Origin of the sequence: Pseudomonas cichorii, from assembly GCF_018343775.1 — a bacterium.
GTDB classification, from domain to species: domain Bacteria; phylum Pseudomonadota; class Gammaproteobacteria; order Pseudomonadales; family Pseudomonadaceae; genus Aquipseudomonas; species Aquipseudomonas cichorii.
Genome location: NZ_CP074349.1, coordinates 3678772 through 4140144 on the forward strand (window position 1 = coordinate 3678772; position 461373 = coordinate 4140144).

Below are 461373 nucleotides of genomic sequence, written 5' to 3' on the forward strand. Positions count from 1 at the left end.
GATAAGGCTGGCCCACATCCAGGTAACGCCACTCATCGAACAGGTTCGGGCCAAAACCCGTGCGCTTGATCGACTTGAGAAACTGCTTGGGGATGATCTGGTCGGTGTCGACGTTGGCACGATCCAGAGGAGCGACAAGGCCGTTGTGCTGGGTAAACGCTTTCATGCTGGGCTCCTTAGTGCTGGATCAAGTCACGGACATCGATGAAACGACCGTTGACCGCTGCCGCTGCCGCCATTGCCGGGCTGACCAGGTGAGTACGACCACCGGCACCCTGACGTCCTTCGAAGTTACGGTTCGAGGTGGAGGCGCAATGCTCACCGGAACCCAGGCGATCCGGGTTCATGGCCAGGCACATCGAGCAGCCCGGCTCACGCCATTCAAAGCCGGCTTCGATGAAGATCTTGTCCAGACCTTCTTTCTCGGCCTGCTCCTTGATCAGCCCCGAACCCGGAACCACGATGGCCTGCTTGACGGTCGCAGCCACCTTGCGGCCCTTGGCGACATCGGCCGCGGCGCGCAGGTCTTCGATGCGCGAGTTGGTGCAGGAACCGATGAACACGCGATCCAGCTGGATATCGGTGATCGGCTGATTGGCCTTGAGGCCCATGTACTTCAGGGCGCGCTCGATGGAACCCCGCTTGACCAGATCGGCTTCCTGAGCCGGATCGGGCACGTTCTGATCGACGGCCAATACCATTTCAGGAGAAGTACCCCAGCTGACCTGCGGCTTGATCTGCGCAGCGTCCAGCTCGACCACGGTGTCGAACACCGCATCCGGATCGGAAACCAGATCCTTCCAGGCTTCGACCGCCAGGTCCCACTCAGCACCCTTGGGCGAGAACGGACGACCCTTGACGTATTCGACGGTTTTCTCGTCAGTGGCCACCATGCCGACGCGAGCGCCTGCTTCGATGGACATGTTGCAGATGGTCATGCGGCCTTCGATGGACAGGTCACGAATCGCGCTGCCGGCGAACTCGATGGCGTAACCGTTACCACCTGCCGTACCGATCTTGCCGATGACGGCGAGCACGATGTCCTTGGCAGTAACACCTGGCGGCAACTGGCCTTCGACCGACACCAGCATGTTTTTCATTTTCTTGGCGACCAGACACTGGGTCGCGAGCACGTGCTCGACCTCGGAAGTGCCGATGCCGTGGGCCAGCGCACCGAATGCACCGTGGGTCGACGTATGCGAATCGCCGCAAACGACACTCATGCCCGGCAAGGTCGCGCCCTGCTCCGGGCCAACCACGTGCACGATGCCTTGACGCGGGTCGTTCATCTTGAATTCGGTGATGCCGTATTCGTCGCAGTTGTCGTCCAGGGTCTGGACCTGCAGACGCGAGACTTCGTCTTCGATGGCACCGATACCGCCCTTGCGCTCGGCAGTGGTCGGAACGTTGTGGTCCGGGGTCGCAATGATGGAATCGATGCGCCATGGTTTGCGCCCGGCCAGACGCAAACCTTCAAAGGCCTGCGGCGAGGTCACTTCATGGATGATATGGCGGTCGATGTAGATCAGCGCCGAACCATCGTCGCGCTGTTTGACCAAATGCGAATCCCAGAGCTTGTCGTAGAGCGTTTTGCCGGCCATCGGACGTACTTCCTCATCTGCTTTCTTTCTATGCCTTGGGCAATCGGAAATCGATGACCCCTTGGCTTGTGCGGACAATGCTATGGAATATGCTTAAATAACTCAAATTCATAATTTTTATGCTTTGGATAACCAATCGGAATCCGACCATGGACCTTGCCAACCTCAATGCTTTTATCGCGATTGCTGAAACCGGCAGCTTCTCGGGAGCCGGCGAACAACTGCATCTGACCCAGCCTGCAATCAGCAAACGCATCGCAGGCCTTGAGCAACAATTGAATGTCCGGCTGTTCGATCGCCTGGGCCGGGAAGTCAGCCTGACCGAGGCTGGCCGCGCTCTGCTGCCCCGCGCCTATCAGATTCTCAATGTGCTGGATGACACCCGTCGTGCTCTGACCAACCTCACCGGCGAAGTGACCGGTCGTCTGACCCTGGCCACCAGTCATCACATCGGCCTGCACCGTTTGCCGCCTTTATTAAGAGAGTTCACTCGCGCCTACCCCGAAGTGGCACTGGACATTCAGTTCCTGGATTCGGAAGTGGCCTACGAAGAAATTCTCCATGGCCGCGCAGAACTGGCGGTCATTACCCTCGCGCCTCATCCTCACTCGCTGGTACGCGCCGTGCCGGTCTGGGATGATCCTCTGGATTTCGTCGCAGCCCCGGAACACCCGCTGACCAACAGCGGCCCGATGAAGCTTGAGGACATCGTGCGCTACCCGGCCGTCTTTCCCGGCAGCAACACCTTTACCCATCACATCGTCAGCGGCCTCTGTGAAGCCCAGGGCCTCAAGCCGAACATCGCCATGAGCACCAACTATATGGAAACCATCAAAATGATGGTGTCCATCGGGCTGGCCTGGAGCGTACTGCCACGCACCATGCTCGACGAACAGGTAGCGCGTATTCCATTGCCGGGCGTACAACTCAATCGCCAGCTAGGCTACATCCTGCACACCGAACGGACGCTCTCCAATGCCGCCAAGGCGTTCATGGCTCTCCTCGATGCACAGGCCTGACGACCGGCCGTTTATTTCCAAGACAGAACATCAGAACCCTGATATACGGGTTACATGATGAAAATCGATCGTTTTACAGGCTTTATTCATAAAGGCTCGTGATCATATGTCCATCCCGGTAGATAGCTCCTCCCTGACGCACATCAGTGCGGAACAAGCGCTCAAGGAACTGCGCGACCGTCTGGAGATGGCTCTGGGGGCAGCTCAGATGGGAACCTGGGACTGGCACATCCCCAGCGACACGCTGCATGCATCGGCTCAGGCAGCCCAGCTGCACGGGATGTCGGCACAGCCATTCAACGACACCCTGCATATCTTTTTCACTGACGTTCCTGCCGAAGAACGCAACCGCATGCGCCAGGCCTACAACGCCATGCTCGACAGCCAGGACGACAGTTTCCAGATCACCTACCGGCTGCAACTGAAAAATGGCGCACTCCGCCTGCTGGAAGGCCGCGCCCACCTGTATCGGGATGAAAACGGCGCGCCCCTCAAGTTATCCGGCACTCTGCTGGATATCACCCAACAGCATGCACGCTCGGCACTACTGGCCAGCGAAGAGAAATTCGCCAAGGCGTTTCACTCAAGCCCGGACTCGATCACCATTACCGAACTGGAATCCGGCCACTATGTAGAGGTCAATGACGGTTTCTGCCGCCTTACCGGCTTTACCAGCCAGGAAGTCCTGGGGCGTACCGCCCTTGAAGCAGGCCTCTGGGTAGAGCCGGAACAACTCAGGCAAGTGACCGATCAATTGCGCACGACGGGCAAGATCCATCACATGGAAATGTCCGGGCGACACAAGAATGGCACGCCGCTCGTTCTGGATATTTCTGCCGAACTCATCACCCTGAATGAAACCGCCTGCCTGCTGGTTACCGCCCGCGACATCAGTGAACTGAAGCACGCTCAGGCTCAGGTCCAGCACCTGGCCTATCACGACCCGCTGACCAACCTGCCCAACCGCGCCATGCTGATGGAAAGGCTCAGCCAGCAACTCACTCAGCTCAAACAGGACAACCTGCGCGGCGCCCTGCTGTTTCTGGATCTGGACCACTTCAAGCACATCAATGATTCCCTGGGCCATCCGATGGGCGACTGCGTGCTGACCATCGTCACCGCCCGCCTTGAAGCCAGCGTACGCCTTGAAGATACCGTTGCCCGACTGGGCGGCGATGAGTTCGTGGTCCTGATCGGCGGCCTCGAAGGCTCCCGGCATGAAGTCGCCACTCAGGTACAGGACCTCGCCGACAACCTGCGCAAGCTGCTGGCAGAACCCATGTTCATTGACCGGCAGCGCCTGCAAGTGACACCGAGCATCGGTATTGCCCTCATACCCGATCATGGCTCCAACCCCGCCGATATCCTCAAGCGCGCCGACATTGCGCTGTATCGCGCCAAGGACTCGGGGCGCAATGCCGCACAGCTGTTCCATCGCTCCATGCAGAAAGCCGCCAGCCAGCGCCTGCGCATGGAAAACGACCTGCGCATGGCCCTGACCCGCAACGAACTGCACTTGTACTACCAGGCTCAGGTCAACACCCAGAGCGACAGGATCATTGGCGCAGAAGCCCTGCTGCGCTGGCAGCATCCCGATTACGGCCTGCTGGCACCTACGCAGTTCATTCAGATCCTCGAAGAAAGCGGGATGATTCTGGAAGTTGGCGGCTGGGCCCTTGAAGAAGCCTGCAAAGTGGGAGGCAGGTTATTGCAACAAGACCTGCTGCCGCTGAACGATTTTTTGCTGGCCGTGAATATCAGCCCGCGCCAGTTCCGCCAGACTGACTTCGTCGAGCAAGTGGAAAGCTGCCTGAAGCGCCATCGCCTGCCACCCACCATGCTCAAGCTGGAAATCACCGAAGGCATTGTCATCGAGAACCTGGACGACACCATCGCCAAGATGCTGCGCCTGAAAAAGATCGGCGTCAGCTTTGCCATGGATGATTTCGGCACTGGCTATTCATCCCTGACGTATCTCAAGCGACTGCCGGTAGACGTTCTGAAGATCGACCAGTCGTTCGTCCACGAAGCCGCCACCGACCCCAACGATGCCGAGATCGTTCGCGCCATCGTTGGCATGGCCAACAGCCTCAACCTCAGCGTCATCGCCGAAGGGGTGGAAACCGTGGAGCAACTGGCGTTTCTCGAACAACTGAATTGCCACACCTATCAAGGCTATCTATTCAGCGAGCCACTGCCCCCTGCAGAGTTTGAAGCCCTGCTGTGCCTTGAAAGAGGCTTGCCGGAAACCAACGTGCAAACCTTGCTGGCTCAGGAATAGAAAAAAGGAAGGCATCCGTGGATGCCTTCCTGAATACGTGATTAATGCTGCAGCACTTTCTGCTGATTGATCGGGATGCGCTTTGGCTTGGCCTCTTCCGGCACCAGACGAATCAGATCGATATTCAGCAGACCGTGAGACAGGCTGGCATTCTTGACTTCGATATGGTCCGCAAGACGGAAGGACAACTTGAACTCGCGACGGGTAATACCCTGGTGCAGATAGGTGATGCCTTCGACTTCATCACCCCGCTTGCCAGCACTGACGGTCAGCACGCCGTTTTCGATCTGCAGTTCAAAATCTTCTTCCTGCATGCCGGCAGCCGCAATCACGATGCGATAGTGATCATCGGAGTGCTTTTCCACGTTGTAAGGCGGATAACTGCTGGTTGAATCATTTCGGGCCACCGACTCGAACAAGTCATTGAAGCGGTCGAAGCCCACTGAATGGCGAAAGAGTGGGGCCAAAGAGAATGCAGTTGCCATAATGGTTCTCCTTAATCAGTGAGACGGTAGTCATGCGATCCGTATCCGGTATCGCTTAACCACCAAATTAAGGTCTGTCCTGCAGATTTCAAGAGCCGTTTTTTACAGCGTTTACGACCGTTCGTCGGGAGAAAAACCGATCAAGGTACTGATGCGTTCGCAGTCCGTTTCACGGCGCAAGGTATCGAACATGACCACTGCCTCCGGGTAGCTTTTGGTCAGGAGCACCAGCCATTGCTTGAGGCGTCCCGGCGCCTGGATAAGGGTCATCTTGGCCAGGCAGTCCTTCCAGAAAGTGCGCAACATCGGCTGCAGCTCGGCCCAGGTCATCTCGACAACCTCTTCGCCCGCATTCGCCGCAGCGATCTGCCGGGCCAGATCCGGACGTGCCACCAGCCCGCGACCGATCATGATGTCCCGCGCACCGCAAATCTCCTTGCAGCGCCGCCAGTCATCCACCGTCCAGATTTCGCCATTGGCAACCACCGGAACCTTGACCACTTCCTGAATCTTGGCAATCCACTCCCAATGCGCAGGCGGCTTGTAGCCATCGACCTTGGTCCGTGCATGAACCACGATCCGCTCGGCACCGCCATCCACCAGCGCCCGGGCGCAATCCAGGGCGCCGTCGGTATTCTCGTACCCAAGACGCATCTTGGCCGTGACCGGAATCCCCTTGGGCACGGCACGTCGCACATGACTGACGATGGAATGCAGCAGCTCAGGCTCCCTGAGCAGAATCGCACCACCACGAGAGCGATTGACGGTCTTGGCCGGGCAACCGAAGTTCAGGTCCAGCACCGGCGCCCCCAGCTCACAGGCGAACGCGGCATTTTCTGCCAGACAGACCGGGTCAGAACCCAGCAATTGCAGATGCAATGGCACGCCTGCGGCTGTTTTCGCATCGGTGTGCAGCTCGGAAGCCAGCTTGTAGAAATAGGCGGCAGGCATGACCCGCTCGGTCACCCGGATGAACTCGGTCACACACCAGTCAACGCCGCCGACGCGGGTCAGCACATTACGCAGGATGTCGTCGACCAACCCCTCCATGGGCGCCAGAGCAATTTGCATGGGTCACACTCGAAAAAAAGTCCGGCAGTTTACTGCCCGGCGGCGGGATTTGGAACGTCGCCCGACATGGCAGCCCCATAACCCTCGATAAATTCACTCGGCATACGCTTGGGCTTGCCACTGGACAGTTCGATACAGACAAAAGTGGTCTGGGCACGCAACAGGGTCACGCCGTCCACCGGACGCTTGAGCTGAAAGCAGCGGGTCATTTTCAGACGTTTGTCCCAGTCGACTATCCAGGTGGCCAGTTGCAGCTCATCATCTTCGTAGGCGCTGGCCAGGTAATCGATTTCATGCCGCACCACCGCCATGGCCCGGTCCAGACGCCGATACTCACTCAGGTCCAGCCCCAGGTGCTGGGAATGCCGCCAGGCGCAGCGTTCCAGCCAGGAAACATACACCGCATTATTGGCGTGTCCCAGGCCATCGATATCATCGGCTGCCACATTGAGGTCGATCACAAAAGGCGTTGCCCGATCCCAGACCATACTTGCTCCCGTTGTCATGAAGAGGACTCATGTCCAGGAGGTCAGTCTAAACCACCGCCGACTTGGCCGCCCTCAACAGACGATCCGATAACTCGCCGGTGCCCAGCGCACGGGCCAACACCAGACCGCCCACCATCAATGCGAGGTCCGCCAGAACGCTGTCCGCCTCCTCTGGCGTCGAGGACAGTTGCGCCACCATCAATTCCACATGCTCGGCCAATGAAGCCTGAAAGCCCTCCGGCAAGCGCGGCATATCCCCGACGGTGGAAGGCAGCGGGCAAGCCTCATCCTTGGCATCGCGATGTTTGCGTGACAGATAAAACGCCGCCAGCAAGGCACGTCGCTCATGACAGGGAAGTTGCTCGTCGACTTGCGCCATGGCAGACCGTCGCTGCTTCAGCAGCCGGTCGAAGGCCTCAAGCATGAGCGATTCCTTGCTGTCGAAGTGAGCATAGAACCCCCCCACCGTCAGCCCGGCAGCACTCATGATCTCATTGACGCTCGGCTGCTCCAGACCCCGACTGATCAAGGCCGCACTGGCAGCATCGAGAATTCGCTCACGAGTTTGCGCTTTTTTATCTGTCATGCCGATCTCCAGAAATTACGCAGATAATATTATTCGCATAATCCCGAATGACAAGCGCAACGCAGTTTATCTGCCGAAGACAGACAAGTTGCTTGAAAGGAAAAGAGGAAGTGGCAGCAGACCGGGCGATATTAAAACAGCCCAGAAAAACAAAAGGGCCATTCAATAATCGAATGACCCTTGGTCTCGCAGAGCGAGAAATCGTGGCGTCCCCTAGGGGACTCGAACCCCTGTTACCGCCGTGAAAGGGCGGTGTCCTAGGCCACTAGACGAAGGGGACGCAAAACCTTCGAGCAAATTCGCTAAAAGCGAATCCTGGCAAAATTGGTGGAGCTAAGCGGGATCGAACCGCTGACCTCCTGCATGCCATGCAGGCGCTCTCCCAGCTGAGCTATAGCCCCGGATTTATCGCCTCGCGGCGGAGATCAACCTTGCGGAATCACTCTTTGAATATGGCGTCCCCTAGGGGACTCGAACCCCTGTTACCGCCGTGAAAGGGCGGTGTCCTAGGCCACTAGACGAAGGGGACAAAACCTTCTTTCGTACATGACAGGCGCTGGTTCCTGTCATCGTACTGTTTCAAGGCAATGTAGCCGACCTTGAAACGCTTTGTTTGGTGGAGCTAAGCGGGATCGAACCGCTGACCTCTTGCATGCCATGCAAGCGCTCTCCCAGCTGAGCTATAGCCCCACATCAGTGGACGGGGCGCATGTTAAGCGTGAGTCGCTAACCTGTCAAATTTATTTTCAACATTTTTGAAAATTTTTCGTCGACATAACAAACACTTAACGCTTCGCCCCCGTAAAACCGAGGTCGAATCGATCACTGTGCACCCCTGCCCTGCGAGCACACAGTGATCCTTCACTGCATCAGGCTATGGCACCCAGCAGCTTTTCCCACTCTTTGTTTTCTTTCTTGGAAACTCCGCCGAGCAGATCGATAGCCTGCCGCAGGCGGAAACGGGTGAGGTCCGGCCCGAGGATTTCCATTGCATCGAGCACCGAAACCGAACTGGCCTGACCGGTAATGGCGGCGAACATCAGCGGCATGGCATCGCGCAGTTTCAGCTCCAGATGATCGACCACCGCCTGGATACAGGCAGTAATCGGGTCTTTCTCCCACTGACGCAGGGATTCGAGCTTCCACAAGATCAACTGCATCAACTGGCGGACCTGATCGCCCGACAGCTTCTTGTGCTCGAACAGCTTCGCATCCGGCGTCACGCCGCCCGCGAAGAAGAAGCTGGCCAATGGCGCGATCTGGCTGAAGGTTTCGACACGGCCCTGAACATGCGGCGCGATCTTCATCAAGTATTCGGGGTTCAGCGCCCAGTTCTGCACCCGGCTGGCAAACTCTTCGACCGGCAACTCGCGCAGCCACTGACCATTGAGCCAGGACAGTTTCTCGATATCGAAGATCGGACCGCCCAGGGAGACGCGGGACAGGTCGAAGTTATCGACCATTTCCTGCAGGGAGAACTTCTCGCGCTCGTCCGGCATCGACCAGCCCATGCGACCCAGGTAGTTGAGCATGGCCTCAGGCATGAAGCCCATGCGCTCGTAGAACGTCACCGACGTCGGGTTCTTGCGCTTGGACAGCTTGCTCTTGTCGGGGTTACGCAGCAGCGGCATGTAGCACAACTGCGGCTTGTCCCAGCCGAAATACTCGTAGAGCAGAATCAGTTTCGGCGCGGACGGCAGCCACTCTTCGCCACGCAGTACGTGGGTGATCCCCATCAGGTGGTCATCCACCACGTTGGCCAGAAAATAGGTCGGCAGACCGTCAGTCTTCATCAAGACCTGCATGTCCATGCGATCCCACGGGATCTCCACTTCGCCACGCAGGATGTCCGGCACCACGCAAACGCCCTCGGTCGGCACTTTCATGCGGATGACGTGCGGCTCGCCGGCGTCCAGGCGACGCTGCACTTCTTCCTTCGAGAGCAGCAAGGCGCGGCCGTCATAGCGCGGCGTCTCGCCCTTGGCCATCTGCTCGGCGCGCATCTCGTCCAGCTCTTCGGCAGTGCAGAAGCACGGGAAGGCGTGGCCGAGATCGACCAGTTGCTGAGCGTACTTGCGATAGATGTCGCCTCGCTCGCTCTGACGATACGGGCCATGTGGGCCGCCCACATCCGGACCTTCGCTCCACTCAATGCCCAGCCAGCGCAATGCATCGAAAATCTGCTGCTCGGACTCGCGGGTCGAACGCAACTGATCGGTATCTTCGATACGCAGGATGAACTCACCACCGTGCTGCTTGGCAAAGCAGTAGTTGAAAAGCGCGATGTAGGCGGTGCCAACGTGGGGATCGCCAGTGGGTGATGGCGCAATGCGAGTGCGAACGGTGGTCATGAAAAATTCCGAAATAGATCGATCAAGCGCGGAATCTTAACAGGCCGAACCCTTTTGGCTCCATGCTTCGCGAATGAATTCGCTCCTTCAACCCGTGCAGGAGCGAATTCATTCGCGAAAAAATCGATGAATCAAACCGCCAGTAACCGCTCACGCAATTTGGCGATCTCGTCGCGCATCTGCGCCGCGGCCTCGAACTCCAGATCGCGGGCCAACTGGTACATTTTCTCTTCCAGTTGACGAATGCGCTTGGTGATTTCGCTGGGTGAGCGCAGTTCGTTCTCGTAGCGTGCGTTTTCTTCGGCGGCCTTGGCCATGCCTTTGCGCTTCTTGCTGCGCGAGCCAGGGACCGTCGCGCCTTCCATGATGTCCGCCACGTCCTTGATGACGCCCTTTGGCGTGATGCCATTGGCCAGGTTATGGGCGATCTGTTTCTCACGACGCCGCTCGGTCTCGCCAATGGCCCGCTCCATGGAACCGGTCATGCGATCGGCATAGAGAATCGCGCGGCCATTGAGGTTACGAGCAGCCCGACCGATGGTCTGGATCAGGGAGCGTTCGGAACGCAGGAAACCTTCCTTGTCGGCATCGAGAATCGCCACCAGCGACACTTCCGGCATGTCCAGGCCTTCGCGCAGCAGGTTGATCCCCACCAGCACGTCGAACGCCCCGAGGCGCAGGTCGCGGATGATCTCGACCCGCTCAACGGTATCGATGTCCGAGTGCAGATAACGGACCCGCACGCCATGGTCGCCCAGATAATCGGTCAGATCCTCGGCCATGCGCTTGGTCAAAGTCGTGACCAGCACCCGCTCTTCCAGCGCCACACGCTTGTTGATTTCCGAAAGCAGATCATCGACCTGAGTCAGCGCAGGACGAATCTCGACCTGCGGGTCCACCAGCCCTGTCGGGCGCACCACCTGTTCGATGATTCGCCCGGCATGTTCGGCCTCGTAATTTCCAGGTGTGGCCGAAACAAAGATGGTCTGCGGGCTGACCGCCTCCCACTCGTCGAAACGCATGGGCCGGTTATCCAGCGCCGAGGGCAGCCGGAAGCCATATTCCACCAGGGTTTCCTTGCGCGATCGGTCGCCTTTGTACATCGCACCGACCTGCGGCACGCTGACGTGGGATTCGTCGATCACCAGCAAGGCGTCAGGCGGCAGATAGTCGTAAAGCGTGGGCGGTGGCGCTCCCGACGGGCGGCCCGAGAGATAGCGGGAGTAGTTTTCGATGCCGTTGCAGTAACCCAGCTCCAGAATCATTTCCAGATCGAAACGGGTTCGTTGCTCCAGACGCTGGGCTTCCACCAGCTTATTGTTGTTGCGCAGGTATTCCAGACGCTCCTGAAGCTCGACCTTGATGCCTTCCATCGCTTCGAGCAGCGTTTCGCGGGGAGTCACATAGTGGCTCTTGGGGTAGAAGGTAAAACGTGGCAGCTTGCGGATCACCTCACCCGTCAGCGGATCGAACGCCGACAGGCTTTCCACCTCGTCGTCGAACAGTTCGACGCGGATCGCTTCCAGATCGGACTCGGCCGGGTAGATATCAATGACATCGCCTCGCACCCGGAAGGTCGCACGGGCAAAATCCATGTCGTTGCGGGTGTACTGCAGATCCGCCAGACGGCGCAGCAAGGCCCGCTGGTCGAGTTTGTCGCCACGGTCGATATGCAAGACCATGCGCAGATAGGTTTCCGGACTGCCCAGACCATAGATGCAGGACACCGTGGTGACGATAATGGCGTCCTTGCGCTCCAGCAGGGCCTTGGTCGCTGACAGGCGCATCTGCTCGATATGGTCGTTGATCGAAGCATCCTTCTCGATGAAGGTGTCCGACGACGGCACATAGGCTTCGGGCTGGTAGTAATCGTAATAAGAGACGAAATATTCCACCGCGTTGTTGGGGAAGAACGTCTTGAACTCGCCATACAACTGGGCTGCCAGGGTCTTGTTCGGCGCCAGCACCAGCGTCGGGCGCTGCACCTGGGCGATGACGTTGGCAATGCTGAAGGTCTTGCCCGAGCCGGTCACACCCAGCAGGGTCTGATGCGCCAGCCCGGCCTCGATCCCTTCCACCATCAGGAGAATGGCCTCGGGCTGATCGCCGGCTGGCTCAAAACGGGTGACGAGCTGAAACTCGGACATGACCTACCTCTTGATTCGTTTACGCCAAGGGTTCGTCTGCGCAGGCCATACCCGCAAAAACGAAATCACCGCCAACGCCCGATCCCGCCGGGAAAGACGTGCAGTGTTTGAAGTGATGCACTGTAGATGGAGCCATATACTCGTCTTTCAAGTCATGGATTGCATCACCGATTGCCGGTCGGTCAGACGAACGTTGTCCCCGGAGCCGGAAAAACCTTGAAAAAACCTGTCACGCCCTGTCGCTCCCCAGCTTGATGCTCTTTATACTGACTCCCCGTTTGTGCACCGCTCTGGCGCATTGTGTTGGAGCCTGCACTGCACTCCCCTTCACTCTTCATTCAGAGCTGCCGCAAACAATGAGCCTGTTCTCCGCTGTCGAAATGGCGCCCCGCGATCCGATCCTGGGTATCAACGAAGCATTCAACGCCGACACCCGCACCAACAAGGTCAACCTTGGGGTGGGTGTCTACTGTGACGAAGACGGGCGCATTCCATTGCTGCGCGCAGTGGCCGAAGCCGAGAAGATTCGCGTGGCGCAACACGCACCTCGCGGCTACCTGCCAATCGACGGCATCTCGGCCTACGACCTGGCCGTGCAGAAACTGCTGCTGGGTGCCGACTCGCCGCTGATCGCCTCGGGCCGCGTGCTGACCACCCAGTCCGTCGGTGGTACTGGCGCTCTGAAAATCGGTGCAGACTTCCTCAAGCGCCTGCTGCCAAATGCCGTGGTTGCCATCAGCGACCCAAGCTGGGAAAACCACCGCGCCCTGTTTGAAGCAGCGGGCTTCCCGGTTCAGGACTATCGCTACTACGATGCCCCGACTCACGACGTGAACCGTGCCGGCATGCTGGAAGACCTGCAGAACCTGCCAAACGGCTCCATCGTTGTGCTGCACGCCTGCTGCCACAACCCGACCGGCGTCGACCTGACCCTGGAAGACTGGAAAAAGGTTCTGGAAGTGGTCAAGGCCAAAGGTCATGTCCCCTTCCTGGACATGGCTTACCAGGGCTTCGGTCAAGGCATCGACGAAGACGCACTGGCAGTACGCCTGTTCGCCGATTCGGGCCTGACTTTCTTTGCCTCCAGCTCGTTCTCCAAGTCCCTGTCTCTATATGGCGAGCGTGTCGGCGCCCTGTCGATCATCACCGAGTCCAGGGAAGAAACAGCCCGCGTCCTGTCCCAGGTCAAGCGCGTGATCCGCACCAACTACTCCAACCCGCCGACCCACGGTGCAATCATCTCTGCTGCGGTCCTCAACGACCCGGCACTGCGCGCCATGTGGGAAGAAGAACTGGGCGAAATGCGCGTGCGCATCCACGGCATGCGCAAAGCCATGGTAGAGCGTCTGGCCAACAACCCGGCCGGCCAGGACTTCAGCTTTGTCGGCCGTCAGTGCGGCATGTTCTCCTACTCGGGCCTGACCGCCGAACAGGCTCAACGCCTGCGCAACGAGTTCGGTATCTACGCGCTGGATACCGGCCGTATCTGCGTTGCGGCACTGAACCAGAAGAACATCGACGCGGTCTGTGACGCGATCAAGCAAGTGCTGTAAATCTGCACTGCAACATGAAAGGGAAGCCGGGCGAGAGTCCGGCTTCCCTTTTTTGTACCTGCAAAAACACCTCAAGTTATTTCCGGCAGGGCCGCTAATCTATCCGTGGTTTTCTGGATGAAAGCCCACATGGACACACAGGCGATATCGCCTGCATCAGAATGCATTCAGGACAATACGGAGATTACATGAAGTTCAAATCTTTCAAACTCCCCTTCACTGCAGCAGCCCTGGCACTGTCGCTGAGCCCACTGGCATCGATGGCCGCCGTCATTGAAGTCACCATGCAGAACAACACGCCAAAGACCTTGACGCTTGTTTCTTCGACCAGCGGCTTTCCTTCCCGGCTGGCACCTTTCCAAACCGTCACCTTCATCGCGCCATCAGGCTTCAGCAGCAGCGATGTGCAGGCTGACTATTCGAGCGGCCAATCCACTGGCGGCTGCCGATTCCAGGCCGGCCACAAGGAATACTCAACTGGCCCGCAATACACCAGCAGCGCCAAGGGTTATGGAGAACTCTCGGATGGTGCCTGCTATGAATACGTTTCCAAGAAATGGTCGGCACCTTACAACTACAAAATCCATTTCATGATGTCGCAGTAACAGTCGCGTAAACCGCTGACGACAAGAGGGAAGCCAGACACAGTCTGACTTCCCGTTTTCATGCATATGGGCCTCACAACCGGTTCCAGACCAACCTGATCCCCGCCTTTGAGGCGTTCTTATACGCCGCTAAATTCCTGCCTCCGTTCCTCGTTTAATGGACAGTTCCCGTGGCCGTCGCCTGCCGACGGGCTGAATTCTCCAAGCAGGAACCCTGCATGAAACGCTCTCGACACCCTGGACGCGCCGTCCTTCTGGCGCTGTGCATGTTTCCGGTCATCGCCGTGTGCGCCTGGCAAATCATGCCTTCGGGCAACAACGATGCTGCCACCGCGCTCGTCACCCGCAGCGACATTCAAAGCAGCGTGACGGCGCTGGGCACTCTGCAACCGCGCAGTTATGTCGATGTGGGTTCTCAGGCCACCGGCCAGATCATGAAGATCCACGCGCAGGTCGGGGATCAGGTCAAGGAAGGCCAGTTGCTGGTGGAGATCGATCCGTCCACGCAAAAGGCCCGGCTCGATGCGGCCCGCTATGCCATTGAAAACCTCAAGGCCCAGCTTCAGGAACAGCGTGCCTTGCACGAGTTGGCCCAGCAGAAACAGCAGCGTCAGCGAAGCCTGGCGGCCGGTGGTGCCACCCGCGCCGAGGATGTGCAGGCCGCCGAATCCGAGTTTCGCGCTACTCAGGCACGGGTCGACATGTTCAAGGCGCAGATTCTCCAGGCCCAGGCCAGCCTGCGCAGTGACGAAGCCGCGCTGGGCTACACCCGCATTTACGCGCCGATGTCTGGCACCGTGGTCGCGCTGGATGCGCGGGAAGGCCAGACCCTCAATGCCCAGCAGCAGACGCCGCTGATCCTGCGCATCGCCCGGCTCTCGCCCATGACCGTCTGGGCCGAGGTGTCCGAAGCCGATATCGGCCATGTCAAACCCGGCATGAACGCCTACTTCACCACCTTGAGCGGCGGCACCCGGCGCTGGAGCAGTACGGTCCGGCAGATTCTCCCGGTGCCGCCCAAACCCCTGGAGCAAGCCAATCAGGGTGGCGGCAGCCCGAGTAGTTCGGGCAAGAACGGCAACGGTCGCGTGGTGCTCTATACCGTGCTGCTGGATGTCGACAACGCCGATCAGGCGCTGATGGCGGAAATGACCGCGCAGATATTCTTTGTCGCCAACAGCGCCCAGAACACCCTGACCGCTCCCCTTGCCGCCCTCAAAAGCGGGCCACAGGCCGACCTGCAAACCGCACGGGTCCTCACCGCCAGCGGCGACATACAGAACCGCGAAGTCCGTACCGGCATCAGCGACCGTTTGCGGGTGCAGATTCTCGAAGGGCTGAATGAAGGTGATCGGCTGTTGATCGGCCCGCCCCTCGGCAGCGGAGGCTGAATGCAGACGCCACTGATCGACCTGCGGGATATCCGCAAATCCTACGGGGGTGGCGACAGCCCGCGGGTCAACGTGCTGCGGGGAATCGATCTGTCGATCCATGCCGGCGAGTTTGTGGCCATTGTCGGTGCCTCCGGCTCGGGCAAGTCGACCCTGATGAATATCCTCGGCTGCCTCGACCGTCCAAGCGCCGGGCAGTACCTGTTCGCCGGAGAAGATGTGGCCGGGCTGGACAGCGACGAACTGGCCTGGCTGCGGCGTGAAGCCTTTGGCTTCGTGTTTCAGGGCTATCACCTGATTGCGTCGGGCTCGGCCCAGGAAAACGTCGAGATGCCGGCCATCTACGCCGGAACACCCGCCGCGGAACGCCATGCCCGCGCCGCCGCCCTGCTCGACCGACTGGGGCTGGCCTCGCGCACCGGAAACCGTCCGCACCAACTCTCCGGCGGCCAGCAGCAACGGGTTTCCATTGCCCGCGCATTGATGAATGGCGGGCATATCATCCTCGCCGACGAACCTACCGGCGCACTGGACAGCCACAGCGGCGCAGAGGTCATGACCCTGCTGGACGAACTCGCCAGTCAGGGGCATGTGGTGATTCTGATCACCCACGACCGGGAAGTCGCTGCACGCGCCCGGCGCGTCATTGAAGTCAGTGACGGCCTGATTGTCAGCGACACGGCATCCGGCAACCCGCAAGTACAAGCCCCGACCAATCCGGCCGCCTTGCAAGCCGTTGACCTGCGCCAGCGCCTGAGTGAAGGCAGTACCCGCAATGGTGCCTGGAAAGGTGAATTACTCGATGCCATTCAAGCTGCCTGGCGGGTGATGTGGATCAACCGGTTCCGTACCGCACTGACCTTGCTGGGCATCGTGATCGGCGTTGCCTCGGTGGTGGTCATGCTAGCCGTGGGCGAAGGCAGCAAGCGTCAAGTCATGGCGCAGATGTCGTCCTTTGGCTCCAACATCATTTACCTCAACGGCAAATCCCCCAGCCCGCGCACTCCCAAAGGCATCATTACCCTGGAAGAAGTCGCCGCACTGGGCGAACTGCCCGAAGTGAAAATGATCATGCCGGTCAATGGCGGACAGGCAGGCGTGCGCTTTGGCAACCTTGATCACTCCAGCTACGTGGGCGGTAACGACACGCACTTCCCGGCCATCTTCAACTGGCCGGTGGTCGAGGGCAGTTACTTCACCGAAGCCGACGAAAGAAACGCCGCAGCCGTGGCAGTGATCGGCCATAAGGTCCGGCAAAAGCTGTTCAAGGATAGGGCGAGCCCCATCGGCCAGTACATCCTGATCGAGAACGTGCCCTTCCAGGTGGTCGGCGTCCTTCAGGAAAAAGGCGCCAGTTCCGGCGACCTGGACAGCGACAACCGCATTGCCATTCCCTACTCCTCAGCCAGCATCCGGCTGTTCGGCACCCAGAACCCGGAATACATCGCCATCGCCACCAAGGATGCCGGCAAGGTCAAGGAAGCCGAACGTTCGATCAATGACCTGATGCAGCGCCTGCACAACGGCAAGAACGATTACGAACTGACCAACAACGCCGCGATGATCCAGGCCGAAGCCCGGACCCAGAACACTCTGTCGCTGATGCTCGGCTCGATTGCCGCCATCTCGCTGCTGGTGGGTGGTATCGGCGTAATGAACATCATGCTGATGACCGTACGGGAACGCACTCGGGAAATCGGCATCCGCATGGCCACCGGCGCGCGCCAGGGCGACATTCTGCGCCAGTTCCTCACCGAAGCCGTGATGCTCTCGGTGGTCGGCGGGCTGGCGGGCATCGTACTGGCCCTCGGCATGGGCGCAGCGCTGCTGCTCGGCAAGATCGCCGTGGCGTTTTCGCTGTTCGCCGTTGTCGGCGCCTTTGCCTGTGCATTGGTGACCGGCGTGATCTTCGGTTTTATGCCTGCCCGCAAAGCTGCCCGGCTCGATCCGGTTGCAGCCCTCACCAGCGAATGATCGATCGATGAAGCCAACCCTCACCTTGCTGACCAGTTGTCTGCTTCTGGCGGCCTGCAACACTTCTGCACCCTCCATCGACAGCGGTATCCAGCCACCGCCAAGCTGGGAATTCGCCCAAGGCGCCGCCTTGCAGCGCACTGATGCTCAGTGGTGGCAACAATTCGGCAGCCCGGACCTGAACCGCCTGATCGAACAGGCCCGGGTCAACAGCCATGAAGTCGCCGCCGCCATGGCCCGTGTACGTCAGGCTCAGGCAACGGCGACCATCGCCGGAGCCCCCACGCGCCCTGAGCTCACCTACGACATCCGGGGCGAGCGTAACAAATTCCTGCGCAGCAGCGACCGCAAGGCCAGCCCTTCGGATGACAACAATACCGACGCCTTTACCACCAGCCTGACCGCCAGTTACGAAGTGGATTTCTGGGGTGGCGTAGCCGCCGCCCGGGACAGTGCGCTACACCGTTTGAAAGCCAGCGAGTTCGACAGGGCCACAGTGGAACTGACCCTGCTCAGCAGCGTGGCCGATCGCTACGCGCAAACCCTGTCAGCCAGAGAGCAGAGCCATATCGCCGAGCTGAACCTGGCCAATGCCCGCAACGTGCTGAGACTGGTGCAGACTCGCTACGACTCGGGCTCCGCCACGGCACTGGAACTGGCTCAGCAGAAGAACCTGGTTGCGACTCAACAACGTGAACTGCCGCGTATTCAGCAACTGGCCAATGAGCAACAGATCACCCTCGCGGCCCTGCTCGGCCAACCCGTGCAACATCTGCAATTGGGCAATCAGGATTTCGAGAACCTGAGCTGGCCACCGATCGGCACAGGGCTGCCCAGCGAACTGCTGACCCGTCGCCCTGACATCGCCAAGGCCGAAGCCGAGCTGGTCGCCGCCCAGGCCGATGTCACCGTAGCCCGCGCGGCCCTGCTGCCCAAATTGACCCTGAGCGCTACTTTAGGCACGGAAGTGGTCAGGGCCGAAGACTGGCTGCGAGCGCCCTTCAGCAGTCTGGCTGCCGGCCTGACCGGACCGATTTTCAATAACGGACGCTTGAGTGCAGAGCGCGACAAGGCCACGGCCCGTCAGGAAGAACTGCTGGAAACCTATCGCGGCGCGATCATCAACAGCTTCGCCGACGTGGAGAAAGCCCTGAACAGCATCAGCGGCCTCGACCAGCAAAGGCACTGGCACGACGAAGAACTCAAACAGGCCCAGACCGCATTCCGCATCGCCCAGAGCCGTTACGAGGCCGGCGCGGAGGATTTGCTGACCGTGCTGGAAACCCAACGCACACTGTATCTGGCCCAGGATGTGAGCGTGCAGCTTCGGCTGTCGAGGGTGCAGGCGAGTATTGCGCTGTACAAGGCCCTGGGTGGCGGCTGGTCACACCCGCTGTAGGAATGCCTTGGCCGCGACGGCAGTGTGAACGACGGTGTATTTCCGGCACCGTCGCGAGCAAGCTCACTCCCCCATGAAAACCGGCGTCACACTCAAACCGGATTACCCCCCGCCAAACCACTTGTCCGGCAGCAGATTTCTTGCATACCAGGGCCGACGCGGCACGCGGCGCAGGAGGTTGCCGAGCTTGTCATCGGCAGCAAAAGTAATGCGCAGCGCCAGCTTCATGACCTCCGGGTCCATTTCCATGGTGGTCCCGGCATTCAGGCCCGGTGCGGTGCTGCATCCATGAGTCTGCGGGCCGAGCCAGGGATCGCTGATTTCAACCCAGCGCCCCGGCGCGAACCATGGCACGCCATTGACCTCAAGACGGCTCACTTCTCCCGGATGAAAGCGCTCATGGGCACGGAACCAGTCGTCGATCCGGTCATCGATCCAGCCATGGAACATCCAGAAAACCGGATGCACATGGGAAGAAAACGGGTCAGCGAGAAAATCGTTTTCCGGCTCGAACCAGCGCGCCGCGAAATCCGCCGAATCACGGGCCATGGGCACCGGCTCGCCATTTGAAGGGTCCCTCGCAACGGACGCCCAGCGCATGTGCAACCAGTCATGCAGTTCCAGTTCAACCTGGGAACCAAACTGGCCAAGGGTCAGTTTCGACAGAAAGCGCGGGTCCCTGTATTGGGATTCCCACGCCTGAAAATGCGTGCTGAATGTCTCGTCGCTTTTGATATCGCTGACCAACTGGCTATATTCCGCATCACCATTGGCCTGCCAGGGCGGTGGCAACGCGCAGCCATCGTGATTATCGAAGTATCGGGCAAAGCCCTGACGGTCCCGCTCAAGCTCCGGCTGCGGCAAAGGGAAGCGCGGCCAGGAAGGCAGCTCCTGAAACTGCCGGGCCTGGATCAGCATGTGCCGATGCATATAGAAAAAGTCGATGCCCGAGCCATTACGGTCCTTGCGCTCGCCACGGGCATCGCGCTCCTTGTCTCTCGGGCCTGGCTGCCAGCCGATACCGCGCAGGGCATTGCGTTTTTCTTCGGGCAGGCGATGCCACTTATCGCGGCTGGCATGCCAGAGCTGGTGAAACAGGCGATGCTCCTTTGAAACCAGCCAGGCCAGAAACGGAGGCGTCAGCCCGATACGGTCACGGGCTTCGGGAAACACCTGCTTGGTGGCAATAAAACGATTTTCCAGCTCAGGCAACGCCAGCGGACGATCCAGACGCTCGATGCGCCCACTCAAAGTGCCGCTGCCCGCATTACCGAAGCTGCCCCAGACTTCATCCAGAACCATGCTGAATTCATAGTCCGGCGCATCGCTTTGCGGGCTGTCATCGAGATGGCCGTCAATGACCCGAAAATACAGCGTCGAGGCATCGGCAGAACGCAGGTCGCCGATCACCCGAAAGCGCGGTTCAGCATCGCCACGCAGACGCTCAGCGGTGTCGATATAACCCCGCAGGCCACGGCCACGCGGGGCAATGTCCAGGAACATTTCCAGGCCCTTGAGCGGCGCTCCGGCCAATCCTGCATCACGCCCCTCGAAACGTATATCCCATATCCCGCGCAGCTTGTCGGCCAGCCGCTGGGTAGCGGTATCGGCCGCAGCGGCAGTCGCTTCCCCCGGTGTAACGGGCTCTTCGACGCGCGTGAGTTCGCGGTGTGCGTAATAAGCAGCCGGTACCGCAGCACCGGTGAGCGCCAGGCCCGCTATAAACCCTCGTCGAGAAATCGTCATTGCACTACCTGTTGCCCCAAAACGGCGTTTATCCCAGCTAGGACGTAACATCGATGCAGAAATTTAGGGCAAGGACCGCGAACGGCATCCGCGTTAAATTTTTCCGCCATCCGCTCGTTCTCCCCAGATAGCAAAGGCCCTTGTGCCTGCTTCTGAACGGCGAACCGGAATAGAGATGGCAATGACAAAACCGCGTTGGAAAAAGGCTCTTTTCATTGGCCTGCCCCTGGCTCTGGCAATCAGTGCCGGTGCAGGCTGGCTGGCCTGGAATTACTGGTCGCCATCGGGTTACCCGGTCAAGGTGATGAAACAGGCCGAAGAGCTGCAGGAACGGATCATTTCCTTCGACAGCCACATCACTGTGCCCCTGAAGTTCGGCAGCGAACGCAACGAAGCGGACAAGGACGGCTCCGGGCAATTCGATCTGGTGAAGACCGCTCGCGGACGCTTGTCGGGTGCGGCACTGACGGTGTTCGGCTGGCCGGAAATCTGGAACGGCCCCAATGCCCCCCACCGTCCGACACCGGGCTTTGTGGATGAAGCGCGGCATCAACAGGAAGTGCGCTACAAGATCATCACCGGCATGGTCCGCGACTTCCCCAACCAGGTAGGCATCGCCTACACCCCGGATGACATGCGCCGCCTGCACGGTGAAGGCAAGTTCGCGATTTTCATCAGCATGCTCAACGCCTATCCACTGGGCAACGACATCAACCTGCTGGACCAGTGGACTGCACGCGGCATGCGCATGTTCGGCTTCAGTTATGTGGGCAACAACAGTTGGGCCGACTCCTCAAGGCCCCTGCCGTTCTTCAATGATTCCCAGGACCCGCTGGGCGGCCTGTCCGATATCGGCAAGCAGGCTGTGCACCGTCTGAACGATCTGGGCGTGATCATCGACGTGTCGCAGATGTCGACCAAGGGCCTGGAACAGGTCAGCCAGCTGAGCCGCACACCCATCGTCGCTTCGCATTCCGCACCGCGGGCGCTGGTGGACATCCCCCGCAACCTGAGCGACGAAGAACTGCAGATCATCAAACGGAGCGGCGGCGTGGTGCAGGTCGTGGCGTTCCCCGCCTACCTGAAACCCTTGACCCAGAAGACCCAGGACAAGCTCAACAAGCTGCGCAAGGACTTTGACCTGCCGCCGCTGCCGAACCTGGCCATGGCCCTGATGCCCGGCGACGCCATCATTACTGTCTGGCCCGAGCAACGCTTCGGCGCTTACGCCAGCAAGCTGTACGCCATCCTCGAAGAGGAGCCCAAGGCCACCGTCAAGGACTTCGTCAATGCCATCGATTACACGGTGAAGAAGATCGGCATCGATCATGTGGGCATCAGCTCCGACTTCAACGATGGCGGCGGCGTGGACGGCTTCAAGGATGTCAGCGAAATCCGCAACGTGACTGCCGAACTGATCGAGCGCGGCTATGCCGAGGCTGACATTGCCAAGCTCTGGGGCGGCAACTTCCTGCGGGTCTGGGAACAGGTGCAGAAATCGGCAAGACCGGTGGCCAGCCAATGAACCTCTTGCACTTGAACATCGACATTCCAGGTATGGCCGCTCATGACTGACCGCAGAACCTTTCTCAAACAGGCCGGCCTGCTCGCCGCCGCCCTGCCCATGGGCGCCAGCCTCGTACCTTCGGCCATGGCCGCCAGCACCACCGGACAGGCACCGAAAGACAAATGGAACACCTTGCGCGGACTGTTCGATCAGGATCCGGATTACATCCATTTCGCCAACTTCCTGATCACCTCGCACCCAAGACCGGTGCGCGAGGCCATCGAGCAGCACCGGGCCAATATCGACCGCAACCCTGGCCTGGCCATGGACTGGGACCTGAAGGAAATCGCCCGCCGCGAAGACGCGGTGCGCGAATGGGCGGGCAAGTATTTCAATGCCAAACCCGGCCAGATCGCCCTGACTGGCAGCACGACGGAAGGTCTGGCGATTATCTATGGCGGCATTCATGTACGGCCGGATCAGGAAATCCTCACCACCGAGCATGAACACTTCTGCACCCGCAATATCCTGAACTCACGTCACAAAAGAGAAGGCACCCAGGTTCGCAAGATCCGCCTGTTCAAGGATTCCACCACGGTTTCGAGCGACGAGATCATCGGCAATATCGCCCGCAGCATCCGCCCCGAAACCCGCGTACTGGGCATGACCTGGGTGCAATCGGGCAGCGGCGTGAAACTGCCCGTTGGCGAGATCGGCGCGCTGGTTCAGGAACAGAACCGCAACCGTGACGAGAAGGATCGCATTCTGTACGTGATCGATGGCGTTCACGGCTTCGGCGTCGAAGATGTGGATTTCCCGAGCATGAACTGCGACTTCTTCGTCGCCGGGACCCACAAATGGATGTTCGGCCCACGAGGCACCGGCATCATCTGCGCCCGCTCGGAGCAATTGAAGGATGTCACCCCGCTGATCCCGAGTTTTTCCGAAGCCATCAACTTCGGCACCATCATGACGCCTGGCGGCTATCACTCCTTCGAGTACCGCTGGGCAGCAGACAAAGCCTTTGAACTGCACCTGCAACTGGGCAAAGCCGATGTCCAGGCACGCATTCATCAGCTCAACACCTACATCAAGCAACGCCTGAAAGAACAGCCGGGCATCGAGCTGGTCACGCCCATGGCACCCGAACTGTCGTCGGGTTTCAGCTTCTTCAGGGTCAAGGACCGCAATAGCGACGACGTGGCCGCCTGGTTGATGAAAAACCGGATAGTGGTGGATGCCGTGGATCGCGATATCGGCCCCGTCGTGCGCACCGCTCCGGGCCTGCTCAACAACGAGGCCGAGATAGACCGCTTCCTGGCCGTCCTCGGTCAGCGTCCATGACGCATTCCCCCGTTTTCAGTTTTCTGCCTTGAGGCCCGTTATGAACAAGATGCTGCCCACCCTGTCCCTCACCGCCCTGCTGGGTGCGCTGTTGCCCGCAGCCGCCATGGCCGCCACGCCCGAACCGGGCAAGGTGTTCAAGGACTGCAAGGACTGTCCGGAAATGGTCGTGCTGCCTGCCGGGACCTTCACCATGGGCGCGCCCGAATCCGAACTCGGTCGCCAGCCCGACGAAGGCCCGCTGCATGAAGTGACCTTCGCCAAGCCCTTCGCCATCAGCCAGTTTCAGGTCCTGAGCGGCGAGTGGAAGGCCTATATCAAAAGCACCGGCTACAAGATGCCCGATGGCGATACCCGTCCGGGCCGCGAGTGCAAGGCCGGCCAGCCACGCTATCCACTGACCGACCGCCAGCCTGCGGTGTGCATGGACTGGAATGAAGCCAAGGCCTACGCCGCCTGGCTCTCGAAGAAGACCGGCAAATCCTACCGACTGGTCAGCGAGGCCGAGCGCGAGTATGCAGCCCGTGGCGGCAGCACCGGGCCGTTCCCCTTCCCTATGGATGAAGGCAAGCAATACAGCATCGCAAAACATGCCAATACCTATGGCCCGGAAGATGGTTTCAGCGTCACGGCCCCGGCCGGCAGCTACAGCCCCAATGACTTCGGCATCTATGACGCCCACGGCAATGTCTACGAATGGACCGCCGATTGCGAAACCAGCAACTACAACGGCGCGCCTACCGATGGCAGTGCCTGGCTGGCCGGCGATTGCAGCTGGAAGATGATTCGCGGCAACGACTGGACCGAAGCGCCGATCTTCTCCCGCTCCGGCAACCGCAACAGCCGCAAGCCCGATGTGCGCGGCGACTGGCTGGGCTTTCGGGTCGTCCGGGAACTCTGACGCTTTCACAACGCAATGCCGATCAGACAAGGTCAATGTGTGGGAGGCAGCTTGCTGGCGACTTCAGCGTACAGACGCAGAATATCTGCCAGTTTTCAGGCCTTTTTCGCCAGCAAGCTGCCTCCCACAGGTTTTGTGTACACCTTTACTGATCGGCATTACCGCTACAACGGACAATAACGAGACAAGAGCATGACGCCCAAATCAGAAAGCCTCGCCCGGGAAACCCTGAGGATCCTCAAGCCATTCTGGTGGCTGGTGGCTCTCTCGACGGTGCTGGGGGTGGTCAGCGGCCTGAGCGTGACCGCCCTGCTGGCCACCATCAACAACGCGATGAACATGGCAGGCGGACCAGACACTCACACCGCCCTGCTGTTCGCCGGTCTGTGCGTGCTGACCCTGGCCTGCTCCACCGTCTCGAACCTGTCGACCAACTATGTCGGCCAGCGCGTGGTCGCCAACCTGCGTCGTGAACTGGCCGCCAAGGTGCTGGTCGCGCCCATCGAGCAACTGGAGCGTTATCGTTCGCATCGCCTGATTCCGGTGCTGCTCAATGACGTGAACACCCTCAGCACCTTCGCGCTGTCCATTGCGCCGATGGTGATTTCGTTCACCGTCACCCTGGGCTGCCTGACGTATCTGGCCCTGCTGTCCTGGCAGATACTGGCGCTGACGGTCCTGACCGTGGTGCTGGGCACCGGCGCGCAGTATCTGGCTCATCATTTCGGCACCCGTAGCATCATCGCGGCGCGCAATGGCGAAGACGAGCTGCAAAAGCACTATCAGGCCCTGTCGGCCGGTGCCAAGGAACTGCGCATCCAGCGCAAGCGCCGCCAGCACATGCTCGACGAGCAGATCCATGGTGCCACCGAGCGCATCTGCCGCTCCAACGTGCGTGCCGCCAACATTTTCGTCAGCGCAGAAACCTTCGGCTCGATGCTGTTCTTCGCGGTCATCGGCATCGCCATTGCCTTTCAGGCGCTGTGGCCGAGTACCGAAAAGACCGTGCTGGGCGGTTTCGTGCTGGTCATGCTGTATATGAAAGGCCCGCTGGAGCGCCTGATCACCGCCCTGCCCGGTATCAGTCGCGCACAGATCGCCATGCGCCGGATCGCCGAACTGTCGTGGAAGTTCTCCAGCCCCGAGCCGCACCTGCTGGTCAGTGATCGTCCCAACACCCTGGCAAACATGCAGACCCTGGAACTGCATCAGTTGCGCTATGACTATCCGCCGGTGGAAGGCAGCGAACCCTTCCACCTCGGCCCGGTCAACCTGCGGATCAAACAGGGCGATATCGTGTTTATCGTTGGCGAAAACGGCTGTGGCAAGACCACACTGATCAAGCTGCTGCTGGGCCTTTACACCCCACGACAAGGGGAAATCCGGCTCAACGGCAAGGCAGTCACGCCAGAAGAGCTGGACGACTATCGCCAGCTGTTCACCACCATCTTTGCCGACTACCACCTGTTCGACGAGCCGCTGCAAGGCGAAGCCCGACTGCCTGCCGATGCGGGCAAGTACCTGGAGCGCCTGGATATTGCCCACAAGGTCAGCATTCGCGATGGCGCGTTCACCACCACCGACCTGTCCACTGGTCAACGCAAGCGTCTGGCCCTGATCAATGCCTGGCTGGACGAGCGTCAGGTGTTGGTGTTCGACGAATGGGCTGCCGATCAGGACCCGGCTTTCCGCCGCGTGTTCTACACCGAGCTGTTGCCCGAACTCAAACAGCAGGGCAAGACCATCATCGTCATCTCCCACGATGACCGGTATTTCCCGATTGCCGATCAACTGGTGCGCATGCAGGCCGGCAGGATCGAGGTGGAGCAGGTGCAAGCCCAACCGGTATCTGCCTGAATACAGCCTGTTATCAATGCCCGAGCCCCGCCCGGTTGATACCGCGAGCGGGGCTTCTTTTTGCCCATGAGTCAGCCTCCTCCTCACGCCCGATAGCCTTGCGCCATCTTTTTTCGGGCACATGTGAAAAATTCATTAAATAACTGAGAGCCATTTTCGTTCTCTTTAACAGCACACCTGCGCGGGCATCTGCCGTCAGCCTGGCTCCCAGTAAAAGTCGAGCAGCATCTGTCCGGACTCAGCATCCGGACAGGCCTGAACGACGCTCTTTATCTCCTTGCCAATACCAACTAGAAAGAGCCACTTCATGTACACACCGTCACGACTCACCCCTCTCAGCAAGGCCTTGTTGATCAGCCGGATGTTTCGCTCAAGACCTGCCATGGCAGCAATCGGTCTGGCGCTCAGCATGCCCATGGCCGCTCAGGTACAGGCCCAGGAAATCGAGTTCAATATCCCGGCTCAACCGCTGAGCAGCGCTCTGAGTCAACTGGAAAGCCAGGGCGGCCTGCGTGTGGCTTACAGCCCCGCGGATGTACAGGGCAAGACCGGCGGCGCGGTACAAGGCAAGTTCACTTCGGCACAGGCAGCGGGGAAACTGCTGGCCGGAGCGGGCCTGACCTACAGCTTGCAAGGCAATGCCCTGACGTTGGGCGCTCAGGACTCATCGGCGGCCATCAACCTGGCACCGACCGCGATTGACTCCCAATATCTAGGCACCACCACTGACGGCACAGGCTCCTACACCACCGGCGCGACCACTATCGGCAAGGGCGCAGCGCAATCGTTGCGAGAAACACCACAGTCGGTCACGGTCATGACCCGTCAGGTCATGGACGACAATAACCTCACCAGCCTGAGCGAAGTGCTGGAAGACACACCCGGCATCAGCTTCCAGTACCGCAACTTTGGTGGCCACGTGTATACCTCCCGTGGCTTCTCGTTGCTGGCGGAAAGCTTTCTGGTCGATGGCATTGGCGGCCAGGGCTACCAGATCACCGGCTGGATGCAGCCGGACATGGCGATTTATGACCGCGTTGAAGTATTGCGCGGCGCGTCGGGCCTGCTGGTGGGTGCAGGCCAGCCCGGTGGTGCGGTGAATCTGGTGCGCAAGCGTCCGACTGCCGAGAACAAGTTCTCGATCACCACCCGTGCGGGTTCATGGGATCAGTACCGCGTCGACCTGGATGGCAGTGGCAAGCTCAATGACTCGGGCACTGTCCGTGGTCGCATGGTGGCCGCCTATGAAGACAACGGCTCGTATCAGGATAACCGCAACAGCCGCACGCCCCTGCTGTACGGCATCCTCGAAGCCGACGTGACCGACGACACCACGTTGACCATGAGCCTGCGTCGTCAGGAAAAGGTCATCAACGGCTACTCGATCTACGGCCTGCCGCGTTATAGCAACGGGCAGTCGCTGGATCTTTCGCGCTCGACGAACCTGGCTCCCAAGTGGAACCGGCTCGAAACAGACATGAGCGAAGCTTTCTTTGAAGTCGAGCATCGCTTCAACGAAAACTGGCTCAACAAGACCTCCCTGACCTACTCCGAAGGCGGATTCGATCAGGCCATCGCCTATGCACGTGGCACTGTTAACCCGACAACGCTGGCAGGCTCACGCTTCCAGAGCACGCTGTTCCGTAAAGATGAAGTCAACAGCCTGGGCTTGAACAGCCAGCTGGAAGGCAAGTTCGACGCCTTCGGCCTGTCCCATGAGGTCACTTTGGGTGCTGACTGGTCGAGACAGAGAGCCGACAACAAAAACGTCACAATCGCGACGCCTCTTGCCATCAATATCTTTGATGTCGACACCCGTTCACTTGCCAAACCGGTGAATACAGGCTGGACAAGCAATTACGTCTCGACTGAAGAGCGCGCCGGCCTCTATGCCAATACCCGCATCCACCTGACCGAGCCTTTGAGCCTGGTACTGGGCGGGCGCCTCAGTTGGTTCGAGTATGACTACAACGCCAAATACGGCCCGGCCCTTTCCTATGAATCCAAACAGACTCAGGAATTTACCCCGTTCGCCGGCCTGATCTACGACATCAACGACAACTGGTCCTGGTACGCCAGCTATGCGGATATCTTCACCCCGCAAGCCGCTTACAGACAGGTCGGCGGCGCCCCGCTGGACCCGGCCATTGGCTCCAACTACGAAACGGGTATCAAGGGTGAACTGTTCGACAAGCGCCTGAATCTGTCGATGGCCCTGTTCTATATCAAGCAGAAAGACGTGGCCTACGTCGACCAGACGACAGAAGAACTCTGCCCAGGCGGCTCCGACAACACCTGCTACGTCCAGGGCGGCATCAAACGCAGCAAAGGTGTTGAAATCGAAGCAAGCGGCGAAGTACTGCCAGGGCTTCAGGTCTTTGGCGGCTACACCTTCAACCAGTTGGCAAACAGTTCCGATATGGAAGTGGCCTACGAGACACCAAAACATATGCTGCGTCTGAACACCAGCTATAACCTGCCCGGTGCCTGGAACCGTCTGACGCTGGGCGCTGGCGTATCGGCTGACTCCGGCTACACCGTGCCGTCCAACGATCAACTGGGTGTTGCAGGCCGCGCCATCTGGGATGCACGCGCCTCCTGGAAGCTCGACGAGCACTGGACCGTCGCTCTGAACGCCGACAACCTGTTTGATCGCAAGTACTACACCACAGCCGTGGCTCTGGACCGCTCCAACCTGTACGGCGAACCACGCAGCTACGTCCTGACCCTGCGCGGCGACTTCTGATCCTGCGCAGAATCTGCGGATAAACCGATCCACAGGGCACCACAAAAAGACCAGAGGGCAGCCTCTGGTCTTTTTTATTGAAAGACTTACTAAATTAATTCCTGCCTCATTCGTATGAATTCCTTATGAGCCACGTTGAAAAATCGCCTGGTAAAGGATGACCAGAGGCAGTGCCCCATACGACGGTATGGTTTACCCTGCGTCATTGATCGAAGAGCCATCACCATGCAATCACGCACCCGCCCTCCACTGCCTGCCCGCCTGCTGCTCCAGCCAAGGCCTGCGATAAGAGTGATAGGGTTTGCGCTGCTGATGACGTTCAAGGCAGAGGCCTTGGCGCAGGAGATCGAATTCGATATCCCAGCCCAACCCTTGAACAGCGCCCTGAATGAACTGGGGCGCCAGGGTGATCTGCAGGTGCTGTACAACCCGGACGATATCAAGGGCAAAAGCAGCCAGGCCGTGCGCGGCAGATTTACCCTAGAGCAGGCAGCCAGAAACCTGCTCGATCAGGCCAGAGTGCCTTATAGCCTTGAGAACAACACCCTGACACTGACCGCCATTATTCCTCCGGTCAGCCTCAAGCCCCTGTCGATTCAGGCACCACCGGCAGGTCTGATTACCGAAGGTTCGGGCTCTTACACCACGTCCGCAGTGAGCATCACCAAAAGCGCCCAGTCCCTGCGTGAAATTCCGCAGTCGGTGAGTGTCGTGACCCGCCAGTTGATGAACGACAAGAACCTCTACAGCCTGGAAGACGTGATGGCCCAGGCCACCGGCGTCACTTTTTCCCAACGCAATTTCGGCTCCCATGTCTTCAGCTCACGCGGCTTTGCCATGGAAGACGAGAGCTACACCATTGATGGCATCTCCGGTCAGGGCTACAGCGTGACCGGCTGGATGACGCCCGATATGGAAATCTACGACCGGGTGGAAATCCTGCGGGGCGCGGCCGGGCTGCTGATCGGCGCGGGCAACCCCGGCGGCACGGTGAATCTGGTGCGTAAACGCCCGACCGCCATACCGCAGTTTTCAATAACCACCCGCACCGGCACCTGGAACAACAACCGGGTGGATCTGGACGGCAGCAGCAAACTGAACGACTCGGGCAGCATCCGGGGCCGCTTCGTGGCGTCTTATGCCGACCGTGACTACTTTATCGATGGCCTCAGCAAATCCGCCCCGCTGTTGTACGGCATCCTCGAAGCCGACCTGAATGACGACACCACCCTGGCTGTGGGCGTTCGCCGTCAGGAAGCCGATATCAAAGGCTTCACCATCTTCGGCCTGCCCCGCTACAGCGATGGCAGTGCCCTGGACGTACCACGCTCGACTTCACTGGCCCAGGACTGGAACCGTCACCAGACCCGCACGGACGAAGTGTTCACGGAACTGGACCATCACTTCAGCGAGAACTGGTCGGGCACACTGTCTGCCACCCATTCAACGGGTTCGTTCGAGCAGAAAGTGGCCTATGCCCAGGGCGCCATCGATCCGGCGACATTGACCGGTTCCCGTATCGCCCGAACCCTGTTCCGCTCCGACCAATTGCACAGCAACGGTTTCGATGCGCACATGGACGGTCATTTCGAGGCGTTCGGCCTGGAACACCAGCTAACCTTCGGCGGCAACTGGTCGGAGCAGATGCGTAAGTCCAGCCAAGTCAATGTGACATCCAACCAGCCCATCGATGTATTCGACCCCGACAGCCACCTGATTGCCGAACCGGCCCAGCCCGACTGGACCTCCATCACCGACTTCAGTGACAAACGCTATGGCGCTTACGCCAATCTGCGCCTGCATCTGTCGGAGTCGTTGAGTCTGGTCATGGGCGGTCGCCTTAGCTGGTATGACTACCAGACCCAGGCAGCGAGCGTCACTCGTAAATCCATAGAGCAACATGAACTCACGCCTTTCATAGGCACGATCTACGACCTGAATCCCGACTGGTCCCTGTACGCCAGTTACACCGATATCTTCCTGCCGCAAAGCGTGTACCGGGATGCTGCTGGCAACCTGCTGAAACCGGCCATCGGCGCAAACTACGAAACCGGCATCAAAGGCGAACTCTTCGAGCAACGCCTGAATCTTTCCTTTGCGATGTTTTACGTCAAGCAGAAGGATGTGGCGGTGGAAGACAACGCCAATCCTGGCGAATGCCTGATGAACGATATCTACGGCACCTGCTACCTGAACGGCAATATCCGCCGCAGCAAGGGGTTTGAAGTAGAAGCCAGCGGCGAACCCCTGCCCGGCCTGCAAACCGTGGCGGGTTATACCTTCAATATGACCCGTGGCAGCGACGGCCAGTCCATTTCGGCCGAAACACCCCGACACCTGTTTCGCATGACCGGCAACTACACCCTGCCCGGCACCTGGAACCGCCTGACCCTCGGCGCCGGGGTTTCCGCACAGAGCGGCTATTCGGAAGCCGAATCATCAGCAGAAATCAAAAACCCCGGCCGCGCCATCTGGGACGCCAGAGCCTCCTGGAAAATAGACGAACACTGGAGCGTGGCCCTCAACGGCAACAACCTGCTGGATCGCAAGTATTACAAGGCGACCGGGGATGTGGACCGAGGAAATTATTACGGAGATCCGCGCAATTACATGCTGACATTGCGCGGCGAGTTTTAGAGCTGCCGAAGGCAGCAGCTACAAGAGTTTGAGGCTTGCAGCTTGCGGCTTAAAGCTTGCTGCTCATTTCCCCCTCAGCCTTTCTACAACCCCGTCCAGAAACCCCTCCCCGATCACGATATTGTCGTGCCGCTCCTGAATGACGATCGAAGAACCCAGCCCGTTTACCGAGCATTGTTCTTCAACCACGGCTTGCGCCTTGAGGATCTGGTCCGGTTCGCGGCTTTGTCCTGCCCACCAGCAATCCACTTTTACGTCCAGTGTCTTGAGGGTGAAGGCTTCGGCCAGTACGGCATTGGCGTGCAGCAGTTTGTAGCCGGTTTCGATTTCATCCTGGATCGCGATGTCCTGGAACACGCTACGCAGGCTTTCGACGCCGATACCGGCATCCTGTGCAACCTGTTCGATCACCCGGTCAGCGATTTCACGTTCATCCTTGAGCGATACCCTGGCGCTTGCGATCAACTCGATCACACGCTCACGGGCCAGCCCCGGCACGAACGCCACCAGGCTCTGGATCAGACTCTGGAAGAGATTCTGGTCCTGATTCCGTGCCCGGACTTCAGGGTCCTCCTCGATCCAGCTCAGGCCTGCGGAAGCCGGCAGCATCGTGTCCACCAGCGCCAGGAAATTCACCTTGTCACCATCGCGCTCCAGAATATGCGCGACATCGATGGCCAAGGCTCCGCCCAGGGACCACCCCAGCAGGTTGTATGGCCCGACAGGCTGGGTGAGCCTGATCTGCTCGACGAAGTAACCGACCATTCCCTCCCAGGATCTGTCGAACCAGCCCGGCACCACATAGGCCTTGTTGACCAGACCATACACCGGCCGATCTTCGCTCAGCCTGCCTGCCAACGGGTAATAGGAGTAAGTGCCGCCGCCACCCGGCGGCAGGCAGAACAGCGGGGTTTTGTCAGACGGGCTGTTGTTCATGCGGATGACCGCAGACTTGACCTTCGCCTCGCCTGCCCGCAGGAAGTCAGCCAGTTCGCCCAGGGTCTGCATCAACAGGAAATCATGCAGTTTGATGGAGATATCGAACGCTTCGCGAATCCTGCCCGCCAGGGACACCGCCAACAGCGAGTGGCCGCCCAGGGCAAAGAAATTGTCGTTGAGGCCCACACGCTCGACTTTCAGCACGTCCGCCCAAAGAGCGGCAAGCCGCTCTTCCAGTTCGGTACGTGGCGCCACATAACCTTGTTGCAACTGGCTGGCATCCGGCTTTGGCAGGGCCTTGCGATCCAGCTTGCCGTTGGCAGTCAGCGGCATGACGTCAACGGCTACAAAGTGCGTCGGCACCATATAATCCGGCAGCAGCGTCTTGAGATGCTCCTTCAATCCATTCACATCCTGCGCGCCATCGTTCGCTACCCAGTAGGCTGCAAGCTGCTTGCCGCTCGGGCCGTCGATATCGATCACATGGGCTTCGCGCACGCCCGGATGTTCATTGAGCCGCGCCTCGATTTCACCCAGCTCGATGCGCAACCCGCGGATCTTGACCTGATGGTCGATCCGGCCTGCATAGTCGATCACCCCATCGGCACCGTAGCGCGCCAGGTCGCCGGTACGATACAGGCGACCGCCATTGGCCGAAAACGGATCGGGCACGAAGCGTTCGGCAGTCAATGCAGCACGCTGGTGATAACCCCGCGCCAGGCCGACACCGCCCAGATACAACTCGGCTGCCGCGCCACGGGCTGCCGGTAGCAGGCCATCGTCCAGAATGTGCGTCTTGAGGTTATCGATAGGCCGACCGATCGGCACGCTCAGGGTATCGTCCGGCGTGCAGGTCCAGTGGGTCACGTCGATGGCCGCTTCGGTCGGGCCATAGAGGTTGAACAGACCTGCTTGCGGCAAACGCTTGAGCACTTGCGAAGCCAGCTCAGCGGGCAAGGCCTCACCACTGCACACCACGCGGCGCAGGCTGTGGCCGTTTTCCACCCGCTCATGGGTCATGAAGGCCTGAAGCATCGAGGGTACGAAGTGCAGGGTCGTGACGTTGTAGCGGGTAATGGTCTGCAGCAGACGATCAGGGTCCCGATGATCCCCCGGCAAAGCTATCGCCAGACGTGCGCCGGTCAGCAGCGGCCAGAAAAACTCCCAGACCGAGACGTCGAAACTGAACGGGGTTTTCTGCAACACGGTGTCGCTGGCATCCAGCCCGTAGGCTTTCTGCATCCAGTGCAGGCGGTTGACCAGGGCGCGATGGCTATTGCCCGCGCCTTTGGGTTTACCCGTCGAGCCTGAGGTGTAGATCACATACGCCAGGTTTTCGGGATGGGTGCGATTGACCGGGTTGTCCTGGCTGTAAGCTTCCAGCCAGTCACCCTCCTGATCCAGGCACAACGACTGAACATGATCGGGCACCGGCAGGCCTTGCAGCAGTGACGTCTGGGTCAGCAACAGGCCAATGCCGCTGTCGGCCAGCATATAGGCCAGACGGTCCTGAGGATAATCCGGGTCCAGCGGCACATACGCCCCACCGGCCTTGATAATCGCCAGCAAGCCGATTACCAGTTCCAGACTGCGCTCGACGCAGATCCCCACCCGCGCATCCGGACCGATACCTGACCCGCGCAGTTTGTGGGCCAACTGGTTGGCGCGGGCGTTCAGTTGCGCATAGCTCATCTGCTGATTGTCGAAGATCAACGCCGGAGCATCGGGGGTCGCCAGCACCTGGGCTTCGATCAGGGTGTGTACGCACTGCTCGCCCGGGAACTCGGCAGCGGTGGCGTTCCATTCTTGCAGAATCTGTTGCTGCTCCTGCTCATCCAGCAACGACAGCTCGCCGATGGCAGCAGCCGGATCACGCACCAGCGCCTGAAGCAGGTGCTGGAAGTGGGTGGCCAGTTGCGTCACCACCTCTTCGTTGAAGTGCTGGCGGGCGTAGCTCAGGCGCAGGGACAGCGTCTCGCCCAGATTCACCACCAGGGTCAGCGGATAATGGGTCTGCTCCTGGTTGATCAGGCCACTGAAGGCCAGACCGTCCGGCGAAGCCTGTTGCAGGGCTTCGGACACCGGGTAGTTCTCGAACACCAGAATGTTGTCGAACAGCGCTTCGCCACCGCTGCCTGCCAGACGCTGGATTTCGTACAACGGCGTGTGTTCGTACTCGCGCAGGGCAATATTCTTGCCCTGCACCTGCTGCACCCAGTCCGCCACCGACTGCTCGGGACGCGGACTGGCAATGACTGGCAAGGTGTTGATGAACAGGCCAAGCTGCTCTTCAACCCCCGGCAAGTCCGCCGGGCGACCTGCCACGGTTGCGCCAAAGGTCACGCTGGCTTGCCCGGTATAACGCTGCAACAGCAACAACCACGCCGATTGCACCAAGGTGTTGAGCGTCACGCGCTGCTCGCGGGCAAACTCGCTCAGGCGCTGGGTGCCGGCAGCATCGATCAACTGGAAGTAATCGCCATGGCCCTGCCCGCCTGCATTGGACTTGAGCGCCTGCACCAAGCGGGTCGGCTCGTCCAGCTCGGCCACCTGTTCGGTCCAGAAACGCTCGCTGGCCTGGGCATCCTGACGTTGCAGCCACTCGATGTAATCACGATAACGGCTGCTCTGCTGCGGTATTGGCTGACCGCTGTAGCGTTGCAGCACTTCGCCCAACAGGCGCGAACTGCTCCAGCCGTCCATGAGGATGTGATGGCTGGTGTAGATCAGGTGATGAGTGTTGGCTCCAGTGCGCAATACCGCCAGACGCAACAGCGGGCCTTGGGTCAGATCAAAACCTTTCTGCCGATCGGCGTGCGCCCAGTCATCTAGCCAGACAGAGGATTGCCCCTGAGCATCCAGCTCGACAAACGGCACGTTCACCGTGCGCTGCACCACTTGCAGCGAGTGTTCCAGATGGCTGACGAACCCGCTGCGCAGCACTTCATGGGCATCCACCGTCGCCTGCCACGCCGCCTGGAAGCGCCCGACTTCAAGGCCGGTCACATCGACGCGCATCTGGTTGATGTAGTTGCCCGCTTCTTCCTCGAACAAGGTGTGGAACAACATGCCTTGCTGCATCGGCGACAGCGGATAGATGTCTTCGATTTCACGCGGATTGATCGACAGTTGCCCCAATTGTTTCTGACTCAAACGGGCCAGCGGGAAGTCGGACGGTGTCACCCCGGCGCCACCCTCGGTGGTGCAATGGGCGATCAGTTGCTGCAATTCCCGGGCGTATTCATCGGCCAGGCGCTGTACGGTATCGGGCTCGAAAACCGCCGCACTGAAACTCCAGCTCAGGCGCAACTCGCCGTTGTAGACCTGACCATTGATGCTGATCGGGGCCGCCAGCGGGGCCTCGCTGCTCTGGGACGCGCCGCTGCTTTCCCCCGAGGGTGCGAACAGCGCATCGCTGGCATCGAAACTGCCATCGAACTGGCCCAGGTAGTTGAAGACAATGCTGCCCTGCGCCAGGTGTTGCAGGCTCTGCCGCACAGGTTCTGCGCCGAGATAACGCAACACGCCGTAACCGATGCCCTTGTTGGGGATGGCGCGCAGTTGCTCCTTGATCGACATGATCGAATCGGCAAGAGCTGCATGCGCAGTGAGCCTGACCGGATACAGGCTGCTGAACCAGCCAACGGTGCGGCTCAGGTCAATGTCGTCGAACAGGTCTTCGCGACCATGCCCCTCCAACCGGACCAAGGCATCGGGCTGGCCAGTCCAGCGGCTGATCACGCGGGCCAATGCGGTCAGCAACAGGTCGTTGATCTGGGTGCGATAGGCGGCCGGAGCGTCTTGCAGCAATTGCCGGGTCAGGTCGCTGTTCAAATGGGTGGTCACAGAGGTGGCATGTTTCTGCTGCTGCCCGCCGTCCGGATGATCGCTTGGCAAGGTATCGCTGACGTCCTGCAACTGCGCTTGCCAGTAAGCCAGCTCCGACGCCAGCGCCGGGCTTTGGGCGTAAGTGTGCAACTGCGCAGCCCAGGCCTTGAGGGAACTGGTCTTGGCGGGCAGCGCCAGGGCCTTGCCGGTATTCAGGGCGACATAGGCTTGTTGCAGGTCCTCCAGCAACACACGCCATGACACCCCGTCCACCACCAGATGATGGATGACCAGCAACAGGCGCTGCTCGCCTTCAGGCAGGTTCACCAGCACGGCTCGCAGCAGAGGGCCGTTTTTCAGGTCCAGGCTGCGCTGGGCTTCGTCAGCCAGTTCGGTCAGGCGTGACCGGTCATTGAGTTCGTGTTCCCACAACAAGTCGCGGGTGTTCAGCGGCCCGAAGGTCGCCTGCCATTGGCCGTCCTGCTGGGCAAAGCCCAGGCGCAGAGCGTCATGCTGCTCGATCAGAGCCTGCAAGGCTGCCAGCAGATGACTGGCTTCCAGCGGGCTGTTGGGCTTGAGCATCACCGACTGGTTCCAGTGATGGCGCTCGGGAATGTTCATCTCGAAGAAACGCGCCTGAATCGGCAGCAACGGCAAGTTGCCGCTCACCTGCTCGACGACTGCTGCGGGCTTCTTCTGGATCAGTTTGGCCACCGTCGCCAACTGGGCGATGGTCTGTTTCTCGAACAGTTGCTTGGGGCTCAGCTTGAGGCCCTGACGCTTGGCACGGGCGATGATTTGCAGGCTGAGGATCGAATCCCCGCCCAACTCGAAGAAGTTATCGGTCGTGCCAACCTTCTCCAGCTTGAGTACATCGGCCCAGACGGCGGCGAGCTTTTCCTCGATCTCGCCGACCGGTGCGGTGTAGCGCTGTTTGACCACACCCGGCGTGGGCAACGCACGCTTGTCCAGCTTGCCGTTGGCGGTCAGCGGCAGACGCTCCAGCACCACGAACTGCGCGGGCACCAGGTATTCCGGCAGGCTGGCAGTCAGTTGTTCGCGCAGAGTTTCGACCTGCAGCGTCGTGCCCGCAGCGGCCACGCAATAGGCCACCAGTTGCAGGCGGGATTCGTCGCTTTCCAGTGGCAAGGCCAGCACCACGGCTTCGGCCACGCCATCCAGCGCTTGCAGCACCTGGCCGACCTCACCCGGCTCGACCCGATAGCCGCGAATCTTTACCTGATCGTCGGCACGGCCCAGGTATTCCAGCAAACCGTCTACCCGGCGCGCACGGTCACCGGCGCGATACAGACGCTCGCCATCGCCTTCCGGGTCCGGCACGAAACGCTCGGCCGTCATGGCCGCACGCCCCAGATAGCCCTGCGCCAGGCCGCGACCACCCAGATACAACTCACCGGCCACCCGCTCGGCCATCGGGTTCAGCCAGGCATCCAGCACCCGCGCCTTGCCGTTGGCCAGGGGGTGTCCCACCGGCACGCTGCGACAGGCCTCCAGTTTTTCCTGCACTTCATGGGTCAGGATGCCTACCGTGGTTTCGGTCGGGCCGTAGTGGTTGACGATCCGGCAACCCGGTTTGAGGGTTCTGATCTGTTCGATCAAGGACCAGGAACTGGCCTCGCCCCCCAGGATCAGCATCTGCTCCGGCAGCACGTCGGAAGACCTTGTGGCCTGCAACAAGCCTTGCAGATGGCTCGGCACGATCTTCAACACTGCCACCTGATGCTCGGCCATGTACGCGGCGAAACCATCGGGATCGAATGCCTGTTCATGGGACAGCAAATGCAGTTGACGACCGGATGCCAGGGCGCCGAACAACAGGGTATGGCCCAGGTCGGCGGCAACGGTGGACACCATGGCCATGCTCGCCTCGGCGCTCAGGGAAAGACGCTGGAGCACGCCTTGCAGGTAGTTGGCCAGCGCGCCATGGCTGATGACCACGCCTTTGGGCTGCCCGGTGGAGCCGGAGGTATAGATGATGTAGGCCGGTTGCTGCGGCAGCACTTGAATATTCAACGGGCTCGTATCGACATCGGCCCACAGGCTGGCGTCATAGGCCAGCACCGGGCAGACACCCAGGCTGGCAGCCTTGTCATCGCCTCGGGCGTGGATCAGCAGCACCGCGCCGCTGTCCCTGGCCAGTTGCTGCAAGCGTTCGGCAGGTTGCGCAGTATCCAGCGGCAGGTACACCGCACCCAGTTTCAGTACGGCCAACAGGCTGACCACCCACTCCACTGAACGGTCCTGACACAGTGCCACGGTCATGCCATCGGCAATGCCTTCGCCTTGCAGGTAACGGGCGAACTGGCTGGAGCGCTGTTCCAGCTGGTCATAGCTCAGCACGTGCTGACCAACACGCAATGCCGGCTTGCCCTGCCCGGCGTGCAGGCCTTTTTGCCACAGGGCCAGGAAATCGGAACTGGCGAAATCGACAGTCCGGGGTGCAACCGGAGCCGTCACGGCAAGCGGATGATCCGCCAGGCGCTCGCCGGAATGCACCACCAGCGCTTCCAGCACGTTCTGCAACGACGCCGCGATACGCTCGATGGTCGACGCCTCGAACAGGTCGGTGGCGTAGGTGAAATAACCGCGCAACCCCGACGGGGTGTCGGTGAAGTCAAAGGCCAGGTCGAAACGCGCATCACCGCCGCCCACCGGGAACTCGGCCACGGTCAACCCGGCCACAGCCGTACCGGCGCTGCCTTCATCACCGGCAAACACATGCTGGTTGATCTTGAACTGGAACAGCGGGTTGTGGCCCAGGTTACGCTCTGGAGCCAGGGCATCCACCAGATGCTCGAACGGCAGCTCCTGATGGGACTGCGCGCCCATCACCACGCTCTTGACCTGGTCCAGCAGCTCGACGAAGGTCTGGCGCTCATCCACCTGAATGCGCAGCACCTGGGTATTGATGAAGAAGCCGATCAGGCCTTCCAGCTCATTGCGGGTACGACCGGCATTGGGCGCGCCGATGCGGATATCGGCCTGACCGCTGTAGCGCGACAGCACCACCGACAACGCAGCCAGGGTCAACATGAACACCGTCTGGCCGTTGTTGCGCGCCAGGGTCTTGAGCCGGGCAGAGAGCCCTTCCGGCAGGTCCGCCCGCACGATTGCTCCGCGATAACTCGGCTGGACAGGCCGTTCATGGTCCAGCGGCAATTCCAGCAATGGATGCTCGGTGCCCAGTTGTTGCTTCCAGTATTCGAGTTGACGCTCACCCTCCCCGGCTTCCAGCCAGGCGCGCTGCCAGATGGCGTAGTCGGCATATTGAATCGCCAGTGGCGGCAATTGAGCAGGCTGTCCGGCGACCTGCGCCTGATAGAGCTGAACGAATTCGCGAATCAGCAACTCACCCGACCAGCCATCGGAGACCACGTGATGCATGCACACGGTCAACACATGCTCGGCGTCGCTCAGGCGGAACAGTTTCACCCGCAGCAGCGTGCCACTCAGCAGGTCAAAGGGCGCCTGCAATTCGGCTTTGACCTGCGCCTCAATGTCGTCGTGGCTGGCATAGGCGACGTCCAGTGCGACGGTCGCCTGCTCAAGAATTTCCTGATGAAACTCGCCCTCCACCGACACGAACCGGGTACGCAGGGTTTCATGGCGTTGCACCAGCCGCTCAAGGGCCTGTGCCAGAGCGCGCTCGTCCAGCGGGCCATTCAGGCGCACAGCCAGCGGCACGTTGTAGGCGATATTGCCCGGCTCCAGTTGCCAGAGGAACAGCATGCGTTGCTGGGCGTAGGACAACGGGATGCGTTGCACGTCATGGCGGGTCACCGCAATGGGCAACAACCTGAAGCTTTGCCCGGTCTCGCTCATCTTGGTGAGAATCTGGCGGCGCTGCTCCACGGGCAAACCGACGAAGCGCTGGGCAATACGTTCTGCTGCAGACTTTTCCATGTCAGATACCCGCCATTTCATTCATCATTTTTTCGATATCGGACAAGCCGTCCTCGGTCAGCGACAAGCCGCTGCTCTCCAGTGCCTGGATAAAGTCGTTCAATTGCGGTTTCTCGAAAACAAGGCGCAGGGGCACATCGACCCCAAGGCCTGAATGGATTCTGGAAATGAGCCGGGCTGCCAATAGCGAGTGCCCGCCCAGCTCGAAAAAGTCATCAGTCAGGCCGACACGCTCGACCTTCAGCACCTGCGCCCAGATCTCGGCGATCTGTCGTTCCTGCTCGGTGGATGGCGCGACATAACTACGCTGCAACTGGCTGGCATCGGGCTTGGGCAAAGCCTTGCGGTCCAGCTTGCCGTTGGGGGTCAGCGGCATATGCGGCAAGCAGACGAAGTGGCTCGGCACCATGTAATCCGGCAGACCGGCCCGCAAATGCGCCTTCAGCTCGTCACGCAGGGTATTGGGGTCTTGCCCCTCTTCGGCAGGAACCAGATAAGCCACCAGTTGCTGGCCCGCCGGCCCGTCGATATCGATGACCACCCCTTCATGCACCCCAGGGTGTTCTTGCAGGCGTGCTTCGATTTCTCCCAGTTCGATACGGAAACCGCGAATCTTCACCTGATGGTCCAGGCGCCCGACGTACTCGATCACTCCGTCGGCGTGATAGCGCGTCAGGTCGCCGGTGCGGTACAGCCGCGAACCGGGCGGGCCGAACGGATCGGGAATGAAGCGCTCGGCGGTCAACGCAGCACGCTGGTGATAACCGCGAGCCAGGCCATCGCCACCGATCAGCATCTCGCCTCGGGTGCCGATCGGCAGCACATTGATATCGTCGCTGACGATGTGCAGACGGGTATTGGCCAAAGGCCGACCCAGCCAGATATCGTCACAGCGGGTCAGGTCATGGCGCGCCGACCAGATGGTGGTTTCCGTCGGCCCGTAGACGTTCCAGACATGCCCGGCCTGATCGATCAGCCGTTGGGCCAGTTCGACGCTCAAGGCCTCGCCACCACACAGCAAGGTCTTGCCCTGCAAAGCGCCTGCCGGAGCGCTGTCCAGCAGCATGCGCCAGGTAGACGGTGTGGCCTGGATCACGCTGACAGCCTGTTGTTCGATCACCGCCAGCAAGGCTTGCGGGTCCTTGTTTTCATCGGGACGCAACAGCACCACCGAAGCGCCGCGCATCAGCGGCAGGTACAGCTCCAGCCCGGCGATATCGAACGACAGCGAGGTCAGGGACAAGACTTTATCTTGAGCGCTCAGCCCCGGCTGCTCCGCCATGCTATGGAGGAAGTTGACCAGCGCCTGATGGCCGATGGTCACGCCTTTTGGCAGCCCCGTGGAGCCGGAGGTGTAGATCACATAGCCCAGGTTTTGCGGATGCGCCGGGTTGATCGGGTTTTCGCTGCTGTAGCCTGCCAGCCAGTCACCGGCCTGATCCAGGCACAGGCTCTGGACAGATGCCGGGATCGGCAGACGCTCGCGCAGCGCCGTCTGGGTCAGCAACAATTGCAGGCCGCTGTCTTCGATCATGTAGGCCAGTCGGTCCTGAGGGAAATCCGGGTCCAGCGGCACATAGGCGCCGCCCGCCTTGAGGATCGCCAGCAGGCCGACCACCTGCTCCAGGCTGCGCTGCACCGCGACACCCACCAGCACATCCGGGCCAACGCCCAGTTCGCGTAGCTTGTGGGCCAGTTGATTGGCGCGGCTGTTGAGCTGGCGATAGGTCAGTTGTTCGCTGCCCAGCATCAGCGCCGGCGCATCAGGCGTGGCCTGTACCTGAGCCTCGATCAGTGCAGGCAGGCATTGCTCGCTCGGGTAAGCGGCAGCACTGTCGTTCCAGCCCTGCAGAATCTGCTGACGCTCGGCCTCGCTTTGCATCGGCAGTTCGGTAATTCGCTGGCGGGTGTTGATGCAGATGGCTTTCAGCAAGGTCAGCCAGTGCTCGGCCATGCGCTCGATGGTGGCGATGTCGAACAGCGCCGTGGCGTAGGTCAACCCGACGCTCAGGCCACCTGCATGCTCCGTGGTGCCAAGGGTCAGGTCAAACTGCGCCGCATGGCTGTCCGACTCAAGGCCCTGAACACTCAGCCCGGACAACTCGCGAACCTCGGCATTACCTTGGCTCTGATGATTGAACATCACCTGGAACAACGGGCTATGGCTCAGGCTGCGCTGCGGCTGCAAGGCTTCCACCAATTGCTCGAAGGGCAGTTCCTGATGAGCCTGGGCCTGCAAGGCAGTCTGCTTGACCTGCTGCAACAGCTCCCTGAACGTGGTGTGCAGGTCGAATTCGGCGCGCAGCACCTGAGTGTTGACGAAGAAACCAATCAACCCTTCGGTTTCAGCGCGGGTACGGTTGGCAATCGGCACGCCAACCCGAATATCGTTTTGTCCCGAATGGCGATGCAGCAGGCTCTGGAACGAGGCCAGCAGCAACATGAACAGCGTCACGCCTTCCTGGCGCGCCACGTCTCTGAGGTTATCGAGCAGAGTACTTTCCAGCTCAAGGCCCAGCCTTGCTCCGGCATGGTTCTGCACCGCTGGCCGTGGCCGGTCCGCAGGCAATTCCAGAATCGGCTGCTCGTCGCCCAGTTGTTCCTTCCAGTAGGCCAGTTGCCGAGCCTGCTCGCCAGCCTCCATCCAGGTGCGCTGCCACAGGGCGTAATCGGCGTATTGAATCGCCAGCTCACCCAGATCGACGTCATGCCCCTGGCTGTAGCCTTCGTACAGACGCACCAGTTCATCGACCATGATCGGCATCGACCAGCCATCGGAGACGATATGGTGTTGAGTCAGGACCAACACATGCTCGTTTTCGCCCAGGTTCAGCAGCTTGACGCGCAACAAAGGCCCCTGCTCCAGATCGAAGGGGCGCTGCACTTCCTGTTGCACGCAGACGCTCAGGGACTGGCCCGCAGGCAAATGCTCCACCACCAGCCTGAAGGCCGACGCCGGATGGACAACCTGTACCGCCTGCTCACCGTTCTGGCGGAAGGTCGTGCGCAGGGTTTCATGGCGGGCAATCAGCGCCGTGAAGCTCTGCTCCAGCGCCTCGAGATCCAGCGAACCGTTAAGGCGCAGGGCAACCGGCATGTTGTACGCGGTGCTTTCCGGCTCCAGTTGCCAGAGGAACCACTGACGTTGCTGGGCATAGGACAAGCCCAGCGGCTGGCTTCGGTCTGCTTTAACGAATCCCGGAGCCTGACTGCTCTGCCCTTGATCAGCAGCCTGAGCAAAACTGGCCAGACTCTGGGCTTCAAACAGATTGCGCAATGACAGCTCGAGGTTCAGTTGCTGACGAATCCGGGAAATCACCTGAGTCGCCAGCAGCGAGTGGCCGCCCAGCTCGAAGAAATTGTCGTTCAGACCGACCCGTTCGACTTTCAGCACGTCCGCCCAGATGGCTGCCAATTGCTGTTCCAGCTCGCTGTGCGGTGCCACATAGCTGTTCTGCAACTGGCTGGCATCCGGTTTCGGCAAGGCCTTGCGGTCCAGCTTGCCGTTGCCGGTCAGCGGCATGGCGTCCAGCACCACGAAATGGGTCGGCACCATGTAATCCGGCAGATGCGCTTTGAGTGAAGTTTTCAGTTCTTCGCGCAGGGTTTGCGGATCGATGCTTGAATCCTGAGGCACCAGATACGCGGCCAGTTGCCCGTCCAGCGCCAGCACGGTGACTTCGCGAACGCTGGCCTGAGCCAGCAGGCGCGCCTCGATTTCACCCAGTTCGATACGGAAGCCGCGAATCTTCACCTGATGGTCGATACGTCCGGCGTACTCGATCACGCCTTCCGCTCGGTAACGGGCCAGGTCGCCGGTGCGATACAGGCGACCGCCGTCCTGAGAGAACGGGTCCGGCACAAAGCGTTCGGCCGTCAGGGCTGCGCGGTTGTGATAACCCCGCGCCAGACCGGCATGGCCGATATGCAGCTCACCGCTGCATCCCAGCGCTACCGGGTTGAAGTCCGCGTCCAGCACGTACCAGGACAGATCAGGAATCGCTTCGCCAATCGGGCTGGCGGCACTCAGGGTGTCCGCCTGGGTGATCGGGCGATAGGTCACGTGAACCGTGGTTTCGGTGATGCCGTACATATTGATCAGTTGCGGGCTCTGGTCGCCAAAGCGCTCGAACCAGGGAGTCAGGCTGGTGACGTCCAGCGCCTCGCCACCAAAGATCACTGAACGCAAGGCCAGTGATTTTTCGCTGTCGCAAGCCACCCGCATCAACTGCTTGAACGCCGATGGCGTCTGGTTCAGCACCGTGACCTGCTCCTGCGCCAGCAAGGCATGGAAGTCTTCCGGCGAACGACTGACGTCCCGGGGCACGATGACCAGGCGACCGCCGTGCAGCAAGGCGCCGAAAATCTCCCAGACCGAGAAGTCGAAGGCGTAGGAATGGAACAGCGTCCACACGTCCTGATCGTCAAACTTGAACCAGTCATCGGTGGCCGCGAACAGGCGCATCAGGTTGTGATGCGGCAGCAGCGTACCTTTTGGCTTGCCAGTGGAACCCGAGGTGTAGATCACGTAGGCCAGGTTATCCGGTGTCGTCAGGTTGACCGGGGTGCTGTCGGCATAGCCTTCCAGCGAATCGTTCAACGACAAGGTTTTCACCTGCGACGGCACCGGCAGGCTGGCCAGCAAGTGATCCTGGGTCAGCAGCAAGGCAATGCCGCTGTCGTCCATCAGGTAGCTCAGGCGCTCCTGGGGGGCATCCGGGTCCAGCGGCACATAGGCGCCGCCCGCCTTGAGGATCGCCAGTAGGCCGACGATCATGTCCAGGCTGCGCTCCACCGCCAGACCGACCCGCACGTCCGGGCCAACGCCCTGCTCGCGCAGCTTGTGCGCCAGTTGGTTGGCGCGACGGTTCAGTGCGTCGTAAGTCAGTTGCTCATTGCCCAGCGTCAGGGCAATGGCCTGCGGCACGCGAGCGGCCTGGGTTTCGATCAACTGGTGAGCGCACTGCACACTGGGGAAAACCGCCACCTCGCGGTTCCAGTCCTGCAACGTTTGCTCACGTTCGGCAGCACTCAGCAATGGCAAGTCCGCAATGCGCTGATGGAGATTGGCCGTCATGGCGTGCAGCACATTGCGCCAGTGGTCGGCCATGCGTTCGACGGTTGCTGCCTCGAACAGGTCAGTGGCGTAGATCAGCGAGGCACTCAGACCATCTTCGCGTTCGCAGGTATCCAGGGTCAGGTCGAACTGCGCGGTGTGCTTGTCCGACACCTGATATTCCAGACGCAAACCGGGCAACTGGCGAGCCTCGCTACGGCCTTGGGTCTGATGGTTATAGGCAACCTGAAACAACGGGCTGCGACTCAAATCACGCTCCGGCTGCAAGGCTTCCACCAGTTGCTCGAAGGGCAGGTCCTGATGAGCCTGAGCCTGCAAGGCAGTCTGCTTGATCTGCTGCAACAACTGGACAACGGTTGTCTGCGGATCGAACTCGGCCTTGAGCACCTGGGTGTTGACGAAGAAGCCGATCAGGCCCTCGGTTTCGGGGCGGTTGCGGTTGGCAATCGGCACGCCGACACGCACATCGGCCTGCCCGGTGTAGCGATGCAACAGAGTCTGGAATGAAGCCAGCAACAGCATGAACAAGGTGACGCCCTGCTGCCGGGCCACTTCCTTCAAACGGCCCGGCAGTGCGCCATCGAGTTCGACATTGAGGCGTGCGCCGCCATAAGTGCGCACTGCCGGGCGTGGACGGTCGGTGGGCAGTTCAAGCACTGGCGGCTGGTCGCCCAACTGGTTTTTCCAGTAGGTCAGCTGGCGTTCCTGTTCACCCATTTCCAGCCAGTTGCGCTGCCACAAGGCGTAATCGGCATACTGGATCGGCAGCGCTGCCAGTTGCGGCTCGCGTCCCTGGCTGCAGGCTTCGTAAAAACGCAGCAACTCATCGACCATAATCGGCATCGACCAGCCATCGGAGACGATATGGTGCTGGGTCAGGATCAACACATGTTCATTGTCGGACAGGCTCAACAGCTTGACGCGCAACAGTGGCCCTTGCTGAAGATCGAAGGGCCGTTGCACTTCCTGTTCAACGTAAGCCTCGACCGTTTCACCGGCCTGCAGCCGGTCCACATTCAGAGCGAAAGTGCCTGCCGGATGCACCACTTGCAGAGCATCATCGCCTTGCTGCTCGAAGGTCGTGCGCAGGGTTTCATGACGGGCGATCAGGTGCTCGACACTGCGGCGCAAGGCCTCGACATTCAAGGTGCCGTGCAGGCGCAGGGCCAGGGGGATGTTGTAGGCGGCGCTCTGTGGTTCAAGCTGCCAGATGATCCATTGCCGCTGCTGGGCGAAAGAGAGCGCAGAACCTTCCTGCGACTCTCTCTTGAAGATTGGCGTGACAGCGTAAAGATTCACCCCCTGTCGCTTCAGCAGTACCGCCAGCGCCTTGCGTTCACGGGCGGACAGCGATTTTACGGACTCAAGCAACTCTTGCACGGGGGTCTCTCCTGCTAAGCAATCAAATTATCAATTTCCTCCGCTGATAAACGTTTGAGTGCCTCCAGTGATTTAGTCAATTCGTCCAGTGCAGGGTCACTTTTGCCATTTTTTTGCTGGATCACGGCAACCAGCCCCGCCACGCAAGGTTGTTCGAACAACTCTTTCAACGAAACCTCGTGCTGCAATTGCTCGCGCACCCGAACCAGCACCTGCACCGCCACCAGCGAGTGGCCGCCCAGCTCGAAGAAATTGTCGTTCAGGCCGACCCGTTCGACTTTCAGCACGTCCGCCCAGATGGCCGCCAGTTGCTGTTCCAGCTCGCTGTGCGGTGCCACATAGCTGTTCTGCAACTGGCTGGCATCCGGTTTCGGCAAGGCCTTGCGGTCCAGCTTGCCGTTGCCGGTCAGCGGCATGGCGTCCAGCACCACGAAATGGGTCGGCACCATGTAATCCGGCAGATGCGCTTTGAGTGAAGTTTTCAGTTCTTCGCGCAGGGTTTGCGGATCGATGCTTGAATCCTGAGGCACCAGATACGCGGCCAGTTGCCCGTCCAGCGCCAGCACGGTGACTTCGCGAACGCTGGCCTGAGCCAGCAGGCGCGCCTCGATTTCACCCAGTTCGATACGGAAGCCGCGAATCTTCACCTGATGGTCGATACGTCCGGCGTACTCGATCACGCCTTCCGCTCGGTAACGGGCCAGGTCGCCGGTGCGATACAGGCGACCGCCGTCCTGAGAGAACGGGTCCGGCACAAAGCGTTCGGCCGTCAGGGCTGCGCGGTTGTGATAACCCCGCGCCAGACCGGCATGGCCGATATGCAGCTCACCGCTGCATCCCAGCGCTACCGGGTTGAAGTCCGCGTCCAGCACGTACCAGGACAGATCAGGAATCGCTTCGCCAATCGGGCTGGCGGCACTCAGGGTGTCCGCCTGGGTGATCGGGCGATAGGTCACGTGAACCGTGGTTTCGGTGATGCCGTACATATTGATCAATTGCGGGCTCTGGTCGCCAAAGCGCTCGAACCAGGGAGTCAGGCTGGTGACGTCCAAAGCTTCGCCGCCAAACACAACAGTACGCAGTGCCAATGGCGTTTGAGATTCACACGCCACCCGCATCAACTGCTTGAACGCCGATGGCGTCTGGTTCAGCACCGTGACTTGCTCCTGCGCCAGCAAGACATGGAAGTCTTCCGGCGAACGACTGACGTCGCGGGGCACGATGACCAGGCGACCGCCGTGCAGCAAGGCGCCGAAAATCTCCCAGACCGAGAAGTCGAAGGCGTAGGAATGGAACAGCGTCCACACGTCCTGATCGTCAAACTTGAACCAGTCATCGGTGGCCGCGAACAGGCGCATCAGGTTGTGATGCGGCAGCAGCGTACCTTTTGGCTTGCCAGTGGAACCCGAGGTGTAGATCACGTAGGCCAGGTTATCCGGTGTCGTCAGGTTGACCGGGTTGCTGTCGGCATAACCACTCAGGGAATCGCTCAGCGACAAGGTCTGTACCTGCGGCGGCAGCGGCAGGCTGGTCAGCAAGTGATCCTGGGTCAGCAACAGGGCAATGCCGCTGTCGTCCATCAGGTAGTTCAGGCGCTCAGATGGGGAATCCGGGTCCAGCGGCACATAGGCGCCACCCGCCTTGAGAATCGCCAGCAGGCCGACGATCATTTCCAGGCTGCGCTCCACCGCCAGACCGACCCGCACATCCGGGCCAACGCCCTGCTCGCGCAGCTTGTGAGCCAGCTGGTTGGCGCGACGGTTCAGTGCGTCGTAAGTCAGTTGCTCATTGCCCAGCGTCAGGGCAATGGCCTGCGGCACGCGAGCGGCCTGGGTTTCAATCAGTTGGTGGGCACACTGCGTACTTGGCCACGCCTTCACGGCTTGCGTCCAGCCAGTCGGCAACGCCAGCTCGCCCAACGAGGTCGATGGTGCTGCGCTCAAGGTTTGCAGCAAGTAGTCGAAATGGCTGGCCAGTTGCGCCACGGCCTCTGCACCAAAGTGCTGGCGGTCGTAGCTGAAACGCACCGACAACACGTCGCCGGCTTCGACAACCAGGGTCAGCGGGTAATGCGCCTGTTCCTGATTGTGCAACCCACTGAAAGCCAAACCTGCCGGAGCCTGTTGCAAGGCCTCGGACACCGGGTAGTTCTCGAACACCAGAATATTGTCGAACAACGCCTCGCCGCCGCTGGCCGCCAGACGCTGGATGTCGTACAGCGGCGTATGCTCGAACTCACGCAAGGCAAGGTTCTTGGCCTGCACGTGCTGCACCCAGTCAGCGACGGTCTGTTCAGGTCGCGGGCTGGCGATGACCGGCAAGGTGTTGATGAACAGGCCCAACTGCTCTTCGACACCCGGCAAGTCAGCCGGACGCCCTGCCACGGTGGCACCGAAGGTGACGCTGGCCTGCCCGGTGTAGCGCTGCAACAGCAGCAGCCACGCCGATTGCACCAGCGTGTTCAGCGTCACGCGCTGCTCGCGGGCGAAATCACCCAAGCGTTGAGTGCCCGCCGCATCGATCAGGTGGAAGTAATCGCCATAACCCTGCCCGCCTGCACTGGATTTAAGCGCCTGGACCAGACGGGTCGGCTCGTCCAGTTCGGCCACCTGTTCGGTCCAGAAACGCTCGCTGGCCTGGGCATCCTGGCGTTGCAGCCACTCGATGTAATCGCGATAACGGCTGCTCTGCTGTGGCAGCGGCTGGCCGCTGTAGCGTTGCAGCACTTCACCCAACAGGCGCGAACTGCTCCAGCCGTCCATGAGGATATGGTGGCTGGTGTAGATCAGGTGATGGGCAGTGTCCGACGTGCGCAGCAGCGCCAGACGCAACAATGGCCCCTGGGTCAGATCGAAGCCTTTCTGGCGGTCGGCCTGCGCCCAGTCATCCAGCCACGTCGCCTGTTGATTGCGGGCATCCAGTTCGACAAAGGGCACGATGGCCTGACGTTGCACCACTTGCAGCGAGTGCTCCAGATGGCTGACAAATGCACTGCGCAGCACTTCATGGGCATCCACAGAAGCTTGCCACGCCGCCTTGAAGCGTTCGACGTCCAGGCCCGACACATCGACGCGCAACTGGTTGATGTAGTTGCCCGCTTCCTGCTCGAAAAGGCTATGGAACAACATGCCCTGCTGCATCGGTGCCAGCGGGTAGATATCGTCGATATTCCCGGCAGCAATCGGCAAGCGATCCAGTTGCACCTGAGTCAGGGCCGCCAGCGGGAAGTCCGATGGCGTGACGCCCTGCTGGCCATTGAGGCAATGCTCGATCACAGCCGTCAGCGCCTGCTCGTACTGATGCGCCAGAGCCTCGATGGTCGAAGCCTGATACACCTCGGCACTGAACGCCCAGTCCAGTTGCAACTGACCATTGAAGACCTGGCCGTTGATGCTCAACCCGTTGCTCAACGGCCCGTCTTCACTCAAGGCATGGCCGCAGCTGTCAGCGCTCGGCACAAACAGCGCGCCGTCACGCTCATTGAAGCTGCCGTCGAATTGCCCCAGGTAGTTGAAGGTGACCTGTGCTTGCGGCAAGGCGGCCAGTTCATGACCAAAACCGGCATCGCCCAGATAACGCAAAACGCCATAGCCGACGCCCTTGTTCGGCACCGCGCGCAATTGCTCCTTGATGCCGCAGATGCTTGCGCCCGTATCGGCCTGCGGTGTCACCTTGACCGGGAACAGGCTGCTGAACCAGCCGACCGTGCGGCTCAGGTCCATATCGTCAAACAGGTCTTCGCGGCCATGGCCTTCAAGCTGGATCAACACCGATGGCTGCTGGCTCCACTGGCACAGCACCTGCGCCAGCGCGGTCAGCAGAAGGTCGTTGACCTGAGTCCGGTAAGCCGCAGGCGCCACCTTGAGCAGCTTGTGGGTGAGGTCCTTGCTCAGCCAGGACGAAGCATGGGCAACGTCGCGATTGCGTTGCGTGCCGAGCGGATTGTCACAAGGCAACGGCTGGATATCGCCACTGAGGGTTTGTCGCCAGTAATCACGTTCGGCAGCCAGGGTTTCGCTGGCGGCATAACGATGCAGTTGCTCGGCCCAGGCCTTGAGGGAACTGGTCTTGGTCGGCAACGCCAGAGCCTTGCCGGTATTCAGCGCAACGTAAGCCTGTTGCAGGTCTTCCAGCAAGACACGCCACGACACGCCATCTACTACCAAGTGATGGATGACCAGCAGCAGGCGCTGCTCGTCTTCGGGCAGGTTCACCAGCACGGCTCGCAGCAGAGGGCCGTTTTTCAGATCCAGGCTGCGCTGGGCTTCGTCAGCCAGTTCGGTCAGGCGCGACCGGTCATTGAGTTCGTGTTCCCACAACAAGTCGCGGGTGTTCAGCGGCCCGAAGGTCGCCTGCCATTGGCCGTCCTGCTGGGCAAAGCCCAGGCGCAGAGCGTCATGCTGCTCGATCAGAGCCTGCAAGGCTGCCAGCAGATGACTGGCTTCCAGCGGGCTGTTGGGCTTGAGCATCACCGACTGGTTCCAGTGATGGCGCTCGGGAATGTTCATCTCGAAGAAACGCGCCTGAATCGGCAGCAACGGCAAGTTGCCGCTCACCTGCTCGACGACTGCTGCGGGCTTCTTCTGGATCAGTTTGGCCACCGTCGCCAACTGGGCGATGGTCTGTTTCTCGAACAGTTGCTTGGGGCTCAGCTTGAGGCCCTGACGCTTGGCACGGGCGATGATTTGCAGGCTGAGGATCGAATCCCCGCCCAACTCGAAGAAGTTATCGGTCGTGCCGACCTTCTCCAGCTTGAGTACATCGGCCCAGACGGCGGCGAGCTTTTCCTCGATCTCGCCGACCGGCGCGGTATAGCGTTGTTTGACCACCCCCGGCGTGGGCAACGCACGCTTGTCCAGCTTGCCGTTGGCGGTCAGCGGCAGACGCTCCAGCACCACGAACTGCGCGGGCACCAGGTATTCCGGCAGGCTGGCGGTCAGTTGCTCGCGCAGGGTTTCGACCTGCAACGTCGTGCCCGCAGCGGCCACGCAATAGGCCACCAGTTGCAGGCGGGATTCGTCGCTTTCAACCGCTTGCGCCACCACCGCAGCCTCGGCCACTGACTCGAAACGCAGCAGTACCCGCGCCACTTCGGCAGGCTCCACGCGATAGCCGCGCACTTTTACCTGATCGTCGCTGCGACCGATGAATTCCAGCAGCCCCTGACGGCTGCGACGCACCCGGTCACCGCTGCGATAGACCCGCTGCCCTTCCCCGGCAAAGGGGTCCGGCACAAAGCGCTCGGCCGTCAGGCCCGGCTGCCCGAGATAGCCCAGCGCCACGCTGTCGCCGCCGATGTACAACTCACCCGCGACCTGCTCTTCGCTCGGGTTCAGCACATCGTCCAGCACGTAGGCATGAGCCCCCGGCAATGGCGTCCCCACCGGTACGGAACGGGACGGATCGATCACCTGGACTTCATGGGTCAGCACGCCCACCGTGGTTTCACTGGGGCCATAGTGGTTGATGAAGCGGCAGCCCGGTTTGAGCTGACGAACCTGCTCGAACAAGGCTGGCGGACACGCCTCGCCACCGACAATCAGCGCATGCTGTGGCAGCACGTCGGCGGGATTGGCAGCCTGTAACAGGGCCGCAAGATGGCCGGGGACGATTTTCAGCACGCCGACGCGATGCTCGGCCATGTACTCGGCAAAGCCGTCCGGATCGAAGCCCAGGGCTTCGGTCAACACATGCAACGGACGCCCGGAACACAGGGCACCGAACAGCACGGTATGGCCCAGGTCGGCGGCGATGGTCGAGACCAGCGCCATGCTGGCGTCCGCTGCCAGTTCCAGACGCTCAAGCAGGCCGCGTACATAACTGGCCAGCGCGCCATGGCTGACCAGCACGCCCTTGGGCTGGCCGGTGGAGCCGGAGGTATGAATCACATAGGCCAGCGACTGCGCCGAAACCACGATGCCAGGATTAGTAGCAGGCTGGTGCTGCCAGAGGCTCGGCACATAGGCCAGGCCCTGACAACCGGCCACTGCCAGCGAAGTCTGGCGCTGATCGCCTTCGGCACACAGCAGCATCCGGGCACCGGCACCTTCAAGCATCTGTTGCAAACGCGCATCCGGCGCCTTGACGTCCAGCGGCATGTAGACGCCACCCGCCTTGAAGATCGCCAGCACCGCCGTGAGCCAGTCCAGCGAGCGTTCCATCAGCACCGCCACGGGCTGGCCTTCGCTCACGCCCAGGCTCACCAGATGATGGGCCAGACGATTGGCCGCCTGATCCAGCCCGGCAGTGGTCACGGTGCGTTCAAGGCAACGGGCGGCCAGAGCATCGGGCTGCTTTTCGACCTGAGCCTGCCACTGTTGCAGCACCTGTGCGGCAGGTTCACGGGCAACTTGCGAAGGCTGAACCGACAACGCGCCGAGGCTGAACAAGGGCGCCTCCGGAGCTGCGAGCAGGGTCTTGAACAGCTCAAGCAGCGCCGGAATGAAGCCCTCGACAGTCGAGCGTTTGTACAGGTCGCTGGCAAAGGTCATATCGCCATGAATCAGCGTGCCGTCGTCGGTGATATCCAGCGCCAGATCGAAATGCGCACCGTCCTTGTGGAACTCGTACTCGCTGACCTCCAGACCCGGCAGTCTGAGGGCCACTTTCTGCTTGAGCACCACGTTCTGGTTGAACTTGGCCTGGAACAGCGGGTTGTGCCCCAGGCTGCGCTCCGGTGCCAGTTGATCCACCAGTTGCTCGAACGGCACGTCCTGATGGGCCTGGGCACCAAAGGACGTTTCACGAATCCGGGCCAGCAGATCGAGATAGCTCAGACGCTCGTCCACTTCGCAGCGCAGCACCTGGGTGTTGATGAAAAAGCCGATCAGGCCTTCGGTTTCAGCCCGGCCACGGTTGGCATTGGGCACGCCGATGCGGATATCCCGCTGCCCGGCCTTGCGGGACAGAAACAGGGAAAACCCGGCCAGCACCAGCATGAACAGGCTCATGCCCTGGCTGCGGGCAAAGGCATTCAGTTGTCGGGACAGATCGAGGCCGAAGTCGAACTTCAGGCGCTCGCCCTGAAAACTCTGGGTCGCCGGACGCTGAAAATCATGGGCGGCATCCAGCAGAGGCTGCTCGTCGCCCAGTTGCTGACGCCAGTAATCGAGTTGCCGCTCGCCCTCACCTGCTTCCAGCCACTTGCGCTGCCAGATCGCATAGTCGGCGTACTGCAAAGGCAACTCCGGCAGCACCGGCTCGCGACACTCGCTGTAAGCCTGATAGCAGTGCACGAACTCCTGAATCATCACATCCATGGACCAGCCATCGGAGACGATGTGATGCATGCTCACCACCAGCACGTGTTCGTCGTCAGCCAGGCGATACAGGCTGGCACGCAACAGCGGGCCTTTCTGCAGATCGAACGGCTGGCGAGTGCTCTGCTCGACCTGCTGAGCCAGTTCGACCTCGCGAACATCCACCGACAACGCCGACAGATCGATACGTTCCAGCGCCACACTCTGGTTGCTGAGGATCACTTGCCGCGGCTGGTCGCCTTCGGTGTGGAAGACCGTGCGCAATACCTCATGACGCTCGATCAGATGATCGAACGAACACAGCAGCGCCGACTCATCCAGCTGACCGCGCAGACGCAGGCCGGTGGTCATCTTGTAGGCATCGCTCAGCGGGTCGAGCTGCCAGAGAAACAGCAGGCGCTGTTGCGCGAAAGACAGCGGAATCTCGTCGAAATCATGGCGGCTGACCGGCACCGGCAACAGGCTGAAGTCCTTGCCTTCCTGGCGCAGTCTGGCGAGGAACTGTTGACGCTGTTCCAGGGGCAGCCCGACAAAGCGTTTAGCGATACGTGCAGCAGTAGTCCCGGTCATGCGCCAAATTCCTCCAGTGAATCCATGAACTGGTCCATGTCGCTCCAGTCGTTGTCGGCCGTGTCATCGGTGAGCAGCGCCACTTCTGCGGCCAGATCGCTCAGCACAGGTTTCTCGAACAGGGTGCGCAGCGGCAGGCTGACGCCCAGTTGCGTCTTGATCCGGGCAATCACTTGCGCGGCGAGCAGGGAATGACCGCCCAGTTCGAAAAACTGGTCATCCAGCCCGACTTGCGGCACATGCAGCACTTCCACCCAGATGGCAGCCAGACAGATCTGCAACTCGGTTTGCGGTGCGCGATACGTGGCTCGCAACTGGCTCGGGTCGGGAACCGGCAAGGCCTTGCGGTCGAGCTTGCCGCTGGGGGTCAGGGGCAGGTTCGGCAAGAGCAGCAGATGGGTGGGCACCATGTAGTCCGGCAGGCTGGCTTGCAGTTGTGCCTTGATACCCTGACGCAACGCCGCCTGTTCGGCATCGCCGGTGGCCGCGATTTCAGGCACCAGATAAGCCACCAGTTGCGTGCTACCCGCCAGTGGCAGCGCCAGAACCACCGCTTCGCGAATGCCGGAGCACTGCTGCAGGCGCGATTCGATTTCTCCCAGCTCGATCCGGAAGCCGCGAATCTTCACCTGATGATCGACGCGACCGATGTACTCCAGTGCGCCATCAGCTCCCAGCCGCGCCCGGTCGCCGGTGCGATAAAGCCGTTCACCCGCCACGAACGGGTCGGCGATAAAACGCTCGGCGCTCAGCGCTGGCTGACCGTGATAACCCCGGGCCAGACCCGGCCCACCGATATACAACTCACCCACCGCGCCCTGGGGCAGCAGGTTCAACTGATCGTCGAGCACGTACAGACGACGTCCCGCCAGCCCCTGACCAATCGGCACGCCGCGCCAGGAAACGGTTTCAGGCGTTAATGCGCTGCAATCATGAATGCTCGACACCACCGTGGCCTCGGTCGGCCCGTAGGTGTTGAGCAGACGCACATGACCCAGCCCGGCCTTGCGCCACAAGCGCAAACCTTCCACCGCCATGGCCTCGCCGCCCACATGGATCTGACGCAACGCGCCATAGTGCGCGGGCGGCCGGGCGGCGTAATCCTGAACCAGGGTCAGCCAGTACGCGGCGGGCAGGTCCGCCAGGGTAATGCCGTGCTCGACAACCGCCTGATGGAAGGTGCTGCTGTCCCAGAGTCGATCATCACGCAGCACCACACACGCGCCATGGCAAAGCGGCGGATAGAACTGCTCCACAAAGCCATCGAAACTGTTGGTGGCGAATTGCAGGACCCGATCACCTTCGCGCAAGTCGCTATAGGCCGCACCCAGGGTGACGAACTCGGCCAGTGCGCCATGACTGATAGCCACGCCCTTGGGACGGCCGGTGGAGCCGGAGGTGTAGATCACGTAAGCCAGATTGGCCGGATCGACGCCGACGTCCAGATCATGCTCAGCGGCTTCAGCCTGTTCATCCAGCAGGTCCAGACACAGGCACTGGATATCACCCAGCGGCGGCAGATCGTGCAGCAGTTCGCTGCGAGTCAGCAGCCATTTGAGACCGCTGTCCTGCAACACATGACTCAAACGCTCGGCAGGTGTCTTGGGGTCCAGTGGCACATAGGCCCCGCCCGCCTTGAGCACCGCCAGCAAGGCCACGGCCATCTCCAGAGAGCGCCCCAAAGCAATGCCCACCAGCACGTCGGGACCCACACCCTGCTCACGCAAACGATGAGCCAGACGATTGCTGAGTGTATTCAGGTGTTCGTAGCTCAGACCGGGAGCCTGGCGTTCGCCCGCCATGACCAGAGCCGGAGCCTGGGGCGTGCGCTTGACCTGCGCCTCAAACAGACGATGCGCGGGCGTGGCAATGCTGGCCCGTGGCGCGGCATCCACATCCAGCAATGGCTGACGCTCCTCAGCCGCCAGCATCGACAAGTCACCCACCGACTGCTGTGGATTGGCACAAGCCGAGGCCAGCAGATTGCGCCAATGCCCGGCCAGACGGGCGATGGTCGCCTCGTCGAAGATATCGGTGGCATAGGTAAAGGCGGCATTGAGCTGTTCGCCTTCACCACTGGTGGCCAGCATCAGGTCGCTGGCGGCAGCATGGGCACGCCCGGCGGCGGCCTGTTGTTCCGCTGGCAGATTCGCGACCCGCAGGCCGCTTTCCAATTGCTTGTCCAACAGATCGGCAACCACCGGCTGATGGTTGAACATCACCTGGAACAGCGGGTTATGGCTCTGACTACGCTCAGGCTGCAAGGCATCGATCACGGCGTCGAACGGCAATTCCTGATGCGATTGCGCGCCCATCGCCGCCTGACGCACGGTCTGCAACAGATCGACAAAACGGGTGCCCGCCGTCACTTCGCTGCGCAGCACCTGGGTGTTGATGAAGCAGCCGATCAGGCCTTCGGTTTCACTGCGCGTACGGTTGGCAATCAACCCGCCGACGCGGATATCGGTCTGCCCGCTGTAGCGATGCAGCAGGCTCTTGAAGGAGGCCAGCAACACCACGAACAAGGTGACGCCCTGGCGCTGGGCCAGGGTTTTCAGGTCGCGCAACAGCGCGGTATCCAGCGAGATTTCAAGACGCGCGCCCTGATGCGTCGGCAACGCCGGGTGTGGCCGGTCGGTGGGCAGCTCCAGCACCGGATGCTCTTCACCCAGATGCGCACGCCAGTAATCGAGCTGACGTTCCTGCTCACCCGCCTCCAGCCAACTGCGCTGCCACAACGCATAATCGCGGTACTGCACGGCCAGCGGATTCAGTTGCAGAGGCTTGCCGGCAATCAGCGCATCGTAGCCGCGCAACCATTCATCGATCAGTACATTCATCGACCAGCCGTCGGTGATCATGTGATGCAGGTTCAACAGCAACACATGCTCCTGCTCTTGCAGACGCAACAGGCGAATGCTGAACAGCGGGCCTTTTTCCAGATCAAAGGACTGCTCGGCCTGCCGGGCCATTTCCAGATGCGCCTTCGACCAGCGCTGCTCTGCTGGCAAGACGCTCAGGTCCAGCAATTCGATGGTCACCGGCGCAGGCTCGGCCACCCGCTGGAATGCACGCTCCCCCTCCTGACCGAAGGTCGTGCGCAGGCTTTCATGGCGCTCTACCAAGGCACTGAATGCCTGCTCCAGCACCGCAACATCCAGCGAGCCGTTCAGGCACACCGACATCGGCAGGTTATAGGCGGAGCTTTCAGGGTCGAGCTGCCAGAGAAACCACATGCGCTGCTGGGCATAGGACAAGCCATCACGCTCAACAAGCCCAACACAGGACGGGATCGGGAACAACGAAAAGTCCATGTCCTCCTGGCGCATACCGTCGAGAAACAACCGACGCTTTTCAGGGGGCAACTCGACAAAACGGCGAGCCAGTTTATGGGCGTGTTCGGGATTCATGCAGTGGGTCCTTGCTGAATAGGCCTGACCATGAGGCTTGGTCGTATGAACAAGAACGAACTGGAAGCAAAATATTTAACGGAAATTAAGGGTCGGTAGCACATCGCCCTTATGCGCAAAAACATGCGCATGCAAAAATGCTAATAATCGCTGAAAGCCTTGTATTTAAAGACTTTTGGCCACTGCGCAAAGAATTGCGCGGGTGCGCAAGCTCTTGCGCACTTTTTGCCGAAAAAGTCGCCTCTTTTTCAAACAGCAAAATGCCATGTGCTTGTATTGGCTGGATAAAAATCAACCGGCATGGTTTTTGACAGACGTCTCTCCGCTCAACGGGTGTTATTGCCCATACAGACGGAGGAACAAGGGATGTCCGCACCCGCCCATCAAGTGCATTTCAGCCTGCACCTGCAAGACGTCAAACACGACTTCAAGGTACTGGCCTTTACCGGCACAGAGTCCATCAGCCAGCCCTTTGCCTTTGAGCTGGAACTGGTCAGCGAAAACCCGGCGCAGGATCTGGACAGCCTGCTCAATCGCTCGGCCTTTATGCAGTTCGGCCCCGACGAAGCTGGCGTACATGGCTTGATCGACCGTATCGCCCAGGGCGACTCCCGCAAGCGACTGACCCACTACGCCATGACCCTGCGACCGCACCTCGCCTACCTGGGCCATCGCATCAATCAGCGCATCTTCCAGCAGCAGTCCGTGCCCGACATCATTGCCCGGGTTCTACAGGACCACGGCATCCTTGCCGACCGCTATCACTTCCAGCTCGGTCTGCCCTACCCAAAGCGCGAATACTGCGTGCAGTACGACGAATCGGACCTGCATTTCATCCAGCGTCTCTGTGAAGAAGAAGGCCTGCACTATCACTTCCAGCACAGCCCAAGCATGCACCGGCTGGTATTCGGCGATGACCAGACAGTCTTTCCCAAGCTAGCGCCTCTGAGCTATCGACAGGACAGCGGAATGCCGCCCGACGGGCCAGTGGTCAAACGTTTCAATGTCCGCCTGGAAACCCGCAGCACTCGCACCACGCGGCGGGATTATGACTTTCAGAAACCACTGGCTCCCCTTGAAAGCGAAGTCCAAAACAAAACCCTACCCGACCTTGAGGACTACGATTACCCCGGCCGTTTCAGCAACCGTGAGCGTGGCAACCTCCTGGCCCGGCGAGCACTGGAACGCCACCGCCATGATTACCGCCTCGCCGAAGGCCACAGCGATCAGCCACGGCTGGTCAGCGGCCACTTTCTGGACCTGACCGGGCACCCGCACAAGGACTGGAATCATCTCTGGCTGCTGACCGAAATTCGCCACGAAGGCTTCCAACCGCAGGTGCTGGAGGAGTCGGCAGCCCCCTCTGACTGGCAGGGCTATCGCAATACCTTTCGGAGTACACCGTGGGACGCTTTCTACCGCCCGCCTCTTCGTCACCCCAAACCCCGTATTTCGGGCAGCCAGACGGCAATAGTCACCGGCCCACAGGATCAGGAAATCCATTGCGACAAACATGGCCGGATCAAGGTGCAGTTCCACTGGGACCGCGAGGGCCAGCAGGATGCCAGAAGCAGTTGCTGGCTGCGGGTGTCGTCCGGTTGGGCGGGCAATCGCTATGGTGCTGTCGTGTTGCCACGGGTCGGCATGGAAGTGTTGGTGACTTTTCTGGAAGGCGACCCCGATCAGCCACTGGTGACCGGTTGCCTGTACCACGCCGAAAACACCCCGCCCTACGCCTTGCCCGAACACCGCACCCGCAGCGTCTTCAAGACCTTGAGCAGCCCCGGCGGCGGTGGCTCAAACGAGTTGCGCATCGAGGACCGCAAGGATCAGGAACAGATCTTCATCCACGCCCAGCGCAACTGGGACCAGAGCATCGGCCACGACCAGAAGATCCATGTCGGCAACGAGCGCCACGACCGGGTCGAGGCCAACAGCTACAGCGAATTCGGGGCCGAAGAGCACTGCACCGTCAACGCCGACCGCAAGGTGGAAATCAGGGCGAACGATCACCTGAGCATTGCTCAGGTTCAGAACATCAAGGTGGGGATGGCGCAACTGGTCGAGGCCGGTCAGGAAATCCATCTCAAGTCCGGCGACAAGACAGTGATCGATGCGGGTATGGAACTGACCCTCAGGGTCGGCGGCAGCTTTATCAAGATCGATCACAGTGGCGTCAGCATCAACGGGCCACTGGTCAGGACCAACCAGGGCGGCTGGCCGGGTATAGGGACCGAATTGCCGCCCGTACTGCCCATTGCTCCCAAGGCGGCAGATACATCCCCATCCGGCAGAAAACTTCTGGCCGTGCAGACCCCACCCAAAACCGAAACATCCACCTCCAGCAAGGGGCCCGAGGCGCTGATCGTCGATGTGTGGGGCGATCCCGATCAGGGCAGCCAGGTGATTCTGCTGGGCCCGGAGGAACAGCCATGAAAACGTTCAACGACAAGTCCATTAATCAAGGCACCCGCAAGCATACCGAGTACCTCAATGATCAGCGTGCGCGGCTGGCTTTGCAGGTCCCTCGCACCGATGGCGGCGTGCTGCACATCCCCCTGCTCCCCGATGCCCTGAGCACCAGAGAGGAAGAAAGCATTCAGCGCAATACGCTGCTCTCTGTTCTGCCTCTGGCGCGTCTTCCCGGTTATGACCAACCCAATGAATATCCCAGAGGCGGCCTGCCTCGGCGGGGGCGAATTTATGTGTTCTGGCGCGACGTCCTGTGGCGAGAGCTGGAAACCGATGGCCAGGGCCAACTGTTCGAGGTGGATGTCGCTCACTGGCGCGCGGTCGCACAACAACTGGGCAATGCCGACAAGCGCGACCCGGTGGCCGTCAAACAGCAGGTGATTCTGCTGCCGATGCTGCTGCAGGGCCGCTTTGTCGCCGACCAGCTACGGATGGCCTACAGCGAACTGCCCTGGAGCTGGGAATACATCCAATGGCTTGAAAGCGACGCCAGCCGGATCAAGGCTCGTTGTCAGCCTATTGCACGCATCTGGGACACCGCCGTGGCGGGCTCGAAACAATGGACCACCACACAGGACAACCCGAGCCTACCGGTCAGCTTCATTCGCAAAGGCATGCGTGCCAGAGACTTCAATATTGAAAGCGCCATGGAAGACCCTCTGGATTTCACGCCGGAGTTTGCGGCGTTCAGCGATGAAACGCTGCTCAAACGCTTGCAAAGGCGTCAGGAGCAACTGGCGCAACACCTCAAACAGCAACCGCCTGCGCCACTGCCCGAAATGGAAGCGGGCGTCGATCTGCTGGACACTTACAAGCTGCGGGACAACACACATCTGGTCGCTCTCATTCTTGAAGACCCGCTGTTTGCCGTACGCCATGCGACTGCGCAGATACGCAACTGTGTTTCCTACCTGCAAACCTTGAATGCCCTGATTGCCTTCCAGCCCCACGGACAATATGCCCAGGTGCTGTACAGCGCCGTGGGTGGGGAGTACGCCCACCTGAAAGGGCGGATCGACCTGCCCAGGTTTCATGAAACGGTGTTCGAGCAGGAACGCAAGTCCGGACGCAAATCGCTGGCGATGCACATGGCGCGACTGGTCCATGTACTCGACAGGAAACTCCCCGCAGTCCTCATGGACTGGACCTATCGCCACGACGAGGCCTTGCTGGAACCCTACAGCCTGATGACAGATGCTCTGGGTGCCCTCGAATACACACCCGCCCAGGCGGATGCGCTGTGGATTGAAAAGGACATTACAGCGCTGGAAACCTCGATCAGGGCATTGGTCGCAAACATACTGCAGGCCGATCACCCTCTGGGCACCATGCTGCTGGCCACAGACACCGGACAACCGCCAGAACTGCTCAAACGCCTGATTGCCCTGCGCGACCGCAATGAAGCACCCCAGCCAGAAGCCATGGGCCTGAGCACCCTGATGCTCAGCGCCTCATTTGCCGAAAAAGTGGACTGGCCCGGCATAGGCAAGACCTTCGCGTACTTCATGGGCGACCTGCTGGATATCTTCGGTGCCAGCGTCGTGGCGCAACTCAGCCGACTGTCAAACAGCAGCATAAAGATCAAGCTCGACCGGCTATTCACCCCGACCTTCAACACCCTCTCGACCCTCTCGACAAAGATGGCGGGCATCCGCCTGATGCCCATGGGCGAAGCACTGGCCGGCAACTATGTGGTGATCGGCGTTCAAGGCCCAGGCTTGCGCAGAGGCCTGACCGACAGCGAACGCAGCGAACTGACCCGCAAGAACTACCGCTACGCCACCCTGCACAGCCATTCCGGCGAAAACCTGGGCAGCACCAGCGCCAAAGGCCAAGGCAAGAACGCCCCGATGCTGCGTAATGTCACGGTGCTTGCCCTCCCTGAGGGCCATCCCGAACTGGCTCGCTACAGCAACTTTCGGGTGAACTTTGGAGCGCTGACGCAGGGGATGGAGAAGACCAAGGTGGTGCCTACGTCGATGGTGGGGTTTGCGGTTTTTAACTTGATGGTGCAGATAGAAGCGATTGAAGAGTTCAAAGCTAGTGAAGAAAGTTTTCGGGGAATTTTTGGAGCGGGCAGCGCTTTAGCTGATCTTGTTGCAGCACTAGGAGGACACAGCAAACTTCTCTTCGGTAAAACTATCCAAAACTATCTGACCAAACCGCGTATCAACGTAGCGGAAATCTCGTCCCGCTGGGCAAAAAACCTCGAAAAACAAACAGGCAGTCCCAAGCTGCCTCTGCTGCGCGCCTTTGGTGGCATAGCTACATTGCTTAGTGCAACAACAAGTGCTTGGGACGTCTATCGAAACTATCGCGATAGTAATTACGCGCTATCAGCAAGTTATGCAGCCATTACAGCGGGAAATTTAATATGGCTAGCCTATACCATAGGTCTTACCATCAACCCCATTGCACTTTTGATAGGGGCAGCACTGGTGATTGGCGGAGCAGTGCTTGCCAATATATTTGCTGACGATGCAATCGAGTTTGCCGTGCGTTATGGCCCCCTCGGTACAGACTCTGCCGCTGAAGATTCGCCTAAAGAATTTCTACACTTAAAAGATCCGCTCATTGCTTATCAGCAATTAACGGGGCTTCTAAGCGAACCCAAGATTAATGCAATGCGACTCGGCGACTGGCGCAGAAAAGCCCCGACACATCATCTTGAGGCACTGTTAAACGCCGACGAGCAACGCAAACGTCCGACAAATACACATATGCAAACCATCACACCCAACGCTCAAGTCCTGGACGATCAGGATTGGGTCGTGACCTTGAGTACTCCCCTACTGGGGATGCTCAGCAATAGCCCCCAACACTTTCAGTTGCTGGCCCATGAGTTTCAATCAAATATGGAAACCGGTATGGCCTTCACTGGCCAGCACTATCACTGGCAAACAGCGGGCAACCCGAAACTGGCGGCGGTACCACTGGATACGACCACCGTTCTATATGTCTTGCCCTCTTTCATTGAAACCACCTTTCCCATCAGCCGCACCGTCAGAACCGAAGGGCTGAAAATCAGTACCCAAATCGAGTTGCATGCAGAACCGGGCAGCCCACCGTTGCTACTTCCGCAACCCCACCCCAAAAAGTGGAAGCCTTTTATGCCTGCCCACCGCCGAGCACCCAATGGCAACCCAGAGAGTAGCCCTCCTCTGTATTGGCAGATCGAAACCATCGAGCACCGTATATGAACGCAAATATTGATACTCCCTACGCCAATAGCGCCTATCGCAGCGACAACAAAGGATCACTACCTCCACCAAGTTCGCATGCCCATCTCAACCGTAATGGCCTTTTCGACACCCATCTTGCGTTTGGTCATTACGCCGAGCTGGACCCGGCTACGGAAATCACTCTGCAACTGGAGTGCGAAGAACATCAGACTTATCAGAAGCAGGAAGAACGTGGTGAAAAACGGGAAGTGTATTTTGATGCAAAGCGCTGGCGCTTTCAAAACTCCAGTAAGATTCCACACCTGCTATTTTTATCCAAGCTAATGGCCTTCCCCTTCACATGGGCGCTTTGGGGTATGGGAACTTTCTATGCAGTTATTCTTGAACTGGCATATGGAAACGTGACGACTGAAATCACCGTCTTAATAGCCGCTCTATCAGTAGGTTTGATGTTTACCTCCCTCACCTTGTACATGACCGGAAAAGAAATCGTTCATTACATTCAGATTGCCGGACTCCTTATCTGCACAAGCCTTGTCCTCTGGCTAAAAGGCTCTCTCTTCGGCAACAGTGAAATGCATATTTCCTTCTGGCTGGGCACCTTCCTCTACTTCATGGGTGCCATCGGTTTCGATTGCCTGCTCTGGCTGCACAGCAAGGTCAGCCGCCACGACGGCAGTGAGTTCAATCGGGTAGACGGCATGGTGCGTTTCAAGCGGCGTTTCCGGCGTTTGTTTGTCGCGCCTTTCGAGGAATTCGATCCGGTGCTGACGCTGCTGCCCAGCGGTTACGGATCCCATGACTATACGATCACGCTGTATCACCGCTACACCAACAAGAAGATCTATCTGGCGACCAAGATGCATTCACTGGGGCTGGACAAGGCCAATACCCTGGCCTTCTGGGATTGCCTGCAACGCTATATGGACGTCACCCAACCGCTACCCGATTTACCGGTGCTGGAGCAAAGCCGCCATCTGGACCCGGTCACCGCCGCCCACGACGCCAGCACCGACCGCAACCCTCGCCGCTGGCGCGATCAGGCACTAACCGGCTGGAAAACCTCGGGAGAAAAGAAACTCAATGAGCAATTGCAGAGTTATCCGTGGCAGCAACAACCCTGCGTCATCAAGTCTCGCCTGAGCGAAGAACTCACCATCGAAGCCTGGTACCGCGCTCAGGAAGCCAAGGGCATTCAAGCGACGCCCAAGGCTGAGGACTTTGCGCGACGCGCTGATTACGACGAGTCACAGATATGAACGCCTACGCCAATAGCGCTTACCGCAGCGACAGCCAGGAACCACTGCCGCCACCGAGATCGCTTGCTCATATTAACCGTAATGGCCTGTTCAATACACACCTTGCCTTCGGTCATTACGCCGGGCTGGACTCGGCTACGGAAATCACTCTGCAGTTGGAGTGCGAAGAGCATCGGATCTATCAGACGCAAGAAGAAGCGGGCAAAAAACAGGAGGTGTATTGCGATGCAAAGCGCTGGCGCTTTCAGAACTCCAGCAAGATTCCGTACCTTTTATTTGTTTCTAAAATAATGAGCTTTTTCCTTATATGGGGTCCATGGAGCACATGGATTTTATCCCCAATCCCGGAGGAGCTTGGATATGGTGATCCAGATACAGCACTGACATTGTTAATAGCTCTTTTATCGACTGCACTAATGATTGGCTCCTTAGTTTTTTACATGACTGAAAACAAATATCTCCACCACGTTCAGATATCTGGTTTTTTTATCTGCGCAGCCATCGTCCTCTGGCTAAAAGGAACGCTCTGGGGCAGTAGCGAAATGCACATCGCCTTTTGGGGAGGCACCCTCCTTTACTTCATGGGTGCCATCGGCTTCGATTGCCTGCTCTGGCTACACAGCACCATCAGCCGCCATGACGGCAGCGAGTTCAATCGGGTAGACGGCATGGTGCGTTTCAAGCGGCGCTTTCGGCGTTTGTTTGTCGCGCCTTTCGAGGAGTTCGATCCGGTGCTGACGTTACTACCCAGCGGCTACGGCTCTCATGACTACACGATCACGCTGTATCACCGCTACACCAATAAAAAGATCTACCTGGCGACCAAGATGCATTCACTGGGACTGGATAAGGCCAACACTCTGGCCTTCTGGGATTGCCTGCAACGCTATATGGACGTCACCCAACCTCTGCCCGACCTTCCGGTGCTGGAACAAAGCCGCCATCTGGACCCCGTCACCGTCGCCCACGACGCCAGCACCGGCCGCAACTCACGTCGCTGGCGCGATCAAGCAATAACAGGCTGGAAAACTTCAGGAGAAAAGAAACTCAACGAGCAATTGCAACGCTATCCCTGGCAGCAACAACCCTGCGTGATCAAAGCCCGCCTGAGTGAAGAGCTCACCATCGAAGCCTGGTACCGCGCTCAGGAAGCCAAGGGCATTCAAGCGACGCCCAAGGCTGAAGACTTTGTGTCGCCGCCTGACTTTGAGAACGGCTAAGTGAAGACCTGCATCACTTGGCCGATTCGGTATGCCCTTTGGCCATAGCCACTACCACCTTGCGCTTGCCGGTAAACGGTGAGCGCGCATGGGCCGAGAGCATGTTGTCCAGCATCAGGACGTCGTTTTCCAGCCAGGGGAAACTGACGGCGCACTCATCGAGCACACCACGAACTTCGTCCAGCAGGCTTTCTTCGATGGCTGAGCCGTCGCCGTAGTAGACGTTGCGCGGCAGGTCTTCTTCGTCCACCACATCGAGCAGGGTTTCACGCACTTCCGGCTGCAGGTTGGAGATGTGGAACAGATGCGCCTGGTTGAACCAGACCATGTCCTGAGTTACCGGATGACGCGCTACTGCCTGGCAGATCTGCCGGGTGCGCAGTTCGCCGTCGTCTTTCCACTCGCATTGAATGTTGTGGGCGCGGCAGTAGGCTTCGACAACACTTTCGTCTTCGGTGTTGAACACCTGACTCCAGTCCACATCCAGGCCATTGCCGAAATTGCGCACGTACATGAGTTTCTTTTCGACGAAGCGATCACGAATGCGTGCCGGAATCCGGCGATAGATTTCACGGCTGTCGGCAATCGGGGTTTCACCGCCGGTTTCGGCAGCGATCATGCTGTAGAACCAGATGCGCATCGGCCATTCCAGGGTGTAAGCCTGCTCGTTGTGCAGGGGGATGCTCTGGTGGGCCGGGTATTCGGTGGAGGTGTAGACACCTTTGGTCACGTTGCTGCGCGGCGTTGAACCGAACTCATAGTTGAGCAACGGGTCGCCAAACCCGGCGGCGAATTCACGAAAGGCTTCCGCACCGCCGACATTGAAGCCGCGGAACAGGATCCCGCCGCTGCGGTAAAGATGTTCGGCAACCAGTGGTTTGAACTCGCCCAGGGCTTCCATCAAGTCCAGGCCCGGCTCGGGCGCCTCCACCAGCATGGGCAAGGTACCGGCCCCGGCCCGTAATGGCCGGATATTCAAACTCAACGCATGACTCATGATGACTCTCCCTTGATGGCAAAGCGTGCGAGCCCCAACGGCCTGACGCAACACCGACGTCCTGATTTAACGTACCCGGCCACCTGAAAATTAGGCCTTTCCCGCAGAAAGACAGCTCACATCCGCCTTTTGAAACATTTACTTTCATTTGGACGAAAGAAATAATTACATCATTTGCATTCTCATTCGTCTTTATTAGATGCAGCGGCAGCATCGGCCAAAAGCCATGACCGTATTTTTACAAAAAGGAGTCTGTGCCCTTCAAAAAATGGCCGCTCTGACACCGTGAATCGAGACCGTTCCCCCATGTCAAAGAAGTCCCGCTCAAAAATCTGGTTTCTCGTCCATAGCTGGCTGGCGCTGCCGATCTGGTTCTTTGTGCTGATCGTGTGCGTCACCGGCACGCTGGCGGTGGTCAGCAAGGAAATCATGTGGCTGGCCAACCCGGAGATGCGTGCCGTCAAGCCATCGGATGATGCGCCACGGCTCAGCTTCGAGCAGATCAGGGCCACCATAGAGCGTAACGAACCGAACCTGATCATCGGCACGATGATGCAGCCGGACGGTGAATATTTCGCCCTGAGCGTCAATGTCACCTACCCCGACGGGCGTTCGGTACCGGCCTATGTGAACCCTTACACCGGACTTATCCAGGGCGTCACGCCGGCCTTCGACTTCCGCCGATTCACCCGCGCCCTGCATGGCTGGTGGCTGGTGCCTTTCACCAACGGCTATTCCTGGGGCTGGTATCTGGTGTCGATACTGGGCCTGCCGATGCTGGTGTCGCTGATCACCGGGCTGGTGGTCTACAAGAAGTTCTGGAAAGGCTTCCTGAAACCCACGTTGCGCTTCAACCATGGCGCGCGAATCTTCTGGGGCGACTTTCATCGTCTGAGCGGCATCTGGTCGATCTGGTTCATTGCCGTCATTTCGATCACCGGCACCTGGTTTCTGATCCAGGCGCTGCTCTGGGATAACCAGATCAGCATTTCCAGCAAGTCCCAGACGGCGTCCATCATTCCCCATAGCAGCGTGCCCCTCACCGCTGACGGCAGCCCTGCGCCGACCATCAGCCTGGACAAGGCCATCGAAATTGCCAAGCAACGGATTCCCGGCCTGGAAGCCAGCTTCATCAGCCCGCCCAGCAATGCATACGCCAATATGGAGGTCGGTGGCCGCAGCTGGTATCCGCTGATGTACCAGACCGCCGAGATCAACCCGTACAGCGGTGAAATCGCCACCTCACACCTGTTGTCGGACCGCAACAATCTGGAGTTCGTCACCGAGTCCATGCGCCCACTGCATACCGGCGACTTCGGCGGCATCTGGATCAAGCTGATCTGGGCCTTCTTTGGCCTGCTGCTGAGCATGATGGTCCTCAGCGGCCTGCTGATCTGGAGTAAACGCACGGCACTGGCCACCCTCAATGCCCTGAAACGCGATGCCAAGGCCGAACAGGCCACCGCCAGGAAACAACAAACAGCACGACCGTCGCTGGCCACCGAAATTCCGGAGAACAACCTGTGAGCAAGGCCGCAACTGCACAACCTGTTTCGACCCTGAGCCGCGTCTGGCACAAATGGCGTTTCCATATCAATATCTTGCTGGTGCTGATTCCCTTGGGTTTCATGCCCAAGTACTTCGCCGATGACGCCCTGCTCCGGGGCGACAAGGGGCTCGGGCAGCGGGATCTGGGCACCATCCAGGTCGGGCCATGGAGCATGAAACTGGCCGAGGAACGCAATGAAGCGCCGATCTTTTCCGGCGCCTCGGGCTACATGAAAAACTTCAATGCCTCGCTGTGCGAAAGCTGCGCCGATCAGGTCAAGGCAACTTACCTGCGCATCGGTAAACCCCGCAGCCTGCGGACTGCCGGGGTGATCTTCTTCGGCGTGGCCTATCGCATGACTGCGTTCATGCAGATCCCGGAAAACACCGATCCCGATCAGGACCTGTGGATCACCATGGAGGGCTGGGACGGATCCGTGCATCAGACCTCAATTGCGCTGCAACAGGCCTCCCCTACGACCGTAGCCTGGCTGAAAAAACAAGGAGCCAAAAAATGATCGTACGCTTCCCGCTACGCCAGTTGGGTGTCAGCGCCCTCTTCCTGCTGAGCGTCGGCTTTGCCGGCAATGCCCTGGCCCACAACCCGATGTGCGAGTGCAAACAGATCGACGCCGAGCAGATCCGCTGCACCGGCGGTTTTTCCGATGGCAGCGGCGCGCCGGGGGTGACGCTGGACGTCATCGGCTATGACGAAACCATTCTGGTGCCCGGCAAGCTGGGCGCGGATTCAACCCTGACCTTCAAGCGCCCTTCCGCCGAGTTCTATGTGCTGTTCGATGCAGGCCCCGGCCATGTCGTGGAAATCGACCAAGCCGATATCGAGGCCCCATGAGTACGCCAACCCGACAGATCGTTCGCCCGGCTGGAGCCGGTCATGAAACCCTTTACGTGCTGCTGTTGTGCCTGCTGATTCTGGGTGTCGCCGCAACTGTAGTAGGCCTGCGTGGCGAGAAGCATGAGGCGGACACTGTTGCCAGCCATCAACTGGATGCACGTCGCGACCTGAGTGCCGCCGAGCAAGGCATCTACGCTGACCTGCGCGTGACACTGGACGAAGTACGCCTGCTGACGCAGGAACAGCAGGAACCGGTCACTCCACAGCAACTGGCCGAGGAAGGCTTTGCGCCCTTTGCTCAGGACGCCAGCTCTGTCAGCCGGGGCAATCATGCCTGGCAAATGGTCGAACACTCCTATCTGGGCCTGAGCCCTACACCGACAGTCGCCGGCTCCTTCCTGCTGCGCATCGAGGCCGACGACAAGGCCGAAGCCGACATCTGGATCAACCGCAAAGGCTCGCTGGCTGCACCGACCGATCTTGGCGACCAGGCTCTGATCAGCGCTGGCTGGCAGCAGGTCGTCGCGCAATTCGATGCCGGGGTTACCCGCCAGCATCGACACTGAACCCACGCATTCACTGAAAAGAAGACTGTTTACCCATGCCTATTTCATTGAAACGCCGTCCATTGCTGCGCGTCGTACTGGTTGGCCTGTTCGCAACCCTGCTCGCACCACTGGTCAGCGCCGACCCGGCCAAGCGCCTGCGGATCGGCATCACACTGCATCCTTACTACAGCTATGTCAGCAATATCGTCGGCGACAAGGCCGAGGTGGTTCCGCTGATTCCCGCCGGTTTCAACCCGCACGCCTATGAACCCCGCGCCGAAGACATCAAGCGTATCGGCTCGCTGGACGTGGTCGTGCTCAATGGCGTGGGCCATGACGACTTTGCCGACCGCATGATCGCCGCCAGCGAAAAACCGGATATCGCCACCATCGAAGCCAACGCCGATGTGCCGCTGCTGGCAGCCACCGGGATTGCGGCTCGTGGCGCGGGCAAGGTGGTCAACCCGCATACCTTCCTGTCGATCAGCGCCTCTATCGCACAGGTCAACAACATTGCCCGCGAACTGGGCAAACTTGACCCCGACAACGCCAAGACCTACACCGCCAATGCCCGCGCCTATGGCAAACGCCTGCGGCAGATGCGCGCCGACGCCCTGGCCAAACTCACCAAGGCCCCCAATGCCGACCTGCGAGTCGCCACGGTGCATGCGGCCTATGACTACCTGCTGCGTGAATTCGGTCTGGAAGTCACGGCCGTGGTCGAACCGGCTCACGGTATCGAGCCGAGCCCGAGCCAGTTGAAGAAGACCATCGACCAGTTGCGGGAACTGGACGTGAAAGTGATCTTCTCGGAGATGGACTTCCCGTCCACTTACGTCGAAACCATCCAGCGTGAATCCGGCGTCAAGCTCTACCCGCTGTCGCACATTTCCTATGGCGAATACAACGCCGACAAGTACGAGAAGGAAATGAAAGGCAATCTGGACACCGTGGTCAGGGCCATTCAGGAGGCTGGCGCATGACCGCTGCCGAACCGATTTCCCTCGTCAGCCGCGGGCCTGGCGTCACCTTCGCCGATGTCAGCCTGACTCTGGGACGCACCACCATTCTGGACCGCATCAACTTCAATGTGCGGGCCGGCAGCGTGCATGCGCTGGTCGGGCCGAACGGCGGCGGCAAAAGCTCGCTGATCAAGACCCTGCTCGGGCAGATGCCCCATCAGGGCCAGCTCAGCCTGCAATGGCCCGGCTCACCCGGCCTGATCGGCTATGTACCTCAGGCGCTGGAATTCGATCGTGGCCTGCCCATGACCGTCGATGATTTCATGGCGGCCATGTGTCAGCGTCGTCCGGCGTTTCTCGGCTTGTCCCGCCACTACGCGAAAGCCATCGGTGAAGCGCTGGAACGCGTCGGCATGCAGGACAAACGCAAGCGCCGCATGGGCGCATTGTCCGGCGGCGAGCGCCAGCGCGTGCTGCTGGCTCAGGGTCTGATTCCGGCACCGCAATTGCTGGTGCTTGATGAACCGATGTCGGCCCTCGATGAAGCCGGTATTCAGGTATTCGAGCGTCTGCTGGGCGACTGGCGTCAGGCAGGCATCACAGTACTGTGGATCGAGCACGATCTTGAAGCCGTAAAACGTCTGGCCGATCACGTGACCGGCCTCAATCGCCGGGTATTGTTCGATGAGTCGGCACAGACTGCCCTGACGCCAGAGCGGCTACTGACGCTGTTCTCCGCCCATCCGCGTGCAGCGGACAGCCAAGGGAGTGCCGCGTGATGGATTACGAAAGCTTCCGTCTGTTCATTCAAGGCCTGGCTTCGTCCGGCTACCTGCCAGAAGCGCTGGCTTACGGTTTCGTGGTCAATGCCCTGCTCGCCGGTCTGTTGATCGGCCCGGTGCTGGGCGGTCTGGGCACGCTGGTGGTGGTCAAGCGCTTTGCGTTTTTCTCCGAAGCCGTGGGCCATGCAGCCCTGACCGGGGTAGCCATCGGCATTCTGCTGGGCGAACCCTATACCGGCCCTTATGGCAGCCTGTTCGGTTACTGCCTGCTGTTCGGCATCGTGCTCAATTACCTGCGCAACCGCACCGGTCTGGCACCGGACACCTTGATCGGCGTGTTCCTTTCAGTGTCCCTGGCACTGGGCGCCAGCCTACTGCTGGTGCTGGCGGGCAAGATCAACGTTCACATCCTGGAAAACGTGCTGTTCGGCTCGGTACTGACCGTCAACGGCAATGACTTGCTGGTGCTGCTGATTGTCGGCGCGCTGGTCATGGGCCTGAGCCTGCCGCTGTACAACCGCATCATGCTGGCCAGCTTCAACCCGCAACTGGCCGCCGTGCGAGGCGTCGCGGTCAAGGCGCTGGATTACCTGTTCGTGATTCTGGTGACGCTGATTACCGTGGCTGCCGTGAAAGTCATCGGTGCCATTCTGGTGGGTGCGCTGCTGGTGATCCCCGCAGCCGCCGCACGACTGTTGAGCCAGTCGCTCAAAGGCTTCTTCTGGATTTCGGTCGCCATTGCCACCGTCAGTACCTTGTGCGGCATCCTGCTGCCTATCGTCTTCGACCTGCCCGTGCCTTCAGGCGCGGCGATCATTCTGGTGGCGGGCGTCGGCTTCGCTCTGGCCGCCATCGCCCGCGGCACAGTCCCCAGCCTCAAAGGGAATATCGGATAAATGCCTACTCTGCGCACATTGACCCTCGCCCTGGCTCTCAGCGGCCTGTTCAGCAACAGCCTGTACGCGGCCGAAAGCAAAAGCGCCAGCCCGGAACCGGTCCGGGTTCTGGCCAGCCTGCCCATCACCTACGGCCTGGGGCAGATTCTGCTCAAGGACAGCGGCGTGGTACTGGAACGCGCGGCAGCCGCCAACCTGCCCGGCTCACGCCAGACGGCCTACTTCACCGGTCGCGGTGCCGAAGCCCTGCGCAAACTGAGCGTGGAAGCCGATGCCGTGATCGGGCTGCGTTCGATCTGGGCCGATGACCCGCTTTACCCCAATGCCCGACGCAGCAATATCCGCATCGTCGAAATCGACGCTGCCCGCCCTGTGGATGGCAGCCTGCCGGGCATCGCCTTGCAACCCGGCCAGAACGTCGATGGCTTGAACAGTCAGCCCTGGCTGGCGAGCAATAACATGGGCCGCATGGCCGATGTGATGGCGGCGGATCTGGTGCGCCTGGCTCCGACAGCCAAACCGCGTATCGAGGCGAACCTGGCAGCCCTCAAACAGCAATTGCTCAAACTCAGCGCTGCCAGCGAAGCCAGCCTGGCCAGTGCGGATAATCTGAGCGTGGTCAGCCTGTCCGACCGTTTCGGCTACCTGATCAGCGGCCTCAATCTGGAACTGATCGACACCCAGGTCCTCACCGACGAACAGTGGACACCCGAGGCCCTGCAAAAGCTGACGGCAACGCTCAAGGATAATGATGTGGCGTTGGTGCTGGACCATCGCCAGCCACCGGAGCCCGTGAAAGCGGCCGTCACTGCGGCAGGCAGTAAACTGCTGGTGCTGGGAGTCGATGGAGAAAATCCGGTAGCCGAGTTGCAGGGCAATATCGAGCAGGTCATTGCGGGCCTGACGAAGTAACCCCAACCGCTCCTACAAAATGAAACAAAAACGCCCCGACATTGGTCGGGGCGTTTGTTTTAGGGCGCTACGCAATCAGTGTGCAGTAGCAGCCTGTGCTTCCATCTTCTGGCGCAGGCTCAGTGGGCGCATGTCGGTCCACACTTCTTCGATGTAGGCCAGGCATTCCTTCTTGAAGCCGCTCTTGCCCACAGTGCGCCAGCCGTTGGGGATCGCTTTGTAATCCGGCCAGATGGAATATTGCTCTTCGTGGTTGACCACGACCTGAAAGACGATGTCGTCGCGGTCGAAAACTGAAGTCATTGCTGCTCTCCATGGTTATTCAGTGCCGATGCGCCAATTCACAGCGGCTATGTAAAGTGAACGTATCGCTACGTCGAAAAATTAAAGACTGGCGACGGCTGCCGAAAGTGCTCTGCCGAATATTTCGGCCACTTCGTCGATCTGCTCGGCCGTAATCACCAGCGGCGGCAGGAAGCGCACGACGCTGCCATGGCGTCCGCCCAGCTCCAGAATCAGCCCACGCTTGAGGCATTCACGCTGAACCAGCGGTGCCAGGCGGGCAAATACCGGTGGGTGCCCAAGTGCATCGGGTGCGCCATAGGGGTCCACCAGCTCGGCACCGAGCATCAGCCCACGGCCGCGAATATCCCCCAGTTGCGGGAAGTCGCGTTGCAGGTCGCGCAGGTGCCGGGTCAAACGTGCGCCCATCGTGTTCACGTGTTCGCAGACGTTGTTTTCCTTCAGATAGCGAATGACTGCCGAACCTGCGGCCATGGCCATCTGATTGCCACGGAAGGTCCCGGCATGAGCGCCCGGCTGCCAGGCATCCAGCCATTGGCGATAGACCACTACCGCCAGCGGCAGGCTGCCGCCGATGGCCTTGGACAGCACCACCACATCTGGAATGATCCCGGCATGCTCGAAGGCAAACATCTTGCCGGTACGGGCGAAGCCGCTCTGGATTTCATCGACGATCAGGGCAATCCCGGCCTTCTCGGTGATGCGGCGCAGACCGCGCAGCCAATCCAGATCCGCCGGAATCACACCGCCCTCGCCCTGCACCACCTCGACAATCACTGCGGCCGGTAGCTGCACCCCGGCTTCGGGATCGTTGAGCAGGTTTTCCAGGTAATGCAGATTGGCCTTGACCCCTTGCGCGCCGCCCAGACCGAACGGGCAACGGTAATCGTAAGGGTATGGCATGAACTGCACGCCGGAACTCAACAAGGCGCCCAACGGTTTTTTCGGTCCCAGGCTGCCCATCAGGCTCAAGGCTCCCTGGCTCATGCCGTGATAACCGCCCTGGAACGACAACACCGTGCTACGCCCGGTCGCGGTACGCACCAGTTTCAGGGCGGCTTCCACCGCATCGGTACCGGTGGGGCCACAGAACTGGATTTTTGCTTCCTGCGCCAGTTCCTGTGGCAGAAGACCGAACAGGTCCTGGACGAACTGGTCCTTGACCGGCGTGGTGAGGTCCAGGGTATGCAACGGCAGTTCGTCGCTGATGACCTGCTGGATGGCCTCGATCACGACCGGATGATTATGCCCCAGCGCCAGGGTGCCAGCACCGGCCAGGCAATCGATGAAACGACGCCCTTCGACGTCCTCGACATGAATGCCCCTGGCACGCTTGAGCGCCAGAGGAATGCGTCGCGGATAGCTGCGGGCGTTGGACTCCTGGCGACTCTGGCGGGCCAGCAAGGGCGATTCGTCGAACTGGTAAAGCGTCTCGGCAGGCTGCGCCGGCTGATCTTCAATAAACCTGGTAGCGACTGACATCTGTGCAACCCTCAATACGCTGTCGATAAGCGAAATACTTAAGTGGCCTGATGCACGACCTTCTGGTCGTGCAACGTCAGGCGTTTATTGCTTCATTGAAAACGCGCCAGCTGTCTGCGGATTTACACCCTGTTACGGCTTTTTTATCCGCAGTGCCCTTGCGCCGACGAGAGGCTGATTTACAGCCCCTCCAGTTCAGCCATCAGGTCCGCCAGCCGGTCGAATTTCTGTTCATCGACCTTCTGCCCGCCAAGGCCTTCCAGATGCCCCGCCAACCCTTGAATGGTGTTGAACTCGAACATCGCGCGCAGCGGTACATTGCGTTGCAGCAGCTTCTGCGCCCGGGTCACCACCTGAGTCGCCAGCAGCGAATGCCCGCCCAACTCGAAGAAGTTGTCGGTGATGCCGACACGCTCGACCTTCAGCACATCAGCCCAGATCGTCGCCAGTTGCTGCTCAAGCTCGCTCTGCGGTGCCACATAATCGTTCTGCACCTGGCTGACATCCGGCTTGGGCAGGGCCTTGCGGTCCAGCTTGCCATTCGGGGTCAACGGCATGGCCTCCAGCATCACCAGATGGCTTGGCACCATGTAGTCCGGCAGGCTGGTCTTGAGGTGGCTTTTCAGTTCATCGCGCAGCAAGTCCGGGTCCTGTGCATTGCCACGCGGCACCAGATACGCCGCCAGCACCTTACCCAACGGTCCGTCGATATCCAGCACCACAGATTCACGGATCGCTTCGTGCTCCTGCAGGCGGGTTTCGATCTCGCCCAGTTCGATGCGGTAGCCGCGAATCTTCACCTGATGGTCGACCCGGCCCACGTATTCGAGCACGCCGTCAGCCCTTCTTCGCGCAAGGTCGCCGGTGCGATACAGACGCTCGCCGGTTGCACCGAACGGGTTGGGCACAAACACCGGCACGGTGCGCAACGGGTCGCTGACATAACCACGACCGACACCGGTCCCGGCCACGCACAGCTCGCCGACGGCGCCCAGCGGCACCAGCTCCAGCGCCTCGTCGAGCAGGTACAAACGGTTGTTGTCCGTTGGCGTGCCGATCGGCAGGTAGGTGCTGCGAGTCGACTCCGGATCGACGCGGAAGAACGCCACGTCGTCTGAACATTCGGCAGGACCATAAGCGTTGACCAGCCCGATATCCGGGTAGCGTTGCAACCATTGGCTGGCAAGCTCCGGCGGCATGGCTTCACCAGTGGGCAGCATCCAGCGCAGGCCATCGAGGCTTGCGCGCTCCTCGGCCAGCAACCCTTGAATCAGGGACGGCACGCTTTCCAGCACGCTGATGCGCTGAGCCTGAACGTGACTCAGCAAGGCCTGTGGATCACGGGCGATATCGTTTGGCACGATGTCCACCCTCGCACCGAACAATGGCGCTGCCAGGAACTGCCAGACCGAGATATCGAAGCTTTGCGAAGCGGTCTGGGCAATCACGTCTGCATCGCTCAGGTTCAGATAAGGCACCTTGCTCAACTGGTTATTGAGCATGCCGCGTTGCTCGACCATGACCCCTTTGGGCAATCCGGTGGAGCCCGAGGTGAAGATCACGTAGGCCAGATTGTCCGGCGCGCTGTATCGACCGGGATTGTCCTGCGACAGCTCACTCTGCTGCACCGCTTCCCAGACCAGCAAACGTGGACGACCCGCTTCAGCGATATCGGCCAGCAAGGCCTGAGCCTGGTCACGGCATTCGGCACTGCACACCAGCACCGGCGTGCGGCTTTGCTGAATGATGCCGCTCAGACGCGGGTTCGGCAGCGCCGGGTCCAGCGGCAGGTAACCGGCACCGGCCTTGAAGCTGCCGATGATCATGCCCAGCAGTTCGGGACCACGCTCGGCCAGCAAGGCTATCGGCTGATCGAAACCGGCTCCGGCCTCGATCAAGGCATGGCCAAGGCGGTTGCTGAGTGCATTCAACTCGGCATAGCTGTACTGGCGATCCAGGCAACTGACGACCGTACGTTGCGGATGAGCATCGACCTGCGCCTCGAATAACTCGGCATAGCTGCGCTCCAGCGGGTAGTCGTGATCGCTCCTGTTGCAGCCATCGAGCAGGAACTCGCGCTCCGTTTCACTCAGCAGCGCCAGCTCGGACATATCGCCATGGAAACCTTCGATCAAGGCCAGCAGCAGGCGCTTGAACTCGCCCAGCATGCCTTGCACCGTGGTTTCGTCGAAGTAGCGCTGGTCATAGGACAGATGCAGCCCCAGGTCATCGCCGGGGTAGCACACTGCCGTGAGCGGATAGTTGGTGTGGGTACGGCCTGAATCCGAAGTGGCATTGAGGCTTTGCGCACGGTCCAGCACCGAGACTTCAACCGGCGCGTTCTCGAACACGAACAGACTGTCGAACAACGGCTGGCCCTTGGGCAGCTCGCTGTTTTCCTGGATGGTCACCAGCGGCAGGTACTCGTACTCGCGCAGCTCCATGTTGCTTTCCAGCAAACGGTTCAGCCACTGGCGAACACTGCAACGCTGGTCATCCTGCGGCAAGCCCACGCGCAGGGCGATGGTGTTGATGAACAGGCCCACCGTGCGCTGCATCTGTGGCATGTCGACCGGACGGCCGGCCACGGTCACACCGAACACCACGTCCCGGTCACCGCTCATGCGCCGCAAGGTCAAGGCCCAGGCTGCCTGGGCAAAGGTGTTGATGGTCAGTTGATGCTGCTGTGCCAGTTCGCGCAGTCGTACACCATCGGCCACATCCAGACGGGTGTAGCAATCCCCCACCACCATGCCGCCACTGTCACCGGCATGCTCGCGCAGGAACGGACGGTCGCTCGGGATCGGCGTCGGACGCTCGAAACCCTTGAGGTTCTGCCGCCACCAGTCACGGGCCTGTACCAGACCGCGACGCTGCAACCAGCCGATGTAATCACGATAGCGCGGCGGCGCGGCCAGGTGTGCCTCGCGGCCTTCGCCCAGCGCGGTGTAGATGTCGAAGAAGTCATTCATCAGCAACGAGCGGCACCAGGCATCGATCAGGATGTGGTGGTTGCTCATCATGAACCAGTAGCGGGCCTCGTCGACACGAATCAGGCGCAGGTGGAACGGCGGCTGATTGAGCAAGTCGAAACCGGCCTCGCGTTCGGACTTGAGCAAGGCTTGCAGACGCGGCTCCTGCTCGCTCTGCGCCACATCGCGCCAGTCCAGATAATCGATCGGCGTGTTGCCGGGTTTGTGAATGACTTGCAGCATGGTTTCGCCGATATCCCAGCAGAACGAGGCACGCAGGGCTTCGTGACGGGCAATGACCGCCTGCCAGGCCTGGGCGAAACGTTGCGGGTCCAGCTCGCTGTTGATGCGATAGCGATCCTGCATGTAATACAGGCCGGTGCCCGGTTCCAGCAGGGTGTGCAGCAACATGCCCTCCTGCATCGGAGTCAGCGGGTAGACATCTTCGATATGCGCTGCCGGTACCGGCAGCGCATCCAGATGCGCCTGATCCAGAGCGGCCAGCGGGAAATCCGAAGGTGTCAGGCCGCCGCTGCCGTCTGCCAGACAATGGGCAATCAGCGCCTGCAACTGCGCCAGATAAGCCTGCGCCAGTTCGGTGATGGCCTGGGTCTGGTAACGCTCTCCACTGAACGTCCAGCGCAGCACCAGTTCGCCGCCGTACACCTGACTGTCGATGCTCAGTTCGTTTGGCAACGGTGCATGGGCGTCATGGGCCGCACCCGCCGACTCATCCAGCGGACGGAACAAGGCATCGCTGCCAAAGCTCTGGTCGAACTGCCCCAAGTAGTTGAAAGTGATCGGCGCGACCGGCAAGGCTTGCATTGCAGCGCGGCTGTTGCCATCGGCCAGATAACGCAGCACGCCATAACCCAGGCCCTTGTGAGGGACCTGACGCAACTGCTCCTTGATCGCCTTGATCGATGCGCCCGGCCCATCCTCGTCGGCCAATCCGGGCGTCAGGCGCAGCGGATAGGCGCTGGTGAACCAGCCCACGGTGCGGGTCAGGTCGATTTCGTCGAACAGGGTTTCGCGGCCATGGCCTTCGAGCTGAATCAACGCCGACGCCTGCCCGCTCCAGCGGCAGACCACCTGTGCCAGCGCGGTCAGCAGCAAATCGTTGACCTGAGTCCGATAAGCGCTCGGCGCCTGTTGCAGCAACTGTCGGGTGCTTTGCGTATCCAGACGCACACTGACGGTCTGTGCATGAATATTCTGCTGCCCGCCCTGCGGATTATCGCAAGGCAATTCAGCCCCCGGCCCGCTGAGCTGACGCTGCCACCAGGCAAGTTCTTCGCGCAAGGATTCGCTACCGGCGTAAGCCTGTAGACGCCCGGCCCAGTCACGGAAGGCACTGGTCTTGGCTGGCAGTTTGACGAGTGCGGCATCGACAAGCTGGCGATAGGCGACTTGCAGATCGTCCAGCAGCACGCGCCATGAAACACCATCGACAACCAAGTGGTGAATGACCATCAACAGGCGCTGCTGGCCCTGCGGCCCATCCACCAGCAAGGCACGCAACAGCGGGCCGCCTTGCAGATCCAGGCTGCGCTGGGTGTCCGCAAACAGTGCGGCGCACTCGCTCATGTCCGAAACACGCGCTTGCAGCAGCAGGCTTTCACCGGTGACAGCACGGTGCTCGGCCTTCCATTTTCCGGCGTTGTCCCGGAAGCTCAGGCGCAAGGCATCGTGCTGTTCAAGAATCGCCAGCAGCGCCTGCTCAAGATAACGAGGCTCCAGGGCCGTGGTCGGCTCCAGCACCAGCGCCTGATTCCAGTGCTGGCGCTCAGGGATCGGCGTCTCGAAGAACCAGTGCTGAATCGGCGTCAGGGCCGATTCGCCGGTCAGCAGACCTTGCTCGGCCTGAACCAGCTTACTGGTGGTGGCCACGGCGGCCAGGGTCTGAACGGTCTGGTGCTGGAACAGGTCGCGAGGACTGAAATGAATCCCGGCCTGACGCGCACGGCTGACCACCTGGATCGACAGGATCGAATCGCCGCCCAACTCGAAGAAGTTGTCGTTGAGGCCGACTTTTTCCACGTTCAACACCGCGCACCAGATACCCGCCAGGGTCTGCTCCAGTTCGCTGGTCGGTGCCACATAACTCTGACGATTGAGTTCCGGGTCCGGCGCTGGCAAGGCGCGGCGGTCGAGCTTGCCGTTGGCGGTCAGCGGCATGCTGTCCAGCAGGATCAGATGCGCAGGCACCATGTAATCCGGCAGTTGCGTCTTCAGATGCGCCTTGAGCGACTCGCGCAGTTGTGCCTGTTGCTCCTCGCCCTGCCCAACCACATCAGTGACCAGATAACCGGCCAGTTGCTTGCCCGCTGGCGTATCCAGCGCCAGCACCACGGCTTCGCGGATGGCTTCGTGTTCCAGCAGGCGGGTTTCGATTTCGCCCAGTTCGATACGGAAACCGCGAATCTTCACCTGATGGTCGATCCGGCCCAGGTACTCCACCAGGCCATCGGCACGCTGGCGCACCAGATCGCCGGTGCGATACAGACGCCCGCCATTGCCACTGAACGGATCGGCGACAAAACGCTCGGCGGTCATCGCCGCCCGCTCGTGGTAACCCTGAGCAAGGCCGGCGCCGCCGACATACAGTTCACCGGTCGCCCCTTGGGGCACCAACGCCAGATCGGCATCGAGGATATACGCCACCCGAGCGCCCACCACGCTGCCGATCGGCACGCTGGCTTCGCCCTCTTCCAGCCAGGCCGGTGCCAGACTGGCCAGCGGCATGACCACGGTTTCAGTCGGACCATAGGCGTTGAAGAACAGCTCAGGCTTGAACACCGCCCGAATACGCTGCAAATGCTCACCGGTCAGCGCCTCGCCACCGGTAATACACATGCGCACCGGCAACGTCTGGCCCTGAGTCGAAAGCCATTGCGCCAACTGGCTGCCATAGCTTGGGGTGAAACCGAGAATGTTCACGTGCTGGCTGCGGATCAGTTCGCAGATTTCTTCGGCGTCCCACTGCACCTGGGCACGCAAGACCACCCGCGCCCCGCTGAGCAGTGGCACCAGCAGACGCTCGGTGGCCGCGTCGAAGTTGATGGAATAGAAGTGCAACTCACAGTCATCGGGACGCATCTCGAAGCGGCGAATCACCGCCTGACAATGCATCGCGATTTCACCGTGGGACACCACCACGCCCTTTGGCTTGCCGGTGGAGCCGGAGGTGTAAATCAAGTACGCCTGATGCTGCGGCAGGCTGATGAACGGCAACTCGCTCGCCGGGTAAGCAGCCAGCGCGGGCAAGTCATCTTCCAGGCACCAGCGACCGACGCCTGCAGGCAGTTCGCCCAAGGCCTCAAACAAGGCAGCATGGCTCAACAGCAGACCGACGCCGCTGTCTTCGATCATGTATTGCAGGCGCTCCAGCGGGTACTCCGGGTCCAGCGGCACATAGGCGCCACCGGCCTTGAGGATCGCCAGCAGGCCGACCACCATGTCCAGCGAGCGCTCCAGCGCCAGGCCGACACGCACGTGCGGGCCAACACCACGCTCGCGCAGCATCCAGGCCAGACGATTGGCGCGGCCATCCAGTTCGGCATAGCTCAGGGTTTCACCGGCGAAGGTCAAAGCCGGTGCGCTCGGGCGTGCTTTGGCCTGTTCGGCAAACAGGCTGTGGATGCACTGATCCAGACGCTGCTCACCCGCCTCGACACCCAAGCTGTCGAGCAACTGCTGACGCTCGGCGTCCTGCAACAGCGGCAGTTCGCTCAAGCGCTGCGCCGGATCGGCCAGCAAGGCTTGCAGCAGGTTGAGCAAGTGCCCGGCCATTTGCGCGATGCGCGGCTCGTCGAACAGATCGGTGCTGTAGGTCAGGCAGCAACCCAGGCGATGATCCAGTTCGGTGACTTCCAGGTTCAAGTCGAACTTGGTGGCCCGGGCATCGTTGACCAGGTATTCGACAGTCATGCCGGCCAGTTCGCGGCTCTGCTGGAACTCCCAGCGCTGCACGTTGCACATCACCTGGAACAGCGGGTTATAAGCCGCGCTGCGTGGAGGTTGCAGGGCTTCTACCAGATGATCGAACGGCAAGTCCTGATGGGACTGACCTTCGATGACCGTGTGACGAACCTGCTCGAACAGTTGCTCGACGCACATTTGCCCGTCGAGCTGGACGCGCAGCACCTGGGTATTGAGGAATGCACCAATCAACCCTTCGCTTTCCGGACGAATCCGGTTGGCCACCGGAGCGCCGATGCGCAGATCGTTCTGGCCGCTGTAACGGTAGAGCAGCACCGCCAGGGTGGCGGTCATGGTCATGAACAGGGTCAAGCCATGGCTGGCGTTGAAAGCCCGCACGCGGGCGGCCAGTTCATCGCTCAGGTCGAAACGATACAGCTCGCCCTTGTGGCTCTGCACCGGCGGACGCGGACGGTCGCTCGGCAATTCCAGCAGCGGATGCTCGTTGCCCAGTTGCGCCGTCCAGTAATCCAGTTGGCGCTGACGCTCACCCGCTTCCATCCACTGACGCTGCCAGACGCTGTAATCCAGGTATTGCACCGCCAGGGGTTCCAGCGGCGAAGCACGGCCTTCAAGAAAGGCTTCGTACAGCAGGCCCAGTTCACGGGCAAAGATATCCATCGCCCAGCCTTCGGTGACGATGTGGTGCAAGGTCAGCACGAAGTAGTGTTCCAGCTCGCCAGCACGGACCATGCTGGCACGCAGCAGCGGGCCGGTTTCCAGATCGAAAGGCGTGTGCGCCTCGCTGTCAGCGAATGCTTGCAAGCGACGCTGACGAGCGTCACCTTGCAGCGCCGAGAAATCCTGCCACTGCATGCGCAGGCCGGTTTCCTCGGAGACTTTCTGGCAAGCCACGCCGTTGATGCTCGGGAAGGTGGTGCGCAGGGTTTCGTGGCGCAGGATCAAGGCTTGCAGTGCGGCCTCGAAGCACTCGATATTCAGCACGCCATTCAGGCGCGCCATACCGCCTACGTTATAGGCCGGGCTGTCCGGTTCCATCTGCCACAGGAACCACATGCGCTGCTGGGAATAGGACAGCGGCACTGGCTGGTTGCGGTCGATCCGGGCAATCGGCTGCTGGCTGTTGCGGGCACCGGACGCCTGAATGGCCTGGACCTGCTCGACAAACGCTCCCAGCTCACTGGCCTCGAACAGCGCCCGCAACGGCAGCTCGATATCGCAGGCCTGACGCACCCTGGAGATGATCTGGGTGGCCAGCAACGAGTGTCCGCCCAAGGCAAAGAAGTCATCGCGCAAACCAATGCGCGGCACGCCCAGGACTTCGCGCCAGATACTAGCGACCTGTTTTTGCAGCTCCGTTTCGGGCTCGACGTGTTCACGGCTCTGCCAGACCGGCTCGGGCAAGGCGCGGCGATCCAGTTTGCCGCTGGGGCTCAACGGCATGCTGTCCAGACGCACCAGTTGCGCAGGGACCATGTACTCAGGCAGTTCAAGGGCCAGGGAAGACTTGATGCGCTCGATCTGCCCGGCCTCGGCGTCCTGTTCCAGCGCTGCCGTGTAGTAACCGATCAGTTGCGGGCCAGCGGCGGTTTCCCGCACCAGCACCGCAGCCTGCCCAACGCCTTCTTGAGCCAGCAGACGGGCTTCGATTTCCTGAGGCTCGACCCGAAAGCCACGCAGTTTGACCTGCTGGTCCAGACGCCCCAGATACTCCAGCGAACCGTCCGCCGCCCAGCGCACCAGGTCGCCGGTGCGGTACAGACGTGCGCCCTCTTCGCCCAGCGGATCGACGACAAAACGCTCGGCCGTCAGCCCCGGACGCCCGAGATAGCCGCGAGCCAGACCGACACCGCCGATGCACAACTCACCGGCCACGCCACGGGGCAGCGGGTTCAGGTCGCTGTCCAGAACCCGGCACAGCACGTTGCCCAGCGGACGGCCAATCGGCGAGCGCTCGCCATCCGCCAACTGACAGTGCCAGTGAGTGACGTTGATCGCGGTTTCAGTCGGGCCATAACGGTTGTGCAGTTGCACATTCGGCAGTTGCTCCAGCACCCGGTTGCGCAGTTCGGCAGGCAAGGCTTCACCGCCGGAAAACAGACGACGCAGGCTGCTGCACTGTTGCGCCAGCGGCTCATCGATGAACAGTTGCAGCAGCGGCGGCACGAAATGCAGCGTGGTGACGCCGTATTCCTTGATGCGTTGGGCAATGCGATGCGGATCGCGATGCTCGCCGGGATCGGCCAGCAACAGACGACAGCCCGTAATCAGCGGCCAGAAGCACTCCCACACCGAAACGTCGAAACTGATCGGTGCCTTCTGCATCAGCACATCGGTTTCGTCCAGTGCGTAAGTGGCCTGCATCCATTGCAGACGCTCGGCCAGTGCGGCATGGGTGTTGCCCACTCCCTTGGGTTGGCCGGTAGAGCCGGAGGTGTAGATCACGTACGCCAGGTTATCGCCATGCAGGTGCAGGCCCGGCGCGCTGACGGGCCAGTTTTCCAGGTGCAAGGTGTCCATGACGATGGTGCTGACGCCTTCGGCGCTCGGCAGATCGCCCAGCAAATGGCTTTGGGTCAGCAGCAACGCAACGCCGCTGTCGGCGAGCATGTAGGTCAGTCGCTCGGTCGGGTAATCCGGGTCCAGCGGTACATAGGCGCCGCCAGCCTTGAGGATCGCCAGCAGGCCGATCAGCAGTTGCGGCGAGCGCTCGGCGGCAATCGCCACCTTGACGTCCGGGCCGACGCCCTTGTCGCGCAGGTAGTGGGCCAGACGGTTGGCCTGGGCATGCAGGCTGGCAAAGTCGAGGCTGCCGCCGTCCCACATCAGGGCAATACGTTCCGGGGTCTGGCGGGCCTGAAGGTTCAGAAGCTCCGGCAACCATTGTTCGGCAGGTGCGCAAGGCGCAGCGCCCCAACGGACCTGCTCGGCCAGATCCTCGGCGCAGAGCAACTGCACATCGCCCAGAACGATCTCGGCCTGCTCGCAGACTTGAGTCAACAGACGCACGAACTGTGCGGCCATGCGCACGATGGTTTCGCGCTCGAACAGCTCGTCAGCATAGTCGAAGGACAGGTTCAGCCGACCGTTGCGGTCCTCTTCACTGTGCAATTGCAGGTCGAACTTGGCTTCACGGCTGTGCCACGGCAGTTCTTCGGCCAGCAAACCCGGCAGACGCCGCAAGGCGCTCAGATCCCGCTGCTGATGGTTGAACAGAACCTGAAACAGACCCTGCTCACGGGCCTGCGGGAACGCCTCGACCAGTTGATCGAACGGCAGGTCCTGATTGGCCTGGGCTTCCAGCGCCGCCTGACGGGTTTGTGCCAGCAGCGAGGAAAATGGCAGGCGCGAATCCAGTTGCGCCCGCAGCACCAGGGTGTTGATGAAGAAACCGATCAGGCCCTGGGTTTCATGGCGCGGCCGGTTGGCGCCAGGCACGCCGATACGAATATCGTTCTGCCCGCTGTAGCGATGCAGCAGGCTCTGGAAACCGGCGAGCAGCAGCATGAACGGGGTCGACTGATAAGCCTGGGCGGCCTGTTTTACTGCGGCGCTCAACTCGTTGCTCAGGCGCAGGCTGTAACGCGAAGCGCTGTGTTGCTTGCGGGCCGAACGCGGATGATCGGTGGCCAGAGTCAGGGCTGGCTGCTCGTCACCCAGTTGCGCCTTCCAGTAATCCATTTGACGCTGAGCCTCGCCCCGGCCCAGCCATTCACGCTGCCAGTGGCCGTAATCGGCATAACGCAACGACAGCGGCGCCAACTCCAGTGGCTGCCCCTGAATGGCAGCGGCGTAGAGGCGCGAGAACTCGTCGATCAGCACATTCAGCGACCATCCATCGGCCACGATGTGATGCAGCGTGACCAGCAATTGATGCTCTTCATCGTCCAGCTTCACCAGCGTGACGCGCAGCAACGGGCCAGTTTGCAGATCGAAAGGCAGGCGTGCCTGTTCTTCGCGGATAGCCTGGGCACGGGCCTGACGCTCTTCGCCGGACAGGTCGCTGATATCGATCACCTGCAACGAAAACTCGCTGACCGGATCGATACGCTGCAAGGCCACGCCGTCCTGCTCGTAAAAACGGGTGCGCAGGGACTCATGGCGTTCGATCAGGCGCTGGAAGCTGCTGCGCAGCGCCGTGATATCAAGTTCGCCCCGCAGGTGCAGGCCACCGGGAATGTTGTAGGCGCTGCCTTGCGGGTCCATTTGCCAGAGGAACCACAAGCGGTTCTGGGCCAGGGATTGCGGCAGCGCATCGGTGCCCGGCAAGCGGGCAATGCTGTCTTGTGTCTGGCCATCGCGTTGCAGCACTTCGATCTGTGCAACCAGCGCCGCCAGGGTCGGAGCTTCAAACAACAGGCGCAGGTTCAGTTCGATACCCAGCGCTTCACGCAAACTGGCGACCACCTGAGTCGCGACAATCGAGTTACCGCCCAGCAGGAAGAAGTGATCATCGGCGGCCACCTCTTCCAGTTGCAGGTGTTCACACCAGATTTTCGCCACCTGCGCCTGTAGATTGGAGCTGGAAGCCGAAGCCGCTTCCTTGGCAGCCACGATGCTTTCCGGGAAGACCGCATAACTGTCCAGGCTGCCGTCGGCCAGTCGGGTGCGGCAGGCGGAACGTTGCAGTTTGCCGCTGGAGGTCTTGGGCAAGGCACCCGGATTGAGCAGCACCACCACGCTCGGTGCTTCCTGGAAGGCCTCGGCAACAGCCTGACGAATCATCTTGATCAGCGTCTCGGGAGCCAGGCTTTTCTGCACGCTGCGGCTGACTTCTGCCGCGATGCCAATGCCTTCGTTGCCCTGCTGGGTCACGGCGAACGCGGCAATCCGGCCTTTACGCACCACATCGACGTCACGCTCGACAGCCTTTTCGATGTCCTGCGGGTACAGGTTATGGCCACGCACGATCAGCATGTCTTTCAAGCGACCGGTGATATACAGCTCGCCATGGCGCAGGAAACCCAGGTCGCCGGTGCGCAGCCAGGTACGGCCTTCATGCTCGACGAAAGACTTGGCCGTGGCTTCGGGGTTACGCCAGTAACCGTGGGCGATGCTCGGGCCACAGGCCCAGATTTCACCGATGCTGTTTTCACCCAGTACGGCAAGGGTCTGGGGATCGGCAATCAGCACGCCGTGTTCAGGCTGGCTGGTGCCGCAACTCATGACCGGATTGCCATCGCCCGGTTCGGCCACATTGCGCGCCAGGGCGCGTTCATCCAGACGCAAGGACGGAATGCCCTTGCCACGCTGACCACCCGCCACGAACAGCGTCGCTTCGGCCAGACCATAGGAAGCGAAGAAGCTGTCCGGGGTAAAACCGCAAACAGCGAACTTTTCGGCGAAGCTGTCCAGGCTGTCCTGACGAATCGGCTCGGAGCCTGAATAGGCCACGCGCCAGCGGCTGAGGTCCAGACGCGCCAGCGCCGAATCGCTGACCCGCGAACTGCACAACTGATAGGCGAAATCCGGGCCGCCGCTGATGGTGCCGCCGTACTCGCTGATCGCTTCCAGCCAGCGCAGCGGCCGGGTCAGGAAATAGGCTGGCGCCATGAGCACACAAGGCACGCCGCTGAAAATCGGTTGCAGCAAGCCGCCGATCAAGCCCATGTCGTGGTATAGCGGCAGCCAGCTGACAATCACGTCATCGGGGTTGAGATCGATCCCGAAGCCGTGGCGGATCAACCGTTCGTTAGCGACCAGATTGCCATGGCTCACCTGAACGCCCTTGGGCAAAGCAGTTGAGCCTGAGGTGTATTGCAGGAAAGCGATATCGTCGCTATTCAGGGCAGGTCCCTGCCAGCCTTCGGCAATTGCGTTGTCGAGGGTGTCGACGCACAACAGTTGCGGGGCATTGGCATCCGCCAGCTCATCCATTTGCAGCAAGGCCGTGCGCAGGTCCGAGCCGGTCAACAGCAGGCGCGGCTCGGCATCGGCGATGATCGACAGCAGACGCTCCTGGTGATGACGACGATTGGATTCCGGCGGATAGGCCGGCACCGCAATCACACCGGCATACAGGCAGCCAAAGAATGCTGCCACGTAATCCGGCCCGCTGTGGAACAACAGAATCGCACGATCACCCGGCTCGGCTCGGGCTTTCAGCGCGGCGGCGATGGTCCGCGCACGCCGGTCCAGATCACGGTAGGTCAGCACGATGCCCTGATCTTTTTCGTCAGTGAGAAAACGCAGGGCCAGGTGGTCCGGCGTCTGCTCGGCGCGACGCTGAAGGGCTTGCGCCAGGGTATCGGGGAGTTCAAACGCATCCATGATGAGGTTCCTGCTGTATTCGGCTTGCCAAATGAGGTCTGGATTTCAAGAAAAGGCGCGCGCTGTCGGGCACAAACGCGCGTGAGGCAATCAGGGGATCAACCGGCCGCCAGGGCCATTTGCCGCGCTGCGCCGTTGCGCCAGCGGGTCAGGTGCTGTTCGGCGTAACGCCGAAGGTGACGAAGCAGTTGAGCCTGCTCGTCGACCAGATAGAAGTGATGACCCTCGAACATGTCCAGGGAAAAACCGGTGCAGGTTTCTTCCTGCCAGTCGAGCAGTTCCTCCACCGTGACGCTGTCCTGCTTGCCGCCAAAGACATGGATCGGCACGCTCAACGGCTCACGCTCACCATATTTGAAGCTGCCGCAGGCCAGGAAATCGGCGCGCAGGATAGGCAGCATCAATTGCATCAACTCATCGTTGGCAATCACGTTTTCGCTGGTGCCCTTGAGCTTGCGAAGCCGGGCGATCAGTTGCTCGTCGGTCTTGGCGATGGCGTATTCGCTGACATCACGGCGCACCGGCCCTGCGGAGGCAGACATGAACAGGACCAGCGGCGCAGGCAGGCCACGGGCGCGCAACACATGGGCCAGTTCAAAGGTCAGCAAGGCGCCGAGGCTGTGTCCGAAAATCGCGTAGGGCTTCTCCAGTTCAACACTGATCTCGTCGGCCAGACGGTTGGCCAGCTGTACGATATCGGTCTGCAGCGGCTCGTTCATGCGCATGCCACGGCCTGGCAGTTCAAGAGGACGAACGTTCACCCACTCCGGCAGCTTGCGCCGCCACGGGCTGTAAAACATCGCACTGGCCCCGGAAAACGGCAGACAGAACAGCGTCAGGCTCGCAGGAGTGCTCATATCAGGCCCTGCCATCCGGTAAAACCGACGAAAAAGCTGCGATGCGCGCGCTCGAAACCCATTGTGTCCTCCTGATCTGATCCATGGCCGCCGTCGTGGACGGGCCTGTCATCAATGAGAACGGATGGCATCCGGAAATAATTAGTCGCATCTGAGCCGCGCTACAAAAGTGCACAGGGGGCTAATTGCTCCCTACAGGTGCACTGATTCGATTTCGCATTTGACAATTATTATCATTAAGAATAGTTTACCCGCCGATCAGCAGGTGCCACCCAATACGGGGACACACCTTCTCCAAGATTCGCAGCAAGGTGAATTCCATGACGGAACAAGTGCTCACAAGTAAGTGTGACTCACCCTTACTCCAGGTTTTTATCGACAACTATCTGCTGTTGGTCAAAATCGCCGCCCGCATCGTTGGCTGCCGCTCACGCGCCGAAGATGTGGTGCAGGACGCATTTTTCAGATTGCGTTCCGCCCCCCAGATCACCCTTTCATTCAAGGCCCAGCTCAGCTATCTGTTCCAGATCGTGCGCAACCTGGCCATCGATCACTATCGCAAGCAGGCGCTGGAGCTCAAGTACACAGGCCCGGAAGATGAAGGCTTGAACGTGGTGGTTCAGGGTGCGTCGCCGGAAACCTCGCACATCAATTTCTCCAGCCTGGAGAAAATAGCCGACGCCCTGTCGGAGCTGCCGGCGCGTACCCGATACGCCTTCGAGATGTACCGCCTGCACGGCGTACCACAAAAGGACATCGCCAAGGAGCTGGGCGTCTCCCCTACCCTGGTGAACTTCATGATCCGCGATGCCCTGATTCACTGCCGCAAGGTCAGCGGCGTCAGAAACTGAATCCGTTTTCACCAACGCACAAAAACACATCCGGGGCAAAGGCCCCGGATGTGTTTCAGGTATTCAGACTTCTTGAATCAGCGGCTGACCTGGTACTCAGGCTGCACTTCCGGCATGGCCGAAGAGTGGTGGTTGAGGATTTTCCACTGCCCGTCTACACGCTCGTACAGGAAGGTGTAACGCGCCTGCACCTTGCTCTTCTTACCATCGGCAGCGGTCAGGGTGAAGGTGTAGACACCGCTGTCCATCGCTGCATCCGGGCTCAGACGGCGGATTTCGCGGTAGTTGATCTCACCGACTGGCTTGAGGGCCAGGAAGTGGTCGAAATAATCGGTGATTTCTGCAGGTGTGGCACGCACCTTGTTGGAAACCGTTGGCTGCAGAATGGCATTCGGCGCGTAGAGGCTGACCACGGTCTGCGGGTTGCCGGTTTTCAGTGCATTGTTCCAGCGATCAAACAAACCCGAGATTTCCTGGTCTTTCACGTTGGACGGCTGCTCGGCCACCATGCGATAGGTGTAAGGAGCGGTATCTGCTGCGTGAACCAGCGGAGCACTCAGGGCAAAAAGCATGACCAGGGCGGTTTTTTTCAGTTTCATCGCAACACTCCTACGGGGATCTGTTCAGGGATTCAGTGAGTGCTACTTTGCCGCTGCGGACAGTCGGCGCCATCGGCCAATCGGGGCTATTTGTCTATGCCGTTCGGCATATGACGTGCCCGTTTGCATGAAAAAACCACTTTCACAAACGCAAAAAAGCACATCCGGGGCAAAGGCCCCGGATGTGCTTCAAACACCAGACGTCCTGAATCAGCGGCTGACCTGATACTCAGGCTGCACTTCCGGCATGGCCGAAGAGTGGTGGTTGAGGATCTTCCACTGCCCGCCTACACGCTCGTACAGGAAGGTATAACGCGCCTGCACCTTGCTCTTCTTGCCATCGGCAGCGGTCAGGGTGAAGGTGTAGACACCGCTGTCCACAGCTGCATCTTTACCCAGACGGCGGATTTCACGGTAGTTGATCTCACCGACCGGCTTGAGGGCCAGGAAGTGATCGAAATAGTCCTTTATCTCTGCCGGAGTGGCGCGCACCTTGTTGGAAACTGTCGGTTGCAGTACGGCATTCGGCGCGTACAGGCTGACCACGGTCTGTGGGTTGCCGGTTTTCAGTGCGTTGTTCCAACGGTCAAACAAACCCGAGATTTCCTGGTCTTTCACGTTGGACGGCTGCTCGGCCACCATACGATAGGTATAAGGAGCAGTGTCTGCTGCGTGGACCAGCGGAGCACTCAAAGCAAAAAGCATGACCAGGGCGGTTTGTTTCAGTTTCATCGCAACACTCCTACAGGGCATCTGTTCAGGGATTCAGTGAGTGCTACTTTGCCGTTGCGAACCGCTTTCTCCATCGGCCAACCGGGGTTATTTTTCTATGCCAACCGGCAGATAGGCACCCCGCGCCATCACAGGTTTTAATGGCATCATGTTGTGCCCGCGCGGGCATGAACCCACGCCTGGAGTACGACACAGATGCAAAGCCCTCCACATGATCCAGCAAGTGCCCTGGCGATTCGCACACAATATCGCCAGTCACAAAGCCGTGCCGCACGCCTTCGCCTGCTGGTAGATACCGGACAGGAACTGACCCAGTTGCCTCCCGAAGCCATGCGCCAGCGCGTTTTGCAGCGAGCCTGTGCTTTCGTCGCCATGGACCACGGCCTGCTACTGGAATGGGGAAGCGACAATGTGGTGCGCACCACGGCCCTGCATGGCAGTGAAGAACGCCTGCGCAGCCTGGAAATCGTCGCCGACACTCTGGCCATCGGGCCGCAATGGCTGGAACGCGACCATGCCACGCTGCCCAATGTACTGACGCTGCCCCTGCGCGGGGCCGACGATGGCTCCTTTGGTACGCTGGTACTGGCCAACAGCGTGAATATCAGCGCCCCCGACAGCGAAGACATCGAGTCCCTGCAATTGCTCGCCACCCTGCTGGCGGCGCATCTGGAGAACAATCGCCTGCTCGAAGCACTGGTGGCGCGTGAGCGGACCATGTCCGAACTGGTCAATCAGTTGTTCACCGCCCAGGAAGACGAACGCAAGCGCATGGCCTATGACCTGCATGACGGGCTGGCACAGACCCTCGCCGGCCTGCATCAACGCCTGCAGGGTTTTGCCGGTCGCTGCCCCGAACTGCCAGAGCCGCTGGATAACGACCTGCGGGCAATCCTGACCCTGGCCCAGCACTGCGTCGGGGAAGGCCGGCAATTGATCAGCGGCCTGAGGCCAAGCGTTCTTGACGACTTCGGCCTGCTGCAAGCCGTCGACAAGGACGCCGACCGTCTACGCGAAGCCGGTATTAACGTACACTGGCGCTCACGCTCCATGACCCGCCTGCCCAGCCACCTGGAAATCGCCCTGTTTCGCATTGCCCAGGAAGGCATCAACAACATTCTCAAGCATGCCAATGCCGACAACGTGCAACTGGCGCTCGAGCTGCATGAAACCACTGCCTCGTTGCTGATCGAAGACAACGGCTGTGGCTTCATCATTGACCAGCAATCAAGGAACAACGGCGTCCAGAAGCTTGGACTGGTGGCAATGCAGGAGCGAGCCAGCCTTCTGGGTGGCCGACTGGTTTTTGTCAGCAGCCCGGAATCCGGCACACGGATACGCGCGACCGTCCCTCTCAACACAGACAAGGCAACACTATGACGAATACCTTGCGACTGGTCCTGGCAGACGACCATGAAGTGACCCGGACAGGATTCGTATCGCTCCTGGCTGGCCACCCGGAATTCGAGGTGATCGGTCAGGCTTCCGACGGCCAGCAGGCCATCGAATTGTGCGAGCAGATGCAGCCGGATATCGCGATCCTCGATATCCGCATGCCGGTCCTGAACGGCCTGGGTGCCGCGCGTATCCTCCAGCAGCGCATGCCCCAGCTCAAAGTGGTGATGTTCACCATGGACGACAGCACCGATCACCTGGAAGCCGCCATCAGTGCCGGTGCAGTGGGTTACCTGCTCAAGGACGCCAGCCGTGACGAAGTGATTGCCAGCCTGCAACGTGTCGCCCGAGGAGAAGAAGCCCTCAACAGCGCCGTCAGCGCCCGTCTGCTGCGGCGCATGACCGAACGCAACAGCAGCCGAGCCATCACCACCGAAGCCCTGACGCCCCGTGAGCGCCAGGTACTCGGGCTGGTGGCCAGCGGCTTCAGCAACCGTGAGATCGGCGAGAAACTCGGTATTACCGCTGGCACCGCCAAGGCACATGTGGAGAAAGTCATTGCCAAGCTCGGGGCCGCCGACCGGACCCAGGCGGCGGTGCGCGGCGTGGCTCTGGGCCTGGTAAGTCAGTCTACAGGCGACTGGAGGTAACCTTGCGCAACCTCAAACCCTGGGAAGACCTGTCGCTACGCGGCAAGGCACTGGTGGCGACTTCATTGCCCCTGGTCATGCTGATGTTTTCTCTGACATTCATCTATATCGCTGAACGCCAGACCACCCAGGCCGAAGAGGATGTACGCAGGGCGCTGCTGGTTCGCGGCGATATCCAGAGCGTTCACACCCAGCTCGCCGAAGCCGCTGCCAGCGTGCGCGGCTACCTGCAGACCCGTCAGGAAGACTTCCTGCCGGGCTATCTGAACGCCCAGACCCAGATCGGAGCCGCGCTGGACCGACTTCACACCAACGTGCGCGACGAACAGATGCGCGAACACCTCAAGGCCATTACGCTGCTGATCGAAAACAAGGTCGACGGCCTTGAAATGCTGCACAGCCTGAATCAGGAAGGAAAAGTCACGATTGCGGCCATCCTCATGGAGAACAAATTCATTCTCGATGAACTGCGCAGCCACCTGAATACCATGCGCGAGCGTGAAGACGCCGTACTGGCGGAGCGCACGGCAGTCGCTTCCGAAAACCGGGAACGCTTGTTCTGGGCAACGATTCTGGCCGCAGGCTCAGGCCTGCTGGGCGCCCTCCTGGCCATTTGGATACTGTGCAAAGGCATCGTGGCCCGGGTGCAACAGGTCCAAGGCAATGCACAGCGTCTGGTACAAGGCCATCCACTGCTGCCCCAGCCGCCGGAAAACGATGAAGTCGGTCAATTGGGCACTCGCCTGATGGAAGCCAGCCAATTGCTCGCCAAACGTGAACAGGCCCTGCGCGAAAACGAAGAGCACCTGCAACTGCTCACCGAGGGCGCCAAGGAATACGGGATCTTCGCTCTGGATACCAAGGGCAATGTCATCACCTGGAACACCGGGGCCGAACGCATCAAGGGCTACAGCGAGCAGGAAATCCTCGGCCAGCATTTCTCGTTGTTCTATCCGCCCGAAGAATGTCCGCGGCATCCTGATATGGCTCTTAGCGAGGCCACCCTCAAGGGTCACTACACGGAAGAAGGCTGGCGCTGCCGCAAGGATGGCAGCCGCTTCCTGGCCAGCGTGGTCATCACGGCCCAGTACGACAGCAGCAATGCCCTGCGAGGTTTCTCGAAGATCACCCGGGACATCACTGACCGCCGTGCGGCAGAAATGGCCTTGGGCACGGCCCGTGAAGAAGTGGAACGCGCCAGCCGTGCCAAAAGCGAGTTTCTTTCCCGCATGAAAGTGATGGTTTTCAACACCGACGACGACACCGACCACATGGACGCCGCCATCAGTGCCGGAGCGGTCGGTTATCTGCCCAGGGAAGCCTGCCGCGACGAAGTACTCGCCGGCCTGCAACCTGTGGCTTCTGGTGCCAAAACCCTCAGTAATGCACCGCTGCCTCGTCTGCCCGAAAGCAACAGCCAGCGCACCCTGATGACCGAAGCCCTGACGCCCCGTGAATGCCAGGTTCTGGGTCTGGTGGCCAGCGGCTGCAGCAACCGGGAAATCGGCGAAAAACTCGGCATCACCACGGGGACTGCCAAATCTCACGTGGAGAAGGTCATCGCCAAGCTCGGTGCCGCAGACCGGACACAGGCAGCGGTTCGTGGCCTGGCCCTGGGCCTGGTCAATCAGACATCCGGTGACTGGAGGTGAATTTGATCAACGTCACGCGCTGGGAAGACCTCCCGCTACGCGGCAAGGCATTGGTGGCTATTTCACTGCCACTGGTGATTCTGATGCTTTCCCTGGTGCTCATCTATATCGCCGAGCGCCAGACCACACAGGCTGAAGAAGATGTGCGCAGAGTGCTGCTGGTTCAGGGCGATATCCAGAGCGTTCACACCCAACTCGCCGAAGCGGCAGCCAGTGTGCGCGGTTACCTGCTGACCCGGCGAGAGGACTTTCTGCCGGGTTACCTGAACGCCGAGGCGCAGATCGAAGCAGCGCTGGATCGACTCAATACCAATGTGCGCGACCAACAGATGCGCGAACACCTCCAGGCCATCGCACCGCTGATCGAAACCAAGGTCGACGGACTGGAAACCCTGCGCAACCTGAGCAAAGAAGGCCAGGACACCATTTCGACCATCCTGATCGAGAACAAATACATTCTCGATGAGCTGCGCGACCGAATCCGCACCATGCGAGAACGCGAAGACACCTTGCTCGCGGAACGCACAACAGACGCCGCCGAGACACGCGCCCGTCTTCTGTGGTCGACGTTGCTGGCGGCAGGCTCGGGTGTATTTGGTGCCATCCTTGCCGTATTGATGCTCTCCAGAGGCATCGTGGCCAGGGTGCAGCAGGTGCAAGGCAACGCCCAGCGTCTCGCCCTTGGCCACCCGCTGCTGCCACAGCCGCCGGAAAACGATGAAGTCGGTCAACTGGGCACACGTCTGGTGGAGGCCGGTCAACTGCTGGCTGAACGCGAGCGGGCATTGCGCGAGAACGAAGAGCGCCTGCGTCTGATCATCGAAGGCGTCAAGGACTACGGGATATTCGCCCTGGATGCCAAAGGCTATGTCATCACCTGGAACGCCGGGGCCGAGCGCATCAAGGGCTATACCGAGCAGGAAATCCTCGGTCAGCACTTCTCCCTGTTCTATCTGCCGGAAGAATGCCCGCAACACCCCGACATGGCGCTGCAAGAAGCGACACTCCATGGCCGCTACATGGAAGAAGGCTGGCGCTGCCGCAAGGATGGCAGCCGTTTCTGGGCCAGCGTGGTCATCACCGCCCAATACGACAGCAGCGATGCCCTGCGCGGTTTTTCCAAGATCACCCGTGATATCACCGACCGCCGTGCTGCCGAAATCGCCCTTGGCACAGCCCGGGAAGAGGCTGAACGCGCCAGTCGCGCCAAGAGCGAGTTTCTTTCGCGCATGAGCCACGAACTTCGCACCCCCCTGAACTCCATTCTGGGCTTCGCTCAACTGCTGGACATGGATTCCAGCAATCACCAGAAACCTCAGGTCGGCCATATCCTGCGGGCCGGCCAGCATCTGCTGACGCTGATCAACGAAGTCCTGGACATTGCCCGGATCGAGGCAGGCCATCTGTCGCTCAACCTGGAGCCGGTGCTTTTGCCCGAGGTTCTTCAGGAAGCCTTGAGCCTGGTCTGGCCCATGGCCGCAGATGGCGGTATCCAGTTGGCCGAACTGCCGGAGCTGGCAAGCGACAGTGGTGTGATTGCCGACCGCCAGCGTCTGGTTCAGGTGCTGTTGAACCTGCTGTCCAACGCCATCAAATACAACCGCCCCAATGGGCTGGTGAGAATCGAGGTACAGCAGCAGGACGACCGGGTCACCATCAGCGTCATCGACACGGGCAAAGGCATTGCACTGGATCGACTCGATCAGTTGTTCAAACCCTTCGAGCGTCTTGAGGCCGACTCCAGCGTGGAAGGCACAGGCCTTGGCCTGGCATTGAGCAAAAGCCTGCTGGAAACCATGAACGGCAGCATGACCGTACACAGCACGCCGGGAGAAGGCTGCCGGTTCACCCTGGAATTACCTTATGCACAAGTGCACAAGGCAGAAGAAGCGCCGATTCGCCGGATCAGCGCGATGCCTGCCGAACCGCACCCTGCCCGCGTCGAGCATTACGGCAAAGTGCTGTGCATCGAAGACAACCTGTCGAGCATGGCACTGATCGAAACCCTGTTGCAGCGCAGGCCCGGCATTCAACTGCTGTCCAGCATGCAAGGGCAACTGGGGCTGGATCTCGCACGGCAACACGCGCCGCAATTGATTCTGCTGGATGTGAACCTGCCAGACCTTACGGGTCGCGATGTATTGAAGCGCCTGCGACAATCCCCCAGCACAGCCAACACGCCGGTGTTGATGATCACGGCCGACGCCAGTGACAAGACCCACCGCGAGTTGCGCCAGGCCGGAGCTACGGCAATCCTGACCAAACCCATCCAGGTGCCGGCGTTCCTCGCGCACCTGGACCAATACCTACCGGAGCCTTCATGAGCGGCGATTTCCGTATCCTGATTATCGATGACCAGCGGCCCAATCTTGAACTGATGGAGCAATTGCTCGCTCGCGAAGGCCTGACCAATGTATTGAGCAGCACCGAGCCGCTGAGAACGCTGGACCTGTTCAACAGCTTCGAGCCGGATCTGGTGATTCTCGACCTGCACATGCCGGAGTTCGACGGGTTTGCGGTGCTGGAGCAACTGAACAGGCGCATCCCGAGCAACGACTACATGCCGATCATGGTCCTGACCGCCGACGCCACTCGCGAAACCCGCCTGCGCGCCCTGGCCCTCGGCGCCCGGGACTTCATCAGCAAGCCACTGGATGCCCTGGAAACCATGCTGCGGATCTGGAACCTGCTGGAAACCCGCGCACTGTACAAAACCTTGCGCCAGTTATTGCCGCCGGAAAAGATCGAACTGCTGCGCCAGTATCGGGCACCGGCGCAGGCTTGAGTTCGATTACTTGATGAGAATGACCGGCACCGACACTTCGTGAATCACGCGGTTGGCGACCGAACCCAGCAGCAAACCACCGAAGCTGCCCAGGCCGCGAGTGCCCATCACCACAGTGTCGCAACCCAGTTGCGGCACAGCCAGCTTGACCTGATCGGCGACGTTGCCCAGATCCACGTGAGTCTGATGGGCAATATTTGCCTGCTTCAAGAGCACCACGGCCTCTGCAAGCACGCGATTGGCTTCATTGAAAAGCCCGGCTTTGACGCCCTCGATCATGTCCGGCGCCAGGTAGTCGCTATAGACGACCGGGCTGGCCTGCACGTTGAGCAAATGCACCTGCAGTGGTCGTGCAAGGTTGCCTGACAAACCGATGACGTACTCCAGCGCATGCTTCGAATGAGCCGAGCCGTCATAAGGAACCAGTACTTTGTGCATGACATCTCTCCTTGAATGGGTATGTATTCAACATAGTCCCCTTCAAGGCCAGCAACCATCGCAAAGGCGGCTTTGATTGATCCAGAGCAAATCTGGCGTGAATATTTTTGGCAGCCCGTCGCCAATGAATTCGCACAGGTATGTGTGTAGGGGGAGCGAATTCATTCGCGAAAAAAACAAACCACTAATGCCCCGCCAGAAACTCCGCCGCCTGATCCAGCAGCAACAAGGGTTTTTCCGCCTTGTGAATGTCGACTGACAGCAACTGCCGGAAACGTCGCGCTCCCGGAAAACCATGGGCCATGCCCAGGATATGCCGCGTGACATGGTGCATGGTGCCGCCGCTCTCGATATGCGCAGCAATATAAGGCCGCAACGCTTCCAGAGCCTCTGCACGACTGATGACCGGCGCGGTGCTGCCGAACAGTTGGCGATCCACTTCGGCCAGCAGATAGGGATTGTGATAAGCCTCACGCCCGAGCATCACGCCATCGAAGGTCTGCAAATGCTCCTGGCACTGCTCAAGGGTCTTGATCCCGCCATTGAGGATGATCTCCAGACCAGGAAAGTCCCTCTTCAACTGCGCAGCCACGTCATAGCGCAACGGCGGAATATCCCGGTTTTCCTTGGGCGAGAGCCCTTCCAGAATCGCGATACGGGCATGCACCGTAAAGCTGTTGCAACCCGCCTCATGAACCTTGCCGACGAAATCACACAACTCGGCGTAACTGTCCCGGCCATTGATCCCGATCCGGTGCTTCACCGTCACCGGAATCGCCACAGCGTCCTGCATGGACTTCACACAATCGGCCACCAGCTCGGGATGCCCCATCAGGCATGCGCCAATCATGTTGTTCTGCACCCGATCACTCGGGCAGCCCACATTCAGATTGACCTCGTCGTACCCCACCTCTTCAGCCATGCGGGCACAAGTCGCCAGATCCGCAGGATTACTCCCGCCAAGCTGCAAGGCCAGCGGATGCTCCGCCTCGTCGTAGCGCAGAAAACGCTCACGATCACCGTGGATCAATGCACCTGTGGTGACCATTTCGGTGTACAGCAGGGCATTCTTCGACAGGAGGCGCAGGAAATACCGGCAATGGCGGTCAGTCCAGTCCATCATCGGCGCAACGGAGAAGCGGCGGGATGGCGCAGGCTTCATGGGGCGGGCAGTTGAAGCAGTATTCACAGGTATATTCATCGGACGACTGGAACAGGACAGCGAATTCGGTACACCGAGCAGATCATGCCCGAGCGCAAAGGTTGCACAGTCTATCAGGAAGCATCAAGACTGCGGACGAAGCTTGAGACACACCAAGGGAACAACCAGCCCCAACCACGCTCAAATCCAGTCTGAACCCCTCTTCCATACCCCGAGCGTCATCTATTGCCTGCGAATGAGGAAAGCGCGTCATCAAACGTCGACATCATGGTCTGCGACCTTGAGTGGCAGGCAGCGCTCGGGTAATGTCATCCAACCGCACAGGACAGAGCACGCTAATGACTTCCAAGCTGGAACAACTCAAGAAATTCACAACTGTCGTCGCCGATACCGGTGATTTCGATGCCATTGCCCGCCTCAAGCCGGTAGACGCCACCACCAACCCTTCTCTTCTGCTCAAGGCGGCTTCCAGCGAAAGCAACGCTGAGCTGCTGGCCGAGGCGTTCAGTGGCAGCAAGGGTGATATCGGTCTGGCGTCTGACCGCTTCGCCGTTGCCATTGGTCGCAAGATTCTCGATGTCGTGCCAGGGCGCGTATCCACCGAGGTGGATGCACGGCTTTCCTTCGATACCCATGCGATGATCGAGCGTGGCGAGCGTCTGGCCAGTCTGTACGATGCAGCCGGTATTGGTCGCGACCGGATCCTGATCAAGCTGGCTTCCACCTGGGAAGGCATCAGGGCCGCCGAGAAGCTGGAGAAGGATGGCATCCAGACCAACCTGACCCTGCTGTTTTCTTTCGCTCAGGCCGTGGCCTGTGCCGAAGCCGGTGTGTTCCTGATTTCGCCGTTCGTGGGCCGTATCTACGACTGGTACAAGAAATCGTCGGGCCAGGAGTACACAGGTGCAGAAGATCCGGGCGTGCAGTCCGTAACCCGCATCTACAACTACTACAAAGCCAACGACTTCAAGACCGTGGTGATGGGGGCCAGCTTCCGTAACCTGAGCCAGATCGAACAACTGGCTGGTTGCGACCGCCTGACCATCAGCCCGGACCTGCTCAAGCAACTGGCAGAAGACAACGGCAGCCTGGAGCAGAAGCTCGCACCGGGCAACGCTGGCGAAGCCCGTCAGAGCCTGTCCGAGAAGGAGTTCCGCTGGGCCTCCAACGAAGATGCCATGGCCACGGAAAAACTGGCAGAAGGCATTCGTCAGTTCGCTCGCGACCAGGAAAAGCTCGAAGCATTGCTCGCCGCCAAGGCCTGAATGCACTAAAGGGCGGCCTCCTTGCGAGGGCCGCCCTTTTTATTGCCCGCTGTTCAGCGCGGCAAGTCTGCAGATTCGCTTATCGCTGCCCTTCGAGGGCATTGACCAGGTCATGGAAGGCTTCACGATTGGAGTCGTTCAAGCCCATCAGGATCTTGTGCGCTTCCAGCACCTTGGCCTTGACCACCTCTTCGCACTGATCCTGCGACGGCAGGTCGGTCAGGCATTCAGGGCGCGGGATGGGCCGATCGACGATGTTGAACACCTGATCGAAGCCCATCGACTGCAACAGCCGTGTGATGTCTTCATGGGTCGTCACGAGGGTTGGCAGCAACCCTACCTTTTGACGCGACAGGATCGACAGCTTGGCCAGGAGGCCCAGTGTCGTGCTGTCGATGCTGCGGGTTTCGGTCAAATCGATCACCACGGCCGAAAAATTCAGCGCAGTGAAGATTCTCTCGATCGTCGCATCCAAGGCCGAACACAGCGTCAAGCGCACTTCGCCCACGAACTTCAGTACGAAGGTGCCTTCCTGCTCGGCGAACTGGATTCTACCGGTACTCATTCAAGATTCCTGCGTAACACTAACAAGGCGATATCATCCGGCATCTCCCCTAGCGTAGCCAATTCAAAAACCTCCTGCAGTCCTTCCAGGCTTCCACCAGCAGTCTTCACCATTTGCGGCAAGACCGCTTCCTTTTCCTTGAGTGTATCACCGGGCAGAAGATCCAGTATGCCATCAGACAGCATCGTCAGACTGAAGGACTCGGGCAGTTCCAGTTCATGGTCCTGATAGGTCGCTTCGTTGAACAGCCCGACGGGAAGACCGCGACCCTGTAGATAGTGTGCTTCCCCGTCTGCAAACAGCACAGGTAGCGGCAGATGGCCACCGACGGCATAGGTCAGGATGCCGGTGTCTTCGTCGATAACCCCACCGACCATGGTCACGTGCTTGCCCAGCTTGCAGCTGATGAGGCCACGGTTGATGTGCGACAGCACGTCCGACGGCTTGAACTCAGGCAATGTGCCGCCGCGCTTGGACTCGAACAGCAGGCGCGTGGTCATGAACTTCAACAGCACCGTAATGAAAGCTGAAGACGCACCATGGCCCGAAACGTCAGCCAGATAGAACGCCACGCGCCGCTCATCGACACGGAAATAGTCCACGAAGTCGCCGGACAGATACAGTGACGGGATGATCTGGTGAGCGAACTGGAACTCGTCGATAGCCCAAGGCGTGGTCGGTAGCATGTTCATCTGCACCTGACGACCGGCATCCTGGTCTTCCTGCAGCAGATGAAGGCTCGCCTCCAGCTCGCGGTTGGCCGTTTCGAGCTTCTCGCGGTAGTTCTGGTTTTCCTGAAGCAGGCGGGCACGGTCCAGTGCGCGGTGCACGGAATGTTCGAGAACGGCGAGGTCTTCAAGCGGCTTGATCAGGTAGTCGGCAGCGCCAAGGCGCAAGGCCTCGACCGCATCGCTCATGACGCCCGCACCGGAAACGACAATGACCGGGGTCTGTGGAGAAAGCCCCGTCACCTGACGAATCAGCTCAAGACCTCCCATCTGGGGCATGCGCAGATCGCAAATGACCAGATCGGGCTTTTGCTGCTCGAATGTCTGTATTCCCTGCAGGCCATTACTCGCCTGGAGGACACTGAAGCCACTATCTTCCAGATAGGCGGCGAGACTCGCACGCACTACGTCGTCGTCATCGATAATCAGCAGTGTGGCACTGGTTTTTGGCATGTGGGCAAACGGCGCCAGATGAGGTTGTGTAGGCGGCCCGGACATGCCGGTACCTGCTTACTGGATTCGCTTCTAGCCTCTCTGCAACGGCAGGTCCGCACTCGGACCGGCAATCAGGTTTCAGAGGTGCCCTTCAAGGCGCAGACGGTACTCCCATCCGACGGGCGTTTCAAGCGTACGACCCTGCTCACTTTACGTCTTTACATCGCAAATCGCCGGGAGTTATAAGAACCTACTAATCAGCAACCAAAACGAAGGGCTAGACATGGGTCAAAATGATCGCAGCTACGAGGAGAAACGCGACTACATTCGCATGCGTATCGATGCAGATATCAACCTGCTCCATGCAGGTCAGGTAATTCCAGCCGTCTGCATCGACCTTTCCAGCACCGGAATGCAGGTCGAGGCACCGCGTTCCTTCAAGATCGGAGACAAACTCAGCGTCAGCATAGACTCTGACCACCCGGCACTCTCGGGACTGTCCGCCCAGACAGAAGTCGTCTGGCTGACAGATATCGAAGGCGGCGGGCAAAAGCTGGGACTTTCCATCATTTCGATGAATTGATTGCACCATCGCGTCCCGAAAAAGAAAAAAGGCGACCAAGGTCGCCTTCATTCATCAGGTCAACATTGAGTAACGATTAAAAATCGTCTTCGACCTGACCATCCTTGACCTTGAATTCGCGGTTCTGCAAATAGGCATTGCGGATGAAGGTGTATTTGTCACCGCTCACCATGCGCTCTGCCGACAGCAGGCTGGCGCGCATATCGATCAGGTCCGCAGCGCGCAGGCTATTGCGGGTTGGCACATGGTCGATGTAACGGTACGGTTCGGTGTAGGTATCCGGGTATTTGGCAATGGCATCACGCACAGTGCTCGGGCCGAACAGCGGCAGCACAACGTAAGGGCCACTGCTTACACCCCAGTACCCGAGGGTCTGGCCGAAATCCTCATCGTTGCGCTGCAAGCCCATGTGGGTGCCGACGTCGATGACGCCCAGCAGACCGAACGTGGTGTTGACGATAAGACGCGCAGTATCGACACCGGCAGCCTCAGGCTTGGCCTGCAGGATGTTGTTGGCCAGATTGCCCACATCGCCGATGTTGTTGAAAAAGTTGTGTACGCCGTCTTCGACGAATTGCGGAGCTATGTATTGATAGCCCTGCGCAATAGGCTTGAGGGTGTAGGTGTCGAGGGTGTCGTTGAAACGGAAAATGACGCGATTGACACTCTCCCAAGGATCTTCTTCGGCCGCCTGTGCCGCCATCGGAACGAAGGCAACTCCCACACATACACACAACCGAGCCAGACGCCCGGCAAAGCCTGCACCGATCACGGGCATAGCTGAAACTCCTGATCAAGATGATGACGCGCGACTGCGAGCCCATACGCAAGGATTGGCAGTATAAAGCGTTCCGCCAGAAATAAGTCAGTTCTGTCAGTCCGCCGACAGTTTAAACACAGTCACCGGACATTCATCCGAATGTCACAAAAGCCCGGTAGCGTTCATGAATATTTCAGAGACATTACCATGCTCGCGCCGGTTGCCAACTCCCTGCCTGACTTCCCTGCCCTGCTGTTCGGCCTCAGCGGCTGCCTGGTGGACTTTGGTGCGCAGGCAGGCATCAAGGCCCAGGAACCGGACTTCGCCCTCGCGACGCCCGGCGCCATCGACATTCTGCAAACCCTGAGCCGCCAGGGCATGCCTTGCGCCTGGATCGATGAACTGCCCGAAAACCTGAGTCATGCACTGGCTGCGACTGTCAGCGAATGGGTCACGGCGGCTCCACGCCCGAACGCAAAATGGCCAGCTCCCGACGCCTGCTGGCTGGCCCTGATGGCGCTGAAAGTGAATCAGCTTGAGGGTTGCGTGCTGATAAGCGGCGACCCGCGCCTGCTGCAATCGGGGCTGAATGCCGGACTCTGGACCATCGGCCTGGCATCCTGCGGGCCGTTGTGCGGCCTCTCCCCTGCGCAATGGCAAGCACTGAGCGACAGCGAACGCGAACAACGCCGCGCCCACGCCACCCTCAAGCTTTACGCTCAGGGCGTGCATTCGGTCATCGATCATCTGGGTGAGCTGGAGTCCTGCCTTGCTGATATCGCCCTTCGCCGCAGCAAGGGTGAAAAGCCCTGATACACATCATGCAGGCAAGTCCTGAGTGGATTAGTCTTAATGCATCACGGACCTTTCGCTCAATGCGAGAGTCCATGAAGCAGACTTATCAACAAAGGAGCACGCCATGCCTGCCCGCGAACTGCAAGAACAACTCAATACCCTGCGCGAGCAACTGGAGCACAATCCGCCGTTGTCCGAAGCCGAGCGTGACAATCTCCGTGAGCTGATGGAACAGATTGAAACAAAGATCCAGCTGGAAAGCATGACTCAGGACGCCAGCCTGGCCGATGGCGTCAATCTCGCGGTAGAACGCTTCGAGCTGGAGCATCCTGCCATTGCCGGGACCCTGCGCAATATCGTGCAGACCCTGGGCAACATCGGGATCTGACTGCGTGTACAAAAAAGCCCGTCAAATGACGGGCTTCTCTGCTTACTGGCGCGCCAGTCGACGGTTATCGACCTGCAACGTTTCAGTACTGCGATACGGATTGATATCCAGCCCGCCACGGCGCACATAGCGCGCATAAACCGTCAGCCGCTCAGGCTTGAGCAAACGCTGCAGGTCGAGAAAGATCCGCTCCACGCATTGCTCATGGAAGTCCGAATGCTGGCGGAAGCTGACGATGTAAGCCAGCAGGCTCGCATGATCCAGCGCCGCACCACGGTACTCCACTACCACACTGCCCCAGTCAGGCTGGCTGGTCACGGGACAGTTGGACTTGAGCAAGTGACTGTGCAGGCTCTCCTCGATGACACGGGAATCGTCGCAGCGCAGCAACTCGGGTTGCGGATGGTCATAGCTGTCGATGCTGACATCCAGATCGTCGATACAGGCTCCCGGCAAGCTGGCCACACCTTCGCTCTCGATCTCGGCCAGACGGCTGATACGCACACCTACAGGCTTGCCCGCCGCTGCCGACAGGTCCTTTTCAAGGGTCGCCTGCAACTGCTCAGTGCTCTCGAAGGAGGTCTGGTTCAGCGAGTTGAGGTAGAGCTTGAAGGACTTGGACTCGATGATATTGGGCGAGTCAGCCGGGATGCTGAACTCGGCAATGGCCACCACCGGCTTGCCCGACGGTAGTAGCCAGGACAGCTCATAGCAATTCCAGAAATCAACACCCTGATAAGGCAACGTCTGAGCCGTCAGCCCCAGCTCGGCCCACTTCGCAGCGCGCGGAATCGGGAACAACAGGGATGGCGTGTAGGTGGCGATGTACTCACTGGACTTGCCCAGCGGAGAGTGTTCGGCTGCGGGATGCATGGCAATACCTGGAATCTCATGAATTAACCCGGCAAGTTTATAGGGTTTGCACCGGGCTTTCAGCTTTGACGCCTGCGCGCACTGTGACGCCCGTGCAGCAATGAATTCATTGCTGCACGGTATCGGTCATTCGTACCGCAGTGCATGAGCCGGCTGCACCTGGGCGGCGCGCCATGCGGGGTAGATGGTTGCCAGGAAACTCAGGATGAAACCGGCACTGCAGATCAGCACCACGTCACCACCCTGCAACTCCGAAGGCAGGTTGCTGATGAAATACACATCGGAACTGAAGACGTGCTGGCCGCTGACCCGCTCGAACCAGCCCACCAGACTGCTGACGTTCAGCGCAGCAATCACGCCCAGCACGCCGCCGATCAGGGTGCCGACGATACCGATCACCGTGCCCTGAACCATGAAGATCGCCATGATCTGACGCGGCGTGGCACCGATGGTGCGCAGGATGGCGATATCCGCGCCCTTGTCGTTCACCACCATGATCAGGGTCGCAATGATGTTGAACGCCGCCACGGCGACGATCATCAGCAGCAACAGGCCGATCATGGTCTTTTCCATTTTCATCGCACTGAACAGGCTGCCCTGGGTGTGGGTCCAGTCATCGGCACGATAATCGGCGCCCAGGCTCGAAGCGATGGCAGTGGAAACCTGCGGCGCCTTGTACAGATCCTTCAACGCCAGGCGCACGCCCTGCACCTGATCGGGCTGCCAGCGTTGCATCTGCGCGGCGTCGGCAATGTTGATCAGCGCCATGGAGCCATCCAGTTCGGCTCCCACCTTGAACACGCCTACTACGGTCAGGCGTTGCATGCGCGGCGTGATACCGCCCGGTGCGCTGCTGACTTCAGGCACGATCAGGGTCAGCTTGTCGCCCACGCTCAAGCGAAAGCGACGAGCCGTGATCTCGCCCAGCACCACGCCGAACTCACCCGGCTTCAGGTCCTGCAGGTTGCCGCGAATGATGTGCCTGGTCACGATGGAAACCTGATGCTCAAGCGCAGGATCGATACCGCTGACCTGGATCGGCTGCATGGAGCCCTTATAGGACAGCATGCCTTCCATCTCGGTGATTGGCACGGCTGCCGTGACTTCCGGGTTCTTCAGGGACGCTTCTGCCAGGGATTTCCAGTCATCCACCGGCTTGACGCCAGCGATCATCGCATGGGGCACCATGCCGAGGATCCGTGAACTCATTTCACGCTGGAAACCGTTCATGACCGACAACACCACGATCATCGCCAGCACGCCCAGCGCCAGACCGATCATCGAGGTCATCGAGATGAACGAGATAAAGCTTTTACGACGCTTTGCGCGGGTATAGCGCGCGCCGATGAAAATGGATAACGGTCTGAACATTCGCGGAGCACCGTAGAAAAAGGTAAAGACCCCGACGCGATGACTTGCGCCGGGGCGGGTCAATCAGCCAGCGACCAGGCGACCGTCTTCCAGGCGCAGGATGCGGTCCATCTGCCGTGCCAGGTTCATATCGTGGGTCACCACCAGAAACGCAGTACGCGACGAAGTGCTCAGCTCACGCATCAGGTCCTGAATACCCTGGGCCGTGTGATGATCGAGGTTACCGGTGGGTTCATCGAGCATCACCAGCCCTGGCTGGTTGACCAGCGCACGGGCAATCGCCACACGCTGACGCTCACCGCCGGACAACTCCGATGGCTTGTGCGCCAGCCGATGCCCCAGACCTACACGTTCCAGCAAAGCCGTGGCACGCTGGCGCGCTTCGGGAATCGGTGTGCTGCCGATCAGCAGCGGCATGCAGACGTTCTCCAGCGCGGTGAACTCGGGCAACAGGTGGTGGAACTGGTAGACGAAACCCAGCGCCCGGTTACGCAGCAGGCCACGGGCCTTTTCATTCAGCGCCGACAGCTCTTCCCCGGCCAGCCAGACGCTGCCCTCGGTAGGTGTATCCAGGCCACCAAGCAGGTTGAGCAAGGTACTTTTGCCCGAGCCCGAACTGCCGACAATCGCCACACGCTCACCCGGATGCAACTCAAGCTGCAGGCCGGACAGCACCACGACAGACTCCGGACCTTCCTCGTAGGACTTACCCAGGTTGCGGCAACTCAATACAGCTTTATCTAACATGCCCGACTCACTCATAACGTAACGCCTCCGCAGGCTGGGTGCGCGCCGCACGCCAGGCTGGATACAGGGTGGCGAGGAAACTCAGGGCCAACGCAGCACCGCAGACCTGGAACACATCCTGGGCCATCAGTTGCGAAGGCAGATAATCGATGAAGTACACGTCGGCGTTGAGGAACTTGTGGCCCATCAGGCCTTCAAGCGCCGAAATCGCCGAGCTGACATTGAGCGCCGCCACAATACCCACCGCCGCGCCGATCAGCGTACCGACCACACCGATCACAGAGCCCTGCACCATGAAGATGGCCATGATCTGTCTCGGGGTCGCGCCCAGGGTGCGCAGGATGGCGATATCGCCTTTCTTGTCGTTGACCACCATGACCAGCGTAGAAATGATGTTGAACGCCGCCACCGCAACGATCAGCAGCAACAGCAGGCCGATCATGGCTTTTTCCATACGGATCGCCTGATACAGGTTGCCGTGGGTGCGGGTCCAGTCGCGGGAGTAGAAGTTGTTCTCGCCCAGCTTCTGGGCAATTTCCCATGACGTGCGGGGAGCAGCGAACAAGTCATCGAACTTCAGGCGCAGGCCCTGGACCTGATCCGGCTTCCAGCGATGCAGACGCCCCAGATCCTCGAGGTTGGTCAGGCCCAGATAGCCGTCCAGCTCACCGGCGCCGACGTGAAAAATGCCGACCACTTCAAAACGCTTCATGCGCGGAAACATGCCCGCAGGCGTGACCGTGACTTCTGGAGCAACGAAGGTCAGCTTGTCGCCAATGCCGACACCCAGCTTGGTGGCGGCCTTGTCGCCGATCACGATGCCGAAACTGCCGGGCGCAAGGCTGTCGAGCTTCCCCTGTTTCACAAAGTTGTCGATGATCGAAACCTTGCGCTCCTGAGTCGGGTCAATACCGTTAAGCAGCACCTTCTGGACCTTGCCGTCGTTGGTCAGCAAACCCTGCATCTGGGTGAATGGCGCAACCGCCAGCACCTGCGGGTTTTCCTGGACTTTGGCAGCCAGGCCCTGCCAGCTGGCAATGGGCTCGCCCGATTCGATGGTGGCGTGAGGCACCATGCCCAGCACGCGGGTGCGCATTTCGTGATCGAAACCATTCATGACCGATAACACGACTATCATCACCACTACGCCCAGGGCGAGGCCGATGATGGACGTCAGGGAGATGAAGGAAACAAAATGATTACGTCGTTTCGCACGGGTGTAGCGCGTGCCGATAAATACAAAAAGAGGTCTGAACATGTAGGAATTGTTCGCAGGAATGGGGTCGTCCGTGTGGCGGGCCTTGACGTGCAGCTTTACACTCGAAACTCTCTGACCACAGCAGCTACCATGGGTTCGCCATGTCGACACTAGATGAAGAAGAACGCCGCGAATACTACCGTATCGAAGACAGCGTCGCACTGGAAATTAACCCCCTGTCTCAGGCCGACCAGGCCAGTCAGGAAGCCATGCGCGACACGTCGGTCCTGTTCGATCTGCTCAGCGAACTGCATGTCAGCGAGTTCGAATCCCAGCACCTGCTGCGTCAGCTCGACGAGCGTGACCGGGTGCTCAACAGCTTTCTCAAGTCGCTGAACAAGCGTATCGACCTGCTGGGCCGGGTTGTTGCCCATACCGCGCTGGGCAAGCTTGGCGCACCGCAGCCGGTAAAGCTTTCCGAAGGTGGCCTGCTGTTCACCTCAAACCAGAGCTACACCCTCGGCGAAAAACTGTCGATCAAGATGGTGCTGATGCCCCAGGCTTCAGGCCTGATGCTGAGCGCCACTGTCATTCACTGTAACACTCTGGAAAACGGCGAATTCGATGTAGGCACCGAATTCGTGGACCTGCCGGACGCCCAGCGCCAGTTGCTCGCACGCCATGTGCTGCAACGCCAGGCCCAGCAACGTCGTCAGGCGCTTGAACAAGGCAGCTTGCCCAAGGCCTGAGCCCGCTGCCTTGCACACATCACATTCATGTAATTGGCGCCTTCAAGGCCAGGAGTAATTGTGACGCTTATCTACGGCCACCGCGGCGCCAAGGGCGAAGCACCGGAAAACACCCTGACCAGCTTTCAGGAATGCCTCAAGCACGGCGTACGCCGTTGCGAACTGGATCTGCATTTGTCTCGCGACGGGGAGCTGATGGTCATTCACGACCCGACCCTCAAGCGCACCACGGATCGGCGCGGCAAGGTCAACGAACATCTGGCCGCCGACCTTGTGACCTACGACGCTCGCAAGGGCGGCCCCGGCTGGGTTTCGCCCTGCCCGATCCCGCATCTGGAAGAACTGTTCGAGAAATGCGACTTCGAGCACTGGCAACTGGAAGTCAAAAGCGCTTCACGCAATCGCGCCGCCAATACCGTGCTGGCGATTCGTGAACTGGCTCAGCGCCATGGCTTGCTGGACAAGGTGACGATCACCTCAAGCTCTCGGGAAGTGCTCCGCGCCGCCGTGGAGCTGACGCCGGACATCAGCCGTGGGCTGGTCGCCGAATACGCCTGGCTCGACCCGTTGAAGGTCGCCCAGAGCTACGGCTGCGAGATCCTGGCCTTGAACTGGACGCTGTGTACCCCGGAGCGTTTGCAGAAAGCGCAACGTCAGGGTTTGCATGTGTCGGTATGGACCGTCAACGAACCTGCGCTGATGCGCAGGCTCGCCGACTTCGGCGTAGACAGCCTGATTACAGACTTTCCCGGTTTGGCCAGCGCCACCCTCGAGAATCGCTGAAATCGGTCTCCCCGGCCGGCTCAGGCCACCGGCCGGAGCCGCTTAAAAAAGCCGGTTCAGACCATCGTAGGCCGCTACCCGATAGGCTTCGGCCATGGTCGGGTAGTTGAAGGTGGTGTTGACGAAATACTTGATCGTATTCGCAGCACCCTCCTGGTTCATGATCGCCTGACCGATGTGTACGATCTCCGAAGCCTGGTCACCAAAGCAGTGAACGCCCAGGACTTCCAGGGTTTCGCGATGGAACAGGATCTTCAGCATGCCGACCCGCTCACCGGAAATCTGCGCACGGGCCATGCCCTTGAAGAACGCCTTGCCCACTTCGTAAGGCACACGCGCCTGAGTCAGTTCATGCTCGTTCTTGCCGATCGAGCTGATCTCGGGAATCGTGTAGATCCCGGTCGGCACGTCGTTGACATAACGCCAGCTGCCGTTGTCCACCAGACTGCCCGCTGCCGAACGACCCTGGTCATAGGCGGCGCTCGCAAGGCTCGGCCAGCCGATGACATCGCCTGCGCCGTAGACATTCGGAACGCTGGTGCGATAGCTCTCGTCGACTTCGATCTGGCCACGACCGTTGGCCTTGAGGCCGATGTTTTCCAACCCCAGCTTGTCGGTGTTGCCGGTGCGACCATTACACCAGAGCAAGGCGTCGGCCTTGATCTTCTTGCCGGACTTGAGGTGCAGGATCACACCGTTATCCAGGCCTTCGACCTTTTCGTATTCTTCGTTATGGCGAACCATGACGTTGTTGTTGCTGAAGTGATAACTCAGCGCCTGGGAAATTTCCGAATCCAGGAAGCTCAGCAATTGATCGCGGTTGTCCACCAGCTCGACCAGCACACCCAGGCCACTGAAGATCGAGGCGTATTCACAGCCGATCACGCCAGCACCATAGATGATCAGCTTGCGCGGGGTATGACCCAGGCTGAGGATGGTGTCGCTGTCATAGATACGCTTGTGATTGAAGTCGATATCGGCAGGGCGATAAGGGCGCGAACCGGTGGCGATGATGACCTGGTTGGCCACCAGCTTTTCGACGACGCCGTTGGCGCATACCACGTCGATGCTGTTTTCGTCGGAGAAACTGCCGGTGCCGAAGAACACATCCACACGGTTGCGGGCGTAGTAGCCGGTACGCGAGGCCACTTGCTTGGAAATGACGATTTCAGCGTTCTTCAATACATCCGGAAACGAAAACCAGCGCGGCTCGCCAATGGCCCGGAACATCGGGTTGGTGTTGAAGTGGATGATCTGCTTGACCGCATGACGCAATGCCTTGGAAGGAATCGTGCCCAGGTGAGTGCAGTTGCCGCCGACCTGCCGACGACTGTCGACCATCGCAACCTTGCGCCCCGCCTTGGCGGCATTCATTGCCGCTCCTTCTCCGGCTGGGCCGGAACCCAGTACCACTACGTCGTAGTTGTAGACAGCCATGCGTACTCCTTTAGAACATACCGAGGCGCCACTCTGGCATCTCTGGCTAAATCACGGGGCCCAGTCTAGCGCTGCACCAAGGGGGCGAACATTACCCCTTGGTCGCGTTGAAGGCCACTCTTGTCTGCAATCGATCATTCAGGCTCACTGCGCCTGCACAGCACATAGCTGATCGAACGCCGGGTTGCTGCGAATGATAAAGCGCTTATCGGCACGAATCACAAAAAAAGCAGCAATTTGATGCTGTTGTGCGTAATCCCAGCCTCGCTTCGGCCCCAGAATCAACAGCAGTGTGGACAAGCCATCGGCCATCAGCGCCGAAGGATGAATCACTGTCACCGATGCCAGGTCATGACTCACCGGCGCTCCGCTCAGCGCATCGAGAGTATGGGAATAGCGATGCCCTTCATACTCGAAGTAATGGCGATAATCACCGGACGTCGAAACACCACAACCGTCCAGGGCAAAGATCTTCTGCGCGATCTGCTGATCGTCACGAGGGGCTTCTAGGGCAACCCGCCACGCCGAACCATCGGGCTTGCGCCCTTTTACCTTCAGTTCGCCGGTGACCTGCACCATATAGTCATGTACGCCCAGTTCATCGAGCCGTGCAGCAATGCGGTCCACCGTATGGCCGGCAGCCATGCTGCTCAGGTCTATCTCAACGTCGGAATCCTTGCACAAGCGCCGGTTATCGATGCTCAGGCGTCGATAACCCACTCGCTCACGAGCCCGGGCCAGTTCCCGTGCCGTCGGCACCTGCTGGACGCGGGACTGGGGGCCGAAGCCCCACAGATTCATCAAGGGCAGGACCGTCAGGTCGAAAGCGCCTTGCGTTTCACGGGACAGATGCTCGCCGACGCGCACCAGATCCAGCACCGCAGGCGGCATGACCTGGCATTGACCGGCCGCCATGACATTGAATCGCTCGATATCCGAGTCGCTGCGCCAGGTGGACATCTGCTGATCCACCTCGGCCAGGATCGCCTCGACCTCAGGCTGGACAACACGTATATCGGGCTGGCCCGGATGGCGCACATAGCTGACCGAATAACCGCTGCCCATGGTCGGCCCACCAAAGTTCTGCAAGACAGGCCCGGAATCACAACCGGCCATGACACCGGAAAAAAGCACAAACACCACCCGGCCCAGCCACACCCTCATGGAGCCAGCACCAGAAACAGGCGCTGGGCGGTGTCCTTGCCGATAGCACTGCGATAGATATTGACCACGTCCTTGGCCCCTCCCGAATTTCTGATCAGTGACTTGTAACCGATCATCCGCTGCTCGGGCAATTTCAGATGAGCCGCCGTGAATGCCTGCGCAGCATCGGTTTCGTTTCGATAATGAAAATGCGCCCACCAGAGCAAGCGATTGTCCTTGTCACGAATGGCATATTCCTGAAGAAAGTCATCACGCCTGGCACCCGACATGTTTTTCCTGCCGTCGAAAGAGGAAATGTTGATTTCGCCCTGTCGATGCAGATAGCTGATGCGGGCGGCTGTCGGTGGCTGCGCCTTGATCATCGAGATACGCAGGCTGCGACCCTCGGCAATCAAACGGGCAGCGGCATCACGCAATTGCCCCGCACTTTCGCTCAATTGCCCGGACAGGTTTTCCGATGTCGCCGCGCTATCGGTCATTTGCTCGGCAAGGGCCGTCAACTTGCCAGCCCTCATGACAAGGATATCTTCGATGTCTTCAGGCTCGTACGCTCGTGTCGCTTGCAGACGAGCCTTTTCGAGTGCGGGCTCCACCTCCAGCAGCAATGCCCGGGCACGTCTTTGCAGTTCACCTGCCGATGTCGGCCGCACACCGGGCGTCGGCTTTTCAGGTTTGATGGTCTGGATTTCCACCCACTCGCCATCGGCATGCCGATGCCACGAGCTGATGACCTGGCCAGTCTGCGTATTCATGATGTCGGCGACTTCGCCGGTAAAATCCTTCTCATTGCGACGTACATGCCCGACAAGGGAACGATGACTGCGCGTCCTGATGACTCGCTTGTAGGGCTGCTCGACCCGTGGCACATATTCAACCATCGCAGGCGGAGGCTCGACGTTTTCCTGAATCAACTTCGCCAGTTGGGCTTGAGTTCTCTCGCACAGCGCATTCAACTCGGTCCTGAAGTTCTCGAGGTACTGGACTTGATCATCCGCGAACAAACCGACATCAACGTCGTCAGCAATCCCCTTGGCCTTGTGGTACTCGCGCAAGACACTTTCCAGAACATCGATTCGCTCGGTCAATGAATAGTCGTTGGGCCTTTCAAGCTCTGCATGAGAAGCGAACGCGCCATTGAGCCCCATGTCATTACGCAACTCCTTGAAAGGGCGAAACTCTTCATTGATCTCGATGTGCTCCTTACTGAAACACAGCTCCAGGTACGACATCATGTGCTGGAATTGCCACTCCAGACCAGAGAACAGCTTGCCTTGATACAGAGTCGTAACCTGCTTGCGCCAATACTCTTCGCCCACCTTGGGCACTGCGCGCAGTTTCTCCCAGAGCGATTCGCGAATCTGCGACCAGTGCATGCCTTTTTCCTGCCTGCTCAGCAGCGACTTGAACATATTCAGATAGGTTTCGATGTTCTCATCCGAAACCACGCTTCCGGTCTTGGCCATTTTCGCAATTTCGGTATTGGCAACAATGCCGTTTTCAGCCGCCAGTCGGCCTTCCAGAAACTCCAGATAAATCGTGACCCGTGCAATATCCTGCGCCATCTGCCGCTCAGGAGGTCGATCCCCGACTCTCAACTGCTCCCACAGGCTCATCCGCTGCTTCAATAGCTCGACCTCATCGCCCATTGCCCCTTCGAGACGGTCGAAAAAAAGCTGTCGCACCTCACCGGTGGCCGTATTCAGATGCGTGTTGTAGCCCGTGATCCTGGTCACCAGATCCGTTTCACGCACATCAAGTTCTGCCAGACTCTGATTGATACGGACCAGGTTTTCTGCATTTTGCTGAGCCAGCTTGCGAATGTTTTTCTTAGGCCCGCCACCGCGCAGATGCAGTGACAAGTCCAGATGCCAGCCTTGACCATCGTGCCTGAGCCACGGACCGGGCACCGATGGATTGTCGGGGCGTACGACTCGTACTCCATCCTCTTCGACCGTCACCCGAAACAGGTCGCTGCCGACTCTTGCCAGCCAGAGGCCATTGAAGCTGTAGAGACCGGCATTCGCTCCCGAGGCAATGGGTTCTCCGGTAACCGTTGCAGGCCAGACCTTGAATTTTTCCAGCTCAAGACGCTGCGCCCCGCTGAGCCGGCTGCCGGGTTGCGACCAGGAAAAATCGAGAGCCGTCCAGGTATCGCTCAGCGGAATGCCAGCAATGGAAGGAGCCTGACGAACGATTACAGGGTCGGCCGCCACAATCGGCTCCGCCATCATCCGATTGCCTGCAATCATGTTCACGGACGCCAGGGTATTGGGAGAAATCCCGGAATGCAGCAATACCAGCGAGATATTGAGCAGCAACTCGGCAAGCTGTGCCGCCCCCCCTTCATCTGCCGAAACCGGCCTGGCAAGTTGCTGGTTGATACCGGACAACAATTGCGCGAGCCACAAGGCATTGGCAACCGGCCCGCTGAACAGCGGCAACACCGTATTAAGCACCAACCAGCCGCCTTCCTTGAACAACGCCCAGCGGCTTTCAGCGTTGGAAACAGCGTTGCGGTCTGCCAGTTCGATCAGCGCCCGGGCATTGGCCTTGAAAAGACCGGACATGATGTCTCCCTTGAGTACATCCGTACCGAGCACGGCTGGCAGGGGTTTTTCCAGCGGCGCGAAATCCGAACCCTGGCCAAACCAGATGATGTGCGGTTCATCGAAACCGCCACTGGCATAAACCGGACGCGCATTGTCACTCAGCCAGACCAGTATGTCGTTTTGCAAGGCTCCGGGTTGTCTGACCGCCGCCAGCAGCGCCGACCAACTGGCAAACTCGGTCAGTGGCTTACGGGCAAAAGGCCGATAAAGCACATGCGGGCCGACAGCCGTGTCCAGCGGGCCTATCACGAACATATTGCCCACCACATCCGGCTGATGGCCCGGCTGACGAACGAAAGCCAATGGTCGCAGGACTATGGGCTGAATGCCCACACGCCGCTCGGACACGATCGTCTGCATGATGGCGCAGACCGATTGATAACCCTTCTGACTCAGTTCGCCCTTGATCTTCTGCTCAAGCGCCTGCAAAGGCAGTTGCAGACGCAATTGACCGGTAAACAAAGCCTCACGCCGTTGCGCCTCGGCGGCGTCAGTCACCAGGTAGCGCTTGAGCAGATCCGGGTAGACCTGGCCGATATCGACCCGCACGGTGAGTTCTTTCAGATAATCCGCCGTCAGCCAGTGCGGCAATGGCTTGCCATCGGTACGCTGGACCTTGATTTCCCCTGCCGGGAGCCCGGAGAGGTTTTCAAGGGCAAACTCGGGAAATGTCATGAGCACCGGATCAACGCTACCCGTTGCAAAAGGCTGTCCTCCTGCCGGCACTGCGGCGGCAGTGACCTTATCGACCCGCACTTGAATCTGATGGGGCAGAAAGTCCACTCTATCAAGGTGATCCTGAGCAATGGCGACAGCCAGAGAGCGGGATGCAAACTCAAGAATAGGCGGCAGCCCTTCATTGAAGGACTTGCCTCTGGAACGCTTCTGGGTCACCGCCAGGGCACTCATCAAACGGCTGTAAGCGTTGCGATCCGCTTCTTGCGCGTTTTTCATCCACAGTGGCAAACGGTCTATGCCCAACGCCGGGGGTTGACCGGGCGCCAGATCGGTCGACTCGAAGAGCGCGCACACATCGGTCAGTGCCGCCAGTAAATGCTCCAGACGATCCAGATCGTAGGCCTGGCTACTCTTGAGGCCCTGTATGCCCACCAACTGGTTTTCCAGCAATGCCATGGCCAGAACACTGAAAATATCGTCTTCGGGCTCATGAGCGGTCCACTGTACGTCCAGTTGCCCGCTCTGATCATCCAGCAGATGCGCCAGACTTCGCTCCCAGGCACTGATCGTCGACCAGCTCTGGCAGCGCCCCGACAACTGATACATTAAGACCTGCTCGCTGCCCTTGGCACCGTTGAACATGACCAGGGTCGGCAGTATCACCGACTCGGCATCCGGCCCGTTGATCTGCAGACGAACAATACAAGTGCGTGGCAACGGCCGCTTTACAGCCAATCGTTCGCGCTCGGCCTTTTCCGGAAAAAGAGCAACATCGTGCAACCAGGCACGAGCCGTGGACTCTTCGGGCCGCGCAGACGTTGCGCCCAGTTCATCGAGCAATGCCTGCTTGATCTTGAACGCCAGCCAGTCCCAACGACTGCTGCAATCGACACGCTCGCCACTGCACTCGCTCCAGTAATTGACCAGTGCCTGCTTCAGGTTCTCGAACAAACCGAGCGCCAATCGATTTACCAGCGCACCGATGGCGGCCATGTCTACCGGCAATGGACCTGAAGCCCCCAGCAGAACATTCAGCGCGTTGGTCCACTTCACGCTGGACTGAGCCGAGAAATGTTCCAGCAGGCAATCGATAAGGTCCCGAGACTCGCCCAGGGCAGACGATGAGGTGGCGACTGCGATCGGGGTATGGGAAACGACCGCAACCTGCGGATCGATGTGCAGCGCTGGATAAAGCTCACGCAACCCCTGACGCAAGGTGGCGGTAGCAACTGCGCGCAAGGTAGGCCGCGCTGCAAATTGTTCTGCAACATCGAATGCAATAGTCATATGAAATCCAGCTCACTTGTTTGAATGGCTGCCCTTCAAGCCAAAAGCCCGGGCGCTATCTCAATGAGCTAAAGCCATATGCACCCTTCGCGAGGCATAAACAAATACCGCGTGCAGTCATTACCCAGCATCCCCTGCAAAACGACTGCTGCGTGACATGAAGCTGTTTTAGGTCTAATTTACACATGCAGTTACAATTATGCTGAGGACGCGGGCTTGAGCCTTCGCCACTGCAAAGCAGGACATAAATACAACGATCCCCGAGCTAGACAGCCTAAGCGAGTATTTTCCAATGGCCTCAAACACAGGCAAAGGCAAAGCGATTTTTCGCGTTGTCAGCGGTAATTTCCTTGAAATGTTCGACTTCATGGTCTATGGCTTTTACGCCACGGCCATCGCCAAGACCTTCTTCCCTGCCGACAGCGCATTCGCTTCGTTGATGCTTTCGCTGGCCACTTTTGGTGCTGGCTTCCTGATGCGCCCGCTGGGTGCGATTTTCCTGGGTGCGTACATTGACCGTCACGGCCGCCGCAAAGGGCTGATCATCACTCTGGCGCTGATGGCACTCGGCACCGTTCTGATCGCCTGCGTGCCGGGTTACGCAACCCTGGGCGTTGCCGCGCCGTTACTGGTTCTGCTTGGCCGCCTGCTGCAAGGCTTCTCCGCAGGCGTTGAGCTAGGTGGCGTTTCGGTGTATCTGGCGGAAATTTCCACACCGGGCCGCAAGGGTTTCTTCGTCAGTTGGCAGTCCGCCAGCCAACAGGCCGCCGTGGTATTCGCCGGTCTGCTGGGTGTCGGCCTCAACCACTGGCTCAGCCCGGATCAGATGGGCGAATGGGGCTGGCGCGTGCCGTTCCTGGTGGGCTGCCTGATCGTGCCGGCCATCTTCATCATTCGTCGCTCCCTGGAAGAGTCGCCTGAGTTCGAGGCTCGCACTCATCGTCCGAACCTGCGTGAAGTCATGCGCTCCATCAGCCAGAACTTCGGCCTGGTGCTGGGCGGCATGGCGCTGGTAGTGATGACCACCGTGTCGTTCTACCTGATCACCGCCTACACCCCGACCTTCGGCAAGAACGAGCTGCACCTGTCGGACATCGACAGCCTGCTGGTGACGGTCTGTGTGGGCATATCCAACTTTATCTGGCTGCCGATCATGGGCTCGTTCTCCGACCGTATCGGGCGCAAGCCGCTGCTGATTGCCGCAACCGTGCTGGCCATTGCTACCGCCTACCCTGCCCTGTCGTGGCTGGTGGCACACCCGAGCTTCGGCAATCTGCTGATGGTGGAGTTGTGGTTCTCGTTCCTGTATGGCTCGTACAACGGCGCCATGGTGGTAGCCCTGACTGAAATCATGCCGGTCGACGTGCGCACCACCGGTTTCTCCCTGGCCTACAGCCTGGCGACCGCAACTTTCGGTGGTTTCACGCCAGCGGCATGCACCTACCTGATCCATGTGCTGGATAACAAGGCTGCACCAGGCATCTGGCTGACGGGTGCCGCGATCCTGGGTCTGGTCGCTACACTGGTGCTGTTCCGCAAAGGCGGACATCAACTGCAAGCACCTGGCGCTGCAGCGACTGCCTGATTCACAGCACGCTTCAAGCCAGACAGTAATGCCCCGACCCCGTGTCGGGGCATTTCACTTTCAGGCCTTCAGTTTCCACGGCCTGAAACTCAGCCACAACAATACACCCGGCACCTGCAAGGCAATCATGAGGCCCAGCGACCACTGATAAGCCTCCACCGGAGGCCCTGCACCCTCACCCGCTGGCCATAGATTCAACACGCCGCCCATCAGCCATTGCAGGAAGAACGCGAGTACGAACAGCACCAGATTGAAGGATGAACTCACCCGGCCCGCCAATTCCGGGGAAACCGATTGGGCAATGATTGCGTAGTTCATCGTGGTGGATGTGCCAAAAAAGCTGAAACCCATAGCAATCAGGTACGGTGAAACCGGCAGGCCGCTGGCCATGAGCCCCTGAAAGACGATGAAGATCACCATACCCGCGCCACAGACCATGATCGGCTGCACCCCGAAACGGCGCAGATAATCAGTGATCGCGCCAAATGCCAGGGAGCCGGCAACCATGGCAACAGTGCCGAACAGCAGCACACTGGCCATATCCGGATCACTCAGCCCGGCCATATCGTGCAGCCACGGCCCCATCCACAACGACAGCACCGACATATAGATGGCATGGGCACAGACCGAGTACAGGGCCAGACGCCAGAAAGACCATGACAGGTAAAGCTTGCCCACAGCGGCAAACATGTCGGAGTAACGCACGCTTTTGGCCTCGTAAGCCTTGGGCACGCTGAAATGGATAATGGCGGCGACACAAAAGGTCAGCAGCGCCAGAATCAGAAACGCCTCCCGCCAGGTTACCCAACCAAGCAACACATGCAGCGGCGTAGTGGAAGCCATGGCCCCCAGCCCGCCAATGGACAGCAGGCAAGCCGTCACCAGAGGCAAGCGCTCCACCGGCAACCAGATGGCACAGGCCTTGATGGCACTCATCAGCGACCCGGCTACCCCCAGACCGATCAGGCCACGCCCGATCATCAAGCCCGCTTCGGTACTGGACACGCTGAAGATCACCGAGCCCAGCACTGCCAGCAGCAACATGGGTGCCTGCACGCTACGCGGACCGTAACGATCCAGCATGACCCCCAGCGGAATCTGCGCCGCAGCGAAGGCCAGGAAATACACGCCCGTCAACAATCCCAGGCTGCTGGCAGGCAAACCCAGGTCGGCCTGCAAGTCGACATAGATCACCGCATTGACCGTGCGGAACATGTAAGAGATGAAATGGCCCAAGCCAAAAGGAATGAAAATCGTCAAGAACAACAGGAAGAAGCTGCTTTTGAGCTGCTTTTGCGAACAATCCATCGTCGAACCACCGCTCATCAAGCGACTCTCCATAAACAAAACGGGCCGAAACCTGTAGATACAGGATTCGGCCCGTTTGGGGAACTGCCCGGCAAGACCGGGCAGCTACATCATTACTGCGGGAAGGCTGGCGGATTGACGCCGGCGATATCTTCCATGACGCGGACAACCTGGCAGCTGTAACCGAATTCGTTGTCGTACCAGACGTACAGAACAACGCGGTTATCGTTGACGATGGTTGCTTCGCCATCCACGACACCGGCGTGACGCGAGCCTACGAAGTCAGTGGAAACCACTTCCAGCGAGTTAACGAAGTCGATCTGCTTGTGCAGGTCCGAGTGCAACGCCATGTGACGCAGGTACTCGTTCATTTCTTCGCGGCTGGTGGCTTTCTCAAGGTTGAGGTTGAGAATGGCCATGGAAACGTTCGGCGTCGGTACGCGGATAGCGTTGCCGGTCAGCTTGCCAGCCAGTTCAGGCAGGGCTTTGGCAGCAGCAGTGGCAGCACCGGTTTCGGTGATGACCATGTTCAGCGCAGCGCTACGGCCACGACGATCGCCCTTGTGGAAGTTGTCGATCAGGTTCTGGTCGTTGGTGTACGAGTGAACCGTTTCAACGTGACCGTTGACGATACCGAACTTGTCGTTGACAGCCTTGAGCACCGGCACGATGGCGTTGGTGGTGCAGGATGCAGCGGACACGATCTTGTCGTCAGCAGTGATTTCACCGTGGTTGATACCGTGAACGATGTTCTTCAGCTTGCCCTTGCCAGGCGCAGTCAGAACGACGCGATCGATACCCGGGCATGCCAGGTGCTGGCCCAGGCCGTCGGCATCACGCCACACACCGGTGTTGTCCACCAGCAGGGCGTCCTTGATACCGTACTGGGTGTAATCCACCTCGGCAGGGTTCTTGGCGTAAATGATCTGGATCAGGTTGCCGTTGGCAGTCAGGGTGCTGTTGGCTTCGTCGATGGTGATGGTGCCATCGAACGGACCATGTACCGAGTCACGACGCAGCAGGCTGGCACGCTTGACCAGATCGTTTTCCGCGCCTTTGCGGACAACGATGGCACGCAGGCGCAGACCTTCGCCGCCACCGGTCTTCTCGATCAGGATGCGGGCCAGCAGACGACCGATACGGCCGAAACCATAAAGCACGACATCAGTGCCTTTGGCTGGAGTGGCGTTTTTCTTGCCAACCACACTGGCCAGCTCGTCACGCACGAATTGCTCTGCGGAACGACCGTTGCCTTCGGTCTTGAATTTCACGGCCAGCTTGCCCAGGTCCACCGAAGCGGCGCCCAGCTCAAGCTCACTCATCGCTTTGACGAGCGGGAAAGTCTCGTGCACGGACAACTCAAGTGCGTCGGACTGGCGATGACGCGCAAAGCGGTGAGCTTTGAGAATCGCGATGACTGAACGGTTGATCAGGCTGCGGCCATAGATCGAACTCACCACATTGTTATTGCGGTAGAGCTGACCGATAAGCGGGATCATCGCCTCGGCGAGTGCTTCACGATCGATCCATTCACCAAGACACTGGTCGGGCTTCTGAGTCACGGGAACCTTCCACATGTAGGGGCTGAAAAAAGGGGCTACATTATGCCGCCGCCTTTGTTTATGAGCAATGCGCCGTTGTCAGATCAATGCGCACTACATTTGTTCCTTGTACACGCAGGAAATTTCCGAGCAGGACTTTTACGCCTCAAAACCGACCTGAAAACTGACAGGCACCACCTTCCACCGGTACAATCGCCGCCCCTGTCGCAACGCCTGGAGCCTGACCTTCCGTGCCCGTTCTGCGTCTACCGCTTCTTCCTGCCGCTGCTGGCAAACAACACTGGGGCAACCTTCCCGGTGCCGCACTGAGCCTGGCGATTGCCGAGGCCGCAAGCGCTGCCAAGCGCTTCACCCTGCTTTTGACCGCCGACAGCCAGAGCGCCGAGCGGCTGGAACAGGAGCTGAGGTTCTTCGCGCCGACGCTGCCGGTCCTGCACTTTCCGGACTGGGAAACCCTGCCCTACGACCTGTTCTCACCGCACCAGGACATCATTTCCCAGCGGATCGCCAGCCTCTACAGTCTGCCGGAACTGGATCATGGCGTATTGGTAGTCCCCATCACCACGGCCCTACATCGGCTGGCTCCGACCCGGTTCCTGCTGGGCAGCAGCCTGGTGCTGGACGTCGGCCAGAAGCTCGATGTCGAAGCCATGCGTACGCGCCTGGAAGCCAGCGGCTATCGCTACGTCGATACGGTTTATGAGCATGGCGAGTTCACGGTGCGCGGCGCGCTGATCGATCTGTTCCCGATGGGCAGCAAGGTGCCTTACCGGATCGACCTGTTCGACGACGAAATCGAAACCCTGCGCACCTTCGACCCTGACACACAGCGCTCCATAGACAAGGTCGAGTCGGTCCGGCTGCTGCCGGCCCGGGAATTCCCGCTGCAAAAAGAAGAAGTCACGCGCTTCAAGGCCCGTTTTCGCGAGCGCTTCGACGTGGACTTCCGGCGCAGCACGATCTTCCAGGACCTGAGCAGCGGTATCACGCCAGCCGGTATCGAGTACTACATTCCGCTGTTCTTCGAAGAAACCTCGACCCTGTTCGATTACCTGCCCCAGGACACTCAGGTGTTCTCGCTGCCGGGTATCGAACAGGCCGCCGAAAACTTCTGGAACGATGTGCGCAACCGCTACGAAGAACGCCGCATCGATCCCGATCGCCCGCTGTTGCCGCCTGCCGAACTGTTCCTGCCGGTGGAAGACTGCTTTTCACGCCTGAAAAGCTGGCCGCGTGTGGTTGCCAGCCAGCAGGATGTCGAGCCCGGCGTCGGCCGCGAACGCTTCCCGGCCCAGGGCCTGCCGGATCTGGCCATCGAAGCCAAGGCCAGCCAGCCGCTTGCCGCGCTGTCGAGCTTTCTCGATGAGTTCCCCGGTCGCGTGCTGTTCACCGCCGAATCCGCCGGGCGCCGCGAGGTGCTGCTGGAACTGCTGGATCGCCTGAAACTGCGCCCCAAAACCGTCGACAACTGGCTGGACTTCGTCAACGGCAAGGACCGGTTGGCAATCACCATTGCGCCTCTGGACGAAGGCCTGGTGCTGGAGCAACCCGCGCTTGCGCTGGTGGCCGAGAGCCCGTTGTTCGGTCAGCGGGTCATGCAGCGTCGGCGCCGCGAAAAACGCAACGACGGTGGCAATAACGATGCCGTGATCAAGAACCTCACCGAGCTGCGCGAAGGCGCGCCGGTGGTGCATATCGATCATGGCGTTGGCCGCTACCTGGGGCTGGCGACACTGGAAGTCGAAAATCAGGTGGCCGAATTCCTGATGCTGGCCTACGCCGAAGACGCCAAATTGTATGTGCCGGTCGCCAACCTGCACCTGATCGCCCGCTACACCGGCAGCGACGACGATACCGCGCCGCTGCACCGCCTGGGTTCGGAAACCTGGCAGAAAGCCAAGCGCAAGGCCGCCGAGCAGGTACGCGACGTGGCAGCCGAGTTGCTGGATATCTATGCTCGCCGGGCTGCCCGCGAAGGCTACGCTTTCGCAGACCCGAAAGCCGATTACGCAACCTTCAGCGCCGGGTTCCCGTTCGAGGAAACCCCGGACCAGCAGACCACCATCGAAGCGGTGCGCGCCGACATGCTGGCGCCCAAGCCCATGGACCGGCTGGTCTGCGGCGACGTGGGTTTCGGCAAGACCGAAGTGGCAATGCGCGCCGCGTTCATTGCGGTACACGGCGGACGTCAGGTGGCGATTCTGGTGCCCACTACCCTGCTCGCCCAGCAACACTACAACAGCTTCCGTGACCGCTTTGCAGACTGGCCGGTCCGGGTCGAGGTCATGAGCCGCTTCAAGTCCGCCAAGGAAGTGAACGCTGCCGTGGCCGATCTGGCCGAAGGCAAGATCGACATCGTCATCGGCACCCACAAGCTGCTGCAGGACGATGTGAAAATCAAGAATCTGGGGCTGGTGATCATCGACGAAGAGCACCGTTTCGGAGTGCGTCAGAAGGAACAGCTCAAGGCCCTGCGCAGTGAAGTCGATATCCTGACCCTGACCGCTACACCGATCCCGCGCACCTTGAACATGGCAGTGTCGGGCATGCGCGACCTGTCGATCATCGCCACACCACCTGCCCGCAGGCTTTCGGTGCGCACTTTCGTCATGGAGCAGAACAAGCCGACCATCAAGGAAGCGCTGTTGCGCGAGCTGCTGCGCGGCGGTCAGGTCTATTACCTGCACAACGACGTCAAGACCATCGAGAAATGCGCCGCCGACCTGGCCGAACTGGTGCCCGAGGCACGTATCGGCATCGGCCACGGCCAGATGCGCGAACGAGAACTCGAACAGGTGATGAGCGACTTCTACCACAAGCGCTTCAACGTGCTGATCGCCTCGACCATCATCGAGACCGGCATCGACGTGCCAAGCGCCAACACCATCATCATCGAACGTGCCGACAAATTCGGGCTGGCGCAGTTGCACCAGTTACGCGGCCGGGTCGGGCGCAGCCACCACCAGGCCTACGCCTACCTGCTGACACCGCCACGCAAGCAGATCACGCCGGATGCGGAAAAGCGCCTGGAAGCCATCGCCAACACCCAGGACCTGGGCGCAGGCTTTGTACTGGCCACCAACGACCTGGAAATCCGTGGTGCCGGCGAACTGCTGGGCGACGGCCAGAGCGGCCAGATCCAGGCCGTCGGCTTCACGCTGTACATGGAAATGCTCGAACGCGCCGTCAAGTCGATCCGCAAGGGCGAACAGCCGAACCTCGACCAGCCACTGGGCGGTGGGCCGGAAATCAACCTGCGGGTTCCGGCACTGATTCCCGAGTCGTACCTTCCGGATGTTCATACCCGACTGATTCTCTACAAGCGCATTGCCAATGCCGCCGACGAGGATGGACTCAAGGACCTGCAAGTGGAGATGATCGACCGCTTCGGCCTGCTGCCAGAACCCACCAAGAGCCTGATACGCATCACACAGCTCAAGCTGCATGCCGAGCAACTGGGCATCCGCAAGATCGATGCCGGGCCTCAGGGTGGACGTCTGGAATTTGCAGCCGATACACCGGTTGACCCGCTGACACTGATCAAACTGATCCAGAGCCAGCCCAACCGCTACAAGTTCGAAGGTGCCACACTCTTCAAATTCATGGTCCCCATGGAGCGCCCCGAAGAGCGCTTCAATACGATCGAAGCGCTGCTTGAGCGCCTGACCCCGAAAACTGCTTGAAGGATTCATCCATGCGTCTGTTTCGTTCATTGATCCTGCTGCTGACGCTTGTCGCCCCGACAGCCTTTGCCGACAGCCTGTATCAGGTGGAAATGATCCTGTTTCGCCAGCTCGGCGAGCCTGCCGCAACATTGCAGTTCGCCCCTGAAGACTGGAGCGCGGGCGCCAAACGCATCGACTCCAGCAACGAGCGAAGCCCTGCCTTGAACGACATGACCAAAAAGCTTCAGGACAGCGGCAAATATCAAGTGCTGCTGCAAAAGGCCTGGCAACAGGACATCGGCACCGAAAACAGCAAAATGGCCGTGACCAGCGGCCAGGAACAACTCGGCCACTTCCCGGTAGAGGGCACCATCAGCCTGGCCATCGCACGCTTTACCGATATCTCTGCGGACTTCTGGATCAACCAGCTTGATCCCCATGGCATATTGATCAGCAGTGAGCGCATGAAACAGAGCGCCAGGGTCAAGAACGGCGAGCTGATCTATCTGGATAACAGCAATCTGGCCCTGCTGATAAAAGTTTCTCCCCTTTGAGCATTCAGGAGCGCGACTACGCTCCCTTTCTTTTGAGCATCGCTACGGCGTAGGGCTTTTTAAAACTGTGTCGTCCATTCTCGAAAAAGTCCTTGCCTCTGCATGGACACAGCTATTCAAACCCCAGACTCTTGAGCGGGGGTACGGCTACGCCCTGCAAAAACGCATCGCACTCGAAGAGTCCAGCCCGCAGATCATTCGCACCACCTGCCGGGGCTCGGGGTACGAGCTCTACACCCAGACCCTGCTGTTCAAGGATCCGGATCGCTACAAGAATTTCCTGGTCTGCAAATGCACCTGTCCTGTACACAATGACTGCAAGCACTGCGTAGCAGCCATGCACTTCCTGCAGGACCCGGCAAACAAGCCTGCCATTGCCGCCGCCATGGCCTCGCACACTCCCGAGGTCGTCGAGCCCAAGGCCACTCTGCCCGAACGCCTGATCGACGATATGAAACCCGTACCGCGCCTGATTCTGGCCAGTGTCGAGTTCAGCGCCTATGAGCCGCGCAACGGGCGCATGCAGCGTCATATCCAGCATCGGGCAGCGCTGGCCTTCGCCTATGGCAAGCACTATGCCGTTGGCACGACCAACGTCAGCATTCTGGTCAGTTCCCTGGGCAGCGATCTGGTCAACCAGAAGAGCGACATCATCGAGCACACCGAAACCGAAACCCTGCGCATACGCCGCCAGGGCGAGCAGGAGCGGCAATATCGCCAGCAACTGAACGATATCGGCTTCAAGGTCGCTACCCGGCAAAGCAAGGCCCTGCCCGACAGCGCCGGGGACATGTATGAACTGCCCACCGACAAAGCGTGGCTGCATTTTGTGCTGGACGATCTGCCAAGGCTGCGCGAGCAAGGCTGGGAAATCGAGATACGCGATGACTTCGGCTTCGATGTCACGCCCGTGGATGACTGGTATGCCGTCATCGACGAAGAAACCGAACGCGACTGGTTCGACCTGGAACTGGGCATCATCGTCAACGGCGAACGCCTGAGCCTGCTGCCGATCCTGATCAACCTGCTTCGCAGCCATCCGGAACTGATGAGCCCTTCGGCCGTTGCCAAGCGCGGCGATGAAGAACAGTTGCTGGTCCAGCTCAACCACTTCACCCAGAGTGGCGGCGGCCCGGTACAGGTCGCACTGCCTTACGGGCGGCTCAAACCGGTGCTTGCGACCCTGGGCGATTTCTACTGGCGCGAGGAAGACAGCAACACGCTGCGCATGAGCCGGGCCGATGCTGCGCGCCTGACCGAACTCGATGATATGCCACTGGTATGGCAGGGCGGCGACCGGCTGCGCCAGTTCGCCGAACGGCTGGTGAACATCAAGGATGCGCCGGTCAGCCTGCCCGAAGGGCTGAATGCCACGCTGCGCACTTATCAGCTGGAAGGCCTGAGCTGGATGCAATCCCTGCGCGAGCTGGAAGTGGGCGGCGTGCTGGCAGACGACATGGGCCTGGGCAAGACCCTGCAAACCCTGACGCACCTGTTGATGGAGAAACAGGCCGGGCGCCTGGATCGCCCTGCCCTGGCCGTCATGCCCACCAGCCTGATCCCCAACTGGCTGGACGAAGCCGAAAACTTCACACCGCAACTCAAGGTCCTGGCCCTGTATGGCGCCAATCGTCATCAGGAAGCCAGCAACCTCCAGGACTACGACCTGATCCTGACTACCTACGCCCTGCTGCCACGAGATCTTGAACTGCTGGAGAAACTGCCGCTGCACGTGCTGATTCTCGATGAAGCGCAATACATCAAGAACCCCAACAGCAAGGCTGCCCAGGCAGCCCGCAACCTCAATGCCCGCCAGCGCCTTTGCCTGAGTGGCACGCCGCTGGAAAACCACCTGGGCGAACTGTGGTCGCTGTTCCACTTCCTGATGCCCGGCTGGCTGGGCAGCAGCAAGGAATTCAACAGCAACTACCGGACAGCCATCGAAAAACACGGCAACGTGGATCGTCTGCACCACCTCAACGCCCGCATCAAACCGTTCCTGCTGCGCCGCACCAAGGAACAGGTCGCGACCGAACTGCCACCCAAGACCGAGATCATTCACTGGGTCGAACTCAATGACGCGCAACGCGACGTCTACGAGACCGTGCGCCTGGCCATGGACAAGAAGGTTCGCGACGAGATCACCCGCAAGGGCGTGGCCCGCAGCCAGATCATCATTCTTGAAGCCCTGCTCAAGCTGCGTCAGGTCTGCTGCGACCTGCGCCTGGTCAACGACGACATGCCGGTTCCTGGCAAACAGGGCAGCTCGGCCAAACTGCAAAGCCTGATGGAGATGTTCGAGGAACTGTTGGCCGAAGGTCGCAAGATCCTGCTGTTCTCGCAGTTCACCTCGATGCTGACCCTGATCGAGCAAGAGCTTGAACAGCGCGGCATTCCCTACGCCCTGCTCACAGGCTCGACCCGTGACCGCCGCACACCGATCCACGACTTCCAGAACGGCAAGCTGCCGGTATTCCTTATCAGCCTGAAAGCCGGTGGTACCGGCCTGAACCTGACCGCTGCCGACACCGTGATTCACTATGACCCATGGTGGAACCCGGCCGCAGAAAACCAGGCCACCGACCGCGCCTACCGCATCGGTCAGGACAAGCCAGTGTTCGTCTACAAGATGATTGCCCGCGGCACCGTGGAAGAAAAAATCCAGCGCTTGCAGCAGGAAAAATCGGCCCTGGCAGCAGGCGTCCTGGATGGCCGCTCGGCAGGAGACTGGAAGCTACGGGACGAAGACCTGAAGGCGCTGTTCGCGCCATTGCCGGCTGCGCCGAAGAAAGGCAGGAAATAATCCGCCCCCTGTGGGAGCGAATTCATTCGCGAGAAGCCTCTTCGCGAATAAATCCGCTCACACGGGGTGGGTTTTATTCTGCCGAAAGCACCCGCGCCAGAGTGGATTTCACTTTACCCATGCCATCACGCAGCGCCTGCTCGATCTCGGCCATGGTGATAACAGCCTTCGACTTGCCCGCAGCCGGATTGACCACCAGCGCCAGACAGGCGTAATCCAGCTCCAGCTCACGGGCCAGTGCCGCTTCAGGCATACCGGTCATGCCGACGATGTCGCAGCCATCACGCTCAAGACGAACGATCTCGGCCACCGTCTCCAGACGCGGCCCCTGGGTGCAGGCATACACGCCACGATCACTGAACTCGCACCCTTCAGCCGCCAGTGCCGCAATCAGACGATCGCGCAGCGCCTCGCTGTAGGGGTAGCTGAAATCGATATGGGTGACCTGCTCCAGATCGTCGGCAAAGAAGGTGTGCTGGCGACCGCTGGTGTAATCCACCAGATCATGGGGCACGCAGAAATGGCCGGTTCCCATGGCCGGATGAATACCGCCCACGGCATTCACGGCCAGAATCGCTTGCGCACCGGCCTGCTTCAAGGCCCAGATGTTGGCGCGGTAGTTGACCTGATGCGGCGGCAGGCGATGAGGATGGCCGTGACGGGCCAGGAACATCACTTCGCGACCGGCATAGTCACCGATCTGAATTTCGCCCGACGGCGCGCCATAAGGCGTGTTCATGGGCAGGGACTGGCGAATGTTCAGACCTTCAAGCTGGGTCAGGCCTGTTCCGCCGATAATCGCGTAAACCGTCATTGCAAATCCTTAATCGATCAATTGGGCATTGCGCAGCGCCTGAAGCGCCGTCAGCCAGCGCGGATGCTGGCGATAATCCGTCGAAGCATGAGCCTGGCCACGCATGCGGGCGGTACGCGCAGAAGGCTTGACCTTCAGACGTTGCGCAGCGCTCAGGGCCAGCTCGGCGGCAGCACGGTCATTGCAGACCAGGCCCATGTCACAACCGGCCGTCAGCGCAGCCTCGATGCGACTGGCCGCATCGCCCACCACATGAGCACCTGCCATGGACAGGTCATCACTGAAGATGACACCGTCAAATTGCAGTTCGCCGCGCAGGATCTCCTGCAACCAGCGACGGGAGAACCCGGCAGGCTGCGAATCGACCTGCGGATAGATGACATGGGCAGGCATCACCGCCGCCAGTTGTTTACTCAGACGTGCAAAAGGCACGAGATCCTTGCTGCGAATCTCGTCCAGGCTGCGCTCGTCATTGGGGATTGCCACATGGGAATCGGCTTCCGCCCAGCCATGACCCGGAAAGTGCTTGCCGGTGGCCGCCATGCCGGCAGCCTGCATACCACGGATAAAAGCACCGGCCAGCAAGGCCGCGCGCTCGGGATCGCCCTCGAAGGAACGGGTTCCCACCACAGCGCTACGCTGGAAATCGAGGTCCAGTACCGGGGCGAAACTCAGGTCCAGGCCAACAGCCAGCACTTCGGTCGCCATCAGCCAGCCGCAATGCTCGGCCAATGATTCGGCATCTGGCTTGTCGGCAATGGCACGCATCGCAGGCAAACGCACGAAACCCTGTCGCAGACGCTGGACCCTGCCGCCTTCCTGATCCACGGCCAGCAGCAAGTCAGGGCGAATGGCACGAATGGCCGCGCTCAACTCGCGTACTTGCCGCGGGTGCTCGATGTTACGGGCAAAGATAATCAAACCGCCCACTTCGGGCTGACGCAGAAACTGACGGTCTTCGGCGGTCAACCAGGTACCGGCGACATCGACCATCAGGGAGCCTTGCAGGCCTGAACTCATAGAAAAACCCTTAACACACCATTACCAATCAATCCGGGCATGGTGCTTGATCCTGGAGCCTCGCGCAATGCGAGCGCATCCAGGAATCGTCAGGCCTTGGCGGCGACGGGGGCGCTTGAGGAGCTTTTGGTGCGCGGCTTGAGCTGCGCTGCGATCATGGCGGCGTCTGTCACACCGGTTTCGGCACGCATGCCGGCTGCCAGGAATGGCACCATAAGGCGCATGACCTGCTCGATGGACGTGTTGACGCCGAAATCGGTCTCGGCGATGGCACGCAAGGCCTTGATACCGGACATACTGAAGGCTGCAGCACCCAGCATGAAGTGCACGCGCCAGAACAGCTCGATAGGTGGAATGCGCGGGGCAGCTTCGTTGACCAGGGTCATGTAGCGGCGGAACACCTTGCCGTACATGTCTTCCAGATAGCGACGCAAGTGACCTTGGCTCTGACTGAACGCAAGCCCCAGCAGGCGCATGAAGATCGACAGGTCATTGCCGCTGCGCGGCTGAACCACCAGCGCCTGCTCGACAAGCATCTCCAGCAACTCTTCAAGCGTTGGCTTTTGCTCGGGCCTGGCCTGACGACGCTCCAGCTCGCGTTCGAGACTGATGCAGAAAGGCCCCAGAAAACGCGAGAAAACCGCCTGGATCAATGCCTTCTTGGAACCGAAGTGATAGTTCACCGCAGCCAGATTGACCGACGCCTTGCTGGTTATCAGACGCAAGGAGGTTTCGGCAAAGCCTTTTTCTGCGAACAATTGCTCGGCAGCATCAAGAATGCGTTCAACGGTTTCCGACTGGGCCATGGCTCTCTGCCTAACAAACGAACGTTTGAAACATACGTATCAGCCGGGCCTCTTGTCAAGCGGGCTGTTCATAGAGTGGCCGAACAGTCACTTATCCGACCTCTTGCAGACAGACTGCAACCCGACCGTCGGGCGACGAAAATGAAAAGGACGATTGCCAACACGCCTTCACTGTATATAATCCCAGTCACTGTATAAAAAGACAGAGCGCCTGCCATGATCAAACTGACGCCACGCCAAGCCGAGATTCTGGGCTTCATCAAACGCTGCCTCGAAGACAATGGCTACCCGCCTACCCGCGCGGAAATCGCTCAGGAACTGGGCTTCAAATCCCCCAACGCGGCGGAAGAACACCTCAAGGCACTGGCCCGCAAGGGCGCCATCGAAATGACTCCGGGTGCGTCACGCGGCATCCGCATCCCCGGTTTCGAGGCAAAGCCTGACGAGAACAGCCTGCCGATCATTGGCCGCGTTGCCGCGGGTGCGCCGATCCTGGCCCAGCAGCATATCGAAGAGTCCTGCAACATCAACCCGACCTTCTTTCATCCAAGTGCCGACTACCTGCTTCGGGTCCACGGCATGAGCATGAAGGATATCGGCATACTCGATGGCGACCTCCTGGCCGTACACACCACCCGTGAGGCTCGCAACGGCCAGATCGTGGTTGCACGGATCGGCGACGAGGTCACGGTAAAACGCTTCAAACGTGAAGGCAGCAAGGTCTGGCTCATTGCTGAAAACCCCGAGTTCGCACCTATCGAGGTCGACCTCAAGGATCAGGAGCTGGTGATCGAAGGCCTGAGTGTCGGCGTCATTCGCCGCTAAGGAGACGTTATGCAGTTCCATCAAGCACCGCACACGCAATTACCACTGTTCGAGGCGTTCCTGGCCCAGCCACTCGCCCCGATGATTGCCGAAGATACCGAAAAGGCCTGGGGCAACGAGCCAGAAGCCTTCAGTGAACTGACATTGCGTGGCGCAGCCGGGAGCTGCCTGAGCCTTATGGCACCTATCCTTCGGGAACTGAGCCAGGACACCAACGACCGCTGGCTGACTCTGATTGCGCCACCCCCAAGCCTTACCCAGACATGGCTGAGGGATGCAGGCCTCAACAGAGAGCGAATACTGCTATTGCAACCTCGGGGGAATCAAAGCGCACTGGAGTTGACTCGCGAAGCGCTTAGACTGGGACGCAGCCATACGGTAGTCAGCTGGATCAATCCGCTGGGTTCCGCTGCTCGTCAGCAACTGGTGAAAGCGGCGCGGATCGGGGATGCGCAGAGTTTGAATATTCGACTGGGCTGATTGATTGCCCAGCCGTTAATGAAGGACCCGAGGCCCCGAGTCCTTCTCAAGCTCACCTTCAGCCAACCGTCCGGCCATCTGCACACCTACGCTCAGCATCGCCTTGGCAATCTCGACATGCTGACCTTGCATGAAAGACTTGGCATCTGCAGAGAAATCGAGGGTAACCAGCGCCCCTTCATCATCGGCGCGACGCAACTCTATGCGGCCGTCAGGTAGTTCGACAATTTCAAGAAAAGAGGTAGGCATCAGTACAAATACTCCGCGAAAGGCCAGCATTGTAACAGTCTGCCAGCCTGTAGATCATTGGTTTTAGCACTCGCTCAAGCCTTCACGAAAACGAATGGCCAGACCCTTTAGTTGTTGCCGCCAGCCTTCCAGTTCCTCACGAGTCAGCTCAAAGGCCGGTTTGTCGTCCAGATTTACCGCCACAATCATCGGCTGGGTGACATCTCCCTTGGGAGCTTTAGGAGCGCGAGGCGGTTCAAACAAGGCGTTGTAGGCCGACAGAAGCTGCGCCAGCCAGGTTTCCCTGTTGCGCGCCAACTCGACCAGTTCGGCCATTTCCGGGATTGCTACGGCGTCCAGCACTTCCTGGGTCAACAGCAGCTCGGCTCGTGGTGCATTGGCCTGAGGCAACCGGTAGAAACCGGCAATTTCATGACACAACCCCAGCAGCGCGCCATACAAATGAAACAGGACGGATTCACGCTCGGCCTGTAACAACGCCTGGGCATTGATGGCCTGACCTTTCTCGGCCTTGCCCAGCGCTTCAAGCGCAAGCCCGGCAAAGTAGATCTTCTGATTGGTGCGGGTATAGAGCTCATAGGCCATGGCGGCATTCTCCATAACGGTCAGATAAAAAGAGCATGGCCACAAGCGCCAAAGCTCCCGGCAGGGTCAAACCCGCCTGGAGCCTCCTGGGCAAACTGTGCCCGACCTGCGCCGGGCACACTTGATCAGCGCTTGTCTTCGACCTTCCAGACACCGCCATCATAGAAAGCACGCCAGCCGGTCGGCTTGCCTTCCACTTCGGTCTGGACATATTGCTCTTTGGTCTTGCGGCTGTAACGAATTACCGCCGGACGGCCATCGGGGTCTTTCTTCGGCGCTTCGCAGAGGAAGTGATACTTGGGATCGATTTCATCCTTGTGCGGCACGATCTCAATGACCAGCGGCGCACGGGTTTCACGATTCTTCGGGAACTGGCTTGCGGCCAGGAACAGACCGGAAGCACCGTCGCGCAGGATGTAGGTGTCATCGACCTTGTCGCACTTGAGCTCAGGCATCTTCACCGGGTCCATCTTCGGTGGCGCAGCCTCGCCGCTCTTGAGCAGCTTGCGAGTGTTCTTGCATTCGGCATTGGTACAGCCGAAGAACTTGCCGAAACGGCCGGTCTTGAGCTGCATTTCGCTGCCACACTTATCGCACTCCAGGCTCGGACCTTCATAGCCCTTGATGCGATAGGTGCCCTCTTCGATCTCGTAACCCGAGCAGTCCGGGTTGTTGCCGCAGATATGCAGCTTGTGCTTCTCGTCCAGCAGATACGCATCCATGGCCGTGCTGCAGACCGGGCAACGGTGTTTGCCGCGCAATACGCGGGATTCGGATTCACCCTCGTCATCCTCGGCGATCTCGTCACCGGGAGTCAGGTTGACCGTCGCCTTGCAGCGCTCCTTGGGTGGCAGGCTGTAGCCCGAGCAGCCGAGGAAGACACCGGTCGACGCGGTGCGGATCTGCATCGGACGACCGCACACCTTGCACGGGATGTCGGTCATGACCGGCTGGTTGGCACGCATGCCGCTGTCAGGGGCTTCGGCCACTTCAAGCTTCTTGCGGAAGTCGCCGTAGAACTCGTCCAGCACGTTCTTCCAGTCGCGCTCGCCCTGGGCCACATCGTCGAGGTTCTCTTCCATGCCGGCCGTGAAGCCGTAGTCCATCAGGTTGGAAAAGCTCTCGGACAGACGACCGGTGACGATATCGCCCATTTTTTCCGAATAGAAACGACGATTGTGCAATGCAACGTAGCCACGATCCTGAATGGTCGAAATGATCGCCGCATAGGTCGAAGGACGACCGATGCCGCGCTTTTCCATTTCCTTGACCAGGCTGGCTTCTGAGTAGCGAGCTGGCGGCTTGGTGAAGTGCTGGCTCGGGTCCAGTGTCACCAGCTTCAGGGTTTCGCCCTGCGCCATGTCCGGCAGCACACCGTCATCGCCAGGCTTGGAGATCTGCGGCAATACACGGGTGTAACCGTCGAACTTCAGGATGCGGCCCTTGGCGCGCAGCTCGAAGTCACCGGCAGCAACGCTGACCGTGGTCGACAGGTACTGGGCCGGCGGCATCTGGCAGGCCACGAACTGGCGCCAGATCAACTCGTAAAGGCGCTCGGCATCACGCTCCATGCCCGACAGCTTGCTTGGATGGGTATTCACGTCGGACGGACGAATCGCTTCGTGAGCCTCTTGTGCGCCTTCCTTGCTGCTGTAGACATTCGGGGATTCCGGCAGGTACTTCTTGCCGAACTCTGTCTCGATGTAAGCGCGCGCCATGCTGACGGCATCGGCCGACAGGTTGGTGGAGTCGGTACGCATGTAAGTGATGTAGCCCGCTTCATACAAGCGCTGGGCCATCATCATGGTTTTCTTCACACCGAAGCCCAGGCGGTTACTGGCTGCCTGCTGCAAGGTGGACGTGATGAATGGCGCAGACGGCTTGCTGCTGGTCGGCTTGTCTTCGCGCTTGACGATGCTGTAGCTGGAGGCCTTGAGCTTCTCCAGCGCCGCCATGGCCTGTGCTTCGTTGAGCGGCTTGAAGGCCTCGCCGTTTTCCCTGGCGACTTCAAAGCGCACATTGGCGCCCTTGGCAGTACCCAGGTCGGCGTGGATTTCCCAGTACTCTTCAGGATTGAAGGCACGGATTTCGCGCTCGCGCTCCACCACCAGCTTCACGGCAACCGATTGCACACGACCGGCTGACAGGCCACGAGCGACCTTTTGCCAGAGCAGCGGCGACACCATGTAGCCCACGACGCGGTCGAGGAAGCGACGGGCCTGCTGGGCGTTCACACGGGCGATGTCCAGCTCGCCTGGCTTTGAAAAGGCTTCCTGGATGGCTTTCTTGGTGATTTCGTTGAACACCACGCGCTTGAAGCGGCTGTCATCCCCACCGATGGCTTCGCGCAGGTGCCAGGCAATGGCTTCCCCTTCGCGGTCCAAGTCCGTTGCGAGATAGATGGTGTCGGCATCCTTGGCCAGCTTGCGCAGCTCTTCGATCACCTTTTCCTTGCCGGGAAGGATTTCGTATTTGGCCTTCCAGCCGTGTTCGGGGTCGACGCCCATACGCGACACCAACTGGCGCCGGGCCTTTTCCTTGGGGCTCAGTGCGGGCGCTTCGCTCGCAGTTGCCTTGCCACGCTTGGCGGCAGGTTCCTTGGCAGCACTAGCCGAACCGCTGGTGGGCAGGTCTCGGATATGGCCGATACTCGACTTCACCACGTACTGGTTGCCCAAATACTTGTTGATGGTCTTGGCCTTAGCCGGGGATTCCACGATGACCAGCGATTTGCCCATGGATCAGAAAATTCCTGAAAACTAGATGAAAGACAGAGTGGAGCTTATAAAGGCCACGCTATATATAGTGGCTACAAGGTGAGGTCAAGCACAGGCTGTTGTACGGCCCCGACTCACGGACGGGTAAAAAGACTCGGCTCAACCTGAACCAAAGCAAAGCGCGGCACTTGCTCGCCGTCAACCTCGACGGACTCGAGGAACATGCTCAAAGGACGTACCCACATCCCGAAATCACCGTAAAGAGCTTGATAGAACACCACTTCTTCCTCGGTTTCGGAATGTCGCGCAACACTGAATACCCGGTACTCCGGGCCTTTGTAATGGCGATAGAGCCCTGGCTCTAATTGCATGCTGTTGCCCTCTTGAAACATGACTGAAACAACGGGTAAAAAAATGGCTTTTTCCAAAATACAAAAGCCGGGGACCAGGCCCCGGCTCGCATCAATTCAGGGTCCGTTGACGGCAACAGACCCTTTCAATCTCAGATGCGTTCAAAAACAGTGGCAATGCCCTGGCCCAGACCGATACACATGGTCGAGACGCCCAGCTTGCCGCCATTCTGCTTCATTACATTGAGCAAAGTACCCGAAATACGCGCACCGGAGCACCCAAATGGATGGCCCAGGGCGATAGCGCCGCCGTTCAGATTAACCTTCTCGTTCATCTTGTCGAGCACTTTCAGATCCTTGAGCACTGGCAGGGCCTGTGCGGCGAAGGCTTCGTTGAGCTCGAAGAAGTCGATATCGGCAATGCCAAGACCGGCACGCTTGAGGGCTTTCTGAGTCGCCGGTACCGGGCCGTAACCCATGATTGCCGGGTCTACACCCGCAACGGCCATGGAACGGATGACCGCCATCGGCTCGATACCCAGGTCCTTGGCACGCTGGGCAGACATGACGATCATGCAGGACGCACCGTCGGTAATCTGCGATGACGTACCCGCCGTTACAGTACCGCCCTTGGGATTGAATGCAGGCTTGAGCGCCGCGAGACTTTCCAGGGTGGTATCCGGACGGATGGTTTCGTCGTAGTCGAAAACCTTGAGAAAACCGTCTTCGTCATAACCCTGCATCGGGATGATCTCGTCCTTGAACTTGCCCTCCAGGGTCGCCTTGTGAGCGAGCTGGTGGGAGCGCAGGCCGAAAGCGTCCTGTTGCTCACGGGTAATGCCGTGCATCTTGCCAAGCATTTCGGCAGTCAGGCCCATCATCCCCGAAGCCTTGGCGGCATGCAGGGACATGTGCGGGTTCGGGTCGACGCCATGCATCATGCCGACATGGCCCATGTGCTCGACGCCACCGATCACGAACACATCACCGTTGCCGGTCATGATCGCCTGGGCCGCCGTGTGCAGCGCGCTCATGGACGAGCCGCAGAGGCGGCTCACGGTCTGGGCCGCAGAGGTGTGCGGGATCTGGGTCAGCAACGACGCCATGCGTGCGATGTTCCAGCCCTGCTCCAGGGTCTGGTTGACGCAGCCCCAGATGACATCTTCCACCTCGGCCGGGTCGATCTTCGCATTGCGCTCCAGCAACTTGCTGATCAGGTGCGCCGACATGTCTTCGGCACGGGTGTTGCGGTGCATGCCGCCCTTGGAGCGGCCCATCGGGGTGCGACCGAAGTCGACAATCACGACGTCTCTTGGATTCAAGCTCATACGTTCATTCCTCAGAAGGCGCTTAACCGAAGAAGCTCTGGCCTTTACTGGCCATTTCACGCAGCTTCGCGGTCGGTTGATACAAGGCACCCAGCTCGGCATATTGGTCAGCGAGGGCAACGAATTGGGCGACGCCGATGGAGTCGATGTAACGCAGCGCACCACCACGGAACGGAGGGAAACCGATGCCGTAGATCAGGCCCATGTCGGCTTCGGCAGCAGTCTCGACGATGCCGTCTTCCAGGCAGCGCACGGTTTCCATGCACAGCGGGATCATCATCCAGTTGATGATGTCTTCATCGGTCACTTCACGCTGCTCGTAGACGATCGGCTTGAGCACGTCCAGCACGGTAGGGTCGCTGACCTTTTTAGGCTTGCCCTTCTTGTCCGTCTCATAGGCATAGAAGCCTTTGCCGTTCTTCTGGCCAAGGCGCTTGGCCTCGTACAGCACGTCCACGGCAGAACGAGTATCGTCCTTCATGCGGTCCGGAAAGCCTTCGGCCATGACGTCACGACCATGGTGACCCGTGTCGATGCCGACCACGTCCATCAGGTACGCAGGCCCCATGGGCCAGCCGAACTTCTCCATGACCTTGTCGATGCGCACGAAATCCACACCGGCACTGACCAGCTTGGCGAAACCGCCGAAGTACGGGAACAGGACACGGTTGACCAGGAAGCCCGGGCAGTCGTTGACCACAATCGGGTTCTTGCCCATTTTCTTGGCGTAGGCAACGGTGGTTGCCACGGCTTCTTCGCTGGACTTCTCGCCACGAATGACTTCCACCAGCGGCATCATGTGCACCGGGTTGAAGAAGTGCATGCCGACGAAGTTTTCCGGACGCTTGAGGGCCTGGGCCAGCAAGGAGATGGAAATGGTCGATGTATTGGAGGCCAGGATAGTGTTTTCAGCCACATTGGCTTCGACTTCGGCCAGTACCGCCTGCTTGACCTTGGGGTTTTCGACTACCGCTTCGACCACCAGGTCGACGTTGCCGAAGTCGCCATAAGACAAGGTAGGACGAATCGCATTGAGTGCTTCAGCCATCTTGGCAGGTGTCAGACGACCTTTGTCGACACGGCCACCCAGCAGCTTGGAGGCTTCATTGAGGCCCAGTTGAATGGCTTCTTCGCGAATATCCTTCATCAGGATCGGCGTGCCTTTCACCGCCGACTGATAAGCGATACCGCCGCCCATGATCCCGGCACCCAGTACGGCAGCCTGTTTCACGTCCTTGGCCAGTGCATCGTATGCCTTGGCTTTCTTTTTCAGTTCCTGATCGTTCAGGAACAAGCCGATCAGACTCTGCGCCGCAGACGTCTTGGCCATTTTCACGAAACCGGCAGCTTCGACTTCCAACGCCTTGTCACGACCGAAGTTCGCGGCTTTCTGGATGGTCTTGATGGCTTCGACAGGTGCCGGATAATTCGGGCCGGCTTGACCTGCAACAAAACCTTTGGCGGTTTCAAATGCCATCATTTGCTCAATGGGATTGAGCTTGAGCTTGTCCAGCTTGGGCTGACGCTTGGCCTTGAAATCGAACTCGCCGCTGATGGCGCGTTTGATCAGATCCAAAGCAGCGGCCTGAAGTTTTTCAGGGATGACCACGGCATCGACAGCACCGACCTTGAGGGCGTCTTCGGCAGCGTTTTCCTTGCCGGAAGCGATCCACTCGATGGCGTTGTCGGCCCCGATGATGCGTGGCAGGCGGACAGTACCGCCGAAACCGGGATAAATGCCCAGCTTGACCTCGGGAAGACCGATCTTCGCCGTATTGGCAATGACGCGATAATCAGCCGCCAGACACATCTCCAGGCCACCGCCCAGTGCGATGCCATTGATGGCGACGACCGTAGGCACACTCAGGTCTTCAAAGTCGCTGAAGATCCTGTTGGCCTCGAGGTTACCGGCAATCAGTTCGCTTTCCGGCAACTTGAAGTTATCAACAAACTCAGTGATATCGGCACCGACAATGAATACGTCCTTGCCACTGGTGACAATCACGCCTTTGACAGAAGCGTCGGCCTTGAGGGCATCAACCACCTGACGCAGCTCGCTCAAGGTCAGGCGATTGAACTTGTTGACGGACTCACCCTTGAGGTCGAAATTCAATTCGACGATGCCACTTTCAAGAGCCTTAACCGTGATGGCTTTACCTTCGTAAATCATCAACTGATCTCCACAATAGGGAAGCTGAACAATACTCGCCGAACCTTGAGGTTCGACGAGACTACGACGTCGCCGTCGATGAACACGCCAAATCAAGCACACCCGCCGACGTGGTAGTCAGAGTTCTGTCAGAGCCGTCTGACGACCAAACGATCAATTCATACGCCCGTTTGATTTGGGTATGCACACCATCAGGCAAAACCCGAAAATTGTCAATTCGACGAAACATCAATAAAAACGGCGTATTGGCCAGATTGCAGCCTTGCCTTCACCCAAGACCCCAAGTTTGATTTGGCCCCATTCAAAAAAGTGATAATGCAAAGCTCGAAGCAAACCCCGACGCGACTTCTTGCACCGTTGAGGCTCGCAGATGAAAAATACTCGGGAAAAACGCGACAAAACGGAGCGTAAGGTCTAAAGTCTGGCCAGTGCCTGCAAAGCCGCTCATCGGCGCGCAGGACTCGGCGATCTACGGCATTGCACCGTAGCGCCACGAATTATCGGCCTGCCTGGCCAACCCCCAGCCCGATGTTGTTGTCGGGCTTTTTATTGCCCGCACATCGGATGGGCTTCAGGCCAGCGCCTTGAGCACCGCATCGATTTTCGGCAAGACCTGCGGCTCCCCCCTCTCGCCCCAGAACAAAGCAATCATCTGCGCATCGGCCTCGACCTTGAACACGTCCGCTGGCAACGTATTGAAATGATTTATCAGCCCCGCATCCTCACAAGGCTCGCGCCAGCGGTTGAGCCAGACGCCCGGCTCACTCTGCCAATAAGCCCAGCACGCCTTCTGCGAGCCCGAACGAGGCCGATGATATTGGGCGCAAGGGCTTGGAGGCTCCTTGGAGAGCCAGTGCGGCCATTCCTGGGGCGCAAGCTGCATGGCCATTCCCAGGCGCCGCGCCTCAAGGCGCAAAGCCATTCTGCCGCTCTGCTGACGCGAGGGACGCAGCCATACCAGCGGGCTCAACATCACACAAATGATTGACAGAACCACCAAGGTCGTCATATTTCTTGTCCCCGCCCGATCAGGCTCTGTACGAAAAGTGGCCGCAACTGGAAATATCCGGCATCGAAATGGATGCAAATGCGCGCCGATAAAAGGAGATCACCGAAAGAGTCGCAGAGCAGACAGCACCCTTGCTTGCCAGCTTTCGCAGCACTAAAAAATCAAAATAAACAATGGTTTGCAAAAGGGCCTGCCCACAAGCGTGCGAAGAAGCCATACTCACCCTTATCGCAATCCTCTCGGAGGACCTCCTTATGTCGTATCAACACATTCTGGTTGCCATTGACCTCACCGACGAGTGCGACCCAGTCATCCGTCGCGCTCGTGTATTGGCCCAGGCCAGCGATGCCACCCTGTCGATGGTGCACATCGTCGAACCCATGGCCATGGCCTTCGGGGGCGACGTTCCAATGGATCTGTCTCAGTTGCAACAGCAGCAATTCGATCAGGCCAAGGAAAAGCTGGAAAAACTGAAGGAAAAATACCCGGAGATCAAGGCAGGCGAAAGCCATCTGGTCTACGGTCAGCCACGCCAGGAAATCCATCAACTGGCCAAGAACCAGAAGTGCGACCTGATCGTTGTCGGCAGCCATGGTCGCCACGGCCTTGCCCTGCTGCTGGGCTCCACCGCCAATGACGTCCTGCATGGCGCACCTTGCGACGTACTGGCTGTACGCCTTAACAAACCTGAGTAAAGCGAAAAGCCCGGGCATCGCTCCCGGGCTTTTCAAAACAACGTCAGTAAGCACATTTATTCGCGAGAGGCCGGCACATCCAAAGAGATGTATCGGCCTCAATGACGCCTCGCGAATGCATTCGCTCCTACCGATTCGGTATCACTCGTCCAGTTCGGCCCAGCGCTCCAGCAAGGCATCAAGCTGAGCCTGCAGGCTTTCGACCTGAGCCAGCACCGCAGTGGTCTGCTCGGAAGAACGCTGATAGAAGCCCGGCTCGGCCATTTCGGCGGTCAGGGCAGCGATGAGCCCTTCCACTTCATCAATCTGCGCCGGCAAGGCTTCCAGTTCGCGCTGCTGCTTGTAGCTGAGCTTCTTTTTCGCAACCGGCATTTCCTGAGCGGCGACCGGTGCAGCCTGCACCACCGCGCTGTTCAGCTCGGCCTTGCCCGACTTGGTATCGGTCACGCCCAGCAGGCGCGGTGAACCGCCCTGACGCAGCCAGTCCTGATAACCGCCGACGTATTCGCGAACCTTGCCTTCGCCCTCGAACACCAGCGTGCTGGTCACCACGTTGTCCAGGAATGCCCGGTCGTGACTGACCATCAGTACGGTGCCCTTGAAGGTCAGCAGCACTTCTTCAAGCAGCTCCAGGGTTTCCACGTCCAGGTCGTTGGTCGGCTCATCGAGGACCAGTAGGTTGGCCGGCTTGCTGAACAGCTTGGCCAGCAACAGACGGGCACGCTCACCACCGGACAACGCCTTGACCGGCGTACGCGCACGTTGCGGGCTGAACAGGAAATCGCCCAGGTAGCTCAGGACGTGACGGCTCTGACCATCGATGTCGATGAAGTCACGACCTTCGGCCACGTTGTCGATCACGGTCTTTTCCAGATCGAGCTGGTGACGCAACTGGTCGAAGTAAGCGACGTCCAGACGAGTACCGACCTCGACCTTGCCCTCGGTAGGCTGCAGGTTGTCCAGCATCAGCTTGAGCAACGTGGTCTTGCCGGTACCGTTGGCACCCAGCAGGCCGATACGGTCCTCGCGCTGCAGGACCATGGAGAAATCCTTGATCAGCGTCGGACCGCCCGGATGAGCGAAGCTGACGCCTTCCAGCACCATCACCTGCTTGCCGGATTTCTCCGCAGTATCGAGCTGGATATTCGCCTTGCCGGTACGCTCGCGACGCTCGCTGCGCTCGACGCGCAGAGCCTTGAGGGCGCGCACACGACCTTCGTTACGGGTACGACGGGCCTTGATGCCCTGACGAATCCACACTTCTTCCTGAGCCAGACGCTTGTCGAACAGGGCATTGGCGGTTTCTTCCGCAGCCAGTGCCGCTTCCTTGTGGACCAGGAAGCTGGCGTAGTCGCCGTTCCAGTCGATCAGGCCGCCACGGTCGAGTTCCAGAATACGGGTCGCCAGGTTCTGCAGGAATGCCCGGTCGTGGGTGATAAACAACACAGCGCCCTGGAAATCCTTGAGGGCTTCTTCAAGCCAGGCGATTGCGCCGATGTCCAGGTGGTTGGTCGGTTCGTCGAGCAGCAGCAGATCCGGCTCGGAAACCAGTGCCTGGGCCAGCAGCACACGGCGACGCCAGCCACCGGACAACTCGGCCAGGGTCTTGTCAGCCGGCAGTTGCAGGCGGCTCAGGGTGCTGTCGACCAATTGCTGCAGACGCCAGCCGTCACGAGCTTCGAGTTCCTGCTGGACATGCATGAGCTTGTTGAGGTCTTCCTCGGTCACGCAGTTCTGGGCAAGGTGATGATACTGGGCGAGCAAGGAGCCCACGCCATCAAGGCCTTCGGCGACCACGTCAAAGACGGTCCGCTCGTCGGCCACAGGCAATTCCTGGGGCAACTCGCCGATCTTGAGGCCAGGCGCACGCCAGACAGCGCCGTCATCGGGCTTCTGCACGCCCTTGACCAGCTTCAACATGCTGGATTTGCCTGTACCGTTACGGCCGATGATGCACACCCGCTCACCACGGGCGATCTGCCAGGACACCTTGTCCAACAACGGCATGGCGCCGAAAGCAAGGGACACATCGCTGAATTTGAGCAGGGTCATGATCTTCTCCAAAAACCGGGCGCGCATTCTACCTGAGATCACCCGTGGATGTCGGCATTCATGCCACCGGGCAGCGACAGAGTGTGAAGGCCTTATAACATCCGGTTTCATTCAAGGGCGTTACAGCCTGCGGCAATGCTTTCACCCGAGGCTGGCAAAAGGCTAAGCTAGCGGCACTTTTCACGAATCATCTGCTCGGAAGTCTCATGCGCAGTCGCTTGTTCAGCTTTTTATCCTGCCTGCTGCTCTCTGCCACCGCGGCCCAGAACGCTCACGCGGCAGACCTCAGCCAACAACGCCAATATTACGACGAAGCAAAACGGGCACTGGCCAAGGGTGATTCGGGCCCTTATCAAATGTACAAATCGGCACTGGCCACTTACCCGCTGGAGCCCTACCTCGAATACGACGAACTGACTGCGCGCCTCAAGACCGCCAGCAATCAGGAAATAGAACGATTCCTGGCCGAACACGGCGACCTGCCCCAGGCCAACTGGATGAAACTGCGCTGGTTGCGCTGGCTGGCCGAACGCGGCGACTGGCAGCCCTTCGTCAAGTACTACAGCCCCAAGATGAATTTTGTCGAACTGGACTGCCTGTACGGCCAATACCAGTTGAACAACAATCTGCGCGCCGAAGGCTATGCCAACGCCGAAAAGCTGTGGATGACCGGCAAAACCCAGCCGGCCGCCTGCGATGCATTCTTCAGCCAGTGGGCTGCCGCTGGCCAGTTGACCGAACAGAAACGCTGGCAGCGTGCCAAGCTGGCAGCCCAGGCGCGCAACTACAGTCTGGCGAACACCCTGGTCAACAGCCTCAACTCTCTGGCGCCTCAGGGCAAGTTGCTGCTGGCCGTTGCCCAGAAACCGGAGATGCTCAATAACCCGACGCAGTTCGCTCCTGTGGATGAAGCCATGTCAGATGTGGTGGGTCTGGGCTTGCGTCGCCTCGCCAGACAGGACCCGCAAAAAGCCCTGGCCATGCTCGACGGTTACGCCGCGACCATGCACTTCTCCCGTGAAGAACAGGTGGAGATCGCAAAGGAAATCGGCCTGACCCTGGCCCGTCGCTATGACGACCGAGCTCTGGAGGTCATGACCAAATACGACCCCGAGCTGCAGGACAACACTGTGACCGAGTGGCGCCTGCGCCTGCTGTTACGCCTGGGACGCTGGGAGGATGCCTACGAACTGGCACGCCGCCTGCCTCAGGATCTGGCAAGCACCAACCGCTGGCGCTATTGGGAAGCTCGCGCACTCGAGCTTGCCCAGCCGAACAACCCGCTGATCCCGAGCCTGTACAAGGACGTGGCCAAGGAACGCGATTTCTATGGCTTCCTGGCGGCCGACCGGACCCAGAGCCCATACCAGCTCAACAACAAGCCTCTGGCGCTCAGCCCTGCCCTGGTCAACAAGGTTCGCAACACGCCGGGCATACGCCGCGCCCTGGAGTTTCATGATCGCGGCGAAATCGTCGACGGTCGTCGCGAGTGGTATCACGTCAGCCGTCTGTTCAGCCGTGACGAAATGGTTGCCCAGGCCAGGCTGGCCTATGACATGAAGTGGTACTTCCCGGCGATTCGCACCATCAGTCAGGCGCAGTACTGGGACGATCTGGATATCCGCTTCCCCATGGCCCACCGCGACACACTGGTCCGTGAAGCTCAGGTACGCGGCCTCCATTCGAGCTGGGTATTCGCCATTACCCGCCAGGAAAGCGCATTCATGGACGACGCCCGTTCAGGCGTGGGTGCCAGCGGCCTGATGCAGTTGATGCCGGCCACCGCCAAGGAAACCGCCCGCAAGTTCAGCATTCCGCTGGCCTCGCCACAGCAGGTGTTCAATCCTGACAAGAACATTCAACTGGGTGCTGCCTACCTGAGCCAGGTTCACGGTCAGTTCAATGGCAACCGGGTGCTCGCCTCCGCCGCTTACAACGCTGGCCCGGGCCGCGTTCGCCAATGGCTCAAGGGCGCGAACCATCTGGCATTCGATGTCTGGGTAGAAAGCATTCCCTTCGATGAAACCCGCCAGTACGTGCAAAACGTGCTGTCTTATTCCGTGATCTACGGGCAGAAGCTCAATTCACCACAGCCGCTGGTGGATTGGCATGAGCGGTTCTTCGACGATCTGTAAACGCTGCTGGAGGGCAAGTCAGCCGCGCTGCCTTGCCCTCCTCGACACAGCCAGTTACTCCAGAATCTCCACCGGCATCCCCACTTCCAGCACACCCGGCCCGTCATTGACCATATTCTGGCCAAACATCACATCCCCCTCGACTTCACGATAAGTCTTGAGAGTCGTCAGAGGCTCACGGTCTTCGCTGCGCTGGCCGGTAGCCGGATCGATGGTGGTCAGGATGCAGCGTGCGCAAGGCTTGAGGATGCGAAACTCCATCTCACCGATGCGGATGCGTTTCCAGTTGTCCTCGGCAAAGGCCTCGGCACCTTCGATGACCAGATTGGGCCTGAAGCGCAGCATCTCCTGAGGACGCCCGATTCTGGCAGACAGATCGTCGAGCGAACCCTGGCCAATGAGCAGCAAGGGGAAACCATCGGCAAACGAAACCTTGTCAGCGCCTGTGCCATAGCCACTGGGCAGCGAGCGTGCGCGATCCACCGGCACATACACCATGCGGGTCGGCTTGCCGATGAATTCGCTGACCCAGGCGGCCGCCTCCTCTCCCGCATCCGGCACCTGCAAGGTATCGCGCCAGACCGTCACACCGCGCAGAGTCGCCTCCACATCGACAGGCAGAGCCACATCCAGAGGCTGGAAACCGGGAGCAGAAAGGGTCACACCACCTGCCGCATTCCACAGAACGGACAGTTGCGACATGTGCGGCAAGGCACGCTGAGTGAAGAACCGTCCGCTGTTTGCGTCCACCAGCATCCAGCGTCGATCGCCTGCCAGCCCCAACTCATCGAACGCTGCGCGCTGCAGCACTTCGGCTTTACAGGATTTGAGGGGGAAACGATAAAGAGAAGCGAGACGTAGCATTGCCTGTTCCTTGGTGGCTCGAAAAACTGCGACATGAAAGTCGCAGCTTATACGAGGCGCCCCAGGCAAAGCAGCAAATGTTTCAGCCGTCGCTGACCATCAACAGGCGCTGGCGTACGACTTCAACCAGTTTGTCGGGCTGGAACTTGGAGAGGAAGTTGTCGCAACCGACCTTCTTGACCATGGATTCGTTGAAACTGCCGGACAATGAGGTGTGCAACACGATGTACAGACTGCGCAGACGCGGGTCGTTGCGGATTTCCGTGGTCAGGCGATAACCGTCCATTTCAGGCATCTCGGCATCGGTAAAGACCATCAGCAGTTTTTCCTCGACGTTCTCCCCGGCGTCCGCCCAGCCCTTGAGCATGTTCAGCGCCTTGAGACCATCGCTGGCCACATGCAGCTTGAGCCCCAGTTGCGAAAGAGTGTCGCGCAATTGGGCCAGAGCCACCTTGGAGTCGTCCACCAGAAGGATTTCACGACCACGAGCCTGCTCCAGAGCCGGATCTTCCAGCTTCTCGCGGGACACCTTGGCGTTGTAGGGCACGATCTCGGCGAGGACTTTTTCCACGTCGATAATCTCCACCAACTGGTCATCGACCTTGCTGATGGCAGTCAGGTAATGCTGGCGACCGGCGCTGGCTGGCGGCGGCATGATTGCATCCCAGTTCATGTTGACGATACGGTCCACGCCGCCGACCAGGAACGCCTGCACGGAGCGGTTGTATTCGGTCACGATGATGGTGCTGCCCGGGCCTGGAACCAGCGGGCGCATGCCGATCGCCTGGGACAGGTCGATCACCGGCAGCGTCTGGCCACGCAGGTTGACCACACCACAGACAAAGGAGTGACGCTGCGGCATCAGGGTCAGCTTGGGTAGCTGGAGCACTTCCTGGACCTTGAACACGTTGATCGCGAACAACTGACGACCGGCAAGGCGAAACATGAGGATTTCCAGGCGATTCTCGCCCACCAGCTGTGTGCGTTGATCTACTGTGTCGAGAATGCCAGCCATTTATAGCTCCTGAAGCGTTGATCACGATGGGTCTGCAGTACCTGTATCGGCTGCAACAGCCCGGACCTTAATAGCCATAAATACAATGTCCAAGCATTGATGTCACATTACCATCATGCTTTACTGATGTCGCACTGCCTGCGGTCAAATATGACAGAAAACTCTTCTTTGACCCCTACAAAAAACAGACTCGACGCATTCGAGCCTAGGGGTACCCCTGAGCCCTTATCAGGGCTGACCTGATATTCTCAACTCCCAATAGCCATTATTGTGACGCCATTCACAGTGAACGAATGGAATCATGCCTGTGTTCGTGTTCCAGTCCGACAACGGTTTGGCGCCACTCAAGGCTTCATTTTTCAGATGTTCACAAGCAATCCTTAAGCAATATTCGGAAACCCCCTACATACATTCATTTGAAATCACCATTAACTGTCGTCCATTCGCTGCGGGCGAAACAAATTCGCTACCTGAAATGCGTGGAGACAGAGGATGCTGAACAGTAATGAGTGGCAGGAAAAACACGATCAGTTCCTTAGCAACTCGCAGAACCTTCTCTGCAAGTCAGAGGAATGCCTGTCACACCTGGAAATGATCGGCGACGATGAAGACGCCATCGAAGGCCTGCTGACCAATCTGCTCAAACTGAGCCTCGAAGCACAGAGCGCTTCGATCGAAAGCCTTGCCGATTTCTCCAGAAAGCTGCAGCAGTGGCTCAGCGAAGCCTGCCAGTACCCGGGCTTTTCGCCGGAAATCCTGAATACGCTGAAAAGCTGCCTGGAATTGATGTCCTGGCAACTGGAACTGATCGATCCGCAAACCGGCGAACTGCTCATGGATTGCGATGAGCAGCAGGCGCTTCTGGCAAAGTTGTCTGAAATCTCCAGTATCAGCGACCAGTAACAGCAGGTTTACAAGCCATCCCTGCCCAAAGCCCCTTCCTTTTTAAACTCTGCAACCCCATGAAAACATCCAGAAACATTATTAAGAATGCCCACCACACATATTGACCGGCAATTTTCTGTTTACAGAAATGCAGGTTAACCATTAAATCGTCCTGCATTGAGACAAGATTACTGACCGGGAATGGACAGACTCTTGAGTTGACGAGCTGTTATACAACTGCCGGATATCGATCCGCACCGACCATACAAGTGGCGCCATTCGTTATGCATGTCAGCAGGAAGCTCTCAGGGTTTCGATACCTGAACACGAAAAACGGCCACTGGCTGACCAATGCACTGTGCATAAGCGCAATCCTGGGCAACATCGGGCTGTTCCTGAGTACCGATGCCCTGCCCCTTCCACTGCTTGCCCTCAACCTGATCACCTTCATCAGTATCTGGCTCACCCAACTGCGCAACCGCCAGCTGATCCAGCTCAAGCCTCAGGAACTGGCCGAACGTATGCTGGAGGTTCAGGAAAGCGAACGTCATCGACTCAGCCGGGAACTGCACGACGACATCGGACAGATGCTCACTGCGGCAAAGATCCAGTGCAACTGGCTGGAGCGTCGCCTGCCCGCAGAGGCGCAATCCCACGGCGCACAGCTGAATGCCATCCTTGAAGAAACCCTGGATAAAGTGCGCGACCTGTCCAGCATTCTCAATCCCCGCCAGCTGTCGAGCCTGGGACTGGAGGCCAGCCTGCGAGCCCATCTGCTGAAGAACCTCAGCGACAGTCAGGTACGCTGGAGCCTGGAGTGTCAGCAGCGGCTGGCCGGCATTCCCGAAGAAATGGCCATGGCCGCCTTTCGTATCGCTCAGGAGGCCGTGACCAACGTGCTGCGTCACTCCCATGCGAAAAACCTGCTGGTGCGCCTGCAGCGCCTGCCCGGCGGGCTTTCGCTCTTTATCTCGGATGACGGCGTCGGCTTCGAGCCAACAGACAACCCCGCAGATGCCGGCCAGCGCGGCATGGCAGGCATGGCCGAACGCGTCGCCTTGCTCAATGGTTCCTGGAGCCTGCACAGCACGCCGGGGCAAGGCACACAGATCGACGTATTGTTTCCCTGGGCCCCTCGTACACACGAGCGGGCCAATGCACACAAGAAGCCTCAATGACTTGCAATCTACTGCTGATCGATGACCACTCGCTGATCAGGGCGGGCGTACGCGCTCTGATTTCAGACATTCCCGGCTACGCCGTCATTGGCGAAGCGGCCGATGGCAGCCAGCTGGCGAGCCTTGCGCTCGAACTGCAACCTGACATCATCCTTCTGGACATTACCATGAAGGACACCAATGGCCTGGATGCTCTGGAGCAACTGCTTGCGGTACAGCCCCACAGCAAAGTGCTGATCATCTCCATGCACACCGACCCCGACACAATCATGGGCGCCCTGGAAATGGGGGCTCACGGCTATCTGCTCAAGGATGCTACCGCCAGAGAGCTGGAGCAGGCGCTGGAAGCCCTGCGCAACGACGAACGCTATCTGAGCCCCGCCATCGCCCATACCGTGATCAACCGGGCCTTGCGCGGTCCGCGCACCAACAGGTCCGAAGCCCTGGACAAATACAATCTCACCGCTCGCCAACTGGAGATACTGCGTCTGGTGGTACGAGGCAAATCCACCCGGGAAATCGCCATTGGACTGGGCCTGAGCATCAAGACCGTGGAGAGTCACCGATCGCAGATCATGAAGCGCCTGCAGATCTACGATGTTGCCGGGTTGGTACTGTTCAGCGTGCGTGAACGGATCATCAGTCTGGACGATTGAGCGCCTGAACCGCTCCGAGTACAGGTGAATTCTTCGGCAGATGGACCTGCAAGGCCGCCGGACGTGCCACGAAACGCAGGTTCTCGCCCGATAGCGGCTCACCATCCAGATTGATGTCCAGCCCCTGGGCAGACTTGAGTTCGACCCAGGGCAAGCGGGCACGTACAAACATGTTGTCGATCCCCAGGCCGCCTTCGAGCAGGCTCTTGAGCGTGCCGACCACTTCCTGGGGCGCTGGCAGGATGCTGATATCCAGCATGCCATCATCGACCATCGCCTCTGGACACAGCACATGTCCGCCTCCGGCCTGACGACCGTTACCGATGCCCAGGGCCAACAGATTGCCACGCCAGTGGAAGTCCGGCCCGACCAGCTCACCGTGAGCAGCATGCAGCTCGCTGAAGCGCGACAGCCCGGTAAACAGATAGGCTGCGCCGCCCAGCACCTTTTTCAGGTCTTCGGACGTATTGGCCGTGACCTGGCTGCCAAAGCCACCGGTGGCCATGTTCAGGAACAATTTGCCGCCGACTTCGCCGAGGTCCACTGCACGCGGCTCCACATCCAGCAGATCCAGCGCGTCAGCCACTTCCAGCGGTACACCAGCAGCCCGGGCGAAATCGTTGGCAGTGCCCAGTGGCAGGATAACCATACTGCTGTTGGTACGAGCCTGGGCCAGCGCTTCGGCTATGTCGCGTACCGTCCCGTCACCGCCTCCGGCAATGATATGCCGGTGCCCTGCGGCCAGCGCCTCGGTGACCAGCCGCTGGGCATCACCGCCCTCCCAGGTCAGTCGCACATCAAGGTCCCAACCTTGTTTGCGCTTTTCCAGCACGGCGTTGCGGACATCCTCGTTAAGCGACTGCTTGCCGTGCAGAATCAGAATCGCTCTGCGTTTTGTCATGACGCCTCCCCATGTTCGATGATCTGTACAGACACAATTTCCGTATAGCACTTGATGTGACCCCGCCGGGCAGGAAAAGGCCCGTCCCTGAGGATAATTTTTTCCGGGGCACCAACAACGCAGGATTACCCGAAATTACTGGGGAAAAAGTCCTCGAAGACCCTGTGCAGCACTATCAAGGGCAAAATAATATCGCCAGAGTGAAACTTTTTTTGTGTCATGAGCTTTACTGTCAAGAACCCCCCATTTGAGGTGGTTAACCTTCAAAATGCAGAGAAACACTTACGCTATCAAAGGCTTTGGATACCTTGAAAGAATTGACAATACTTCAGGAGAACAAGGGAAAAAACCAAAAACGACAAATAAATGGCTTTTCTTAAGACAAATAAATAGAAAAGATATTTTTTTGACTCTACGATATGACGACTGACAGATCATGGACCGGTGCTCGAGCCATGAGTGCCATGTAGTGAGGGAGCTTTATGCGGTTGCAACCAGTCGACAGTCTTTCGCTGACACGCACCAGCCTGGTCGAATACTTCCTTTTAGGCATCCGTCTGATACATGGAGTTTCCTGCATCCTGCCGGGGATGCTGATCCTCGCGATGATGCACAACGGCACTATCGAAAACCTCAAGGACTACGCACTGATGCCGCTGTTCTTCAGTGTCGTCTGCGTCCTGATCTTTCAGGCACTGGGGGTTTACTCCGAAGCGCTGTTCAGCAACGCATTGCGCTTGCGCGTCATTGCTTTCGCCTGGTCTGCCGCCTTTGGCCTCTTGCTGTTCATGCACCAGACCATGGGCTTTTTCGAGCACCTGAGCAACGAGCAACTGATTTTCTGGTACCTCAGCAGCCTGGCTCTGTTCTGCATCGTCCGTTTGCTGATGCTGGTGTTTTTCAAGCACCAGATGCGTAAAGGCATCTTCCTGCAGAACGCCGTGATTCTGGGGGCTACGGAAAACGGCATGCGCCTGGCCGAATACCTGCTTGAGCATCAGGATATCCGTTCGGGGGTAACCGGCTTCATCGATGACCGCATCGGTCGCATGCCCAAGACCGTCGCCAACCTGCCGTTGCTGGGCAACACCAGCGATCTGGAGCGATTGATCCGTGAGGAAAAAGTTACCCAGGTGCTGGTTGCCCTGCCCTGGACTGCCGAAAACCGCATGGACTACATCATTCGCGAACTGCGCAGGCTGCCGGTGAATGTCTTGCTGGTGCCGGACATGATCGCCTTCCGGCACACCCACAATCGCATTACCGAAGTCGCCAAGCTGCCGATGTTCAATGCCTCCGATGTGCCGCTCAATGGCTGGTCGCCGTTCTTCAAGCGTGCCGAAGACATTGTGCTGTCGACCCTGGCGGTGCTGGCGCTGTCACCGGTCATGCTGCTCATCGCCCTGGCAATCAAACTTGATTCTCCGGGCCCGGTGCTGTTCCGGCAAAAACGTTATGGCTACAACAACCGATTGATCGAGGTCTTCAAGTTTCGCTCCATGCATCAGCATCAGGCCGATGCAACCGCCGAGCAACAAACCACCCGAGGTGACGCCAGGGTCACTCGAGTCGGGCGCTTCATACGCAAGACCAGCCTGGATGAGCTGCCACAGTTGTTCAATGTCGTGGCAGGCAGCATGTCGATGGTGGGACCTCGGCCCCATGCAACGGCAACCAAAGCGGCCGGCATTCTCTTCGAGCAAGCGGTGAAGGAGTACACGTCACGCCACAGGGTCAAGCCAGGCATCACCGGCCTGGCACAGATCCATGGCTATCGTGGTGAAACAGACACCGTGGAAAAAATCGAAAAGCGCGTCGAATTCGATCTTGAGTACATAGAAAACTGGTCCGTCTGGTTCGACCTTTACATCCTTATGCGCACTGTTCCGGCAGTGCTCTTCACTCGTGAGGCTTATTGATGAGCAATCTCATCCCCTGCATCATCGCCGGCGGGTCCGGCACCCGACTCTGGCCAGTCTCTCGCGAAGCCATGCCCAAGCCTTTCATGCGCCTTCCCGATGGCGAAAGTCTGCTGCAAAAAACCTTCAAACGCGCCACAGGGCTGCCGGAAGTCGAGCGGCTGCTGACGGTCACCAACCGTGAAGTGTATTTCCGCACAGCTGACGACTATCGCCAGCTCAACAAGACCAGACTGCCTCTGGATTTCATCCTTGAGCCTTTTGGCCGCAACACGGCGGCAGCCATCGCCGCGGCGGCGCTGCATGTGGCCCGGTTGTATGGCGACAACGCCAAGCTGCTGGTGCTGCCCGCCGACCACCTGATCACCGATGTCGACGCCTTCTCAAAAGCGGTAGGAGTCGCCCAGGAACTGGCCGAACAAGGCTGGCTGGTGACCTTCGGGATTCTGCCGACCAAACCGGAAACCGGTTTCGGCTATATCGAAAAAGGCCCGTCACTCAATGCCGAGGGCTATCAGGTCGCACGGTTCGTCGAGAAGCCGGATGAAGCCACTGCCCAGGGTTATGTGGACGGCGGACTGCATCTGTGGAATGCAGGGATGTTCTGCATGCGCGTCGATGCCGTACTGCGCGAACTTGAAATCCATGCTCCCGACGTGCTGAAAGCGGTCAAGGCCTGTCTTGAAAAGAGCATCAGCAAAGAAGGCAACCATGAACTGCAACTGGAACTGGACAGCGAGCTGTTCGGCCAGGTGCCGGACATCTCCATCGATTACGCGCTGATGGAACGCTCGCAGAAAGTCGCCGTGGTGCCGTGCCAGCTGGGCTGGAGCGATATTGGCTCCTGGCAGGCCGTGCGCGAACTCACTGCCGCAGATGCACAGGGCAACCAATGCAATGGCCAGACCGTATTGCATGACGTGACCAACTGCTACATCGACTCGCCGAAACGCCTGGTGGGTGCGGTGGGCCTGGACAATCTGGTCATCATCGATACGCCGGACGCCTTGCTGATCGCCGATGGCACGCGCAGCCAGGACGTGAAAATCATCGCCCAGGAACTCAAGCGCCAGGGTCACGATGCCTATCGCCTGCACCGCACCGTCACCCGGCCATGGGGCACTTACACCGTGCTCGAAGAAGGCAAGCGCTTCAAGATCAAACGTATCGTGGTTCGCCCGCAAGGCTCGCTGTCACTGCAGATGCACCACCATCGCAGCGAACACTGGATCGTGGTCAGCGGCATGGCACGGGTCACCAATGGCGAGCGGGAATTCATGCTCGACACCAATGAGTCGACCTTCATCAAACCCGGCCACACGCACCGTCTGGTCAATCCGGGAGTCATCGATCTGGTGATGATCGAAGTCCAGAGCGGCGAGTATCTGGGGGAAGACGACATCGTGCGTTTCACTGACATTTATGGCCGGGCACCGGAAGCGGCCAAGGCATGAAGTTCGACGGTAAGGACACCATGGCACGTACACACACAACGATGAGGAACTGAACCACCACGCACTGGACAGGCAGTACCGGCCAACATGATTTCTTTACCCGAAAGGGAGCCTTATTCGTGCATGACAGGAGTTCAGGACCGATGAAAAGCATTCTGCTGTTAATCAGCGTATTGCTGCTAAGCGCTTGCAATACCCCCGCCAGGGTCGGCTTGCCCGATGACGAGGCCCAGATAGAGGCCGGTCAGGCGGCTGGCCGGGCTCTGGCGGGCAAACCCTTGCCACCGGAACGGATTCGCCCCGGAGATACCTTGCGTATCGTGCGCAATACCGGGGAGGCGCCATCCATATCGGCGTTCACCGCCAACTCCATCTATGAGCTGACGCTTTTTCAAGTCCTCAATGACGGGACCTTTTCCTATCCCTACATCGGTACGGTCAAGGCGGCCGGCCTGACCCTGCCGCAATTGAACGACGTACTGGAAAGCAAGCTCAAGGATGTCTATCGCGAAACCGCCCTGACCATCAATATTTCCCAGTCACCGGGCAATACCGTCTTCGTGGGCGGCGCGGTACGCAACTCGGTCACTCTGCCAGTCAATGTGGCCACCAATCTGGAGCAGGCCCTGGTCGGCGCCGGCGGGGTCGCACTGGATGCAGATGCCCGTCAGGTGGCGCTGCTGCGCCTTGAAGAAAACGGCCTCTACAAGACCTACTTTTTCGATTACAGCAAGTTTCTCTGGGCAGACGCCGGTGGTCCTCGAGCACCGGTCCTGCTGCAACGCGGCGATGTAGTGTTCGTCCCCAAATCCTCGGTCGGAAACAAGGTGGACGGTGTCAACCTGTACTTCAACCAGTTGATTCCTTTCGCGAAATCGATAGGTCTGGGCATGAATTACGAGTTGCGTAACAACAACTAATCGTCAGGGAAAAGACATGATCAATATCCGTTCATTTCGCGATCTGCTACGCCTGTTTTTTATCTTCAAGCGCGAAGTAAAGATCACCGTGATGGTGACCTTCGTCATCGTCATTCTGGGCGCGTTCCTGCTGCCCAACCGTTATGAGTCCACCGCGCTGTTGCTGGTCAAGCCCGGTCGTGACACCAGCACCGTGCCCATCGAGCTGTCAGACCGCCAGGCGATCGTGGTGCCCAACGGCCTTCGTGACCCGTTGCTGGACGAAGAGCGCATGCTCACCGGTCGCCCGATCATGCGTATGGTGGCCGAGAAGTACCTGAACGAGCTGTCCAAGATCGAGCCTGAAACCGGCGTCATGGCTTCGGTGAAAAACGGCATCAAGTACGTCGTGCGCTCGATCTTCGAGGCGGGTCACAGCGTGCTGCAATTCCTGGGACTTGCGGAAAAGCGCACGCCGGTCGAGCGCATGGCCGAAGACCTGGAGAAGAACTTCAAGGTCCGTCACGAACAGGGCTCATCGGTGATGGAGCTGACCTTCACCTGGAATGACCCGGTGACCGCGCAGATCGTGCTCAAGACCTGGATCGATGAATACCAGTTGCAACGCACCAAGACCCTGGGACGCGTCAGCCTGTACGGATTCTACGAAACCGAAGTCAAGGCGATTGGCGCCAACATCATTTCGTACAAACAACAGATCCAGGGCTATCTGAACCAGTTGGGTGCAGTGAGCATTTCCCAGCGCCTGGCCGATACATCCCAGGGCCTCAATGACCTGCGTACCGAACGCAACAACACCATCCGCGCCATCGCCTCCACCAAGGCCGGACTCGACACGCTGAAGACACAGCTGGCCGCGCAACCCAAGACCGTCTCGGCAGGCCGTGAGCTGGCGTTGAACCCCAACCGCCAGGACCTGCAAAACCGTATCAACGGCAAGGAAGTCGAGCGTCAGGAACTGCTGCGCTCGTTCAAGGAACAGGCGCCACCGGTGCGTGCCGCCAACGAGGAAATCAACAACCTCAAGCAACTGCTCAAGGAACAGGACGCAACCATCCAGCGCTCCGAAAGCATCACGCCAAACCCTATCTATAACCGCATGCAGAACGTGTATGCCGATCAGCAGACCAGCTACGCCCGCCTGCAAACCCAACTGGCACAGCAGAACGCGCAACTGGCCCAACTGGAAAGCGACCGTCAGTTGGCACTGAAACTGGAGCCTGAGCTTTCGCGCTTGCAGAACGAGCTGGATGCCGCCCAGAAAAGCTACGCGCTCTACACCGACAGCCTGGAAAAGGCGCGCATCGACCGCGAACTGGATAACAGCCAGATCAGCAACATCGCCACCATCGAAGACGCTACGTTCAACGCCAGCCGGGTCTTCCCGAAAAGTCTGTTGATGCTGCTGCTGGCCTTCCCGTTGAGCGTTGTCGTGGGTTTCCTGGCGTTGTACTTCTTCTACTTGCTGGATCAGCGCATCCACGATGGCGACAAGATCGAAGGACGTTTTGGCGTACCGGTCTGGACCAGCCTTCCGGATCTGGAACGTGCCCAGGATCGCAGTGCAGCCCTGACGGCCAACCTGCACCGGATCTACGGCATCCTGCCTCTGGGTCAGGTTGCGCAAAAAGGCCTGGCCATCGGTTTTACCTCCGTGCATAGGGGCGAAGGGGTGAACTTTGTCATCTCGCGCCTGAGTACGCTGCTGACCGAACAAGGCCATAGCGTACGCACTGAAGGCCGTGGGCCGGCCAAACCGGGAGAGATCGTGTTGATCAATGCTTCGGGTGTTTACGGCAACCAGGAGGCTTTTGTCCTGCTGCGAGATGCCGATCAGATCGTGTTGGTGGTGCGTGCCGAGCAGACCACCGTGCCGATGCTCGAAGATGCCCTGACCACCCTGAACACTGCGTTCAAGAAGGTCGACGGCGTGATCCTCAACCGTCGCCGCTTTGAAGTACCGGAGCACGTCCTGAAGTTCCTGAAGCGCATCGGGAGCCGTGCCTGATGCAAATTGCCCTGCTCGCCCCGCTGCCACCGGAGCAGAACGGTATCGCCGATTATGCCGGGCATCTCAAGCATGCCCTGCAAGAGCTGGGCGTGCAGGTGCGCACGCCCTTGCAGGGGATCGGCAACGATCCTCGCCAGGCCGAACAACGTGTCGCCGAAACCGACTGGAGCGGCATCGACCTGGTCCATGCCGAGCTGGGCGGCGGACGGCTGGCAGAATTTCAGGCATTGCGGGCGTTGCGTCAGCGCTTCCCTCATTTGCCACTGACCGCCACCGTGCATGATCCGGAGCGTCTTGTATGGCGCCGGGAAAAACTGCCATGGCCATTATCCCTGGCCAGCAACATGCGCTCTCCCCTGCCGGAAATCGCCACGGTACTGGCCGACCCGTTATGCCTGCGCGAAGAGCGTCAACTGGCAAGAAGCATGACCCGTCTGATCACCCTGACTCAGGCCGGCAGTCAGAGCCTGAAACAGCGCATGGGACTGGAGCAGTCGCAGATGGCCGTGATCAGTCATGGCAACCTGGCAATCGAACCGGTGCCATTGCCGGCCTTGCAGCCTCTGCGGTTGCTGTATTTCGGCTTCATCTATCGCGGCAAGGGTATCGAGGATCTTCTGGATGCTCTGGCCAATGTCTTTGTCGCCCAGCCGCAATTGCGTTCCACTGTGCGACTGACACTGGCCGGTGGCAGCGAACCGGAAATGGCCTTCGGGCCGTCGGGCAGCTATCTGGATCAGTTGCGTCTGCGCATCCGGCAACTGGGTCTGGCGGACCTGGTGGACTGGCAACTCGACCTGCCCGCCGAACAGATCGCCCATGTCATCCAGGCCCATCATGTGATGGTCCTTCCCTATCGCGAGTCCAGCAAACTGAAGCTTCTGGGCAAGCTGCGCGGCACCAGCGGCGCGCTGTCATGGGCCACCGCCTGCGGTCGCGGAGTCATCACGTCGGATGCCCGCTCGTTTGCCGAAGAAGTCTCCCATGGCAACGGCATGATCTACCCTCAGGGCGATGTAGCGGCCCTGACCGAGGCATTGAATCGTATCTGCGCGGCACCACGGATGGCCATCGAGTGGTCCGAAAACGCTACGCGCATAGGCAAGACCCGGGTCTGGAGTCAGACGGCAGAACGTTTCAGGGATGTATTCCGGCAGGCATGCGAGGTGAACTGATATGCGGCGCACATCAAGATCATGGCTGGCCATCGCGGTACTGCTGACAAGCGCGATGACTCTGGGAACCGTCGCTCAGGCAGCGACCGTTCTGCAGGCACCGCGCGCGGTGGTCTGGAAGGACTTTCTGGGCGTCAACGTGCAGTTCCAGTATTTCGCCCCGGAGAACTATCAGCAGCAGATGGAGCGTCTGGACGCACTGGGGCTGAACTGGGTGCGACTGACCATTCACTGGCCAATCATCGAGCCGGTCCAGGATCAGTACAACCTCACGGATCTTGATAACGCCATGGCTGCCATCAAAAGCCATCGCTACAACACCCTCGCCTATCTGGTGGGCTCGGCCCCCTTCGCCAGCAGTTCGGTTTCTACCGCGGCGAGTCGTGATCAGTATCCTCCGCTGGACTTCAACGTCTTCGCCTCACGCATGGCGGCACTGGCCCAGCGTTATCCTCATGTCGGCAACTGGCAGGTCTGGAATGAGCCAAACATCATCTGGCTGCCCCAGGCCGACCCGGTTGCCTACAGTAATCTGCTGTTCACCACCGCCAATGCGATCCGTTCTGTCATGCCGGACAAGACCATCGTGACAGCCGGCATGGCCTACTACAGCCAGATGCAGCACCGCTCGGGCTACATGCTGCAGACGCTGGTGGAAAACGGCTTGGGTTCGCAGAACATTGTGGCGGCCTATCACCCTTACTCCGAATACCCCGAAGGCGACTCGGTCGCGGATCGGGATTTCCTGGTGCGCTCCAATGCCATGAACCAGTTGCTGCACAGCAATGGCGTGTCACAGGTCTGGGCCACCGAATGGGGCTGGTCGAGCTATGCCGGCCCGGTGGAAATGCAGGCCATCATCGGCACTCAGGGCCAGGCCGACTACACCCTGCGCCGCCTGGCACTGATGAGCGCCCTGGATTTCCAGCGCATCTTCCTGTTCAACCTCAGCGATCTGGACGAACGCGCCAGCGCCCGCGATCAGGGTTACGGCCTGCTCGATCTGCAAGCCAACCCCAAACCGGTCTATACCGCGCTGCAAAACTTTCTGAACATCACCGGGCCGCGCCTGGAGCCAGCCGCCCCGCCAACCGTCAGCACTGTCCCCAATGACCTGTTTGCCGTGCCATGGACACGCAGCGACGGCAAACGCCTGCTGATGTTCTGGAGCGCCACCGGCACCACCTTGAATTTTCCGCAAATCCATGAGGGCATCGTGCATGACCCGCTGACCGGCACCCACATTCCATTATCCGGTAGCCAGGGCATCAGCCTGGCCCTTAAACCCACCCTGCAAATTCTGGAATGGAATCCATAATCATGCGAATTCTATGGACACTGCCTTACCTGCCCTGGCCCACCACCAGCGGTGGCAAGACCCGCGAGTACCATCTGCTGCGCAATCTGGCGGCACGCGGGCACCGCATCACCCTGCTGGTGCAATCCAAGACCCCGCTGGACGATGCCTGTCGCAGCGCCCTGGAACCCTGGCTGGAACGCCTGATCGTCATTGACCGGCGCCCGCTGCTCAGCCTGCGCACCCTGCTGGCCGTGGCCTTCGCGCCACCGCCGATGCTGGCCAGCGTCAACGGTTATGCACCGGAACTGGAACAGACTTTTGAAAAGCTGATCGAAGAAGACTGGGACATCATTCAGCTCCAGCACACCTATGCCTTTCAACCATTTGAAGGGCCGCTAAAGCGCTCAGGCAAACCATTCGTGCTCACTGAGCACAATGTCGAATCGGCGCTGGGCGCGGCGAGTTATGACCGTCTGCCCCGCTGGGCCAGCTTCTTTGCCGTCTATGACCGCTGGCGCTACCGGCGCTGGGAACTGCGGGTTTTCCGCCAGACCAGCGAGCTGGTCGCAGTCACCGAAGAGGATGCCAAGGTGCTTTCGCGCCTGAGTGGCCGGGCCACGTCCATCGCGGTCAACAGCGTGGATTGCAGCTACTACGCCAATGTTCATGCAGACCGCTACAACCGCCGCCTGCTGTTCATCGGCAACTACGAATACGGCCCTAACGTGGATGCCATCGAGTGGGCGCTGGACGAAATCATGCCACTGGTCTGGGAGCTGTCACCCACCGTGCGCTTTGCCGTGGGCGGTTTTGGCATGCCCGAGTCCTGGCGCGAGCGCTGGCCCGACCAGCGCATCGAATGGCTGGGTTTCGTGCCGGACCTGCGAGCCCTGCAAAGCAGTTCCTCAATGTTTTTCGCGCCCCTGCGCCAGGGTGGCGGCTCGAAGCTGAAGATTCTGGAGTCCATGGCTGCCGGCCTGCCCGTGGTCACGACCGGGCAAGGCGTTTCAGGCCTGGACGTCACCCATGGCGAGCATTACCTTGGCAGCGAAGAACCAGCACAACTGGCGCGTCTGATCGCCGACAACATCGACAGCCCTGCACGCCTCATCCAGATAGGCGAAGCCGGACGTGCCTACGTGCGCTCACGGCACGACTGGTCGGTTTCGGCCGCCCAGCTGGAAGGCATCTACACCCGAATTTCGCCCCCAAGCAAGGATCTCGCACATGCGTATCGGACTTGATTACCGCGCTGCGGCCGGTTACCCCGTCAGCGGCATCGGCCGCCAGAACTTCGCGCTGGAAGAAGCCTTTCGTGCTCACCCCGATGTGCAACTGCAATTGTTCGGGGTTGCCCCTTATGATCATCCGATCCGGCGCCTGATCCACACGCCACGATGGGCCACCCCGCTCAACTCCGTGCATCGCCTGCCGGATCGTCTGGGCTTTGAAGGCCTGTACCTGCCCAAGGCCTTGCGCGACACCGAAGTCCAGATCTACGTTGCCAATATCAACATGGGTTTGCCGCTGGGGCGCAAGCCTTCCAACGTACGCTACGTGCTGCAGTTGCATGACCTGTTCCAGATCACCCAGAAGAACAATCATGGCTCGCGCCTCAAGGCCGCGTTCTATCGCCTGACCGACTACCTTTCGATTGCCTACTCCCTGAGAGTCGCCGATGTGGTGTGGGTACCCTCGCAATTCACTGCCAATGAAGTCATCCGCCTGTTCCCCTCAGCCAGGAAAAAGCTGCGCATCGTGCCGCTGCTGGTTGAAGGCTTCAAAGATGAGCCAGCGGACATTGCCGCATTGCAATTGCCCGAGCGGTACTGGCTGTGTGTCGGTACCCGGGAGCCGCGCAAGAACATTGCCTGGTTCGTTGACGCCTGGCAGAACGCCCGCCTGCAGTTCCCCACCGTGCCGGACCTGGTACTGGTCGGTGGTAGCGAACCCTTGAACGAGTCCCAGCGCCGCCTGCCAGGATTGCATGTGCTCACCGGCATCAGCGACAGCGAATTGCATGCGGTCTATCGCAACGCTGATCGCCTCTGGCAACCCTCGTATGCCGAAGGCTTCGGACTGCCAGTGATCGAGGCCCTCAAAGTCGGTACGCGGGTTGCGGTAGCCACCGGCTCGTCTCTGGATGAAATCACGCCACCGGACAGCCCGCGATTCTCGCCCACCAACAGCCCGGCACTGGTGCAACTGATGGGTGAACTGTCCACGGCCCCTGAAGAGGACCCCGAAATCTCAAGGACCTGGGCGACCTATTACGCTCCCGAAGCTTTCTACAAACGCCTGCATGAAGCTCTCGAGGAGTTGCGCTGATGCCGGTAGCGATGCCACTCGGATTGTTTTTCGGCCTGGTCTTCGGAGTCCTGATCTGGCTGCTGCCAGCCTCCAAGGTCCTGCTGATAGCGGTCGGGACAGCGTCCATCATTACCGTAATCCGCCAGCCCGTCCGCGGGTTGCTGCTTTTCTGTGTGATCGGTGCCTTCATTCCCTATTCCACGGTACAGATCGGTATTCGCACCACGGTATCCGAAGCCCTGATCATGCTGACCTGGGCCAGCTATCTGTTGCAGGCCATGTTCTTCGAGCAGCACCGCGTGCCGAAGATGATGCGTACCGAGCGTCTGTTGCTGGCGCTGATGCTGTTCAGCGCTTTCCCGTTCCTGATCGGCCAGCTCACCATCGTTTCCGACGGCAACGGCCCGATCAACTGGGTACGCTGGCTGTTCAACCTGTCAATCCTGTTTCTGGTGCCGCGTCTTCTGCACGATGGCAAGACACTGGAGCAGGTGATCATCGCGATACTCACCGGCACCCTGATGATGCTGGTGCTGTCGATTCCGACTTATGTCATCAGTGGTTCGGCGTCGGCCATAACGCCGATTCTGGCGATCATGGGTTACGGCGGCCTCGACGTGTTGAGCGAGAGCCTGCTGTCGCTGTCCAGTCGCATGGGTTCACCGTGGCTGCACCCCAACGTGGCCGGTGGCGCCATGGCGATGATCCTGCCGATTGCATTCTGCTTCGGTATCACCCGCAGCGGCGGGCCGCGCTCCCTGGGCCTGCTCGTTGCGGCACTGGGCGCCATCGGCCTGCTGCTGACCGGCTCACGGGGCGCACTGGTGAGCCTGATGGCAGTCATGCTGTGGATGGCGCGTCGCCGCCTGCCGTATCTCGGTCGCCTGCTGATAGGGGGCGCCATCGGGGGCGTGCTGTTGCTGATGTTCTATCCGCCGTTGCAGGACCGTCTCATGGGACTGTTCAGCAACGACGACACCAGTACCGCCATCCGCTTCCTGGAGTACACGCACTTCCCGCAGGCCATGGCCCTGTTTCCGTTCGGCATCGGTTTCAAGATCGACCCTCCCGTGCCGGGCTACACCCAGTTCGGTATTTCCAACCTGTGGCTGAACTTCATCTACAAGATGGGCATTCCCGGCATGTTGCTGTTCATTGCCGTCACCCTGAGCTGGTGGAAGGAAGTACGCCCGACACCCGGCAAGATCACCCTCACCCCTGACAACGCCATTGGCCTGGGTTGCACGGTCGGCGTGCTTTCTGCGCTGTTCAGCGGTCTGTTCGATCACTATTTCAGCTTTACCAGCGTGCTGGTCGCACTGTTCTGGCTGTTCGTCGGCATCAGCCTGCATGAAGCCAAGCGCCTGCGCACCAAGGCTGCTAGCCCTTTGAAATCCCCCGCCGCCTCAACCGACCTGGGAACACCGCAATGAAACACCGCATGATGCATTCGCATAACCTCAGAGAGGCCCTTCCCGACTACGCCCGCAAGATGGGCGTGGACCTGGAGGAACTGCAGGCCGCCTACCAGTGGATGCTGGACAACGAGGTGTGCTTTGAAACCCGGATCAAGAACACGACCCTGTCCTTTATCTGCTACCTGAATATCGAGCCGCGCATCGAACACCCTCTGGCCCGGCGTTTCTATCGCCTGCTGGCCAGCGAAACCCTGGGCGCGCTGATTCCCCTGTACGGCATCAATTGGCCGACCTTACGCGACCGCATGCTGCGCACCTGGGAGCAGATCTACAACATCCTGATCTGCAAGATTCCCAGCCACACCTTGCGCCTGCTCTGGCTGCGCATGGGAGGTGCCAAGATCGGCAAGGGGTCGACAGTCTGGCGCAATACCGAAGTGCTGGGCGTGGACAGCCTGCGCATCGGCAACGACTCCACCGTCGGCTGGCACTGTCAGCTGGATGCCCGTGGCGGTCTGGTGATAGGCGATCATGTGACCATCGCCTCCCATGTGCTGATCATCGCAGGCGGACACGACCTCAACGAGCCCGAATTCTGGGCGGTGGGCGGTCCGGTATTGATTGGCGACTACGCCTGGATCTGTAGCCGCGCCCTGCTCTCGTTCGGCGCCAATATCGGTGAAGGTGCAGTGGTGGGCGGCGGCAGCGTGGTGTCCAAGCCGATCCCGGACTACGCCATCGTCAGCGGACCGAACGCGGAAATCAAAGGCGAACGCGCCCGCAACCTCAAGTACAAAGTGGGCGGCAAAGGCCTGTTCACTTTGTTCCATTAAGCCGCCAGCCCATGCTCGGCTCGACCCTGTGGCTGACCCTCGCGACGCTGACCGGCCTGGCTGCCGGCTTTGCCCGCGAGTGGTTGCTGGTGGCCGCCTGGGGGGCGGGCAGCCAGAGCGATGCGTTTCTGGTCTCGATGTTTCTGCCCGAAGCCTTGCGCATGTCCCTGGCGGCCGGCCTGCTGAGTGCGGCAGCCTTGCCGTTGTATCAACAGCGTTCTGCCGAACGGCAGCAGCACTGGCTTCAGGTGCTTGCACCACGCCTGCTGATTTTCGGGGTGTTGCTCAGTCTGGTGCTGAGTCTGGGTGCCGGGTTATGGGTTCGCCTGATCGGCCCGGGGCTCGATAGCGAAGGCTACGCACAGGCCGGCAGCGGCCTGCACTGGCTGGCATGGTGCGCGCCGGGTTTTCTGCTGCACGGTTTGCTGTGTATTCCCCTGCAAGCGCGTTCACGTTTTGTACTGGCCGGGCTTGGCTCGCTGCTGTTCAACCTGCCGCCCGTGATTTACCTCGCGCTGCTCAGCCACTCGGCAACGACCGAGGGCCTGGCTTTTTCCTGCGTGCTGGGCAGCTTGCTGATGCCGGGCGTGCTGCTGCCGACCCTGTTACGCTCGGGTTGGCGCCCGTGGTCCTGGCAGACCGAACAGGGCGCGACGCGGGAACTGCTGCAACGAATCGGCCCGCTGTTGAGCAGCAACCTGGCCAGCCAGGGCCTGGCGCTGCTGGAGCGGATGGTCGCCTCGTTGCTGGGTGAAGGCGCGGTGACCTGGATCAACCTGGCACGCAAACTCATCAACCTGCCCTTGATTGCCCTGATGAGCCTGAACCAGGTGCTATTGGGCCTGATGAGCGGCAGCGAAAATACCCAGCGCCTGTCACTGCTGCGCCGCGGCCTGGGCAGCGCCACCTTGCTGACCCTGCCCGCAGTGACCGGCCTGATCGGTGCAGCCGGTGCGCTGGTAGTGCTGTTACTGCCCAACCAGACCCACGACGGCCCGCTGCCACAATTGCTGGCCTGGTTTGCCGTGCCCTTGATGTTCGGAGCCTGGAATGCGCTGCTGGCGCGCTATGCCTATGCCGACGGCGATACTCGTCTGCCGCTGAACTGTGAGTTGATTGGCAGCCTGTGCAACGCCGTACTGCTGGGCATCCTGCCGTTTTTCCTGGGTCTGACCGGCATCGCCCTCGCAGCTCTTGGCGGCGCACTGGTCACCGGTTTGCTATTGATGCGTCGCCAATCCTTGCTGGCCGTCGTCCCATGGCGCAGTCACTGGCTGCTGGCTGCACTGTTCATGTCAGTGGCCGCACTGTTGCTGCATCCCTTGCAAGACATCTGGCTGCAACTGACCCTCGGCTTCGCCTATGGCGCGGCGCTGCTGGTCGGGCTGGCGTTGTGGCTGAAGCCGTGGCGGCCTGTTCACGAATAACCCATGTTCTGTGGGAGAAAATCCATCGTCTTCAATGCCGTCTCGCGAATGAATTTGCTCCTACTCAGGCCACGTAACTTTTGCAGGAGGCTCACCAGCAACTCCGGAAGCAAAAATCCGGTGCCCCACTGTACGCGCAGTATCAAGGTGAGCAGCCGCATCCTGTGTTTCGGAATCCAGCAAGAGCTCAGACGTTACGACACGGGCACCGCAGTAATCGAAAATGCCGTGATCGATCTGGGTCTTCATCGCATTAAGATAACCATGCTTCGTGAAAGTACCCGCATCGGCACCGGCGACACCTATCAGGTGGACCTTCAAGTGGCCAAGCTTCTTCACCAGCGTGGCATCGGGGCTGAAGTCAAACGCCCAGCCATTGGAAAATACCCGGTCAATCCAGCCTTTGAGGATCGCCGGCATCGACCACCAATAGACCGGATAAAGCAGTACCAAGGCATCCGCCCGCTCGATCCTGGCCTGTTCTGCGAGCACATCGGCAGGTGGCGAAGCCTTTTCGCGATGAACAGCGTGATCGGCCATGTTGAATCTCGGATCGAATGACTCGGCAAACAGATCCGCGATTTCAAATGTATGTGCGGAGTCGGCAAGCATCAGCCCTTCTGCGACCTGTGCCGCAAGGCTATGGGTAAGTGACTGGGGGTCATGATGAGCGACCACGATGAGCGCATGCATAGAGAACACTCCTGTTGATTGCAGATGAAAGACGACGCTTATATACTTTTAGTAAGTTACACCATTAAGTTACTTTTGGTAGGTTTCCATGTCAAGCACTGACACGTCAGTACAGAACCCAGACCCGCAACCGCGCCGCCGGTTATCGCGAGATGACCGGCACCGCCAATTGCTCGACGTGGCATGGCAACTGGTGCGCGAGGAAGGGACTGAAGCGCTGACGCTGGGGAGGCTCGCCGAGCAGGCAGGCGTGACCAAGCCCGTGGTCTATGACCATTTCGGCACCCGTGCCGGATTACTGGCAACGCTCTACAAGGATTTCGACGAACGCCAGACAGCCCTGATGGACGCGGCCTTCCAGACAAGCGATGCGACCCTGATCAACAAGGCCGATATCATTGCATCGTCCTATGTGGACTGCGTCGTTTTGCACGGGGGCGAAATATCCGGTGTCGTCGCCGCATTGGCCAGCTCACCGGAGCTTGAGAAGATCAAGCGGGAGTATGAGGCCATCTTTCTGGAAAAGTGCCGAAATGCCCTGGCTCCGTTTTCCCCCTCAGGCATCATTTCACAGGCTGGCCTGCGAGCGATGCTGGGGGCTGCAGAAGCCTTGTCCAATGCCGCTGCAAGCGCAGAGATCACCTCAGCTCAGGCAAAGGCTGAACTGCTGGAAACCATCACAGCGATGGTCGAAAGGAACAAAAAACCTTCCTGAATGAAAAAGGCAGGATCACTCACCCTCAGTGATCCTGCCCTCCTCTCACCCTGAAAGAATGCCAAAGCCTTAAAGCTGGAACTTCGCCACCAGCACATTGAAGGACGTGGCCAGACGCGAAAGCTCCTGACTCGACGCACTGGTCTGGTTGGCACCCGCCGCGCTCTGGGTCGACAGGTCCTGGATGTTCAGCAGATTGCGGTCCACTTCACGCGCCACCTGGGCCTGTTCTTCGGAAGCCGAAGCAATCACCAGATTGCGTTCGTTGATGGTCGCGACACCGTCGGTAATCTTGACCAGCGCCGAACCTGCACGCTCTGCCAGCTCCTGAGTATTGGTGGCCAGCGACAGGCTCTTGCCCATGGCCGCAACCGCACCGTCGGCACCCGACTGGACAGTACCGATCATGCCTTCGATTTCCACGGTCGAAGCCTGAGTGCGATGAGCAAGAGCACGCACCTCATCGGCCACCACGGCAAAACCGCGTCCCTGCTCACCGGCACGGGCCGCTTCAATGGCAGCGTTCAACGCCAGCAGGTTGGTCTGTTCAGCGATGCTGCGGATCACTTCCAGCACCTTGCTGATATCACGGACATGACCGGCCAGTTGCGCAACCGCCTCGGTCGATTGAGTAATTTCGCTGACCATGGTGGTGATGCCCTTGACGGTCTGATCCACCTGGCCACGGCCATGCACAGCATCTTCAGTAGCGGTTTTCGAGGCTTCGGACGTCGAGACGGCGTTGCGGGCAACTTCTTCGACAGCGGCAGTCATCTGGTTGACAGCAGTGGCCGCCTGCTGGATCTCGTCATTCTGACGGGTCAGCCCACGAGTGCTTTCGTCTGTGACAGCGCTCAACTCCTCGGCTGCTGAAGCCAGTTGTCCGGACGCGCTGGCGATCTCCTGAATGGTGTGTTTCAAACCACGCTGCATGTCGGACAAGGCATTGAGCAATTGCCCGGCTTCGTCACCACGGTCGGAAGCGATCGATAGAGTCAGGTCACCCTTGGCAATACGCTGGGCACTGGCGACCGCAACGGCCAGCGGACCGGTGATCATGCGCGTGATCAGAATGCCCAGAAGGATTGCGACCACAAAGGCAATCGCAATCCCCACCAACAGCAGCAGCGTAGAGCTGGACTTGAGTTCGGCGGCGGCGACGGCACCTTCCTTGATCTGGCGATTATTGGAATCGATCATGACCCGCAGCAGGCTACGGGCTTTTACAAAGTCCTCGCCAGACAAAGTATTCAGACGACTGCGAGCTTCGGTCAGATTACCCGCCGTCATGAGTTCAGACACCTTCCGGGCACCCGAGATATAAGCAGGCATAAGCTTCTCGAACTCATCACCGGCAGCACGCTCATCGTCTTCCAGAGGCGTGGCGCGGTAGGTTGCAAAAACCTTCTGCATACGCTCCAGATCCGACGCCAGCGCCTGGCGAACCCGCTCCTTGTCTGCCTCCGAGACACCGCCATCCTGGGCATCGAGCAATCTGTAGAGCCCACGGTTATGGGCCGTCAGGCTGGTCAGGGTTTCATTGGTATTGCCCACCGAGACCAGATTGTTGGAAAAGGTCAACGCCAGCGCATCGGACAGCCTACTGATTCCAACCATACCCAAGCCACCTACGGCCAAGGTAATCAGGGCACAAACGATAAAGGCTGCCAGCAGCTTGGTCGAGAATTTGGACTGACTCAGAATATTCATGTTGCGGACTCGCAGAAAAGGAGAAGGGCCAGATGAAAGATTTTTTAGGAAGCATCACTATGACATCATTATGCCGCCATAAATTCGCCACACATCTATAAGAATCTTCTTTTCTCTGCGATTTCTGTTTCTGGCTGGTGGTTCAAGCCTGCCCTGGCCTTTGCAGCGACGTGTTAAAGCAGCCCCTGCTCCGCACAAACCTTCACCACCTGCTCGCGAAACCAGCCATTGGCTTCGTCTTCCTCGACTTCCCTGCTCCAGGCCATGTCCAGGGTGAAGCCCGGCAAGTCAGGAGGCAGTTCAAATACAGCAACCCAGGGCTCGGTGGCCAGCAAGGTCTGGATACGGCGCGGCAGGACCAGTATGAAATCGGTCCCTTCAAGCATTTGCAGGGCGGCGCGGTAGCTGGTGGCGCGGGTGATGATGTGGCGTTCGCGGCCCTGACGATGTAACCAGCCATCCACCATATTGGTGTCGGACGTCCAGGGTGTCGGATACACATGATGACGCTGAGTGAAGGTTTCCAGATCGATGCTGGCGCACTGGGGCGCGAACTGTGCGTCCATGACGCAGACCAGATCGTCTTCCAGCAGAACCTGGCTCATCAGCCCTTCGGGAATGCGATGAAAGCCTGGGCCGAAACACAAAGCCAGATCGTACTGGCCCTCATTCAGAGCCTGGCCAGGCAGCTCCTTGCTCAGCTTTTGAACGTTGACGGTCACGGTAAATCCGGCAGCGATAAAGCTGCGCATCAGGTGCGGCAGGACCAGCAGCTCGAAATACTCGGGGGCACAGACCGTGAAGGTTGTCTGCCGGCTGGTGGGGTTGAACAGTTGCAGCCCGTCATGACACAGATTGATCTTCTGCAGGATCTGTTGCACATGGCTGTGCATGGCAATGGCCTTGCGTGTCGGGCGCATCCCGTTACGGGTGCTGATGAACAGATCGTCCTCGAAATTGGCGCGCAACTTCTTCAAACAGTAACTGACCGTCGACTGGCTGACATGCAGTGCTTCCGACACCAGCGTCAGATTGCGCAGCTCGTAGACCGAGGCGAAGACCATCAGGTCCTGCATGTCGAGCTTTCTGAGAGCATTACTGTTGAGCATCGAGTCATCTCATGGCACTGACGGCGGATCGGATCAGCGCAAGAAAGATAACATCAAAATACGATCACGCCGCCTCCCCTTCCATAAGCTTCGCTCTCTTCGGAGCCAACCTCGTTACACGGTGTAACAGGCCTCGAAACATCAGGCATTCTGCCGGCGGCAGTTGCCGCAACCTTGAGATTCGCGCCTGGTTACGGCAGCCTTGACGGGCTCTGCCGGCTCGTCGACTTCATCCACTTCCAGCCACCAGGTTTCGCCACGGCAAGGATACTGGATGTAGAACGGCTGCCCCATCCGCGGCGTGGTAATGGAAACATTCTGCTCCCACGCCAATGTCAGAATGCGGTCGAACGGTTCGTGCCAGGCATGCATCGCCAGATCGAAGGTGCCATTGTGAATCGGCAGCAGCCAGCGACCACCCAGGTCGATATGCGCTTGCAGGGTTTGCTCCGGTTGCATATGCACATCCGGCCACTGGACGTTGTAGGCACCGGTTTCCATCAGCGTCAGGTCGAAAGGCCCATATTGCTCGCCGATGGTCTTGAAGCCATCGAAGTAGCCGGTGTCGCCACTGAAGAAGATCCGCTGCTCATCCGTGAGGATCACCCAGGACGCCCAGAGGGTTTTATTGCTGTCTAGCAGGGTCCGTCCGGAAAAGTGCTGCGATGGCGTAGCGACGAAACGGATGCCCGACACTTCGGTGGACTGCCACCAATCCAGTTGCCGGACCTTGTGCGCAGGCACCCCCCATTCGATCAGGGTATCGCCCACGCCCAGAGGCGTCAGGAAATGCTCGGTCTTGTCCATCAGCGTCTTGATGGCCATGTGATCAAGATGATCGTAGTGGTTATGCGACAGAATCACCGCCTTGAGTGACGGCAGTTCTTCAAGGCTGATCGGCGGCTGATGAAAACGTTTCGGGCCAGCCCACTGCACCGGCGAAGCGCGCTCGGCAAAGACCGGATCGGTCAGCCAGAACTCATTGTGCAATTTGAGCAGCACGGTGGAGTGCCCAAGGCGGAACACCGTCTTGTCCGGTGCCGCCAGCAGTTGCTGGCGCGACAGGGGTTGAACAGGAATCTCGCCGGCGGGCCGGGTGTCTCTGGGTTTGTTGAACATGGCATTCCAGAACACCCCGAGCGTGCGGACAAACCCCAGTGACTTGACTGGCGCGTGGTTACGGTAGCGCCCCTCGTGACGAGACAAGACAGGCAATGAAGAAGCATCGGTTTTGGGGGTTGTCATGGCCATGATTTGCAGACTCCTGAGAACAGGTCGAGATTCCTGACATGCGGCTTCAAGCTATACGCACCTTGCGGGACGTAGCATGAAAAATGTGTAACAGTGTTTTACACTACACGGTGTAGTTTTAAGCTTGCATCATTCGCCACGACAAGTAAACTGCCGAGTGTACTTTTCTCTAAACGCACGTTTGAAGCGAACTTATGAAAGCCCCCATGCGACTTACCGACCAGAAACGCGAATCCATTGTCATGGCAGCCATTGCCGAATTTCGTGATCGTGGTTTTGAAGTCACCAGCATGGATCGCATCGCTGCGCGGGCCGAAGTCTCAAAACGTACGGTCTACAACCACTTCCCCAGCAAAGAAGAGCTTTTTGCGGAAATCATCCAGCGCCTGTGGACGTGCGCGGCCCCATCGCCCGACGCGCCTTATCGACGCGATACCAGCCTGCGCGAACAGTTGCGCGACTTGTTGCGACACAAGATGGACTCCCTGACGGACAGCAACTTCCTGGACCTGGCACGGGTGGTCATCGGCGCCACCATTCACTCTCCCGATCGTGCTCAAACGTGGATGACCCGCATCAACGAACGTGAAGAGACGTTCACCACATGGATTCGCGCCGCCCAGAATGATGGACGCCTCAAACCCACCGACCCGGGCTTCGCCGCCTCCCAGATGCATGCCCTGCTCAAGTCCTTCGCCTTCTGGCCGCAATTGACCCTCAATGCCGACATTCTCACCCCCGAGAAACAAGACGAAGTGATCGAATCGGCACTGGACCTGTTTCTGGGCTGGTACGAGATCAAGCCCGGTCAGTGATGCGCCTGACGATCTCGTGCCGCTGCTCAAGGGATGCGGCCAGACGCTGATGGGTCATGGCCAGAATCCTGGCGGGCGCAGTCGTTGGATTACCCGCATTGAAAGGCGGTGCCGGAGCGTATTCCAGTTGCAGTTGAATCGCCTGGGCCCGCTCTCCCTCAAAGAGTTCAGCCACCAGCGTCAGGGCGAAATCGATCCCGGCCGTCACCCCGCCACCGGTCACCAGATTGCCATCGCGCACCACACGTCCCTGAGTGGCAATGGCCCCAAAGGCCGCCAACAAAGGATGCGAGGCCCAATGAGTGGTTGCGCGTCGTCCTTGTAAAAGCCCTGCGGCCCCCAACACCAGTGCGCCAGTACAGACGGAGGTGACATAACGTGCCGTGCGAGCCTGGTGCCGGATAAATGCCAGAGTCTGTTCGTCCTCCAGCAAGGCATTGATACCAAGCCCGCCGGGAATGCAAATGACGTCCAGCGGTGGGCAGTCATTGAAATCCACCGTCGGCACCAGTGCCAGCCCGGTACTGGAGGTGAGTGGCGCCCGGCTCTTCCAGACCAGATGCACCTTGACCCCGGACAAAGAAGCAAAGACTTCGTAAGGCCCGGTCAGGTCCAGTTGCTGAACATCGGGAAACACCAACAGGCCTATATGCAACGTCATCTCGGTAACTCCATGCAGAAAGTGGGTGGACGCATGAACTGTATCTGGATAGCCTTTGGCAGACATGCCACAAAACCCACTAATTACGCCATTCACATCAAATGAAGGTTTCTGCATGGCTGACAGCCCGAAAATCGTCCATATCGTTGCCTTCGCCGATGTTCAGGTCCTGGATGTCTGCGGCCCTTTGCAGGTGTTCGCCTCGGCCAATCGACGCCTGGAAGGGCTGGGCACACCGCTGCCTTACGCCATGAAGGTCGTGGCGGCAGAACCGGGCAGTGTCATGTCGTCAGCAGGGCTGGGCTTGCAGACATGGCCACTGCCTGCCGCCGAACCTTGCGACACCTTGATCGTCGCCGGTGGTCGAGGCATTGGCGCAGCCATGGAAAATGCAGAACTGGTGAACTGGATACAGCAGCAGGCCGCGACGGCCCGACGGGTGACATCCGTCTGCTCTGGTGCATTTCTTCTGGCCCAGACCGGGCTTCTGGACAATCGCCGCGTGGTGACCCACTGGGATAGCTGCGACAGACTGGCCAAGCGCTTCCCGAGTTTACGGGTCGATCCCGATCCGATCTTCGTCAATGACGGGCGCTTCTGGACTTCGGCGGGGGTCACGGCGGGCATAGATCTGGCACTGGCTCTGATCGAACAGGACCTCGGACACGCCATGGCGTTGGCGGTGGCCCGTGATCTGGTGGTTTTCCTCAAGCGTCCCGGTGGACAGGCGCAGTTCAGCAATGCACTGTCGATGCAGCAAGCCAGCCATCCCACGGAGAACCGCTTCGCCGAGTTGCATGGCTGGCTGATGGAGAATCTGGATGCAGACTTGTCGGTCGCCAGCCTCGCCGCCCGCACCGGAATGAGCGAGCGCAGTTTCGTGCGCCACTACAGCGCCCAGACCGGCACCACACCGGCCAAGGCTGTGGAGCAGCTTCGCGTGGAAGCTGCGCGGCGGCTGTTGAGTGAAAGCACCCTGGCGATCAAACGCATTGCCTCACAATGCGGCTTTGGCAGTGAAGAAACACTGCGCCGCAGTTTCCTGAGGGCAATGTCGGTCACGCCCCAGGCGTATCGGGAACGCTTCAGGCACCAGGCTCAGCCCAGCACCACACCCCGACACTCCCCGAACCCGATAGACACCAGCCCTTCGCGATGACAGCGGGCGCGCAGGATCACTTCATCGCCCGGCTCCAGAAAGCGCCGCTCTTCGCCATTGGGCAGTTTGACAACCTGCTTGCCGCCTTCGGTCATCTCCAGCAGGCTGCCAAACTGCCCGGCCTGCGGACCGGAAAGCGTTCCTGTACCGAACAGATCCCCTGGTTGCAGCTTGCAGCCGTTGACGCTGTGGTGCGTGACCATCTGCGCCACGGTCCAGTACATGTTCAGGCTGTTGCTCAGGGCCAGACGATAGGGCTCCATGCATTGAGCCTTCATCTGTTCGGTCAGCAACAAGACCTCCAGTTCGATATCCAGCGCACCGTTTTCCTGATCAGCAGGATCGAGCAGGTACGGCAACGGCTGCGGGTCGCCTTCGGGACGCGACGGTTGGGCGCTGCGAAACGGAGCCAGGGCTTCAGCGGTCACTACCCAGGCAGAAATCGTCGTGGCAAAGCTCTTGGACAGGAACGGGCCCAGCGGCTGATATTCCCAGGCCTGGATATCCCGCGCCGACCAGTCGTTGAGCAGGCAGAAACCGGCGATATGCTCGCTCGCCCGATCAATCGCAATCGGCGTGCCCTGCTCATTGCCCGGCCCAATCCACACGCCCATTTCCAGCTCGTAATCCAGCCGTTTGCAGGGGCCGAATACCGGTACTTCCTGACCCGGCGCCAATGTCTGGCCATTGGGGCGTTTGACCGGTGTCCCGGAGATGCACAGCGTTGACGCCCGACCGTGATAGGCGATGGGCACGTACTTATAGTTGGGCAGCAAGGGGTTGTCCGGGCGGAACAACTTGCCGACGTTCATCGCGTGATGAATGCCCACGTAAAAGTCGGTGTAATCCCCTATCCGCGCAGGCACATGCAGGCGGCATTCAGCGATGGGATGCAGCAGATTGGCGGCCTGCAGGCTGGCGCGTTGCGGGCTGTCCTCTGCGAACAGTTGCAGCAAGGCAGCGCGCAAGGTGCGTCGCGCCGGAGCACCCAATGCGAAGAAATCATTCAACTGATCGCGGCTGGCGACGTCTGCAACCTTTTGCGCTTCTCCCTCGAAAAAACCGGCCTGCACTGCCGCTTGCAGATCGAACACCAGATCGCCGATGGCCACACCGCCACGCGGGCCTGTATCGCCATTGCTGAACACGCCCAACGGCAGGTTTTGCAAGGGAAAATCGGGATGACCATTGGCCGAGGCAATCCAGCTGCGGCGGGTTGAAGAAACATTCATCAAGGCAATTCCTTATTGAAAATCCTGGCCATGTCACTCCAGCAAGCGTCGTAATCGCGTTGCAGTTGCTCACAGTCCAACGCATGACGGCTTGGGCGCAGGACCTTGCCAGTCTCGAACATGAAGGCCAGGGTGTTATCGATCTTGTGGGGTTTGAGTTCGGCGGCAATGGCTTTTTCTGCGGTGGCATTGTCAGGGCCGTGGGCGCTCATGCAGTTGTGCAGCGATGCCCCGCCCGGCATGAAACCTTCGGCCTTGGCATCGTAGACACCCTCGATCAGGCCCATGAATTCGTTCATCAGGTTGCGGTGGAACCACGGAGGCCGGAACGTGTTTTCCGCCACCATCCAGCGCGGCGGGAAGATCACGAAGTCGATATTGGCCTGCCCGTGAACCGCGCCCGGAGCCGTGAGCACCGTGAAGATCGAAGGGTCTGGATGATCGAAACTGACCGTGCCGATGGTATTGAAACGACGTAAGTCATATGTGTACGGCACGTTGTTGCCATGCCAGCCCACCACGTCGAAGGGGGAATGATCCAGTTGCGTGGACCACAGCTCGCCGAGAAACTTCTGCACCAGCTCAACCGGTGCGTCGCTGTTCTCGAACCGGGCAGTGGGCGCCAGAAAATCTCGCGGGTTGGCCAGCCCGTTGCTGCCGATGGGCCCCAGGTCCGGCAGGCGCAACGCACTGCCGTGGTTCTCGCAGATATAGCCACGGGCAGTGGCATCCAGCAGTTGCACGGTGAATTTCATGCCACGAGGCAGCACTGCGATTTCCTGCGGCGCGATATCCAGCAGCCCCAGTTCGGTGACGATGCGCAACCGCCCCAACTGCGGCACAACCAGCCACTCGCCATCGGCATTGAAGAACGCTCGCTGCATTGAGGCATTGGCACGGTACACGTAAATGCTCACACCCTCTGCCTGATCGGCCGCGCTGGTGCTGGCCAGCGCTATCAGGCCGTCGATGAAATCCATGGGCTCAGCCGGAATATCGAAAGCATTCCAGCGCAGGCGATTGGGCGTGATCGGGCCTTGTTCAAGGCCCGTGATCTGCCGGGACAGGCGCTCATATCGAGGATGGGCAGCCGAGGGTTTGATTCGGTATAGCCAGGTACGCCGGGCCTCGGCGCGCGGGACCGTGAAAGCCGTGCCGGACAACAATTCGGCATAAAGCCCCAATGTGTGTTTTTGCGGAGAGTTCTGACCGACCGGCAACGCACCGGGCAACGCTTCACTGCTGAAGTGATTGCCAAAACCGGATTGATACACCAGTGGTTCGTGATCGGGATGAACAGGCATCTGGACCTCTTGTTTTTATTGGGTCGCATAGCGGCGAATCAAAAATCGTAAACCGATTACGAATAACGTAATTTGAGTTTGAGGTGTGGTCAAGCTATAAAAGCTGCCTTTCCAGACTGGCACACCCTCATGACCGACGAAATCGAAAGCCCTGCAAACGGACGCCAGCAAAAGGTTCAGGCGGCCGAAGTCGGCCTGGGAGTGCTCAAGGCTCTGGCCGAACTGACGCCTTCGACTTCGCTGTCGAAACTGGCCGAGCATCTGGGCATGCCGGCCAGCAAGGTCCATCGATACCTACAGGCGCTTATTGCCAGTGGTTTTGCCGAACAGGACGGGGCCACCAACCACTACGGGCTGGGCCGCGAAGCGCTACACGTCGGCCTGGCCTCGCTGGGCAAGCTGGATGTGCTAAAAGTCGCCGCACCTCATCTGGCGACCTTGCGCGACGAACTGAATCAAACCTGCTTCCTGGCAGTCTGGGGCAACAAAGGGCCGACTGTGGTCTATGTCGAGCAATCCACAGGCGCAGTCACGCTGGTGACGCAGATCGGTTCGGTATTGCCACTGCTGAGTTCTTCTACCGGCCTGGTATTCGCCAGCTTTCTGGCGGACAGGGAAACAGCCGCCCTAAGGGAACAGGAAATCCCTCACCTGAACGCAGCGCAGCTAAAAGACGTCGAGCAGCATGTCCAACAGATTCGCGCCAACGGCGTGCATCAGATTCAAGGGTTGCTGATGCCCGGCGTCAACGCGGTATCTTCTCCGGTTTTTGCCATGGGCAACAAACTGGCGGGCGTGGTGACAGTGGTGGGATCCGGCGCGCTCCTGACCGGCAAGGCACAGGACCTTGCGGCCAGACAATTACTTGCAACGGCACAGGCGATCAGTGGGCGGATGGGCGGCTGAAAGCTGAAAGTCATAAGTTGCAAGCCATAAGCTGCAAGCTGCAAGCTGCAAGATTAGAAGCCCATCTGCTCTTTCTTGCAGCTTGTAGCTTGTAGCTTGTAGCTTGTAGCTTGCAGCTTACAGCCCTCCCCCCTCCTACTCCTCCGCCATCAACACTCCACGCCGAATCTGATCGCGTTCGATCGACTCGAACAGCGCCTTGAAATTGCCCTCGCCGAATCCATCGTCTCCCTTGCGCTGGATGAACTCGAAGAACACCGGCCCCAGCAGGGTTTCGGAAAATATCTGCAACAGCAGGCGGCGCTGGCCACCCTCGGAGGAGCCATCGAGCAGGATGCCGCGGGACTTCAATTCGGCTTCCGGCTCACCATGGTCAGGCAGGCGGCCTTCAAGCATTTCGTAGTAGGTCTCCGGCGGCGCGGTCATGAAGCGCATGCCGGTAGCCTTCAAGGCATCCCAGGTCTTGATCAGGTCATCGGTGAAGAACGCCACATGCTGGATGCCTTCGCCATTGAACTGCATCAGGAACTCTTCGATCTGGCCTGCGCCTTTGGAGGACTCTTCGTTCAGGGGAATACGGATCATGCCATCGGGTGCGGTCATGGCCTTTGACGTCAGGCCGGTGTATTCACCCTTGATATCGAAGTAGCGAATCTCACGGAAGTTGAACAGCTTTTCATAGAAATTCGCCCAGTAAGCCATGCGTCCGCGATAGACGTTGTGGGTCAGGTGATCGATGAACTTCAGGCCTGCGCCCTCTGGATGCCGGTCCACGCCTTCGATGAAGTTGAAGTCGATGTCATAGATCGAGGTGCCTTCACCAAAACGGTCGATCAGGTACAGCGGCGCGCCGCCGATGCCCTTGATCGCCGGCAAGCGCAACTCCATCGGCCCGGTGGCGATTTCGACAGGTTGGGCACCCAACTCAAGGGCGCGGCTATAGGCCTTTTGTGCATCCTTGACCCGAAACGCCATGCCACACACCGACGGCCCGTGTTCGGCCGCGAAATAGGAGGCCAGGCTATGGGGTTCGTTATTGAGAACCAGGTTGATCGCGCCCTGGCGATACAGCACCACATCCTTGGAGCGATGGGTCGCAACCTTGGTAAAGCCCATCATCTCGAAGACAGGTTCAAGGACATTGGGGGTCGGCGAGGCGAATTCGATAAATTCAAAGCCCATCAGGCCCATCGGGTTTTCGTATAGATCAGCCATGGTCTGGCTCCTTGCAGGAAAAGTGAGAACGCGGGACAGCCCAAATCACTTTTCTGCGGGCGGCGCGCAGGACACGCCCCGAACACTGCGGGCCAGGAAGTCACCAAAAATCAGTTGCAAACCCAATGTTTTCATAAGTTTCAGCCTAGTCCGGCTTGTCCGGTTGTGCATCCGGGTGGGCCTTCAGGAAGGCGGGAGATTGCAGCGCCTGTCGTTCGACCTGGACGATACGCGGATAAGCGCTCAGGTCGACCTTGAAGCGCCGCGCCGCATAGACCTGCGGTAGAAGATACACATCTGCCACGCTGGGCACATCTCCAAAACAGAACGCCGCCCCGTCAATCAACTGTTCGACGGTATTCAGGCCTTCGCCTATCCAGTGGCCAATCCAGCCTGTGATATCAGCCTCGTCATGCCCCATACCGCGCAGGCGGTTGAGCACCGAGACATTGTGCAGCGGGTGAATATCACACCCGATCACGGCGGCCACCGTCCGCTGCCGGGCGCGTAGCAGCAGGTCCGATGCGAGCAGAGGCGGCTGCGGATAACGCTCTTCGAGGTATTCGATAATGGCAGGCGACTGGGTGATGACCTCACCGCTCTCAAGCCTCAAGGCAGGCACCCGCCCCTGAAGATTGACGGCCTTGTAGGCGGGCTTGAGATGTTCGCCCACCTCACCGGCCAGATTGACCGCAATTGCAGTGTAATCCAGCCCCTTGAGAGCAAGAGCGATGCGCACGCGGTAACTGGCCGTCGAACGGTAGTAGGTAAACAGGTCCTGCCGGGCAGTATCGTGTGGGAGCGAATTCATTCGCGACAATCCCTCAGGCGCACGCATTATTATTTTTTTGTAAACAGATTACGTTATGCGTAAATTGCGTGATCACTCTTCGCCTGTCAAGCCGCCCCTCAAACCCACCCTTGCAGACGCAAGGTCGAGCGCACCAGACGCTGCTCCTCGTTTTCGATTTCCCGCAGGTTTTCACAGATGCTCTGGATGTGTGCGAGGGCCGCCTTGCGGGCCTGCTCAGGGAGACGGCCGGTCACGGCGTTGTACAGGCGAGCATGTTGGCGGTCGATCTGACGCTTTTGCGGCTCACGATGATAGAGGTTGTTGACCGAGGCATAGACCGTGTTGAGCAGCAGGTCGGTGAGCGAGCGCAAGGTTTGCACCAACACCGGATTATGCGAAGCCTCACAGATCGCCAGATGGAAGGCGTGATCCAGGCGAGCGTGTTCACTGGCTTCAAGCTCCCGGCTCTGGGCCGCCACCAGAGCGTCATAGCTTCGTGTGATCAGAACAAAATCCGCATCGGTGCCGCGCAAGGCCGCAAGCCGCGCCGATTCGCCTTCCAGCAGGCTGCGTACTTCAAACAGGTCATACAGGGTGCGCGGTTGCGAACCGAACAGATGCATCAGCGGCGATACCTGCTGCTGGCTGTTCATGTGCGCGACAAACGACCCTTTGCCCTGCTCGGTTTCGATAATCCCCCGCGCCCGCAGCAGCTTCAGCCCTTCGCGCAAGGCTGTACGGGAAACGCCAAGCTTTTCGGTCAGGCGACGCTCGGAGGGCAAGAGCTGCCCCACTTTCAGGACGCCATCGACGATCAGCCTCTCGATACGTTCACAGACCACATCCGCCACTTGTGTCGGCCGCGGCTTCTTAGAACCGTTCATCCTCACTCCAACTGGTATGACCAGATTCAGGGGAAAACCGATGGCGAACCAAACCAATAACAAGACATTGATTAAAAAGGTCTTTTTCAAGATAAAGCACCGCAACCTCTTGAAAAACTGGTTCGACCACTCCTGTAAAGCATGGACAGTAAGGCCCGCAGCCCCAATGATGCAAGCCAGTCGCTGTACGCAAGCCCTACAAAAACAACAGTGGGTTGCACCATGAATATTCTTTACGACGAACGCATCGACGGCGCCCTGCCCGAGGTCGACAAGCAGCAACTGCTTGATGATCTGCAACGGCAGTTGCCCGACCTGGATATCCTGCATCGCCCCGAAGAGCTTCGGCCCTACGAATGCGATGGCCTGTCCGCCTATCGCACCACGCCCATGCTGGTGGCATTGCCCCGGCACCTGGAAGAAGTACAGACCTTGCTCAGGTTGTGCCACGAACGGCGCGTGCCGGTGGTGGCTCGTGGCGCAGGCACCGGTCTTTCCGGAGGCGCCTTGCCCTTGGAGAAAGGCGTGTTGCTGGTAATGGCGCGCTTCAATCAGATCCTGGAAATTGACCCCGCCGCCCGTCTGGCCCGAGTCCAACCGGGCGTGCGCAACCTGGCAATCTCCCAGGCCGCGGCACCCCATGGCCTGTATTACGCACCGGACCCTTCCTCGCAGATCGCCTGCTCCATCGGCGGCAATGTCGCGGAAAACGCAGGCGGTGTGCATTGCCTCAAGTACGGCCTGACCGTCCACAACCTGCTCAAGGTCGAAATGCTCAGCGTCGAAGGTGAACCCATGACCCTGGGCGGCGAAGCGCTGGACTCGCCGGGCTTCGATCTGCTGGCGCTGTTTACAGGCTCCGAAGGCATGCTGGGGGTCATCACCGAAGTGACGGTCAAGCTGCTTCCAAAACCGCAGGTGGCCAAAGTGCTGCTGGCAGCCTTTGATTCGGTGGAAAAAGCCGGGCGCGCCGTGGGCGACATCATCGCAGCCGGGATCATCCCCGGCGGACTGGAAATGATGGATAACCTGGCGATTCGCGCCGCCGAGGACTTCATTCACGCCGGTTATCCGGTCGATGCCGAAGCCATTCTGCTGTGCGAACTCGACGGCGTCGAAGCCGACGTACACGATGACTGTGAACGGGTCCGGGAAGTGCTGACCCGAGCGGGCGCCACCGAACTGCGTCAGGCCAGGGACGAAGCCGAGCGCGTTCGTTTCTGGGCCGGACGCAAGAATGCCTTCCCGGCGGTCGGGCGTCTGTCGCCGGATTACTACTGCATGGACGGCACTATTCCGCGCCGTGAGCTGCCCGGCGTCTTGCAGGGAATCACCCGACTGTCCGAAGAATATGGCCTGCGGGTCGCCAATGTGTTCCATGCCGGAGACGGCAACATGCACCCGTTGATTCTGTTCGATGCCAACCGGCCGGGGGAACTGGAACGTGCCGAAAATCTGGGCGGCAAGATCCTTGAGCTGTGCGTCGCGGTGGGCGGCAGCATCACCGGTGAGCATGGTGTCGGCCGGGAAAAGATTAATCAGATGTGCGCCCAGTTCAACAGCGATGAGCTGACCTTTTTCCACGCCATCAAAGCGGCTTTCGACGCCAGCGGCATGCTCAACCCGGGCAAGAACATTCCGACCCTGCACCGCTGCGCGGAATTCGGCGCCATGCATATCCACGGAGGCCAGTTGCCCTTCCCCGAACTGGAGCGTTTCTGATGGCGACCACCCATGACCGCGATGCCAGCCAGAGCCTGCTCGATCAGGTCAATCTGGCCCTGCAAGACGCTACGCCATTAAGGATTCAGGGCGGCAACAGCAAGCACTTCCTGGGCCGCAACGTGACAGGCAAAGTGCTCGACACCCGCGAACACCGGGGCATTGTCAGCTACGACCCCACGGAGCTGGTGATTACCGCTCGCGCCGGCACGCCGTTGAGCGAACTGATGCAAGTGCTCGATGACGCCGGGCAGATGTTGCCCTGCGAACCACCGGCGTTTGGCGACGCTACCGTCGGAGGCGTCGTCGCCGCCGGACTGTCCGGGCCGCGCAGGCCCTGGTCCGGCTCGGTACGGGATTTCGTGCTCGGCACACGGGTGATTACCGGGCTGGGCAAGCACTTGCGCTTTGGCGGCGAAGTGATGAAAAACGTCGCAGGCTACGACGTCTCGCGCCTGATGGCAGGCAGCCTGGGTTGTCTTGGGCTGCTGACCGAAGTGTCACTCAAGGTCCTGCCCAAGCCGCGCCAGTGCAGCAGCATTGCCCTGGAAATGAACAGTGCCCAGGCTCTGCAACGCCTGGCCCACTGGGGACAGCAGCCGATGCCGATCAGCGCCGCCAGTCATGATGGCAGCGCCCTCTATCTGCGCCTTGAAGGGGGTGAAGGCTCGGTAAACGCTGCGCGGGACCAACTCGGCGGTCAGGCACTGGACGCCGGTTACTGGCAGAACCTGAACGAACAGCGCCTGGACTTCTTTCTCGACAGCCGTCCGCTATGGCGCTTGTCGGTCCCCAACAATACTGGCGTGCTGGATTTGCCCGGCGAGCAACTGATTGACTGGGGCGGCGCACAACGCTGGCTGAAATCCGATGCCGAAGGCGACACGATCCGTCGCGTGGTCAAGACCATCGGCGGCCATGCAACCTGCTATCAGGCGGGTCACGAAGACAATCCGTTCCAGCCGCTGGCAACACCGCTGCTGCGCTATCACCAACAACTCAAGGCCAGGCTCGATCCTCATGGCATCTTCAACCCTGGCCGAATGTACGCGGAGTTCTGACCATGCAGACCACCCTCAGCGAACACGCCAGACAATTGCCTCGGGCCGAAGAAGCCGAGCGCATCCTGCGCAGTTGCGTGCATTGCGGTTTCTGCAATGCCACCTGCCCGACCTATCAACTACTCGGCGATGAACTGGACGGCCCTCGCGGGCGGATCTATCTGATCAAGCAGGTGCTGGAAGGCAATGAAGTCACCGAGAAAACCCAGTTGCATCTGGACCGCTGCCTGAGCTGCCGCAATTGCGAAACCACCTGCCCTTCCGGCGTGGATTATCACAACCTGCTGGACATCGGACGAGCCGTGGTGGACGCCGCTGTACCTCGCCCGCTGGGCCAGCGCCTGTTGCGCGACAGCCTTCGCCATGTGGTGCCCCATGCCGGACTGTTCAAATACCTGACGCAACTGGGCAATACCTTTCGCCCGGTGCTGCCTGACAGCCTCAAGACCAAGCTGCCGGTCTCGATACACCCGGCAGGCACGCGCCCGGCAAACCGCCACGAGCGTCAGGTTCTACTGCTGGAAGGCTGCGTGCAGCCCGGCCTGTCTCCCAATACCAATGCGGCGACTGCCCGGGTGCTGGATCGCCTGGGCATCAGCGTGCAGCCTGTCAGCGAAGCCGGTTGCTGCGGCGCCGTGGACTATCATTTGAACGCTCAGGACGCCGGACTGGATCGGGCGCGACGCAATATCGATGCCTGGTGGCCCGCCATTGAAAGCGGTGCCGAATCCATTATCCAGACCGCCAGCGGTTGTGGCGCCTTTGTAAAGGATTATGGTCATCTGCTGCGCCATGATCCTGAATATGCCAACAAGGCTGAGCGGGTCAGCGCCTTGAGCAAGGACCTGGTGGAAGTGTTGCGCGATGAGCCGCTGCAGGCGCTAGGCATCAAAAGCGACCTGCGCCTGGCGTTCCATTGCCCTTGTACCTTGCAGCATGCACAGAAACTTGGCGGGGAAGTCGAACGGGTACTGACATGTCTGGGCTTCAACCTCACAGCCGTGCCTGACGGGCATTTATGCTGTGGCTCGGCGGGCACCTATTCCATCACCCAGCCAGAGTTATCACGCCAATTGCGCGATAACAGAATGAACGCTCTGGAAAGCGGCAAGCCAAACGTTATAGCCACTGCCAATATCGGCTGCCAGACTCACCTGTCGGGCGCCAACCGGACACCGGTAAGGCACTGGATCGAACTGATCGACCAGGCCCTCAACCCTGCCGAATCTCACTGAAAACCACTCTGGAGAATCCCATGAAAATCAAAGCCGTTCTGACCCAGACCGAAGTCAGCCAGATGCTGACTGCCGCCCGCAACGAGGCGCTGGCCAATGACTGGGCCGTATCCATTGCCGTGGTCGATGACGGTGGTCATTTGCTGGCCTTTGAACGCCTGGACGGCGCCGCCGCGATCAGCAGCTACATCAGCATGGAAAAGGCTCGTACTTCCGCACTGGGTCGTCGTGAGTCCAAGGGTTATGAAGAGATGGTCAATGGCGGTCGTACGGCCTTTCTCAGCGCGCCGTTGCTGACCTCGCTGGAAGGTGGCGTGCCGGTGATTATCGATGGGCAGGTCATCGGTGCCGTTGGCGTCTCCGGCGTGAAAGCCGATCAGGATGCCCAGGTGGCCAAGGCCGGGATTGCGGCGCTGAACGCCGATTGATTTGGCGAATTTTTTCGCGAATGAATTCGCTCCTACAAATCCACCAGGGATGAGGCCTGACCATGACTGATTTCATTAAATGCCAACGCTTGAAAGTGGCGGTCACTCTGCAACGTTTCGTCGATGAAGAAGTCCTGCCGGGCACCGGACTCGATCGTGAGGCGTTCTGGGAGGGATTCGATGAGCTGGTTCATGACCTGGCTCCGCTGAACCGCGACCTGCTGGCCGAGCGTGATCGTCTGCAAGGCGAGCTGGATAAATGGCACAAGGCACATCCCGGCACGATCAGCGATATGCCTGCCTACCGCAGCTTTCTGCAATCCATCGGCTATCTGCATCCGGTACCGGAGCAGGTCTGCGCGACCACGTCCAATGTAGACCTGGAGATCAGCGATCAGTCCGGCCCGCAACTGGTGGTGCCCGCCAGCAACGCCCGCTATGCCCTGAATGCGGCCAATGCCCGCTGGGGTTCGCTGTATGACGCGCTGTACGGCACCGATGTGATTCCCACCAGCGAAGGTGCTGAAATCAGCGCCGGTTACAACCCGCTGCGCGGCGCCAAAGTCATCGTCTTTGCCCGCGAACTGCTGGACGAAATCGCCCCACTCGCACGCGGCACCCATATCGATGCCCGGCATTACGCAGTCAACGATGGCAAGCTAGTGATCAGGCTGGCCGACGACAGCGAGACCGGGCTGCTGCAGCCGGAAAAATACCTCGGCTATCAGGGCGACCCTGAGCATCCAAGCGCCGTGCTGCTGAAGAACAATGGCTTGCATGTGGAGATCCAGATCGACCACAAACACGCCATCGGCAGCAGCGATATCGCCGGGATCAAGGACCTGCTGATCGAATCGGCGCTTTCAACCATCATCGACTGCGAAGACTCGGTGACGGCCGTGGATGCCGACGACAAGGTGGCGGTCTATCGCAACTGGCTGGGCCTGATGAAGGGCGACCTGAGCGAAGACCTGGTAAAAGGCGGCAAGACCATCACCCGCCGCCTCAATCCAGATCGCGCCTACCAGGCTGCCAACGGTGGTGAGCTGAAACTGCCGGGCCGCTCGCTGCTGCTGATCCGAAACGTCGGCCATCTGATGACCAATCCAGCCATTCTGGACCGTCAGGAACATGAGATTCCCGAAGGCATCCTTGATGGCGTGATCACCAGCCTGATCGGCCTGCATGACCTGAAACGGCGTGGCAATTCACGGGCAGGCAGTATCTACATCGTCAAACCCAAGATGCACGGCCCGCAGGAAGTGGCCTTTGCCGATCATCTGTTCAGCCGTATCGAGGACCTGCTCAAGCTGCAGCGACACACCCTGAAAATGGGCATCATGGACGAAGAGCGCCGCACCAGCGTCAACCTCAAGGCCTGCATCGAAGCCGCCTCGGCGCGGGTTGCGTTTATCAACACCGGCTTTCTGGACCGCACCGGCGACGAGATCCACAGCGCCATGCAGGCTGGCCCGGTGCTGCGCAAGGGCGACATGAAAAACACGCCCTGGATCAAGGCCTACGAGCGTAACAATGTGCTGGTCGGTCTGAACTGCGGCCTGCGCGGACGGGCACAGATCGGCAAGGGCATGTGGGCAATGCCTGATCGCATGGCCGATATGCTGGAGCAGAAAATCATCCATCCACAGGCGGGCGCCACTACCGCCTGGGTGCCCTCACCGACCGCTGCGACATTGCATGCCCTGCACTATCACAAGGTCGAGGTGCGCAAGATTCAGGAAGAGCTGCAACAGATAAAACTGGCCGATATCAGCGAACAACTGCTGGATGACCTGTTGAACATCCCGGTTGTCGACAAGCCTGACTGGTCTCTGGAACAGATCCGCGCAGAAGTCGAAAACAATGCTCAGGGCCTGCTCGGTTATGTGGTGCGCTGGGTCGAACAGGGCGTCGGTTGCTCCAAGGTGCCGGACATCCACAACGTCGGCCTGATGGAGGACCGGGCAACGCTGCGCATCTCAAGCCAGCACATGGCCAACTGGCTGCAGCATGGAGTCATCAAGCGGGAGTTCGTGCTCGGCATTCTGGAGCAGATGGCCAGAGTGGTCGACAAGCAGAATGCCGGAGATTCGCACTACCGCCCCATGGCGACGGACTTCAAGAAATCCGTCGCCTTCCAGGCTGCCTGTGCGCTGGTATTCAAGGGCATCGAACAGCCCAGTGGTTACACCGAGCCGCTGTTGCATGAGTTCCGGTTGGGGTTCAAGAACATGAACTGAACACATTCTGTAGCTGTGGGAATCGGGCGGCGTTCCGCTCATTCGCGAAGGCTCAGGTGTGTTTGAAACTCTGTCTTCGCGAATAAGTTCGCTACGGGTAGTGCCGGGATCAGGAGCTTTCGCGCACCACCAGTTCAAAACCAAGATCCACATGAGGTGGCTGGGCCAGCCCTTCAAGCAGGCCCAGCAACAACTGTGCGGCACGCTGGCCGACTTCCTGGCGGGGGGTGCGGATCGAGGTCAGGCGCGGGACCATGTGGGCCGAGCCTGGCAGATCGTTGAACCCCACCAGGGAAACCTGCTGCGGAATCGCAATGCCACGACGCAAGGCTTCCAGGGATGCGCCCTGTGCCAGGTCGTCGTTGCAGAAAAAGATCCCGTCCACATCGGGATGCCGATCCAGCAACTGAGCGAACAACTCGCTGCCCAGGCCGATAGAAGACGGTTGCGGAGTCGAGACTTGCAGCTCGGGGTCGAACAGTCCGGCCTCCTCCAACACCTGCCGAAAACCCGCACCACGGCGCAATACCCGTGGGTCGAGCTGAGCCGCCATATACACAAGACGCTTGCGACCACGCCCCAGCAGATGACGCGCCGCCTGGGCTCCGGCGTCTTCCTGGGAAAAGCCGACACAGTACGCCTCGCGCTCGATATCCAGTTCCATCATGTGCACACAGGGAATGCCGCTGGACTCCAGCATCTGGCGCGCCGCAGGCGTGTGGTCGAAACCGGTCAGCAGAATGCCTCGGGGCCGGTTGACCAAGTGGTTGCGCAGCAGTTTCTCTTCCTCGTCGGGGGAGTAGTGATAGTTGCCGATCATCACTTCCAGTCCGCGGGTACGCAGCACGCCCTGAATGGCTTCCAGGGTTTCGATGAACAACTGGTTGGAGAGCGACGGCACCAGCACCACGACCGTCTGGCTGCAGGATGAAGCCAGGGCTCGGGCTGCGGGATTGGCGACATAACCAAGGTTCTGCGCCGCCGTGCGAACCTTGTCCACCAGCTCCGGCGCGACAGTGGCAACACCACGCAATGCACGTGATGCCGTGATAGGCGATACGCCAGCAAGTTGCGCTACTTCATTGAGGGTCGGACGACCTGTCGAGCGGGAACCAATGCGTGTCATTTATTGCCAACTAACATAGGGGTTGCAAAAAGTGTTCATTGCCCCCTAAGGTAGCGCTGTCTCATGGACCGTGACAATGCTTTCTCGCGGCTGATCACTGCGCAGAACAGCCTGCAATGGCATGGCTACACCTAAAACAACGACAAGAACTGGAACAGACCAGACTGAATCTTCTGTCTACCGGACAAAGACAGCGCTGTCTCCAGATGAGGTATCTAATGTGACAACTGCGAAAACTGCTATTTCCGCCCTTGTGGTGATGGGTGTTTCCGGCTGCGGCAAGAGTGTGGTCGGCGCAGAAATTGCCCTCAACAGTGGTGGTCGCCTGATCGAAGGCGATGTCTTTCACCCTGCCGCCAACATCGAAAAGATGAGCGCCGGCATTCCCCTCAACGATGAAGACCGCGCCGGCTGGCTGACCCGCCTGGGCGAGGAAATGGCCGCTGCCCTGGAAAACGGCGAGCGTCCGGTCCTGACCTGCTCTTCCCTCAAGCTTCGCTACCGCGAACGCCTGCGCGAAGCCGTACCGGGTCTGGGCTTTGTCTTTCTGGAATTGAGCAAGGAAGTCGCAACCGATCGCTGTGCCCACCGACCGGGGCACTTCATGCCGGCCAGTCTGGTGGACAGCCAGTTTGCGGCACTCGAGCCACCCCATGGTGAACCCAGGACTCTGGTCGTCGATGCGACTCAGTCGGTGGACGCCATTGGCAAGCAAGCAGCGGCATGGTGGGAAGACTCGCGAGGCGGCTAAAGGCGTGAGTGCGAAAGACAGCGCTGTCTTGAAAACGAGACAGCGCCGAGTTGCAGGGCGAGATCATTCTCAATCCGTCAGGAACGATCACGCTTTTGAATTGCTCCCATAAAACAAAGACAACCGGAGAGACCTCCCATGTTCGGTATGACCCATGAGACGTACCTGCTGATCGATGCGCTGGTAACCGTCGTCGGCCTTGTGCTGCTGATTACCAAATTCAAAGTCCACCCCTTCGTTGCACTGACCATTGCAGCGGGCTTCCTGGGCCTGACCTCCGGGATGCCGGTGGAAAAGGTCATGAAATCGTTCCAGGACGGTTTCGGTGGCGTACTGGGCTTCGTCGGTATCATTCTTGGCCTGGGCACCATGCTCGGCAAGCTGATGGCTGACTCGGGCGGCGCAGATCAGATCGCGCAAACGCTGATTCGCACCTTCGGCAAGCAGAAAGTGCATTGGGCGATGATGCTGTCCGCGTTCCTGGTCGGTATCCCGCTGTTCTTCGAGATCGGCTTTGTACTGCTGATCCCGCTGGTGTTCATCGTGGCACGTCGCACTGGCGTATCGATCGTCAAGATCGGTATCCCGCTGCTGGCAGGCCTGTCGGCCGTTCACGGTCTGGTACCGCCGCATCCGGGCCCGCTGCTGGCCATCGGGATTTTCGGTGCCGACATCGGCAAGACTATTTTCTATGGCCTGATCATTGCCCTGCCGACTGCCGTCATTGCTGGTCCGATCTATGGCAAATGGATTTCCAAGTACATTCCCGGCACGCCTTCCCAGGAACTGATGGATCAGATCGCCAAGGAGTCGAGCACGCAAAACCTGCCTGGCTTCGGCATCACGCTGGTGACGATCCTGCTGCCGGTATTCCTGATGCTGCTCAAGACCTTTGCCGACGTGGTATTCCCGCCGGAAAACATGTTCCGCATCTGGATGGACCTGATCGGTCACCCGATCAGCGCCCTGCTCGCAGCCCTGTTGCTGGCGTTCTACACCTTCGGTTCGGCGCGTGGCTTTGACCGCACCAAAATCATGAAGCTGCTGGACCAGAGTCTGGCACCTGTCGCGGCCATCGTTCTGATTGTCGGCGCGGGTGGTGGTTTCAAACAGATGCTGGTGGCCAGTGGCGTGGGTGATGTCATCGGTAATATGGCGGTGCAGGCGCAGGTCAACCCGCTCCTTCTGGCCTGGCTGGTGGCTGCGGTCATTCGTATCGCGACCGGCTCCGCCACCGTGGCAACCATTACCGGCGCCGGTATCGTTGCGCCAGTAGTGGGCCTGATTCCGGGCGTCAACCGTGAACTGCTGGTATTGGCTACCGGTGCGGGCTCGTTGATCCTGTCCCATGTAAACGATGCCGGTTTCTGGCTGGTCAAGCAGTACTTCAACATGACTGTGGCCGAAACTTTCAAGACCTGGACCGTCATGGAAACCATCCTCTCGGTGGTCGGCCTGATCTTTGTCCTGTTGCTGTCGATGGTCGTTTAACGACGTCCGATGCAATGAAGTCTTCGCGGGCACTAGATGCCCGCGAAGACTGTTTCCCTTCCCCGGCATCGTTGTCTTACATGCCGTCCAGGACCCGTCCTTTATACGAACCCCCTACTTGCGCGAGCCCCGCGAAAACAAGGCTCTGGCGCACTGCGCGTACCTGCACGGCGCTGTAAAACGCTCTCGGATTCAGCCTGAAATCCTATTTCCTACGCTCAACTACACGCTTTCACTTTGAAATATCAGAAAGCTCGGGCAATGTTTCAAAGTAATGCCTACGCTTACATATGTCAGGGAGTTGGCCCTCTCAACGCCCTCCTGAAAGTAGGCGGTAATGGCGAGGTACGCTGCGGCTCACGTTACTTTTTACTTTCCGCCAGTAATTACGGGCATTTTCGTGCCAAAACGGGCAGAATTGGCGCACTCGTCGTATCGTTGATGCAAATCTCGATGACAAGAAAATGACCCGAGGGAATTAATTTCAACGCTGCAACGTCATACGATGGATGCATTTGGATGTACTCGGCAACAATCACCACGCAAAGGCAAACGCCAGCCTCTTGAGAGAGGCGTTTCAAGAGGCCATCAAGGAAGAGATTATGTTGATACTCACTCGCAAAGTAGGCGAAAGCATAAACATCGGTGACGAAATCACCGTGACGATTCTTGGCGTTCAAGGACTGCAAGTCCGGCTAGGTATCAATGCACCGAAAAATGTCTCCGTGCATCGTGAAGAGATCTACAAGCGCATCCAGGCAGAACTGGCTCCAAACCAAGACCCACAATAATTCCCGCTACACCCTCCTCTATTCAGCTGATCTGCCGTCCAATCGGCAGATCGGCCATACGGCGCCTCAAGGGGCGCCGTTTTTTCTCCCCCGCTTTCAAGCCCCGCCACTCACGGCCCTGACCACTTGTCATTCACCCGGAACATCGCTTCAACCCCGTAAGTCCACCTCAAGCAAGCAGATCAATGCCAGCCCGTTGTACGTAGTGAGCCGCGCATTCTCTTTTACCTGACGACACGAACGGTGAATGACAATGGCAACCATCAATGACCCCTCCCTCAGCAGCAGACAGACAGGCCATGAGCCTTTGCCGGGGTTGCATGACGACACGCTGAATCCTCTGGACCACACGAAGGAGCAAGACAACGCAACATTCGATCAGTATCGCGATACCGCAGCGGATCAGATCGACAACCTCGCAAACGATGCCCAGTCAGCCGCAAGACAGATCTCGGACAACGACACCCTGGGCCTGTCACGGTACGTCTCGGATATCGCCCAGGGTCTCAATGGCCTGGCAGAAAAGCTGCGGGGCAAAAATACCGATGAATTGTTACAGGATGCAGGAAAGCTGGCCCGTGATAATCCGATGCTGTTCATCGGAGGCAGTGTTGCCCTGGGCCTGGGGCTTTCACGGTTACTCAAGGCATCGTTACCCGCAACAGACAGCACCCCTTCGGCCAGCGACACATCCACCGCAGCTTACGACCCCATCAGCCCGTCGACACTTGCCGCAGAAGAGATGGTCGCCACTCACCCGCACTCCGACGATGTCCTGCACAGCGCCAGGCCCGGAATGGGCATTCCCGATAGCCCTGCCGCCACCGAGTTCAACGATGATCCTGTCGATAACCTCTCCCGTACGGGCCCAACCGGGAATGACCTGCCAAAAGGAGGTGTGTGATGAAGACGCCACCCGATCTTCCAGAAGGGTCCGAAAACGATACCTCGGTACTGGGCCTGATCCGGCAACTGGCGCATGAGGTTCCCGCGCTGATCAACAAGGAAATAGCGCTGGCCAAGGCTGAAATCAGGGAATCGGTCCAGACCTCCAGGCAAGCACTCATGTCCATCGGCATCGGTGCAATCATGATTCTGGGCGGTTTTATCGTCTTGCTGCAGGCAGTGGTCTATGTGCTGACCCACTTCATGGCCTCATGGCTGGCCGCCTTGATTGTTGCCGTGGTCGTAATGATTGTGGGTTATCTGATGATCATGGCCGGCAACAAGAAGCTCGAACCCTCCAACCTTGCACCTGAACGTACCGCCAGCACCTTGCAGAAAGACAAGGACGCCATCCAGAGGAAAGTCTCATGAGCATAGACAGCAGCTTCGACACCCCGGAAAACTTTGAAGCGCAATCGAAAAAGAGTCCGGAAACCCTGGAGCAGGAAATCGATGAGCAACGTTCCAATATCGGCAATATCGTCGATGCCCTCGAAAAGAAGATATCCCCCGGCCAATGGGTCGATCAGGCTCTGGCCTACGTTCGGGAAAACGGCGGCGAGTTTGCGGGTAATCTGGGCAATAACGTCAAGGCCAACCCGGTACCTGCTGTGCTGGCATCGGTTAGCATACTCTGGCTGATGCTGGGCAGCCGCACGCCCTCACCCGGCCCTTCGGTGATCGATAATGCTGGCAGGAAAGTCAGCGACATCGCGGGAAGCGTGGGCGACAGCCTGAGCAGCGCCAAGGCCCGGATTCAGGAAACCGCAGCCCGCATGAAAGACAAGGGTGGCCAGGTGACTGACAGTATCGGGGAGAAACTCTCGTCCTCCTCAAGCCACGGCACAGTCGACACACTTCAGGAAAAACGCCTCAGGATGCAATCCAGCGCCAGCACCCTGCTGCGCGAGCAGCCCATGACCGTCGCCGCCATAGGTCTTGCGGTGGGGGCGATCATCGGCGCGGCCTTGCCCGCCAGTGAGCGTGAAAAGCAGTTGATCGGTCAGGCCCGCGACAAGCTGATCAATACACCCGCACAGCAAAATGGTCATGAGCGGTTTTCGTCGACAGACACTGGTCCCACTCCCGGCGGGTCGTCCTTGTCGGACCGGCATGACGGCCTTGGCGCCCCCTTGCCGGGCACCTCGTCAGGAACCTCGCCCGGCCTGGGTTGAGGCTCAGGCAAACAGCCCGGCCGAGGCCGGGCCGTTTGCAACGGTCATGGTTTGAGCGCTCTTACTTGAGAAGGGACTGTACGATTCTGTCCTTCACCAGCAGACGTCTTTCCTTGAGTTTCTTGAGTTCATCGTCAGCAATCCCGCCCGCCAGTCCCTTTTCGGCATCGATCACCCGAGTGTCTGTATCGTCGTAGTCCGCGAGCAGTTGCTGCAACTTCGCATCGCCCTTGCTGCGCTGTACGACCTCTTCCCGGGTCAGTTGCAAATCCGCGAATAGATCATGTTTGACTGGCATGGATGACATCTCCTGAAAAGCGACTGAATCATGAGCCTAGCATCTAGAGTGCAGGCACGACTCAGCCCTGAAAGTTCAGGACAAGCGACGTCTGGGACGCCCACACGGGAGCGCACTCTTCCAGTTGCAACACACGGGAAGGTTCGAGGGACAAGGTCTTGTCCTGCAACCTCGCCAGTACGGCATCGATCACCGCCCGGCTGGCATCGTGGTGAAACTGCCAGACGCCATAGATACGCCCATCGAAAGAAGGTTCGCTGCCCAGTTGCGGGTCAGCCTTCAGGCCAGCGCCTATGCCGAACAGATGCAGCCCCTTCAGGCGACGGCCGAACTGATCCAGCGGACAGCCCGATGCATCGGAATCCAACCCGCCCTTGGTTTCAGACAGGCGCAAGGCGCGACCGTCCGGGTCAGTCAAGGATGGCAAGCGTGGCTGATAACCCGTGCACTGGATCACCACTCCAGACTCGGCCAATGCCTGCTCAGCTTTTTCATAGTGCCCGTCAGGCCCGCCGCTGGTCTGCAGCAATTGCACGCGAACGCCCGTCTTGCCGATCCGGCCTTTCCTGAGCGCTTCGCAGCCGATATCCAGCGCTCTGTAGCGCAAGCCACCGGAGCGGTTGATACGGCCCGATATCGGACAGATATCGGATTGCGGATCAAACTCATAACCGGCCGCCACGGCCTGTTCGGCACTTTCATAGAACAGGCGAATGCGCGTGCGGTGGATCAGGGTCACTTCCTGCAAACCGGCGAACTCCAGAGCATCGGCCAGGTTCTCCAGGACCGAAAAAGCACTGTGGGAACCTCCGACCACTGTTATTCGCCTGCCACTGGCCAAAGCCGGCGCGAAGACTTCACGCAGTTGAATGGCGTTCATGCGCAGGAGCTGGTCAGAGCTCTGGATATTCATGGACGTCGACAACACCAGCCCATCCTCGGCCAGACCGCGAACCAGATGCCGGGGGTCCTGACGACCACCCAGGTTGAGCACCAGGGTTCTGCAATGGATCAGGCGCATGCAACCTTCGGTTTCCACCTTGAGGCAGAACCCGTCTTCTTCACAAATCACCTCGGTAATGGTCGTACAACGCCAGATCTTCGCCCCGTAATGACGAACGATATGGTTCAGCAGCAGGCTGGATGCCTCAGCCATCAACTGGCCGACATCTGACAACTGCGGAGCACTCTGGGCCTGGCCTCTGATACGCCAGTAGGCCGGTGAAGACTCCAGAGGCTTGAATACCTCACTCAATGCAGGGTCTCGCAGGCAATCAATGAAGACATCCCCAACCGAGTTGGCCGTGATGCGGTACTGCCCCAACATTCCCGTTCCGGGATTGTCGCTGGCATCGACCACGATCAGGCCATTGCGCGCAATATCGGCCAACGTACCACTTTTCAACGCGTTGAATAAAAAGCCCATGCCCGCGAGCCCGGCGCCTCCTACAACACATCCACATGCTGTTTCCAACTGTTCTTCAAACATGATGAGGCTCCATCGTCATATAAATACGTTGGTGCAGTCCAGAAGTTCTGGAAGTTATACGCAGGGCACAACGCTCAAGAAAAAGCCCCCGAGCAAAGAACGCTTGTTATTGTATTTATGAGTCGCGCATCACGACGTTGATACAGAAGCGAGATTCAAAAACCCTTGGCTCAGCATAAATAATTTCATATTCAATAAAACTGAACATAAAGCTACCGCCAGCCCGTTAAATGGACAGGGATCGAGCACTCAAGAAACCTGGGACATATCCAGCCGAAACCGGATAGAAGAGAAAGGGTTGAATGGATATTTGCAAAGAACCGGCAAAGTGTCAAATAAACTGCGACCCACCTTTAAAAAATGACACCCATCTCATAAGCGCATGATAATTATGAAAATATTTTTTTGACACCCGGATAAGCGGCCCATCATGACCCTTTTCCCGGTCATTCATGCTGTTTTATTTTTAGATCGCATGGCTGAAAATCCGCAAAAGACCAACGCCAGCAAATTGACCCGCTCCCAGCAAGTGCACGTGAAATACGAAAAGACTCAATAATCGCGCACACTAAAACGCCCCGGCCATTGATGACCGGGGCGTTGTGAATAGCGCGTCTCGAGGGCGCCTGAGGCGACTCAGGCTATGTGATAGTGAGGTTGAAGCTGTGCGTGGTGAGCATGCTCATCGCGCAGCTCAGCGACCAGATCGGAAATATCACGACTGGTCTTGAGCCTTTCGAGAGAAATTCCGGTTACCGAAAGCTCTACACGCCCGGTAGATGGATCAATGATCTGCACCGACAGGGTGGTCCTTGCGGGCGAAAGGCCCGGCACCACCGTACAGGTACAACTCAACGGTAAAAAAGCAACTTCAATGATATTTCGCAATTCCAGCGTAGACAGTCCACAAGCGATCATTTGCCATCTCCTTATTATCAAGCACTGCAGGTTTCAGCAGTTTTCCAATGCTTTTTTAGTTTCCCGCCCAAGCGAGACATTCCATTGCCCGCCCACTAATTACGCACATCTACTGCATATGAACCTGTTTATACGCCTCTCCTTCCTGCCAGGCAAATGTCTCACCTGCCCACTAATATAGCACCCCACTGGAATTATTCAGGATAATTAGCAGAAAAAACGTTTCACTACCGCACTTCAGCGCCTTTATGCTCACGCCTGCCAGAAAAACAACTTATTTATCCACTGAAAAGACTGACAGACGGTTCATGAACCGACGAAAAACAACAGCAGGTGGAGTGCCGATCAGTCAAGGCACACCTCCCATGGACTGTGATCTTGCCACCTGCTTTTTTGACATCAGCCTTTTATATGTGCGGGTTCTACGCCCCCCTTGAAGAACCCGCACAGAGTATTAATCCGGCGTTCTGGGCAAACGCAAATGGATCAGGGCCACACGGGCCCCATGCTTGTCTCTGCGCTCTTCAATGGCAAAGGGTCGAAAACCCATGCGCGGATAAAACAGCAGGCCCGGAACATTGTGGTTGAAACATGAAGCCGTCAGCTCGGTGGCTTCGTGCTTGTCGAACGCGATATTCATCATGCAATTGATCATGTAACGCCCTACCCCCTTGGCGCGGGCCTTGGGAGCAATGATCACATTGCCCAGCGAGCAGCGGCCCCGAAAGTCCGAACGGGAAAAATTGGCAAAACCGACCACCTCGCCATTCATCTCGATGACAGTGGAGTCAAAACGATTCTCCATGGCTTCCTTGAGCTGAGGCGCTGTCAATGGATAGACCGCCCGGGGAAACATGTAAAACAACTCGTCGGCATTCTGAGGCAGCTCACACACGATAGGGATGTCTTTCTCTTCCATGGGACGGTGATGGAACATTGAGCGGTAACCTCTCGGAGAATGTGAATGACAAGCGATAGGACTCTATGCGACCCGACAGATTCCGCACCGCCGTATGACAGAATCAAGACATAAAGTCTTGCCGGACGCCACTACAAAGACTGTCGGCTCTCTGGCGAGGCAATATTCTGTAACCGATTTTCCCCGCACCACCTTGCAAGGTGGCGGCAGAACCGGCATTTATTTCACTTTTGTTGATCGGACGTCGCTCTCATGCCGATATTTTCTCTTGCCCGTCTCAAGGCCCGCCGATTTACCTGGGCATGCATGGCGGCCCTCATCATCGGCTTGCCCGTAGGCTGTGCGGTACTGGAACACAAGGAGCGCGAACTGGTCTTTCGCATCGAGCCCGGCAATGCCAGCTGGTACAGCGGCCTACCTGCAGACGTGCAGGAACTGGAGCTCAATACGCCATCCTTTGGCACATCGCAGAACATCCACGCCTGGTGGTGGCCTGCAACGCGCAAGGACGCTCCGGCGATTCTGTACCTGCACGGCTCACGCTGGAACCTCACCGGCCAGTTGTTCCGCATCGAACAATTGCGGGCACTGGGCTTCTCGATTCTGGCCATCGACTACCGGGGCTTTGGCCAGAGCATGGGCCAACTGCCGTCTGAAGACACCGTCTATGAAGACGCACGGATTGCCTGGGATCGCCTCAAGCAATTGCAGCCAGACCCACAGCGCCGGCTGATCTACGGCCATTCCTTGGGTGGTGCCGTGGCAGTGGACCTGGCCGCCGAACTGGGGCGTGACGCCAAAGAAGACGACACACCGACCCAGGCTCGCGGACTGATCATCGAATCCACCTTCACCAATCTGGCCGACGTGGCCGCAGCCATCGCCAATACATCACTGCCGGTACGCTGGCTGCTTTCCCAGAAATTCGACTCGCTGGACAAGATCGCAGACATTCACATGCCGGTGCTGATCGTACACGGCACCGACGACCGCTATGTACCGGCACGCTTCAGCGAGGAGTTGTTCGAGGCGGCACAGGAGCCGAAAAACCTGTTGCTGGTGCCAGGCGGCACTCACAACAACAGCATGCGCCTGGGCAGACAGGCTTACAGCCAGGCCATCCAGACACTGCTGAAGGCGACGGCATCACCGGAGCAGGCGAAGAAAGAAGAGAACAGGCAGAAGCAGGCGGGATGAACGTTGCCGTGCCGAAATGCTTCGGCACGGCATCGATCGGTCAGATCAGGCCCTTGGCGGCGGCTTCTTCAAGAGCGCTACGTGCCAGTTGCTTGACCAGCATGTCCGTGGACTCGTTGAAAGGAACCGCAAAGATCAGGAGCAACTGAACCCAGGTCGTCAATTTCTCTTGTTTACGTACCTGGCCCAGCTTCTTGCCGTCCTTGTCACGGAAGGTCAGCTCAAGCGACAAGGTGTTATCAAAAGTATTGGGGATCAGGAAAAGGGTAAAACCTGTCAGAAAAGCGCCTGCCAGATTGCCTTCCTCATGATTGCGCAGCGTCGCGGTGACGTACACATCGGATGATTGCTGCTCGGTTGTAACCCCGGAAAAACGCTGGCTGTCCTTGAACTCCTGAAGCAACAGCTTTTCCAGACCTGCGATATTGGTATTCGTGTTCATCGCATTGTCGTTATGAGCATACTCGGCAAGCACTTTGAGGTAGACGGCAGGTTTTTCCTGCTTGGCCGCAGCAAGCGGCCACTGCCCTGCAGGCGTCAACTCGTGATGGGAATACGTCATGCAGCCTTGCAGGCTGAGGGAAAAAACAATGGCCAGCAACGCAAGAAACTTGTTCACGGAAATATCCTTATTCTTTCGGAAGTTGTTGAGTGGCATCTTTGAGCAGGACGTTGACCAGCTCGGTCAACTGGTGGGAACCCAGGGTCATGTTGTAATAGTCGTTATCCCAGAACCCTGTGTTTTGATCGCGCTTGACCACCTGCCGTGAAGACGCCAGTTGCTTGCCGGTGCGATCAGTGATGCTCAGTTCACCTGCAAGATCATATGTATCGACATAGATAGGGCCGTTGACCCAGATCCAGACCGTCAACGTCAGCAAGGCGCCAGGAAAATAGCCAGGATGAGGCGTACGCTTGCCCTTGAGAGAGGTGAAGTTGAATGTCAGCTCGACATCCTTCTCGCCTACCTTGGCCGGGAAGACGATCATTTTCTGGAAGAACTCGCCTCGCTCGATGTAGGTATTGATCTGGCTGGTCAACTGAACGCCGATATTACGGCGTACGTCGGCTTTGATGCTCTCATCCGAAACCTGTACATCCTTGACCGAGGCCCCCACAGGCAAGGTGTGTTCAGCCACTTCGATGGGAGGGGCAATCGGGCCGGCAGGCGTGAAGGAGACACACCCCGTCAACATCAGCCCCACGAAGCCGATCACGGCGCACTGCAACTTATTCATTTAACGAACATCCTTGAGATGTAGCCGAAAAGCGCCATCTGACCTTGAGAAAGTAAGGGCATGCCACAGGCTATCGCCTGTCCGCGGCACGCAAAAGATGGCTACATGCCATCTAGGGCGGCGATTGTAACCACTCCGTATCAGGCTTGCTAATCAATTGATGCTGCGAGAAAAGGTGCGACAGCGGGATGCGAGGGGGAGAAGCTTTACGGGGCGATGCTTACGCCAGGCGCATTCATATAAGCATCTCGGGACAGTCACAAAACCAACGCTCCAACCCTGGAGCGGCAATGCTGCACTTCAGTACTTGATTCGATAAATATTCAACAAGGTTTCATTGGCATATATATATTCCACCTTGCCGATAAAGGCGCTGTGCTCCAGCCAATCATTGGGCCCCATGGCGACCTGGAATCGCGGAGTGCAGGTACATTCATAATGCCCGGCAGTGACTGGCCATACACCGTCCTGAATTTCCTGCTGACCGGTTTCATCCAGGACAAGCACGCCTTCATTGATGACGTTGATCAACTCACCCAGGTCCGTACGCAAGGTAAAACGTGCATTCAGGCGGGCAACTTCGCCAGAGTTCTCGATAAAGAAATCGGAACCGCCCGGCAGTACCACGCCTTGAAATTGCTGGCCGAAGAACTCACCGCCCACAATGGAAGTGTTACTGCGAAGACCGTCACTGCATATGCCCAGAAACGTCGGGGCATCGGTGCGTAATGTGATAGTGAGAACCTTTTCCAACAAAGGAGTCTTTGTTGTTGCCGTCAGGGCGCGCTCGGTTCTCTTGCGAGAGTCGTTAAAGTCAATGACATTCATATATACCTCTCGCCGTGTCCATGTGCATAAATCAGCACATGTCATCATTACATTTTAAAGTCATTCAACTATCAGGAATTTACCAAGTTTCGGCTCATCCCAGTTTGGTTGTCAAGATAATTGTACTGCCCAGTTTACTTAATATGATAAGGGTCACATTAACGATACGGACAACAAATCCTTGCCATCCTTCTAAAAAAGACTAAGTTGTACGATGACGGATGAGCGCTGGAGGTACGCTCGCCAGACCGATCGTCCGCCCTACTCTAACTACAAAAAAAGGACCTGTTCATGAAAAAGCTCAAACTGCTTGTGGGTTTTCTGTGTCTCTTTACGGGATTCGTATCTGCCGCGCCCTCCTCCGATGAAAACGATGTGGCGGCTGCCGTGGACAAACTGACCCAGGCCATGTGGCACAAGGATATCGGGCAACTCAAGGCGCTGACCGCAGACAACCTCTCCTACGGCCACTCCAGCGGTAATATCCAGGACAAGCAGGCATTCATTGCCGACATCGAAACCGGGAAAAGTGCTTTCAACGAGCTGAAAATGCTCAATCAGAAAATCATTCTGTCCGGCGATGTCGCCATGGTCCGCAATCACTTCTCGGCTCAGGCGGTGAACAGCGGCAAAGTGGTGCCGACTGAAATCGAGAACTTCCAGATCTGGCAGAAACAGAACGGCCAATGGCTGTTGATTGGCAGGCAAGCATTCCGTTTCTGATTCAGGCCATATGGACGGCTGTGTTCACTGCGAACCGAACATGGCCGTCCAGTAAATCCCCGCATCGCTCTTGGGATCTATGGCATAGGCGGCGCCCAACTCCCGGAAGCCCGGATTCATCAGATTGGCGCAATGGCCGGGGCTGGCAAGCCATCCATCGACCACTTTGCGTGTCGTGTCCTGGCCAGCGGCGATGTTTTCGCCGATCTGCTGGGCGATGTAACCGGCAAGCTCCGCCCGATCTCCCGGCGTACTGCCGTCGCGGCCTTTGTGATCGAAGAAACTGTTATTGGCCATGGACCGTGTATGCCCTTCGGCCGCCGTCGCCAACGTGGCGTTCCAGGTCAGCGGCGTCGTGGCATTGAAAGCCTGGGTGCCACACTGACGTGGCTGATTCCGGGCCGTGTTGATCAGCTCAAGCAGCTTTTGACCTTCAGCCTGCCAGTCTCCCAAACGCGCAGCCAGCAGCGAGCGCGCCAGTACGATGCGCCATTCTCGCCCCTCACGGCTCACGCCGATATCGACGAACTGCGGGTCCAGCACCACCTGGCAAAAACTTTCCTGCACCGCTTTCATTGCAGATTGCGCATCTCGCGGCCCGGACAGGCTGATGGCCTGCACTGTCACCATCGGATAGGACGCCCGCGCCAGCGCCTGCTGCAAATCGCCCGAGCCGGTGGCAGGCAATACCAGACGCGAATCGCTGACCAGTGGAGGCAGCTCCATGGAAACCTGCCCCGCACAGCGCTGAACCTGACTGCGATAGAGATTGATCGATTCTGCCAGTTGCGTTTCTTCGGTGGCCTGGGCTGCAACGGAGAAAAACGACAACACAGCAAGTAGCAAAATGGATGACATGACGCGCATGAAGGAGCCTACCTTGGGGATCGGACCTGCACATGATGCGCGATTTACCTGGCAAATTGCACTCTGCCGGAGGTTGGAGTCACTGGCCGCGACTTCAGTGATGAAGCCGTCGCGGCCAAGGCCCCTCACACATTAATCAGCAGGCCAGTGCTACCAGAGCAGTTCAGGCATCCAGTTGCAGGTTCTTGCGAATCCCCGCATCCAGCACACTCGCCGGTGCGAACCGACGCAAGAACTGTAACTGCCTTGCGGCCTTGCCTGCTGTGTAGCGAAGCCTGGGGCGCTCGGCACTCGCCGCCTGCAACACGACATCGGCCACGATTGAAGGATCGTCGGCGTTCGCCATCGCTTGCTGGACCACCTTCGTGACATGCGCACGGATCGACTCATACTCTTTGAGCTTTGCATCCGGCTCAATGTTATTCGCCTCGAACTGCGTCTTGGTATAAGCAGGCTCGATGACCGAGACTCTGACCCCACGGGTACGCAGTTCGTGATCCAGGGCTTGCGAGTAACCGGCCACTGCATGCTTGCTCGCGCAGTAAAGCGCGACATAAGGCACCGAAACAGCCCCCAGAATCGAGCCGATATTGATAATCCGGCCACTGCCACGCTCAAGCATGTGCGGCACAATTGCACGGGTCATACGCAAGATGCCCAAAAAGTTCGTGTCGAAGAGGGCCTTGGCCTGCTCGATGGAGCTTTCCTGCGCAGCCCCAGGAGCAATCCCGAAGCCTGCATTGTTGACCAACAGATCGATGCGCCCTTCCAGCTTCAGCAACTCGTTGACCGCCGCATCGACGGATGCGTCGTCAGTCACGTCCAGCGCCAGTAACGGAAAACGCCGCTGACCTGCCTGACCACCCCGTCGGCTCGTGCCATAAACCGTGTAGCCCGCCGCCAGGAGTTTATGGGCCGTGGCTTCGCCGATGCCTGAAGAGGCGCCCGTAACGAGCGCCACTGGTTTGTTGGTTCTCATGGAAGCTCCTTCAGTGCTTACAAAACGGTCTGATAACGCTCGGCAGCATGCGCCTGCCGAATGTCCGACAGCAGCGCTTGTCGCGTAGCGTCCAGAGCGTCCCAACGGGCGGCGTCCTGCAATGGCGGAATGGTCACAAGCTCACGCTTATCAAAACCGACCAGAGCGGCATCCACCAACTCGCCAACATCCATCACTTCGGACAGCGTATTGATGTCGATGCCCGCACGCTCCCAGATCTCGGTGCGGGTTGCGGCAGGGAGAACGGCCTGTACATAAATGCCTTTAGGACCGAGTTCCAGATTCAGGCCTTGGGAAAGGAACAACACGAAAGCTTTGGTCGCACCATAAACCGACATGCCGAACTCCGGTGCCAGACCTACCACCGAGCCAATATTGACGATGGCGCCTTCACCCGCCTGCACCAGGCGCGGGGCAATGGCATTGGCGAGCCGGACCAAGGCCGTCGTATTCAATCCAACCATCCGAGTGACATCTTCGGAGGTCTGGTCGAGGAAGCCACCGGACTGGGCTATCCCGGCATTGTTGATGAGGATACCAATTTGGGCGTCATCGCGCAGGCGTGTCTCAACGCTAATCAAATCCTCGGAGCGAGTGAGATCAGCCTGAAGGACGTCGATCTCGACGTTGTGTTCTTTGCGAAGACGCGCTGCCAGGGTTTCCAGTCGCGCCTTGTCGCGGGCAACCAGTACGAGATTGTGGCCACGACTCGCGAAACGCTGGGCGTAGGTAGCGCCGATGCCAGAAGAAGCGCCGGTGATGAGGACTGTCGAAAAGCTGGTCATAAGGTTGCTCTCTTGATGGGATGAAGGCCACGTCAGTCCGTGGCCTTGCCAGCGTTACTGCACTTGAGAATCTGCGAAGGTCGGGTAGTCGATATAGCCAGCTGCGCCGCCGCCATAAATCGTGCCCGGATCGGGCGCAGCCAGAGGCGCCCCGTTGCTCAATCGCTCGACCAGATCCGGATTGGCAATGAACGGACGTCCAAAGGCGAACAAGTCGGCCTGGCCCTGGTTGAGCCGGGAAGTGGCGAGGTCCAGGTCATAGCCGTTATTGGCGATGTAGGTGTTCTTGAAGCGCCGACGCAGGGAATCGAAATCGAACGGCGCCACGTCACGAGGCCCGCCGGTCGCACCCTCGACCACATGCAGATAGGCAATACCCAGGGCATCGAGCTGATCGACGATGTAATCGAACTGAGCCTGCGGATCACTGCTTGAAACCCCATTGGCTGGCGAAACCGGCGAAATACGAATACCGGTGCGTTCAGCGCCGATCTCGGCAACCACAGCCTGGGTCACTTCCAGCAACAGCCGCGCACGATTTTCGATGGAGCCGCCATAGGCATCGGTACGCAGGTTGGAGCCATCCTTGACGAACTGGTCCAGAAGATAACCATTGGCACCGTGAATCTCGACGCCATCGAAACCCGCAGCGATGGCGTTTGCCGCAGCCTGGCGGAAATCATTGACAATGCCCGGCAGCTCATCAAGCTCCAGAGCACGGGGCTCGGATACATCCACAAAGCTGTTGTTGACGAAGGTTTTGGTCTGGGCACGGATCGCAGACGGCGCAACCGGAGCGGCGCCATTGTTCTGCAGATCGACGTGGGAAACACGTCCGACATGCCACAGTTGCAGGAAGATCCGCCCACCCTGGGCGTGCACGGCATCGGTGACCTTGAGCCAGCCGTCGATCTGGGCCTGCGAGTAGATGCCAGGTGTGTCCTGGTAACCCTGCCCCTGCTGCGAGATTTGCGTGGCCTCAGAAATCAGCAGGCCGGCCGACGCCCGTTGGCTGTAGTAAGTCGCGGCAAACTCGCTTGGCACGAACCCGGCACCGGCGCGATTGCGCGTAAGCGGCGCCAGAACGATCCGGTTGGAGAGTGTCAGGGAACCCAGGGTGTAAGGCGCGAACAACGTGTTGTCGGTCATATCGTCTTGTTTCCACATCGATTGGAGGTCGCTGCCGAAGGAGCAGCGTCAGCTTCTGCGGCAGGCTTGACGATAATGATGACGATCATAATCTTAATCGTCAATGGTTTTGATGATGACCAACATCAATGTATAGTGAGCGCCTGAGCGTCAGCACAAAAGGCACGTGGATATGAGAGTCAGCAAAGCGCAGGCACAGGCGAATCGAGCACACATCGTCGAGACGGCGTCAGAACTGTTTCGTGAACGGGGTTATGACGGCGTGGGCGTCGCCGATCTGATGGCGGCTGCCGGTTTTACCCATGGCGGGTTCTACAAACACTTCGGCTCCAAGGCCGACCTGATGGCAGAAGCCGCCGCGAGCAGTTTTGCCAAGAGCGTGACCAATAGCGAAAACCTTAGCGTTGAAGAGTTCTTCACGCATTACCTGTCCCGCCAGCACCGCGATGCGAGGCATGTGGGCTGCACGATGGCAGCGCTCTGCGGGGATGCGGCGCGCCAGACCCCGGAAGTCAGGACCACGTTCGCCGAAGGGATCGAGAACATGCTCGAAAAAGCCGGTTCCGAAGGCTCGGAGACCGGCGATGCAGACCAACAGCGGACCCGGATGGTCAGCATGCTGGCCCATGCGGTAGGCGCAATCGCGTTGTCACGCGCTTGCCCGGATGACTCACCGCTGGCGGATGAGATTATCGATGTGTGCCGGGCGCAGATACTTGCGAATTTCTCGGCGGACATTAAAAGCTAGGCTTGCGAGCCACCCACCAGGATCGGCCCACGCCCGCCACTGCGCAAAGCGCCCTCACCCAAGCGCTCCACTACCAGCGCTGTGGCGTGACGGGTCATCTCGTCCAGATGCCGGTCGCGCTTTTTCTCGGCGTCTACCATGGCCCTCTTACCGTGCTGTTTGAGCAGGTACGCATGAATCTGCCGCACTTCCACTGAGCGATAGATGGGCGCGACGTCCAGAACGGCCAGCAAGCCATCCGTACCGTGGTCGCGAGTATTCATGATGACCTGGGGGCCGCGTGCGCCAATCACCTGAAACCCCAGCGACTCGAAGCACGGCACCTTGCCAGCGACACAGCAGAGTTCCGCGTGAGGATAACGGTCAAGCATTTTCTGCAGCATGGCTCGTGCGGTACCACGGCGGCGATGGCTTTCCCGTACGGCCATATATGCCACGGCACAGGCCTGAGGATCATCTTTGACCGGCAAGTACAGGACAAAGCCGGCCACGATGGAGGGATCCTGTTCATCCAGCGCCCCGATCAGTTCCACCTCAATGCCTTTGGAGCCGTCCATGCCATCCAGATAGAGATGGACCTCGTAGCCGATGCCGTATTGATAAAGGCTGTAGAGCGGGTTACTCGGGGCGATGGCGACCATGCTGATGTCGGTGACGTAATCGACAACCATCTGCAGAATCTGGCTTTTGATGGCTTCGGGAGGTGTGGCTTCAAGCAAGGTGACAATGGACATCAAACGAGGGGCTCCGGGGCTTACTCATGACAATCTGGCAACACCATCATAACGCGCCAGAGCCTGAAGCACGGAAGGAATAAAAATGCCTACCCTGAAGCAAGGCTTTGAAAAAGTTTGATCGCTACCGTTTCAAGGAAGATAACTCGGTATTCCCGACAAAAGCACAGTCATGCCCGAAAGCACACTTGCCCGACATACAGATAGCTACTATCTTAACATCATCGCAAAAAGAGAAACTTCAAGAAACATATTAACAGCGACATACAAATAACATTTCTCATCTACGCTTCATTGTGTCCCCCTTATGTACGTCACCCACATTTATCTCAATCGCCCCGATAAATTTTTACGATTACAGATAAATACTCATCCGCCTAGGATAAGTGCGCTGAATACAAAAATATGAGGGATTCAAAAATGCCGTTTTTAAACTGGTCAGGTCAAATGCTGCGTTTGACTGCTGTCGGCTTAATGGTTATTCCGACCGCTTATGCAGCCGATACATTAACCCGCGACAATGGTGCCCCCGTGGGCGATAACCAGAACTCACAGACTGCCGGCCCTCAAGGGCCTACGCTGTTGCAGGATGTGCAGTTGCTGCAGAAACTCCAGCGTTTCGATCGCGAGCGCATTCCTGAGCGCGTGGTTCACGCCCGTGGTACAGGGGTTCGTGGTGAGTTCACCGCTTCGGCTGACATCAGCGACCTGAGCAAGGCCAAGGTGTTCAAGTCGGGTACAGCGACCCCGGTTTTCGTGCGCTTCTCTTCCGTGGTGCATGGCAACCATTCGCCTGAAACATTGCGCGACCCCCATGGTTTCGCCACCAAGTTTTATACCGCCGATGGTAACTGGGACCTGGTGGGTAATAACTTTCCGACCTTCTTTATTCGCGATGCCATCAAGTTTCCCGACATGGTTCATGCCTTCAAGCCTGACCCTAGAACCAATCTGGGTAACGACTCCCGCCGCTTCGACTTTTTTTCCCACGTCCCGGAAGCGACTCGCACTTTGACATTGCTGTACTCCAATGAAGGGACGCCAGCCGGTTATCGCTTCATGGACGGCAATGGCGTACACGCCTACAAACTGGTGAATGCCAAGGGCGAAGTCCATTACGTGAAGTTCCACTGGAAATCACTGCAAGGCATCAAGAACCTCGATCCGGCACAAGCGGCTCAAGTGCAGTCCAAGGACTTCAGCCACCTGACCAACGATCTGGTCAGCGCGATCAAAAAAGGCGACTTCCCGAAATGGGATCTCTACATTCAGGTGCTCAAACCTGCCGATCTCGCAAAATTCGAGTTCGACCCGCTCGACGCCACCAAGATCTGGCCTGACGTTCCCGAGCGCAAGATCGGTCAGATGGTCCTGAACAAGAACGTCGATAACTTCTTCCAGGAGACCGAGCAGGTCGCCATGGCTCCGGCCAACCTGGTCCCGGGTATCGAACCTTCCGAAGACCGCCTGCTGCAAGGCCGTGTGTTCTCCTATGCCGATACGCAGATGTATCGTCTGGGCGCCAATGGCCTGAGCCTGCCGGTCAACCAGCCGAAAGTCCCGGTCAACAACGGCAACCAGGATGGCGCAATGAACACTGGCCACACCACCAGTGGCGTCAACTACGAGCCAAGCCGTCTGAGCCCGCGTCCGTCCGATACTCAGGCACGCTACAGCCAGTCGCCAGTAAGCGGCACCACCCAACAGGCGAAGATCACCCGCGAGCAGAACTTCAAGCAAGCAGGCGATCTGTATCGCTCCTACAACACCAAGGAGAAGAGCGATCTGGTCCAGAGCTTTGGCGAGTCGCTGGCTGACACCGACACCGAAAGCAAGAACATCGTGCTCTCGTTCCTCTACAAGGCTGATCCAGACTACGGCACTCGGGTAACCGAAGTGGCCAAGGGTGATCTGGCCAAGGTCAAGTCCCTGGCTGCGAACCTCAAAGACTGACAAGTCGATAGCCGGCCCCACAAGGGGCTGGCTGTTTTCAGGAGAACGCCCATGCGAACCTTACTTTTCGGGTTGGTGCTGTTTGCCGCAGTCGCTCAGGCAGAAACACCTTCGGACCAGACAACCAACCAGTTACGCACTCTGTTTTTCGACGCTTCCCGCGAGGGAAACAGCGAGATGATGACAACCTTCATCGACGCTCACTACGACCTGAACATCCAGGACGAGAAAGGCTATACCGGGTTAATTCTGGCGGCCTATCACGGCCACGAACAACTCGTTACCCAATTGATCGATGCCGGTGCGGATCCCTGCACCAAAGACAAACGCGGCAATACCGCCTTGATGGGTGCCATTTTCAAAGGCGAACTGAGTATCGCCAAGCGCCTGGTCGAAGCCCATTGCGCGCCCGACCAACGCAATAACGCAGGCCAGACGGCGTCGATGTATGCCGCGTTGTTCCAGCGCACCGAAATTCTGCAGGCCCTGGCCGCCAAAGGTGCCGACCTGAGCCTTCGCGACAGCATGGGCAATGATGTGAGCAACCTGTCCAGGGGCGAGTTCCAGGCACCGCCCGTGCAGTAAAACCGTGGGAGGGGCCTTGGCCGCGACGGGGCCGGTATATTCCAAGAGATTTATCGCCAGAAATACCGTCGCGCGCAGGAGCGAATTCATTCGCGAGAGGCCGGTACATCCGACAGATAATCTGTCGTTTAATACCGTCTTCGCGAATGAATTCGCTCCTGCCAAGCGGGCTTACGCCACCTTGAAAAACGCCACCTTCCCGGTCAACCGATCAGCCAGCTCCGCCAGCTCTTCACTGGAACTCGCCACTTCCCGTGACCCGGCAGCCGACTCAAGGGTGGAGCTGTGGATGCGGTTGATGTTCTGTGCAACATCATCCGCCACGGCATTCTGCTGAATCGAGGCGCTGGCGATCTGGGCGTTCATGCCATTGATAGCACCGACCTCTTCGCGAATCCGGCTCAATGCCGCTTGGGCATCACGGGTCTGCTCGACGGTCGTGCGGGCCAGTTCGCAGCTCTGTTGCATGATCCGCGTCGCGCCTTGAGTGCCGCCCTGAAGCTTGCTGATCATCTCGCGGATTTCCTGAGTGGACTCCTGAGTACGTGTCGCCAGAGAGCGCACTTCATCGGCCACGACCGCAAAGCCGCGACCATACTCGCCGGCGCGAGCAGCCTCGATGGCCGCGTTGAGCGCCAGCAGATTGGTTTGCGCGGCGATGGAGTTGATCACCTCGATCACGGTTTCGATGTTCTCGCTATCCTTGGAAACCTGATCCACCGTCTGAGTGGCCTGCTCCAGAATGGTCGCCAGTTCCTGAATGGTCGTGGCAGCCTCCCCAACCATGCGGTGGCCACTTTCGACCTGAACGTCGGCAACCTTGGTTGCTTCGGAAGCCTGGGAGGCATAGCCCGACACCTGGCTGACCGAACCCGCCATCTGGTTGATGGCCGTCGCGATATGCTGGGCTTCATTGGTTTGCAGGCTGATCTGGCGATTGTTGTCGGCCGAGGTGGACAACAGTCGCACCGAAGAATCGGTTACATGGGCCGCCGCAGCTCGTACTTCACTGATGGTCTGTGACAGGTTGCCCAGCGTGTTTTTCAGGGTGCCCATGACGCTATTGGGGTAATCCGACTCGATCTTCTGATTCAGATCGCCACCCGCCAGCCGACGAATCACTTCGGCAACCTCTGCAGGCTCAGCGCCCAGCGTGGACCTCACAGAGCGAATGATCGTCATAGACACACCGATGCTGAGCAACACCGCGACCGTGGTCGCAATCACCATCAGCAACATGAAGCCGCCAGCGGCGGCCTGCACCTTATCGAGCAGGCCCTTGATCTGCGCTTCTTCATGATCGATCAGCGCATTGATACGCTTGAGCCATTCGCTGTAATCGGCAGACGTCTGGGCCAGCAACATGGCTTGCGCACCCGCCACGTCGTTGTTGCGACGCAACTCCAGCACCTTGTCCGTCGAGGCCAATGCCTTGCGCTCGATATCCTTGATGTCCTGCAGCAAACGTTTCTCTTCGCTGGAAACGTTCATTTTCTCGTTGAACAGACGATCCATCGGTTCGGCCGAATCGTCATAGTCCTTGCGCAGACGCACGATCTCGCTCAGGTGCCGATTGAGGTCCTGATCGCTATTGACCAGCACGGCATCGCGAATGGAAATGGCGCGATTGTGCACACTGCCACGGAAGTTGATGGCATAGCGCTGGATCAGCGCAGAGTTGTCGCTGACATACTTCAAGGTATCGTCAATAAACCCGACACGCTGAATACCCACAGCGGTCACCAGCACCAACAAGGACAACACAGACGCAAAGCCTAATCCGATGCGCTTGGCCAATGAAACGGGTTTACTCATGACGCACCCCAGCGAGAGTGAAAGTTGGCAAATCGGATAGCCAATGGCTATCAACGAACGCAATCTACTCCCACCCAGGCTATGGGCACAATTGAATCTGGAGTTATTACTCCATAAATATTCTTAATGCCGGAAAAGGCCCGGCTACACGAAGGATCGCCGGGTTACTCAGTCTTCCAGATTGAGCATTTCATGGATGCGGCTGGCAAAGGCTTCCATGGTGAATGGCTTGGTCAACACCCACATGCCCGGCTCCAGATGGCCGTTGCCGATAATCGCGTTTTCCGCATAACCGGTGATGAACATCACCTTCAGATCAGGCCGGATGATGCGTGCCGCGTCGGCCAGTTGCCGGCCATTCATGCCACCGGGCAAGCCGACATCGGTCACCAGCAAGTCAACACGCATATCGGTGCTCAGCAGTTCCAGGGCCGTCGCCCCTTCTCCGGCTTCGACCGATCTATAGCCATGATCTTCGATCACTTCACTGACCAGCATGCGAATGGTGGGCTCGTCATCAACGATCATGATCGTCTGGGTAGACTCGGCGCGGATGTTTTCTGCAGGCTCCAGCTCCGGATCACACAACTCCTGCGGCGCGCCCAGGTAATGCCGGGGCAGATAGAGGCACATCGTCGTGCCCTGATCCTTTTCCGAATAGATACGCACCTGGCCACCGGACTGCCGCACGAAGCCATAGACCATCGACAGCCCGAGCCCCGTGCCCTGCCCCAGCGGCTTGGTGGTGAAAAACGGATCGAAAGCGCGATTGATCACTTCCGGTGTCATGCCCGTACCGGTGTCGGTGACACACAAGGAAAGATATTGCCCCGCAGGCATATCCCGCGCCACACAAGCGCGCTCATCGATCCACTTATTGGCGGTTTCAATGGTGATGCGACCGCCTGCGGGCATCGCATCGCGGGCATTGATACACAGGTTCAACAGGGCATTTTCCAACTGAGGCGCGTCAATAAAAGTCGACCACAGCCCGACCGCCGTCACCACTTCCACCGTAATATGCGGCCCCACGGAACGACGAATCAGCTCTTCCATACCAATCACCAGTCGATTGATATCAACCGGCTTGGGATCAAGGGTCTGACGTCGTGAAAAGGCCAGCAGACGATGAGTCAGCGACGCCGCACGCTTGGAAGCATCACGGGCAGCGGCAACATAACGATCGATCTCGTTATAGCGCCCCTGGCTCAGGCGCGCCTTGAGCAGTTCCAGCGAACCGGTAATGCCCGTCAGCAGATTGTTGAAATCGTGGGCGATGCCACCCGTAAGCTGACCGACAGCCTCCATCTTCTGCGACTGACGCAAGGCTTCTTCGGCCTGGCTCAAACGAGCCTGTTCATGAAGGCGATCACTGACGTCATAGGCAAACAGATAGGCGCCGATCTGTTGCCCATCGACATTGCGAAGCGTGCTGTAGCGGATCTCATAGTGACGAGTGTCATCTGCCGAATCACCAAAACTGGCGACCTCGACAAACTCTTCTCCCGCCAGAGCCCTCTCCCAAAAGGCACGGATGACCGCCTGACTGTCAGGCCTGTGCTTGAGCAACTCAAGCATGTTGTCACCGATCTTGGGCGTGACACCGAACAGACGCTGAAACTCTCGCTCGGCAGAAGCGTTGATCGCCAGCCAGCGGTACTCGGGATCGATGACATGAATGAACGCATTGGTCCCGTTGACCACATCCGAGAGCACCTTACGCTCGGTAACCGCCTCGATGATGCGCGCTTCCAGCGTCTCGTTCAGTTGCCGCAAGGCCTCTTCGGCACGCTTGCGCTCGGTAATGTCCTGGAACAGCACCGCCACCTGGTTGCGACTGGCCGGCTCGATACGAAAGGCCGTCAGCGCCAGATAACGCCCGGTCGCCACCAGCTCCCGCTCAAAGCGGATCGGCTCACCGGTGCGCAGCACCTTGCCATAGAACTCGACCCAGCCATCGGCCTCTTCGGGAACCATTTCACGAAGCTTCTGCCCGACGACATTGGGAATACCGGCATGAAAGGCATAGGCCGGGTTGGCCTCGATATGGATGTAGTCACTCAACGGCCCGTGCGGGCCATCGAAAAACTCAATGATGCAGAAACCTTCATCCATGGCATTGAACAGGAAACGGTAGCGCTCCTGAGAAGACGCCAACTCCAGCTCGGCTTTCTGCCTGTTGGTGCACAGCTGATCTTTAAGGCTCAGGTTTTCCTGTTCAAGCGCCTTCAACTGACTTTTCAGGCTTTCAATATCGGTCGGAGTCAATGCTGCTGTACCTGGAGGTATTGATTACGCTGTTTCACATTCCGCAGAAATGCATGCACACGCTACGAGAAAAAACGGCTACTGCCAAAAATTAGTGGCGCTTTGAAATCATTAGAGCACTGAGATCTCAGCAAATTCCATCGCAACTCCACGAAAATAGCGCTGAGCAATAAAAAAATATCCAAACAGGTGTACGAAAGACTTAAAAAGCCTCCTGACAAGGGAATTTCTGATGCCTGCGCAACCACTCATCCACCAGATCCCCCATGGTCTTCGCAGTGCCATCGACAATCCAGGCCATGAATGATCGGTCGAACTTGAAATCCGGGCCACAGTGCTCGGTCATGAAGCGGCGAACGTTCTGGGTGTTTTTGTAGGTGGCGGTGACGGGGGTGGATTGGGTGATGGGGTCGGAGTGCCAGTTGAAGGGCATGGGGTGAGCCTGTATGGATGATAGGGCGTTGTGTTTGATGGTAATGAGTGAAAGCACAACATTGAGACATAATCGTCGCGGTATTCCATGAACACAACAAGTTCAAGCGAGACTCAAAATTGAGCACAAAAACCGAAGAGCTGATCAGTGTTCTGGACGAACTCGTTGCCGTACTTGAAAGCGACGGTGAAGAACACTGGAGCCAATGGATGAGCGATGCCCGCGCACGGTTGGCCGACTCTGATTCATCAGGAATAACGAAACTGCGCTCGGCCTACGGCGGCATGGGCTCATTCAATGATCTCATGTTGGGGCAGAGTTACCGCGATGGCGTGTTGTGCTGGAAGCCGGGGTATGGGGAGTTGAATCAGAGGTTTTACAGGTTGCGGGATGATGTTGCTCGGCTTGTGAGTGAGGTTGATGGGGTGTAGGGCATGGGTTTTGTATCGCAAAGCTGTTTTTACAAAGCTGGCTGTGGGTCGAGCCTGTTGAAAACAGTCGACCTCTGTTTTTATCCGCAAACAGTACGTGCCTGAGATTGAAATCTTGAATTGTCGCGGAGCGATCATCGGGCTCAGCTCTCACGTAGCAGCGTGCTAAAGAGGTCTTTTCACCGACCAGCCCTTGAGCCGTTTGAGAAAACAGCCTTTTTCAACAGAATTTGCCCATTGCTGTCGGTCGCACAATACCGCCATGCTGATGCTTGATAGTCGCTTTTCTGAGAGACTGAAATCCGCCCATGCCGAAAAGAGAGAGTCGCGCCACACCCTCCTCTTTCGCCACCTCCAATTTGAACCAGACCGCGGAAGAAGACTCTGTGGCCGTTGGGAGTTTCGTTTGCTTACTGTTCCCAAGGATCCAATCGGTGATGACCGCTTATCTCATGTGCTCAATGCCAGTGAGCGGCTGGCCAGTGCTGCATCGGTGGACGAGGTCGTCGCCGTTTTGAGGGATACCGTGCGCGCCACGGTAGGCGCTGAGGGCGTTGCGGTAGTCATCGAAAATGAAGGCCGCTGTTCTTATGTGGCTGAAGATGCGGTCTCTCCCCTTTGGCAAGGCCAGAACTTCCTGATCGACCACTGTATTTCAGGCTGGGCGATGCGCCACCGCAAGACGGTTGCGATCCGTGACGTCCGGCTCGACCCGCGCATCCCGCAGGACGCTTACGCGCCGACCTTTGTACGCAGCCTCGTGATGGTGCCCATCGGTAGACCTGTTCCGATCTCGGTGCTTGGCGCTTACTGGTCAGAGGTTCGGGATCACGACCCTGAGACGATCAAACGACTGGAAAGTCTGGCGCGACTGGCAACGATCGCTATTGAGAATGCGCGCCTGACCCAAGCTCGCAATCGTGGGGCAGCACTTGGGGCTGCACAGAACCGTATCCTGGAGCTGGCTGTACAAGAAACAGCCCTGAACGTCACGCTGGATGCGATCGTCCGCGAGGTGGAAGCGCTCTCCATGTCAGGTTTCCTGGGAAGCATCTTGCTCCTGAATGAGGACGGGAATCACCTGGAGCATTGCGCGGGGCCAAGCCTGCCCTACGCTTACAATGAGGCAGTCAAAAGCATTGCCGTCGAGCCGAGCGCTGTAACGGCAGTGGCTGACATCACGAACGCCCCAAGCTGGGCTGACTTCCGGGATCTGGCCGTCGGGCAAGGTCTGCACGTCTGCTGGTCAATCCCGATCCGTTCGGCGCAAGCCACCCTGCTCGGCGCTTTCGTTCTTTACCACCATGAGCTGCGCGAGCCGTTGCCAGCGGATATGGAAATCATCGACTTCGTGGCTCATACGGTCGGGCTGATCGTGCATCGTACACGAGCGGATTCCGCGATCCGTATCAGCGAGTCGAGATTGCGCCTTGCCGTTGACCACGCCGATGTGGGTTTCTGGGACGTGGATTTCGTTAATAACACGCTGGTTTGGCCGTCACAGACTAAAGCGATGTTCGGCATCTCGGCTGATGTGACAGTCACGCTGCAAGACTTCTATGAAGGTTTGCATCCCGAGGATCGTGAGGCGACGATCACAGCCTTCATGGCGGCCGCTGACCCAGAGCGTCGCGCGCTCTACGAAGTCGACTACCGCACGATTGGACGGGAAGACGGCATCGTCCGCTGGGTTGCGGCCAAGGGCCGGGGCGTGTTCGATAAGGCCGGTCTCTGTTTGCGCATGACCGGCACCGCAATCGAAATCACCGCCCGCAAGGCGGCCGAAGAGAAGTTGAGGGAGCTCAATGACACCCTTGAAGGGCGAATTGCTCAGGCCATCACCGAACGGGAAGAAGTCCAGAAGGCGCTGCGCCAGAGCCAGAAGATGGAGGCGATGGGACAGCTTACCGGCGGCGTCGCCCATGACTTCAATAACCTGCTCACCCCGATCGTTGGCACGCTTGACCTGCTCCAGCGACGAGGCGTGGGTGGTGAACGAGAGCAACGGCTCATCTCAGGCGCGATGCAATCGGCGGAACGTGCAAAGACGTTAGTGCAGAGACTGCTTGCCTTCGCTCGCCGTCAACCGCTTCAAACGGTTCCGGTCGATGTGGCCAGATTGGTGAGCGATATGGGCGATCTGGTGGCCAGCACGACAGGGCCGCAAATCAAGGTGGTCGTCGATGCTCCACAGAATCTGCCCGCTGCCATCGCCGATCAGAACCAGCTCGAGATGGCCCTTCTCAATCTCTCCGTAAACGCACGTGACGCAATGCTTCAGGGAGGAACGATGCGCATATCTGCCAGCACGTCGCTGGTCGGCAATGGGCACCGTTCAAAGCTTCCGCCAGGTGAGTACCTGTGCCTGTCTGTCGTGGACACTGGCATTGGCATGGACGCCGCAACCCTCGCCCGCGCGGTGGAGCCATTCTTTTCCACCAAGGGTGTCGGCAAAGGGACTGGTCTTGGCCTTTCAATGGTGCATGGGCTGGCATCACAGCTGAACGGAGCACTCACGATTCAGAGTTCGCCCGGTTTCGGGACGAACGTCGAGCTGTGGTTGCCGCGCAGTACGACCGAGTCAACAGTGGCTTTGCGCATTGTCGAGGCGTCGGAGCCGCGATTGACACACGGGATCGCGCTGTTGGTCGATGATGAAGAACTGGTACGCGCCAGCACCTCGTACATGCTGGCCGAGTTGGGCTACAGCGTGATCGAGGCCGCGTCAGGCGAAGAGGCCATGCAGTTGATGGCCCACGGGGAGCCATTTGATCTGCTCGTCACGGACCATCTCATGCCGGGCATCAGTGGGACCGATCTGGCCAGAGTGGTTCAGCGCTCCAGACCTGAGACCGCGATCCTGCTCGTCTCCGGCTATGCGGAACGTGAGGGCCTTGATCCAGACCTGCCGCGGCTCACCAAACCGTTTCGCAAGAGCGAGCTCGCAGCAAGCCTTTCCCCACTCCGCGGCGAGTTCCCGAACGAGGATCCTGAAGCCAAGGTCGTGGCGCCCTGATCGGCGTCAGGGTATGGATGAATCACTTTGTGGGAGATCGCTTGCTGGCGACTTCATGTACAGGCGCAGGATATCTGCCGGTTTTTAGGCCTTTTCGCCAGCAAGCTGCCTCCCACACGTTTTGTTTGTGCCTTAACTGATCGGCATTAAAGCGTAGCCCGCCCCCCAATCGCCAGAAACAAAAAAGCCCGGCGAACCGGGCTTTCTAAAGCTGGGTACTGATTATTTAGCAGTCTTCAGCTTGATAACATCACCGGATACGGTGGTGGTGTAGCCGTTCAGGACCCAGGCCCAGAACCACTTTTCCTGTACTTGAGTATTGATCAGCGCATCGCCACCTTTCGCCTGGATGGCAGAGTTTTGAGCGCGAACAAAACGATCGTTCTGACGAATAGGGATCAGACCGAAAAGCATCAGGCCCGTAGCGCTTGCTTCACTGTGGCCAACGACGGTGTACTGGTTGCTATCGTATTGCTGAGTCTTCATTGCGGTGCCGGTGCAACCCGCTAGAACCAGACCACATACTGCAGAAGCGATGATTTTACTGACGAACTTCACGATGTTTCCCCATGATATAAAACCCGAATCCAATTATCGGGCGGCGACACTTTACCCGAAGAGTTCAAACGTTTGACACTTTTTACACCTATGTTCCCTGAGCACACGCCGTTCTCGTATGGGTATATATCGGCCCCCTGAGCAAAGTTGAGGATTCATATCCAGGCGGGATTCAATCGGTAAGCAATAACACCTGAGCAGATCTGACTCAAAACTCCAGTTGCGCCGAAAAAGCAATCGTCCGCGGATCCCCCAGATAGCTGGTATTGAGCCAATACTTCTTGTCCGTCAGGTTGCTCACGTTCGCTCGCAGGGTCAGGCTGTTGTCGCCCAGCGGCAGGCGGTAGCGGGCTCCGGCGTCGAATGTGGTGAAGGCTGGCAAGGTGTAGTTGTTGGCCTCGTCGGCGTATTGCTTGCCGGTGTAGAACGCGCCGCCGGTCACGGCAAAGCCTGGTGCGGAGGCGATGTCGTATTCGGCATAGACCTTGGCCAGTTGTTTGGCCACGTTGATGGGTGAGTTGCCGTCGTTTGCCGAATTTGAGCTCTTTTTCACCTCGGGATCAAGCAGGGTAAGGCCGCTGACGAGCGTCAGTTGCGGGGTGACTTTGCCCGTAACGCTGAATTCCAGGCCATTGTTCTCCTGCAGGCCGTCAGCGACGTAAAGACGAGCCGTGTTGCGGAAAGCATTAGGCTTTTCAATGTTGAACAGCGCCAGCGTCACCAGCGTGTCGCCGAGACTGGCCTTGGCTCCGATTTCGTATTGTTCGCTGATCTGCGGCGCCAGAGCGGTCCCGGCGTTGATTGCGTTGGCGGGTGCGACGCTGCCACTTTGCAAACCTTCTATATAGGTGGCATAGGTGGTCAGCCAGGGCACTGGCTTGTAAATCAGCGACACGCTGGGTGAGGTCAGGCTTTTGTCATATTCGGTCTTGCGCGGCGTGCTGGTCGTAGTGGCGAAATTGTTGGTGTAGGCAATGATCTGGGTGTGGGTTGCACCGAGGATGGTCGACCACTGTTCGTTGAATGTGATGATGTCGCCGATCAACAGGTTGTGGGTGTCGCTGGTACTGGAGAGGTGCCGGGCACCATGACCAATGGAATAACCCGGCTTGCTCACCTGCGGCTGCTGGCTGAGCGATACGGCGGGGCCGGTCACTGAGGTTTGTTGCTGACTCGGGGTATGGTCGGTGTACATCAGGGTGCGCGCGGTATTGCCCTGATAGCCCAGCGTCAACTTGTGATCCAGCGGGCCCGTTGCGAACTGCGAGTCTAGAAACAGATAGCCTGAGTACTCGCGGGTTTCCAGAGGGGCAAAAGCATACAGCGGTTGTGTGTACATGCCTGGCGCATCGATCTGCGGGCCGGTGTAGGTGTATTCCTGGGTGTATTGCTGTGCGGCAAAAGCTGCACGCAGGCTGAACGTGTCGTTCAAGCGCCATTTGGCCCGCACGCCTGCCTTGTCGGTCTGATTGTCGGAGAAAGCCCATTTCTGGCTGTACAGCTTGTCGGTATCCAGTGATGACGCGCTTGGGCGATACGCTTCGTTGGCGAAGAACCAATAGCTGGTCAGGCCGCGGGTCTGGCTTTCCTTGTGAGAGGCGTCGAACTGGATCTGCAGGTCGTCGCTGACGTTCCAGTCCAGTGCCAGGCTGACCATCTGCCGACGACGCTTCTGCAGATCGAGGGCGGTTTCGCCATCCTGAGTCAGGACATTGAGTCGGTACGCGAACTTGCCTTCACTATCGATCGGGCCACCGAAGTCGCCGTGCAGGTAGTAGTTTTCGCCACCCGCATTGCCGAGTGTGACACTGTTGTAGCGCTCATAGGTCGGCCGTTTGAGCACGTAGTTGGCCAACCCGCCGGGAGACGCCGGGCCATACAGGAAACCGGTGAGGCCGGTGACCACTTCCAGTTGTTCGGTGTCTTCGATGAAGTTACCGCCATCGGCAAGGGTGCTGAAACGCAGACCGTCGTTGGCGATGTTCAGGCTGGAAGAGCCACCGAAACCCCGAATGGTGATAGCACTGGCGTAGCCGGCGGTTTTAGGGGAGTAAAGCTGGGCAAAGGGGTTGCGTTTGAACACATCGTCGGTCGAGGTGGCCTGCAGGTTCTTGAGCAGCGCCTGGGAGGTCACGCTCATGGAGTAAGGCGTGTCCTGTAGTTTCATGCCGCCCAGAGCGCCGACATTACTGATGTTTTCGCTCACATAGCCTGCGGCTTCAGAGCCTTCGGCCGTGGTGCGGGCGTTGATATCGACATTGGGCATCGTCAGCGTGCCGACCTCGGTACTGACTTTAACCAACCCATACACCCGATCACCCAGTTGCACAGCCCCAAGCCCGGAACCCGCCAGCAGTTTGGCGAGACCTTGCTCAGCGCTGTAATCCCCCTCCAATCCCGGTGAGCTCAACCCCTGAGCCAGCTCCGGGGCGAATTGCACAGTGATTCTCGCCTGCGAACTGAAACCGGCCAGCGCCTGGGACAGACTCGCTGCCTGGACGCTGTAATGCCGGATCGCTCCGTCTGCCTGGGCACGCAGCGGCTGAGCGGCCAAAGCAAAGGTCAGCAATGACAATGCGAGCGTGTTGCGTGTGGCCGCGCGCAGGGTACGAGAATGGGTCATGGAGCAAAATGTCCTTTGGTGATTACAGATTCACTACTAAGGACGGGCACCGTGAAAAAACGGGCCAAAAAAAGATCATGCCTTGCTCACCGTCACCCAATAACGGGTTCGATAACTCACTGTCACCGGGAGAGTGGTCGGCAGCGCGGCGAGAATGGCATCGCTGTTGTCGAGCTGGAAGCCACCGCTGATACGCAAAGCCGATGCACTTTCATCACAATGCAGTCGGCCTGGGCGATAGCGGGTCAGCTCCTGGAGGAAATCGCGCAGCGGCAAGTTATCAGCCACCAGTTCGCCTTGTGTCCAGCGTGTAGCCAGTTCGCTGGCAGGGCGTAACGGGCCGAAGGCCGCAGCGCTGAAAGACACTTGCTCTCCCGCCTCCACAACCTGTGGCGCTGTCTGCGCAGGCGTAGCCCGAACCCGGCCTTGCAGCACCGCCAGCTGTGTGGTGCCACTGAGCTGGCGCACACTGAAGCGCGTCCCCAAAGGCTCCATAAGCCCTTGTTCACTGGCCACACGCAAAGGACGTGTATCGACGCCGGTGCTGATCAATATCTCCCCGCGAACCAAGCGGATCAACCGCTGCCCGGCATCGAATTGCACGTCGATGGCGCTGTCGGTGTTGAGGTCGACCACACTTCCATCAGCGAGTGTCAGTTGCTGCCGTTCGCCTGTGCGGGTGCGGTAGTCAGCCATCCAGCCCTGCTCGGTGCCAAAGCGATACCCAAGGTAGCCAGCGGGCGCAATGGCGGCCAACACCAGCAGCGTCTTCAAGACCTGGCGCCGTTCGCGGTTGAGAGTCCCCATGGCAATGGAGGGCGGCAGACCACCCAGTTGCTGTTGCACATGCTGTACCCGCTGCCAAGCACGCTCATGCTCGGGGTCGGCCGCACGCCACCGAGCACAGGCCTGCTGTTGCGCGGGGCTCAGAGACTGCTCATGCATCAGCACAAGCCAATGGGCGGCCTGGCGTGCGACGTCACGACTGATCGGGGCCTGCGCGGACATTAAAGCGTCACGTCGCTCAGGATGCAGGCTTCAAAGGCAGTGGCCATATGACGTTTGACGGTACGCTCACCAATGCCCAACTGTCGGGCGATCTGCACATAGGTCAGGCCATCGAGCTGTGCCAATAGAAACACCGCACGTACGACAGGTTTAAGGCGGTCAAGCAAGGCGTCGAGCTGGAACAGCGTTTCGCGCATCTGCCATTGATCTTCCGGCGACAGGGAAAAGGCTTCGGGCATCGTGGCGAGCATGTCGAGATAGGCCCGCTCCAGCGACTGCCGACGGAAATAGTCGCAAACCAGCCGCTGGCCCACCGTCGCCAGATAGGCCCGCGGACGGTCCAGGGTCAGGGTTTCGCCGGTTCTACGCTGCGAAGTGAGAATACGGAGGAAGGTGTCATGTGCCAGGTCCGCCGCCTGGCTGTTGCAACCCAGGCGACGATAAAGCCAGCCCGTCAGCCAGCTATTGTGCTCTGCATAGAGAAGCCCTATACGATCCTCGCCCACGACTTGCCTCCCGAAAGAAGCGGCGATAATAATTGATAATGATTCTCATATCAATGCGGATTCACAGTGCGGACTCCAGCCTGGGATCACTCTGGAAACTGGACCTTTGCCCAACATTGCTCAATCCAGTCGCACTGAGGGACGTGCCTTGTCTGACAGGTAGCGAGGGCTGGCACAAAACACATTCGGCATGACACCAATGCGCCGGGCAACCATTATTACCATCACGAGCAATAGCGTGGGCGGCCAGCCTGTCTCAATGAGCGTTGAGGATAAGTCTTGTCACCCGCGGTCTTCGGAAGCAGGTTGCCAAATCGAGTAGACGACTGGTCGGTTTCTATCTACAATCCCCACCCTATGAAAAAGCAAGCCCAAGACATGCGACAGCACATCATCGATGTAGCCAAGTCGCTGATGACGAACAAAGGTTACACCGCCGTCGGCCTCGCAGAGGTGCTGAACGCTGCCGGCGTGCCCAAAGGCTCGTTCTATTACTACTTCAAATCGAAGGAAGAGTTCGGTCAGGCGCTGCTCGAAGAGTATTTTGCCGACTATCTGTCTCGGGTAGATTCACGCATGGCGAACCCCGGCAGTGGTGCTGAACGGTTGGTTGCGTACTTTGATTACTGGATCGAAACCCAAGGTACGGATCTGCCGGAGGGCAAATGCCTGGTCGTGAAACTGGGGGCTGAGGTCTGCGATTTGTCTGAAGACATGCGCCATGTCCTTGAAAAAGGTACAGCGAAGATCATTCAGCGGATCACGGCCTGCACCGAACGAGGGATTGCGGACGGCAGTATCAACACGGATGAGAAGCCCGAAGTCTTTGCCGAATCCCTTTATCAGCTTTGGCTGGGTGCTTCGCTCCTGGCGAAGGTCAACAAATCTTCAGCGCCCTTCGACACAGCCATGAACCTGACAAAACGTCTGCTCCAGTGACGCTGGTTTTTTTGCCTACCAACTAGACGACCGGTCGAATACATACAGGTAACCATCATGAATGACCACAGCCTCCACACCGATCTGTTCTCCCCTACACGCATGGGTTCCATTGAGCTCGCCAACCGGATTGTGATGGCGCCCGTCACCCGCAGTCGTTATGAAGAAGATGGCGTCCCGAATGAAATGCACGCCACTTATTACGCACAGCGCGCCACGGCAGGCCTGATTGTGGCCGAAGCGACCAATATCTCCGCGCAGGGCCGAGGCTATGCAGCGACTCCCGGCATCTGGAGTGAGGAACAGGTTGCAGGCTGGCGCAAAGTCACCGATGCCGTACATGCGGCAGGTGGAAAAATCGTCAGTCAGCTCTGGCACGTAGGACGGTTCTCCACTGTCGACCTGCAACCGGACCGCCAGGCTCCCGTAGCACCATCAGCCATCAAGGCAGAGGGAAACACCTACACGACTGAGGGCTTCGTACCTGTCTCCATGCCTCGCGCTCTGGAAACCGACGAAATTCCGGGAATCATCGAGCAGTACACACGGGCTGCCGAGAACGCCAAACGTGCTGGCTTCGATGGCGTTGAAGTGCACTCAGCCAACAGTTACTTGCTGGATCAGTTTCTGCGGGACTCCACCAATCAACGCACCGACTCATACGGCGGTTCGATAGAGAACCGCGCCCGCCTGCCTCTGGAAGTAACCCGGGCCATTGTCGATATCTGGGGCAGTGATCGTGTAGGCATCCGCCTTTCACCCGTCACGCCCGATGCCGGCAACACCAAACCGGACAGCAACGTGATGGGGCTGCACGGTTATCTGATCCGGCAGTTGAACACCTTCAATCTGGCCTATTTGCACTTCGTCGAAGGTGCTACCGCAACCTCGCGTGAAGTCCCGGAAGGTGTCGATATGGACGCATTGAGCGCTCTGTTCGATGGGCCTTTCATTGGCAATAACAACTATGACTTCAAGATGGCCGTCGAGCGCAGGGCACAGGACAAGATCGACGCTGTAGCGTTCGGGCGCCTGTTCATTGCCAACCCTGATCTGGTCAAGCGGCTGCGTTATGGCGCCGCTCTGAGCATTGCCCCTCGCGAGTCCTATTACGGCGGTGGTGCAAAAGGCTACATCGATTGGCCGCCAGGCAACTTCTGACACCAGCCCGACTTATCCCACCCGTTTACCCAACATCACTTCAGGAGAAGTACTTCATGAGCAAAAATATCAAGACCGTTCCGACTCAGGACTACAATGCCGTCATTGCCACGGCCAGCAAATATGTCGAAGGCTTGCGAGTCGGCAGCGTCGATGCCATCGCTGAAGCCTTCCACGCCGACGCCGTGATGTACGGCTTCACCAATGGAGAATTGCTGGGTGGCCCGATAGAAAATCTATACACATTCGTCGAAAAGAATGGCACGGCCCCCGACATCGTTACGCGCCTCGATGTACTGGCCATAACACCGACCACTGCCGTCGTCCGGATTGATATGGAAAAAGACGCCATCGGTGCCGATTACAACGACTACCTGACCCTGATCAAGATCGACAGCGACTGGAAAGTCATTGCCAAGGTTTATCATCAGTTTGAAAGTTAATCAGGAAGGAGGGCTTATTGACTCTGGTCATCGGCCCTACTCTTTCAACGATTAAACGGCATCTATCAGGTATTCGGCATTAGAGTGGGGGGCAACCCGATGCAGGCAGAAGAAGCATTCAAACCAGCCCCCCCACCCACTGCCAAGGCGCCATCTTCGTCACCATGATCAGTACGATAACGAACATCCCCGCAAAACCCAGCACGCCCATCCAGAACCACTTCCGGTAAATCGACCGATACTCCGCCCCCAATTCTGCACCCGAGTTGACTGCGGCCAGAGCCATCGCCTGCAATTGATTTTGCAGGATCAGCACCGGCAGCCAGAGTGAGCCGACACACAGGAAAATCACCAGCGAGGTCAGTACCCATTCCGTGGTCAGGGGCAGGCCCATGATGCGGGTCAGCAGGTAACCGGTGATGATCTGCACAAAACCCGCCGGGGTGGTAATCCAGGTGTCAAAGCGCACCACCATTCTGGCGACATGTGCGATGACGTGCGGGTTGGCAGTGCGGCTTGCGGCGATCAGGTAAAGGTAAGACCCCATGCCGAAACCAAACAGGAAAATCGCCGCGATGATGTGGGTGTATTTCAGGAGAAGATAAGTCATCGGTCAGCGCTACGTGTCGGAAAACTGTACTGACAGATGGATATTCAACGGCTCGTTGATCGCTGCCAGGTACTCGTCAACGGTAATCTCTCCCACGCAGGCCCGGGCACCGGGTTCAGGCTTGTAACCGCGATTGACCTTTTCCATCAGGGCGACGGCTGCACAACTGGGAATTTCCGGCCCTTTGTCATTGGAAGCCGTCAATTGCACCGTCATCAGCAACGGCCTGGCGTCATGGTCGCCGCCGTGAACATCAATGAACATCGCACTTTTTCCGTCACCAAAACGCTCAAACCACGTCCCCCAGCGATGCAGCCTCGCAGCCCACACAGGAACAGAACGGATCAACCCCGCCTTCACTGCCAGAGCCAGCAAATAGTTGGCGACACCTCCGAGTTTCAAGCCCGACCCGGCCTTGAAGCTCAGGTTCCTGGCGCCATAGCGCCCGGCAAAAATATCCATATCGGGGACATCGACATTGGCCAGGAGCCGGGTGCCCATCATCGGCATCTTGCGCAAGGTCAGTCCCTGCCAGCCCGGCACCGCATGCACCTGCCCTTCCTTGAGCTGGCTGATCGGCTTGCCGGCGTACGCCAGCACACCTTCTATGGTCGACAGGCCCGGCATTTTCGCTGACGAAGAAATGCCATGGTTGATGGTGTCGATGCGGGTAAAGCGATGGCGGTGTTGATCGATGATGGCCGAAGACAGCGAAGGCACGGAACTGCAACCGCTGAAGATCGCCACGCCCGCCGCTCTGGCGCGTGCATCGAGCGCTGAAATGCCGTTGACGAAGTGGCGGCAGTCGGACAAGTCGCAGTAATTGACGCCAGCCTCGATGCAGGACTCGGCAATGGCATAGGATTGCCCCTGAAACGGGCCAGCCGTATGAATCACCCAATCGATCCCCATTTGCACCAGGACCGGTTGTAGCTCTGCGCTCATGGCGTTGCCACACCAACCTTGCACGGCCTTGCCAGACTGCCGCCCAAGCGCCTCGACCTTTCGGGAAAGTTTTTGCGCATCACGCCCTGTAATGACCAGTTCGATATCGGGTACAGCAGCGAGATGCCGACAAATGATACTGCCGAAATTTCCATAGCCACCAACCACCATCACCCTGAGCGTCATGCGCAACTTCCCGATATCCGTTGATTCATGCGGCGGCAGCTTCGCTGATATCCCGCAGGCGTTCAAGTTGAGAGGCTCGCAGCACGGTTCCTGATGCCATTTCTCGGGGGCAGTCGGGTCATGCATCACGTGTGGGAAGCCGCTTGCTGGCGACAGGGCCGCTGAGTTTTATGGAAAACTCGGATCGACGTATAGCCAAAGGCTTACACGAGCCGGAGACAATTCGCTCTTTCTGCCCTTCGAGAAGGCTCGTAAGATTGGATCCAACAACTGGTGAACAAGGAGTTCGCCAGGATCAAGGATGATCGACCATGGCCCGGAGGGCTGCCGACAGGGAGTTGGAATGGTCTTTGGAAAAACCCGCTTCGGCGGGTTTTTATTTGCCTGCAGAAAAGTGAGCCTGACGGCTCAGCGCCTCATCTCCCTCACTGCAAACCTGCAGGGGCCGCCTCTTGAGCGGATTCAGCAGCCATTTTCAATCGGTCAGCCTTGCAGATGTATTTAGGCTTGCTCTTGGGTGCCAGTTTGGCACTGGCCTTCTTGGCGTGAGCCTTTAATAGCTGCTGGATCTTTTTACGACGATTCATGTTTTCTACTCAGCGTGTGAACGCCTGAATGATATCAGCTTGAGATATCGGACCAGAGCCCTGAAGAGCCGGTTGATCAGCGGTCATGGAAAATTTCACAGCCGACGTATAGCCAAAGGCTTACACGAACCGAGGACAATTCGCTCTTTTTGCCCTTCAAGAAGGCTCGTAAGATTGGATCCAACAACTGGTGAACAAGGAGTTCGCCAGGATCAAGGACGATCGACCATGGCCCGGAGGGCTGCCGGCAGGGAGTTGGAATGGTCTTTGGAAAACCCGCTTCGGCGGGTTTTTATTTGCCTGTAGAAAAGTGAAAGCCGGTTTTCAGCAAGCGGTCACCTCGCCTCTCCCGAAACAAGGTTCAGTGAGCACACAGCCGATTTCGGAGTGAGCCTCACTTCATACAAAGCCTGCAAATCCTTTTAAAGCCCAATGATGCCGATGCCGGGATTATACAATCCCGTGCATAACGCCTTGCAGCCTCTTGCGATGCGGCAGAAGACGCTCCCGAATAGAATGAGCCGACTCCAAGCCAATACGAAAACTTCAAGTTACAGACTTGGCTGATAGCGCAAGAAAACCAACGCGCCCTGCTTTCGGCAATGCATGCACTTTTAATGCAGCCATGAACATTGACTTTATATAAACACCCGCCTCTATCGTTTAACAGAGAAGCCATACTATGAGCGTATTTAAATCCACGTTATTCATGTTTTCAATAGTGATTCTGGCCGCATGTTCCACACAGCCTCCGGCTATCAAAAAGGGTGAGTCCGTCGTTCATCTACAGGCGCAGGCTGGCAATGAAATGACCGCCAGGCGGCTGGATCAGCAGCGCGCCCAAAGCCTGACGCAGTTTCAGGTATCGGAAGGAAAACACGAACTGGAGTTAGGCCTTGTGCAAATGGGCTACCAACAAAGTCAGCGCCGTTGCGTGGCGACTCTCGCTTATGACAACTTCATGGCTGACCAGCGTTATACATTGATTGAGAAAAGCTCTGGCGCGGATATACACATAGCGCTTATTGACAGCGATGGAAAAACACTGACCCAAACCAGACAAGTAGCGTGCCTGTAATCAAGCAAAGCCCTCTCTCTTATAAAGCCAAGCGGACCACCGCTCTGACATCCCACACCCGGGATGGAGCAGGGAAATTTCAGGCAACGTATAGCCAAAGGCTTACACGAACCGAGGACAATTCGCTCTTTTTGCCCTTCGCGAAGGCTCGTAATATTGGATCCAACAACTGGTGAACAGGGAGTTCGCCAGGATCAAGGACGATCGACCATGGCCCGGAGGGCTGCCGGCAGGGAGTTGGAATGGTCTTTGGAAAAACCCGCTTCGGCGGGTTTTTATTTGCCTGTAGAAAACACGATGGGTGTACGCCCCTTCGCGAATGAATTCGCTCCCACAAGGCCCCTTCCACAGATTGTGACATCGCCCGTTTTTTACGCAGGCACCAGCGTCTCCAGCAGCCACGACCCTGCCGGTCCCAGGCTGCGCTGGCGTGACCAGATCACATCCACCGCCGAACTGCGCGGCCAGCCGGGCACCTTGAGCTCCTTCAGCAGCCCGCTGGCGTAGCGCGACACCAGCCAGCGCGGCAAGGCCGACCAGCCAAAGCCGAATCCCGCCATGTCCATCAACAACAGATAATTGGGCGCCGACCAGTTGCTGTAGCCACTGGTGGGCAAGTCGTCGGTGGGGATGCTGTGGTCAATCAAGGTATTGAGGCGCAGCGCCCGGTATTCGGACAGTTGCTGATAATTGACCTGCTCCAGCGCAGCAAGCGGATGGGTGTGGGCGACGAACAGACCGAAGTCCGCACGCTCGACAATGGTTGCGTGGCCGATTTCCGGCGGGTAGCTCGCCTGTGCCGACAACAGTCCCAGAGACGCCCTGCCCGACTGGATCAGGTTGATCGCATCGCCGTGCTCGGCAAACACGCACTCCAGCTCCAGTTCGGGAAAGCGCTGGTCCAGTTCCGTCATACGCACTTCGAACTCGGAAAACTGGTTGGCATCGGACAGCACCAGAGTCAGGCGCGGCTCGGCACCTGCCGCCAGACGCCCGGCGGTACGGCGCAGGCGATCCGAAGCACTGAGCACATCCTCGACGCGCCCCAGCATGGCCTTGCCCGCTTCGGTCAGGACCGGCTGACGGGCGGAACGGTCGAACAGTTCCAACCCCAGATCGATTTCCAGGCGGGCAATGGCTTCGCTGATGGTGGACTGGCTCTTGCCCAGGCGACGGGCAGCGGCGCTGAAAGAACCCAGTTCGACGATCTGGGCAAAGGCTTCAAGGGCTTCGGGTGAAAAACTCATGGACGACCTGCTATCGGTTTTTCCGATGGAAACGATTTTCACTTTAGCCCAATGACCGATGAGAATGCACCCATACCGCAACACAAAAGGTCATCTGTAATGAGCCAGACAAACCACGATCGCCCAGCTGTACCCAGCAAATCCTTCAAGGAGCGCATCCTGCATGCGAGCTTGTTCGAGGTGTGCGGCGTAATCATGATCGCGCCGTTGCTGGCCTGGATCATGGGGCATTCGCTCGGCATGATGGGGGCCATGACGGTGATGATTTCCACAGTGGCCATGATCTGGAACATGGTCTACAACGCCCTGTTCGACAGACTGCGCGCCCGACTCGGTTTCAGCATGACCCTGGGCAAGCGCGCACTTCATGCCCTGGGTTTTGAAGGCGGGCTGATTCTCGCCGTGGTGCCTCTGGCAGCCTGGTGGTTGTCCATCAGCCTGCTTGAAGCCTTCCTGCTGGATATCGGTATTCTGCTGTTGTTCCTGCCTTACACCATGCTGTTCAACTGGGCCTACGACCTCGTACGCGAGCGGGTCATGCAGCGCCGCCTGTCCAGATGTGGCGAGGCCTCACGGTCCTGAATGCATTTGCCGTTGGATTGCAATGAAAGGGTTCGGGCACAATCATCGGCCCACAGCGACGATAAGGTCTGTCCGACATGACCACGGAAATTCTCAAACTGGCTGCCTTCAGCGACGGCGATCAAGGCGGCAACCCGGCCGGTGTATGGATTGGCGATGCGCTGCCCGATGACAGCACCATGCAGCGCATTGCAGCCGAGGTCGGCTTTTCGGAAACGGCTTTCGCGGCCCCGCTGGACGATGGATGGCGCGTACGCTACTTCTCGCCCTTGGCCGAAGTGCCCTTCTGCGGCCATGCCACCATTGCTCTGGGCGCCGCACTGGCCGCGCAGCAAGGCGACGGGCTGTTCAAGCTGACCCTCAATCAGGCGCAGATCACGGTCGAAGGCCATGCCCATGGGTCACTGACCTCAGCCGCCTTGCAGTCGCCACCCACCCATAGCAAAGCCATAAGCCCGCAATTGCTGGAGGAAGCCTTGAACCTGTTCGGCTATGAGCGCAGTGATCTGGATGAACGCATTCCACCCGCAGCGATCAACGGCGGCGCCGGGCATCTGGTACTGGCGCTCAAAAGCCGCTCAAAGCTCAAGGCCATGCAATACGATCAGGAAGCCGGACGCCAATTGATGGTGCGCGAAGGCTGGGCCACCATCGTGCTGGTGTTTGCCGAAACCGAGCAGTTCTTCCATACCCGCAATCCGTTCGCCTTTGGCGGTGTCTACGAAGACCCGGCCACCGGCGCGGCAACAGCAGCGCTGGGCGGCTACCTGCGTGATATCGGTTGGCCCCACGGCGGCGTTATCGACATTCTGCAAGGCGAAGACATGGGCAGCCCGTCACGCCTGCGCGCCGAAATCCCGGAACAGATCGGCAGTTCGATCCGAGTGTCGGGGATGGCGCGCAAGCTGTAGAAAGCTTCAGGTTTTGAGCTGGCTGCCACTGATCGCTACGCCCAGCAGCATCACGGCAACGATCATGAACGCCAGCTCCAGGCTGCTGACATGGGCAATAAAGCCGATGGCGGCCGGCCCGACCAGAATCCCGGCGTAACCGACCGTGGTGATGGCCGGGATCGCAACACTTTCCGGCATGGTGGTCTGCCGACCGACCGCGCTGTAGCAGACCGGCACGATATTCGAGCAACCGGCGCCCACCAAGGCATAGCCCAACAGAGCCGCTTCCCAGGCTGGCACCAGCGTGGCAATCGCCAGACCGCTGGCAGCGCACAACCCGCCCAGAATGATGACCCGGTTGGAACCGAGCCTGCGCACCACAGCATCGCCAAAAAGACGCCCAAAGGTCATGGTCACGGCAAATACGGCGTAACCCAGCCCGGCATAGGACGTTTCAACACCCCTCAGCGAGCTGAGGAACACCGCGCTCCAGTCAAGCATCGCCCCTTCGGCGAGAAACACGGTGAAGCACAGCAGGCCGATGAACAGCACCACGCCACGGGGAATCGCGAAGGCAGGCCCCTCGGACTTGCTGCCATAAGGCAACAGATGTGGCGTGGCCTTGGCCAGTGCGGCAAGTGTCAGCACAACCACCACCAGCATCGCCACCAGCGGCGAAGCCCCCAGGGTCAGCAAGATGCTGACGCCACCGGCCCCGACAATACCGCCCAGGCTGAACAGGCCATGAAAGCCCGACATCATGGTCTTGCCGCTGGCCCGCTCGACAATGACCGCCTGGATATTGGCCGTGCAATCCACACCGCCCATGCTCGCGCCGAACAGAAACAGGGTCGCCACCAGCAGCGGCAGGCTAGAGACAGTGGCCAGCAAGGGCAGGCACAGACAGATCAACAGGGTCGAAATGACCAGCAAGCGGCGGCAACCGTAACGCGACGCCAGCGCACCCGCCAAAGGCATGGACAGGATCGAGCCCATCCCCAGGCACAGCAACAACAAACCCAGTGTGCCGTCATCCAGTCCGACACGGGCCTTGGCATAAGGCACCAGAGGTGCCCAGGAGGCGACGCTGAAACCTGCAATGAAAAACGCTATCCGGGTGGAAGACTGCTCCTGCCGGGCCTTTGCTATCGGGGCCTCGTGGCTGAAAGAGGTCATGCAAACTCCTTGAGAACACCAGACAGAATCGTGCTGGCGAGCCCGACAGCCTAGCAAAGTCAGAGACTATTGCAGACCGCACAGGAGCGATTTTATCCGCGAAAGCACCATTAAAGGCGCCGCACTCTCTTTGGCTTCACTGGCCTCTCGCGAATAAATTCGCTCCTACTGCCTGCAGAAATACTCCAGCTATTTTCAAACCTTCGCACTAGACTACGCACCTTTGCAGTGCATCCCGCTCGCCCATCCATCAAAGAGGCCGCTGTGTATAAAGGTGTCGTGCTGTCGGTCATGGCGTCGGTGCTGTTCGCCGTCATGTACTTCTATACCTCACTGATGACACCCCTGACCGGCGAGGAAATCTTCGGTTGGCGCATGTTGCTGACCGTGCCTTGTGCCACGCTGTTCATGCTGGTCAGTGGCGACTGGAAACTGGTGCGGGCACTGGCCGGGCGCATCTGGCGTCAGCCGCTGCTGGTGTTTGGCATCCTGCTGTCTTCGCTGCTGCTAGGCGCGCAACTGCTGATCTTCATGTGGGCGCCATTGCACGGGCGCAGCCTGGAAGTGTCCCTGGGTTATTTCCTGCTGCCGCTGACCATGATCGCCACGGGCCGTATCGTGTACGGCGAACACCTGTCGCATCTGCAGAAGATCGCCGCTTCGCTAGCCCTGATCGGCGTGGGCCACGAACTGTGGCGGCTGGGCAGTTTCTCCTGGGAAACCCTGCTGGTGGCGCTGGGTTATCCGCTCTACTTCGTCCTGCGACGCAAGCTCAAGACCGATAACCTGGGCGGGCTGTGGTTCGACATGCTGTTCATGCTGCCCATCGGCCTGTGGTTCATTGCCAACGGCAATCCGATGGCGGCTCAGGACGAACCCAAACTCTACTTTCTGATCCCGCTGCTGGGCATCATCAGCGCCTCGGCCCTGATCAGCTACATCCTTTCCAGCCGCATTCTGCCGTTCAGTCTGTTCGGCCTGCTCAGCTATGTGGAGCCCGTACTGCTGGTGTGTGTCGCGCTGCTGCTGGGTGAAAGCATTGGCCGTGATGAATGGCTGACCTACCTGCCGATCTGGCTGGCGGTGGTGGTGCTGGTCATTGAGGGCGCCAGGCATATGCTGGCCCAACGTCGTCGGGATGCTGCCTGAACGTCAGGCCGATCAATGCCCGGTAAAACGCTCCAGTTGCATTTCCTGCAGGCGACTGAGGGTGCGGCGAAAGGCAAACGACAGATACCCCTGGGTGTACAGCTCCTCCATGGAAGTCTGCGCCTCGATATACAGCGGGATGCGCCGGTCGTAGCACTCGTCCACCAAAGCGATGAAGCGCCGCACACCGTCGTCGTTGGGTGACAGTTGCGGCAATTGCCGATCCCCCGCCACGACCTGCTCGACACCATCCTCGGTGCCACGGGCAATCTTCGCTTCGCGCTGAGCCGCGCTCAGGGCCGGGACCTCGCCAAGCAGGATCACCGAGAAACGATCGCACAACGCAATGAAATCCATGGCCGCCAGGGGTTGCTCACACAGATCCCGGTAACGGCACCAGACCGTGGTGTCGGTGTGCTGCACCACGTTGATGCTGCGATAACCGAGCATCACCTGCGAGTCATACACCGCCTGCCCGCCACTCAGCGCCTTGAAGATATCCCCCAGCGCACTGGCCTGCCCCGGCTCGGCAACCCAGTAACGCTGATGCAACTGGCCGGGATGCAGACGATGATCTTCGCCACCGTCCACGGTCACCACATCCATGTACTGCTGGATTGCAGCGATGGCGGGCAGGAATCGCTCGCGGTTATGGCCGTGGCTGTACAACTGATCTGGTGGCTGGTTGGAGGTACAGACCAGCACCACGCCTTCCTCGAACATGACCTGCAACAGGCCGCCGAGAATCACCGCATCGCCGATATCGGTGACGAACAACTCATCGAAACACAGCACCCGCACCTCGCGGGCCAGCTCACAGGCAACGACTTTCAGCGGCTGGGGCGTGCCCATCAGCTCGAACATGCGCTTGTGGACCCAGCGCATGAAGTGATGAAAATGCTGACGCCGGGCCGGTACGCTCAGGCTGTCGAAAAAACGGTCCATCAGCCAGGTCTTGCCGCGCCCGACAGGCCCCCACAGATAAACGCCCCTGGGTGTCGTGCCCTTCTGCACCAGCGCCAGGTAGCACCCCTGCAATTGTCGGGCAGCCTGAAGTTGCGCCTCGTCAGGCTGAAAACCACGCTGGACCGCTCGTTCATAAGCATCCAGAGGAGACACGACATCCATCGAAAACGCACCTTAGGCTTCAGGAAAGTTTGCCAGCATATAGAAGCACGAGGCAGATGATAGTCGCACATGACGTCTTTTTAACTGGTCGATTAAACGCATATTTCGTAACATCTGCACCCTTCTTTTGTATGCCGACGGCTGTAACGCAGTACGTTCGCCCTCAGGTAAGTCATGAAACCACTCCGTATCCGCACCGAAGTCCTGGCCGGACTCACCACTTCCTTTGCCTTGGTGCCCGAGTGCATCGCCTTCGCCCTGGTGGCTCATCTCAACCCGCTGATGGGGCTTTATGGCGCATTTATCATCTGTACCCTGACTGCCCTGTTCGGCGGGCGTCCGGGCATGATTTCCGGCGCGGCGGGCTCCATGGCCGTGGTGATCGTGGCCCTGGTGGTGCAACACGGTGCGCAGTACCTGCTCGCCACAGTGATACTTGGCGGGCTGATCATGATTGCCTTCGGCCTGCTGCGCCTGGGCAAGCTGGTGCGCATGGTGCCCTATTCGGTCATGCTCGGCTTCGTCAACGGCCTGGCCATTGTCATCGCCCTGGCGCAAATGGAGCACTTCAAGAACGGCGGTGTCTGGCTGAGCGGCCAGAGCCTGTACCTGATGCTGGGGCTGGTTGCCCTGACCATGGCCATCGTCTACCTGCTGCCCCGCCTGACCCGTGCCGTACCACCGGCACTGGTGGCGATACTCAGTGTGGGTCTGCTGGTGTACCTGCTGAAACTGCCGACTCATACCCTGGGTGATATGGCGCGCATCGCCGGTGGCCTTCCGACCCTGGCCTTGCCCGACATACCGTGGAACCTGGAAACCTTGCAGATCGTGGCGCCCTATGCCGTGCTGATGGCAATGGTAGGCCTGCTGGAAACCCTGCTGACACTGAACCTCACCGATGAAATCACCGAAAGCCGTGGCCATTCCAACCGCGAGTGCATGGCCCTGGGCGCAGCCAACATGGTGTCCGGATTCTGCGGCGGCATGGGCGGTTGCGCCATGATCGGCCAGACAGCCATCAACCTCAGCTCTGGCGGGCGCGGTCGACTGTCCGGCGTTGTGGCTGGCGTGATGATCCTGATGTTCGTGCTGTTCCTGTCGCCGCTGATCGAGCGCATTCCGCTGGCGGCGCTGGTAGGCGTGATGTTTGTGGTGTCCCAGCAGACCTTTGCCTGGGCTTCGTTGCGGGTGCTGCACAAGATCCCCACGAACGACATGCTGGCGATCATCGCCGTGACCATCGTCACCGTGCTCACCGATCTGGCCGCAGCGGTCGTCTTCGGCGTCATCATCGCGGCCCTCAACTTTGCCTGGCAGCAAGCCCGCGAACTCTACGCCGACACTCATCTGGAGCAGGACGGCAGCAAGATCTACCTGATGCATGGCACCCTGTTCTTTGCGTCCACCACGCCGTTTCTCAACCAGTTCGACCCGGCCAGCGACCCGCAGAACGTCACCATTGACTGCCGTCATCTGAACTTCGTCGACTACTCTGCCATTGCCGCGCTGAAAACCCTGCGCGAACGCTATAGCAACGCCGGGAAACACTTGCGTGTGATCCATCTGTCCGAGCGCTGCAAGAAACTGCTCAAACGCGCCGGAGCGCATGACAACTGAGCGGTCTGAAACACATGGGTCATATCTTGAGAAAGAACGTTTATTGAGCCCTTTCATGCAAGTGGTAGGGTCTGCTCCCTCACCGAATACGAGGAAGCTTCAAATGCAATGGATCAAAGCATGTGCTGCACCGGCACTGCTGCTCATGGCCAGCAGCGTCGCCGTTGCCGAGAGCAAGACGCCGGCTCTTGATAAAACCGTGCATGACGCAATCAGCAGCGTCATGCAGCAGTACAACATTCCCGGAATGGCCATTGCCATCACCGAAAATGGCCAGCGACACTTCTATGACTACGGGGTCTCTTCCAGAGACATCCAGGAGAAAGTCAGCAACGACACGCTGTTTGAGCTGGGCTCGATCAGCAAGCTCTTCACCGCAACCCTCGCCACCTGGGCTCAAGCCAACGGCCAGCTTTCCCTGACCGCCAGCATCGACACCTATATTCCCCAGTTGTACGGCAGCCGGTTGGGCAAGGTGCCACTCTTTCATCTGGGCACCCACACTGCCGGTGGCTTTCCACTGCAGTTTCCCGAAACGGTACGGGATAACGAGCAGATGATGAGCTACTTCAAGGCCTGGCAGCCCCAATACTTGCCCGGCGCTCACCGCAGCTACGCCAACCCCAGTATTGGCCTACTGGGCATGATCGCGGCCGACCGCATGAAACGGCCGTTCAACGTCGCGATGGAACAGCATCTGTTCCCGGCACTGGGCATGACCAACAGCTACCTCGATGTGCCTGCCAACCGGCAGTCCTGGTATGCGCAGGGTTACAACAGACAGGACGCAGCCGTCAGGCTGAACCCCGGTGTACTGGCCGCAGAAGCCTATGGCATGAAGTCCGGCAGCGGTGACCTGATCCGCTTTGTCGAAGCGAACATGGGCATGGTGCAGACGTCTCCCGCGCTGCAACGTGCCCTTGCAGACACCCGGATCGGCTATTTCAAATCAGGCTCCATGACTCAGGACCTGATCTGGGAACAGTACGATGCCCCCCTCACACTGGATGCGTTGCTCGAAGGCAACTCCAGCAAGATGGCTTACGAAACCCAGCCAGCCACAGCCTTGAATCCGCCCCTTGCTCCCCGGCAGAACGTCTGGATCAACAAGACCGGCTCGACCAATGGTTTTGGTGGATACATCGCTTTTGTGCCCGCCAGGAAACTCGGCATCGTGATCCTGGCCAACAAGAACTACCCCAACGAAGCACGGGTTCGCATCGCGTATCGCATCCTCAGTGAGCTGGACTGTTGCTCGTTACCAAAGGAACCGCAAACCCGGTAGAAGCGAATTCATTCGCGAAGGTCAGGTACATCCGACCGATATATGCCGTTTGAAACACTGCCTTTCGCTCCTACGGAATACCGCTCTTCATACCTGAACCTGACCTGAACAGCATAGGCATCACCGGAAAAACAACTGGCTCTCATTCGGGAATGAGTATCATTATGTTACTTATTGTTTCAGCCAAACAGCCCGCTGGAACACCTCACCCCGAAGCCTTTACCCCGGTGAACCATGCTTGTTCCGTTTTTGATCATGCTGCGCGAAGGCATTGAAGCCGCGCTTATCGTTGGCATCATCGCCAGTTACCTGAAACAGACCGGCCGCGGCGAGTGGATGCCTGCGGTGTGGATCGGCGTATTTCTCGCCGCTGCCCTGGCCCTGTTCGTCGGCGGTGGCCTTGAGCTGATGAGCGCCGAATTTCCGCAAAAGCAGCAAGAGCTGTTCGAGGGCATCGTCGGTCTGGTGGCCGTCGGCATCCTCAGTTCCATGGTGTTCTGGATGCGCAAGGTAGCCCGCTCCATCAAGCATGCCTTGCATGCCTCCCTGGACGCCGCCCTTGCCGGCTCGAAAAACCAGACTTACGCCCTGATCGCCATGGTGTTCTTCGCCGTGGCCCGCGAAGGCCTGGAAACCGTTTTCTTCCTGCTCGCCGTCTTCCAGCAGAGCGAAGGTTCCAGCGCACCCTTGGGTGCCCTGCTCGGCCTGCTGCTGGCCATCGGTTTCGGCGTGGCAATCTACAGCGGCAGCATGCGCCTGAACCTCGGCCTGTTCTTCCGCTGGACCGGGCTGTTCATCCTCGTGGTTGCTGCCGGGATTCTGTCCAACTCCGTGCAGGCGCTGCATGAAGCCGGTGTGTGGAACCACTTGCAGGATGTGGTCATCGACTTCAGCGCAACCCTGCCGATGGATGGCCCACTCGGCTCGGTGCTCGCCGGCATGTTCGGTTATCAGGACGCGCCGACCGTCAGCACCCTGAGTGCCTACCTGATCTACCTGATCGGTGCGCTGGTGCTGTTTTTTCTGCCCCACACCCCGACAGCAAAACAACAGCACTCCCCCACTTCCGTCACGAACGAATAAGGGCCTACATGTCAAACACGTCCTCTGAGCTTTCCGGTAAAGCCAGGCCTCCCCGTGCCTTGCGATTGGCCGTCGCCGGCTCTGTGATCCTGATGATCGCTGCCGGCGGACTCTTCTACTACGCCTCGCAGGTGGCTTCGAAAAAACGGGCTGCCAACAGCGGCAACGAAACCGTGGTCAACATCCACGCCCACAACTGCGAACCCAACACACTGACCGTGCCTGCGGGCAAGAATGCCTTTCGCATCGTCAACCGCTCCGAACGTGCCGTGGAATGGGAAATTCTCGATGGCGTGCTGGTGGTCGAAGAACGGGAAAACATCGCGCCCGGCCTGAGCCAGGTGATCAACGCCAACTTGCAGCCCGGCGACTACGCCATCACCTGCGGCCTGCTGAGCAACCCGCGTGGCACCTTGCATGTCACCCCGACAGCCGAGTCGGAAGCCAAGGCAAAAGCGCGTCCGTCCATGGTGGCGTTTATCGGCCCGCTGTCCGAATACCGCGTGTACCTGAGCCAGCAAAGTTCGGCGCTGATCAAGGCGGTCGCTGTCTTGCAGCAGGCTATCGAAGCCGGTGACCTGAGCGCAGCACAAGCAGCGTACACCCCGGCGCGCACGCTTTATCAGCGCATTGCCCCTGCCGCACAACGCCTGGCCGAGCTGGACAACGCCATCAACGCCCGCGCCGACTACTACGAAAAACGCGAGCAAGACCCAGGCTTCGGCGGCTTCCATCGCATCGAATACGCCCTGTTCCAGCAACGCAACGTCGAAGGCCTCGCCCCCGTGGCGCAGCGCCTGCAAACCGATGTCACCAGCCTCAAGCAGCAACTGCTGGCGCAGACACTGGCACCGGAACAACTGGCCGATATCGTCGCCCGCAACATGCGCAGCCTGGCTGAAGTGCGCAGCAAGGGTGAAGAAGAGCGCTACAGCCACAGCGACCTCAATGGCTTTGCCGCCAATCTGGAAGGCATACGCAAGGTCATCGACCTGTTGCGTCCGCTGCTGGCCAAGAGCGCAGGCGCCCAGTTGCAGCGCATCGACAGCGCATCGAGCGCTCTGGATGAACAACTCAAGGCACTGAAAACCGACGACGGCTATCGCCCTTACGATCAGGTCGATGCAGCGCAGCGCCAATCGATAGGCGACAAGGCCAAGGCTCTGGCCGATGCGCTCGACGGAATCGACTCGGCCCTCGGCCTCTCCGACCTCTGACCGATGTGAACAAGTGACTACGATGAAAAACCCGGAATCCGATAACGCCCCCCACTCCCTTCAGCGCCGCCGCGTTCTGCTAGGGCTGGGTGCTGCCGGTGCCGCACTGGCAGGCAGCAGCCTGAGCAGCAACGCTTTGGCCGCCTCCACCGCCCAGGTCACCGAAGCACCCAACAGCGACAAGACCCAGGACCACAATGCGTTCCACGGCATCCACCAGAGCGGCATCGTCAACCCGCGTCCGGCCGCAGGCATGCTGGTGGCTTTCGATGTGCTGGCAGCTGATCGTGAAGACCTGGAGCGCATGTTCCGCACCCTCAACGAACGCATCGCCTTTCTGATGACCGGCGGCCCGGTGGCCGAGGTCGATCCGAAGCTGCCGCCGCTGGACTCGGGCATCCTTGGCCCGGTGGTCACCCCGGACAACCTGACTATCACGGTTTCGGTGGGCGAATCCCTGTTCGATGAGCGCTTTGGTCTGACTGCCGTCAAACCCAAGCGCCTGAGCCGCATGACAGGTTTCCCCAACGATGCGCTGGAAGCCAGCAGTTGCCACGGCGACCTGAGCATCCAGTTCTGCTCCAACACCCCGGACACCAACATTCATGCCCTGCGCGATATCGTCAAGAACCTGCCGGACCTGCTGCTGGTGCGCTGGAAACAGGAAGGCACGGTGCCGGCCCAGGCACCCAAAAAGCCAGGCCAGCCAGCGGAAAGTGCGCGCAACTTCCTGGGCTTCCGTGACGGCTCGGCCAACCCGGATTCCAACAACCAGAAGACCATGAACGAGCTGGTCTGGGTCCAGCCCGGCAGCGACGAGCCGGCCTGGGCCGCCCACGGCAGCTATCAGGCGGTGCGGCTCATCCGCAACTTCGTCGAGCGCTGGGACCGCACGCCCTTGCAGGAGCAGGAATCCATTTTCGGCCGCACCAAGAGCACCGGCGCGCCCATGGACGGCAAAGTGGAAAGCGACGTGCCGAACTATGCAGCCGACCCGCACGGCAAGAAGACCCGCATGGACTCGCACATCCGCCTGGCCAACCCGCGCACGCCGGAAACCCAGCGCAACCTGATCCTGCGTCGTCCATTCAACTACTCCAACGGCGTCAACAAGAACGGCCAGCTCGACATGGGCCTGCTGTTCATCTGCTACCAGAGCGACCTGGAAAAAGGCTTCATCACCGTGCAGACCCGCCTCAACGGCGAGCCGCTGGAGGAATACCTCAAGCCGTTCGGCGGCGGCTATTTCTTCACCCTGCCCGGCGTGACCGGCGACAAGGATTTTATTGGCCGCTCATTGCTGGCCGCCTCAGCGACTGCCCAAACCGCATGACCTTCAATCACCTGACCCGGAAGACAACCATGAACAAAACGCCTCTGGCTTTGCTGCTGACCCTTGGCTTGCTTCAGACCCCGATGGCGGCGTTCGCTGCCACGGCGCCGCTGGATCTGGTCGGCCCGGTTTCGGACTACAAAATCTACGTCACCGAAAACATCGATGAACTGGTCAGCCACACCAAGGAATTCACCGACGCCGTCAAGAAAGGCGACATCGCCACGGCCAAGAAGCTCTACGCACCCACTCGGGTCTATTACGAATCGGTAGAACCGATTGCCGAGCTGTTCAGCGACCTGGATGCGTCCATCGACTCCCGTGTCGACGACCACGAGCAAGGCGTTGAAGCCGAAGACTTCACTGGCTTCCACCGTCTGGAATATGCCCTGTTCTCGCAGAACACCACCCAGAACCAAGGCCCGATTGCCGACAAGCTGATGGCTGACGTGAACGACCTGCAAGCCCGCGTAGCCGACCTGACCTTCCCACCGGAGAAAGTCGTCGGCGGTGCTGCCGCATTGCTGGAAGAAGTCGCCGCCACCAAGATCTCCGGCGAAGAAGACCGCTACAGCCATACCGACCTGTATGACTTCCAGGGCAACATCGACGGCGCGAAGAAAATCGTCGACCTGTTCCGTCCGCAGATCGAGAAACAGGATAAGGCCTTCGCCACCAAGGTCGACAAGAACTTCGCCACCGTGGACAAGATCCTGGCCAAGTACAAGACCAAAGAGGGTGGCTTCGAAACCTATGACAAAGTGAAGGAAAACGACCGCAAGGCACTGGTCGGCCCGGTCAACACGCTAGCCGAAGACCTGTCTACCTTGCGCGGGAAACTGGGATTGAATTGACTCACAACCTCTTCGCGAATGAATTCGCTCCTTCACCCCCTGTAGGAGCGGATTTATCCGCGAAGAAACCAGCGAACACTCAAATCCCGCTAAACCAGTTATACCCCTGATCTTCCCAATACCCGCCAGGATTCTCGTTGCTCACGAATATCTCGACGATATGTTTGGGGTTCTTGAAGCCCAGTTTGGTGGGCACTCGCACCCGCAACGGGTAGCCGTAATCAGGCGGCAAGGCGACTTCGCCAAAGTCCAGCGCCAGCAAGGTCTGTGGATGCAGGGCCGAGGGCATGTCCAGGCTTGAGTAATAACGGTCGGCGCACTTGAAGCCAACGAAACGCGCCGTGGTATCCGCACCGATGTATTCCAGAAAGGTCCTGAGCGGCACGCCACCCCACTGCCCGATGGCGCTCCAGCCTTCGATGCAGATAAGCCGTGTGATGTCGGTGCGTTGCGGCAGTTTGCGCAGGGCTTCCAGCGTCCATGGCTGCTTGTCTCGCACCAGCCCCGAAACCGCCAGCCGATAGTCGGACAGCTCCACTTCGGGCACGTTGTATTCCGGGTAGAACGCATTGAACGGAAACGGGTTGGTGATCTGCGCCTTGCTGTAGGTCGGTGCCAGCTTCTGGCCGCTGAACAGCCAGGCCTGAACCCGATCGTTCCAGCGCGACATGGCCCACAGCGCTCTGTCCACCTGATCGCCATCCTGCAGGTTGCAGCCGGTCAGCATCGACATGGCACCCACCGTCAGCCCGGCGCGCAGGAACGAACGGCGCTGGATATCCATCAGTTGCTTCTGTTGTGCAGGCTCAAGACGGATGCGCTGGGTGATGCGTTTACGAGGTTCATTCATGGCCGGGGTTTCCGTTTTCAGCCGGCAGACGCCCGCCAGTAATCATGGGCAACAAAGTACGCGGGACCAGCACGACCAGTGCCAGGTGAACGATAACGAATGCGCCGATGGCCGACATCGCGCCGAAATGCACCCAGCGGGCAGCGTCGTAGCCGCCCATCAGGCTGGCCAGTTCCTGAAACTGCACCGGTTTCCACATCGCCAGCCCGGACAGTACGATCAATACACCCATGGCCAGCACCAGCCAGTACATCAGGCGTTGCACGGCGTTGTAACGGCCTTTGATATGGGCCAGACGAAAGCGCAAGGCATCGGCAATATCGCGCTTCACCTCGGCGGAACGTACCGGCAGCAGGTCACGCTTGAAGTGGCGGCTGAACACGCCATACAGCACATAAACCAGCCCATTGATCACCAGCAGCCACATCACTGCAAAATGCCACGCAATCGAACCACCCAGCCAGCCGCCGAGGGTGAGTGATTTGGGAAAGGTAAAAGCCATCAGCGGCGCAGCGTTATAAATCGCCCAGCCGCTCATGAACATACAGACCATGCCCACGGCATTGACCCAATGGGTCAGGCGTACGGGCCAAGGGTGAATAGGACGGGTTTTCATGATTTTCTCTACCTGAAGCTGTAGGCGCGCATTCATTCGCGAAATGTGTCGCGAATGAATTCGCTCCCACGTATCAATCACATCGGTGGGGTGTACCCATCCTTGCCCACTGCAATCCCGCGTGCGGACTTGCCGTCATCGGCCGGGAACAGCACGATTTTCGCGCCCGCTTTCAACTCGCTGCGCTGGCCCGGCTCGACGTAGGCAATCGGCACATCTTCCGGCACCACCAACTGTTTCTCGCCGCCCTTGTAGAGCACGCTCAAGGTACGGCCATTGGCTTTGGACAGGGTGCCCACCGTGCCATTGGTCATGGTGCCGGTGCTGCCATCGGCGTTTTCCCAACCGTAGTGGCCTTCGCCGCTGCCTTTGAGGCTGGCTTCAAATACGGTGACTTCCAGCGCCTTGAGCGTACCGTCGGCCTGGGGAATAGCCGCCGAGCCGACGAAGCTTTCTGGCTTGATGGTGTCCAGGTCTGCCTTGGAAACCAGACGGATGCCGGTCTTTTCGGTCAGTTGAATGCTCTGGTGCTGGCCGGCACGGGTAGTGAAATTCAAGGTGTCGGCCTGAAGGCTCTCGACCGTGCCACGCATCGGTTTGACCACCGGCAGATCAGCGGCCTGGGTCATGACGGCGGCACTGAGCAACAGCAGGCCGAAGGTAGTGGAAAGCGCAGTCTTCATCGGTTATTCCCTGGCAGATTGAGTGGAGCGCCATCATTGCTCCGCTACCGGTACTGAAAAATGACCCGCCCATGACATTTTTGTCATTCTCGAAACCGGACCAGTCAATGACAAAAATGTCACCGACTCGCCGCTGGCAACTGGGTAGACTGCCGGCACCGGCGCGATTGATGGCGCCAGCCAGAGTGTAGCCAGCGTAACGATGCATATCCTGCTGATTGAAGACGACACCAAGACCGGCGAGTACCTGAAAAAGGGCCTCGGCGAATCCGGCTATCAGGTCGACTGGGCACAACACGGCGCCGACGGCCTGCACATGGCCCTGGAAAACCGTTACGACCTGATCGTGCTGGACGTGATGCTGCCCGGCATCGATGGCTGGCAGATCATCGAGGTGCTGCGCGCAAAACAGGATGTGCCGGTGCTGTTTCTCACGGCACGGGATCAATTGCAGGACCGGATTCGCGGCCTGGAGCTGGGTGCCGACGACTATCTGGTCAAGCCCTTCTCCTTCACCGAACTGCTGCTGCGCATCCGCACCATCCTGCGCCGGGGCGTGGTGCGTGAGGCCGATCACTTCCATCTGGCCGATCTGGAGCTGGACCTGCTGCGCCGCCGCGTCACCCGCCAGCAGCAGGTCATCGTCCTGACCAACAAGGAGTTCGCCCTGTTGCATCTGTTGTTGCGCCGCGAAGGCGATGTGCTGTCCAGGGCACAAATCGCCTCCGAAGTCTGGGACATGAATTTCGACAGCGACACCAATGTGGTGGATGTGGCCATCAAGCGCCTGCGCAGCAAGGTCGACCTGCCCTACCCGATCAAGCTCATCCATACCGTGCGCGGCATCGGTTACGTCTGCGAGGTACGGCCATGCACCCCGGACGCCAGCCATCCCTGACCCTGCGTTCGACCCTGGCCTTTGCGCTGGTGGCGATGTTCACCGTGGGCGGTGCGGGGCTGTATCTGTATGAGGCGATGAAACAGAGCGTCCTGCAGCGCAGCGACCATGCGGTGCTCGCCCGGCTGGATCACTTTCGCAAACTGCTGCGCTATGACCTGACCCTGGACAACCTCAAGGCCAGCCCGCAGTTGTTCGAGAACATGCTCGACAGCGAAGAGGACATTTTCATCATTGGCGAACCGGGCAAGCCGCCGGTGATTGCCGTGAACCCGCAACGCGCTCCGCTGCCGGAACTGCCAACGGCCGCTCAGGACCAGCCCCTGAGTACCAGCGACATGCGTAGCGGCATGAGCCTGCAAGGTGTGCCGCTGCGGGCGGCAGCGTCCCTGGCGATGTCCAACGGCGTGGAGTTGCGCTTGCAGGCCGCGCACCTGATGGTCAAGGAAATGGCCATGCTCGCCAGTTTCCGCGAACGCATCTATGCCGCCATGACGCTGACCTTTGTGCTGACGGCCTTGCTGGGGTACGTGCTGTTGCGACGCGGCTTGCGCCCGCTGCGGCAGATGGCAGCCCATGCAGCCGGTATCTCCCCGACCAGCCTGCATAACCGCCTCGATACCCGCAACACGCCGGTGGAGCTGCAACAACTGAGCGACGCCTTCAACGCCATGCTCGACCGGCTGGATGACGGCTATCAACGCCTGACGCAGTTTTCCGCCGATCTGGCCCACGAGATCCGCACCCCGGTGGGTTCGCTGATGGGGCATTGCCAGGTCGCATTGCGCCAGACTCGCAGCGTCGATGACTATCAAGCCTTGCTGGCCTCCAACCTTGAAGAGCTGGAGCGGATTTCACGGCTGGTGGAGAGCATTCTGTTCCTGGCTCGTGCCGACGAGGCCCAGGCGGTTCTGAAACGTCAGCCGCTGCAATTGCAGGACGAACTGCAACGAGTGACGGGCTATTTCGAAGGGCTTGCCGAAGAGCGGCAACTGGAGCTGCATGCCAGTGGCCAGGGCAAGCTGGACGCCGACCCGATCCTGCTGCGCCGGGCCTTGAGCAACCTGGTCGCCAACGCTATCCGCTATGCCGACGAAGGCAGCCAGGTTCTGATACGAGTCGTGTCCTTCAAGCATGAACAGCGGATCGAAGTGGAAAACCAGGGGCCCGTGCTGCCCGCTGCAACCCTGGACCGGCTGTTCGACCGTTTCTACCGTGGCGACTCATCGCGCCACGAAAGCTCCGATTCCAACGGCCTGGGGCTGGCCATCGTGGCGGCGATCATGCATTTGCATGGAGGTCGCGTCGAAGTCGCGCAGCCAAAGGCCGGGAGAATCTGCTTCAGCCTGGTATTTACCGGTTAAGCCTTCTTGTCGTGGGCAATGGTCAGCTTGTAGAACGTAGCCGCGCCCCCTTCAGTCGTGTACCCGGTGTTGTCCTGGGTATAGACCCCCGCCTTGAAGTAGAACAGCTTGGTGCTCCAGGTCGAGTCCAGGCTGGCGTTCCAGATATGGTCGTAGGCATTGACCGTGAGACTCCCGCCAGGCGTCAGGTGGATGCTGTAATCGAAGCGCTCATTGAGCGGAACACCCTGAGCAATCATGATGACTTCGATTTCTGCACCCGGGCTGCGTCGAAACTTGGCGACGATATTACCGGTCTGCAACTTCTCCTTGAACTGGTACTCGACCTTGAGCAACGGCTCGGTGCTGCCGTAACAGTGGATCTGGCCAATCACGATCTTGCCGCTGGAAGGCACCTGGTTGACGGTCAGCGAAGCCCGCAGAAAATTGTCCGCACTCGGGTAAGCCCAGTTGTGGGCTCGACCATCCGCCGTGGTCTCGCGCAACTCGGTACGCGGGTACTTGGCATTTTCCGTGGTAGAGCCGGTAACCGGTGCCCAGAAAAACAGGGTATTTCCTGAGCGGAAATAACCATCCTCATAGCCACCCATGAGTTTCGGGGTGTCGATGGTAGTGGCTGGTGTCCCGACAGGTACGGACAAATTCCAGGTGGCGAGGTCGATCATGGGGTTGCTCGCAAGGTGCGCAGTGGCACCGGCAGGATGGCTCTGGAACGGGCGTTCTGCGCCCGCTGGATTCGTCCTGACTATCGGCTGAAACGTTTATTTTTTAAACATCGACCCACGGCAAATTGGCGTCAAAAGAAAGTCACACAACCCCCAAAGCCATTACTTTGATGTCATTTGTACCGAAAGTTTGACAAGTGGGGTTTTTGCTCTAAGCGGCCATTTATTTGGAAATGATCACAAACGGATCGCGTCATTTTTTTGAATAGCCACCGCCAGAATGGCTGTTTTTTGCGAGAGTTTACCGACAGACGGTAGCAATTATTTTTAAAAATCCAGGCACTTTTCACACCACGGGCTGTCATGACGACCGTTCATCGCCTTTTGGACACAGCAAAAGCCCCCCGACCGCATAGCTTCCGGCGATACATTTCCTTGGGTTATACGGGCCCCTCGCGAATGAATCCGCTCCTGCTCAGACAGCACAAAGAACCGGTTCTGGCAGGCGAATGAACACGGTATAGGTCGCGCCCTCCATTTCCTCGAAGGCAATCAGCTTCTCGACCAGAAGCTCGCTGAGCACCTTGCCGGCATTGAGCAGGAGCATGCCGTTATCGGCGTTGAGGTTACGGGCCAGCACCATGCCCGCACTCAACTCACGAGGTTTCATGGCCTTGACCAGCGGATCGCCCAGGGTGATATCGGAGCGGTAGACCGCGCAGGCCTTGATGAACGCATCCAGCAGACCTGGGTCATACCAGCGCCCGCTGTACTGGCGAATAAACACCAGCGCTTCGTCGCTGTTCATGCGCCGCTGAAGGATCAGGCCATGCTGCAACTCGATGAAGTCCACCGCCAGCTTGAGCAGGCGCGAACCGAAGGGAATCGCCTCGCCCTTGAGCCGGTCCGCAAACCCCGTGCCGTCCCAGTGCTCCTGATGGTGCAGAATCAAGCGGGCTGCATCGCGCATGGGGTCCAGGGTCATGAGCAATGATTCGCTCTGCTTCGGATAATCCCGATAGCGCTCACGCTCGGTGTGGGATAACTGGTCGACAGGCGAAACGATCATGTTGTCGCTCCAGCCGAGCTTGCCGATATTGTGCAGCGCGGCCGCCATACACAGGTCGCGTCGGCTGGCTTCGTCCAGCCCGTGAACCTGGCAGTAGGTGCGCACCAGATCGATGATTTGCCGGTTGGTCTGCTTGTCCGCCGGCAGGCGCTGATTGACCAGCAACGAAAAAAGCTCGGTGCTAGTGGCATAGCTGTGCTTGAGTTCGTCGTAGGCCAGGTCGAGCATGTCGGCGGTCTGCTGCACCTCGGACGTACGCGCCAGCACGCGCTTCTCCAGGGTGGCATTGAGCAGTTGCAGCGCTTCGTTCTGGTCGTGGGTCAGTTGTTCGAGACGTTGCCGCTCACGCTCGGAATGCTGATGGGCCAGGGACTGACGCAAGGTCAGCAGCATGTCCTCGTCATTCCAGGGCTTGCTGATGTAGCGATGAATACCACCTTCGTTGATCGCCTTGACGATCATGTCCAGGTCCGCATAACCGGTCAGCAGCAGGCGCATGGTGCCGGGATACAGCACATGGATGCGGGCCAGCAACGTCGAGCCGTCCATGTGCGGCATGCGTGCGTCGCTCATCACCAGGTCGATGGGGTGTTGCGCCATGATGCTCAGGGCTTCTTCGCCACTGTTGGCGCAGTGAATGGTGTACCCCTGGGTTCGCAGCAGACGACGCAGGCTGCTGAGAATCAGCTCCTCGTCGTCGACCAGAAGCACGTTGGGCTTGAATGCACAGGCAGAAACAGACTTGTCGTCCATCGCGAGTACCTCGCTCAGCGGTAGTGGCACATTTGTTCTTGTGAAGTGCCAGATCATCATGCGCTTGCATCTTGCCTTGAGCATAGCGGGCTATTGAAAAATAGTGGCACTTTGCAATTATTTCCGATGAAAGCTCACCCGCAGCGCTATGCTCAAGTCAGTCAGGGACGCTTCCTGTCATCCACTCGACCGTTGCCGCAGGTGTGCCATGAAAATCCTGTCCAACCGACGCATTCTCCTGATCGATGCCACCCCCGCCACTCACGAAGACTTTCGCAAGGCGCTGGTGCCAGACAGCAGCGGCCAGGCGGATCTTTACCTGATCGAGGCGGCCCTGTTCGGCAATGACATGCCGATCATCACCCACCACTACCTGCTCGATTGTGTGTACGACGCGCCAGACGGCCTGCTCAGGGCGCAGCAGGCGCTGGATGACGACGAGCCCTACGCACTGGCCTTTGTCGACATGCATCTGGCGGAAGATGCGCGGGTCATCGAAAAGCTCTGGCAGATCGACCCGCGCCTGCAAGTGGTGATCTGTACCGCGCAGTCCGACTATTCGTGGGAAACCCTGATAGATCGCCTGCAAGGTCATGAGCGGCTGCTGACCCGCAAGAAACCCTTCAACGACATTGAAGTGCAGCAACTGGCCAATGTGCTCACCACCAAATGGGAAATGACCGAGCTGGCTTCGGTGCAGATGGACCGGCTCGAACAACTGGTGGAACAGCGCACCGAAGAACTGACCCGCACCAGTGAAGAACTGCAACATCAGATCGACGAGCGCAAACACCTGGAAAGCCAGCTGGTGCAATCGGAAAAACTGGCTTCGCTGGGGCAACTGGCGGCCGGCGTAGCCCATGAAATCAATAACCCCATCGGCTTCATCTCGTCCAACCTCGGCACGCTGGAAAACTATTTCGCCCAGGTAAAGGAAATGCTGCTGGCCTATCGGGAGGTCGAACAGAGCCTTGTGCAAGGTCCGGAACGGGATCGACTGGCCGAACTGCGCGAGCGCATAGAGCTGGATTACCTGATCGACGATATCCCGGTGCTGATCAGTGAGTCCAAGGAAGGCATCGACCGCGCCGGGAAGATCGTCAAGGACCTCAAGGCCTTCTCACGTGCCGACAGCAACGAGCAATGGCAGTGGGCCGACCTGCATCAGGGCATCGACTCGACGCTCAACATCGCCGCCAATGAAATCAAGTACAAGGCCGATGTGCTCAAGGAATACGGCGACCTGCCACAGATCGAGTGCCTGCCCTCGCAGATCAATCAGGTGGTGATGAATCTGGTGGTCAACGCAGCACAGGCCATCGGCAGCGAGCGCGGGCAGATCATCATTCGCAGCGGCCAGGAAGGTGACACTGTCTGGCTGGAGGTGGCCGACAACGGCTCGGGCATGGAGCCGCAGGTCATGCAGCGCATCTTCGACCCCTTCTTCACCACCAAACCCGTGGGCAAAGGCACCGGGCTTGGCCTGTCGCTTTCCTACGGCATCGTCAAAAAGCATGGCGGCAGCATAGGCGTTTCAAGCCAGGTGGGGAGCGGCACCACCTTCAAAGTGGTACTGCCGATTCATCAGGTCAAAACCGGCAATTGACGCACGGCGCCACGACCCTCGGGAAATTTACGGTTGACGGAAAGACTTTGTTACAGGATATTATTAGTTAGCAAGCTATTAATATCCTCACTAACAATATCGTCCCTAACTAAATCCCCGGTTCCCCATGTCACTCGATTCACTTCACAGGGCCATCAGCAGCAGTATGGTCGCCGCCTCCCGCCAATGGCGGCGCATCTGCCATGCCACGCTGTCCACCTATGGCATCTCGGAAGCCTGTGCAGGTCCGCTGCTGGCCATTGCGCGCCTGGGCGACGGCGTGCATCAGGTGAAAGTGGCCCAGGCCGCCGGTATGGAAAGCCCGACCCTGGTGCGTCTGCTGGATCAGCTGTGCGCATCCGGCATCGTCTGCCGCACCGAAGACCCCAACGACCGCCGCGCCAAGGCCTTGAGCCTGACCGAAGACGGCCGCAAGCTGGCCGGTGCGATCGAACAGGAACTGACTCGCCTGCGCGCCGATGTGCTCAAGGGCCTCGACGTTGCCGACCTCGAAGCCACCTTGCGCGTCTGCAAGGCCTTCGCCGATGCGGCTCACCCCGACAACGCAGGCCAGTCGTGAACGGCTTCTTCGCAGGATTTCCACCTGCCCGCGACTGGTTCTATGGCGTGCGCACCTTCGCCGCCGCCATGCTCGCGCTGTATATCGCGCTGCTCATGGAAATGCCACGGCCGTACTGGGCCATGGCGACGGTCTATATCGTGTCCAGCCCGTTCGTCGGCCCCACCAGTTCCAAGGCACTGTATCGCGCACTGGGAACACTCGCCGGTGCCGCCGCCTCGGTATTGCTGGTGCCGATTTTCGTGCAGACGCCTTTGCTGCTGGCGATTGTGATCGGCCTGTGGACCGGCACGCTGCTGTTTCTCTCCCTGCATCTGCGCACCGCCAACAGCTACGCGCTGATGCTGGCCGGCTACACCATGCCGCTGATTTCCCTGCCGGTGGTGGACAACCCGCAAGCGGTCTTCGAGATTGCCGTCTCGCGTACCGAAGAGATTTTCCTGGGCATCATCTGCGCCGCCGTGGTCGGTGCCATGTTCTGGCCTCGTCGCCTGAAACCGGTGTTCCAGGCCACGACTGAAAAATGGTTCAGCGATGCCAGCGCCTACAGCGAGCGCTTTCTGGGCCGCAGTGCCCAGGCCGAAGAAGTCGGCGCACTGCGCAACTCCATGGTCGGCAGCTTCAACTCGCTGGAGCTGATCATCAGCCAGTTGAGCCATGAGGGCACCCGCAAGCAGACCGTGCGCAATGCCATGGAACTGCGCGGGCGCATGATTCACCTGCTGCCGGTGATCGACGCCCTGGACGATGCGCTCTGGGCACTGGAGCGCCGCACGCCTGAGCTGCTGGCCAGCCTCTCGCCGTTGCTGGTGGAAACCCGCAACTGGCTGGGCAACACCGCCAACGGCCCGCAACGGGAACAATGGCAAGTGCTGCACCACGAGCTGGAACGTCTGCAACCCGACTCCGGGCAACTGGATGAGCGGGAACAACTGCTGCTTTCCAATGCGCTGTTCCGGCTGGGCGAATGGATCGACCTGTGGCTGGACTGCCGCACCTTGCAATACGCCATCGACACCGACGATCAAACGCCCTGGCGCGCCGTCTACCGGCACTGGCGTCTGGGCCGGCTTACGCCGTTTCTGGATCGAGGCCTGATGCTGTATTCGGTGGTTTCGACGGTGCTGGCAATTATCGTCGCCTCGATGTTGTGGATCCTGCTGGGCTGGAAAGACGGCGCCAGCGCCGTGGCCCTGGCAGCGGTGTCCTGCAGCTTCTTTGCCGCCATGGACGACCCGGCACCGCAAATCTACCGGTTCTTTTTCTGGACGCTGCTGTCGGTGGTGTTCGCCAGCCTGTACCTGTTCGTGGTGCTGCCCAACCTGCATGATTTCCCGATGCTGGTACTGGCCTTTGCCGTGCCGTTCATTTGTGTAGGTACGTTGACGGTGCAGCCGCGCTTCTTTCTCGGCACGCTGCTGACCATCGTCAACACCTCGTCCTTCATCAGCATCCAGAGCGCTTATGACGCCGACTTTCTGAACTTCCTCAACGCCAATCTGGCCGGGCCTGCCGGTCTGTTGTTCGCCTTTATCTGGACGCTGGTGTTCCGCCCGTTCGGCGTCGAATTGGCCCTCAAGCGCCTGATCCGTTTCAGTTGGCGCGACATCGTGAGCCTGAGCAAACCGGCCACGCTGGCCGAGCACCGGCACATGGGCGTGCAGATGCTCGACCGCCTGATGCAACAACTGCCGCGCCTGACCATCACGGCGCAGGATACGGGCATTGCCCTGCGCGAACTGCGGGTCGCCCTCAATATGCTCGATCTGCGGGCTTATACGCCGCGAGCCACACTCGTTGCCCAGAGCTTGCTGAATCAGGTGGTGGATGAAGTCGGCCGCTATTTCAAAGCCTGCATCAAGGCAGACGAACGCTTGCCAGCGCCCAAAGGCTTGCTGATGACCATGGACCGGGCGCGTCGCTCGCTCACCGCTCAATCGATGGGCCAGGACCCGGCGCGCACTCACCTGCTGCATGCCCTGAGCGGCCTGCGCCTGGCGCTGTTGCCGGGGGTCGAGATCGTCAGCGTTGCCGGGGAAACCACTGAACAACCGCCCTATGGCATCGATGGAGCGCCGTCATGATTGGTGATCTGGATATCAGCGGCATTTTCGTGCCCACCTTTCTGGCGATCATGGGCATCGCCTACCTGCTGTTTCTGGGGCTGCACGCCGTCTTGTCGCGCGCCCACTTCTACCGCCTGGTGTGGCACCGGGCTTTGTTCAACGTAGGTCTATACGCTTTGTTGCTCGGCGCCGTGGATACTCTCAGTCGATACCTGATGACATGAAAAAACCATTACTGACTTTGGGCCGTGTGGTCCTGACCCTGCTCGTTGTGCTGCTGGCTTCCGTCGTCGTCTGGCGCATGGTGATGTACTACATGTATGCGCCCTGGACCCGGGACGGCCATATCCGCGCCGATATCGTGCAGATCGCGCCGGACGTGTCCGGCCTGATCCAGAAAGTCGACGTGGGCGACAACCAGCAGGTCAGCAAGGGCCAGGTGTTGTTCACCATCGATCAGGACCGCTTCCAGCTGGCCTTGCGTCAGGCTCAGGCAACGGTTGCCGAACGCCAGGAAACCTGGGAACAGGCACGCCGGGAGAACAAGCGTAACAAGGGCCTGGGCAACCTAGTGGCCCGCGAACAACTGGAAGAGAGCCAGTCCCGTGAAGCCCGAGCCCTGTCGGCCCTCAATGAAGCAAAGGTGGCAGTAGATGCCGCACAGCTGAATCTGGATCGTTCAGTGATCCGCAGCCCAGTGGACGGCTACCTCAACGACCGTGCGCCGCGCACCCATGAGTTCGTGTCGGCAGGCCGCGCCGTGTTGTCGGTGGTAGATACGGCGTCCTTCCACATCGACGGCTACTTCGAGGAAACCAAGCTGGACGGCATTCATATCGGCCAGAGCGTGGACATCCGCGTGGTCGGCGACAACGCACGCCTGACCGGGCATGTGGTGAGCATCGTCGCCGGTATCGAAGACCGCGACCGTACCAGCGGCTCGAACCTGCTGCCCAACGTCAACCCGGCGTTCAGTTGGGTGCGTCTGGCGCAGCGCATTCCGGTGCGCATCGCCTTTGACGAGGTGCCTTCGGACTTCCGCATGATCGCCGGGCGTACCGCCACGGTATCGATCATCGACGACCGTCAGGGAGCGGCACAATGAAACACGCTACGCACATGGCCACGCTGGGGTTGGGTTTACTGTTGTCGGCCTGCCAGATGGTCGGGCCTGATTATGATCTGCCCAAGGACGGCGCGATCAATCGCCCGGACCTGCAAGGCGAACTGGCGGGCCAGTCGGTCAATACCGTTTCGGCACCGGTGCCGGAACACTGGTGGCGCTTGTATAAGGACCCGCGACTCGATGAACTGGTGCAACAGGCCATGGCCTCCAACACCGACCTGCGAATCGCCGCCGCCAACCTGCAACGCGCCCGCTATCAAACGGCCGAAGCCCAGGCCGCCGGTGGTTTTACCAACAGCGCAACAGTCGGTGTCCAGCGCTTGCAGGAATCGGGTGAAGCCTTTCTGCTGGCCGACAAGGTACCGGTCGCCAATGTCGGCGATGTGGGGCTGACCACGTCCTATCAGTTCGACCTGTTCGGGACCTTGCAACGCGGTATCGAAGCCGCCCAGGCCAATATCGATGCCAGCCAGGCCGCCGCCGATACGGCACGCATCACCCTGGTGGCCGATGTCGTGCGGGCCTACACGCAGATCTGCGCCGCCAATGAAGAACATGACATCGCTCAGGAGTCGCTGAACCTGCAACAACAGAGCGTGACCCTCAACCAGCGCCTGCGCGATGCAGGGCGCGGCGATGAAACCCAGGTCACCCGCTCACAGACGCAATTCAAATCCCTGCGCGCCGAGCTGCCACGCTACGAAGCCATGCGTCAGGCCGGGTTGTTCCGCCTGTCGATGCTGCTGGCCCGACCAGTGGAAAAACTGCCTGCCGGGGTCAGCACCTGCAATGAGCTGCCACATATTGCGCAAGTCATGCCGGTGGGCGACGGCGCAGCATTGCTCAAACGCCGCCCCGATGTGCGCCAGGCAGAGCGTCATCTGGCCATGGCCACCGCGCAGATCGGCGTCGCCACAGGCGAGCTGTACCCGGACATCAGCATCGGCGCGACCATCGGCAGCATCGGCATCCTCGAAAACCTCGGTAAACCGGCGGCCAATCGCTGGGGTTTTGGCCCGCTGCTGAACTGGACCGTCCCGTCCAATGGCTCACGCGCCCGCATCCATCAGGCCGAAGCCTCGACCCAGGCGGCACTGGCGCGCTTCGATGGCGTGGTCCTCAATGCCATTCGCGAAACCCAGACCGGCCTTGCGCAATACACCGCCCTGCTAGACCGCCGCGACGCCTTGAAAGATGCCGAACAATCGGCACAGGAAGCCGCCGACCAGACCCACCGCTTCTATAAAGCTGGCCGCGCCTCCTTCCTGGCCGACCTTCAGGCCACCCGCACCTACACCGACGTCCGCGCACAGTTGGCGGCGGCCAATACCCAGGTGGCCATGGGGCAGATTGATCTGTTTCTGGCGCTAGGTGGGGGTTGGCAATAGGATCGGGATCATGTGCAGGGCCGAACTCATTCGGGAAGACCTGACATACGGCCCTAATAGATGTCGTTTGAAGGCGTCTTCGCCAATGAACTCGTGCCCATCAAATCAAACGTGACCCGCGCCCCACTGCAAAACTTTGGCGCCAGGCAATATAAAACCCTCCTCTTTAATAACGGCTCGAAAACAGGGCAGCACGCATTGGCCTGCGGGTATCAGCGCCCTGTTTCAACCCACAGAAAATTTAACGACGCTTGGGCTTGCGAGCAGTTTTCAATAATGCTATTAAATAGCAGAGCCATCATATGGCCATCAATCTGAAAACTATAATCAAGGATGACCGCCATGCATGGCGTACTTCTCTTTCAGTAGATAACCATTCGGTTCTACGCCCCTTGTCGTCTGTCGAGAACACTGCCTTGCAGCGTCATCTGGCATGTTCTTCACGCCCCCTACCACACCGATAGAAAACCGACTGGATGTTATTCCGGTCTTCCCTTTGTTGTGCCTGTGCACTTATTGCACACAGACCAACAGAATTTTTACTGACTTCATCAACCTGAGGTAAACATCATGGGCTGGCCAGGCAAAGGTGTCGATTATTACGCTTACGTGGAAACCAACGACTTTACTACCCTCTTCCAGCAACCCACCGATTTGGGTGATAAAACGGCCTCCTATCAACTTGATACGCCGAACACGATGCAACATGGAAACCTTCAAATCTCGGAAAGCGATATCGGTATTCTCTCGCACACCGGACGCTATAAGTGGCAAATTTCAAAGAACCAGAAACCGATAGCGAACAGGTATGCAGATATTGCACCCTTTACCGGAAACCTTGGCGATACCACCATGGGCAACATGCTGCAGACCCCCTCTCTGTTCGGGCAGGGCTGGGCGATTTCCTATGGTTTTTACGACAGCGGAAGCGGAAGCGGCGGTCTCACCAACCAGGACCAGTCTTATGTATACGCCACAGGCGACATGTCAGGCTGGATGGGAGATCTCGCAAACAGCATGGGAGCGGCACTGAAAGAAAAACCGTTTTCCACCTTTGCATTGCCGGGTGCCCATGACGCCGGCATGTTTGACCCGACACTGATCACAAAACTGTTGGATGACGCAGAGTTCGTATCCACCATCGCAAGCATGCTTCCTCCTCCTATCGGCCCCATCGCTTTCATCGCCTCTCTGAGCAAACCCAATGCCTTGCGCGCAATCATCAACCTGGCGTTTACCCAGAAAGACAACATCACCGCACAACTCAACCTGGGGACCCGATACTTCGACTTCCGTCCGGGATATTGCTATCAGAACATTACGGACGGTATCTATCACCAGCACAACCTGATTCCAGGTTATTCGTATCAGAGCTTCCTGCAAGACATACTGAACTGGCTGGCTCAGCACCCGACGGAAATTGTCGTCATCAGCCCGAACTTCCAGGGGTTCGCACAAGACACAATGAAACCAGCACCCGATGTACTCGACGGGATGCTCAATACTGCACTGGCCAACACCAAGACACAGGGCAAGATCGTACCCGGCTACAAGGGGGACCTTGCCTCAAGTTATGCAACGCTGCTCTCGCAATCGAAACGCCTGATCCTGCTACCGCAGACCAAATCTGGCAATGACGCCACAAAGTACGACTCCTACAACGGCAGTTACACCACAACAGACGTCAACAACATTCTGACTGCACTCAATGGCATGAACGCCTCCGCTCAAGCCAAAAACGACTACACCGTACTGCAACTTCAAGGAACAGCCAGTGGAGTGGACGGGGCAGCCGGTCCCGCCATTGTGACCCTGAGCGATGCCTCTTCTCCGTTGATGTCAACCAAGCCGGGATTCGACTTCCATACCTATCCGTGGCTGGTCGAGAACGTCGCCAGCAATCTGAGCGCATCGGGACTTGTCGTCTTTCTCAACGACTTCTGTGACAACGCCCTGGCTTCCATTGCGAAACAGATCACACAGGTCAGAGCCAGCAAACTCTAGTTATCCGCTAATTCAAGCCTTTGTAACAAGCCTGACAATAACAGCCAACTCTCGCATGTAAGGGAAGTACCAGCATGGGCACAAAACACAACGCGACCCTTTTCATCACCAATGACACGGGCGGAAATGCCGACATTATTCTGTTCCATACAGACTCAAACGACCAAAGACAGTCTGGGCAATGGGCTGCACAGCCGGGACAAACTGTCGGCCCACTGGAGGTTACTTTTGAAACAGGTCTGGATGTCATTGATGTTCTGGATTACTGGTCCGTCATGGTCAACGTCAGGGATGGTGAATCGCCAGGCTACTACGCCAATACAGGCACAGCGGCAAACAATTACAAGAAGGAATGCCAACTGCAAAGCAAGGATGCAGGGCAAACCATTACCCTGTCTGTGAGCACCGCGAAGTTCAATATTGCATTGAAGTCAGGTGGGTGCAGTGATGGTATGAAAAAGCTGGCCCCCGCTGCCGCTACCCCCATCACCCACGTATTTGTCGTCATGCTGGAAAACCATTCGTTCGACAATATATTCGCCATGTCCGGGATTCCGGGCATAACGGCAGCCACGACCAATGACTCGAACACCTACAAGGAAGACGTCTATAACGTTCAGGCCAGCGCGCCCGTCAGCATGCCAAGCGATCCGGGGCACGAGTTCAATGATGTGTTAGAACAACTGACCGGGGGCTCCGACTGTGTCAAAGGTCAACCTTATCCCACCATCAACAATTCCGGGTTCGCTTCAAGCTACGCAACATCAACAACGGAATACCCGAAAAAAGCGCCATCGCCCGAAGACGTCATCGATGTCATGTCGTGCTTCGACACACGGACTCAACTGCCTGTCATCTATAACCTGGCGACCGAATTCGCTATATGCGATCACTGGCACTCTTCCATTCCGGGACCGACGTGGCCGAACCGCTTCTTCGTTCATGGCGCTTCTTCGGCCGGCTTCGACGACAGCCCGAAACAGGATCAGATGCTCACCTGGGAAACAACCGATGGATTTGTATACCCCAACGGGTCCATTTTCCAACGACTCAAAGATGCCAACATCCAATACAGGATCTACAACGACGCTCAGGTTCAGCCAAAAACCTATCTAAGCCTGTACAGCGATCAGCCTGAACGAGGAACACCACTGGGTGCGGTCCCACAGGTGGCCGCCCTTAAAGGCCTGTCAGTGTTTGATATTGAATCCCTTCAGCACTTTGCGGACGACCTGCAACAACCCTACCCGTTTTCCTACACGTTCATAGAGCCTCATTACGGGAGTGCCAGTACTGATTATGCAGGCGGCTCATCACAGCACCCGATGGATGACGTCTATGGTGGAGAGCACTTGCTGCAGGCCGTCTATGCCGCTATCCGCAACTCGCCTTACTGGAACACCAGTCTGTTGATCGTCACTTACGACGAACATGGCGGTCTCTATGACTCGGTCGCGCCGGGAACAATAACTGCGCCGGGTGATAAATTTCCCGCAGCCAACAACACCCATGGTTTCGACTTCACGACAGCAGGCGTTCGAGTGCCAGCCATAGTGGCATCTCCGCTGATTCCCAAAGGCACGGTGGACTCAACGCTTTACGACCATGCCTCGGTTCCTGCGCTGCTGGAGAAACTCTGGGGCCTGCCCCCCTTGACGCAGCGAGACGCCAATGCCAATACCCCTTTGCACCTGCTCTCGCTGGCCACGCCACGCGATACACCAAGCGCACTGGCCAACCCGAAGGCTCCCGTGAAAGAAACCAGGGCGACACCGGGCGCAACCGAGAACGCTGCAACTCTGGCCAACCCTGTTCCCGTTTCCGGAAATCTGGCGGGCACCCTGGCCATTCTTCGCAAAATGGATGCAGAGTTGTCAGCAGGCAAACCTGCCGGGCTGCTTCCCGAGCAAAACCTGGCTGCCGTCGGACTGCTTGCTGCCACAGGCCAGGTCGCCACCGTCAAGACACTGGGTAACGCAGAGCAATATGCCGAACAGGTTCTGGATAAAGTACATCACGCAAAAGTACTGAGAGGGCTCGCAGAAGCTGACAGAAGCTGATCAAAAAAGGCTGGCGCTTGCGTACAGTGTTACGCAAGCGCCAAAAGAAAATGGATTCTTCCTGACGCAGGGCATTAAGCTTTCTCCATATTCATTGCGAGAGCCCTCATGAACACCACCCTCAGCCGCCGCGAGCGGCTGCACAGCATCATTTTCCAGACCGACACACCCGCCGGGCGGCGTTTTGACAAGATTCTGCTGGTTGTCATTCTGCTCAGCCTGCTGGTGACCATGGTCGACAGCATTCAGGACATCCACCGCGACTACGCTGCCCTGCTCACCTATATCGAGTGGGGCTTTACGCTGGTTTTCGCCATCGAGTACATCCTGCGCCTCTACTGTTCGCCAAGGCCGCTGAAATACGCTTTCAGCTTCTATGGCCTGGTGGACCTGCTGGCCATCGTGCCGGGTGTATTGGCGATCTACTACAGCGATGCCCAATACCTGCTGATCGTGCGGATCATCCGCATGCTGCGTATCTTCCGGGTACTCAAGCTGAGTCCTTATCTGAAACAGGCCCACTATCTGGTGGAAGCCCTGCGTGGCAGCAAGCAGAAGATCATCGTGTTTCTGGTCAGCGTCTCGACTCTGGTCACCGTGTTCGGCACCCTGATGTACGTGATCGAAGGCCCGCAACATGGGTTCACCAGCATCCCCAAAGGCATTTACTGGGCTATCGTGACCCTGACCACCGTGGGCTTCGGCGATATCGTGCCCAAGACACCGCTGGGGCAAATGGTCTCGTCGGTAGTGATGATCATCGGTTACTCGATCATTGCCGTACCCACCGGTATATTCACCGCCGAACTGGCCAATGCCATGCGCGGTGAACAGTTGAAACACGACTGCCCGGTCTGCGTGAAAAAGCACCATGAGCATGGCGCCGCGTTCTGTTCGCGGTGCGGCAATGCGCTGTTTCCCAAGGCGCAAGAGCAGGCATAAGCAAATACGTTTTTAATCTTTATGAGGCCAATGCTCAGCGGCTATAGTCGCGGCATTACGCCATCAGCCTATAACAATGACTGTCAACTCAAGGAATCCGCAGTGAAAAAAATCTTCGCCGCCTCGCTACTGGCCGCAGGCCTGGCTTTTGCCAGTGCCGCACAGGCCGCCCCGACTCTGCTCAACGTCTCCTACGACGTGATGCGTGACTTCTACAAGGACTACAACAGCGCCTTCCAGAAGCACTGGAAAGCCGAGCACAAGGAAGACGTCACGGTGCAGATGTCCTTCGGTGGGTCGAGCAAGCAGGCGCGTTCCGTGATCGATGGCCTGCCGGCTGACGTCATCACCATGAACATGGCCACCGACATCAATGCCCTGGCCGACAATGGCGAACTGGTGCCGAAGAACTGGGTAACACGCCTGCCGAACAACAGCGCGCCCTTCACTTCTGCCACTGTGTTCATCGTGCGCAAAGGCAACCCGAAAGCGCTGAAAGACTGGCCGGACCTGATCAAGGATGGCGTCGAAGTCATCGTGCCGAACCCGAAAACCTCGGGCAACGGCCGCTACACCTACCTGTCGGCCTGGGGTTACACCCTGAAGAACGGCGGCGATGAAGCGGCTGCCCGCAAGTTCGTCGGCCAACTGTTCAAACACGTGCCGGTGCTGGATACCGGCGGTCGTGGCGCAACCACCACCTTCATGACCAACCAGATCGGCGACGTACTGGTGACCTTCGAGAACGAAGCGGAAATGATCGCCCGCGAGTTCGGCCGCGACCAGTTTGAAGTCGTTTACCCGAGCGTTTCCGCCGAAGCCGAGCCGCCTGTAAGCGTGGTCGACAAGGTCGTGGACAAGAAAGAGTCCCGCGCACTGGCCGAAGGCTACCTGAAATACCTGTGGTCCCCTGAAGCCCAGGAAATCGCCGCCAACAACTACCTGCGCCCACGCGACGCAACCGTGTTGGCCAAGTACAAGGATCGCTTCCCGAAAGTCGACTTCCTGTCCGTAGAGAAAACCTTCGGTGACTGGCGCACCGTGCAGAAGACCCACTTTGTTGACGGTGGCGTGTTCGATCAGATTTATTCGGGCAAGTAAGTAAATACAGGCCTCACCGGCGCTATCGCGCGGGTGGGGCCTTTTCATTCGTAACAAAACGCTTGCACACCCCAGACATAATCGCTATAAACATGCCACACAAGCACGCTCAGTACTTGAATATGGATATGATCATGTCGACACAGGGAAGGTGTTCAATACCCAAGTGTATTCACACTTAGACCTCCACTTACTTAAATGCATGCGCCTGAACATGACCGCATAACAGCGTGTCAATCTTTCGACGCGCGCCTATTAAAGACAGAACAAAAATAATACCTTTTTCAAAAAAGGGACACGGCTACGCCTGATTGAAAGCTTAAAACTTTAAAATCATCGCCAACACCAAAAGGATTTTCACATGTTCAAGAATACCTGCCTGGCTCTCTTTGCAACAGCCGTACTGGCCACGGGCAATGCCTATGCGGCCTGTGCCAACCTCAACATCAACAGCAGCGGCGCTGGCGTGACCGCCCAAAGTCAGGCCGTTGTCTATGGTCCCTACAACATTACATGTGCAGGACCGCAGAATTTCACATTCCAGGATTTGTCGGCGACAAACAGCAATAACACGATCAAACACATCTTCGAGAAACAGAACGGTTCTACCTGGACTGTCGTTTCCAGCAGCACCAGCACCGGAGCAGCCTCCGTCACCAAAAGCTTTTTCATCAGCACTAACGGCACTTACCGCTATCGGATAGAAAACGCCGGCACCTCGACTATCGCGAACTGGACAATGAGCGGCCGGATTACCCTGTTCACCATTCCGGGCACGTTCTAACCCCTCTCGCATTAAAGCCCTTTACATCGTTAACAAAAACAATACCTTTTTAAAAAAAGGAATAAGGCTACGCCTGCTTGAAAGCTTAAAACCTTAAATCATTGCCAACACCAAAAGGATTTACACATGCTCAAGAAGACTTTCCTGGCCCTCTTTGCGACTGCCGTATTGGCCACGACCAATGCCTATGCCGCCTGTATCAACCTCAACATCAACCGCAGCGGTTCCGATGTTTACCCTCAGGGTGAGACCGTTGTCTATGGTCCCTACACCACTTCATGCGCGGCAACACAGACCTTCAGGTTGCAGGACTTGTCGTCACGATTTGTCACCAACAATATCAAGCACATTTTCGAGAAACAGAACGGTGCCACCTGGACCGTCATTTCCAGCACCACTAGCTATGGTGGCGCATCGCTGAGCTTTTACGCCCCCACTCCAGGCACCTACCGCTACCGGATCGAAAACGTAGGCACCACGCCTATCGCGAACTGGACAGCGAGTGGCAGAATCTCCATCTAACTGAACAGTCTGGCAGTGAGTACGGTGTACTCCTGCCAGGCTTCATGATCGGTTTGAACATCCTTCTATAGCGAATTCATTCGCGAAAAATGTCTTCGCGGATAAATCCGCTCCTACCCCATCGCCCACCGCAAGCTTATGAAATGCCGAAAATATAGGACGTTTCTTACAGTCTTATCCCTTTCATGCGCATGAACTTTCCTAGAAAATCCTACCCCCTTGCATGGGTGTTTTTGGCTCTCTAGGCTGTGTCGGTCACTGCATATCAGTGATCGGGTTTAGCAGCCCTCAGGACATAAATCACCATGCAAAAGTACCGCTTATGGCGGCTTTGCGTGGGGCACCTTCGGGTGCGCCGGTTTTTGGTGATTTTTCCCCGGTCTGCTAACCCGCGACAAAGCCGCCACCCTCAATCGTTTAGCAGCGAGTGAAAGGTGGCCTAACCAGGAAAGAAATCATCATGAAAAAAGTAACCCCCGATCCACCAGGCAATACACTCGAAGAATCCCTACTACATGTCTCCGATCTGCTGCGTTGCGCAGCCGCTACCGCCTACGAATCCGGCGACAGCCTCAACGGCCCGAAACGCGACCTGGCCTTTTCCGTCGTACATTTGATCGGCATGGCCCGAACCGAACTCGACCGCTCGCTGGAACGGGTTGAGCCACGCTGACGCTACCGCAGTAGGAGATCACCCGCCGCCTTGGCACCGCGCTGTCGCGCAGCAAACAGAGGAAGGTGTAAGCGTGCTTGCCCTGGGCGGCACTCCGACGATCGAGTGCGAAGCGCTCACAAAATCTACGACTGCTACGCAGCCGATCAAGGGCAAGCGCGCCCCTACAGAAAAGCCTTTTAATTCATGATGTTGCATTTATGTTTGATGGGAGCGAATTTATTCGCGAGAGGCCCGTACATCCGAAGAAAATGTATCGCCTTCAATGACGTCTCGCGGATAAATCCGCTTACAGACTAATACCGATCGGTTAAATCTCTGGAAGAGTGGGAAGCTCCCAAAATGGGGTAGTCGGCGCTTACGTCCTTGCATATGCCGCGTGCGGATTTAGTTGCGCCGTGCTGAAGGCCTCAAAGTCACATTGTTAGCAAACTGGCCTTCAGGCGTTTGCTCCGATGGGTATAGGTGAGTGCTTTGCCATATTTATAGCTCTTTGTTCTAAGCCGCTACAGGCGAGTCGATTTTCCGTTGACTATGCTTGCAGCGGAATATCTACCTTGGTGATGATACGGAGAAACAGTCGCATGGATGCTACGGTCAATCAGCGTACTCCATTCACGTTGGCATTCCTGCCGAAGGTGTTCACTCCATTTGTTGCACGCTGGCGAACCTGTGCGCGCACGAGCGGCGTCTCCGTTCGTTCGCGATATATTTTTCTAAACCAGCGCCCCCTTGAGACTAAAAACTCCTGCCAGACTTTGCTGCTGTCTCGCACACTATATAAAAGGTAATCAGGATGATTTATGTACATACCCTCTAACCCAAAAGTTATACAAGCTGTCGCCGAAGACGGGTTTGTGCGGCGTTGGAGCTTTTGGCTGCCGCTTATTATAGCGACTCTTTTGGTTTATTTAAGCCCTGAGGAGCCTACATCTTTAGGCGATACCTTGAGATTATTGACATGGCTGCCAGTTGCTATTTTCCCTTCAATAGATGTTTGGGCCAGTAGATCTTTGTTTCCTGAAAGTACAAGGGTGCTTTTTTCCTTTTTTGCCTATGCATCGATTTACTATGCTTTCTTGGTTGCGGGCTGGGAAAAATACAAACAGACATTTATAGGGGAGCATGACTCTCCTAAAAGGCATCTCAAACCTTTGGTTGTCATGTTATATCTATTACCGCCACTATTGCTGTTCAGCGTGGCACTTCCCGCTGAAGAGAAATGTTTGAACCTGTGTATTTACGAATCAAGGACTCTACAACTTATCTATACATTCTTATTATCTTTTTGGTTGGGCTTTGGCCTAGCCTCACTGTATTGGTGGATAAGGAATTTCTCAAGAATTCATTTTTAAAATATAAGAGAGGTTTGCCATGGCTAGTTCGCAAATAGATTACTCCACGTTTGAGCCTGACTGGTGGGACGGCGTTGGCGTTTCTGCTGAAGCAGTTAAAGGTGGAATTGAACAAGCGATCTATGAAGCCTATGGCGGGAGTATCTCTGACGCAAATAGAAAAGCGCTGGCAGACGCCGCTTACCAGCACTATCTGGCACAAAGCGCCATGAAGGCTTCGGCCGCGGCTGCCAGAGAGGCGTTGCAGCACGCCGATCTGCCTGATTCTCAGTTGTATAAAAACGCGGCGGCAACGGCCAAGGCCTATGAGTCGATTGCAAAAAATGCAATCGGTGAAGCGAATCAGATCATGAGCAATGCCAATGCCAGTGCCGCATTGACAACCAACCTGAGTCGATTGGCCTCAGCGCTGGGCCCGGCCATCAATATTGCCCAGTTGGGTGTGGCGATGAACACGGGGGACGCTTATGAGGTAGGCAAGACGGCAGTCACCGTATTGGCCGGCATGGCCATCGGGTCACTCGCGGCCAGCGCAATGGCCGCCGCAGGCGCCCCGATACTGGCCGCGACGGCAGCATCAATCGTGCTAGGGTTCGCCGCCAGCAAGTTCTGGGGCTGGCTGTGGGACAGCGGCGGTGCTGATTATTACGGCGTGACGCGGGGTGATGAATTCGGCCTCGGCAGTATTGGCGCGGGCTTGGCATCTCTGCTCTCGACTCTATTCAGCCAAGCCGAAGGCACGGTATCACCCGTGATACTGGATCTGGATGGTGACGGTGTCGAAACCATCAGTGTGAAAGCAGGCATTCATTTTGATCACGATGGCAACGGCACTGCGGAAACTACCGGCTGGGTTGGAAGGGACGACGGCCTGCTTGTTTGGGACCGAAATGATAACGGGCAGATAGACAATGGAAATGAGCTTTTTGGCAATAATTCCATCTTGTCGAATGGGCAGCGAGCCGCAAACGGTTTTGCGGCGCTGGCTGAGTTAGACAACAACCATGATGGGAAAATCGACGCCAATGACAACGCTTTTTCCAAACTGCAGATCTGGAGAGACCTTAATAGTGATGCGAAGGTTAATACCGGGGAACTGCTCAGCCTGAGCGCGGCAAATATCACGAGCTTAAACACGGCCTATAGCAATGGTTCCGCCGTCGACCCGCAGGGAAACAAAGCTCTCCAAGTCGGGCAGTATACGGATGCGAACGGGGTCATTCTTGGCATGAATGACATCTGGTTCAACGCCGACTTGCTCAATACCGTTGACGCTATGCCCGTGGCGGTGTCCGAGGAAATTGCAAGCCTGCCGAACTTTGCAGGCCTGGGTAACGTGAAAAGCTTGCACCAGACCATGGCCAAAGACAGCTCGGGCACTCTGGTCAACTTGGTCAAGGCTTTGAAGCAGGACGTCTACTCAGCTGAAAACAGCGACTTGATCGATCAGTTGATTTTCAAGTGGACAGGGGCGGATGCTTACGCCGTAAACAGTCGGGGGGAGTATTTTGCGGATGGCCGGAAACTTTATGCGCTCGAAGCATTTCTAGCGAAATCCTTTATCCAGAGCAGTGGGACGAATGAAGGGTTGCCTAACCCTGGACCCAACTCTGCTGAAGTGCTGATGCAGGCTTATGAGAAGCTCAGAAATCACATTATGGAGTCATTCGTGTTTGAAATCCGCTTGAAACCCTATTTTCAGGCGATGAATATAACGCTGACAACATCTGGTTTTTCATTCGATTTCGCTGCAGCCACAACCGCCTTCAACTTCGCTTTTGAGCAAGCACAAGGCGCCTCCCGGGAATTGGTCGTCATCGACTTGCTTCACTTCAGTGATATTCCGGATATTAAAGATAGGTTCTCATCCTCTGATTTGCTGACTGACCTCGCCAATCGCCTGTCGAGCGCTGAGCGTATGGATCTGTTCTCCCGCGTGCCGAATCTGATAGTCGGATCATCCGGTGACGATCAACTGATAGCACTGAATGACAAGAGCTACGTGCTGATTTCCGGCACCGGCAATGATGAACTCTTGGGCGGCAACCTGCATGACCGACTGAAAGGAGGCTCCGGCAACGACAAGCTAAGCGGTGGAGCCGGGAACGACGTGTTGGATGGCGGCACGGGCAATGACTTCCTTAGCGGAGATACAGGCTCAGACACCTACGTATTCAAGCTGGGCGATGGTAGGGACACGATCAACGAAGACAGTGTCTACGGTTCGGAAACCGATATCCTGAAGTTTGGCGAGGGCATTATTGCGTCCGACATCACCGCCACTCGGCTGGGTACCAGTCTGGTACTGAGCCACCGAAATGGCCAGGATCAGATTACTTTCAGCAACTGGTTTTATGCCACCGGCGGTCGCTATCAGGTCGAGCAGTTTGAGTTTGCTGACGGCACAGTGTGGACCAGCGCAATGGTCGCCGCTCCGCTCTTGAGACTAATCGGCGGCGACGGGAACGATGTGCTAACCGGTATCAGTGCGGCGTTTAACCAGTCGCTGTCGGGGGGGGCCGGGAGTGACACCTTGAACGGTGGTGCTGGATCTGATGTCCTGGAGGGTGGCACCGGCAACGATATCCTCAGTGGCGGTATGGGTGGGGACACCTACCTCTTCAAGCTGGGGGACGGCCGCGACACCATCAACGAAGACAATGTCTACAGTCCGGAAACCGATATCCTGAAGTTTGGCGAGGGCATTATTGCGTCTGACATCACAGCCACTCGGGTGGGGACCAGTCTGGTGCTGAGCCACCGCAATGGCCAGGATCAGATCACTTTCAGCAACTGGTTTTATGCAACCGGCGGTCGCTACCAAGTCGAGCGGTTTGAATTCAGTAACGGTACTATTTTGACAAGCGCCGAGGTATCCAAGCAACTGCTGGAACTGGTGGGCGGAGACGGCGATGACGTGCTGACGGGTGTCAGCAGTACGCTGTCGCAAGTCATTCGTGGGGGAGCAGGCCATGACGTCATCACCGCCGGCGCGGGTGCCGATCTGTTGGAGGGTGGCACCGGCAACGATATTCTCAGTGGTGGTATGGGTGGGGACACCTACCTCTTCAAGCTGGGCGACGGTCGCGACACCATCAACGAAGACAATGTCTACAGTCCGGAAACCGATATCCTGAAGTTTGGCGAGGGCATTATTGCGTCTGACATCACCGCCACTCGGGTGGGGACCAGTCTGGTGCTGAGCCACCGCAATGGCCAGGATCAGATCACTTTCAGCAACTGGTTTTATGCAACCGGCGGTCGCTACCAGGTCGATCGATTCGAGTTCGCCGACGGCACCGTCTGGACCAGCGCAATGGTCGCAGCTCCGCTCTTGAGACTAATCGGCGGCGACGGGGACGATGTGCTAACCGGTATCAGTGCGGCGTTTAACCAGTCGCTGTCAGGGGTTGCCGGGAGTGACACCTTGAACGGTGGTGCTGGATCTGATGTCCTGGAGGGTGGCACCGGCAACGATATCCTCAGTGGCGGTATGGGTGGGGACACCTACCTCTTCAAGCTGGGCGACGGTCGCGACACCATCAACGAAGACAATGTCTACGGTTCGGAAACCGATATCCTCAGGTTCGGCGATGGCATTCTGGCTTCCGACATCACGGTAGCACGTGTCGGCGTCAATCTGGTGCTGAGCCATCGCAATGGCCAAGATCAAGTGACCCTCAATAACTGGTTCTATACCACCGGCAGTCGCTACCGGATCGAGCGATTCGAGTTTGCTGACGGTTCACTGTTGACCAGCGACCACATGACGGCCATGGCCAGTACCGTGGGCACTGATACCATCACGGGCTCTGGTATCAGTGATCGATTGCAAGGTGGTAAAGGTAATGATCTGCTCCAAGGCGGGGACGGTGCTGATACTTACGTTTTCACGGCGGGTGACGGACAAGACACCATCAACAACTTTTCTGCGACACCTGATGACACTGATGTCCTGAGTATCGAAGGGATTTCGACCACCAATCTTTGGCTGTCTCGTGAAGGCAGTAACTTGCTCATCGATGTGACGGGCTCCGATGATCGGGTCACTATCAAGGACTGGTACTTGGGGGCATCCCAGAAAGTCGATCTCATCCAGGCGGAGGGGGCGTCGTTGTATGCGAACGCCGTGGATAACCTAGTCAACGCGATGGCTGCTTTCGGCGCTCCGGCATCAGGAGAAATCAATCTCACGCAAAGCCAGCGTGAGCAACTGAATGCGGTGATTGCTGCGAATTGGCATTGATCGATACGCCGGACCAGAGAGCGAGCTTACCTAAGCGTACCCTCTGGTCAGGCACCTACAACTACCGCCGTAGCATTCGCTTCGCGATCTAGGCGGGCGCTGCTGGAAAATGCTTCGTTTGAAGGTAAATCGATGAATTAACAGTGGGTAAGGTCCGATTATTTGATCGGGCGAGCGTTTTTTGAACTTCAATGACGTCTCGCGGATAAATCCGCTCCTACCCGCTAATACCGATCAGTTAAGGCACAAACAAAACGTGTGGGAGGCAGCTTGCTGGCGACTTGAGCGTACAGACGCAGAATATCTGCCGGTTTCACAGACCTCTTCGCCAACAAGCTGCCTCTCACAAAGTGATCTATGTGACCTTTACTGATCGGCATTTCACCTACCCGCCGATCAGTCAATCAATTACCAAACTGCCTCCCCAACCCCGCCGGAACCCCACTGGCATCTGTCGCCTGCCATGGGCCATCAGGGCGAGTGGACCAGCTCCAGCCGTTGTTCCATTGGTAGTAGGTGCGCTGGCGGTAGAAGGTATTGGGCTGGTCGTCCATCACGTACACGCCCATGCGCGCATCCCAGTGGCTGTTGCCGCCCGGTGGCGGGGCGAAGCTGGCGGAGGTTTTCGGCGCAGGTGCCGGGGCCTTGGGCGGGGTTTTGGGGGTGGTCGGGCGTGGGCTGCCGGGTTGCTGGCTGCCCGGCAAGGACTGGATGGGTTCCTGGCCATGGGGTTCGGGTGGCTGAACCGCACAAGCACTCAAACCAAGAGCCAGACCCAATAAGGTAATGCGTGCGGTGCGGTACATAAGCGATTCTCTATTTGTCTGGACTGTCGATAGTTAACGCCTGCTGTGCCGTGATGCTACTGGCCAGTGGCTGGCTGCGGCCGATCCACTCACCGGTGGTTGGCTGCCCTGCACGGGACACCCGTGCAACCAGTTGGACTTGCGCAAAGTTCGACAGTTTCAGTTGCGGCATCATTGCGTCGGAATCACCCAGTTCGACCTGCGCCGGCAGGTCGGCCACGGTGATGCGCTTGACCGCCAGAGGTGCCGGTGGGCCATTCACGGCACGGGCAAAGATGAAGACGCTGTCGCCCGGCTGGACACTGGCCTTGAGCGCAGGTGCCAGATCGACACGCACTTTGATGCGCGCAGCATCGGCAACGGCCGGAGCCGCCTGTACCCCCAGGTTTTCGCGGGCGCGGGCAATGCCGCCTTCCAGTGCTGAGCGGGACGGGTCCTGCGGAGGTAATACGCTCAGCAGACGCGTCCAGTAATCCACCGCGACCTGATAGCGCTCGCTTTCAAAGGCGGCGATACCCAAGAGCCCAAGACTGGTGGCCTCTCGCGGATCGGCTGTGAGGGCTTCGTCGGTCAGGGCCTGGACCTGAGGTGTGAATCGCTTGTCGCTGGCGAAGTACAAGGCCTGCGCCCATTGCCCCAGCAGTTCCGGCTGACGCCCGGCCAGGGCCACGGCGCGCTCGAGCATTTTCGCGGCATCGCCCGGACGTTCCTGGGCCATGTAGCTGCGGGCCAGAAAGTAAAAGCCTTCGGCAGAATCCGGCTGAGCCTCGACCGTGCGCTCAAGACGCCGGGTCATGTCCGCCAGGGAAGTCGGCGGCTGGGAGAACTCACGGGCCAGTTCGACCTTGTCGCTGGCCCCGTAATGCAGGTACAGCCCCAGGCCCAGAACCGGCACCAATACCGCCGCCAGCAAAGGCAGGGACTTGCCCAGCCGCGAGTTGCGCACAGGGCCGGTGTCTTCGGTATCAGCCAACAGTTCCCGTGCAGCCTCGGCACGACCGCTCTGCATTTGCGCGTCCGATAACACGCCCTCCTCCTGCTGACCTTGCAACTCGGCCACGCGCTCCTGATACAGGGCGACGTTAAGGGCTGTGCGGTCCTCTTCGGGTTGCACATGACGACCGCGCAGGACCGGGATCAACAAGAAACTCAGGGCCATCAGCAACAACAGACCGGCTGCCATCCAGAAATCGATCATTCTCGGTTTTTATCCAACAGGTGGGCGAGGCGCTGACGCTCCTCGTCGGAAAGAACATCGGCTTCTTCGCGTTGCTCACTGCGACGACGCCCCACAATCACGCCAATCACGACCAGCCCCACAAGCAGCAACGCGGCCGGACCGAACCAGAGCAGCCAGGTGCGTGAACTCAGTTGCGGGTTGTAGCGCACGAACTCGCCGTAACGATTGACCATGAACTCGACGATCTGCTGATTGCTCTGGCCTTCACCGAGCATGCGGTAGATTTCCTTGCGCAGGTCGGCGGCAATCGGCGCGTTAGAGTCGGCGAGGTCCTGGTTCTGGCATTTGGGGCAGCGCAGCTCCTTGGTCAGTTCGCTGTAACGGGCACGCTCGGCTTCATCGCGAAACTGATAGGCATCGATGGCCGCATTGGCGAAACCGACCAGACCAAGGCTCAGGACAGCGGCAGTCAACCAGCGCTTCATGGCCTGGCCTCATCGACCAGCGCCTGATACAGCCCGGCCAGTTTGTCTCGCCAGACCGTCTCGTCGATCACGCCGACGTATTTATGGCGGATGATGCCCTTGCTGTCGATCAGGAAGGTTTCCGGCGCGCCATAGACGCCCAGGTTCACGCCCAGCGAGCCTGCTTCGTCGCGGATATTGAGCTGATAGGGATTGTGGAAATCCTTGAGCCACTTGATCGCGTCGGCGTTCACATCCTTGTAGTTGATGCCGTAGATCACCACGCCTTGCTGCATCAGTTTGTTGAGCACCGGATGCTCAACACGACAGGCAATGCACCAGGTTCCCCAGACGTTCACCAGTGCCGGTTTGCCCAACAGGTCGGCACGGGTCAATACCTTGTCACTCTCGACCTGCGGCAGGGAGAACTCGGGAAACGGCTTGTCGATCAGCGCCGAAGGCAGCTCGGCGGGGTCCAGGTACAGACCGCGATAGAGAAACACTGCGACAACTAGAAAGATTGCCAGTGGCAGCACCATGATCCAACGCTTCATACCGCGGCTCCCGTCATGCCCAGCGCGTCACTCACTTTGTTTTTGACCTTGACCCGATAACGCCTGTCCATGGCTGCCAGAATGCCGCCAAGACCGGTCAGCAGGCCACCGAACCAGATCCAGCGCACGAACGGTTTGACGTGGACACGCACCGCCCAGGCGCCGTTACCCAAGGGCTCGCCAAGGGCGACATACAGATCGCGGGTGAAGCCGGCGTCGATACCTGCCTCGGTCATCATCGATTGCTGCACGGTGTAGAAACGTTTTTCCGGGTGCAGCGTCGAAATGACCTTGCCATCCTGCAAGACCCGCACAGTGCCGCGATCCGAGGTGAAATTCGGCCCTTCGTAGTGCCTGGCTCCCTCGAACACGAACTGATAGCCGCCCAGTTCGGTGGACTCGCCGGGGGCCAGACGCAGATCCCGCTCGGCACTGTTCTGGCTCGACAGCACGACACCCAGGGCGCAGACCGCAATCCCGATGTGCGCCAATTGCATGCCCCAATAGCTGCGGCTCAGGCCGCGAGCGCCCTTGAGCAAACCTTTGTGGCGCGTCTTGTCCAGGAGGTCCCGAACACCCGCCAGCAGTACCCAGGCCGCCAGCATGAAGGTGGCCATCACCGCCCAGTGGAAATCCCCCAGCACGAAACCGGCAACAACCGCCAAGACCGCACTGCCGATCAGCACCGGTGCCAGCATGCTCACCAGCCATTTGAGTGGCGTGTCTTTCCAGCGCACCAGCACGCCGACCGCCATCACCACCATCAACAGCCCCATGAGCGGCACGAACAGCGCATTGAAGTACGGCGGGCCGACGGACATCTTGGCGCCGCTCACGGCATCGAGCACCAGTGGATAGAGCGTGCCGAGCAGAATCATGGAGGCCGCGACGATCAGCACCAGGTTATTGCCCAGCAGCAGCGTCTCGCGGGACCACAGGCCAAAGCCCACCTGGCTTTTCACCACCGGGGCACGGACAGCGAACAGCGTCAGCGAGCCACCGACCACCATCAGCAGAAAGATCAGAATGAACACGCCACGCTCGGGATCGGAGGCGAAAGCATGCACGGAGGTCAGCACGCCGGAGCGCACCAGGAAGGTCCCCAGCAGGCTCAGGGAAAACGCTGCAATGGCCAGCAATACTGTCCAGCTTTTGAAGACACCGCGCTTTTCCGTGACCGCCAGCGAGTGAATCAGCGCCGTGCCCACCAGCCAGGGCATAAAGGAGGCATTCTCTACCGGATCCCAGAACCACCAGCCGCCCCAGCCCAGTTCGTAATAGGCCCACCAGGAACCCAGGGTGATGCCGATCCCCAGAAACGCCCAGGCGACGATGGTCCAGGGACGCGACCAGCGCGCCCAGGCCGCATCCAGGCGCCCGCCCAGCAAGGCTGCAATAGCAAAGGCGAAGGCCACCGAGAAACCGACATAGCCCATATACAGCATCGGCGGATGCACGATCAGACCGATGTCCTGCAACAACGGGTTGAGATCCCGGCCATTGGCCGGCACCTGCGGCAGGATGCGCGAGAACGGGTTGGAGGTCAGGATCAGGAACGACAGAAAGCCGACGCTGATCATGCCCATCACTGCCAGCACCCGCGCCAGCATGATCTGCGGCAATTGTCGGGAGAAGACCGATACGGCGAAGGTCCAGCCGCTGAGAATCAAGGCCCAGAGCAGCAAGGAGCCTTCATGGGCACCCCAGACGGCACTGAACTTGTAATACCAGGGCAAGGCGCTGTTGGAGTTCTGCGCGACGTAGGCCACCGAAAAATCGTCGACCATGAAGGCATAGGTCAGGCAGCCGAACGCAAAGACCAGAAAGCTGAATTGCCCCCAGGCCGCGGGACGCGCCAGCCCCATCCAGAGGCGGTCGCCTCGCCAGGCCCCCAGTAGCGGCACGATGGCCTGCACGATAGACAGGCACAGCGCCAGAATCATGGCCAGATGGCCGAGTTCAGGAATCATGGCTCAACCCTGCTTCGATGGTGTGGGGGATGGAGCCGGAGCGGACTGACCGCTTTCCTGCAACGCCTTGGTCACTTCGGGCGGCATGTACTTCTCGTCATGCTTGGCCAGCACTTCATCAGCCACGACCACGCCCTCGGCGTTGAGTTTGCCCAGCGCGACAATGCCCTGCCCTTCACGGAACAGATCCGGCAGGATACCGCGGTAGGTGATGGTCACCGACTTGCTGAAATCGGTGACCACAAAGCGCACATCCAGCGAATCGGCCGAACGTTGCAGCGAGCCCTTCTCCACCATTCCGCCTGCCCGGATGCGCGTGTCCAGCGGCGCTTCGCCGTTGGCGATCTGGGTCGGGGTGTAAAACAGGTTGATGTTTTCCTTCAGGGCACTGAGCGCCAGGGCCAGGGTAATCCCGACTCCGGCCAGTATCGCGAGGATGATCAACAGACGCTTTTTGCGCAGCGGGTTCACTTCTTGCTCTCCCAGCGCAGACGACGCGCCTCTTGTTGCAGGTAGCGCCGACGCGCCAGTAATGGCAGCGCCACGTTGAGAATCAGCACGAACAGGCAGATCCCGTAAGCCGACCAGACGAACAGGCCATGACGGCCCATGGCCAGAAAATCAGCGAATGACTCGAAACTCACTGTGCGCCTCCGCTGTTTGAAGAGGTCGGACTCTGACCCAGGCTGTTGAGGATTTCGGCTTTCACCCAACTGGTCCGCGACTCGCGCTTGAGCACTTCAAGGCGCATGCGCACCAGCAGGACCGCACCGAAGAAGCAGTAGAAGCCCAATGTCGTGAACAGCAGCGGCAGCCACATTTCAGCGGGCATTGCCGGTTTTTCCGTCAGGGTGAAAGTCGCGCCCTGATGCAGGGTATTCCACCACTCCACCGAGTACTTGATGATCGGAATGTTCACGACCCCGACGATGGCGAGCACCGCACAGGCTTTGGCGGCACTGTCGCGGTTGGTGATGGCGTTGCCCAGAGCGATCAGCCCGAAGTACAGGAACAGCAGAATCAGCATGGACGTCAGGCGTGCATCCCACACCCACCATGAACCCCAGGTCGGCTTGCCCCAGATGGCTCCGGTGACCAGCGCCACGGCCGTCATCCAGGCGCCGATGGGCGCCGCGCTCTGCAATGCGACATCGGCCAGCTTCATCTTCCAGACCAGACCGACCACGCCACAGACTGCCAGCATCACGTAACAGGACTGGGCCAGCATGGCAGAGGGAACGTGGATGTAGATGATGCGAAAGCTGTTGCCCTGCTGGTAGTCAGGCGGCGCAAAGGCCAGGCCCCAGACCGTGCCGGTGCCGATCAGCAGCACGGCGGCAATGCTGAGCCAGGGCAACATGCGCCCACTGATGCCATAAAACCACTTCGGCGAACCGAGCTTGTGGAACCAGGCCCAACTGATGCTGTTTTTCATCACGCTGCTTTTCATCACGGTGTATCCCGGGTTTTTACTGATGGCCGGCATTTGCCAGCCTCAGAACCTCAATTATTCGCCGACGCTGATCTTCAGGCCGGCGGCTATTGCAAAGGGTGTCAGGGTTACAGCCAAAGCGGTCAGGCTACCAAGCCAGAGTAGATAACCGGTTGCCGGCATGCCTTGCAGTGCGGCTTGCAATGCGCCACTGCCCAGGATCAGTACCGGGATATACAGCGGCAGGATCAACAAGGCGAGCAACAGGCCACCCCGCTTCAAACCGACTGTCAGTGCGGCTCCGACTGCCCCCAGCAAACTCAGCACTGGCGTTCCCAGTAGCAGGGAAAACAGCAGAACCGGCAAGCATTGGGTGGGCAGGCCGAGCATGAGCGCCAGCAACGGCGCCAACAATACCAGTGCCAGCCCGGAAAAAACCCAGTGTGCCAGCACTTTGGCCAGAACAAGAAGCGCCAGAGGGTGTGGCGAAAGGACCCATTGCTCCAGTGATCCGTCCTCGAAATCACTGCGGAACAGGCCGTCCAGCGAGAGCAGGACCGATAAAAGCGCCGCGACCCAGAGCAGCCCTGGCGACAAGGTTTGCAACAATTGAGTCTGCGGGCCGACCGCCAGTGGGAACAATGCAATCACGATAGCGAAAAAAACCAGTGGGTTGAGCAGCTCCGCCGGGCGACGCACAAGCAGACGCGCCTCACGGGCGAGCAGAAGGGTAAAGACATTGCTCATACCGACCACTGTCCCAGATCAATATCCCGATAACCCGCCGGAATGCGGGTCAGTGTGTGATGGGTGGTCATGACGATCATTCCGCCTTGTTCACAGTGTTGGGCCAGATGGTTTTCCAGTTGCGCGACACCCTGTTTGTCCAGGGCGGTGAAAGGCTCGTCGAGAATCCAGATCGGCGGCGCCGCCAGATACAGACGCGCCAGTGCAACTCGACGCTGCTGACCGGCGGAGAGGGTATGGCACGGCACGTCCTCGAAACCCTGCAAACCCACGGCACCGAGCGCCTGCCAGATATCAGGCGCCTGCACCGGCTGATGCAGGGCACAGAGCCAGCTGAGGTTTTCTGCCGGAGTCAGCAAATCCTTGATCCCGGCGGCATGGCCGATCCACAGCAGGTTGCGGGCAAGCTCGGCACGCTGGCCTTCAAGGGGCCGGCCATTGAGGCGGACTTCTCCGGTTGTGGGCTGCATCAGGCCGGACAACAACCTGAGGAGGCTGGTCTTGCCACTGCCATTGGGCCCGCTGATCTGCACCATGTCGCCCGTTTCGAGGCGCAATTCAAGGTTCTCGAACAGCATGCGCCAGTCGCGTTCGCAGGACAGACTTGTCGCTTCCAGAAGAGGTGTCGCCAGGGTCATCGAGGGCTTCCAGCATGGCATTGGCACGTCGAGGGACAACGTACAGGACACGGACAGAGAAAGGGAGGGTTCAAGTCGGCATTGAAACAGCCGTTACATTGGTGCAACTTTATCTCCGGGCCATGCGTGGCCGACATTATACATGTGTGTCCTGATACCAAGAGGGCAACTTCCACAGGTCGAGATTCAATGACGGGTGATATCACCAGCGTTCCTGCCGCGGCACCGACTACCGCCCTGTTGAAGGCAACGGTGACTCAGGCGCAGGTCCTGACCTTGCTGCAAGCGGCAGAAAATCTGGTGCCCGAAGGCCAGACTGCCGAAGCCGAGGTGCTGACCCTCAAACAGGTCAATCAGCAATTCCAGTTACTGCTCAGGCTGGCCCTCAGCAATGGTAGCCAGACCAACCTGCCGGTCAACAGCAGCCTCCCCTTCACGCCAGGCACCACCCTGCAAGTGGCTCAAGCATCGCCCAATGAACTGACGCTGACCTTGCAGCAGATCAACAATGCGTTGAAAAACTCGCAGACCAGCATCGATCTCAAACAATTACCGGTGGGCTCCCTGCTGCAAGGCAAGGTCATGACCAGCCAGGTTGTCAATCAACTGGCCGGAGCACAGAGCTATCGCTCGATCGTGATGCTGCTCAATACCGCTCAGGCCGGCATTATCCTGACCATCGAGAGCCCCAAGCCGCTGACTGTAGGCAGCCTGCTCAGCGCTCAGGTGCAGGGCAACCAGTCGTTGAACTTCGTGCCCCTGCCCGGCCGTCTCGATCAACTGGCGGTCGCGCAGCAACTGGCCACTCAACAGAATCGTCAGGGCTCGCTGGAAAACCTGATTGCGGCTCTGCAAAACCTGCCGCGCGGCAATACAGCGATTCCCGCGCCATTGCAGGCCAGTATCAACCAGTTGCTGGCCGGCATTCCCGATATCGAGCAGATGAGAACATCGGGGAATGTAGCCCAGGCACTCAATGCCAGCGGCATGTTCATGGAGGCCAAGTTGCTGGCGGGCCTGAACCCGATGCAGGCACCGGACATGAAGGCCAACCTGATGCGCCTGATCGCCCAGATATTGCCCGAACTGCCGGGTAACGCCTCTTACAATGCGGCGGCTGCCTCCAACATGCTGACGCGAGTCATCCCCAGCACGATCCGCAACGCCCTGGGCACGCTGGGCCTGGTAGCACCGCGCCCGCAACCGACCAGCTTCCCCCTGCCCTCGCGCGATGTAAGCGGTGGTGACAAGGAAGAGGATCTGGAAATACTCCTCAAACTTGCAGCGGCGGCAGTGTCGCGCCTGCAAAGCCATCAACTGGGCGGCCTGGAGCAGACCCGTACCAATGCCGACGGCACGCAGGTCACCACCTGGCAGATGGAAGTGCCGATGCGCAACGCCCATGACATCGTGCCTTTGCAGGTCAAGATGCAGCGTGAGGACGCACCGGAACAGGAAACCGCCGAGGACCAGGACAGCAACGAAGTCAAAGGGCCTCGGGAAAAGCTCTGGCGCATAGAGCTGGCGTTCGATCTGGAGCCGTTGGGGCCTTTGCAGGTCAGTGCGCAGTTGATCAGTGGCACGCTGTCCAGCCATCTCTGGGCCGAACGCCCCAACAGTGCAGCCTTGATCGGCCAGGAACTGGGTTATCTGCGTGAACGGCTGATCGCCTGTGGTCTGGCAGTAGGCGAACTGGCTTGCAGCCACGGAGCCCCACCCCAAGGCCCGCGCACCACTCTTGAACAACGCTGGATCGACGAGAACGCCTGATGAGCCTACCTGACCACATGCCTCGTCAGGCCATCGCCCTGACCTACGACGGCCAAAAGGCCCCGACACTGAGCGCCAAAGGCGACGATCAACTGGCGGAAGCGATTCTGGCGATTGCCCGGGAGCATGAAGTCCCGATCTACGAAAATGCCGAGCTGGTCAAATTGCTGGCGCGCCTGGAACTGGGCGACAGCATCCCCGAGCCGCTGTACCTGACCATCGCCGAAATCATCGCGTTTGCCTGGCACCTCAAAGGCAAGTTCCCGGCAGGCCAGGACCCGAATGCACCGCCGATCGAGCGGGATATCACGCCTCGGTAAACACGCGCCCCCGTGAGCGAATTCATTCGCGAAGGAACCATGAAGACGCTTGCGCCGGATGTACCGGCCTCATCGCGGATAAATCCACTCCCACAACGCTAGCCTGTGGGAGTGGATTTATCCGCGACGGGGATTGAAAGCTGTTACTGATCCGCAGTATTGCGATGCAGCTTGCTCATCAATTGCGCTTCGGCCTGGGTCAGGCCGCAGGATTGAGTCAGCTCATCGACACTTGCTCCCATGCCGACCAGGCGTGCGGCCTGGGCGAAGGACAGCGTGGAGGGATCGCGCTGTTCAAGGGCCGTGAGCTTGTCAGGCAGCGGTGCAACCATCGCACGCAACTCATGCAGGTCTTCCCCCATGCGCACCGTGCCGTTCTGGAAGGTGTCCACACGCTTGGCCAACTCCCGGATCCGCTGGTCCCGCAAGGCACTGGCCTCATCACGCTCAGCGTCAAGAACCCGCTGACGTTTGGTATGAGCCAGGAACATTCCCAGGGTCACGACCCAGAGAATGCCCAGGAAGACAACTGCCGCCTCAAGAATCAATCAGATGTTCTCCAGCTCGGACCACTCTTCTTCGGACATCATCTTGTCCAGCTCGACCAGAATCAGCAGCTCGCCGTTCTTGTTGCAGACGCCCTGAATGAACTTGGCGGTTTCGTCGTTGCCCACGTTCGGCGCGGTTTCGACTTCGGACTGACGCAGGTAAACCACTTCCGCCACGCTGTCGACCAGAATACCGACGACCTGCTTGTCAGCTTCGATGATCACGATACGGGTGTTGTCGCTGACTTCCACCGGAGCCAGGCCGAAGCGCTGACGGGTGTCGATCACGGTCACGACGTTACCGCGCAGGTTGATGATGCCCAGCACATAGCTTGGCGCACCCGGCACAGGAGCGATTTCGGTGTAACGCAGCACTTCCTGAACCTGCATCACGTTGATGCCGTACGACTCATTGTCCAGGCGGAAAGTCACCCACTGCAGGATAGGATCTTCGGAACCTTGTGCAGACGTCTTATTCATACCGCTAACCCCTCACGTGTGTACTCTGCGGGCAACGCCTCTGGCGCCAACCCATGATTATCTCGATTTGTTCAACTGCTTGACCGCGCCACTGGCTATCAACTCGGCCAACTCTGCAACATCCACCAACGCGCACATATGCTCGATCACTGTTCCCGCCAGCCATGGACGCTGACCACGATGGCCCCGCCATTTGATCTCGGCAGGATCGAGGCGCAGTGAACGGCTGACCTGATGCACGGCCAGCCCCCACTCGTAGCCTTGAACCGAGATCACGTACTGCAATCCCTGGCGAAAATCGTCGCGGTAGCGATCAGGCATGATCCAGCGCGCTGTATCCAATACTTTCAGGTTGCCTGCCTGGCTGGGCAGGATCCCGAGAAACCAGTCCGGTTGCCCGAACAGGGGTGTCAACTCCTGGCCTGCCAGAGGGTAGATCGACCCCAGGCATATCAGCGGTACGGCCAGCGTCAAACCCGCTACATCAAACAACAGACACTCGAAAGGCTCGTCGGCCCAGGCCGGACGTCCTTCCCGGTTCGGCGGTGGAGTCGGCGTGCGTTGTTCACCCGTGGTGCTCAACTGGACGACAGGCTCGACCACTTCCACTTTCGGCACTGCAACTTCGGCAACGACCACCGGCGCCGGCACCTCTACAGGTACCTCTACAGGTACCTCGACAGGCGTCACCACCGGAACAACAACCGGCGCCGCCACTGCAACGGGTACAGCCACCGGAGCGGGTGCCGCAACGGCCACTGCAACGGGTTTGACCTGCTGCCTGCGCGCATCGAGAGCCTGCTCTTCGAGCACTGCAGCCTGGAACTCGTCGATGGTATCCGACGGTTCTTCAAGTTCTTCAGTGGCATCCTGAAGCAAGGAGTCCAGATACGACTGCAATGCCAGTTTTGGCCGTGTAGCAACTTCTAAAGGGCGGTTCATACCGGGGCCCAACGAAAAATGGAGCAAGTGCCACCTGATAAGCTTATCGGCCGCATGGAGGCCTGACTTGAGCGGGCTGCACAGAAAGAATAAGGACGCACGTCAAGCCACCTGAGCCGTAAGCTGCTCGGAGAGCATGTGTTTGAGCAATGCCCGGTAAGCCATGACCCCGCGGCTCTTGCCATCGTTCTGGGATGGCGTGATACCGGCACGGCTGGCATCGCGCAGACGGGTATCAACAGGCACGTAGGCTTTCCAGACGTGGTCGGGAAAACTGTCACGCAGCAGCTTGAGCGTGCCCATGGAAGCCTGGGTCCGACGGTCGAACAGGGTCGGCACGATAGTGTACGGCAACGGTGTCTTGCGAGAACGGTTGATCATCGCCAGGGTATTGACCATGCGCTCCAGGCCTTTGACGGCCAGGAACTCGGTCTGTACCGGAATCGCCAGTTGCTGACTCGCAGCCAGGGCGTTGACCATCAGGACACCCAGCAAGGGCGGACTGTCGATCAGGGCATAGTCAAAATCCTGCCACAACTGCGCAAGGCTCTTGGCGATGACCAGGCCCAGACCGCTCTGCCCCGGCGACTGACGCTCAAGGGTCGCCAGGGCCGTGCTCGAAGGCAGCAGGGAAATACGTTCATCACTGGTCGGCAGCAGCAACTGGCCGGGCAACCCATCAGGGACCGAGCCTTTGTGCAGGAACAGATCGAAAACGCTATGTTCCAGCTCATCGGGGTTATGCCCGAAATAGCTGGTCATGGAGCCGTGGGGGTCCAGATCGACCACGACCACGCGCTTGCCCGCGTCAGCCAGTAATCCGGCCAGGGCAATGGTCGTAGTGGTCTTGCCGACTCCACCTTTCTGATTGGCTACTGCCCAGACTCTCATTGATGTTTTTCCTTCCGCACAACGACGACCATATCGATAACGACTGCTAGAGGGCGGGTGACGGAGAATTGACGGCGTTCGCTCGTACCGGCGGCTTTGCTGGCACAGGTGCAGTTTGTGTGCCAGCACGCCTCAAAGCGGCATCAGGTTGTGCATTGGCCGTGCCGGTGCTGGTCAGACTACGCCGAACATCGAGGTTACGCGAGATGACCAGCACCACGCGACGGTTCTTTGCACGCCCCGCCGTCGTGGTATTGGTTGCAATCGGCTGGAACTCGCCATAGCCCACCGAAGCCAGTCGGGCAGGATTGACACCGTCCATGGCCAGCATGCGCACGATACTCGCGGACCGGGCCGACGACAGCTCCCAGTTGGTGGGGTATTGAGCGGTACTGATCGGCTGATCGTCGGTGAAACCTTCCACGTGGATCGGGTTGTCGAAGCGTTTGACGATCCCGGCCACCTTTTCAATGATGGTGAACGCCTTGTCGCTGGGCATGGCATCGCCACTGCCGAACAACAGGCTGGAGTTGAGTTCGATCTCGATCCACAGTTCGTTGCCGCGCACGGTCATCTGGTCGGACTTGATCAGGTCACCGAAGGCATCGCGCACATTGTCGGCGATGGTCTGCAGCGGATCGTCAGACTTCTGGCCGATACCGGCATCGGTCTGCTCGCTTTCCTTGAGCAACGGCTGGGCAGGCGTGACGCTCACCGGGCGCTGCTCGCCGATGGGAATGGGCTTCATGGTGCGCTCGGCGTCGTTGAATACGCCGACCAGCGCCTGGGACAGAATCTTGTACTTGCCTTCGTTGATGGACGAAATCGAGTACATCACCACGAAAAAGGCAAACAGCAGCGTAATGAAGTCGGCATAGGAAACCAGCCAGCGTTCATGATTCTCATGCTCTTCGGGTGGACGACGGCGAGCCATGCGGCATTACTCCATGAAGCCTTGCAGCTTGAGTTCGATGGAGCGCGGGTTTTCACCCTCGGCAATGGAAAGCAGACCTTCGAGCAGCATTTCCCGATAACGGGCCTGACGATGAGCAATGGCCTTGAGCTTGTTGGCCACCGGCAAGAGAATCAGGTTGGCCATGGCAACACCGTAAATGGTCGCCACGAAAGCCACCGCGATCCCGCTGCCCAGCTGGCTTGGATCGGCCAGGTTGCCCATCACATGGATCAGGCCCATGACCGCACCGATGATACCCACGGTCGGCGCATAGCCGCCCATGCTTTCAAATACCTTGGCCGCCTGGATGTCGCGGGTTTCCTGAGTGATGAGATCCACTTCCAGAATACTGCGAATCGCCTCGGGCTCGGCACCGTCCACCAGCAACTGCAGACCCTTGCGGGAATAATTGTCGGGTTCGGTATCGGCAACCGTTTCCAGTCCCAGCAGACCTTCCTTGCGAGCGGTCAGGCTCCAGCCAATCACCCGATCGACACCGCCCGCCAGATCGATACGTGGCGGGAACAGAATCCAGCCAACGATTTGCATCGCACGCTTGAAAGCGCCCATCGACGACTGCAACAGCGAAGCGCCCAGCGTACCGCCCACCACGATCAAGGCGGCCGGGCCGTTGAGCAGAGCACTCAGGTGCCCGCCTTCCAGGAAGTTGCCACCAATAATGGCAACGAACGCCAGGATAAGACCGATAAGGCTCAGTACATCCATCAGATACAGGCCTCGACCAGATGCCGACCGATATCGTCAAGGCTGTAGATCGCATCCGCCAGATCGGCTTTGACAATGGCCATCGGCATGCCGTAGATCACACAGCTCGCCTCGTCCTGCGCCCAGACGCTGCTGCCACCCTGCTTGAGCAGGCGCGCACCTTCACGGCCGTCGGCGCCCATGCCGGTCAACACCACAGCCAGCACCTTGTCGCCATAGGACTTGGAAGCCGAACCGAAGGTGATGTCCACACAGGGTTTGTAATTGAGGCGCTCGTCACCCGGCAGGATTTTCACCGCGCCACGACCATCCACCATCATCTGCTTGCCGCCCGGTGCCAGCAACGCCAGACCCGGACGCAGGATGTCGCCATCCTCCGCTTCCTTGACGCTGATCTTGCACAGCTTGTCCAGACGCTCGGCAAATGCCTTGGTGAACGCTGCGGGCATGTGCTGGATCAGGACCAGAGGTGCCGGAAAATTGGCAGGCAACTGGGTCAGGACCCGCTGCAATGCCACCGGACCACCCGTAGACGTGCCGATGGCCACCAGCTTGTAGGCCTTGCGCTTGGGCGCGCCCGAGTGAGCATGGGGAGCCGGTGCGTGATGAGCCGGCGCATGGGCTGCTGGCGCGGGCGCCGTGCGCGGCGGCACGGTGCGGGCTGGCGGCACGGTCGTACGGGCTGGTGCAGAGGCCGGAGCCGGTGCTGGCGCAGCCGATGCCGATGCCGATGCAGTGGCCGGCGAACTCACGCCACTGAAACGACGATTGCTGCGCGCGATGCTGTTGATCTTCTCGCACAGCAGTTGCTTGACCTTCGTCGGGTTACGCGAAATGTCTTCGAAATTCTTGGGCAGGAAGTCCACTGCACCGGCGTCCAGGGCATCCAGCGTAACGCGGGCACCTTCATGGGTCAGTGAAGAGAACATCAGGACCGGAGTCGGGATGCGCTGCATGATGTGTCGAACCGACGTAATGCCATCCATCATCGGCATTTCGTAGTCCATGGTGATCACATCGGGCTTGAGCGCCAGAGCCTGTTCGATGGCTTCCTTGCCATTTGTCGCCGTACCGACGACCTGGATGTTGGGGTCCGAAGAAAGAATTTCCGATACGCGGCGGCGGAAGAAACCGGAATCATCCACCACCAGGACCTTGACTGCCATAAACACTCCAATAGGCGCAGCAGGCAGCTTGCGCTGCCCGCGACCCCAGAATCAAATACGCCGTGCGGCGTAACGCTTGAGCATGCTCGGTACATCCAGAATCAGGGCGATGCGACCGTCACCGGTGATGGTGGCGCCCGACATGCCTGGCGTACCTTGCAACATCTTGCCCAGCGGTTTGATAACCACTTCTTCCTGACCGACCAGCTGATCGACCACGAAGCCGATACGCTGGGTACCCACCGAAAGGATCACCACATGGCCTTCATGCTGTTCTTCATGGGCGGCAGAACTGATCAGCCAGCGCTTGAGATAGAACAGTGGCAGGGCCTTGTCACGAACGATCACGACTTCCTGGCCATCGACGACGTTGGTGGTCGACAGGTCCAGATGGAAGATTTCGTTCACGTTGACCAACGGGAAGGCAAAAGCCTGGTTGCCCAACATGACCATCAGGGTCGGCATGATTGCCAGAGTCAGAGGCACCTTGATGACAATCTTGGAGCCCTGGCCCTTGGTGGAGTAGATGTTGATCGTACCGTTGAGCTGGGCAATCTTGGTTTTCACCACGTCCATGCCCACGCCGCGTCCGGAGATGTCGGAAATCTCGGATTTGGTCGAGAAGCCCGGTGCGAAGATCAGGTTGTAGCAATCGGTATCGCTCAGGCGGTCGGCAGCATCCTTGTCCATCACGCCACGCTTCACAGCGATAGCACGCAGAACGTTGGGATCCATGCCTTTGCCGTCATCGGAAATCGACAGCAGGATATGGTCACCCTCCTGCTCGGCGGAAAGAACCACTCGCCCGCCACGTGACTTGCCAGAAGCTTCACGTTCTTCAGGCATTTCGATACCGTGGTCTACCGCGTTGCGCACCAAGTGGACCAACGGGTCGGCAAGCGCCTCTACGAGGTTCTTGTCCAGGTCGGTTTCTTCACCGACCAGCTCCAGGTTGATTTCCTTCTTGAGCTGACGCGCCAGGTCGCGAACCAGTCGCGGGAAGCGGCCGAAGACTTTCTTGATCGGCTGCATCCGGGTCTTCATCACCGCGGTCTGCAGGTCGGCGGTGACCACATCCAGGTTCGATACGGCCTTGGACATGGCTTCATCGCCACTGTTGAGACCCAGGCGAACCAGACGGTTACGCACCAGCACCAGTTCGCCGACCATGTTCATGATCTCGTCCAGACGCGCAGTATCGACCCGTACGGTAGTTTCCGCTTCAGAGGCCACAGGCTTTTCACCCGCGCCGCCAGCAGCAGGTGCGCGAGCCGGGGCCGGGGCCGCAGCAGGCGCTGCCGGTTTGGCCGCAGGTGCCGCAGCGGCAGCCGGTTTGGCTACTGCTGCAGGTGGCGGTGGAGGCGCAGCTGCTGCCACATTGGCGGCAACGGCTTGAGGCTCGAACTTGCCTTTGCCATGCAGCTCATCCAGCAGGCTCTCGAACTCGTGATCGGTGATTTCATCACTGGCCGCCTTGGCAGCAGGCGCGGCAGCCTTGGCAGGTGCCGGGGCAGCCGCTGCTGCAACCGGAGCTGCAACGACACTGGCATCGAACGAGCCCTTGCCATGCAACTGATCGAGCAAGGCTTCAAATTCGTCGTCAGTGATTTCATCGCTGGCAGGTGCAGCGCCACTGCTCGGAGCAGCCGCTACGGGAGCAGGCGCAGGAGCCGCGACGGCATCAGGCGCAAACTGGCCCTTGCCATGCAACTGGTCGAGCAGCGATTCGAATTCCTGATCGGTGATTTCATCGCTGGCCGCCGCAGGAGCCTGTGCCGCCGCAGCAGGCGCTGCATCGGCCTTGGCCGCGCTCATGGTATCGAGCAGATGCTCGAACTCGGCGTCAGTGATGTCGTCGCTTGCAGCGGGCTCTACAGGAGCCGCCTCGACAACAGGAGGTGGTGGCGGTGCAGCGGCCTCAGCCTGCTGAGCCGACTCGGGCTCGGCAAGACGCGACAGCGCAGCCAGCAGTTCTGGAGTCGCAGGCGTAAGGTCGGTCCGCTCGCGCACCTGACCGAACATGCTGTTGACTGTATCCAGAGCTTCAAGGACCACGTCCATCAATTCGGCGTCAACGCGGCGCTCCCCCTTGCGAAGGATGTCGAACACGTTTTCGGCGATGTGGCAGCACTCCACCAGCTCATGGAGCTGGAGGAAGCCGGCGCCCCCTTTTACAGTGTGAAAACCGCGAAAAATTGCATTGAGCAGATCCGCATCATCTGGTCGGCTTTCCAGCTCGACCAACTGTTCAGACAACTGCTCCAGAATTTCGCCGGCCTCTACCAGAAAATCCTGAAGGATCTCTTCATCGGCGCCGAAGCTCATTGGGGTGCTCCCTAAAATTAACCGTCAACAGACCTAGAAGCCAAGGCTCGATAGCAGATCGTCTACATCATCCTGTCCGGATACGACGTCTTCACGTTTATCGGCATGAATCTGCGGACCTTCACCCTGCGTGATATGTTTTTTAGGATCTTTTTCAGCAAGGATCGCTTTTTCGTCATGTTCGATACCCGCAAAGCGGTCGACATGACTGGCCATGAGGACCAGTTTGAGCAGATTGCTTTCGACTTCAGTGACCAGCTGCGTAACGCGCTTGATCACCTGACCGGTCAGATCCTGATAATCCTGGGCCAGCAGAATGTCATTGAGATGGCTGGCAACGGTATGAGCTTCTGTCTCTGTACGTGACAGAAAACCGTCAACACGCTTGGCCAGGTCGCGAAACTCTTCAGCGCCGATCTCGCGACGCATGAAACGACCCCAGTCAGCGCTCAGCGACTTGGCATCATCACTCAAGCCGTTCATCAGCGGCGTGCTCTGCTCGACCAGATCCATCGTGCGGTTGGCCGCATTCTCGGTCAGTCTCACAACATACGACAGACGATCGGCGGCATCAGTGATCTGGGACACTTCTTCGGCTTGCGGCATGTTCGGGTCAATATGAAAATTGACGATCGCACTATGCAGTTCGCGAGTCAGCTTGCCGACTTCCTGATACAGGCCACGGTCACGAGCCTGGTTGAGCTCATGGATCAATTGCACGGCATCACCGAAGCGGCCTTTTTCAAGGCTGGCAACCAGCTCCTGCGCGTGTTTCTTCAGGGTTGACTCGAAGTCACCCAGTGAATCGTTGTTGTCCATAGCGCCCTCGCGGCATGCATCAGCTGTTGACGCGTTCAAAGATCTTTTCGATCTTCTCTTGCAGCACTTGGGCTGTGAACGGCTTGACGACGTAACCGTTCACACCGGCCTGGGCAGCTTCGATAATCTGCTCACGCTTGGCTTCAGCAGTCACCATCAGCACGGGCAGGCTTTTGAGACGATCATCCAGGCGAACCTGACGCAACAGATCGATACCGGTCATGCCAGGCATGTTCCAGTCAGTCACCAGAAAGTCAAAGGAACCACTTTGAAGCATCGGCAAGGCAGTGATGCCGTCGTCCGCTTCGGATGTGTTGGTGAACCCCAGGTCACGCAACAGGTTTTTTATGATCCGCCGCATCGTTGAAAAGTCATCAACGATGAGGATTTTCATGTTCTTGTCCAATTCGACCTCCAAGCAGTCTTTAACGCATTCAGCACCTGAACACGCTGTTCACTCAATACTGGCACAGCACACCCCCGGCTGTACGAAACGACGACGGGCTTGGCAAAACAACAGAGCACCAACCTGAACCTGCAGGCCATAGGCTCTGTCTGAACAGGCTCCTGCCCTGTCTATCCTGATACCACGTAACGCTCTGCACAGCCGGCTTGCGACAACCTGTGACCTGGATAAGTCACAAATTGCCATCAACGCGCTCGCCACTCCCCCAAACGCCCCCGCAAACGAGCTGCGCACTGGCTGTGTAACTGACTGACCCGCGACTCGCTGACCCCAAGCACTTCACCGATTTCCTTGAGGTTCAGTTCTTCGTCGTAGTACAGCGCCAATACCAGCCGCTCACGCTCCGGCAAATTGGCAATTGCATCTGCCAGCGCTGCCTGGAAACGCTCATCTTCCAGGTCTCGCGACGGTTCGAGCGAGCCGCTTGCACCATCCTCATGCAGCCCTTCATGATCGCCGTCCTGCAAGAGGTCGTCGAAGCTGAAGAGGCGGCTGCCTAAGGTATCATTCAAAATCCCATAATAATCATCGAGACTTAACTGGAGTTCGGCAGCAACCTCGTGATCTTTAGCGTCACGACCGGTTTTTGCTTCAATTGCGCGAATTGCGTCACTGACCATGCGCGTATTACGGTGTACCGAGCGTGGAGCCCAGTCACCCTTGCGCACTTCATCGAGCATGGCGCCACGAATACGGATACCGGCATAGGTTTCAAAACTCGCACCCTTGGTGGAGTCATATTTGGTAGACACTTCCAGCAGACCGATCATGCCGGCCTGGATCAGGTCTTCCACCTGAACACTGGCAGGCAGACGCGCCAGCAAGTGGTAGGCAATACGCTTGACCAGCGGCGCGTAACGCTCGATGAGTTCGTATTGCGAATTTCTGGAAGCCTTGCTGTACATTTGAAAGCCGCTCGCTGTCATTGAACAGGCCCCGCACTGGTCTGGTGGACAAGTCGTTCGACGAAGAACTCCAGATGACCACGCGGGTTGGCCGGCAACGGCCAGGTGTCAACCTTCTGGGCAATGGCCTTGAAAGCCAGCGCACATTTGGAGCGTGGAAACGCCTCGTAGACAGCGCGCTGCTTCTGCACCGCCTTGCGAACACATTCGTCGTAAGGCACGGCACCGACGTACTGCAGGGCCACATCCAGGAAACGGTCAGTCACTTTCGTCAGTTTGGCGAACAGGTTGCGCCCTTCCTGAGGGCTCTGGGCCATGTTGGCCAGAACGCGAAAACGGTTCATGCCGTAGTCGCGGTTGAGCAATTTGATAAGTGCGTAGGCGTCAGTGATCGAGGTGGGTTCGTCGCAGACCACCAGCAGCACTTCCTGCGCAGCGCGCACGAAGCTGACTACCGATTCGCCGATACCGGCAGCCGTGTCGATCACCAGCACGTCGAGGTTGTCGCCAATCTCGCTGAAGGCCTGGATCAGACCGGCATGCTGGGCTGGCGACAGGTGAACCATGCTCTGGGTGCCGGAAGCCGCAGGCACGATGCGAACACCGCCCGGGCCCTGCAACAGGACATCGCGCAAGTCACAACGACCCTCGATGACATCCGCCAGCGTGCGTTTGGGTGTCAGCCCCAGCAGAACATCGACGTTGGCCAGGCCAAGGTCGGCATCCAGCAGCATGACGCGCCGACCGAGCTCGGCCAGAGCCAGTGAGAGATTCACTGACACGTTAGTCTTACCGACGCCACCTTTGCCACCGGTCACTGCGATAACCTGTACGGGATGCATGCTGCCCATGTTATTTCTTTACCTTGTCTTGCGTAGACCGAAACCACATTACGGGCTGCATGTTCGCGAACGAACAATGCCTGGCAGACCATTGATGCAGGGACATTCCAGTAATACCCATCACTTAACCCACTCTCTTGCCAGGGGTGTGATAGAGGTCGGCAAACATATCAGCCATCGCTTCCTCGCTCGGCTCATCCTGCATTTGCACACTCACTGCACGACTCACCAACTGGTGACGGCGCGGCAGATGCAGGTCATCAGGAATACGCGGCCCATCCGTCAAGTAAGCAACGGGTAACTCATGGCCGATTGCAAGGCTCAACACTTCGCCGAGGCTTGCGGTTTCATCAAGTTTGGTCAGGATGCAACCTGCCAGACCGCAACGTTTGTAACTGTGATAGGCCGCCGTCAGTACCTGCTTCTGGCTGGTCGTCGCCAGCACCAGGTAGTTGCGTGCACGGATGCCGCGACCTGCCAGACTTTCGAGCTGCATGCGCAGGGCCGGATCACTGGCCTGCAGGCCAGCGGTATCGATCAGCACCACACGCTTGCGTAGCAGCGGGTCCAGGGCCTGAGCCAGGGACTGGCCAGGATCGACATGGGTCACCGGCACATTGAGGATACGGCCCAGAGTCTTGAGCTGCTCCTGAGCGCCGATACGGAAACTGTCCATGCTGACCAGTGCAATGTTCTGCGGGCCGTACTTGAGCACATAACGGGCTGCCAGCTTGGCGAGGGTCGTGGTCTTGCCCATGCCGGCAGGGCCGACCATGGCGATCACGCCACCCTCTTCGAGAGGCTCGACATCAGGCACGGCAATCATGCGCGCCAGGTGCGCCAGCAGCATGCGCCAGGCCTGACGAGGCTCGTCGATTTCAGGGATCATCGCCAGCAGGTCGCGTGACAGCGGGCCGGACAAGCCGACGCGCTGCAGACGACGCCACAGGCTGGCCTGCTGCGGACGGCTGCCTTGCAGCTGGTTCCAGGCCAGGGAACCAAGCTGGACTTCCAGCAGCTCGCGCAGGCCATTCAACTCATGACGCATGGAGTCGTAGGCGCGCTGCCCGACTGCTGGCTCTGCGGCGGCAGGTATGTGTGCATGAGCAAACGGGCGTGGCGGCTCTTCGAGGGTCGGCTCGATATGTTTATCGAGGCCACTGAGCGGCATGCCGGAAAACAACTGGCGATTGATCGAAGGATCGCTGTCACCGCGATTGTCCAGTTCGGCCTGAGCGGAAACGATGCGCGACTGAGTCTTGCGCAGCTCGTCCTCAAGCTCCATGTTCGGCACGCGAGGCGCCAGTGCGGACAGCTTGTAATCCAGAGCGGCAGTCAGCTCGACGCCACCGGCGATGCGGCGGTTGCCAATGATGGCCGCTTCGGCGCCCAGCTCATCACGAACCAGTTTCATGGCTTGACGCATATCGGCGGCGAAAAAACGCTTAACTTGCATGACTCACTACCTCAGCCGTTAGGCCCGACAGTCGCTACGATGGTGACTTGCTTATTGTCAGGAATTTCCTGATACGCCAGAACATGCATGTTCGGTACAGCCAATCGTCCAAATCGTGACAGCATGGCCCGGATGGGGCCCGCTACCAACAGAATTATCGGCGCCCCTTGCATCTCCTGACGCTGGGCAGCCTCAATCAAAGAACGCTGGAGCTTCTCAGCCATGCTCGGCTCAAGAAGAACGCCTTCTTCCTGACCCTGACCAGCCTTCTGCAAACTATTGAGCAATATTTGTTCCAACCTTGGTTCCAGCGTGATGACAGGCAGCTCCGGCTCAATCCCCACAATGCTTTGCACGATTGCACGGCTCAGACCGACCCGTACGGCAGCCACCAAAGCGGCGGTATCTTGACTCTTGCCAGCGTTGTTAGCGATGGCTTCGGCAATGCTGCGGATATCGCGAACAGGCACGTGTTCAGCCAGCAGGGCTTGCAGCACATTGAGCAACGCCGACAGCGAAAGAACGCCTGGCACCAGCTCTTCAGCGAGTTTGGGTGAGCTTTTGGCCAGCAATTGCATCAATTGCTGCACTTCCTCATGCCCGATGAGCTCATGGGAGTGCTTGTAGAGGATCTGGTTCAAGTGAGTTGCCACTACAGTACTGGCATCCACCACCGTGTAACCCAATGACTGAGCCTGGCTGCGCTGGCTGATTTCGATCCACACCGCCTCAAGACCGAATGCCGGATCTCTGGCAGTAATGCCGTTGAGCGTGCCAAACACCTGCCCAGGGTTGATCGCCAGTTCGCGATCCGGGTAGATTTCGGCTTCGGCCAGAATCACGCCCATGAGCGTCAAGCGATAGGCGCTGGGCGCCAGATCCAGGTTGTCGCGGATATGTACGGTCGGCATCAGGAAGCCCAGCTCCTGGGACAGCTTCTTGCGCACACCCTTGATACGCGCCAGCAATTGCCCCCCCTGATTGCGATCCACCAGCGGAATCAGGCGATAGCCCACTTCCAGACCGATGATGTCGATCGGCGTCACGTCATCCCAGCCCAGCTCTTTGGAGTCCTGAACGCGGGTCGGCGATGGCAGCAGTTCCTGTTGACGCTGAACTTCGGCCAGTGCCTCGACCTTTGCCATGTTCTGCTTCTTCCACAGCCAGTAGGCTGCACCGCCCGCCACCAGCCCCAGGCTGATGAGGAGAAGTGCGGCATGCCCGGGACCAGACCCATAACGATCATGATCGCAGCCGATACGGCCAGGGCCTTGTGCGAGGTGAACATCTGGCGGTTGATCATCTTGCCCATTTCTTCCGAACCGGAAGCACGGGTCACCATGATCGCTGCCGCTGTGGACAACAGCAGTGATGGCAATTGCGCCACCAAACCGTCACCGATGGTCAGGAGCGTGTACACACGACCCGCATCAGCGAAGGTCATGTTGTGCTGCAGAATACCGACCAGCATGCCGCCGATCAGGTTGATGAACAGAATCAGCAGGCCCGCAATCGCATCACCGCGCACAAATTTACTGGCACCGTCCATGGAACCGTAGAACTCGGCTTCCTGAGCCACTTCGGCACGACGGCGTTTTGCTTCTGGCTGATCGATCAGGCCGGCGTTGAGGTCGGCGTCGATCGCCATCTGCTTGCCCGGCATCGCATCGAGGGTGAATCGTGCGCTTACTTCGGAGATACGCCCGGCACCCTTGGTGATTACCACGAAGTTGATGATCATCAGGATCGCGAACACCACGATACCAACCACGTAGTTACCGCCGATTACCACTTCACCAAAGGCCTGGATCACCTTGCCCGCAGCCGCGTGACCATCCTGACCGTGAAGCATGACCACACGGGTGGACGCCACGTTCAGCGCCAGGCGCAACAGCGTGGCCACCAGCAGGATGGTGGGGAAAACCGAGAAGTCCAGCGGCCGCAAGGCATAGACGCAGACCAGCAGCACGACGATGGACAGTGCGATGTTGAAGGTGAAGAACACGTCCAGCAGGAAAGGCGGGATAGGCAACATCATCATTGCCATCATGATCAACAACAACAGCGGGACACCCAGCTGGCCACGACCAAAACCGGCAAGATTGCTACGTGCGCTACTGATAATCTGAGAGCGATCCACTGTTCTTTACCTGCGCACTAAATCAAAACTTTGACGCCCAAGGCGACCTGAATCGACTTATTGCAAAAAGCTGTCCAACTTTAGCAGCGAGTAGCCAGCACAAAGCCACAAGCTGATAGCAACTTGTGGCTTTGCTTGGTGGATACGGGGGTTTTCACGAATGAATTCGCCCCTATACAGCTCGTAAGCGAATTCATTAGCGATCAGGAATCGCGTTGCAAGTCTGGCGGGATGGGCAGCACACCCAATGGATCCGGGCGTTTGCCTCGGCCAGAGTGGTACTGGCGGATCTGATAGACGTAGGCCAGCACCTGGGCCACAGCCAGGTAAAGCCCGGCCGGGATCTCCTGCTCAAGCTCGGTGCTGTAGTAGATGGAACGGGCCAGGGCGGCCGATTCCAGGATCAGGATCTGGTTGTGGGCGCCAATCTCGCGAATCTTCAGGGCGACAAGATCAGCCCCCTTGGCCAGCAGCATCGGCGCCCCGCCCTTCTCGGGATCGTACTTGAGCGCCACGGCAAAGTGCGTCGGGTTGGTGATGATGACATCGGCCTCCGGAATGGCCGCCATCATCCGGCGATGGGACATCTCGCGCTGCAACTGACGAATCCGCTGCTTGACCTCGGGGCTGCCTTCGCTGTTCTTGTGCTCGTCACGCACTTCCTGCTTGGTCATCAGCAGCTTCTTGTGGGCTTCATACATCTGGAAAGGCACATCGAGCGCGGCAATGAAGAACAACCCGCACGCCATCCAGAAGCTGCTCCAGCCGACCACCTGCAAGCTGTGGATCATGGCCTGCTCCAGCGGCTCATGAGCAATGGAAACCAGGTCGTTGCGCTCCTTGCTCAAGACCACCAGCGCCACCGCCAGAATGATCAGGAACTTGGCGAGCGACTTGAGCAGTTCCACCAGCGCATGGGGAGAAAACATGCGCTTGAGCCCCGAGGCCGGGTTCATGCGGTTGAATTTGGGGGCCAGGGATTTGGTCGCGAACAGCCAGCCACCCAGCATGATCGGCCCCACCAGCGCAGCCACCAGCATGGCAATCAGAAACGGCAACACCACAATCAGCGCATGCTCGCCGGAACTGAGCAGCAGCTTGCCCATGTAGGTGGTGTCCATCAGGGTTTCACGACTGATCGTGAAGTTATTGCGCATCAAATCAATCATCATGCGCGCAATGCCGCCGCCGAACATCAGCAGGCCGCCCGCCCCCATCAGCATCACAACGAGGGTCGTCAGTTCCTTGGAGCGGGCAATCTGCCCTTCGGCCCGGGAGTCCCGGACCTTTTTCTCCGTGGGTTCCTCTGTCTTGTCCTGGCCATTCTCGTTCTCAGCCATGTCAGCGGGCCCTCACCAGATCACGCAGGGACTGCAAGGCCTGAACGGCCATGGGTTGGTACTGATTGAGAATGTCAGCCATGCTCATCCACAGGATGACCATGCCAAGCACCAGGGTCAGGGGAAAACCGATGGAGAAGATATTGAGCTGCGGCGCCGCACGCGTCATGACGCCAAAAGCGATGTTGATGATCAGCAGCGCGGTAATGGCCGGCAGCACCAGCCTCATCCCTGAACTCATCACCCAGCCAAGCCCCGTAGCCAGCTCCCAGAAATTACTGACTTGCAGGCCACTGCCTACCGGCATGGTGGTGAAGCTCTCGACCAGAATTTCCAGCACCACCAGATGGCCATTCATTGCCAGAAACAGCAGCGTGACCAGCATGGTGAAAAACTGACCGATAACCGCCGACGACACGCCGTTGGTGGGGTCGACCATCGAGGCAAAGCCCATACCCATCTGGGTGGCAATGATCTGACCCGCCACCACGAAAATATGGAAGAACAACTGCAGCGAAAGCCCCATGCCCGCACCGATGAGGATTTGCTCACCGATCAACAGCAGCGCACTGAGATCAAGGGCTTCGACAGGCGGCATGGCGGGCAGCACAGGAGCAACCACCACTGTGACCGCCACGGCAAAATACAGGCGCACGCGACGCGGCACCAGCGTCGTACCAATGATCGGCATGGTCATCAGGACAGCGACGATCCGGAACAATGGCAACATGAAGCTGGCGACCCAGGTACTGATCTGGGTATCGGTCAGCGCAAGCAAAGGCTGCATGAGCCGTTAGCCGATCAAGGTCGGAATACTGCCGTACAGCGACAGGATGTATTCCATGAATATTTTCAGCAGCCAGGGACCCACGACAATCAGGGTCAGGAGCATCACGATCAGACGCGGAAGAAAACTCAGGGTCTGTTCGTTGATCTGGGTAGCCGCCTGAAACATGGCGACCAGCAGGCCGCAGATCAGGCTCGGCACCACGAGAATCGCCACCAGCACGGTGGTCAGCCATAACGCTTCACGAAACAGGTCGACCGCTACTTCCGGCGTCATCGGGCAGACTCCTCGTCAAAACGACTCATACACCACCAAAACTTCCCGCCAGGGTTCCGACAATCAACGCCCAGCCATCCACCAGCACGAACAACATGATCTTGAACGGCAAGGAAATGATCAGCGGTGACAGCATCATCATACCCATGGCCATCAGCACACTGGCGACCACCAGGTCGATGATCAGGAACGGGATGAAGATCATGAAACCGATCTGGAATGCCGTCTTGAGTTCGGAGATCACGAAGGCCGGAACCAGAATGGTCAAGGGTGCAGCGTCAGGCGTCTGAATATCGGTACGTTTGGACAGGCGCATGAACAGGTCCAGGTCGCTGGTGCGGGTCTGGGCCAGCATGAAGTCCTTGATCGGCACCTGAGCCTTGGCCACCGCATCCTGTGCGCTGAGTTTTTCCGCCAGATAAGGCTGCAAGGCATCCTGATTCACCCGATCGAACACCGGCGCCATGATGAACATGGTCAGAAACAGCGCCATGCCGGTCAGAATCTGGTTCGATGGCGTCTGCTGCAAGCCAAGGGCCTGACGCAGGATCGAGAAAACGATGATGATTCGCGTAAAGCTGGTCATCAGCATGACGAACGCCGGAATGAAACTCAGCGCCGTCATGATCAGCAGGATCTGCAGGCTGACCGAATATTCCTGCTGACCCGCCGGGTTGTTGGACAGCGTGATCGCCGGTATCGACAACGGATCGGCAGCGAACGCGACAGGTGCTGCCACGACCAACAGCAGCAATATCAGGAAACGCAAGGCACCCATCACTTCTTGTCCTTATCCTTGCCCATCAACTCCAGAAGGCGCTGGGCGAACTCAGGGGTTGCCTGCTCGCGCACGGGAACCTGCACCGGCTCCTTGAGCACATGCAGCGGCGTGATGTGACCCGGCGTGACACCCAGCAGAATCTGCTCGTTACCCACCTGAACCAGCAACAGGCGATCACGTGTCCCGAGCGCCCGCGAACCCAGCAGCTCGATGACCTGGCCACCGTTCGGCCCGACACTCTGTACCCGGCGCATGACCCAGGCCAGCACGAAAATCAGGCCGACCACCACCAGCAGGCCGAGCAGCAACTGCAGCACTTGCCCGCCCATCCCGCCTGAAGCCGTGTTGGCCACCTGCGGAGCGGCTGCAGCAGCCTGCGCCACAGGTTCCGTTGCCCACGCCAGCGAAGGCAGCGTCAGCAGCACACCCAGCAAGCGCCTCACTTAGCGCAACTTCTTGATGCGTTCGCTCGGACTGATGACATCCGTCAGACGGATGCCGAACTTCTCGTTGACCACGACCACTTCGCCATGAGCGATCAGCGTGCCGTTGACCAACACGTCCAGCGGCTCGCCAGCCAGACGGTCCAGCTCGATCACCGAACCCTGGTTGAGCTGCAGCAGGTTACGGATGTTGATATCGGTGCTGCCCACTTCCATGGAGATCGACACCGGAATGTCCAGAATCACATCCAGGTTGGGACCGTCCAGCGTCACAGGTGCATTGTTCTTGGGAACACTGCCAAACTCTTCCATCGCCATGCGCGACGAAGAATTACCTTCATCGGCCGCCAGCAATGCGTCGATATCGGCCTGACCACCCTCACCAGCTTCACCCAGGGCCGCAGCCCACTCATCGGCCAACGCCTGATCTTCAGCAGACGTCATTTCGTTTTCATCAGCCATCGGTTGTCCTCTGCGGGCATTGATTCAGTTACGCAACAATTTTCGGCATCGACCTTAAAGATCAACGCCGCTCTATGGGTTCGATTACTTGCAGGGCGAGATTGCCCTTGTGCGAGCCGAGCTTGACCTTGAAAGAAGGTACGCCGTTGGCACGCATGACCAGCGTCTCGGGCAACTCCACCGGAATCACATCGCCAGGCTGCATGTGCAGGATGTCGCGCAGCGGCAACTGACGCTGGACAATGGTTGTGCTCAGCGGAACGTTGACGTCGAGAACGTCTTCCTTGAGTGCCTTGATCCAGCGCTCGTCCTGATCGTCGAGATCCGACTGGAAACCGGCGTCGAGCATTTCGCGGATCGGCTCGATCATCGAGTACGGCATGGTCACGTGCAGGTCACCACCACCGCCATCGAGTTCGATGTGGAACGTGGAAATCACCACCGCCTCGCTCGGACCTACGATGTTGGCCATGGCCGGGTTCACTTCCGAGTTGATGTACTCGAAGTTCACTTCCATGATCGCCTGCCAGGCTTCCTTGAGGTCGATGAACGCCTGATCCAGAACGATGCGCACGACGCGCAGCTCGGTCGGCGTGAATTCACGCCCTTCGATCTTGGCGTGACGACCGTCCCCGCCAAAGAAGTTGTCCACCAGCTTGAACACCAGCTTGGCATCAAGGATGAACAGGGCCGTACCGCGCAATGGCTTGATCTTGGCCAGGTTGAGGCTGGTCGGTACGTACAGCGAGTGTACGTATTCGCCAAACTTCATGACCTGGACACCACCCACCGCTACGTCCGCAGAGCGACGCAGCAGGTTGAACATGCTGATGCGGGTATAGCGGGCAAAACGTTCGTTGATCATTTCCAGGGTCGGCATCCGACCCCGCACGATCCGGTCCTGGCTGGTCAGGTCGTAACTCTTGATGCTGCCAGGCTCACTGTTACTTTCGGTCTGGACCATCCCATCGTCAACGCCGTGCAGCAGCGCATCGATCTCGTCCTGGGACAGCAGGTCTTGAACGGCCATGTCAGAGTCCTACTGCAATACGAAGTTAGTGAAGAGCAACTGTTCGATCACAGTCTTGCCGAGTTCTTTCTGCGCCACTTCCTGAATGCTGGCGGTCGCTTTCTGACGCAGCATTTCCTGGCCGATTGGCGTGGCCAGCGACTCGAAAGGAATAGCCGCGAACAGCATCACCAGATTGTTGCGAATCACCGGCATATGCACCTTCAAGGCCTCCATGTCCGCAGCGTTGCGCGCCAGCATGGTGATGCTGACCTGCATGTAGCGCTGACGACCATTGGAGTTGAAGTTCACCACGAACGCAGGCGTCAGGGGCTCAAAGACTGCCACTGGCTTGACGTTGGCCGCCGCTGCCACTGCAGCCGGATCAGGCGCACTCGCAGACTTGTGCATGATGAACCAGGTCGCACCTACCGAAAGGCCTACAGCGAGCAATAAAGCCACGACTGCGACGATGATGAGCTTGAGTTTACCTTTGGAAGCGGGGTCTTTAACTTCTTCGCTCTTCGCCATGCCAATAATCCGTCACTATTCAAGGGGTTCGCTAATGCGTGAGAGAGGCAGAGCAAGTGTTATGCCAGAGTTGCGGAGAGGAAGGCGGGAGCGTGAATGAATTCGTTACATATGCGGAGGTTTATCGCGAATGAATTCGCTCCTACGGGTGTAGGAGCGAATTCATTCGCGAAAAGATCAATCAGGCGTAGAAATCGATCTCGCTGGTGCCGATCACCCGGGCCGCTGGCTGGCTGACCGGAGCAGCGGCATCGGCGACAGCAGTGTCATCCACGCCATCACCAGAACCCGAGCCACCGCCACGACCAGCGCGCTGTGCCCGGCTGGCCTGTTCCTGCGCCTGCTGCTGGGCCTGTTGCTGAGACTGGTCGGACACGTTGACATCAACCTGACCGAGCCCCTGCTGAACAAACGACTCACGCAGACGCGACATCTGGTTTTCCAGCGCTTCACGCACACCCAGGTGGGCACTCATGAAGGTCACCTGGGTCTGTTGGTCCGGCGCCATATTGACGCGAATGTCCAGACGGCCAAGCTCGGCAGGTTCCAGTTTGATTTCAGCCGACTTCAGGTTCTGGCTCGACAGGTACATCACACGATCCACAATCCCTTCGCTCCAGCCACTCTGGTTCATGGCCAGTGGCTGGTTGATCAGCGGTGTGGGTGCGGCGGCTGTCTTGGCGGGTTGTGCCGCCTGGCTCAGGGCAGCCAGACGCTCTGCGAAGTTATCGACCCGGGTATCGCCCGTAACGCTCTTGGTGTCTTTGAGGCCATCGCTGATCAGACTGCTGAACGACTTGTCGCTGCTTTCGGTGCTGCTTTCGTCCGAGGGCAACTGCTCGCTCAAGGCCGCCAGGTTATTGGCGACATTTTGACTCTGATCATTATCGGCATTGTTGGCTGCCCGACCCGATGCATTCGCCTGTTGCGAGGCATGCGCCTTGGCGTTGGCGTTTTCCAGCGCCAGTTGTACGGCATGCAAGCCATCCAGCGGGTCAGCCTCGGGATCAAAGGAGTCCTCAACAGGCGCTGCGGTGGGCAGTGCCGCCAGGACCGGCAAGGCCTTGGCCGCATCGCTGTCGGTCTTAGCCGCCGAGGCCGCCAGCGCTGCAGGCGTCTGGGCCGCTGCCAGTTGCAATGCCGGATCAAGCGCAGGGTCGGTGACCGGTGGCGTCACGACTTCGGCGACTGTTTCACCCTCGGCAGCGGACTTGTCGTCAGTACTGGCGCTGGCCGGGTCGGCAGGCAAGCCATTGCCGCTTTCGGCAACGGTCGAGTCATCGGCGGCAGTGCTTGTACTGGCCTCGGTCTTGTCCTTTTCAGGCACAGACTTGTCACGCGCAGGCTTGACCGCAGTGTCGTTGCGATCAGCAACCTTGTCCCTGGCCTGCTTGGCATAGACATTGGAAAAGCTGGAGCCGTCGCCCTTGCCGCTGTCTGCAGCCTTGATCGCATTGTTGGCAGCGCTGGACTTTGACGTCGCAGTCGCATTGGCCTGAAGAAGCACATTTGGGGCAAGGGGCATTTCAATCTCCGCACATGAGCAGCTGGTTCCATAAACAAAAGCAAGATGCGGGCCAGCTTTTCAGGAGAAAGAAAATGAGAGAGGAATCAGGTCTGACCGATGAACAATTGGCGCTCGGCGTCGAATAGCCGGCGGATGGTCAGATACTCGCTGTCGATCAGGCCAATCAGCTCTTCAAGGCCTGCCCGCTGCTGCTGGCGAGCACGCTCTTCAAGCTGGCGGCACAAGTCCGAGAGGACCACTGCACCCATGTTGCTGCTGCTGCCCTTGAAGCTATGGGCCGTGAGGCTCAGCTCCTGCATGTCCAGCAGTTCGGTATCGATAGCGCGGCGCAATTGCGTCACTCGCTGCTCGGAATCCTTGAGGAAAACGTCGAGCAACGTTGGGTATTCGTCTTCCATGACTTCCTGCAGAACACTTAAAACACTGTAATCCAGATGAATCGACACTTGCTCACTCCTTGATCAAGACTCCGGAGGCGGATTATGCCACTGCTCTCCAGAAAAATTCCACGCAAGCAACCCGGCCATCCTTAGACCATTGCGCCTGCTGGCTCAATTCACGAATCAACTTCAGACCACGGCCATGCAACCCCTCAAGCGAGGAAGGCATGGCAAGCATCTGCTGCACATCGAAGCCCTGGCCACTGTCTTCGACACGGATCGTCAGCCGACCACCCTGCTCCACAGGCTCCACCTTCAGATGCAAGCGGACAAAACCCGACTGCAACGCCTCAAGCCGGTCAGTCCGCTCCTTATAATAGCGGGCAAATCCACTGGCATCCTGCTTGAGTGCAGAATCGAGCCCCAGCACACCATGCTCCAGCGCATTGCTGTACAGCTCGGTGAGAACGCTATGCAGCGCAGCACTCTGCGCCTGAAGCGCTGGCACCTCAAGCAATAACTGCATCAGATAGGGCAAAGGGTTGAATCGGCGCAGAGTCGAAGCCCGAAACTCGAAGCTGACCGACCAGTCCAGAGGGCTCGACGCCGCACTCTCGGAATAATTCAATACCGCCGGCGTGTCCTGCGCTTCATCGATGACACTGATTTCCAGCATGCTGACGTCATCACGGGCACGCCCGCCAAAATCGTTCAGCGCCTGAAGAATCTCCTCAATCAACAAGGACGGCTGACGGTTTGCCGTCAGGACTTCTCGCAGGCGCTGCACACCAAACAACTCTTCGCGATTGTTGCTGGTATCCAGCACGCCATCGGACAGCAAAAAAATGCGATCCCCCGTCGACAGCGGATAAACCTCCGTCCGGTCATCGAAAGAACTGGCACTCAGTATCCCAAGCGGCAAATGCCGCGACACCATCGGCAAGTGACTGCCATCGGCTACTCGCAACAGATAAGCATCCGGCAACCCGCCATTCCATATCTCGACTTGTTGTTGCTTGAGATCGACCGAGAGCAGCGCTGCACAGCAGAACATGTCCACCGGCAGGATGCGCTTGAGCTTGGCATTCATTTCCCGAAGCGTTTCAGACACGCCGTAGCCCTTGGCGGTCATGCCGTAAAACACTTCGGCCAAGGGCATCGCCCCCACTGCCGCAGGCAGGCCATGGCCGGTGAAATCACCGAGCAATACATGCATATTCCCGGCCGGCGTGTAGGCAGCGAGCATCAGGTCGCCATTGAACAGCGCGTAAGGCGATTGCAGATAGCGGATATTGTCCGCACCCAGACACCCCGAATGTGCCACCTGATCGAATACCGCCTTGGCGACGCGCTGTTCGTTGAGCAGGTAGTCGTGGTGCCTGGCGATCAGGTCGCGCTGGTGCAACACGGTTTCCTGCAACAGCCTCAGCCGGTTCATGGCATTGATCTTGGCTGCCAGGACCAGCGGGTTATAGGGCTTGGAAATGAAGTCATCGCCACCGGCATCCAGGCAGCGCGCCAGGGCTTCGCCTTCGGTGAGAGAAGTCAGAAAGATGATCGGCACCAGCGACTCGCCGGACAGGCTCTTGATACGACGCGCGGCCTCGAAACCGTCCATGACCGGCATCAGCGCATCCATGAGGACCAGGTGCGGCCGCTCTGCCTCGAAGATCGTCAGCGCTTCGATGCCGTTGGCAGCACTCAGGACTCGATGGCCCTGGCGCCCGATGATGGTCGACAACAGCAAACGGTCGCTGGCACTGTCGTCCGCGATCAGTATGCACAACCCCTTGGCTGCCGAGGACAAGGGCGTCAGCTCAACTGGAACAGTTTCGAGAAATTGGAAATGGTGAGGATCTTGATGACATCCGGCGTGCAATTGACCAGCTCAACCACCACGTCATCACCACCGGCATGATCGCGCAGCAGCAAAAGCATCCCCAGGGCCGAGCTGTCCAGATAATGAGTACGGGCCAGATCCACCACGTACTTCAGATTTGCAGAGTGGTCTTCATAAGCTCCGCGAAAATCCTGGTGAGTGGAAAAATCGAAGCGCCCCTCGATAAACACGGTCAGTTGCTGACCGTCCTGGGAAAGCTCGGAGGTGATCTTCGCCATAAGGACTCCTGAAGTACGTCATCACACCGCAAGCGTAGACGAGAGAATAGACATATCAATCCTGCTCACGACGAGGCAGGCGCTGGGACAATTCATCGAGCAGCTTCTGCTCGCGCTTGTCTTCAAGCTGGCGCGCTTCGTCGATATAACGCTGCACCAGTTTGCGCAGACCTTCGACCCGCGCATAACATTCCTGCCAGGCGCCACGAGCCTTTTCGAGATTGACCTTGTGCCACTCCAGACTCTTGTTCTGCTGGCCGACGGCAGTTTCCAACTGATTGAGGAAGCGCTGATAGTTGGTCAGCCATTGCCCGGATACACCATGGCTACCCTGACTGATCCATTGTTCCTGATAACTCAAGCGAAAGCGCTCAAGCTCTTCAAGCTTGCTGTAGGCCAGATTGACCTGCCCCTGAAAGTGCCCAAGACGCTGGGCTGCCGTACGCTCGGCGGCCTCCGCCATTTCGACCACCGGCGCCAGGCGCGCCGCACGACTCTGGGCCATGACCTATCAGCCGCCAGGAGCCGGGGCAAACACTGCAGCCAGCGCTTCACTGCTGGCCTGCATGCTTTCGTTATCGCGCAAACCCTGACGCAGATAGCGCGCCAATGCCGGTTGCAAGGCAATGGCCGTGTCGGTTTCCCGGTCGCCACCCGCCACATAGGCACCCACGCTGATCAGATCGCGACTCTGCTGATAACGGGACCACAACTGTTTGAAGAACTGCGCACGCCCCATGTGTTCAGGGCTGACAACTGCCGGCATGACCCGGCTGATGGACGCTTCAATATCGATAGCCGGGTAATGCCCTTCTTCAGCCAGACGCCGTGACAGCACGATGTGGCCGTCCAGCACGCCTCGGGCGGAGTCGGCAATCGGATCCTGCTGATCATCCCCTTCGGACAGCACGGTATAGAACGCCGTGATGGAGCCACCACCGGCTTCGGCATTACCGGCGCGCTCCACCAGCTTGGGCAAACGGGCAAATACCGAAGGCGGATAACCCTTGGTTGCAGGCGGCTCACCAATGGCCAGGGCAATTTCCCGCTGGGCCTGGGCAAAACGGGTCAGGGAGTCCATCAGCAACAGGACATTCTTGCCCCGGTCACGGAAATACTCGGCAATGCGCGTGCAGTACATGGCAGCGCGCAGTCGCATGAGCGGCGCATCGTCAGCAGGCGAAGCGACCACCACCGAACGCTTGAGCCCTTCCTCACCCAGGATGTGCTCGATGAACTCCTTCACCTCACGGCCCCGCTCACCGATCAGGCCGACGATGATGATGTCCGCCTCGGTAAAGCGCGTCATCATGCCCAGCAGCACACTCTTACCCACGCCGGTACCGGCGAACAGCCCGAGACGCTGGCCGCGACCGACCGTCAATAAACCGTTGATGCAACGAATACCCACATCCAGCGGCTGGCTGATGGGGTCGCGCTTGAGCGGGTTGATGGCCGGGCCATCCATGGGTACCCAGTCTTCTGCCTTGATGGGCGGACGCCCGTCCAGCGGTCGACCGGCTCCATCGAGTACTCGCCCGAGCATGCTCATGCCCATGGGCAGACGCCCGGTATCGGCAAGCGGCACGACCCGCGCCCCTGGCGCAATGCCTGCAACGCTGCCCACTGGCATCAGGAAAACCTTGTTGCCCGAAAACCCCATCACTTCAGCGTCGACTTCGACCGGATGGTGACTGTCATCGTTGATCACCACACAGCGGCTGCCCATGGCCGCACGCAAGCCCTCGGCTTCAAGGGTCAGGCCGACCATGCGCAACAGGCGCCCCTCCACTACCGGCTGGGCAGGCAAGGTGATGGAGTCGGCATACGACCCCAGTCGCTTGCTGAAGCTGGTGCGATCAAGGCGCATCGTTTTTCTCTATATCGACTGCACTGGCAGAGACGCCGGTCAGTTCGATATTCAGATCGGCAGCACCAGGATGAGTAACCTGCTCATGCAACTGATCGTACATTTTGGAAATAGCCAGGGAAATCCGCGTCTCGACACTGGCATCGATACGGCTGTGCTCGGTTTCGATCCGGCAGCCGCCCGGCAACAGGCTGTCGTCCTCGAGAATCTTCCAGCTTTCTTCATGGCGCTCACGCAGCGCCTTGACCAGCCCGAAGTCCTGGGGATTGATAAAGATGCGCAGGTTCTGGGCACCCATGGGCAGCAGTTTCAGGGCATCGCGCAGGACATGGGCGATCTGCTGAGAATCGGTCTGCAGCTCGCGCTGGATGACCTGGCGGGCAATGTGCTCCACCAGATGGATAACCGCCTTTTCGATCTGCGTGTCCTGCTCGGCCACCGGCTCCAGCAGATTGAGCATCAACTGTTCGAGACTGGCGAGCTTGGCCGTCAGAGCCACTTCCGCTTCCTGCCGGACCTTGAGCTGGGTGCTGTGGAAACCTTCTTTTTCGCCCGTAGCAAAACCTTCGTTCCAGGCTTCCTGACGAATGGTTTCCAGCTCCTCCAGGGTCAGGGGCTGCACCTCCTCCAATGGAACTTCTTCCATTTCGGCCGGCGCTTCTTCCACTAACTCCGGTTCGGGTTCCGGTTCTGGCTCTTTGTGCGGATCAAAGCTTGGCAGTGACCACATGTCGAAGCCAACGATATCCTTGGCGCGAATGAGATCACTAACCGGGTCTTTACTGGAGCTGGGCATGGGTCAACGCAATCCTTAGATCATTTCCTCGCCACCTTTGCCACCGAGCACGATCTCGCCGGCCTCGGCCATACGACGTGCGATAGTGAGGATTTCTTTCTGTGCGGTTTCCACGTCGCTGACACGCACCGGACCCTTGGCTTCCAGGTCGTCGCGCAACAGTTCGGCAGCACGCTTGGACATGTTCTTGAAGATTTTTTCCTTGATCGCCTCGTCCGACCCCTTGAGCGCCAGCACCAGCACGTCCGAAGACACTTCTCGCAACAGCGCCTGGATACCGCGGTCGTCCACGTCGGACAGGTTGTTGAAGACAAACATGAGGTCTTCGATCTGCACCGACAGGTCTTCGTCGACCTCGCGGATCGAGTCCATGAGCGTGCCTTCGATGGAGCTGTCGAGGAAGTTCATGATGTCAGCAGCGCGCTTGATACCACCCAGGGTAGTACGCGAGGTGTTGGCATTGCCGGAGAACTGCTTCTCGAGAATCTGGTTCAGCTCCTTGAGAGCTGCAGGCTGTACGGTATTGAGCGATGAAACCCTGAGGATGATGTCCAGGCGCACCTTGTGGTCGAAATGCCCAAGCACCTCGCCCGCCTGATCGGCGTCCAGATAAGCCACCACGATTGCCTGAATCTGCGGGTGCTCGAAGCGGATCACATCGGCGACCGCACGCGGCTCCATCCACTTGAGGCTGTCCAGGCCGCTGGTGTTGCCGCCCAGCAAGATACGGTCGATCAGGCCGTTGGCCTTGTCTTCGCCCAGAGCCTGGGTCAGCATCTTGCGGATATAGCCATCGGAACCGACGCCAAGGCTGGTCTGATCGCCGACGATATCGACAAACTCGCTCATGACCTCTTCGACCTGCTCACGATGCACGTTTCGCATCTGAGCCATGGCCACGCCCACTTTCTGTACTTCCTTGGGGCCCATGTGCCGAAGCACCTGAGCCGCATCGGTCTCACCGAGAGAAAGCAGCAGCACGGCGGCTTTCTCCACTTTGGTCAGTTTGGCTACGACGGCTCGATCATTCATCAGTGTTAATCCACTCTTTCACGACCTGGGCCACACGACCCGGATCTTCGGCCACCAAACTCTTGATTGCATTCAACTGTGCGTCATAACCCTCGGTCGGGCTAGGCAGCAGGATACTCTGCGGACCACCCAGGCTGACCCGGTCATTGGACAGATCGCCATCCATACCGCTGCCGCCCATGCCGCCGAAACCACCCAGCTCCGAGTCGCCGAACCCGCCCAGTTCCTTGCCCTTGCCGCTGGTGATGTTGTTCAGCACAGGGCGCAGAACACCGAACACCAGAATCAGGATGAAGATCACGCCCACGGCCTGCTTGAGGATGTCCCAGAACCATGGCTGCGAGTAGAACGGAATTTCCGGAATCACTTCACCGCGCTCGCTGGAGAACGGTACGTTGATCACGCTGACACTGTCACCACGACTGGCATCGAAGCCGACCGCATCCTGAACCAGACGCGTGAAGCGGGCCAGGTCAGTGGCGCTCCATGGCGCACGGGTCACTTCGCCGTTGGCCGGGTTGGTCTTGACCATGTCATCAACCACAACCGCCACCGACAGACGAGTCAGGCGACCCTGCTGTTGCTTGGTGTGGCTGATGGAACGATCCAGTTCAAAGTTCTTGGTCGACTGCACACGCTTGTCAGCCGGATACGGCGCCAGAGCGGGCTGGCCGGTGGCCGGGTCCATGATCTGCTGACCGTTGGCATCAAGCAGTGGCTGGCCTGGAGCGATAGCGGCTGCGGCACCTGCTGCACCCGCACCGGTCGTCTGAGGCGCAGTCGCAGGACCTGGCGGCTGGTTGCTCAAGGCACCCGGAACACCTTGCGGGCCGGAGCTGCTGGAGCGCTGTTCGTTGACCGACTGCTCACTGCGCAAGGCAGGCTGGTCAGGGTTGAAGCTTTCGGCTGTCGATTCGACGGCACTGAAATCCACAACTGCCGAGACTTCGGCCTTGTAGCGGTCGCTGCCCAGGATAGGTTGCAGGATGTTCTGCACACGCTGGGTCAGCATGCCTTCCATGCGGCGGCTGTAGTCGAACTGCTTGCCAGCCATGGTCAGTTCGGAGTTTTCGGCCTGATCGGACAGCAGGTGGCCCTTCTGATCCACAACCGTGATCTGCGATTTGCTCAGTTCGGGAACGCTGGTAGCGACCAGATTGACGATGGCCACGACCTGGCTTGGCTCAAGCGTACGACCGGCATACAACTCGACCAGAACCGAAGCACTTGGCTTGCGATCGTCACGGACAAACACCGAGCTTTTCGGAATCGCCAGGTGCACGCGGGCAGCCTTGACGTTATTCAGGGACGAGATGGTGCGTGCCAGTTCGCCTTCCAGACCACGGCGGTAGCGCGTGGCCTCCATGAACTGGCTGGTACCCAGGCCCTGGTCCTTGTCGAGAATTTCGAAACCGATGTTGGAGTCGTTCTGGACCACGCCGGCCTGAGCCAGCTGGATACGCGCACGCTGCACGTCATCGGCCTTCACCAGCAAAGCGCCGGAGTTGGGCTCGACGGTATAGGAGATGTTCGCCGCAGTCAGGGTTTCCATGATCTGCTTGCTGTCCATTCCCGCCAGGCTGCCGTAAAGCGGCCGGTAATCGGGTTGCTGGGACCAGAGCACCACGGCAAAGCCAATGGCCACGCTGGCAGCCAGACCGACCATGAGGCCGATCTGACGCAGCATGGTCATTTCAGAAAGGTTTTCCAGAAAAGACAGACCAAACAAGGGTTTCTTGTCGGGAGAGCCCGCTCTTGCCGGAACGGTTTCGGCTGTTGCTTCGGCCATGACTCAGTACGTCCCTTAAACCGGCATCTGCATGATGTCTTGATAGGCTTGAACCAGCTTGTTGCGAACCTGGGTCAAAGCCTGAAACGAGACGCTGGCTTTTTGTGAGGAAATCATGACGTCAGTCAAATCGACACCACTCTTGCCGATTTCAAATGCGTTCGCCAACTGACCTGCGGCCTGTTGGGTTTCGGAAACCTTGTTGACGGCCTGGCCAAGCATATCGGCAAAGCTGCTGGTGCCGACTTCCGGCGTAGCGGTCACTGGTTTGGACGCCGCCATGGCATCCATCTGCATGGCCCGCATATCCAACATCAAGCGATTAAATTCAACACCTTGGCTCATGGACATTTTCTCTCGTAAGGCCCGCAATTTTTTGACACTGATTCAGCGGATAGTGAAGACATAGCAACAAGAGTGCCAAATAGATAACGACATCACGTTTAGCTCTGCTCTCACCCGCGACCCAGACCTTCTGGGCTAACCCCTTGTCTCGCACAATGACATCAATATGCCATTGAATTACACCATTCATACGACAAAGCCATAAGAACAGATCACCCCTTCCCGACCCGCCGGAAAAGCTCAGGTCGCGAACAGGTAACCCTCGACATCCATGCCCGCATCACGCATTTGTGCCAGTTTGTAGCGCAGCGTCCTGGGGCTGATGCCCAGTCGCTCGGCAGCTTCCTTGCGACGCCCACGTTCAGTACGCAGGGTATCGATGATCACTTGAAACTCACGACGCCGCAGGTCATCCCCCAAGGCACCGGCCGACTCGGCAGCAGCAGCGGCTGGCACATTGTCCACCGCCACCACAGGCGCCAACGGCACCGAAGCCACAGAGGGCGAGGCCCCGGTAACAGGTCCCGCCAGGCAGAAGTCTTCGGCCTCGATCACGCCGCCCTGCTGCAATATCAAGGCCCGCTGCACGGCATTGTCCAGTTCACGCACATTGCCCGGCCATGAATACGCCACCAGACACGCCTGCGCCTGGGCAGACAACCGCACAGGCGCATGCTTCATTTTATTGACGTGCTTGGCCAACAGACGCTCGGCAAGCGGCAGAATATCGGCGGTCCTTTGACGCAACGCTTGCCATGCCAACGGAAAAACCGATAGCCGATAAAACAGATCCTCACGAAACCGCCCCGCCGCCACTTCACCCGCCAGATCACGGTTGGTAGTCGCCAGGACCCGGATATCCAGGTTGATAGGCTTACGGGCTCCCACCCGCTCAACCTCACGCTCCTGGAGCACTCGCAGCAGCTTGGCCTGCAAGCCCATGGGCATTTCGGAAATTTCGTCGAGCAGAATAGTGCCGCCATCAGCCTGCTCGAACTTGCCCGCCTGCGCCGCAATGGCACCGGTAAACGACCCCTTTTCATGACCGAACAGTGTCGCTTCCAGCATGTTGTCCGGAATGGCCGCGCAATTGATCGCTATAAAAGGCTTATCGGCACGTGGCGAGTTTTGATGAATGAATCGCGCCAATACTTCTTTGCCCGTTCCAGACTCACCGGAAATAAGTACGGTGGAATCGCTCTTCGCCACCCGGCTGGCCAGGTTCAGCAACTGGATACTGGCGGGCTCCACAGCAATCGGCCCATCGTTTTCAGCCGGCCCAAGACGCCCCAGCGCATGCCGGGCCACCAACGCCAGCAAGGCCTTGGGCTCAAAAGGCTTGACCAGATAATCCGCCGCGCCCTGGCGCATGGCATCCACGGCTCGCTCGACGGCACCATGGGCCGTCATCAGCAGAACCGGCAATTGCGGATGGCGACTGCGCAACAGCGCCAGCAACTGATGACCATCCATGCCCGGCATGTTTACGTCGCTGATGACCAGGCTGAAGGACTCCTGATCCACCGCAAGCAAGGCATCCTCAGCCGACCCGACGGCACGATAATCGTAACCGGCCAGCTCAAGAGTCTCGCCCAGCGCCTCACGCAACGAACGGTCGTCCTCGACCAACAGCACCTTGATCGACATCAGTGGCTACTCACTAAAGCGGAAACCGGAATCAACGGCAAAGTGACGATTGCACACGTCCCGCGATTGACAGTCGAGCGGTACTGCACGCCACCCTGATGAGCACGGGTCACTGCCGTGACCACCGCCAGACCAAGGCCGGTGCCGGTGGTCTTGGTGGTGAAAAAAGGCTCTCCGATACGCGCCAGCGCCGCCTTGTCCATACCACTGCCGTTATCACTGAAGCACAGGCGCAGCGCATTGCCACGACTGTAGGCATGAATTTTCAGACGGGTTTTTCCGACACTGGCCTGCACCGCGTTTTCCACCAGATTGAGCAGCGCCCCCACCAGCGTGTCGCGGTTGCACAGCAGCTCGCCATCGATCGAATCGCACTGCCAGCGAACCGCCACATCCTGCACATGAGTCTGGGCTGCCGACTGCAAGGCCCGGAACAAATCCCCCGGCGTCAGTCGGTCGGTCAACGGCAATTCGCCGCGGGCAAAGACCAGCATGTCGCGCACTTGATGCTCAAGCTCATGCAGGCGCTCCTTGAGGCGCGCCGCAAAACGCTGCTGGGTTTCCACCGGCAATTCCTGCTCGGTCAGATGACTGGCGTAGATCATGGCAGCCGACAAGGGCGTACGAATCTGGTGCGCCAGAGAAGCGACCATGCGCCCCAGGGAAGACAAACGCTCATGGCGAGCCAGTTGCTCCTGGAGGCGACGGGTTTCGGTCAGGTCATTGAGCAGCACCAGTTGCCCAGGCTCCGCATCCAGCGAGCGAGTGGCAATGGACAGCCGGCGTCCGTCGCGCAGGGACACTTCATGCCCGTCATCCTCGCGAGGAGCGAAGCAGCGACTGATGACATGGCGCCACAACACGCCCAGCAATGGTTGCCCCAACAACTCGATGGCGGTCGGGTTGGCCTCGCGCACCACGCCCATGCCATCGATGACAATCACGCCACCGGGCAGCAGATCCACAAGGTTCTGCAGACGATTGGCCAGACGCTCCTTCTCTGCCAGCTCCTGCATGCGCTGGACACCCGCCTCTGCCAGCTCGCCTTTCAACTCGGCGACGCGAGTCTCCAGCATGCCGTAGGAATCAGCCAACTGAGACGACATCTGGTTAAACAACGAGAAGGCCTGTTCAAGCCCCTGGCGACTTTCCAGTTCCAGGGAGGGTTTAGCTTGGCTGGGCAAGTCAGGGGACATGTGGGCGGCCTTGGACATAAATCATCTCTCGCGTGGCGAACCGTCATTAAACGGTATGTTGAGAGTGACTTAGCAATCCTCGTGCCGAAAAAAAACCTCTGAAAATTCAGAGGTTTGATTTTTCGCACAAGGAACAGGCGTCAATCATCCGCCTGATCGTCACCTTCCCGGCGACTCATGCCGTACTTGCGCATCTTTTCTACAAGCGTTGTACGACGGATCCGCAGACGCTCCGCAGCACGCGCCACGATACCGTTTGCGTCATCCAGCGCCTGCTGAATCAAGCCCTGTTCCAGACCACCCAGGTAATCCTTGAGGTCCAGACCTTCCGGAGGAAGTACAGCACCGGAAGCGAAGTTCGGCGTGTGGGCATTGATAGCCACGCGCTCTTCCAGATCGCTGCGCAGGCTGTCGACCATCTGCTCGTCTTCATCATCGACGTAGCGGAATTTCTTCGGCAGCTCTGCCACACCGATCACGCCATAGGGATGCATGATCGCCATGCGCTCCACCAGGTTGGCAAGCTCACGGACGTTACCCGGCCAGGCATGACGGCACAGCGACATGATGGCAGCCGAATTGAAACGGATCGAACCGCGCTTTTCGTGCTCCATGCGCGAGATAAGCTCGTTCATCAGCAACGGAATATCTTCGACGCGCTCACGCAACGGAGCCATCTCGATCGGAAAAACGTTCAGACGATAATAGAGGTCTTCACGGAAACTGCCGATCTCGATCATGTTCTCGAGATTCTTGTGGGTCGCGGCAATGATGCGCACATCGATGCTTTGAGTCTTGTTGCTGCCAACCCGCTCAAAGGTACGCTCCTGCAGAACGCGCAGCAGCTTAACCTGCATCGGCAACGGCATGTCACCGATTTCATCCAGAAACAGAGTACCGCCATTGGCCAGCTCGAAGCGGCCGGCACGGCTGGTGATAGCACCGGTAAAGGCACCCTTCTCGTGACCGAACAATTCGCTTTCGAGCAATTCGGCCGGAATCGCACCGCAGTTGACCGGAACAAAAGGCGCGTCGCGACGCTTGGAGTGATAGTGCAGGTTGCGAGCGACCACCTCCTTGCCCGTACCCGACTCACCCAGAATCAGTACGCTTGCATCGGTATCAGCAACCTGTTGCATCATTTGCCGCACGTGCTGAATGGCACGACTGGTGCCTACCAGACTGCGGAACAGATTGGGTTCGCGATGCCGACCACGCTCGCGGGCCTGATCGTACATTTCACGATAAACCTGGGCACGGTGCAGGGCATCCAGCAATTTGCTGTAGCTGGGAGGCATTTCAAGGGTAGAAAGCACGCGCCGACGCAGGTCTTCAGGAAGGTCGACGGCAGAATTTTCGCCCATCAACAGGACCGGAAGGAACTCATCCCATGCAGCGACTGTCTTAAGGAGTCCTTGCAGGCTACCTGGAGCGCTCACGCTTCCCACGAGTACGCAGAGAACTTCGCGCGTAGAGGCCAATGAACCGACAACCTGCTGCCAGTCCTGGCTGGAACAGGATAAATTTTCTTCGCCCAGAAAATTCAGGATAACCGCCAGATCCCGGCGGCGCTGGCTATCGTCATCGATTAGCAGAATCTTGATTTCACGCCACATGCAATAGCAACTTCCCTAGTCAACTCAATGCCCGAGATCGTGGGCAGCTTGGCATCTCAGCCGTTATATCCGATGAGACGCCAGAAAATAGTGAACATCACTAGTTAAGTCAAAAAAACATATACAGTCAAATTTATGGCGAAACTATTGTCGAACAATCAAACCGACAAATAATAGCTAGCCAAACAGATGGTATACCTTCGCGGCGTTTTTGGCATTGCGGATTTGTGTCATTTCGTCGGCGATTGCCTGACGCTCATCTGTAGCAACGTCAATCAATTGTCGATATACGCCCAGCAGCTCTTCCAGATTGCTGCGCAGCCCCGGCTCATCAGCAGGCGCTTCGCTGACAACAGCCTCAACACACTCACGGCATGCCAGATCAAGTTTGACGATTGCATCCCAGTCACGCTCGGCCAGAGCCCCGACCAACGCTTCACGGGTTTCTTCGATACGCTTGAGCGCAGCACTCATGGTGTTTTTCTCCAGAAGACAGCGAACTTATTGTTGTACGGCGCCGATTGCATCCCAGCCTTCCTTGACTGTGATCAGCAGGCCGGCAACTTCATCGAGCATCTTTTCATCGTTCTTGGCATTGGCTTCAGCCAGACGCTTCATCATGTAGTGATAAAGACTGTCCTGGCGAACCAGCGTCGGGTCGTTTTCCAGATCCAGCCCTTCACGCAGCCCACCCACAATGCCGATGGCCTTGCCGATAAAAACGCATTTGTTGGGGATATCCTTGCGCGCCATGGCGCCTTTGGCCTGGGCGATGCGGTCAAGGCCACCCTCCATCAACATCTGAACCAGACGGTGAGGGCTGGCTTCAGAGGTCTGTGCCTGGGAGCCAATCTTCTGATACTGACGCAGTGCTAACATCGGGTTCATGGGGGGCCTCGTAGCAGATCCAGATTACGTATACCCAAGCTATCGACGTACGGTCAAAAAACTTTAGCCCAAAAGCAAAAACCCGACACGGGGTCGGGTTCTTGGCATCATCTTTAATTTACGAAGCGTTTTTCTGTGCATTCATCGCCTCGAAAATCGAGGTGATACTGCTGGCCGTTGCCTTGAGCTTACCTACCGCCAGGTCCATCGCGTTGTACTTTTTGGTCAGCGTATCAGTCAGCGTATCAATACGACGATTAAGAGCCTCTTGCTCAGCAGTGAGTCGAGTCTGAACCTGAGTCAGCATGTTTTTCTTGGAAGCAAGAACCCCTCCCGACCTCGTGTAGGGTTCGAGGGCTTTTTCCATACGCTCGATCAAGCCACCACTACCGGTAAACAACTGCTGAATCTCACCACCAAACTTCTTGTCATTCAGGGCTGCGGTAAATTCAGTGGTATTCAACGACAGCGTACCGTCGTTTTGCTGGGTCGTGATACCCAACTGAGCCAGAGAACCCAGACCGCTGCTGGAGGTCGCCGTAGCAATCTGGTTACGAACAACCGCGAGCAAGGCACGAGGCGTCGAATCCCCCGTCATGGCAGCTGCCGTGAAGCTTTTCCCATCAGCAGATACAGTGCCTTTGGTCAGCGTCGTTACAAGCTTGGCCAAGGTGTTGTAGGAATCGACAAAGGTCTGCAACGAGGTTTTCAAACCCTCGGTGTTGGTCCCGACCGTGATGGCCGTGTTCGCGTTAGCGTCGACACTCTTGGCCACCAGCTCGAACGTCAGACCGGATACAGCGTTGCTGACCGTATTGGTCGAACTGGTGATCTTCAGCCCATCGATGGTGAACTCGGCATCCAGAGCCAAGTCCGAAATCGCGCCGGCGCCTGGAATAGGATTGCCATTGGCATCGGTCGAGGTGCTGGTGGTGCTCATCAACTTGGTGCCATCGACACTCAGCATGCTGAGCTCTGTACCGCCATCAACCGAAATATCACTGCCCTTGCCGGTAGTCGTCGAGCTGTACACCAACCGCGAGCCATTGCTGTCGGTAATGATGTTCGCCGAGATACCTTTACCCTGGAGCGTGGAGTTGATCGTGTCACGCACCTGCTGCAGCGTAGAAGTCGAAGTAATCTTGACTTCGTGAATAGTGCCATTTTGAGTGATTTTCAGGGTACCACTCGGAATAGCACTGGTTTGAGACGAATTGAGTGCAGCCGTCGCAACCTTGGAACTGGTCGCCAACTGGCTCACGTTAAGAGAATAAGTACCACTGACCGCTGTATTACCCGCAGTTGCCTTGACCACAGACTCATTGGCTGAAGTGGCGGCAAAACCCTGAAAGGCAGGTGTTGTGGTGCTCTTGAGAGCGGTCATCGCCGTCTGAAAGGCACTCAATGCAGCAGTGAGCTGATCGACGCCACCAGAAGCCGCATTATTGACACTGGTCTGCCGGGTGATCTGGTTTTGCTTGGCAGCCTTCTCGACCCCAACCAGACCATCAACGATCTCTTTGATATTCAGACCAGAGTTGATGCCTGTACTTGCTGTAATTGTAGCCATGATGCTTACCCCTCAAGAATGTCGCCGATCTTTTGACCCTTTCAAGGAATCGGAAAATCTGCAACAAGTTTCGTGCCAGTAGTCAGGCCTTGGCGTGGAACAACAAGCTGTGCGCGTCGCTCAAGCTATCGGCCAGTTTCAGGATTTCCGCATTGGGAATCTGTCGGACCACCTCACCGGAGTCACTTGCAATCACTTTGACAATGACTTTTCCAGAATCTTCGTCAATCGAAAATTCGAGGTTACGTCTGACCGACTGAAAGAACTTCTGAATGTCTTCCGCGGCAGCCTTAACCTTCTCCTCTTCCTGTGAGTCGTCCTTGTGCAAATCAGAACTCTTACTTTCAGACGTCGGAGCCACTCGCTCGACGGAAGGCGTATCAACAGGCTTATCCGCTGCCACAGCAGGACTTGCCGATTGAGCGGGTGGATAAGACAGGTTCAGCTTTACACTCATATCCATGACCATCACCTCCGAAAGTAAAAAAGCGAGAGAGCACTGTTACGCACTCCCCCGCCAAACTCATCCCGATATTACTGAAGCAGTTTCAGTACAGCGGAAGGCAGCTGGTTAGCCTGAGCCAGAACAGAGGTGGAAGCCTGTTGCAGGGTCTGTTGCTTGGTCAGCTGTGCAGTTTCAGCAGCGAAGTCGGTATCTTGTACACGACCCAGTGCAGCACTGGCGTTTTCGTTGATGTTCTGCAGGTTGGAGATGGTGCTGGTCAGACGGTTTTGTGCAGCACCGAGGTCAGCACGAGTTGAGTTGATGGTCGACAGAGCGGAGTCGATAGCGTCCATTGCAGCAGAGAATTTGGTCTCTGCATCGGCGCTGTCGGAACCGGCGATGCTGATAGCCGAACCAACACCCAGAGTGTCAGCGTCGAAGCTGGAGCTCAGAGTCAGAGTGATCTGGTTCGAAGCGCCAGTGTTGGAGCCAACCTGGAAGGTCATGGTGCTGGCAGTACCGTCGATCAGGTTCTTGCCGTTCAGGTTGGTGCTGTTTGCGATACGAGTCAGCTCTTCACTCATCGCGGTGAATTCTTTGTTCAGAGCGTCACGGTCAGTAGCGCTGTTGCTGTCGTTTCGCGACTGGACAGCCAGTTCACGCATACGCTGCAGAATGTTGGTGGACTCTTGCAGAGCACCTTCAGCGGTCTGAGCCAGGGACATACCGTCGTAGGCGTTCTTGATGGCCATGGTCTGGCCTTTGATCTGCGAGTTGATACGAGTGGAGATTTGCAGACCGGCAGCGTCGTCTTTGGCGCTGTTGATTTTCAGACCGGAAGACAGACGAGTCATCGAAGTCGACAGTGCGTCAGAGGCGCGACCCAGGTTCTTCTGAACGTTCAACGATGCAACGTTGGTGTTTACTGTTAAAGCCATGATGAATTCCTCGTTGGTTGGGTACTACGTGGCTTCCGGCCCCTGCAAGCGCCGGGTGTGCCTAGAGAACCTTCGTAATAGTTATCGTCGCGGTGGCAGGTTGCTTGAGCATTTTTTTGAAAATTTTTGCCAGCAATCTGCCAGCCCTTACAAAACAAGGGCTTGGCGCCCTACTCACGAGGAAATAACACCCGTAAACGGCTTTGCATAAAGGAACTTGCAAGGATGGAAAAAGCAGAAACTCAAAACTGCTGCTATTACGCAACCGCTCTTTCTCATGAAAAAAGCGCTTGAGGGATGCCCCGCAAGCGCTTTTTTGAACAGGCCGGGATCAGGCCCTGTAGATGATCGCCGATCCCCAGGACAGTCCGACACCAAAACCACTCAGTGCAACGCGCTTCCAGGAAGAGTCGAGCACATGTTTTTCAATCAGCAGCGGAATGCTCGAAGACACCGTATTGCCGGTTTCGACCATGTCCTTGAGAAACTTCTCGGGCTTGTCTTCAAAACGACGCGCCACGGCATCAACGATGGCTGCACTTCCCTGATGAATACAGAAGGCATCGATATCGTCAGGCTGCAGGCCGGAATCCCCAAGCAGCTCATGCAGGTGCGCAGGCACTTTAAGCAATGCGAAGTTGAAGACCTGACGGCCATTCATGAAGAACACGCCGTTGCTGACCTTCAGGTGCGGCGCACCGGAACCGTCAGTACCGAACTTGGCCTTGCCCAACTGCCACGGAGCATCTTCGCCCATCCAGGTCGCAGTGGCGGCATCACCAAACAGCATGGTGGTGTTGCGATCTTCAGGGTCGACGATCTTCGAGTAAGGGTCGGCAGTCACCAGCAGGCCATTCTTCAGGCCCGCAGCTTCCATGAAGCCCTTGATCGCATAGATGCCGTAGACATAACCGGAGCAACCCAGGGAGATATCGAACGCAGCGACACTGGTCGGCAGGCCCAGCTTGTCCTGCACGATGGCAGCGGTATGCGGAAGCCCTTCTTCGTCACCGTTCTGCGTGACAACGATGAGCACATCGATGCTTTCGCGCGTCAGCTGAGGATTGTTGGCCAGCAGTTTATTGACCGCTTCCACGCACAGATCCGACGTTTCCTGAACGTCATCCTTGCGTGGGAGAAAGGTGGAGCCGATTTTCCCAAAGATGAACTCTTCATCCTTGCCGAATTTGGCACCTTGAGCGTAGTTATCCACGCCATCTGTGGGCACGTAACTCGCTATGCTTTTTATGCCAATCATCATGGCTTCCCGATTAGTAAACAGGTAAATATTCGTCCCAAAGAAATCAGGGCGCTACCGAATAGAGGCAATTTGCGGGCATTTTCAGGGGGCGGTGCATGCTTACGCAAGTCGAACGCACGTCGCTCCCTGTAACACGATACAGTGGAGATGCACTTTATGACCCGCAGGTCACTCCGAGATGCGTGCTTTACGATTTGTGGAGCATGGAAAAACACAAAAAAGCGTCTTCCCTGACCTTGCCAGGGAAGTGTGATCCGCCTGCGTTACAGACGGATCACCTGATCAGGCAGGATTAACGCGCAGCCAGCGTGAAGCCCGGGCCATTGAGGTCAAGATTGCGACTGTAAGCCTCATCCTGTGCGAACTGTGCCGACCATTTGTCGATCAGGGCCGCCAGCGCCTCGTCAGGAGCATTCACCACGCCGGAATGCACGACCTGGACATGGGGCGTCCAGACCGTCAGATAACCGGCCTGGGAAGCCTTGAGGCACAAATCGACATCGGCCAGGGCCTCGGCAAAATCACCTTCATCCAAACCGCCTACCGAGTCAAACAACGACTTCTCGATCATCAGGCAAGCCGAGGATACGGCCGAGTAATTCTGCTCGACCACCAAGCGGTGCATGTAGCCTCTGGATTTCTTCGACTCACCCACGAAACCTGAACCGACACCGCCATTGAGGCCCAGAATCAGGCCCGCCTGCGTCACGGTACCTTCGCGATCCACCAGCCTGACGCCAACGATACCGACTTCCGGACGCTGGGCCTGGTTGAGCAGCGACTCGATCCAGCCAACGTTGACGATCTGGCTCTGGGCATCCAGCAGAATCAGGTACTCACCCTTGGCTTCCTGGCTGACGAGGTTATTCAAGACCGCCGGGCTCAAACGCTGGTCAGACCTGAACACACGAACCCGGTTGGACAACTTCTCTTGCTGATCGAGCCAGGTCGACAGCTCAGGCGAACGGCTGTTGTTATCGGCAATCAGCACTTCAAAACGCTGATAACGGGTGCGCTGCAGAATGCTTTGCAGGCAGCGTTGCAGCTCCGGCAGGTTATCCTGGCTTTGCAGCAGGATCGACACCATCGGCCGATGAGTGTGGCGGTAGTCGATCTTGTAGGTGCCCGGCAGTATCGAACTGACTTCAGCCTGATAGCCGCGCTTGCCAATATGGCGAGTCAGCACCTTTTTCTCGTCTTCATTCTCCACAAGCTCGGGCGCGTCACAGATCAGAACCGGTTCACTCAAGTGCGCCAACCCGCTCATACCACCCTGCTCGATCAGGCGCAGCAGCAGATCGAACTCCAGCGCTTTCGGGAACTCACGGGAATAACCACCCGACTCGACCAGCAAGTCACGGCGGATCAGCCAGTGAGGCGCCATCAGCGCAGGCAGGCTTTGCAGCAGATCCAGGTTGAAGCCCGGACGGAACAGAGGTGCCAGCGTACCGTTAGGCTGACGATGGATTTCATCTACCGCCACCGCCCGGCATTGGGATGCGTCGATCAACTCGATGCTGGCCTGGAGCAAACCGCTTTGGGTGAACGCTTCACCGGCGCGAGCCAGCATCAACCAGTCACTGGAGGACTGTTTGACGACCTGATTGATCTTGTCGACGTAGTTGCTCTCGGTGACTTTCACGAAATGCAGGGTATTTTGCAAGGTGGTGGTCGCCGGCAGTTCACCCGTGGTGAAAACAATGACCTTGAACGCTCGATAATGACCATTGATCAAGCTATCGAAAGTGGCCTGCAATTTGAAAATATCGGCGTCAAGATCAAGCAGCAAAATGCCGATCTGCGAACCCGCCGGCTTTTTCTCCAGTCGGGCATTGAGCTTCTTCAGCTCTACAGGGCTCGGGCTGCGCGCATCCAGCCACTTGAGCAGGCGACCAGACGCCATGCCGTCGAGCAGCTTGCCGTTGTCATTGCCGGAAACAGCCTGCAGGCGCTTGCCCCAGGCCACGATCCGCTCGGCCTCCTCCTCATCGTCTGCAGACTTGCTCAGTTCCTGAGCCAGTTGCTGTACCACGCCATGGTTGAAGGCATAGGTGCCATAAGCCTGCCAGAGCCGGCTGACCAGCGTTTCGGCATCAGGGTTGGTTTGTGGGCGTAGCAATTCGTTCTGCTTGAGCAGCGCGGCCTCCAGACCGTCCAGTTGCTGGCAACCAGCTGGCAGGATATGGATCAGAAATTCGATACGGGCAAGCTCGTCGAAGAAGGGCTGGTTGTAAAACGGCATTTCAACGAACTGTCGAGGCTCGAAACGTGGCTCGGAGTGCTCAAAAGCAACGCTCCAGACCGCACTGACAATCTTTTCCTTGCCTTGAAAGCTCTGAGTGCCCAGGGACTCGCCCATGGCCTCGAACCCGGCCATGATCAGCTTTTCACCCTCTTCACCCGCAACAGCAGCCGAGCCCAGGGCAGACACCAGCGTCCGAGCAAACTCTTCACGCCCGGCCCTGGCCTTGGGATCGATATGCGTAAGCGCAGAATTGATTGCAGCATTATGACTCGACAGTACCTCTTCACTTTCAATGAAGTGCAGCCCATAGGGAACGGGCAGAATGCGCAGTTTGGCAGCCGCTGCCAGGTAAGCCATGTAGCCGATTTCCTGCCAATGCAGGGCGGTATTTTCAGGAACCGCAGCGAACCACTGCCGAGCCAGTTCGGTTCGGGTAACGGCGTTGAGCAGGGAAATACCCTGCCCCAGGAAACCGACAAGACGCTCGCTCGCCTGATCCGATGAGTGATCCTCGACGACCTTGCGGTCGCGACGCAAATAATCCACCTGACCGACGTGGGCCTGATAGCTCAGGCTGTAGCCCTGGCTCGCACCGTACTGTTCATTCTCTTCAAGAAAACGCAAGGCGTCGGTCAGTGCGCCCGGCAACAGGAAACTGCTGGCATCCAGGTACGTAACAAAAGGCGTGGCGACACGCTTGATGCCTTCGGCAATCCGGGCACTCAAACCGGCCTGGGCGAGTGCCGCATCGTGCCAGTACTCAAGACCCGGGGTCCTGGCGATTTCGGTATCGGGCGCCCGTGATGCATCCACAACCACAAGGGCGCAGGGATAGTCGCTGTAGTACTTCAAGGCTCGGCGCAGGAAATCCGGCTGATCCTGAGCCAGCAATACCAATGTCAGACGCTGATTCAACGGCATAGCTTCATTCCCGAAATTGCTTTGCATAGTCTTTCCCATAGCGAACCGATGACTCTCTCAACAGAGGGGACTGCTCGGCCCGCTGTTGAAGCAAGAGCAAAAACATAGCATCTCCAGCACAAGTCCTGCGCTGGAGAATATTCATTTTGTGCGGATCAATCCGGCAACCAGCCGTTGGCCCAGTACTGCAGGTTTTCGCCGCGCAGCATGAAATCGCGCAGTACGGTTTCCCGCAGCTCGTCACCCATGCGATAGCTGGCATTGGGGTCGGACAGGTGCATGCGGATCGCCTGCAACCACTCTTCGGAGCTGTTGGTGTGGACCCGAGTGGCTGGCAGATGCCCGCGATAGGCCTCGGTATCCGAGCAGATCACCGGGTAGCCGCAAGCCCCGTACTCCAGCAGACGCAGGTTGCTCTTGCAGTCGTTGAAGATATGGAACTCCAGCGGCGCCAGTGCCAGATCCAGGTTCAGGCTCGCCAGTTTTGCCGGGTATGTGCTCAGGCTTACAGCCGAATGGAATTCATGGATGTAAGGCCTGAGCAAATCGGGACACATGCCGAAGAAGACCCATTCGACTTCATCGGCCAGCTCGCGTATCACATCGACAATCAGCTCCAGATCACCCCGGTGACTGGTTCCGCCGCCCCAGCCGACCCGCGGCTTGCCGGAGCTGCGACGCAAACTCCTGAGATTGCTCCACAAATGGGGTGCCAGCATGTTGGGCACCACGCGAATATCGCTGTGCATGCCGGACAAGGCCTGGGCCAGTGGATGGGTCGACACCACGACCCGGTCACAGAGCCCGATACCCCGGCGCAACATGGTCTCAATGTTATCCGGCATATTGCGGCGATGCTCGTTCTTCTCCGGAACATCAGCAATGTAGTCATCCAGCTCGAAAATACGCATCGCACTGGAGTAATTCTTCACCAGGGCAATATCCGGCACCTTGGCCTCGGTGTAACGCCCCTGGAAGACGATGACATCCGGGGACTGACGCTCGATTTCGATGATCGAAGGCGACTCGTAGGTCATTCTCCCGAGTACCCGCCCGGCAGACACCAGTTCGAGCAAAGGCTGGCTGACCCGATAATGCCCCACGGCCGACGAATTGACAGCCATGCCCAGAATGGAAGGCAGATGTCGCGTGCAGAACGGGTTCCAGCCAGACTGCAACCCGGGCTCCAGATTGAACGAGGAGACCTCGCCAAGGCTCATGTTCGGGTTATAGGCCGGATCCCTGGCCATTTTCGGCAGCCATTTCAGGTAAAAGGACTTCTGCTCGTTATCAAGCTTCTCGCGAGAAGACTCCGAACGCTTAGCAGCGGCAGGCTCGGCCAGTACCACAGAGGAACATGACGTTCCGACAATCAGATAACCCTCGCCGCCGACGCGCATGCACAGGTCCAGATCATGCAGCCCCAAGGAGAACGAGGCCGAGTCCATCCCGCCAACACTTTCAAATACCTCTTTGCGCACCATCAGACAGTTACCACTGACAGCGCTCCAGTTTTGCGTCAACTGTAGCCGCTGCATGTAGCCACTCGCGCCTGCCGGAGAATTGACGAACGGCTTGCCTGCCAGCCCTTCCATTCCCAGCACCATTCCAGCGTACAGAATATTGCCCTGCGGATTGAGGATCCGCGAGCCGACAATACCGACCTCCGGACGCTGGGCATGATTAAGCAACTCATCAAGCCACTCGGCCTGATGAATCAGCGCGTGAGGGCTGAGGGTAACCAGATACTGGCCGCGGGCATGGGAAGCCGCAAAGTTCTGTGTGGCCGCTTCGTTATCGGCATCGGGAGAAACGAAAATCCGCAGTTTCTCGCTGCCCAGCTCACCCATGGCAGCAAACCAGGCCCGGGCCTCGGCACTCTCGCTGGCCTTGTCGACAATCAATACTTCGTAATGGGGATATCGAGTTTTGCTAAGCAAGCTGTCGAGGCAGCGCTCCAGATCAGCCAATTGATCACGGGTACTGATGATGATCGAGACCAGAGGACTGGACGCATGCAGATACTCGATACGGTTGAGCAGCGGCAACTGGTCATGATGGATAACATGCTCCAGGCCGATACGCTGCAGATGAGTCGACACCAGAGGCTCGCTACGCTCGATCACTTCAGGCAGTGAGAGCCATTGAGCAAACGACAGGCTGGACTCGACCTGGATTTCAGCAATGTGTTCGATGGTTTGCGGGCCGGCACTTTCCACCAGACGCCAGACCACATCATGGGGCGCCAACTCGCCATGGGCCGGGTCAAAACCGCCCATTGTCAGCAGGTTGCGGCGCTCGAACGCCAATGCCCGACCCACATAGGGGTAGCCCCGCATCAGATCAAGGTTGAAGTCAGGCTTGAACACCGGCTCCTGCGACTCGTCATCAACGATTGCGCCTTCATCACTGTAGACACACAACAGACCGGAAATCTGGGCGACACGCTCGGCCAGAATCAGCAGTGCAGGCTGGGTCAGACGGTCACCGGCACGCAGCAGGTAGACCCAGTCGGCGTGCTCCAGCAGCGGCAATACATCGTTCAATTGCTGCGACCAGTCGGCCTGCAGCGGAAAACGCAATACCTGCTGATCCTCGAGGCTGGCCGCATGGGTCAAGACCACAACGGACTCGGCCGGGTAATCCTGATCGGCAATGCTTTTGAGGGTCATTTCCAGTGCATCGGGATCATTCTGCGCATCGATCACCACCGGCACAATGCGTGGGTTCCAGGCCCAGTGCGCGATACGCTGCTCCAGAAGCTTTTTCTGAGGCTCGGTGAAGAGACGGCATGACAACCACTGGGCATAGAGTTCGGCGTAGCTTTCACTGTCACTGCCAACCCGGCTGCGCATGATGCCTTGCCTGCTGGCCATGATCCCGTTCATGTCAACCTCATCCCACTCCCTTGGCGACTCCAGTGCCTTGTGCAAGGCCATGAAGCGGACCCAGCCCTTGGCCGGTGCCTGCTCGCCGCTACGCGCCTTGAGCATCTCGTTCAGCCAACCCCATTCCGCAGTTGCAATGTGGTACATGTCCGGCTGGCTGCTGAGGCGGGCTGGATGCAAGCGTTCGAGACTTTCAATACTGTTCAGCGCAATCAGGTTGCCGCGTCGCAACAGGCAGTTGAACAATGCGAAGTCGAGCAGTGCAACAAAGCCCTGCCCCGGTTGCGCCAATGATGGCAAATACTCCAGAACATCGGCTCTGCGCATCATGGCGCTGCTGAAACAACCCAGCGTATTGCGTGAGGTACGCTCGAAAATCGCCAGCATGTCCTCACCCTTGAACAGGGCATCGTAGGGAACAAGACCAACGTTCTCCATGCGGGTCGGCAGCACATAGTCATCGACATCGACCAGATGTCGCTTGCCGACGACCAACTGGACATCAGGACACATATTCAGTGCCTGAGCCTGGCGGGCGATGCAATACCGATACAGGCGATCGTCATCACACAGGAACTTGATGTACTCACCCTTCGACTCATCAAGGCACTTGAGCATATTGCCCTGAAAACCCAGGCGATAAGGATTGCCTACGTAGCGTGCAATGCCATCCGGTGAGGGCACCAGCTCGTCGAAGATCTCTTTGATTTCACCGGTCTGACAGTCGTCGCAAACGATGATCTCAAGATGCTCATAGCTCTGGGCCAGAGCACTTTGCAGCGCTTCGCGGAAGAACCGTGGATTGAGGGCGGGGATGACGATACTGACAAGGGGAGCTGGATTCACAGTGCAAACTCATGAGCGGCGGGAAACCAGCCAGTCGAATGGCTTCCCTCACCGCTGAAAAAAGACGGCGGATGCTCAATGCCAGGAATCAGATCTGGCTGAACAGGTTCAACTTGGACAGTTGGACAAAAACTGCCTGGGATGCGTCCAGCATGGTCTTCTGCAACGTCAGTCGGGTGGTGGCTTCAACCATGTCGGAGTTGACGAACGTACCCTGCTCAACCTCATTGTTGCCCTTGAGCAAGTCGTTGGTCACGCCTTGCGCAGTGGCAGCGACCTGACGCGCACCACCCGCCGAACGCGCAGTGGAAGCCTGCTCTCTGCTGCTGATGATGTTACCCAGCGCCGAGGACAATGCCGCATCGAGCTTCTGCGAAGCAACCAGATCGCCATCGGCAGGTGTGGTCAATGCCTTGATCGCTGCCGACAGAGTGTTCAGCACGTTTTCGGTCTGATGGGTGGAAGACTGCACCACGAACTGGTCGCCACTGGCCGGCGTGCCGCTGATGGTGAAGTTGACGCCCGCAGCATTGGCAGTTGTCCCGCTCAGTGTGCCTGTGGACACCGGCGTACTGCTGCTGGTGATGGGCGAGGCATACAGTTCGTAATTCGTGGCACTGGTAAACCTGAGAATCGCGCCCGTGGTAGGGAATGTATTGTTGAACGCGGTCAGGTCCGCAGCGCTGGTCCCTACGACCGAACTGCTGATGTTCGCAGTCGAAGGGTTGCCTGGGCTACGGGAGGTGGTGACGCTGTCCGGCGTCGAAGCCAACTGATAGGTACGGTTGGTCAGGACCGCGTCCGCAGCCGCAGTCGTTGCCCTTTCCGCCGCCGTCAGGTTGACGTTCATGGTCAGCTCGACGCCACGGAAGGTAAAGGACTGATCATTGAAGCTGTCGTGGGTGAAATTACCCGCCGTCGAAGCATCGGCGGTCACATCATTGCCCGAACCATCCGTGATCTTGAACTGGGTGCTGCTCAGGAAGGTCAGCGTGTAAGGCTCGCCTGCCTGATAGTTGTTGTTATAGGCGTTGCTGGACTTCACCAGGCCACCGGTCAGCGATACCTTGCCATCTTCAACCGCCGGCGAGGTCAATGTCGCCGAAGTACGAGAGGTGTTGATTGCCTGCTCGAATGCCTCGAAACCGGTGGTGTTGCTTGCCAGCACCAGACCGTCACCCACCGCGAGGTTCACGTGGGTCTGGTCACCGTTGTAGCTGTAGGTGCCGTCGGCATTCTGCGAGTACGGAGGAATCGAGGATTTCGAGCCCGAGAACATGTACTGACCGTTGGAGTCCTGGCTGTTCATCAGGCCCAGGATCTGGCTTTGCAACTGCTTGAGTTCATCTGCCGTGGAGATACGGTCCTTGTCGGTATACGAACCGTTACCCGCCTTGACGATCAACTCCTGGGCAGTCTGCATGGCATCGATGATGCTGGTCAGCGCGGTTTCGGAGTTGGTGGTGTTGGTATTGATCGTACCGATGTTCGATGAGTACTGAGTCAGCATGGAGTTCTGCTGCGCCAGTTGCAGGACGCGAGCGGCACCCACCGGGTCATCACTGGCGGTATTGAGCTTGATCCCGCTGGAGACTTCGTCGCCAGTCTTGATCATGTTTGAATAATTGCGCTGATAGTTCGAAGTCGTGGCTTCGTAGAACTGGGCAGTTGAGATACGCATGGTTCACGACTCCTTAAAGACTGTTGATCAGCGTGCTGAAAATGGTTTGTGCCGCCTTGATGATCTGCGAAGAGGCGGTGTAGTACTGCTGATACTTGATCAGGTTGGCCGCTTCTTCGTCCAGCGACACGCCCGATACCGAATCACGCGCCGACTTGGCCTGGGCCAGAACGGCATCGGTAGCCGTCACATCGCTCTTGCCCTGACTGGCGCGAGTACCGATCTTGGCGACCAGGTCACCATAAGCGCCAGACAGGCTGGTGCCGACACTGCCACCGGTCACGTCAACGCTCTTGGCGGTCTGCAAAGCCACACCGGCCAGGGCGTTACGGTTGTCGGAAGAACCGGCACCGGTCAGATCGATGCTGAAAGTGTCATTGACGATCGGCGAACCCGAGAGGGTCATCTCGATCTCGAATGCGGTCTGGGTGCTTGGCGTGGTACGGGTATCGGCGTAGCCCACGCTGAGCTTGATGGTGTTGCTCTGCCCTTGAACGATCGAACCGCCCACGGCATTGCCATTCTGGTCGAGCACGGCTGCACCGGTGGAATCCACCAGCGTGTAGCTTTGCACGCCAGTGCTGCTGACCGCCCCCATCACCAGCTTCATGGGCGTGGTGCTCTGCAGCGCGTTGCGCAGGTCGGCGGTCTGGGTCGAATCGTAGATGTCGGCCTTGGTGTTGAGAACCGGCTGAGTAAAGCCACCGGTGCCGGAGTTGCTGACACCCGCCTTGGCGGTCAGGGGCGCGGCTGCGGCAATGTCCTTGGCGTCGGTCAGGGCAACGGCGATACCCGAAGCACCGTTGCGCGTCGGGCTGACTTTGAAGGAGTCACCCGCGGCCAGCGTGTTGCCGTTGAGGCTGACAGTGAAGCCCTCGAACTGGGTCGGCGGGTTATCCGTCAACGAACCGGTACCGACGCTTTCGCCATTGGGCAGGCGACGCACCGTGAAGTTGTTGGCATCGCTGAAGGTGACTTCGTAATCGTCAGCCGTCAGTTTGCTGGTGTCCTTGATCGTGACATCCAGGTTGCCCGAACCCGCACTGTTACCCACCTTGCCGATGCTGCGCTGGGTGATCAGATCGGCGCTGTTGATGTTGGTGAACAGGCTCGAACCGAAATTACCCTTGCTGTCGATACCCTGGCTCATCTGGCTGTTGACCTGATCGGCCAGCACCAGTGCAACACGCCCAAGCTCGTTGCTTGCAGGGGTCAACACTTCCGAGCGATAGCGCAGCAAGCCGCCGATAGCGCCACCCGTCACCACCGACGTCACGTCAGTCGAGGTCTGACCGATCGTGATCTGCAGGTTGTATTGCGTGGCGTCTGTTTTACTCGGCGTAGCTGTCAATGCGTATGAAGAAGAACCGCTCACCAGAGACTGACCGGTTCCGGTCATGACCTCGTAAGTGCCATTGCTGCTCTCAAGGACCTTGACGCCGATCAGCTCATTGAGTTTACGAACCGACTCATTGCGCGTATCGAGCAGACTGTTGGGTGTGGTGTTACCCGTAGAAGCGGCCGTAATCTGCTTGTTCAGACTGGCAATAGTGCTTGTCAGCTCGTTGACCTGATCGGTAAACGTGGTCAGTTGCGCATTGACGTTCTCGTTCTGCGACGACAACTGCGCAGCAATCGAGTTGAACCGTGCACTCAACGCGCTTGCCTGGGTCAGGAAAGTCGAACGCTCGGCAGACTGAGTCGCATTGGAAGCAACGGATTGCAGGTCGGTAAAAAACTTCGACAACTGCGCTGCAACGCCTGTGGTGCTGTCCGACAGCAAGGTATCGGTCTTGCTGGCCTGCCCAGCGTAAGCCACGGCATCGGCACTGAGCGCCGTACCGGCTTGCAATTGGGTATCAAGGTAGCCGTTGTAGATACGACGCACATCGGACAGCGTGGTGCCGGTACCGATATAGCCGATACCCAGGCCAATGTTGATCTGCGCCGAAGCTGTGGTCATTACCTGCTGACGCGAATACCCGGCAGTGTCCACGTTGGCCGTGTTGTTACCGATGGTATTGATCGCGGCACTGCTGGCAGTAATACCCGAGAGCCCAATTGAAATCAGCGACATGATTCAAACCTTATAAAGTCGTGGAAGAGCCCGTTGCAGCGGCGTAGTTCTGGTAACTCTTCATCTGTTTCGCAATCTGCGAAATCTTGCTTGCGTAGGCCGGGTCCGTGGCGTAACCGGCCTTCTGCAATTCTTTTACATACTGCTCAGAGTTATCGGCGGAGTTGATGACTTCTTTATACCGATTGTTGTTCTGCAACAGGCTGACCAGGTCATGGAAGCTGTCAGCATAGGAATCGTAGGAACGGAAGTCCGCCGTCTCCTTGACCATCTTGCCGTCACGGAACTCACTGGTGATTGCACGGGCCTGCGCCCCTTGCCAGCTACCGGTTGCCTTGATGCCGAACAGGTTGTGGCTGCTACTGCCATCCTGCTGACGCATGATGGATTTACCCCAGCCGGTTTCCAGCGCAGCCTGGGCCACCAGCATGACGGGATCGACGCCAATGCGCGCTGCCGCCTCCTTGGCCAGAGGCAACATGGTCGCCACAAACTGGTCGGAGTTGCCGAAAGCACGCTTGGCCGGTGCCAGCGGCGGCTGAGCCATGGTACGAACGTATTGCGGCTCGGCAAGATTGGGATCCAGCGTCCAGTCACCATTGCTGCCGGTCGATGTCGCACGCTGCACAGCCATCGGGCTATTGGCATTTGCATTGGTGGTTGCCGTCGAAGGCACAATCCCCAGCAGCAAACGATCGGTAAGCTTGGTCGGCAATGCCAGGCGGCGCGAATTGAGCAGCGCCATGTCATTACGCCCTTCGACAGAGCCAGCAGCCCCCGCCTTGTCTGCCGCTGCCGAGCGAGTCGCCCACAACGGACGCTGATAGACGCTGGTGGCCAACCCCGCCTTGGAGGAATCCGTAGCAGCAGCCTGGGTACCACTCGCTGCAGCCGCGTGATTGACGCCCTTGTCCTTGGACAACTGGCGCATCAGCACATCCTGCAGCCCGATGCCATTGGCACGGGTCGACAGGGTAACGGCCAGTTGCTGGTCATACATGTCCTGATACTGCCGCGTTGCAGCAGTATTCAGCGGATTGTCCTTGGCCAGCACTTCGTTGGCCGAGCGCATGGCCTTGAGCATCTGGCTGACGAACAGCGACTCGAACTCCCGAGCCACCTTTTTCAGGTTCTCCGGGCTGTCCTTGTCGCCATTCTTCAAAGCGGCCAGACGATTGACATCGGTATAGGCACCCGAGTCGACCGTTGTGGAAATTCCGCTCTTGGGCATATCCATGATCGATTCCTCAGATCACGATCAGGTCGGCTTGCAACGCGCCGGCCTGCTTCAGGGCTTCGAGAATGGCCATCAAGTCACCGGGAGCCGCGCCCACCTGGTTGACCGCACGAACGATCTCATCCAGCGTGGTGCCCGGGCCGAACTTGAACATCGGATGCATTTCCTGCTGGGCATTGAGCCTGGAGCGCGGCACCACAGCTGTCTGGCCATTGGAAAGCGCGCCCGGCTGGCTGACGATAGGATCTTCAGTGATGGTCACGGTCAGGCTGCCGTGAGTCACGGCGGCTGGCGATACCTTGACGTTCTGGCCGATCACGATAGTGCCGGTCCGAGAGTTGATGATGACCTTGGCGGCAGTCTGGCCCGGATCGATTTCCAGGTTTTCCAGAATCGACAGGTAATCCACACGCTGCCCCGGATCAAGAGGCGCAGTCACACGCACCGAACCACCGTCCAGCGCCTGGGCGACGCCAGGGCCAAGCATGTCGTTGATCTTGTCCACGATGCGCTTGGCCGTGGTGAAGTCGGAGCGGTTGAGGTTCAGGGTCAGGCTGTTGCCCTGATTGAAACCGCTCGGCACCGCACGCTCGACCGAAGCACCGCCCGGAATACGACCGGACGACGGAACGTTGACGGTAATCTTCGAACCGTCACGACCTTCAGCATCGAAGCCACCCACCACCAGGTTGCCCTGGGCAATAGCGTAAACGTTGCCATCGACACCCTTGAGCGGGGTCATCAGCAGACTGCCGCCCCGCAGGCTCTTGGAGTTACCGATGGACGAAACGCTGATGTCCACCACCTGACCCGGCTTGGCGAAAGGCGGCAGGTCCGCATAGACCGCCACCGCCGCAACGTTTTTCAACTGCACGGTGCCCGAGCCGCTCGGCACCTTGATGCCGAACTGCGACAGCATGTTGTTGAAGGTCTGCAGGGTAAACGGCGTCTGGGTGGTCTGGTCACCCGTACCATTGAGGCCGACGACCAGGCCATAACCGATCAATTGGTTGGCCCGTACGCCCGAGATACTGGCGATGTCCTTCAGGCGCTCGGCCTGAACACCGAAGGCGGTGGACAGCAGCAGGGTTGCCGCAATCAGTTGCTTGAACTTGATCATGTCTATCCCGCTATCAGAAAGGGAACAACGGGCTGAGGAAGAACCGGTCGAACCAGCCTGGCTGGTTGGAGTCGGCAAATGCACCAGTACCTGAATACGTGATACGCGCATCAGCCACTCGCGTGGATGACACAGTGTTATCGGTGGCAATGTCGTCGGCACGAATCAGACCGGCAATACGGACCAGCTCATCACCGGTATTGAGGGTCAGCCACTTTTCGCCACGCACCGCCAGAATGCCGTTGGGCATGACATCGGCAACCGTCACCGTCACCGAACCGGTCAGGCTGTTGCTCTGGGCGGCCTGCCCCTGACCTGCGGTAGAACGTGCGCCCGTGTAACCGGCATTGAGACTCAGATCGTTACTGCCGATCGGGTTATTGGTCGTCAATCCGGAACCGAACAACGAAGTCAGACCCAGGTTGGCGGTGCTGTCCTTGGTAATGGCAGAGCTTGCAGCCTTGCTGGACGCCATCCGCTCGGAAAGTGTGATGGTGATGATGTCACCCACACGAAAGGCTTTGCGGTCGCCATACAGGTTCTGCTCGAAACCGGCCTGATAGATCGCACCATTGTTTGCAGCGGCAGACATGGGCGTACGCGGCAACACCGGCGCGTAATAAGGGTCATTAGGCTTGGCAGAGGGCGCCACACAGCCTGACAGCAAGGCAATCGCACTCAAGGGGGCGATCAACACTGAAAAACGCAGAACACTAAGGCGTTTCATGACACTTGAAACCTCGCGGTGTAGCAGGCGCCCATCAGACGCCTTGTCGGTTTTGAGCAGATACATCAGGGTCTTACAGATTCTGAGTCAGGTTCTGCAACATCTGGTCGGCAGTCGAGATCACTTTGGAGTTCATCTCGTAGGCACGCTGAGTGGTGATCATGTTGACCAGCTCTTCAACCGTGCTCACGTTGGAGTTTTCCAGGGTGTTCTGCAGGGTGGTACCCAGGCCGTTCAGACCAGGAGTACCCACTTGAGGCGCGCCGCTGGAACCGGTTTCCAGGTACAGGTTGCCGCCAATGGCCTGCAGGCCGGCCGGGTTGATGAACTCGGCGGTCTGGATGTTGCCGATGACCTGCGGCGTGGCAGTGGCGCCCGCTACGGTGATCGAAACAGTACCGTCCTGACCGACAGTGAACGTCTGGGCGTTCTGAGGAACGACAATCGCAGGCTCAAGGGCATAACCATTGGCAGTCACGATCTGGCCAGTGGAGTCCAGGTGGAAAGTACCATCGCGGGTGTAGGCGATGGTGCCGTCAGGCTGCGAGATCTGGAAGAAACCACGGCCATTGACGGCCAGGTCCAGAGGGTTCTCAGTTGTCTGCAGGCTACCGGCGGTGAAGTTCTTTTGCGTACCGACGATGCGCACACCTGTACCCAGTTGCAGACCGGACGGCAGTTCGCTGTCCTGCGTCGACTGGGCACCCGGCTGACGCTTGATCTGATAGAGCAAGTCCTGGAATTCGGCACGATCACTCTTGAAACCTGTGGTCGAAACGTTCGCCAGGTTGTTGGAGATGGTGGTCAGGTTGGTGTCCTGAGCAGCGAGGCCGGTTTTCGCAACGTATAGTGCAGGAAGCATTCGTATTCTCCTCAAGCGCCGGTTTGTCGGCGCAAGCTGTCAATGGTTAGCCAAGTTGCAAGACGCGAGCCATCGCCTGGTCATCTTCTTCAGCTGTTTTCATCATTTTGACGTGCAATTCAAACTGCCGGGCCAGGGCCAGTACCGAGGTCATTTCCTCCACGGCATTGACGTTGCTCGCCTGCAGAAAACCGGACTCGACACGCACATTGGCGTCCATTGGCGCAGCCTGACCGGTCTTGGTATGAATCAGGCCGTCCGGGCCTTTCTCCATGGTGCTCATGTCAGGATTGACCAGCTTGATGCGGTCAACCTGCGCCATCACCTGCGGGCTTTCGCCCATGGAGCGAATACTGATCGTGCCGTCGGCACCGATCTCGATCTGCTGCTCGGGCGGCACGGCAATCGGCCCGCCGTTGCCCATGACCGGCAAGCCGCTGCCGTTGCGCAACACACCCAGGGCATCGATATTCATGCCGGCACTGCGGGTATAGGCCTCACCACCATCGGCAGTCTGGACCGCAATCCAGCCATCACCCTTGACGGCAACGTCCAGCTCGCGGCCGGTCTGGATCAGTGCACCACCGGAGAAGTCAGTACCCGGACGCTCACCCATCGCATAGGCACGCGAAGGCATGACCTCGCCAAATACCGGCATCGAACGGGCCTGTTGCAGGTCGCGCATGAAGCCATTGGTCGATACGTTAGCCAGGTTGTTGGCATGCACCTTTTGCGACTGGGCGTTTTCAGACGCCCCGCTCATTGCGACATAAAGCAACTTGTCCACAGTGTTCCTCCTCCGACAGACGCTTGCCGCCTGTAGCTGTTCTGAGGGGGAGAAAGCAATTTTGGGACCAACTTTTCAGAATCGATACAAACGCCTGATTCTCCAGCAAAAAGCGGAGCGTGACGGGCAGCCGCCGAAACCTCGCCACACAAGAGCGGCGGTAGATTGCCGCTACCGAGCAAAGCGACATGGCACACCGCCAAAAAAACTTCGCTCACCCTGAGCAACCCGCCTGATGAGGGTGATAATCTTGCCGAAACTCCACACAACGAGAATCAGCATGCACTTTCGAGCGCAACTTCTCGGCCTCATCGCAATACCGCTGATGACCAGCGCCCTCTTCGCCCAGGCCGCTCCCGCCCACTATTACAAATGGCAGGGCGCAAGCAGGATTGTCTGCGCCCAGACCAGTCCAGGGCCGGGATGGAAACGACTGAATGGCTGGTTTATCAAATCCGATTGCTCGGTCTGAGCAGACTTCACCACAGCCATACCGATCGAATCACTTTGTGGGAGGCAGCTTGCTGGCGACTTCAGCGTACAAACGCAGAATATCTGCCGGTCACAGACCCTTTCGCCAGCAAGCTGCCTCCCACACGTTTTGCTTATGCCTTAACTGATAGGCATTACTTCATCACAGCGGATTTCAAGCTTCCAGAAACAAGAAAGCCCCTGCAAAGGGGCTTTCTTCAACGCTTCATCAAACCCGGTTATCAGGTCATCTGAATAGTGGTCTGCATGATGGTGCTTTCAGTCGAAATGGTTTTCGCATTCGCCTGATAGTTGCTTTGCGCCTTGATCAGGTTGACCAGTTCCACCGTCAGATCGACGTTGGACTCTTCAAGCGCCTGGCCAGTGATGTAACCCAGAGTTCCTGATTGCGGCACCCCGGTAAGCGGGATACCCGAGGAAAAGGTTTCACGCCAGTTGGTGCCGCCAGCCGGGGCCAAGCCCTGCACGTTGGCAAACGAAGTGAGCGAAACCTGACCAATCACTCGGGACTGGTTGTTCGTATAGCTAGCAAACAGATTACCGCTGGCATCCACATTCAGACCACTGACCTGGCCGGCAGCGTAACCATTCTGAGCACCACTTGAACGCCCCGAAACAGTTGCCGTCTGAGTAGCACCGGTCATATCAAGTTGAATACCGCCTGTCACACCGGATGCACCATTGGCTACCCAGGTAGCCGAAATACCTGTTCCCGTTTGCACACCCGGGACCCAGTTATTGATCTGGAAGGTGCCATCGGTATTGACAGCAATGTTAGTGCTACTCGAAGGAACACTCGGAGTTGCCGCCGTATTAATGACAAGATTTCCGGAGGAATCGAAGGTCAGGTTATTACGCTCAGCCACCGCCGTTGTTGGGTCACTGATACTACGACCATCCATCAGCGAATACATGGCCCATGTATTGGTGCCTGTCTTGGCAAAGTAACTTTCCAGCTTGTGCTCATTACCCTGAGAGTCGTAGACAGACGTACTGTAGGTAAAGTTATAACTATTGGTGTTGCTTGCATCAAAAGGCGTGATAGTCGGAACAGTTGCTGTCGAGTTGAGGCTCGCAACGTTAGTGATGATACTGGTCGCCTTGGCTGGCTGATTTGAGGTATCAACCCTCAGATCCCCCAACACACCAACGGTGACAACACCATTGTCGTCAACGTTATAGCCCTGCAGATTCATGCCGGAACTGTTGACCACATAACCATCTTTGTCGGTATGGAACGCACCTGCACGCGTATAAAGGCTGTCGCCGTTATTGCTCAGCATGAAGAAGCCGCTGCCATTGATCGCCAGGTCCAGGCTGTTGCCAGTGCCCGTGGTCAGGCCACCCTGAGAAAACTGCTGGGAAACAGCCGCCGTGGTAACACCGGTACCAATATTGGTGCCGCCTGACGTGGCACGAATCGACTGAGCATACTGGTCAGCAAATTCGATACGCGATTGTTTGAAGCCTGTTGTCGCCACGTTGGCAATGTTGTTGCCGGTAACGTCGAGACTTTTGTTTGCTGCATAGAGCCCACTAAGGCCGATATTGAATGACATGTACCACTCCTACGCCGTCTAGTCGGCTCTATATTCCGATTGATTGCACTTTGGACAGAGCGATCGAACTGCCGCCAGCCAGATTTAGTGTCATTTCCCCGCCACTCACAGCGGTTGTCACGCTGTTGACTGTTGCTGGCAGGTAAGTACTCAAGGCCGTGTTTGTGCCATTGACAGTGCCCGAGGCAACAAACCTGTAGGTTCCTGACGGTAAGGCGACGCCTTCGCTATTGAGACCATCCCAGGTGAAACTTGCATTACCTGCGCCCTTCGCCCCCAGATCAATCGTATCAACCTGGTTATTGCTGGAGTCGTACACCTTGACCGTCGTCGCCGACGTCGATGCAGGCACTACAACAGAGCCGGACAAACCTTTGCTGGTATCGACCTGAGTAGTGCCTGTTTCAACAATCACCGAACGACCCACCAGCGAAGAAGCCTGCAGGGCCTGAGAGGACTTGTAGCTGGTCGCAATCGAGTCAACGGTCGAGGTCAGATTCTGCATGCTTTCCAGACTGCTGAACTGCGCCAACTGCGCAACGAATTGCGTATTGTCCTGCGGATCCAGCGGGTTCTGGTTTTTCATCTGGGTGACGAGCAACTGCAGGAACGCATCCTTGCCCAGCGCCTCACTCGAATTGGTCGCAGTGGCTTTGGGGTTCTGCAGCGAGTTTATAAAACTCGTCGATACATCGTTTTCAACGGCCATAACGTTCGCCCTTTATTACTGACCGAGGGTCAGAACTTTCTGCATCATGGATTTTGCGGTGTTCATGATTTCGGCGTTCGTCTGGAACGAACGGCTGGCGGAAATCATGTCAGCCATTTCTTCCACGACGTTGACGTTGGGGTAGTAGACGTACCCGTTCTTGTCAGCGGAGGGATGATTAGGCTCGAAACGCGCTTCAAGGTTGGAGCTGTCTTCGATGATGCCGTTGACCTGAACGCCCTGACCGGCATCGCTCTGATCCTGAAACAGCGAACCACCGTTGGACTGCTGACCCTGCAATACGGTTGCGAACACCGGGTGACGGGCACGGTAGGTCTGATCCATGCTCGATGACACGGTCTCGGCGTTGGCGATGTTACTGGCCGTGGTGTTCAGACGCGTGGTCTGGGCACTCATGGCGCTACCGGCAATGTTGAACACATTGGCTAGTGACATGGATTATTCTCCGCGCAGGGCTGAGATCAGCCCTTTGAATTTGCTGTTGAGCAGGGTGAAACTGGCCTGGAAACCCATGGCGTTATCGGTGTAGCTGGCCTGCTCGACCTGCGAATCGACGGTGTTCTGGTCCAGCGAAGGCTGAGACGGGGTGCGGTACATCAACGTACCATCGCCATTGCCCATGCCTTCAGCTTCGATATGACGGTTATTGGTCATGTTCAGCGCAAAACGACCGTTCTGAGCCTTCTCGTTTTCGGCGGCCAGCACCGAGGAAAAGTCCAGATCACGGGCCTTGAAATTCGGGGTATCGGCGTTGGAAATGTTGTTGGCCAACACCTCTGCACGCTGAGCCCGGAAGTTGAGGGCCTTTTCGTGTATGCCTAATGCTTTATCGAAGCTGATGCTCATTTCGGGAAACCTTTGCCGGTTGACCTGATTCTCGTATCACTGAGAAAGCAATCAGCGTGCCAAATCCATAAAGCCAGTGTTTGCGGGGTCTGTAGCGACATGCAGGTCGGCAATGCCAGAAAAGCGGCAAGGCATTTCCGCTACGAAGGGTTAAAGCGGCAAGGGATGTGCCGTTTTTTTGCCATGTCCGCGGCAGGACAGGTTTGCCGCAGATGGCAGAATCACCGAGCCTGTCACCGGGCGGTGGCAGGCAACTCGACATAACCGGGTTTCAGGCCGGAAACCTCGACCCCCTGAGGCATCGCACGACCGGCAGTGACCATGACCCGCTGCGGCGCATCGGCCATGTCTTTGCGATAGACAATGAAAGTTCGGCCTTCGGCATCCTGGCGCAACACCTCAGGCGGCACCGCGAAGCCGTTGTCAGCCCGATAAGTGACGATCGCCAGCCGGGCACTCATGCCAAGGCGGACCTTCACCTGTTGGGCCGGCGTCAGGGAAGCGATGCTGATGACCACTTCGTACGTCGTACCGCCGCCGAAATCGGGGGCCACGCCCTGCGCAGCAATCGAAGACAGGGTTCCCTGCAGGGTAATACCCTCGAAGCCATCACCCGTGACCTGCACAGGCATGCCATCGGCCAGTTGATGCAGATCCACCTCTTCGACACGGGCAACCGCCCGGATCTGCTCCAGACTCGCCAGCTCGAAAAGCGGCGTACCCTGAGGCATGCGCATCCCTTGCTGGATCAAGGGCGCAACGCCTCCTTCCGGCCTCTGTGGGCGCAATACAATCCCGGCAAACGGCGCCTCGATTTCCCGGTGGGCATGCAGAGCCTGCAAGGCCTGATAACGCGACTGGGCATTGGCCAGCTCCATATCGGCTATCTGGCGATTTTCACCCTTGCCCTTCTCCATGACGGCATTCAATTCGGACTGCGAGGCTGTCATGTCAAGTCGCTGGACCCTGGCCTGCTGCTCGAGTGAATCCACATCCATGCGCGCGACAATACCCCGCTCGAACAAGCGGCGCGTATCCGCCAGTTTTCGCTCGGTATCGCTCAGTCCGTACTGAGCACTTGTGAGCGCTCGACGCGCACGTGCCACCTCTTCGCCCTGCGCCCAGTTTTCCATATCCTTTACTGTGCGCTGAAGCTTCAACTGGGCAGCCAGCGCCTCACGCAACTGGATATCCAGTTGTGCGGTATCCAGCGTCAGCAAGTGCTGACCACGCTCGACCCGCTGCCCCTCGACGACAGCGACCTGCTGCACGACACCTTCAAACGGAGCTGCCATCGTTGATCGGCTGGCTGCCTCGATTCGCCCCACCAGCCCCAACTGACTCTCCAGCAATTGCGGCTGCACGGCTATCCAGCGAACGTCTGGCGATGCCGATTCGGACTGCGACTGATAGCCATAGACAAGGCCCGCAAGAAGCCCGGCGGCAACAACGCCAGCGACAGCAGCCCGAACACCGACGCGAGAGGTGCGCAATCGCGTCAGATACTTAGTCATTGAGATCAATATCCCAGCTCTCCAGAGTCGTACCCAGCGTCTGATCCAGACTTGTCTGGGCATTGAGGTAAGCAATCAATGCATTGAGGCGAGCATTTTCGGCATTGCGCAGGTCGGCCTCGAAACTCAGGACCTGAAAGTTGCTGGAGCGGCCGGACTGCAATTTCTCCCGCTCGATATTCAGTTTGCGAAGCGACAACTCACGCGCCCTCTGGGAAATCTCATACTGTCGCCAACGGGTCCTCAGGTCGCGCACACCATCCCCTACATCCTGCGCCAGGGACTGATTCGCCTCAGCCAGGAGCAGCTCCTGATTTTCCACATCGACCCGCGCTCGCACCTCGGCTTGCCGCCGACTCAAATCACCAATCGGGATATCGATCTGAACACCGGCATAGCCCTCCCAGGTACGGTTTGTGCTGGGGCCGAAATCATTCTGGGAACGATCACGCACCTGAGTGGCACCGCCGATCAATGACACATCCCATAACCGCTCGTTACGGGCGACAAGAAGATTGATTTCCGCCTGCTTGCCGGCAATCAAGCGAGTGAGATAGGCAGGCTGCCGCTCCCTCGCAGTGAGCAAAGCCTGCTGCGCACTGACCTCGATACGACGCGCATCAAGCACCTCGACCGCACGCAATCGCGTGCCCAGGTCCAGGGCCAGGAGACGCAACAGTTCAAGGCGACTGGCATCCAGCTGGTTGGCTGCCTCCTCTATCGCCAGTTCCTGAGTGGCGACGTCAGCTTCAGTCTGAACAATGTCGAACTCTGCCATTTGCCCCGCTGAAATCATCGCCCTGTTTGCGTCAAGCAACTGACGTGAACGCTCAAGCGCATCACGCGCAATGCGTACCTGCTCCTGGGCACGCAACAATTCACGATACCCCGTAATGATCCGGTTGATGGTGTCCGAAACCGTAGACTTCAGAGCCAGACGGTTGACCTTCTCCGAGAGAACCGCCAACCGCACGGGAGCTGTGGCCACCTCTTTTCCGGCACCTCGCAACAAAGGCTGAATGACCGTGAGGGTTGCGCCATCGTTACGAGTGCGGCCTGCCGTGTCGGCCATGGTCAGTTGATTCGACCAGGCAAGGGAAAGCTGGGTCCCGTACTCACCCAGCATTGTGGTCTGGGGAATGACTTCAGCCTGACGATAGTGATCGCTCTGATTGCGCGTCGCCAGATAACGGCTGCTGAGTACCAGCTTGGGCGTAAAGAGGTCCTGGGCAACACGCAAATCGAACTTCTGGGCAATGCGATCAAGATAGGCACTGCGAATGGAGCGGTTGTCCCGCAACCCCAGAAATACCGCATCGGCCAGGGTCAGCTCGATCGTCTGCTCACTCAGGGAGACTGCCCGACCCGGCATGCTCGGACCGCCCGGCACAAGCGGCGCCGCCACGGCAGACTCAAGGCCACCAAGAACCAGGCAGCACACCAACAGATTCCGACAAAGATCAATCATCGCGCAACGCCTGTACCGGTTCCAGGCGAGCCGCCATCAAGGCCGGGTTCAATCCGAAGAAAAGCCCCACCAGCAGCGAACTGACAATACCCAGCGGGAGCGAAGGCAACGACAAGGTGAAGCCCCAGCCCGACACTACCGAAAACAGCCAGGCAGCCAGCAGCCCCAGACACGCGCCTATCGTCGCTCCTGCAATGGACAACACAGCCGCCTCCAGCAGAAAGAGTCGCCCGATATCCACAGGACGCGCGCCCAGCGCCATGCGAACACCAATCTCACGGCGTCGCTCGGACACATTCATGACCATCACATTCATGACCCCGACACCGCCTACCAACAGGGAAATACCGCCCAGGCCCGCCAGCAGATAGGAAAAGGTCCGGGACTGTTGCGCCAGACCATCAATCAATTGCTGGGGAATCTGTACCTGGACATCGCGCCCCGGCGCCAGCGTTTGTAGATAGCTACTCAAGGCGTTTCCATCCTGCTCCAGGGTTTCGCCGCCTCCGCCCCTGGCAATGACATTGGTGATTTCCGGCTTTGAACTGATGCGCCGCATGCCTTCGATGGGGACAAAAACAGCGTCATCCACGGAAACGGGAATAAGCGGGTTCTGCCCATGCCCGGACAGGATCCCGACCACCTCAAAAAGATAACCGTCGATCTGTATGCGTCTCCCCGCCACATCCCGAAGACTCTCGATGCCCAGCTCCCGGGCCACTTGCGCACCCAGCACGGCATAGGTGCTGCGACTGTCGTAACTGGAAAGGAACCGGCCCCGGGCAACACGCAATCCAAGCACTGCCGCCAGATCACTGGAAGTACCCGCGATATTCGTATTGTGCGTGCGCCCATCAAAACTCACTCTGGTCGAAAGCATCATGACAGGCGCGACATGAAGAACTCCTGGAACCGCCTCCATGACCGCCGGGATATCGAGCGTTGCCGGGGCCGGACGCATCTTCATTCCCGGCACTGCCGCAAAACTGACCACCAGCATGTCGCTGCCAAGCCCCTTGAACGCGCTGATGGCCTCGTTGGCCGCGTTCTGGCCAATGTTCAACAAGGCGACCACCGAAGCGCATCCCACCGCAATGCCCAGCAAGGCCAGCAACGATCGGCGCCCCAGGAGACGCAAACTGTTCAGAGGCTCCAGGAATATCTGCCCTGTCGACGGGCCGTAATGGGCGAACCGCTCTTCAGACATGAGCAATACCGACTGGCGCCACCCGCTCTTCGAGACAACCATCACGCACATGCAGGCAACGCTGCATGTGCCGGGCCAGGGCGTTGTCGTGAGTGACCACAATCAAGGTCACGCCTTGCTCCCGGTTCAGGGAAAGCAGCAGAGAAAGAATCTCGGCAGCCGTAGCGCTGTCGAGGTTGCCGGTCGGTTCATCGGCAAGAATCAGGGCTGGCTGCCCTACAAGAGCACGGGCAATGGCAACTCTCTGCCGCTGCCCGCCGGAAAGTTCGGCAGGACGATGATGAGCCCTGTCGGCCAGCCCCACGCGCTCGATTTCTCGCTGAGCGGCCACTCGCGCAGCGTGGCGGGAATAGCCGCGATACAGCAACGGCAAGGCGACGTTATCCAGAGCATTCAGACGCGGCAGGAGGTTGAAACTCTGGAAGACAAAACCGATGAGCTGATTACGGACCTTCGCACGCAACGGTGCAGAAGCGTCGCCCATGTCCAGCCCATCCAGAAACAGGCCGCCCGCTGTCGGACGATCAAGCAGGCCGAGGATATTGAGCAGCGTACTCTTGCCTGAGCCGGAGCTGCCGACAATGGCACAGCTCTGGCCGCGCTCGATGGTCAGCGATACATCGTGCAGAACCGAATGAGATACCGCGCCTGCCTGATAGGAATGGCAGATACGATCCAGTTGAATCAGGTTTGTGCAAGGTAGCGGCGTGGCGCTTGTGCATTGTTCCTGAGTGACGTGCCCTTCCATTGCGTACAGCCTTCTCCATGACCTCGTATTCGCCCGCCCTTATATCACCTCGACAAAGGGTGTTGGAGCGTTTTTTTGCCTGACGAGAAAAATTCATACTGTCATTCAACGGATGGCACTTGAAAAACTTCAGGGCCTATTCGACACACACTGAAAAACAATACAAAAAATTACAGCGCATGCAGAAACGCTGTGCAGCCAACAACAAGAACCGCAGGAAATACGTCGCCTGCACACTAACACTGAGAAAATCAATTCGAAAAAACAAAAACCTGCCCTCCCCCTAAAAACACATTTAGTCATTCACTATAAGAGCACCGAGAACACATCAACACCGCTTAAAATTCTTTTTTCTCCTTACTCTATTGCCGCAATAAAAATGAGGCGGTATAAAGCCAGCGCAGCCTGCCTGGACAGGCAAGCGCTTCGCAACGAATGCGAACTCATGAATTAGAAGGAATCTTGAAAATGAAAAGAAAAGGTATTCTTGGGTGTGCAGCAGCACTGGTATTGGCTACCGTTGGCAGCAATGCCTTTGCAGTAGGAGCCGCTTATTCTCAAGAGGCAGTAGTTAACACAACGTACTCTTCAAACATTTGGAACACTACAAACTTTCGTATTGTAGGCTCCCCTCCTGCCACTGGCAAAATAAACATTGTCAGGTGGAACTACAAAATCGGCGCAATACCTGCCAATGCAACCTTTACAGCCTATCTATGCCAAGGGGATACCAACTCTTGCTACAATGTAACCAATCTCAAAAGCGGATCAACGACTTTCTTCAACAACAGATCCCCAGACAAACCATTTTTCATATATCACCGAATTTATAGCGCAAGCTCATTCGGCCCGGTATCTGGCGGCTTGGCACAAGTCATTGTTAGCTGGGAAAACTAATAACGACTAAAAGCTTGCCGAATCATTGAAATTCAACATCAGTGATTCAGCAAGCTCACGCCCGGCTTCTTATCAGGGCCCATTAAAAATTTCGACCCAACAAAAAAGAGACCCGAAGGTCTCTTTCATGCTCATACCTACAACCACCATCACTTGGCCTTGTAGATAATCCCAGGACTGCACTGAACCATCTGATAATGATCCGGCAAGCCGTTAAGCGCTTCGGAAGCACCCAGGAACAGGTAGCCACCCGGCTTGAGCGTGCCGTGGATGCGCAGCAGGATGTCTTTCTTCACTTCGGCCGAGAAGTAGATCAACACGTTGCGGCAAAACACGATGTCGAACTTGCCCAGGCTTGCGTAGCTGTCGAGCAGGTTGAACGAGCGGAACTCGACACGGCTCTTGATCGGAGCCTTCACCACCCAGCGACCCGGACTTTTCACGTCGAAGTAGCGCTGCAGACGATCCGGCGACAGGCCGCGGCCGATTGCCAGGCTGTCGTACTCGCCCGTCTTGCAGTTGGTGAGCATCAAGCCGGACAGGTCGGTTGCAACGATCTGTGCACCCGCCTTGAGCTGGCCCGGATTGCTGCGCTCGAACTCGTCGATGGACATCGACAGCGAATACGGTTCCTGGCCGGATGAACAGGCGGCCGACCAGATGCGCAAACGCTGACCGGGGCTGGCCTTGATCTGCTCGGGCAGCACCTTGTTCTTCAGCACCTCAAAGGGATAGGTATCACGAAACCACAGGGTTTCGTTGGTTGTCATCGCATCGACCACCTGCTCACGCAAACCACTGCGAGGCTGGGACTGGATACGCTGTACCAGTTCGCCCAACGATTTGAGCCCCTGCTGCTCCATCAGCTTGTTGAGACGGCTGGAGACCAGGTACTGCTTGTTTTCCCCCAGCAAGATGCCACAGGCTTTTTCCAGAAAGACCCGGAACTGTTCAAAATCCAAATTACCTGTAGACAAGGTGCCGCCTCTCAAAATCATGTGAACCACCAAGGGCGACGCCCCTAGCTATTATCTGCCGCCTTGATCCGCGCCACGACCCTGGCCGCCAGGTCATCAGGTCGAAATTTCGCGAGAAAATCGTCAGCACCCACTTTCTTTACCATCGCCTGATTGAATACCCCGGAAAGCGAAGTATGCAAGGTGATGTGTAACTTCTGCATTCGTGGATCATTGCGTATGGCTGTTGTAAGGGTATAGCCATCCATCTCCGGCATTTCAATGTCGGAGATCATCATCAGAAACTCTTCTTCAGGTTTCTTGCCCTCTTCAACCATTGCCTTCAGGTAATCCAGCGCCTGACGACCGTCGTTCAAGGCAACCACCTCGACACCGACCGTTTCCAGGCAGCGACTCACCTGCTTGCGTGCAACCGACGAGTCATCGACCGTCAGCACCCGCAACGAAACGGCCTTGCTGTGAGTCTCTTCGTCGATAACGCCGTGGGAAACACCCTCGGTAATCGGCGCCACCTCGGCGAGAATCTTCTCGACGTCGATGATTTCCACCAACTGATTGTCGACACGAGTCACGGCCGTCAGATAGTGGTCGCGCCCGGTGCCCTTGGGTGGCGGATGAATCTCTTCCCAGTTCATGTTCACGATGCGTTCGACCGAATGCACCAGAAAACCCTGAACCTTGGTGTTGTACTCAGTAATGATGACGAAGGAATTAACCAGCGAAATCATTCCGGTCGAGCCCGTCGCCATTGCCAGATCCATGATCGGGATCGTGCCACCGCGAATGTTGGCCACACCACGCACAATCCGGCTGGACTTGGGCATGACAGTCAGTTTCGGGCATTGCAGTACTTCTTTAACCTTGAATACGTTGATCCCATAGAGCTGCTTGCCGTCAAGACGGAACAACAGCAGCTCAAGGCGATTCTGACCGACCAGCTGAGTTCGCTGGTTCACCGAATCCATTACACCCGCCATGCCCGACCCCCTTAACAAAAGCCACCGTTCGCCACGCACCAGATTTGGCAAGCGGCACGAGCCTTGCTTTTTATACGCCATGAACACAAAGACGACAATTTTTCGACACCTGAAACTGGAAACCCGCAGACTGCTCTGCGTGATCGCTCTCCTGTGCCTTTCAAGCACTGCAAACTACGGCCGCGCCGAGAATTTCACACTGCCTGAACAGCTTATCGGCGTCACACAGGGGTTTCTTGAGTTCACAGTAGAAGACTATTTAGCGAGCAACCAGATTGAAGGCCGTTTTGAAATTCAGGTGAGGCAGTTGGACCCCAGAATGCGCATGGGCTCCTGTGACAAGGATTTGACAGCAAAACTGGAAAGCGCCAAGCCATTGGGCAGAGTGAGCGTACGTGTACGCTGTGAAGGCTCATCCCCATGGACTGTGTTTGTGCCGGCGGAAGTGAAGCTGTTTCGCAATGTGGTGGTGTCGGTACGTCCCCTGAAACGCGACAGTATTGTGTCGCAGGACGATGTCATGTTGAGGGAAAGGGACATCGGCAGCCTGGGCCTGGGTTTCCTCTCTTCACTGGATCAGGCAGTCGGGCAAAAGGTAATCCGACCAACGGTCATCGACCAGGTCATGTCACCAGTATTTCTGGAACAGCCACAGATGGTTCGCAAGGGCGACCAGGTGGTCATTACCGCCCGCAGCGGCTCGCTGGCGGTGCGTATGCCCGGCGAGGCGCTGTCCGATGGCGGTTTCAACGAGCAGATACGGGTGAAAAACCTGAATTCCAATCGCGTCATCAAGGCCAATATTATCGGCCCCGGGCAGGTGGAAGTCGCAATGTAGATCGATTGAGGCTGGCGTCGAACGCGCGTTTTTCCTAGACTGCGGTGCATATTCCCGCGGTGGAAAGCCCGTTCCATATGCTTTTCACACAAAGCCTAAAGTTTTTTTGGGTTGGGCCGAAAACAAGGCAAGCGTCCAAACACCCAAGAGGTTTTTTCAATCATGGTCATCGATTTCAGTCGCCTTGGAAATTCACAGTCTGCCGGTAGCGTTTCGCGCACCGGGACTACAAAGGAAAGCGGTAAAACCGGCGCACCCGAATCTGCAGCAACGGCTGCAAACGTCAAAGGCACCGGAGAATCCGTTCATTTGAGCAGTGAGGCTCAGCAGTTGCAGAAGATCACTGATAAGTTGGGCGACCTGCCAACCGTCAACAGCGCTCGCGTCGCCGAGTTGAAGCAGGCGATTGCAGACGGCACCTACACAGTGGACAGCAACCGCGTAGCCAGCAAACTGCTCAACTTCGAAACCCAACGCTAAGCCCTGTGCTTGCGGTGGATAATCTGGACGCTTGAAAACCAGAGCATGCGATGCAAGATACTACTTTGCTTCAGATGATCACCGACGGCATGGTTCCAACCCGGCAACTGCTTGAGTTGCTGCATGCCGAGTCACTGGTTCTGCACGGTCGCGACATGGGCGAGATGGAACATATCCTGGCGCAGAAACAGGCGCTGGTGATTCTCCTCGAGCAACATGGCCGCAGGCGCAGCCAGTTACTTGCCGGCCTTGGGCTACCTGCGAACCGCAAAGGTCTCCAGGAGCTGGCCAGCCATTCGGATGTGGGCGAACAGCTTATCGCCGCGAGCGATGAACTGAGCGCATTGATCGCTGAGTGCCAGGCTATCAACGAGCAAAATGGTAGTCTTATCCAGTTGCAGCAGGTGACAACCGCTCACCAGCTCCGCATCTTGAAGGGTGCCGATACCCCGACGCTGTATGACAGCCGTGGATCGACCGCAGGAAGAGCAAGGCCACGTCCTCTCAGTCAGGCGTAACTTCCTGTTTCAAGGTTTAGTGCGTAGTGGCAGAATGCCTGTTGTTGCGTTGCCGTAGTATTTTGCCTGGAGAAGTTAAAACGTGAATGGCTCAAGCGCGGATGATGCTCCGCAGCCCCCGAAGGTCCTCAATACACCTTTGGAAATTGCCGCCAACCTGCGGTTACTACATGAACATAATGATCCACTGATCATTACCTTTCATGAGCGCGCCCAACGCTTCCAGAGCTACCTGATCGAGGTTGATCGTGACAGTAACGTCATGGCCCTCGATGAAATGATTCCACGCGACGGTGAACGATTCCTGGCCAATGGCGAATCGTTCAGGGTCGAAGGCTTCCACGACGGTGTGCGCATCGCCTGGGAAAACTCGGAGCAGATGACCATCGTCGACGTGGATGGCCAGCGCCTCTACCGCGGCCCCCTGCCCACCGAAGTGATCTACCACCAGCGTCGCAACGCCTTCCGTGCAGCCCTCAAGCTCGCACAACTGGTCGACATTGAAATCGGTGGCGACAGACTCAAATCCCCTCTGGTCGGCAAACTCCTAGATATCTCGGCAACCGGCTGCAAGCTGCGCTTCGAGGGCGATGTGTCCGAGCGCATGCAACTGGGCCAAGTGTACGAACGCTTCATCGCCAAGCTGCCTTTCGGCGCGATGACCGCACCGGTGGAACTGCGCTACCTGCACTTTGAAGAAAGATTCCACACCACCTTCGCAGGCGTACGCTTCCACAACATGAGCGGCCTGGTACAGCGCCAGGTGGAGCGCTTCGTTTATCAACTGCAACGCGAAGCACGTCGGTTCGATAAAGACGACGATTTTTGATAGAGGTGGCTGAAAGCTGCAAGTTTCAAGCTACAAGCTTTTGACTTGCGGCTTCTGGCTTGCAGTTCCGCCCTCCCATCAAGGCCGATTGATTTCCTCGTCTTCAAGCCTCACCGACGATTCAGCACTGGCTTTCGGCTCTGACTCCGGCTCCGGCTCAACCGTGGCCTGCATCTGCTCCTGAACCACCTGCTCGTCGACACGCGGGTCAAGCGCGACCACCAGTGGCGAACTGGACATGCTGTCCGGCATTGCCACGTGATGCAACGGCGCGTCATCCACCTGATGCTGATGGGTAACCGCTTTAGGACGTGTCAGCAGCGCCAGCACCAGTGATATGAAACACACAAACGCATAAAGCATGTTGCTGCCGAACTGTTTCATCAGGGCGCCAGCTACCAGCGGGCCGATACTGGCGCCAATCCCGAAAGTCATCAGCAGCATTGCTGTCAGCGATACCCGCCGCTCACCTTCAACGTGGTCATTGGCAAAGGCCACCGCCAGTGGATACAGGCTGAACTGCACCAGAGAAGCGACGAAACCCACTATAAACAGCATTTCCAGCGGCATGCTCGGCAAAACGGCAAGCGGCAAGGAGGCCAGCACCAGAACACCTGCAAAAGCGCGCATCAGGTGCGCCCGGTCATAACGATCGGACAACAGGCCCAGCGGCCATTGCACCAGCAGGCCGGCAAGAATGCAGAAGCCCATGAACATGCCCACATGCTCGGTCGACAGACCTTGCTGGGCGGCATACAGCGGCGCCAGACCATAGAAGGCACCGACGATAAGCCCGGACGCCAGCACGGTGGTCAACGACTGCGGCACGCGGCTGATGAAAAAGCGCGGTTCCAGCGGAGCAGGACGCAACGGCGCCGGGTGAATGCTGCGGGTCATGGCCACCGGCACCAGACAGAGGGCAAAACACATGGCGATCAGCATCAGCAGCTCAGGCCCGAGCCCTGGGTGAACCACCAGAATCAGTTGTCCCAAGACAAGCCCCAGGTACGACGCAATCATGTAGCCGCTGAAGACCATGCCTCGCTGGCGTGCCGCCGCCTGCTCGTTGAGCCAGCTTTCGACCACCATGTACTGACACATCATCCCCAACCCGACGATCATGCGCAGGAACAGCCAGGCCGGCAGCCAGTTGATCAACCCAAGCCCCAGCACCGCAGCGCCCACGATCCCGGCGCAGGTCGCATAGGCACGGATGTGCCCTACCCGGCCGATCAGGCGATGACCCACCTTGCCACCCAGCACCAACCCGAAATAGTTGGCGGCCATCATCGCACCGATCCACAGACCGTCGACCTCATCGGCCGCCAGCCGCAAGGCCAGGTAGGTGCTTAAAAGACCCGAGCCGATCAACATCATCAGCGAAGCGAAATACAGACCCCGAAAAGACTTCCAGATTTGACGCATGGACATTCCAAAAATAAAGAGTCGCCCGTACAGGCGACGCCAAAACAACGGTTCTTAGACCTGGGCACCCAGCACACGCCGCTCCCAGGGGGTTATTTCATCAAGAAAACTGGTCAGCTCCATGGTCTTCGAGGCGATGTAGCCTTCGATAAACACCTGACCAAACAGTTCCTTGGCCAACGGACTGCGCTTCAGACGCTCCAGAGCAGCATGCAAGGTACAAGGCAATGCCAATTCTTGCGGCACCACAATTTCACCCTGGATCGGCGCTGTGGACTCCAGTCTGTGTTCGATGCCATACAGACCTGCCGCCAGGCTTGCCGCAATGGCCAGATAAGGATTGGCGTCGGCACCCGGCAGACGATTTTCCACTCTTCTGGCCTGGGCCGCACTCGCCGGAATACGTAGCCCAGCGCTGCGATTATCGTAGGACCAGCACGCATTGTTGGGCGAGGCATAAGGATGAAACAGCCGTTGGTAAGAGTTCACATGAGGCGCAAACAACGCGGTGAAATCGACAAGGCAAGCCTGCTGCCCACCAATGAAATGCCGGAAAACCTCTGTCGGCTGGCCGCTTTCATCACTGAATACATTACGCCCCGACGCCGACTCCACCACACTCTGGTGAATATGCATCGAACTGCCCGCCGTCTGCGCCAACGGCTTGGCCATGCACACCACGTTCAGACCGTGCTTGAGCCCGACCTCCTTGAGCAGGTGCTTGAACAGGAAGGTCTGGTCGGCCAGCAGCAAAGGGTCGCCATGCCACAGATTGATCTCGAACTGGCTGACGCCCATCTCATGCATGACCGTGTCACGTGGCAGTCCCAGTTCCGCCATGCATCGGTAGACCTCCTTGAAGAACGGGCGCAGGCCATTATTGGAACTGATACTGAAGGCCGAAAAACCTTCTTCACGCCGACCATCCAGCCCCAGCGGCGGCACAAAAGCCAGAGCGGGATCAGGGTTGGGAGCAAAGACAAAGAATTCGAGTTCGGTCGCCACCACCGGCGCCAGACCGCGCTCGGCATAGCGAGCAATGACGGCCTTCAACTGCACACGCGTCGACAACTCGCAACCTTCACCACTCAGGTTATCGGCGTCACAGATCGCCAACGCACGCGGCTGCTCGCTCCAGGGCAGGCGATGGATCTGTTGCGGATCAGCGACCAGAGCAAGGTCGCCATCATCACTGCTGTAAAAGCGCGCGGGTGGATAGCCTCCCATGATGCATTGCAGCAATACACCACTGGCCAGTTGCAGGCGGCGCCCCTCAAGGAAACCGGCAGCGGTCATCACCTTGCCTCGTGGCACGCCATTCAGATCCGGTGTCACACACTCCACCTCATCGATGCCCACCAACCGTTGCGCAAGGGAATGGGGGTCACTGCAGGTCATTGCTCAGTCCTTTGATTGTCATGGGGCTGCCAGGCGGCAATCACTACAAAATACGCATCGGGCGTTCTCAATATCAAGCCTTCATCGACAGGATCACAACCCGGAGCACCAGAAACGCGGCACGGCACTCTTGGCCGACTTCTTGCTTTTACCATCGGCAAAACAGTTCGGCTGCCATTTTTATGTCAAAGCCATTCTCGTGAACAGGGAAGGCGTCAAGAAATGTCCTGTCGAGCAGCAATCATCTGCGACACGAGTAGAGAACTCTCCATGAGCGCACCGATTCCCGTAACTCGTCCCCTGTTACCGCCTCTTGAGGAATTCATTCCCTACCTCGAACAGATCTGGCAAAGCCACCAACTCACCAACGGCGGCCCGTTTCACCAGCAGCTTGAAAAAGAGCTGGCCGAGTATCTGGGCGTCCAGCATCTGTCGCTGTTTTCCAATGGCACCCTGGCACTGATGACCGCTATCCAGGCCCTGCGGATCAAGGGCGAAGTCATCACCACGCCCTACTCCTTCGTCGCCACCGCTCACTCCCTGCTCTGGAATGGCCTGACTCCGGTGTTCGTCGATATCGACCCCAACACCTACAGCCTGGACCCCGACCGTATCGAAGAAGCCATTACCCCGGCGACCACGGCAATCATGCCCGTGCATTGCTACGGAATCCCTTGCGATGTGGACCGCATCCAGCAGATTGCCGACCGTTACGGCCTGAAAGTCATCTACGACGCGGCCCATGCCTTCGGCGTGCAGTTCCGTGGCGAGAGCCTGCTCAACCACGGCGACCTGTCGGTACTGAGTTTTCACGCCACCAAGGTGTTCAACACCTTCGAGGGCGGCGCCATCGTCAGCCCGGATGCGAAAACCAAACAACGCATCGACTACCTGAAGAACTTCGGCTTTGCCGATGAAGTCACCGTGGTCGCGCCTGGCATCAACGGCAAGATGAGCGAAGTGAATGCCGCATTCGGCCTTTTGCAGCTGAAACATATCGACCAGGCGCTGCTGAAGCGCCAGCGCATCGACGAACGCTATCGCGCTGCACTGGCCTCGGTGCCCGGTATCGACATCGTCTGGCAGAGCACCGAGAAGCACAATTACTCGTACTTCCCGGTGCTGGTCAGAAAAGAGTTTGCCGTTTCCCGCGATGACCTTTATCAACGCATGCGCGACAACAACATCCTCGCACGCCGCTATTTCTACCCACTGATTTCCACCTTCCCGATGTACAGAGGCCTGGACTCAGCCAAGCCCGATCGCTTGCCTATCGCAACCGACCTGTCCAACCAGATCCTTTGTCTGCCCATTTTCGACAGCCTCACCGATGAAGCCTTCAATAGCATCATCGATGTGATTGTCACTGCAAGTAATGAGAACTGAACATGCGAACGTGCCCGGTCTGCTCCTGCCGTTTTCCGAACTTCTATCCCCTGGGTCGAACCTATCTGGAAGCCGCCCATCGTTTGAATGTCCACTACTCGATGGAGGACTACGAAACACTCAATGTCAGCCAGTACAGTTGCCCTGAATGCGCGGCCTCGGATCGCGACCGGCTCTATGCATTGTTTTCCATGCATATGCTGAACAACCCGCAAGGCAAGGAACTGCGCATCCTGGACATCGCGCCAGCCCCGGTCCTGTCCAGATTCCTGCGCAGCCTGCCCAATGCCCGGTATCGCTCGGCAGACCTGTTTTCGCCCATGGCAGATGACAAGGTCGACATCATGGACATGAACATCTATCCCAATGAGTCATTCGATTTCATCGTCTGCTCCCATGTACTCGAACACGTACGTGACGATGCCAAAGCCATGTCCGAGCTGTACCGCGTGCTGGCCAAGGGCGGCTCGGCGATTCTGATGGTGCCTTTGCTGCTGACCGCCACCACAACCGACGAAGATCCGGACGAAGAAAACGTGGATGAGCGCTGGGCGCGTTTTGGCCAGGACGATCATGTGCGCATGTACGCCAAACATGACTTCGTGACCCGCCTGGAAACAGCCGGATTCCAGATCGATGCCCTGGGCACCCAAGCCTTCGGTGACGGGGTATTCAAACAGCACGGCATTACCGAGCAATCGGTTCTGTACATAGGCCGCAAGTGCTGAGCGAACCTTGCCCACTTGCACCGACCCCGTTGAACGGCTGGTCCTCCCTACTCTCTTCACACGTGGTATTGCGATGAGTTCTTCACGTCTGGTCAGTATTGTCATCCCGGCTTACAAGGCCACTTTCTTCGAGACCGCGCTTGCCAGCGCGATCAGCCAGAACCACGACGACGTTGAAATCGTCATCTGCGACGATTGCCCGACCGAGGCCATCAAGAACATCGTCGACAAACTCAGCCCGGGCAGCCGCTGGCCCATCCGCTACGAGAGAAACCCGGTTGGCCTGGGCGAAGAGCACAACGGTGCCCGCGCCATCAGCCTGGCCCGTGGTCAGTTCATCAAGTTTCTGTACGACGACGACATTCTGGTCCCCGACTGCGTACGCCTGCTCTTCGATGTTCTGCACGACAGCCCCGACATCAAGATGGTCTGCGCCACCCGCAAACTGGTAGACGACAAAGGCCAGTTCATGCAGGACAACATGGCCACCCGCAACCCGTTCGGGCGCAATGTCGTGATCAATGGCCCGGAACTGGTGTCGTTCATTGCCCAGTACCCGATCAACTTCATTGGCGAACCCAGCTCCGTCATGTTCCGTCGCGAAGATGCGCTGGTGTTCGGCAATGAAATCATGTCGCTCAAAGGCATATTCATCTGGGGCCTGGCGGACGTTGCGCTGTTTGTGAAGCTGCTTCGCCAGGGCAATCTGGCGATGCTTGCACGTCCGCTTTCGTACTTCCGGGTTTCCGATCAGCAGAGCAGCGAAGTCTGCCGCACTAACCCTGAACTCCCGAGACAACGTCGCGCCGATTATCACCGCATCACCCGTGAGCTTGGCTGGGTACGCCCGGAAGAGCAGAACCGCACCGTCAAGATCGCTCCGCTGTCGCAGCGTGACAATATCCAGGAACTTGACCTGGTTGCCTATTTCGACCGGCGCCCGGAGAACCAGCGCCGCAACCAGCAGGTCGCCAGCTGGCTGGGTACCCGCAGGCCTACGGTCCCGCAACAGACCCTGATCAGGCAGCACCTGCAGGATCATGGTGGCGGCCCGACGATTGCCATTGTCGTGTCGGACTTCAATCAGCAGCCCGAAAGCGTCCTCGCCACCGTGCAGAGTCTGGCCAGCGACCCGCAACTGCTGGACAAGCTCAAGGTGTTCATCCTCGCCGATTACGACACGTCGAATCAGACACCGCTACAAGCCCAGTTGCCCTGGTTGAGCGCCACTGAGCAGGATCGCGCCATCGTCATCAATGACCTGATGGCAGAAAACGAACACGACTGGTGGGTACTGGTCGACGCGGGGACTACGTTCACGCAAAGCGGCCTGTTGAGCGCGGCACTGAAACTGATTGACGCGCCACACGCCTGCGCCCTGTTCGGCGATGAAATCGCACTCGAAAATCAGGACGGCGCCAGCCTGGGCCTGCGACCTGAATTCAGCCTCGACTACCTGCTGGCCAGCCCTTCGGCAACCAGCCGCAACTGGCTGTTCAGCAGAGAGAAAACCCTGCTGGTGGGCGGTTTCAATCCCGATCATGCACAAGCCATAGAGCTGGATCTGATCCTGCGCATGATCGAGCACCCGGACTTTACCGAGTTTGCCCATGCGACCGAACCGCTGGTGCTCGCGCCACAGGCCCGGCCTCAGTACAACAACGACGAGATCCGCACGCTGCAGCGCCACCTGTTCGCTCGTGGCTATGGCGACAGTGAAATCCAGACTACCGAGTCAGGCCATTACCGGATCACCTATGGCCACGCCGAGCAGCCGCTGGTTTCCATCATTGTCAGCTCCAATGATCAGTTGGAAACCTTGTTGCCGTGCGTAGAGAGCGTTCTGGAAAACACGGCCTATCCGAACTATGAAATCCTGATCAGCGACAATAACAGCCAGTCAGCGCAAAGCATTGAATGGCTGGCAAACATCGATTCGCTGCAATCGGACAAGATCCGCGTCGTGCGTCACCAGCAGACCCTGAACCCGTCCGCCCTACTCAATAGCGCCGCTCAACAGGCACAAGGCCAATACCTGCTGCTCCTGGCCGACAATGCAGCCATCCTGCACAAGGACTGGCTGCACAACCTGCTCAATCAGGCGCAACGGCCTGAAGTCGGCGTGGTCGGCGCAAAAATTCTTGCCGCAGACGGCAGCCTCGCCAACGCAGGTATCATTGTCGGCCTTCAGGACACCGCACAACCGGTCACGGGCGGCGAACCCGCAGCCTCGGCATCCTTTGCGCAGCGCCTGGAAACCGAGCAGAACTACAGCGCGGTCAGCGGCGCATGCCTGATGATTCGCAAGTCACTGTTCGACGATATACAGGGTCTGGAAGAGCATCTGTTCTACCAGTACTTCAGCGATGTCGATCTCTGCCTCAGGGTCCGCGATGCCCAGCATCTGGTGGTCTGGACGCCTCATACCGTCATCCAGCTGCGCTCTGCCCCTCAAGCCATCGATGCAGAAGCCATGGACTTCGCCCGGCGAGCACTGCATCACCGCTGGCTGCATTACATGGCCTGGGACCCGGCCTACAACACCAACCTGACGTTGCAGGCCGGCAGCTTTGTCAGCCAAGACAACCCGCAACTGGCATGGCGTCCGCTGATCCACCGTCCGCTGCCCGTGGTTCTGGTGCAACCGGACGGTCTTCATGCAGGCACTCGCATTGCCCAGCCACTGCAATTGCTGGGGACTGCCCTGGCCGTGGACGGTGTTCTGAGCAACAACCCTCTGTCGCTGCCCGAAGTCGCACGCTTGAGCCCGGACACGGTTGTGCTGCAAGGTTCGATCACGGCATCGCAAATAGAGGCCATCGGTTCCATCAAGGAACACACCAATGCCTGGGTAACCTTTGACCTGCCCCAATACCCGACAGGCCTTGAGTCGGCATCCTCGTTACGCAGTGCGCTGGAACTGGTGGACGCCGTCACCGTGCCGACACAGGCTCTGGCGGATCTTGTCCGGGATGCGCACCCGAACATTCAAGTGATCCCGACCAGGTTGTCGCCCGATATCTGGCTGAATGTGCAAAGCCAGCGCAAAACCCGTGACAAGCCTCGCATTGGCTGGGTCGGCACGGCCGATCAACAGGCCGACCTGCTGATCCTGTCCGGCGTGATCGAGGCTCTCGCCGACAAGGTGGAATGGGTGATCATGGGCCCATGCTCGCGCTGGTTGCGCCCGTACATCCATGAACTGCGCTCTCCGGTGGAAGGCGTTCTGTACCCTGAACTGCTGGCCAGCCTGAATTTGGACCTTGTGCTGGTTCCGGCTCAGTCGAGCCTGAGCACTCAGAGCAAGAGCCCGGTTTCCCTGCTGGAGTTCGGGGCTTGCGGCTACCCGGTGATCTGCAGCGATACTCTGTGTACCGAAGGCAGCCTGCCGGTAACGGCTGTCAGCAATGAAACCCCGGCCTGGATTGCGGCTATCGAGGCACACATCAATCAACCCGATGAATGTGCCCGTCTCGGGGATGAGTTAAGGCGCGAAGTGAGGGAGAACTGGATGCTGGATACGACGAATCTGCGGGACTGGCAGGCTGTCTGGGCAAGGCCTCAATAAGGCCAATTATGGAGGCATCACAAGGACGTGATGCCTTTATCAGGCTTTATCCAATACAACCCTGATGAAATACTTCTCACCCAGCTCATCATGGAAATAAGCATTCTTGAAGTTGCCATGTGAGGTCGCACGCAACAGATTAATGTGATCCCGCAAAGAGCCCACTTCATCCAGGTTCAACTCACACAGTTCATTATAGTCCTTGATACCGTTGTAATTACCTTCGGACAGCGGTTTGAAGACTTCGTAGCGGCCTTGCAGGATTCGCGGCAAGTACTCGCGCATCAACTCCTTTTCAGCCTCGATGACGTTATTGTAAACCTCAAGCGACGTTTCACCTGCCCCTATCGTTACCGGCTTCTGGGCAATGATATGGCCATGGTCGATTTCTTTATCCATGACATGAATCGTTGCGCCCACCGGCAGGCCGTTGAGTATTGAAAACGCCTGAGGATACCAGCCACGGTTGAAGGGGTTGAACCCCGGGTGGAAGTTGATACAGCGCACGCCTTCTACCAGGCGCTTAGGGAACAGCTGTTTGCAATGAACACTCAGCACCAGATCGTAATGACTGATGATGAAGTCTACGACCGTGTCGTCTTTTACATTGATCTCGCGAGCCCCCAGTTCAACCATATTCTGGGGCGCTTTGTTATAGGAGGTATAGCGCAAGTCCAGCGTGACAGTTAAACGTTTATCCAGCGTTTCAAGGCACTCTATCAACGCCGCAGAAAGGGGCGGATTATCGGAAACAACCAACAGTTTTATTGCCGACGCCTGCCCCGAAACCTGCTGATTATCTTCTGTCAACTTCACGGAATTTATCCATATGCCAGTTAAATTGCACAGCGCGTCAAAAATATAGCAGCGACGTCCAGAGAGGCGCAAGGCGCGGCTGAAGGTGAACCCCAACCGTCCCTGAAGAAGGACTCAAGGCAGGTAAAGGCTGAACTTGCCGCCACCCAGCACACCACCATTGGCAATCTCGATACGCCCCCGCACACCATTGCGCTCATGCAGGCGAGCGATATGTGCGGCGAAGTACAGGCCAAGCCCGGTGCTGCCGGTGCTCTGGTTGATGCCCTGAACATAATCGTCCTGATTCTCGATCATGTGCGCCGGATAGCCCGGGCCATCGTCATTGATGACGATCTTCAACTGGCCGTCCTCTTCGCTTGCGCTGATCACGATTTCCTCACGGGCAAATCGAATGGCGTTGACGATGATATTGGCCACCACCGAACCGATCAGTTCGCGGTCGAAGAAGCCCAGCGGGCTCAAGGCATCCACGACATAGTGGGCAGTGATGCCACGGCTGCCCAGCACTTCCTGGTGATGCGCCAGTTGCGCCTCGATGAAATCATCCAGCTCGTGATAATCGGGACGCAACGGAAGCTGATTGACACCCAGCTTGTAGATGCCGAGCAGCTGTACCAGCATGCCGTTGAGGTTGGCGAACTCGTAATCGATCACGCCGTTTTCAGGCGCACTGCGCTGCTCGCCGGGAAGTTGCGCAAGCCACTCGCTGTGGGCCTGAGTCAGGGTCGCCAGTGAGTTCTTCATGTCATGGACAGTGGAAGCGATCACCATGGAGAAATCGAGTCCGTTCTCTTTGTCACTCATGCGCCAAACGCCCTTTCCTTGAGTTTCTGGTAACGGTCGTACCGTGGGTCGCTATCGGGCATCTTGCCGACCATTTTCAGGGTGGCACGACACTCTTCACGCCCTGCTTCGCCCAGGTTCTGTCCCGGATGCAGCAAGGACTGCGCCATGTTCAGCGCAATACTGATGTTCTTGGGCTGCAAGGCCAGGGCACGGCGGAACATGTCCTGTGCTTCGGTGAGATTACCGGCCTTGTAGCTGCGCACACCCTGGATATTGAGATCGATGGCCGCCTTGTTGGCTCCCAGAATCGCAGGATCATCAGTCATGGTGGCGATGCTTTTCATGACAGCCGGGTCATCGCCGTAGATTTCTGCACAGTTCTTGAGCACACCTGCGCCCGCATCTTCCTGGCCCAGTTGCTTGAGCTGGGTGGCAACCACCAGCGCCGCTTCTGCACTGAGGAATTGGCCCAGGTTGTCCAGGCGCGACATGGCCTGTTCAGTCAGCTTGGCAGCCATTTCAGGGTCCGAATGCTGCAGGCTGGCCGCTTTCATCAAGCGGGTACGCACTTGCAGGCCTTCGTCTTCACCGTGCTCCTTGGCCACATCGCCCAGAGCGTTGTTGATCTCGACACGGGTACGCGCATCCAGCCCCTGATCACCGCCCTTGCTGATCAGGGCATGAGCCAGACCGAGATTGGTTTCAGGGTCCTTGAAGCGCGAATGCTGCCCCTGGGAAACAGCCTGGCGATAAGCCTTCGATGCGCTCTCGAAATCTTCGTTGCCCAGCGCCAGCTTGCCCAGCAGCTTTTGCCGACGCACCGCCAGAGGCGAAAGGCGCACGGCGTTTTCCAGCACACTCTGGGCGCGTTTGGCATCGCCACGGGCTACCAGCACTTCGGCCAAGCCGTCAAACAGCGCGGGCATGGTGGGGAAAGCCTTGATGGCCTGCTCGAAAACCTCCTGCGCCTCGGTCACCTTGCCGCGCTTGAGCAGCAGGTTGCCCAACGCGCCGTAAGCCCAGGGCGTAGCCCGGTCGGCCAGGATGGTCTTGAGGAAGCTTTCCAGAGGCTCGTTCTGGTTCAGGTCACGCAGGGCGTCGGCCTTGTAGCGCAGGCACAAGGGCGCAAAGCGTGGGTCCTGCTGAATCAGGGTATTGCAGGCCGCAAGGACTTCGGCGGGCTTGCGACGGTCGAGCGCTTGCAGGATCGGCTTGAGCAGGGTCTTGCGCTGCACCAGCTTTTCAAGACGCTGGGCAAGGCCTGCACGGTTGAAAGGTTTGGTCAGGTAGCCATCGGGCTCCCATTCAAGAGCGCTCATGACCATGGCCTGGCTGTTCTCGGCTGTCACCATGATAAAGACGCTTTCATAACTCAACAGCCTTTCGACCATCAGGTCTTCGAGCACCTGCTGACCGTTCTTGCGGCCATCACCCAGGTTGAAATCATGCAAGACGAAGTCATAGCGCTTTTGCGAGCACATGCGCAGGGCCTGCTCGCCGGTGTCGGCAGTATCCACTTCCTTGACGCCCAGCTCACGCAGCATCGATCTTACCGAACTCCGAAAATCGGAAAAATCGTCGACGATAAGAAAGTTCTTTTGGTTGTACGCCAGCATCCAGATTCCTGTCTTGCAGAGGGTGAAAATGTGCTTCCAATAACCTGAAAACGCTTTACATCAGGCTTATCAGCCAACTTTCAGGTCGTACATGATAACTAATGGCTAGTTGCCATTAAACAGTTTTCCACTTGCGGAATTCTTTCCGCTATCTGCCAGAAAACTGGCAAGACTATTCAGTTTCTCGACCGAAGGTTGAAAAACTGAATAGTCTTGGGCAAACGAGATAGTCGTAGGAGATCACCCGCCGCCTCGGCACCGCGCTGTCGCGCAGTAAACAGGAGCAGGTGTTTCCAGATTCATGGTTCGGCTTGAGGCCGCCTTGCGCCTTTACGGCGGAACCAGTAGGAGCAGCACATATCAATAATGGATATGTACGCCGGATAACGTTTCTACCCTACATAAAATACGTTCTAATTCATGGTCTTGCGTCTTTTTTGATGAGCGCGAATTTATTCGCGAGACGCCATTAGAGCGCGACAGCGCGGCGGCTAATTGCTCCTCCCAGATTTCACATCAGACCCAGCCGTCGTTGCGCTTGCGGCTGCGGGTCAGGGAAGGAAGGATCAGGCCAACCAGCAGGCCGATACCGGCAATGCTGCCGCCATAGACCATGTAACGCATCATGACCTGCTTGTTTTCGTCACCCAATCGGGCCTGGGTGTTGCGCAGTTCGGACTGGGTGTCGGTCAGCTCTGTATTGAGCGCCAGGGTACGGGCTTCCAGCTCATCGATCAGTTTCTTGCGCGTATCCAGTGTTTCCTGCATACCCTGAACCCGGGTCTTCCAGGTGTTGTCGATATTGGCCAGTTGCCCGGTCAGTTCTTCCACCTTCTCGGTCAACTGCGGGACCCTTTCAGCTGGCCCGGCAACATCCTGCAGGTCACTGCTGAGAATCCAGACGGTGCTGCCGCCCTCGCCCCTGACCTGGCTGTAGTTGCCCTGAGTCGAAAGCAGATCGACCTTTTGCCCGGACTTCAGGGTACCGACGATGCGGTGTCCATCGGTTGGACCGCTGCGCACATATGTGCTGAGGTTGTCGCTGACCCAGCGATCGTTTTCCGCCGCGTGGGCATAAGGAGTCAAAACTGTCAGCAGCGTGCCGAAAAGACCGGCACCCAGAGCGCGACGGGAAGCGTTGAAGAGGACAGGTGCACGAGATACGAGTGCGGAAAGATGACGAGACATGGCAATGATTATCTTTGTCTGAAATAAGAAATTAAGACCCTGAGGCTCCTGACCTTGTGGTCCGTCGAGTGAGTCCATCAGCTAACAGACCCTCTTAACGGGGTCAGGTTCACTATCGGCCCCTCATGCGTCAAAATTCAGCCATATGGCAAAAGGCCCGTTATTGCCTGATTTCAAACGGTTTCAGCCGTGCGACTATGCTCAAGACAGTGACTGTGGTGCACAGCGTTTGCTTTCCCGTCCATGTGCCGTAGACAATGCGGGCAGGCGTGAACGTCATCGATGCTCACCATCCTGATGCAACTGCGGATGCATCGCTCTAATGGAAAATAGAATGATCCCAAGACAAGTGATTAACGCCTCGGTCAGCCCCAAAGGCAGCCTCGAAACCCTCTCCCAACGTGAAGTGCAGCAACTCAGCGCGGCAGGTTCAGGCAGTACTTACACACTTTTTCGCCAGTGCGCCCTGGCCATTCTCAATACCGGCGCCCATGTCGATAACGCCAAGACAATTCTTGAAGCCTACGAGAACTTCGAGGTTCGCATTCATCAGCAGGACCGCGGAGTTCGCCTGGAACTGCTCAACGCACCCGCGGACGCCTTCGTCGACGGCGAAATGATAGCCAGCACTCGCGAAATGCTGTTCAGCGCCCTGCGCGACATTGTCTACACCGAGAGCGAACTGGACAGCCAGCGCATCGACCTGAGCGACTCCCATGGCATCACCGACTACGTCTTCCACCTGCTGCGCAACGCCCGCACCCTGCGCGCCGGCGTAGAGCCGAAGATGGTGGTGTGCTGGGGTGGTCACTCGATCAACACCGAAGAATACAAATACACCAAGAAAGTCGGCCACGAACTGGGCCTTCGCAGCCTGGACATCTGCACCGGCTGCGGTCCGGGCGTGATGAAAGGCCCGATGAAAGGTGCCACCATTGCCCACGCCAAACAGCGTATCAATGGCGGTCGCTACCTGGGCCTGACCGAGCCCGGGATCATCGCTGCCGAAGCGCCGAACCCCATCGTCAACGAACTGGTGATCCTGCCGGATATCGAAAAACGCCTGGAAGCCTTCGTGCGTGTCGGCCACGGCATCATCATCTTCCCGGGCGGCGCTGGCACGGCTGAAGAGTTCCTGTATCTGCTGGGCATCCTGATGCATCCGGACAACAGGGATGTGCCGTTCCCGGTGATCCTCACCGGCCCGAAAAACACCGAGCCTTACCTGCAACAACTGCACGCTTTCGTCGGCGCCACCCTGGGTGAAGCCGCGCAGAAGCACTACCAGATCATCGTCGATGATCCGGCAGAAGTTGCCCGGGTGATGACCCGCAGCCTGAAGGAAGTCAAACAGTTCCGCCGCGAGCGCAACGATGCTTTCCACTTCAACTGGCTGCTCAAGATCGAAGAAAGCTTCCAGCACCCCTTCGATCCGACCCACGAGAACATGGCGAAACTGCAACTGAACCATGAGATTCCACCTCATGAACTGGCGGCCAATCTGCGTCGTGCGTTCTCCGGTATCGTGGCGGGCAACGTGAAGGACAAGGGTATTCGCCTGATCGAGGAACATGGTCCTTATCAGATCCATGGCGACCCGGCGATCATGAAGCCGCTGGACAAGCTGTTGCAGGCATTCGTCGAACAGCATCGTATGAAACTGCCCGGCGGCGCAGCCTATGTGCCGTGCTATCAGGTAGTCACCTGAGTAGTGACCTGAGTTCAGACGGGGTGGCTGCAAAGCGCCCCGTTTTTTTTAACGCTGAATACGAAACTGCCTGGGCGACAGCCCCGTCGCACGCTTGAAGAAACGCGAGAAATAAGCAGGCTCTGAGAACCCCAGGCTGTCGGACACCTGATTGATGGTCATGGTGGTGTAAACCAGGCTGCGCCTGGCCTCCAGCAGCAATCGCTGGTTGATGATCTGCAAGGCCGACTGGTCGCACAGGCGGCGACAGAGGGCATTGAGATGTGCGGCGCTGATGCCCATTTTCTGCGCATGTCGCTCAATCGACCAATGCTCGCGAAAACTCGATTCCAGTTGATGCATGAACGCCTGCAAATGCTCGCGCCCGCGATCAGGCACCTGAATATCCTGAAGCGCGTGCTCGTTGCTGCGCCGACTCAGCCAGACCATCAGCACATTGATCAATGACTGCAGCATCAGGTCACGTCCGGGACGATGCTGTCGGTACTCTGCCGCAATCGCGCTGAACAGGGTGTCCACGTAATGACTGTCAGCCCCAAGCGAATGGCAGTGAGCCGAACCCGACACCGGATCGTCCAGTGCCGCCTCCAGTTGCTCCACCAAAGGCCTGGCCAGGCTGAGGATATGGCCCTGAATGTCTTCGCTGAACTTGAAGGTGTGGACGCTCAGCGCCGGGACCACCAGCAACGAGGGCGTGTCGACCTCATGGACCGCCTCCTCCACCTTCAACACTGCCCGTCCCGATTGCACATACAGCAACTGCACCAGATCACTGTGTCGATGGGGCTTGATCTCCCATTCATGGATCCTGCTGCGTTCGGGAATCGACTCGCAATGGATCAGATCCGGCGTGGGCCAGGCAGCCGTCTCGCCATAGAGCTTGAAAACCGGAATCGCGGCAAGCGCTGTTCTGGGCATGACCGGCTCCTGTGGGTAATCCTTGAAAAGTCCAGATAATGCGCTGAATAGTGCCTTCTTATGCCATGAGCATCCATTAAAAATACAGGAGACAAAAACAAAGACATCCCGCCGGTCATCGACTGGCAGGGACACATGACAGGAAAACAATAATGAAAACCCAAGTCGCAATCATCGGCTCAGGCCCGTCCGGGCTGCTGCTGGGCCAACTGCTGCAACGTGCCGGTATCGATAACGTCATCATCGAACGCAAGAATCCCGACTACATCCTTTCCCGTATCCGCGCCGGGGTGCTGGAGCAAGGCATGGTCGATCTGCTGCGCGAAGCCGGCGCTGGTGAACGCATGGATGCCCAGGGGCTGATTCATGATGGTTTCGAGCTGGCTTTCGATGGGCGTTGCGAGCGTATCGACCTCAAGGCCCTGGCCGATGGCAAGACCGTCATGGTCTACGGCCAGACCGAAGTCACCCGCGACCTGATGCAGGCTCGCTCGCAAGCCGGTGCCATGACCCTCTATGACGCTGAAGACGTCCAGCTCCACGACCTGAAAACCGACCGACCTTACGTGACCTTCAGCCAGAACGGCCAGACGCAGCGTCTGGACTGCGATTACATTGCAGGCTGCGACGGATTCCATGGGGTTTCCCGGCAATCCATTCCCGCTGACAGCCTGAAAGTCTTCGAGCGCGTCTATCCCTTTGGCTGGCTCGGCGTACTGGCCGATACGCCACCGGTCAACGAAGAACTGGTGTACGCCAACCATCCACGCGGCTTTGCCCTGTGCAGCATGCGTTCGGCCACTCGCACCCGGTATTACGTGCAGGTCAGCGCAGATGAAAAGGTCGAGGACTGGTCGGATGAGCGCTTCTGGGACGAATTGAAAACCCGGCTTCCCGATCACCTGGCCGAGCGGCTGGTCACCGGTCCTTCCATTGAAAAAAGCATCGCACCGCTGCGCAGTTTTGTCGTGGAACCCATGCAGTACGGTCGCCTCTTCCTGCTGGGCGACGCCGCCCATATCGTCCCGCCGACCGGTGCCAAAGGCCTGAACCTGGCCGCCAGTGATGTCAACACGCTGTACCGGATCCTGCTCAAGGTCTACAAGGAAGGTCGCACCGACCTGCTGGAAAAATATTCACAGATCTGCCTGCGCCGGGTCTGGAAAGCCGAGCGATTTTCCTGGTGGATGACCTCAATCCTGCACAGTTTTCCCGGCACCGATGATTTCAGCCAGCGGCTTCAGCAGACTGAGCTGGATTACTACGTGGGCTCGGAGTCAGGCCGAAGGACCATCGCCGAAAACTATGTGGGATTGCCTTACGAAGCAATCGAATAATGAATTCGCTCCTGCGTTGTGCAATTTCACAACAACCACCCGGCATGGCAGTGCAAATCGCCAAAGAGTTTTTGTTGTCAGCCCCATAAGATCGGGATCAGCTGTACGCAGTATAAAAACAACAAGCTCCGAGGATTCACCGCCATGCCCAACCCATCGATTCGGGATGCTGGCGACGTCGAAGGCAATCATGTCTACCGTCGCATCACCCTGCGCCTCATACCCTTTATCTTTATCTGCTACCTGTTCAACTACCTGGATCGGGTCAACGTCGGCTTTGCCAAGCTGCAGATGCTCGATGCCCTGAACTTCAGCGAAACCGTCTACGGCCTGGGAGCCGGGATCTTCTTCATTGGCTACGTACTGTGTGGCCTGCCCAGCAACCTGGCGCTCAACCGTTTCGGGCCACGGCGCTGGATCGGCCTGATGATGATCACCTGGGGCACGTTCTCCACCTGCCTGCTGTTCGTCACCACTCCGATGGAGTTTTATGTACTGCGCTTCCTGACCGGCATGGCCGAAGCCGGCTTCTTCCCCGGCATCGTGCTCTATCTCTCGCGCTGGTACCCCAACCAGCGACGCGGTCGGATCATGGCACTGTTCATGTCCGCCATTCCGGTATCCGGCCTGCTGGGCGGCCCGTTCTCCGGCTGGATTCTCAACCACTTCGCCGCGGGTCAAGGCGGCATGGCGGGCTGGCAGTGGATGTTCCTGATTCAGGGCCTGCCAACGGTCGTGCTGGGCCTGTTGGCGTTCCGGTTGCTGTGCGACAAGGTCGAAGATGCACCCTGGCTGACACCCGAGCAACGTCAGCGGGTCAAGGCCGACATCACCACCGATGAACTCAGCCGCCCGGTGATCAGTGAAAAGGCCTCCCCTCTTTCGGTACTGACCATGCCGTTCATCTGGGTGCTGGGCTTTATCTACTTCTGCATCCAGAGCGGCGTGTACGCGATCAACTTCTGGCTGCCGTCGATCATCAAGAACCTGGGCTTCAGCGATGCACTGGTGATCGGCTGGATCAGCGCCGTGCCTTATCTCATGGCCGGCGTGTTCATGATTCTGGTGGGCCGCTCGGCGGATCTGCGCAATGAACGACGCTGGCACCTGGTCGTGCCGATGCTGATGGGCGCCCTGGGCCTGATCATCGCCGCCAACTTCGCCACCGTGCCAGTCATCGCGATTCTTGGCCTGACCATCGCCACCATGGGCGCCCTCACCGGCCTGCCGATGTTCTGGCCACTGCCCACCGCCCTGCTCAACGCCAGCGTCGCCGTAGCCGGGCTGGCACTGATCAACTCCATCGGCCAGATGGCGGGCTTTCTCAGCCCGTATCTGGTGGGCTGGATCAAGGACCAGACCGGCTCCACCACCATGGCGCTGTACTCCCTGGCAGGCCTGACCATCGTCGGCAGCCTGGTAGCCCTGCGAATCAGCCGTCAGTCAGCGACCAAGGCGGCAGCCGCTGCGTAATCCCTGGCCGCAATACCAAAAGCCAGACCTCGTGTCTGGCTTTTTATTTTCAGCCCCGATCCACCCAAGAACTAATGGCTATGTAGAATCAAACAGTTTCGTCCGGTGTGCTCATCTCATGATCTGGAGAGCTTGAATGGATGTGTCTCGTTACATTTTGCTGTTGGCATTGAGGGAAAAAGCCCAGACAGGAAAGGATCTTGCCTATCTGGTATCGAAAGAAAAGATCATTGCCAAAGGAGTCAAAGGTGACAAGGGATATGAAGAGCCGATTGTAAACATGCTGCACAATCATTCATCTCCCAAAGGCACAATTTTCGCCACCTACACGCCGACAGATATGTGCCAAGGTCTAGCCTGGCATAAAGGATTGCGAAAGATTATTTATGCAATAAACTTTATTCCATGGAGTATTGCGATCAAAGAAAAAACGATTGACGCCCCTAAGGCATTGGAAAAGACAGCAGCCTTCGTCATTTCTTCCTCTCTATATGGCAGAGATCTGAACACGCTCAATACATTCCCTGCGACGCAACCACTGCTTGATCAATGGCATGCTCTATTGGAACATGCAACGCTTAGCGATAAGGCAAAAGAAATCAGAGCTAGCAGCAAAGGATGTATCGATATTTATAATACGCGAGTGAAAGAAGGCGATGAAACCACTCTGCTCACGCGCATAGCTACCAGCATACCGATCCAGACAGGCAGCGTCGTTACAGAGCAAAACAACAAGGATCGGCTATGGATGAAAATCGCTTATGCATTGGCTGGAGCAGCCCTGCCGGCTCAGAGGAAAAAGAAAGGCGATCTGAAGTCTCCACTACCGCACGGCCATAACGTTGCCGCCATTATGGTGAGCAACACAGACCTCATTCTTGGCTGGGGAGTCAACATTAACGGCCTGAATGGCTGCTTCCATGCCGAAACCTCAATGATCCTCGCCTATTTGACCCAGAATAATACAACCCAACTACCCAAAGATGTACGTATTTATTCAACGCTGGAACCTTGCCATATGTGCTCGGGTTTAATTACCACGTTGAGCGTCAATACACCTGTTGTCGTTGGACATATGGACCCGAACATTGATAACAACACACTCAAGCAGGGTAAGAATGGTTCCGTACAACGTATGACCACCATGATGCCCATCATTCAAAAGCCTGTTGTCTATCTTAAAAATATTACAAAAGAGAACAATCCTACAGCGCATGCGAGATGAATGCAGAATTTCTATAACGAAAAAGGAAATTCTCCTACTGCTGCAGACTGGCTCACTTCAGAATATACAAAAGACAATAAGCCAATCACCCAGTTTCTTAACACTAACAAGTCCCCCACACAACTCTTCAGCTATAACCTCACGAGTCTCCAGGAACTCCTGGATGCTGGTGTGGGAGACCCCGGCGAGAACGAAATCCTGAAACGCGGCATTGCCATGATCGAAAAAATCAAAACCAGCGGCCTGATTCGCTAAGCCTCTGCGTGCAGGCGATTGCTCAATCGCCTGCACGCCATCTGCCCTCTCTCCTCCCCTCTCCATACCCCGCATTTTGAAAAAAACGATCAAAACCTCTTGCCACAAATGATTGATTCAATCACTATCGAGCCACTAACAATAAAACGAGACTATGGCCATGCAATTTCGCGGCATCATTCCAGCTCTGGTCACGCCCTTTACCGATGATCAGCAACTCGATGAGCAAGCCCTTCGCGGCCTGATCGAAAACCTTCTGCAAGCCGGTGTACATGGGCTTTTCGTGCTGGGCACCAATGGCGAGTTCTTCACTCTCTCCGAATCCGAAAAACTGAAAATCGCCCGTATTACCGTTGAAGCGGCAGCCGGGCGTGTGCCTGTAGTCGTAGGCACCGGTGCCTTTGCTACCCATGAAGTGATCGAACTGAACAAAAAAATGATCGATGTGGGCGCAGACGCCCTGTCCATCATCACGCCGTACTTCAATGCCATCAGCCAGTCCGAACTCATCAAGCACTACACCGCCATTGCCGATGCCTCCGAGTTGCCGCTGATGATGTACAACATTCCGGCCAAGACCGGCATGTCCATCGGTATCGGTGCCGTGGCCACCCTCAGCCAGCACCCGAAAATCAAAGGCATCAAGGACAGCGCCGGCAACTTCGATGCACTGGTTCAGATGATGAAATACCGCAGCGACGACTTCGCCGTGTTTGCGGGCACCGACTCGTTGATCTACTGGAACCTGCTGGCCGGTGGCGATGGTGCTATCGCTGCCACCGCCAACGCGGTACCGGATGTGGTCATGTCGATCTGGAACAACTTCCAGTCGGGTAATCACGAAGCCGCCCGCGCCGCCCAGGAAGCCCTTCGTCCACTTCGCGATGCGTTCGCGCTGGGCACCATGCCTGTGGTGCTGAAAACCGCGACCCAACTGCTCAATGTGCCCGTCGGCCCCTGCCGCTCGCCGGTCCAGCCGCTGGATGCCGCCGCACTGGAAAAACTCCAAGGCCTGCTGGCCGTCTACCGCTAAGCCGGAGGTAATCCCATGTCCGCCACTTATCACTTCCAGACCGTAAAGCATGTGGTTCACGGCCCCGGCAGCCTCGATCTGCTCACTGAAAAGCTGCCGCTGCTCGACGTCCCGGTCAAAACCGTGGTGCTGGTCACCCAGAATGCCATGCACAACCTGGGCGTGACCCAGCGCATCACCGAGCAAATCAAGGCCCGCAACATCGCCGTGCATATGCTCGATAACGTCGAGATCGAACCGACGCTGGAAAACATCGAGCGCGTGTTTCGGGAAGACGTTGCACCGCACGCCCCCGATGCACTGATCGCCATTGGTGGTGGCAGCGTGCTGGATGCGGCCAAGCTGTTCGCCGTGATGCTGACCAACGACACACCGCTCAAGGATCTGCTGGGCATCGACAAGGTCACGCACCCCGGCAAACCCATGGTGCTGGTGCCGACCACGTCGGGTACAGGCTCGGAAGTCACGCCCAACGCCATCGTCACCTTGCCCGATGAAGAATTGAAGATCGGCGTAGTGAGCCGCCATCTGCTGCCGACGCTGGTGGTGCTCGACCCGCTCTTGACCCTGAGCCTGCCACGCCCGATCACCGCCGCCACCGGGATGGATGCCTTCACCCACTCGCTGGAATCCTTCATTTCCACCAAGGCCAACCCCATCAGCGATGCCTTTGCGCTGGAATCCATGCGCCTGATTGCGGGGAGCATTGTCGAGTCCTATCAGCAACCGGAATCGATACGGGCACGCGGCGATATGCTGCTGGGCTCGATGTATGGCGGCCTGGCCCTGACCGCCGCCGGAACCGCAGCCGTGCATGCGCTGGCGTATCCACTGGGCGGCAAGTTCCACGTCACCCATGGCGTGGCCAACGCCATGCTGCTACCCCATGTCATGGCCTTCAACCTGGACAGTTGCGCCGAACGCCTCAAGCGCGCCGCGCTGACATGCGGTCTGGCCAGCCATGACGACAGCAACGAAGCCGCAGCCCACAAGTTGATCGAGCAGATTCGCCAGTGGACCCAAGTGCTGAACATTCCCCAGAACCTGCGTGATTTCGGCGTGGCTGAAGAGCATTTGCCGGACATGGCAGTAGCGGCCTCCAAAGTCACCCGCCTGATGACCAACAATCCCAAGGTCTTGAGCCTGGACGACATCCAGCAGTTGTACCGGTGCCTGCTGCCATGATTCGCGCCGACTTTCCCGGCCTGCTGATACTCGCTGACGATCTGTCGGGAGCCGCCGACTGTGCAGCGGACTTTGCAGCACGCATCGATACCCGCGTGGTGCTGAAGCATGCCGGCGCGCACGTGGCTGGCACGGGTGTCGTTGCAATCGACGTGGACTCCCGTCGCCTTGCACCTCTGCAAGCCGCCGAACAGCACCATGCCGTGCTGCGTCAGCAGCATGCGACGGCGATGGCGCTGTACAAGAAAATCGACTCGACCCTGCGCGGCAATGTCGCCAGCGAAATCGACGCGCTGCAATCGGTGCGCGGCATGGCACTGGTGGCGCCGGCCTTCCCGGACATGAAGCGCACCACCAGCCAGGGCGTGCAGTTGATCGATGGCGTGCCGGTGGATCAAAGCGATGTGTGGCGCAACGAGAACCTGCAAGGCACCAGCAACCTGCTGGAGCTGCTGCTCAAGCAGGGCTTGCGTACGCAATGGCTGGGCCTGGACGAGATCCGCGACAGTGATGCCCTGAAACAGGCCCTGCGCACAGCGCTGGAAAACGGCGTGCAGGCTCTGGTCTGCGATGCCGAGCTGGACAGCGACTTGCAAACGCTGGCTGAAGCCTCGGCCCCGTGGCATCAGGAACTGTTCTGGGTCGGTTCGGCAGGTCTTGCCCGGCATCTGCCTGAGGCATTGGGTCTGCCAGCGGCCAGTCCCATCAAGGTTTCGCCCTGCTCTCCCGTATTGACCGTGGTCGGCAGCATGTCCCAGCACTCCCAGTTACAGGCCGATACGCTGGCGCAATCCAGCCCGCAATACAGCCTGACGATTGCTCCGGGCACCTTGCTCGACAGCAGCGCCCAGACCGAACGCGATGCACTGCACCAACAGTTGAAAGACCAGTTGAGCGCCGGACATGACGTGCTGGTACGGCTGGATCAGCAACAACGCAACCCGACACACGCCGCAGCCTTGAGCAACGCACTGGCCAAGTGGCTGGCACCGGCCTTGCCCCATGCCGGTTCGCTGATCGCCACCGGTGGTGAAACCGCACGGGCGATTCTGGTGGAGGCCGGTATCGATCACATGATCCTGCTGGGCGAACTGGCCACCGGCGTCGTGCTGTCCCAGGCCCGACTTGGCCCACGCACTCTCAATGTAGTCACCAAGGCTGGCGGCTTTGGCGAACCCGACACCTTTCTCGCGGCCTGGCGACAGTTGCACGAACCGGCTCCGACCGGCACACCTTTCAAAGAGGAAGCTCCCTATGTCTGAACGTCCTGTCATTGGTATCACCATGGGCGACGCCGCCGGGGTGGGCCCTGAAATCATCATGAAAACCCTGACCCACGCCTCGGTATACGAAACCTGCCGTCCGCTGGTGATCGGCGACGCCAAGCGCCTTGAAGACGCCAGTCGGATCGTCGGCAGCAACCTGCGCGTCAACAGCATCAACAGCCCGGCGCAGGCGCGTTTTGCCCAGGGCGTGGTGGACTGCATCGATCTGGGCCTGATCCCCGCCGACCTGCCTTACGGCAAGTTGTCGCCCATCGCCGGTGATGCCGCCTTTCGCTATATCGAACGCACCGTGCAACTCACCGAAGCCGGTGAACTGGATGCCATCTGCACCGCACCGCTGAACAAGGAAGCGCTGCATGCGGGCGGGCATATCTTCCCCGGCCACACCGAAATGCTCGCGCACCTGCTGGGCGTGGAAGAAGTGTCGATGATGCTGATGACCCCCATTCTGCGGGTCATTCACGTCACCACCCACATCGGCATCATCGACGCCATCGCACGGATCGAACCGGGTCTGGTCAAGCGCACCATCGAACGCGCCCGGGAAACCCTAGTACGGGCCGGTATCGAAAACCCGCTGATCGCGGTGTGCGGCATCAACCCCCATGCCGGTGAAAACGGCCTGTTCGGTTACGGCGAAGAAGCCACCAAGATCCAGCCCGCCATCGACGAATTGCGCGCACGCGGCTGGCGTGTCGAAGGCCCGCTGCCGGCCGACACGCTGTTCTTCCGCGCCGGTCGCGGTGACTTCGATGCCGTGGTCGCTATGTATCACGATCAGGGCCATGGCCCGGTCAAGGTCATGGGGCTGGAAGCCGGCGTCAACGTCACCATCGGCCTGCCGGTGATCCGGACCTCGGTGGATCACGGCACCGCTTTCGACATCGCCGGCAAAGGCATTGCCGACGAGCGCAGCCTGATCGAAGCCCTGCGCCAGGCCGTGGAACTGGCCACCCGTAAACGCGACACCCGCAATTCCATCGCCGTCTGAGCAAAGACGTGCGGCACCCATAACGCGCCAAAAAAACAATAATGGAGCGATACCGATGGATACCTTCAACGCACAAGACACCTCGATCATCGTCGGCATGGTGATCGTCTACATCGCAATCACGACCTGGATGAGCATGCGCATGCGCAGCAAGACCAGCGAGCAATACATGGTCGCTGCCAGGACCATGCCTGCCATCATCGTCGGCATTCTGATGATGTCCGAATTCATCGGCGCCAAATCCACGGTCGGTACCGCACAGGCAGCCTTTGAAAGCGGCTTTGCTGCTTCATGGTCGGTGATTGCCGCCGCCATCGGCTTCCCGCTGTTCGGGCTGTTGATGGCCCGCAAGCTGTACAGCTCCGGAGAGTTCACCATCTCCGGCTTCATCGCCAAGAAATACGGCACGTCCACCAAGCTCGCGGTGTCGATCATCATGATCTACGCGCTGCTACTGGTGAACGTCGGCAACTATGTCAGCGGTGCAGCCGCCATCGCCACAGTGCTCAAGATCAACCTCACTACTGCGGCCTTCATCACCGCAATCATCAGCACCCTCTACTACGTGTTCGGCGGCCTCAAGAGCGTGGCCTACATGAGCATCCTGCACACCGCCGTGAAATACATCGGGGTGATGATCGTGCTGGGCGTGGCCTTGCACATGACCGGAGGTTTCACGCCGGTGATCCAGAACATGCCGGAGCACTACTTCACCTGGGACGGCACCATCGGCGGCTCGAAAATCATGGCGTGGATCATCGGGACCGTCGGTGCGATTTTCTCCACCCAGTTCATCATTCAGGCGATTTCTTCCACCCAGAACCCGGATGCCGCACGTCGCTCGACGTTCTATGCATCGCTGCTGTGCATTCCTATCGCGCTGGCGCTGGGCTTCATCGGGGTTGCTTCCAAATACCTGCACCCGGACATGAGCAGCCTCTACGCCCTGCCGGTATTCCTGCAATCGATGAGCCCGGTGATGGCAGGTATCGTCACCATTTCTCTGGTGGCTTCGATTTTCGTCAGCGTCAGCACCGTGGCCCTGGCCATTGCTTCGCTGGTGGTGCGCGACTTCTACGTGCCATGGCGCAAGCCCTCTGTGGACCAGGAGTTCAAGACCACACGCCTGATTGCTCTGGTGATCGGCTTCGTGCCCCTGTTCTTCGTGTTCTTCGTACCGGAAATCCTTAACCTGTCGTTCTTCACCCGCGCCCTGCGCCTGTCGATTGCAGTGGTTGCCATGGTCGCCATCTACCTGCCGTTCTTCGGCTCGGGCCGTGGTGCGACGCTGGGCCTGATCGCTTCGGCCATCACCACCAGCACCTGGTATCTGTTGAACAACCCATATGGCATCGACAACATGTACATCGCACTGGTGACACCGGCCATCGTGATTGCCATCGAACATCTGCTGCCTAAATCCGCTCAGGCCAAACGCCAAGACGCCGAGGTTTCCAATGCCAACCACTGACATTCGCCAGGACGCCTTCCTGCCGACACCCTACGCCCAGAACCATGCCGCCAACCTGCATGAACTGGCCGACGGTACGCTGCTCTGTACCTGGTTTGCCGGCACTCAGGAAGGCATGGCCGACATCTTTGTCCTGCTGTCGCGCCGCGACCCGCAAACCGGTGTGTGGGGCGAACCGCAAAAGCTGTCCGAAGACTCGACCCGTTCCGAGCAGAACCCGATCCTGTTCCAGGCGCCCAACGGGCCACTCTGGCTGATCTGGACCGCACAGGTTTCCGGCAATCAGGAGACGGCGATCATCCGCCGTCGCCTGTCGCTGGACCAGGGCAAGACCTGGGGCGCCATCGAAACGCTGTTCGACGAAGCCGGCACCTTCGTGCGCCAGCCCCCTGCCGTGCTGGACAACGGCGACTGGGTGCTGCCGGTCTGGTACTGCATCACAGGGCCGGGTGAAAAGTGGGTTGGCAACCATGACGTCAGCGCCGTGATGATCTCCAGCGACCAAGGCGTCACCTGGTCGCGTCATGACGTACCGGACAGCACCGGCAGCGTACACATGAACGTCCACCCGTTACCGGACGGCACGTTGCTCGGGCTGTTTCGCAGCCGCTGGGCGGACTTCATCTACAGCAGCCGCTCGAACGACCGTGGCCGGACCTGGAGCGCGCCGGTCCCGACCGAACTGCCCAATAACAATTCGTCGATCCAGTTCGTCAGACTGGCCACCGATGAACTGGCACTGGTCTACAACCCGGTCAGTGCCGAAGGTCACAGCCAGCGCCGTGCCTCGCTGTACGACGAGATCGAGGACGAGGGCGACGACCGGGTAACGCCGAGTGCCCGCAGCGATGGCAAGGCCGCCATCTGGGGCATTCCCCGTGCACCGATGAGCCTGGCCATTTCCCGCGACGGTGGCCATAGCTGGCCGACCCGCCTGGATATCGAACTGGGTGACGGTTTCTGCCTGACCAACAACTCACAGGAAAAACTCAACCGCGAGTTCTCCTATCCCAGCATCATCCAGGCCGCCGATGGTAGCCTGCATATCGCGTTCACTTACTTCCGGCAGAAGATCAAGCACGTGCATCTGCCGCTCAATGCCATTCGCTGAAAGTCCTGCGCCGGCCAGCGAGCAGGCGCACCTTCGGAAGCCCTGAATATGCCCGACCCGATAGAATCCGTACTTGTGACCGGCGCCAGCTCCGGCATCGGTCAGGCCATCGTCGTGCGCCTGCTTGAACAGGGTGTGCACGTCACCGGCCTGAGCCGTCGCGCGCCCGACCTGCAACACCCGAACTTCACCTGGATCGAATGCGACCTCAATGACTTCAGCGCTCTGGACAAGGCCCTGGAACAGACCGCGCAGATCGACGCACTGGTGCATGCCGCAGGCTTCATGCGCACTGCACCGCTGGGGCAACTGAACGATGCCGATGGCCAGGCCATGTGGCATCTGCATGTGGCCGCCGCCAGCCATATGGTCAATGCGCTTTACCCGCGACTCAAACCCGGCGCCCGTCTGGTCATGATCGGCAGTCGCACCATGCAGGGCGCCGCCGGTCGCAGCCAGTACGCCGCGACCAAGGCCGCGCTGCAAGGCATGGTCCGCTCATGGGCCATCGAACTGGCACCAAGGGGAATCACCGTCAATCTCATTGCCCCCGGAGCCACCGAAACCCCAATGCTGCTGGACCCGGCACGCAGCGCAACACCGCCCAACAAGCCGCCACTTGGCCGTTTTGTACAGCCCCACGAAATTGCCGGGCTGACGGCCTTCTTGCTCGGCCCGGACGCAGGCGCCATCACCGGTCAAAGCCTGGTGGTATGCGGCGGTGCGTCGTTGTAAGGTTGCACCTCGTTTTCCTGCGTTAGAAGAGCTTGAATGAAAGTCGCCAATCGTCGCCAATCGATACTCGAACTGGTTCTCTCCGGAAAATCCAACGTCGATGAACTGTGTGCCCAACTCGGCGTTTCGGAAGCCACCGTGCGGCGCGACCTGACAGCACTGGCCGAAGACGGCCTGATCATCCGCACCTACGGCGGTGCTGCGCACATTGGCCAGCGTGAACCGGAAACCACGATTGAAGAACGCAGCCGTCAGCACAGCCAGGAGAAGATGGACATCGCCCTGGCAGCGCTGGCGCATATCAACGATCACGACACCCTGTTCCTGGAAGGCGGCACCAGCACCAGCGCGCTGGCCCACGTTCTCACTCAGCGGCGTGGCCTGCATGTCATCACCAATAACCTGACGGCATTGAGCGATCTGGCGCTGATTCCCGAAGGCCGGGTCACGGTGCTGGGCGGCACGTTGCGCCCGTCCAGCATGTCGACTTATGGTGTGGCCGCACAGGCCGCGCTGGAACACCTGAGCGCCGACAAACTCTTTGTCAGCGCCGATGGTGTGGTGGCGGATCTGGGGTTATGCGAAGCCAGCGCCGAGCAGGCCTACCTCAAGGAAAACATGCTGGCCCGCGCCGCACAGATCTTCGTGCTGGCCGACTCCACCAAGCTGGGCCGCGCCCGCCAGCAGCACTGGACACCGCTGCGCCAGCCCTGGACGCTGATCACCAACCCGGTGGACGATGAATCACTGCTGGCACCGTTCATGGCCCGCAAGTCGATTCACGTGGAAATTGCGTACCCGCAAAAGGCCTGATCAAAGCGTGCCGATACCACCGGGCGCGAACACCGCCTCGCTCGCTTCGAGCCCGTTGACCAGCGACTGTCCGAACTCAGGCTGACTGATCTCGAAACGATCCCCCGGTTGAGTGCGAATGCCATCGGCAAAGGACAGGGTCGCCGTGCCGAAGAAGTGGATATGCACATCCCCCGGCCGCAGGAACTGGCTGTATTTGAAGTGGTGGTATTCGAGATTTTCCAGGCTGTGGCACATATTGGCCTCGCCGCTGAGGAATTCCTTTTCCCACAACACCGCGCCATCACGCCAGACACGGCTGGTGCCCACCAGATTCTGCGGCAGATCGCCGACCCGCAGTTCCGGCCCGAACGAGCAGGCCCGCAGCTTGGAGTGAGCCAGATACAGATAATTGCGGCGCTCCATCACGTGATCGGAAAACTCGTTGCCAATGGCAAAGCCCAATCGATAAGGCTTGCGGTCGTGACCGATCACATACAAGCCGCTCAACTCCGGCTCCTCGCCACCATCTTCGGCAAACGGCGGCAGCCTGAAGGACGCTCCCGGACGCACCACAATGCTGCCATCGCCCTTGTAGAACCATTCCGGCTGCACGCCCGCCTGACCGGCCTGCGGCTTGCCACCTTCGACACCCCATTTGAAGATGCGCATGGTGTCGGTCATCGACGCTTCGTCACCGGCCTGCTGATGCATCTTGTCCCGGGCCGAAGCGCTGCCCAGATGGGTCAGGCCGGTGCCGCTGACCAGCATGTGCGCAGGATCGGGATGATCCAGCGGCGGTAAGACCCGGACCTCGCGCAGCAGTTGCGCATAATCATGGTCGTTGCCAAGCCCCAGCAGATCCACCTGATGCGCCAGGCTGGAGCCCGCTTCGATAGCCTTCAAGGCCAGCTCGCGAACACTGTCGACACCCGGCACTTCACGTACCCGGTCACCGTCCACCAGACCGACCCGGCGCTGGCCATGACTCAACTCGAACTGTATCAGCCGCATGAAACTCTCCTTTCAACGATGGGTTGAAGCGCTTGCCGAGAACTCGGACTCAGGCAACACATGCCTGCGCTCCAGTACGCGATAGACAATGCCGGTCAGCACCAGCCCGAACACCATGACGCCTGACAGGAAGTAGAGACCCGAGGCCAGGCTGCCGGTGAGTTCTTTCAGGGTCCCGATGACGAACGGGCCGATGTAGCCGCCCAGATTGCCCACCGAGTTGATCAACGCGATACCGGCCGCCGCACTGGCACCGGCAAAGAAACGGCCCGGCAGGGCCCAGAAGACCGCCGTGCAGGAAAACAGCGAAAACGCCACCAGACACAACGCCGCCAGTTGTGCTGCAGGCAAGGTCAGCCAGGCACTGCAGAACAGGCCGATGGCGCCCAGCACATAGAGCACAGCCAGGTGTCCGTAGCGGTCGTTGAGGCGATCGGAACTGCGAGGCACGATCAGCAGGCCGATGATTCCGAAGATGTAAGGCACCGAGGAAACGAAACCGGTGGTCAGGTCGCTGCCACCGAACTGCTTGATCAGGGTCGGCAGCCACAGGCCAAGGCCATAGATGCTCAGGGTCACCGGCAGATAGAACAGCGCCAGCAGCAACACCCGCTTGTCCTTGAGGGCGTGCAATGGATTGCCATGGCGGGTCTGGCCATAGGTTTGCAGATCGTTGTTCAGCTCACCGGTCAGCCAGTCTTTCTCGGCCTGATTCATCCATGAAACCTGCTGCGGCCCATCCGGCAGCCAGCGCAGCACCGGCCAGGTCAACAGGACCGCTGGCGCACCGATGACGATGAACAGCCACTGCCAGCCATGCAGCCCGAGAATGCCATCCATGCCCAGCAGCCCGCCGGACACCGGCCCGGTAATCATCATGGCAATGGGTTGCGAAAGGATGAAGAACCCGAGGATCTTGCCGCGATGGCGCACCGGGAACCATTGGGTGATGTAGTACAGCACGCCGGGAAAGAACCCCGCTTCCGCCGCGCCCAGCAAAAAGCGCATCACATAGAAACTGTAAGGCCCCTGCACGAATGCCATGCCGATGGTGATCGCGCCCCAGGTGATCATGATCCGGGCGAACCAGCGACGTGCACCGAAGCGCTCCAGCATCAGATTGCTGGGGATCTCGAACAGAAAGTAGCCGATGAAAAACAGACCGGCGCCCAGCCCGTAGGCGGCATCGCCGATGCCGATATCTGCACCCATGTGCAGCTTGGCAAAGCCCACGGCCGAGCGGTCCACATAAGCGATCAGGTACAGCAGGATCAGGAAGGGAATCAACTTCAGGGTGATGCGACGTATAAGCCCGGTTTCCTGGCTCATGGGGGTCGGTCTCCATTTTGTTTTTGTTATGGAACCTCGTTTGCCGCTCGACTATATAGTATTACTATTTAGACTGACAACTCTTCCAATGATGGATATTTAGGCTTACCTTAGCCGAAACAAAAGCAATTAAGTCTTACAATAAGAGAGCCGACCATGTCTGATTCCGATAAAAAAACGACCCTGCGTTCTGCCCAATGGTTTGGTACTGCCGACAAGAACGGCTTCATGTACCGCAGTTGGATGAAGAATCAGGGCATTGCCGATCACCAGTTTCAGGGCAAACCCATTATCGGCATCTGCAACACCTGGTCGGAGCTGACACCCTGCAACGCTCACTTCCGCACGATTGCCGAGCACGTCAAACGCGGCGTGATCGAGGCAGGTGGCTGGCCTGTTGAATTCCCGGTGTTCTCCAACGGCGAATCCAACCTGCGCCCTACCGCGATGTTTACCCGCAACCTGGCCAGCATGGATGTCGAAGAAGCGATTCGCGGCAACCCCATCGATGGCGTGGTGCTGCTGACCGGCTGCGACAAGACTACGCCCGCCCTGCTGATGGGTGCCGCCAGTTGCGACGTACCCGCCATCGTCGTCACCGGCGGACCGATGCTTAATGGCAAGCATCAAGGCAAGGACATCGGTGCCGGGACCATCGTCTGGCAAATGCATGAGTCCTATAAGGCCGGACAGATCGGCCTGGACGAGTTCCTGTCCGCAGAAGCCGGCATGTCCCGCTCGGCAGGCACCTGCAACACCATGGGCACGGCCTCGACCATGGCTTGCATGGCCGAAGCGCTGGGCACTTCCCTGCCCCACAACGCCGCCATTCCGGCCGTGGACTCACGCCGTTACGTGCTGGCGCATATGTCCGGCATGCGCGCCGTGGACATGGTTCGCGAAGACCTGCGCCTGTCGAAGATCCTCACTAAAGCGGCGTTCGAGAACGCGATCCGGGTCAATGCCGCCATTGGCGGCTCGACCAACGCCGTCATCCACCTCAAAGCCATCGCCGGTCGCATCGGTGTGGACCTGGAACTCGATGACTGGACCCGCATCGGTCGCGGCATGCCGACCATCGTCGACCTTCAGCCGTCCGGGCGCTTTCTGATGGAAGAGTTCTACTATTCGGGCGGCCTGCCCGCCGTATTGCGGCGCATGAACGAAGCCAGCCTGCTGCCCAACCCCGATGCATTGACCGTCAATGGCAAGAGCATCGGCGAAAACACCCGCAATGCGCCGATCTATGGCGAAGACCAAGTCATCCGCGCACTGGATAACCCTATTCGCGCCGATGGCGGCATCTGCGTCCTGCGCGGCAACCTCGCGCCGCTGGGTGCGGTGCTCAAGCCTTCGGCGGCCACGCCTGCGCTGATGCAGCATCGTGGCCGGGCCGTGGTGTTCGAGAATTTCGAGATGTACAAGTCGCGCATCAACGATCTGGATCTGGACATTGATGCCAGCTCGGTGATGGTCCTCAAGAACTGCGGCCCCAAGGGTTATCCGGGCATGGCAGAAGTGGGCAACATGGGCTTGCCAGCCAAACTGCTGGCCCAGGGCGTGACAGACATGGTGCGGATTTCCGATGCACGCATGAGCGGCACTGCCTACGGCACGGTGGTGTTGCATGTGGCACCGGAAGCGGCAGCAGGCGGACCGTTGGCGGTGGTGCAGGAAGGCGACTGGATCGAACTCGACTGTGCCAACGGGCGACTGCATCTGGATATTCCGGATGCAGAACTGCAAGCACGACTGGCCGACTGGCAGGCACCTCAGCAACTGCTGGCTGGCGGCTATCGCCAACTCTATGTCGACCGGGTAATGCAGGCCGATCAGGGTTGCGATTTTGATTTTCTGGTCGGTTGCCGAGGTGCCGAAGTGCCCCGTCACTCACATTAAGTGACGATAATGGCGGGAAGCCATAGGTACGGCTCCCGCCCTCGATGTTGTGCAATGTTATGATGCGCGGCATCACTGCCAGGATCGATTTGCGCTCCCATGGATTACCGAAAGCCCTCCGACCGTAAAAGCATGCACTCGCGTATTGTCCAGGAACTGGGCATGCAGATCGTTTCCGGCCGTTTCAAACCTGATGACAAGCTGCCTGCCGAAGCCCTGCTCTGCGAGGAGTACGCCGTCAGCCGTCCGGTGTTGCGTGAAGCCACACGGGTATTGGTCGCCAAAGGGCTGGTGTATTCACGCCCGCGGGTCGGGACGGTGGTCAAGGCACGTCGCGAATGGCACCTGCTCGACCCGGATGTGTTGCATTGGGTCATGCAGAGTTCACCGCAGAACGAGTTCTTCAATCTGCTGACCAACGTACGGGCAGTGATCGAACCCGCAGTGGCAGCTTTGGCTGCGCAACATGCCACCGATGAGGAAATTGCTTCCATCGGCGAAGCCTACCAGCGCATGGAAGATGCCCCGACGCCTGAAGCCTTGCTGCAGCCGGACCTGGACTTCCACAGCCGCATCGCCGATGCGACCCACAACGATCTGCTGGCCCATCTGTGCAACATGCTGTCGCTGGCATTGCGTGAAGCCCTCAAACACTCCAACAAACGCCCCAACCTGCATGAACTGGCGCTGCCGCGACACAAGGCGATTCTCACCGCCATCCAGAACCGCGACGCCCTCGGCGCCCGGCATGCAACGCTGGTGCAGCTGGATGATGCGAGGAATGCATTGAGTGTGGTGTTGGGGGTTCCCGAATAAATTCGCTCCCATCCTGTGGGAGCGAATTTATTCGCGAAAAGGCTCAATGTGAAAACAGCGAATTCCCCACCTTCCCGGCCATTTTCTCCGGTTTGATCAGGAACCGCGCCAGCGCTGGCAGCAGCCAGAGCGCGCCGAACATGTTCCACAGCAACATGAAGGTCAGCATCAGGCCCATGTCCGCCTGGAACTTGATCGCCGAGAAGATCCAGGTGCAGACCCCAATCGCCAGGCACAGGCCTGTGAACAGCACGGCCTTGCCTGTGGACTTGAGGGTTTCGTAATAGGCTTCCTGCAATGGCAAGCCTGCACGCAGGAAACTCTCCAGGCGGCTGTAGATATAAATGCCGTAATCGACACCGATCCCCACACCCAGCGCCACCACCGGCAAGGTCGCGACCTTCACGCCAATCCCCATGAACGCCATCAGCGCGTTACCCAGCACCGAGGTCAGTACCAGTGGCAGGACGATACACAGCGTCGCCGCCCAGGAACGGAAGGTGATCATGCACATGGCCGCGACACAGATATAAACCAGGATCAGGATAATCAGCTCGGACTGCTTGATCACTTCGTTGGTCGCGGCCTCGATCCCGGCATTACCGGCTGCCAGCAGGAATTGCAGGTCCGGCGTGTTGTTCTCCTTGGCGAAGTCCTGCACCGCATGCACGGCGCGGTCCAGGGTTTCGGCCTTGTGATCGTTGAGGAACACCAGCAGCGGTGCCAGAGAGCAATCGTTGTTATACAGGCCGTCGGCGCGGGCGATGGAGCTGTTGAGCACGTCCTTGTTGCGCGACAGGGATTCCCATTTCAGGTTGCCCTCGTTCATACCCTTGATGACCTGCTTGGACACAGTCACCAGAGAGATGGCCGACTGCACGCCCGGTGTGTTTTCCATCTTCCAGGCCAGCTCATTGATGGCCGACATGGTTGGATAGGCCGAGCAGCCCTCACGCGGAGTCTTGACCATCACCACCAGCACGTCCGAACTGGTGGAGTAGTGGCTGATGATGAAATTGTTGTCCTGGTTATAGCGCGAGTCGGGGCGCAGCTCGGGAGCGCCCTGATCCAGGTCGCCGATCTTCAGGTTCTGGCTGTACCAGAGGCCGCCACCAAAGGCCAGCAGCGCCAGGACGATGGAAACCGGAGCGACTTTCGGGCTGGCGAAGTTCGACAGCAGACGCCAGAACGGATGCTCGGACACCGCATCCTGCTTGCTGCGCACCACTGCTCTCTTGCTGATACCGACATAGGAAATCGCCACCGGCAGCAGAATCAGGTTGGTGAACACGATCACTGCCACACCGATGGAAGCGCCGATGGCCAGTTCGCGGATCACGCCGATATCGATGATCAGCAAGGTAATGAAGCCCACGGCATCGGCCAGAATCGCAATCATCCCCGGCAGGAACAACTGGCGAAACGTCCGGCGCGCAGCGGTCAGGGCATTGTCCGCATCGCTGGATTGCAGCGCGATACCGTTGATCTTCTGCACGCCATGGGAAATACCGATGGCAAAAATCAGGAACGGTACCAGCATCGAATACGGGTCGATGCCGAAGCCCACCACATGCATCAACCCGAGCTGCCAGATCACGGCAATCAGCGTGGTACTCAATACCGCGATGGTGCTGCGGATGCAGCGCGTGAACCAGATCAGCAAGACCAGTGTAATGACAAAGGCAACGCCGAAGAACATCACCACCATGAACAGGCCGTCGATCAGGTCACCGACCTTCTTGGCGAAACCGACGATGTGAATCTTGATGTTCGGGTTCTGCGCCTGATACTTGTCGCGGATCTTTTCTTCGAGCTGATGGGAGAACTGCTGGTAATCCAGTGCAAGCAACTTGCCCTGATCCGCCGGGTCCGGGTAGGACTCCATCAGCGGCACATCGATGATGCTGGACTTGAAGTCGTTGGCGACCAGCCGCCCTACCTGCCCGGACTTGAGCACGTTATTGCGCAACTGATCGAGGCTCTTGTCCGAGCCGTCATAGCTCTGGGGGATGACTTCGCCACCGGCAAAGCCCTCTTCGGTCACTTCGGTCCAGCGAACGCTGGGGCTCCACAGCGACTTGAGGCCCGAGCGGTCCACGCCGGAGATGTAGAACACCTCGTCGTTGATCTCGCGCAGGGTTTCCATGTAGCCCTTGGAGAAGATGTCGCCATCCAGTGCTTCGACGGAAATGCGCACGGTATTGCCCAGGTTCGCCAGGTCATTGCGGTGCGCCATCATGTTCTGGATGAACGGATGATCCAGCGGGATCATTTTCTCGAAACTGGTGGACGGCCGAACCTGCAGGGCCTGCCAGAACAGAAAGATGCTGGTCAGCAGACACAGCAGGATCACTGTCGGGCGATTGTTGAAGATCAGGCGTTCAAGGAAAGTTGCCTTTTCGCCTTTATGCTGCTGTTCGTGATGAAGGTTGGTCATGCCTGAATGTCCCCGCCCTGAAGGTTCTTATTGTTGGGTCGTCTCGGCACCCGTAGGCGAGGCGACGCGCACGCCTCCCTGCCCTACCAGAATCAGATTGCCTCGGTCATTGGTGGTCACGCCGGCCAGTGAAATACGGTCGGGGCGGTTGAATATCTCGAAAATCTGGCCATCATCGGTGCTGCGCATGACGCTGCCGCCATTGCCCACCAGAATCAGCGAACCATCGGCCAGCAAGGTGGCATTGGCCAGACCGAACTCCAGCGGCCCGCGGGCTGCATTCAGGGAGATGGTTTCCCACGTATCGCCAAAATCGGTGGAGCGAAACAGATTGCCCCGCAGGCCATAGGCCAATAGCGTCGAGGGCTGGGCAGTGCCGGTCACACCGAACAATGAGCCTTGATAAGGGCCTTCGAGCTTTTCCCAGCTCTGGCCGTCATCGCCGGAACGGAACATGCTGCCCGCTTCACCGACAATGAACAGGCCGGCGTCCTTGACCTGAGCGATGCTGTTGAGATGAAACTGATCTTCGTTATCGAGCAGGTCGCTGACATCTTCCCACTGCTTGCCGCCATCGGTGGTGGTCAACAATGCGCCATAGGCCCCTACGGCAAAACCGTTATTCAGGTCCTTGAACCAGACATCCAGCAAAGGCGCCTCGCGCTTGAGGTCCTCGAACTGCTTGCTCCAGGTCTTGCCGCCATCGGTGGTGGCAAGTACCTGGGCATCATGGCCGACAGCCCAGCCGTGCTGTTCATCGACAAAGTACACCGCCGTCAGCAATTGGCGGGTCGGCACTTTAGCCTGCACCCAGCTCTTGCCCTGATCGTCGGAATAGAGAATATGGCCGTGATCGCCAACCACCACCAACCGCGGACCGGCATGGGCCACGTCCAGCAACAAACCACGTGAGGCCTTGGTGGATTCGATGGAATAGGTAGCGTCTGCGGAAGGTTTTGCAGGATCGGAAGCGGCCTGTGAAACAGTTGCTGATGTCAGAAGCGCAATGCAAAGCGCCAGGGACAGGCCCGCGGATGATCGGGTGCGCCGGATGAAGGGCTCACTCATGGACTTCTCCCGTTATTGTTATCAGGTGTTTTCTGTAGGCCGGAACGCTCTAGCCTTACCCTTTTGGAAGCAGTCACATCCTAGTCGGCTTTTCAAATCCGTGACAATCGACAACTCGTTATCTTTTGTTAAGCGCCGGTCGGGCCTCAATCAATCACGACATGAGGCAAAAACCGGCTGGTGTCCTTGGTAATCAGGCTCTCGTCTTCACGAATGCCGATTCCCGAGGCCAGGTCACCGATCACCCAGGAGCCGATCAGGGTGTAGCTGTCGTCGAATTTCGGCAGTGGCGAATAGGCTTGCAGGATATAGGGCGCATCAGTGTACGGCCCGTCGACGGCAATGACCTGATCGCCCGGTGTGCGCATCTCGATATTGGCGCCCTCGCGGGAGAAATACGGTTTGCGCACCCAGCCTTTGGGGACAGGCTTTTCGGGGTTGCGGTCGATATGGGCAGGCAGCAGGTTCGGATGGCCTTCGTTGAACTGCCACAAAAACGGCAATATACCCTTGTTGCTCAGGATCGACTTCCAGGCTGGCTCGACGAACTGGGTGCCACTGGCCGCCACGTGCTGGCCAAACGGTTCGTGAAAGATATGCTCCCAGGCATGCAACTTGAAAAGCCGCTCGATCCAGCGCCCTTCCATGTCCACGAAACGCCCTTCGTCGGTGAGCCCGATATCTTCGATATCGATATGCCGTGCATCGATGCCGACATGGGCCGCCATGCGGCGCAGAAAATCCGTGGTGCCCCGGTCTTCCACCGAACCGGACATCGACGAAAAGTAGAACGGGCTGGTGCGCGGAAACTCGGCAAAGGCCCGCACAACGTCTTCTGCAATGGAGTTGAACTGAGTCGCGTGAGCCGGCAACACGCCCCGCGCCATCTGCTCTTCGAGCCAGAGCAGCTGAAATGCCCCGGCTTCCATCAGGCTGGTGGGCGTATCGGCATTGATTTCGTACATCTTCGCCGGGCCGGTGCCATCGTAGGCAAAGTCGAAACGCCCGTAGAGATGCGGGTGTCCCTGCTTCCATGAGCTGCGGATCAGGTCGAAGAACGCCTCGGGAATCGCCAGTTGCTCCAGCAGTTCTTCGCTGTCCACGATCCGCGACACCGCATCCAGGCACATCTGGTGAAGCTCCTGGGTCGGCGCTTCAAGATCGCGGGTGACCTGCTGCTCGGTGAACAGGTAATACCCGCGCTCATCCCAATAGCGTTCGCCATCGATCGTGTGAAAGTTGAACCCCTCACGCTCTGCGGTGCTTCGCCAGTCCGGGCGCTCCTGGATGCTGATCTTTTTCATGGGCCGCTTTCCTCAACCGCCGAAACTGCTGCCGCCGCTGCTCTTCCCGCCCCAGCCACTGCGCGCCGAAGCCTGACTGCCGAAGCCGCCACGCGAAATCGTCGAAGACACCGACGAACCGGAACCGGAACTGCCAAGGCTGCGTCCCAGCGTACTCTTGCTGTAGCTCTTGTCAGGGCTGTACCTGGCCTGGGTGGACCGGCTGAAGGTTTTGCCCCTGTCTATCTGGCCAGGCAAGGTAGAGACGTAATACCCGCCACGATCATCGCGAGTCTGATAAACGGGCTGCGAGTAGTAGCGCTGATTGCCAAAACCGTTGCTGAGCAGGTTACCGATCAGCAACCCGGTCAACAGGCCACTGGTGCCGCTCATGCCAGCAGGCGCTGACTGGGCAACTTCCTGGTTGGCCCTGTCCAGGGCTTCCTTGGGGACATTGCCGGAGAAACCCAGCTCGAACCCGCCCATTTTCGGCATGTACTTGCCGTCAGATGTGACCTGACAGTAATCCGGCACGAAGTCGGCATCGCAGGAAGCCTTGTCATCGTAAGTGGGTGCAATACGCCGATGATCGGACAAGGCCTGCATATAGGCATCCGAGCACACATCGACGGGCACTTTGGACTCGACACACTCCTGAACGGTCTTGAAGTTGGCCTGGGCAGTGAAATTCGAGGTGTCGTCCGGTGAACCACATCCGGAAAGAGCGAGGGGAAGCGTGCTGGCAAGCACAAGTTTTGCTGGACTGCGTCTCATCGTGAGTCTCCTTGACCGTCGCCGCTGTCAGACCGAAGGGGTCATGCAGGCCGCGTTGAGCAGACCGACGCTGATCGCGACACTGGCCGAGTAGATGGCCGCTGCCGTCTCGCCACGGGCAATACGCGCCGAAAGGCCCTTGAGCACCAGACTGGTGACCCCGAACGCCAGCAGTTGCACCACCGCCGCGATCACCACCCAGACGATCACGTCCAGAATGCCGACGCTGTACGTGATGATGTTGCTGGCCGGCAGCGCAAAACCGATCAGCGAGCCGCCCAGCGCCAGGGCTGCCGCGACATTGTTCTCGCGGATCAGGGCAAACTCTTTGTGAGGCGTGACCCTGCTGTAGATGAACTGGAACAGGGCGAACAGAATCGCCGCCACCAGGATGTACATGATGAAACCAAACACGGCAGTGGCGTTGAGCGACATACGCAGCGCGTCGATCATGGGGATTTCCTTGTCATAGAACGTTGATATCAGTGGATTGCAGCGTTACGCCAACCGCCGTTGTCAGGGTTATGGCACCTTCTTCGTCTTCCTCTACCGAAAACAGCAGAAATTCCCGACGATTGATCAAACCCGTTTCCCGGGCGTACAGCATGCTCAGGTGCTTGATGCGATAGCCCCCGTCGGGGCTGCTCACATCTTCGTCCATGGGCGTCAGCTCGGTCTGACCGGTTTCGGTCCCCCACTGGCGCTCGAACACTTCGCCGTCGTGCTCATAGGTCGGCAGGCCGATGTTCGAGGACGGACCGGTCAGGCGCAGCAATTCATCCTTGCTGGCAATGGGCGAGGCACTGTAATAGCCGAAGAGAATGATGTCCTGAATATCTTCAGGATGGGGGCCGTTGCTGACCACCTGCAGAAAATAATCCTCGTTATCCAGATAGAAACGATGGATGGACATCGACTGGCCCAAGTCGATACGGCCCACGGCCCAGACCTTTTCATCGCCCGGCAACACCACTTCGGAGTGACCGTCGAGCAGCATTTTCAGCGAAGAATCCAGGCACAGCATGCGCCCCGACGCCAGGCCAAGAGGGCTGGTCGAGCCGCTGGCGTTACCGGACGACTTGGGCGCCTCCAGTCCCATGGCACGTTTGAACCAACTCATAGCGCATCTCCCTGCAATCGGCTGGAAGCGATGTAGAAAATTTCCCCGCCGCGAATGGACACATCATTGGCTGGATTGATCTCGAACTGCCCGCTGGCAGACGAGCGATAGCCGATCAGCGTGGCATTGAATTCCTGGCGCAGGCGCACATACAGCTCGCCGCAGGAGGAAGTGAAACCGGCAGGCAGCACATGACGGAATTGCGTGGCGCCCTGGCCGATGCACAGCAGTTCGTTGATCACGCTGCTGGAGCCCGGGTCCTGAGAGGAACGAACCAGCATTTCGATAGCCATGTTCGACGTGCATTCCAGTTCGGGGGCATAGGTTCTGGCCAGCGCCGCCCGTTCGGAATTATTGAAGTGAGCCACGACATGGCCCGATGGTCCCAGGCTCTTGAGCGTCAGCACAATGGCCAGGGTCAGGCTGTCGGACTGGGTATGCACCAGAATCCGCTGGGCACCGATGACACCGGCACGGATCAACAGCGCCGGTGAATCCAGGGAATCGCCCTTGATGAACGATGCCCGGCCCGGCATGGGGTTTTCCGCGATGATCGAGTCGCAGATCACCAGCCCGCCACGGCTGGTCGAGGCGTCCTGATCGAGCAGTTCGACGATGCGTTCACTGGACTCGCCATCCCAGCCCACCAGAACCGTGTGGCCCTTGAGTGCAGAGCAATCGCCCTGTCCCTTCATATTTCGTCTCCAGATATCGCCGACCGAAGTCGATGCCTTGCCGATCACCGCGGTCAGCAAGGCGATACCGCCCAGCATGATCCAGGTGGTGGTGATGACCTTGCCCCAGCCGGATTTGGGCGACAGATCGCCGTAGCCGACCGTGGTGGCAGTGGTCAGGTAGAAATAGGTGAAATCGACGCCCTGGAGCAGATGTTCCTCACCGGCCAGGGTCAGCAACACCCATGAAACGGAATAATGCACGACCAGCAACATACCGATGCCAGCCCAGCCGAACCGGTCGAAGAACACCGATACGTGACGCCGAAGCAACAGAAACAGGGTCATCCATTCAAATCCTTGAGTCAGCGTTCACTTCCATACAGCCCCGGCAAAGGCACGGGATGGCCTTGGTTGGCCATCCCTTCCAGACGACTTACTGGGCCGGTGTCTGATTACGGGCTTTCAGGCGTGCCAGCACATCTTCGGCACCGCCATTCTTGGCACCGATGCCGGCGTCTTGCAGGCGGCGCTCAAGGTCGCTGCCGCTGGACTGGCTGGCCAGTTCTTCAGCCGCTTCCAGCTTGGCGTCCTGTTCATCCTGACGCTGTTTCAGGCGTGCCAGAGAACTCACCGCATTTTCCACCGCGCCGCTGGCACCACCGGTGGCATTGGCCGTTGCGACCCGCGCTTTTTGCACGGTTTCACGCGCCTTGGCCATTTCGACCTGCTGCTTGAGAGCCTTGATTCGCGACTCGGCCTTGAGCACCTGGTCCTGCAGCAAGTTGACCTGCTTGTTGAACTGCTCGGCCAGTTCCTGTTCCTGATCGCGCTGGGCTTCGATTTCCGCAATCTTGGCCGCGCACTCCACAGCCAGGGACTCCTCCCCCTTGTTCAGCGCCTGCAAGGCACGGCCTTCCCAGTTGGCGATGCTGGTGGCGTGTTCTTCAAGGCGCTGAGCGGACAGCTTGTGCTTGGCCTTGATGGTGATCAGGCCGTCGCGGGCCTTGACCAGCGCGCTTTCGGCGTCACGGATTTCCTGGTCCAGAATGCGGATGGCATTGGCATCGACAATCGACTCGCCGACTTCGGAAGCACCGCCACGAACGGCAGTCACCAGTTTTTTCCAGATACTTGTGGTCATGAATTCTTTCCTCCTGACAGGGCTGTTCAGCGGATGAAATGATCTTCGAAAGCTTCGGCCGCACGGATCACGTTGTCCGCGAGGGTAAAGATTTCCTGAACAATCACCGTTAGGGACGATGCAGCGCTCAGTGCGCCAAACAGGCAGTAGACTTCCTGGTCGTCAGCCAGGGTTTCGATACCCACCGACGACAGCGGAAACAGGTCACGGCTGCGCAGGACGACATTATTGAACGCGGCCACGTCCTTGATGCTGCTGACCTCGATCAGCGTGGCATCGGCCAGGATCTGGTCGCCCGCCACCGCAATGTAGATTGGCAGGTCGCCATAGCCTTTCATGGTCAACCGGATGCCGGCCTCGGCACCTTCGGTCACGGCCAGCTCAATTTCACCTTGAGTGACCAGGTCCAGTTCGGCCAGAGACTTCTGCAGGGAGCTGATGGTCCAGTGGGTGTTCTCGGTCATGAAATCCTCCAATTTGATTCTCTCGCCCAGAAAGGGCTGCCTTAGCGCTTTTTCGATGCCGCGCAGCGCATCGACGTTTTCAGGGCGGATCCAGAACTCACGCTTGACCAGACCCGCTTCCTTGAGTCGCAGACGCATTTCACGCATGTAATCGGTAGAACTCTTTGACACCTTGGCCGGGAGTGCTGAACTGTCGCCTTTGGTTTTACGAGGCACTGGCGTTCCCCTGTGTTTCACCTTGGATCAGGTGCGCAACGTAGCAGATGCCATCAAGGATGGATACGTATCACATGTGATATTTTTCCGGATCAGGAACCACTCGATCCCAGACTTGAAAAAGGTGCTGTCCGCAACCGCGAACAGCACCTTTTTCCCAGCGTGCGAATGACGCATTCAATGCCGCATCAGCTCTTAAACCGCCAGACTTTTGCTCACCACTTCGAACACATCCGAAGACAGCTCGCCGGAGCTGCGAATGCGCTCAAGCTCGGCCTTCATCAACGCCTGACGGGCGCTGTCGTACTTGCGCCAGCGGGTCAGCGGTGCCAGTTGGCGAGAAGCGATCTGCGGGTTGAAGCCATTGAGTTCGATCACCAGATCCGCCAGGAAGCGATAGCCGGAGCCATCCGCCGCATGGAAGTTGATCAGGTTCTGGCCGGCGAAAGCACCGATCAGGGCACGGACCTTGTTGGGGTTCTTGATGTTGAACGCCGGATGCTGCATCAGCTCCTTGACCCGTTGCAGTCCACCCGGCTGGGTGCTGCCCGCCTGGACGCTGAACCACTGATCCATGACCAGCGGGTTGCCTTTGAAGTTTTCGGCAAACACGGCCAGAGCCTTGGCGCGTTCTTCGGTAAATGGCGAGTTGACCAGCACCGCCAGGGCTGTCAGGCGTTCGGTCATGTTGTCGGCGGCATCGAACTGCTCGATGGCGGCCTCAAGAACCTGCGGCCTGGCGCTGAGCATCAGGTACGACAGCGCAATGTTCTGCAGGCTGCGACGGGCAAAATGCTCGGCTTCGGCGATGTAAGGCGTGGTTTTCGACAGGCTGCGATTGGCCTGATAACGCGACCACAGCGCATCGAACAGGCTGTCGGCAATCTGCTGACGCGCAAACTCGCGGGCCCCATGAATGGCATCGACATCCGCCACGTCGCTGATTTCAGTGAGGTACGCCTCGCCCGGCAGCGACAACATCTCGGCGACCATGGCCTGATCCAGTTGCTCGTCCGCCAGTACGGTGCCCAATGCCGTCACCAGACGCTGATCCATGACCAGTGGCTGACCTTGCTGATGCTGGGCGATCAACTCCTGCAGCACTTGCACTGACAGTTGCTGACCTGCCTCCCAGCGATTGAAGCCATCGCTGTCGTGCTGCATCAGGAACATCAACTGGTCGCGGTCGTAAGGGAAGCTGAGCTTGACCGGCGCCGAGAAACCACGCAGCAGGGACGGCAGCGGTTTTTCGGCGATATCGACAAAGGTAAAGGTCTGCTCGGCTTCAGTCACCGACAGCACGCGGGGAGTGCCGCTGGCCGATGCTTCACCGGACAGGCGCAAGGCAATCTCGCCACCCTGTTTGTCCAGCAGGCCCAGCGCGACCGGGATCACGAACGGCAGCTTTTCCTGTTTGTCCGGCGTTTGCGGGCAGCTCTGGCGGAAAGTCAGGCTGTAGGTGCGCGCCGCGCTGTCGTAGGACTCGCTGACAGCAAGACGCGGTGTACCGGCCTGGCTGTACCAGCGCTTGAACTGGGTCAGGTCAACGCCATTGGCGTCTTCCATGGCCTTGATGAAATCGTCACAGGTCACGGCCTGGCCATCGTGGCGCTCGAAGTACAGGTCACTGCCCTTGCGGAAGCCTTCGGCGCCCAGCAGGGTGTGGATCATGCCCACGACTTCGGAGCCCTTTTCGTAGACGGTCAGGGTGTAGAAGTTGGAAATCTCGATAAAGCTGTCCGGACGCACGGCATGGGCCATGGGGCCAGCATCTTCGGCGAACTGGTGAGTGCGCAGGTAAGCGACATCCTGGATGCGCTTGACCGTGGCCGAGTTCATGTCCGCCGAGAAACCGGAGTCGCGGAACACCGTGAAGCCTTCTTTGAGCGACAGCTGGAACCAGTCGCGGCAGGTCACACGGTTGCCCGACCAGTTGTGGAAGTATTCGTGGGCCACAATCGCCTCGACCCGCTGGTGAGCGGCATCGGTCGCGGTTTCGGCACGGGCCAGCACGGCACTGGAGTTGAAGATGTTGAGGCCCTTGTTCTCCATGGCGCCCATGTTGAAGTCGTTCACGGCCACGATCATGAAGATATCCAGGTCGTACTCGCGACCGTAGGTTTCTTCGTCCCAGCGCATGGACTTCTTGAGGCTGTCCATGGCGTGCTGGCACTTGTCGATGTTTTCCGGCTCGACATAGATGCGCAGGGTCACAACCCGTTCGCTCATGGTGGTGAACGTATCTTCGACACACCACAGGTCACCGGCTACCAGCGCAAACAGGTAAGCCGGTTTCATGAACGGGTCTTCCCAGGTCGCCCAGTGCCGACCGTCGTCTTCCTGGCCGCTGGCAATCGGGTTGCCGTTGGACAGCAGCACCGGGAAATCATGCTTGTCGGCGCTCAGGGTCGTGGTGAACTTGCTCATCACGTCCGGGCGGTCGAGGTAATAGGTGATCTTGCGGAAGCCTTCGGCCTCGCACTGGGTACAGAACATGCCGCTGGACTTGTACAAGCCTTCCAGCGCGGTGTTGGTTTCCGGGTGAATGCGCACGGTGCTGTCGACCGTGAAACGCTCAGCCTTGGGATGCAATGTCAGGTGGTCGGGCGTCAGCTCGTAATCGGCAGGACTCAGCTCGACATCGTCCAGTTGCAGCGACACGAGTTCCAGAAGCTGACCGTCCAGCACCAGCGGCGGCAAGCCAGCGCCACGTTCCGGGTTACGACGCATGACCAGTTGTGCGTGCACCAGAGAATGGTCGTCGAACAACTCGAATGTCAGATGCGTTTCGTCAATGAGGTACTCAGGCGCCTGATAGTCTTTCAGGTAAATCATTTTCGGTTGTTCAGTACGCATACTGGAGTCCTTATTACTGATGCACGGCCAGTTGATAGGCCGTGTACTTGCGAATATTGATCACGCCGGTATCGAAAATCAGGTATTGGCCCTTGATCCCCAGCAGCGTGCCCTCGGCAATGGGGTTCTTGTCCAGGTTGAAGCTGACGATCTTGGTCGGATACGCCTCGACCGGATACCGAAACTCCACAGGTTCGGCGTAATGCAGCAACTGGATGGCCTGCAGGCCGAATCGGCCTTGCAACGCCTGTAATCCGGCAGCGCAACTGTCGAACAGTTCCTGGCGAATGGCCTTGAGATCCACAGGCTGGGCATCGCCCTTGAGCAAGGCACGCCAGTTGGTACGGTCCGCAACCTGACTGCGCAGCAGGTCTTCGACGAAACCGGACTGCTGCCGGGTCGCCACACGCAGGATCGGCAGAGCCTGGCTCGCCCCCTGATCCAGCCAGCGGGTCGGCAACTGGGTGGCCCGGGTGATACCGACTTTCACGCCCGATGAATTGGCGAGATAGACGATATGGTCGGTCATGCAGAACTGCTCGCCCCAGGACGGGTCCCGGCAGGTGCCGTGCTCGTGATGGCACTTCTCCGGGCTCATGATGCATACGTCGCACTGGGCCAGCTTGAGCATGCACGGGTAGCAATAGCCCTGACTGTAGCTGGATTTGGTCTTGCGACCGCAATGGCTGCAATGGATGGTACCCAGGTACTCCAGGCGCACCGTCTTGCCGATCAGCGGGTTGACGGGGATTTCCTCATCGCCCAGCCGAAACGCATATTGCACGAACGACGCATCATCCTGACGCGCCGACATTTTGTTGACTGCTCCGCGACCAATCTCGATCAATGGATAGCATCCGACTTGAACAGGATATTGGCCACAGGCTCGGACTTGGACGCACATTCCTGCGGGCCCATGTAACCAATGCGCTGGTCTTCCGGCAGGTTCTGCGCTTCCCAGGCGATCAACGCCTGCAAGGACAACTCGCGCTGCTCCTGAGTGAGCTTGCGGCCATCGGACCACTTGCCGATTTCCACGGCCAGCTTCAGGCTCTCATAGATGTCCGGGGTGATGTTTTCAATCATTTCAACAAAAGAGGACATGCCGTACTCCAGAAAATAGGGGGTAATTCTAGGCTCTGCGGCGGGCAATGGCACCACCCACAAGACCTGTAAAACAACCAACGATCAGGCCACCGACATGGGCACCGTTGGCGATATCTCCAAAACCCAGCAGGCTCACCAGCCCGGACAGGCAGAGCACCAGCCAGACCAGCATCATGATCAGCACGCCACGAGGCATGCGATAGATCGGGTTGGGCGCCAGCCACTGGAAAATCCAGCAATGCCCCAGTAACCCGTAAAGAACACCCGACAACCCGCCAAACAGGCTCGGGCCACCAAAAACATATTGGACAGAGTTGGAGAACGCGGCGAACAGCAACGTCAGACCCAGCAGGTGCCAGCGCCCCTGGCGCAGTTCGATACGTCGTCCCAGCTCCCAGTACCACAGGCCGTTCATGGACAGATGCAGAATGCCGAAGTGGATCAGCATCGGGGTAAAGATCCGCCACCACTCCCCTGCTGCCAGACTGTCGGCAAGGGGCGTGAACATCGCGTATTCGCCCTGGACCTGAAAGTCCAGGAACGTCAGCCAGCGCACAGTATCGAGGTCATCCCCCAACAAGGTGAGCCCGGCAACGATCAGGGTCGCCAGCAGCACCAGGGCGGTCATCGGGCTGTTGCGCAACTGTTGAGCGAAGCCTGGACGTTTCACTTCGGTCAAAGCGGCGCCCGGTGGGAACTCATAAGTGTCGTCACCCTCCGGAAAGCGTGCGTACAGCGCGCGCACTTCTTCGGCCAGTTGCCCGACATCCGGTACCCAGAGCACTTGCTCACCCGCCTCTTCGCTGACCCGATGAGGAACGCCCAAACGCTGAAGAAAGCTGATGAAGCCTGTCAGATCGGTGCTCAAGGGCAATCGCAGAACGGCAACGGGGTTCATTGTGAAACCTCGGGACGCTGCACATCGACCCAGACGAATTTGCCTGGATCGATCTGTGTTTCCTGATCCAGTCGGTACGCGACCAGCTTGCCGTAGAGCACGGCACTGTAATCCAGGCAGGCCAGGTTGGGACGGATCGGAGCCGGTATGCCGCTGCGCCAGTAATGGCCAACAAACAGCAATGGCTCGTCGATGCCATAGCGCAGCAGAGCGTTCTTTTCCGAAGTGGACAACGGCGTCTTGGCCACGCCTTCAGGCAAGGCGTCGGGCTGGAACACCACGTCGCCATAAGTCTGTGGGTCGTCTTCCCAGAATTTGGTGCGGAAGAAGGCACGGGACAGGCCATCGCCACCGGTCAGGGTCAAGCCATGGGGCAGCCGCATGTCAGTGCCGCGCAACAGACGGTTGAAAACGCCACTGGCAAAACTGCCGGGCACCGCCGAAGCCTGGACGAAATGCTTGTCGATGCAGCCATTGCCGTGCAGACCACGCAGCGGCTCGATCAGGCTTGGGTCCCAGCAGGCATGAACCACGCGGAAACGGCCAGCATCAATGTACAGTGGCAGCTCGTAGAACCACTGGACAAATTCGTTCCACTCCGCCGGATACTGCTCGAACTGCGCCAGCGTTTCGCCGATCAGTCGCGCATGACGCGGCGTGTGCTCACGCACGAAGCGCTGGCTGCCTTCGGGCAGGGCCGGTGTCACCCAGCCCAGCGCATTGAACTCATGGTTGCCCATGATGCAATAAGCCTGACCTGCCTGGACCATATCGCGCACGATATGCAGCGCTTCGCGAATCCGCGGGCCGCGGTCAATGATATCGCCCAGGAAAATCACCTTGCGTTCAGGGTGACGCCAGACGCCCGCCTGGAAACGGTAACCGAGCAACTCCAGCAAGTGCTCAAGGGTATGAGCACAACCGTGCACGTCACCGATCAGATCGTAGCCACGCGCAGGATCAAGCATCAGTCTCCTCCGGCGCCGAGTCTGCTGCCCCAGCCGAGCTTGGTGCGGCAGACTTCGTAATAGTTGTGATCCAGCGGATGAATCAGGCGCAGTTTCTGGGATTTCTTGCTGACGGTAATGGTATCGCCCGGAGCGCAGGTGAAATGGTTCTGGCCATCACAGGACACCTGGGGATAGATGGTCATGTCCTTGGACACCACGATTTTCAGCTCGCTGTTGCCGTCGACCACTATCGGCCGACCGGACAGCGTGTGCGGGTACATGGGCACGATGACGATGGCGTCGAGCTTGGGGTGCATGATCGGCCCGCCTGCCGACAGCGCGTAGGCGGTCGAGCCGGTCGGCGTGGCGACGATCAGGCCGTCAGCCTTCTGGCTGCAGACGAACTGGCCATCGATATAGATCTCGAACTCGATCATCCGCGTGGACTTACCAGGGTGCAGCACCACGTCGTTGAGTGCATCGCCCTGACCAATCGCCTCGCCATGGCGACGGACTTCGGCCTGAAGCAGGAAGCGGTTTTCCACCAGATAGTGGCCTTCCAGCACTTCAGCGACTTTGACTTCCAGCTCGTCAGGACGGATATCGGTGAGAAAGCCCAGGCTGCCACGGTTGATGCCCAGTACCGGAACATTGTGCTTGGCCAGCGCCCGCGCCGCGCCCAACAGGCTGCCATCGCCGCCCACCACAATGACCATGTCGCACACTTCGCCGAGCATCTTGCGCGACGAGGTCTGCAGACCGTGGCCGGGCAGCACTTCAGCGATGGTGTCTTCCAGAATGACGTGCAGATGCCGGTCCAACAGGAATCTCTTGAGTCGGCGAACGGTATCGAGCACCTGGACACTGCCCAGACGACCGATGATGCCGATATTGCGAAATTGCTCCATGGGGCTCCTGCTGCGGGTTCGATACGGCTTCAAAGAAAGGGATTATGGGCGAAAGGGCCTGGTAGCGGCAATGTATGCACTCTAAAACCGTGCGCGGGGCCTTGGCCGTACTTCACTTCGCGAATGAATTCGCTTGTACGGGGGGATGGGGGCTATTCTCGGTGCATGACTCTATTTCCCGACCTGATCGACCTCCCTCGCCAGTTGCGCCATCCAGAGGTGCGCGACCTGGCCTGGGTCATCCTCGCGCCGCCCATGCTCGATGCAACGCCATGGCCGCAACGTCATCCATTGACCGGCAGCGACTGGGTACAGCACCCCGATCAACTGGCAGACTTCCTGTATCAACTGGATCGGGACAGTTCCCCGCTGGAACACTGGCTGTCGCTCAGCGCGACGCGCAGGCTGGGGCTTTACTACGAGCGGCTCTGGCAGTTTGCGGTGCATCATGCGCCGGGTGTAGAGATCATCGCCGCCAACCTGCCGATTCGTCTGGAAGGTCACACTCTGGGCGAACTGGACATGCTGCTGCGCGACCGCGATGGCGTGCATCACGTGGAGCTGGCCATCAAACTCTATCTCGGGCCGCAGGACGGCGACGGCAGCGACGCGGCGCAATGGCTCGGCCCTGGGTGCCATGACCGGCTGGACCGCAAGCTCACCCACCTGAGCCAGCATCAACTGCCGATGTCCGCACGCCCGGAAAGCCGGGCTACGCTGTCGGCGCTGGGTATCGAAGACTTCACTGCCGAGCTGTGGCTGGGTGGCTATCTGCTTTATCCCTGGCCGGGACAGGCACACTCACCCGCAGGTGCCCATAGCCAGCACCTCAAGGGGCGCTGGCTGCATCAACGAGATTGGGAGGAGTTCATCGAACAAAGTCCGACGGGGCGCTGGCAACCTTTGCCCCGTCATGCCTGGCTGGCACCGGCGCATTACGCTCAGGCCTGGAGCCATGAGCAATTGCAGGACTGGCTTACCCGGCTCGACCCGCTGGCTCCGGCGCAACTGCTGGTGCGTCTGAATCAAAACCCGCAGGGCGAGTGGGAAGAAACCGAGCGGCTGTTTCTGGTGTCGGACATGTGGCCAAATCTGGCCGACACCAGTAACGCCCTCAGTTCAGTGGCCGTTTCGACACCGCCGGTCTGATCACTTGGTCTTGGGCAGGAAGAGGGTCAGGATGCCGAGCAACGGCAGGTACGAACACAGGTTATAGACGTACAGAATGCCGTGGCTGTCAGCCAGATAACCCAGCAACGCCGCGCCGATCCCGCCAAAGCCGAACATCAGGCCAAAGAAGATACCGGCGATCATGCCCACATTGCCCGGCACCAACTCCTGCGCATAAACAACGATGGCGGAAAACGCCGACGCCAGGATGAAACCGATAATGACGCTCAGGACGCTGGTCCAGAACAGATCGGCATAAGGCAGCGCCAGGGTGAAAGGTGCCGCGCCCAGAATCGAAAACCAGATCACTTTCTTGCGGCCAATCCTGTCGCCAATCGGGCCGCCAAAGAACGTGCCCGCCGCCACTGCGCCCAGGAACAGGAACAGATGCAGTTGCGAGCTGGCCACCGACAGGTCGAACTTCTCGATCAGGTAGAACGTGAAGTAGCTGGTGAGGCTGGTCATGTAGAAGAACTTGGAAAACACCAGAAACGCCAGAATGCCCAGAGACAGAATCACCCGCTGTCTCGACAGGCCGTGTGTCGCCGCCTGACCGGCCTTGAGTTTGAACAGGTTCAGGTGCGCCCGATACCAACGGCTGATGGCGTACAGCAAGCCCAGGGAAAACAGGGCAAACAGGCCGATCCAGGCCACATTGCCCTGACCGAACGGAATGATGATCGCAGCCGCCAGCAACGGGCCGAACGCCGAACCGGTATTGCCGCCGACCTGGAAGGTCGATTGCGCCAGCCCGAAACGCCCACCGGAAGCCAGCCGTGCAATACGCGAAGCTTCAGGGTGAAAGGTCGATGAACCGATGCCGATAAGCGCCGATGCCAACAGGATCAGCGGAAAACTGCCCACCATCGACATCATCACAATACCGATCAAGGTACAGATCGAACCCAGTGGCAGGACCAGCGGGTTGGGATGCCGGTCGGTGTAATAGCCGACCCAGGGTTGCAGCAGCGAGGCCGTGATCTGAAAGGTCAGGGTAATGAGCCCGATCTGGGTGAAGCTCAAGTCATAGCTGGCCTTGAGCATTGGGTAGATCGACGGCAGGATGGCCTGGATCAAGTCGTTGATCAAATGCGCCAGGGCAACCGCGCCGATAATGCGCATCACCAGTGGGCTGCTCTGCGGAGTCGTCGAAGCCGCGGGAGTGCCGGGCTGAGCGCTGATCGCCATACATTTCATCCGTAAAAATGGTTTTGGAATACCCTCATTCTGATATTACAAAATGTGTCATATCGAGACGGGGTCGCCAATTTGCCATTTTTCAGGGCATCCGTGCCATTTTTTATTGCTCTTTTGCGATGAGCTTCGTGAACTCCAGACAACAGTGAGTTCATTCGTGAACCAGGTCGCCCGTTTCTCGATGCCCTGCCACGTCATGCAGGGAAATCTTCGAAGTCTCTGGTAACGCCAGGCCACCCACCAATGCCAGAGCCGCCACCGCAATCAGATAAAAGGCTGGCGACAGGTTACTGCCAGTGGTGCTGATCAACCAGGTCGCCACCAACGGCGCGGTACCACCGAACAGGGTGTAGGCCATGTTGTAGGTGATGGCCGAGGCCGTGTATCGGGTACGAGTCGGGAAGGTTTCCGAAAGCAGCGCCGCCGTGACCACGCCACACAATACCGCGCCGACAGCCAACAGCATTACCCCGAAAATCGAAGCCGCGAACGATCCCGAACTGGCCATCAGGAAAGAAGGAAACACCACCAGCATCAGCAAGACACAGGCCGTAACCACAGTGGCGCGTCGCCCGACCCGGTCGGAATAAGCACCGGCCAGCGGACAGATCGCAGCGGCAAACAACAAGGCGATCAACGACACCAGCAACGCCGTGGCCCGACTCAAGCCACCGGCCACTTGCAGGTAGGTCGCGAAGTAAGTGGTGAACATATAGAACGACAGCGCCGTCAGGGAAATGAACGCCCCCAGGCAGCAAATGGCCCCGCCATGGTTGCGCAGGGTTTCCCTGAGTGGCGAATGGGCCACCGCATGTTCCTGTGCCACCGCCTGGAACGCCGGGGTTTCGTCCAGCCTCCAGCGCAGGTACACACCGACCAGTCCCAGGGGTGCCGCAATCAGAAACGGCAGGCGCCAGCCCCAACTACCCATGGTTTCCGCCGACAATGACGCCTCCAGCGCATAGGCCACCACGGCGGCGGCAGCAAAGGCCGAGAAGGTCGAAACCGGCAGAAAACTGCCGTACCAGGCACGCTGATCCTGCGGAGCGTGCTCCATCAGATAGGCACAGGCACCGGCATATTCACCGCCCGCCGAAAAACCCTGGGCGCAGCGAATGATGGTCAGCAGAATGGGAGCGGTCACACCAATGGCCGCATACGTGGGCAACAGACCAATCAGGGTCGTGGCACCCGCCATCAACAGAATGGTGATGGCCAGCGTACGCTTGCGACCGATCCTGTCACCGAGCATTCCAAAGAAAATCCCGCCCAGAGGCCGGAAGGCGAAGGCAACGGCAAAGACCGCGAAGGTTTTCAGCAACGCAGCACTGGTGTCGGTACTGGGGAAGAACTGCAAAGCGATGGTGGTCGCGAGAAATCCATAGACCGCAAAGTCGAACCATTCGACAAAGTTACCCAGCGCGGCCGCCACTATGACCTTTCTCAAAGTCGCAGGATCGACCTGCTCTACGACGGTAGTTGTCATGCTGACCTCGGCCATTGATGGGGGAATGGACCGATTATCAGGACAGTGAATGGAAGGCTTTACTCTGAAAGTGTCATCCACATAGTCAGGGACGACGCCCGGCCTCAGGACATCATTGCCCGCCGACCTTGCAGGCCGCCGGTGTGAACGAAAATCAGGCGAGTGCCCGGAATGAAGCGCCCGGCTGCCACTTCATGGTGCAGGGCCAGCAGCGCTTTACCGGTGTAGAGCGGCTCCAGCGGAATACCGCTTTGCGCTTCACTGCCGGCGATAAACGCCAGCAGATGCGCATCGGTTCTGGCAAATCCGCCGCGACTGGCATCCAGCAATTGATATCCCGAAGGCACGCCCACCAAGGCCGACACATTGCGGGCAACGCCATGATCATCCGGAACCGCCAGCGCACCATATACCGGGTGAGCGCCCGCCTCCGCCAACACCAGCCCGGCCAGAGTGGTTCCGGTACCCGCCGCCAGCCACCAGGCGTGATAATCCTCCCAGCCCAAGGACTGCAACGGCTGTTTTATCAAGCCCAGCAATCGGGCACAGCCCAGCGCGCCGGGCATGCCTCCTCCACCTTCGGGGATCGGATACAGCTCGGGATACTGCGCCTGCCATGGCGACCAGAACCCCTCGTCATGCCGTGCGCGGTAACCGGCATAGCCCAGCCAGTGCAATTGCATCCCGAAGGCTTGCAGATCAAGCACCGTAGGCGTCTGCTGCTCATGGCCGCGCAACAGGCCCACCGTGGGAAAACCGAAACGCCTGCCCGCCGCAGCCAGCGCATGCAGATGATTGGAATGAGCGCCACCCAGGCTGATGACACCCGCCGCGCCCAACTGAACCGCACAGGCCAGATGCTCGGTGAGCTTGAACCACTTGTTGCCGCTGATCAGGGGATCGATCAGGTCCAGTCGCAGGATTGCGACTTCGATACCTGCCCGTTTCAACCAGGGCAGGTTCAGGAGTTCGAGCGGGGCGGCAGGATGCCAGGTCAGTGCAGAGGCCAGCATGAAAAGACCAGAAATGAGGGGACGGGACGAAGTGTACAGCTTTTGTATACCGCTGGGCCTTGGTCCCCACACTCAGCAACTTGCAGACATCCCGATCACTCGACCTTGAACCCAGGCTTGCCGTTTTCGGCTCGCCACTGCTTGATGGTATTCACGATGCCTTCTGGAGAAGAGTCTGCATCTGGCTGCGGGTAATAGATAAGATCACTCCCGTCGGGATGCTCGGTAACATTCTCAAAATGGATAACCCATCGCCCATGCTCAGCCTCACTCATCGCATTGACTGCACAAATGTCACTCACAAAACGGATAAACTCCAATTCGGAGTCATCCTCTAAGTGCCTTTCAACTCCGCCATGTTTCACCTCCGAATGCAATTTAATATAACGTGCGGGGGTAAGAATACGCATATTATCCAAATCATAAACAGCGCCTCCGTTAGATATAAAATCTACATAATGAATCTCAAACACCTTCCTTTCACCGACACTTTGCTTCTTCGGAGTATATGGAGCATAGCCCTTCTGCATCAGTACCTTATTTTCCGAAGAAAACTGACTTACGAGGAGTTCATCCTCCGCTACCAGCTTCCAGAAGGCCTCTCTAAAGCGTGAAAAATTACTGAACTGCTTACTTCGGTATAGGAGCTCCTTCACCCTCTGCCAGTGATCCTAACCAGTGACCTGCAACAGTCTGCCCCTCTCCGCTCACGACTTCTGGCATATTTCCAGGACTCTGGAAAACCACGTAAAGTGCAGACAGTCCAGAATCAGCAGAAAATATAAAAACATAATCACCGATCTCGACATCATCGAGTTCCGGATAGGTGTCAATCCTGCCAGCAACAGGTATCAATGTGGCACCGCTATACACTGACACTTGAGGTGTATCGACAGGTAGTGCATTAGAACTGTTGCCTGGATCGGCTATTGGCGTCCAGATCAGGGTCTTGGACGGTATATCCGGCGTCGAGGCCGAGTAAACATTCTGTACAGAATCATATACCGCAGCGACAACCCGCACGTTTCTCGATGTGACTCCTGTGCAAAACGGCGCTTATAATCTGCTTCATGAGAAGTTTGGGCAAACCAATGAAGTTCTCTGGGACGGGGGTGACCGTTCATAAGACGGATAACTACATCCATTTGCTGCTTATGACTCAACGACAATGGATCAGTCCCATAAAATCGCTCCGCCTCCGAAGAAACCTGTTGGATTTCAGCTCTCTTTTTTCCATAAGCTGTCCGCGCAAAATCAACTCACGCTGAATCCCTTCGATCGTATTTGTGTCTTGAATAATGCCCCCACGAGCGACACTGAGTTCTTGACCAAGAGCTGAATCAAGCAAAGCCAGACTGGTTTGAAAGCTTTTCTCCCAATCCAGGAGGGTGTGATACATGAAAAGTCCAAACCGCATAGCTTCAGGTATCGCGGGCGCTGACGCTCCCGTTGAGCGTCCAAGACTAAAATCCACAGTCGGAGGCTGCGCCCCACTATAAATAGGCGGCAGTGTTATTTGTTTCCTTGGCATTAATTATCCTTAAAACAACGGGCCAGCTCCCTGAACACAGGACTTCAGGCACGTATAAAAATGCATCCATGCAGTTATTAAAATTAAACAGACCAATAGAGAAAAGACCACCAAACAAAATCCGTTTAAACACCACACAAGAAAAATGTAAAGCAACATCAAAACAAGATCAATACAATTTATTGCAAGCAAGAACCACAAATATAAAGTTTGATTTTTTGAAAAATCAAAATCAGACACGCCGCAACTGGCCGTAGGAAACACCCGAAGCCAAGACAGTATTTTCGCACCAAAAAGAAAAGGCGCTTGCGCGCCCTTTCAACTAAAAAGAATGGCTCAGTTCAAAATTACAAGGCCGCAGCCAGTCGCGATCCCTGATCGATCGCCCGCTTGGCATCCAGCTCGGCAGCGACATCCGCGCCGCCGATCAGATGGACGCTCTGCCCCGCCGCGACCAATCCGTCATACAACTCGCGCAACGGGTCCTGGCCGGCACAGATGACGACGTTGTCCACTGGCAGCAGTTTTTCTTCGCCCTCGCCAATACGGATATGCAGGCCGGCATCGTCGATTTTCAGGTACTGCACACTGTTGAGCATTTGCACCTGTTTGTTTTTCAGGCCGGTGCGGTGTATCCAGCCGGTGGTCTTGCCCAGGCCATCGCCGACCTTGGTGTCCTTGCGCTGCAACAGGAAAACCTGACGCGCCGGAGCGTGGACCTCGGCCTTGATGCCTGCCACACCGCCACGCGCCTGCAGGCTGGTGTCGATGCCCCACTCCTTCCAGAAGGCATCACGATCCTGGCTGGTGGAGACGCCCTGATGAACCAGAAACTCCGACACATCGAACCCGATCCCGCCCGCACCGATCACTGCCACGCTATGGCCCACCGGCTTGCGTTGCAGGATCACGTCCAGATAGCTCAGTACCTTGGGGTGATCGATGCCGGGAATGGCAGGCGTACGAGGCGCGATGCCGGTGGCAAGCAGCACTTCGTCGAAACCGCCATCCAGCAGATCCTGCACGGCAACACGTGTCTCAAGACGCAACTCGACACCGGTGTTTTTCAGTTTGTGCTTGAAGTAGCGCAAGGTTTCATAGAACTCTTCCTTGCCCGGTATGCGCTTGGCGATGTTGAACTGGCCGCCGATTTCACTGGCCGAGTCGAACAGCGTCACCTGATGCCCGCGCTCTGCCGCCACGCTGGCAGCAGCAAGGCCAGCAGGCCCCGCGCCCACCACTGCGACTTTCTTGACCTGCCGCACTGGCAGGTAATTGAGTTCGGTTTCATGGCAGGCACGCGGGTTGACCAGACAACTGGTGAGTTTGCCGCCAAAGGTGTGGTCCAGGCAGGCCTGGTTGCAGCCGATGCAGGTATTGATCTCCTCGGCACGGCCAGCGGCAGCCTTGTTGACGAACTCCGGGTCAGCCAGAAACGGTCGGGCCATGGACACCATGTCGGCATCGCCTTCGGCCAGAATCTGCTCGGCGATTTCGGGCGTATTGATGCGGTTGGTGGTGATCAGCGGGATCTTCACGGCACCGCGCAGCTTGGCCGTGACCTTGCTGAAGGCACCACGCGGCACTTTGGTCGCGATGGTCGGGATGCGTGCTTCATGCCAGCCAATCCCGGTGTTGATGATGGTCGCACCGGCCTGCTCGATGGCCTTGGCCAGGGTCACGATTTCTTCCCAGGTGCTGCCACCTTCCACCAGATCCAGCATCGAAAGGCGAAAAATGATGATGAACTCAGGCCCGACGGCTTCACGCACCCGGCGCACGATTTCCACCGGCAGGCGCATGCGGTTTTCGTAGCTGCCACCCCAGCGGTCGGTGCGGTGGTTGGTCTGCGCGACCAGGAACTGGTTGATGAAATAGCCTTCGGAGCCCATGACTTCAACGCCGTCGTAGCCAGCGCTTTGGGCCAGGGTCGAACAGGTGACGAAATCACGGATCTGCTTTTCGATGCCTTCCTCGTCCAGCTCTCGCGGCGTGAACGGGTTGATCGGTGCCTGGATGGCGCTGGGAGCGACCTGATCGGGGCTGTAGGCGTAACGCCCGGCATGCAGGATCTGCAGGCAGATCTTGCCACCGGCCTCATGCACCGCCTCAGTGACGACGCGATGTTGCTCGGCCTCTTCAGGCGTGGTCAGTTTTGCAGCGCCCTTGTAAACACCGCCTTCCTTGTTCGGCGCGATACCACCGGTGACCATCAGCCCTACGCCACCCCGGGCGCGCTCGGCAAAGTACGCCGCCATGCGCTCGAAACCTCCGGGCCTTTCTTCAAGGCCGGTATGCATGGAGCCCATCAGGGTCCTGTTGCGCAGGGTCGTGAAACCCAGGTCCAGCGGGGCCAGCAGGTGCGGATAGCTCGTGGCGGTCATGGGGCGCTCCATCGGTTTCATCACGTAAAACGAAGGCATCTCTGTGCCCTCTTGTTGTAGTGCAGGCTCATTGTGCGGCCTGTTCATGACATAAACAGTAAAGAGCCGCTTCGTCTCGCTCAATGACCGAAAGTGACAAGTTATTGATCCAAACGTGCAGGCAGGCTAGTGTCCTGTCTTGATCGGACCTTGATAGCCTTTTATGCGTAAATTCTTCGGCATCTGCCTCATCCTGGCGAGCATGGCAGCTCTGGTCAGTTATGGCCTCTGGACCCAGCAACGCCCGCAGGGACATTACCTGTCCGACCTGCGCATTCATCTGGCCATCAACGAAGGCCAGCCGGGCGAGCGCGGCAATCTGCTGGGAATCGAACCCGAGCTGTTCCCCACCGACTACCAGAATCCCCAACGCCTGCACCGCAAGCTGGCGGCGTATCTGCAACATGCACGCGAGCTGGGCCTGATCAATGCCCGGACCATTGTGATTCTGCCGGAGCATGTAGGCACCTGGCTGTTCGTGTCCGGGGAGAAGAACGAACTCTTCCAGGCAAGCGACCGGGATGACGCCATGAGCTGGCTGCCCTGGAGCAACCCGCTGCAATTCATCAAGGCTTTCGTCCAGGCCACCGGCGAGAACCGGCTGGAGGATACCTATCTGCGCATGAAGGCCAGCAGCATGGCGCAGAACTATCAAACCCTGTTCGGCGGTCTGGCCAGGGAGTTTGGCGTCACTCTGGTGGCAGGCAGCATCGTGTTGCCGGAGCCCCGTATCGAAGAGGGTCAACTGCGCATCGGCAGTGGCGATCTGTATAACAGCAGCCTGGTCTTTGGCAGCGACGGCCTGCCGCTCGGTCAGCCTCAACGCCAATTGTTTGCGAGCCACTATCAGCACGATTACGTCGAAACACAAAGTCGTGCGCCTCTGAGCGTCATCGACACGCCGGCAGGTCGTCTGGCCGTGCTGATCGGCAGTGACAGCTGGTATCCCTCCAATTACGCACGCCTGAATGAAAGTGGCGCCGAGCTGATTGCAGTGCCTGCCTTCGTGCCCGGCAAAAGCAGTTGGGCCGGTTCATGGCGCGGCTTGCGGGACAAGAGTGAAAACCCTGACACCGACCTCAAGCCCGGAACGATCAGCGAAGGCGAGGCCTGGCACCAACTGACCCTGACCGGTCGCAAACCCGACAGTAACGCCCGGGCCGGGATCAGCGTGTTCCTGCATGGGCAGTTCTGGAATCAGGGCAGCTCCGGACAAGGCTTTGCCAGTGACAACGGGCAGATCATCGACGAGCAACAGGTGGAAAACAGCGCCATGAGCGGTGCCCGCCTTATCAATATCTGGCTCTGAACATGCCTGACTTGACGCTGCGCCTCGGGGATCTGTCAGTGGGCTTTATCCAGAGCCTGGGAGATGCCGTGCGCAGTTTCGGCCATGATCCGGCCCCGCTTCTGGAGCAATATGGACTGGACACGGCGCGCCTGAGCGAAGCCGGCGCACGCCTGTCGATCCCGCGCTATATGCGCCTCGGGTATGCGGCCATCCAGCTCACCGGGCAACCGGGACTGGGTTTGCGCATGGGTCAACTGAGTCGCCTCAGTCAGCTCGGGCTGGCGGGCGTCACGGCAGCCCAGGCACCGAATGTGCGGGAAGCGGCGCGTGTCCTGAGCCGTTTCGAGGCGCTGTATGGCTCCAACTATCGCGGTCAGTCCAGCTTTCATGAAGATGCAGAAGGTGCCTGGCTGCGCTTCTACTCCATCAGCCCTTACAACGCCTATAACCGCTTCGTAGTGGACTCGATTCTCTGTGCCTGGATAAGCAACCTGTCTGCCCTGGCCGCCAGCCCTTTGCGCGCTCAGCGGGTCGAGATCGAATTCGAAACGCCCGGCTATGCCGCCGACTACAGCGTCATGAGCGACAACCCGGTGATCTTTGGCGCGGCGACCAACCAATTGCGTCTGGATCAAGCCAGCCTGGCGCTGCGCAATCCCGACCATTGCCCGAGCACATGGCACCACTTGCTGCAATTGTGTGAAAAGGAACTGGAACAGCTGACCCGCACCCGCAGCCTGCGTGAGCGCATCATTCAGTTGTTGGGACCGTTATTGAACGGTGGAAGGGAACCGGATCTGGAGGAAATCGCAGCACGGCTCAAGCTGCCGACCTGGACACTGCGCCGAAAACTGGCCGATGAAGGCACCCGCTTTCGCACCATCCTCAATGACACTCGCCGTGATCTGGCGATGACTTACATCCGCGACACTGAACTGGCGTTCGGCGAGATCGCGTACCTATTGGGTTTTGCCTCGGCCGAAGCCTTTCAACGCGCCTTCAAACGCTGGAACAGCCAGACTCCGGGAGAGTTTCGCCGCAGCCAGCGTCAAAGCGCCTGACGCCCTTCACAGTTCGGTGGCGTCGTCGGAGGGCTCCAGCGGGTCCAGTTCAAAGGCGCGGGATTCCAGCAGTTCTTCTTGATACTCGTCCATCGTTTGAGTCCTTTTGCGTGATTGATTACATGGGTGGAAACACTGAAATAACTGACCACAGCCACCACAGTAAAGTGCCAATGTGAATAAAAATGTTACGCCTTATAAAAATACGAGCACTGCCCAGAGGAATTTAGCGCACTCAATTCACCCTTGACTTGGCAGCACCTCCCGCCATAACCTCCGACTCATGAACTCAATCAAGCAAAACTTCGGCCAGATTATTATTACCGTCATTCCAGTCATGGCGGGTTAGCCGACGTTTGCAAAAAACCCGCCCTGGAGGCGGGTTTTTTCTGTCTCCCGGGCTACTTTCAGCACCAGGAGTCAGACATGATCATCATCCAACGCTCTATCGCCCCTCGCCTGCTTTTGAAGCTGATCATCCTGCCCTTGTCCAAGGGGTTGACGCGATGACCGATCTACTCAACCACTACGCCCGCAAGATCCTCACTTCCCGCGTCTATGACGTCGCTGTCGAAACCCCGCTGCAGGGCGCCCGCCAGCTTTCCGAGCGTCTGGCAAACCAGATATTGCTCAAGCGCGAAGACCTGCAACCGGTGTTCTCCTTCAAGATTCGCGGGGCCTACAACAAGCTGGCGCAACTGAGCCCTGAAGAACTGGCGCGTGGCGTGGTGACGGCTTCGGCAGGCAACCATGCGCAAGGCCTGGCGTTGGCGGCGAAAGTCTTGGGCATCAAGGCGACCATCGTCATGCCCAAGACCACGCCCGAGATCAAGGTCGAGGGTGTGCGCTCCCGTGGCGCTCAGGTGGTGCTGCATGGCGACTCCTTTCCAGAAGCCCTGGCTTACTCCCTCAAGCTGGTGGACGAGCAAGGTTTTGTTTACATCCATCCTTACGATGACCCTGACACCATTGCCGGACAAGGCACGGTGGCCATGGAAATCCTGCGCCAGCAACCGGGCCAACTGGATGCCATTTTCGTCCCGGTGGGCGGTGGCGGCCTGATTGCGGGTATCGCGGCCTACGTCAAATACCTGCGTCCGGACATCAAGGTCATCGGTGTCGAACCCGACGACTCCAACTGCCTGCAAGCCGCCATGGCGGCGGGTGAGCGGGTAGTGTTGAATCAGGTCGGGCTGTTTGCCGATGGCGTGGCAGTGGCGCAGATCGGCCATCACACCTTTGAAGTCTGCCGTCACTACGTCGATGAAGTCATCACCGTCAGCACCGACGAAATCTGCGCAGCCATCAAGGACATCTACGACGACACCCGCTCTATCACCGAACCGGCCGGTGCGCTGGGCGTGGCGGGGATCAAGAAGTATGTAGAGCAACGTGGCATCAGCGGCCATACCCTGGTGGCCATCGACTCCGGTGCCAACGTCAACTTTGACCGCCTGCGCCATGTGGCTGAGCGTGCCGAGCTGGGTGAAGGTCGCGAAGCCATCATTGCGGTGACCATCCCCGAGCAGCCCGGCAGCTTCAAGGCGTTCTGCCAGGCCATCGGCAAGCGCCAGATCACCGAATTCAACTACCGCTACCACACCGACCGCGAGGCTCATATCTTCGTCGGCGTGCAGACCCACCCGGACAACGACCCGCGCAGCGCCTTGATTTCAAGCCTGACGGAGCAAGGGTTCCCGGTGCTGGACCTGACCGACAACGAACTGGCCAAACTGCATATCCGCCATATGGTCGGCGGGCATGCCGAGCGGGTCAGCGATGAAGTGGTGCTGCGTTTCGAGTTTCCGGAACGGCCGGGTGCGCTGTTCAACTTCCTTAACAAGCTGGGCGGGCGCTGGACCATCTCGATGTTCCACTACCGCAACCACGGCGCCGCCGATGGCCGGGTGGTGGCCGGGCTGGTGGTGCCGGAAGAAGAACGGCATCTGGTGGGCGCAGCGCTGGACGAGATTGGCTATCCGTATTGGGACGAGAGCCAGAATCCGGCGTACAAGCTGTTTATGGGGTAAACGATCTTTACCTATTGTGGGAGCGAATTTATTCGCGAAACCTTTCGCGAATGAATTCGCTTCTACGGGGTTACTGATCTTCAGCGCTAAAGGTCGCTGGCTCCGCAGGTGCAGCAACAGGTTCGCTGCTGACAGGCGTAGCAGGAGACTCTGGCGGAACAGTTTCGGCTTTGGGCTCAGCCTCGACCGGCTGAGGCGCTACGGGAGCCGGTGCCGGAACAGGCGTTGGAGCGGCGTCAGGCACACCCAAATCAGTCTTGGGCTTCTCGACGATATGCGCAGCCTGCTTCACTTCCGGAGGCAGGAAGTTTTCCACCAGCGCGAAGAAGCGCTCATAGAACTTGGCCGAAGCAACGGTCTCGCTGGCAACCTTGACCATGGAGTCGTCGGTCGAGCCGATCGGCATCGATACCGAACCCAGCACACCGACACCCAGACTGGCGGAGTTATTGGTCTTCTTCAGTGCATAACGGTCCTGCAGGGCGTTGGCGAACATGGTCGAGCCAGCACCTCCTACATCGGCTGCGCAAACCAGGTTGAAGCTGATCTCGATATGCGTCTCGCCCGTCTGCTGGAAGCTCTTGCGCCCGCTGATCATTTTCGGGTCGTTGCTGGTGATGATGTAGCCCTGACTCAGCAATGCACGCCGCCCCGCTTCACAGGACGAATCATCACTAGCCGGATAACTTCTGGAAAAAGTCCCTGCGTCATCGAAATGCTCGTGATCGTAAACAGCCTGCTTGGGCGACGAACAGCCAGCCATGACCAGCAGGACGGACGTCCAGCAGGCGGTACGAAGGTTCAGTAACTTAAACATCGAGAATCCTGGGGAAGATAGCTGTCAGCAGGGCTGTAGCGGGAAAACGTCGGTAAGTCTGCAACAAGGCCAGCACAGGATCAACGCAGACAGTGAAAAGATGCTGATACAAATGGCGAAATTTTCGTGTCGAGGCTTTGCGAGCCCCCCCTCAAGCCAGATCCCATACCGGTTCAGGCGCAAAACGTTCGGCCAGGAAGTCCAGCAGCGCCCGCAAGGCCGATGACATATGTTTGCGTGAGGTATAGACCGCATGAATGCTCAGCTCCATGGGCTGGTAGCGGATCAGCAGCGGCACCAGACGACCACTCTTGATAAGCGGCGCGGCCAGGTAGGTGGGCAGCAGTGCAATGCCCGCCCCGCAAAGGGCCGCCTGCAGAGTGGTGATGGAGTCATTGGTGCTGAGGTTGCCCTTCACTGCCACGCTATGGGGTACGCCCTTGCGGGTGAAATGCCAGAGACTGCTGCTGTGATAGGTATGGGTCAGGCAGTTATGCAGGGCCAGGTCTTCAAGGCTGTCGGGGATCGAATGCTCTTCCAGATAAGCAGGCGAAGCACAGACCACCGACCGGCAGGTCGTCAGGCGGCGGGCAATCAGGTTGGGGTCCAGGTCGTTGGTGATGCGAATCGCCAGATCCAGCCCTTCGTCCACCAGATTCACCGTGCGATCAAGCAAGACCATGTCGATGCGCACCTGGGAGTAGCGCCCCACAAATTCGGTGACGGCCTGGGTGAGCTGGGACTGGCCAAACGAGGTGCTGGAGGTAATGCGCAGCAAGCCTTTGGGCTCACTCTCGGGCGCGGCCACGACAGCGCGCATGTCGTCTGCCAGGTCGAGCATGCGCCGACACAGCGGCAGAACCTCGGCACCCGCTGCGGTCAGGTTCAGGCGTCTGGTCGTGCGGTGCATCAGCCGCGCACCGGTCCACTCTTCAAGCTCAGCGAGTAATCGGGAGATAACCGGCCGTGAAAGACCGAGTTTGTCCGCCGCTGTTGTCTGACTGCCGCAGTCAATGACTGTGACAAAAGCCTGCATGGCTTGTAACTTGTCCATTATTCGACCGGTTTACGCAACAAACATGGGCCTAATCTAGCGTTTTTCAGGCTATAAATCTCAACTAATCTGGGCTTCTTTCAATACAGCCCGGATGGAGATTTTCATGCTACCGCTATTTGCACGACGCTTTGTTGCCAGCATCGCCCTGCTCGGCTTCGCCGGCACCAGCCTGGCGGCCCAGCCGTTGAAGCTGGATGTCTACAACCCGGGAGCCGAGGCCATCTTCCCGGTGTCATCGGTGCTGGTCACTGCCGAGAAAGATGCAATCCTGGTGGACGCGCAGTTTGGCAAACCTCAGGCCGAACAGGTCGTGGAGAAGATCCGCAAGAGCGGCAAGAACCTTACCACCATCTACATCAGCCATGGCGACCCGGATTATTACTTCGGCCTGCAAACCATCACCGAGGCCTACCCAAAGGCCAAGGTCGTGGCCAGCGCCGAAACCGTCGCTCACATCAAGGAAACCATGGAGGGCAAGCTGGCCTACTGGGGACCCAAGCTGGGCGATGGCGCACCAAGCAAACTTATCGTTCCTGAAGTCATTCAGGGCAACCATCTGAAGCTTGAAGGCCAGGACCTGCAGATCGTCGGCCTTGACGGCCCTCAACCTGACCGGACGTTCGTGTGGGTGCCCTCCATCAAGGCAGTGATCGGCGGCGTGGTACTGGCCAACAATATCCATGTATGGATGGCCGACACCCAGAGCGCCAAATCTCATCAGGACTGGCTGGCAACCCTGGCCACCATCGAGAAGCTCAAGCCTGTGACCATCGTTCCCGGTCATTTCCTGAGTGGCGAACTGAAATCGGAACAGGCGCCCGCCTTCACCGCGAACTACATCAAGACCTTCGATGCCGAAACCGCCAAGGCCAAGGATTCGGCAGCACTGATCAAGGCCATGAAAGCTCATTACCCGAAACTGGGTGAAGAGTCCTCACTGGAGCTGAGTGCCAAGGTGGCCAAGGGCGAAATGAAGTGGTGAGCAAGGGTTGAATGACCAGGCTGCGCTTGTAATGAGCGCAGCTTTTTTTGCATGAATCGCAGGCAAAAAAAAGCGACCGGTTAAGGTCGCTTTCTTTTTTGCTTCAAGCAGTTCAAGGCCTTGAAGCTTTGTATGGCGCAGCGGACGGGACTCGAACCCGCGACCCCCGGCGTGACAGGCCGGTATTCTAACCGACTGAACTACCGCTGCGTATCGCTTGTGAAACTCTTTTAATCGACCTGAAACAAACTTTCGGTAGTTTGAATCACTGCCTGATTGAACAACCTTCTGGCTCCTCAATCCCAAACCCGGAAAACCGGATCTGGATAATATGGCGCAGCGGACGGGACTCGAACCCGCGACCCCCGGCGTGACAGGCCGGTATTCTAACCGACTGAACTACCGCTGCGCATGTGTTGCTTCAATCCTGAAAGCCCTCGTGAAACAGCTTCCAGACTCAACGATGGTGGGTGATGACGGGATCGAACCGCCGACCCTCTGCTTGTAAGGCAGATGCTCTCCCGGCTGAGCTAATCACCCTTTGCTTCGCTGAGGCCGCGAAATTTACGCACCTACCGTACCTAAGTCAATACCCCCATTGAATTTTTTCCAAAAAACTTAAAATTGGGGGGATTCAGTCTCCGAGGTTGGGCCGGGGAATGAGAGAGCCGACTCTTGTCTGATTTGTGAAGAACCTTTCGCGAATCCATTGAGGCGGTCAGTCGCTCAATGGATAAACCCTGACATAGTCGACGTCGAAATCGGTCTGGGCGCTGTACTGGTCACCGAACCCCTCGGGAGGGAACTGCCTGGGCACTTCGGAACTCAGGATGACTAATTCGTCACCCAGTGAAATCGGCGCGACCGAAGGTGGCACCGTTTTCGTCATGACCCCATCCACATAGAATTCATATCGGTCCCTGGCCCACAACACGCCAAACCTGTGAAACTGCCCGTCGTCCAGACTATCCAGTAACCCGGCCCAGGCCCAATACTTGTGATGCTCCCCGTAGAGATCCCAGTGAATGGCATGGTTATAGTTTTTACTTTCTGCACCAGACCCATGTTCAAAGACGTCAATCTCAACGCCCAGCTCCGGCTTGCCCACTTCCATGGCCGGGGCTTGAACCCAGAAAGCAACCTGTACACCGAAAGCCCGTTTGAACCGGACCGAGGCTTCCCAGTAACCCTGGCTTGCAAGGAAAGTGTCAGCCGTGGAAATCATGCCGCAGTAATTCTGAAGTTTCCCGTTGCTCAGCCCACTGTAGGTTTTGATGGTGAGATACCCTGACCTGACGCTGACCGTTTCCGGAACATTCTTGCAGTTGTTGCGAATGCCCGGTAACCGATGACTCCATTTGGCGTCATCCAGTTGATCGCCTATGAACTCGTCAGCGAAGATCGGCGTTGAAGCGACACCATCAGGCAACGGACTATTGAGTTGCCAAACCCACGTTCCCGATGCTGCGTCCGGGTCTGTAACGGTCAAACTGTTGTCGGCGCGCAGGGCCAGCTCGCCAGGCCGGCCGTAGTCGTTCTGCACTTTACTGACCAATGAATACATCCCGGAGGGCCTTAGTATCCGGGTCCAGTAGACGTTCGAGGTGTAGTTCTCGCTGTTACAGGCAGTCATGTTGACGACACTGGCATCGGTCGAGCTGAACAGACACAGGTTATCGCCGGCGCCTACGTTCTTGATCGTGCTGAGCTCACCCACTTGTTTTTCGATGATCCATGCCTGCCTGACTGATTGATCGCAGGGATTGAAAATCACGACCTGGTTATTGGCGGACAGGTCCATGCACAACCTGGACCCAGCCCGTTCGTTGACGAGCCCGGTCCTGACCCGATCCGGAAACTCGATCTGCGCGGGTGCAGGTGCATCACCGGCATCCTGCTCCTGTAATGCCTGGACAGCTGGAGATACTGCGAAGCCAAGGCTGATCATTGCACTCAGTACCGCTACGGATAGCGCCCTGAGGCTTGCCATGATTGACATTTCCATTGTTATTCACCGTACGTGAGTCCATTCAACTGTTCGTCGTTCACCGTTCAAACGGCGTATCGACTACCGGTAAATCGACAACTCCGGGGAATGCCATTCATCGCAGTACAGCAAGCGCGTCTTCGCCCCTGCACCGATGCTGCTCCGAACAACAACGGTCTTCAACGCAGTCAGGACAAACGGCAGCCCTGAGCGCCGCTTGGGACGATCAGTGATCCTCGTCGCCTGGCAGCACCATGACCTCGTACGCACTTCGCAAGCAAAGCGAATAGCCATCCGCTCGCTCCTGCCGTACCGGGCAAGGCCAGCATGCCGCAAATGGGCATGCGGCAAATGGGATAGGGGCGATCCTAGTCGCGAACCGCAGTGACCGGGACTCAGTCGGCGTAAATCATCTTCTTGCTCATACCACCGTCCACCACGAACTCCTGCCCGGTAACGAAACCGGCATGACGCGACAGCAGCCAGCCAACCATCGCCGCGACATCCTCCACGCTGCCTACACGCCCCGCCGGGTGCTGGGCATGGTCGACATCGGTCAACGGCTCGGCACGACGCAGGGAAGGATCCCGCGCATCGATCCAGCCAGGACTCACAGCGTTGACGCGAATCTCCGGACCGAGACTGATGGCCAGCGCATGAGTCAGGGCCAGCAGGCCGCCCTTGCTCGCCGCGTAGGCCTCGGTATCGGGTTCGGACTGCCTGGCACGGGTCGAGCTCAGATTGACGATGCTGCCGCAATGAGCGCGCAGATACGGCGCACAATGCTTGGCCAGCAGCATCGGACCGCTGAGGTTCACACCCAGCACTCGATTCCAGTGAGCCAGATCGAGGCTTTCGAGAGTGGTGTTATGGGGGTCGGCAACGGCCGCATTGCACACCAGCGCATCGAGGCGACCAAAGCGCCTGAGCACTTCGGCCACACCCGCGGCTACCTGATCCTCGCTGGCAACGTCCATGGCAATGAACAGGGCATTGTCACCCAGCACACCGGCCACTTTCGCACCACGGGCACGATCAAGGTCGGCCAGCACCACCTGCCAGCCCTCGGTGATCAGCCAGGCAGCGATGCCCAGGCCGATCCCGCGTGCCGCTCCGGTCACCAGAGCCACACGGCCGTTGTTGGTGCTGGCGAATTTCATCGCCCAATCGCTCACAACGCCGCCAGACCGCGTGCCAGGTCAGCCTGAAGGTCTGCAACGTCTTCCAGGCCGACCGCAACCCGGATCAGGCTGTCACGAATGCCTGCCGACTCACGCTCTTGAGGCGTCAAACGACCGTGGGACGTGGTAGCCGGATGAGTGATTGTGGTCTTGCTGTCACCCAGGTTGGCAGTGATGGAAATCAGGCGAGTGGCATCGATGAAACGCCATGCGCCTTCCTTGCCACCCTTGACCTCGAAACTCACCACCGCTCCGAAACCCTTTTGCTGACGCTGGGCCAACTCATGTTGCGGATGGCTCTTGAGCCCGGCGTAGTGAACCCTCTCGATGCCATCCTGCTGCTCAAGCCACTCGGCAACGGCCTGGGCATTGTCGCAATGAGCGCGCATGCGCAGGCTCAGGGTTTCGAGACCCTTGAGAAAAATCCAGGCGTTGAACGGGCTCAGCGTCGGCCCTGCAGTCCGCAGGAAGCCGACCACTTCCTTCATCTGGTCACTGCGTCCGGCAACCACACCGCCCATGCAACGGCCCTGGCCGTCGATGAACTTGGTGGCCGAGTGCACAACGATATCCGCACCCAGGCGCAACGGCTGTTGCAGTGCCGGCGTGCAGAAACAGTTATCCACCACCAGATGCGCACCCTTGGCGTGGGCGACTTCTGCCAGTGCGGCGATGTCTACCAGTTCGGCCAGCGGGTTGGACGGTGACTCGACGAACAGCATCTTGGTATTGCTCTTGATTGCCGCATCCCAGCCGGACAGGTCCGCCAGAGGTACGTAATCGACTTCAATGCCAAAACGCTTGAAGTACTTCTCGAACAGGCTGATGGTCGAACCGAACACGCTGCGCGACACCAGCACATGGTCGCCCGCGCTGCACAGGCTCATGACCACCGAAAGAATCGCGGCCATGCCGGTTGCCGTGGCAACGGCCTGCTCTGCGCCTTCCAGAGCGGCGATGCGCTCCTCGAAAGAGCGCACTGTCGGGTTGGTGTAACGCGAATAGACGTTACCCGGCACCTCGCCCGCAAAACGCGCGGCTGCATCAGCAGCCGTGCGGAATACGTAGCTGGAGGTAAAGAACATCGGATCGCCATGCTCGCTTTCGGGCGTGCGATGTTGCCCGGCACGTACGGCGAGGGTATCGAAACCCACGCCTTCAAGGTCGCTGTCCAGCCGACCGGCATCCCATTCCTGAGTCATGCCGTCACTCCTTGCTCGATTAGTTGTTGTACAGATCGATAATAGCGCTCACTGCCTGGCTTTTTACCTTGGAAGCGTCGTTGCGCGCATGCTCGATCCTGTTCAGATAATGCTCGTCGATGTCGCCGGTAACGTATTTGCCATCGAACACCGAGCAGTCGAAGTTATCGATCTTGATCTTTTTGCTGCCGCTGACCGCTTCGATCAGGTCGGTGAGATCCTGATAGACCAGCCAGTCGGCACCGATGAGGTCGGCAACGTCCTGGGTGGAGCGGTTGTGGGCGATCAGTTCATGAGCACTCGGCATGTCGATGCCGTAGACGTTGGGGTAACGCACTGCCGGCGCAGCCGAACAGAAGTAGACATTCTTGGCACCCGCTTCGCGAGCCATCTGGATGATCTGCTTGCAGGTGGTGCCGCGCACGATGGAGTCGTCCACCAGCATCACGTTCTTGCCGCGGAATTCCAGCTCGATGGCGTTGAGCTTCTGGCGCACGGACTTCTTGCGTGCAGCCTGACCAGGCATGATGAAGGTACGACCGATGTAGCGGTTCTTGACGAAGCCTTCGCGGAACTTGACGCCCAGGTGGTTGGCCAGTTCCAGCGCAGCGGTGCGGCTGGTGTCCGGAATCGGGATGACCACGTCGATATCGTGATCCGGACGCTCGCGCAGGATCTTGTCCGCCAGTTTCTCACCCATGCGCAGACGCGCCTTGTAGACAGAGATACCGTCGATGATCGAATCCGGGCGCGCCAGATAGACGTGCTCGAAGATGCACGGGGCATATTTCGGGTTGGCCGCACACTGACGGGTGAACAGCTTGCCGTCTTCAGTGATGTAGACCGCTTCGCCCGGCGCCAGGTCGCGAATCAGGGTAAAGCCCAGCACGTCCAGGGAAACGCTTTCGGAGGCGATCATGTACTCGACGCCTTCGTCGGTATGACGCTGGCCGAACACGATAGGACGAATGGCGTCAGGGTCGCGGAAACCGACAATACCGTAACCGGTGATCATCGCCACCACGGCATAGCCGCCACGGCAACGGTTGTGCACGTCGGTCACGGCCGCGAAGATATCCTCTTCGGTAGGCTGCAACTTGCCACGCACGGCCAGTTCATGGGCGAAGACGTTGAGCAGCACTTCCGAGTCGGAGCTGGTGTTGACGTGGCGCAGGTCGGATTCGTAAATCTCCTTTGCCAGTTGCTCGACGTTGGTCAGGTTGCCGTTGTGCGCCAGCGTGATGCCGTAAGGCGAGTTGACGTAGAACGGCTGAGCTTCGGCCGAAGTCGAGCTGCCCGCTGTCGGGTAACGCACATGACCAATGCCCATGTGCCCGACCAGACGCTGCATATGGCGCTGATGGAACACATCACGCACCAGACCATTGTCCTTGCGCAGGAATAACCGGCCTTCATGACTGGTCACGATACCGGCAGCGTCCTGGCCGCGGTGCTGGAGGACGGTAAGCGCGTCATACAGCGCCTGATTGACGTTCGACTTACCGACGATACCGACGATGCCACACATGCGACACAACCCCTACTTAGTGGAACTTGATTTACCAAGCACTTCCTGCGGCATGGTAGCCGGCAGGATCTGCTCCTTGAACGGCAGCTCAGCAGGAATGCTGATGCCGCTGGCGAGCCACTGACTGGACATCCCGAGAATCAGGTTTTTCGACCAGTCAGCAACCATGAGAAATTGCGGCAGCAGCCTTGATTCCTGCCACCATTGATCCTGTTGTACAGGGCCGAGGCTCAGCAGCCCGACCGCTACCACGACAAGCAGCCCTCCGCGCGCAGCGCCGAAGACCATACCCAGAAAACGATCGGTCCCGGAAAGCCCGGTGACGCGAATCAGTTCGCCGATAAGAAAGTTGACCATGGCGCCGACCAGCAATGTGGCGACGAACAGAATGATGCAGCTCGCGATCACGCGGGCTGAAGGTGTATCGATGTAATTGACCAGATAGAGGGACAGCCCCGCACCGAACATCCAGGCCACGACGCCCGCGATGATCCAGGTCAGCAGAGACAGGGCTTCCTTGACGAAGCCGCGCTTGATGCTGATCAGAGCGGAAATGGCGACAATTCCGATAATCGCCCAGTCAACCGGAGTAAATGGCACGGTGCAGCCTACAGACTGATGAGGCGGCGCATTTTAGCAGAGCGCCCGCCTGCCGGTAAGCTGCGATTCGCGATGCGTTGCGACTTTTAGCCACGCTCTGGCTGAAAGCGCACCACAATACCCTTGAGTTTCTGCTGTTTGTCCAGCTGATCGCGCAGACGATCGGCCTCGGCACGCTCGATCAACGGTCCGACAAACACCCGGTTCACACCATCGGCGGTACGAATATAGGCGTTGTAGCCCTGGGCACGCAGAGTCTTTTGCAGGTTATCGGCGTTGGCGCGATTGGACATGCTGGCCAGTTGAACAGACCAGCTCACCGAAAGCCCGTTGGCATCGACACCGCTCGGCGCCGCCTTGGCAGTCGTTGCTGGAGCAGGAGCCGCAGGCGCTGTGGCCGGAGCCGGTTTGGCAGGCTTGGGTGCTGGCGCAGGCGCTGTTGCCTGCGCCGGTGCTTGCGCCGGGGCAGAAGCGACAGGCGGAGCAGGCGCGATCGGCATCGAAGGCGGCAACTGGCTGGCAGTGCTCATATCCTCTTCACCGGGTACCGGCTCCTGAGGCAGGATCTGCGGCTCGGGAACCGGCACCGGATCCACCTTGACCTGCGGGGCAACCGGAGCCTGTGGCGCAGCAGGTGCTTCAACCTGCACCTGACGCACTTCATCCTGACGGGTAAACAGCATCGGCAGGAAGATGACCGCCACCGCAATCAGAACCAGGGCGCCAACCATTCGCTGCTTGAATACTTTATCCAGCAAAGCCATTTGCAGCTTCCTCATCGGTGTACCGGGCCAACCACTCCAGAGCCTCGGCCACACAGTAAAAAGATCCGAACAGCAAAATCTCGTCATCGGCCGTCGCACGTGCGCATTGCGCTTCAAGCGCCAGCGCAACACTGTCGTAAGACGCTACTTCAGCGCCAAGGTTCTGCAAGGCCGACTGCAATTGTGCGACAGGCCGGGTACGAGGTGTCGGCAAAGGTGCCACGGCCCAGTCCTGGACACTGGAAACCAGCTCACTCACCACCCCGTCAAGATCCTTGTCCGACAGCAGGCCAAACACCGCAAGGCGCTTGCCGACCACTGGCCGCTGAGCCATGCGCTGCGCCAGAAACTGCGCAGCATGGGGGTTGTGGCCAACATCGAGCAACAGATTGAGGGTCTTGCCCTGCCACTGAAATACACGCCGATCCAGACGACCGGTAATGCGCGTACCTGCCAGTGCAGAGTGGATAACCTCGGCCTGCCATGGCATATCCAGTAACAGATAAGCCTGAAGCGCCAGCGCAGCATTCTCCATGGGCAGATCCAGCAGAGGCAGACCGGAAAGCTCGACCATCTGCCCTGCCTTGTCACGACCACGCCAGTTCCACGCCTCACGGGTCACGGTCAGATCGAAATCGCGACCACGCAATGACAAGGGACAGCCTAGCTTATCCGCCTGCTCCAGCAATGGCGCAGGAGGATCAAGATCACCGCAAAGTGCCGGACGGCCCTCACGGAAGATACCGGCCTTCTCGAAAGCGACCGACTCACGGCTATCGCCCAACCAGTCGGCATGATCGATACCGATGCTGGTCACCAGCGAAAGATCGGCATCCACCAGATTCACCGCATCCAGACGTCCGCCCAGGCCGACTTCCAACACGACGGCATCCAGGCGCGCCTGCTCGAACAGCCAGAAAGCCGCCAGCGTGCCCATCTCGAAATAAGTCAGGGTGATATCGCCACGCGCCGCTTCGACAGCGGCAAAGGCCTTGCACAACTCGGCATCGGACGCTTCGACGCCCTGCACCTGCACGCGCTCGTTATAGCGCAGCAGATGCGGAGAACTGTAGACACCCACCTTCAGACCCTGGGCCTGAAGCAAGGCTGCGACGAATGCGCATGTCGAGCCTTTGCCGTTGGTGCCGGTTACCGTGATTACCCGGGGCGCAGGACGGGTAAGCCCCAACTGCTGCGCCACCTGTCGCGAACGATCCAGCCCCATGTCGATGGCAGAAGGATGCAGTTGCTCCAGATAGGCGAGCCAGTCACCCAGGGTTGCAGGGATCATACAGTGGCCGGTGCCGGTGGAACGACGACTGGCTCGATAACTGGCGCGACGAACTTGGGAGTCGGCAGGTTCATCATCTGAGCCAGCAGGTTACCCAGGCGCGGACGCAGCTCGCTGCGCGCGATGATCATGTCGATGGCGCCATGGTTCAGCAGGAACTCGCTGCGCTGGAAGCCTTCAGGCAGTTTTTCGCGAACGGTCTGCTCGATGACGCGGGGACCTGCAAAACCGATCAGAGCTTTCGGCTCGGCAACGATGACATCACCCAGCATTGCCAGACTGGCAGATACACCACCGTAGACCGGGTCGGTCAGTACGGAAATGAACGGCAGGCCTTCTTCACGCAGACGCGCCAGAACAGCCGAGGTCTTGGCCATCTGCATCAGGGAAATCAGGGCTTCCTGCATCCGGGCACCGCCGGAAGCAGCGAAACAGATCATCGGGCAGCGGTTTTCCAGCGCATAGTTGGCAGCACGCACGAAACGCTCGCCCACGATGGCGCCCATCGAACCACCCATGAAGGAAAACTCGAACGCGGAAACCACGACCGGCATGCCCAGCAGGGTGCCGCTCATGGAAATCAGGGCGTCTTTCTCGCCGGTCTGCTTCTGGGCACCGACCAGACGATCCTTGTACTTCTTGCTGTCGCGGAATTTCAGGCGATCCACAGGCTCCAGATCGGCACCCAGCTCGGCACGGCCTTCGACATCCAGGAAGATGTTCAGGCGGGCACGGGCGTCAATACGCATGTGGTGGTTGCACTTGGGGCAGACGTCCAGGGTCTTTTCCAGCTCAGGGCGATAAAGCACCGCTTCGCAGGAAGGACATTTGTGCCAAAGCCCCTCGGGAACCGAGCTTTTCTTGACCTCGGAACGCATGATCGAAGGGATCAGTTTGTCTACCAACCAGTTGCTCATGCTTTATTTCTCCAGTACCGGTTTGGCTCCCGCACCTGGCGATCAACACCAGGCGCACGCCCTTGACTTAAATTCGTATAGGTGGCGGTGATTGACGGGCAGCGGTCAGCCTGACCTGCATTACCCTCGACCCCGCTGTTAATCGGCGACGCACGCAGGTGCAATCGCTTGTTCAATCCGACCCGCATACTTATGGCGGGGACAGGCTTATGGACGGCGGCAAATCGACAACCGTCACATCAGGCGCCGTGGACCGCACTCATGAAGGCAAGAATCTTGTCGCGATCCTTGATGCCCTTGCTCTTTTCGACCCCGCCACTGACATCGACGGCATACGGCCGGACCTGGGCAATGGCTTGTGCCACGTTAGCCGAAGTCAGCCCGCCTGCCAGAATAACCGGCTTGTCCAGGTTGTCGGGGATCAACGCCCAGTCGAAGGTTTCACCCGTACCACCAGGCACACCCGCCACATAGGTATCGAGCAGGATTCCGCTGGCCTTGCCATAGGCACGACAGGCCGCTGCGATATCGTCACCCGCCTTGACCCTGAGCGCCTTGATATAGGGACGATGATAGCCATCGCACTCTTCAGGCGTTTCATCGCCGTGAAACTGCAGAAGGTCCAGGGGTACGGCATCCAGGGTTTCGTTGAGTTCGCAACGACTGGCGTTGACGAACAGACCGACAGTTGTGATGAAGGGCGGCAAGGCGGCAATGATAGCCCGCGCCTGCTGCACGTTCACAGCCCGCGGACTTTTGGAGTAGAACACCAGCCCGATGGCATCGGCACCCGCCTCGACGGCGGCCAATGCATCCTCTATGCGGGTAATCCCGCAGATCTTGCTGCGAACGGCTGACATGTGGTGAAAACCTCAGACCTTTCGGAAAGCCCCGGATGTTAGCAAATGCTGTTCCGGACGTCAGCCGCCAAGTTCGCTGAAGCCTGTAAGAAAGTGCGGCCCGATATAACGCTCCGGCAACGGAAACTCGTCCCGGTACTCCACTTGCACCAGATACAGCCCGTAAGGATGCGCCGTGACACCACCGGTGCGACGGACCCGGCTTTCGAGCACATCACGCGCCCACTCCACCGGCCGCTCCCCTGCACCGATGGTCATCAACACGCCCGCGATATTGCGCACCATATGGTGCAGGAAGGCATTGGCCCGCACATCGATGACGATCATCTTGCCATGCCGGGTGACGCGCAAATGATGCAACTGCTTGACCGGCGACTTGGCCTGGCATTGCCCGGCACGAAAGGCGCTGAAGTCATGGGTGCCGACCAGATACGCGGCAGCCTCGGCCATCCGCTCGACATCCAGCGGCCTGTGATTCCAGGTGATTTCCTGGCCAAGGTGCGCCGGGCGAATCTGATCGTTGTAGATCACGTAACGATAGCGGCGGGCAATGGCCTTGAAGCGCGCATGGAAATGGGACGGCATGACCTTGGCCCAGGTGACGCTGATATCGTGGGGCAGATTGATATTAGCCCCCATGACCCAGGCCTTCATGGTGCGCTCAGCCCTGGTATCGAAATGCACAACCTGACCGCAGGCATGCACACCGGCATCGGTACGCCCGGCGCACATCAGTGAAACAGGTGAGGCTGCGACTTTGGACAAGGCATCCTCAAGGGTTTCCTGCACCGTCAGAACGCCAGACGCCTGACGCTGCCAGCCGCAATAGCGCGAGCCCTTGTATTCGACGCCCAGCGCGATTCGGGAAAAGCCCTCGGCAGCCATCTCGGCGGCCGGGTTATCTATGTTCGCCAAGGTGCTACAGCCTGTGAGTCCGCGAAAAGGCGGCCATTATACGGGCGCCGAAAAAAGACGCCAGTAAAGCAAACGGCCGCAAAAGCGGCCGTTGCTGTACTAGCAGGCTGAATCAGGCCAGTCGCGACAACATCTCGCGTGCTTCACTCTTCTGACCGTCATCCCCTTCGCTGACCACTTCGTCGAGAATATCCCGAGCCCCGTCGGCATCACCCATGTCGATATAGGCACGCGCCAGATCCAGCTTGGTCGCCGCCTCATCGGTACCCGACAGGAAGTCGAACTCAGGTTCGTCTTCCAGTGCCGCATCTTCAGCCGTGAAGCGAGGCTCATCGAGCGGTGGATGCTCCAGATTCTGGGAAAGACGATCCAGCTCGGCGTTGACGTCTTCGATCTCGGAAGCGAACGCCTGGGTCGCCTGATCGGTTTCAATCTCATCAGCCAGCGACAGATCGAAATCTTCAGGCAGCTCCAGATCTTCCTCGACTGAAGGTACGGGCTCACCCAGATCGAGAGGATCGTCACCCAGGCTCAACAACTGATCATCCTCGGCCTTGAGCGCTGGCTCTTCCGACGAAAGATCCAGATCGAAATCGGCCAGATCATCGACACCGGCCGCCGCCTGGGCATCTTTCTGCTGCTGCATGATCGACTCGAAGCTCAATTCTTCGTCGTCACTTGCAGCCGAAATACCCGGTTCGTCCAGCAACAGGTCGTCCAGATCGTTGATCGTGGAAACCTCGGCCACAGGCGTTTCGTCGAACTCGTCCAGGCTCAGATCGAAATCGTGATCGAACGGATTGTCTTCTTCGACAACAGGTTCAGCCACCACAGGTGCAGGCTGCCCGGCAACAGGCTCGGGTTCCAGCTCAAGCTCAAGCTCTGGCTCTGGCTCGGGTTCAGGAGCAAGCACAGGCGTTGGATCTTCGGGATCCTCGGCCAGAAGCTCTTCGACATACTTGGCATCCAGCTCCGCCGCCACGGCAGCCGCCGTGACCGCCGCCGCAGCGGCTGCAACGGCAACCTGCGGAGCAACGGCAGGCGCTGGCTCTGGTGCTGGAGCAGGCTGCGGCGCAGCAGGTGCCTGAACAGGTTCAGCAGCCACCGGTGCCGTTACAGGTTCCGGGGCCTTCTCGGTCGAGTATCGATCCTTTAGCTGCTCGACCTCAGCATTACGCTTTCCCGCAGCCACCAGCTTCCGTTCGTGGGCCGCATAGGCCTTGTTGTTACCCTGCTCGGCGTAGATTTCCATCAGCTTGCGGCGAATGTCGTCACGCGAAGGATCTTCCTTGACGGACTCTTCGAGCAGCTCGATCGCCTGATTCATGCGACCGTAAGCAATATGGATTTCGGCCTGAACCAGCGGATCGGCCGGACGCTCACGGGAGGCAGCAGCGGCGGCGGCCGGAGCTGCGCCCATCTTGACGTTAGGCGGCGGCACATCAAGCCCGTCGAAGCTGGCCTGAGGCACGTCCATGTCCATATCGGAAACGAAGTCGGACTCTTCTGCCAGGGCACGCGCCATGCGCTTGTGCTTTTCAGCCTCGGCCTTGGCATTGCGACGACGAGCCAGGAACAGCAGCAACAGCGCCAGGATCAGAAGAACCCCACCACCGATCAGGCCCAGCATGACCGGATTGTTGAGGATGGCGTTGAGTGGATCTTCTTCCTGGGCTGCGACAGGTTCAACGGCCAGAGGCTGATCGGCAGCCGGTGTCGCCACCTGAGCAGCCAATGCATCCTCGGGAGCCACTTCGCCCGCAGGCTTGAGCGGCGCACCATTGGCGTCGACCAGTGCAGCCGGCACTGCCGGATTGACGGGCGCGGCAGGCGCTGCTGCCCCGGCTTGCACCTTGGCCAGTTGATCGTTCTTGAGTTCGATGAGGCGTTGCAGTTTATCGAGCTGGCTTTGCAGATCGTTCATGCGGCTTTTCAGCTCGGCATTGTCACGACGCGAGGTATCAAGCGCTTCCTGGGCCACGGCCAGCTTGTTGCTCAGATCGGCATCACCTGACGCACCTTTGGCAGCAGGTTTGCCACTGGCAGAAACCAGGCTGAGGTTGTCACGGGTTTCAACCTGCGACGGAGCCTCACCGGCTCGCGTACGCCGGGTAGCATCCACCTGACGGGTACCCGCTGGCAGACGACGCCCTTCGCGCCAGGCGCGATATTGCTGGGAAACTTCCGCCAGAGCCTGAGGCTGAGGCAGCGCGGTGGTTTGCTGAGGCGTCGGCAGACGCAACACCTGGCCCTTTTTCAGGCGGTTGATGTTGCCGCCGATGAACGCATCGGGGTTCAACGCCTGGATTGCCAGCATGGTCTGTTGAACCGTGCCCGCCGTACGAACCTTGGCGGCGATTTCCCACAAGGTATCGTTATTGGTGGTGACGTATTGCGCAGGCTTGTCCGCAGCAGGAGGCGGCAAGGCGGCCTCAGGCGTCTGGGCTGGAGCAGGCGGCGCAACAGGTGCAGGTGCGGCGGCTGGCGGCGCAACCGCTGGCAATTGCGCAGGCGCTGCTGCCGGGGCGGAAGGAACTGCGGCAGCGGCAGCCGCCGCGGCGGCCTCTGGCGAGAACTTCGGCGGATCCAGCAACAGGCTGTATTCACGCAGCAACCGGCCATTAGGCCAGAGCACCTGAACCAGGAACTTCACATAGGGATCGCGCACCGGCTTGCTGGAAGTAATGCGCAACACGCTTTTACCACTGGCATTGATGACCGGGGTAAAAGTCAGGTCATTGAGAAATGCCTGTCGCGTGACACCCGCCTGAGCGAAATCTGCAGTAGTTGCCAGACTCGGGACAACTTGTGCAGCATCGAGGCCCTGCGCCTGAGTCAATTCAATCTCGGCTACCAGAGGCTGGTTCAGGGTCGACTTTACCGACAATTCCCCGAGCCCCAACGCCTGCGCCATACCTGATGACAGCGCCGAAGCCGCAGCAATTGCTAATACCAGTTTACGAACCTGAACCATAGCCCATCCCTTGTTTAAAGATCCCCCGGTATCCGGGGAGGTAGTCCTGCATTGGGTGTAAGGCATAGCGCCGCTAGAAATATTCTTCAAATTGTTGCCAAGTATCTTTTACACATAGCCTTTTATCAACAATTCGCCAACCTGCACAGCATTCAAAGCGGCTCCTTTTCGAACATTATCGGAAGTAACCCACAAATTAAGTTGCTCTGGATCGTCTATTCCGCCACGGACACGGCCTATATAAACAACGTCCTGGCCTACGGCATCCCCCACCGGCGTCGGGTAATCACCCGCGTCGACCAGTTCGATACCTGGCGCGCAATCGAGCAATTCATTGACCGCCGCGATATCCACCGGGCCTGCGGCCTGCACCGAAACACTGAAGCTGTCACCAAAGAAAACCGGCACCTGGATGCAACTGGCAGACACCTTGAGTTCAGGCAGCGCCAGCAATTCGCGCACTTCCTCCACCAGCCGCCTCTCAAGCGAGACATGGCCCGACTCATCTGGCGCGCCGACTTGCGCCAACAGATTGAAAGCCATCTGCCGATCAAAGAAGCGTGTTTCCAGCGGGCGAACGTTCAGCAGCTCGGTGGTCTGGCGTGCCAGCTCGGCAACGCCTTCGCGCCCCAGCGTAGAAACAGCCAGACAGGCTGTGACGTTGATTCGCACGATATCCAGGACACTGCGCAAAGGCGCGAGTGCCAACGCCAGCGCCGTGGCCGACGCACTCGGGCTGCTCACCAGATGCGGTCCGGCATTCTCGACAAGCAGGTCACCATTGACCTCGGGAACCAGACGCGGCGCCTGACTGGCAGGCAGCGCACCGGAAAGATCCACGACCGAACAACCGGCGGCAATGGCGCGGGAAGCGAAACTCAGGCTGACGGCTGGACCGGCGGCGAAAAATGCCAGGCGAACCTGGCTGAAATCGAACGCATCGACTTCGCGCACACGAACGTTCTTGCCCCTGAACGGCACGGAATGGCCGGCAGATTCGATGCTGGCCAGCAGGTGCAGATTGCCGACCGGGAAATCGCGTTCTTCCAGAATCTGGACGATGGTTTCGCCGACAGTACCGGTGGCACCGATCACGGCGATATCAAAGGACTGACTCATGCAAAAACCTCAGGCAAAACAGGGAGCGGCACTTTAACTGTCGCGATGCCAGCAGGCAATCAAGCCTGCAGAGGCAAACAGTCTCAGGGTTCCAGGCCAATCGGGAAGAATGAGCCATGGCTCCATACACCCAGCCAGGTCTGGCCGTTCAACTGACGCGAAACCGCCAGCTCGACCAGCTCATAAAACACATTGCGATGAATCAGGGCTTCAAGATTGCTGCGCACATGAACGTACGGCGAAGGCTCCTGAGTGACAGGATCGATCAGGACGCGGATCGGATGCTCGGGCCCGGCCTCGACTTCATCCTCCACATGGGTGACAAAACGCAGGACCTGAGCCTCACCCTCGCCACTCACTTGCACAGCGATCGCTACGAAAGGAGCGTCATCGACCTTGATTCCCACCTTCTCCACAGGAGTGACGAGAAAATAGTCGTCGCCATCGCGACGCAGGATGGTGGAAAACAGGCGAACCATGGGTTTGCGGCCAATCGGCGTGCCCAGGTAGTACCAGGTGCCGTCCCGGGCGATACGCATGTCGATATCGCCACAGAAATCCGGATTCCACAAATGAACAGGCGGCAGCCCTTTGCTTGCAGGAATCTGCGAAAGCAGATCGGTGGCCTTGCCTGAATCACTCATGTCCTGCCCCTAGTTTTCCACACCCAACAGTTTACGAGCGTAGTCCCGAAGGGGCGGACCAAGCAAATCCTGAGGCCGGGTATCGTAAAGTGTCAGCAATCCGCCACGGCTGCGAATACGAGCGCTGTCGATGAGATAGCGGGTGCTGGTTTCGATGAGCATCAATTGAATGACGCCGCTATCTATGCCCAGGCGATCCAGCGCTTCCTGATCGGACCATTCATCGGTGGTGCCGATACGGTCATCGGCCTTGGCAAAGCGCGTGTAGAGCAAGTAATGCGCGCCGGCGCTACGGGCTTCGATCATGGCGTCGTCCAGGCCTACTGGCGCAGCAGCACGGCGGACCATGGGGAAGTATTCGACAAACCCCTTGAACGCCTCTTCGGCGACCACATTGGGACGCGGATAAGCACGGCCTGGCGGCACGAATGGGCCCTGGGCGATATAGATGAAGGAGTCCGGCTGAACGCGCCAGTTGCCCAGGCGACGGGTTTCGCTGTGATCGAGCAGGCCCGCATCACTGAATTGCTCACGAACTCCCTCCCCCATATCACTGACTTTCATGCAACCACTCAACGCCAACAGCGTCAGCAATAAGACCAGGCTACGCATCATATCCTCCCAGATGCCGGTGACGGAAAACCGGCGAATGGTCGTCGGATGCAGCTTCCGCGCCAAACAAGCCCCTACAGGGTCAATGCGGGAGCCAATTCATTCGCAAGAGGCCGGCATATCCCACAGTCCGGGAGACGTCTTCGCGAATGAATTCGCTCCTACGAGCCCGGTTTTACATCCGGCAAGGGATCGCTGTCGCGCTTGCGCTTGTTGCCCATGCGCACGCCGATATCCATCAGGAAGTGGAAAAAACCTTCCTGATCTTCCAGCACGTTGCTCCAGAAAGGCGAGTGATACAGCGCAACTGCGCCATGTACCAACGCCCAGGCCGCGCAATAGTGATAATAGGGAGGCACGTCTTCCAGCTTGCCTTCGGTGATCCGCCCCTTGATCAGCAGGGTCAGGTGCTCGAAGTTGGAAGCCCGGATCTTGTGCAGTTCTTCGACCAGCTCGGGAACCTGATTGCCCTTGACGACTTTCTCTTCCAGGCGATCAAAGAGTCGATAGCGCTGAGGATCGCGCATACGGAATTCAAAGTAGGCACGCGACAGCGCCTCCTTGTCCTTGTCGACATCGGCCGAGTGCAGCAACTCGTTCAGGTCGCGCTCGTAGTCGAGCATCAGGCGCAGGTAGATCTCGGCCTTGGACTTGAAGTGCTTGTAGATCGTGCCTTTGCCTATGCCCACGGCATCCGCGATCATCTCGACGGTGACACTGTCTTCACCCTGTTCGAGGAACAGCTTTAGCGCGGTGTCGAGAATTTCCTGCTCACGGCGGCGAAATTCACGGATCTTACGAGGTTCTTTCTGCATAAGGAGATCTGTAGGGATCAAAATCGAAGCCGCGTATTATGCCCAAATGGCGCCAGATTGCACGGATCATCCGACCATCTCAACGCATATGGAGCAATTCATACCGAAATGGCCGTTCTGGTTACGCAAGCGCAGGCTGCCCCACGAACTCCATGTAGCCGGTAATCACGACATACAGGGTGAAATAGGCAAAGATCAACGCCGAGGCGATATAGGACCACTTCAGCATCTTCTCGCCCATGATCCGTCCGCCCTGATGGGCCAGCGCACACAGGGTAATCGACCAGACCACACCTGCCGCGAGAAACCCCGCCAGGAAGGAGGAGGCGCTCGACATGTCCGAGCCCTGCCGGGCAATCAACGCCCCGCCAACCGCCGCGAACCACAGGATAGCGCTGGGCGATGACATGGCCAGGAAGATACCGCGAAAGAACAGCGAGGGCGCCGTCCTGCCCCATTGCCCGCCCTGGCTTTCGATACCGGCACTGACGCCCACTGCACTTCTCATCATCTTGAAGCACAGGTAAGCCAGAACCGCCGAACCTCCCAGCCAGAGCACATAGCGCACCATTTCATATTGCAGAAGGACGGCCATGCCCAGCATTGCCAGGACCGCGTACACCAGATCGCCGATGCAAGTCCCCAGGCCGAGCCACAAGCCCCGGGAAAAACCCTGCTGCATGGCAAGCGTGATCATCGCGATATTGGCCAGTCCGATATCAAGGCACAGCGAAAGACTCAGCAGGAAACCGTTGGAAAATTCCATTTAAACCCTCGAAAACCCAACCGCTCTTGCCGTGCAATACAGGCAATCAGGACAGGAAAAGATCAATTTCATTCAAATCAGGGACTTTCAGCGAAGAGATAAAATCTCCCTGAACAGCGCCGCTCATTGAGCAATCAATAACCGGTTTAGTATTCCAAAACTGTTTAAAAAACGAACAACCTGTACTGGACGCGCAACCATCCTGATCGATACTTAAAGCGCTGGCATGTCATACATCCCCCAAGTGACCTGCCGGTAGAGGCGCCAAAGGACCGTGTGCCTTTGTTTTACTCCTAATGGTCTTAACCCGGCTTCACCCCCCAGAATCCGGGTTTTTTTTGCCTGCGATTCAAGGGTGTGTCACGGCTTCGATACGTGGGCCATAGGAAACAGCCGGGCAAAGTTTTCTGTGGTCTGCTCGGCAAAACGCTCATAAGGCTCGCCGCGCAACATCGCCAGGAACTCGGCCACTTCACGCACGTATTGCGGCAGGTTTGGCTTGCCGCGATAAGGAATCGGCGCCAGATAAGGGGAATCGGTCTCGACCAGCAAGCGATCGGCAGGTACCTGACGCGCCACATCACGCAGCGCATCGGTATTGCGGAAGGTCACGATGCCCGACAGGGAGATATAGAAACCCAGGTCCAGCGCTGCCTTTGCCATTTCCCAGTCTTCGGTGAAGCAATGCAGCACACCTGCCTGCGGCAGTGCAGCTTCACGCAACAGATTCAGGGTATCGGCACGCGCCCCGCGCGTATGCACGATGACTGGCTTGCCGGTGACGCTGGCCGCCTGCAGGTGCAGACGAAAGGATGCCTGCTGAAGCTCGGCAGCCTCGGGCTCATAGTGATAATCCAGGCCGGTTTCACCGATGGCCACTACCCGTGGGTGATTCAGCTCGGACAGCAGCCAGTCCAGAGCAGGCGCTTCGCCGGGCTTGAGATCCAGCGGGTGAATACCCACCGAGCAGTCCACGTCGTCATAACGCTCGGCCAGGGCTTTTACAGCGCCGGCATTATCGGCGCTGACGCCGATACACAGAAAATGCCCGACACCTCTGCCACGCGCCGCTTCAAGGGCAGCGTCCAGAGAGCCATCGTGCTGGGTGAGGTCAAGGCGGTCGAGGTGGCAATGCGAATCTACAAGCATGGGTAAAAGGCAACTACATCGTATGAGTGGGACGGTCGGACTTAAGGGCTCCAACCAGATAGGTTTCGATCAGGTTACGAGCGGTATTGTCACCGTCGTTGAATTGCACGCCGACACCGGCGGCCCGGTTGCCTTGTGCGCCCTTGGGAGTGATCCAGGTCACCCTGCCGGTCACCGGAACTTTCTCCGGTTCATCCATCAGATTGAGCAGCATGAACACTTCATCACCCAGCTTGTAGCTTTTGCTGGTAGGAATGAACAGGCCGCCATTCTTGATAAAAGGCATGTAAGCCGCATACAGCACGGATTTGTCCTTGATGGTCAGGGACAGAATGCCGTTCCGCGGACCTGTACTAGGTGGCAAGCTCATTGCTACTCCTCATAGGTTCCCAAGTCTGCGAGTCTACGCCTGTCCGGGCAGACCTGCCCACTGCACCAGCAAGGCTTCGAGCAGCAGCACGCGATTGAGGTTGGCCTTGGACAAGACTTTCTGTCGCTGCGCCAGCACCCAGTCCTGAATCTCCAGCACTTTGGTGCGGGGCGTTTTTTGCGCCAGATACTGCACGACCTTGCGCATATCGCTCAAGCCAAGGCCTTCTTCATCCTCAGTCAACTGGTAACGCAGGATCAGGTGCGACCAGTCGCAGAACCAGTCGAACAGCAGCAACAGCGGGATATCCTTCCAGCCTTCCGCAAGCTGGGTCGGCGATTGCTGCTGCTTGAGCAGCTTTTTCACGCCTTCCACCACCTGGACACGCTGTTCGCGAATACCCTGGGCCTGAAGCGAAACCGCCGCCAGAGGCGAACCGGCCGCAAGGGTCAGCAACTCCACCCGCTCTTCTTCGGAGCTGTCCGGCAAGGCCGTTGCCAGCCATTCCAGGCTGGCTTGCCCACTCGGCAGCGGGCAGGCCTGCTGCACACAGCGGCTTTTGATGGTCGGCAGCAACCGGCTCGGCTGATGACTGACCAGCAGCAGGACCGTATTGCCCGAAGGCTCTTCAAGACTTTTCAACAGCGCGTTGGCCGCGTTGATGTTCATCGCCTCGACCGGCTCGACCAGCACCACCTTGCGCCCGCCCATTTGTGCGGTCTGCACGACGAAACTCACCAGATCGCGAACCTGATCGACCTTGATGGGCTTGTCTGCCTCTTCCGGTTCCAGCACGTAATTATCAGGATGGCTGCCAGCCGCCAGCAGCAGACAGGACTTGCACTGCCCGCAGGCATCGAGCCCTTCGGGGCGCTGGCACAGCAAGGTGTGCATCAGACGCTCGGCCAGCGCACGCTTGCCGATCCCCACAGGACCATGCAACAGATAGGCATGAGCATGCTGGGAACGACCGGCCATCTGTTGCCACAGAGACGTCTGCCACGGATAGGCTTCAGCCACGGTGCCGCTCCAGCAACTCGGGCAGCAACGCATCCAGGGACGACTGGACCTGAGCCAGTGTCTGAGACGCATCCACCAACCGGTAACGCGCAGGCTCGGCGTGTGCCCGCGCCAGGTAAGTACTACGCACGGCGTCAAAGAACGCACGGCCTTCCTGCTCGAAACGATCCAGTCGGCCTCGTGCAGCGGCACGCGCCAGACCCACTTCGACCGGCAGGTCGAACACCAGCGTCAGGTCAGGCCGCAAGGTGCCCTGGACAAAGCTTTCCAGTGTGGCAATACGCTCATGGGACAAGCCGCGCCCGCCGCCCTGATAGGCATAGGTCGCATCCGTGAAACGATCACACAAGACCACTTCACCACGGGCCAGGGCAGGACGAATGACTTCGGCCAGATGCTGGGCACGTGCGGCAAAGACCAGCAGCAGTTCGGTATCGGCAGACATGGCTTCGTCGCTGGGCGCCAGCAGCAATTCGCGAATACGTTCGGCCAATGGCGTACCACCGGGCTCACGGGTCAACAGCACCTCGATGCCCTGGGCACGCAACTGAGCCGCCAGGTAATCGCGGTTGGTGCTTTTGCCAGCACCTTCCGGGCCTTCAAGGGTGATGAACAAGCCAGTCACAGGCAATCCTTAGTTGTTTTCATTGCGAGGCTGAATCGCCGGGCGGCGCATCGGGCGCAGCCGCGGGTTCGGACTCTGTGGGAGTCGATCCGGACCCGGCAGGCGCTACCGGAGTCGGTGCCGGGCTGGATCGGTAATCTGCACGGCGTTTGAGCTGGTATTCGCGTACCGCTGCGTTATGGGCATCCAGATCGTCGGAAAACACATGGCTGCCATCCCCTTTCGCCACGAAGTACAGGCTGGTGCCCGATACGGGGTTGAGGGCCGCATTGATGGCTTCGCGTCCAGCCAGAGCAATCGGTGTCGGCGGCAGGCCGGCAATGACGTAAGTGTTGTAAGGCGTCGCCTCTTTAAGATTGGCGCGGGTCAGCTTGCCGTTGTAGCGCTCGCCCATACCATAGATCACCGTCGGATCGGTCTGCAGCATCATTCCCAACCCCAGACGACGGACAAACACACCGGCAATTTCACCACGCTCGCGAGGCACGCCGGTTTCCTTTTCCACCAGCGAAGCCATGATCAAGGCCTCGTAAGGATCCTTGTAAGGCAAATCCGCAGCACGCTTGCTCCACTCCTCCTCTAGCACGTCTTGCAGACGGTTGTAGGCCTGCTTGAGCAGATCGGCATCGCTCATGCCGCGCACATAGCGGTAGGTATCGGGAAAGAAGCGGCCTTCAGGGAAGACATCGGGATGCCCGAGCCTGACCATCAAATCCTTGTCGCTCAACCCGGCCAGGGTCTGTTCGAGCTTGGGCTGCCTGGCCAGTGCGGCGCGAACCTGACGGAAGTTCCAGCCCTCCACCAGCGTCAGGCTGTACTGCACGACTTCCTTGCGCTTCCAGACGCCAAACAGGGCTTGCACGTCCATGCCCGGCGTCATGCGGTATTCGCCACTGTGCAGCGGCTGTTCGGCCAGATTGAAACGCCAGTAAACACGCAACCAGAAGGCGTCCTTGATCACGCCGTCATTCTCAAGGCGATTGAGCACCAGGGAAGGCGACGATCCGGCAGGTACGTCCAGCAGTTGTTCCTGAGTGACATTCAGAGGCTGGTTCAACGCTTCCCGCTGCTTCCACCAGGCAAAGCCCAGCGTCAGACCTGCCAGGACTGCAGCGATTTCCAGCAACACCAGTATTTTTCGGATCACGAATCAGTTATCCAGAAGTGCTCGAGCAATATCTTGCAGTTTACGGGTGAGCGGACCAACCGGCCAGTTCAGCCTTGAAAAGCCACGCACCGGCCACACGCCATAAACGCTATTGCACAGAAACAGCTCATCCGCCTGTTCAAGGTCGGACAAGTGCAGGTCACGGATATCGACAGCAATACCCTGATTTCGTGCCTGATCCAGCAACTCGGCACGCATCACGCCCGCTACACCGCAACGACTCAGGTCAGCCGTCAGCAGGACACCATCGCGAACCAGAAACAGATTGCTGTAGACGCCTTCGATCACGCGGCCGGAGGTATCGCACATCAGACCTTCGGCATATTCGCTGTCCTGCCACTCGGAGCGGGCCAGCACTTGCTCCAGGCGGTTCAGATGCTTGAGGCCGGCCAGCAACGGCTGCTCAGCCAGACGGGTCTTGCACGGAAAAAGACGTACGCCCTGCCCGGCATGGGCCGATGGGTACGCGGGAGCCGCAGAGCCCTGCAGAATGCGTCGCGACTGGGTATCGGGGGCTGGCGCGTAACCGCGCTGGCTGTCGCCGCGGGTCAGGATCAGTTTCATGACGCCGTCGCCCAGTTGCGCAGCGAAGCGGGTCATTTCAGTACGAAGCAGCACCTGATCGACAGGGATGGCCAAACGGTCACAGGATGTTTCAAGGCGCTGCAGATGCCGCTCGAACAGCAACGGCTGGCCCTTGCTGACGGCGATGGTTTCAAACACTCCATCGCCATAAGCCAGACCTCTGTCCCTGAGGGACAGAGAATCTTCGGGGCAACCGTCAACCCAGGCGAGCATCACTCGCTGAACCGACGGAACACCAGCGAGCCATTGGTACCGCCAAACCCGAAGGAGTTGGAGACGGCAACATCGATCGGCATGCGACGCGCCTCATGAGGCACGAAGTCCAGATCACAGCCTTCGTCCGGCTCATCCAGGTTGATGGTCGGTGGCGCAACCTGATCGGCAATCGCCAGGACACTGAAAATCGCCTCGACCGCACCAGCGGCACCCAGCAGGTGACCGGTCATGGACTTGGTGGAGCTGACTGCCAGCTTGTAGGCGTGATCGCCGAATACCGACTTGACCGCCGACGCTTCAGCCAGGTCGCCCGCTGGCGTCGAAGTGCCGTGAGCATTGATGTACTGGACCTGCTCGACATTGAGCTTCGCATCGCGCAGCGCATTGGCGATGCAACGGGCCGCACCGGCACCGTCCTCGGGTGGCGAAGTCATGTGATAGGCATCACCGCTCATGCCGAAGCCAACCAGCTCGGCATAGATGGTCGCGCCACGCGCCTTGGCGTGTTCGAGTTCTTCGAGCACCAGAGCGCCTGCGCCATCGGAGAGCACGAAACCGTCACGCCCCTTGTCCCACGGACGACTGGCACGTGCAGGGTCGTCGTTGCGGGTAGACAACGCACGCGCCGCACCGAAGCCGCCCATGCCCAGGCCACAGGCTGCCATTTCGGCGCCACCGGCGATCATGACGTCAGCTTCGTCATAGGCGATATTGCGCGCAGCCATGCCGATGCAATGAGTCGCTGTGGTACATGCCGTGGCGATGGAGTAGTTAGGACCCTGTGCCCCCAAATGGATGGACAGGAACCCGGAAATCATATTGATGATCGAGCCCGGCACGAAAAACGGAGAGATCCGCCCCGGCCCTTGCTCGTGCAGCAGACGACTGCTGTTTTCGATGTTGGTCAGACCACCGATACCCGACCCCATGGCAACGCCAATGCGCTCGCGGTTGGCATCCGTGACCTCAAGACCAGCATTGCGCACAGCCTGAAAGCTGGCTGCCAGACCGTATTGAATAAAGAGATCGAGCCGACGCGCTTCCTTCGGCGCCAGGTATTCTTCGACATTGAAGCCTTTGACCGAACCACCGAAGCGGGTGGTGAAGGCCGAAAGGTCAGTGTGCTCGATAAGGCCGATGCCACTACGGCCCGCCAGAATCCCTTGCCAACTGCTGGGCACATCATTGCCCAATGGCGAAAGCATGCCCATCCCGGTGACCACGACGCGTCTACGCGACACAGGACTCTCCTTCTCTATTGTTGACAAAACATCGCTTTTTCAAAGAAAAAACCGCACGCCGGTAAGAGCAGTGCGGTTTTCACATCACAGCAACAACGATTACAAAGTCTTAGCCCTGGTGGCTGTTGACGTAATCGATAGCAGCTTGAACGGTGGTGATCTTTTCCGCTTCTTCGTCAGGGATTTCGGTCTCGAATTCCTCTTCCAGAGCCATTACCAGCTCAACGGTGTCCAGGGAGTCAGCACCCAGGTCTTCAACAAAGGAAGCGGTGTTAACGACTTCTTCTTCCTTGACGCCAAGTTGCTCGGCAACGATTTTCTTGACGCGCTCTTCGATGGTGCTCATACCTAGTTTTAACTCCTAGTGGAAATATTCAGGCATCTGGCCAGAGGGTAAGTGTATAGAAGAGGTTTTGCTGATTTCAAGCTTCACGCTCCTCCACCGAACCTCACCCGCCAATTGCCTATTTGTAGATTGCAGTTTTACAACGGATTTTAGACAGCTCGCATGACACTTTTTGAAACGAACATCCACTCTCAGCTCATGTACATCCCGCCGTTGACCGGGATTGTAGCCCCGGTAACGTAGCCTGCGCCTTCCGACGCAAGAAAAGCGACAACATGTGCAATTTCTTCAGCCTGACCCAGACGCCCCAGAGGGATCTGTGTGATCAGGGATTGACGCTGAGCTTCAGGCAGCTCGCGCGTCATGTCTGTATCGATGAAGCCTGGTGCCACCGAGTTCACGGTCACGGCACGGGAGCCGACTTCACGAGCCAATGCACGGCTGAAACCTTCCAGACCGGCCTTGGCAGATGCGTAGTTTACTTGACCTGCGTTGCCCATGGCACCGACAACCGAACCAATGCTGATGATACGACCCCAACGAGCCTTGGTCATGCCACGCAATACGCCCTTGGACAGGCGGAACAGACTGTTCAGGTTGGTGTTTACTACATCATGCCATTCGTCATCTTTCATGCGCATCATCAGGTTGTCCCGGGTAATACCGGCATTGTTCACCAGAATCAGCGGCGCACCGACACGCTCCTGAATGGTGGACAGCACCGAATCCACGGACTCGGCATTGCACACATCCAGCGCCAGGCCGAAGCCTTCGATGCCGTTTTCCTTGAATGTAGCAGAGATGCGCTCGGCACCGGACTCAGAGGTCGCGGTACCCACAACGACTGCACCATTGCGGCCCAATTCCAGGGCAATGGCTTGACCAATTCCACGACTGGCACCAGTCACCAGTGCAACTTTACCTTGCAGGCTCATGCAAGCTTCTCCTAATCAGGCCAGTGCCGCACGAGCGGCGGCAAAGGCGTCCGGGGTATCCAGGTTGTAGGTAATCACGCCTTCGGCGCAACGCTTGTTCAGACCAGCCAACACCTTGCCCGGCCCACATTCCACCAACTGGGTCGCACCATGGCTCGCCAGGCTCTGGATGGATTCCACCCAGCGTACCGGCTTGTACAACTGCTCCAGCAGATCACGCTTGAGCGTAGCCAGATCGTTCACGGCAGCGGCGCTGACATTCTGCACCAGAGAGATGACAGGCGCTTGCCACTCGATAGCCTCGATGGACTCGGCAAAGCGCTCGGCCGCCGGACGCATCAGCTCACAGTGGGAAGGAACGCTGACCGGCAAAGGCAATGCACGTTTTGCGCCACGGGCCTTGCACAGCTCCATTGCGCGCTTCACCGCCTCGGCGGCACCGGCAATGACGACCTGGCCCGGCGAGTTGAAATTCACGGCGCTGACCACTTCGCCCTGCGCAGCTTCGGCGCAAGCCGCGATAACATCGGCATCGTCCAGCCCCAGGATGGCAGCCATGCCGCCCTGACCGGCCGGAACCGCTTCCTGCATCAGTTGACCGCGACGCTCCACCAGCTTGACCGCATCGGCAAGACTGAGGCTCTGGGCAGCAACCAGTGCACTGTATTCGCCCAGGCTGTGACCGGCCACGAACGCCGGAACCGCACCACCTTCGGCCAGCCACACATGCCACAGGGCAATGGACGCCGTCAGGATGGCAGGCTGGGTCTTGTCGGTCTGGTTGAGAGACTCGACCGGACCTTGCTGGGTCAGTGCCCAGAGGTCATAGCCCAGGGCATCGGATGCCTGTTCAAAAGTGTCGAGGATCAACGGATGCTGTGCGCCCTGCTCGGCGAGCATGCCGAGCGATTGCGATCCTTGACCCGGAAAGACGAATGCGAGGGATGCAGACATGTAACAGGCCCCTGAATTGTTGTCGTCGAAAATAGGCGTCCGGGCATGCCGAACGCAGGAATTCAAATTTGCATGACTGCACGTTTGGATGACTGGCCAGTCAATTGCGTCACATTTTCAGGAATCACTACTTTGCAGTAACACTTCAAGCCGCCCGCGCAGGCGTTGCGGCAGGTTTTCCCGAACCTCGATCAGCGCCCGCCGGATCGCACTCTCGAACCCCTGGGCGCTCGCCGAACCATGACTCTTGACCACAATGCCCTGCAAACCCAGCAGGCTTGCGCCGTTGTGCCTTGCAGGCGCCAGCTCGGCCTGCAGACGCTTCAACAAGGGCATCGCCAGAACCCCGACCGCCTTGGCCATCAGATTGCGCCTGAACAGCTCATCCATTCGCGCAACAATCATGGTCGCCAGCCCTTCGCTGGACTTGAGCAGCACATTGCCGACAAAGCCGTCACAGACCACCACATCAGCCTCGCCGCGATACAGGCCATCGCCCTCGACGAAACCGATGTAGTTGATTCCTCTGGCTGCCTGCAAGAGGACGGCAGCCTGCTTCACCTGCTGATTGCCCTTGATGTCCTCGGTGCCGACATTGAGCAAGGCGACCCTGGGGCTTGCAACCCCGAGTGCCTCCGCCGTGACCGCCCCCATGACCGCGAACTGATAGAGAGCCTCGGCCGAACAATCGACATTGGCCCCCAGATCCAGCAACTGACAATAGCCGCTGCGCGTGGGAATGGCGGCGACCATTGCCGGCCTGTCGATACCCGGCAAGGTCTTGAGCACAAGACGCGACAACGCCATCAATGCACCGGTATTGCCTGCACTGACACAGGCCTGGGCCTGACCGTCGGCCACAAGCCCGAGCGCCACGCGCATCGAGGAATCAGGCTTGCCACGCAATGCCTGGGACGGACGCTCATCCATGGTGACCACTTCACTTGCATGAACAATATGCAGGCGCGAGCGATCCACACCGGAATGGCGGGCGATCAGTTCTTCAATCAAGGGAGCTTGGCCGACAAGGGCCAGATGAAGCGAGGGCGTAGCAGTCAGGCACGCGAGGCTTGCCTGAACAATGTTGCGGGGACCGAAGTCCCCGCCCATTGCGTCGATCGCAATGATCGGAGCGGACAAGAAATTACTCGTCAGCGCCCTTGTCGATCACTTTACGGCCACGGTATACGCCTTCTGGCGATACGTGGTGACGCAGGTGAACTTCACCAGTGGTCTTTTCTACGGACAGAGTGCTTGCCTCAAGAGCGTCGTGCGAACGACGCATGTCACGGGCAGAGCGGGATTTTTTGTTCTGCTGAACAGCCATAATGATTAACTCCTAAACGTTTGGGTCACGCTTTAACTGCGCCAATACACTGAACGGGTTGGACCGCGTTACCTCGTCCACGCTCGGTTCGGGCTCATCGAGACCCGCCGGTTGCTGGCATTCTTCCGGATGATGAGCAGGCACAATCGGCAAGGCGAGCAAAAGCTCCTCCTCGATCAATGCCAGCAGATCCAATGGATCTTCGCCCAGTTCCAGCACGTCATAACCTTTCGGTAACGACTGGGTATTCGCACCCTCCTTCACCACCGCGTAACTGCACTCGCTGTGGATCGGCAGGGTGACCAGCTCAAGACAACGCTGGCAAACCATCTTGACCGAGACGTCGATGGAACTGTGGATAACCACAGACCGGCGCTCGTCACGCTCAAAAACGAATTTAGCCTGCACCGTACCGACATCGTCGGAAAGCGGGTCGCAGAGTCTCTCCAAATCGGCCAGAAGCACTTCACCTTGAAGGGTAGTGCCACGATCAGCCAATTTGCGCGGGTCAACGTGAGGTGGAATCGGGTCATTCAACATAGGCGCAGCATTCTAGGGATGCCCCCTTGGCATGTCAAAGGAAATTCAGGCCTGTTCGCAACTCAGGCCTCTCATTAGAATCGACGCTCAGCCCAAGGAGAACCGTATGCCATCCCTGCTTCTCGCTTCCAGCTCCCCTTATCGTCGCGAACTGCTGGGTCGCCTGCGCCTGCCATTCGTCTGCAAATCGCCGGATATCGACGAAAGCCGTCACCCAGAAGAGAGCGCAATCGACCTTGTGCAGCGTCTCGCCCGGGAAAAGGCACAGGCACTTGCCAGCGAATATCAGGACCACCTGATCATCGGCTCCGACCAGGTTGCCGTACTCGGCGACCGGATTCTGGGCAAGCCTCACACCTTCGAGCGCGCCCTGGAACAACTGTCAGCCGCCAGCGGCACCACCGTCACCTTCCTGACAGGCCTGGCCCTGCTCAACAGCAGAACCGGCGACTGCCAAGTCGACTACGTGCCCTTCAGCGTCCACATGCGCAATCTGGACCAGGCCAGCATCGAGCGTTACCTGCACGCCGAACAACCTTTCGACTGCGCAGGCAGCTTCAAGGCCGAAGGGCTTGGGGTGAGCCTGTTTCGCAGCACCGAGGGCAGCGACGCCACCAGCCTGATCGGCCTGCCACTGATTCGTCTGGTGGACATGCTTATAAATGAAGGCGTGAGCATTCCCTGACGCCAGAAACAGACAACCCGACCACAGACCTAATACCGGTCAGCCAAGGCGACAAATCACTTTGTGGGAGGCAGCTTGCTGGCGACTTTAACGGACAGACGCAGAATATCTGTCAGTTTTCAGGTCTTTTCGCCAGCAAGCTGCCTCCCACAAGTTTTGTCTGACCTTAACCGATCAACATTACGACCAGTGGTCGGGTTGCTTGGTAAACCAGGGATCAGCGCAACGTCGGCCCGTTGAAGCCAGCCCACATTGCAATCCGCTCCGCGATACTGGCGCCCAGCTTCTTGGAGAACCGGTCAAAAGGCGACTCCTGAATGGTGTAGTCGACGATCTCCTTCTCACCAATCACTTCACGCGCTACATAGCTGGAACTGCCGAGGCCGTCGATCAGACCCAGCGCCAGTGCCTGCTCGCCGGTCCAGACCAGCCCCGAGAACAGCTCGGGATGATCCTTGTCCTTCAGGCGATCGCCACGACCCTGCTTGACGCTGGCAATGAACTGACGATGCGTCGTGTCCAGCACGCTCTGCCAGAACTGCGTTTCGTCAGCTTTCTGCGGCTGGAACGGGTCAAGAAACGCCTTGTGCTCGCCCGAGGTATAGGTCCGACGATCCACACCCAGCTTTTCCATGGTCCCGACAAAACCGAAACCGGCTGCCGTCACACCAATGGAGCCCACCAGACTGGCCTTGTCGGCGTAAATCTGGTCAGCGGCGCTGGCAATGTAATAGGCACCCGAAGCACCCAGATCGGTAATCACCGCATACACCTTGATATTCGGCTTCTCGGCGCGCAGACGACGGATTTCGTCATAGACATAACCCGACTGCACAGGACTGCCGCCCGGGCTGTTGATGCGCAGGATCACGCCCTTGGTCTTGGAATCCTCGAAAGCGGTGCGCAGGCTGCCGACAATATTGTCGGCACTGGCCGACTCCTTGTCCGCGATCATGCCCTGCACTTCGATCAGTGCGGTGTGGCTTGCGCTGCGCGAAGCGCTTTTTTCCATATCCAGCAGCGGCGTGAACAGCAGCAACATGCTGAACAGATAGGCAAAGGTCAGAAATTTGAAGAAGATGCCCCAGCGACGCGCTCGACGCTGCTCCTGAACACCCGCCAGCAGCGTCTTCTCCAGCAGCTTCCAGCTTTTTGCATCTTCCTTGCCAGCGGCGTCATCCGCTTTTTGCGAGGCAGGCGCTTTCCATTCGTCAGACATATCTCACTCACTCCAACCGCAAAGACTAAACGCCACGCCCACTCAACCAGGTGCGCAACTCAGGAAAATTATCAATGGACAGGCGCGGCTGAAATTCGCGCAACGAAGCCATGGACTGAGCACCATAACCGACCGCCACCGAATCCATGCCAGCGTTACGTGCCATCAGCAGATCGAAGGACGAATCACCTACCATCAGCGAGCGCTCGGGACTCACGCCACAATGAGCCATGATCTCATGCAACATCAACGGGTCAGGCTTGCTGGCGGTTTCGTCGGCAGCCCGGGTGATATCGAAGTAATCCAGCCAGTCATTGGACTTCAGGACCCGATCAAGACCGCGACGCGCCTTGCCCGTGGCAACGGCAATGCGATAGCCCTCCTCGCGAAAGGCCTCGATGGACTCGCGCACACCGGCAAACAGAGGCGACGGCACCTTGTCCATTTCCATGTAGCTATCGGCATAGCGCTGGCGAAATTCGATCAGGTCGCTGGGCGTGATGTGCGGGTAGAGCGTACGAATCGCCTCCGGCAAGCCAAGGCCGATAATGCCCTTGATTGCCGGATCGTCACGAACCTCCATACCACCCTGCTCTGCCGCCGTACGCATGGCCTGGACGATACGACCGACCGAATCGGCCAACGTACCGTCCCAATCGAAAATCAGCAGATCATAATCACGACGCACTCAAACGCTCCACGGTCTTGGCCCACATCTCATCGACCGGGGCCTGCAACTTCAGTTCGCCACCATCTGGCAATGGCACGGTAAGCATATAGGCATGCAGGAACAGGCGCTTGCCGCCCAGGTCGCGAATCTCGCGACTGAAATCTTCATCGCCATACTTGGTATCGCCGGCAATCGAATGCCCGGCATGCAATGTGTGAACACGAATCTGGTGGGTACGCCCCGTGACAGGCTTGGCCTCGACCATGGTCGCGAAATCACCGAAACGGCGCAGGACCTTGAAAATCGTCAGGGCCTCCTTGCCTTCGTCATTGACCTCGACCATGCGCTCACCGGAACGCAGGTTGCTTTTGAGCAATGGCGCATTGACCTGTTTCTGGGCCGTCGCCCAGTGTCCGCGAACCAGCGCCATGTAGCGCTTGTCGACACCGTCGCCACGCAAGGCAGCGTGCAGGTGGCGCAACATGCTGCGCTTCTTGGCGATCATCAGCAGACCGGAAGTGTCGCGGTCCAGCCTGTGTACAAGCTCAAGCTCCTTGGCATCGGGCCGCAACTGGCGAAAGGCTTCGATGACACCGAAACTCAGGCCGCTACCGCCATGCACGGCAATGCCGGCCGGCTTGTTGAGCACGATCAGGGCCTTGTCTTCATAGACAATGGCCGCCTCGAGGCGCTGCAAAAGACCTTGTGCAACCGGTACCGGCTCATCACGCTCAGGCACACGCACAGGCGGAACGCGCACGATGTCGCCCGCCTGCAACTTGTACTCGGGCTTGATCCGCCCCTTGTTCACACGCACTTCGCCTTTGCGCAAAATGCGGTAAATCAAGGTCTTGGGCACACCCTTGAGATAAGTGATCAGAAAGTTATCGATGCGTTGACCGGCAAGTTCCGGGGCAACCTCTACCAGCTGAACGCCGGGGGTTGGGGGGGCAATATTCGTCATGCGGCAAATCATAACAATTTTTTATGGATTTGAAGCACTTAATGATTGCTGCTATAGTCGCGAACGCCGCCAAAAGCGGCCGGACAGCGGACAAACGGTTGACAACCGGCCCTGACCAACGCAATTCACGAGGACGGGAGGCCGTCCTACGAGGCGTTCGGTGACAACGGAGCACGCTGGAAACGTAACGAGCGCAGGTGACATGAGGCCTGAAACACGCCAGATCGCAGAGCAACCACTCGCCTTCCGCGCGCACAATTCACGGCCAGTTCACAAAGTGCAGTCGCTTCCAGACGCTACGAGCGAATGTTTCGGGAACAACGCCTCAAGCAATGATGCGCGAACTTCCCATAGAAGCTCGCGGTAAATGCCAACCCGCTGCGGATTCTGCGCACGGCAGCACCCGAATTATCAGGGATACGTGTAGGGTGGAGATGCACAACCATCGGACTGTGTAGCACAAGGCTTGTTCTAGACGCTTCATCTCGTCCGCTACCGATGGTCGATTCCTCCTCCTGACAAAGTTTTTGCTGTAAAGGGTGCCTTTTGTCACCCCAGCAAACAGGAAACGTCGTCGCGACTCTTCGATTCCTTATCGAGAACATCGCTAGACAATGGAGTGTCCACACACTCTTGACGCGCCCTGACACCGACCGTGAGAAGTCGTGTGTGCCGAACGCCGTTTCCGGCAGCCCGGAAACCGACGGTACTACATGAAAAGAATGCTGATTAACGCAACTCAACCCGAAGAGTTGCGTGTTGCTCTGGTAGACGGCCAGCGCCTCTACGACCTGGACATCGAGTCCGGTGCACGCGAGCAGAAGAAGGCCAATATCTATAAAGGCCGGATCACCCGCATCGAGCCAAGCCTGGAGGCTGCCTTTGTCGATTTCGGCTCTGAGCGCCACGGCTTCCTGCCCCTCAAGGAAATCTCCCGCGAATACTTCAAGAAGTCTCCTGAAGGCCGCGTGAACATCAAGGACGTCCTGAGCGAAGGCCAGGAAGTCATCGTCCAGGTCGAAAAGGAAGAACGTGGCAACAAGGGCGCAGCCCTGACCACCTTCATCAGCCTGGCTGGCCGCTATCTGGTCCTGATGCCCAACAACCCGCGTGCCGGTGGCATTTCGCGCCGCATCGAAGGCGAAGAGCGCAACGAACTGCGTGAAGCCCTCAACGGCCTGATCGCACCTGCCGATATGGGTCTGATCGTTCGCACTGCCGGCCTCGGCCGCAGCAGCGAAGAAATGCAGTGGGACCTCGACTACCTGCTGCAACTCTGGACCGCCATCAAGGAAGCGTCCCAGGATCGTGCCGCGCCCTTCCTGATCTACCAGGAAAGCAACGTCATCATCCGCGCCATCCGCGACTACCTGCGCCAGGACATCGGTGAAGTCCTGATCGACAGCATCGAAGCCCAGGAAGAAGCCCTGACCTTCATCCGTCAGGTGATGCCGCAGTACGCCAGCAAGATCAAGCTGTACGAAGACAGCGTTCCGCTGTTCAACCGCTTCCAGATCGAAAGCCAGATCGAAACCGCCTTCCAGCGCGTCGTCGAACTGCCTTCCGGCGGCTCCATCGTCATCGATCCGACCGAAGCCCTGGTGTCCATCGACATCAACTCGGCGCGCGCCACCAAAGGCAGCGACATCGAAGAAACCGCCCTGCAGACCAACCTCGAAGCAGCCGAAGAAATCGCCCGTCAGTTGCGCCTGCGCGACATCGGCGGCCTGATCGTCATCGACTTCATCGACATGACCCCTGCCAAGAACCAGCGCGCCGTGGAAGAGAAAGTCCGCGAAAGCCTGGAAGCTGACCGCGCCCGCGTTCAGGTCGGTCGCATCTCGCGCTTCGGTCTGCTGGAAATGTCCCGTCAGCGCCTGCGCCCTTCCCTGGGTGAAAGCAGCGGCATCGTCTGCCCGCGCTGCAACGGCACCGGCATCATCCGTGACGTCGAGTCCCTGTCGCTGGCTATCCTGCGCCTGATCGAAGAAGAAGCCCTGAAAGACCGTACTGCCGAAGTACGCGCCCAGGTGCCGATCCCGGTCGCGGCCTTCCTGCTCAACGAAAAACGCAACTCGATCACCAAGATCGAACTGCGCACTCGCGCCCGCATCATCATCCTGCCGAACGATCATCTGGAAACGCCGCACTTCGAAGTCCAGCGTTTGCGCGATGACAGCCCGGAAGCGCACAACAACCAGACCAGCTACGAAATCGCCGCTGCCGCTGCCGAAGTGGAAGAAATGGCACCGCAAGCTGCTGCCACCCGCACCCTGGTTCGCCAGGAAGCGGCGGTCAAGACCGCACCAGCCCGCGCCAACGCACCGGTTCCAGCCCAGGCTGCCGCTCCGGTTGCAGCACCTGTCGCTCACGAGCCAAGCCTGTTCAAGGGCCTGGTGAAATCCCTGGTGAGCCTGTTCGCCACCAAGGAAGAGCCTGCTGCACCGGTTGTCGTGGAAAAACCGGCCACCGAGCGCCCTGCCCGCAACGAAGAGCGTCGCAACGGTCGTCAACAGAGCCGTGGCCGCAACAACCGCCGCGACGAAGAGCGCAAGCCGCGTGAAGAACGCGCACCTCGCGAAGAGCGTGCCGAGCGCGCCCCACGCGAAGAACGTGCTCCTCGTGAAGAACGCGCTCCACGCGAACCTCGTGAAGTCCGTGACGATTCGGCTCCACGTGAAGAGCGTCCGGCTCGCGCACCACGCGAAGAACGCGCACCTCGTGAGCGCAAGCCACGCGAAGCACGTGAAGACCGTCCGGTACGTGAACTGCGCGAACCTCTGGATGCAGCGCCAGCCGCCGCCCGTGAAGAACGCCCTGAGCGCGCTCCACGTGAAGAACGCCAGCCACGCCAGCCTCGTGAAGAGCGTCAGCCACGCGAAGAGCAGGCCGCAGCAGCGGTCAGCGAAGAAGAGTTGCTGAACAACGAAGAACTGGCCAGCGAAGAGAACCAGGAAGGCAGCGAAGGCGAACGCCCTCGTCGTCGCTCCCGCGGTCAGCGCCGTCGCAGCAATCGTCGTGAGCGTCAGCGTGACGCCAACGGCAATGTGATCGAAGGCTCCGAAGAAAACGAAGGCAATGACGATGCAGCTCAGGTCGTGACTGCTGCGGTCGCTGCTGGCGTAATCAGTGCTCCGGCCGAGGCGCAAGCCAACCGCCAGGCAGAAATCGCCAACGCAGCAACTGAAACGCCTGCCGAGACAACTGCCGAAGAAGCACCGGCGCCTGTTGTCGAAGCACCTGCTGCCGAAGCCCAGCCAGTGGAAGCTCAGGTTGTAGAGGCCCCGGCCGTTGAAGCACCTGTTGCCGAAACTGCTGTAAAAGCCGAAGCAGCGCCTGAAGTCGAAGTGCAACCAGCAGCAGTCGAAGCCCCGGTACGTGCGGCCCAGGCTGAACTGTTCGAAGCGCCAAAGGCTGAAAATGTCGTGCCGTTCACGCCGACACCAGAGCCGACTCCGGAAGTTGCGGTAGAAGCGCCTGCTGCGGCAGACGTGCCAGCGACCGAGTCCACCGAGCTGCCAGTGCCTGCACCAGCCGCCGAGCCTGTACTTGTTCAGGAGGAGCCTGCTCCTTATGCAGCAGCACCACAAGCCGTGGAGCCAGAGCCGGCACCGCAAGCAGAGCCTGCTCCTGCCGTAGTCGCTGAAACTCCAGCACTGCCAGTCAGCAGCAATGGTCGTGCACCGAACGATCCACGCGAAGTTCGTCGCCGCAAGCGCGAGGAAGAAGAGCGTCGTCGCCAGGAAGCTGAACAGGCTGCTGCCAGCAGCACTGAAGCCGCACCTGCCGAAGCGGTAACCGAAGAAAAGGCCGAAGAAGCCGTTGCTGCACAGCAACAGCCTCAAGCCAAGGAAGAGACCGAGCCTAAACCTCTCGTCTGATCCATGAAAAAGCCCTACCTGTGTGAGCAGGTAGGGCTTTTTTGTGTCCGCTGTTCAGCGCTGCATCAGGAAACCTCAGTACAGATTGGGCTCCATCTCCAGCTCCACGCCAAAACGCTCGGCAATGTCCGCCTGAATGCGACGGGCAAGGCTCAGCAATTGCAGGCCCGTGGCCTGGCCATGATTGACCAGCACCAGCGACTGAAGCGCATGCACACCAGCATCACCCTCACGAAACCCCTTCCAGCCTGCCTGCTCGATCAACCAGCCAGCCGCCAGTTTCACGCGACCATCGGCCTGGGGATAACCCACCACGCCCGGATAATTGCGCTTGATGGCTTCGCTCTGCCCGGCCGTCACCAACGGGTTCTTGAAGAAACTCCCGGCATTGCCCAGCACCGCAGGGTCCGGCAGTTTTTCACTGCGGATCTCGCAGATGGCGCGGCTGACATCAAAAGGAGTCGGCTCCTTGATCCCCATAGCGTCCAGGCGCTGGCGAACCGGCCCGTACTCCAGATGCAGGGAAGGCGCACGCTGCAAGGTAAAGCGCACACGTAGAATCAGCCAACGACCAGGTTGTTGCTTGAATACGCTGTCGCGGTAACCGAACCGACAGTCTTCCAGGGAAAACTCACACAACTCGCCGCTCTGACGATCCAGCGCCGTCAGGCTATGGAAAACATCCTTGATCTCGACGCCATAGGCACCGATGTTCTGCATCGGGGCAGCGCCCACCGTGCCGGGAATCAGACTCAGGTTTTCCAGACCGGCAAAACCCAGTTGCAGACATGACTGCACGAAGGGATGCCAGGGCTCGCCCGCCTCTGCCTCGATAATGCCCTGCGCACAATCTTCCTTGACGATACGAATCCCGCGACTGGCCATGCGCAGTACCAGCGCCCGGACGTCGTCGGTCAGCAGCAGATTGCTGCCACCGCCAATCACCAGCAAAGGCACATCATGCTCGGCGCTGTAGGCCAAGGCCTGATGCACTTCCTGATCGTCACGGGCCTCGGCGAACAGTTGCGCCTGCACGTCAACGCCAAAGGTATTGAAGGGTTTGAGGGAAACCCCGGACTGCACCTGCAAGGTCATGGGCTTACCTTAGATTGAACAAGACAGACTGACATCAAATCTCCAGCAAGCGCCTTACACGCTCAAGGTCTTCAGGCGTATCGACACCGGCAGGCGGCGTTTCCACCGCATCGGCCACATGAATGCGCACGCCATTCCAGAGCGCTCGCAACTGCTCCAGGCTTTCGGTGTTTTCCAGCCAGCAAGGCCCCCAACTAACGAAGTCATGCAGGAAACCGGCACGGTAGGCATAGATACCGATATGTCGGCGATAAGGCACGCCTTCAGGTAACACCTCCCGACTGCTGGCCAGAGCATCACGCGCCCAGGGCAGTGGCGCCCGGCTGAACGTCAGGGCCAGGCCGTTTACATCCGCGACCACCTTGACCACATTCGGATTGAACAGCGCAGCCACATCGTCCACCGGCTCGGCCAGGGTCGAAATCCCCGCTTCAGGGTGCGCCGCAAGATTGGCCGCTACCTGATCGATAACCGCTGGCGGGATCATCGGCTCGTCACCCTGGACATTGACCACAATGGCATCAGCCGCCAGCCCCAACTGCTCGGCCACTTCAGCCAGACGGTCGGTACCGGAGTTGTGATCGTCACGCGTCATCAGAACCTGGGCACCGAATGCCTGACAGGCCTCGAAAATCCGCCCGTCATCGGTGGCAACCACGACACGTTCAGCGCTGCTTTTGCAGGCCTGCTCCCAGACATGCTGGATCATCGGCTTGCCCGCAATGGTTTTCAGGGGTTTGCCGGGAAAGCGGCTGGAGCCGAAACGTGCCGGGATGACTACCGTGAAAGCCGTTGTCATTTTTCCAGGCGCTCTTCAGCCGTCAGGGTGCGCGCTTCGGTTTCCAGCATCACCGGGATGCCATCACGAATCGGGTAAGCAAGGCCTGCGCCTTTGCTGATCAGTTCGGTCTTGTCGGCACTGAGCTTCAGCGGTCCTTTGCTGATCGGGCAAGCGAGGATATCGAGCAGTTTGGTGTCCATGGGGACTCCTGAGGCAATTATGGAAAAAGACGTGTCAGTTGCTCATCGAACCAGTTGACGAAGGCAGCACCCGGCACCGCATCCACCGCCAGATACCACCAGTCATCGGCCGCGAAAGACCGGCATTTCACGGCATCCTTCTCGGTCATGATCACGGGCAGCGATGGCGTGAAAGCAAGCGTTTGAGCGCTGTAGACCGCATGGTCGGCAAAAGCGTGGGGTACGGGCCGCCAGTGTAATCCTTCAAGGGTATTGAAGAAACGTTGCGGGTTACCGATGCCGGCCACGGCATGCACTGCCTGACCGGCGGGGAAATAGTCCACCGGCTGACGCTCGCCGCTGCGCAGGTTGATCAGGGCCGAAGGCTTGAGCACAAAGCCATAGCCGTCGTCGCGATCTTCAAGGGCGCCGTTGTAGAGCAAGGCATCGACACTGTTGAGCCGTTCGACCGGCTCGCGCAAGGGACCGGCAGGCAGGCAACGGCGGTTGCCCAGCCCACGCGCGGCATCGATCAGCACCAGCTCAAGATCACGGGCCAGACGGTAATGCTGCAAGCCGTCATCACTGAGGATCAGGTCCAGCGGCTCGGCAGCCAGCAAGGCGCGCACGGCACTGCTGCGATCAGGGTCGATCATGAGCGGCACGCCACAACGCTGCACGATCAGCAGCGGCTCGTCGCCCGCCTCGTCGGCACTCTGCTGCGGCAGCACCCGCCACGGCAGGCTTGGGGGTTTGGCTCCATAGCCGCGACTGACCACTCCGACCCTCAGGCCACGGCTTCGGCAGTGTTCGATCATCCAGAGGATCAGCGGCGTCTTGCCCGTGCCGCCCACGGTAATGTTGCCCACCACCACGACCGGCACCGGTGCCCGGTAGATCTCGCCCTCACCGGCAAGAAAGCGCTCACGCTTGCCGTTCACGACACGCCGGTAAAGGCTCTCAAGGGGACGCAACAGCACCAGCGCCGGATGGCCTTTGTACCAGGCTTCAAGCAAACGATCGGTAAGTGCCATCAGTTAGCCTGGTTGGCCTCGACCGTGGTCATGCGCAGATGGCTGAAACCCAGCTTGCCTGCGGCGTCCATGGCCGTAATGACCGATTGGTGGGGAGTCTTGCCATCGGCACTGATCGAAAGTGGCAGGCTGGTATCGCCCGCCGACTCGCGTTGCAGGGCTTCGATCAGGGTCGCCAGATCGTTTTTCGGCAGCAACTGGTTGTTCAGGGAAAACAGGCCGTCGGCATTGATGGCGATATCCAGGTGCTTGAGGTTGGCCTCGGTATCCGGAGTGCCCGTCACCGCCTGGGGCAGATCCACACGCAGCTGGGTTTCACGGGTGAATGTCGTGGTGACGATGAAAAACAGCAACAGGATAAACACCACGTCGATCAACGACACGAGGTTGATGTCGATGTTCTCCCGAGGCTTGCGACGGCGAAATTTCACTTCTTCTTGCCCCCGGCACGGGCCTGGGATTTCAGATCGACCGGCGCGTCCACCAGATCGACATCACGGTCGCCCTGCACCACTTCCACCAGACGAATGGCCTGTTGCTCCATGCCGACCACCAGCTCATCGACTCGGCTTTGCAGGAAACGATGGAAGAAAATCGCCGGAATCGCGACGATCAGGCCCGATGCCGTACAGATCAGCGCCTTGGAAATACCGCCAGCCAGCGCACCGGCATTGGCCGTGGCGCCCGAACTGTTGAACGAACCGAAGATATCGATCATGCCCAGCACCGTACCCAGCAGACCCAATAGGGGAGCCATGGCGGCGATGGAGCCCAGGGCACTGAGGTAGCGCTCAAGATCATGGATGACTCGTGCGGCCGCTTCTTCAATGCACTCTTTCATGATCTCGCGACCATGCTTGGAGTTGGCCAGACCCGCCGCCAGGATTTCACCCAGTGGCGAATCGGCGCGCAGTAACTTGAGCTTTTCGTTGTCGAGTTTCTTTTCCTGAATCCATTGCCAGACCTGCCCCAGCAGGTGCGGCGGCGTGATGCGGCTGGCACGCAGCGTCCACAGACGCTCAATGATGATGCCGGCAGCGGCGATGGAACTCAAAATGATCGGCAACATCATCCAGCCGCCAGATTTGACCAGTTCCCACACAGTGACCACTCCCTGAAAAATTGGCGCCACTCTAACATAGGCTCGGCGGCTGTCCGAAGCCCGAGATGAACATCCGCGCATTCAGTCACGCCAGAAGCGCTGCTCGCCCCGCTCTGCCCGGGGTTGGCCGAAAGTCCCCAGTTGCAGCCCGACAGCACCCAGCTCGGCACTGTCGTAGCTCTTGATCCCGTGCCATCGATAACGCGCCATCACCCGTGGATGAGGATGCCCGAAGGCATTGTTGCGTCCACGGGAAATCAGCACGCCCACCGGCGCCACGGCACGCAGAAACAGCTTGGAGGAAGAGGTCCGGCTGCCATGATGGGGCGCCTGCAACCAATGGGCGCGCAGATCGAAATCGCTGTTAATCGCAGCCTGCTCGGCCTCAACATCGATATCGCCGGTCAGCAGCAATCGCTCGCCCATGGCCTCCACACTCAGCATGCAGGACGACTGATTGCCCTCCTCGGCCTGCTCCCAGCGCCAGGTCGCAAACCGTACACCGTCCCATTCCCAGGTTTCATCGTTGCGACACAGTTGGGCATCAAGTCGGGGATCAAGCCTTGCCAGCTCACCACCCAGGACCCGAAGAACCGGCAGTGCGCCATGTACCGCCAGCGCACCGCCGGCATGATCGGCGTCGGCATGGCTGAGCAGCATCAGGTCCAGCTTGCGCACGCCGGCTTTGCGAATCGCGGGCAGCACCACCCGCTGGCCGATATCGAACTCCCCGAAACGCGGCCCGGCGTCATACAGCAGCGTGTGATGGCGGGTGCGCAAGAGAATCGCCAGCCCTTGCCCGACATCCAGTTGAAGCACCTCGACCTGCCCGTGGGGCACCGATTTGAGCGGCGGGAAAACGCACAGCAATAACAGTGGCCAACCCAACAGACGCATGGGCATGCCCTGGGGCATTAATAACAGCAGAGCGCCCAGCAGGCTCATGGCCCAGGCCCAGACTGGCACTGTGCTTGGCAGCCAGGCAGGCCGGACATCGGCAATCCAGCCCAGAACAACGAACAAGCCTTCCAGCGCAGCACCGGCCAGCCAGAGCAGGCCTTCGCCAATCACTGGGACGGGCAACAGCAGCGTCCCAAGTAATGCGGGAGGTAATACGATCAGGCTGACCCAGGGCACCGCCAGCAGATTGGCCAGCGGGCCACTGATGCTGACCGGCAGATTCAAGGCCAGCAGCATCGGCAGAAGACCAATGGCGATCAACCATTGAGCCCGCGTCCAGCTCTGCCACCAACCCCAGGCACCGAGACGCCCGCCGAAGATCAGGATCAGAATCGCCACCGCCGAGAACGACAGCCAGAAGCCCGGCTGCAAACTGACCAGAGGCTCGAAGATCAGGACCAGATTGAGCGACATCAACAGTGGCAAGAGCAGCCCGAGATGCCGAAAGCGCAAACGCCAGAGCAGCACCATCGCGACCATCACACAAGCCCGACGCACCGGCACATCGAACCCGGCCAGCAGGCCATACCCCAGCGCAGCCCCGAATGCCAGACCGCAGGCCCACGGCAGCCAGGGCAGAAAGCGCGGCCATAATCCCCGGCGAGCCAGCCCCGCGATCAGCAGATAGACCACACCAGCCAACAGACCGATATGCTGGCCGGATATCACCAGAAGATGCACGGTGCCGGTGTCCTGCAGCACCTGCCAGTCGGAAGTCGAGAGGCCCGAGCCGTCGCCCAGCACCAGCGCCGCCAGCCCGCCTTCACGACCATGGGCTTCGACCGCCAGCAGGCGCTGCCGAATCCCGTCACGCCATGCAGCGCGTGCGGGTGTCAGCAACTGCCCGTCCACCACCGTGCCGGTAGCGCCAATGCGCTGGGCCAGCAACCAGGCCTGATAATCGAACGCATCGGGGTTGACCAGCCCGGCAGGACGCTTGAGCTTGACCGCAAGCTTCCAGCGCTCGCCGCTGCGCACTTCGGGGCCGCCATACCAGGCCACACGCAGTAGTTGCGGCAACCTGGCCCGCCGTGATGTTGCATCCTCCAGCTCAAAACGCACCACGCCTTCGGCAGCACCCGGCAAACCGACCACCTTGCCTTGCAGCCACAAGGTCTGCCCGTCGAGGCGCGGCAACAGACGATCGTCCAGCGCCGACTTTGCCGACACACAGGCCCAGGTGAGTCCAAACAGAAAAAGTGCCACTGGATAAGTGCGAAACGGCAACAGCATCAACGCCAACACCGGCATCAGCAGCAATAGCCATACCGGAGGCAACACGGGCAAAAAACGCAGGGCCAACAGACCCAGAGCAAGCGCGATCATCCCTGTGCGCATGAACATCCCTCAAAGCGGTGAAGCCTCAAGGATGAGCGCAACAGACAGAAATGGGCGGGATGGAGTGTTACCGGTTTTGTTCTTCAGCCTGCCTGTGCTCCCACTGTGGGGGCAATGCAGATCAGTTAAGACACAAACAAAACTTGTGGGAGGGGCCTTGGCCGCGACGACCAGCTGACAGGCAACACAACTTTCAGCGCCTGTTTACATTGCTGTCGCGGCCAAGGCCCCTCCCACGGATTGTGATCCAGCCACCTGCTTTTTGGTTACTGCCTCATACCCCGGCCACTCACCAGCAGGCGAGCGCAGCCGATGTACAGCACCACGGTCGCCACAACCATGAAGGCCAGGGCGATGCTGATGCGGATATCGGAGACACCCAGAATGCCGTAACGGAAGGCATTGACCATATGCAGGACCGGGTTGGCCAGCGAGACGGTCTGCCAGAACGGCGGCAGCAGGCTGATGGAGTAGAACACGCCACCCAGGTAGGTCAGAGGCGTCAGCACGAAGGTCGGGATAATCGAGATATCGTCGAAGTTGCGCGCAAAGACGGCGTTGATGAAGCCCAGCAGCGAGAAAATCGTTGCCGTCAGCACCACCACCACAATCGTCACACCCAGGTGATGCACTTGCAGGTCGGTGAAAAACATCGACAGCAGGGTCACGATGAACCCGACCATCAGACCGCGCAAGACACCGCCCAGGGTGTAACCCACCAGAATGGTATGCGGGGAAACCGGCGAGACCATCAGTTCTTCGATGGAGTGCTGGAACTTGGCACCGAAGAAGCTCGACACCACGTTGCCATAGGAGTTGGTGATCACCGACATCATGATCAGGCCCGGCACGATGTACTGCATGTACGTGAAGCCGCCCATGTCGCCGATCTGTCGGCCGATCAGGTTACCGAAGATCACGAAGTACAGAACCATGGTGATCGCTGGCGGCAGCAGGGTCTGAGGCCAGATCCGCATGAAACGCCGGACCTCGCGATAGACGATGGTGTTCAGTGCAACCATGTTGGGACGAAATTCACCGCTCTGGCCGGTCATAGAGCCACCTTCGCCAGATTCTTTTCAACCAGTGACACAAACAGCTCCTCAAGTCGGTTGGATTTGTTACGCAGGCTCAGCACTTCGATGTTCTGCAGGGCCAACTGGCTGAACAAGGCGGTGATACCGACGCTCTTGTCCACCTGGACTTCCAGGGTATGGCTGTCCAGCAGCTTGCAGGGATAGCCGATCAGTTGCGGCGCGCTCTGGTAGGCATTCTTCAGGTCCAGCACGAAGGTTTCGACGCTCAGGGTGTTGAGCAACTGCTTCATGCCCATGTTCTGGACAATCACGCCGTGGTCGATGATGCCGATGTTGCGGCACAGCTGCTCGGCCTCTTCCAGGTAGTGGGTGGTGAGAATGATGGTGATGCCTTTCTGGTTCAGCTCGGTCAGAAAGGTCCACATCGAACGACGCAGTTCGATATCCACACCTGCCGTCGGCTCGTCGAGGATCAACAGGCGCGGCTCGTGGATCAGCGCACGGGCAATCATCAAACGACGCTTCATGCCACCGGACAACGAACGCGAAGGCACATCACGCTTGTCCCAGAGCCCCAACTGAGTCAGGTACTTCTCGGCGCGCTCCTTGGCGATTTTCATCGGGATGCCGTAGTAACCGGCCTGGGTCACGACAATATCGAAGGTCTTTTCAAACTGGTTGAAGTTGAACTCCTGAGGCACCACGCCAATGGAACGCTTGAGCGCGGCCGGCTCGCGGTCCAGGTCGTGACCAAAGATGTTCACGGTGCCACTGGTCTTGTTGACCAAGGTCGAGATGATGCCGATGGTTGTGGATTTGCCGGCACCGTTAGGGCCGAGCAAAGCGAAGAAATCACCTTCGGCGACGTCCAGATCAATACCACTCAGGGCCTGGAAACCGTTGCCGTAGGTTTTGGTTAGCTGCCGGATGGACAGAGCAGAACTCATATCGAAAAACACACCAATTCAGGGAGAAAAGAAAAAGATTGTCGCTTGAAATAGCTGCTTACAAGTCAACGCAGCCCGGCCATGTTGCTTGGCTGCGTCGCACAAGTACAGATACATCCATTGATAGTAATTATTAACAGCAGGGCCAAAGTAGCCCCGATGTTCAGGTCAAGGGGGTCATGACCGCCTTCTGATAAGCCGGTCGCGTCTTCAGGCGCTCATACCAGGCTTTGAGGTGAGGCAACTCGGGACGTTCAATCGGCATTTCAAACCAGCCGTAGGCAAAGCAGCCCAGCGGGATATCGCCCATGCCGAACACTTCGCCAGACAGATATGGCTGGCGGGACAGTGCCTCGTCAGCCACTTTCAACAGGCTGTGCAAGGTCTGGATGCCTGCCTTGATCTTGTCCCAGTCCTGTTTTTCGGCGGGTGTGCGAACCACGCCCCAGAACACCGGACTGAAAGGAACGGCAATGGTCGACGTGGTCCAGTCCATCCATTTATCGGCCTGGGCACGGGCCTTGAGGTCGTCTGGATACAAAGGCGTGCCGGACGCATGTTGGGCGGCCAGATAACGGACGATGGCATTGGATTCCCAGAGCACGAAATCGCCGTCCTCGATCATGGGAATACGACCATTGGGATTCTTGGCCCGGTATTCGGCCCCGTCCACCAGCCCGAATGCACCACCGGCATCGCGGGTTTCGTAAGGCACACCCACTTCTTCGGCAATCCACAGTGCCTTGCGCACGTTGCTGGAATTCTTGCGTCCCCAGATCTTGAGCATTGCATTCCCTCGGCAATTGTTCTGAAAAATGTTCGCACGCCAGTCTAACCTGAGAACACCGCAACTTCCTTGACCATGAAGGGTCACTAACGATGTCGGCGCAGATCGGCCAGGCGAACAGCCTTTGCCAGAAGCCAATGTCATCACGGGGGAATACTTATGCTGTTGCTGTGGATTGTTGTTCTGGTGGTCGGCATTGCATGGCTGGCCCATCGACGTACCGAACCGCTGCCTGCACTGGGCATCGTGGCGGTCTACCTGCTGGCGATGGGTATTTTCAGCCATGCACCGGGCTGGCTGCTGACAGTCTTCTGGGTGCTCTGGCTGGCGGTCATGTTGCCACTGGCACTGCCGGATCTGCGACGCAGGTATTTCACGGCGCCGATGTTCGCCTGGTTCCAGAAAGTGTTGCCGCCCATGTCGGAGACCGAGCGCGATGCCATCGACGCCGGAACCGTCTGGTGGGACGGCGAACTGTTCAGTGGCCGTCCGGACTGGGACAAGCTGCTGGCTTATCCCAAGGCTCGCCTGACCGAAGAAGAACAGGCCTTCATCGACGGCCCGACCGAAGAACTCTGCGCCATGGTCAGCGACTGGGAAATCGGCCAGGCCATGGACCTGCCACCTGAAGCCTGGGCGCATATCAAGGAACATGGCTTCTTTGCGCTGATTATCCCCAAGGAATACGGCGGCAAGGGCTTCTCGGCCTACGCCCACTCCCAGGTCGCCATGAAACTGGCCACCCGCAGCGGCGACCTGGCGTCCACGGTCATGGTCCCCAACTCCCTGGGCCCGGCTGAACTGCTGCTGCATTACGGCACCGACGAACAACGCAATTATTACCTCCCGCGTCTGGCCCGTGGCGAGGATATCCCCTGCTTCGCCCTGACCGGCCCGCTGGCCGGCTCCGATGCTGGCGCGATGCCCGACACCGGCATCATCTGCAAAGGCCAGTGGCAAGGTGAGGAAGTGATAGGCCTGCGACTGAATTGGGAAAAACGCTACATCACCCTTGGCCCGGTAGCGACGTTGCTGGGTCTGGCTTTCAAGGCCCATGACCCGGAACATCTGTTGGGCGACGAAGAAGACCTGGGCATCAGCCTGGCCCTGATCCCCACCGACACACCGGGCGTGGAAATCGGCCGCCGCCACCTGCCGTTGGGCGCGGCCTTCATGAACGGCCCCAACTCCGGCAAGGATGTGTTCATCCCCCTGAGCTACCTGATCGGTGGTCAGGAAATGCTTGGCAAAGGCTGGATGATGCTGATGAACTGCCTTTCGGTGGGCCGTTCGATCTCGCTGCCGGCCGTGGGCACCGGTGCCGCCAAATACACCAGTCTGGTGACCGGCCAGTACGCGCAGGTGCGAGAGCAGTTCAATGTTCCGCTGTCGGCCTTCGAGGGTATTCAGGAAGCACTGGCACGTATCGGCGGCAATGCCTGGCTGATGGACAGCGCCCGGATCCTGACCGCCAATGCGGTGGACCTGGGAGAAAAACCCTCGGTCCTGTCAGCGATCCTCAAATATCACCTGACCGAACGCGGCCGCGAATGCATCAGCCACTCCATGGACGTCCATGGCGGCAAGGGCATTATCATGGGGCCGAACAACTACCTGGGCCGCAACTGGCAAGGTGCGCCGATCTTCATCACCGTGGAAGGCGCCAACATCCTTTCCCGTAACCTGATGATCTTCGGTCAGGGCGCGATTCGCTGCCATCCGTTCGTCCTCAAGGAAATGGCCCTGGCTGGTCGCGAAGACAAGGATAACGCCCTGGCCGAGTTCGACACCCTGCTGCTCAAGCACATCGGCTTTGCGGTGAGCAACGCGGCCAGCACCCTGGTGCTCAATCTGGGCCTCGGCCATTTCGAGCGGGCACCGGGCGACAGCCTGAGCCAGGGTTATTTCCGCGCACTCAACCGTCAGGCCGCTGCCTTCGCCCTGCTGGCGGACTTGAGCATGATGTTGCTGG

General features: G+C 58.8%; 374 protein-coding genes, 7 tRNA genes and 9 pseudogenes (2 of these 390 cut by a window edge). 147 read left to right on the forward strand and 243 right to left on the reverse strand.

From position 1 onward, the window contains the following. Both leuD and leuC read right to left on the reverse strand, forming a co-directional pair. Window positions 1-166, reverse strand: partial view of a 3-isopropylmalate dehydratase small subunit gene (gene leuD, locus KGD89_RS15380; protein WP_025260658.1) — the 5' portion only. 476 nt of this gene lie to the left of the window's left edge; 166 of the gene's 642 nt are visible here — the first part of the coding sequence; it begins with the start codon at window positions 164-166; the stop codon falls past the left edge of the window. Between the two features lie 10 nt (window positions 167-176). Next, on the reverse strand, window positions 177-1601 hold the full coding sequence (gene leuC / locus KGD89_RS15385) for a 3-isopropylmalate dehydratase large subunit (protein WP_025260659.1): 1425 nt from the start codon (window positions 1599-1601) through the stop codon (window positions 177-179). Window positions 1602-1750: 149 nt separating this feature from the next. On the opposite strand from leuC, the gene KGD89_RS15390 reads away from it, so the two are divergent. Continuing rightward, the gene (locus tag KGD89_RS15390) at window positions 1751-2620 is read left to right on the forward strand and encodes a LysR family transcriptional regulator (RefSeq protein WP_025260660.1); all 870 of its coding nucleotides are present in this window, start codon (window positions 1751-1753) and stop codon (window positions 2618-2620) included. A 106-nt stretch (window positions 2621-2726) separates the two neighbouring features. Then, window positions 2727-4901 carry a putative bifunctional diguanylate cyclase/phosphodiesterase gene (locus tag KGD89_RS15395; protein WP_025260661.1) on the forward strand — a complete coding sequence of 725 codons (2175 nt, stop codon included), beginning with the start codon at window positions 2727-2729 and terminating at the stop codon, window positions 4899-4901. A gap of 41 nt (window positions 4902-4942) precedes the next feature. Here the strand turns inward: KGD89_RS15395 and KGD89_RS15400 are convergent, their stop codons facing one another. From KGD89_RS15400 to uvrB, 10 genes are all read right to left on the reverse strand, one after another. After that, window positions 4943-5386, reverse strand: a complete 444-nt coding sequence (locus tag KGD89_RS15400) for an Hsp20 family protein (RefSeq protein WP_025260662.1) — start codon at window positions 5384-5386, stop codon at window positions 4943-4945. Window positions 5387-5497: 111 nt separating this feature from the next. Next, on the reverse strand, window positions 5498-6457 hold the full coding sequence (locus KGD89_RS15405; protein WP_025260663.1) for a tRNA dihydrouridine synthase: 960 nt from the start codon (window positions 6455-6457) through the stop codon (window positions 5498-5500). Between the two features lie 29 nt (window positions 6458-6486). Then, on the reverse strand, window positions 6487-6945 hold the full coding sequence (locus KGD89_RS15410; RefSeq protein WP_025260664.1) for an acyl-CoA thioesterase: 459 nt from the start codon (window positions 6943-6945) through the stop codon (window positions 6487-6489). Between the two features lie 46 nt (window positions 6946-6991). Continuing rightward, on the reverse strand, window positions 6992-7531 hold the full coding sequence (locus KGD89_RS15415; RefSeq protein WP_025260665.1) for a TetR/AcrR family transcriptional regulator: 540 nt from the start codon (window positions 7529-7531) through the stop codon (window positions 6992-6994). 204 nt (window positions 7532-7735) lie between these two features. Further along, window positions 7736-7811, reverse strand: a tRNA-Glu gene (locus KGD89_RS15420). 45 nt (window positions 7812-7856) lie between these two features. Continuing rightward, a tRNA-Ala gene (locus KGD89_RS15425) sits at window positions 7857-7932 on the reverse strand. A 52-nt stretch (window positions 7933-7984) separates the two neighbouring features. Further along, window positions 7985-8060 (reverse strand) — tRNA-Glu (locus KGD89_RS15430). Between the two features lie 85 nt (window positions 8061-8145). Next, window positions 8146-8221: transfer RNA gene (locus KGD89_RS15435), tRNA-Ala, on the reverse strand. A gap of 179 nt (window positions 8222-8400) precedes the next feature. Continuing rightward, window positions 8401-9882: a glutamate--tRNA ligase gene (gltX, locus tag KGD89_RS15440; RefSeq protein WP_025260666.1), complete on the reverse strand. Its 1482-nt coding sequence runs from the start codon at window positions 9880-9882 to the stop codon at window positions 8401-8403. A gap of 131 nt (window positions 9883-10013) precedes the next feature. Beyond that, window positions 10014-12029: an excinuclease ABC subunit UvrB gene (uvrB, locus tag KGD89_RS15445; RefSeq protein ID WP_025260667.1), complete on the reverse strand. Its 2016-nt coding sequence runs from the start codon at window positions 12027-12029 to the stop codon at window positions 10014-10016. A gap of 356 nt (window positions 12030-12385) precedes the next feature. Here uvrB and KGD89_RS15450 point away from each other — a divergent pair, with 356 nt between their 5' ends. From KGD89_RS15450 to KGD89_RS15470, 5 genes are all read left to right on the forward strand, one after another. Beyond that, a complete protein-coding gene (locus KGD89_RS15450; protein ID WP_025260668.1) occupies window positions 12386-13582 on the forward strand; it encodes an amino acid aminotransferase in 1197 nt (398 codons plus the stop codon). Between the two features lie 188 nt (window positions 13583-13770). Beyond that, window positions 13771-14187, forward strand: coding sequence for a hypothetical protein (locus KGD89_RS15455; protein ID WP_025260669.1), 417 nt, complete (start codon window positions 13771-13773; stop codon window positions 14185-14187). 218 nt (window positions 14188-14405) lie between these two features. Next, window positions 14406-15578: an efflux RND transporter periplasmic adaptor subunit gene (locus KGD89_RS15460; RefSeq protein ID WP_025260670.1), complete on the forward strand. Its 1173-nt coding sequence runs from the start codon at window positions 14406-14408 to the stop codon at window positions 15576-15578. Further along, the gene (locus KGD89_RS15465) at window positions 15579-17552 is read left to right on the forward strand and encodes a MacB family efflux pump subunit (protein WP_025260671.1); all 1974 of its coding nucleotides are present in this window, start codon (window positions 15579-15581) and stop codon (window positions 17550-17552) included. It begins immediately after the preceding gene. Window positions 17553-17559: 7 nt separating this feature from the next. After that, complete coding sequence (locus tag KGD89_RS15470) at window positions 17560-18951, forward strand: efflux transporter outer membrane subunit (RefSeq protein ID WP_025260672.1); 1392 nt, start codon at window positions 17560-17562, stop codon at window positions 18949-18951. 102 nt (window positions 18952-19053) lie between these two features. Here KGD89_RS15470 and pvdP read toward each other — a convergent pair whose 3' ends face one another. Further along, the gene (gene pvdP / locus KGD89_RS15475; RefSeq protein WP_025260673.1) at window positions 19054-20697 is read right to left on the reverse strand and encodes a pyoverdine maturation tyrosinase PvdP; all 1644 of its coding nucleotides are present in this window, start codon (window positions 20695-20697) and stop codon (window positions 19054-19056) included. Between the two features lie 181 nt (window positions 20698-20878). On the opposite strand from pvdP, the gene pvdM reads away from it, so the two are divergent. The 6 genes from pvdM (at window position 20879) to KGD89_RS15505 (ending at window position 31689) form a co-directional block, all read left to right on the forward strand. Further along, window positions 20879-22222 (forward strand): pyoverdine-tailoring dipeptidase-like protein PvdM, encoded by a 1344-nt coding sequence (gene pvdM, locus KGD89_RS15480; protein WP_025260674.1) that lies wholly within the window; start codon window positions 20879-20881, stop codon window positions 22220-22222. Between the two features lie 42 nt (window positions 22223-22264). Beyond that, a complete protein-coding gene (gene pvdN, locus KGD89_RS15485) occupies window positions 22265-23548 on the forward strand; it encodes a pyoverdine-tailoring periplasmic protein PvdN (protein ID WP_025260675.1) in 1284 nt (427 codons plus the stop codon). A gap of 40 nt (window positions 23549-23588) precedes the next feature. Further along, window positions 23589-24449 (forward strand): dihydropyoverdine dehydrogenase, encoded by an 861-nt coding sequence (gene pvdO / locus KGD89_RS15490; RefSeq protein ID WP_025260676.1) that lies wholly within the window; start codon window positions 23589-23591, stop codon window positions 24447-24449. 192 nt (window positions 24450-24641) lie between these two features. Then, window positions 24642-26306 (forward strand): cyclic peptide export ABC transporter, encoded by a 1665-nt coding sequence (locus KGD89_RS15495; protein WP_025260677.1) that lies wholly within the window; start codon window positions 24642-24644, stop codon window positions 26304-26306. A gap of 307 nt (window positions 26307-26613) precedes the next feature. Next, window positions 26614-29052 carry a TonB-dependent siderophore receptor gene (locus tag KGD89_RS15500; protein ID WP_025260678.1) on the forward strand — a complete coding sequence of 813 codons (2439 nt, stop codon included), beginning with the start codon at window positions 26614-26616 and terminating at the stop codon, window positions 29050-29052. A 312-nt stretch (window positions 29053-29364) separates the two neighbouring features. Then, window positions 29365-31689: a TonB-dependent siderophore receptor gene (locus KGD89_RS15505; protein ID WP_236249367.1), complete on the forward strand. Its 2325-nt coding sequence runs from the start codon at window positions 29365-29367 to the stop codon at window positions 31687-31689. A 63-nt stretch (window positions 31690-31752) separates the two neighbouring features. Here KGD89_RS15505 and KGD89_RS15510 read toward each other — a convergent pair whose 3' ends face one another. From KGD89_RS15510 to KGD89_RS15525, 4 genes are read right to left on the reverse strand one after another with little or no spacing between them, the layout of a single operon-like run. Beyond that, a complete protein-coding gene (locus KGD89_RS15510) occupies window positions 31753-40380 on the reverse strand; it encodes a non-ribosomal peptide synthetase (protein WP_025260680.1) in 8628 nt (2875 codons plus the stop codon). A 1-nt stretch (window position 40381) separates the two neighbouring features. Continuing rightward, on the reverse strand, window positions 40382-46837 hold the full coding sequence (locus KGD89_RS15515; RefSeq protein WP_025260681.1) for a non-ribosomal peptide synthetase: 6456 nt from the start codon (window positions 46835-46837) through the stop codon (window positions 40382-40384). Window positions 46838-46851: 14 nt separating this feature from the next. Then, window positions 46852-54666: a non-ribosomal peptide synthetase gene (locus KGD89_RS15520; RefSeq protein ID WP_025260682.1), complete on the reverse strand. Its 7815-nt coding sequence runs from the start codon at window positions 54664-54666 to the stop codon at window positions 46852-46854. Further along, window positions 54663-58076 carry a non-ribosomal peptide synthetase gene (locus tag KGD89_RS15525; protein ID WP_025260683.1) on the reverse strand — a complete coding sequence of 1138 codons (3414 nt, stop codon included), beginning with the start codon at window positions 58074-58076 and terminating at the stop codon, window positions 54663-54665. The genes KGD89_RS15520 and KGD89_RS15525 overlap by 4 nt, the downstream gene beginning before the upstream one ends. 366 nt (window positions 58077-58442) lie before the next feature. On the opposite strand from KGD89_RS15525, the gene tssI reads away from it, so the two are divergent. Genes tssI through KGD89_RS26025 form a run of 4 tightly spaced genes read left to right on the forward strand, consistent with a single transcriptional unit; the run spans window position 58443 to window position 66209 of the window. Then, a complete protein-coding gene (gene tssI / locus KGD89_RS15530) occupies window positions 58443-60512 on the forward strand; it encodes a type VI secretion system Vgr family protein (RefSeq protein WP_025260684.1) in 2070 nt (689 codons plus the stop codon). Next, a complete protein-coding gene (locus tag KGD89_RS15535; protein WP_025260685.1) occupies window positions 60509-63748 on the forward strand; it encodes a hypothetical protein in 3240 nt (1079 codons plus the stop codon). Before tssI ends, KGD89_RS15535 begins: the two co-directional genes overlap by 4 nt. Beyond that, window positions 63715-64989: a hypothetical protein gene (locus KGD89_RS26020; protein WP_244165754.1), complete on the forward strand. Its 1275-nt coding sequence runs from the start codon at window positions 63715-63717 to the stop codon at window positions 64987-64989. The genes KGD89_RS15535 and KGD89_RS26020 overlap by 34 nt, the downstream gene beginning before the upstream one ends. Continuing rightward, window positions 64986-66209, forward strand: a complete 1224-nt coding sequence (locus KGD89_RS26025; protein ID WP_236250089.1) for a hypothetical protein — start codon at window positions 64986-64988, stop codon at window positions 66207-66209. The genes KGD89_RS26020 and KGD89_RS26025 overlap by 4 nt, the downstream gene beginning before the upstream one ends. A gap of 13 nt (window positions 66210-66222) precedes the next feature. Here the strand turns inward: KGD89_RS26025 and KGD89_RS15550 are convergent, their stop codons facing one another. Next, complete coding sequence (locus KGD89_RS15550) at window positions 66223-67206, reverse strand: TauD/TfdA family dioxygenase (protein ID WP_025260689.1); 984 nt, start codon at window positions 67204-67206, stop codon at window positions 66223-66225. Window positions 67207-67512: 306 nt separating this feature from the next. On the opposite strand from KGD89_RS15550, the gene KGD89_RS15555 reads away from it, so the two are divergent. The 8 genes from KGD89_RS15555 to KGD89_RS15590 are packed head-to-tail and all read left to right on the forward strand — an operon-like array spanning window position 67513 to window position 73710. Further along, on the forward strand, window positions 67513-68733 hold the full coding sequence (locus KGD89_RS15555) for a PepSY-associated TM helix domain-containing protein (RefSeq protein ID WP_025260690.1): 1221 nt from the start codon (window positions 67513-67515) through the stop codon (window positions 68731-68733). Next, complete coding sequence (locus KGD89_RS15560) at window positions 68730-69272, forward strand: hypothetical protein (RefSeq protein WP_025260691.1); 543 nt, start codon at window positions 68730-68732, stop codon at window positions 69270-69272. Before KGD89_RS15555 ends, KGD89_RS15560 begins: the two co-directional genes overlap by 4 nt. Beyond that, entirely contained in the window at window positions 69269-69607 is a 339-nt protein-coding gene (locus KGD89_RS15565) for a hypothetical protein (protein WP_025260692.1), read from the forward strand. Before KGD89_RS15560 ends, KGD89_RS15565 begins: the two co-directional genes overlap by 4 nt. Continuing rightward, window positions 69604-70176, forward strand: coding sequence for a DUF6162 family protein (locus tag KGD89_RS15570; protein WP_025260693.1), 573 nt, complete (start codon window positions 69604-69606; stop codon window positions 70174-70176). Before KGD89_RS15565 ends, KGD89_RS15570 begins: the two co-directional genes overlap by 4 nt. 35 nt (window positions 70177-70211) lie before the next feature. Then, window positions 70212-71141, forward strand: coding sequence for a metal ABC transporter substrate-binding protein (locus KGD89_RS15575; protein ID WP_025260694.1), 930 nt, complete (start codon window positions 70212-70214; stop codon window positions 71139-71141). Continuing rightward, a complete protein-coding gene (locus KGD89_RS15580) occupies window positions 71138-71899 on the forward strand; it encodes a metal ABC transporter ATP-binding protein (RefSeq protein WP_025260695.1) in 762 nt (253 codons plus the stop codon). Before KGD89_RS15575 ends, KGD89_RS15580 begins: the two co-directional genes overlap by 4 nt. After that, complete coding sequence (locus KGD89_RS15585) at window positions 71899-72798, forward strand: metal ABC transporter permease (RefSeq protein ID WP_025260696.1); 900 nt, start codon at window positions 71899-71901, stop codon at window positions 72796-72798. The genes KGD89_RS15580 and KGD89_RS15585 overlap by 1 nt, the downstream gene beginning before the upstream one ends. Next, on the forward strand, window positions 72799-73710 hold the full coding sequence (locus KGD89_RS15590; protein WP_025260697.1) for a metal ABC transporter solute-binding protein, Zn/Mn family: 912 nt from the start codon (window positions 72799-72801) through the stop codon (window positions 73708-73710). It abuts the gene before it with no gap. A gap of 75 nt (window positions 73711-73785) precedes the next feature. Here KGD89_RS15590 and KGD89_RS15595 read toward each other — a convergent pair whose 3' ends face one another. The 4 genes from KGD89_RS15595 to KGD89_RS15610 all read right to left on the reverse strand — a co-directional run bounded on the left by KGD89_RS15595 (window position 73786) and on the right by KGD89_RS15610 (window position 89536). Next, window positions 73786-74013, reverse strand: a complete 228-nt coding sequence (locus KGD89_RS15595; RefSeq protein WP_025260698.1) for an MbtH family protein — start codon at window positions 74011-74013, stop codon at window positions 73786-73788. 81 nt (window positions 74014-74094) lie between these two features. Continuing rightward, window positions 74095-75495 carry an aspartate aminotransferase family protein gene (locus tag KGD89_RS15600; RefSeq protein ID WP_025260699.1) on the reverse strand — a complete coding sequence of 467 codons (1401 nt, stop codon included), beginning with the start codon at window positions 75493-75495 and terminating at the stop codon, window positions 74095-74097. A gap of 179 nt (window positions 75496-75674) precedes the next feature. Continuing rightward, a complete protein-coding gene (locus KGD89_RS15605) occupies window positions 75675-88682 on the reverse strand; it encodes a non-ribosomal peptide synthetase (RefSeq protein ID WP_162883698.1) in 13008 nt (4335 codons plus the stop codon). Between the two features lie 95 nt (window positions 88683-88777). Next, a complete protein-coding gene (locus tag KGD89_RS15610) occupies window positions 88778-89536 on the reverse strand; it encodes a thioesterase II family protein (RefSeq protein WP_025260701.1) in 759 nt (252 codons plus the stop codon). A 320-nt stretch (window positions 89537-89856) separates the two neighbouring features. Between KGD89_RS15610 and KGD89_RS15615 the strand changes: the two genes are divergently transcribed. Further along, on the forward strand, window positions 89857-90387 hold the full coding sequence (locus KGD89_RS15615; protein WP_025260702.1) for an RNA polymerase factor sigma-70: 531 nt from the start codon (window positions 89857-89859) through the stop codon (window positions 90385-90387). 77 nt (window positions 90388-90464) lie between these two features. Here KGD89_RS15615 and KGD89_RS15620 read toward each other — a convergent pair whose 3' ends face one another. Both KGD89_RS15620 and KGD89_RS15625 read right to left on the reverse strand, forming a co-directional pair. Beyond that, window positions 90465-90986 carry an SgcJ/EcaC family oxidoreductase gene (locus KGD89_RS15620; RefSeq protein WP_025260703.1) on the reverse strand — a complete coding sequence of 174 codons (522 nt, stop codon included), beginning with the start codon at window positions 90984-90986 and terminating at the stop codon, window positions 90465-90467. A gap of 210 nt (window positions 90987-91196) precedes the next feature. Continuing rightward, window positions 91197-91718, reverse strand: a complete 522-nt coding sequence (locus KGD89_RS15625) for an SgcJ/EcaC family oxidoreductase (protein WP_025260704.1) — start codon at window positions 91716-91718, stop codon at window positions 91197-91199. A 195-nt stretch (window positions 91719-91913) separates the two neighbouring features. On the opposite strand from KGD89_RS15625, the gene KGD89_RS15630 reads away from it, so the two are divergent. The 7 genes and pseudogenes from KGD89_RS15630 (at window position 91914) to KGD89_RS15650 (ending at window position 98200) form a co-directional block, all read left to right on the forward strand. Further along, window positions 91914-93098 (forward strand): sensor histidine kinase, encoded by a 1185-nt coding sequence (locus KGD89_RS15630; RefSeq protein WP_025260705.1) that lies wholly within the window; start codon window positions 91914-91916, stop codon window positions 93096-93098. Next, window positions 93095-93763, forward strand: coding sequence for a response regulator (locus KGD89_RS15635; RefSeq protein WP_025260706.1), 669 nt, complete (start codon window positions 93095-93097; stop codon window positions 93761-93763). The genes KGD89_RS15630 and KGD89_RS15635 overlap by 4 nt, the downstream gene beginning before the upstream one ends. Window positions 93764-93840: 77 nt before the next feature. Continuing rightward, window positions 93841-94995: pseudogene (locus KGD89_RS15640) on the forward strand (PAS domain S-box protein); the annotation flags it as partial. Next, window positions 94996-95415 (forward strand): annotated as a pseudogene (locus KGD89_RS26030) (LuxR C-terminal-related transcriptional regulator); the annotation flags it as partial. After that, a pseudogene (locus KGD89_RS15645) lies at window positions 95406-97293 on the forward strand (ATP-binding protein); the annotation flags it as partial. The pseudogenes KGD89_RS26030 and KGD89_RS15645, both read left to right, overlap by 10 nt. Before the next feature lie 74 nt (window positions 97294-97367). After that, window positions 97368-97739, forward strand: a pseudogene (locus KGD89_RS26445) (response regulator); the annotation flags it as partial. Beyond that, window positions 97736-98200 (forward strand): response regulator, encoded by a 465-nt coding sequence (locus KGD89_RS15650; protein ID WP_025260709.1) that lies wholly within the window; start codon window positions 97736-97738, stop codon window positions 98198-98200. The pseudogene KGD89_RS26445 and the gene KGD89_RS15650, both read left to right, overlap by 4 nt. Before the next feature lie 6 nt (window positions 98201-98206). On the opposite strand, the gene KGD89_RS15655 is transcribed toward KGD89_RS15650, so the two are convergent. Further along, entirely contained in the window at window positions 98207-98638 is a 432-nt protein-coding gene (locus tag KGD89_RS15655) for a universal stress protein (RefSeq protein ID WP_025260710.1), read from the reverse strand. A 184-nt stretch (window positions 98639-98822) separates the two neighbouring features. Then, window positions 98823-99800: a tRNA dihydrouridine(20/20a) synthase DusA gene (gene dusA, locus KGD89_RS15660; protein WP_162883697.1), complete on the reverse strand. Its 978-nt coding sequence runs from the start codon at window positions 99798-99800 to the stop codon at window positions 98823-98825. A 338-nt stretch (window positions 99801-100138) separates the two neighbouring features. Between dusA and tal the strand changes: the two genes are divergently transcribed. Further along, window positions 100139-101065, forward strand: a complete 927-nt coding sequence (gene tal, locus KGD89_RS15665) for a transaldolase (protein ID WP_025260712.1) — start codon at window positions 100139-100141, stop codon at window positions 101063-101065. Window positions 101066-101144: 79 nt separating this feature from the next. On the opposite strand, the gene rssC is transcribed toward tal, so the two are convergent. Next, window positions 101145-101630 (reverse strand): anti-sigma factor antagonist RssC, encoded by a 486-nt coding sequence (rssC, locus tag KGD89_RS15670; protein ID WP_004881040.1) that lies wholly within the window; start codon window positions 101628-101630, stop codon window positions 101145-101147. Beyond that, the gene (gene rssB, locus KGD89_RS15675) at window positions 101627-102811 is read right to left on the reverse strand and encodes a two-component system response regulator RssB (protein WP_025260713.1); all 1185 of its coding nucleotides are present in this window, start codon (window positions 102809-102811) and stop codon (window positions 101627-101629) included. Before rssB ends, rssC begins: the two co-directional genes overlap by 4 nt. A gap of 265 nt (window positions 102812-103076) precedes the next feature. On the opposite strand from rssB, the gene KGD89_RS15680 reads away from it, so the two are divergent. Next, window positions 103077-103376 (forward strand): PilZ domain-containing protein, encoded by a 300-nt coding sequence (locus KGD89_RS15680; RefSeq protein WP_025260714.1) that lies wholly within the window; start codon window positions 103077-103079, stop codon window positions 103374-103376. Window positions 103377-103452: 76 nt separating this feature from the next. On the opposite strand, the gene KGD89_RS15685 is transcribed toward KGD89_RS15680, so the two are convergent. Beyond that, on the reverse strand, window positions 103453-104154 hold the full coding sequence (locus KGD89_RS15685) for an MlaA family lipoprotein (protein ID WP_025260715.1): 702 nt from the start codon (window positions 104152-104154) through the stop codon (window positions 103453-103455). A 189-nt stretch (window positions 104155-104343) separates the two neighbouring features. Between KGD89_RS15685 and KGD89_RS15690 the strand changes: the two genes are divergently transcribed. Together KGD89_RS15690 and KGD89_RS15695 are read left to right on the forward strand one after the other, a co-directional pair. Next, on the forward strand, window positions 104344-104949 hold the full coding sequence (locus KGD89_RS15690; protein ID WP_025260716.1) for a phosphatase: 606 nt from the start codon (window positions 104344-104346) through the stop codon (window positions 104947-104949). A 106-nt stretch (window positions 104950-105055) separates the two neighbouring features. Continuing rightward, a complete protein-coding gene (locus tag KGD89_RS15695) occupies window positions 105056-105319 on the forward strand; it encodes a DUF4404 family protein (protein WP_025260717.1) in 264 nt (87 codons plus the stop codon). A gap of 42 nt (window positions 105320-105361) precedes the next feature. On the opposite strand, the gene queF is transcribed toward KGD89_RS15695, so the two are convergent. From queF to KGD89_RS15715, 4 genes are all read right to left on the reverse strand, one after another. Further along, complete coding sequence (gene queF / locus KGD89_RS15700) at window positions 105362-106192, reverse strand: NADPH-dependent 7-cyano-7-deazaguanine reductase QueF (RefSeq protein ID WP_025260718.1); 831 nt, start codon at window positions 106190-106192, stop codon at window positions 105362-105364. A gap of 126 nt (window positions 106193-106318) precedes the next feature. After that, window positions 106319-107563, reverse strand: a complete 1245-nt coding sequence (locus tag KGD89_RS15705) for a lipoprotein-releasing ABC transporter permease subunit (RefSeq protein WP_025260719.1) — start codon at window positions 107561-107563, stop codon at window positions 106319-106321. A gap of 63 nt (window positions 107564-107626) precedes the next feature. Further along, entirely contained in the window at window positions 107627-108310 is a 684-nt protein-coding gene (gene lolD / locus KGD89_RS15710; protein WP_176767545.1) for a lipoprotein-releasing ABC transporter ATP-binding protein LolD, read from the reverse strand. Window positions 108311-108317: 7 nt separating this feature from the next. Then, the gene (locus KGD89_RS15715; RefSeq protein ID WP_025260721.1) at window positions 108318-109568 is read right to left on the reverse strand and encodes a lipoprotein-releasing ABC transporter permease subunit; all 1251 of its coding nucleotides are present in this window, start codon (window positions 109566-109568) and stop codon (window positions 108318-108320) included. 101 nt (window positions 109569-109669) lie between these two features. Here KGD89_RS15715 and KGD89_RS15720 point away from each other — a divergent pair, with 101 nt between their 5' ends. Together KGD89_RS15720 and KGD89_RS15725 are read left to right on the forward strand one after the other, a co-directional pair. Beyond that, complete coding sequence (locus tag KGD89_RS15720) at window positions 109670-110257, forward strand: PilZ domain-containing protein (RefSeq protein ID WP_025260722.1); 588 nt, start codon at window positions 109670-109672, stop codon at window positions 110255-110257. 60 nt (window positions 110258-110317) lie between these two features. Continuing rightward, complete coding sequence (locus tag KGD89_RS15725; protein WP_025260723.1) at window positions 110318-111040, forward strand: glycerophosphodiester phosphodiesterase; 723 nt, start codon at window positions 110318-110320, stop codon at window positions 111038-111040. Window positions 111041-111082: 42 nt separating this feature from the next. Here the strand turns inward: KGD89_RS15725 and sthA are convergent, their stop codons facing one another. From sthA to KGD89_RS15740, 3 genes are all read right to left on the reverse strand, one after another. Next, window positions 111083-112477: a Si-specific NAD(P)(+) transhydrogenase gene (sthA, locus tag KGD89_RS15730; RefSeq protein WP_025260724.1), complete on the reverse strand. Its 1395-nt coding sequence runs from the start codon at window positions 112475-112477 to the stop codon at window positions 111083-111085. Window positions 112478-112621: 144 nt separating this feature from the next. Next, window positions 112622-113641 (reverse strand): FAD:protein FMN transferase, encoded by a 1020-nt coding sequence (locus tag KGD89_RS15735; protein ID WP_074568984.1) that lies wholly within the window; start codon window positions 113639-113641, stop codon window positions 112622-112624. Then, window positions 113638-118215 carry a dermonecrotic toxin domain-containing protein gene (locus KGD89_RS15740; RefSeq protein WP_025260726.1) on the reverse strand — a complete coding sequence of 1526 codons (4578 nt, stop codon included), beginning with the start codon at window positions 118213-118215 and terminating at the stop codon, window positions 113638-113640. Before KGD89_RS15740 ends, KGD89_RS15735 begins: the two co-directional genes overlap by 4 nt. Before the next feature lie 292 nt (window positions 118216-118507). On the opposite strand from KGD89_RS15740, the gene tcuC reads away from it, so the two are divergent. After that, on the forward strand, window positions 118508-119800 hold the full coding sequence (gene tcuC, locus KGD89_RS15745) for an MFS transporter (protein WP_025260727.1): 1293 nt from the start codon (window positions 118508-118510) through the stop codon (window positions 119798-119800). A gap of 60 nt (window positions 119801-119860) precedes the next feature. On the opposite strand, the gene KGD89_RS15750 is transcribed toward tcuC, so the two are convergent. Beyond that, window positions 119861-121126, reverse strand: coding sequence for an MFS transporter (locus KGD89_RS15750; RefSeq protein WP_025260728.1), 1266 nt, complete (start codon window positions 121124-121126; stop codon window positions 119861-119863). 95 nt (window positions 121127-121221) lie between these two features. Further along, the gene (locus tag KGD89_RS15755; protein WP_025260729.1) at window positions 121222-122685 is read right to left on the reverse strand and encodes a glyceraldehyde-3-phosphate dehydrogenase; all 1464 of its coding nucleotides are present in this window, start codon (window positions 122683-122685) and stop codon (window positions 121222-121224) included. Window positions 122686-122900: 215 nt separating this feature from the next. Between KGD89_RS15755 and mfd the strand changes: the two genes are divergently transcribed. The 3 genes from mfd (at window position 122901) to KGD89_RS15770 (ending at window position 129692) form a co-directional block, all read left to right on the forward strand. Further along, window positions 122901-126353 carry a transcription-repair coupling factor gene (mfd, locus tag KGD89_RS15760; protein ID WP_025260730.1) on the forward strand — a complete coding sequence of 1151 codons (3453 nt, stop codon included), beginning with the start codon at window positions 122901-122903 and terminating at the stop codon, window positions 126351-126353. A gap of 11 nt (window positions 126354-126364) precedes the next feature. Continuing rightward, window positions 126365-126889: a CsiV family protein gene (locus KGD89_RS15765; protein WP_025260731.1), complete on the forward strand. Its 525-nt coding sequence runs from the start codon at window positions 126365-126367 to the stop codon at window positions 126887-126889. A gap of 67 nt (window positions 126890-126956) precedes the next feature. Next, window positions 126957-129692: a DEAD/DEAH box helicase gene (locus KGD89_RS15770; protein WP_025260732.1), complete on the forward strand. Its 2736-nt coding sequence runs from the start codon at window positions 126957-126959 to the stop codon at window positions 129690-129692. A gap of 73 nt (window positions 129693-129765) precedes the next feature. Here the strand turns inward: KGD89_RS15770 and KGD89_RS15775 are convergent, their stop codons facing one another. The 3 genes from KGD89_RS15775 to psrA form a co-directional block, all read right to left on the reverse strand. Continuing rightward, on the reverse strand, window positions 129766-130506 hold the full coding sequence (locus KGD89_RS15775) for an S-methyl-5'-thioinosine phosphorylase (protein WP_025260733.1): 741 nt from the start codon (window positions 130504-130506) through the stop codon (window positions 129766-129768). Between the two features lie 9 nt (window positions 130507-130515). Then, window positions 130516-131514, reverse strand: coding sequence for a beta-N-acetylhexosaminidase (nagZ, locus tag KGD89_RS15780; RefSeq protein WP_176767546.1), 999 nt, complete (start codon window positions 131512-131514; stop codon window positions 130516-130518). A gap of 101 nt (window positions 131515-131615) precedes the next feature. Beyond that, complete coding sequence (gene psrA, locus KGD89_RS15785) at window positions 131616-132332, reverse strand: transcriptional regulator PsrA (protein ID WP_025260735.1); 717 nt, start codon at window positions 132330-132332, stop codon at window positions 131616-131618. A 216-nt stretch (window positions 132333-132548) separates the two neighbouring features. Between psrA and lexA the strand changes: the two genes are divergently transcribed. Further along, window positions 132549-133157, forward strand: a complete 609-nt coding sequence (gene lexA, locus KGD89_RS15790; RefSeq protein WP_025260736.1) for a transcriptional repressor LexA — start codon at window positions 132549-132551, stop codon at window positions 133155-133157. 9 nt (window positions 133158-133166) lie between these two features. Beyond that, on the forward strand, window positions 133167-133637 hold the full coding sequence (gene sulA / locus KGD89_RS15795; RefSeq protein ID WP_025260737.1) for an SOS-induced cell division inhibitor SulA: 471 nt from the start codon (window positions 133167-133169) through the stop codon (window positions 133635-133637). Between the two features lie 15 nt (window positions 133638-133652). On the opposite strand, the gene KGD89_RS15800 is transcribed toward sulA, so the two are convergent. From KGD89_RS15800 to KGD89_RS15830, 7 genes are all read right to left on the reverse strand, one after another. Beyond that, the gene (locus tag KGD89_RS15800; protein WP_025260738.1) at window positions 133653-133886 is read right to left on the reverse strand and encodes a hypothetical protein; all 234 of its coding nucleotides are present in this window, start codon (window positions 133884-133886) and stop codon (window positions 133653-133655) included. Window positions 133887-133949: 63 nt separating this feature from the next. Continuing rightward, on the reverse strand, window positions 133950-134471 hold the full coding sequence (locus KGD89_RS15805) for a DUF6586 family protein (protein ID WP_025260739.1): 522 nt from the start codon (window positions 134469-134471) through the stop codon (window positions 133950-133952). A 125-nt stretch (window positions 134472-134596) separates the two neighbouring features. Beyond that, window positions 134597-137209: a type I DNA topoisomerase gene (gene topA / locus KGD89_RS15810; RefSeq protein WP_025260740.1), complete on the reverse strand. Its 2613-nt coding sequence runs from the start codon at window positions 137207-137209 to the stop codon at window positions 134597-134599. A gap of 113 nt (window positions 137210-137322) precedes the next feature. Next, window positions 137323-137559, reverse strand: a complete 237-nt coding sequence (locus tag KGD89_RS15815; RefSeq protein WP_025260741.1) for a DUF1653 domain-containing protein — start codon at window positions 137557-137559, stop codon at window positions 137323-137325. A 131-nt stretch (window positions 137560-137690) separates the two neighbouring features. After that, window positions 137691-138866, reverse strand: coding sequence for an acetyl-CoA C-acyltransferase FadA (gene fadA, locus KGD89_RS15820; protein WP_025260742.1), 1176 nt, complete (start codon window positions 138864-138866; stop codon window positions 137691-137693). Between the two features lie 22 nt (window positions 138867-138888). Next, the gene (gene fadB, locus KGD89_RS15825; RefSeq protein WP_025260743.1) at window positions 138889-141036 is read right to left on the reverse strand and encodes a fatty acid oxidation complex subunit alpha FadB; all 2148 of its coding nucleotides are present in this window, start codon (window positions 141034-141036) and stop codon (window positions 138889-138891) included. Window positions 141037-141607: 571 nt separating this feature from the next. After that, window positions 141608-142045, reverse strand: a complete 438-nt coding sequence (locus KGD89_RS15830; RefSeq protein WP_025260744.1) for a hypothetical protein — start codon at window positions 142043-142045, stop codon at window positions 141608-141610. Window positions 142046-142299: 254 nt separating this feature from the next. Between KGD89_RS15830 and KGD89_RS15835 the strand changes: the two genes are divergently transcribed. Then, a complete protein-coding gene (locus tag KGD89_RS15835) occupies window positions 142300-142740 on the forward strand; it encodes a universal stress protein (RefSeq protein WP_025260745.1) in 441 nt (146 codons plus the stop codon). Between the two features lie 141 nt (window positions 142741-142881). Here the strand turns inward: KGD89_RS15835 and KGD89_RS15840 are convergent, their stop codons facing one another. Further along, the gene (locus KGD89_RS15840; protein ID WP_025260746.1) at window positions 142882-144792 is read right to left on the reverse strand and encodes an ATP-binding cassette domain-containing protein; all 1911 of its coding nucleotides are present in this window, start codon (window positions 144790-144792) and stop codon (window positions 142882-142884) included. 206 nt (window positions 144793-144998) lie between these two features. On the opposite strand from KGD89_RS15840, the gene KGD89_RS15845 reads away from it, so the two are divergent. Continuing rightward, window positions 144999-146927 (forward strand): transglycosylase SLT domain-containing protein, encoded by a 1929-nt coding sequence (locus tag KGD89_RS15845; RefSeq protein WP_025260747.1) that lies wholly within the window; start codon window positions 144999-145001, stop codon window positions 146925-146927. A gap of 54 nt (window positions 146928-146981) precedes the next feature. Here the strand turns inward: KGD89_RS15845 and KGD89_RS15850 are convergent, their stop codons facing one another. Further along, window positions 146982-147791: an MOSC domain-containing protein gene (locus KGD89_RS15850; protein WP_025260748.1), complete on the reverse strand. Its 810-nt coding sequence runs from the start codon at window positions 147789-147791 to the stop codon at window positions 146982-146984. An 82-nt stretch (window positions 147792-147873) separates the two neighbouring features. Further along, entirely contained in the window at window positions 147874-148806 is a 933-nt protein-coding gene (locus KGD89_RS15855; RefSeq protein WP_025260749.1) for a chemotaxis protein CheV, read from the reverse strand. Between the two features lie 492 nt (window positions 148807-149298). Here KGD89_RS15855 and KGD89_RS15860 point away from each other — a divergent pair, with 492 nt between their 5' ends. From KGD89_RS15860 to KGD89_RS15870, 3 genes are all read left to right on the forward strand, one after another. After that, complete coding sequence (locus tag KGD89_RS15860; RefSeq protein WP_038399922.1) at window positions 149299-149709, forward strand: hypothetical protein; 411 nt, start codon at window positions 149299-149301, stop codon at window positions 149707-149709. 266 nt (window positions 149710-149975) lie between these two features. Then, window positions 149976-150869, forward strand: coding sequence for a sensor histidine kinase (locus KGD89_RS15865; protein WP_025260750.1), 894 nt, complete (start codon window positions 149976-149978; stop codon window positions 150867-150869). Then, the gene (locus KGD89_RS15870) at window positions 150866-151525 is read left to right on the forward strand and encodes a response regulator (RefSeq protein ID WP_025260751.1); all 660 of its coding nucleotides are present in this window, start codon (window positions 150866-150868) and stop codon (window positions 151523-151525) included. Before KGD89_RS15865 ends, KGD89_RS15870 begins: the two co-directional genes overlap by 4 nt. On the opposite strand, the gene yegS is transcribed toward KGD89_RS15870, so the two are convergent. Next, window positions 151509-152426 carry a lipid kinase YegS gene (gene yegS, locus KGD89_RS15875; protein WP_025260752.1) on the reverse strand — a complete coding sequence of 306 codons (918 nt, stop codon included), beginning with the start codon at window positions 152424-152426 and terminating at the stop codon, window positions 151509-151511. The genes KGD89_RS15870 and yegS overlap by 17 nt on opposite strands. Window positions 152427-152908: 482 nt before the next feature. Here yegS and KGD89_RS15880 point away from each other — a divergent pair, with 482 nt between their 5' ends. From KGD89_RS15880 to KGD89_RS15930, 11 genes are all read left to right on the forward strand, one after another. Next, complete coding sequence (locus tag KGD89_RS15880; RefSeq protein WP_025260754.1) at window positions 152909-154345, forward strand: undecaprenyl-phosphate glucose phosphotransferase; 1437 nt, start codon at window positions 152909-152911, stop codon at window positions 154343-154345. Next, a complete protein-coding gene (locus KGD89_RS15885) occupies window positions 154345-155799 on the forward strand; it encodes a mannose-1-phosphate guanylyltransferase/mannose-6-phosphate isomerase (protein WP_025260755.1) in 1455 nt (484 codons plus the stop codon). The genes KGD89_RS15880 and KGD89_RS15885 overlap by 1 nt, the downstream gene beginning before the upstream one ends. Window positions 155800-155942: 143 nt before the next feature. Beyond that, window positions 155943-156719: a polysaccharide biosynthesis/export family protein gene (locus tag KGD89_RS15890; protein ID WP_025260756.1), complete on the forward strand. Its 777-nt coding sequence runs from the start codon at window positions 155943-155945 to the stop codon at window positions 156717-156719. A 16-nt stretch (window positions 156720-156735) separates the two neighbouring features. Further along, the gene (locus tag KGD89_RS15895) at window positions 156736-158727 is read left to right on the forward strand and encodes an exopolysaccharide transport family protein (protein WP_025260757.1); all 1992 of its coding nucleotides are present in this window, start codon (window positions 156736-156738) and stop codon (window positions 158725-158727) included. Continuing rightward, window positions 158727-159905 (forward strand): glycosyltransferase, encoded by a 1179-nt coding sequence (locus KGD89_RS15900; protein WP_025260758.1) that lies wholly within the window; start codon window positions 158727-158729, stop codon window positions 159903-159905. Before KGD89_RS15895 ends, KGD89_RS15900 begins: the two co-directional genes overlap by 1 nt. Before the next feature lies 1 nt (window position 159906). Further along, window positions 159907-161223 carry a cellulase family glycosylhydrolase gene (locus KGD89_RS15905; RefSeq protein WP_025260759.1) on the forward strand — a complete coding sequence of 439 codons (1317 nt, stop codon included), beginning with the start codon at window positions 159907-159909 and terminating at the stop codon, window positions 161221-161223. A 2-nt stretch (window positions 161224-161225) separates the two neighbouring features. Beyond that, window positions 161226-162449, forward strand: coding sequence for a glycosyltransferase family 4 protein (locus KGD89_RS15910; protein ID WP_025260760.1), 1224 nt, complete (start codon window positions 161226-161228; stop codon window positions 162447-162449). Beyond that, window positions 162433-163533: a glycosyltransferase family 4 protein gene (locus KGD89_RS15915; protein WP_025260761.1), complete on the forward strand. Its 1101-nt coding sequence runs from the start codon at window positions 162433-162435 to the stop codon at window positions 163531-163533. Before KGD89_RS15910 ends, KGD89_RS15915 begins: the two co-directional genes overlap by 17 nt. After that, on the forward strand, window positions 163533-164948 hold the full coding sequence (locus tag KGD89_RS15920) for an O-antigen ligase family protein (RefSeq protein ID WP_025260762.1): 1416 nt from the start codon (window positions 163533-163535) through the stop codon (window positions 164946-164948). Before KGD89_RS15915 ends, KGD89_RS15920 begins: the two co-directional genes overlap by 1 nt. After that, window positions 164945-165766 (forward strand): acyltransferase, encoded by an 822-nt coding sequence (locus KGD89_RS15925; protein ID WP_025260763.1) that lies wholly within the window; start codon window positions 164945-164947, stop codon window positions 165764-165766. The genes KGD89_RS15920 and KGD89_RS15925 overlap by 4 nt, the downstream gene beginning before the upstream one ends. Before the next feature lie 11 nt (window positions 165767-165777). Continuing rightward, window positions 165778-167193, forward strand: coding sequence for a lipid II flippase MurJ (locus tag KGD89_RS15930; protein WP_025260764.1), 1416 nt, complete (start codon window positions 165778-165780; stop codon window positions 167191-167193). Window positions 167194-167253: 60 nt separating this feature from the next. On the opposite strand, the gene KGD89_RS15935 is transcribed toward KGD89_RS15930, so the two are convergent. Next, window positions 167254-167886, reverse strand: a complete 633-nt coding sequence (locus KGD89_RS15935; protein ID WP_025260765.1) for an NAD(P)H-dependent oxidoreductase — start codon at window positions 167884-167886, stop codon at window positions 167254-167256. An 88-nt stretch (window positions 167887-167974) separates the two neighbouring features. Here KGD89_RS15935 and KGD89_RS15940 point away from each other — a divergent pair, with 88 nt between their 5' ends. Beyond that, a complete protein-coding gene (locus tag KGD89_RS15940) occupies window positions 167975-168601 on the forward strand; it encodes a TetR/AcrR family transcriptional regulator (protein ID WP_025260766.1) in 627 nt (208 codons plus the stop codon). Between the two features lie 69 nt (window positions 168602-168670). Here KGD89_RS15940 and KGD89_RS26450 read toward each other — a convergent pair whose 3' ends face one another. The 4 genes and pseudogenes from KGD89_RS26450 to KGD89_RS15955 form a co-directional block, all read right to left on the reverse strand. Continuing rightward, window positions 168671-169534, reverse strand: a complete 864-nt coding sequence (locus KGD89_RS26450; RefSeq protein WP_404940694.1) for a methyl-accepting chemotaxis protein — start codon at window positions 169532-169534, stop codon at window positions 168671-168673. A 42-nt stretch (window positions 169535-169576) separates the two neighbouring features. Further along, window positions 169577-170311: pseudogene (locus KGD89_RS26455) on the reverse strand (MCP four helix bundle domain-containing protein); the annotation flags it as partial. 173 nt (window positions 170312-170484) lie between these two features. Next, a complete protein-coding gene (locus tag KGD89_RS15950) occupies window positions 170485-171420 on the reverse strand; it encodes a LysR family transcriptional regulator (protein WP_025260768.1) in 936 nt (311 codons plus the stop codon). Window positions 171421-171561: 141 nt separating this feature from the next. After that, window positions 171562-172671 (reverse strand): MBL fold metallo-hydrolase, encoded by a 1110-nt coding sequence (locus KGD89_RS15955; protein ID WP_025260769.1) that lies wholly within the window; start codon window positions 172669-172671, stop codon window positions 171562-171564. Window positions 172672-172865: 194 nt separating this feature from the next. Here KGD89_RS15955 and KGD89_RS15960 point away from each other — a divergent pair, with 194 nt between their 5' ends. Next, complete coding sequence (locus KGD89_RS15960; RefSeq protein WP_025260770.1) at window positions 172866-173486, forward strand: TetR/AcrR family transcriptional regulator; 621 nt, start codon at window positions 172866-172868, stop codon at window positions 173484-173486. Here KGD89_RS15960 and KGD89_RS15965 read toward each other — a convergent pair. Then, window positions 173470-174147 (reverse strand): DJ-1/PfpI family protein, encoded by a 678-nt coding sequence (locus KGD89_RS15965; protein ID WP_025260771.1) that lies wholly within the window; start codon window positions 174145-174147, stop codon window positions 173470-173472. The genes KGD89_RS15960 and KGD89_RS15965 overlap by 17 nt on opposite strands. Window positions 174148-174262: 115 nt before the next feature. On the opposite strand from KGD89_RS15965, the gene KGD89_RS15970 reads away from it, so the two are divergent. Continuing rightward, window positions 174263-175306: a GlxA family transcriptional regulator gene (locus tag KGD89_RS15970; protein ID WP_025260772.1), complete on the forward strand. Its 1044-nt coding sequence runs from the start codon at window positions 174263-174265 to the stop codon at window positions 175304-175306. Here the strand turns inward: KGD89_RS15970 and fahA are convergent. Together fahA and hmgA are read right to left on the reverse strand one after the other, a co-directional pair. After that, complete coding sequence (fahA, locus tag KGD89_RS15975; protein ID WP_025260773.1) at window positions 175246-176538, reverse strand: fumarylacetoacetase; 1293 nt, start codon at window positions 176536-176538, stop codon at window positions 175246-175248. The two genes, KGD89_RS15970 and fahA, sit on opposite strands and share 61 nt — an antisense overlap. Next, window positions 176538-177842: a homogentisate 1,2-dioxygenase gene (hmgA, locus tag KGD89_RS15980; RefSeq protein WP_025260774.1), complete on the reverse strand. Its 1305-nt coding sequence runs from the start codon at window positions 177840-177842 to the stop codon at window positions 176538-176540. Before hmgA ends, fahA begins: the two co-directional genes overlap by 1 nt. Window positions 177843-177971: 129 nt before the next feature. Here hmgA and KGD89_RS15985 point away from each other — a divergent pair, with 129 nt between their 5' ends. Next, on the forward strand, window positions 177972-178748 hold the full coding sequence (locus tag KGD89_RS15985; RefSeq protein WP_038399924.1) for an IclR family transcriptional regulator: 777 nt from the start codon (window positions 177972-177974) through the stop codon (window positions 178746-178748). A gap of 135 nt (window positions 178749-178883) precedes the next feature. Here KGD89_RS15985 and hppD read toward each other — a convergent pair whose 3' ends face one another. The 3 genes from hppD to glcC all read right to left on the reverse strand — a co-directional run bounded on the left by hppD (window position 178884) and on the right by glcC (window position 181640). Then, complete coding sequence (gene hppD, locus KGD89_RS15990) at window positions 178884-179963, reverse strand: 4-hydroxyphenylpyruvate dioxygenase (protein WP_025260775.1); 1080 nt, start codon at window positions 179961-179963, stop codon at window positions 178884-178886. A 145-nt stretch (window positions 179964-180108) separates the two neighbouring features. Then, on the reverse strand, window positions 180109-180774 hold the full coding sequence (maiA, locus tag KGD89_RS15995; protein WP_025260776.1) for a maleylacetoacetate isomerase: 666 nt from the start codon (window positions 180772-180774) through the stop codon (window positions 180109-180111). Between the two features lie 98 nt (window positions 180775-180872). Further along, window positions 180873-181640 carry a transcriptional regulator GlcC gene (gene glcC, locus KGD89_RS16000; RefSeq protein ID WP_025260777.1) on the reverse strand — a complete coding sequence of 256 codons (768 nt, stop codon included), beginning with the start codon at window positions 181638-181640 and terminating at the stop codon, window positions 180873-180875. Between the two features lie 222 nt (window positions 181641-181862). Between glcC and glcD the strand changes: the two genes are divergently transcribed. From glcD to KGD89_RS16025, 5 genes are all read left to right on the forward strand, one after another. Then, complete coding sequence (gene glcD / locus KGD89_RS16005; RefSeq protein WP_025260779.1) at window positions 181863-183362, forward strand: glycolate oxidase subunit GlcD; 1500 nt, start codon at window positions 181863-181865, stop codon at window positions 183360-183362. After that, entirely contained in the window at window positions 183362-184423 is a 1062-nt protein-coding gene (gene glcE / locus KGD89_RS16010) for a glycolate oxidase subunit GlcE (RefSeq protein ID WP_025260780.1), read from the forward strand. The genes glcD and glcE overlap by 1 nt, the downstream gene beginning before the upstream one ends. A gap of 2 nt (window positions 184424-184425) precedes the next feature. After that, a complete protein-coding gene (glcF, locus tag KGD89_RS16015; protein WP_025260781.1) occupies window positions 184426-185658 on the forward strand; it encodes a glycolate oxidase subunit GlcF in 1233 nt (410 codons plus the stop codon). 20 nt (window positions 185659-185678) lie between these two features. Beyond that, window positions 185679-186086 carry a heme-binding protein gene (locus KGD89_RS16020; RefSeq protein WP_025260782.1) on the forward strand — a complete coding sequence of 136 codons (408 nt, stop codon included), beginning with the start codon at window positions 185679-185681 and terminating at the stop codon, window positions 186084-186086. Window positions 186087-186148: 62 nt separating this feature from the next. Further along, window positions 186149-188326 carry a malate synthase G gene (locus KGD89_RS16025; protein ID WP_025260783.1) on the forward strand — a complete coding sequence of 726 codons (2178 nt, stop codon included), beginning with the start codon at window positions 186149-186151 and terminating at the stop codon, window positions 188324-188326. A 109-nt stretch (window positions 188327-188435) separates the two neighbouring features. Here KGD89_RS16025 and KGD89_RS16030 read toward each other — a convergent pair whose 3' ends face one another. Then, the gene (locus tag KGD89_RS16030; RefSeq protein WP_025260784.1) at window positions 188436-189452 is read right to left on the reverse strand and encodes an HTH-type transcriptional regulator GntR; all 1017 of its coding nucleotides are present in this window, start codon (window positions 189450-189452) and stop codon (window positions 188436-188438) included. A gap of 259 nt (window positions 189453-189711) precedes the next feature. On the opposite strand from KGD89_RS16030, the gene KGD89_RS16035 reads away from it, so the two are divergent. The 6 genes from KGD89_RS16035 (at window position 189712) to KGD89_RS16060 (ending at window position 194605) form a co-directional block, all read left to right on the forward strand. Next, window positions 189712-190203 carry a gluconokinase gene (locus KGD89_RS16035; protein ID WP_025260785.1) on the forward strand — a complete coding sequence of 164 codons (492 nt, stop codon included), beginning with the start codon at window positions 189712-189714 and terminating at the stop codon, window positions 190201-190203. A gap of 138 nt (window positions 190204-190341) precedes the next feature. Then, window positions 190342-191694, forward strand: coding sequence for a GntP family permease (locus tag KGD89_RS16040; protein ID WP_025260786.1), 1353 nt, complete (start codon window positions 190342-190344; stop codon window positions 191692-191694). 602 nt (window positions 191695-192296) lie between these two features. Further along, window positions 192297-192485, forward strand: a complete 189-nt coding sequence (csrA, locus tag KGD89_RS16045; RefSeq protein ID WP_002554157.1) for a carbon storage regulator CsrA — start codon at window positions 192297-192299, stop codon at window positions 192483-192485. Window positions 192486-192738: 253 nt separating this feature from the next. Continuing rightward, window positions 192739-193389: a hypothetical protein gene (locus tag KGD89_RS16050; RefSeq protein ID WP_025260787.1), complete on the forward strand. Its 651-nt coding sequence runs from the start codon at window positions 192739-192741 to the stop codon at window positions 193387-193389. Next, complete coding sequence (locus KGD89_RS16055; protein ID WP_025260788.1) at window positions 193389-193802, forward strand: phage holin family protein; 414 nt, start codon at window positions 193389-193391, stop codon at window positions 193800-193802. Before KGD89_RS16050 ends, KGD89_RS16055 begins: the two co-directional genes overlap by 1 nt. Next, complete coding sequence (locus tag KGD89_RS16060) at window positions 193799-194605, forward strand: DUF3618 domain-containing protein (RefSeq protein ID WP_025260789.1); 807 nt, start codon at window positions 193799-193801, stop codon at window positions 194603-194605. Before KGD89_RS16055 ends, KGD89_RS16060 begins: the two co-directional genes overlap by 4 nt. Window positions 194606-194666: 61 nt before the next feature. On the opposite strand, the gene KGD89_RS16065 is transcribed toward KGD89_RS16060, so the two are convergent. The 4 genes from KGD89_RS16065 to KGD89_RS16080 form a co-directional block, all read right to left on the reverse strand. Continuing rightward, window positions 194667-194903, reverse strand: a complete 237-nt coding sequence (locus KGD89_RS16065) for a DUF465 domain-containing protein (protein ID WP_025260790.1) — start codon at window positions 194901-194903, stop codon at window positions 194667-194669. A 61-nt stretch (window positions 194904-194964) separates the two neighbouring features. Next, window positions 194965-196392, reverse strand: coding sequence for a hypothetical protein (locus KGD89_RS16070; protein ID WP_025260791.1), 1428 nt, complete (start codon window positions 196390-196392; stop codon window positions 194965-194967). 636 nt (window positions 196393-197028) lie between these two features. Then, window positions 197029-197310, reverse strand: a complete 282-nt coding sequence (locus KGD89_RS16075) for a DUF1652 domain-containing protein (RefSeq protein WP_025260792.1) — start codon at window positions 197308-197310, stop codon at window positions 197029-197031. Between the two features lie 454 nt (window positions 197311-197764). Further along, a complete protein-coding gene (locus KGD89_RS16080; protein ID WP_025260793.1) occupies window positions 197765-198247 on the reverse strand; it encodes a GNAT family N-acetyltransferase in 483 nt (160 codons plus the stop codon). A 234-nt stretch (window positions 198248-198481) separates the two neighbouring features. Here KGD89_RS16080 and KGD89_RS16085 point away from each other — a divergent pair, with 234 nt between their 5' ends. Beyond that, on the forward strand, window positions 198482-199426 hold the full coding sequence (locus tag KGD89_RS16085) for an alpha/beta hydrolase (RefSeq protein ID WP_025260794.1): 945 nt from the start codon (window positions 198482-198484) through the stop codon (window positions 199424-199426). A gap of 40 nt (window positions 199427-199466) precedes the next feature. Here the strand turns inward: KGD89_RS16085 and KGD89_RS16090 are convergent, their stop codons facing one another. The 3 genes from KGD89_RS16090 to KGD89_RS16100 form a co-directional block, all read right to left on the reverse strand. After that, window positions 199467-200045: a hypothetical protein gene (locus tag KGD89_RS16090; protein WP_025260795.1), complete on the reverse strand. Its 579-nt coding sequence runs from the start codon at window positions 200043-200045 to the stop codon at window positions 199467-199469. A 10-nt stretch (window positions 200046-200055) separates the two neighbouring features. Beyond that, entirely contained in the window at window positions 200056-200664 is a 609-nt protein-coding gene (locus tag KGD89_RS16095) for a hypothetical protein (RefSeq protein WP_025260796.1), read from the reverse strand. 300 nt (window positions 200665-200964) lie between these two features. Further along, window positions 200965-201492 (reverse strand): DUF3237 domain-containing protein, encoded by a 528-nt coding sequence (locus tag KGD89_RS16100; RefSeq protein ID WP_025260797.1) that lies wholly within the window; start codon window positions 201490-201492, stop codon window positions 200965-200967. A gap of 291 nt (window positions 201493-201783) precedes the next feature. Between KGD89_RS16100 and KGD89_RS16105 the strand changes: the two genes are divergently transcribed. Next, entirely contained in the window at window positions 201784-202215 is a 432-nt protein-coding gene (locus KGD89_RS16105; RefSeq protein WP_038399928.1) for a nuclear transport factor 2 family protein, read from the forward strand. A 24-nt stretch (window positions 202216-202239) separates the two neighbouring features. Here KGD89_RS16105 and KGD89_RS16110 read toward each other — a convergent pair whose 3' ends face one another. The 4 genes from KGD89_RS16110 to KGD89_RS16125 all read right to left on the reverse strand — a co-directional run bounded on the left by KGD89_RS16110 (window position 202240) and on the right by KGD89_RS16125 (window position 206016). Then, entirely contained in the window at window positions 202240-203082 is an 843-nt protein-coding gene (locus KGD89_RS16110) for a CAP domain-containing protein (protein WP_025260799.1), read from the reverse strand. A 163-nt stretch (window positions 203083-203245) separates the two neighbouring features. Continuing rightward, entirely contained in the window at window positions 203246-204061 is an 816-nt protein-coding gene (locus tag KGD89_RS16115; protein ID WP_025260800.1) for an oxidoreductase, read from the reverse strand. Between the two features lie 17 nt (window positions 204062-204078). Further along, a complete protein-coding gene (locus KGD89_RS16120; protein WP_025260801.1) occupies window positions 204079-204867 on the reverse strand; it encodes an SDR family NAD(P)-dependent oxidoreductase in 789 nt (262 codons plus the stop codon). 54 nt (window positions 204868-204921) lie between these two features. Continuing rightward, on the reverse strand, window positions 204922-206016 hold the full coding sequence (locus tag KGD89_RS16125) for an alkene reductase (RefSeq protein WP_025260802.1): 1095 nt from the start codon (window positions 206014-206016) through the stop codon (window positions 204922-204924). 172 nt (window positions 206017-206188) lie between these two features. Between KGD89_RS16125 and KGD89_RS16130 the strand changes: the two genes are divergently transcribed. Next, window positions 206189-206764: a TetR/AcrR family transcriptional regulator gene (locus KGD89_RS16130; protein ID WP_025260803.1), complete on the forward strand. Its 576-nt coding sequence runs from the start codon at window positions 206189-206191 to the stop codon at window positions 206762-206764. Here KGD89_RS16130 and KGD89_RS16135 read toward each other — a convergent pair. Continuing rightward, entirely contained in the window at window positions 206761-207498 is a 738-nt protein-coding gene (locus KGD89_RS16135; protein WP_025260804.1) for a GNAT family N-acetyltransferase, read from the reverse strand. The genes KGD89_RS16130 and KGD89_RS16135 overlap by 4 nt on opposite strands. Before the next feature lie 447 nt (window positions 207499-207945). On the opposite strand from KGD89_RS16135, the gene katB reads away from it, so the two are divergent. Then, on the forward strand, window positions 207946-209451 hold the full coding sequence (gene katB, locus KGD89_RS16140) for a catalase KatB (protein ID WP_025260805.1): 1506 nt from the start codon (window positions 207946-207948) through the stop codon (window positions 209449-209451). A gap of 51 nt (window positions 209452-209502) precedes the next feature. Next, window positions 209503-210036: an ankyrin repeat domain-containing protein gene (locus tag KGD89_RS16145; RefSeq protein ID WP_025260806.1), complete on the forward strand. Its 534-nt coding sequence runs from the start codon at window positions 209503-209505 to the stop codon at window positions 210034-210036. Window positions 210037-210207: 171 nt separating this feature from the next. Here KGD89_RS16145 and KGD89_RS16150 read toward each other — a convergent pair whose 3' ends face one another. From KGD89_RS16150 to KGD89_RS16160, 4 genes and pseudogenes are all read right to left on the reverse strand, one after another. After that, window positions 210208-211401, reverse strand: a complete 1194-nt coding sequence (locus tag KGD89_RS16150) for a methyl-accepting chemotaxis protein (protein ID WP_404940695.1) — start codon at window positions 211399-211401, stop codon at window positions 210208-210210. Continuing rightward, window positions 211381-211851: pseudogene (locus tag KGD89_RS26460) on the reverse strand (MCP four helix bundle domain-containing protein); the annotation flags it as partial. The pseudogene KGD89_RS26460 and the gene KGD89_RS16150, both read right to left, overlap by 21 nt. A 168-nt stretch (window positions 211852-212019) precedes the next feature. Next, window positions 212020-214119: a hybrid sensor histidine kinase/response regulator gene (locus KGD89_RS16155; protein ID WP_025260808.1), complete on the reverse strand. Its 2100-nt coding sequence runs from the start codon at window positions 214117-214119 to the stop codon at window positions 212020-212022. A 202-nt stretch (window positions 214120-214321) separates the two neighbouring features. Next, entirely contained in the window at window positions 214322-214552 is a 231-nt protein-coding gene (locus tag KGD89_RS16160) for a DUF6434 domain-containing protein (protein ID WP_025260809.1), read from the reverse strand. A 119-nt stretch (window positions 214553-214671) separates the two neighbouring features. Here KGD89_RS16160 and KGD89_RS16165 point away from each other — a divergent pair, with 119 nt between their 5' ends. Next, window positions 214672-214983, forward strand: coding sequence for a DUF6966 domain-containing protein (locus KGD89_RS16165; protein WP_025260810.1), 312 nt, complete (start codon window positions 214672-214674; stop codon window positions 214981-214983). Between the two features lie 193 nt (window positions 214984-215176). Further along, a complete protein-coding gene (locus KGD89_RS16170; RefSeq protein WP_236250090.1) occupies window positions 215177-217999 on the forward strand; it encodes a GAF domain-containing hybrid sensor histidine kinase/response regulator in 2823 nt (940 codons plus the stop codon). 222 nt (window positions 218000-218221) lie between these two features. On the opposite strand, the gene KGD89_RS16175 is transcribed toward KGD89_RS16170, so the two are convergent. The 4 genes from KGD89_RS16175 to KGD89_RS16190 all read right to left on the reverse strand — a co-directional run bounded on the left by KGD89_RS16175 (window position 218222) and on the right by KGD89_RS16190 (window position 222694). Beyond that, on the reverse strand, window positions 218222-218557 hold the full coding sequence (locus tag KGD89_RS16175) for a hypothetical protein (RefSeq protein WP_025260812.1): 336 nt from the start codon (window positions 218555-218557) through the stop codon (window positions 218222-218224). A gap of 208 nt (window positions 218558-218765) precedes the next feature. Next, the gene (locus KGD89_RS16180) at window positions 218766-221180 is read right to left on the reverse strand and encodes a TonB-dependent receptor (RefSeq protein WP_025260813.1); all 2415 of its coding nucleotides are present in this window, start codon (window positions 221178-221180) and stop codon (window positions 218766-218768) included. Between the two features lie 75 nt (window positions 221181-221255). Next, a complete protein-coding gene (locus tag KGD89_RS16185) occupies window positions 221256-222188 on the reverse strand; it encodes a FecR domain-containing protein (protein ID WP_025260814.1) in 933 nt (310 codons plus the stop codon). Further along, a complete protein-coding gene (locus KGD89_RS16190) occupies window positions 222188-222694 on the reverse strand; it encodes a sigma-70 family RNA polymerase sigma factor (RefSeq protein ID WP_025260815.1) in 507 nt (168 codons plus the stop codon). Before KGD89_RS16190 ends, KGD89_RS16185 begins: the two co-directional genes overlap by 1 nt. A 357-nt stretch (window positions 222695-223051) precedes the next feature. Here KGD89_RS16190 and KGD89_RS16195 point away from each other — a divergent pair, with 357 nt between their 5' ends. Genes KGD89_RS16195 through KGD89_RS16205 form a run of 3 tightly spaced genes read left to right on the forward strand, consistent with a single transcriptional unit; the run spans window position 223052 to window position 225237 of the window. Beyond that, window positions 223052-223633, forward strand: coding sequence for a TetR/AcrR family transcriptional regulator (locus tag KGD89_RS16195; protein ID WP_025260816.1), 582 nt, complete (start codon window positions 223052-223054; stop codon window positions 223631-223633). Window positions 223634-223690: 57 nt separating this feature from the next. Beyond that, window positions 223691-224794, forward strand: coding sequence for an alkene reductase (locus tag KGD89_RS16200; RefSeq protein ID WP_025260817.1), 1104 nt, complete (start codon window positions 223691-223693; stop codon window positions 224792-224794). Window positions 224795-224850: 56 nt separating this feature from the next. After that, window positions 224851-225237: a nuclear transport factor 2 family protein gene (locus tag KGD89_RS16205; protein ID WP_025260818.1), complete on the forward strand. Its 387-nt coding sequence runs from the start codon at window positions 224851-224853 to the stop codon at window positions 225235-225237. Between the two features lie 118 nt (window positions 225238-225355). Here the strand turns inward: KGD89_RS16205 and KGD89_RS16210 are convergent, their stop codons facing one another. The 3 genes from KGD89_RS16210 to KGD89_RS16220 all read right to left on the reverse strand — a co-directional run bounded on the left by KGD89_RS16210 (window position 225356) and on the right by KGD89_RS16220 (window position 227565). Continuing rightward, window positions 225356-225847, reverse strand: coding sequence for a DUF2269 family protein (locus KGD89_RS16210; RefSeq protein ID WP_025260819.1), 492 nt, complete (start codon window positions 225845-225847; stop codon window positions 225356-225358). Between the two features lie 9 nt (window positions 225848-225856). After that, window positions 225857-226978 (reverse strand): saccharopine dehydrogenase family protein, encoded by a 1122-nt coding sequence (locus tag KGD89_RS16215; protein WP_025260820.1) that lies wholly within the window; start codon window positions 226976-226978, stop codon window positions 225857-225859. Window positions 226979-227403: 425 nt separating this feature from the next. Continuing rightward, window positions 227404-227565 carry a DUF2986 domain-containing protein gene (locus KGD89_RS16220; protein ID WP_074568978.1) on the reverse strand — a complete coding sequence of 54 codons (162 nt, stop codon included), beginning with the start codon at window positions 227563-227565 and terminating at the stop codon, window positions 227404-227406. 682 nt (window positions 227566-228247) lie between these two features. Between KGD89_RS16220 and KGD89_RS16225 the strand changes: the two genes are divergently transcribed. Next, window positions 228248-228643 (forward strand): PA0061/PA0062 family lipoprotein, encoded by a 396-nt coding sequence (locus tag KGD89_RS16225; protein WP_025260821.1) that lies wholly within the window; start codon window positions 228248-228250, stop codon window positions 228641-228643. Between the two features lie 371 nt (window positions 228644-229014). Here KGD89_RS16225 and KGD89_RS16230 read toward each other — a convergent pair whose 3' ends face one another. Beyond that, window positions 229015-229890, reverse strand: a complete 876-nt coding sequence (locus tag KGD89_RS16230; RefSeq protein ID WP_025260822.1) for a LysR family transcriptional regulator — start codon at window positions 229888-229890, stop codon at window positions 229015-229017. A gap of 99 nt (window positions 229891-229989) precedes the next feature. On the opposite strand from KGD89_RS16230, the gene KGD89_RS16235 reads away from it, so the two are divergent. Together KGD89_RS16235 and KGD89_RS16240 are read left to right on the forward strand one after the other, a co-directional pair. After that, on the forward strand, window positions 229990-230472 hold the full coding sequence (locus KGD89_RS16235; RefSeq protein ID WP_025260823.1) for a multidrug/biocide efflux PACE transporter: 483 nt from the start codon (window positions 229990-229992) through the stop codon (window positions 230470-230472). A gap of 77 nt (window positions 230473-230549) precedes the next feature. Further along, entirely contained in the window at window positions 230550-231383 is an 834-nt protein-coding gene (locus tag KGD89_RS16240; protein WP_025260824.1) for a PhzF family phenazine biosynthesis protein, read from the forward strand. A gap of 6 nt (window positions 231384-231389) precedes the next feature. On the opposite strand, the gene KGD89_RS16245 is transcribed toward KGD89_RS16240, so the two are convergent. Next, on the reverse strand, window positions 231390-232541 hold the full coding sequence (locus KGD89_RS16245; protein WP_025260825.1) for an MFS transporter: 1152 nt from the start codon (window positions 232539-232541) through the stop codon (window positions 231390-231392). A 264-nt stretch (window positions 232542-232805) separates the two neighbouring features. On the opposite strand from KGD89_RS16245, the gene rarD reads away from it, so the two are divergent. Then, window positions 232806-233690: an EamA family transporter RarD gene (gene rarD / locus KGD89_RS16250; protein ID WP_025260826.1), complete on the forward strand. Its 885-nt coding sequence runs from the start codon at window positions 232806-232808 to the stop codon at window positions 233688-233690. A 12-nt stretch (window positions 233691-233702) separates the two neighbouring features. Here the strand turns inward: rarD and zapE are convergent, their stop codons facing one another. Continuing rightward, window positions 233703-234818: a cell division protein ZapE gene (zapE, locus tag KGD89_RS16255; protein WP_025260827.1), complete on the reverse strand. Its 1116-nt coding sequence runs from the start codon at window positions 234816-234818 to the stop codon at window positions 233703-233705. 174 nt (window positions 234819-234992) lie between these two features. On the opposite strand from zapE, the gene KGD89_RS16260 reads away from it, so the two are divergent. From KGD89_RS16260 to efeO (KGD89_RS16285), 6 genes are all read left to right on the forward strand, one after another. Further along, a complete protein-coding gene (locus KGD89_RS16260) occupies window positions 234993-236438 on the forward strand; it encodes a SulP family inorganic anion transporter (RefSeq protein ID WP_025260828.1) in 1446 nt (481 codons plus the stop codon). A gap of 103 nt (window positions 236439-236541) precedes the next feature. Continuing rightward, window positions 236542-237723, forward strand: coding sequence for a class C beta-lactamase (gene ampC / locus KGD89_RS16265; protein WP_025260829.1), 1182 nt, complete (start codon window positions 236542-236544; stop codon window positions 237721-237723). A gap of 234 nt (window positions 237724-237957) precedes the next feature. Continuing rightward, a complete protein-coding gene (gene efeU, locus KGD89_RS16270) occupies window positions 237958-238806 on the forward strand; it encodes an iron uptake transporter permease EfeU (protein WP_025260830.1) in 849 nt (282 codons plus the stop codon). 8 nt (window positions 238807-238814) lie between these two features. Next, window positions 238815-240023: an iron uptake system protein EfeO gene (gene efeO / locus KGD89_RS16275; RefSeq protein WP_025260831.1), complete on the forward strand. Its 1209-nt coding sequence runs from the start codon at window positions 238815-238817 to the stop codon at window positions 240021-240023. 22 nt (window positions 240024-240045) lie between these two features. After that, window positions 240046-241356, forward strand: a complete 1311-nt coding sequence (gene efeB / locus KGD89_RS16280) for an iron uptake transporter deferrochelatase/peroxidase subunit (RefSeq protein WP_025260832.1) — start codon at window positions 240046-240048, stop codon at window positions 241354-241356. Window positions 241357-241385: 29 nt separating this feature from the next. After that, complete coding sequence (gene efeO, locus KGD89_RS16285) at window positions 241386-242210, forward strand: iron uptake system protein EfeO (RefSeq protein ID WP_025260833.1); 825 nt, start codon at window positions 241386-241388, stop codon at window positions 242208-242210. Window positions 242211-242289: 79 nt separating this feature from the next. Here efeO (KGD89_RS16285) and KGD89_RS16290 read toward each other — a convergent pair whose 3' ends face one another. The 3 genes from KGD89_RS16290 to KGD89_RS16300 all read right to left on the reverse strand — a co-directional run bounded on the left by KGD89_RS16290 (window position 242290) and on the right by KGD89_RS16300 (window position 244359). Then, window positions 242290-243060: a molybdopterin-dependent oxidoreductase gene (locus tag KGD89_RS16290; protein ID WP_025260834.1), complete on the reverse strand. Its 771-nt coding sequence runs from the start codon at window positions 243058-243060 to the stop codon at window positions 242290-242292. Continuing rightward, entirely contained in the window at window positions 243053-243676 is a 624-nt protein-coding gene (locus KGD89_RS16295) for a cytochrome b/b6 domain-containing protein (RefSeq protein WP_025260835.1), read from the reverse strand. Before KGD89_RS16295 ends, KGD89_RS16290 begins: the two co-directional genes overlap by 8 nt. A 77-nt stretch (window positions 243677-243753) precedes the next feature. Next, on the reverse strand, window positions 243754-244359 hold the full coding sequence (locus KGD89_RS16300) for a hypothetical protein (RefSeq protein WP_025260836.1): 606 nt from the start codon (window positions 244357-244359) through the stop codon (window positions 243754-243756). 202 nt (window positions 244360-244561) lie between these two features. Between KGD89_RS16300 and KGD89_RS16305 the strand changes: the two genes are divergently transcribed. Together KGD89_RS16305 and KGD89_RS16310 are read left to right on the forward strand one after the other, a co-directional pair. Beyond that, window positions 244562-245257: a heavy metal response regulator transcription factor gene (locus tag KGD89_RS16305; protein ID WP_025260837.1), complete on the forward strand. Its 696-nt coding sequence runs from the start codon at window positions 244562-244564 to the stop codon at window positions 245255-245257. Continuing rightward, the gene (locus tag KGD89_RS16310; protein WP_025260838.1) at window positions 245230-246621 is read left to right on the forward strand and encodes a heavy metal sensor histidine kinase; all 1392 of its coding nucleotides are present in this window, start codon (window positions 245230-245232) and stop codon (window positions 246619-246621) included. The genes KGD89_RS16305 and KGD89_RS16310 overlap by 28 nt, the downstream gene beginning before the upstream one ends. On the opposite strand, the gene KGD89_RS16315 is transcribed toward KGD89_RS16310, so the two are convergent. Both KGD89_RS16315 and KGD89_RS16320 read right to left on the reverse strand, forming a co-directional pair. Beyond that, complete coding sequence (locus tag KGD89_RS16315) at window positions 246618-247286, reverse strand: polysaccharide lyase family 7 protein (RefSeq protein WP_025260839.1); 669 nt, start codon at window positions 247284-247286, stop codon at window positions 246618-246620. The genes KGD89_RS16310 and KGD89_RS16315 overlap by 4 nt on opposite strands. 475 nt (window positions 247287-247761) lie before the next feature. After that, window positions 247762-249108, reverse strand: a complete 1347-nt coding sequence (locus tag KGD89_RS16320) for an HD domain-containing phosphohydrolase (protein WP_025260840.1) — start codon at window positions 249106-249108, stop codon at window positions 247762-247764. A gap of 208 nt (window positions 249109-249316) precedes the next feature. Here KGD89_RS16320 and KGD89_RS16325 point away from each other — a divergent pair, with 208 nt between their 5' ends. The 15 genes from KGD89_RS16325 to KGD89_RS16395 all read left to right on the forward strand — a co-directional run bounded on the left by KGD89_RS16325 (window position 249317) and on the right by KGD89_RS16395 (window position 269561). Further along, the gene (locus tag KGD89_RS16325; RefSeq protein ID WP_025260841.1) at window positions 249317-250714 is read left to right on the forward strand and encodes an ATP-binding protein; all 1398 of its coding nucleotides are present in this window, start codon (window positions 249317-249319) and stop codon (window positions 250712-250714) included. Between the two features lie 127 nt (window positions 250715-250841). Then, window positions 250842-251294: a MarR family winged helix-turn-helix transcriptional regulator gene (locus KGD89_RS16330; protein WP_025260842.1), complete on the forward strand. Its 453-nt coding sequence runs from the start codon at window positions 250842-250844 to the stop codon at window positions 251292-251294. Further along, window positions 251291-253378: an FUSC family protein gene (locus KGD89_RS16335; RefSeq protein WP_025260843.1), complete on the forward strand. Its 2088-nt coding sequence runs from the start codon at window positions 251291-251293 to the stop codon at window positions 253376-253378. Before KGD89_RS16330 ends, KGD89_RS16335 begins: the two co-directional genes overlap by 4 nt. Further along, the gene (locus KGD89_RS16340) at window positions 253375-253584 is read left to right on the forward strand and encodes a DUF1656 domain-containing protein (protein ID WP_025260844.1); all 210 of its coding nucleotides are present in this window, start codon (window positions 253375-253377) and stop codon (window positions 253582-253584) included. Before KGD89_RS16335 ends, KGD89_RS16340 begins: the two co-directional genes overlap by 4 nt. Beyond that, on the forward strand, window positions 253581-254465 hold the full coding sequence (locus KGD89_RS16345; RefSeq protein ID WP_025260845.1) for an efflux RND transporter periplasmic adaptor subunit: 885 nt from the start codon (window positions 253581-253583) through the stop codon (window positions 254463-254465). Before KGD89_RS16340 ends, KGD89_RS16345 begins: the two co-directional genes overlap by 4 nt. Next, a complete protein-coding gene (locus KGD89_RS16350) occupies window positions 254462-255874 on the forward strand; it encodes an efflux transporter outer membrane subunit (protein WP_038399935.1) in 1413 nt (470 codons plus the stop codon). The genes KGD89_RS16345 and KGD89_RS16350 overlap by 4 nt, the downstream gene beginning before the upstream one ends. Window positions 255875-256444: 570 nt before the next feature. Beyond that, a complete protein-coding gene (locus KGD89_RS16355; RefSeq protein ID WP_025260846.1) occupies window positions 256445-257878 on the forward strand; it encodes a PI-PLC domain-containing protein in 1434 nt (477 codons plus the stop codon). A 74-nt stretch (window positions 257879-257952) separates the two neighbouring features. After that, the gene (locus KGD89_RS16360) at window positions 257953-259938 is read left to right on the forward strand and encodes an alkaline phosphatase family protein (protein ID WP_201016814.1); all 1986 of its coding nucleotides are present in this window, start codon (window positions 257953-257955) and stop codon (window positions 259936-259938) included. Between the two features lie 108 nt (window positions 259939-260046). After that, window positions 260047-260880, forward strand: coding sequence for an ion transporter (locus KGD89_RS16365; protein ID WP_025260848.1), 834 nt, complete (start codon window positions 260047-260049; stop codon window positions 260878-260880). Between the two features lie 102 nt (window positions 260881-260982). Next, window positions 260983-261981 carry a sulfate ABC transporter substrate-binding protein gene (locus KGD89_RS16370; protein WP_025260849.1) on the forward strand — a complete coding sequence of 333 codons (999 nt, stop codon included), beginning with the start codon at window positions 260983-260985 and terminating at the stop codon, window positions 261979-261981. Window positions 261982-262342: 361 nt separating this feature from the next. Further along, window positions 262343-262765 carry a hypothetical protein gene (locus tag KGD89_RS16375; protein ID WP_025260850.1) on the forward strand — a complete coding sequence of 141 codons (423 nt, stop codon included), beginning with the start codon at window positions 262343-262345 and terminating at the stop codon, window positions 262763-262765. A 126-nt stretch (window positions 262766-262891) separates the two neighbouring features. Beyond that, entirely contained in the window at window positions 262892-263287 is a 396-nt protein-coding gene (locus KGD89_RS16380) for a hypothetical protein (protein WP_025260851.1), read from the forward strand. Window positions 263288-263747: 460 nt separating this feature from the next. Then, window positions 263748-263960, forward strand: coding sequence for a DUF6124 family protein (locus KGD89_RS16385; protein WP_025260852.1), 213 nt, complete (start codon window positions 263748-263750; stop codon window positions 263958-263960). Window positions 263961-264763: 803 nt separating this feature from the next. Next, entirely contained in the window at window positions 264764-265315 is a 552-nt protein-coding gene (locus KGD89_RS16390) for a hypothetical protein (RefSeq protein ID WP_143008701.1), read from the forward strand. Window positions 265316-265334: 19 nt separating this feature from the next. Beyond that, complete coding sequence (locus tag KGD89_RS16395) at window positions 265335-269561, forward strand: calcium-binding protein (RefSeq protein WP_081741944.1); 4227 nt, start codon at window positions 265335-265337, stop codon at window positions 269559-269561. A 404-nt stretch (window positions 269562-269965) separates the two neighbouring features. Here the strand turns inward: KGD89_RS16395 and KGD89_RS16400 are convergent, their stop codons facing one another. From KGD89_RS16400 to ccmA, 10 genes are all read right to left on the reverse strand, one after another. After that, entirely contained in the window at window positions 269966-270367 is a 402-nt protein-coding gene (locus KGD89_RS16400) for a hypothetical protein (protein ID WP_025260854.1), read from the reverse strand. 10 nt (window positions 270368-270377) lie between these two features. Further along, the gene (gene ccmI / locus KGD89_RS16405; protein ID WP_025260855.1) at window positions 270378-271565 is read right to left on the reverse strand and encodes a c-type cytochrome biogenesis protein CcmI; all 1188 of its coding nucleotides are present in this window, start codon (window positions 271563-271565) and stop codon (window positions 270378-270380) included. Next, window positions 271562-272032 (reverse strand): cytochrome c-type biogenesis protein, encoded by a 471-nt coding sequence (locus tag KGD89_RS16410; RefSeq protein ID WP_025260856.1) that lies wholly within the window; start codon window positions 272030-272032, stop codon window positions 271562-271564. Before KGD89_RS16410 ends, ccmI begins: the two co-directional genes overlap by 4 nt. Next, entirely contained in the window at window positions 272029-272565 is a 537-nt protein-coding gene (locus KGD89_RS16415) for a DsbE family thiol:disulfide interchange protein (RefSeq protein ID WP_025260857.1), read from the reverse strand. The genes KGD89_RS16410 and KGD89_RS16415 overlap by 4 nt, the downstream gene beginning before the upstream one ends. Next, window positions 272562-274535, reverse strand: coding sequence for a heme lyase CcmF/NrfE family subunit (locus tag KGD89_RS16420; RefSeq protein WP_025260858.1), 1974 nt, complete (start codon window positions 274533-274535; stop codon window positions 272562-272564). Before KGD89_RS16420 ends, KGD89_RS16415 begins: the two co-directional genes overlap by 4 nt. Before the next feature lie 3 nt (window positions 274536-274538). Beyond that, window positions 274539-275006 (reverse strand): cytochrome c maturation protein CcmE, encoded by a 468-nt coding sequence (gene ccmE / locus KGD89_RS16425; protein ID WP_025260859.1) that lies wholly within the window; start codon window positions 275004-275006, stop codon window positions 274539-274541. After that, window positions 275003-275179: a heme exporter protein CcmD gene (gene ccmD / locus KGD89_RS16430; RefSeq protein WP_025260860.1), complete on the reverse strand. Its 177-nt coding sequence runs from the start codon at window positions 275177-275179 to the stop codon at window positions 275003-275005. The genes ccmE and ccmD overlap by 4 nt, the downstream gene beginning before the upstream one ends. Beyond that, window positions 275176-275970 (reverse strand): heme ABC transporter permease, encoded by a 795-nt coding sequence (locus KGD89_RS16435; RefSeq protein ID WP_162883696.1) that lies wholly within the window; start codon window positions 275968-275970, stop codon window positions 275176-275178. The genes ccmD and KGD89_RS16435 overlap by 4 nt, the downstream gene beginning before the upstream one ends. Before the next feature lie 72 nt (window positions 275971-276042). Next, window positions 276043-276714 carry a heme exporter protein CcmB gene (gene ccmB / locus KGD89_RS16440; protein WP_025260862.1) on the reverse strand — a complete coding sequence of 224 codons (672 nt, stop codon included), beginning with the start codon at window positions 276712-276714 and terminating at the stop codon, window positions 276043-276045. Beyond that, on the reverse strand, window positions 276711-277352 hold the full coding sequence (ccmA, locus tag KGD89_RS16445; RefSeq protein ID WP_074568974.1) for a cytochrome c biogenesis heme-transporting ATPase CcmA: 642 nt from the start codon (window positions 277350-277352) through the stop codon (window positions 276711-276713). The genes ccmB and ccmA overlap by 4 nt, the downstream gene beginning before the upstream one ends. A 189-nt stretch (window positions 277353-277541) precedes the next feature. On the opposite strand from ccmA, the gene fliK reads away from it, so the two are divergent. Continuing rightward, window positions 277542-279122, forward strand: coding sequence for a flagellar hook-length control protein FliK (gene fliK / locus KGD89_RS16450; protein WP_025260864.1), 1581 nt, complete (start codon window positions 277542-277544; stop codon window positions 279120-279122). Continuing rightward, a complete protein-coding gene (locus tag KGD89_RS16455; RefSeq protein ID WP_025260865.1) occupies window positions 279122-279442 on the forward strand; it encodes an EscU/YscU/HrcU family type III secretion system export apparatus switch protein in 321 nt (106 codons plus the stop codon). Before fliK ends, KGD89_RS16455 begins: the two co-directional genes overlap by 1 nt. Window positions 279443-279585: 143 nt before the next feature. Here the strand turns inward: KGD89_RS16455 and KGD89_RS16460 are convergent, their stop codons facing one another. The 50 genes and pseudogenes from KGD89_RS16460 to KGD89_RS16705 form a co-directional block, all read right to left on the reverse strand. Further along, window positions 279586-279990, reverse strand: coding sequence for a DUF2802 domain-containing protein (locus tag KGD89_RS16460; RefSeq protein ID WP_025260866.1), 405 nt, complete (start codon window positions 279988-279990; stop codon window positions 279586-279588). Further along, window positions 279991-280470 (reverse strand): chemotaxis protein CheW, encoded by a 480-nt coding sequence (locus KGD89_RS16465; protein ID WP_025260867.1) that lies wholly within the window; start codon window positions 280468-280470, stop codon window positions 279991-279993. It abuts the gene before it with no gap. Between the two features lie 57 nt (window positions 280471-280527). Beyond that, a complete protein-coding gene (locus KGD89_RS16470) occupies window positions 280528-281412 on the reverse strand; it encodes a CheW domain-containing protein (RefSeq protein WP_038399938.1) in 885 nt (294 codons plus the stop codon). 102 nt (window positions 281413-281514) lie between these two features. Then, window positions 281515-282303, reverse strand: coding sequence for a ParA family protein (locus KGD89_RS16475; protein ID WP_025260869.1), 789 nt, complete (start codon window positions 282301-282303; stop codon window positions 281515-281517). A 46-nt stretch (window positions 282304-282349) separates the two neighbouring features. Then, entirely contained in the window at window positions 282350-283237 is an 888-nt protein-coding gene (motD, locus tag KGD89_RS16480; RefSeq protein ID WP_025260870.1) for a flagellar motor protein MotD, read from the reverse strand. 6 nt (window positions 283238-283243) lie between these two features. Beyond that, complete coding sequence (locus KGD89_RS16485; protein WP_025260871.1) at window positions 283244-283984, reverse strand: flagellar motor protein; 741 nt, start codon at window positions 283982-283984, stop codon at window positions 283244-283246. Then, the gene (locus KGD89_RS16490) at window positions 283984-285150 is read right to left on the reverse strand and encodes a protein-glutamate methylesterase/protein-glutamine glutaminase (protein WP_025260872.1); all 1167 of its coding nucleotides are present in this window, start codon (window positions 285148-285150) and stop codon (window positions 283984-283986) included. Before KGD89_RS16490 ends, KGD89_RS16485 begins: the two co-directional genes overlap by 1 nt. A 51-nt stretch (window positions 285151-285201) precedes the next feature. Then, window positions 285202-287475: a chemotaxis protein CheA gene (locus KGD89_RS16495; RefSeq protein WP_025260873.1), complete on the reverse strand. Its 2274-nt coding sequence runs from the start codon at window positions 287473-287475 to the stop codon at window positions 285202-285204. Window positions 287476-287508: 33 nt separating this feature from the next. Further along, window positions 287509-288294 carry a protein phosphatase CheZ gene (locus KGD89_RS16500; protein WP_025260874.1) on the reverse strand — a complete coding sequence of 262 codons (786 nt, stop codon included), beginning with the start codon at window positions 288292-288294 and terminating at the stop codon, window positions 287509-287511. Between the two features lie 19 nt (window positions 288295-288313). Next, window positions 288314-288688 (reverse strand): chemotaxis response regulator CheY, encoded by a 375-nt coding sequence (locus KGD89_RS16505; RefSeq protein ID WP_176767544.1) that lies wholly within the window; start codon window positions 288686-288688, stop codon window positions 288314-288316. A gap of 257 nt (window positions 288689-288945) precedes the next feature. Next, window positions 288946-289686 (reverse strand): RNA polymerase sigma factor FliA, encoded by a 741-nt coding sequence (gene fliA, locus KGD89_RS16510; RefSeq protein ID WP_025260876.1) that lies wholly within the window; start codon window positions 289684-289686, stop codon window positions 288946-288948. Beyond that, on the reverse strand, window positions 289683-290516 hold the full coding sequence (gene fleN / locus KGD89_RS16515) for a flagellar synthesis regulator FleN (RefSeq protein WP_025260877.1): 834 nt from the start codon (window positions 290514-290516) through the stop codon (window positions 289683-289685). Before fleN ends, fliA begins: the two co-directional genes overlap by 4 nt. Before the next feature lie 115 nt (window positions 290517-290631). Beyond that, entirely contained in the window at window positions 290632-291963 is a 1332-nt protein-coding gene (gene flhF, locus KGD89_RS16520; protein WP_025260878.1) for a flagellar biosynthesis protein FlhF, read from the reverse strand. Between the two features lie 11 nt (window positions 291964-291974). After that, window positions 291975-294103: pseudogene (gene flhA / locus KGD89_RS16525) on the reverse strand (flagellar biosynthesis protein FlhA). Window positions 294104-294306: 203 nt separating this feature from the next. Continuing rightward, window positions 294307-295443, reverse strand: a complete 1137-nt coding sequence (gene flhB, locus KGD89_RS16530; protein WP_025260880.1) for a flagellar biosynthesis protein FlhB — start codon at window positions 295441-295443, stop codon at window positions 294307-294309. Window position 295444: 1 nt separating this feature from the next. Beyond that, a complete protein-coding gene (gene fliR / locus KGD89_RS16535; protein ID WP_025260881.1) occupies window positions 295445-296230 on the reverse strand; it encodes a flagellar biosynthetic protein FliR in 786 nt (261 codons plus the stop codon). A gap of 6 nt (window positions 296231-296236) precedes the next feature. Further along, window positions 296237-296506 carry a flagellar biosynthesis protein FliQ gene (gene fliQ / locus KGD89_RS16540; protein ID WP_025260882.1) on the reverse strand — a complete coding sequence of 90 codons (270 nt, stop codon included), beginning with the start codon at window positions 296504-296506 and terminating at the stop codon, window positions 296237-296239. A 25-nt stretch (window positions 296507-296531) separates the two neighbouring features. After that, a complete protein-coding gene (gene fliP / locus KGD89_RS16545) occupies window positions 296532-297284 on the reverse strand; it encodes a flagellar type III secretion system pore protein FliP (protein ID WP_025260883.1) in 753 nt (250 codons plus the stop codon). After that, entirely contained in the window at window positions 297284-297730 is a 447-nt protein-coding gene (fliO, locus tag KGD89_RS16550) for a flagellar biosynthetic protein FliO (RefSeq protein ID WP_025260884.1), read from the reverse strand. Before fliO ends, fliP begins: the two co-directional genes overlap by 1 nt. After that, window positions 297731-298192, reverse strand: coding sequence for a flagellar motor switch protein FliN (gene fliN, locus KGD89_RS16555; RefSeq protein WP_025260885.1), 462 nt, complete (start codon window positions 298190-298192; stop codon window positions 297731-297733). A 61-nt stretch (window positions 298193-298253) separates the two neighbouring features. After that, window positions 298254-299222 carry a flagellar motor switch protein FliM gene (gene fliM / locus KGD89_RS16560; RefSeq protein WP_025260886.1) on the reverse strand — a complete coding sequence of 323 codons (969 nt, stop codon included), beginning with the start codon at window positions 299220-299222 and terminating at the stop codon, window positions 298254-298256. Between the two features lie 9 nt (window positions 299223-299231). Next, window positions 299232-299732: a flagellar basal body-associated protein FliL gene (gene fliL, locus KGD89_RS16565; RefSeq protein ID WP_025260887.1), complete on the reverse strand. Its 501-nt coding sequence runs from the start codon at window positions 299730-299732 to the stop codon at window positions 299232-299234. 181 nt (window positions 299733-299913) lie between these two features. Further along, window positions 299914-301257 carry a flagellar hook-length control protein FliK gene (locus tag KGD89_RS16570; RefSeq protein ID WP_025260888.1) on the reverse strand — a complete coding sequence of 448 codons (1344 nt, stop codon included), beginning with the start codon at window positions 301255-301257 and terminating at the stop codon, window positions 299914-299916. An 86-nt stretch (window positions 301258-301343) separates the two neighbouring features. Continuing rightward, window positions 301344-301706 (reverse strand): Hpt domain-containing protein, encoded by a 363-nt coding sequence (locus tag KGD89_RS16575; protein WP_025260889.1) that lies wholly within the window; start codon window positions 301704-301706, stop codon window positions 301344-301346. A 34-nt stretch (window positions 301707-301740) separates the two neighbouring features. Continuing rightward, the gene (locus KGD89_RS16580) at window positions 301741-303447 is read right to left on the reverse strand and encodes an ATP-binding SpoIIE family protein phosphatase (RefSeq protein ID WP_025260890.1); all 1707 of its coding nucleotides are present in this window, start codon (window positions 303445-303447) and stop codon (window positions 301741-301743) included. Between the two features lie 5 nt (window positions 303448-303452). Beyond that, entirely contained in the window at window positions 303453-303758 is a 306-nt protein-coding gene (locus tag KGD89_RS16585) for an STAS domain-containing protein (protein WP_038399941.1), read from the reverse strand. 55 nt (window positions 303759-303813) lie between these two features. Continuing rightward, complete coding sequence (gene fliJ / locus KGD89_RS16590) at window positions 303814-304263, reverse strand: flagellar export protein FliJ (RefSeq protein ID WP_025260892.1); 450 nt, start codon at window positions 304261-304263, stop codon at window positions 303814-303816. 6 nt (window positions 304264-304269) lie between these two features. Then, the gene (fliI, locus tag KGD89_RS16595) at window positions 304270-305628 is read right to left on the reverse strand and encodes a flagellar protein export ATPase FliI (RefSeq protein WP_025260893.1); all 1359 of its coding nucleotides are present in this window, start codon (window positions 305626-305628) and stop codon (window positions 304270-304272) included. Continuing rightward, on the reverse strand, window positions 305618-306424 hold the full coding sequence (gene fliH, locus KGD89_RS16600; protein ID WP_025260894.1) for a flagellar assembly protein FliH: 807 nt from the start codon (window positions 306422-306424) through the stop codon (window positions 305618-305620). The genes fliI and fliH overlap by 11 nt, the downstream gene beginning before the upstream one ends. Before the next feature lie 15 nt (window positions 306425-306439). After that, complete coding sequence (gene fliG, locus KGD89_RS16605; RefSeq protein ID WP_025260895.1) at window positions 306440-307456, reverse strand: flagellar motor switch protein FliG; 1017 nt, start codon at window positions 307454-307456, stop codon at window positions 306440-306442. After that, window positions 307449-309245 carry a flagellar basal-body MS-ring/collar protein FliF gene (gene fliF / locus KGD89_RS16610; protein WP_025260896.1) on the reverse strand — a complete coding sequence of 599 codons (1797 nt, stop codon included), beginning with the start codon at window positions 309243-309245 and terminating at the stop codon, window positions 307449-307451. Before fliF ends, fliG begins: the two co-directional genes overlap by 8 nt. Before the next feature lie 15 nt (window positions 309246-309260). Beyond that, a complete protein-coding gene (fliE, locus tag KGD89_RS16615; RefSeq protein ID WP_025260897.1) occupies window positions 309261-309590 on the reverse strand; it encodes a flagellar hook-basal body complex protein FliE in 330 nt (109 codons plus the stop codon). Window positions 309591-309830: 240 nt separating this feature from the next. Further along, window positions 309831-311237 carry a sigma-54-dependent transcriptional regulator gene (locus KGD89_RS16620; RefSeq protein ID WP_025260898.1) on the reverse strand — a complete coding sequence of 469 codons (1407 nt, stop codon included), beginning with the start codon at window positions 311235-311237 and terminating at the stop codon, window positions 309831-309833. Then, complete coding sequence (locus KGD89_RS16625; protein ID WP_371856540.1) at window positions 311237-312433, reverse strand: sensor histidine kinase; 1197 nt, start codon at window positions 312431-312433, stop codon at window positions 311237-311239. Before KGD89_RS16625 ends, KGD89_RS16620 begins: the two co-directional genes overlap by 1 nt. A gap of 140 nt (window positions 312434-312573) precedes the next feature. Continuing rightward, window positions 312574-314049, reverse strand: coding sequence for a transcriptional regulator FleQ (gene fleQ, locus KGD89_RS16630; RefSeq protein ID WP_025260900.1), 1476 nt, complete (start codon window positions 314047-314049; stop codon window positions 312574-312576). 177 nt (window positions 314050-314226) lie between these two features. Further along, a complete protein-coding gene (gene fliT / locus KGD89_RS16635) occupies window positions 314227-314523 on the reverse strand; it encodes a flagellar protein FliT (RefSeq protein WP_025260901.1) in 297 nt (98 codons plus the stop codon). 27 nt (window positions 314524-314550) lie between these two features. Then, window positions 314551-314937 carry a flagellar export chaperone FliS gene (fliS, locus tag KGD89_RS16640; RefSeq protein ID WP_025260902.1) on the reverse strand — a complete coding sequence of 129 codons (387 nt, stop codon included), beginning with the start codon at window positions 314935-314937 and terminating at the stop codon, window positions 314551-314553. Window positions 314938-315055: 118 nt separating this feature from the next. Further along, complete coding sequence (gene fliD, locus KGD89_RS16645; RefSeq protein ID WP_371856535.1) at window positions 315056-316507, reverse strand: flagellar filament capping protein FliD; 1452 nt, start codon at window positions 316505-316507, stop codon at window positions 315056-315058. A gap of 82 nt (window positions 316508-316589) precedes the next feature. Continuing rightward, window positions 316590-316970, reverse strand: a complete 381-nt coding sequence (locus KGD89_RS16650; RefSeq protein ID WP_025260904.1) for a flagellar protein FlaG — start codon at window positions 316968-316970, stop codon at window positions 316590-316592. Between the two features lie 71 nt (window positions 316971-317041). After that, the gene (locus KGD89_RS16655; RefSeq protein WP_025260905.1) at window positions 317042-317890 is read right to left on the reverse strand and encodes a flagellin domain-containing protein; all 849 of its coding nucleotides are present in this window, start codon (window positions 317888-317890) and stop codon (window positions 317042-317044) included. Between the two features lie 331 nt (window positions 317891-318221). Beyond that, complete coding sequence (locus KGD89_RS16660) at window positions 318222-319148, reverse strand: ketoacyl-ACP synthase III (RefSeq protein ID WP_025260906.1); 927 nt, start codon at window positions 319146-319148, stop codon at window positions 318222-318224. Between the two features lie 295 nt (window positions 319149-319443). After that, on the reverse strand, window positions 319444-322344 hold the full coding sequence (locus KGD89_RS16665) for a glycosyltransferase (protein ID WP_025260907.1): 2901 nt from the start codon (window positions 322342-322344) through the stop codon (window positions 319444-319446). 128 nt (window positions 322345-322472) lie between these two features. Further along, window positions 322473-326051, reverse strand: a complete 3579-nt coding sequence (locus KGD89_RS16670) for a glycosyltransferase (RefSeq protein ID WP_025260908.1) — start codon at window positions 326049-326051, stop codon at window positions 322473-322475. A gap of 88 nt (window positions 326052-326139) precedes the next feature. Further along, window positions 326140-327732, reverse strand: a complete 1593-nt coding sequence (locus tag KGD89_RS16675) for a flagellar hook-associated protein 3 (protein WP_025260909.1) — start codon at window positions 327730-327732, stop codon at window positions 326140-326142. A 13-nt stretch (window positions 327733-327745) separates the two neighbouring features. Then, window positions 327746-329809: a flagellar hook-associated protein FlgK gene (flgK, locus tag KGD89_RS16680; protein WP_025260910.1), complete on the reverse strand. Its 2064-nt coding sequence runs from the start codon at window positions 329807-329809 to the stop codon at window positions 327746-327748. Between the two features lie 10 nt (window positions 329810-329819). Next, a complete protein-coding gene (flgJ, locus tag KGD89_RS16685; protein ID WP_025260911.1) occupies window positions 329820-331046 on the reverse strand; it encodes a flagellar assembly peptidoglycan hydrolase FlgJ in 1227 nt (408 codons plus the stop codon). A 10-nt stretch (window positions 331047-331056) separates the two neighbouring features. Then, window positions 331057-332166, reverse strand: a complete 1110-nt coding sequence (locus KGD89_RS16690; RefSeq protein ID WP_025260912.1) for a flagellar basal body P-ring protein FlgI — start codon at window positions 332164-332166, stop codon at window positions 331057-331059. Between the two features lie 13 nt (window positions 332167-332179). Then, entirely contained in the window at window positions 332180-332893 is a 714-nt protein-coding gene (gene flgH / locus KGD89_RS16695) for a flagellar basal body L-ring protein FlgH (protein WP_025260913.1), read from the reverse strand. Between the two features lie 73 nt (window positions 332894-332966). Beyond that, window positions 332967-333755 (reverse strand): flagellar basal-body rod protein FlgG, encoded by a 789-nt coding sequence (flgG, locus tag KGD89_RS16700; protein WP_025260914.1) that lies wholly within the window; start codon window positions 333753-333755, stop codon window positions 332967-332969. Between the two features lie 46 nt (window positions 333756-333801). Continuing rightward, entirely contained in the window at window positions 333802-334542 is a 741-nt protein-coding gene (locus tag KGD89_RS16705) for a flagellar basal body rod protein FlgF (RefSeq protein WP_025260915.1), read from the reverse strand. Window positions 334543-334822: 280 nt separating this feature from the next. On the opposite strand from KGD89_RS16705, the gene KGD89_RS26035 reads away from it, so the two are divergent. Then, complete coding sequence (locus KGD89_RS26035; protein WP_025260916.1) at window positions 334823-335014, forward strand: hypothetical protein; 192 nt, start codon at window positions 334823-334825, stop codon at window positions 335012-335014. 241 nt (window positions 335015-335255) lie between these two features. Here KGD89_RS26035 and flgE read toward each other — a convergent pair whose 3' ends face one another. The 8 genes and pseudogenes from flgE to KGD89_RS16750 all read right to left on the reverse strand — a co-directional run. Next, a complete protein-coding gene (flgE, locus tag KGD89_RS16715) occupies window positions 335256-336593 on the reverse strand; it encodes a flagellar hook protein FlgE (protein WP_025260917.1) in 1338 nt (445 codons plus the stop codon). A 28-nt stretch (window positions 336594-336621) separates the two neighbouring features. Then, window positions 336622-337302, reverse strand: coding sequence for a flagellar hook assembly protein FlgD (locus tag KGD89_RS16720; RefSeq protein ID WP_025260918.1), 681 nt, complete (start codon window positions 337300-337302; stop codon window positions 336622-336624). Window positions 337303-337317: 15 nt separating this feature from the next. Further along, window positions 337318-337758 carry a flagellar basal body rod protein FlgC gene (flgC, locus tag KGD89_RS16725; RefSeq protein WP_025260919.1) on the reverse strand — a complete coding sequence of 147 codons (441 nt, stop codon included), beginning with the start codon at window positions 337756-337758 and terminating at the stop codon, window positions 337318-337320. Window positions 337759-337761: 3 nt separating this feature from the next. Further along, the gene (gene flgB / locus KGD89_RS16730; RefSeq protein ID WP_025260920.1) at window positions 337762-338169 is read right to left on the reverse strand and encodes a flagellar basal body rod protein FlgB; all 408 of its coding nucleotides are present in this window, start codon (window positions 338167-338169) and stop codon (window positions 337762-337764) included. 233 nt (window positions 338170-338402) lie between these two features. After that, window positions 338403-339683: an efflux RND transporter periplasmic adaptor subunit gene (locus KGD89_RS16735; protein ID WP_025260921.1), complete on the reverse strand. Its 1281-nt coding sequence runs from the start codon at window positions 339681-339683 to the stop codon at window positions 338403-338405. After that, a complete protein-coding gene (locus tag KGD89_RS16740; protein WP_025260922.1) occupies window positions 339676-341151 on the reverse strand; it encodes a TolC family protein in 1476 nt (491 codons plus the stop codon). The genes KGD89_RS16735 and KGD89_RS16740 overlap by 8 nt, the downstream gene beginning before the upstream one ends. Continuing rightward, entirely contained in the window at window positions 341144-342358 is a 1215-nt protein-coding gene (locus tag KGD89_RS16745) for an ABC transporter permease (protein ID WP_025260923.1), read from the reverse strand. Before KGD89_RS16745 ends, KGD89_RS16740 begins: the two co-directional genes overlap by 8 nt. 168 nt (window positions 342359-342526) lie before the next feature. Next, window positions 342527-343106: pseudogene (locus KGD89_RS16750) on the reverse strand (ABC transporter ATP-binding protein); the annotation flags it as partial. A 468-nt stretch (window positions 343107-343574) separates the two neighbouring features. Between KGD89_RS16750 and KGD89_RS16755 the strand changes: the two are divergent. Next, a complete protein-coding gene (locus KGD89_RS16755) occupies window positions 343575-344003 on the forward strand; it encodes a flagellar protein FlhE (RefSeq protein ID WP_074568969.1) in 429 nt (142 codons plus the stop codon). Between the two features lie 149 nt (window positions 344004-344152). On the opposite strand, the gene cheR is transcribed toward KGD89_RS16755, so the two are convergent. Then, the gene (gene cheR / locus KGD89_RS16760; RefSeq protein ID WP_025260925.1) at window positions 344153-344980 is read right to left on the reverse strand and encodes a protein-glutamate O-methyltransferase CheR; all 828 of its coding nucleotides are present in this window, start codon (window positions 344978-344980) and stop codon (window positions 344153-344155) included. Between the two features lie 44 nt (window positions 344981-345024). Continuing rightward, window positions 345025-345957 carry a chemotaxis protein CheV gene (locus KGD89_RS16765; RefSeq protein WP_025260926.1) on the reverse strand — a complete coding sequence of 311 codons (933 nt, stop codon included), beginning with the start codon at window positions 345955-345957 and terminating at the stop codon, window positions 345025-345027. A 79-nt stretch (window positions 345958-346036) separates the two neighbouring features. Between KGD89_RS16765 and flgA the strand changes: the two genes are divergently transcribed. The 4 genes from flgA (at window position 346037) to KGD89_RS16785 (ending at window position 348622) form a co-directional block, all read left to right on the forward strand. Beyond that, window positions 346037-346795: a flagellar basal body P-ring formation chaperone FlgA gene (flgA, locus tag KGD89_RS16770; RefSeq protein WP_025260927.1), complete on the forward strand. Its 759-nt coding sequence runs from the start codon at window positions 346037-346039 to the stop codon at window positions 346793-346795. A gap of 162 nt (window positions 346796-346957) precedes the next feature. Then, on the forward strand, window positions 346958-347275 hold the full coding sequence (gene flgM / locus KGD89_RS16775; protein WP_025260928.1) for a flagellar biosynthesis anti-sigma factor FlgM: 318 nt from the start codon (window positions 346958-346960) through the stop codon (window positions 347273-347275). A 50-nt stretch (window positions 347276-347325) separates the two neighbouring features. After that, entirely contained in the window at window positions 347326-347793 is a 468-nt protein-coding gene (locus tag KGD89_RS16780; protein WP_025260929.1) for a flagella synthesis protein FlgN, read from the forward strand. Between the two features lie 82 nt (window positions 347794-347875). Beyond that, window positions 347876-348622, forward strand: coding sequence for a flagellar brake protein (locus KGD89_RS16785; RefSeq protein ID WP_025260930.1), 747 nt, complete (start codon window positions 347876-347878; stop codon window positions 348620-348622). Between the two features lie 78 nt (window positions 348623-348700). Here the strand turns inward: KGD89_RS16785 and KGD89_RS16790 are convergent, their stop codons facing one another. Both KGD89_RS16790 and KGD89_RS16795 read right to left on the reverse strand, forming a co-directional pair. Next, window positions 348701-350047, reverse strand: a complete 1347-nt coding sequence (locus tag KGD89_RS16790) for an MFS transporter (protein WP_025260931.1) — start codon at window positions 350045-350047, stop codon at window positions 348701-348703. A gap of 54 nt (window positions 350048-350101) precedes the next feature. Continuing rightward, a complete protein-coding gene (locus KGD89_RS16795; RefSeq protein WP_162883694.1) occupies window positions 350102-351343 on the reverse strand; it encodes a glutamine synthetase family protein in 1242 nt (413 codons plus the stop codon). Window positions 351344-351715: 372 nt separating this feature from the next. Between KGD89_RS16795 and vioA the strand changes: the two genes are divergently transcribed. The 3 genes from vioA (at window position 351716) to KGD89_RS16810 (ending at window position 357127) form a co-directional block, all read left to right on the forward strand. Beyond that, the gene (gene vioA / locus KGD89_RS16800) at window positions 351716-352831 is read left to right on the forward strand and encodes a dTDP-4-amino-4,6-dideoxy-D-glucose aminotransferase VioA (RefSeq protein ID WP_025260933.1); all 1116 of its coding nucleotides are present in this window, start codon (window positions 351716-351718) and stop codon (window positions 352829-352831) included. Window positions 352832-352833: 2 nt separating this feature from the next. Continuing rightward, entirely contained in the window at window positions 352834-353559 is a 726-nt protein-coding gene (locus tag KGD89_RS16805; protein ID WP_025260934.1) for a class I SAM-dependent methyltransferase, read from the forward strand. Between the two features lie 73 nt (window positions 353560-353632). Beyond that, window positions 353633-357127, forward strand: a complete 3495-nt coding sequence (locus tag KGD89_RS16810) for a glycosyltransferase (RefSeq protein WP_025260935.1) — start codon at window positions 353633-353635, stop codon at window positions 357125-357127. 39 nt (window positions 357128-357166) lie between these two features. Here the strand turns inward: KGD89_RS16810 and KGD89_RS16815 are convergent, their stop codons facing one another. The 4 genes from KGD89_RS16815 to KGD89_RS16830 form a co-directional block, all read right to left on the reverse strand. Beyond that, window positions 357167-357943: a dTDP-4-amino-4,6-dideoxyglucose formyltransferase gene (locus tag KGD89_RS16815; protein ID WP_025260936.1), complete on the reverse strand. Its 777-nt coding sequence runs from the start codon at window positions 357941-357943 to the stop codon at window positions 357167-357169. A 114-nt stretch (window positions 357944-358057) separates the two neighbouring features. After that, window positions 358058-358750, reverse strand: a complete 693-nt coding sequence (locus tag KGD89_RS16820) for a sensor histidine kinase (RefSeq protein ID WP_025260937.1) — start codon at window positions 358748-358750, stop codon at window positions 358058-358060. Next, entirely contained in the window at window positions 358747-360348 is a 1602-nt protein-coding gene (locus KGD89_RS16825) for a tetratricopeptide repeat-containing response regulator (protein ID WP_025260938.1), read from the reverse strand. Before KGD89_RS16825 ends, KGD89_RS16820 begins: the two co-directional genes overlap by 4 nt. Before the next feature lie 516 nt (window positions 360349-360864). Further along, window positions 360865-361536: a TIGR04211 family SH3 domain-containing protein gene (locus tag KGD89_RS16830; protein ID WP_025260939.1), complete on the reverse strand. Its 672-nt coding sequence runs from the start codon at window positions 361534-361536 to the stop codon at window positions 360865-360867. 334 nt (window positions 361537-361870) lie between these two features. Between KGD89_RS16830 and ppnN the strand changes: the two genes are divergently transcribed. Beyond that, complete coding sequence (gene ppnN, locus KGD89_RS16835) at window positions 361871-363244, forward strand: nucleotide 5'-monophosphate nucleosidase PpnN (protein WP_025260940.1); 1374 nt, start codon at window positions 361871-361873, stop codon at window positions 363242-363244. A gap of 48 nt (window positions 363245-363292) precedes the next feature. On the opposite strand, the gene KGD89_RS16840 is transcribed toward ppnN, so the two are convergent. Next, on the reverse strand, window positions 363293-364162 hold the full coding sequence (locus tag KGD89_RS16840) for a helix-turn-helix domain-containing protein (RefSeq protein WP_025260941.1): 870 nt from the start codon (window positions 364160-364162) through the stop codon (window positions 363293-363295). 152 nt (window positions 364163-364314) lie between these two features. On the opposite strand from KGD89_RS16840, the gene pobA reads away from it, so the two are divergent. The 12 genes from pobA to KGD89_RS16900 all read left to right on the forward strand — a co-directional run bounded on the left by pobA (window position 364315) and on the right by KGD89_RS16900 (window position 377077). Beyond that, window positions 364315-365499 carry a 4-hydroxybenzoate 3-monooxygenase gene (pobA, locus tag KGD89_RS16845; protein ID WP_025260942.1) on the forward strand — a complete coding sequence of 395 codons (1185 nt, stop codon included), beginning with the start codon at window positions 364315-364317 and terminating at the stop codon, window positions 365497-365499. Between the two features lie 144 nt (window positions 365500-365643). Beyond that, window positions 365644-366972, forward strand: coding sequence for an MFS transporter (locus KGD89_RS16850; RefSeq protein ID WP_025260943.1), 1329 nt, complete (start codon window positions 365644-365646; stop codon window positions 366970-366972). Window positions 366973-367108: 136 nt separating this feature from the next. After that, the gene (locus tag KGD89_RS16855) at window positions 367109-368197 is read left to right on the forward strand and encodes a Bd3614 family nucleic acid deaminase (protein ID WP_025260944.1); all 1089 of its coding nucleotides are present in this window, start codon (window positions 367109-367111) and stop codon (window positions 368195-368197) included. Then, window positions 368198-368452, forward strand: a complete 255-nt coding sequence (locus KGD89_RS16860; protein WP_143008700.1) for a hypothetical protein — start codon at window positions 368198-368200, stop codon at window positions 368450-368452. 160 nt (window positions 368453-368612) lie between these two features. Continuing rightward, entirely contained in the window at window positions 368613-369485 is an 873-nt protein-coding gene (gene dapA, locus KGD89_RS16865; protein WP_025260946.1) for a 4-hydroxy-tetrahydrodipicolinate synthase, read from the forward strand. Window positions 369486-369500: 15 nt separating this feature from the next. Beyond that, on the forward strand, window positions 369501-370670 hold the full coding sequence (locus KGD89_RS16870; RefSeq protein WP_025260947.1) for an iron-containing alcohol dehydrogenase: 1170 nt from the start codon (window positions 369501-369503) through the stop codon (window positions 370668-370670). Continuing rightward, window positions 370667-371932, forward strand: a complete 1266-nt coding sequence (locus KGD89_RS16875) for a four-carbon acid sugar kinase family protein (RefSeq protein WP_025260948.1) — start codon at window positions 370667-370669, stop codon at window positions 371930-371932. The genes KGD89_RS16870 and KGD89_RS16875 overlap by 4 nt, the downstream gene beginning before the upstream one ends. Further along, window positions 371925-372947, forward strand: a complete 1023-nt coding sequence (gene pdxA / locus KGD89_RS16880; protein ID WP_025260949.1) for a 4-hydroxythreonine-4-phosphate dehydrogenase PdxA — start codon at window positions 371925-371927, stop codon at window positions 372945-372947. The genes KGD89_RS16875 and pdxA overlap by 8 nt, the downstream gene beginning before the upstream one ends. Before the next feature lie 55 nt (window positions 372948-373002). After that, entirely contained in the window at window positions 373003-374418 is a 1416-nt protein-coding gene (locus tag KGD89_RS16885; RefSeq protein WP_025260950.1) for a sodium:solute symporter family protein, read from the forward strand. Further along, window positions 374405-375529 carry a sialidase family protein gene (locus KGD89_RS16890; protein WP_025260951.1) on the forward strand — a complete coding sequence of 375 codons (1125 nt, stop codon included), beginning with the start codon at window positions 374405-374407 and terminating at the stop codon, window positions 375527-375529. The genes KGD89_RS16885 and KGD89_RS16890 overlap by 14 nt, the downstream gene beginning before the upstream one ends. Window positions 375530-375577: 48 nt before the next feature. Continuing rightward, window positions 375578-376264: an SDR family NAD(P)-dependent oxidoreductase gene (locus KGD89_RS16895; protein WP_025260952.1), complete on the forward strand. Its 687-nt coding sequence runs from the start codon at window positions 375578-375580 to the stop codon at window positions 376262-376264. 36 nt (window positions 376265-376300) lie between these two features. Beyond that, the gene (locus KGD89_RS16900; protein WP_025260953.1) at window positions 376301-377077 is read left to right on the forward strand and encodes a DeoR/GlpR family DNA-binding transcription regulator; all 777 of its coding nucleotides are present in this window, start codon (window positions 376301-376303) and stop codon (window positions 377075-377077) included. Here KGD89_RS16900 and araD1 read toward each other — a convergent pair whose 3' ends face one another. Next, window positions 377078-378070 carry an AraD1 family protein gene (gene araD1 / locus KGD89_RS16905; protein WP_025260954.1) on the reverse strand — a complete coding sequence of 331 codons (993 nt, stop codon included), beginning with the start codon at window positions 378068-378070 and terminating at the stop codon, window positions 377078-377080. A gap of 12 nt (window positions 378071-378082) precedes the next feature. Beyond that, window positions 378083-379399 (reverse strand): MFS transporter, encoded by a 1317-nt coding sequence (locus tag KGD89_RS16910; RefSeq protein ID WP_025260955.1) that lies wholly within the window; start codon window positions 379397-379399, stop codon window positions 378083-378085. 156 nt (window positions 379400-379555) lie between these two features. On the opposite strand from KGD89_RS16910, the gene KGD89_RS16915 reads away from it, so the two are divergent. Continuing rightward, a complete protein-coding gene (locus KGD89_RS16915) occupies window positions 379556-381298 on the forward strand; it encodes an IlvD/Edd family dehydratase (RefSeq protein WP_025260956.1) in 1743 nt (580 codons plus the stop codon). 99 nt (window positions 381299-381397) lie between these two features. Then, window positions 381398-382114, forward strand: a complete 717-nt coding sequence (locus tag KGD89_RS16920; protein ID WP_025260957.1) for a FadR/GntR family transcriptional regulator — start codon at window positions 381398-381400, stop codon at window positions 382112-382114. Window positions 382115-382157: 43 nt separating this feature from the next. On the opposite strand, the gene KGD89_RS16925 is transcribed toward KGD89_RS16920, so the two are convergent. From KGD89_RS16925 to KGD89_RS16995, 15 genes are all read right to left on the reverse strand, one after another. Continuing rightward, entirely contained in the window at window positions 382158-384551 is a 2394-nt protein-coding gene (locus tag KGD89_RS16925; RefSeq protein WP_025260958.1) for an efflux RND transporter permease subunit, read from the reverse strand. A gap of 27 nt (window positions 384552-384578) precedes the next feature. Continuing rightward, window positions 384579-385619 carry a WD40/YVTN/BNR-like repeat-containing protein gene (locus tag KGD89_RS16930; protein ID WP_025260959.1) on the reverse strand — a complete coding sequence of 347 codons (1041 nt, stop codon included), beginning with the start codon at window positions 385617-385619 and terminating at the stop codon, window positions 384579-384581. A 146-nt stretch (window positions 385620-385765) separates the two neighbouring features. Next, complete coding sequence (locus KGD89_RS16935) at window positions 385766-386923, reverse strand: glutathionylspermidine synthase family protein (protein ID WP_025260960.1); 1158 nt, start codon at window positions 386921-386923, stop codon at window positions 385766-385768. A gap of 12 nt (window positions 386924-386935) precedes the next feature. Continuing rightward, complete coding sequence (locus KGD89_RS16940) at window positions 386936-387676, reverse strand: DUF1190 domain-containing protein (protein ID WP_025260961.1); 741 nt, start codon at window positions 387674-387676, stop codon at window positions 386936-386938. Window positions 387677-387703: 27 nt separating this feature from the next. Next, a complete protein-coding gene (locus KGD89_RS16945; protein WP_025260962.1) occupies window positions 387704-388129 on the reverse strand; it encodes a DUF350 domain-containing protein in 426 nt (141 codons plus the stop codon). A gap of 13 nt (window positions 388130-388142) precedes the next feature. Next, complete coding sequence (locus KGD89_RS16950; RefSeq protein ID WP_025260963.1) at window positions 388143-388796, reverse strand: YjfK family protein; 654 nt, start codon at window positions 388794-388796, stop codon at window positions 388143-388145. After that, on the reverse strand, window positions 388793-389818 hold the full coding sequence (locus KGD89_RS16955; RefSeq protein WP_025260964.1) for an ion channel: 1026 nt from the start codon (window positions 389816-389818) through the stop codon (window positions 388793-388795). The genes KGD89_RS16950 and KGD89_RS16955 overlap by 4 nt, the downstream gene beginning before the upstream one ends. A gap of 88 nt (window positions 389819-389906) precedes the next feature. Further along, the gene (locus KGD89_RS16960; RefSeq protein WP_025260965.1) at window positions 389907-390614 is read right to left on the reverse strand and encodes a PspA/IM30 family protein; all 708 of its coding nucleotides are present in this window, start codon (window positions 390612-390614) and stop codon (window positions 389907-389909) included. Between the two features lie 26 nt (window positions 390615-390640). Continuing rightward, a complete protein-coding gene (locus tag KGD89_RS16965) occupies window positions 390641-391294 on the reverse strand; it encodes a YjfI family protein (RefSeq protein ID WP_025260966.1) in 654 nt (217 codons plus the stop codon). 195 nt (window positions 391295-391489) lie between these two features. After that, window positions 391490-394150, reverse strand: coding sequence for an aminopeptidase N (gene pepN / locus KGD89_RS16970; RefSeq protein WP_025260967.1), 2661 nt, complete (start codon window positions 394148-394150; stop codon window positions 391490-391492). A 13-nt stretch (window positions 394151-394163) separates the two neighbouring features. Beyond that, entirely contained in the window at window positions 394164-394997 is an 834-nt protein-coding gene (locus tag KGD89_RS16975) for a DUF2797 domain-containing protein (RefSeq protein WP_025260968.1), read from the reverse strand. Beyond that, a complete protein-coding gene (locus tag KGD89_RS16980; protein WP_025260969.1) occupies window positions 394994-395254 on the reverse strand; it encodes a YeaC family protein in 261 nt (86 codons plus the stop codon). The genes KGD89_RS16975 and KGD89_RS16980 overlap by 4 nt, the downstream gene beginning before the upstream one ends. A gap of 28 nt (window positions 395255-395282) precedes the next feature. Further along, window positions 395283-396155, reverse strand: a complete 873-nt coding sequence (locus KGD89_RS16985) for a rhomboid family intramembrane serine protease (RefSeq protein ID WP_025260970.1) — start codon at window positions 396153-396155, stop codon at window positions 395283-395285. After that, window positions 396152-397123, reverse strand: coding sequence for a metallophosphoesterase (locus tag KGD89_RS16990; protein ID WP_025260971.1), 972 nt, complete (start codon window positions 397121-397123; stop codon window positions 396152-396154). Before KGD89_RS16990 ends, KGD89_RS16985 begins: the two co-directional genes overlap by 4 nt. Beyond that, window positions 397123-398013, reverse strand: coding sequence for an NAD(+) kinase (locus KGD89_RS16995; RefSeq protein WP_025260972.1), 891 nt, complete (start codon window positions 398011-398013; stop codon window positions 397123-397125). Before KGD89_RS16995 ends, KGD89_RS16990 begins: the two co-directional genes overlap by 1 nt. Before the next feature lie 165 nt (window positions 398014-398178). Here KGD89_RS16995 and KGD89_RS17000 point away from each other — a divergent pair, with 165 nt between their 5' ends. Beyond that, a complete protein-coding gene (locus KGD89_RS17000) occupies window positions 398179-399162 on the forward strand; it encodes a DUF1853 family protein (protein WP_025260973.1) in 984 nt (327 codons plus the stop codon). Here the strand turns inward: KGD89_RS17000 and KGD89_RS17005 are convergent, their stop codons facing one another. The 7 genes from KGD89_RS17005 to KGD89_RS17035 form a co-directional block, all read right to left on the reverse strand. Continuing rightward, window positions 399163-400371: an MFS transporter gene (locus tag KGD89_RS17005; RefSeq protein ID WP_025260974.1), complete on the reverse strand. Its 1209-nt coding sequence runs from the start codon at window positions 400369-400371 to the stop codon at window positions 399163-399165. It lies immediately after the preceding gene. Window positions 400372-400531: 160 nt separating this feature from the next. Next, on the reverse strand, window positions 400532-401866 hold the full coding sequence (locus KGD89_RS17010; protein WP_025260975.1) for an MFS transporter: 1335 nt from the start codon (window positions 401864-401866) through the stop codon (window positions 400532-400534). Between the two features lie 104 nt (window positions 401867-401970). Then, window positions 401971-402879 carry a 1-aminocyclopropane-1-carboxylate deaminase/D-cysteine desulfhydrase gene (locus KGD89_RS17015; RefSeq protein ID WP_025260976.1) on the reverse strand — a complete coding sequence of 303 codons (909 nt, stop codon included), beginning with the start codon at window positions 402877-402879 and terminating at the stop codon, window positions 401971-401973. Between the two features lie 95 nt (window positions 402880-402974). After that, on the reverse strand, window positions 402975-403535 hold the full coding sequence (locus KGD89_RS26230) for a bacteriocin immunity protein (RefSeq protein WP_338108984.1): 561 nt from the start codon (window positions 403533-403535) through the stop codon (window positions 402975-402977). After that, the gene (locus tag KGD89_RS17025; protein ID WP_074568962.1) at window positions 403510-403902 is read right to left on the reverse strand and encodes an S-type pyocin domain-containing protein; all 393 of its coding nucleotides are present in this window, start codon (window positions 403900-403902) and stop codon (window positions 403510-403512) included. The genes KGD89_RS26230 and KGD89_RS17025 overlap by 26 nt, the downstream gene beginning before the upstream one ends. Window positions 403903-404038: 136 nt before the next feature. Continuing rightward, entirely contained in the window at window positions 404039-404278 is a 240-nt protein-coding gene (locus KGD89_RS17030) for a hypothetical protein (RefSeq protein ID WP_143008699.1), read from the reverse strand. Window positions 404279-404757: 479 nt separating this feature from the next. Then, window positions 404758-406794 (reverse strand): NADPH-dependent 2,4-dienoyl-CoA reductase, encoded by a 2037-nt coding sequence (locus KGD89_RS17035; protein ID WP_025260978.1) that lies wholly within the window; start codon window positions 406792-406794, stop codon window positions 404758-404760. A gap of 202 nt (window positions 406795-406996) precedes the next feature. On the opposite strand from KGD89_RS17035, the gene KGD89_RS17040 reads away from it, so the two are divergent. The 3 genes from KGD89_RS17040 to ilvA all read left to right on the forward strand — a co-directional run bounded on the left by KGD89_RS17040 (window position 406997) and on the right by ilvA (window position 411215). Further along, window positions 406997-408142 carry a nitrilase-related carbon-nitrogen hydrolase gene (locus tag KGD89_RS17040; RefSeq protein WP_025260979.1) on the forward strand — a complete coding sequence of 382 codons (1146 nt, stop codon included), beginning with the start codon at window positions 406997-406999 and terminating at the stop codon, window positions 408140-408142. 2 nt (window positions 408143-408144) lie between these two features. Further along, the gene (locus KGD89_RS17045) at window positions 408145-409185 is read left to right on the forward strand and encodes an AraC family transcriptional regulator (RefSeq protein ID WP_025260980.1); all 1041 of its coding nucleotides are present in this window, start codon (window positions 408145-408147) and stop codon (window positions 409183-409185) included. A 506-nt stretch (window positions 409186-409691) separates the two neighbouring features. Further along, complete coding sequence (gene ilvA / locus KGD89_RS17050; RefSeq protein WP_025260981.1) at window positions 409692-411215, forward strand: threonine ammonia-lyase, biosynthetic; 1524 nt, start codon at window positions 409692-409694, stop codon at window positions 411213-411215. 79 nt (window positions 411216-411294) lie between these two features. Here the strand turns inward: ilvA and KGD89_RS17055 are convergent. Continuing rightward, window positions 411295-412032 (reverse strand): annotated as a pseudogene (locus tag KGD89_RS17055) (DUF2242 domain-containing protein); the annotation flags it as partial. Window positions 412033-412183: 151 nt separating this feature from the next. Further along, window positions 412184-413086 (reverse strand): LysR family transcriptional regulator, encoded by a 903-nt coding sequence (locus KGD89_RS17060; RefSeq protein ID WP_025260983.1) that lies wholly within the window; start codon window positions 413084-413086, stop codon window positions 412184-412186. Between the two features lie 106 nt (window positions 413087-413192). Between KGD89_RS17060 and KGD89_RS17065 the strand changes: the two genes are divergently transcribed. Further along, window positions 413193-414071 (forward strand): MBL fold metallo-hydrolase, encoded by an 879-nt coding sequence (locus KGD89_RS17065; protein ID WP_025260984.1) that lies wholly within the window; start codon window positions 413193-413195, stop codon window positions 414069-414071. Between the two features lie 133 nt (window positions 414072-414204). On the opposite strand, the gene KGD89_RS17070 is transcribed toward KGD89_RS17065, so the two are convergent. From KGD89_RS17070 to KGD89_RS17225, 32 genes are all read right to left on the reverse strand, one after another. After that, window positions 414205-414281 (reverse strand) — tRNA-Asp (locus KGD89_RS17070). Window positions 414282-414403: 122 nt separating this feature from the next. After that, window positions 414404-414480, reverse strand: a tRNA-Asp gene (locus tag KGD89_RS17075). Between the two features lie 55 nt (window positions 414481-414535). Next, window positions 414536-414611, reverse strand: a tRNA-Val gene (locus KGD89_RS17080). A gap of 178 nt (window positions 414612-414789) precedes the next feature. Then, entirely contained in the window at window positions 414790-416076 is a 1287-nt protein-coding gene (locus KGD89_RS17085; RefSeq protein ID WP_081741946.1) for a family 16 glycosylhydrolase, read from the reverse strand. A 377-nt stretch (window positions 416077-416453) separates the two neighbouring features. Beyond that, window positions 416454-417218: an SDR family oxidoreductase gene (locus KGD89_RS17090; RefSeq protein ID WP_038400525.1), complete on the reverse strand. Its 765-nt coding sequence runs from the start codon at window positions 417216-417218 to the stop codon at window positions 416454-416456. An 11-nt stretch (window positions 417219-417229) separates the two neighbouring features. Beyond that, window positions 417230-418441, reverse strand: coding sequence for an O-succinylhomoserine sulfhydrylase (locus KGD89_RS17095; protein ID WP_025260987.1), 1212 nt, complete (start codon window positions 418439-418441; stop codon window positions 417230-417232). A 19-nt stretch (window positions 418442-418460) separates the two neighbouring features. Next, on the reverse strand, window positions 418461-419969 hold the full coding sequence (gene purF, locus KGD89_RS17100) for an amidophosphoribosyltransferase (RefSeq protein WP_025260988.1): 1509 nt from the start codon (window positions 419967-419969) through the stop codon (window positions 418461-418463). A 12-nt stretch (window positions 419970-419981) separates the two neighbouring features. Then, window positions 419982-420569 (reverse strand): CvpA family protein, encoded by a 588-nt coding sequence (locus tag KGD89_RS17105; RefSeq protein ID WP_025260989.1) that lies wholly within the window; start codon window positions 420567-420569, stop codon window positions 419982-419984. Between the two features lie 86 nt (window positions 420570-420655). Further along, window positions 420656-421333, reverse strand: a complete 678-nt coding sequence (locus KGD89_RS17110; protein WP_025260990.1) for an SPOR domain-containing protein — start codon at window positions 421331-421333, stop codon at window positions 420656-420658. Further along, window positions 421317-422624, reverse strand: a complete 1308-nt coding sequence (gene folC, locus KGD89_RS17115) for a bifunctional tetrahydrofolate synthase/dihydrofolate synthase (protein ID WP_025260991.1) — start codon at window positions 422622-422624, stop codon at window positions 421317-421319. The genes KGD89_RS17110 and folC overlap by 17 nt, the downstream gene beginning before the upstream one ends. Further along, window positions 422621-423541, reverse strand: coding sequence for an acetyl-CoA carboxylase, carboxyltransferase subunit beta (gene accD, locus KGD89_RS17120; RefSeq protein WP_025260992.1), 921 nt, complete (start codon window positions 423539-423541; stop codon window positions 422621-422623). The genes folC and accD overlap by 4 nt, the downstream gene beginning before the upstream one ends. Before the next feature lie 239 nt (window positions 423542-423780). Next, on the reverse strand, window positions 423781-424401 hold the full coding sequence (locus tag KGD89_RS17125; RefSeq protein ID WP_025260993.1) for a phosphoribosylanthranilate isomerase: 621 nt from the start codon (window positions 424399-424401) through the stop codon (window positions 423781-423783). A gap of 60 nt (window positions 424402-424461) precedes the next feature. Continuing rightward, window positions 424462-425286: a tRNA pseudouridine(38-40) synthase TruA gene (gene truA / locus KGD89_RS17130; protein WP_025260994.1), complete on the reverse strand. Its 825-nt coding sequence runs from the start codon at window positions 425284-425286 to the stop codon at window positions 424462-424464. A 142-nt stretch (window positions 425287-425428) separates the two neighbouring features. After that, complete coding sequence (locus KGD89_RS17135; protein WP_025260995.1) at window positions 425429-428290, reverse strand: FimV/HubP family polar landmark protein; 2862 nt, start codon at window positions 428288-428290, stop codon at window positions 425429-425431. A 108-nt stretch (window positions 428291-428398) separates the two neighbouring features. Beyond that, window positions 428399-429409 (reverse strand): aspartate-semialdehyde dehydrogenase, encoded by a 1011-nt coding sequence (locus KGD89_RS17140; protein ID WP_025260996.1) that lies wholly within the window; start codon window positions 429407-429409, stop codon window positions 428399-428401. 83 nt (window positions 429410-429492) lie between these two features. Continuing rightward, window positions 429493-430053, reverse strand: coding sequence for a DUF1285 domain-containing protein (locus tag KGD89_RS17145; protein ID WP_025260997.1), 561 nt, complete (start codon window positions 430051-430053; stop codon window positions 429493-429495). A 9-nt stretch (window positions 430054-430062) separates the two neighbouring features. Then, on the reverse strand, window positions 430063-430665 hold the full coding sequence (locus tag KGD89_RS17150; protein ID WP_025260998.1) for a DUF4823 domain-containing protein: 603 nt from the start codon (window positions 430663-430665) through the stop codon (window positions 430063-430065). Between the two features lie 161 nt (window positions 430666-430826). Beyond that, window positions 430827-431480, reverse strand: coding sequence for a TetR/AcrR family transcriptional regulator (locus KGD89_RS17155; RefSeq protein WP_025260999.1), 654 nt, complete (start codon window positions 431478-431480; stop codon window positions 430827-430829). Between the two features lie 121 nt (window positions 431481-431601). Beyond that, the gene (locus KGD89_RS17160; RefSeq protein ID WP_025261000.1) at window positions 431602-432246 is read right to left on the reverse strand and encodes a LysE family translocator; all 645 of its coding nucleotides are present in this window, start codon (window positions 432244-432246) and stop codon (window positions 431602-431604) included. 360 nt (window positions 432247-432606) lie between these two features. Further along, window positions 432607-433395: a TatD family hydrolase gene (locus KGD89_RS17165; RefSeq protein ID WP_025261001.1), complete on the reverse strand. Its 789-nt coding sequence runs from the start codon at window positions 433393-433395 to the stop codon at window positions 432607-432609. Window positions 433396-433408: 13 nt separating this feature from the next. Further along, entirely contained in the window at window positions 433409-433765 is a 357-nt protein-coding gene (locus KGD89_RS17170; RefSeq protein WP_025261002.1) for a PilZ domain-containing protein, read from the reverse strand. 33 nt (window positions 433766-433798) lie between these two features. Beyond that, complete coding sequence (locus KGD89_RS17175; protein WP_025261003.1) at window positions 433799-434785, reverse strand: DNA polymerase III subunit delta'; 987 nt, start codon at window positions 434783-434785, stop codon at window positions 433799-433801. Beyond that, window positions 434778-435410, reverse strand: a complete 633-nt coding sequence (gene tmk, locus KGD89_RS17180) for a dTMP kinase (RefSeq protein WP_025261004.1) — start codon at window positions 435408-435410, stop codon at window positions 434778-434780. Before tmk ends, KGD89_RS17175 begins: the two co-directional genes overlap by 8 nt. 19 nt (window positions 435411-435429) lie before the next feature. Further along, window positions 435430-436557 carry an endolytic transglycosylase MltG gene (gene mltG, locus KGD89_RS17185; RefSeq protein ID WP_025261005.1) on the reverse strand — a complete coding sequence of 376 codons (1128 nt, stop codon included), beginning with the start codon at window positions 436555-436557 and terminating at the stop codon, window positions 435430-435432. Window positions 436558-436560: 3 nt separating this feature from the next. After that, on the reverse strand, window positions 436561-437376 hold the full coding sequence (gene pabC, locus KGD89_RS17190) for an aminodeoxychorismate lyase (protein WP_025261006.1): 816 nt from the start codon (window positions 437374-437376) through the stop codon (window positions 436561-436563). Beyond that, the gene (gene fabF, locus KGD89_RS17195) at window positions 437376-438620 is read right to left on the reverse strand and encodes a beta-ketoacyl-ACP synthase II (protein ID WP_025261007.1); all 1245 of its coding nucleotides are present in this window, start codon (window positions 438618-438620) and stop codon (window positions 437376-437378) included. Before fabF ends, pabC begins: the two co-directional genes overlap by 1 nt. A 109-nt stretch (window positions 438621-438729) precedes the next feature. Next, the gene (gene acpP / locus KGD89_RS17200; protein ID WP_025261008.1) at window positions 438730-438966 is read right to left on the reverse strand and encodes an acyl carrier protein; all 237 of its coding nucleotides are present in this window, start codon (window positions 438964-438966) and stop codon (window positions 438730-438732) included. Window positions 438967-439157: 191 nt separating this feature from the next. After that, window positions 439158-439901: a 3-oxoacyl-ACP reductase FabG gene (gene fabG / locus KGD89_RS17205; protein WP_025261009.1), complete on the reverse strand. Its 744-nt coding sequence runs from the start codon at window positions 439899-439901 to the stop codon at window positions 439158-439160. Between the two features lie 15 nt (window positions 439902-439916). Beyond that, on the reverse strand, window positions 439917-440855 hold the full coding sequence (gene fabD, locus KGD89_RS17210; RefSeq protein ID WP_038399950.1) for an ACP S-malonyltransferase: 939 nt from the start codon (window positions 440853-440855) through the stop codon (window positions 439917-439919). Between the two features lie 117 nt (window positions 440856-440972). After that, the gene (gene plsX, locus KGD89_RS17215; protein WP_025261011.1) at window positions 440973-441995 is read right to left on the reverse strand and encodes a phosphate acyltransferase PlsX; all 1023 of its coding nucleotides are present in this window, start codon (window positions 441993-441995) and stop codon (window positions 440973-440975) included. Window positions 441996-441999: 4 nt separating this feature from the next. Beyond that, window positions 442000-442182, reverse strand: coding sequence for a 50S ribosomal protein L32 (gene rpmF / locus KGD89_RS17220; protein WP_003179396.1), 183 nt, complete (start codon window positions 442180-442182; stop codon window positions 442000-442002). Between the two features lie 12 nt (window positions 442183-442194). After that, window positions 442195-442722 (reverse strand): YceD family protein, encoded by a 528-nt coding sequence (locus tag KGD89_RS17225; RefSeq protein ID WP_025261012.1) that lies wholly within the window; start codon window positions 442720-442722, stop codon window positions 442195-442197. Window positions 442723-442828: 106 nt separating this feature from the next. Here KGD89_RS17225 and KGD89_RS17230 point away from each other — a divergent pair, with 106 nt between their 5' ends. Then, window positions 442829-443407: a Maf family protein gene (locus KGD89_RS17230; RefSeq protein WP_025261013.1), complete on the forward strand. Its 579-nt coding sequence runs from the start codon at window positions 442829-442831 to the stop codon at window positions 443405-443407. 217 nt (window positions 443408-443624) lie between these two features. Here the strand turns inward: KGD89_RS17230 and sppA are convergent, their stop codons facing one another. Genes sppA through rluC form a run of 3 tightly spaced genes read right to left on the reverse strand, consistent with a single transcriptional unit; the run spans window position 443625 to window position 446260 of the window. Then, on the reverse strand, window positions 443625-444626 hold the full coding sequence (sppA, locus tag KGD89_RS17235) for a signal peptide peptidase SppA (protein ID WP_025261014.1): 1002 nt from the start codon (window positions 444624-444626) through the stop codon (window positions 443625-443627). A 25-nt stretch (window positions 444627-444651) separates the two neighbouring features. After that, complete coding sequence (locus KGD89_RS17240; RefSeq protein WP_025261015.1) at window positions 444652-445314, reverse strand: HAD-IA family hydrolase; 663 nt, start codon at window positions 445312-445314, stop codon at window positions 444652-444654. After that, window positions 445304-446260: a 23S rRNA pseudouridine(955/2504/2580) synthase RluC gene (rluC, locus tag KGD89_RS17245; protein WP_025261016.1), complete on the reverse strand. Its 957-nt coding sequence runs from the start codon at window positions 446258-446260 to the stop codon at window positions 445304-445306. The genes KGD89_RS17240 and rluC overlap by 11 nt, the downstream gene beginning before the upstream one ends. Window positions 446261-446973: 713 nt before the next feature. On the opposite strand from rluC, the gene rne reads away from it, so the two are divergent. Beyond that, window positions 446974-450141, forward strand: coding sequence for a ribonuclease E (gene rne / locus KGD89_RS17250; protein ID WP_450091416.1), 3168 nt, complete (start codon window positions 446974-446976; stop codon window positions 450139-450141). 75 nt (window positions 450142-450216) lie between these two features. Here the strand turns inward: rne and murB are convergent, their stop codons facing one another. From murB to KGD89_RS17300, 10 genes are all read right to left on the reverse strand, one after another. Beyond that, window positions 450217-451236, reverse strand: coding sequence for a UDP-N-acetylmuramate dehydrogenase (gene murB / locus KGD89_RS17255; RefSeq protein WP_025261018.1), 1020 nt, complete (start codon window positions 451234-451236; stop codon window positions 450217-450219). 34 nt (window positions 451237-451270) lie between these two features. Beyond that, entirely contained in the window at window positions 451271-452035 is a 765-nt protein-coding gene (gene kdsB / locus KGD89_RS17260) for a 3-deoxy-manno-octulosonate cytidylyltransferase (protein ID WP_025261019.1), read from the reverse strand. Continuing rightward, window positions 452032-452217 carry a Trm112 family protein gene (locus tag KGD89_RS17265; RefSeq protein WP_025261020.1) on the reverse strand — a complete coding sequence of 62 codons (186 nt, stop codon included), beginning with the start codon at window positions 452215-452217 and terminating at the stop codon, window positions 452032-452034. The genes kdsB and KGD89_RS17265 overlap by 4 nt, the downstream gene beginning before the upstream one ends. Before the next feature lie 17 nt (window positions 452218-452234). Next, complete coding sequence (gene lpxK, locus KGD89_RS17270; RefSeq protein WP_025261021.1) at window positions 452235-453230, reverse strand: tetraacyldisaccharide 4'-kinase; 996 nt, start codon at window positions 453228-453230, stop codon at window positions 452235-452237. After that, a complete protein-coding gene (locus tag KGD89_RS17275) occupies window positions 453230-453661 on the reverse strand; it encodes an ExbD/TolR family protein (RefSeq protein WP_025261022.1) in 432 nt (143 codons plus the stop codon). The genes lpxK and KGD89_RS17275 overlap by 1 nt, the downstream gene beginning before the upstream one ends. Further along, window positions 453658-454332 carry a MotA/TolQ/ExbB proton channel family protein gene (locus KGD89_RS17280; protein ID WP_025261023.1) on the reverse strand — a complete coding sequence of 225 codons (675 nt, stop codon included), beginning with the start codon at window positions 454330-454332 and terminating at the stop codon, window positions 453658-453660. Before KGD89_RS17280 ends, KGD89_RS17275 begins: the two co-directional genes overlap by 4 nt. 81 nt (window positions 454333-454413) lie before the next feature. Continuing rightward, complete coding sequence (locus tag KGD89_RS17285; protein WP_025261024.1) at window positions 454414-456630, reverse strand: DNA internalization-related competence protein ComEC/Rec2; 2217 nt, start codon at window positions 456628-456630, stop codon at window positions 454414-454416. 266 nt (window positions 456631-456896) lie between these two features. Beyond that, window positions 456897-457685 carry an ABC transporter permease gene (locus KGD89_RS17290; RefSeq protein WP_025261025.1) on the reverse strand — a complete coding sequence of 263 codons (789 nt, stop codon included), beginning with the start codon at window positions 457683-457685 and terminating at the stop codon, window positions 456897-456899. Then, window positions 457682-458614, reverse strand: coding sequence for an ABC transporter ATP-binding protein (locus KGD89_RS17295; protein WP_025261026.1), 933 nt, complete (start codon window positions 458612-458614; stop codon window positions 457682-457684). The genes KGD89_RS17290 and KGD89_RS17295 overlap by 4 nt, the downstream gene beginning before the upstream one ends. A 163-nt stretch (window positions 458615-458777) precedes the next feature. Then, window positions 458778-459401: a glutathione S-transferase family protein gene (locus KGD89_RS17300; RefSeq protein ID WP_025261027.1), complete on the reverse strand. Its 624-nt coding sequence runs from the start codon at window positions 459399-459401 to the stop codon at window positions 458778-458780. 159 nt (window positions 459402-459560) lie between these two features. Here KGD89_RS17300 and KGD89_RS17305 point away from each other — a divergent pair, with 159 nt between their 5' ends. Further along, window positions 459561-461373, forward strand: partial view of an acyl-CoA dehydrogenase gene (locus KGD89_RS17305; protein WP_025261028.1) — the 5' portion only. It continues 635 nt past the right edge of the window; only the first 1813 of its 2448 coding nucleotides appear in the window; the start codon lies at window positions 459561-459563; its stop codon lies off the right edge, out of view.

Bases quoted from the DNA above. Each gene is read 5' to 3' on its own strand.
- leuC (WP_025260659.1), bottom strand. From the start codon at position 1,601: ATGGCCGGCAAAACGCTCTACGACAAGCTCTGGGATTCGCATTTGGTC.
- KGD89_RS15390 (WP_025260660.1), top strand. From the start codon at position 1,751: ATGGACCTTGCCAACCTCAATGCTTTTATCGCGATTGCTGAAACCGGC.
- KGD89_RS15395 (WP_025260661.1), top strand. From the start codon at position 2,727: ATGTCCATCCCGGTAGATAGCTCCTCCCTGACGCACATCAGTGCGGAA.
- KGD89_RS15400 (WP_025260662.1), bottom strand. From the start codon at position 5,386: ATGGCAACTGCATTCTCTTTGGCCCCACTCTTTCGCCATTCAGTGGGC.
- KGD89_RS15405 (WP_025260663.1), bottom strand. From the start codon at position 6,457: ATGCAAATTGCTCTGGCGCCCATGGAGGGGTTGGTCGACGACATCCTG.
- KGD89_RS15410 (WP_025260664.1), bottom strand. From the start codon at position 6,945: ATGGTCTGGGATCGGGCAACGCCTTTTGTGATCGACCTCAATGTGGCA.
- KGD89_RS15415 (WP_025260665.1), bottom strand. From the start codon at position 7,531: ATGACAGATAAAAAAGCGCAAACTCGTGAGCGAATTCTCGATGCTGCC.
- gltX (WP_025260666.1), bottom strand. From the start codon at position 9,882: ATGACCACCGTTCGCACTCGCATTGCGCCATCACCCACTGGCGATCCC.
- uvrB (WP_025260667.1), bottom strand. From the start codon at position 12,029: ATGTCCGAGTTTCAGCTCGTCACCCGTTTTGAGCCAGCCGGCGATCAG.
- KGD89_RS15450 (WP_025260668.1), top strand. From the start codon at position 12,386: ATGAGCCTGTTCTCCGCTGTCGAAATGGCGCCCCGCGATCCGATCCTG.
- KGD89_RS15455 (WP_025260669.1), top strand. From the start codon at position 13,771: ATGAAGTTCAAATCTTTCAAACTCCCCTTCACTGCAGCAGCCCTGGCA.
- KGD89_RS15460 (WP_025260670.1), top strand. From the start codon at position 14,406: ATGAAACGCTCTCGACACCCTGGACGCGCCGTCCTTCTGGCGCTGTGC.
- KGD89_RS15465 (WP_025260671.1), top strand. From the start codon at position 15,579: ATGCAGACGCCACTGATCGACCTGCGGGATATCCGCAAATCCTACGGG.
- KGD89_RS15470 (WP_025260672.1), top strand. From the start codon at position 17,560: ATGAAGCCAACCCTCACCTTGCTGACCAGTTGTCTGCTTCTGGCGGCC.
- pvdP (WP_025260673.1), bottom strand. From the start codon at position 20,697: ATGACGATTTCTCGACGAGGGTTTATAGCGGGCCTGGCGCTCACCGGT.
- pvdM (WP_025260674.1), top strand. From the start codon at position 20,879: ATGACAAAACCGCGTTGGAAAAAGGCTCTTTTCATTGGCCTGCCCCTG.
- pvdN (WP_025260675.1), top strand. From the start codon at position 22,265: ATGACTGACCGCAGAACCTTTCTCAAACAGGCCGGCCTGCTCGCCGCC.
- pvdO (WP_025260676.1), top strand. From the start codon at position 23,589: ATGAACAAGATGCTGCCCACCCTGTCCCTCACCGCCCTGCTGGGTGCG.
- KGD89_RS15495 (WP_025260677.1), top strand. From the start codon at position 24,642: ATGACGCCCAAATCAGAAAGCCTCGCCCGGGAAACCCTGAGGATCCTC.
- KGD89_RS15500 (WP_025260678.1), top strand. From the start codon at position 26,614: ATGTACACACCGTCACGACTCACCCCTCTCAGCAAGGCCTTGTTGATC.
- KGD89_RS15505 (WP_236249367.1), top strand. From the start codon at position 29,365: ATGACGTTCAAGGCAGAGGCCTTGGCGCAGGAGATCGAATTCGATATC.
- KGD89_RS15510 (WP_025260680.1), bottom strand. From the start codon at position 40,380: ATGGAAAAGTCTGCAGCAGAACGTATTGCCCAGCGCTTCGTCGGTTTG.
- KGD89_RS15520 (WP_025260682.1), bottom strand. From the start codon at position 54,666: ATGACCGGGACTACTGCTGCACGTATCGCTAAACGCTTTGTCGGGCTG.
- KGD89_RS15525 (WP_025260683.1), bottom strand. From the start codon at position 58,076: ATGAATCCCGAACACGCCCATAAACTGGCTCGCCGTTTTGTCGAGTTG.
- tssI (WP_025260684.1), top strand. From the start codon at position 58,443: ATGTCCGCACCCGCCCATCAAGTGCATTTCAGCCTGCACCTGCAAGAC.
- KGD89_RS15535 (WP_025260685.1), top strand. From the start codon at position 60,509: ATGAAAACGTTCAACGACAAGTCCATTAATCAAGGCACCCGCAAGCAT.
- KGD89_RS26025 (WP_236250089.1), top strand. From the start codon at position 64,986: ATGAACGCCTACGCCAATAGCGCTTACCGCAGCGACAGCCAGGAACCA.
- KGD89_RS15550 (WP_025260689.1), bottom strand. From the start codon at position 67,206: ATGAGTCATGCGTTGAGTTTGAATATCCGGCCATTACGGGCCGGGGCC.
- KGD89_RS15555 (WP_025260690.1), top strand. From the start codon at position 67,513: ATGTCAAAGAAGTCCCGCTCAAAAATCTGGTTTCTCGTCCATAGCTGG.
- KGD89_RS15565 (WP_025260692.1), top strand. From the start codon at position 69,269: ATGATCGTACGCTTCCCGCTACGCCAGTTGGGTGTCAGCGCCCTCTTC.
- KGD89_RS15570 (WP_025260693.1), top strand. From the start codon at position 69,604: ATGAGTACGCCAACCCGACAGATCGTTCGCCCGGCTGGAGCCGGTCAT.
- KGD89_RS15575 (WP_025260694.1), top strand. From the start codon at position 70,212: ATGCCTATTTCATTGAAACGCCGTCCATTGCTGCGCGTCGTACTGGTT.
- KGD89_RS15580 (WP_025260695.1), top strand. From the start codon at position 71,138: ATGACCGCTGCCGAACCGATTTCCCTCGTCAGCCGCGGGCCTGGCGTC.
- KGD89_RS15585 (WP_025260696.1), top strand. From the start codon at position 71,899: ATGGATTACGAAAGCTTCCGTCTGTTCATTCAAGGCCTGGCTTCGTCC.
- KGD89_RS15590 (WP_025260697.1), top strand. From the start codon at position 72,799: ATGCCTACTCTGCGCACATTGACCCTCGCCCTGGCTCTCAGCGGCCTG.
- KGD89_RS15595 (WP_025260698.1), bottom strand. From the start codon at position 74,013: ATGACTTCAGTTTTCGACCGCGACGACATCGTCTTTCAGGTCGTGGTC.
- KGD89_RS15600 (WP_025260699.1), bottom strand. From the start codon at position 75,495: ATGTCAGTCGCTACCAGGTTTATTGAAGATCAGCCGGCGCAGCCTGCC.
- KGD89_RS15610 (WP_025260701.1), bottom strand. From the start codon at position 89,536: ATGAGCACTCCTGCGAGCCTGACGCTGTTCTGTCTGCCGTTTTCCGGG.
- KGD89_RS15615 (WP_025260702.1), top strand. From the start codon at position 89,857: ATGACGGAACAAGTGCTCACAAGTAAGTGTGACTCACCCTTACTCCAG.
- KGD89_RS15620 (WP_025260703.1), bottom strand. From the start codon at position 90,986: ATGAAACTGAAAAAAACCGCCCTGGTCATGCTTTTTGCCCTGAGTGCT.
- KGD89_RS15625 (WP_025260704.1), bottom strand. From the start codon at position 91,718: ATGAAACTGAAACAAACCGCCCTGGTCATGCTTTTTGCTTTGAGTGCT.
- KGD89_RS15630 (WP_025260705.1), top strand. From the start codon at position 91,914: ATGCAAAGCCCTCCACATGATCCAGCAAGTGCCCTGGCGATTCGCACA.
- KGD89_RS15635 (WP_025260706.1), top strand. From the start codon at position 93,095: ATGACGAATACCTTGCGACTGGTCCTGGCAGACGACCATGAAGTGACC.
- KGD89_RS15650 (WP_025260709.1), top strand. From the start codon at position 97,736: ATGAGCGGCGATTTCCGTATCCTGATTATCGATGACCAGCGGCCCAAT.
- KGD89_RS15655 (WP_025260710.1), bottom strand. From the start codon at position 98,638: ATGCACAAAGTACTGGTTCCTTATGACGGCTCGGCTCATTCGAAGCAT.
- dusA (WP_162883697.1), bottom strand. From the start codon at position 99,800: ATGAAGCCTGCGCCATCCCGCCGCTTCTCCGTTGCGCCGATGATGGAC.
- tal (WP_025260712.1), top strand. From the start codon at position 100,139: ATGACTTCCAAGCTGGAACAACTCAAGAAATTCACAACTGTCGTCGCC.
- rssC (WP_004881040.1), bottom strand. From the start codon at position 101,630: ATGAGTACCGGTAGAATCCAGTTCGCCGAGCAGGAAGGCACCTTCGTA.
- rssB (WP_025260713.1), bottom strand. From the start codon at position 102,811: ATGCCAAAAACCAGTGCCACACTGCTGATTATCGATGACGACGACGTA.
- KGD89_RS15680 (WP_025260714.1), top strand. From the start codon at position 103,077: ATGGGTCAAAATGATCGCAGCTACGAGGAGAAACGCGACTACATTCGC.
- KGD89_RS15685 (WP_025260715.1), bottom strand. From the start codon at position 104,154: ATGCCCGTGATCGGTGCAGGCTTTGCCGGGCGTCTGGCTCGGTTGTGT.
- KGD89_RS15690 (WP_025260716.1), top strand. From the start codon at position 104,344: ATGCTCGCGCCGGTTGCCAACTCCCTGCCTGACTTCCCTGCCCTGCTG.
- KGD89_RS15695 (WP_025260717.1), top strand. From the start codon at position 105,056: ATGCCTGCCCGCGAACTGCAAGAACAACTCAATACCCTGCGCGAGCAA.
- queF (WP_025260718.1), bottom strand. From the start codon at position 106,192: ATGCATCCCGCAGCCGAACACTCTCCGCTGGGCAAGTCCAGTGAGTAC.
- KGD89_RS15705 (WP_025260719.1), bottom strand. From the start codon at position 107,563: ATGTTCAGACCGTTATCCATTTTCATCGGCGCGCGCTATACCCGCGCA.
- lolD (WP_176767545.1), bottom strand. From the start codon at position 108,310: ATGTTAGATAAAGCTGTATTGAGTTGCCGCAACCTGGGTAAGTCCTAC.
- KGD89_RS15715 (WP_025260721.1), bottom strand. From the start codon at position 109,568: ATGTTCAGACCTCTTTTTGTATTTATCGGCACGCGCTACACCCGTGCG.
- KGD89_RS15720 (WP_025260722.1), top strand. From the start codon at position 109,670: ATGTCGACACTAGATGAAGAAGAACGCCGCGAATACTACCGTATCGAA.
- sthA (WP_025260724.1), bottom strand. From the start codon at position 112,477: ATGGCTGTCTACAACTACGACGTAGTGGTACTGGGTTCCGGCCCAGCC.
- KGD89_RS15735 (WP_074568984.1), bottom strand. From the start codon at position 113,641: ATGAGGGTGTGGCTGGGCCGGGTGGTGTTTGTGCTTTTTTCCGGTGTC.
- KGD89_RS15740 (WP_025260726.1), bottom strand. From the start codon at position 118,215: ATGACTATTGCATTCGATGTTGCAGAACAATTTGCAGCGCGGCCTACC.
- tcuC (WP_025260727.1), top strand. From the start codon at position 118,508: ATGGCCTCAAACACAGGCAAAGGCAAAGCGATTTTTCGCGTTGTCAGC.
- KGD89_RS15750 (WP_025260728.1), bottom strand. From the start codon at position 121,126: ATGAGCGGTGGTTCGACGATGGATTGTTCGCAAAAGCAGCTCAAAAGC.
- KGD89_RS15755 (WP_025260729.1), bottom strand. From the start codon at position 122,685: ATGTGGAAGGTTCCCGTGACTCAGAAGCCCGACCAGTGTCTTGGTGAA.
- KGD89_RS15765 (WP_025260731.1), top strand. From the start codon at position 126,365: ATGCGTCTGTTTCGTTCATTGATCCTGCTGCTGACGCTTGTCGCCCCG.
- KGD89_RS15775 (WP_025260733.1), bottom strand. From the start codon at position 130,506: ATGACGGTTTACGCGATTATCGGCGGAACAGGCCTGACCCAGCTTGAA.
- psrA (WP_025260735.1), bottom strand. From the start codon at position 132,332: ATGGCCCAGTCGGAAACCGTTGAACGCATTCTTGATGCTGCCGAGCAA.
- lexA (WP_025260736.1), top strand. From the start codon at position 132,549: ATGATCAAACTGACGCCACGCCAAGCCGAGATTCTGGGCTTCATCAAA.
- sulA (WP_025260737.1), top strand. From the start codon at position 133,167: ATGCAGTTCCATCAAGCACCGCACACGCAATTACCACTGTTCGAGGCG.
- KGD89_RS15800 (WP_025260738.1), bottom strand. From the start codon at position 133,886: ATGCCTACCTCTTTTCTTGAAATTGTCGAACTACCTGACGGCCGCATA.
- KGD89_RS15805 (WP_025260739.1), bottom strand. From the start codon at position 134,471: ATGGCCTATGAGCTCTATACCCGCACCAATCAGAAGATCTACTTTGCC.
- topA (WP_025260740.1), bottom strand. From the start codon at position 137,209: ATGGGCAAATCGCTGGTCATCGTGGAATCCCCGGCTAAGGCCAAGACC.
- KGD89_RS15815 (WP_025260741.1), bottom strand. From the start codon at position 137,559: ATGCAATTAGAGCCAGGGCTCTATCGCCATTACAAAGGCCCGGAGTAC.
- fadA (WP_025260742.1), bottom strand. From the start codon at position 138,866: ATGAGCTTGAATCCAAGAGACGTCGTGATTGTCGACTTCGGTCGCACC.
- fadB (WP_025260743.1), bottom strand. From the start codon at position 141,036: ATGATTTACGAAGGTAAAGCCATCACGGTTAAGGCTCTTGAAAGTGGC.
- KGD89_RS15830 (WP_025260744.1), bottom strand. From the start codon at position 142,045: ATGACGACCTTGGTGGTTCTGTCAATCATTTGTGTGATGTTGAGCCCG.
- KGD89_RS15835 (WP_025260745.1), top strand. From the start codon at position 142,300: ATGTCGTATCAACACATTCTGGTTGCCATTGACCTCACCGACGAGTGC.
- KGD89_RS15840 (WP_025260746.1), bottom strand. From the start codon at position 144,792: ATGACCCTGCTCAAATTCAGCGATGTGTCCCTTGCTTTCGGCGCCATG.
- KGD89_RS15845 (WP_025260747.1), top strand. From the start codon at position 144,999: ATGCGCAGTCGCTTGTTCAGCTTTTTATCCTGCCTGCTGCTCTCTGCC.
- KGD89_RS15850 (WP_025260748.1), bottom strand. From the start codon at position 147,791: ATGCTACGTCTCGCTTCTCTTTATCGTTTCCCCCTCAAATCCTGTAAA.
- KGD89_RS15855 (WP_025260749.1), bottom strand. From the start codon at position 148,806: ATGGCTGGCATTCTCGACACAGTAGATCAACGCACACAGCTGGTGGGC.
- KGD89_RS15860 (WP_038399922.1), top strand. From the start codon at position 149,299: ATGCTGAACAGTAATGAGTGGCAGGAAAAACACGATCAGTTCCTTAGC.
- KGD89_RS15865 (WP_025260750.1), top strand. From the start codon at position 149,976: ATGCATGTCAGCAGGAAGCTCTCAGGGTTTCGATACCTGAACACGAAA.
- KGD89_RS15870 (WP_025260751.1), top strand. From the start codon at position 150,866: ATGACTTGCAATCTACTGCTGATCGATGACCACTCGCTGATCAGGGCG.
- yegS (WP_025260752.1), bottom strand. From the start codon at position 152,426: ATGACAAAACGCAGAGCGATTCTGATTCTGCACGGCAAGCAGTCGCTT.
- KGD89_RS15880 (WP_025260754.1), top strand. From the start codon at position 152,909: ATGCGGTTGCAACCAGTCGACAGTCTTTCGCTGACACGCACCAGCCTG.
- KGD89_RS15885 (WP_025260755.1), top strand. From the start codon at position 154,345: ATGAGCAATCTCATCCCCTGCATCATCGCCGGCGGGTCCGGCACCCGA.
- KGD89_RS15890 (WP_025260756.1), top strand. From the start codon at position 155,943: ATGAAAAGCATTCTGCTGTTAATCAGCGTATTGCTGCTAAGCGCTTGC.
- KGD89_RS15895 (WP_025260757.1), top strand. From the start codon at position 156,736: ATGATCAATATCCGTTCATTTCGCGATCTGCTACGCCTGTTTTTTATC.
- KGD89_RS15900 (WP_025260758.1), top strand. From the start codon at position 158,727: ATGCAAATTGCCCTGCTCGCCCCGCTGCCACCGGAGCAGAACGGTATC.
- KGD89_RS15905 (WP_025260759.1), top strand. From the start codon at position 159,907: ATGCGGCGCACATCAAGATCATGGCTGGCCATCGCGGTACTGCTGACA.
- KGD89_RS15910 (WP_025260760.1), top strand. From the start codon at position 161,226: ATGCGAATTCTATGGACACTGCCTTACCTGCCCTGGCCCACCACCAGC.
- KGD89_RS15915 (WP_025260761.1), top strand. From the start codon at position 162,433: ATGCGTATCGGACTTGATTACCGCGCTGCGGCCGGTTACCCCGTCAGC.
- KGD89_RS15920 (WP_025260762.1), top strand. From the start codon at position 163,533: ATGCCGGTAGCGATGCCACTCGGATTGTTTTTCGGCCTGGTCTTCGGA.
- KGD89_RS15925 (WP_025260763.1), top strand. From the start codon at position 164,945: ATGAAACACCGCATGATGCATTCGCATAACCTCAGAGAGGCCCTTCCC.
- KGD89_RS15930 (WP_025260764.1), top strand. From the start codon at position 165,778: ATGCTCGGCTCGACCCTGTGGCTGACCCTCGCGACGCTGACCGGCCTG.
- KGD89_RS15935 (WP_025260765.1), bottom strand. From the start codon at position 167,886: ATGCATGCGCTCATCGTGGTCGCTCATCATGACCCCCAGTCACTTACC.
- KGD89_RS15940 (WP_025260766.1), top strand. From the start codon at position 167,975: ATGTCAAGCACTGACACGTCAGTACAGAACCCAGACCCGCAACCGCGC.
- KGD89_RS26450 (WP_404940694.1), bottom strand. From the start codon at position 169,534: ATGCAGCGTGGTTTGAAACACACCATTCAGGAGATCGCCAGCGCGTCC.
- KGD89_RS15950 (WP_025260768.1), bottom strand. From the start codon at position 171,420: ATGCTCAACAGTAATGCTCTCAGAAAGCTCGACATGCAGGACCTGATG.
- KGD89_RS15955 (WP_025260769.1), bottom strand. From the start codon at position 172,671: ATGGCCATGACAACCCCCAAAACCGATGCTTCTTCATTGCCTGTCTTG.
- KGD89_RS15960 (WP_025260770.1), top strand. From the start codon at position 172,866: ATGAAAGCCCCCATGCGACTTACCGACCAGAAACGCGAATCCATTGTC.
- KGD89_RS15965 (WP_025260771.1), bottom strand. From the start codon at position 174,147: ATGACGTTGCATATAGGCCTGTTGGTGTTTCCCGATGTTCAGCAACTG.
- KGD89_RS15970 (WP_025260772.1), top strand. From the start codon at position 174,263: ATGGCTGACAGCCCGAAAATCGTCCATATCGTTGCCTTCGCCGATGTT.
- fahA (WP_025260773.1), bottom strand. From the start codon at position 176,538: ATGAATGTTTCTTCAACCCGCCGCAGCTGGATTGCCTCGGCCAATGGT.
- hmgA (WP_025260774.1), bottom strand. From the start codon at position 177,842: ATGCCTGTTCATCCCGATCACGAACCACTGGTGTATCAATCCGGTTTT.
- KGD89_RS15985 (WP_038399924.1), top strand. From the start codon at position 177,972: ATGACCGACGAAATCGAAAGCCCTGCAAACGGACGCCAGCAAAAGGTT.
- hppD (WP_025260775.1), bottom strand. From the start codon at position 179,963: ATGGCTGATCTATACGAAAACCCGATGGGCCTGATGGGCTTTGAATTT.
- maiA (WP_025260776.1), bottom strand. From the start codon at position 180,774: ATGAATTCGCTCCCACACGATACTGCCCGGCAGGACCTGTTTACCTAC.
- glcC (WP_025260777.1), bottom strand. From the start codon at position 181,640: ATGAACGGTTCTAAGAAGCCGCGGCCGACACAAGTGGCGGATGTGGTC.
- glcD (WP_025260779.1), top strand. From the start codon at position 181,863: ATGAATATTCTTTACGACGAACGCATCGACGGCGCCCTGCCCGAGGTC.
- glcE (WP_025260780.1), top strand. From the start codon at position 183,362: ATGGCGACCACCCATGACCGCGATGCCAGCCAGAGCCTGCTCGATCAG.
- glcF (WP_025260781.1), top strand. From the start codon at position 184,426: ATGCAGACCACCCTCAGCGAACACGCCAGACAATTGCCTCGGGCCGAA.
- KGD89_RS16020 (WP_025260782.1), top strand. From the start codon at position 185,679: ATGAAAATCAAAGCCGTTCTGACCCAGACCGAAGTCAGCCAGATGCTG.
- KGD89_RS16025 (WP_025260783.1), top strand. From the start codon at position 186,149: ATGACTGATTTCATTAAATGCCAACGCTTGAAAGTGGCGGTCACTCTG.
- KGD89_RS16030 (WP_025260784.1), bottom strand. From the start codon at position 189,452: ATGACACGCATTGGTTCCCGCTCGACAGGTCGTCCGACCCTCAATGAA.
- KGD89_RS16035 (WP_025260785.1), top strand. From the start codon at position 189,712: ATGGGTGTTTCCGGCTGCGGCAAGAGTGTGGTCGGCGCAGAAATTGCC.
- KGD89_RS16040 (WP_025260786.1), top strand. From the start codon at position 190,342: ATGTTCGGTATGACCCATGAGACGTACCTGCTGATCGATGCGCTGGTA.
- csrA (WP_002554157.1), top strand. From the start codon at position 192,297: ATGTTGATACTCACTCGCAAAGTAGGCGAAAGCATAAACATCGGTGAC.
- KGD89_RS16050 (WP_025260787.1), top strand. From the start codon at position 192,739: ATGGCAACCATCAATGACCCCTCCCTCAGCAGCAGACAGACAGGCCAT.
- KGD89_RS16055 (WP_025260788.1), top strand. From the start codon at position 193,389: ATGAAGACGCCACCCGATCTTCCAGAAGGGTCCGAAAACGATACCTCG.
- KGD89_RS16060 (WP_025260789.1), top strand. From the start codon at position 193,799: ATGAGCATAGACAGCAGCTTCGACACCCCGGAAAACTTTGAAGCGCAA.
- KGD89_RS16065 (WP_025260790.1), bottom strand. From the start codon at position 194,903: ATGCCAGTCAAACATGATCTATTCGCGGATTTGCAACTGACCCGGGAA.
- KGD89_RS16070 (WP_025260791.1), bottom strand. From the start codon at position 196,392: ATGTTTGAAGAACAGTTGGAAACAGCATGTGGATGTGTTGTAGGAGGC.
- KGD89_RS16075 (WP_025260792.1), bottom strand. From the start codon at position 197,310: ATGATCGCTTGTGGACTGTCTACGCTGGAATTGCGAAATATCATTGAA.
- KGD89_RS16080 (WP_025260793.1), bottom strand. From the start codon at position 198,247: ATGTTCCATCACCGTCCCATGGAAGAGAAAGACATCCCTATCGTGTGT.
- KGD89_RS16085 (WP_025260794.1), top strand. From the start codon at position 198,482: ATGCCGATATTTTCTCTTGCCCGTCTCAAGGCCCGCCGATTTACCTGG.
- KGD89_RS16095 (WP_025260796.1), bottom strand. From the start codon at position 200,664: ATGAATAAGTTGCAGTGCGCCGTGATCGGCTTCGTGGGGCTGATGTTG.
- KGD89_RS16100 (WP_025260797.1), bottom strand. From the start codon at position 201,492: ATGAATGTCATTGACTTTAACGACTCTCGCAAGAGAACCGAGCGCGCC.
- KGD89_RS16105 (WP_038399928.1), top strand. From the start codon at position 201,784: ATGAAAAAGCTCAAACTGCTTGTGGGTTTTCTGTGTCTCTTTACGGGA.
- KGD89_RS16110 (WP_025260799.1), bottom strand. From the start codon at position 203,082: ATGCGCGTCATGTCATCCATTTTGCTACTTGCTGTGTTGTCGTTTTTC.
- KGD89_RS16115 (WP_025260800.1), bottom strand. From the start codon at position 204,061: ATGAGAACCAACAAACCAGTGGCGCTCGTTACGGGCGCCTCTTCAGGC.
- KGD89_RS16120 (WP_025260801.1), bottom strand. From the start codon at position 204,867: ATGACCAGCTTTTCGACAGTCCTCATCACCGGCGCTTCTTCTGGCATC.
- KGD89_RS16125 (WP_025260802.1), bottom strand. From the start codon at position 206,016: ATGACCGACAACACGTTGTTCGCGCCTTACACCCTGGGTTCCCTGACA.
- KGD89_RS16130 (WP_025260803.1), top strand. From the start codon at position 206,189: ATGAGAGTCAGCAAAGCGCAGGCACAGGCGAATCGAGCACACATCGTC.
- KGD89_RS16135 (WP_025260804.1), bottom strand. From the start codon at position 207,498: ATGTCCATTGTCACCTTGCTTGAAGCCACACCTCCCGAAGCCATCAAA.
- katB (WP_025260805.1), top strand. From the start codon at position 207,946: ATGCTGCGTTTGACTGCTGTCGGCTTAATGGTTATTCCGACCGCTTAT.
- KGD89_RS16145 (WP_025260806.1), top strand. From the start codon at position 209,503: ATGCGAACCTTACTTTTCGGGTTGGTGCTGTTTGCCGCAGTCGCTCAG.
- KGD89_RS16150 (WP_404940695.1), bottom strand. From the start codon at position 211,401: ATGTTGCTGGCCCAGACGTCTGCCGATTACAGCGAATGGCTCAAGCGT.
- KGD89_RS16160 (WP_025260809.1), bottom strand. From the start codon at position 214,552: ATGCCCTTCAACTGGCACTCCGACCCCATCACCCAATCCACCCCCGTC.
- KGD89_RS16180 (WP_025260813.1), bottom strand. From the start codon at position 221,180: ATGACCCATTCTCGTACCCTGCGCGCGGCCACACGCAACACGCTCGCA.
- KGD89_RS16185 (WP_025260814.1), bottom strand. From the start codon at position 222,188: ATGTCCGCGCAGGCCCCGATCAGTCGTGACGTCGCACGCCAGGCCGCC.
- KGD89_RS16195 (WP_025260816.1), top strand. From the start codon at position 223,052: ATGAAAAAGCAAGCCCAAGACATGCGACAGCACATCATCGATGTAGCC.
- KGD89_RS16200 (WP_025260817.1), top strand. From the start codon at position 223,691: ATGAATGACCACAGCCTCCACACCGATCTGTTCTCCCCTACACGCATG.
- KGD89_RS16205 (WP_025260818.1), top strand. From the start codon at position 224,851: ATGAGCAAAAATATCAAGACCGTTCCGACTCAGGACTACAATGCCGTC.
- KGD89_RS16210 (WP_025260819.1), bottom strand. From the start codon at position 225,847: ATGACTTATCTTCTCCTGAAATACACCCACATCATCGCGGCGATTTTC.
- KGD89_RS16215 (WP_025260820.1), bottom strand. From the start codon at position 226,978: ATGACGCTCAGGGTGATGGTGGTTGGTGGCTATGGAAATTTCGGCAGT.
- KGD89_RS16220 (WP_074568978.1), bottom strand. From the start codon at position 227,565: ATGAATCGTCGTAAAAAGATCCAGCAGCTATTAAAGGCTCACGCCAAG.
- KGD89_RS16225 (WP_025260821.1), top strand. From the start codon at position 228,248: ATGAGCGTATTTAAATCCACGTTATTCATGTTTTCAATAGTGATTCTG.
- KGD89_RS16230 (WP_025260822.1), bottom strand. From the start codon at position 229,890: ATGAGTTTTTCACCCGAAGCCCTTGAAGCCTTTGCCCAGATCGTCGAA.
- KGD89_RS16235 (WP_025260823.1), top strand. From the start codon at position 229,990: ATGAGCCAGACAAACCACGATCGCCCAGCTGTACCCAGCAAATCCTTC.
- KGD89_RS16240 (WP_025260824.1), top strand. From the start codon at position 230,550: ATGACCACGGAAATTCTCAAACTGGCTGCCTTCAGCGACGGCGATCAA.
- KGD89_RS16245 (WP_025260825.1), bottom strand. From the start codon at position 232,541: ATGACCTCTTTCAGCCACGAGGCCCCGATAGCAAAGGCCCGGCAGGAG.
- zapE (WP_025260827.1), bottom strand. From the start codon at position 234,818: ATGGATGTCGTGTCTCCTCTGGATGCTTATGAACGAGCGGTCCAGCGT.
- KGD89_RS16260 (WP_025260828.1), top strand. From the start codon at position 234,993: ATGAAACCACTCCGTATCCGCACCGAAGTCCTGGCCGGACTCACCACT.
- ampC (WP_025260829.1), top strand. From the start codon at position 236,542: ATGCAATGGATCAAAGCATGTGCTGCACCGGCACTGCTGCTCATGGCC.
- efeU (WP_025260830.1), top strand. From the start codon at position 237,958: ATGCTTGTTCCGTTTTTGATCATGCTGCGCGAAGGCATTGAAGCCGCG.
- efeO (WP_025260831.1), top strand. From the start codon at position 238,815: ATGTCAAACACGTCCTCTGAGCTTTCCGGTAAAGCCAGGCCTCCCCGT.
- efeB (WP_025260832.1), top strand. From the start codon at position 240,046: ATGAAAAACCCGGAATCCGATAACGCCCCCCACTCCCTTCAGCGCCGC.
- efeO (WP_025260833.1), top strand. From the start codon at position 241,386: ATGAACAAAACGCCTCTGGCTTTGCTGCTGACCCTTGGCTTGCTTCAG.
- KGD89_RS16290 (WP_025260834.1), bottom strand. From the start codon at position 243,060: ATGAATGAACCTCGTAAACGCATCACCCAGCGCATCCGTCTTGAGCCT.
- KGD89_RS16295 (WP_025260835.1), bottom strand. From the start codon at position 243,676: ATGAAAACCCGTCCTATTCACCCTTGGCCCGTACGCCTGACCCATTGG.
- KGD89_RS16300 (WP_025260836.1), bottom strand. From the start codon at position 244,359: ATGAAGACTGCGCTTTCCACTACCTTCGGCCTGCTGTTGCTCAGTGCC.
- KGD89_RS16305 (WP_025260837.1), top strand. From the start codon at position 244,562: ATGCATATCCTGCTGATTGAAGACGACACCAAGACCGGCGAGTACCTG.
- KGD89_RS16310 (WP_025260838.1), top strand. From the start codon at position 245,230: ATGCACCCCGGACGCCAGCCATCCCTGACCCTGCGTTCGACCCTGGCC.
- KGD89_RS16315 (WP_025260839.1), bottom strand. From the start codon at position 247,286: ATGATCGACCTCGCCACCTGGAATTTGTCCGTACCTGTCGGGACACCA.
- KGD89_RS16320 (WP_025260840.1), bottom strand. From the start codon at position 249,108: ATGGACGACAAGTCTGTTTCTGCCTGTGCATTCAAGCCCAACGTGCTT.
- KGD89_RS16325 (WP_025260841.1), top strand. From the start codon at position 249,317: ATGAAAATCCTGTCCAACCGACGCATTCTCCTGATCGATGCCACCCCC.
- KGD89_RS16330 (WP_025260842.1), top strand. From the start codon at position 250,842: ATGTCACTCGATTCACTTCACAGGGCCATCAGCAGCAGTATGGTCGCC.
- KGD89_RS16340 (WP_025260844.1), top strand. From the start codon at position 253,375: ATGATTGGTGATCTGGATATCAGCGGCATTTTCGTGCCCACCTTTCTG.
- KGD89_RS16345 (WP_025260845.1), top strand. From the start codon at position 253,581: ATGAAAAAACCATTACTGACTTTGGGCCGTGTGGTCCTGACCCTGCTC.
- KGD89_RS16350 (WP_038399935.1), top strand. From the start codon at position 254,462: ATGAAACACGCTACGCACATGGCCACGCTGGGGTTGGGTTTACTGTTG.
- KGD89_RS16355 (WP_025260846.1), top strand. From the start codon at position 256,445: ATGGGCTGGCCAGGCAAAGGTGTCGATTATTACGCTTACGTGGAAACC.
- KGD89_RS16360 (WP_201016814.1), top strand. From the start codon at position 257,953: ATGGGCACAAAACACAACGCGACCCTTTTCATCACCAATGACACGGGC.
- KGD89_RS16365 (WP_025260848.1), top strand. From the start codon at position 260,047: ATGAACACCACCCTCAGCCGCCGCGAGCGGCTGCACAGCATCATTTTC.
- KGD89_RS16375 (WP_025260850.1), top strand. From the start codon at position 262,343: ATGTTCAAGAATACCTGCCTGGCTCTCTTTGCAACAGCCGTACTGGCC.
- KGD89_RS16380 (WP_025260851.1), top strand. From the start codon at position 262,892: ATGCTCAAGAAGACTTTCCTGGCCCTCTTTGCGACTGCCGTATTGGCC.
- KGD89_RS16385 (WP_025260852.1), top strand. From the start codon at position 263,748: ATGAAAAAAGTAACCCCCGATCCACCAGGCAATACACTCGAAGAATCC.
- KGD89_RS16390 (WP_143008701.1), top strand. From the start codon at position 264,764: ATGTACATACCCTCTAACCCAAAAGTTATACAAGCTGTCGCCGAAGAC.
- KGD89_RS16395 (WP_081741944.1), top strand. From the start codon at position 265,335: ATGGCTAGTTCGCAAATAGATTACTCCACGTTTGAGCCTGACTGGTGG.
- KGD89_RS16400 (WP_025260854.1), bottom strand. From the start codon at position 270,367: ATGTACCGCACCGCACGCATTACCTTATTGGGTCTGGCTCTTGGTTTG.
- ccmI (WP_025260855.1), bottom strand. From the start codon at position 271,565: ATGATCGATTTCTGGATGGCAGCCGGTCTGTTGTTGCTGATGGCCCTG.
- KGD89_RS16410 (WP_025260856.1), bottom strand. From the start codon at position 272,032: ATGAAGCGCTGGTTGACTGCCGCTGTCCTGAGCCTTGGTCTGGTCGGT.
- KGD89_RS16415 (WP_025260857.1), bottom strand. From the start codon at position 272,565: ATGAAGCGTTGGATCATGGTGCTGCCACTGGCAATCTTTCTAGTTGTC.
- KGD89_RS16420 (WP_025260858.1), bottom strand. From the start codon at position 274,535: ATGATTCCTGAACTCGGCCATCTGGCCATGATTCTGGCGCTGTGCCTG.
- KGD89_RS16435 (WP_162883696.1), bottom strand. From the start codon at position 275,970: ATGAAAAACAGCATCAGTTGGGCCTGGTTCCACAAGCTCGGTTCGCCG.
- ccmB (WP_025260862.1), bottom strand. From the start codon at position 276,714: ATGAGCAATGTCTTTACCCTTCTGCTCGCCCGTGAGGCGCGTCTGCTT.
- ccmA (WP_074568974.1), bottom strand. From the start codon at position 277,352: ATGACCCTGGCGACACCTCTTCTGGAAGCGACAAGTCTGTCCTGCGAA.
- fliK (WP_025260864.1), top strand. From the start codon at position 277,542: ATGACGGGTGATATCACCAGCGTTCCTGCCGCGGCACCGACTACCGCC.
- KGD89_RS16455 (WP_025260865.1), top strand. From the start codon at position 279,122: ATGAGCCTACCTGACCACATGCCTCGTCAGGCCATCGCCCTGACCTAC.
- KGD89_RS16465 (WP_025260867.1), bottom strand. From the start codon at position 280,470: ATGAATAAGACGTCTGCACAAGGTTCCGAAGATCCTATCCTGCAGTGG.
- KGD89_RS16470 (WP_038399938.1), bottom strand. From the start codon at position 281,412: ATGAACCGCCCTTTAGAAGTTGCTACACGGCCAAAACTGGCATTGCAG.
- KGD89_RS16475 (WP_025260869.1), bottom strand. From the start codon at position 282,303: ATGAGAGTCTGGGCAGTAGCCAATCAGAAAGGTGGAGTCGGCAAGACC.
- motD (WP_025260870.1), bottom strand. From the start codon at position 283,237: ATGGCTCGCCGTCGTCCACCCGAAGAGCATGAGAATCATGAACGCTGG.
- KGD89_RS16485 (WP_025260871.1), bottom strand. From the start codon at position 283,984: ATGGATGTACTGAGCCTTATCGGTCTTATCCTGGCGTTCGTTGCCATT.
- KGD89_RS16490 (WP_025260872.1), bottom strand. From the start codon at position 285,150: ATGGCAGTCAAGGTCCTGGTGGTGGATGATTCCGGTTTCTTCCGCCGC.
- KGD89_RS16495 (WP_025260873.1), bottom strand. From the start codon at position 287,475: ATGAGCTTCGGCGCCGATGAAGAGATCCTTCAGGATTTTCTGGTAGAG.
- KGD89_RS16500 (WP_025260874.1), bottom strand. From the start codon at position 288,294: ATGGACAACAACGATTCACTGGGTGACTTCGAGTCAACCCTGAAGAAA.
- KGD89_RS16505 (WP_176767544.1), bottom strand. From the start codon at position 288,688: ATGAAAATCCTCATCGTTGATGACTTTTCAACGATGCGGCGGATCATA.
- fliA (WP_025260876.1), bottom strand. From the start codon at position 289,686: ATGACAGCGAGCGGCTTTCAAATGTACAGCAAGGCTTCCAGAAATTCG.
- fleN (WP_025260877.1), bottom strand. From the start codon at position 290,516: ATGGGCAGCATGCATCCCGTACAGGTTATCGCAGTGACCGGTGGCAAA.
- flhF (WP_025260878.1), bottom strand. From the start codon at position 291,963: ATGCAAGTTAAGCGTTTTTTCGCCGCCGATATGCGTCAAGCCATGAAA.
- flhB (WP_025260880.1), bottom strand. From the start codon at position 295,443: ATGGCTGAGAACGAGAATGGCCAGGACAAGACAGAGGAACCCACGGAG.
- fliR (WP_025260881.1), bottom strand. From the start codon at position 296,230: ATGCAGCCTTTGCTTGCGCTGACCGATACCCAGATCAGTACCTGGGTC.
- fliQ (WP_025260882.1), bottom strand. From the start codon at position 296,506: ATGACGCCGGAAGTAGCGGTCGACCTGTTTCGTGAAGCGTTATGGCTG.
- fliP (WP_025260883.1), bottom strand. From the start codon at position 297,284: ATGGGTGCCTTGCGTTTCCTGATATTGCTGCTGTTGGTCGTGGCAGCA.
- fliN (WP_025260885.1), bottom strand. From the start codon at position 298,192: ATGGCTGATGAAAACGAAATGACGTCTGCTGAAGATCAGGCGTTGGCC.
- fliM (WP_025260886.1), bottom strand. From the start codon at position 299,222: ATGGCCGTTCAAGACCTGCTGTCCCAGGACGAGATCGATGCGCTGCTG.
- fliL (WP_025260887.1), bottom strand. From the start codon at position 299,732: ATGGCGAAGAGCGAAGAAGTTAAAGACCCCGCTTCCAAAGGTAAACTC.
- KGD89_RS16570 (WP_025260888.1), bottom strand. From the start codon at position 301,257: ATGCCCCTTGCCCCAAATGTGCTTCTTCAGGCCAATGCGACTGCGACG.
- KGD89_RS16585 (WP_038399941.1), bottom strand. From the start codon at position 303,758: ATGGCGAAGATCACCTCCGAGCTTTCCCAGGACGGTCAGCAACTGACC.
- fliJ (WP_025260892.1), bottom strand. From the start codon at position 304,263: ATGGCCCAGAGTCGTGCGGCGCGCCTGGCGCCGGTGGTCGAAATGGCG.
- fliI (WP_025260893.1), bottom strand. From the start codon at position 305,628: ATGCGCCTTGATCGCACCAGCTTCAGCAAGCGACTGGGGTCGTATGCC.
- fliH (WP_025260894.1), bottom strand. From the start codon at position 306,424: ATGCCCAGCTCCAGTAAAGACCCGGTTAGTGATCTCATTCGCGCCAAG.
- fliG (WP_025260895.1), bottom strand. From the start codon at position 307,456: ATGAATGATCGAGCCGTCGTAGCCAAACTGACCAAAGTGGAGAAAGCC.
- fliF (WP_025260896.1), bottom strand. From the start codon at position 309,245: ATGGCCGAAGCAACAGCCGAAACCGTTCCGGCAAGAGCGGGCTCTCCC.
- fliE (WP_025260897.1), bottom strand. From the start codon at position 309,590: ATGAGCCAAGGTGTTGAATTTAATCGCTTGATGTTGGATATGCGGGCC.
- KGD89_RS16620 (WP_025260898.1), bottom strand. From the start codon at position 311,237: ATGTCGATCAAGGTGCTGTTGGTCGAGGACGACCGTTCGTTGCGTGAG.
- KGD89_RS16625 (WP_371856540.1), bottom strand. From the start codon at position 312,433: ATGTCCCCTGACTTGCCCAGCCAAGCTAAACCCTCCCTGGAACTGGAA.
- fleQ (WP_025260900.1), bottom strand. From the start codon at position 314,049: ATGTGGCGTGAAATCAAGATTCTGCTAATCGATGACGATAGCCAGCGC.
- fliT (WP_025260901.1), bottom strand. From the start codon at position 314,523: ATGAGTGCTGCGCTCAAGCGTATCGAAGAAACCCGTGAAGCGTTGGTC.
- fliS (WP_025260902.1), bottom strand. From the start codon at position 314,937: ATGAACCCGATGTTAGCACTGCGTCAGTATCAGAAGATTGGCTCCCAG.
- fliD (WP_371856535.1), bottom strand. From the start codon at position 316,507: ATGGCTACAATTACAGCAAGTACAGGCATCAACTCTGGTCTGAATATC.
- KGD89_RS16650 (WP_025260904.1), bottom strand. From the start codon at position 316,970: ATGGATATGAGTGTAAAGCTGAACCTGTCTTATCCACCCGCTCAATCG.
- KGD89_RS16655 (WP_025260905.1), bottom strand. From the start codon at position 317,890: ATGGCTTTAACAGTAAACACCAACGTTGCATCGTTGAACGTTCAGAAG.
- KGD89_RS16660 (WP_025260906.1), bottom strand. From the start codon at position 319,148: ATGATTGGCATAAAAAGCATAGCGAGTTACGTGCCCACAGATGGCGTG.
- KGD89_RS16665 (WP_025260907.1), bottom strand. From the start codon at position 322,344: ATGCAAAGCAATTTCGGGAATGAAGCTATGCCGTTGAATCAGCGTCTG.
- KGD89_RS16675 (WP_025260909.1), bottom strand. From the start codon at position 327,732: ATGCGTATCTCAACTGCCCAGTTCTACGAAGCCACGACTTCGAACTAT.
- flgK (WP_025260910.1), bottom strand. From the start codon at position 329,809: ATGTCGCTGATTTCAATTGGGCTCTCGGGTATTACTGCCAGCAGTGCC.
- flgJ (WP_025260911.1), bottom strand. From the start codon at position 331,046: ATGGATATGCCCAAGAGCGGAATTTCCACAACGGTCGACTCGGGTGCC.
- KGD89_RS16690 (WP_025260912.1), bottom strand. From the start codon at position 332,166: ATGATCAAGTTCAAGCAACTGATTGCGGCAACCCTGCTGCTGTCCACC.
- flgH (WP_025260913.1), bottom strand. From the start codon at position 332,893: ATGAAACGCCTTAGTGTTCTGCGTTTTTCAGTGTTGATCGCCCCCTTG.
- flgG (WP_025260914.1), bottom strand. From the start codon at position 333,755: ATGCTTCCTGCACTATACGTTGCGAAAACCGGCCTCGCTGCTCAGGAC.
- KGD89_RS26035 (WP_025260916.1), top strand. From the start codon at position 334,823: ATGCACTTTCGAGCGCAACTTCTCGGCCTCATCGCAATACCGCTGATG.
- flgE (WP_025260917.1), bottom strand. From the start codon at position 336,593: ATGTCATTCAATATCGGCCTTAGTGGGCTCTATGCAGCAAACAAAAGT.
- KGD89_RS16720 (WP_025260918.1), bottom strand. From the start codon at position 337,302: ATGGCCGTTGAAAACGATGTATCGACGAGTTTTATAAACTCGCTGCAG.
- flgC (WP_025260919.1), bottom strand. From the start codon at position 337,758: ATGTCACTAGCCAATGTGTTCAACATTGCCGGTAGCGCCATGAGTGCC.
- flgB (WP_025260920.1), bottom strand. From the start codon at position 338,169: ATGAGCATCAGCTTCGATAAAGCATTAGGCATACACGAAAAGGCCCTC.
- KGD89_RS16735 (WP_025260921.1), bottom strand. From the start codon at position 339,683: ATGACTAAGTATCTGACGCGATTGCGCACCTCTCGCGTCGGTGTTCGG.
- KGD89_RS16740 (WP_025260922.1), bottom strand. From the start codon at position 341,151: ATGATTGATCTTTGTCGGAATCTGTTGGTGTGCTGCCTGGTTCTTGGT.
- KGD89_RS16745 (WP_025260923.1), bottom strand. From the start codon at position 342,358: ATGTCTGAAGAGCGGTTCGCCCATTACGGCCCGTCGACAGGGCAGATA.
- KGD89_RS16755 (WP_074568969.1), top strand. From the start codon at position 343,575: ATGAAAAGAAAAGGTATTCTTGGGTGTGCAGCAGCACTGGTATTGGCT.
- KGD89_RS16765 (WP_025260926.1), bottom strand. From the start codon at position 345,957: ATGGCGGGTGTAATGGATTCGGTGAACCAGCGAACTCAGCTGGTCGGT.
- flgA (WP_025260927.1), top strand. From the start codon at position 346,037: ATGAACACAAAGACGACAATTTTTCGACACCTGAAACTGGAAACCCGC.
- flgM (WP_025260928.1), top strand. From the start codon at position 346,958: ATGGTCATCGATTTCAGTCGCCTTGGAAATTCACAGTCTGCCGGTAGC.
- KGD89_RS16780 (WP_025260929.1), top strand. From the start codon at position 347,326: ATGCAAGATACTACTTTGCTTCAGATGATCACCGACGGCATGGTTCCA.
- KGD89_RS16790 (WP_025260931.1), bottom strand. From the start codon at position 350,047: ATGCGTCAAATCTGGAAGTCTTTTCGGGGTCTGTATTTCGCTTCGCTG.
- KGD89_RS16795 (WP_162883694.1), bottom strand. From the start codon at position 351,343: ATGACCGCTGCCGGTTTCCTTGAGGGGCGCCGCCTGCAACTGGCCAGT.
- vioA (WP_025260933.1), top strand. From the start codon at position 351,716: ATGAGCGCACCGATTCCCGTAACTCGTCCCCTGTTACCGCCTCTTGAG.
- KGD89_RS16805 (WP_025260934.1), top strand. From the start codon at position 352,834: ATGCGAACGTGCCCGGTCTGCTCCTGCCGTTTTCCGAACTTCTATCCC.
- KGD89_RS16810 (WP_025260935.1), top strand. From the start codon at position 353,633: ATGAGTTCTTCACGTCTGGTCAGTATTGTCATCCCGGCTTACAAGGCC.
- KGD89_RS16820 (WP_025260937.1), bottom strand. From the start codon at position 358,750: ATGAGTGACAAAGAGAACGGACTCGATTTCTCCATGGTGATCGCTTCC.
- KGD89_RS16825 (WP_025260938.1), bottom strand. From the start codon at position 360,348: ATGCTGGCGTACAACCAAAAGAACTTTCTTATCGTCGACGATTTTTCC.
- KGD89_RS16830 (WP_025260939.1), bottom strand. From the start codon at position 361,536: ATGTCTCGTCATCTTTCCGCACTCGTATCTCGTGCACCTGTCCTCTTC.
- ppnN (WP_025260940.1), top strand. From the start codon at position 361,871: ATGATCCCAAGACAAGTGATTAACGCCTCGGTCAGCCCCAAAGGCAGC.
- KGD89_RS16840 (WP_025260941.1), bottom strand. From the start codon at position 364,162: ATGCCCAGAACAGCGCTTGCCGCGATTCCGGTTTTCAAGCTCTATGGC.
- pobA (WP_025260942.1), top strand. From the start codon at position 364,315: ATGAAAACCCAAGTCGCAATCATCGGCTCAGGCCCGTCCGGGCTGCTG.
- KGD89_RS16850 (WP_025260943.1), top strand. From the start codon at position 365,644: ATGCCCAACCCATCGATTCGGGATGCTGGCGACGTCGAAGGCAATCAT.
- KGD89_RS16855 (WP_025260944.1), top strand. From the start codon at position 367,109: ATGGATGTGTCTCGTTACATTTTGCTGTTGGCATTGAGGGAAAAAGCC.
- KGD89_RS16860 (WP_143008700.1), top strand. From the start codon at position 368,198: ATGCAGAATTTCTATAACGAAAAAGGAAATTCTCCTACTGCTGCAGAC.
- dapA (WP_025260946.1), top strand. From the start codon at position 368,613: ATGCAATTTCGCGGCATCATTCCAGCTCTGGTCACGCCCTTTACCGAT.
- KGD89_RS16870 (WP_025260947.1), top strand. From the start codon at position 369,501: ATGTCCGCCACTTATCACTTCCAGACCGTAAAGCATGTGGTTCACGGC.
- KGD89_RS16875 (WP_025260948.1), top strand. From the start codon at position 370,667: ATGATTCGCGCCGACTTTCCCGGCCTGCTGATACTCGCTGACGATCTG.
- pdxA (WP_025260949.1), top strand. From the start codon at position 371,925: ATGTCTGAACGTCCTGTCATTGGTATCACCATGGGCGACGCCGCCGGG.
- KGD89_RS16885 (WP_025260950.1), top strand. From the start codon at position 373,003: ATGGATACCTTCAACGCACAAGACACCTCGATCATCGTCGGCATGGTG.
- KGD89_RS16890 (WP_025260951.1), top strand. From the start codon at position 374,405: ATGCCAACCACTGACATTCGCCAGGACGCCTTCCTGCCGACACCCTAC.
- KGD89_RS16895 (WP_025260952.1), top strand. From the start codon at position 375,578: ATGCCCGACCCGATAGAATCCGTACTTGTGACCGGCGCCAGCTCCGGC.
- KGD89_RS16900 (WP_025260953.1), top strand. From the start codon at position 376,301: ATGAAAGTCGCCAATCGTCGCCAATCGATACTCGAACTGGTTCTCTCC.
- araD1 (WP_025260954.1), bottom strand. From the start codon at position 378,070: ATGCGGCTGATACAGTTCGAGTTGAGTCATGGCCAGCGCCGGGTCGGT.
- KGD89_RS16910 (WP_025260955.1), bottom strand. From the start codon at position 379,399: ATGAGCCAGGAAACCGGGCTTATACGTCGCATCACCCTGAAGTTGATT.
- KGD89_RS16915 (WP_025260956.1), top strand. From the start codon at position 379,556: ATGTCTGATTCCGATAAAAAAACGACCCTGCGTTCTGCCCAATGGTTT.
- KGD89_RS16920 (WP_025260957.1), top strand. From the start codon at position 381,398: ATGGATTACCGAAAGCCCTCCGACCGTAAAAGCATGCACTCGCGTATT.
- KGD89_RS16925 (WP_025260958.1), bottom strand. From the start codon at position 384,551: ATGACCAACCTTCATCACGAACAGCAGCATAAAGGCGAAAAGGCAACT.
- KGD89_RS16930 (WP_025260959.1), bottom strand. From the start codon at position 385,619: ATGAGTGAGCCCTTCATCCGGCGCACCCGATCATCCGCGGGCCTGTCC.
- KGD89_RS16935 (WP_025260960.1), bottom strand. From the start codon at position 386,923: ATGAAAAAGATCAGCATCCAGGAGCGCCCGGACTGGCGAAGCACCGCA.
- KGD89_RS16940 (WP_025260961.1), bottom strand. From the start codon at position 387,676: ATGAGACGCAGTCCAGCAAAACTTGTGCTTGCCAGCACGCTTCCCCTC.
- KGD89_RS16945 (WP_025260962.1), bottom strand. From the start codon at position 388,129: ATGATCGACGCGCTGCGTATGTCGCTCAACGCCACTGCCGTGTTTGGT.
- KGD89_RS16950 (WP_025260963.1), bottom strand. From the start codon at position 388,796: ATGAGTTGGTTCAAACGTGCCATGGGACTGGAGGCGCCCAAGTCGTCC.
- KGD89_RS16955 (WP_025260964.1), bottom strand. From the start codon at position 389,818: ATGACCCTGTTTCTGTTGCTTCGGCGTCACGTATCGGTGTTCTTCGAC.
- KGD89_RS16960 (WP_025260965.1), bottom strand. From the start codon at position 390,614: ATGACCACAAGTATCTGGAAAAAACTGGTGACTGCCGTTCGTGGCGGT.
- pepN (WP_025260967.1), bottom strand. From the start codon at position 394,150: ATGCGTACTGAACAACCGAAAATGATTTACCTGAAAGACTATCAGGCG.
- KGD89_RS16980 (WP_025260969.1), bottom strand. From the start codon at position 395,254: ATGTCCTCTTTTGTTGAAATGATTGAAAACATCACCCCGGACATCTAT.
- KGD89_RS16985 (WP_025260970.1), bottom strand. From the start codon at position 396,155: ATGAACCCCGTTGCCGTTCTGCGATTGCCCTTGAGCACCGATCTGACA.
- KGD89_RS16990 (WP_025260971.1), bottom strand. From the start codon at position 397,123: ATGCTTGATCCTGCGCGTGGCTACGATCTGATCGGTGACGTGCACGGT.
- KGD89_RS16995 (WP_025260972.1), bottom strand. From the start codon at position 398,013: ATGGAGCAATTTCGCAATATCGGCATCATCGGTCGTCTGGGCAGTGTC.
- KGD89_RS17000 (WP_025260973.1), top strand. From the start codon at position 398,179: ATGACTCTATTTCCCGACCTGATCGACCTCCCTCGCCAGTTGCGCCAT.
- KGD89_RS17005 (WP_025260974.1), bottom strand. From the start codon at position 400,371: ATGGCGATCAGCGCTCAGCCCGGCACTCCCGCGGCTTCGACGACTCCG.
- KGD89_RS17010 (WP_025260975.1), bottom strand. From the start codon at position 401,866: ATGACAACTACCGTCGTAGAGCAGGTCGATCCTGCGACTTTGAGAAAG.
- KGD89_RS17015 (WP_025260976.1), bottom strand. From the start codon at position 402,879: ATGCTGGCCTCTGCACTGACCTGGCATCCTGCCGCCCCGCTCGAACTC.
- KGD89_RS17030 (WP_143008699.1), bottom strand. From the start codon at position 404,278: ATGTATCACACCCTCCTGGATTGGGAGAAAAGCTTTCAAACCAGTCTG.
- KGD89_RS17035 (WP_025260978.1), bottom strand. From the start codon at position 406,794: ATGACCGCCACGAGCTATCCGCACCTGCTGGCCCCGCTGGACCTGGGT.
- KGD89_RS17040 (WP_025260979.1), top strand. From the start codon at position 406,997: ATGCGTAAATTCTTCGGCATCTGCCTCATCCTGGCGAGCATGGCAGCT.
- KGD89_RS17045 (WP_025260980.1), top strand. From the start codon at position 408,145: ATGCCTGACTTGACGCTGCGCCTCGGGGATCTGTCAGTGGGCTTTATC.
- ilvA (WP_025260981.1), top strand. From the start codon at position 409,692: ATGACCGATCTACTCAACCACTACGCCCGCAAGATCCTCACTTCCCGC.
- KGD89_RS17060 (WP_025260983.1), bottom strand. From the start codon at position 413,086: ATGGACAAGTTACAAGCCATGCAGGCTTTTGTCACAGTCATTGACTGC.
- KGD89_RS17065 (WP_025260984.1), top strand. From the start codon at position 413,193: ATGCTACCGCTATTTGCACGACGCTTTGTTGCCAGCATCGCCCTGCTC.
- KGD89_RS17085 (WP_081741946.1), bottom strand. From the start codon at position 416,076: ATGGAAATGTCAATCATGGCAAGCCTCAGGGCGCTATCCGTAGCGGTA.
- KGD89_RS17090 (WP_038400525.1), bottom strand. From the start codon at position 417,218: ATGAAATTCGCCAGCACCAACAACGGCCGTGTGGCTCTGGTGACCGGA.
- KGD89_RS17095 (WP_025260987.1), bottom strand. From the start codon at position 418,441: ATGACTCAGGAATGGGATGCCGGTCGGCTGGACAGCGACCTTGAAGGC.
- purF (WP_025260988.1), bottom strand. From the start codon at position 419,969: ATGTGTGGCATCGTCGGTATCGTCGGTAAGTCGAACGTCAATCAGGCG.
- KGD89_RS17110 (WP_025260990.1), bottom strand. From the start codon at position 421,333: ATGGCTTTGCTGGATAAAGTATTCAAGCAGCGAATGGTTGGCGCCCTG.
- folC (WP_025260991.1), bottom strand. From the start codon at position 422,624: ATGATCCCTGCAACCCTGGGTGACTGGCTCGCCTATCTGGAGCAACTG.
- accD (WP_025260992.1), bottom strand. From the start codon at position 423,541: ATGAGCAACTGGTTGGTAGACAAACTGATCCCTTCGATCATGCGTTCC.
- KGD89_RS17125 (WP_025260993.1), bottom strand. From the start codon at position 424,401: ATGTCAGCCGTTCGCAGCAAGATCTGCGGGATTACCCGCATAGAGGAT.
- truA (WP_025260994.1), bottom strand. From the start codon at position 425,286: ATGGCTGCCGAGGGCTTTTCCCGAATCGCGCTGGGCGTCGAATACAAG.
- KGD89_RS17135 (WP_025260995.1), bottom strand. From the start codon at position 428,290: ATGGTTCAGGTTCGTAAACTGGTATTAGCAATTGCTGCGGCTTCGGCG.
- KGD89_RS17140 (WP_025260996.1), bottom strand. From the start codon at position 429,409: ATGAGTCAGTCCTTTGATATCGCCGTGATCGGTGCCACCGGTACTGTC.
- KGD89_RS17145 (WP_025260997.1), bottom strand. From the start codon at position 430,053: ATGAGTGATTCAGGCAAGGCCACCGATCTGCTTTCGCAGATTCCTGCA.
- KGD89_RS17150 (WP_025260998.1), bottom strand. From the start codon at position 430,665: ATGCGTAGCCTGGTCTTATTGCTGACGCTGTTGGCGTTGAGTGGTTGC.
- KGD89_RS17155 (WP_025260999.1), bottom strand. From the start codon at position 431,480: ATGCAGAAAGAACCTCGTAAGATCCGTGAATTTCGCCGCCGTGAGCAG.
- KGD89_RS17160 (WP_025261000.1), bottom strand. From the start codon at position 432,246: ATGGAATTTTCCAACGGTTTCCTGCTGAGTCTTTCGCTGTGCCTTGAT.
- KGD89_RS17165 (WP_025261001.1), bottom strand. From the start codon at position 433,395: ATGCTTGTAGATTCGCATTGCCACCTCGACCGCCTTGACCTCACCCAG.
- KGD89_RS17170 (WP_025261002.1), bottom strand. From the start codon at position 433,765: ATGAGCTTGCCACCTAGTACAGGTCCGCGGAACGGCATTCTGTCCCTG.
- pabC (WP_025261006.1), bottom strand. From the start codon at position 437,376: ATGCTCGCCTGGGTTGACGGTTGCCCCGAAGATTCTCTGTCCCTCAGG.
- acpP (WP_025261008.1), bottom strand. From the start codon at position 438,966: ATGAGCACCATCGAAGAGCGCGTCAAGAAAATCGTTGCCGAGCAACTT.
- fabG (WP_025261009.1), bottom strand. From the start codon at position 439,901: ATGAGCCTGCAAGGTAAAGTTGCACTGGTGACTGGTGCCAGTCGTGGA.
- fabD (WP_038399950.1), bottom strand. From the start codon at position 440,855: ATGTCTGCATCCCTCGCATTCGTCTTTCCGGGTCAAGGATCGCAATCG.
- rpmF (WP_003179396.1), bottom strand. From the start codon at position 442,182: ATGGCTGTTCAGCAGAACAAAAAATCCCGCTCTGCCCGTGACATGCGT.
- KGD89_RS17225 (WP_025261012.1), bottom strand. From the start codon at position 442,722: ATGTTGAATGACCCGATTCCACCTCACGTTGACCCGCGCAAATTGGCT.
- KGD89_RS17230 (WP_025261013.1), top strand. From the start codon at position 442,829: ATGCCATCCCTGCTTCTCGCTTCCAGCTCCCCTTATCGTCGCGAACTG.
- sppA (WP_025261014.1), bottom strand. From the start codon at position 444,626: ATGTCTGACGAATGGAAAGCGCCTGCCTCGCAAAAAGCGGATGACGCC.
- rluC (WP_025261016.1), bottom strand. From the start codon at position 446,260: ATGACGAATATTGCCCCCCCAACCCCCGGCGTTCAGCTGGTAGAGGTT.
- rne (WP_450091416.1), top strand. From the start codon at position 446,974: ATGAAAAGAATGCTGATTAACGCAACTCAACCCGAAGAGTTGCGTGTT.
- murB (WP_025261018.1), bottom strand. From the start codon at position 451,236: ATGACCTTGCAGGTGCAGTCCGGGGTTTCCCTCAAACCCTTCAATACC.
- kdsB (WP_025261019.1), bottom strand. From the start codon at position 452,035: ATGACAACGGCTTTCACGGTAGTCATCCCGGCACGTTTCGGCTCCAGC.
- KGD89_RS17265 (WP_025261020.1), bottom strand. From the start codon at position 452,217: ATGGACACCAAACTGCTCGATATCCTCGCTTGCCCGATCAGCAAAGGA.
- lpxK (WP_025261021.1), bottom strand. From the start codon at position 453,230: ATGGCACTTACCGATCGTTTGCTTGAAGCCTGGTACAAAGGCCATCCG.
- KGD89_RS17285 (WP_025261024.1), bottom strand. From the start codon at position 456,630: ATGCGCACAGGGATGATCGCGCTTGCTCTGGGTCTGTTGGCCCTGCGT.
- KGD89_RS17290 (WP_025261025.1), bottom strand. From the start codon at position 457,685: ATGACCGGCCAGAGCGGTGAATTTCGTCCCAACATGGTTGCACTGAAC.
- KGD89_RS17295 (WP_025261026.1), bottom strand. From the start codon at position 458,614: ATGAGTTCTGCTCTGTCCATCCGGCAGCTAACCAAAACCTACGGCAAC.
- KGD89_RS17300 (WP_025261027.1), bottom strand. From the start codon at position 459,401: ATGCTCAAGATCTGGGGACGCAAGAATTCCAGCAACGTGCGCAAGGCA.